Source organism: Pseudomonas sp. LBUM1656, assembly GCF_059716065.1.
This window is the reverse complement of the sequence record NZ_CP166800.1, coordinates 3090408-3551780: the sequence shown is the minus strand read 5'-3', so window position 1 is coordinate 3551780 and position 461373 is coordinate 3090408. Positions and strand designations below refer to the sequence as shown.

At 59.8% G+C, this 461373-nt stretch carries 364 protein-coding genes, 1 tRNA gene and 3 pseudogenes (1 of these 368 cut by a window edge); 156 read left to right on the top strand and 212 right to left on the bottom strand.

Going from position 1 to position 461373, the window contains the following annotated elements:
• Positions 1-281 precede the first annotated feature (281 nt).
• Complete coding sequence (locus tag ACA072_RS15955; protein WP_497618887.1) at positions 282-1397, bottom strand: Gfo/Idh/MocA family protein; 1116 nt, start codon at positions 1395-1397, stop codon at positions 282-284.
• A gap of 315 nt (positions 1398-1712) precedes the next feature.
• Between ACA072_RS15955 and ACA072_RS15950 the strand changes: the two genes are divergently transcribed.
• A complete protein-coding gene (locus ACA072_RS15950; protein WP_497618885.1) occupies positions 1713-2126 on the top strand; it encodes a hypothetical protein in 414 nt (137 codons plus the stop codon).
• Positions 2126-2722, top strand: a complete 597-nt coding sequence (locus ACA072_RS15945) for a hypothetical protein (RefSeq protein WP_497618883.1) — start codon at positions 2126-2128, stop codon at positions 2720-2722. The genes ACA072_RS15950 and ACA072_RS15945 overlap by 1 nt, the downstream gene beginning before the upstream one ends.
• Before the next feature lie 101 nt (positions 2723-2823).
• Here ACA072_RS15945 and ACA072_RS15940 read toward each other — a convergent pair whose 3' ends face one another.
• The 9 genes from ACA072_RS15940 to ACA072_RS15900 all read right to left on the bottom strand — a co-directional run bounded on the left by ACA072_RS15940 (position 2824) and on the right by ACA072_RS15900 (position 15761).
• Positions 2824-3591: an SDR family oxidoreductase gene (locus ACA072_RS15940; RefSeq protein ID WP_109630332.1), complete on the bottom strand. Its 768-nt coding sequence runs from the start codon at positions 3589-3591 to the stop codon at positions 2824-2826.
• Between the two features lie 57 nt (positions 3592-3648).
• Positions 3649-4716, bottom strand: coding sequence for a phosphotransferase family protein (locus ACA072_RS15935; protein WP_497618881.1), 1068 nt, complete (start codon positions 4714-4716; stop codon positions 3649-3651).
• Between the two features lie 202 nt (positions 4717-4918).
• Positions 4919-5884, bottom strand: coding sequence for a 2-hydroxyacid dehydrogenase (locus ACA072_RS15930; RefSeq protein WP_497618879.1), 966 nt, complete (start codon positions 5882-5884; stop codon positions 4919-4921).
• A 101-nt stretch (positions 5885-5985) separates the two neighbouring features.
• Positions 5986-6582: a TetR/AcrR family transcriptional regulator gene (locus ACA072_RS15925; RefSeq protein ID WP_497618877.1), complete on the bottom strand. Its 597-nt coding sequence runs from the start codon at positions 6580-6582 to the stop codon at positions 5986-5988.
• A 98-nt stretch (positions 6583-6680) separates the two neighbouring features.
• A complete protein-coding gene (locus tag ACA072_RS15920; protein ID WP_497618875.1) occupies positions 6681-7064 on the bottom strand; it encodes a tautomerase family protein in 384 nt (127 codons plus the stop codon).
• 769 nt (positions 7065-7833) lie between these two features.
• The gene (locus ACA072_RS15915) at positions 7834-10929 is read right to left on the bottom strand and encodes an Ig-like domain-containing protein (RefSeq protein ID WP_497618873.1); all 3096 of its coding nucleotides are present in this window, start codon (positions 10927-10929) and stop codon (positions 7834-7836) included.
• Positions 10930-11347: 418 nt separating this feature from the next.
• Positions 11348-12676 (bottom strand): TolC family outer membrane protein, encoded by a 1329-nt coding sequence (locus tag ACA072_RS15910; protein WP_497618871.1) that lies wholly within the window; start codon positions 12674-12676, stop codon positions 11348-11350.
• Position 12677: 1 nt separating this feature from the next.
• Positions 12678-14018: an HlyD family type I secretion periplasmic adaptor subunit gene (locus ACA072_RS15905; RefSeq protein WP_497618869.1), complete on the bottom strand. Its 1341-nt coding sequence runs from the start codon at positions 14016-14018 to the stop codon at positions 12678-12680.
• A 6-nt stretch (positions 14019-14024) separates the two neighbouring features.
• Positions 14025-15761 carry a type I secretion system permease/ATPase gene (locus tag ACA072_RS15900; protein ID WP_497618868.1) on the bottom strand — a complete coding sequence of 579 codons (1737 nt, stop codon included), beginning with the start codon at positions 15759-15761 and terminating at the stop codon, positions 14025-14027.
• Positions 15762-16455: 694 nt separating this feature from the next.
• Here ACA072_RS15900 and ACA072_RS15895 point away from each other — a divergent pair.
• Positions 16456-28224: a peroxidase family protein gene (locus tag ACA072_RS15895; protein ID WP_497618866.1), complete on the top strand. Its 11769-nt coding sequence runs from the start codon at positions 16456-16458 to the stop codon at positions 28222-28224.
• 323 nt (positions 28225-28547) lie between these two features.
• Positions 28548-29828 (top strand): serine/threonine transporter, encoded by a 1281-nt coding sequence (locus ACA072_RS15890; RefSeq protein WP_497618864.1) that lies wholly within the window; start codon positions 28548-28550, stop codon positions 29826-29828.
• A gap of 185 nt (positions 29829-30013) precedes the next feature.
• On the opposite strand, the gene acnB is transcribed toward ACA072_RS15890, so the two are convergent.
• Positions 30014-32623, bottom strand: a complete 2610-nt coding sequence (acnB, locus tag ACA072_RS15885; RefSeq protein WP_497624996.1) for a bifunctional aconitate hydratase 2/2-methylisocitrate dehydratase — start codon at positions 32621-32623, stop codon at positions 30014-30016.
• A gap of 408 nt (positions 32624-33031) precedes the next feature.
• On the opposite strand from acnB, the gene ACA072_RS15880 reads away from it, so the two are divergent.
• Entirely contained in the window at positions 33032-33502 is a 471-nt protein-coding gene (locus tag ACA072_RS15880) for a DUF1289 domain-containing protein (RefSeq protein WP_497618862.1), read from the top strand.
• A gap of 129 nt (positions 33503-33631) precedes the next feature.
• Here the strand turns inward: ACA072_RS15880 and uspL are convergent, their stop codons facing one another.
• Complete coding sequence (uspL, locus tag ACA072_RS15875; RefSeq protein WP_497618860.1) at positions 33632-34495, bottom strand: universal stress protein UspL; 864 nt, start codon at positions 34493-34495, stop codon at positions 33632-33634.
• Between the two features lie 161 nt (positions 34496-34656).
• Here uspL and ACA072_RS15870 point away from each other — a divergent pair, with 161 nt between their 5' ends.
• The 3 genes from ACA072_RS15870 to ACA072_RS15860 all read left to right on the top strand — a co-directional run bounded on the left by ACA072_RS15870 (position 34657) and on the right by ACA072_RS15860 (position 37507).
• Entirely contained in the window at positions 34657-35265 is a 609-nt protein-coding gene (locus ACA072_RS15870) for a MiaE family protein (protein ID WP_497618858.1), read from the top strand.
• A gap of 247 nt (positions 35266-35512) precedes the next feature.
• Complete coding sequence (locus ACA072_RS15865) at positions 35513-36220, top strand: response regulator (RefSeq protein ID WP_497396157.1); 708 nt, start codon at positions 35513-35515, stop codon at positions 36218-36220.
• Positions 36221-37507 (top strand): ATP-binding protein, encoded by a 1287-nt coding sequence (locus ACA072_RS15860; RefSeq protein ID WP_497618856.1) that lies wholly within the window; start codon positions 36221-36223, stop codon positions 37505-37507. It begins immediately after the preceding gene.
• A 111-nt stretch (positions 37508-37618) separates the two neighbouring features.
• Here the strand turns inward: ACA072_RS15860 and ACA072_RS15855 are convergent, their stop codons facing one another.
• The 3 genes from ACA072_RS15855 to ACA072_RS15845 all read right to left on the bottom strand — a co-directional run bounded on the left by ACA072_RS15855 (position 37619) and on the right by ACA072_RS15845 (position 39448).
• Positions 37619-38407 (bottom strand): MipA/OmpV family protein, encoded by a 789-nt coding sequence (locus ACA072_RS15855; RefSeq protein ID WP_497618854.1) that lies wholly within the window; start codon positions 38405-38407, stop codon positions 37619-37621.
• Positions 38408-38509: 102 nt separating this feature from the next.
• Positions 38510-38998: a GFA family protein gene (locus tag ACA072_RS15850; protein ID WP_497618852.1), complete on the bottom strand. Its 489-nt coding sequence runs from the start codon at positions 38996-38998 to the stop codon at positions 38510-38512.
• Positions 38999-39043: 45 nt separating this feature from the next.
• A complete protein-coding gene (locus ACA072_RS15845; RefSeq protein ID WP_497303317.1) occupies positions 39044-39448 on the bottom strand; it encodes a PaaI family thioesterase in 405 nt (134 codons plus the stop codon).
• A 266-nt stretch (positions 39449-39714) separates the two neighbouring features.
• Between ACA072_RS15845 and ACA072_RS15840 the strand changes: the two genes are divergently transcribed.
• From ACA072_RS15840 to ACA072_RS15830, 3 genes are all read left to right on the top strand, one after another.
• The gene (locus ACA072_RS15840; RefSeq protein WP_497618850.1) at positions 39715-40599 is read left to right on the top strand and encodes a LysR substrate-binding domain-containing protein; all 885 of its coding nucleotides are present in this window, start codon (positions 39715-39717) and stop codon (positions 40597-40599) included.
• Between the two features lie 100 nt (positions 40600-40699).
• Positions 40700-41809: an agmatine deiminase gene (gene aguA / locus ACA072_RS15835; protein WP_497618848.1), complete on the top strand. Its 1110-nt coding sequence runs from the start codon at positions 40700-40702 to the stop codon at positions 41807-41809.
• Positions 41810-41811: 2 nt separating this feature from the next.
• Positions 41812-42909, top strand: a complete 1098-nt coding sequence (locus ACA072_RS15830; RefSeq protein WP_497618846.1) for an extracellular solute-binding protein — start codon at positions 41812-41814, stop codon at positions 42907-42909.
• A gap of 207 nt (positions 42910-43116) precedes the next feature.
• Here the strand turns inward: ACA072_RS15830 and ACA072_RS15825 are convergent, their stop codons facing one another.
• The 8 genes and pseudogenes from ACA072_RS15825 to ACA072_RS15790 all read right to left on the bottom strand — a co-directional run bounded on the left by ACA072_RS15825 (position 43117) and on the right by ACA072_RS15790 (position 49301).
• Complete coding sequence (locus ACA072_RS15825) at positions 43117-43734, bottom strand: DNA-3-methyladenine glycosylase family protein (protein WP_497618845.1); 618 nt, start codon at positions 43732-43734, stop codon at positions 43117-43119.
• Positions 43735-43739: 5 nt separating this feature from the next.
• The gene (locus tag ACA072_RS15820; RefSeq protein WP_497618843.1) at positions 43740-44543 is read right to left on the bottom strand and encodes an isocitrate lyase/PEP mutase family protein; all 804 of its coding nucleotides are present in this window, start codon (positions 44541-44543) and stop codon (positions 43740-43742) included.
• 36 nt (positions 44544-44579) lie between these two features.
• A complete protein-coding gene (locus ACA072_RS15815) occupies positions 44580-45662 on the bottom strand; it encodes a bifunctional transcriptional activator/DNA repair enzyme AdaA (protein WP_497618840.1) in 1083 nt (360 codons plus the stop codon).
• Positions 45663-45726: 64 nt separating this feature from the next.
• Positions 45727-46416, bottom strand: coding sequence for an arsenical resistance protein ArsH (arsH, locus tag ACA072_RS15810; protein WP_497618838.1), 690 nt, complete (start codon positions 46414-46416; stop codon positions 45727-45729).
• Complete coding sequence (locus tag ACA072_RS15805; protein ID WP_497618836.1) at positions 46416-46907, bottom strand: arsenate reductase ArsC; 492 nt, start codon at positions 46905-46907, stop codon at positions 46416-46418. Before ACA072_RS15805 ends, arsH begins: the two co-directional genes overlap by 1 nt.
• An 83-nt stretch (positions 46908-46990) precedes the next feature.
• Positions 46991-47122, bottom strand: a pseudogene (locus ACA072_RS15800) (LysE family translocator); the annotation flags it as partial.
• 209 nt (positions 47123-47331) lie between these two features.
• Positions 47332-48723, bottom strand: a complete 1392-nt coding sequence (locus tag ACA072_RS15795) for a nucleotide-binding domain-containing protein (RefSeq protein WP_497618835.1) — start codon at positions 48721-48723, stop codon at positions 47332-47334.
• Between the two features lie 11 nt (positions 48724-48734).
• Complete coding sequence (locus ACA072_RS15790) at positions 48735-49301, bottom strand: Pycsar system effector family protein (protein WP_497618834.1); 567 nt, start codon at positions 49299-49301, stop codon at positions 48735-48737.
• A 413-nt stretch (positions 49302-49714) separates the two neighbouring features.
• On the opposite strand from ACA072_RS15790, the gene ACA072_RS15785 reads away from it, so the two are divergent.
• Complete coding sequence (locus tag ACA072_RS15785) at positions 49715-50629, top strand: nucleotidyltransferase domain-containing protein (protein WP_497618833.1); 915 nt, start codon at positions 49715-49717, stop codon at positions 50627-50629.
• Between the two features lie 3 nt (positions 50630-50632).
• Entirely contained in the window at positions 50633-51265 is a 633-nt protein-coding gene (locus ACA072_RS15780; RefSeq protein ID WP_497618831.1) for a Cap15 family cyclic dinucleotide receptor domain-containing protein, read from the top strand.
• A 132-nt stretch (positions 51266-51397) separates the two neighbouring features.
• Here the strand turns inward: ACA072_RS15780 and ACA072_RS15775 are convergent, their stop codons facing one another.
• The 3 genes from ACA072_RS15775 to ACA072_RS15765 form a co-directional block, all read right to left on the bottom strand.
• Positions 51398-52018, bottom strand: coding sequence for a tyrosine-type recombinase/integrase (locus tag ACA072_RS15775; RefSeq protein ID WP_497618829.1), 621 nt, complete (start codon positions 52016-52018; stop codon positions 51398-51400).
• Positions 52019-52182: 164 nt separating this feature from the next.
• A complete protein-coding gene (locus ACA072_RS15770; RefSeq protein WP_497618827.1) occupies positions 52183-53019 on the bottom strand; it encodes a restriction endonuclease in 837 nt (278 codons plus the stop codon).
• A gap of 325 nt (positions 53020-53344) precedes the next feature.
• On the bottom strand, positions 53345-53749 hold the full coding sequence (locus ACA072_RS15765; RefSeq protein WP_497618826.1) for a DUF6632 domain-containing protein: 405 nt from the start codon (positions 53747-53749) through the stop codon (positions 53345-53347).
• A gap of 616 nt (positions 53750-54365) precedes the next feature.
• On the opposite strand from ACA072_RS15765, the gene ACA072_RS15760 reads away from it, so the two are divergent.
• Complete coding sequence (locus ACA072_RS15760; protein WP_497618825.1) at positions 54366-54728, top strand: DUF6124 family protein; 363 nt, start codon at positions 54366-54368, stop codon at positions 54726-54728.
• A 250-nt stretch (positions 54729-54978) separates the two neighbouring features.
• On the opposite strand, the gene ACA072_RS15755 is transcribed toward ACA072_RS15760, so the two are convergent.
• Together ACA072_RS15755 and ACA072_RS15750 are read right to left on the bottom strand one after the other, a co-directional pair.
• Positions 54979-55599 carry a LysE family translocator gene (locus ACA072_RS15755; protein ID WP_497618823.1) on the bottom strand — a complete coding sequence of 207 codons (621 nt, stop codon included), beginning with the start codon at positions 55597-55599 and terminating at the stop codon, positions 54979-54981.
• A gap of 99 nt (positions 55600-55698) precedes the next feature.
• Entirely contained in the window at positions 55699-56595 is an 897-nt protein-coding gene (locus ACA072_RS15750; RefSeq protein ID WP_497618821.1) for a DMT family transporter, read from the bottom strand.
• A 90-nt stretch (positions 56596-56685) separates the two neighbouring features.
• Here ACA072_RS15750 and ACA072_RS15745 point away from each other — a divergent pair, with 90 nt between their 5' ends.
• From ACA072_RS15745 to ACA072_RS15720, 6 genes are all read left to right on the top strand, one after another.
• Positions 56686-58017 carry an aminotransferase-like domain-containing protein gene (locus ACA072_RS15745; protein WP_497618819.1) on the top strand — a complete coding sequence of 444 codons (1332 nt, stop codon included), beginning with the start codon at positions 56686-56688 and terminating at the stop codon, positions 58015-58017.
• A gap of 149 nt (positions 58018-58166) precedes the next feature.
• Positions 58167-59210 carry a sterol desaturase family protein gene (locus ACA072_RS15740; protein ID WP_497618817.1) on the top strand — a complete coding sequence of 348 codons (1044 nt, stop codon included), beginning with the start codon at positions 58167-58169 and terminating at the stop codon, positions 59208-59210.
• A gap of 107 nt (positions 59211-59317) precedes the next feature.
• Positions 59318-60286 carry a tripartite tricarboxylate transporter substrate binding protein gene (locus ACA072_RS15735; protein ID WP_497618815.1) on the top strand — a complete coding sequence of 323 codons (969 nt, stop codon included), beginning with the start codon at positions 59318-59320 and terminating at the stop codon, positions 60284-60286.
• The gene (locus tag ACA072_RS15730) at positions 60283-60777 is read left to right on the top strand and encodes a tripartite tricarboxylate transporter TctB family protein (RefSeq protein WP_497618813.1); all 495 of its coding nucleotides are present in this window, start codon (positions 60283-60285) and stop codon (positions 60775-60777) included. The genes ACA072_RS15735 and ACA072_RS15730 overlap by 4 nt, the downstream gene beginning before the upstream one ends.
• Before the next feature lie 23 nt (positions 60778-60800).
• Complete coding sequence (locus ACA072_RS15725) at positions 60801-62309, top strand: tripartite tricarboxylate transporter permease (RefSeq protein ID WP_497618811.1); 1509 nt, start codon at positions 60801-60803, stop codon at positions 62307-62309.
• Between the two features lie 258 nt (positions 62310-62567).
• Positions 62568-63155, top strand: coding sequence for a LysE family translocator (locus ACA072_RS15720; protein WP_497618810.1), 588 nt, complete (start codon positions 62568-62570; stop codon positions 63153-63155).
• A gap of 16 nt (positions 63156-63171) precedes the next feature.
• Here ACA072_RS15720 and ACA072_RS15715 read toward each other — a convergent pair whose 3' ends face one another.
• The 3 genes from ACA072_RS15715 to ACA072_RS15705 form a co-directional block, all read right to left on the bottom strand.
• The gene (locus tag ACA072_RS15715) at positions 63172-66819 is read right to left on the bottom strand and encodes a hypothetical protein (protein ID WP_497618808.1); all 3648 of its coding nucleotides are present in this window, start codon (positions 66817-66819) and stop codon (positions 63172-63174) included.
• 174 nt (positions 66820-66993) lie between these two features.
• Positions 66994-67827: an AraC family ligand binding domain-containing protein gene (locus ACA072_RS15710; protein WP_497618807.1), complete on the bottom strand. Its 834-nt coding sequence runs from the start codon at positions 67825-67827 to the stop codon at positions 66994-66996.
• A 35-nt stretch (positions 67828-67862) separates the two neighbouring features.
• Positions 67863-68360 carry a VOC family protein gene (locus ACA072_RS15705; RefSeq protein ID WP_497618806.1) on the bottom strand — a complete coding sequence of 166 codons (498 nt, stop codon included), beginning with the start codon at positions 68358-68360 and terminating at the stop codon, positions 67863-67865.
• Positions 68361-68624: 264 nt separating this feature from the next.
• Here ACA072_RS15705 and ACA072_RS15700 point away from each other — a divergent pair, with 264 nt between their 5' ends.
• Positions 68625-68873 carry a transmembrane sensor/regulator PpyR gene (locus ACA072_RS15700; protein WP_497618805.1) on the top strand — a complete coding sequence of 83 codons (249 nt, stop codon included), beginning with the start codon at positions 68625-68627 and terminating at the stop codon, positions 68871-68873.
• Positions 68874-68883: 10 nt separating this feature from the next.
• Here the strand turns inward: ACA072_RS15700 and ACA072_RS15695 are convergent, their stop codons facing one another.
• On the bottom strand, positions 68884-69801 hold the full coding sequence (locus ACA072_RS15695; protein ID WP_497618804.1) for a LysR family transcriptional regulator: 918 nt from the start codon (positions 69799-69801) through the stop codon (positions 68884-68886).
• Between the two features lie 112 nt (positions 69802-69913).
• Between ACA072_RS15695 and ACA072_RS15690 the strand changes: the two genes are divergently transcribed.
• The 5 genes from ACA072_RS15690 (at position 69914) to ACA072_RS15670 (ending at position 74977) form a co-directional block, all read left to right on the top strand.
• Positions 69914-70759, top strand: coding sequence for an oxidoreductase (locus ACA072_RS15690; RefSeq protein ID WP_497618803.1), 846 nt, complete (start codon positions 69914-69916; stop codon positions 70757-70759).
• Between the two features lie 320 nt (positions 70760-71079).
• Entirely contained in the window at positions 71080-71535 is a 456-nt protein-coding gene (locus tag ACA072_RS15685; protein WP_010459764.1) for a (2Fe-2S)-binding protein, read from the top strand.
• A 25-nt stretch (positions 71536-71560) separates the two neighbouring features.
• A complete protein-coding gene (locus ACA072_RS15680; protein ID WP_497618802.1) occupies positions 71561-73729 on the top strand; it encodes a xanthine dehydrogenase family protein molybdopterin-binding subunit in 2169 nt (722 codons plus the stop codon).
• Between the two features lies 1 nt (position 73730).
• Positions 73731-74309 (top strand): hypothetical protein, encoded by a 579-nt coding sequence (locus ACA072_RS15675; protein ID WP_497618800.1) that lies wholly within the window; start codon positions 73731-73733, stop codon positions 74307-74309.
• Positions 74310-74383: 74 nt separating this feature from the next.
• Positions 74384-74977: a GGDEF domain-containing protein gene (locus ACA072_RS15670; protein ID WP_497618799.1), complete on the top strand. Its 594-nt coding sequence runs from the start codon at positions 74384-74386 to the stop codon at positions 74975-74977.
• On the opposite strand, the gene ACA072_RS15665 is transcribed toward ACA072_RS15670, so the two are convergent.
• Positions 74968-76245, bottom strand: coding sequence for an amidase (locus ACA072_RS15665; protein WP_497618797.1), 1278 nt, complete (start codon positions 76243-76245; stop codon positions 74968-74970). The genes ACA072_RS15670 and ACA072_RS15665 overlap by 10 nt on opposite strands.
• Complete coding sequence (locus ACA072_RS15660; RefSeq protein ID WP_497618795.1) at positions 76242-76667, bottom strand: VOC family protein; 426 nt, start codon at positions 76665-76667, stop codon at positions 76242-76244. The genes ACA072_RS15665 and ACA072_RS15660 overlap by 4 nt, the downstream gene beginning before the upstream one ends.
• 114 nt (positions 76668-76781) lie before the next feature.
• On the opposite strand from ACA072_RS15660, the gene ACA072_RS15655 reads away from it, so the two are divergent.
• Complete coding sequence (locus ACA072_RS15655; RefSeq protein WP_497618793.1) at positions 76782-77648, top strand: LysR family transcriptional regulator; 867 nt, start codon at positions 76782-76784, stop codon at positions 77646-77648.
• 182 nt (positions 77649-77830) lie between these two features.
• Here the strand turns inward: ACA072_RS15655 and fabI are convergent, their stop codons facing one another.
• From fabI to gloB, 8 genes are all read right to left on the bottom strand, one after another.
• A complete protein-coding gene (fabI, locus tag ACA072_RS15650; RefSeq protein ID WP_008152082.1) occupies positions 77831-78625 on the bottom strand; it encodes an enoyl-ACP reductase FabI in 795 nt (264 codons plus the stop codon).
• Positions 78626-78646: 21 nt separating this feature from the next.
• Entirely contained in the window at positions 78647-80257 is a 1611-nt protein-coding gene (locus tag ACA072_RS15645) for an ABC transporter ATP-binding protein (RefSeq protein ID WP_497618791.1), read from the bottom strand.
• Between the two features lies 1 nt (position 80258).
• On the bottom strand, positions 80259-81278 hold the full coding sequence (locus ACA072_RS15640) for an ABC transporter permease (RefSeq protein WP_010459784.1): 1020 nt from the start codon (positions 81276-81278) through the stop codon (positions 80259-80261).
• 1 nt (position 81279) lies between these two features.
• Positions 81280-82353: a microcin C ABC transporter permease YejB gene (locus ACA072_RS15635; RefSeq protein WP_010459785.1), complete on the bottom strand. Its 1074-nt coding sequence runs from the start codon at positions 82351-82353 to the stop codon at positions 81280-81282.
• Between the two features lie 4 nt (positions 82354-82357).
• The gene (locus ACA072_RS15630; protein ID WP_497618788.1) at positions 82358-84199 is read right to left on the bottom strand and encodes an extracellular solute-binding protein; all 1842 of its coding nucleotides are present in this window, start codon (positions 84197-84199) and stop codon (positions 82358-82360) included.
• Positions 84196-85968 carry an extracellular solute-binding protein gene (locus ACA072_RS15625; protein WP_497624995.1) on the bottom strand — a complete coding sequence of 591 codons (1773 nt, stop codon included), beginning with the start codon at positions 85966-85968 and terminating at the stop codon, positions 84196-84198. The genes ACA072_RS15630 and ACA072_RS15625 overlap by 4 nt, the downstream gene beginning before the upstream one ends.
• Positions 85969-86326: 358 nt before the next feature.
• Positions 86327-87796 carry a transglycosylase SLT domain-containing protein gene (locus ACA072_RS15620; RefSeq protein WP_497618786.1) on the bottom strand — a complete coding sequence of 490 codons (1470 nt, stop codon included), beginning with the start codon at positions 87794-87796 and terminating at the stop codon, positions 86327-86329.
• A 99-nt stretch (positions 87797-87895) separates the two neighbouring features.
• Positions 87896-88663, bottom strand: a complete 768-nt coding sequence (gene gloB / locus ACA072_RS15615) for a hydroxyacylglutathione hydrolase (RefSeq protein WP_497618784.1) — start codon at positions 88661-88663, stop codon at positions 87896-87898.
• 65 nt (positions 88664-88728) lie between these two features.
• Here gloB and ACA072_RS15610 point away from each other — a divergent pair, with 65 nt between their 5' ends.
• Together ACA072_RS15610 and rnhA are read left to right on the top strand one after the other, a co-directional pair.
• Positions 88729-89487: a class I SAM-dependent methyltransferase gene (locus tag ACA072_RS15610; RefSeq protein ID WP_010459795.1), complete on the top strand. Its 759-nt coding sequence runs from the start codon at positions 88729-88731 to the stop codon at positions 89485-89487.
• A gap of 91 nt (positions 89488-89578) precedes the next feature.
• Positions 89579-90031 (top strand): ribonuclease HI, encoded by a 453-nt coding sequence (gene rnhA / locus ACA072_RS15605; protein ID WP_497618782.1) that lies wholly within the window; start codon positions 89579-89581, stop codon positions 90029-90031.
• A gap of 126 nt (positions 90032-90157) precedes the next feature.
• Here rnhA and ACA072_RS15600 read toward each other — a convergent pair whose 3' ends face one another.
• On the bottom strand, positions 90158-90463 hold the full coding sequence (locus ACA072_RS15600) for a DUF2388 domain-containing protein (RefSeq protein ID WP_497451672.1): 306 nt from the start codon (positions 90461-90463) through the stop codon (positions 90158-90160).
• Between the two features lie 189 nt (positions 90464-90652).
• Between ACA072_RS15600 and dnaQ the strand changes: the two genes are divergently transcribed.
• The 3 genes from dnaQ to ACA072_RS15585 all read left to right on the top strand — a co-directional run bounded on the left by dnaQ (position 90653) and on the right by ACA072_RS15585 (position 94623).
• Positions 90653-91411 (top strand): DNA polymerase III subunit epsilon, encoded by a 759-nt coding sequence (gene dnaQ, locus ACA072_RS15595; RefSeq protein ID WP_010459800.1) that lies wholly within the window; start codon positions 90653-90655, stop codon positions 91409-91411.
• A gap of 327 nt (positions 91412-91738) precedes the next feature.
• Positions 91739-93994 carry an Orn/Lys/Arg family decarboxylase gene (locus tag ACA072_RS15590; protein WP_497618780.1) on the top strand — a complete coding sequence of 752 codons (2256 nt, stop codon included), beginning with the start codon at positions 91739-91741 and terminating at the stop codon, positions 93992-93994.
• 14 nt (positions 93995-94008) lie between these two features.
• A complete protein-coding gene (locus tag ACA072_RS15585; protein ID WP_497618778.1) occupies positions 94009-94623 on the top strand; it encodes a GNAT family N-acetyltransferase in 615 nt (204 codons plus the stop codon).
• Here ACA072_RS15585 and ACA072_RS15580 read toward each other — a convergent pair.
• Both ACA072_RS15580 and ACA072_RS15575 read right to left on the bottom strand, forming a co-directional pair.
• The gene (locus ACA072_RS15580) at positions 94589-95482 is read right to left on the bottom strand and encodes a LysR family transcriptional regulator (protein WP_497618776.1); all 894 of its coding nucleotides are present in this window, start codon (positions 95480-95482) and stop codon (positions 94589-94591) included. The two genes, ACA072_RS15585 and ACA072_RS15580, sit on opposite strands and share 35 nt — an antisense overlap.
• An 88-nt stretch (positions 95483-95570) precedes the next feature.
• The gene (locus ACA072_RS15575; RefSeq protein WP_497618775.1) at positions 95571-95831 is read right to left on the bottom strand and encodes a hypothetical protein; all 261 of its coding nucleotides are present in this window, start codon (positions 95829-95831) and stop codon (positions 95571-95573) included.
• A gap of 174 nt (positions 95832-96005) precedes the next feature.
• On the opposite strand from ACA072_RS15575, the gene ACA072_RS15570 reads away from it, so the two are divergent.
• The 3 genes from ACA072_RS15570 (at position 96006) to ACA072_RS15560 (ending at position 98472) form a co-directional block, all read left to right on the top strand.
• Positions 96006-96566 carry an NADPH-dependent FMN reductase gene (locus ACA072_RS15570; RefSeq protein WP_497618773.1) on the top strand — a complete coding sequence of 187 codons (561 nt, stop codon included), beginning with the start codon at positions 96006-96008 and terminating at the stop codon, positions 96564-96566.
• Between the two features lie 246 nt (positions 96567-96812).
• Entirely contained in the window at positions 96813-97160 is a 348-nt protein-coding gene (locus tag ACA072_RS15565) for a metalloregulator ArsR/SmtB family transcription factor (RefSeq protein ID WP_497618771.1), read from the top strand.
• A gap of 28 nt (positions 97161-97188) precedes the next feature.
• Entirely contained in the window at positions 97189-98472 is a 1284-nt protein-coding gene (locus ACA072_RS15560; protein ID WP_497618769.1) for an arsenic transporter, read from the top strand.
• A 114-nt stretch (positions 98473-98586) separates the two neighbouring features.
• Here ACA072_RS15560 and ACA072_RS15555 read toward each other — a convergent pair whose 3' ends face one another.
• A complete protein-coding gene (locus tag ACA072_RS15555) occupies positions 98587-99537 on the bottom strand; it encodes a DUF1853 family protein (protein ID WP_497618767.1) in 951 nt (316 codons plus the stop codon).
• Positions 99538-99644: 107 nt separating this feature from the next.
• Here ACA072_RS15555 and ACA072_RS15550 point away from each other — a divergent pair, with 107 nt between their 5' ends.
• From ACA072_RS15550 to ACA072_RS15515, 8 genes are all read left to right on the top strand, one after another.
• A complete protein-coding gene (locus tag ACA072_RS15550) occupies positions 99645-100535 on the top strand; it encodes an NAD(+) kinase (protein WP_010459816.1) in 891 nt (296 codons plus the stop codon).
• Positions 100532-101506, top strand: coding sequence for a metallophosphoesterase (locus tag ACA072_RS15545; protein ID WP_497624994.1), 975 nt, complete (start codon positions 100532-100534; stop codon positions 101504-101506). Before ACA072_RS15550 ends, ACA072_RS15545 begins: the two co-directional genes overlap by 4 nt.
• Complete coding sequence (locus tag ACA072_RS15540) at positions 101503-102372, top strand: rhomboid family intramembrane serine protease (RefSeq protein WP_497618765.1); 870 nt, start codon at positions 101503-101505, stop codon at positions 102370-102372. The genes ACA072_RS15545 and ACA072_RS15540 overlap by 4 nt, the downstream gene beginning before the upstream one ends.
• Before the next feature lie 30 nt (positions 102373-102402).
• Positions 102403-102663 carry a YeaC family protein gene (locus tag ACA072_RS15535; RefSeq protein WP_461973995.1) on the top strand — a complete coding sequence of 87 codons (261 nt, stop codon included), beginning with the start codon at positions 102403-102405 and terminating at the stop codon, positions 102661-102663.
• The gene (locus tag ACA072_RS15530; protein WP_497618762.1) at positions 102660-103490 is read left to right on the top strand and encodes a DUF2797 domain-containing protein; all 831 of its coding nucleotides are present in this window, start codon (positions 102660-102662) and stop codon (positions 103488-103490) included. Before ACA072_RS15535 ends, ACA072_RS15530 begins: the two co-directional genes overlap by 4 nt.
• 10 nt (positions 103491-103500) lie before the next feature.
• Entirely contained in the window at positions 103501-106158 is a 2658-nt protein-coding gene (gene pepN / locus ACA072_RS15525) for an aminopeptidase N (protein ID WP_497618760.1), read from the top strand.
• A 387-nt stretch (positions 106159-106545) separates the two neighbouring features.
• A complete protein-coding gene (locus ACA072_RS15520; protein ID WP_497618758.1) occupies positions 106546-107619 on the top strand; it encodes a WD40/YVTN/BNR-like repeat-containing protein in 1074 nt (357 codons plus the stop codon).
• Positions 107620-107647: 28 nt separating this feature from the next.
• The gene (locus ACA072_RS15515) at positions 107648-110032 is read left to right on the top strand and encodes an efflux RND transporter permease subunit (protein WP_131062059.1); all 2385 of its coding nucleotides are present in this window, start codon (positions 107648-107650) and stop codon (positions 110030-110032) included.
• Positions 110033-110095: 63 nt separating this feature from the next.
• On the opposite strand, the gene ACA072_RS15510 is transcribed toward ACA072_RS15515, so the two are convergent.
• From ACA072_RS15510 to ACA072_RS15500, 3 genes are all read right to left on the bottom strand, one after another.
• A complete protein-coding gene (locus ACA072_RS15510) occupies positions 110096-114790 on the bottom strand; it encodes a dermonecrotic toxin domain-containing protein (protein WP_497618756.1) in 4695 nt (1564 codons plus the stop codon).
• Between the two features lie 276 nt (positions 114791-115066).
• Positions 115067-115786: a FadR/GntR family transcriptional regulator gene (locus ACA072_RS15505; RefSeq protein WP_461959136.1), complete on the bottom strand. Its 720-nt coding sequence runs from the start codon at positions 115784-115786 to the stop codon at positions 115067-115069.
• A 205-nt stretch (positions 115787-115991) separates the two neighbouring features.
• Entirely contained in the window at positions 115992-117728 is a 1737-nt protein-coding gene (locus ACA072_RS15500; RefSeq protein ID WP_403097319.1) for an IlvD/Edd family dehydratase, read from the bottom strand.
• A 193-nt stretch (positions 117729-117921) separates the two neighbouring features.
• On the opposite strand from ACA072_RS15500, the gene ACA072_RS15495 reads away from it, so the two are divergent.
• The 9 genes from ACA072_RS15495 to ACA072_RS15455 all read left to right on the top strand — a co-directional run bounded on the left by ACA072_RS15495 (position 117922) and on the right by ACA072_RS15455 (position 124868).
• The gene (locus ACA072_RS15495; RefSeq protein WP_497618754.1) at positions 117922-119244 is read left to right on the top strand and encodes an MFS transporter; all 1323 of its coding nucleotides are present in this window, start codon (positions 117922-117924) and stop codon (positions 119242-119244) included.
• A gap of 152 nt (positions 119245-119396) precedes the next feature.
• Complete coding sequence (gene araD1, locus ACA072_RS15490; protein WP_497618752.1) at positions 119397-120389, top strand: AraD1 family protein; 993 nt, start codon at positions 119397-119399, stop codon at positions 120387-120389.
• A gap of 10 nt (positions 120390-120399) precedes the next feature.
• A complete protein-coding gene (locus tag ACA072_RS15485) occupies positions 120400-121980 on the top strand; it encodes an aldehyde dehydrogenase (NADP(+)) (protein ID WP_497618750.1) in 1581 nt (526 codons plus the stop codon).
• A 173-nt stretch (positions 121981-122153) separates the two neighbouring features.
• On the top strand, positions 122154-122453 hold the full coding sequence (locus ACA072_RS15480) for a DUF5629 family protein (protein WP_497618748.1): 300 nt from the start codon (positions 122154-122156) through the stop codon (positions 122451-122453).
• Complete coding sequence (locus ACA072_RS15475; RefSeq protein ID WP_497618746.1) at positions 122446-123615, top strand: lactonase family protein; 1170 nt, start codon at positions 122446-122448, stop codon at positions 123613-123615. Before ACA072_RS15480 ends, ACA072_RS15475 begins: the two co-directional genes overlap by 8 nt.
• A 155-nt stretch (positions 123616-123770) precedes the next feature.
• Complete coding sequence (locus tag ACA072_RS15470; protein ID WP_010459844.1) at positions 123771-123950, top strand: hypothetical protein; 180 nt, start codon at positions 123771-123773, stop codon at positions 123948-123950.
• 210 nt (positions 123951-124160) lie between these two features.
• On the top strand, positions 124161-124286 hold the full coding sequence (locus ACA072_RS15465) for a hypothetical protein (protein ID WP_497618744.1): 126 nt from the start codon (positions 124161-124163) through the stop codon (positions 124284-124286).
• A 115-nt stretch (positions 124287-124401) separates the two neighbouring features.
• Positions 124402-124614 carry a hypothetical protein gene (locus tag ACA072_RS15460; protein WP_497618742.1) on the top strand — a complete coding sequence of 71 codons (213 nt, stop codon included), beginning with the start codon at positions 124402-124404 and terminating at the stop codon, positions 124612-124614.
• Entirely contained in the window at positions 124611-124868 is a 258-nt protein-coding gene (locus ACA072_RS15455; RefSeq protein ID WP_497618740.1) for a hypothetical protein, read from the top strand. Before ACA072_RS15460 ends, ACA072_RS15455 begins: the two co-directional genes overlap by 4 nt.
• Before the next feature lie 195 nt (positions 124869-125063).
• Here the strand turns inward: ACA072_RS15455 and ACA072_RS15450 are convergent, their stop codons facing one another.
• The 10 genes from ACA072_RS15450 to ACA072_RS15405 all read right to left on the bottom strand — a co-directional run bounded on the left by ACA072_RS15450 (position 125064) and on the right by ACA072_RS15405 (position 138291).
• Complete coding sequence (locus ACA072_RS15450; RefSeq protein ID WP_497618738.1) at positions 125064-125660, bottom strand: glutathione S-transferase; 597 nt, start codon at positions 125658-125660, stop codon at positions 125064-125066.
• Positions 125657-129298, bottom strand: a complete 3642-nt coding sequence (locus ACA072_RS15445; protein WP_497618736.1) for an AAA family ATPase — start codon at positions 129296-129298, stop codon at positions 125657-125659. Before ACA072_RS15445 ends, ACA072_RS15450 begins: the two co-directional genes overlap by 4 nt.
• Positions 129295-130539, bottom strand: a complete 1245-nt coding sequence (locus tag ACA072_RS15440; RefSeq protein ID WP_497618734.1) for an exonuclease SbcCD subunit D C-terminal domain-containing protein — start codon at positions 130537-130539, stop codon at positions 129295-129297. The genes ACA072_RS15445 and ACA072_RS15440 overlap by 4 nt, the downstream gene beginning before the upstream one ends.
• Positions 130540-130813: 274 nt before the next feature.
• A complete protein-coding gene (locus ACA072_RS15435) occupies positions 130814-132454 on the bottom strand; it encodes a BatD family protein (protein WP_497618732.1) in 1641 nt (546 codons plus the stop codon).
• On the bottom strand, positions 132451-134187 hold the full coding sequence (locus tag ACA072_RS15430) for a tetratricopeptide repeat protein (protein WP_497618730.1): 1737 nt from the start codon (positions 134185-134187) through the stop codon (positions 132451-132453). The genes ACA072_RS15435 and ACA072_RS15430 overlap by 4 nt, the downstream gene beginning before the upstream one ends.
• A complete protein-coding gene (locus tag ACA072_RS15425; protein WP_497618729.1) occupies positions 134184-135263 on the bottom strand; it encodes a vWA domain-containing protein in 1080 nt (359 codons plus the stop codon). Before ACA072_RS15425 ends, ACA072_RS15430 begins: the two co-directional genes overlap by 4 nt.
• Complete coding sequence (locus ACA072_RS15420; protein ID WP_109630619.1) at positions 135256-135750, bottom strand: DUF4381 domain-containing protein; 495 nt, start codon at positions 135748-135750, stop codon at positions 135256-135258. Before ACA072_RS15420 ends, ACA072_RS15425 begins: the two co-directional genes overlap by 8 nt.
• Complete coding sequence (locus tag ACA072_RS15415; RefSeq protein WP_438659141.1) at positions 135747-136691, bottom strand: DUF58 domain-containing protein; 945 nt, start codon at positions 136689-136691, stop codon at positions 135747-135749. The genes ACA072_RS15420 and ACA072_RS15415 overlap by 4 nt, the downstream gene beginning before the upstream one ends.
• A 5-nt stretch (positions 136692-136696) precedes the next feature.
• Entirely contained in the window at positions 136697-137656 is a 960-nt protein-coding gene (locus ACA072_RS15410; RefSeq protein ID WP_003218556.1) for an AAA family ATPase, read from the bottom strand.
• 281 nt (positions 137657-137937) lie between these two features.
• Positions 137938-138291: a hypothetical protein gene (locus ACA072_RS15405; RefSeq protein WP_497618726.1), complete on the bottom strand. Its 354-nt coding sequence runs from the start codon at positions 138289-138291 to the stop codon at positions 137938-137940.
• Positions 138292-138794: 503 nt separating this feature from the next.
• Between ACA072_RS15405 and ACA072_RS15400 the strand changes: the two genes are divergently transcribed.
• Positions 138795-143696, top strand: coding sequence for an NAD-glutamate dehydrogenase (locus ACA072_RS15400; RefSeq protein WP_497618724.1), 4902 nt, complete (start codon positions 138795-138797; stop codon positions 143694-143696).
• A 163-nt stretch (positions 143697-143859) separates the two neighbouring features.
• Here ACA072_RS15400 and ACA072_RS15395 read toward each other — a convergent pair whose 3' ends face one another.
• The 4 genes from ACA072_RS15395 to pdxR form a co-directional block, all read right to left on the bottom strand.
• Positions 143860-144570 (bottom strand): ATPase, encoded by a 711-nt coding sequence (locus ACA072_RS15395; protein WP_497618722.1) that lies wholly within the window; start codon positions 144568-144570, stop codon positions 143860-143862.
• A gap of 227 nt (positions 144571-144797) precedes the next feature.
• Complete coding sequence (locus ACA072_RS15390; protein WP_497618720.1) at positions 144798-145211, bottom strand: cupin domain-containing protein; 414 nt, start codon at positions 145209-145211, stop codon at positions 144798-144800.
• Positions 145212-145493: 282 nt separating this feature from the next.
• Positions 145494-145787: a putative quinol monooxygenase gene (locus tag ACA072_RS15385; RefSeq protein WP_497618718.1), complete on the bottom strand. Its 294-nt coding sequence runs from the start codon at positions 145785-145787 to the stop codon at positions 145494-145496.
• A gap of 123 nt (positions 145788-145910) precedes the next feature.
• Positions 145911-147344: a MocR-like pyridoxine biosynthesis transcription factor PdxR gene (gene pdxR, locus ACA072_RS15380; RefSeq protein ID WP_497618716.1), complete on the bottom strand. Its 1434-nt coding sequence runs from the start codon at positions 147342-147344 to the stop codon at positions 145911-145913.
• Positions 147345-147550: 206 nt separating this feature from the next.
• Between pdxR and ACA072_RS15375 the strand changes: the two genes are divergently transcribed.
• The 3 genes from ACA072_RS15375 to ACA072_RS15365 all read left to right on the top strand — a co-directional run bounded on the left by ACA072_RS15375 (position 147551) and on the right by ACA072_RS15365 (position 149739).
• Complete coding sequence (locus tag ACA072_RS15375) at positions 147551-147991, top strand: carboxymuconolactone decarboxylase family protein (protein ID WP_497317757.1); 441 nt, start codon at positions 147551-147553, stop codon at positions 147989-147991.
• An 86-nt stretch (positions 147992-148077) separates the two neighbouring features.
• A complete protein-coding gene (locus ACA072_RS15370; protein WP_497618714.1) occupies positions 148078-148998 on the top strand; it encodes a LysR substrate-binding domain-containing protein in 921 nt (306 codons plus the stop codon).
• Between the two features lie 219 nt (positions 148999-149217).
• On the top strand, positions 149218-149739 hold the full coding sequence (locus ACA072_RS15365; protein WP_497618712.1) for a GNAT family N-acetyltransferase: 522 nt from the start codon (positions 149218-149220) through the stop codon (positions 149737-149739).
• A gap of 1 nt (position 149740) precedes the next feature.
• Here the strand turns inward: ACA072_RS15365 and ACA072_RS15360 are convergent, their stop codons facing one another.
• A complete protein-coding gene (locus ACA072_RS15360) occupies positions 149741-150433 on the bottom strand; it encodes an aspartate/glutamate racemase family protein (RefSeq protein WP_497618710.1) in 693 nt (230 codons plus the stop codon).
• Between the two features lie 279 nt (positions 150434-150712).
• On the opposite strand from ACA072_RS15360, the gene ACA072_RS15355 reads away from it, so the two are divergent.
• Positions 150713-151207: a hypothetical protein gene (locus ACA072_RS15355; RefSeq protein ID WP_497618708.1), complete on the top strand. Its 495-nt coding sequence runs from the start codon at positions 150713-150715 to the stop codon at positions 151205-151207.
• A 150-nt stretch (positions 151208-151357) separates the two neighbouring features.
• Here the strand turns inward: ACA072_RS15355 and ACA072_RS15350 are convergent, their stop codons facing one another.
• The gene (locus ACA072_RS15350; protein WP_497618707.1) at positions 151358-151579 is read right to left on the bottom strand and encodes a cbb3-type cytochrome c oxidase subunit 3; all 222 of its coding nucleotides are present in this window, start codon (positions 151577-151579) and stop codon (positions 151358-151360) included.
• A gap of 8 nt (positions 151580-151587) precedes the next feature.
• On the bottom strand, positions 151588-153015 hold the full coding sequence (gene ccoN / locus ACA072_RS15345; protein ID WP_497618705.1) for a cytochrome-c oxidase, cbb3-type subunit I: 1428 nt from the start codon (positions 153013-153015) through the stop codon (positions 151588-151590).
• A 426-nt stretch (positions 153016-153441) separates the two neighbouring features.
• On the opposite strand from ccoN, the gene nirA reads away from it, so the two are divergent.
• The gene (gene nirA / locus ACA072_RS15340; RefSeq protein WP_497618703.1) at positions 153442-155115 is read left to right on the top strand and encodes a nitrite reductase NirA; all 1674 of its coding nucleotides are present in this window, start codon (positions 153442-153444) and stop codon (positions 155113-155115) included.
• Entirely contained in the window at positions 155112-155591 is a 480-nt protein-coding gene (locus tag ACA072_RS15335; RefSeq protein WP_497618701.1) for a DUF934 domain-containing protein, read from the top strand. Before nirA ends, ACA072_RS15335 begins: the two co-directional genes overlap by 4 nt.
• A 48-nt stretch (positions 155592-155639) precedes the next feature.
• Here the strand turns inward: ACA072_RS15335 and ACA072_RS15330 are convergent, their stop codons facing one another.
• Positions 155640-156140, bottom strand: a complete 501-nt coding sequence (locus ACA072_RS15330) for a hypothetical protein (protein ID WP_497618699.1) — start codon at positions 156138-156140, stop codon at positions 155640-155642.
• 259 nt (positions 156141-156399) lie between these two features.
• Here ACA072_RS15330 and ACA072_RS15325 point away from each other — a divergent pair, with 259 nt between their 5' ends.
• Positions 156400-157368: a hypothetical protein gene (locus tag ACA072_RS15325; protein ID WP_497618698.1), complete on the top strand. Its 969-nt coding sequence runs from the start codon at positions 156400-156402 to the stop codon at positions 157366-157368.
• Positions 157369-157535: 167 nt separating this feature from the next.
• Here ACA072_RS15325 and ACA072_RS15320 read toward each other — a convergent pair whose 3' ends face one another.
• Positions 157536-159890 carry a tetratricopeptide repeat protein gene (locus tag ACA072_RS15320; protein WP_497618696.1) on the bottom strand — a complete coding sequence of 785 codons (2355 nt, stop codon included), beginning with the start codon at positions 159888-159890 and terminating at the stop codon, positions 157536-157538.
• Between the two features lie 214 nt (positions 159891-160104).
• Here ACA072_RS15320 and ACA072_RS15315 point away from each other — a divergent pair, with 214 nt between their 5' ends.
• Entirely contained in the window at positions 160105-160776 is a 672-nt protein-coding gene (locus ACA072_RS15315) for a DUF3313 domain-containing protein (RefSeq protein ID WP_497618694.1), read from the top strand.
• 124 nt (positions 160777-160900) lie between these two features.
• Here ACA072_RS15315 and ACA072_RS15310 read toward each other — a convergent pair whose 3' ends face one another.
• The 9 genes and pseudogenes from ACA072_RS15310 to ACA072_RS15270 form a co-directional block, all read right to left on the bottom strand.
• On the bottom strand, positions 160901-161896 hold the full coding sequence (locus ACA072_RS15310) for a DUF3829 domain-containing protein (RefSeq protein WP_497618692.1): 996 nt from the start codon (positions 161894-161896) through the stop codon (positions 160901-160903).
• Positions 161893-163266, bottom strand: a complete 1374-nt coding sequence (locus ACA072_RS15305; RefSeq protein WP_497618690.1) for a J domain-containing protein — start codon at positions 163264-163266, stop codon at positions 161893-161895. Before ACA072_RS15305 ends, ACA072_RS15310 begins: the two co-directional genes overlap by 4 nt.
• A gap of 102 nt (positions 163267-163368) precedes the next feature.
• Complete coding sequence (locus ACA072_RS15300) at positions 163369-165885, bottom strand: spermidine synthase (RefSeq protein WP_497618688.1); 2517 nt, start codon at positions 165883-165885, stop codon at positions 163369-163371.
• Positions 165886-166091: 206 nt separating this feature from the next.
• Positions 166092-167678: an arylsulfatase gene (locus ACA072_RS15295; protein WP_497618686.1), complete on the bottom strand. Its 1587-nt coding sequence runs from the start codon at positions 167676-167678 to the stop codon at positions 166092-166094.
• A 74-nt stretch (positions 167679-167752) separates the two neighbouring features.
• A complete protein-coding gene (locus ACA072_RS15290; protein ID WP_497618684.1) occupies positions 167753-168781 on the bottom strand; it encodes an HAD family hydrolase in 1029 nt (342 codons plus the stop codon).
• A complete protein-coding gene (locus tag ACA072_RS15285; RefSeq protein WP_497618682.1) occupies positions 168778-170193 on the bottom strand; it encodes a BatD family protein in 1416 nt (471 codons plus the stop codon). Before ACA072_RS15285 ends, ACA072_RS15290 begins: the two co-directional genes overlap by 4 nt.
• The gene (locus tag ACA072_RS15280) at positions 170190-171770 is read right to left on the bottom strand and encodes a vWA domain-containing protein (RefSeq protein WP_497618680.1); all 1581 of its coding nucleotides are present in this window, start codon (positions 171768-171770) and stop codon (positions 170190-170192) included. The genes ACA072_RS15285 and ACA072_RS15280 overlap by 4 nt, the downstream gene beginning before the upstream one ends.
• Position 171771: 1 nt before the next feature.
• The gene (locus ACA072_RS15275) at positions 171772-172764 is read right to left on the bottom strand and encodes a vWA domain-containing protein (RefSeq protein ID WP_497618678.1); all 993 of its coding nucleotides are present in this window, start codon (positions 172762-172764) and stop codon (positions 171772-171774) included.
• A pseudogene (locus tag ACA072_RS15270) lies at positions 172751-172984 on the bottom strand (DUF4381 domain-containing protein); the annotation flags it as partial. The pseudogene ACA072_RS15270 and the gene ACA072_RS15275, both read right to left, overlap by 14 nt.
• A gap of 101 nt (positions 172985-173085) precedes the next feature.
• Here ACA072_RS15270 and ACA072_RS15265 point away from each other — a divergent pair.
• Positions 173086-174387, top strand: a complete 1302-nt coding sequence (locus ACA072_RS15265) for a transposase (RefSeq protein ID WP_497618676.1) — start codon at positions 173086-173088, stop codon at positions 174385-174387.
• A gap of 18 nt (positions 174388-174405) precedes the next feature.
• Here the strand turns inward: ACA072_RS15265 and ACA072_RS15260 are convergent.
• From ACA072_RS15260 to ACA072_RS15225, 8 genes and pseudogenes are all read right to left on the bottom strand, one after another.
• Positions 174406-174729 (bottom strand): annotated as a pseudogene (locus ACA072_RS15260) (DUF4381 domain-containing protein); the annotation flags it as partial.
• A complete protein-coding gene (locus ACA072_RS15255) occupies positions 174726-175655 on the bottom strand; it encodes a DUF58 domain-containing protein (protein WP_497618674.1) in 930 nt (309 codons plus the stop codon). The pseudogene ACA072_RS15260 and the gene ACA072_RS15255, both read right to left, overlap by 4 nt.
• Before the next feature lie 8 nt (positions 175656-175663).
• Positions 175664-176644: an AAA family ATPase gene (locus ACA072_RS15250; RefSeq protein ID WP_497618672.1), complete on the bottom strand. Its 981-nt coding sequence runs from the start codon at positions 176642-176644 to the stop codon at positions 175664-175666.
• 63 nt (positions 176645-176707) lie between these two features.
• On the bottom strand, positions 176708-177661 hold the full coding sequence (locus ACA072_RS15245; RefSeq protein WP_497618670.1) for a SphA family protein: 954 nt from the start codon (positions 177659-177661) through the stop codon (positions 176708-176710).
• A gap of 12 nt (positions 177662-177673) precedes the next feature.
• Positions 177674-179077, bottom strand: coding sequence for a DUF1254 domain-containing protein (locus ACA072_RS15240; protein ID WP_497618668.1), 1404 nt, complete (start codon positions 179075-179077; stop codon positions 177674-177676).
• 27 nt (positions 179078-179104) lie between these two features.
• Positions 179105-180556 (bottom strand): DUF1254 domain-containing protein, encoded by a 1452-nt coding sequence (locus tag ACA072_RS15235; RefSeq protein WP_497618666.1) that lies wholly within the window; start codon positions 180554-180556, stop codon positions 179105-179107.
• A 10-nt stretch (positions 180557-180566) separates the two neighbouring features.
• Entirely contained in the window at positions 180567-181358 is a 792-nt protein-coding gene (locus ACA072_RS15230; RefSeq protein ID WP_497618664.1) for a hypothetical protein, read from the bottom strand.
• 337 nt (positions 181359-181695) lie between these two features.
• Complete coding sequence (locus tag ACA072_RS15225) at positions 181696-182121, bottom strand: YciI family protein (RefSeq protein WP_497618662.1); 426 nt, start codon at positions 182119-182121, stop codon at positions 181696-181698.
• Positions 182122-182437: 316 nt separating this feature from the next.
• Between ACA072_RS15225 and tpx the strand changes: the two genes are divergently transcribed.
• The 7 genes from tpx (at position 182438) to ACA072_RS15190 (ending at position 195818) form a co-directional block, all read left to right on the top strand.
• The gene (gene tpx, locus ACA072_RS15220; protein WP_010459910.1) at positions 182438-182938 is read left to right on the top strand and encodes a thiol peroxidase; all 501 of its coding nucleotides are present in this window, start codon (positions 182438-182440) and stop codon (positions 182936-182938) included.
• 444 nt (positions 182939-183382) lie between these two features.
• The gene (locus tag ACA072_RS15215) at positions 183383-184699 is read left to right on the top strand and encodes an MdtA/MuxA family multidrug efflux RND transporter periplasmic adaptor subunit (RefSeq protein WP_497618660.1); all 1317 of its coding nucleotides are present in this window, start codon (positions 183383-183385) and stop codon (positions 184697-184699) included.
• Positions 184696-187800 carry an MdtB/MuxB family multidrug efflux RND transporter permease subunit gene (locus ACA072_RS15210; RefSeq protein ID WP_497618658.1) on the top strand — a complete coding sequence of 1035 codons (3105 nt, stop codon included), beginning with the start codon at positions 184696-184698 and terminating at the stop codon, positions 187798-187800. The genes ACA072_RS15215 and ACA072_RS15210 overlap by 4 nt, the downstream gene beginning before the upstream one ends.
• Positions 187797-190904 carry an efflux RND transporter permease subunit gene (locus tag ACA072_RS15205; protein ID WP_497618656.1) on the top strand — a complete coding sequence of 1036 codons (3108 nt, stop codon included), beginning with the start codon at positions 187797-187799 and terminating at the stop codon, positions 190902-190904. Before ACA072_RS15210 ends, ACA072_RS15205 begins: the two co-directional genes overlap by 4 nt.
• Positions 190901-192382 (top strand): efflux transporter outer membrane subunit, encoded by a 1482-nt coding sequence (locus ACA072_RS15200; protein WP_497618654.1) that lies wholly within the window; start codon positions 190901-190903, stop codon positions 192380-192382. Before ACA072_RS15205 ends, ACA072_RS15200 begins: the two co-directional genes overlap by 4 nt.
• Before the next feature lie 315 nt (positions 192383-192697).
• Positions 192698-194836 (top strand): putative bifunctional diguanylate cyclase/phosphodiesterase, encoded by a 2139-nt coding sequence (locus ACA072_RS15195; RefSeq protein ID WP_497618652.1) that lies wholly within the window; start codon positions 192698-192700, stop codon positions 194834-194836.
• Between the two features lie 235 nt (positions 194837-195071).
• On the top strand, positions 195072-195818 hold the full coding sequence (locus ACA072_RS15190; protein ID WP_497328323.1) for an SDR family oxidoreductase: 747 nt from the start codon (positions 195072-195074) through the stop codon (positions 195816-195818).
• A 124-nt stretch (positions 195819-195942) separates the two neighbouring features.
• Here ACA072_RS15190 and mapR read toward each other — a convergent pair whose 3' ends face one another.
• The 3 genes from mapR to ACA072_RS15175 form a co-directional block, all read right to left on the bottom strand.
• A complete protein-coding gene (gene mapR, locus ACA072_RS15185) occupies positions 195943-197352 on the bottom strand; it encodes a GntR family transcriptional regulator MpaR (protein WP_131061905.1) in 1410 nt (469 codons plus the stop codon).
• 85 nt (positions 197353-197437) lie between these two features.
• Positions 197438-198865: a cytochrome c oxidase accessory protein CcoG gene (gene ccoG, locus ACA072_RS15180; RefSeq protein WP_497618649.1), complete on the bottom strand. Its 1428-nt coding sequence runs from the start codon at positions 198863-198865 to the stop codon at positions 197438-197440.
• A 196-nt stretch (positions 198866-199061) separates the two neighbouring features.
• Complete coding sequence (locus tag ACA072_RS15175; protein ID WP_131061903.1) at positions 199062-199295, bottom strand: DUF3203 family protein; 234 nt, start codon at positions 199293-199295, stop codon at positions 199062-199064.
• A gap of 126 nt (positions 199296-199421) precedes the next feature.
• Between ACA072_RS15175 and ACA072_RS15170 the strand changes: the two genes are divergently transcribed.
• Positions 199422-199934 (top strand): MgtC/SapB family protein, encoded by a 513-nt coding sequence (locus ACA072_RS15170; RefSeq protein ID WP_497618647.1) that lies wholly within the window; start codon positions 199422-199424, stop codon positions 199932-199934.
• A gap of 3 nt (positions 199935-199937) precedes the next feature.
• On the opposite strand, the gene ACA072_RS15165 is transcribed toward ACA072_RS15170, so the two are convergent.
• On the bottom strand, positions 199938-200105 hold the full coding sequence (locus ACA072_RS15165; RefSeq protein WP_185066878.1) for a hypothetical protein: 168 nt from the start codon (positions 200103-200105) through the stop codon (positions 199938-199940).
• A gap of 207 nt (positions 200106-200312) precedes the next feature.
• Between ACA072_RS15165 and ACA072_RS15160 the strand changes: the two genes are divergently transcribed.
• The 3 genes from ACA072_RS15160 (at position 200313) to glgB (ending at position 208029) form a co-directional block, all read left to right on the top strand.
• Positions 200313-202307, top strand: a complete 1995-nt coding sequence (locus ACA072_RS15160) for an alpha-1,4-glucan--maltose-1-phosphate maltosyltransferase (RefSeq protein WP_497618645.1) — start codon at positions 200313-200315, stop codon at positions 202305-202307.
• A 146-nt stretch (positions 202308-202453) separates the two neighbouring features.
• A complete protein-coding gene (gene treS / locus ACA072_RS15155; RefSeq protein WP_497618643.1) occupies positions 202454-205795 on the top strand; it encodes a maltose alpha-D-glucosyltransferase in 3342 nt (1113 codons plus the stop codon).
• A gap of 2 nt (positions 205796-205797) precedes the next feature.
• A complete protein-coding gene (glgB, locus tag ACA072_RS15150; RefSeq protein ID WP_497618641.1) occupies positions 205798-208029 on the top strand; it encodes a 1,4-alpha-glucan branching protein GlgB in 2232 nt (743 codons plus the stop codon).
• 137 nt (positions 208030-208166) lie between these two features.
• Here the strand turns inward: glgB and ACA072_RS15145 are convergent, their stop codons facing one another.
• Positions 208167-209240, bottom strand: a complete 1074-nt coding sequence (locus ACA072_RS15145) for an autotransporter domain-containing protein (RefSeq protein WP_497618639.1) — start codon at positions 209238-209240, stop codon at positions 208167-208169.
• A gap of 528 nt (positions 209241-209768) precedes the next feature.
• Here ACA072_RS15145 and ACA072_RS15140 point away from each other — a divergent pair.
• Both ACA072_RS15140 and ACA072_RS15135 read left to right on the top strand, forming a co-directional pair.
• The gene (locus tag ACA072_RS15140) at positions 209769-210539 is read left to right on the top strand and encodes a DUF2092 domain-containing protein (protein ID WP_497618637.1); all 771 of its coding nucleotides are present in this window, start codon (positions 209769-209771) and stop codon (positions 210537-210539) included.
• Between the two features lies 1 nt (position 210540).
• Positions 210541-211122 (top strand): hypothetical protein, encoded by a 582-nt coding sequence (locus ACA072_RS15135; RefSeq protein ID WP_497618635.1) that lies wholly within the window; start codon positions 210541-210543, stop codon positions 211120-211122.
• A 12-nt stretch (positions 211123-211134) separates the two neighbouring features.
• Here ACA072_RS15135 and ACA072_RS15130 read toward each other — a convergent pair whose 3' ends face one another.
• The 15 genes from ACA072_RS15130 to ACA072_RS15060 form a co-directional block, all read right to left on the bottom strand.
• Entirely contained in the window at positions 211135-211935 is an 801-nt protein-coding gene (locus ACA072_RS15130; protein WP_497618633.1) for an endonuclease/exonuclease/phosphatase family protein, read from the bottom strand.
• Between the two features lie 253 nt (positions 211936-212188).
• Complete coding sequence (locus ACA072_RS15125) at positions 212189-212947, bottom strand: PIG-L deacetylase family protein (RefSeq protein WP_497618631.1); 759 nt, start codon at positions 212945-212947, stop codon at positions 212189-212191.
• A 124-nt stretch (positions 212948-213071) separates the two neighbouring features.
• Positions 213072-213731, bottom strand: coding sequence for a glycosyltransferase family 2 protein (locus tag ACA072_RS15120; protein WP_497618629.1), 660 nt, complete (start codon positions 213729-213731; stop codon positions 213072-213074).
• On the bottom strand, positions 213728-214327 hold the full coding sequence (locus ACA072_RS15115; protein ID WP_497618627.1) for an SAM-dependent methyltransferase: 600 nt from the start codon (positions 214325-214327) through the stop codon (positions 213728-213730). The genes ACA072_RS15120 and ACA072_RS15115 overlap by 4 nt, the downstream gene beginning before the upstream one ends.
• A complete protein-coding gene (locus ACA072_RS15110; protein ID WP_497618625.1) occupies positions 214324-215082 on the bottom strand; it encodes a PIG-L deacetylase family protein in 759 nt (252 codons plus the stop codon). Before ACA072_RS15110 ends, ACA072_RS15115 begins: the two co-directional genes overlap by 4 nt.
• Positions 215079-216068: an acyl-CoA dehydrogenase family protein gene (locus ACA072_RS15105; RefSeq protein ID WP_497618623.1), complete on the bottom strand. Its 990-nt coding sequence runs from the start codon at positions 216066-216068 to the stop codon at positions 215079-215081. The genes ACA072_RS15110 and ACA072_RS15105 overlap by 4 nt, the downstream gene beginning before the upstream one ends.
• Position 216069: 1 nt before the next feature.
• The gene (glgX, locus tag ACA072_RS15100; RefSeq protein WP_497618621.1) at positions 216070-218229 is read right to left on the bottom strand and encodes a glycogen debranching protein GlgX; all 2160 of its coding nucleotides are present in this window, start codon (positions 218227-218229) and stop codon (positions 216070-216072) included.
• Between the two features lie 251 nt (positions 218230-218480).
• Positions 218481-218798 carry a DUF2934 domain-containing protein gene (locus tag ACA072_RS15095; protein WP_497618619.1) on the bottom strand — a complete coding sequence of 106 codons (318 nt, stop codon included), beginning with the start codon at positions 218796-218798 and terminating at the stop codon, positions 218481-218483.
• A 21-nt stretch (positions 218799-218819) separates the two neighbouring features.
• Positions 218820-221597, bottom strand: coding sequence for a malto-oligosyltrehalose synthase (locus ACA072_RS15090; RefSeq protein WP_497618617.1), 2778 nt, complete (start codon positions 221595-221597; stop codon positions 218820-218822).
• Positions 221594-223672, bottom strand: a complete 2079-nt coding sequence (gene malQ, locus ACA072_RS15085) for a 4-alpha-glucanotransferase (protein WP_497618615.1) — start codon at positions 223670-223672, stop codon at positions 221594-221596. The genes ACA072_RS15090 and malQ overlap by 4 nt, the downstream gene beginning before the upstream one ends.
• Entirely contained in the window at positions 223669-225465 is a 1797-nt protein-coding gene (treZ, locus tag ACA072_RS15080; protein WP_497618613.1) for a malto-oligosyltrehalose trehalohydrolase, read from the bottom strand. The genes malQ and treZ overlap by 4 nt, the downstream gene beginning before the upstream one ends.
• Before the next feature lie 17 nt (positions 225466-225482).
• Entirely contained in the window at positions 225483-227069 is a 1587-nt protein-coding gene (gene glgA, locus ACA072_RS15075) for a glycogen synthase GlgA (protein WP_497618611.1), read from the bottom strand.
• Positions 227070-227558: 489 nt separating this feature from the next.
• A complete protein-coding gene (locus ACA072_RS15070) occupies positions 227559-227885 on the bottom strand; it encodes a type II toxin-antitoxin system RelE/ParE family toxin (RefSeq protein ID WP_497618609.1) in 327 nt (108 codons plus the stop codon).
• Positions 227882-228154 (bottom strand): type II toxin-antitoxin system Phd/YefM family antitoxin, encoded by a 273-nt coding sequence (locus ACA072_RS15065; RefSeq protein ID WP_497618607.1) that lies wholly within the window; start codon positions 228152-228154, stop codon positions 227882-227884. Before ACA072_RS15065 ends, ACA072_RS15070 begins: the two co-directional genes overlap by 4 nt.
• Before the next feature lie 191 nt (positions 228155-228345).
• Complete coding sequence (locus ACA072_RS15060) at positions 228346-229359, bottom strand: aldo/keto reductase (RefSeq protein WP_497618605.1); 1014 nt, start codon at positions 229357-229359, stop codon at positions 228346-228348.
• Positions 229360-229804: 445 nt separating this feature from the next.
• Here ACA072_RS15060 and ACA072_RS15055 point away from each other — a divergent pair, with 445 nt between their 5' ends.
• Positions 229805-230167 (top strand): DUF6124 family protein, encoded by a 363-nt coding sequence (locus ACA072_RS15055; protein ID WP_497618603.1) that lies wholly within the window; start codon positions 229805-229807, stop codon positions 230165-230167.
• A 375-nt stretch (positions 230168-230542) separates the two neighbouring features.
• Here the strand turns inward: ACA072_RS15055 and ACA072_RS15050 are convergent, their stop codons facing one another.
• A complete protein-coding gene (locus ACA072_RS15050; RefSeq protein ID WP_497618601.1) occupies positions 230543-231853 on the bottom strand; it encodes an MFS transporter in 1311 nt (436 codons plus the stop codon).
• Positions 231854-232022: 169 nt separating this feature from the next.
• On the opposite strand from ACA072_RS15050, the gene ACA072_RS15045 reads away from it, so the two are divergent.
• The 4 genes from ACA072_RS15045 to ACA072_RS15030 all read left to right on the top strand — a co-directional run bounded on the left by ACA072_RS15045 (position 232023) and on the right by ACA072_RS15030 (position 238478).
• Entirely contained in the window at positions 232023-233135 is a 1113-nt protein-coding gene (locus ACA072_RS15045; protein WP_497618600.1) for a sugar diacid recognition domain-containing protein, read from the top strand.
• Positions 233136-233434: 299 nt separating this feature from the next.
• On the top strand, positions 233435-234577 hold the full coding sequence (locus ACA072_RS15040; RefSeq protein ID WP_497618599.1) for a glycerate kinase: 1143 nt from the start codon (positions 233435-233437) through the stop codon (positions 234575-234577).
• A gap of 373 nt (positions 234578-234950) precedes the next feature.
• Positions 234951-236576 carry a methyl-accepting chemotaxis protein gene (locus ACA072_RS15035; protein WP_497618597.1) on the top strand — a complete coding sequence of 542 codons (1626 nt, stop codon included), beginning with the start codon at positions 234951-234953 and terminating at the stop codon, positions 236574-236576.
• A 714-nt stretch (positions 236577-237290) separates the two neighbouring features.
• Complete coding sequence (locus tag ACA072_RS15030; RefSeq protein ID WP_497618596.1) at positions 237291-238478, top strand: pyridoxal phosphate-dependent aminotransferase; 1188 nt, start codon at positions 237291-237293, stop codon at positions 238476-238478.
• Positions 238479-238519: 41 nt separating this feature from the next.
• On the opposite strand, the gene ACA072_RS15025 is transcribed toward ACA072_RS15030, so the two are convergent.
• The 5 genes from ACA072_RS15025 to ACA072_RS15005 form a co-directional block, all read right to left on the bottom strand.
• Entirely contained in the window at positions 238520-239497 is a 978-nt protein-coding gene (locus ACA072_RS15025; protein ID WP_497618595.1) for an NAD(P)-dependent oxidoreductase, read from the bottom strand.
• 21 nt (positions 239498-239518) lie between these two features.
• Positions 239519-240817, bottom strand: coding sequence for an MFS transporter (locus ACA072_RS15020; protein ID WP_497618593.1), 1299 nt, complete (start codon positions 240815-240817; stop codon positions 239519-239521).
• Between the two features lie 45 nt (positions 240818-240862).
• Entirely contained in the window at positions 240863-241909 is a 1047-nt protein-coding gene (locus ACA072_RS15015) for a sugar kinase (RefSeq protein ID WP_497618591.1), read from the bottom strand.
• Positions 241902-242684, bottom strand: a complete 783-nt coding sequence (locus tag ACA072_RS15010) for a sugar phosphate isomerase/epimerase family protein (RefSeq protein WP_497618589.1) — start codon at positions 242682-242684, stop codon at positions 241902-241904. The genes ACA072_RS15015 and ACA072_RS15010 overlap by 8 nt, the downstream gene beginning before the upstream one ends.
• 165 nt (positions 242685-242849) lie before the next feature.
• Complete coding sequence (locus ACA072_RS15005; RefSeq protein ID WP_497618587.1) at positions 242850-243875, bottom strand: LacI family DNA-binding transcriptional regulator; 1026 nt, start codon at positions 243873-243875, stop codon at positions 242850-242852.
• A 220-nt stretch (positions 243876-244095) separates the two neighbouring features.
• On the opposite strand from ACA072_RS15005, the gene ACA072_RS15000 reads away from it, so the two are divergent.
• The 3 genes from ACA072_RS15000 (at position 244096) to ACA072_RS14990 (ending at position 250048) form a co-directional block, all read left to right on the top strand.
• Entirely contained in the window at positions 244096-244905 is an 810-nt protein-coding gene (locus tag ACA072_RS15000) for a hypothetical protein (RefSeq protein WP_497618585.1), read from the top strand.
• A 195-nt stretch (positions 244906-245100) separates the two neighbouring features.
• On the top strand, positions 245101-247227 hold the full coding sequence (locus tag ACA072_RS14995) for a hypothetical protein (RefSeq protein WP_497618583.1): 2127 nt from the start codon (positions 245101-245103) through the stop codon (positions 247225-247227).
• A 253-nt stretch (positions 247228-247480) separates the two neighbouring features.
• Positions 247481-250048: an autotransporter outer membrane beta-barrel domain-containing protein gene (locus tag ACA072_RS14990; protein ID WP_497618581.1), complete on the top strand. Its 2568-nt coding sequence runs from the start codon at positions 247481-247483 to the stop codon at positions 250046-250048.
• A gap of 54 nt (positions 250049-250102) precedes the next feature.
• On the opposite strand, the gene ACA072_RS14985 is transcribed toward ACA072_RS14990, so the two are convergent.
• The 6 genes from ACA072_RS14985 to ACA072_RS14960 form a co-directional block, all read right to left on the bottom strand.
• The gene (locus tag ACA072_RS14985; protein WP_497618579.1) at positions 250103-250561 is read right to left on the bottom strand and encodes a hypothetical protein; all 459 of its coding nucleotides are present in this window, start codon (positions 250559-250561) and stop codon (positions 250103-250105) included.
• A gap of 193 nt (positions 250562-250754) precedes the next feature.
• Positions 250755-251360 carry a LysE family translocator gene (locus tag ACA072_RS14980; RefSeq protein ID WP_497618577.1) on the bottom strand — a complete coding sequence of 202 codons (606 nt, stop codon included), beginning with the start codon at positions 251358-251360 and terminating at the stop codon, positions 250755-250757.
• Positions 251361-251413: 53 nt separating this feature from the next.
• Positions 251414-252253, bottom strand: coding sequence for an AraC family transcriptional regulator (locus tag ACA072_RS14975; protein WP_497618575.1), 840 nt, complete (start codon positions 252251-252253; stop codon positions 251414-251416).
• Positions 252254-252329: 76 nt separating this feature from the next.
• Complete coding sequence (locus ACA072_RS14970; protein WP_497618573.1) at positions 252330-252971, bottom strand: DUF1345 domain-containing protein; 642 nt, start codon at positions 252969-252971, stop codon at positions 252330-252332.
• 187 nt (positions 252972-253158) lie between these two features.
• Positions 253159-256257 carry a multidrug efflux RND transporter permease subunit gene (locus tag ACA072_RS14965; protein ID WP_497618571.1) on the bottom strand — a complete coding sequence of 1033 codons (3099 nt, stop codon included), beginning with the start codon at positions 256255-256257 and terminating at the stop codon, positions 253159-253161.
• Between the two features lie 14 nt (positions 256258-256271).
• Complete coding sequence (locus ACA072_RS14960) at positions 256272-257429, bottom strand: efflux RND transporter periplasmic adaptor subunit (RefSeq protein ID WP_497618569.1); 1158 nt, start codon at positions 257427-257429, stop codon at positions 256272-256274.
• Positions 257430-257723: 294 nt separating this feature from the next.
• On the opposite strand from ACA072_RS14960, the gene ACA072_RS14955 reads away from it, so the two are divergent.
• Positions 257724-258425, top strand: coding sequence for a response regulator (locus tag ACA072_RS14955; RefSeq protein ID WP_109631796.1), 702 nt, complete (start codon positions 257724-257726; stop codon positions 258423-258425).
• Positions 258426-258429: 4 nt separating this feature from the next.
• Positions 258430-259731 (top strand): ATP-binding protein, encoded by a 1302-nt coding sequence (locus ACA072_RS14950; protein WP_497618566.1) that lies wholly within the window; start codon positions 258430-258432, stop codon positions 259729-259731.
• 185 nt (positions 259732-259916) lie between these two features.
• On the opposite strand, the gene ACA072_RS14945 is transcribed toward ACA072_RS14950, so the two are convergent.
• From ACA072_RS14945 to ACA072_RS14935, 3 genes are read right to left on the bottom strand one after another with little or no spacing between them, the layout of a single operon-like run.
• The gene (locus ACA072_RS14945) at positions 259917-260684 is read right to left on the bottom strand and encodes an anti-sigma factor family protein (RefSeq protein WP_497618564.1); all 768 of its coding nucleotides are present in this window, start codon (positions 260682-260684) and stop codon (positions 259917-259919) included.
• Positions 260681-261220, bottom strand: a complete 540-nt coding sequence (locus ACA072_RS14940) for an RNA polymerase sigma factor (RefSeq protein WP_497618562.1) — start codon at positions 261218-261220, stop codon at positions 260681-260683. Before ACA072_RS14940 ends, ACA072_RS14945 begins: the two co-directional genes overlap by 4 nt.
• A gap of 11 nt (positions 261221-261231) precedes the next feature.
• On the bottom strand, positions 261232-261804 hold the full coding sequence (locus ACA072_RS14935) for a tetratricopeptide repeat protein (RefSeq protein WP_497618560.1): 573 nt from the start codon (positions 261802-261804) through the stop codon (positions 261232-261234).
• Between the two features lie 126 nt (positions 261805-261930).
• On the opposite strand from ACA072_RS14935, the gene ACA072_RS14930 reads away from it, so the two are divergent.
• From ACA072_RS14930 to nudC, 3 genes are all read left to right on the top strand, one after another.
• A complete protein-coding gene (locus tag ACA072_RS14930; protein WP_497618558.1) occupies positions 261931-262704 on the top strand; it encodes a class I SAM-dependent methyltransferase in 774 nt (257 codons plus the stop codon).
• Positions 262705-262865: 161 nt separating this feature from the next.
• Positions 262866-263678 carry a crotonase/enoyl-CoA hydratase family protein gene (locus ACA072_RS14925; protein WP_461959001.1) on the top strand — a complete coding sequence of 271 codons (813 nt, stop codon included), beginning with the start codon at positions 262866-262868 and terminating at the stop codon, positions 263676-263678.
• A 6-nt stretch (positions 263679-263684) separates the two neighbouring features.
• Entirely contained in the window at positions 263685-264515 is an 831-nt protein-coding gene (gene nudC / locus ACA072_RS14920; protein ID WP_497311622.1) for an NAD(+) diphosphatase, read from the top strand.
• On the opposite strand, the gene ACA072_RS14915 is transcribed toward nudC, so the two are convergent.
• Together ACA072_RS14915 and ACA072_RS14910 are read right to left on the bottom strand one after the other, a co-directional pair.
• Positions 264483-265262, bottom strand: a complete 780-nt coding sequence (locus ACA072_RS14915; protein WP_497618555.1) for a TSUP family transporter — start codon at positions 265260-265262, stop codon at positions 264483-264485. The genes nudC and ACA072_RS14915 overlap by 33 nt on opposite strands.
• Before the next feature lie 221 nt (positions 265263-265483).
• Positions 265484-266722 (bottom strand): acyl-CoA dehydrogenase family protein, encoded by a 1239-nt coding sequence (locus tag ACA072_RS14910; RefSeq protein ID WP_497618553.1) that lies wholly within the window; start codon positions 266720-266722, stop codon positions 265484-265486.
• 355 nt (positions 266723-267077) lie between these two features.
• On the opposite strand from ACA072_RS14910, the gene sfnG reads away from it, so the two are divergent.
• Positions 267078-268172, top strand: a complete 1095-nt coding sequence (gene sfnG / locus ACA072_RS14905) for a dimethylsulfone monooxygenase SfnG (RefSeq protein ID WP_497618551.1) — start codon at positions 267078-267080, stop codon at positions 268170-268172.
• Positions 268173-268289: 117 nt separating this feature from the next.
• On the opposite strand, the gene ACA072_RS14900 is transcribed toward sfnG, so the two are convergent.
• Both ACA072_RS14900 and ACA072_RS14895 read right to left on the bottom strand, forming a co-directional pair.
• Positions 268290-268766: a nuclear transport factor 2 family protein gene (locus ACA072_RS14900; RefSeq protein ID WP_497618550.1), complete on the bottom strand. Its 477-nt coding sequence runs from the start codon at positions 268764-268766 to the stop codon at positions 268290-268292.
• A 56-nt stretch (positions 268767-268822) separates the two neighbouring features.
• Positions 268823-269386, bottom strand: a complete 564-nt coding sequence (locus tag ACA072_RS14895) for a TetR/AcrR family transcriptional regulator (RefSeq protein WP_497618548.1) — start codon at positions 269384-269386, stop codon at positions 268823-268825.
• Positions 269387-269602: 216 nt separating this feature from the next.
• Here ACA072_RS14895 and pssA point away from each other — a divergent pair, with 216 nt between their 5' ends.
• Positions 269603-270946 (top strand): CDP-diacylglycerol--serine O-phosphatidyltransferase, encoded by a 1344-nt coding sequence (gene pssA, locus ACA072_RS14890; RefSeq protein WP_497618546.1) that lies wholly within the window; start codon positions 269603-269605, stop codon positions 270944-270946.
• A gap of 3 nt (positions 270947-270949) precedes the next feature.
• Here the strand turns inward: pssA and ACA072_RS14885 are convergent, their stop codons facing one another.
• From ACA072_RS14885 to efeU, 5 genes are all read right to left on the bottom strand, one after another.
• The gene (locus tag ACA072_RS14885; RefSeq protein ID WP_497618544.1) at positions 270950-272119 is read right to left on the bottom strand and encodes an MFS transporter; all 1170 of its coding nucleotides are present in this window, start codon (positions 272117-272119) and stop codon (positions 270950-270952) included.
• A gap of 221 nt (positions 272120-272340) precedes the next feature.
• On the bottom strand, positions 272341-273165 hold the full coding sequence (gene efeO / locus ACA072_RS14880; RefSeq protein ID WP_497618542.1) for an iron uptake system protein EfeO: 825 nt from the start codon (positions 273163-273165) through the stop codon (positions 272341-272343).
• Positions 273166-273188: 23 nt separating this feature from the next.
• Entirely contained in the window at positions 273189-274487 is a 1299-nt protein-coding gene (gene efeB, locus ACA072_RS14875; RefSeq protein WP_497618539.1) for an iron uptake transporter deferrochelatase/peroxidase subunit, read from the bottom strand.
• Positions 274488-274504: 17 nt separating this feature from the next.
• The gene (gene efeO / locus ACA072_RS14870; protein WP_497618537.1) at positions 274505-275704 is read right to left on the bottom strand and encodes an iron uptake system protein EfeO; all 1200 of its coding nucleotides are present in this window, start codon (positions 275702-275704) and stop codon (positions 274505-274507) included.
• 8 nt (positions 275705-275712) lie between these two features.
• On the bottom strand, positions 275713-276564 hold the full coding sequence (efeU, locus tag ACA072_RS14865; RefSeq protein ID WP_497618535.1) for an iron uptake transporter permease EfeU: 852 nt from the start codon (positions 276562-276564) through the stop codon (positions 275713-275715).
• 286 nt (positions 276565-276850) lie between these two features.
• Between efeU and ACA072_RS14860 the strand changes: the two genes are divergently transcribed.
• The 6 genes from ACA072_RS14860 to ACA072_RS14835 all read left to right on the top strand — a co-directional run bounded on the left by ACA072_RS14860 (position 276851) and on the right by ACA072_RS14835 (position 283946).
• Positions 276851-277867, top strand: a complete 1017-nt coding sequence (locus ACA072_RS14860; protein WP_497618534.1) for an AraC family transcriptional regulator — start codon at positions 276851-276853, stop codon at positions 277865-277867.
• A 249-nt stretch (positions 277868-278116) separates the two neighbouring features.
• Positions 278117-279781: an AMP-binding protein gene (locus tag ACA072_RS14855; RefSeq protein ID WP_497618532.1), complete on the top strand. Its 1665-nt coding sequence runs from the start codon at positions 278117-278119 to the stop codon at positions 279779-279781.
• Positions 279782-279796: 15 nt separating this feature from the next.
• Positions 279797-280558: an SDR family NAD(P)-dependent oxidoreductase gene (locus ACA072_RS14850; protein ID WP_497624993.1), complete on the top strand. Its 762-nt coding sequence runs from the start codon at positions 279797-279799 to the stop codon at positions 280556-280558.
• Between the two features lie 11 nt (positions 280559-280569).
• Positions 280570-281763, top strand: a complete 1194-nt coding sequence (locus tag ACA072_RS14845; protein WP_497618530.1) for an acetyl-CoA C-acyltransferase — start codon at positions 280570-280572, stop codon at positions 281761-281763.
• Between the two features lie 140 nt (positions 281764-281903).
• The gene (locus ACA072_RS14840; RefSeq protein ID WP_403103659.1) at positions 281904-283031 is read left to right on the top strand and encodes an acyl-CoA dehydrogenase; all 1128 of its coding nucleotides are present in this window, start codon (positions 281904-281906) and stop codon (positions 283029-283031) included.
• Positions 283032-283172: 141 nt separating this feature from the next.
• Positions 283173-283946 (top strand): enoyl-CoA hydratase, encoded by a 774-nt coding sequence (locus tag ACA072_RS14835; protein WP_403103656.1) that lies wholly within the window; start codon positions 283173-283175, stop codon positions 283944-283946.
• Positions 283947-284063: 117 nt separating this feature from the next.
• Here ACA072_RS14835 and ACA072_RS14830 read toward each other — a convergent pair whose 3' ends face one another.
• Entirely contained in the window at positions 284064-285215 is a 1152-nt protein-coding gene (locus tag ACA072_RS14830; protein ID WP_219097380.1) for an acyl-CoA dehydrogenase family protein, read from the bottom strand.
• 3 nt (positions 285216-285218) lie between these two features.
• On the bottom strand, positions 285219-286325 hold the full coding sequence (locus ACA072_RS14825; RefSeq protein ID WP_497618527.1) for an enoyl-CoA hydratase/isomerase family protein: 1107 nt from the start codon (positions 286323-286325) through the stop codon (positions 285219-285221).
• 541 nt (positions 286326-286866) lie between these two features.
• On the opposite strand from ACA072_RS14825, the gene ACA072_RS14820 reads away from it, so the two are divergent.
• Positions 286867-287229 carry a DUF6124 family protein gene (locus tag ACA072_RS14820; RefSeq protein WP_497618525.1) on the top strand — a complete coding sequence of 121 codons (363 nt, stop codon included), beginning with the start codon at positions 286867-286869 and terminating at the stop codon, positions 287227-287229.
• 213 nt (positions 287230-287442) lie between these two features.
• On the opposite strand, the gene ACA072_RS14815 is transcribed toward ACA072_RS14820, so the two are convergent.
• The 9 genes from ACA072_RS14815 to argH form a co-directional block, all read right to left on the bottom strand.
• Positions 287443-288150, bottom strand: a complete 708-nt coding sequence (locus ACA072_RS14815) for an HPP family protein (protein ID WP_497618523.1) — start codon at positions 288148-288150, stop codon at positions 287443-287445.
• 160 nt (positions 288151-288310) lie between these two features.
• Entirely contained in the window at positions 288311-289489 is a 1179-nt protein-coding gene (locus tag ACA072_RS14810; protein ID WP_497618521.1) for an MFS transporter, read from the bottom strand.
• A gap of 178 nt (positions 289490-289667) precedes the next feature.
• On the bottom strand, positions 289668-291017 hold the full coding sequence (locus tag ACA072_RS14805; RefSeq protein ID WP_497618519.1) for an MmgE/PrpD family protein: 1350 nt from the start codon (positions 291015-291017) through the stop codon (positions 289668-289670).
• Complete coding sequence (locus ACA072_RS14800; RefSeq protein ID WP_497618517.1) at positions 291014-291901, bottom strand: polysaccharide deacetylase family protein; 888 nt, start codon at positions 291899-291901, stop codon at positions 291014-291016. Before ACA072_RS14800 ends, ACA072_RS14805 begins: the two co-directional genes overlap by 4 nt.
• Entirely contained in the window at positions 291894-292742 is an 849-nt protein-coding gene (locus ACA072_RS14795) for a polysaccharide deacetylase family protein (protein WP_497618515.1), read from the bottom strand. The genes ACA072_RS14800 and ACA072_RS14795 overlap by 8 nt, the downstream gene beginning before the upstream one ends.
• A 188-nt stretch (positions 292743-292930) precedes the next feature.
• Entirely contained in the window at positions 292931-293755 is an 825-nt protein-coding gene (locus ACA072_RS14790; RefSeq protein ID WP_497618513.1) for an ABC transporter substrate-binding protein, read from the bottom strand.
• 39 nt (positions 293756-293794) lie between these two features.
• Positions 293795-294559 (bottom strand): amino acid ABC transporter ATP-binding protein, encoded by a 765-nt coding sequence (locus ACA072_RS14785; RefSeq protein WP_438659849.1) that lies wholly within the window; start codon positions 294557-294559, stop codon positions 293795-293797.
• Between the two features lie 10 nt (positions 294560-294569).
• Positions 294570-295448, bottom strand: a complete 879-nt coding sequence (locus ACA072_RS14780) for an amino acid ABC transporter permease (RefSeq protein WP_497618510.1) — start codon at positions 295446-295448, stop codon at positions 294570-294572.
• A 150-nt stretch (positions 295449-295598) separates the two neighbouring features.
• Positions 295599-297026 (bottom strand): argininosuccinate lyase, encoded by a 1428-nt coding sequence (gene argH / locus ACA072_RS14775; RefSeq protein WP_497618508.1) that lies wholly within the window; start codon positions 297024-297026, stop codon positions 295599-295601.
• Between the two features lie 307 nt (positions 297027-297333).
• On the opposite strand from argH, the gene ACA072_RS14770 reads away from it, so the two are divergent.
• Entirely contained in the window at positions 297334-298299 is a 966-nt protein-coding gene (locus tag ACA072_RS14770; RefSeq protein WP_497618506.1) for a LysR family transcriptional regulator, read from the top strand.
• On the opposite strand, the gene ACA072_RS14765 is transcribed toward ACA072_RS14770, so the two are convergent.
• From ACA072_RS14765 to arnB, 9 genes are all read right to left on the bottom strand, one after another.
• On the bottom strand, positions 298250-298810 hold the full coding sequence (locus ACA072_RS14765; protein WP_497618505.1) for a GNAT family N-acetyltransferase: 561 nt from the start codon (positions 298808-298810) through the stop codon (positions 298250-298252). The two genes, ACA072_RS14770 and ACA072_RS14765, sit on opposite strands and share 50 nt — an antisense overlap.
• Positions 298811-298986: 176 nt before the next feature.
• Positions 298987-300366 carry a UDP-glucose dehydrogenase family protein gene (locus tag ACA072_RS14760; RefSeq protein WP_497618503.1) on the bottom strand — a complete coding sequence of 460 codons (1380 nt, stop codon included), beginning with the start codon at positions 300364-300366 and terminating at the stop codon, positions 298987-298989.
• Positions 300363-300764 (bottom strand): 4-amino-4-deoxy-L-arabinose-phosphoundecaprenol flippase subunit ArnF, encoded by a 402-nt coding sequence (arnF, locus tag ACA072_RS14755; protein ID WP_497618501.1) that lies wholly within the window; start codon positions 300762-300764, stop codon positions 300363-300365. The genes ACA072_RS14760 and arnF overlap by 4 nt, the downstream gene beginning before the upstream one ends.
• Positions 300761-301105, bottom strand: coding sequence for a 4-amino-4-deoxy-L-arabinose-phosphoundecaprenol flippase subunit ArnE (gene arnE / locus ACA072_RS14750; RefSeq protein WP_497618500.1), 345 nt, complete (start codon positions 301103-301105; stop codon positions 300761-300763). The genes arnF and arnE overlap by 4 nt, the downstream gene beginning before the upstream one ends.
• The gene (arnT, locus tag ACA072_RS14745) at positions 301102-302751 is read right to left on the bottom strand and encodes a lipid IV(A) 4-amino-4-deoxy-L-arabinosyltransferase (RefSeq protein WP_497618499.1); all 1650 of its coding nucleotides are present in this window, start codon (positions 302749-302751) and stop codon (positions 301102-301104) included. Before arnT ends, arnE begins: the two co-directional genes overlap by 4 nt.
• Positions 302748-303632: a 4-deoxy-4-formamido-L-arabinose-phosphoundecaprenol deformylase gene (gene arnD / locus ACA072_RS14740; protein WP_497618498.1), complete on the bottom strand. Its 885-nt coding sequence runs from the start codon at positions 303630-303632 to the stop codon at positions 302748-302750. The genes arnT and arnD overlap by 4 nt, the downstream gene beginning before the upstream one ends.
• Positions 303632-305623, bottom strand: coding sequence for a bifunctional UDP-4-amino-4-deoxy-L-arabinose formyltransferase/UDP-glucuronic acid oxidase ArnA (gene arnA / locus ACA072_RS14735; protein ID WP_497618497.1), 1992 nt, complete (start codon positions 305621-305623; stop codon positions 303632-303634). The genes arnD and arnA overlap by 1 nt, the downstream gene beginning before the upstream one ends.
• Positions 305620-306639 carry an undecaprenyl-phosphate 4-deoxy-4-formamido-L-arabinose transferase gene (gene arnC / locus ACA072_RS14730; RefSeq protein ID WP_497618496.1) on the bottom strand — a complete coding sequence of 340 codons (1020 nt, stop codon included), beginning with the start codon at positions 306637-306639 and terminating at the stop codon, positions 305620-305622. Before arnC ends, arnA begins: the two co-directional genes overlap by 4 nt.
• Positions 306636-307784: a UDP-4-amino-4-deoxy-L-arabinose aminotransferase gene (gene arnB / locus ACA072_RS14725; RefSeq protein WP_497618494.1), complete on the bottom strand. Its 1149-nt coding sequence runs from the start codon at positions 307782-307784 to the stop codon at positions 306636-306638. The genes arnC and arnB overlap by 4 nt, the downstream gene beginning before the upstream one ends.
• 402 nt (positions 307785-308186) lie before the next feature.
• On the opposite strand from arnB, the gene ACA072_RS14720 reads away from it, so the two are divergent.
• Positions 308187-309077: a site-specific integrase gene (locus ACA072_RS14720; RefSeq protein WP_497624992.1), complete on the top strand. Its 891-nt coding sequence runs from the start codon at positions 308187-308189 to the stop codon at positions 309075-309077.
• Between the two features lie 3 nt (positions 309078-309080).
• On the opposite strand, the gene ACA072_RS14715 is transcribed toward ACA072_RS14720, so the two are convergent.
• From ACA072_RS14715 to ACA072_RS14670, 10 genes are all read right to left on the bottom strand, one after another.
• Positions 309081-310151 carry an ABC transporter ATP-binding protein gene (locus tag ACA072_RS14715; RefSeq protein WP_497618492.1) on the bottom strand — a complete coding sequence of 357 codons (1071 nt, stop codon included), beginning with the start codon at positions 310149-310151 and terminating at the stop codon, positions 309081-309083.
• Positions 310148-311746 (bottom strand): ABC transporter permease, encoded by a 1599-nt coding sequence (locus ACA072_RS14710; RefSeq protein WP_497618490.1) that lies wholly within the window; start codon positions 311744-311746, stop codon positions 310148-310150. Before ACA072_RS14710 ends, ACA072_RS14715 begins: the two co-directional genes overlap by 4 nt.
• Positions 311747-311749: 3 nt before the next feature.
• Entirely contained in the window at positions 311750-312760 is a 1011-nt protein-coding gene (locus ACA072_RS14705; RefSeq protein ID WP_497618489.1) for an iron ABC transporter substrate-binding protein, read from the bottom strand.
• A gap of 207 nt (positions 312761-312967) precedes the next feature.
• Positions 312968-313528, bottom strand: coding sequence for a PqiC family protein (locus ACA072_RS14700; RefSeq protein WP_497618488.1), 561 nt, complete (start codon positions 313526-313528; stop codon positions 312968-312970).
• A gap of 16 nt (positions 313529-313544) precedes the next feature.
• Complete coding sequence (locus ACA072_RS14695; protein WP_497618487.1) at positions 313545-315200, bottom strand: PqiB family protein; 1656 nt, start codon at positions 315198-315200, stop codon at positions 313545-313547.
• Positions 315181-315840: a paraquat-inducible protein A gene (locus tag ACA072_RS14690; RefSeq protein WP_497618486.1), complete on the bottom strand. Its 660-nt coding sequence runs from the start codon at positions 315838-315840 to the stop codon at positions 315181-315183. The genes ACA072_RS14695 and ACA072_RS14690 overlap by 20 nt, the downstream gene beginning before the upstream one ends.
• Entirely contained in the window at positions 315837-316433 is a 597-nt protein-coding gene (locus ACA072_RS14685; RefSeq protein WP_497618484.1) for a paraquat-inducible protein A, read from the bottom strand. Before ACA072_RS14685 ends, ACA072_RS14690 begins: the two co-directional genes overlap by 4 nt.
• 232 nt (positions 316434-316665) lie before the next feature.
• Positions 316666-317958 carry an NAD(P)/FAD-dependent oxidoreductase gene (locus ACA072_RS14680; RefSeq protein ID WP_497618482.1) on the bottom strand — a complete coding sequence of 431 codons (1293 nt, stop codon included), beginning with the start codon at positions 317956-317958 and terminating at the stop codon, positions 316666-316668.
• On the bottom strand, positions 317955-319043 hold the full coding sequence (locus ACA072_RS14675; protein ID WP_497618481.1) for a polyamine ABC transporter substrate-binding protein: 1089 nt from the start codon (positions 319041-319043) through the stop codon (positions 317955-317957). The genes ACA072_RS14680 and ACA072_RS14675 overlap by 4 nt, the downstream gene beginning before the upstream one ends.
• Positions 319044-319193: 150 nt before the next feature.
• On the bottom strand, positions 319194-320552 hold the full coding sequence (locus tag ACA072_RS14670; protein WP_461982270.1) for a glutamine synthetase family protein: 1359 nt from the start codon (positions 320550-320552) through the stop codon (positions 319194-319196).
• A 161-nt stretch (positions 320553-320713) separates the two neighbouring features.
• On the opposite strand from ACA072_RS14670, the gene ACA072_RS14665 reads away from it, so the two are divergent.
• The 3 genes from ACA072_RS14665 to ACA072_RS14655 all read left to right on the top strand — a co-directional run bounded on the left by ACA072_RS14665 (position 320714) and on the right by ACA072_RS14655 (position 324162).
• Positions 320714-321622 (top strand): helix-turn-helix domain-containing protein, encoded by a 909-nt coding sequence (locus ACA072_RS14665; RefSeq protein ID WP_497618479.1) that lies wholly within the window; start codon positions 320714-320716, stop codon positions 321620-321622.
• Positions 321623-321889: 267 nt separating this feature from the next.
• Positions 321890-323089, top strand: coding sequence for an alpha-xenorhabdolysin family binary toxin subunit A (locus ACA072_RS14660; protein ID WP_497618478.1), 1200 nt, complete (start codon positions 321890-321892; stop codon positions 323087-323089).
• 29 nt (positions 323090-323118) lie between these two features.
• A complete protein-coding gene (locus ACA072_RS14655; protein WP_497618477.1) occupies positions 323119-324162 on the top strand; it encodes an alpha-xenorhabdolysin family binary toxin subunit B in 1044 nt (347 codons plus the stop codon).
• Positions 324163-324260: 98 nt separating this feature from the next.
• Here the strand turns inward: ACA072_RS14655 and ACA072_RS14650 are convergent, their stop codons facing one another.
• On the bottom strand, positions 324261-326648 hold the full coding sequence (locus tag ACA072_RS14650; protein WP_497618476.1) for a DUF3772 domain-containing protein: 2388 nt from the start codon (positions 326646-326648) through the stop codon (positions 324261-324263).
• Between the two features lie 224 nt (positions 326649-326872).
• On the opposite strand from ACA072_RS14650, the gene ACA072_RS14645 reads away from it, so the two are divergent.
• Positions 326873-327328, top strand: coding sequence for a hypothetical protein (locus ACA072_RS14645; protein ID WP_497618475.1), 456 nt, complete (start codon positions 326873-326875; stop codon positions 327326-327328).
• Here the strand turns inward: ACA072_RS14645 and ACA072_RS14640 are convergent.
• From ACA072_RS14640 to ACA072_RS14630, 3 genes are read right to left on the bottom strand one after another with little or no spacing between them, the layout of a single operon-like run.
• The gene (locus ACA072_RS14640; RefSeq protein WP_497624924.1) at positions 327313-328338 is read right to left on the bottom strand and encodes a DUF2955 domain-containing protein; all 1026 of its coding nucleotides are present in this window, start codon (positions 328336-328338) and stop codon (positions 327313-327315) included. The two genes, ACA072_RS14645 and ACA072_RS14640, sit on opposite strands and share 16 nt — an antisense overlap.
• Positions 328328-329467, bottom strand: coding sequence for an HlyD family secretion protein (locus ACA072_RS14635; RefSeq protein ID WP_497624923.1), 1140 nt, complete (start codon positions 329465-329467; stop codon positions 328328-328330). The genes ACA072_RS14640 and ACA072_RS14635 overlap by 11 nt, the downstream gene beginning before the upstream one ends.
• Positions 329460-331001 (bottom strand): efflux transporter outer membrane subunit, encoded by a 1542-nt coding sequence (locus ACA072_RS14630; protein WP_497624922.1) that lies wholly within the window; start codon positions 330999-331001, stop codon positions 329460-329462. The genes ACA072_RS14635 and ACA072_RS14630 overlap by 8 nt, the downstream gene beginning before the upstream one ends.
• A gap of 116 nt (positions 331002-331117) precedes the next feature.
• On the opposite strand from ACA072_RS14630, the gene ACA072_RS14625 reads away from it, so the two are divergent.
• Positions 331118-331642 carry a transporter suffix domain-containing protein gene (locus ACA072_RS14625; protein ID WP_497624921.1) on the top strand — a complete coding sequence of 175 codons (525 nt, stop codon included), beginning with the start codon at positions 331118-331120 and terminating at the stop codon, positions 331640-331642.
• A gap of 10 nt (positions 331643-331652) precedes the next feature.
• Here the strand turns inward: ACA072_RS14625 and ACA072_RS14620 are convergent, their stop codons facing one another.
• Entirely contained in the window at positions 331653-332285 is a 633-nt protein-coding gene (locus ACA072_RS14620) for a response regulator (RefSeq protein WP_497624920.1), read from the bottom strand.
• A gap of 33 nt (positions 332286-332318) precedes the next feature.
• On the bottom strand, positions 332319-333686 hold the full coding sequence (locus ACA072_RS14615) for a cache domain-containing protein (protein WP_497624919.1): 1368 nt from the start codon (positions 333684-333686) through the stop codon (positions 332319-332321).
• Between the two features lie 351 nt (positions 333687-334037).
• On the opposite strand from ACA072_RS14615, the gene ACA072_RS14610 reads away from it, so the two are divergent.
• The 11 genes from ACA072_RS14610 (at position 334038) to ACA072_RS14560 (ending at position 345725) form a co-directional block, all read left to right on the top strand.
• Positions 334038-336095, top strand: a complete 2058-nt coding sequence (locus ACA072_RS14610; protein WP_497624918.1) for a carbon starvation CstA family protein — start codon at positions 334038-334040, stop codon at positions 336093-336095.
• Positions 336096-336110: 15 nt separating this feature from the next.
• A complete protein-coding gene (locus tag ACA072_RS14605; RefSeq protein WP_109631600.1) occupies positions 336111-336308 on the top strand; it encodes a YbdD/YjiX family protein in 198 nt (65 codons plus the stop codon).
• Positions 336309-336547: 239 nt separating this feature from the next.
• On the top strand, positions 336548-338329 hold the full coding sequence (locus ACA072_RS14600) for a SulP family inorganic anion transporter (RefSeq protein WP_497624917.1): 1782 nt from the start codon (positions 336548-336550) through the stop codon (positions 338327-338329).
• Between the two features lie 82 nt (positions 338330-338411).
• Complete coding sequence (ppk2, locus tag ACA072_RS14595) at positions 338412-339227, top strand: polyphosphate kinase 2 (RefSeq protein WP_497624916.1); 816 nt, start codon at positions 338412-338414, stop codon at positions 339225-339227.
• Between the two features lie 114 nt (positions 339228-339341).
• Positions 339342-340322: a quinone oxidoreductase family protein gene (locus ACA072_RS14590; RefSeq protein WP_497624915.1), complete on the top strand. Its 981-nt coding sequence runs from the start codon at positions 339342-339344 to the stop codon at positions 340320-340322.
• A 14-nt stretch (positions 340323-340336) separates the two neighbouring features.
• Positions 340337-341185 carry a TauD/TfdA dioxygenase family protein gene (locus ACA072_RS14585; protein WP_497624914.1) on the top strand — a complete coding sequence of 283 codons (849 nt, stop codon included), beginning with the start codon at positions 340337-340339 and terminating at the stop codon, positions 341183-341185.
• Positions 341186-341271: 86 nt separating this feature from the next.
• Positions 341272-342324: a beta-keto acid cleavage family enzyme gene (locus ACA072_RS14580; protein WP_497624913.1), complete on the top strand. Its 1053-nt coding sequence runs from the start codon at positions 341272-341274 to the stop codon at positions 342322-342324.
• 92 nt (positions 342325-342416) lie between these two features.
• On the top strand, positions 342417-343736 hold the full coding sequence (locus ACA072_RS14575) for an MFS transporter (RefSeq protein WP_497624912.1): 1320 nt from the start codon (positions 342417-342419) through the stop codon (positions 343734-343736).
• The gene (locus ACA072_RS14570) at positions 343733-344395 is read left to right on the top strand and encodes a DsbA family oxidoreductase (RefSeq protein WP_497624911.1); all 663 of its coding nucleotides are present in this window, start codon (positions 343733-343735) and stop codon (positions 344393-344395) included. Before ACA072_RS14575 ends, ACA072_RS14570 begins: the two co-directional genes overlap by 4 nt.
• The gene (locus ACA072_RS14565) at positions 344392-344718 is read left to right on the top strand and encodes a Rieske (2Fe-2S) protein (protein ID WP_497624910.1); all 327 of its coding nucleotides are present in this window, start codon (positions 344392-344394) and stop codon (positions 344716-344718) included. Before ACA072_RS14570 ends, ACA072_RS14565 begins: the two co-directional genes overlap by 4 nt.
• Positions 344715-345725 carry a YeiH family protein gene (locus ACA072_RS14560; RefSeq protein ID WP_497624909.1) on the top strand — a complete coding sequence of 337 codons (1011 nt, stop codon included), beginning with the start codon at positions 344715-344717 and terminating at the stop codon, positions 345723-345725. Before ACA072_RS14565 ends, ACA072_RS14560 begins: the two co-directional genes overlap by 4 nt.
• A 127-nt stretch (positions 345726-345852) precedes the next feature.
• Here ACA072_RS14560 and ACA072_RS14555 read toward each other — a convergent pair whose 3' ends face one another.
• A complete protein-coding gene (locus ACA072_RS14555; RefSeq protein ID WP_497624908.1) occupies positions 345853-346902 on the bottom strand; it encodes an AraC family transcriptional regulator in 1050 nt (349 codons plus the stop codon).
• Positions 346903-347162: 260 nt separating this feature from the next.
• Between ACA072_RS14555 and ACA072_RS14550 the strand changes: the two genes are divergently transcribed.
• The 7 genes from ACA072_RS14550 (at position 347163) to ACA072_RS14520 (ending at position 358578) form a co-directional block, all read left to right on the top strand.
• Positions 347163-347729, top strand: coding sequence for an RBBP9/YdeN family alpha/beta hydrolase (locus ACA072_RS14550; protein ID WP_497624907.1), 567 nt, complete (start codon positions 347163-347165; stop codon positions 347727-347729).
• Positions 347730-347857: 128 nt separating this feature from the next.
• Positions 347858-349873: a DUF1302 domain-containing protein gene (locus ACA072_RS14545; protein WP_497624906.1), complete on the top strand. Its 2016-nt coding sequence runs from the start codon at positions 347858-347860 to the stop codon at positions 349871-349873.
• Positions 349874-349911: 38 nt separating this feature from the next.
• Positions 349912-351270, top strand: a complete 1359-nt coding sequence (locus ACA072_RS14540) for a DUF1329 domain-containing protein (RefSeq protein WP_497624905.1) — start codon at positions 349912-349914, stop codon at positions 351268-351270.
• A 68-nt stretch (positions 351271-351338) separates the two neighbouring features.
• Positions 351339-352424: a WD40/YVTN/BNR-like repeat-containing protein gene (locus ACA072_RS14535; protein WP_497624904.1), complete on the top strand. Its 1086-nt coding sequence runs from the start codon at positions 351339-351341 to the stop codon at positions 352422-352424.
• A gap of 16 nt (positions 352425-352440) precedes the next feature.
• A complete protein-coding gene (locus ACA072_RS14530) occupies positions 352441-354930 on the top strand; it encodes an efflux RND transporter permease subunit (RefSeq protein ID WP_497624903.1) in 2490 nt (829 codons plus the stop codon).
• A 122-nt stretch (positions 354931-355052) separates the two neighbouring features.
• Positions 355053-357950, top strand: a complete 2898-nt coding sequence (locus tag ACA072_RS14525; RefSeq protein WP_497624902.1) for a sensor domain-containing phosphodiesterase — start codon at positions 355053-355055, stop codon at positions 357948-357950.
• Between the two features lie 103 nt (positions 357951-358053).
• A complete protein-coding gene (locus tag ACA072_RS14520; RefSeq protein WP_497624901.1) occupies positions 358054-358578 on the top strand; it encodes a cupin domain-containing protein in 525 nt (174 codons plus the stop codon).
• Between the two features lie 442 nt (positions 358579-359020).
• Here the strand turns inward: ACA072_RS14520 and ACA072_RS14515 are convergent, their stop codons facing one another.
• Positions 359021-362893 (bottom strand): YobI family P-loop NTPase, encoded by a 3873-nt coding sequence (locus ACA072_RS14515; protein ID WP_497624900.1) that lies wholly within the window; start codon positions 362891-362893, stop codon positions 359021-359023.
• Positions 362894-364031: 1138 nt separating this feature from the next.
• On the bottom strand, positions 364032-365597 hold the full coding sequence (locus ACA072_RS14510; protein ID WP_497624899.1) for a carbohydrate porin: 1566 nt from the start codon (positions 365595-365597) through the stop codon (positions 364032-364034).
• Between the two features lie 167 nt (positions 365598-365764).
• Here ACA072_RS14510 and ACA072_RS14505 point away from each other — a divergent pair, with 167 nt between their 5' ends.
• The 6 genes from ACA072_RS14505 to ACA072_RS14480 all read left to right on the top strand — a co-directional run bounded on the left by ACA072_RS14505 (position 365765) and on the right by ACA072_RS14480 (position 372602).
• The gene (locus ACA072_RS14505) at positions 365765-367039 is read left to right on the top strand and encodes an ABC transporter substrate-binding protein (RefSeq protein ID WP_497624898.1); all 1275 of its coding nucleotides are present in this window, start codon (positions 365765-365767) and stop codon (positions 367037-367039) included.
• Between the two features lie 21 nt (positions 367040-367060).
• A complete protein-coding gene (locus ACA072_RS14500; RefSeq protein WP_497624897.1) occupies positions 367061-368023 on the top strand; it encodes a carbohydrate ABC transporter permease in 963 nt (320 codons plus the stop codon).
• Positions 368020-368862: a carbohydrate ABC transporter permease gene (locus ACA072_RS14495; RefSeq protein WP_497624896.1), complete on the top strand. Its 843-nt coding sequence runs from the start codon at positions 368020-368022 to the stop codon at positions 368860-368862. Before ACA072_RS14500 ends, ACA072_RS14495 begins: the two co-directional genes overlap by 4 nt.
• A 27-nt stretch (positions 368863-368889) precedes the next feature.
• The gene (locus ACA072_RS14490; protein ID WP_497624895.1) at positions 368890-370035 is read left to right on the top strand and encodes an ABC transporter ATP-binding protein; all 1146 of its coding nucleotides are present in this window, start codon (positions 368890-368892) and stop codon (positions 370033-370035) included.
• Entirely contained in the window at positions 370032-371534 is a 1503-nt protein-coding gene (locus ACA072_RS14485) for a glycoside hydrolase family 32 protein (protein WP_497624894.1), read from the top strand. Before ACA072_RS14490 ends, ACA072_RS14485 begins: the two co-directional genes overlap by 4 nt.
• Positions 371535-371609: 75 nt before the next feature.
• The gene (locus ACA072_RS14480; protein ID WP_497624893.1) at positions 371610-372602 is read left to right on the top strand and encodes a LacI family DNA-binding transcriptional regulator; all 993 of its coding nucleotides are present in this window, start codon (positions 371610-371612) and stop codon (positions 372600-372602) included.
• Positions 372603-372814: 212 nt separating this feature from the next.
• On the opposite strand, the gene ACA072_RS14475 is transcribed toward ACA072_RS14480, so the two are convergent.
• Positions 372815-373219, bottom strand: coding sequence for an acyl-CoA thioesterase (locus ACA072_RS14475; RefSeq protein ID WP_497624892.1), 405 nt, complete (start codon positions 373217-373219; stop codon positions 372815-372817).
• 448 nt (positions 373220-373667) lie between these two features.
• Between ACA072_RS14475 and ACA072_RS14470 the strand changes: the two genes are divergently transcribed.
• From ACA072_RS14470 to ACA072_RS14450, 5 genes are all read left to right on the top strand, one after another.
• On the top strand, positions 373668-374849 hold the full coding sequence (locus ACA072_RS14470; protein ID WP_497624891.1) for a ferritin-like domain-containing protein: 1182 nt from the start codon (positions 373668-373670) through the stop codon (positions 374847-374849).
• Positions 374850-374859: 10 nt separating this feature from the next.
• Complete coding sequence (locus ACA072_RS14465) at positions 374860-375372, top strand: PaaI family thioesterase (RefSeq protein ID WP_497624890.1); 513 nt, start codon at positions 374860-374862, stop codon at positions 375370-375372.
• Complete coding sequence (locus ACA072_RS14460; protein ID WP_497624889.1) at positions 375359-375622, top strand: acyl carrier protein; 264 nt, start codon at positions 375359-375361, stop codon at positions 375620-375622. The genes ACA072_RS14465 and ACA072_RS14460 overlap by 14 nt, the downstream gene beginning before the upstream one ends.
• Before the next feature lie 81 nt (positions 375623-375703).
• Complete coding sequence (locus ACA072_RS14455; protein ID WP_497624888.1) at positions 375704-377377, top strand: AMP-binding protein; 1674 nt, start codon at positions 375704-375706, stop codon at positions 377375-377377.
• Entirely contained in the window at positions 377374-377949 is a 576-nt protein-coding gene (locus ACA072_RS14450) for a thioesterase family protein (RefSeq protein ID WP_497624887.1), read from the top strand. The genes ACA072_RS14455 and ACA072_RS14450 overlap by 4 nt, the downstream gene beginning before the upstream one ends.
• A gap of 189 nt (positions 377950-378138) precedes the next feature.
• Here ACA072_RS14450 and ACA072_RS14445 read toward each other — a convergent pair whose 3' ends face one another.
• Positions 378139-378762, bottom strand: a complete 624-nt coding sequence (locus ACA072_RS14445; protein WP_497624886.1) for a dTMP kinase — start codon at positions 378760-378762, stop codon at positions 378139-378141.
• 173 nt (positions 378763-378935) lie between these two features.
• Complete coding sequence (locus ACA072_RS14440; protein ID WP_497624885.1) at positions 378936-379709, bottom strand: PAS domain-containing protein; 774 nt, start codon at positions 379707-379709, stop codon at positions 378936-378938.
• Between the two features lie 302 nt (positions 379710-380011).
• Here ACA072_RS14440 and ACA072_RS14435 point away from each other — a divergent pair, with 302 nt between their 5' ends.
• The 4 genes from ACA072_RS14435 to ACA072_RS14420 all read left to right on the top strand — a co-directional run bounded on the left by ACA072_RS14435 (position 380012) and on the right by ACA072_RS14420 (position 384041).
• Complete coding sequence (locus ACA072_RS14435) at positions 380012-380938, top strand: 4-hydroxyproline epimerase (RefSeq protein WP_497624884.1); 927 nt, start codon at positions 380012-380014, stop codon at positions 380936-380938.
• 59 nt (positions 380939-380997) lie between these two features.
• Positions 380998-381945: a dihydrodipicolinate synthase family protein gene (locus ACA072_RS14430; protein WP_497624882.1), complete on the top strand. Its 948-nt coding sequence runs from the start codon at positions 380998-381000 to the stop codon at positions 381943-381945.
• A gap of 66 nt (positions 381946-382011) precedes the next feature.
• The gene (locus tag ACA072_RS14425) at positions 382012-383292 is read left to right on the top strand and encodes an NAD(P)/FAD-dependent oxidoreductase (RefSeq protein WP_497624881.1); all 1281 of its coding nucleotides are present in this window, start codon (positions 382012-382014) and stop codon (positions 383290-383292) included.
• Positions 383293-383396: 104 nt separating this feature from the next.
• Positions 383397-384041 carry an MliC family protein gene (locus ACA072_RS14420; RefSeq protein ID WP_497624880.1) on the top strand — a complete coding sequence of 215 codons (645 nt, stop codon included), beginning with the start codon at positions 383397-383399 and terminating at the stop codon, positions 384039-384041.
• A gap of 27 nt (positions 384042-384068) precedes the next feature.
• Here ACA072_RS14420 and ACA072_RS14415 read toward each other — a convergent pair whose 3' ends face one another.
• From ACA072_RS14415 to ACA072_RS14360, 12 genes are all read right to left on the bottom strand, one after another.
• Complete coding sequence (locus ACA072_RS14415) at positions 384069-384509, bottom strand: CBS domain-containing protein (protein ID WP_497624879.1); 441 nt, start codon at positions 384507-384509, stop codon at positions 384069-384071.
• A 27-nt stretch (positions 384510-384536) separates the two neighbouring features.
• Entirely contained in the window at positions 384537-384914 is a 378-nt protein-coding gene (nirD, locus tag ACA072_RS14410) for a nitrite reductase small subunit NirD (protein ID WP_497624878.1), read from the bottom strand.
• A complete protein-coding gene (nirB, locus tag ACA072_RS14405) occupies positions 384914-387475 on the bottom strand; it encodes a nitrite reductase large subunit NirB (RefSeq protein WP_497624877.1) in 2562 nt (853 codons plus the stop codon). The genes nirD and nirB overlap by 1 nt, the downstream gene beginning before the upstream one ends.
• Positions 387476-387823: 348 nt before the next feature.
• Positions 387824-389164: a glutamine synthetase family protein gene (locus ACA072_RS14400; RefSeq protein WP_497624876.1), complete on the bottom strand. Its 1341-nt coding sequence runs from the start codon at positions 389162-389164 to the stop codon at positions 387824-387826.
• A gap of 20 nt (positions 389165-389184) precedes the next feature.
• The gene (locus ACA072_RS14395) at positions 389185-389739 is read right to left on the bottom strand and encodes a helix-turn-helix domain-containing protein (protein ID WP_131058527.1); all 555 of its coding nucleotides are present in this window, start codon (positions 389737-389739) and stop codon (positions 389185-389187) included.
• Between the two features lie 16 nt (positions 389740-389755).
• Positions 389756-391045 (bottom strand): NAD(P)/FAD-dependent oxidoreductase, encoded by a 1290-nt coding sequence (locus ACA072_RS14390; RefSeq protein ID WP_497624875.1) that lies wholly within the window; start codon positions 391043-391045, stop codon positions 389756-389758.
• Positions 391046-391113: 68 nt separating this feature from the next.
• Positions 391114-392298 (bottom strand): patatin-like phospholipase family protein, encoded by a 1185-nt coding sequence (locus ACA072_RS14385; RefSeq protein ID WP_497624874.1) that lies wholly within the window; start codon positions 392296-392298, stop codon positions 391114-391116.
• Between the two features lie 101 nt (positions 392299-392399).
• Entirely contained in the window at positions 392400-392864 is a 465-nt protein-coding gene (locus ACA072_RS14380; protein WP_497624873.1) for a MaoC family dehydratase, read from the bottom strand.
• 21 nt (positions 392865-392885) lie between these two features.
• On the bottom strand, positions 392886-393617 hold the full coding sequence (locus ACA072_RS14375) for a hypothetical protein (RefSeq protein ID WP_497624872.1): 732 nt from the start codon (positions 393615-393617) through the stop codon (positions 392886-392888).
• Positions 393614-394702 carry an AI-2E family transporter gene (locus ACA072_RS14370; RefSeq protein WP_497624871.1) on the bottom strand — a complete coding sequence of 363 codons (1089 nt, stop codon included), beginning with the start codon at positions 394700-394702 and terminating at the stop codon, positions 393614-393616. Before ACA072_RS14370 ends, ACA072_RS14375 begins: the two co-directional genes overlap by 4 nt.
• Before the next feature lie 78 nt (positions 394703-394780).
• Positions 394781-395416 carry a response regulator transcription factor gene (locus ACA072_RS14365; RefSeq protein ID WP_497624870.1) on the bottom strand — a complete coding sequence of 212 codons (636 nt, stop codon included), beginning with the start codon at positions 395414-395416 and terminating at the stop codon, positions 394781-394783.
• Positions 395417-395420: 4 nt separating this feature from the next.
• The gene (locus tag ACA072_RS14360; protein WP_497624869.1) at positions 395421-397697 is read right to left on the bottom strand and encodes a PAS domain-containing sensor histidine kinase; all 2277 of its coding nucleotides are present in this window, start codon (positions 397695-397697) and stop codon (positions 395421-395423) included.
• Between the two features lie 230 nt (positions 397698-397927).
• On the opposite strand from ACA072_RS14360, the gene ACA072_RS14355 reads away from it, so the two are divergent.
• The 6 genes from ACA072_RS14355 (at position 397928) to phaR (ending at position 405616) form a co-directional block, all read left to right on the top strand.
• Positions 397928-399550, top strand: coding sequence for an acyl-CoA synthetase (locus tag ACA072_RS14355; protein WP_497624868.1), 1623 nt, complete (start codon positions 397928-397930; stop codon positions 399548-399550).
• Positions 399551-399663: 113 nt separating this feature from the next.
• Entirely contained in the window at positions 399664-399990 is a 327-nt protein-coding gene (locus ACA072_RS14350) for a DUF485 domain-containing protein (protein WP_109631221.1), read from the top strand.
• Entirely contained in the window at positions 399990-401660 is a 1671-nt protein-coding gene (locus ACA072_RS14345; RefSeq protein WP_497624866.1) for a cation acetate symporter, read from the top strand. The genes ACA072_RS14350 and ACA072_RS14345 overlap by 1 nt, the downstream gene beginning before the upstream one ends.
• A gap of 63 nt (positions 401661-401723) precedes the next feature.
• Positions 401724-403496 (top strand): acyl-CoA dehydrogenase C-terminal domain-containing protein, encoded by a 1773-nt coding sequence (locus ACA072_RS14340; protein WP_497624865.1) that lies wholly within the window; start codon positions 401724-401726, stop codon positions 403494-403496.
• A gap of 128 nt (positions 403497-403624) precedes the next feature.
• Positions 403625-404893 carry an OprD family porin gene (locus ACA072_RS14335; RefSeq protein ID WP_497624864.1) on the top strand — a complete coding sequence of 423 codons (1269 nt, stop codon included), beginning with the start codon at positions 403625-403627 and terminating at the stop codon, positions 404891-404893.
• Between the two features lie 201 nt (positions 404894-405094).
• Positions 405095-405616: a polyhydroxyalkanoate synthesis repressor PhaR gene (phaR, locus tag ACA072_RS14330; protein ID WP_497624863.1), complete on the top strand. Its 522-nt coding sequence runs from the start codon at positions 405095-405097 to the stop codon at positions 405614-405616.
• Positions 405617-405654: 38 nt separating this feature from the next.
• Here the strand turns inward: phaR and phaP are convergent, their stop codons facing one another.
• Entirely contained in the window at positions 405655-406224 is a 570-nt protein-coding gene (phaP, locus tag ACA072_RS14325) for a TIGR01841 family phasin (RefSeq protein WP_497624862.1), read from the bottom strand.
• A 242-nt stretch (positions 406225-406466) separates the two neighbouring features.
• On the opposite strand from phaP, the gene ACA072_RS14320 reads away from it, so the two are divergent.
• On the top strand, positions 406467-409019 hold the full coding sequence (locus ACA072_RS14320; protein WP_497624861.1) for a DUF3141 domain-containing protein: 2553 nt from the start codon (positions 406467-406469) through the stop codon (positions 409017-409019).
• A 25-nt stretch (positions 409020-409044) separates the two neighbouring features.
• On the opposite strand, the gene ACA072_RS14315 is transcribed toward ACA072_RS14320, so the two are convergent.
• Positions 409045-410082: an AraC family transcriptional regulator gene (locus ACA072_RS14315; RefSeq protein WP_497624860.1), complete on the bottom strand. Its 1038-nt coding sequence runs from the start codon at positions 410080-410082 to the stop codon at positions 409045-409047.
• Between the two features lie 435 nt (positions 410083-410517).
• Between ACA072_RS14315 and phbB the strand changes: the two genes are divergently transcribed.
• From phbB to ACA072_RS14290, 5 genes are all read left to right on the top strand, one after another.
• Positions 410518-411264: an acetoacetyl-CoA reductase gene (gene phbB, locus ACA072_RS14310; RefSeq protein WP_497624859.1), complete on the top strand. Its 747-nt coding sequence runs from the start codon at positions 410518-410520 to the stop codon at positions 411262-411264.
• Positions 411265-411321: 57 nt separating this feature from the next.
• The gene (locus ACA072_RS14305) at positions 411322-412500 is read left to right on the top strand and encodes an acetyl-CoA C-acetyltransferase (RefSeq protein WP_497624858.1); all 1179 of its coding nucleotides are present in this window, start codon (positions 411322-411324) and stop codon (positions 412498-412500) included.
• Positions 412501-412599: 99 nt separating this feature from the next.
• Positions 412600-414303, top strand: coding sequence for a class I poly(R)-hydroxyalkanoic acid synthase (gene phaC, locus ACA072_RS14300; RefSeq protein ID WP_497624857.1), 1704 nt, complete (start codon positions 412600-412602; stop codon positions 414301-414303).
• Between the two features lie 338 nt (positions 414304-414641).
• Positions 414642-415295 (top strand): hydrolase, encoded by a 654-nt coding sequence (locus tag ACA072_RS14295; RefSeq protein WP_094467459.1) that lies wholly within the window; start codon positions 414642-414644, stop codon positions 415293-415295.
• Positions 415296-415361: 66 nt separating this feature from the next.
• Complete coding sequence (locus ACA072_RS14290; protein ID WP_497624856.1) at positions 415362-416672, top strand: OprD family porin; 1311 nt, start codon at positions 415362-415364, stop codon at positions 416670-416672.
• A gap of 8 nt (positions 416673-416680) precedes the next feature.
• On the opposite strand, the gene ACA072_RS14285 is transcribed toward ACA072_RS14290, so the two are convergent.
• The 7 genes from ACA072_RS14285 to fdnG form a co-directional block, all read right to left on the bottom strand.
• Positions 416681-416776 (bottom strand) — tRNA-Sec (locus ACA072_RS14285).
• 6 nt (positions 416777-416782) lie between these two features.
• Positions 416783-418690 carry a selenocysteine-specific translation elongation factor gene (gene selB / locus ACA072_RS14280; RefSeq protein ID WP_497624991.1) on the bottom strand — a complete coding sequence of 636 codons (1908 nt, stop codon included), beginning with the start codon at positions 418688-418690 and terminating at the stop codon, positions 416783-416785.
• Positions 418687-420108: an L-seryl-tRNA(Sec) selenium transferase gene (gene selA / locus ACA072_RS14275; protein WP_497624855.1), complete on the bottom strand. Its 1422-nt coding sequence runs from the start codon at positions 420106-420108 to the stop codon at positions 418687-418689. Before selA ends, selB begins: the two co-directional genes overlap by 4 nt.
• A gap of 50 nt (positions 420109-420158) precedes the next feature.
• On the bottom strand, positions 420159-421085 hold the full coding sequence (gene fdhE / locus ACA072_RS14270) for a formate dehydrogenase accessory protein FdhE (protein ID WP_497624854.1): 927 nt from the start codon (positions 421083-421085) through the stop codon (positions 420159-420161).
• A 4-nt stretch (positions 421086-421089) separates the two neighbouring features.
• On the bottom strand, positions 421090-421743 hold the full coding sequence (locus tag ACA072_RS14265) for a formate dehydrogenase subunit gamma (protein ID WP_497624853.1): 654 nt from the start codon (positions 421741-421743) through the stop codon (positions 421090-421092).
• Positions 421740-422675, bottom strand: coding sequence for a formate dehydrogenase subunit beta (gene fdxH / locus ACA072_RS14260; RefSeq protein ID WP_497624852.1), 936 nt, complete (start codon positions 422673-422675; stop codon positions 421740-421742). The genes ACA072_RS14265 and fdxH overlap by 4 nt, the downstream gene beginning before the upstream one ends.
• Positions 422676-425741, bottom strand: a complete 3066-nt coding sequence (gene fdnG / locus ACA072_RS14255; RefSeq protein ID WP_497624851.1) for a formate dehydrogenase-N subunit alpha — start codon at positions 425739-425741, stop codon at positions 422676-422678.
• 353 nt (positions 425742-426094) lie between these two features.
• Here fdnG and ACA072_RS14250 point away from each other — a divergent pair, with 353 nt between their 5' ends.
• The 3 genes from ACA072_RS14250 to ACA072_RS14240 all read left to right on the top strand — a co-directional run bounded on the left by ACA072_RS14250 (position 426095) and on the right by ACA072_RS14240 (position 429940).
• The gene (locus ACA072_RS14250; RefSeq protein WP_497624850.1) at positions 426095-427249 is read left to right on the top strand and encodes a MalY/PatB family protein; all 1155 of its coding nucleotides are present in this window, start codon (positions 426095-426097) and stop codon (positions 427247-427249) included.
• Between the two features lie 206 nt (positions 427250-427455).
• Positions 427456-428313, top strand: a complete 858-nt coding sequence (locus tag ACA072_RS14245) for an SDR family oxidoreductase (RefSeq protein WP_497624849.1) — start codon at positions 427456-427458, stop codon at positions 428311-428313.
• A gap of 283 nt (positions 428314-428596) precedes the next feature.
• The gene (locus ACA072_RS14240; protein ID WP_497624848.1) at positions 428597-429940 is read left to right on the top strand and encodes a cation:proton antiporter; all 1344 of its coding nucleotides are present in this window, start codon (positions 428597-428599) and stop codon (positions 429938-429940) included.
• 201 nt (positions 429941-430141) lie between these two features.
• Here ACA072_RS14240 and ACA072_RS14235 read toward each other — a convergent pair whose 3' ends face one another.
• Complete coding sequence (locus tag ACA072_RS14235) at positions 430142-430534, bottom strand: hypothetical protein (protein ID WP_497624847.1); 393 nt, start codon at positions 430532-430534, stop codon at positions 430142-430144.
• A gap of 184 nt (positions 430535-430718) precedes the next feature.
• Here ACA072_RS14235 and ACA072_RS14230 point away from each other — a divergent pair, with 184 nt between their 5' ends.
• A complete protein-coding gene (locus ACA072_RS14230) occupies positions 430719-431195 on the top strand; it encodes a PA2171 family ribosome-binding persister protein (protein ID WP_497624846.1) in 477 nt (158 codons plus the stop codon).
• 56 nt (positions 431196-431251) lie between these two features.
• On the opposite strand, the gene ACA072_RS14225 is transcribed toward ACA072_RS14230, so the two are convergent.
• Positions 431252-431788: a hypothetical protein gene (locus ACA072_RS14225; protein ID WP_497624845.1), complete on the bottom strand. Its 537-nt coding sequence runs from the start codon at positions 431786-431788 to the stop codon at positions 431252-431254.
• A gap of 138 nt (positions 431789-431926) precedes the next feature.
• On the opposite strand from ACA072_RS14225, the gene ACA072_RS14220 reads away from it, so the two are divergent.
• Complete coding sequence (locus tag ACA072_RS14220) at positions 431927-432160, top strand: hypothetical protein (protein ID WP_497624844.1); 234 nt, start codon at positions 431927-431929, stop codon at positions 432158-432160.
• A 12-nt stretch (positions 432161-432172) separates the two neighbouring features.
• On the opposite strand, the gene ACA072_RS14215 is transcribed toward ACA072_RS14220, so the two are convergent.
• Positions 432173-434095: a hybrid sensor histidine kinase/response regulator gene (locus ACA072_RS14215; protein ID WP_497624843.1), complete on the bottom strand. Its 1923-nt coding sequence runs from the start codon at positions 434093-434095 to the stop codon at positions 432173-432175.
• A gap of 146 nt (positions 434096-434241) precedes the next feature.
• On the opposite strand from ACA072_RS14215, the gene ACA072_RS14210 reads away from it, so the two are divergent.
• On the top strand, positions 434242-434994 hold the full coding sequence (locus ACA072_RS14210) for a DJ-1/PfpI family protein (RefSeq protein ID WP_497624842.1): 753 nt from the start codon (positions 434242-434244) through the stop codon (positions 434992-434994).
• On the opposite strand, the gene ACA072_RS14205 is transcribed toward ACA072_RS14210, so the two are convergent.
• The 3 genes from ACA072_RS14205 to ACA072_RS14195 all read right to left on the bottom strand — a co-directional run bounded on the left by ACA072_RS14205 (position 434975) and on the right by ACA072_RS14195 (position 439928).
• The gene (locus ACA072_RS14205; RefSeq protein ID WP_497624841.1) at positions 434975-435871 is read right to left on the bottom strand and encodes a zeta toxin family protein; all 897 of its coding nucleotides are present in this window, start codon (positions 435869-435871) and stop codon (positions 434975-434977) included. The two genes, ACA072_RS14210 and ACA072_RS14205, sit on opposite strands and share 20 nt — an antisense overlap.
• Positions 435872-435999: 128 nt before the next feature.
• Positions 436000-438279, bottom strand: coding sequence for an ATP-dependent DNA helicase (locus tag ACA072_RS14200; protein ID WP_497624840.1), 2280 nt, complete (start codon positions 438277-438279; stop codon positions 436000-436002).
• The gene (locus ACA072_RS14195) at positions 438276-439928 is read right to left on the bottom strand and encodes a VRR-NUC domain-containing protein (RefSeq protein WP_497624839.1); all 1653 of its coding nucleotides are present in this window, start codon (positions 439926-439928) and stop codon (positions 438276-438278) included. Before ACA072_RS14195 ends, ACA072_RS14200 begins: the two co-directional genes overlap by 4 nt.
• A 187-nt stretch (positions 439929-440115) precedes the next feature.
• On the opposite strand from ACA072_RS14195, the gene ACA072_RS14190 reads away from it, so the two are divergent.
• Positions 440116-440340 carry a YgdI/YgdR family lipoprotein gene (locus ACA072_RS14190; protein ID WP_497624838.1) on the top strand — a complete coding sequence of 75 codons (225 nt, stop codon included), beginning with the start codon at positions 440116-440118 and terminating at the stop codon, positions 440338-440340.
• Positions 440341-440459: 119 nt separating this feature from the next.
• Here ACA072_RS14190 and ACA072_RS14185 read toward each other — a convergent pair whose 3' ends face one another.
• The 14 genes from ACA072_RS14185 to ACA072_RS14120 all read right to left on the bottom strand — a co-directional run.
• The gene (locus tag ACA072_RS14185) at positions 440460-440822 is read right to left on the bottom strand and encodes a hypothetical protein (protein ID WP_497624837.1); all 363 of its coding nucleotides are present in this window, start codon (positions 440820-440822) and stop codon (positions 440460-440462) included.
• A gap of 210 nt (positions 440823-441032) precedes the next feature.
• Positions 441033-442886: a polyurethane esterase gene (locus ACA072_RS14180; RefSeq protein ID WP_497624836.1), complete on the bottom strand. Its 1854-nt coding sequence runs from the start codon at positions 442884-442886 to the stop codon at positions 441033-441035.
• Between the two features lie 96 nt (positions 442887-442982).
• Positions 442983-444671: a polyurethane esterase gene (locus ACA072_RS14175; protein ID WP_497624835.1), complete on the bottom strand. Its 1689-nt coding sequence runs from the start codon at positions 444669-444671 to the stop codon at positions 442983-442985.
• A 24-nt stretch (positions 444672-444695) separates the two neighbouring features.
• Positions 444696-447743 carry an autotransporter domain-containing protein gene (locus ACA072_RS14170; protein ID WP_497624834.1) on the bottom strand — a complete coding sequence of 1016 codons (3048 nt, stop codon included), beginning with the start codon at positions 447741-447743 and terminating at the stop codon, positions 444696-444698.
• A 235-nt stretch (positions 447744-447978) separates the two neighbouring features.
• Positions 447979-450936 (bottom strand): autotransporter serine peptidase EprS, encoded by a 2958-nt coding sequence (gene eprS, locus ACA072_RS14165; protein ID WP_497624833.1) that lies wholly within the window; start codon positions 450934-450936, stop codon positions 447979-447981.
• A gap of 198 nt (positions 450937-451134) precedes the next feature.
• Complete coding sequence (locus tag ACA072_RS14160; RefSeq protein ID WP_497624832.1) at positions 451135-452502, bottom strand: TolC family outer membrane protein; 1368 nt, start codon at positions 452500-452502, stop codon at positions 451135-451137.
• A gap of 2 nt (positions 452503-452504) precedes the next feature.
• A complete protein-coding gene (locus ACA072_RS14155) occupies positions 452505-453854 on the bottom strand; it encodes an HlyD family type I secretion periplasmic adaptor subunit (RefSeq protein ID WP_497624831.1) in 1350 nt (449 codons plus the stop codon).
• Complete coding sequence (locus ACA072_RS14150) at positions 453851-455626, bottom strand: type I secretion system permease/ATPase (protein ID WP_497624830.1); 1776 nt, start codon at positions 455624-455626, stop codon at positions 453851-453853. The genes ACA072_RS14155 and ACA072_RS14150 overlap by 4 nt, the downstream gene beginning before the upstream one ends.
• A gap of 174 nt (positions 455627-455800) precedes the next feature.
• Positions 455801-456226, bottom strand: a complete 426-nt coding sequence (locus tag ACA072_RS14145) for an AprI/Inh family metalloprotease inhibitor (RefSeq protein WP_497624990.1) — start codon at positions 456224-456226, stop codon at positions 455801-455803.
• A 75-nt stretch (positions 456227-456301) separates the two neighbouring features.
• On the bottom strand, positions 456302-457759 hold the full coding sequence (locus ACA072_RS14140) for a serralysin family metalloprotease (protein ID WP_497624829.1): 1458 nt from the start codon (positions 457757-457759) through the stop codon (positions 456302-456304).
• Between the two features lie 491 nt (positions 457760-458250).
• Complete coding sequence (locus tag ACA072_RS14135) at positions 458251-458709, bottom strand: REP-associated tyrosine transposase (RefSeq protein ID WP_497624828.1); 459 nt, start codon at positions 458707-458709, stop codon at positions 458251-458253.
• Between the two features lie 92 nt (positions 458710-458801).
• Positions 458802-459887 carry a polyamine ABC transporter substrate-binding protein gene (locus ACA072_RS14130; protein ID WP_497624827.1) on the bottom strand — a complete coding sequence of 362 codons (1086 nt, stop codon included), beginning with the start codon at positions 459885-459887 and terminating at the stop codon, positions 458802-458804.
• An 85-nt stretch (positions 459888-459972) separates the two neighbouring features.
• Positions 459973-460314, bottom strand: coding sequence for a cupin domain-containing protein (locus tag ACA072_RS14125; protein ID WP_497624826.1), 342 nt, complete (start codon positions 460312-460314; stop codon positions 459973-459975).
• A gap of 43 nt (positions 460315-460357) precedes the next feature.
• On the bottom strand, positions 460358-461373 hold the 3' portion of the coding sequence (locus tag ACA072_RS14120) for an NAD(P)/FAD-dependent oxidoreductase (protein WP_497624825.1). The gene runs 391 nt beyond the window's last position; only the last 1016 of its 1407 coding nucleotides appear in the window; its start codon lies off the right edge, out of view — the gene reads right to left on this strand; it ends in the stop codon at positions 460358-460360.

Below are 461373 nucleotides of genomic sequence, written 5' to 3'. Positions count from 1 at the left end.
GGGAAACGTGCTTTTTCGCCTCTGTCGCTCGCCTTCTGCGTAGCGATTCTCAGCGGTTGCGCCAGTCCGCCACCTCCGCCGCCTGCCGCTCCACCTCCAGTTCCTCAACGCACTTGCGAAACCTCTGAACAAACCGAAGTGATGGGCGACGCCAGAGTGACCGAAGAAGTGACCCGGGAGACGACGCTGACCCGTTGCGTTACGCAGTAAGCCGTCGTCGAGTCGAGTGGCGCAGTGACCCGGCACCATCACGGGTGCCGGGAGCCGTGGGCTTCTGAACCTCAGACCTCCTCGATCCTGACCCAGCGTGACTCGTTTGCCGCCAACCGGATGGCTGTCGCCAGACGCTCGACTTCCCACGCTTGCTCAAAGTCAGTGCCCCCCTGTGAAAGGCCGGCCAGCGCCATAACGAGGTCGTGCACTTCCAGTGTCTTGAGTTCGTTGTACCCCAACTGATGACCCGCCGCCGGGCTGAACGCGGCGTAACCTGGCAGGTTCGGCCCAGCGAGCAAACGCTGGAAACCGTCCTGACCGACGCGATAAAACCGCAGCTCGTTCAGGCGTTCCTGATCGAACGCCAGGGTGCCTTGCGTGCCGCTGATCTCGAAGCTCAGGTGATTCTTGTAGCCATGCTTGAGCCAACTGCTGCTGAGCGTACCGCGCGCGCCATTGGCGAACCGCAGCAGCGCGTGGACCTGATCGTCGACGACAATGGGCCGTTGCTCCTGACTGCCCGCCGTCGCAGGGCGTTGCTGGTGCACGGTCTGGGTGTCGGCGCACACGGATTCGACATCGCCCACCAGATAGCGCGCCATCGCCAGCAAATGACTGCCCAGGTCCGCCAGCGCGCCGCCCGCGTGATCGGCATCGCAACGCCACGACCACGGTGAAGCGGGATCGGCCATGAAGTCTTCGCTGAACTCACCCTGAAAACTGACGATCTGCCCCAGCTCGCCGCTGTCGATCAGCTCCCGGGCCAGCCCGATCATCGGGTTGTGCTGATAGTTGTATCCCACTCGCGTCACCACGCCTGCGGCTTTCGCGGCCAAACGCATGGCGTTGGCTTGCTGCAGGTTCACCGCCAAAGGCTTCTCGCAATACACCGGTTTGCCAGCGGCGAGGGCGGCCATGGCCATGGGGTAGTGGAGGTGATTGGGGGTGGTAATGGCGATCAGATTGACCTTCGGGTCATCGATCAGCTGTTGCCAGTCGCTGTGCGCGGTTTCAAAACCCCAGGCATCGGCGCAGTGCCGGGCGCGGTTTGGATCGGCGTCGGCGAGGGCCGCAAGTTTGAGCTTCAGGGGCAGTTCGAACACCGCGCTGACGTTGCGAAAGGCCAGGGCGTGGGCGCGGCCCATGAAACCTGTGCCGATGAGTCCGATACCGAGTTCGCGCATGATGAAAGGCCTTTTGATTTTTGTTTTTCAGAAGGCACTTTATGGAATAAATATTCTGTTAATGCAATATGCGGAATAAATATTCATTTCATCAAGGCTGGCGAGGCAGCGAGATGGCTACAGCGCGATGTGCCATTGCCTACAACTACGTAGGAATTCACTGGCTTGTGCCCCCTGTGATGGGCCTATATTGTTTTCTGGCGAGCAGATCAATGACAAAACGCGGGCTTAGATGACGGGGAATACGCTGCGGACTATATTGGCCATTAACTAAACAGATTTGAGCAATGCAACGATGCTCAAATAGAGGTGGCCATGTCGAAGGATCTCGAAAAAAAAACCTGCCTTTTCGTTGAGGGTGATCGTCACGAGGCTAAGGCTGTGCGTGATTCTGCCGGATTTCAGAACGGAGGAATCATCCGGCTATCAAGCGGCAAAATCGTTAGCGGTCGTGCCGGTACGTCCAAAATAAACCCCGATAAGGCATATGGGCTTATCGCTGCAGCAGTTGCAAAAAGTGGATCAGGAGTGAAGCTCGGTATGGATAGTGAAGGACTTAAAACATCGGCTGAGGCTGGCTGGATCATGGTTGGTTCAAACGGAACCAAGATATCAGCCGCTTCATGCGCCTCGATGCGAATTGATGAATATGCAACTGAGATGCTTAAGGATCCGAACAAGGTTCGGGAGTTTTTCGAGCGCGTGAATGGGAAAGCCAAGGCTCACTGATGTATTGCATTTCTCCTTCCTTTGTTCTTGGTTTTCATGGGTGTGAGCGAGACATCGGCGAGCGTGTCCTGGCCGGCGAAGCGACGCTTCTAGATAGCACCAATGATTATGATTGGCTTGGTCGCGGCGCCTACTTTTGGGAAAACAACCCGCAACGCGCACTCAGTTTTGCGACAAACGCACAAAAGCGGCGTTCAATCAAGACTCCGTTCGTGATTGGCGCTGTGATTGACTTGGGCCGTTGCCTGGATTTCACGACCGAGAGTGCATTACGTGAAATCCGTCAGACCTACCTCTGGCTTGAAGCTGCCTCAAAAGAAGAGGGCGGCCAGCCTCTGCAGAAAAATAAGCCCTATCTGCGTCGCCTGGATTGTCAGGTCATTGATGCGTTGCATACTTTTCGGGAGCTTACGGAAGCGCCAGCGTACGATTCTGTTCGTTCACCCTTTTGGGAGGGGGAATGTCTTTATCCCGGGACGGATTTTATGCATGAAACGCATGTACAGTTGGCGATCCGCAATGTGAAGAGTATCAAGGGCTATTTCAGGGTTTTGGATTTGACTGGAAAGCCAGTTGAGTTCGTGCGTGATCAGTAGTCCCTGTAACTGGCCCTAAATTGATCCGCGGGACGCTTAGTGTTGGTGTGAACAAAAAAGGCAGCCCCAGGGCTGCCTTTCGTTCATCCGGAGAAATCAAATCAGGACAAGAACCCGCCATCCACGTTCAACGAAACCCCAGTGGTATAACTCGACGCATCGCTCGCGAGATACAGCACCGCCCCCGCCATTTCACTCGGATCAGCCACACGCTTGAGCGGAATCTGCTGCAATGCGGTGTTCAGGATCGCCTCGTTTTTTACCAGTGCCGACGCAAACTTGGTGTCGGTCAGGCCAGGCAACAGGGCGTTGCAACGGATGCCGAATTGCGCGCATTCCTTGGCGAACACCTTGGTCATGTTGATCACGGCAGCCTTGGTCACCGAGTAGATGCCCTGGAAAATGCCCGGCGAGATGCCATTGATCGACGCGACGTTGATGATGCTGCCGCCGCCGTTTTCGCGCATCAGTTTGCCGGCTTCCACCGACATGAAGAAGTAGCCGCGGATGTTGACGTCGACGGTTTTCTGGAAAGCGCTTAAGTCGGTGTCCAGCACGTTGCAGAACTGCGGGTTGGTCGCGGCGTTGTTGACCAGGATGTCCAGGCGCCCGAACTGTTCCTTGATGCCGGCGAAGACCTGGCTGATCTGCTCCATTTCACCGATGTGGCAAGCGACAGCGGTGGCTTTGCCGCCGGCGGCGATGATCGCGTCGGCCACGTGTTGGCAACCGTCGAGCTTGCGGCTCGAGACGATGACGTGGGCGCCTTGCTGGGCCAGCAGTTTTGCGATGGCCTCACCAATGCCTCGGCTGGCGCCGGAGACGAAGGCGATCTTACCGTCGAGGTCGAACAACTGAGTCTTGGACATGGGATTCTCTTATAAAAAGTCTTGTTATTGGGGCCATGGGTGCAATCAGCGCTGCGATCAGAGCGTAGATTTCTGGATGACTTGCAGGCTCATCTGCTCCAGCAGTTTGTTCATGTGAATGAATTGCGCAAAGCGTTTGTCCTGGGTCTGACCGTGGAAGAAGCGGTAGTAGATTTGCTGCACGATGCCGGCCAGGCGGAACAGGCCGTAGGTGTAGTAGAAGTCGAAATTGTCGATCTGGATGCCCGAGCGCTCGGCGTAGTAATCGACGAATTCACGGCGGGTCAACATGCCCGGGGCGTGGCTCGGTTGGCGACGCATCAGCTGCACCGGCGCCGGGTCGGCGGCCTCGATCCAGTAGGCAAGGGTGTTGCCGAGGTCCATCAGCGGGTCGCCGAGGGTGGTGAGTTCCCAGTCGAGCACGCCGATGATTTGCATCGGGTTGCTCGGGTCGAGGATCACGTTGTCGAAGCGGTAGTCGTTGTGGACGATGCTGGAAGTCGGGTGATCGGCGGGCATCTTGTCGTTGAGCCAGGCCTTGACCACTTCCCACTTCGGCGCGTCCGGGGTCAGGGCTTTTTCGTAGCGATCGCTCCAGCCTTTGATCTGCCGCGCCACATAACCTTCGGGCTTGCCGAGGTCGCCCAGACCGTAGGCTTCATAGTCGACCCGATGCAGCTCAACGAACTTGTCGATGAAGCTTTTGCACAAGGTCTCGGTTTGCGCCGAGTCCAGGCCCAGTTCCGGCGGTAGTTCGGAGCGCAGGATGATCCCGTTGACCCGTTCCATCACATAGAACTCGGCACCGATCACCGACTCGTCGGTGCAGTGCACATAGGCTTTGGGGCAATACGGAAAACCGTCGCGCAGCTGATTGAGGATGCGAAATTCGCGGCCCATGTCGTGCGCGGACTTGGCTTTGTGGCCAAACGGCGGCCGACGCAGGACAAATTCCTGCTCCGGGTATTCCAGCAGGTAGGTCAGGTTCGACGCACCGCCGGGAAACTGGCTGATCACAGGCAAGCCACTCAAACCCGGAATGTGGGCCTTGAGGTATGGATCGATCAGGCTGGCATCGAGTTCTTCGCCGGTACGGATACGGGTGGACTGGTCAGTAAGCGCCATGCTTATCCCTTCTGCTTATTTTGGAGGCCAGACATCATTGGCTAATCTAATGGTGCGCCGGGGTAGCCACAAGCGTGGCACGGTCTTATAGGTTAGCGTGTTGCTGGATAATCAGCGTTCCTGATGTGCGGGAACAGGCGCGGGGGCAGGGCTCTGGGGGCGAACAGCGCCCCGGCTCTGGACGCTGTCGGGCATCCTTTAGTCAGCGAACGAGAACGGCGGTGACCGGTGCGGGTAATTCAATGGGGGTCAACACCGGTTGACCGGAAAAGAATGCCACCAGGTTTTTCCCCACCAGCTCAACGGTGCCTTGGGTCGCCTCCGGGGACAATCCCGCGACATGCGGCGTCAGGATCACGTTGGTCAGCGCCTTGAGTGTCTCCGGCACGTGGGGCTCTGCATCGAACACATCCAGTGCGGCACCGGCAATGCGTCGCTGTTCAAGCGCGCTGACCAGGTCTGCCGTGGCGATCACCGAGGCTCGGGCAATGTTCACGACAAAGCCGTTGGGCCCCAAGGCGTCGAGGACTTGTTTGTTGATCAGGTGTTTGGTGCCCAGGCCGCCAGGCGTGGCGATGACCAGAAAGTCCGATGCGCGTGCCAGTTCGGTCGGCGTCGAGCAGAAGGCATAAGGGACGTCACTGCGATGCTGGCGGTTGTGGTAGCTCACGGTCATGTCGAAGCCGGCGGCGCGTTTGGCGATGGCCATGCCGACGGCGCCGAGGCCGAGAATCCCCAGGCGCTTGCCGGCCAGGGAAGGGCGCATGATCTTCGGCCATTCGCCGCGGCGTACGGCGGCATCGCAACGGGGAATGTCGCGCACCAGCGCCAGCAACATGGCCATGGCATGGTCGGCGACTGACGAGGCATTGACCCCGGCGCCATTGGTGACGGTGAGGTCGCGGTTGGCGGCGGCTTGCAGGTCGACGTGCTCGTAACCGGCACCAATCACACAGATGATCTTGAGGTTGGGCAGGGCGGCGATTTCATCGGCGTACAAACCCAGCGGGCCGCGGGTCAGCACCGCATCGATCTGAGCGCCATGTCGTGCGATGGCGTCGGCGCGCTCGGCCGGCGTCGGGGCCAGAATCAGGTGAAAGCCCTGATGTTCGAGAATCGGCAAGTAATCATTGATGGTTTCAACCAGTACCAGAACGGTTGCAGGCATGCTGGGCTCCTGTGGGTATTGAATGTCGGATCTCGAATGTTGCTTCAGATTGCTGATTCCAGAGGAGTTTAGCAACGCACGGGGATTGCACACGCCGTTGATCAGACTGATTTACCTTCAGAGGTCAGAAAATTACGGGCGGCGTCGAGAATCTCGTCGGACAAGCCGTCGCCGTGTGTGGCACGCGACAGCGTCAGCGCACCGACCATCAATGAATAATCCACCAAGGCTTGCTGGCGATTGGCTTCGGGATGGTCCGCACCCATCAAGGGCGTAAGCATCTGCAGCAAGGCTTCCAGGCCTTGGGTGTAAGTCTGGTGCAGACCGCTTTTGGCGGTTTCGTGGCACATGTCACCGGCGAACGCTGTGACCGGGCAGCTTTCGCCCGGGTTGTCGCGATTGGCCGCTGACAGGTAGGGCGCGATGATGCTGGTGCGGGCCGAGACGTTGTCGTCGCTGGCGGCGATTTTCTGCTTCCAGCGTTCCATCGACTGCGTGAACGCCCGGGTGCAAGCCTCTTTCGCCAGCGCTTCCCTTGACTCGAAGTGACCATAGAACCCTCCATGGGTCAGGCCGGCCGCGCCCATCACATCGACGACGCTGATCCCGTGCAGGCCGCGCTCGCGAAACAGCCGTGTGGCGGCTTCGACGATGATCTCGCGGTTGAGGTCAGCTTGTTTGCGGGAGACTCGGGGCATGGCGGCTCACAAGTAGGGAAGGTGGATAGATGACGGGCATCATAGCGAACGGTTGATCGCGCGTCATGCCGTCACTTTCGCCACTGCTGTTGGACCGCTCATAGCGCGTATTGAGCGATGCCGTTGCCAAACGACCAGTTCTCTTTCTTCACTTCCACCAGATTGATGAAGACGTCTTCCAGCCGCACCGCCAGTTCCTTGTGAAGGCTCTCGGCGATGGTTTTATAGAGGAGCTTTTTCTGCTCGATGGTTCGGCCTTCGCTCAGGGTGATCTGAATCACTACCAGGCTGTCGGTGCGACTGATGCCCAGGTAGCCGGGATCAAAGATGAAATGCTGCTCATCGTGTTCGGCAAGGATCTGGAAATTATCGTTTTCCGGCACGCCAATCGAGCTGTGCATGGCAGCATAAATCAACTGCCCGACACGTTTGGCGAAAGCGGGGTCTTGATGCTTTTTGATGTCGATGCGAACGAGTGGCATGAGAGGGCTCCTTAATCAGGGCTGCCGATCAGCAGTCAGGGTTGAAAGTACCTGACGCTTTTCCTTTATCAAAAAGATTTTTTGAGACCATCGTCTTCCAATATATATAGGCATGTTGGAGTGGCGGAAGGTGAGTTATAAAAGTTTCCGTTTATTCTTAATCGAATAACAATCCGATGAGGTTCCAGCCTACCCCTATAGTAAAAATGAGAAGAATGAGTATTGATGTAAGCGTTATCGACTCATGGGGCATGACGGAAACTCCCTGAAATAGCAAAGTACTATGAGCGGCGAACTTCGGCGTGGGTGTTTCATTATCTGTTGAATGCAGATGCCTTGGAAATGCCGCTTACCCGGTCTCTTCATTAATGTCCTAATTAAGAATCAGCAAACTCTATGCCACACTTATAGAGCCTGAAGCCTTGCCGGTTTAACCTGTTTATGGGGCTCTTTCGATCTAGGGTTGGGGTAAATAAAGCCCGTTTTTGGGGGTGTTTCCTCTGGAATGGGGAGGCATGTTCAAGTTGGTTCTGGAGGAGGCGTTAGGCGAATATCAGCCGGTTGGGCGATGCCCTGTAGCAACTGGATGAGTGAATATTTTAGGAGGCTTTGGACAGCATGTTGCCGATCGCGTTTGGATGAAAATCGATAGCTGCCCATGAAAGGCAGCTATCGACCCGTTGAGATTTTCCGCCCAGGAACACAACCTGCCACGCTGCAAGCAGCCCTTCAGGCAATTCCTGAACAGGGCTGCGGCGTAGCGGTCATGTCAGCGTATTACCGGCGGCGAGACCGCCACGGTCACTGTCGCCGGTGTCGATAACGCGCCCTTGGTATCGCTGGCTTGATAGGTAAAGCTGGCGACGAACGACGCTGCGATTGTGGACGGTGGCGTGTAGATCACACGTACGCCGTCGGTGCTGACCGCGGCCGTGCCCTTGCCGGCACTCGGTTGCGTTAACCCCACTATTTTAAGTGGCACATGACCGTCTGGATCGGAGTCGTTGGCCAGGACATTGATGGTCAGCGGTTTGCCGTCTCTGCTGCTGGCGCTGTCGGGTTTGGCGACCGGTTTTTTGTTTTCGCCTTCGCCGGTGCGGAAGGTCGGCAGCGCCGCGGAGTTCACATAGGTGACGCCGTCCCAGCCGGGCAGGGGCGTTGGCATCAACTGGAACTGGCCGGGCCTCTCGATGTCCCAGCGCAGCAGCATCGAAGTGTCCTCATGCTGGGTGTTGTGGCAGTGCTCCATGTAGGTCCCGGCGAACTCGCGGAAGCGGACGGCTATTTCCACATCCACCGAACTGTCGATGCCCTCGCCAATGCGATAGACGTCCTTGCGCGCTCCTTTTTCCCATTCCGGCGGCGCCTTGCCGTCGCGGTTGAGGACGATGCCTTCTTCGAAATGCACGTGCACCGGGTGGCTCCAACCGTTGCCGCCGTTCTTGATTTTCCACACCTCGAGGGTGCCGTCGCCGGAGAACCCGGCATCCGTCGGACCGTTGGCCAGTTGCGGGGCGGCGCTGATTTGCCGTGAGTCCATCTGGTAGCCAAAACCACCGTCGGTCTTGATGGTCCAGGGTTCTTCGTCGGTGCCATCAGAGCGACCGAAGATGAACTCGCGATGCCGCGCCAGTTTGAGTTTGGCCTGCACCGTCGGATCGTCACGGTTGAGGGTCAGCGGAATCATGATTTTGCCCGCTACCTTGCCCGGTTTGGCCGGCTCGTACTCGGCAGGGTTCATGCTCACATCGGTGCCGCTGTAAGGCTGAACCACCATTTGCATGAATTTGCCCACGACCGGGTCGCCGTTGTCCCATTCCAGTCCTTTGCTACCCAGCTTGAGCACCGCTTTGTACTTTCCGGACAGTACATCGGCCAGGCTCACCGGTTCTATCTCCGGTCCCCTGCCGCCCTCGTGCACCATAAGGTTGACGAAGTACAGCTTGTCGCCGGTCTTGATCCCGTTTTTCGCGAAGTTGACGATGATGTCGTAACGCTCGGCGATGCCCTGGGCCGGCAGGATAGCGTTGTGGTCCTGCAGGTCGCCGTCGGCGTCGAGGTCCATGCTGCCGTCGAACGGCACGGCGTGTTCCATGAGGTTGCCGTCGTTGCCGATCAAGTGGAACGGCACGCGTGCAAACGACACGCCGGAACCCGCCGGTCCGGGGAATTCGCCGCCGGTGCCGGCGATTTCACGCACCAGCGCGATCCTGAAGTAGCGCGACACCGAGCCGTTGAGGATACGGAAACGATAGCTGCGAGCGCGCACGTTCAGGCGCGGCTGGTACTGCCAGTTGACCAGGATCTGATCGCCGAGGAAGCCGTCGGTGTTGAACGGGTTGAACCACAGCTGGCCGTTCTTATCCCAGGCCTTGTCGGCCACCATGAGGTTGACGTCATAGTCGCGGTTGCCCCAGGGCATGGCCGAACCGCTGGGCAGGCGCAGGTTGACGCCGTCCTCGACCGCCTCGTTGCCACGATCCAGGGCGCTGTAGTAGTTCATCATCACCGCGTTGCCCTTGTAGACGTTCTGCGCGGTGAAATCGAGCATGTGGTCGTGAAACCAGTGAGTGCTCATGGTTTCGCGCCAGTCGCCACGGATCTTGATGGTGCCGTTGTTGCAGGTTTTCAGGCCAGGGGTGGTGTCGTTGACGAACAGGGTTTCGCCCGGGGCGCAGGGGAACGCCGCGCGAGGATCTTCAGCCTTGGTGTTGATGGTGTCGTAGCCGGCCAGTTGCATGGGCCAGCGATAGTCGTAGTACTGCCCCGGAAAGAAAAACGCATTGGTATAGCCGTCGCTTTCGGCCGGGTTGTGGCCGTTGTGTTCGTGGGTGCTGAGGGTGTGCAGGCCGAAACCCATGTTGGCGGCAGGGTCGATCGGCAAGGCGTTGTAGTGACGCATCAGCACCGGTTGGCCGTAGCGCACCATCAGCAGTTTTACCGGAAAGGTGCCGTCGAAGGTCCACAGGGCCTTGTGGTTTTGAATCGGCATTTTGGGGTGAAAACGGGTGTCGATGCCTTTGGTGGTGCCCGTGGTGGTCGGGATGTCCGAGGTCTGGTAGTAGAGCCCGCCAGGCCCGAACTCACCGGCGGCGTAGTTGTGCATTTGTCGGCGGTCGCGCATGCCGCCGTTAAGTTTGGCGCCGACTTGCACGGTTTTGAAGGCGACCTGCGGGTAAAACTCGTTCCAGCGTTGATGGGACCAGCCCTTTCCTGGCGGACGACCTTCGGCTGGAGAACCGACCGGATGGCGGTTGAGGAAGGCTTCAATCTGCGATTTCCAGGGGTTGCGATCCAGCACGTTGGAGTATTGCGACGGAAACGGGTAAAGCCCGGGCTGGCGCATGAAGGCTTCCAGTGCCGCACTCGACGGGCCGCTGCGAGCGATGCTGTTCGGGTCCTGCTGTGGCGCCGGGCCGGCAAGGGGCACAGGGAATGTCAGTGTCGGTGCGGGCAGTGTCGGGTCGAGTTTTTCCGTGCCGAACTCCTCCATCAGCAGCAGTTGCTGGGTGAAGGGTTGCGCCCCGAACAACGGACTGGGTTTGCCGTTGGTGGGGATTTTGAACGAAGTTTGCAGGCTCGGCGGCAGCGCGTTCTCAGCGCGTGGGGTCTTGCGGTCACCGTACGCGCCGTTGGGCAGGGCAATCGCGCCCTGGTTGGTCGGCGGCATTGTTTTCAAGGCCTCCAACGCTGCCGTAGGGTCGGCGGGCGGATTGGTATACGCCGAGGGGTCCGTCGGTGGCGGCTGGCTGACATCGTCGAGCGGCACGGCATTGGCGGTATTGAGAGTAAGGAGCATCGCACAGGGCAGGCTTGACCTGCGCAGCAAGTCGATGGAATTGCATGGTGGTTTTGCGCGTTTCATTTTTCACCCCTCGCGTGATGCCCCGCCGTCTCCATGCTCGGGACGACAGCTAATGCGGGTACAAGGAGTGGAGCAACAATTGAGCCACTACAGCAGCGCGAAGAAAAAGTTCAGTTTTATTGACTGGCGGCTTGGAGTGTGACAAGTGATCGAAAAACAGGGTGGGGGAGATTCCTCAAATACGGTGGAAACTCCCCATTTATGGTGGGTGTAGTGCCCCGTTTGTGGGAATTAAATTACCCGTTTTCGACAGTGAAAAATCAGGCCGTCAACAACTGCGAAGGTGATTTCATCAGCACCAGAGCGTGGAGAGGGTTCAGAGGAGCGGTGATGAGCGGCGGGGTTTGATTAATCAAGGTTACCCAGAAGTGGGGTGCCGGTCGGCCCTCATTTGGCTCAACCGGCCGACAGGCGAACGTCAGTTGGTGACCAGCAGTGCGGGGCCAAGGTAGTTGTTGATCTGGTCGATATCATCGTCGCCCAGACTGCCCACCGAAGAGGCCAGGCGCAGGCGCGACATCAAATAGCGCAACTTGGCCTCGAACAGATCGTGTTGCGCAACGAAGAGCAGCTCTTGGGCGTTGAGGACGTCCGAATTGGTGCTGGTGCCGCCTTCCTTGAAACCCTTGCGAGTTGAAGTCAGTGAGCGTTCGTTGGACTCCACGGCCCGCTCCAACGCATGAATACGTTTGGCGCCGCTGTGTATGCCGGCATACTCGCGGGTGGTTCCGGAGATAACTTCTTGTCGCGTGGCGTCGAGCTCGTCCAGGGCCTTGAAACTATTGGCGCTGGCTTGGCGTGTGAGTGCGCTGGTGCCGCCACCGTTGTACAGCGGGAAATTGACTTCCAGGCCGATTGAACCGTAGCGGTTGCGCTGATTGAGCTCGGAGATTGATTGGCTATCGCCGGCGGTGTAGCCGGCAACGAAATCCAGTGTCGGCCAGTGGCCCGCCTTGGCGCGCTTTACTTCTTCTTCAGCGAGGTTGCTGCTATGGCGGCGCGCATGGATCAGCGGGCTATCGGTTTGAGCCTTGACCAACCAGTCCTGCAGATTACTCGGATGTAGCGGTGGCGTATCGAAGCTTGGACGCAAGGTGGTCAGCGATTCGGGCGTTTCTCCGATGAATTCCTCAAGCTTGCGGCGCGCATTGATCAGGTTGTCCTGAGCTTCGATCAGTTCGGCTTCGGCGAGGTCGCGGCGAGCGACCGATTCGTCGATGTCGGTGACCGTGCCGGCCCCCAGCTCCATGCGCCGTTTCGCCGAGGCGAGTTGCTCATCGAAGGCGCTCAGCTTGGACTTGGCGAGGACGATGGTTTCGCTGGCCAGGAGCACGTCGAAATAGCTTTCGGCCAGGCGTACCGCGGCGTCCTGACTCTTGGCATCGAACACCGCGACGCTGTAGTCGGCACGCTGTTCACCTTGGCGGTACTCGGCCATTTTCTGTTTGTTGAACAGCGGCTGGCGCAAGCGCACATTAGCGCCCTTGGAGTCGTAGTCGAGATCCCTTTCGATGCCGCTCTGGCGCTGGGTGCCATTGACCTTGTTGTCGTAGGCCGAGGCACTGATTTGCGGTAGCAGGCCGGCCTGGCCAATGGCGCGGTTTTCCAGACCGGCCTGTTTTTCATGCACGGCGGCGCGGTAGACAGGGCCTTGGTACTGCAGCAGATCCCAGGCTTGTTTGAGGTCCATGGCGCTGGCCGGGAGGGACAGACCCAGCAGGCAGAAGATCAGGCAATGACGGTCCATTTCATTGCTCCTTGAACGAGCTGTCGACACGCTCGAGCATGGGTTTGAGAAGGTAGCTCATCAAGTTGCGCTCGCCGGTCTTGATGGTGACGCTGGCGGGCATGCCGGGACGAATGTGATTGCTGCCCAGCAGGCTCATGCCATCAGGCGTGACTTCTACCTGAGCCAGGTAGAACGGTTGCTTGCTTTCCTCGTCGAGCAGGCGGTCGGCGGAGACGGTCTTCACGCGGCCAGGGATGTTGGGCGTCTGGGCGTGGTTGAAGGCCGGGAAGGCAATGTCCACGGCCAGGCCGGGGACCATCTTGTCGATGGCCTGTACGGGAATCATCGCGTCGACCTGCAGCGGTTCGTTGTCCGGAACGATTTCCATGATTTTGAAACCGGGCTGAATGATCCCGCCGATGGTCGCAATGCTCAGTGACTGGACCATGCCATCGATGGGCGAGCGAATCACCGTGTGGGTCACTTCATAGTCCAGGGCACGCAAGCGGTCGGCCAGGGTGGTGTTTTCCTTGGCGGTGTCGGTGAGTTGCGATTCGACTTCCTTCTGGTAATCGTGCTGGCGCTGCAGAATGCGCAGCTTGATTTCGGTGGTCTGGCTCCGTATGCGCGCAATGTTATTGAGGTTTTCAGCCTGGCCTGCGGAGAGGTCGGCATTGCTGCGTTCCAGCTCAAGCAACCGGTTGCGCGGCACATAGCCTTCAGCTGCCAGCACGCGAGTGCCTTGCAGTTCCTGATTGAGGAAGTTGATCTGCGAGGCGCGGGCGCCATAGACCTGCTGCAGCCCCTTGAGCTGCACCGCCGACGCCGCGAGGTTTTCCTGCAGGATGCTGATTTCGCCAGCGAGCCCGGCGCGCCGGGTGTCCAGCAAACGTTGTTGCAGATTCATGGCGGCCACCAGACGGTGGTCATTCCCGAAGCGCTTGAGCAAATCGGGGTCGTAATTCACCACGTCGCGGCCGTCGCGTTCCGCTTCCAGGCGGTTTTCCACGGTCTTGCTGACGATGTACTGGGCGCTGACTGCACCCTGTTCGGCAACGGCACGCAGCGAGTCGAGGCGGACCACCTCCTGGCCCTTTTTCACTGCATCGCCTTCGCGTACAAGAATGGCCTCCACGGTGCCGCCGCTCAGATGCTGCACGGCTTTGCGATTGCTGGTGACTTTTACCGTGCCTGTCGCTACCACGCCGGCATCGAGCGGCGCCAGCCAGGACCACAGGAGGAAGCCGCCGAAGCCGGCGAGTACCAGCCAGATGCCCCTGCGCATGGGTTTACCGACGTCCAGATCCACCACGTTTCTGGGGTCGGTGTGAATCATCTCGATGTGTTGGTTCATTTGCATGATCGGTCACTCCCGTGCTTTGACGGAGGCCAGCGGAGTCGACGCGCCTGCAGGCATCACATTGGTCTTGCGCAGCGCTGCGAATACTTCATCACGTGTGCCAAGCATCTGAACGCCGCCGTCGCGCAGCATCAGCACCTTGTCGACGGCGCAGAGCACGTTGGGGCGGTGGGAAATCAGAATAACGGTGGCGCCACGGCCCTTGAGTTGGGCCAGCGCATCGACCAGGGCCTTTTCACCGACGTCGTCGAGGTTGGCGTTCGGCTCATCCAGCACAATCAGATTGGGCTCTCCATACAGCGCGCGGGCCAAGGCGATGCGTTGCTTCTGGCCACCGGAAAGCGGGCTGCCATCGGTGCCCAGACGGGTCTCATAACCCTGCGCAAAACGCAGGATCATCTCGTGCACTCCCGTCGCTCTTGCGGCGCGGATGACCGCGTCGCTGTCCACTTCGCCAAAGCGCGCAATGTTCTCGGCGATGGTGCCCTCGAACAGCTCCACATCCTGCGGCAGGTAACCGAGCCAGGGACCCAGTTCACCCTTGTTCCAGGTGAATATGTCCGCGCCGTCCAGGCGCACCTTGCCGGCCTGAGCCGGCCATACGCCGACCAACAGGCGGGCGAGGGTGGATTTGCCCGAGGCGGATGGACCGATAATGCCAAGGCTTTCGCCGGGTGAAAGGTTGAAGCTCACCCCGCGCAGAATCGTGTTCCCGGTGCCGGGGGCGCCGGCAAACACATTTTCCACCGACAGCATGCCAAGCGGCCGCTGCAGCGACATGCTGGGTGGCCGTCGCGGATAGTCTTCAAGCATCTCGTTGAGCCGGCCCCAGGCCGAACGGCAACCGAGCAGTTGCTTCCACGACGCGATGACTTGTTCCACGGGGGCCAGCGCGCGGCCGGTGAGGATCGAGCAGGCAATCATCATCCCGGGGGTGATCTTGCCTTCGATCGCCAGCAGTGCGCCGGCGCCGAGGATCAGCGACTGCAAAGTGATACGCACGAAGCGCCCGGTGCTGCTGATCAGCGCGGCGCGGTCGGAGGCCAGGGTCTGCATTTCCAGGATGCGCAAATGGCTTTGGTACCAGCGCTTGCCAATCGACGGCAGCATGCCCATCGCTTCGATCACCTCGGCGTTGCGCAGGTTGTTGTTGGCGTAGCAGGCGGAGGAGAGGGCGGCCTGATTGGCTTCGGCCAGCGGCTTCTGCGTCGCCTTTTCCGTGAGATAAGCCAGGAACACCAGAATCAGCGAGCCGATCAGGGTGATCAGTCCGAGCAGCGGGTGGATCAGGTAGGCGACCAGCAGGTACAGCGGCGTCCAGGGCGCATCGAAAAAAGCGAACAGGGCATTGCCGGTAAGGAACTGACGAACTTGCGCGAGATCTTGCAGGGCCTGGGCCGGATTGCCTCCGGCGCGGCTCAGGTTGCGCTCGAACGCAGCCGTGAAGACGCGTCGGTTGAGGTCCATGTCTAGGCAGTTGCCGACTCGGATCAACACGCGGGTGCGGACCAATTCCAGTGTGGACATCAGCAAGAACAGTCCTATCACCAGCACGGTCAACATCGTCAACGTCGTGACGTTGCGACTGACCAAGGCCCGGTCGTAGACCTGCAGCATGTACACGGCTGGCGTCAACATCATGACGTTTATGACGCCACTGAACCCTGCCAGCGAATAAAAACTGCGACGCAGGCGAAAAATCGCGTCGGCCAGTTCAGATCGGGTGCTTGAGAGCTTGTGCATTTGATAGTCCCTCACCGAAAAAGCCGGTTGTGCTTGCGGCAAAACCGCATCAGCAAATGTTGTGGCAAACCATAGATGTAGTTGCGAATACTTCTCGTGAGCACAAGCCGTAGCGCTTTTTGAAAAGTTCCATCAATTTTTATATTCACATGCAGCAGCGTAGGTGGCGTTTGTCTCTCTAGCGATACAGTTTGAAATAACATTTCGCTCTAGTGGTTCATCAGAATCTCTATATCTCGTTTAAGAACAGTAAGTTGGCAGGTCAAATGCCAATCGTCTTTTTTTCTGTCGTAATATTGACATCGCATTGCTATGCAACTTTAGTCATGTGCAAGGGCGCCCGTCTGAATCTTGCCATCGCTTCGAAAGTGCAAGGCACGGTTGTCCTGAAGGAGCACGGGCATGTCGACCATTTCGTTCTGTAACACCGTGACGGAGCTGTTCAGGAAGTTCGCTTCGACTTCCCGATTCCATGGCCCACCAGTGGCCCGGAATCGCTCTGCCTAAACGCTCAGCGAGCCATTCATCCAGCGAATTCCAGGCGCGCATTCACCGGCGCAGGGGACGGCTTTGCCTGCCCCACGCCTGCTCTCGCCAAACACTGAACCAACGAACTGCGCAAGCCAGCACGTGACTTGGCGCGGGAGGATTTATTCGTCCCGAGCCTTTCCCATATAGATCGAGGGCAATCGAAATGGCCAATTTCAACAAGTCGGACCTGGAATTCATCCTCAAGCAAATCTTCATCGCAGAAGCGCATGCCAACGGCACCAGCCTCAGTGATTTACTACCCAACAGTCAGGTGCCATTCGGCCTGCGAACCGTCGATGGCAGCTACAACAACCTGGTCGCCGGCCAAAGCGAGTTTGGCGCTGCGGACAATTCCTTCCTGCGCTTGCTTGATGCTTCGTATCGAGCGGCATATGCCGGGACAGGGACGGTGGTCGACCCGCAGCCACGGATCATCAGTAACCTGATCAACGACCAGACCGCCAACAACCCGGCCGCGGTTGCGGCGAACGGCGGTGCCAACCCGGTGATCAGCCCCGGCCTGGATGGCGTGTTCGGCACGGACGACGACAAGGAAGTGTTCTTTATCCCCAACGAGTCGCCGGACGTCGGTCTGACCGCCGGCTTCAACTCGTGGATGACCTTCTTCGGCCAGTTCTTCGACCACGGCCTCGACCTGGTCAGCAAGAGCAGTACCGACATCGTGTTTATTCCGCTGCAGCCGGACGATCCGTTGTTCATACCGGGCAGCCCGACCAATTTCATGGTGCTGTCACGGGCTGTGCGTACTGCTGGCGCGGACGGAATAGTCGGCACTTCCGATGACGGCCAGCCCAATACCACCTCGCCATTCGTGGACCAGAGCCAGACCTACAGCTCCCACCCGTCACATCAGGTGTTCCTGCGCGAGTACGTCCTGAACGCGGCAGGTGACCCTGTTGCAACGGGGCGCTTGATTACCAACCGCGATCTCGGCGCCGATGGCAAGTTCGGCACGGCCGATGATGGCGACGGCGAAAGCGGCGGCATGGCGACCTGGGCAGTGGTAAAAGCCCAGGCCCGTGACATTCTCGGCATCAACCTGACCGACCTTGATGTGCACAACGTGCCGCTGCTGGCGACTGATGCCTATGGCAACTTCGTCCGGGGGCCGAACGGTATGCCGCAGGTGGTGATGCGCACCAGTAACGGTGCCGACGGTATTGCCGGGACGGCTGATGACGTCACGCAACTGGTCGAAGGCAACCGGGATGCTCCGATCAGTCTGGCCAGCGCCGTCAGCACCGGGCATGGTTTCCTCGACGACATCGCCCACAATGCCGCGCCGGTAGTCGTCGGTGGGGTTCTGCAGGCGGATGCCGACGCCGATGTCGGCAATGCGCAGCCCGTTGGTGCGGGCGGCAACAACCTGACCTATGACAACGAACTGCTCGACGCCCACTACATTGCCGGCGACGGCCGGGCGAACGAAAACATTGGCCTGACCGCCGTGCACCATGTGTTCCACTCCGAGCACAACCGCCTGGTCCAGCAATCCAAGCAAACCATCCTGGCCGCCGGCGATCTGGCGTTTCTCAATGAGTGGCTGGTGGACGACGTCGCCGCAATGCCGACGACGCTCGCCGAAATCTCAGCCTTGGTGTGGGACGGCGAACGCCTGTTCCAGGCCGCCAAGTTTGGCACCGAGATGCAGTACCAGCACCTGGTGTTCGAAGAGTTCGGGCGTTCCATTCAGCCGCAGATCGATGCATTCCTTGCACCCAACGGGTATGACACCTCGATCAACCCGGCCATCCTCGCCGAGTTCGCCCACGTGGTGTATCGCTTCGGCCACTCGATGTTGACCGAGACCGTCGATCGTTTCGACCCCGAATTCAATCCGCTGCTCACTGACCCGAACAACCCGGACTCGCAAATGGGTTTGATCGCGGCCTTCCTCAACCCGCTGGCATTCGCCGGCAGCGGGGCCACTGCGGACGAAGCGGCAGGGGCGATCATTCGCGGTGTGACCCGCCAGCTCGGCAACGAGATCGACGAGTTCGTCACCGAAGCGTTGCGCAACAACCTGCTCGGTCTGCCGCTCGATTTGCCGGTCCTGAACCTGGCGCGTGGTCGCGACACGGGCATCCCCACGTTGAACGAGGCGCGCCGTGAGTTCTATGCATCGACCGGCGACAGCCAACTCAAGCCGTACATCAGTTGGGCTGATCTGGCAGACAACCTCAAGCACCCCGAGTCGTTGGTCAACTTCATCGCGGCCTACGGCACGCATGACACGATTACCGCAGCGACCACGCTGGTCGACAAACGCGCTGCAGCCTTGGCGCTGGTATTCGGTGGTCCGGGTGCACCGGCTGACCGCCTGGACTTCCTCAATGGCAGCGGGACCTGGGCCAACGTGACGAAGGCCGGCAAGGATGGGGTACTGGGCACCGCAGATGACCTGACGGGTGTAACGATCACGGGTGTCGATGACATCGACTTCTGGGTCGGTGGCCTCGCCGAGCAGAAGATGCCGTTCGGCGGCATGCTCGGCTCGACGTTCAACTTCGTGTTTGAAACCCAGATGGAGGCGTTGCAGGACGGCGACCGCTTCTACTACCTGTCACGCACCGCTGGCCTGAACTTCGGCACCGAGCTGGAAAACAACTCCTTTGCCAAGCTGATCATGCTCAACACCGATGTGACCCACCTGTCGAACACCGTGTTCCTGACGCCTACGTACACCCTGGAAGTGAATCAGGCCAATCAGTTCACCGGCCTTGGCACGAACGGCGGCGCCGACCCGACTGGCGGCCTGATGATCAACGGTGTGGAAATCGTGCCACTGGTGATCCGCAACAACCCCGACACCGTTGGCGCGGACAGTAATTATCTGCAATACACCGGTGAAGACCATGTCGTCCTCGGCGGCACCGCCGGCAATGACATCCTCATCTCCGGTGACGGCGATGACACCCTTTACGGCGACGGCGGCAACGACCGTCTCGAAGGTGGCGCCGGGAACGATGCGGTACTGGGTGGCGCGGGCGATGACATCATTACCGACTCGTTCGGCGACAACCGTCTGGAAGGCAATGCCGGCAACGATGTCATCGTGGCCGGTAGCATGCTGGCTGGCGGCAACCTGATCCTGGGCGGCGATGGGCAGGACTTCATCGTCACCACTGAAGATGTCAGCACCACCTTTGGCGGTCAGGGCGACGACTTCATCCTGGGTGCCAAGACCAACCTGCCAGCCACCGGTAACGAAGGCGATGACTGGATCGAAAAGGGCACCCAGGACGGTGCACCTGGCGATAACGCCTCGCCCTTGCTCAACGACGATGTGATCGGCAACGACATCTTCATAGGGGGGGCTGGCTTCGACGAAATGATCGGCGAGGGTGGCGATGACATCTTTGTCGGCAGCGATGCCCAGGACAATATGGACGGTATGTCCGGTTTCGACTGGGTGACCCACAAAAATGACAGGATCGGCGTGACCGTTGACCTGACCATGGCCGCGCTGGCGCAGCCACACGGCAACGCGCCAAACCAGAACAACGGGCCGTTCAATCCGGTCGGCGCATCGCCGGCCTCGATCCTCGACCGGTTTGCCGAGGTCGAAGGCTTGTCCGGTTCGAAATTCGGCGATGTGCTCAAGGGCGATAATGTCGATGCGGCCACCATCATCGACCACGGTGGCACCACCGGTAGCGCGCTGACCAATGTGGCGTTGATTCGGGGACTGGCCCAGCTTCTGCAGGATGCCGGTTTGCCGACCACCGGCTTTGCCACCGGCAACATCATCCTGGGTGGCGATGGCAGTGACCTGATCGAAGGTCGCGGGGGCGATGACCTGATCGACGGCGACAAATGGCTCAACGTCAGGATTGCGGTTTATGAGCCTGGCGATGTCAACCATACCGGTCCAGAGATCGCCAGTTTCGACAGCATGGTCGACATGATCCCTTTCATGCTGGACGGTACCTATAACCCGGGTCAGCTCAAGGCGGTGCGGGAAATCCTGCCCGGGACCTCGACGGGCGGGGCGGCTTTCGATACCGCCTTTTACTCCGGCGTCCAGTCCGAGTATGTGGTGACACGGGACGATCGCGGCACGGCCAGCCTGGCGGACGATGTCTGGACGGTGACCGATACCGAAGTGGGTCGCGACGGCGTCGATACCCTGATGCATATCGAGCGTCTGCAGTTCGCCGATACCCAGCAAGTGCTGGTGCCGGGGCTGAATGCGCAACCCGTTGGCAGACCGACCATTGCCGATGGAAACGGCGCAGCGATAACGGTGGGCGACATGCTGACCGTCAGCGTGGCCGGGGTGACCGATGCCAACAATGTCGGGGGTACTCTGAACAATTCTTCGGTGTCCTACTACTGGCAGTTCGAGGCCGATCCGGGCACTGGCGTGTTCGAGGACATCATCCTGCTACCTGCCGGTGACCTGGCGTTCCAGAGTGCCGACGGCACCTCGTTCAAGGTCTCTCCAGATCTCGCCGGGTTGTCGTTGCGGGTCAAGGCGATCTACCAGGATGGTCATGGCACGACAGAAGTGGTGTTCTCGCAACCGACTGCCGTGGTCGCTCCCGGCGCCCCGGTTGTGCCGGTGGCGCAGGCACCTGTCGTCGATGCGACCGCGGGCGGCGAGGGCCTCAACATGGTCCGCTCCGACCTCAACTTCATTCTTGATCAGATCAAGATTGCCGAGGCTGACGCGGCCGGTCAGGACATGCTCTCGTTGATCCCGAATATCCGCGCACCCTTGGGTTTGCGTGCGGTCGATGGATCGAACAACAACCTGTTGAACCTCAATGGCATCAACAACACCCAGTACGGTGCTGCCGATAACGTCTTTCCGCGGCTGACCGATCCGGTGTTCAATCCGGCCGAAGGTGCTCCTGCCGGATTCTTCGGTCCCGGCTCGCCGGCCATCCCGGGATCGTCCTATCAGCAAACCAGCGGGGCTGTGTTTGACTCGCAGCCGCGCACCATCAGTAATCTGATCGTCGACCAGACGTCGAACAACCCGGCGGCCTATGCCACGGCTTACGACACGGGGGCGGACGGTGTGCTCAATTACGGCGTGCCGAACAATGATGACGTGCTCAAGGAGGGTGTGCGGATCGTCGCCAGCCCCGGCATGGATGGTCAGTTCGGTACTGCCGATGACCACGATGTGTACCTGTTCGAAAACACCACGGCGGATGCGGGGTTGTCCGCGCCGTTCAACGCCTGGATGACCTTCTTCGGGCAGTTCTTCGACCATGGCCTGGACCTGCTCACCAAGGGCGGTTCGGGCACCGTCTACATTCCACTGCAACCGGATGATCCGCTGTATGTACCCGGCGGCCACACCAACTTTATGGTGCTGACCCGCGCGACCAACCAGCCCGGGGCGGATGGCGTGCTCGGCACGGCCGACGATGTCCGTGAGCACACGAATACCACCACGCCGTTCGTGGACCAGAACCAGACTTACAGCTCGCACCCCTCGCACCAGGTTTTCCTGCGCGGTTATGAGCTGACTGACAATGGCCCCATCGCTACCGGCAGACTGATCACTAACCGTGACCTGGGGACGGACGGCAAGTTCGGGACTGCAGACGACACCGAAATCGGTGGCATGGCCACCTGGAAGGTGGTCAAGGCGCAGGCCAATGACATTCTGGGTATCCGCCTCACCGATGCCGATGTCGATAACTCCCCGTTGTTGGCAACCGACGCCTATGGCAACTTCATCAAAGGGCCAAACGGCTTCCCGATGGTTGTGATGAAAGGGGCTGACGGTCTTGGCGGCACGGCTGATGACGTTCTGGTCGAAGGCAATCCGCTTGCTCCCGTCGACCTGACCAATGCGGTGCGCACCGGTCACCAGTTCCTCGCCGACATTGCCCACAATGCAGCGCCGGTGTTCAGCGGTGGCGTGCTCGTGCCTGACGCGGATTCCAACATCGGCAACGCAGTGCCGGTCAATCCGCAGACCGGGGCCAACCTGGCCTACGACAACGAGTTGCTGAATGCGCACTACATCGCCGGCGACGGCCGGGTCAACGAGAACATCGGCCTGACCGCCGTGCATGCGATCTTCCACGCCGAGCACAACCGGCTGGTTGCGCAGACCATGGACACCGTGCTCGATTCGGCTGACGTGGCCTTCCTCAACGAGTGGCTGCTCACGCCTGTCAGCGCGTTGCCAGCTAACCAGGCTGAAATCGATGCGCTGGTGTGGAATGGCGAGCGCTTGTTCCAGGCGGCCAAGTTCGGCACCGAGATGCAGTATCAGCACCTGGTGTTCGAGGAGTTTGCACGGACCATCCAGCCCAGGGTTGACCTGTTCTTTGCTCCGACCCAGGTCTATGACGTCGACCTCGATGCTTCGATCGTCGCCGAGTTCGCTCACACCGTGTACCGGTTTGGCCACTCGATGCTGACCGAGACCGTCGATCGCTACGATGCCGATTTCAACGTGGTGGGCGATCCGAACAGCGCTGATCCCGATCAGCAACTGGGCTTGATCGCAGCGTTCCTCAACCCGTTGGCGTTCGCCGCCAGTGGCGTGACGCCAGAGGATGCGACCAGTGCAATCATTCGTGGGGTGACTCGGCAAGCCGGTAACGAGATCGATGAGTTCGTGACCGAGGCGCTGCGCAATAACCTGCTCGGCCTGCCGCTCGACCTGCCGGCGATCAACATCGCCCGTGGCCGCGACGTGGGGATTCCCTCACTCAACGCGATCCGCCGCGACATTTACAGCCAGACCGGTGATACCCAACTCAAGCCTTACACCAGCTGGGTCGACCTGGTCCAACACCTCAAACATCCGGAGTCGTTGATCAACTTCATCGCGGCCTATGGCACGCATGGCACGATCACGGCCGCGACCACTCTGGAAGCCAAACGCGCTGCTGCCATGGCGCTGGTATTTGGCGGTACGGATGCGCCGGCTGACCGTATGGACTTCCTCAACAGCACCGGCACTTGGGCCAACGTGACGCGTGCCGGCAAGGACGGGGTGCTGGGGACTGCCGACGATCTGAAGGGTGTGACCGTCACAGGCGTCGATGCCATCGACCTCTGGATCGGCGGCCTGGCCGAAGAGAAAACGCCGTTCGGCGGCATGCTCGGCTCGACCTTCAACTTCGTGTTCGAGAACCAGATGGAAAAACTGCAGGACGGCGACCGCTTCTATTATCTGGAGCGTACCTCCGGCCTGTCGATGAATGCCGAGCTGGAAAGCAACTCGTTTGCCAAGCTGATCATGGCCAACACCTCGGCCACGCACTTGCCAGGCCTGGTGTTCTCGGACCCGGGGTTCTATCTGGAAAGGGACCAGAGCAAGCAGTTCAACGATGGCCTGGGCAACGCCGATCCACTGGGCGAGAACGGCGAGCAGGTGGTGTTCCGCGACAACCCGCTGACCGCAGGGCCGGACTCCAACTACATCAGGTACACCGGTGATGAGCACATCGTACTGGGCGGCACCAACAACGCAGACATCCTTATCGCCAGTGAAGGCGATGACACGGTCTGGGGTGACGGCGGCAACGATCGCATCGAAGGGGGTGACGGTAATGACCAACTGCGCGGTGGCGCCGGCGACGACATCATCAGCGACCGCGGTGGCGACGATAACATCCAGGGTGGCGACGGCAACGACGTGCTGCACGGTGGTAATGGCGTCAACCTGATCATCGGCGGGTTCGGCAATGACTTCATCGTCACCGGCGAGGACGCTTCCGAGGCCATTGGTGGCCAGGGGAACGACTTCATCCTGGGCAGCAAAGCCAACGAACAGGACATGGGTAACGAAGGCGACGACTGGATCGAGAAGGGCACCTCGGACGGTGCACCTGGCGACAACTTCGACCCGCTCGGCAACGACCCTGTCATCGGCCACGACGTGTACATCGGCGCTGGCGAAAACGACAAGTTCAACGGCGAGGGCGGTGACGACATCATGGTCGGCAGTCTTGGCCTCGGTGACCGCTATATCGGCGGTTCCGGGTATGACTGGGCGACCTTCAAGGACCTCGCCCAGGGCGTTTCCATCGATTTCACCGACCGCTTTTTCGATGTACCTTCGGTGCCGGGATCGGGTGCCTCGGCGCTCGTGCGTTTCGACATTATGGAAGGCTTGTCGGGGTCGGCGCACGGTGACTTCCTGCGCGGCGATAACGAAGACGCCACCTCGCTACCCACCGCCGGCGCGACCGGCAGTGTGTTGACCAACATCAGCCTGATCAACGGCCTGGCTGATCTGTTGCCAGACGGAGCGACGTTCTTCGACGGCGGCAACATTATCCTCGGTGGCAGCGGCAGCGACCTTATCGAAGGTCGCGGCGGTGACGACATCATCGATGGTGACAAGTGGCTGAACGTACGCATCAGCGTACGGGCGAACATCGATGGCACCGGCCCGGAAATCGCCACGTTCGACAGCATGGAGCCACTGGTGCCGTTCATGCTGAACGGTACGTACAACCCGGGTCAGTTGATCATCAAGCGGGAGATTCTGACCGGCAATGACCGCTACGACACCGCGGTGTTCTCCGGTAATTCGACGGAATACATCGTCGAGGTCGAGGGCAATACTGTCATCGTGACCGACCTGGTGGCGGGGCGTGATGGCGTCGATCGACTGACGGGCATCGAGCGTCTGCAGTTCTCTGACCTGGCGCAAGAGTCCGGAGTGGGCACCGCCTTGAACGAAGGCCCATCGGGTCATCTGGCGATTCTCGACGATGCTACCGGTCTGCGTGACGATACGCCGGTCGCCGGTCAGTTGCTGCGCGTCAGCAATCGGTCGGTCCACGATGCGGACAACGTCAGTGGGGTCAATCCAACCGGCGCGGTAACCGGTGCGGTGGCTTACTACTGGCAAGTCGAAAACATTCCTGGCACGGGCATCTATGAAGACATCACCGTGGTTGCCGCCGGCGAAGCTACGCGAGCAACCGGCACCACCTACCGGGTGGCGGATGATATAGCGGGCCTGAACATCCGCGTCCGGGCGGTGTATCAGGATACCAAGGGCACACTGGAGATCATCGACTCGTCGGGAAACAGCACACCGACCGCAGGGCCGACGGTAAACGGGCTTTTGGTGCAGAACCAACTGTTGACCGCTGACCCGTCGAGCATCATCGACGTTGATGGCCTCAGCAATCCGCAGTTCACCTACCAATGGCAGGCGACCAATGGCGTGAGCTTCGTCAACATCGTTGGCGCCACCGGTAGCACCTTTACGCTGAGCCAGGACCAGGTCGGCGATCAGGTGCGCGTGGTGGTCAGTTACGTGGATGACTTCGGTGTGGCCGAAAGCGTGGCGTCCGACCCTTCGGACCCGGTGGCCAACGTCAACGATGCACCGACAGGCGCGTTGCTGATCAGCGACACGACGCCTGAACAAGGGCAGGTGTTGACCGCGCTGACGGCCGGGATTGCCGATGCGGATGGGCTGGGCACCTTCAGCTACCAATGGCAGCAAGGTACCGGCGCTTCCTTCACCAACATCACCGGCGCGACCGCTGCGACTTTCACCCCGGGTCTGTTGCAGAGCAATCTGCAACTGCGGGTGATCGTGCGCTATACCGATGGCTTCGGCACGCTGGAGACAGTGACCTCTGCGGCAACCGCAGCCGTTACGCTGCCGCCTGGCGTGGTGCTGGTTGGGACCGCTTTGGGGGATACCCTCACCGGTGGCGCGGGTGCCGATGTGCTGCTTGGCCTGGGCGGGAACGATACGCTCAATGGTCTGGGCGGTATTGACCAGCTGTTTGGTGGCATCGGCAACGACATTCTCAACGGCGGAGACGACAACGACATCCTCAATGGCGAGGACGGCAACGACACGCTCAACGGTGGACTCGGCGCGGATGCCATGAATGGTGGTGCCGGCAACGACACCTTTGTGGTCGACAACGTCGGTGACACCGTCATCGAGGCGGTGGGCGGTGGTACCGATCTGGTGCAAACCAGTCTGGCCAGTTACGTGCTCGGCGCCAACGTCGAAAACCTGACCTATACCGGTGCCGGTAACTTCACCGGAACCGGTAATGCGCTGGCGAACACCCTCACCGGCGGGGTCGGAAACGACGTCCTCGGTGGCGGGGACGGCAACGACATCCTCATCGGCGGACTCGGCGCGGATGCCATGAACGGCGGTGCCGGCAACGACACCTTTGTGGTCGACAACGTCGGTGACAGCGTCATCGAGGCGGCCGGTGGTGGTACCGATCTGGTGCAAACCAGCCTGGCCAGCTACGTGCTCGGTGCCAACGTCGAAAACCTGACCTACACCGGAGCCGGTAGCTTCACCGGTACCGGTAATGCGCTGGACAACACCCTCACCGGCGGGGCCGGTAACGACGTCCTCAGTGGCGGGGACGGCAACGACATCCTCAACGGCGGGCTCGGCGCGGATGCCATGAATGGTGGTACCGGCAACGACACCTTTGTGGTCGACAACGTCGGTGACACTGTCATCGAGGCGCTGGGTGGCGGTACCGATCTGGTGCAAACCAGTCTGGCCAGCTACGTACTGGGTGCCAACGTCGAGAACCTGACCTTTACCGGAGCCGGTAACTTCACCGGTACCGGTAATGCGCTGGCCAACACCCTGACCGGCGGGGTCGGTAACGACGTCCTCAATGGCGGTGCGGGTGCAGACCAGATGGTGGGTGGAGCCGGCAATGATACCTACGTCGTCGATGTTGCAGCAGACGTGGTGGTTGAAGCGGCGGGTGGCGGTACGGATACCGTGCAGACGTCGCTGGCCAGCTACACACTGGGTGCCAACCTCGAAAACCTGACCTTTACCGGCGTCGGCAACTTCGTTGGCAATGGCAACGCGCTGAACAACGTCATCACCGGCGGTACAGGTAATGACACCCTCAATGGTGATAGCGGCAACGACACACTCAACGGTGGGCTCGGCGCGGATGTCATGAACGGCGGTATCGGCAACGACACCTTTGTGGTCGACAACGTCGGTGACACCGTCATCGAGGCGCTGGGCGGTGGTACCGATCTGGTGCAAACCAGTCTGGCCGCCTACTTGCTGGGTGCCAACGTCGAGAACCTGACCTTCACCGGGGTCGGTAACTTCACCGGTACCGGTAATGCGCTGGCCAACACCCTGACCGGCGGGGTCGGCAACGACGTCCTCAATGGCGGTGCGGGCAATGACCAGTTGGTGGGGGGAGCCGGCAACGACACCTACATCGTCGATGCAGCCGCAGACGTCGTGGTAGAAGTGGCAGGTGGCGGTACGGATACCGTGCAGGCGTCGCAGGCGAGTTATACGCTCAGCGCCAACGTCGAGAACCTGACCTACACCGGCGTCGGCAACTTCGTTGGCAACGGCAACGTGTCGAACAACGTCATCACCGCCGGGGCAGGTAATGACACCCTCAATGGTGGCAGCGGCGACGACATCCTCACCGGCAACGGCGGTAACGACACGCTCAATGGTGACCTCGGCAACGACACGCTGCTCGGCGGGCTGGGTGACGACCGCCTGGATGGCGGTACCGGCAACGATCTGCTCGAGGGTGGCGATGGCATCGACACGCTGCTCGGCGGTATCGGTAACGACACGTTGTTGGGCGGCATCGGCAATGACTTGTTCGATGGCGGTGCTGGCAACGATACGGTCACGGGTGGTGCCGGCAACGACATGATGGATGCCAGCAGTGGCAACGATATCTTCATGTTCGCAGCGGGCTTCGGGGCCGATCAGATCTTCGGCTTCGATGCCAACGCGGCGGGAGGCCAGGACCTGCTCGATATTTCCGCGTTCGGCGTCACAGCTGCGACCTTTGCCGCCATCGTCATCATCACCGATGTCGGTGCGGATACCTTGATCAGCTCCGCAGGCGCTGAGTCCATCCGCCTGGTCGGTGTGGCCGATGCAACGACAATCACTGCTACGGACTTCATTCTGGCTACTTGAGGTCCAGATCAGTAATACCGCAGGGAGCGTGTACAGAGGAGGGAGGGCAATGGATGCCCTCCCTTTTTTTCATCTGTGATGCACCCCAGTCGCCGTTCAACCCGCGTGAAACAAGTCCTGATAATTATGAAAACCTATGGAAACGTCTATTGGAGGGGACGCCAGAAAATCTGATCTGCACAACCACTCCTCAGCTAAGTCTTTGCTTCTGTTCATTAATCCCGGACAATCGCGCCCCTGTTTCGGCCAGGGCGCTGCCCGTCGGATTTTTCCGACTCGTCCTGACCGGGTAGCAAATGACCGGAATGCGGAGATCCCACCGGATGAATGATCAGGCCAATAGCGTCGACGAACGCTATGTAGCGGCGACACCAGCGACTCTCACAAGCTGGAATCGCCATGACACCACCTGGATGCTGGGCCTGTTTGGCACGGCCATCGGGGCCGGTACCCTGTTTTTGCCGATCAATGCGGGGTTGGGCGGTTTCTGGCCGTTGCTGATCCTCGCGGTGCTGGCGTTCCCCATGACCTTTTATGCGCACCGTGGACTGACCCGCTTTGTGTTGTCCGGCCGCGAAGGCGCGGACATCACCGAAGTGGTGGAAGAGCACTTCGGCATCAAAGCCGGTGCGTTGATCACGTTGCTGTACTTCTTCGCGATCTTCCCGATCCTGCTGATCTACAGCGTGGCACTGACCAATACCGTGGGCAGTTTCCTCGAGCATCAACTGCACATCATGCCGCCACCGCGCGCCGTGCTGTCACTGGTGCTGATCCTCGGCCTGCTGGCCGTGGTGCGTTGCGGCGAGCAGGCGATCGTCAAGGCCATGAGCCTGATGGTTTATCCATTTATCGTTGCGCTGCTGTTTCTGGCGGTGTTCCTGATTCCGCACTGGAACGGCGGCATCCTGGCCACGGCGTCGACCCTGCCTGAGCCATCGGCGCTGCTGCACACGCTGTGGCTGGCGATTCCGGTGATGGTGTTCTCGTTCAACCATTCGCCTATCATTTCGGCGTTTGCGGTGGACCAGAAGCGTCGCTACGGCGAACACGCCGAAGAACGCAGCTCGCAGATCCTGTCCCGCGCCCACGCCTTGATGGTGGTGATGGTGTTGTTCTTCGTCTTCAGTTGCGTGCTGACCCTGTCTCCAGCCCAACTGGCCGAAGCCAAGGCGCAGAACCTGTCGATCCTGTCGTACCTGGCCAACCACTTCAGCAACCCGACCATCGCCTTTGCGGCGCCGTTGATTGCGTTCGTGGCCATTTCCAAGTCGTTCCTGGGCCACTACATCGGTGCCAGTGAAGGCCTCAAAGGCCTCGTCGTAAAAAGCGGCAAACGCCCGGCGCCGAAAACGCTGGATCGCATGACGGCCGCGTTCATGCTGGTGGTCTGCTGGATCGTTGCCACGCTGAACCCGAGCATCCTCGGCATGATCGAAACCCTCGGCGGCCCGGTCATCGCGGCGATCCTGTTCCTGATGCCGATGTACGCGATCCGCAAAGTGCCGGCGATGGCGCGCTTCCGTGGCCAGGCGTCCAACGTCTTCGTGACGGCTGTTGGTTTGGTGGCTATTTCAGCGTTGATCTACTCCCTGACTGCCTGATGGGTTCTGTGGGGCTACTGATCGTTCCCACGCTCTGCGTGGGAATGCCTCTTGTGACGCTCTGCGTCACGTTTTGGGACGCAGAGCGTCCCGGGCTGCATTCCCACGCGGAGCGTGGGAACGATCAGGCATAAAAAAACGCCGCTCATCTCACGATGGGCGGCGTTTTTTATTGCGTTGCAGCGTTAGGCTTGAACGACCGGGATGTTGGCGTTCGCAGCAGCTTCACGGAACTCGGCGATCTGGTCGAAAGACAGGTAGCGGTAAACATCAGCCGCCATGCTGTCGATCTTGCCAGCGTATTCCATGTACTCCTCGACGGTCGGCAGGCGACCCAGGATGGACGCAACGGACGCCAGCTCGGCCGAAGCCAGGTAGACGTTCGCGCCGTCACCCAGACGGTTCGGGAAGTTACGGGTCGACGTCGACACCACGGTGCTGTTCGGCTCTACACGTGCCTGGTTACCCATGCACAGCGAGCAGCCTGGCATTTCCATGCGTGCGCCGGCCTTGCCGTAGATGCCGTAGTAGCCTTCTTCGGTCAGCTGGTGAGCGTCCATTTTGGTCGGCGGCGACAGCCACAGACGGGTTGGAAGCTGACCCTTGACCTGATCCAGCAACTTACCGGCCGCGCGGAAGTGACCGATGTTGGTCATGCACGAACCGATGAACACTTCGTCGATCTTCTCGCCAGCAACGCTGGACAGCAGACGGGCGTCGTCCGGATCGTTTGGCGCGCAGAGCACAGGCTCTTTGATGTCGGCCAGGTCGATTTCGATGATTTCAGCGTATTCGGCGTCAGCATCGGCAACCATCAGCTCAGGGTTGGCAACCCAGGCTTCCATCGCTTGAGCGCGACGTTCCAGGGTACGCGCATCGCCGTAGCCTTCGCCGATCATCCAGCGCAGCAGGGTGATGTTGGAGTTCAGGTACTCGGTGATGGATTCTTTCGACAGCTTGATGGTGCAACCGGCAGCCGAACGTTCAGCCGAAGCGTCGGACAGCTCGAAAGCTTGTTCGATGCTCAGGTTGTCCAGGCCTTCGATTTCCAGGATGCGACCGGAGAACGCGTTCTTCTTGCCTTTCTTCTCAACGGTCAACAGGCCAGCCTGAATCGCGAAATAAGGAATGGCGTGAACCAGGTCACGCAGGGTGACGCCCGGTTGCATTTTGCCTTTGAAGCGCACCAGGATCGATTCCGGCATGTCCAGCGGCATAACGCCAGTGGCTGCGGCGAACGCGACCAGACCGGAACCGGCCGGGAACGAAATGCCCATCGGGAAACGGGTGTGCGAGTCACCACCGGTACCGACGGTGTCCGGCAGCAGCATACGGTTCAGCCAGCTGTGGATGATGCCGTCGCCCGGACGCAGGGAAACGCCGCCGCGGGTCATGATGAAGTCTGGCAGGGTGTGGTGGGTGGTCACGTCGATCGGCTTAGGGTAAGCCGCGGTGTGGCAGAAGGACTGCATCACCAGATCGGTCGAGAAGCCCAGGCACGCCAGGTCTTTCAGTTCGTCACGGGTCATAGGACCGGTGGTGTCCTGAGAACCGACGGTGGTCATTTTCGGTTCGCAGTAGGTGCCAGGACGAACGCCTTTGCCTTCTGGCAGACCGCACGCCTTGCCGACCATTTTCTGTGCCAGGGTGAAGCCCTTGCCGGTGTCGACAGGTGCTTCAGGCAACTTGAACAGATCGGTAGGGCCCAGGCCCAGTTCGGCGCGGGCCTTGTCGGTCAGGCCGCGACCGATGATCAGCGGGATACGACCGCCGGCACGGACTTCGTCCAACAGTACCGGAGTCTTCATTTCGAAGGTGGTCAGGACTTCGTCAGTGCCGTGTTTGCAGACTTTGCCAGCATGCGGATACAGGTCGATCACGTCGCCCATGTTCATGTTGGTGACGTCGAATTCGATTGGCAGTGCGCCGGCATCTTCCATGGTGTTGTAGAAGATCGGAGCGATTTTGCTGCCGAAGCAGAAACCGCCGGCACGCTTGTTCGGCACGAAAGGCACGTCGTCGCCGAAGAACCACAGCACCGAGTTGGTGGCGGATTTACGCGAAGAACCGGTACCGACTACGTCACCGACGTAGGCGATAGGGAAGCCTTGACCGCGCATTTCTTCGATCTGCTTCATCGGACCGGTAACGCCCTGGGCGTCAGGCACGATGCCTTCACGGGCCATTTTCAGCATGGCGAGGGCGTGCAGCGGGATGTCCGGGCGGGACCAGGCGTCCGGAGCAGGGGACAGGTCATCGGTGTTGGTTTCGCCGGTGACCTTGAACACGCGCAGGCTGATCTTGTCGGCCAGCACAGGGCGGTTTTTGAACCACTCGCCGTCAGCCCAGGATTGCAGCACGCCTTTAGCGTGAACGTTGCCGTTCTTGGCTTTTTCAGCGACGTCGTGGAACGCGTCGAACATCAGCAGGGTGTGCTTGAGTTCTTTGGCGGCTACTGGCGCCAGTTCGGCGTCATCCAGCAGGTTAACCAGGGTCACGATGTTGTAGCCGCCCTGCATGGTGCCGAGTAGTTCAACAGCGCGTTTCTTGTCGATCAGAGGGGATTTTGCTTCGCCTTTGGCGAGGGCAGACAGGAAACCGGCCTTTACATAGGCCGCTTCGTCCACGCCTGGCGGAATGCGATTGGTGATCAGGTCAACGAGGAAAGCTTCTTCGCCAGCCGGGGGATTCTTCAGCAGCTCGACCAGGCCTGCAGTTTGTTCGGCGTTTAGCGGCTGGGGAACGATACCCAGTGCTGCACGCTCTTCGATATGTTTGCGGTAGGCTTCAAGCACAGTTATTACCCTCATCAGTGGTCCCAAATGGGTGTCCGGGACGCTCATCCCGAAATTGCCGTACTCATGCGCTGCGTGGCGTTGTGGGCCACTTAGCCAGAATTACCGACAATTCCTTACAGAAGCTGCTTTCAAAGTTTTACGCCTGCAGAACGGGGAGCTGATGAGGGTTGGCGTAGAGCTTTTCCCCGCTGGAAAAACCCTTCGCCAACTCCGCTCTGAAGGAACGACTGTGCTCGTGACGCTTTGAAAACAGCTTCTAACGGACATTGGCGCCTTAAAAGGCTGGCTGATTCTACGGCAAAAAAAATATAAACGTAAGTTAGCCCCTGAACTTTGAGGGGTGATGAATGTTAGACAAAGGGCTAACATGCCGACCTGTTCTGCTTTCCCGTGTTTTGCCTACCTATGCCCAATCAGACCATCAAGACCCCCTGCGTCGGCCTCTGCTCCACTGTTTACGGTGATTTGGTGTGCCGTGGCTGCAAGCGTTTCCACCATGAAGTGATCAACTGGAATGGTTACAACGAGGAGGAAAAGCGCGCGGTGTGGCTGCGTCTTGAGCAGCTGCTGTCCCAGGTGATGGCCAGCAAGCTGGAGGTTTTCGACCCCCAGCGCCTGCGCGTGCAGCTGGAACAGCGCAAGATCCGCTTTGTGCCGCATCAGTCGGAATATTGCTGGGCTTATCAGCTGATCGCCCGGGGGGCGCGGGTGATCAACAACCTGGAGGCCTACGGGATGGTGTTGATGCCGGAGTTTCGCGACTGGAACCTGCCGGAACTGCGCGATGCCATTGATCGGGAATTCTTTTTGCTGTCTGAGGCGCATTACCAGCGCTACATAGCGCCCGGTTTCCTCAGAGACGCCTTCGGCGGGTAAATCTTAAAAGCTTCGCGAGCAAGCCCGCTCCCACATTCAATCTCTGGCGGACACAAAATTTGTGAACGACATAAATCAAATGTGGGAGCGGGCTTGCTCGCGAAGACGGGATAACCGGCGCCGCAGGTCTCAATGCTGCGTCACAATCTCCTCCAGATGATCCATGATCGTATCCGGCTTCAGCACCAGCACATCGCTCTCCACCGCATCCAGCACCACCTCCGCCGTATTCCCGATCAACGCCCCGGACAGCCCGGACCGCGCCACCGTGCCAATCACCGTCACCGCCGCACCCAGCTTGTGGACCATGTACGGAATCAACACATCCGCCGGGCCTTCGGCGATATGCAGGTGTTCATCGTCGATGTCGAACTCGGCCTGAAACGATTTGCACTGCTCGCGATAGCGCGCCTCGATGGTTTCGCTGAGTTGCAACGTCGGGTCGGCCGCCGACAGCATCGGTGACGGATGGGCGCTGACCACGTGCAGATGAGCCTTGGCCAGGCTGGCGATGTCGTAACCGTGATCGACGATGGTGGCGTGCAGCGTGCGGTGCTCGCCATCGGTATTGCCGACGTCGATTGCCGCCAGAATCACACCGCCCGTCCACGGTTTCGAGGTTTTCACCAGCAGTACCGGGGTCGGGCAATAACGCAGCAATTTCCAGTCCGCCGGGGTCAGCAGGGCTTTTTTCAGAGGGCTGTCGGGGTAATGCTGTTTGACCACCAGCCCACAACCTTCAGCCTGCTGCACATCGACGATGGTTTCGTGCAGGCTCTCATTCCAGGCCTGCTCGGTGGTGACGCTATAACCGTCCTCGATCAGGGCTGCCTTGAGCACGCCCAACATGCCGCTGTGGTCATGCTTGCGATCACACACCAGCAGATGCAGATGCGCCTGGGTCACGCCAGCAATCAGTTTGGCCCGTTTGAGCGCCAGGCTTTCCGAATGTTCGGGTTCGATGACCACCAGAATGCTGCGAATGGCTTGCATGATCGGGATCTCCAGGAAGGTAAAAAATACTGCGTTGGACAACTATAGTTCTTCGTCGCCAACCCGGTACTTGATGCATATCAACGGTCGCGACTGGTGGTCTTGCGGCAGGCCGGTATAATCGGCGCCCTTCGATTTATACCTTTTATTCCGTGAGCCCCATGATCCTTCCCGAAATTCACGAGTTCCTCGGCTGCCGCACCCCCGACGGCTGGGTCCAGGCCGCGCTTGCCGATCAGGAAACCCTGCTGATCGACCACAAGAACTGTGAGTTCAAGGCAGCCAGCACGGCGTTGAGCCTGATCGCCAAGTATCACTCCCATATCGACCTGATCAACCTGATGTCGCGCCTGGCCCGGGAAGAGCTGGTGCACCACGAGCAGGTCATGCGCCTGATGAAAAAGCGCAAGATCGAGTTGCGCCAGCTGTCCGCCGGGCGTTACGCCTCGGGCCTGCGCAAAGTCGTACGCAGCCACGAGCCGGTCAAACTGGTGGATACGCTGGTGGTTGGCGCATTTATCGAGGCTCGTAGCTGCGAGCGTTTCGAGGCGCTAGTGCCGCATCTGGATGAAGAGCTGGGCAAGTTCTATTTCGGCTTGCTGAAAAGCGAAGCACGTCATTTTCAGGGTTACCTGAAACTGGCTTACCAGTACGGTGATGCCAAGGATATTGCCCAGGTGATCGACCGGGTTCGTGCTGCCGAGCAGGAATTGATTGAGTCGCCGGACGTTGAGTTCCGCTTTCACAGTGGCGTGCCAGCAGCGGCGTGAAAATCAACAGATCGCAGCCTCGTTTCACTCGACAGCTGCTACATAGAACTGCGTATCCCCTGTAGCAGCTGTCGAGTGAAACGAGGCTGCGATCTGTTGCATGTGAATTGTTAAAAACTCTTAAGAGTATGAAAGATCGCTGAAAACCGGCCCTGGAGGCCGGTTTTTGCTGCCCGTCATCACCGTCCCGTCACCGATTGACGCCATAATGCCGGCCACTTCACACAAGGGGCAGCAGACGGTCGTTATGGATAACCTGGGTTTTGGCAAAGTATTGCTGGTGGAAGACGACGAGAAGCTCGCCGGGCTGATCGCGCATTTTCTGTCCCAACATGGCTTTGAGGTCCGGCAGGTGCACCGCGGTGACCTCGCGCTGGCCGCCTTCCTCGAATTCAAACCGAAAGTTGTCGTGCTCGACCTGATGCTGCCGGGGCAGAGCGGCCTGCACGTGTGCCGCGAGATCCGCAGCGTGTCCGACACGCCGATCGTCATCCTGACCGCCAAGGAAGACGACCTCGATCACATCCTCGGCCTGGAGTCCGGCGCCGACGACTACGTGATCAAACCGATCAAACCGCCGGTGCTGCTGGCCCGCCTGCGTGCCTTGCAACGCCGTCAGACCCCGGACAGCAACGTGTGCAATGCCCTGGAGTTCGGCAACCTGAACATCGACCGAAGCTGCCGCGAAGTGCGGCTGGCGGGCGAGGTCATTGAAATGACCACCATGGAATTCGAACTGCTGTGGTTGCTGGCCAGTGCCGCCGGCAAGACGCTGTCTCGCGATGACATCCTCAACCGCATGCGCGGGATCGCCTTCGACGGCCTCAACCGCAGTGTCGACGTCTACATCAGCAAGTTGCGCGGCAAGCTCAAGGACAACCCGCGCGAACCGGTGTGCATCAAGACCATCTGGGGCAAGGGTTACCTGTTCAATCCGTTTGCGTGGGAGCTGTAAATGCTGCGGTTATTTTTGGGGCTGTTTCTGGTGATGACCGTTGGCCTGGTCCTGGGGCTGCAAACCGTCGAGCGCACGTTCGATGCGCTGCTCGACGGTCAGATGCAGAGCTACAACCGCGAGGCGGTGCGTGGCCAGGCCTGGTCGCTGGCCGAGCAGTTGCGCGATCTGGATGGTTCGGACCGGGAACAACAACTGGAAGCGGTGCGCCCCCACTATGGCTTGGGCCTGACGTTGGTCGAGAGTAGCCAACTGTCCCTGACCGATCAGGAGAAGGCCGAGTTGGCCCTGGGGCTGCTGGTGATTCGCGACAAGTACACGCAGTTCATCTCGCGCATCGACGAAGGTTCTCAGTTGCTCAGCATCAAGCTGCCGGCCGAGCCCAGTCTGATGCCGTTCTACATCGCTGCGGCGTACCTGATGATCGCGGTGATGATCGGTTTCGTGTTGATGTTCTGGGTCCGTCCGCACTGGCTCGATCTGGAGAAACTGCGCCTGGCAGCCGAGCGTTTTGGCGATAACGACCTGTCGTCGCGGATCCAGTTGTCCAAGCGCTCGAACATTCGTGACCTGTCCGAACACTTCAACCTGATGGCGGCGCGCATCGAAGGCTTGATCGCCAATCAGCGCGAGCTGACCAACGCGGTATCCCATGAATTGCGTACGCCGATTGCCCGGTTGTCGTTTGAGCTCGACCAGCTCAAGCAACAACCCGATCCGACCCAGAATCGCGAACTGATTGCCGACATGTACGCCGACCTTGGCGAGCTGGAGGAAATGGTCTCCGAGCTGCTGACCTACGCCAGCCTGGAGCGCGGCGCCACGGTCATCACCCGGGAAAACATTCAGGCCAGCAGTTGGCTGGACAGCGTGGTCGGCAGCGTGGCGCTGGAGGCCGAGGCCGCCGGGGTGCAGTTGTTGATCGTCGATTGTCAGGTCGATGAGGTGCGCATCGAGCCGCGTTTCATGGCTCGCGCGGTGATCAACCTGCTGCGCAATGCCATTCGTTATGCCGATGAGCGGGTGGAAGTGTCGTTGGTCCGTACCGGTGATCATTACGAAGTGCGGGTCAACGACGATGGCCCGGGCGTGCCGGTGGACGGGCGCGAGAAAATCTTCGAACCGTTCTCGCGCCTGGACGCCAGCCGTGATCGCCGCACGGGCGGGTTTGGTCTGGGCCTGGCGTTGGTGCGGCGGGTGTCGCAATCCCATGGCGGGCAAGTGGAAGTGGCGGACTCGCCGTGGGGTGGGGCGTCGTTTCGCATGACGTGGGCGCATCAGGATTGATTGTGTTGCTCTCACCGGCCCCTTCGCGAGCAAGCCCGCTCCCACATTTGGAACGCATTCCCCTGTGGGAGCGGGCTTGCCCGCGAAGAGGCCATCAGCAACACCGCATTACTAAAAGGTGTACGCCACCTGCCCAGCCAAAGAAGTCTGCATCCGCCGCTCGACAATCGGACTGTCCGCCGCATCACCCGCCAGATACTGCACGGCCAGCACCGTCCAAACACTCCACTGGTCATCGATCGGCACTGACCAGGTCAACTCCGCCCCGCGACTCACCAGCCCACCCTGAGTGTCATGCGCCCTGAACTGACTGCGCGCCGCCTGCACTCCGCTGACGCCATACCAGGTGCGCACGTAATTGCTGTCGCCAAACTGACTGTTCAGACTGCCCGTGACCTTGCCGTAGTCACCCTCATAAAGCGGCGCGCTGATGCTCAGCTTCAGGCGATTCCAGGAAGAGCCGGTGTCGCGATCGTCATCGTCATTTTCCAGCGCATGTTCAAAACTGGCGCCGAGAATGATCGGGCCCATGTGGTAAGTCCCGTCGAGACCCAGCGCCGGCCGCGACTTGATCGAGCCCATGCCGTTCAGCTCATCCGAGCCCTTGAATCCGGTCTTGCGATCCTTGCGCACATCGCTCGCGCCGATGTACACGCTCAGGCCGAAGTCGTCTTCATCGAACGCCCAGCCCAATCCTTTTTCAGTGTCCAGAAAAATTCCATACGGGCTGACCACCTTGGCGCCCAGCAGTGGCGCGACCACGCGCTCGTCACTGCCGCTGTAACGCGGCACGCTGGCGGCACCGGCGCTTAAGGTGTATTGCCACTCTTCAGCGCGCAATGAGTCGGCGGGTAAGAGCAGGGCAAGCGAAGTCAACGACAGAGGCAGCGAACGTAACATGGGAGTACCCGAAGGGAGATTGGATACGCCCATGCTAGGCGGCTGCCGGCCGGCAATCTTTGAGAGCTTTGTCGGGAAACTGTCAAAGAGTGTGAAGCGGCTTCAGCGGCTCAAACCCAGGCGTTCATGCCAGTCGGCAATGGACTCTTCGGGATAGACGTCGAACTGCTTGTCCTCGGGACGCATATCGACTTCCACCCACGGCGCCTTTGAGTCGAGCAACAAGTGCGTGTGTTGCGGCGGGACCGGCAGCGGGGTGTCGATGGCCGACGCGAACGGGTGAATCAGCTCCGGCCATTCGGGGCTGTATACCCAGAGGCACGAGCCGCAGACCGAGCAGAAATGCCGCCCGAGGCTGCTGCGGTGGGCGCGCTTGTCGCCTTCGTTCTTGAGTTGCGCATGGTAGACCGCGACGTGCTTGCGCCCACGGACCTTCAGGCTTTCGGCATCACCGGCAATATTGATCGAGTAACCGCCACCGCCCTGAGTCTTGCGGCAGATCGAGCAGTAGCAACGCTGATACGGGTAGGGGTGGGCGCTGGTCAAACTGAACGACACGGCGCCGCAATGGCAGGAACCTTCGAGCTGCATGGGAACCTCCGACGAGGGTTGGGTTACCCAAGACAGCCTAGACCGTCAGCGAACTTCGACTGGCACCAGAATCGCATCGCCGGTCGCCACCAGTTTCAACTGATCGCCGGTTTGCGCGAACAGCTCGGCGCGGGCGAACACCTGCTTCTTGCCGGCCTTCACCACCCGACCGCGAGCAATGAACACTTCACCGACGGCGGGCGCCAGGCAGTTCACCGAAAAATGCGATGCCAGCACGTTGCCCGCGACCGTTCCGGCGGCGAACCCGCAGGCCGTGTCGAGCAGCGCGCCGATCAGGCCGGCATGCAGGAAGCCGGCGTATTGCGCCATGTCGGCTTCGCGAAAAGCCAGGGTCAGCTCGGCTTCGCCACTTGCGGCTGCGGTCACTTCGAAACCGGCCCAGCGGTTGAAGGCCGAGGTTGAGTTGATCTGTTTGAGTGCGTTGAGCATGGCGAATCCCTCCGGTTGAGGCACCAACATGCGCCGGGTTTCAGTGGATGTCATGGTGGATAAGGGCGGGTGATGGGTTGTTGGATTTGTGGTGAATGTACTGGCCCTTTCGCGAGCAAGCCCGCTCCCACAGTTGACCGAGTTGTTCGGGGAGAACGCGGTCAACTGTGGGAGCGGGCTTGCTCGCGAAGAACGATAACGCGGTCAGACTGGACGCACGACAATGGCCGGGTCAGCATGAGCAACTCGAAATTGGAACTTTGACCATGCGACGACTGCCTTCCTTAGCCGCACTCAGAACCTTCGAATGCGCCGCCCGCCACGCCCATTTTGGCCGGGCTGCCGCCGAGCTGTGCGTCACCGACAGCGCCGTCAGCCATCAAATCCGTCAGCTCGAAGAACATCTGGGTGTCTCGCTGTTCATCCGCGAAGGCCGGCAGATTCGTCCTACCATGGCCGCGGGCCGGTTGATGCAAAGCCTGCAGCAAGCGTTCGAACTGATCGGCGAGGCCTGCGACGAATTGCGCGACCCCTCATCGTTGGCGGTGTTGCGCCTGGCGGTCACGGCCGAGCTGGCGCAGAAGTGGCTGATGAGTCGCCTCACCGACTTTTACGCGCGCTATCCGCACATCACGTTGCACCTTTACGAACAGCCGATCGACGCCACGGCGCCGGGGGAAGACATCGATCTGGCGATCACCTACGGCACCGGGCCGGTCGACAGCAGTGCGTACTTCGTCAGGCCCTTGCCGGCGCTGCAATTCTTCCCGGTGTGCAGCCCCGGCCTGTTCAACCAGGGCACCCTGAAAAACCCGAAGGACCTGGCGCGCCATTGCCTGCTGCACGACGATCAGGACGGCAAGACCTGGACCGCATGGCTCACCAGTCATGCCGGCGATCAACGTCCCGAACGGCAACTGTATTTCGCCCACGCGGGCCTGGCGCTGGAAGCCGCAGTACAAGGGCAGGGCGTGGCCATGGGTGACAATTTGACGGCTCAGGAAGACTTGCTCAGCGGTCGGCTGGTCCGGCCCTTCACCGCCAGCATGACCGCGCTCGGGCAATATGCGCTGGTGTGTGAGCGGGTGCGCCTGGAGCGTCCGGCCGTCGCGCAGATGCTGGAATGGTTCAACGATCAGTTGGTCGATTGATGAGTTGAATTCAAGTATTCCGAAATAATCATCGTTGGCGAGGAGGGTGCCGACGACCTTAGCCTGTGGTCATTCCAATCCCCGCTGATGAGGTCTGACCATGGCACGTTTGCTCGATTCCACCCCGAAACTCGACGGCTTCCGCCTGCCCGGCGAATTCGAAACCAAGTCCGGTTGCTGGCTCGGCTGGCCGGAGCGCACCGACGTCTGGCGCAACGGCGCCAAGCCTGCGCAGAAAGTCTGGGTGCAAATCGTCACTGCGATTTCCCGGAGCGAACCGGTCACCGTTTGCGCCTCAGCCGCGCAATTCGCCACCGCCCGCCGCCAGTTGCCGCCTCAGGTTCGCGTGGTGGAAATGACCTGCAACGACACCTGGTTCCGCGACAGCGGCCCGTGCTTTGTGGTCAACGACGACAGCGGTGAAGTGCGCGGCGTCGACTTCGAGTTCAACGCCTATGGCGGTCTCGACGGCGGCTTGTATTACCCGTGGGACAAGGACGACCAGATCGCCAGCAAAATCCTCGAAATCGAACGCTTCGACCGTTATCGCGCGCCGTTGATTGCTGAACTGGGCGGCATCCAGAGTGACGGCCAGGGCAGCATCCTCACCACCGAGCAATGCCTGCTCAACCGCAATCGCAACCAGCATCTGGGCAAGGATGAAGTCACCCGCCGTCTGACCGACTACCTCGGCGCCGAGCAAATCATCTGGCTGCCACGGGGTTGCAAGTTCGACGAAACCGACGGCCACGTCGATGACCTCGCCTGCTTCGTGCGCCCCGGTGAAGTGGTGCTGCAATGGACCGACAACCGCGATGATCCGCAGTGGGAAATCTATCAAGAGGCCTACGACATTCTGCGCAGCACCCGCGACAGCCGTGGCCGCGAGTTGATCGTGCACAAACTGCCGCAACCGGATGTGCTGGAATGGACCGCTGAAGAGGCCGAAGGTCTGGACCAGCAAGACAGCACCCATACCCGTCAGGCCGGGACCCAGATCTGCGCGTCGTACATCAACTATTACGCGGGCAACACTTCGATCGTGGTGCCGTTGTTCGGTGATCGGCAGGATCAGGCAGCGTTGGCGACCCTGGCCGAACTGTTCCCTCAGCACAAAATCGTTGGCATCGAAAACTCTCGGGAAATCCTCCTGGGTGGCGGCAATGTCGCCTGTATCACCATGCCGCAATACGCCGGGAAGGGGATTTAACCATGGGCCTGCACAAACTGACTCAAGCGTTATTGCTGGTGCTTGCACCTTTGTGTGTGCAGGCTGCCGACACTGCGAAACCGGTGGTGAACCTGTACATCTGGGGCGAATACCTAGCCCCGGATACCCTGAGCAATTTCGAGAAAAAAACCGGTATCCATGTGGTGGTCGATCACTTCGACTCCCTGGAAACGGCGGAGACCAAACTGCTGACCGGCCGCAGCGGTTATGACCTGGTGCTGACAGCGGGGCAGCACCTGTCCCGGGCGATCCAAAGCGGGGCGATTCAAACACTGAACCCGCAACAACTGCCGCACTTTGCTGGCGTCGGGGAAGAGTTCCGCCAGCACATGGCGGCGTTCGATCCGGGTAACCGTTACGCCGGGATCTACGCCTGGGGCACTACCGGCGTCGGCTATCAGGAAGAGGCGGTCAAACAGCGCTTGCCGGACGCGCCAAGGGACAGCTGGGCGATGCTGTTCGACCCGGAGGTGGTGTCGAAATTTGCCGATTGCGGGGTCAGCCTGCTCAATGATCCGAACGAGGTGTTTGCGGCGGTCATGAAGTACATGGGCCTGGACATCAACCGCCAGAACCTCGACGACCTGAAACGGGCCGAGCAACAACTGGCGAAGATCCGGCCGTACATCCGCTACTTCGACAATGACCTGAACATCAGCGACCTCGCCAACGGCAACACCTGCGTGGCGATGTCGTGGAACGGCAACGTCGCCATCGCCGCCGGGCAGGCCGAGGCTGCGAACAAACCGTTCAAGCTCAGTTACCGGATACCGAAGGAGGGCACGTTGATCTGGTTCGACGCCATGGTCATTCCCAAGGATGCGCCGCACCCCGAGGCCGGGCTGGCGTTGATGGATTACCTGATGACGCCCGAAGTGATTGCGCCGATCACCGACACCATTCACTACGCCAATGCGATCACGGCGGCGGACGGGTTGATCGATCCGGCGATCCGCAATGATCCGGGGACGTATCCGTCGGCGCAGGTGCGGGCTTCGTTGTACAGCAAGAATGACAATGGCAAGGCGTTCAACCGGGCTTTGATTCGGGCATTTACTCGGTTGAAGTCCGGGTTGTGATTGGCTTTGAGTGATGTGTTGAATGTGAAATCGCCATCGCGAGCAGGCTCGCTCCCACAGGGGTTTTGTAAACACTCGAGATCCAGTGTGGGAGCCAGCCTGCTGGCGATGAACGATAACGCGGTCTACTTGCCAGTCATCCGACCTTGGATAATGGAGGGCATGTGACACCGCTTTCGCGAGCAGGCTCGCTCCCACAGGGGCGGTCTACTTGCCAGTCATCCGCCACAAATACCAGGAAGCCACCGTGCGATACGGACTCCACGCCATCCCGATCTCCACCATCTGCTTACGCGTCGGCTGCACCTCCAGCCCCTTCAACCGCCGATACCCCTCGCGCACCCCGAAGTCATCCGCCGGCAAAATATCCGGGCGCTCCAGGCTGTAGATCAGCAGCATCTCGACTGTCCAGCGGCCAACCCCGCGCAAGGTGATCAACCGCTCGATCAGCGCTTCATCATCCATCGCCAGTGCGGTGGCGTAATCCGGTACCACGCCGTCCAAAGCTGCCTGAGCAATCCCTTGAATGGTCGCAATCTTGCCCCCGGAAAACCCGCAACTGCGCAGTTGATCAAACCCCGTCGCCAGAATCTGTTCCGGCGTGGGAAACGCCACTGACGGATACAACGCCAGCAGCCGACCGACAATCGCATCCCCAGCCTTGGCGTGCAGTTGCTGGTAGGCAATTGCCCGCACCAGCGACTCATACGGATCGCGAGCTGCGTGAGGTTGGTGCAGGCACGGGCCGATAGCGGCGATGTGGCGCCGCCAGTCTTCATCGATCGATGACAGAAACTCAGTTGCGGATAGATAGGGATCGGGCATGACGATCAGGCTTGCCCGGCAGGTTTGAGCAAAGCGTTGACTTCCCCATACGTGAAGGCCTTAAGGTGGCTGCTGTCCAGTTTGCCGGTCTCCAGAAAGCCTTTGGCCAAGGAGGCCATCGCACCATAAAGAAACTCGGCAATGCCCGAGCCGGCACTCAAGCGCCGTACGCCGAGCGCACGTAGTGCTTCAGGTGACGGCAAACCCGGCAGCCCGAGTACGTTCACCGGCAATGTCGTGCCTTGGCACAGCGCCTTGATTTCGTACTCGGCCGTCACACCCGCCGCGAACAAACCATCGGCGCCCGCCGCCTGATACAGCGCAGCGCGCTTGAGCGTTTCGGCGACGCGATCTTCGGCAGGCACCAAACCCTTGAGGTACACATCGGTACGGGCATTGATGAACAGCTTCACCTTGCGCCGGTTGGCCAGCTCGCGGGCGACTTCGATCTTGCGTGCCAGCAACTCCGGCGCAGAGGCACCGTCCTCGATATTGATCCCTACCGCACCGGCCGCGATCACCGCATCAATGACTTCGGCTACCCGCGTCAGGTCATCCGAATAACCGGCCTCGACATCGATGGTCAACGGCACCGAAATCACCCGGGCGATGGATTCCACGGTGGATATCAGGCGTTCGAGGGGCAGGGCATTGCCGTCCGCATACCCATGCGCCCAGGCCACCGCCGCGCTGCTGGTGGCCACTGCTTTGCAGCCCAGTTGCTCGACGATGCGCGCCCCGGTGGCGTCGGCAACGTTGGCGAGGATCAGCAAGCCGTCGTGGTGCAGTTGATGAAATTGCGTGTCCATCGGATGTCCTTATGACTTTTGCAGAAAACCAGGGGATCAGAAAGCGAGTTGTTCGGTCACCTGCACGGCGGCTTTTTCCAGCCGGAGCAAAAACGCCTTGCGCGGTTGTCCTCCACCATAGCCCGTCAACGAGCCGTCTGCACCGATCACCCGGTGGCACGGCAACACAATTGAAAGCCGGTTATGCCCGTTGGCCAGGCCCACTGCACGACTGGCGCCGGGCTTGCCCAGTGTGGCGGCGATGGTGCCGTAGGTGCTGGTCTGGCCGTAGGGGATTTTCGCCAGTTCGGCCCAGACCTGCCGCGCAAATTCGCTGCCGGGCAAGTGCAGCGCAACCTTGAACTCGGTGAGTTTGCCGGCGAAATACTGCGTCAACTCGGCTTCAATCTGCTGCAAATGAGCGTTGTGCCCCGGTGCCACGGCATAGCCATAACGGTTTTGCAGTTCTTCGACTTCCCGGGTCAGCGCCGGCCGATCCAGAAACTCCAGCAGCACCAGCCCACGGCGTTCTGCCATGGCGATCATCGGCCCCAGCGGCGTGGTCAAGCGAGTGAACAACAGCGGTTCACTGTTGGCCGCGCGGCCCGGCGTGATGTGGAAGGATTTATGAAACGCATCGCGAAAACCGCTCAGGGATTCATAACCCGAGTCGAACGCCGCGTTGTCGATGGAATCGCCCTGTTTGATACCGCCCAGCGCCATGCCCAGGCGCCGGGTGCGCAGCCAGGCGTGGAAGGTCATGCCGAAATGCTGCTTGAACCAGCGCCGCAGTTTCAGCGGCTCGATGCCCTCGGCCACGAGCTGGGCATCGGTCCAGCGCAGGTCAGGATCGCTGTCCACCGACTTGAGCAACGCCTGCACCCAGTCCGGCGCAATGGCCGCAGCGTCCAGCGGCTTGCAGCGCAGACACGCGCGGTAGCCCGCCGACATGCACTCATCGGCGTGGGCAAAGAACTCGACGTTCTCCGGTTTGGGTTTGCGCGCCGTACAACTCGGGCGACAGAAGATCCCGGTGGTCTTCACGGCAGTAAAAAACACCCCCTCGTAGGCGGTGTCTCGTTCGAGCATGGCGCGAACCATCTCGGCGTGGGGCGGAAGCAAAGCGTTTTGTAGGTTCATGGGCTGAGCATAAGACGCGTCGAGCGGCGCCTCCACCGGAAAATCGACAGAGAATTCCGCAGCCTCAGATCGAGCGTTGATTGACCCGTTTCGACAGCTCCTCAGCGCTCTCTTTGCGCTCTGAATAACGGTCCACCAGGAACTCCTCGCGGCCACGCACCAGCACGGTGAACTTCATCAGTTCTTCCATCACATCCACGACACGGTCGTAGTACGCGGAAGGCTTCATCCGCCCAGCCTCGTCGAACTCCATAAAAGCCTTGGGTACCGACGATTGATTGGGGATGGTCAACATGCGCATCCAACGGCCCAGCACGCGCAGTTGATTGACCGTGTTGAACGACTGGGAGCCGCCACAGACCTGCATCACCGCCAGGGTTTTGCCCTGGGTCGGACGAACCGCGCCCATCGTCAGCGGGATCCAGTCGATTTGCGCCTTGAACACCGCCGACATCGAACCGTGGCGTTCCGGTGAGCACCAGACCTGGCCTTCTGACCAGAGCACCAGCTCACGCAGTTGCTGGACCTTCGGGTGGTCGCTGGGCGCATCGTCGGGGAGGGGAAGACCGGAAGGATCGAAGATCACCGTTTCGGCCCCCAGCAGACGCAGAATTCGTGCGGCTTCCTCGGTCAGCAGCCGACTGAAAGAGCGCTCACGGGTGGAGCCGTAGAGCAGCAGGATGCGTGGTTTGTGGGTGCTTTCGGTTGGAAACGTCAGCAGGTCCAGATCGAGATTGGGCAGGTCGTCGTTCATCACAGGGCTCCGATGCGGTCCAGTTCGACTTTCAGTTCGGCGTCCGAAAGGTTTTTCAGGTCCAGTGCGAAGAACGCTGCAAACCGTTGCTTGATCGTTTCGACGGTGCTGTCGAACGCAGCCTGAATCTCCTGCTCGGAGCCCTGCACCTCCGACGGATCGGCCAGTCCCCAATGACTTTTGATCGCCGGGCCGAAGTACACCGGGCACGCTTCCCCGGCGGCTTTGTCGCACACGGTGATGACGATATCGGGTGGGGAGTCGGCGAATGCTGAAGAGTCTTTGCTGTAGAGGCCTTCGGTCGAGATATTGAGGTTATGCAGCGTTTGCACGGCTTGAGGATTGAGCCGGCCGCTGGGGAAACTGCCCGAACTCACCGCTTCATAACCTGTGGGAGCCATGTGATTGAACAGTGCTTCGCTCAGTACGCTGCGGCAGCTGTTGGCGGTGCACATGAAGAGGATTTTGGTGGGAGAGGGGAGTGGGCTCATCGCTGGAAGCTCGTATATATGGATATTCGAATATACGGATGCTCGTCTGATTTGCCAACTACCCTTTCCGCATCGTTACGTCAGGCGTAGGCGCTGATGGCGATCCATTCCAGCATCAGGAACAACGCGCCGAGCGGTGCAAATTGCGGCGTCACGGCGCGGGTTGGGTCGACGGACTGGGGCAGGAATGCGGTGAATATCAGGCTCGCCTTGGGTTTGTTGGGGTTTAGCTTGATGCCTCCGTGCCTGGACGGGCTGCTTTCGGGCCAAATGCAGACATCCAGCAACGCGTACATCTGTTGAAAGCTAGGCTAAACCCCCCGAAACCAACATCAAAGAGCAAGTTCCTCCCGCGCTCCTGTATTTGCGCACAGCTCTCACACTATCTGCTCCAAGATAGTTGATCGAAAAATATTTCGAAGATCTATCTTATATATACCCCAATTATATCTTTAAAAATAATAATCCCCTTTGCATCAGTTACTATGGCCTCCATCGTGTGAAGTCCGCGGTATGCTGTCGAGTCCGTATGAATTAAAGGGTCAGCTCTGAAAAAACCAGTTAAATAATTATTATCTTTGATGACCGAGGTTTTTGTCACGGGGAACATTCCTCGCTGTCCTTTTAGTTGAGCCTCTTTGCCATAGTTTCGCTTTATTAGTTTCAATTCGAGAGGAAAGTGTTGGCTGGCATGAACGGCCTTATCAATAACAACCTTAAATTTAAGGTTGATATTTTTATTGAGCATTTTTGATACGGATGGGTACTCGATCCACGTATTGTTATCCACGGTGAAACACTTAAACGATATGCCAGAGCATGACACCAGCATTGAATTTGGATGTGATTCCTTCAGTTCGGTCGGAAATGGAAGGAGATCTCGATATTTGGCATGATCTAGCTCTCTAACCTTGTATGTATGAACTCGTCCTTCTCGATCCGTATATGATTTAGGAAGGTTCGGGAGGGGGAATTTCTCTATCTCGCCGTTTTTATTAGTTTGGGTGCGAGTTCTGATTTTTGTGTAATCTTCAGGAAGGTCGATTTCTTCCATGATATTTCGACCAAGCATCGATTTGTTCTTGCCCGCGATGCCTTGAAGTTTAGCTGCAACATCCACAAAGAAGGAGGTTGGAGTGACTTCGTAAACACCTTTGAAACCGTATGACGCCCACAATACATCATCGTGAGAACCGTAGTCCAAGCCTATGCGAAAACCCAAATAGTCTGCTTTTGGATTCTGATCATATTTCTGTTCAAGCACAGGAATTATGGTTCCCGTCATCAAAGACTCGAGAACTGAAGCGCAGTTAATAGCGTTAATTATGCTGTCATCTTTATCTTGTGTTTTTCCTCCAAAAAAGGCTAGCAATGCGTCCCCCATAAACCGATGAACATGCCCGTCCATCGCCCGCACGGTCTCAGCTGCTGCCTTCAAGATTGTGTTTTTTATAGCTACGACTTCATGGAGCTGGTAGATAAACGTAAGTCTCGTGGAGTTTTTTATGTCTAGAAAAAGCGAGCAAATGTAATGATTCTCCTGGTCATCAGTTTCAGCGAGATGCATAAAGTCTGGGTGAGTTCCAATCTTGTTGAGATTAATCCCTTCTCTTCCAAACGAAGCACGAATATCCTGCTGGATTGACTCCTGGTCAAAAACATCTGGTGTCGCTAAAGATTTCTCAACATGTTCATTGATGCTTTCCATTGATGCACGTAGCGCACCATCCATTGCGGTCGAGGTTTTTCTACTATTCTTTTTGATTTCCGAATCTAGCATCCGGGAAAAAGACTCTCTTGAAATACTTCTATTCAACACAGATCCCTCTACGATAGAAAGCGAAAAACACAAGCCACAAGAAATGCGGTTATGCACAAAAAGTGAAGGCACAAAACAACGGACAACTTCTGTATCAGCCAGAACTTGCGGGATACAATTTTTGTCAAAGTAAAAACTTGGCCGCTTAAGTCGTTGAGGTAATTTTCATCAGAGACCTCAACGATTCTTCTAGTATATTCATCAGAGCCATCTTTGATGTTTGCTATATCACCATAATAAATTAACGATTCCCCTCTGTTCTTGTCGGGATTGCTAAACGTAACAGGAAATATAGTCAGGCATGCCATCAACATGCAAATTACTGCGGTAATCAAACTGAGGCCGCTTGAGAGACCAATAGATACAGAAATTGGGTTTATGGTTGATAGATCCAGTCTGCCAAGCAGTGCGAATGTTAGTGCGACGACCGCTGCACAGTAAGACATAATAATCGTGCACTTTGTATTGGTCGTGCCAATATAAACATCTATCCGTTTTATAACCTCAAACTGATTTTTTATTTTCTGTTCTATGACTTTGCTCAAATCATTCACTTGTTTTTTACAGTCAGTCATGAATTCTCCTATCGGATATCTGTGAGGCCTCAGTCTAAGGGCAACAAATTTATAGTGCACACAGGCTGCTTCAACATGTAATCGGCATCGACGATAGCGCAGCGCCATCAGCGCGTCTACCGTCCTCTATGGATCTTCTTCGCCTGTCTAATCCGTTGCTTCTGGCTGGTTTGTGTCACTGCTGAGTGGGAGTATCGAATCGAAACGGCCAGAAGCACACGCTCCTGCACTCTAATCCGCCGCCGTAAGGAGTGAGGGATCTTGCCCAACCTCCGCATCAGTAAAAGATCGCGTAACTAAAGGGTTATGCTTATCGGCATACCGCTAAGGATTAGCCAGACATTGCTCTTGAAATGTGAGATGGTCGACCCGACCGTCATCTATGGGGAATTTCTGAAAAGGGGGGGATTCTCGTGAGCGCGATATGGAACGAGCGTTTTGCATCATGGGCGCAAGCCCCGAGTCAAACCGAAACCGATAGAATCGACAACACAATCACCGCAATCAAGAAAGCACTCGCCGCTGACCCGAAAGTGGCGTCAATGACGAAAGTTTTTGTTCAAGGCTCCTACCGCAACCGCGTTAACGTCCGGCAGGACAGTGACATAGATATCGGTGTCCTTTACACCGGCAATCTATTCGGCACCGACTACCCGCCTGGTAAAACAGACGCAGACTTCAACGTGATTGGAGTCGAATATGGATACTCACATTTTAAGAATGACATAGAAAAGGCGCTCGTAAGCCGCTTTGGGCGAGCGACCGTCAATCGGGGCGATAAGGCGTTCGATGTTCACGAAAACACCTACCGTGTCGATTGTGACGTAGTGCCTCTCATGGTGCACCGCCGTTATTCCGTTGACGGCACCTACGTTTGCGGAACAGAGTTGCAGCCAGACAGTGGCGGTAGGATCATTAACTGGCCCGAACGCCTCTACGACACCCACGAATGGCCGCGCCAGCATTACGAAAACGGCAATACCAAAAACAACAACACAAGCAGAGCATATCGCGGCGTTGTGCGTATCGTTAAAAAGCTTCGCAACATCATGGACGATGAAGGTTTCGCAGAAGCTAAGCCAATTAAGGGCTTCAACGTCGAATGCCTCGTATGGAATGCTCCCAATAATTGTTTCACCCACGCTATATGGTACGAAGACGTATCTGCCGTATTGAATTACCTGTCCCTCTATTTGTCTAGCATGCGACTCTGCGAGGAATGGGGTGAAGTGAGCGAATGGAAATACTTGCTGAAGAACGACGACACGAAGCGCAAGCAATTTGAAGCTTTCGTGGACAGTGCCCGCCAATATATTGGGATTTCCTGAGCCATGTTCACACGCCTCCAGATTACTGTAGCGCTCGCCATAGCCACTCTTGCATGGGGATTGGCTCTTTGGTTGCAAGGAACGCCGCTCTCCTGGGACCACCTTGCGCCATTCACCACTGTGGTCGGCGTCCTCGTAGTCGTCGCGACGGCGATGGAGCATCTTTTCTGGCGACTGCGCGTTTTTCAGGGTTGGCTTTTTAATCGCCCCGACATTCGCGGCACTTGGAAAGTGACGATCCAATCGGAATGGGTCAACCCGGAAACTGGCGAGAAAGCCCCTTCAATTGCAGCATACGCTGGCATCGTGCAGACGTTGAGCAAGCTTCAAATTCAGCTTATGACGTCGGAGTCCGAATCCTGCCTGCTCGCCCACGCAATCGAGCCAACGCCCTGCGGCAATCGCTTCAACGTGTCGGTCGTATACGTCAACACGCCCGGCATTGAGCTTCGCGGCATTCGTAGCGAACGACACGTTGGAGCTGCGACTATTTCCACGCATGGCGCGAAATACATGCCGGATTCGCTGACAGCTGAATACTGGACCGACAGAAAGACCGTCGGGCGAATGACCTTTGAAGGCCGCGTTAATAAGGTTTACACACGCTTCGAGGAAGCAAAGCGGAATCTCGGATAGCGCTACTCGCGCCATGCTTTGCGCTTCAGCACATTGGCGTTTCCCAGTTTTCGCTCGCCAAAATTACTAGGGATCGAATGTCCACGTTGGGTCGGAAAGCGACGGTCTGACCCAGACCGTTGCAGTGGACGATTAGACTTCTGTCTGCTCTGCCATTTCTAGAGCATCGTCTACCTCGATACCCAAGTACCTGACAGTACTTTCGAGCTTCGTATGACCAAGCAAGAGTTGGACTGCTCTCAAATTCTTGGTCCTGCGATAGATCAACGATGCCTTGGTACGCCGTGGCGTGTGGGTACCGTACATCGTCGGGTCAAGTCCAATCGCTGTTACCCATGCTTTGACTATTCGAGCGTATTGCCTGGTGGAGAGATGATCTGAGTCATGCAACTGCGTCGGGAACAGAAAGTCTTTACTGCGAAGATGCGCATGACGCATCCATGCCTCCAGAACTACTCGTGTTTGCTCAGAAATTTCAAACAGCACTGGGTGCTGAGTTTTCTGCTGCATCACGATGGCCCGTAACGAAACATGCTCCCCATACGCAATATCTCGTACTCGCAGCTTGGTCAGGTCACAGGCACGCAGTTTGCTGTCGATGGCCAAGTTGAAGAGAGCTAGATCCCGTGTCTTCTCCGCAAGCTGAAGCCTGACCTGAATAGCCCAGATATCGCTGACTCGGAGCGGGGCTTTCTGCCCTACAAGCTTTCCCTTGTTCCAAGGCTGATGGCGATGTAAAGCAATAATGTTCATGGTTTGTCCTCCAGGTTGAGGGAGAACAAGGGTGGAACAGTCGCAATGCGTAGTGGTCGTTAATCGACCCATAGTTGCCCTTCACGCAAGGCTGCTACCTGCCTTTCGTAGCAACGCTGAGGCAAGCGCAATCGACAGCGCGCGCTATCGCACTAACCGGCGAGTCAGCGATGATAAATACCATCCTCCAAAGGGGGACCATCAGCAGTCACCCTGCTGATAGGATCTCTTGGTTCAAAGATGGATCCTCCAAATATCGCGTCGAAATCTCCTTCCACGTCTGCTAGGTATTTCAGAATGATGTTTAGCAACCCCCGAAAGGTGTCGCAATGCCATTCGATGTGAGGAGTAATCTTTGCGAGTACCCTGGTCTTAAACTCATCCAAATTCGTTGGAACATCCAGCATGGTGCCCGTGTTCAACACTGGCGACATGGCCAAGTAATTGAACATAGACAAGATCATTAGCGATCCACCGTTCTCTCGCCTTAGCCGATCAAATTTTTCTTGATCTTGACCACTGAGCTTTTCGTAAGCGCTGTCTCGCACACTGTTGAACTCCTCGGTGTACCGAAGCGGGTTGTCCGCGGCATCGCCGATACGTGGACAAAAGTACCTCTTCCACCAAGCCTCAAAATATCTTTGCTGAAACTCTAAGTACGTCATCCCAACGATATTTGTGTTTTGGGTATATCGTTTGGCACCCTGCTGTAGCCCACGCTTCGAAATGATAAATCCGATGTTCGCTCCGGTTTCGTGCATTACCGTTGTGAACGAATGGACTACGGACTGGGGTACGGCACTGCCCCAGTTTTTGCACTCGACGATGTATCTGATTTTGTCCACGCTCCGAACGTCTATTGCGTGGACATCCACATTCACCGAACCACGCGGCGTTTCCAGATCAACCTCGACATCAGCAAGCAAGCCGACGTTACGGAAGATGTGTTGAACACCTGTCTGGAGGTCCCGCCAGTTTTTTGGTAACGGATCATCGATCACAGCTGCTTTTCCTATGCGCAATTCGCAAAAAGGTAAAGTTACTGAGGTGCACGAACGTCGTCCACCGACCGTTCAATCGCAAGTCAACTTCACCCTTGCGGCACGAAGGTCTGCTTCTGGCCGATAGTTGCCGGTCGCGCAGGTCAGCTGACGACCCAACCGGTCAGTCGTGACAGGCAGAAAACGCCTTTGGCTGTGAAAAAAGCCGGCACAGTCTTGAAGACTGCGTTGCTACGTAAAATCTGTTGGTACTTGGTTGATCAGCAGACGCAAAAACTTGCGTAGAAACGCAATTTTCGTCCCGCTCTGACAGTCAAATCTGCTCTTAGGCCCCATCGTATGTCCGGGGCCGAGCGGCCAATTGCGAGCGGGGCGTCAAGATGGCCAAGGCAACCGCCACGATGAAGAGCGCCGGCACGTCACCTGCCAAGTGCCCCATTTGCTCCGGCTGGATGACCGCCTGGACGGCCATGATTCCTCCGTGTACGGCGCTGGACCATACGGTGAACCAGATCAGGCTCAGATTGGCTAATGGATCACGCGCGGCCAGGATCAAGAACACGCCAAGTGTGGCGTAGATGCCAACGATCATCATCGGGTAGTCCGAGTGACCGACGTGCCAGGCCCAGCCGGACGGCCAGAACAACATAAGTGGGTAGAGGGCAAGGCACGCGAGGCCAGCCAACACTAGAACGACGCGCAAATACCTGAGGCGATCGACTACGGTCATGACGGATTCCTCTTTGGCCCTGACTCTAAATTGACCTCAAGTGGGGTGATACCACCTTCATGGGCTTGGTGGATAACATCCTCGTTCTGTCGTCTAGCCTGACTAGACTGGGCATTGTGACAGTCGGGTAACTGCTGAAAATGGACGGGAAGCCCAATCTGCTCAATTAATTCCGGCAGCAGACCAAGCATAGCTACTCATTAGCTATCGCTACGTCCACGACTTCTATTGCTCAAAGTGAGTGCGTGCCCGTTCATTCAACGGGGTTTTAGGGCGCTTGTTTAAACGTCATCGGGTTTACTTCCTGAAAGCTACAAATCCTTGCGCCGTTGCCTACGGCTGCGCCAGAATCCGCCGGCTTGTGCGCCTAGGGCCTGGGTTTTATCGTTTCCGGGTCGCTGAATATCAGCGATCGGGTTTGGTAGCCCGGCAATTAGGCGCATTGCGCCACCGTTTGTAGGCCTCTTCAGGTCTCTGTTTTTTATGGTGGTCATGCGCAGGGCTCTTTCGGGGGCGCCGGTTCCTAATTGCCGGTCTACCAACCCGCGTATGGCCACCACCCATTCGTTTGGTAGCGAGGGTGAGGGCTCCTTAATTTCAATTAGGAGTTTCATCTATGTTTAAACCAACACCAAACCCTCCGGAAACGGAAGACGTTTCCCCCTACGAATCCACCGATTCCAAAAAACTCAACGAAGCCGCCGAGCGGGCGCTCGACTTCCATTTCCCGTCGAATGCCGACATCAAAGCCACCCCGCGAATCCGCAGTACCCTGTTTTCCGTAGACCCTGAGGCCACGGCCGAAACCCTGGCGGTTTATCTGGTCGAGACGCTCGCCTCGGTCGATGTGATGGTCCATCAGTTGGTGGATCATCTGGAGGGTGAATCGCGTTACGCGCTGCTAGGTATTTCAAACAGCATCATGACGGCGGAGATCACAGCGAATCGGGTGTTGGATAAGATTGATCTGCCCAAGTAGGTGCCGCTTGCTGTGGTGAGTGGCTAACTGATGTTTGGCTGGTAATCAGGGCCAGAAGTGACATAGCAGCGACTCGCTGCGTTTCAAGCGCGATGAAAGCCCCCGGTGGTTTGCCGATCACAGGGGGCTTTAGTTGGCAGCAAGACCGGCCGGCTTCACCGCCGGTCAAATGCTCATGTAAGCAGTGATGTGACTGCGCCATTTCCGCACCGCAGTTTGAACCTGCGCAGCATCCGGTCAACCCTGGAACTCAAGCACGGCGCGCCATCAACAGCACCGAAGCCGCCGCCGATAACAACCCCGCGCAGCAGCGGTTGAATATCCGCTTGCCCCTAGGCTCGGCAAACCAGCGGCGCATGTGCAAGCCCATGTAGGCGTAGGCGCTGATGGCGATCCATTCCAGCATCAGGAACAACGCGCCGAGCAACGCAAATTGCGGCGTCACCGCGCGGGTCGGGTCGACGAACTGGGGCAAGAATGCGGTGAAGACCAGAATCGCCTTGGGGTTGCCAGCCGCCACCAGAAACTCCTGCCTCGCCAACGCCAACACGCCGACCGACGCTCCCGTCACAGCTTTCTCGGCCCCCGGATCGGCACGCCACAATTGCCACGCCAGGTAAAACAGATACGCCGCGCCCACAATCTTGATGCCGTAGAACAGCACCTCGGACGTTTGCAGCACCACCGCCAACCCGGCCGACGCCAGGGCGATCATCCCGGCAAACGCCAGCAACCGACCGATCCCTGCCACGCACGAGATGCGGTAGCCGTAGCGGGTCGAGTTGCTGACCGACAGCAGATTATTCGGCCCCGGCGCCATGTTCAGCGCGAAACAGGCGGGGAGAAACAGCGTGAGCGTGGCGAGGTCCATGACAGGTCTCCGGAAGCGAGAGCGGTATTTTTATCATGGACGGCGGGTGGCTTTCCCCGTACAGCGGTGGACGTAAGCCGCAGTACACTTCCGTTAACGTTATCTCGCAAACTTCCTCGCACCCACCACACACAAAATCACCGCAACAGTAACCCCCAGCATCCCAATGCTGACCTGCTCATGAAGCAACGTGGCCGCCAGTGCCAACCCAAAGAAAGGCTGAAGCAGCTGCAGCTGTCCAACGGCTGCAATCCCTCCCTGAGCCAGCCCGCGATACCAGAATACAAAGCCGATCAGCATACTGAAGAGCGACACGTACGCCAGGCTCAACCACGCCGGAACACTGATCCCCGAGAACGTAGAGGGCGCCAGCCACCAGGTCAGCGGGGCGACAATCGGCAACGACAACACCAGTGCCCAGGAAATCACCTGCCAGCCGCCCAGTGTTTTGGACAGCTTCGCTCCTTCGGCGTAACCGAGGCCGCAGGCAAGGATGGCCAGCAGCATCAGGATGTCGCCTGTCGGCGAAGCGGTCAGCCCTTGGGACACGGCGAACCCGACCACCAGCAGGCTGCCCAAAACCGAGAAGAACCAGAACGCCGGCCGGGGACGTTCGCCACCGCGCAACACCCCGAACGCGGCAGTCGCGAGCGGCAACATGCCGACGAAGACGATGGAGTGCGCGGAGGTCACGTACTGAAGCGCCAGCGCGGTTAGCAGCGGAAACCCGATCACGACGCCCATCGCGACGATGACTAAGGGAAGGAACTGGTTTCGCGCAGGACGTTTTTCCTTGAACAGCCACAGCATGCACAGCGCCAGTACACCGGCGATGGTGGCTCGGGCCACGGTCAGAAAGACCGGATCGAATTCCAGGACGGCCACCCGTGTGGCGGGCAGTGAACCGCTGAAGATCACTACGCCGATCAGCCCATTGATCAACCCGCTGGTGTTCTTTTCCAGCGTCTGGTTTTGCAGCTTCGATGTCCGTTCCATTTAGCGTCCACTCATGTGTCGGGTTGCATTCAGCGCATCGTATGACCGACTATCGATACAATCAAAAAATTGTCATGGATACATTTCCCTATGCCTCGCTCCCGGTACAAGTCGCTGGTGGACGCCTTTGCAGCCGATATCCGTTCAGGGCGTTTGCCGCCGGGTACGCGTTTGCCGACTCACCGTCTGCTGGCCGCCAGCCACGGATTGGCGCTGGTCACTGCAAGCCGGGTTTATGCAGAGCTGGAGGCGATGGGCCTGGTCAGCGGTGAAACGGGGCGTGGGACGTTTGTCCGGGAGACTTCGTTACCGCCCAGTCAGGGCATTCACCAGCCCAGCGTTGTGGCGGGGATGATCGACCTCAACTTCAATTATCCCTCCGTGCCGGGGCAGGCCGATCTGCTGCGCACTGCCTTGCGTCAGCTCGCGTTGGCCGGCGACCTGGAATCCCATCTGCGCTACCAACCGCATGCGGGTCGTCCGCATGAGCGGGCATCGGTTGCGCGCCATTTGGAGGCGCGCGGGCTGACGGTCCAGGCCGAGCAAGTGTTGCTGGTCAGTGGCGCTCAGCACGGATTGACGGTGGTCCTGATGGCGCTGCTTCAACCGGGTGATGTGATCGCGGCTGATGCGTTGACCTACCCGGGGTTCAAGGTGCTGGCTGAAGTGCTGCATCTGGAAGTCGTGCCCATTCCCGGCACCGACACCGGGCCTGATCTGGATGCACTGGAAAAGCTCTGCCGAAGCCGATCGGTGCGAGCCGTCTACACCATGCCGACGCTGCACAATCCGCTGGGATGGGTGATGGCCGCCGATCAACGCGAGCGCCTCGTGGCGATTTCACGCAAGCATGACCTGCACATCATTGAGGACGCTGCGTACGCGTTTCTGGCTGAGGATTCGCTGCCCCCATTGGCGCAACTGGCACCCGAAAGAACACTGTACGTTTCAGGGTTTTCCAAGAGCGTCGCCACCGGATTGCGCGTCGGATTTGTCGCCGCGCCCCCGCAAACGGTGCCCGCACTGGAGCGCACGATCAGGGCGACCACCTGGAACACGCCCGGCGTGCTGACGGCGATTGCCTGCGCCTGGATCGATGACGGAACCGTCAGCCTGCTGGAAGCGCAAAAGCGCGCGGACGCTCAGGCCAGGCAGGCCGTGGCGGACGAACACCTGGCCGGCCTGCACTTTGTGCGTCATCCATCCTCCTACTTCATCTGGCTGCCTTTGTCGGAAGACGCACGGGCCGACCAGATCGCCATGGCGTTGATGCGCGAGCAGGTAGCGGTCTCAACCGCCGAACCGTTTGCGACTTCGGTCCATGTGCCGCACGCGATCCGCCTGGCGCTGGGCTCGGTGGACATGAGCGCGCTTGGCGTGGCGCTGGAGAAGGTGAAGCGGGTGGTGGGGGCTTATACGTAGCGGAGCCATAGCTGGACAAAGCCAGATGACTGGCATGGTGAAGACAGTTGCTCCCACATTTGAAATGCGTTTTCCCTGCGGGGCCGGGCCACTCACTCCTCTGGCGATCTGATCTACACTTTCCTCTCCTTGATGGAGGCCAGCCGCTCGTGGATGTTCTGGCGCTTTTCCATGACTATCTGTCTCTGTGGGTGATCAAGCCGGTCACCGACCAGTTTCTGGGCATCTTCGATTTTAACGGCCGCTTCGGCGTGGTGTTTCTTGTTTCCTCTTACAGCGTTGCCTACGGCCTGTTCCGCTTCAGGAAATCCCGCGGGCTGACCGACGCGCGTTCTTTCGGGCAATTCATCGGCGGCACCCGGGTGCATTTGCATCGCTCGGCGTTGCTGGATTACCGCTACTACTTCGTTCGCGCCATCCTGAAAGTTGCGCTGGTATTGCCCATCGTCGGTCTGGTGGATCCGTACATTCTGCGTTCCGGTGACTACGTGCGTTTCCTGACCAGCCTTTGGGGCGCACGAGTGCAAGCCGGGGACCACCTCTCACTCTCGCTGCTGTTTGGGTTGGGGGTGTTCCTGGTCAAGGATTTTGCCAATTACTGGGTCCACCGAGCGTTTCATTCCCGCTGGCTGTGGGCGTTCCACAAAGTCCATCATTCGGCGCCCGTCCTGGTCCCGGCCACCGCCAGCCGGGCTCACTTCGTGGAAAAGATTGTCGAGAAACTGACGAATACGCTGTGCATTTCGGCCTTTGCCGGCGTCTTCTGGTACGCCTGTGGGGGCGAGATCAGCCGTTACACCTTGTTCGGTGTGACCTGGCTGGTGTTGATCCTCAACAGCCTTGCGGCAAACCTGCGTCACACCCATGTCTGGCTGTCGTTCGGGCCGCTGTTCGAGCATGTGTTGAACAGCCCGGCCCAGCACCAGATTCACCACAGCGACGCGCCCCGACACTTCAACAAGAACTTTGGCGTCAACCTGTCACTCTGGGACTGGATGTTCGGAACGCTCTATGTCACCACCTCGAAGCCGGAAACCATCCGCTTCGGCACCGGTGAGCAGGACCACCAGCGTTACCTGACGGTCTACAGCCTGATCGTCACGCCGTTTGTAGACATCGCTCGCAAGATCCGCGTAGGGAAACGCCCGCAGGCCGCGCCACCAGGCGCCGTTGAAATGCCCGAGACGCCATAAACACAACCATGACCTACGCTTGTTCACAGACGCATGTTCAGTGAGCAGGGTTTGCTCCTGAGCGAGATTCAATCGGCACCCACAAAAACAATATCGGGAGACTCCATATGCTTGCCTTGTTCCGTCGATTCAGCCGCCCCATTGCAGTGGCCATTACCGCTGCCGCGCTCACTGCACCGGCGTTTGCGCTGGACACCGTCAAGTTCATGGCCCCAGGTTCGGTCGGTGGCGGTTATGACCAGACCGCACGGGATCTGGGCAAAGCCCTGGTCGAGGCCAAAGCGGCAAAATCCGTCACCTTCGAGAACAAGGGTGGGGCAGGCGGCACGTTGGGGCTGGCGCAATTTGCCAACAGCACCAAGGGCGATCCGAATGCACTGCTGGTGGTCGGCGCGATCATGGTCGCGGGTATTGAACAGAACAAACCGCAAATCACCTTGAAGGATGTAACTCCGATCGCCCGGCTGTTCACCGAATACAACGTGATTGCCGTGCGCAAGGAGTCCGAGTTCAAAACCCTCGACGACTTGCTCAAGGCCTTCAAGGAAAAACCCTCCAGCATCACCTGGGGCGGTGGCTCCAAGGGCTCGATCGATCACATCGGTATCGCCGATCTGGCCAGCAAAATGGGGATCCCCGTCAATAAGGTCAATTACGTCGCCTTCGCCGGTGGTGGTGAAGTCGTTGCCCAGGTATTGGGCGGCCAGATCAAGGTGATCACCGGTGGCTATGCCGAGCTGGGCCAATACATTCGGAACGGCCAGTTCCGGGTGCTTGCCATCGGTGCGCCAGAGCGTGTTGCCGGGATCGATGCGCCGACGCTCAAAGAGAGTGGCTACGACGTGACTATCGGCAACTGGCGGGGTGTCTACGGGGCGGCAGGCCTCACGCCCGAGCAGCGCAAGGAAGTGACTGACGCCGTCCTCGCCGCTGCCGCAAGCGACGGCTGGAAAGCCAATGTCGAGACCAATAAATGGGCGCCCAACGTGCTGACCGGCGATGAGTTCGGCACATTCGTCGACCAGGAACACGTGCGTTTGCGTGCGATGCTGGTGGAGGTCGGGCTGATTAAATGAGCCAGTCTCGTGGAATCTTGCCGGTACAACTGGCGATAGGCCTCGGTGTGGTCGCCATCAGTGCCGTACTGGCACTCGGCGCCTACGGCTTTCCCGAGGAGATGGGGTTCGTCATCCTCGGCGCTCATGTCTATCCCTACGCGTTGGCGGTGTTCCTCGGCGTCGTCGGCCTGCTGCTGTGTTATCAGGCCGTGACCGGTGGTTTTCGCGAACTGGCGGATCACGATGATGAGTCCGCCAAGGCGCTGCCCGGCGGCAAACTCGGGGCCGCCTGGGTGACTGCAGGACTGGTGGCCGTGGCCGTGCTGATTAACCTCATCGGTTTCGTCCTGTCGGCCGGGTTGCTGTTTGCCTGTTCGGCCCGGGGTTTTGGCAGTCGCCGTCCGGTGCGCGACCTGGCCATCGGCATTGCCCTGACGCTGCCGATCTACTGGCTGTTCAACGCCGGGCTCGGGGTTTCCCTTCCGCCCCTCATCAACGCCTGGCTCTGACCCCGGCCCAAGGAGCAAACACGGTGGATATTCTCTCAAGCCTGGCCGTCGGTTTTGCCGCCGCGCTGACGCCGATCAATTTGATGTGGGGATTTATCGGCTGCTTGCTTGGCACGGCCATTGGTGTCTTGCCGGGGATTGGTCCGGCACTGACCGTTGCACTGCTGTTGCCGATCACCGCCAAGGTCGACCCTACCGGGGCGCTGATCATGTTTGCCGGGATCTATTACGGCGCGCAGTTCGGTGGTTCAACCACATCCATCCTGCTCAATACCCCGGGAGAGTCGTCGTCCATGGTCACTGCCCTGGAAGGCAACCTCATGGCTCGTAACGGACGGGCAGGGCCAGCCTTGGCGACGGCGGCGATCGGCTCGTTTGTCGCCGGCACCATCGCCACGGTGATGCTCACCTTGTTTGCCCCGATCGTTGCCACGCTGGCGCTCAAGTTCGGTCCTGCGGAGTATTTTGCGATTCTGGTGCTGTCCTTCACCACCGTCTCGGCGGTACTCGGCGCTTCGATGCTGCGGGGTTTCGCTTCCTTGGGGATCGGCCTGACCATCGGCTTGATCGGCCTCGACTCGACCTCGGGGATTGCCCGTTACACCTTGGGCGTGCCGGAGTTGGTGGACGGCATTGAAGTCGTGCTTGTGGCGGTCGGTCTGTTTGCCGTGGGCGAGGCGTTGTACAGCCTGCTTTATCAAAAAGAAGAAGCGTCCGGTCGGCACCGGCTGACGTCTTTGTGGATGACGCGTGCCGACTGGAAACGCTCGATTCCGGCGTGGTTGCGGGGCACGCTGATCGGTTTTCCTTTCGGCTCGATTCCGGCCGGTGGCGCTGAAATCCCGACCTTTTTGTCCTATTCCGCCGAACGCAAACTGAGCAAGTTTCCCAAAGAGTTCGCGGGCAGCAAGGGCGAGGGCGCCATCGAAGGGGTTGCCGGCCCCGAGGCGGCCAACAATGCCAGCGCGACCGGTTCTCTGGTGCCGCTGTTGACACTGGGTATTCCGACCTCCGCGACGGCGGCGATCCTGTTGGCCGCGTTCCAGAACTACAACCTGCAACCGGGGCCGATGCTGTTCCAGACATCGGGCGATCTGGTCTGGACCCTCGTCGCCTCGTTGTACATCGGTAACGTCATCTTGCTGGTGTTGAACCTGCCGCTGGTGGGGTTGTGGGTCAAGCTGCTGCAGATTCCCCGGCCGTACCTGAACGCCGGCATTCTGGTGTTCGCCACCATCGGCGTGTACGGCATGCGCCACTCTTCGTTCGACCTGCTGCTGATGCTCGCAATCGGTTGGGGCGGCGTGCTGATGCGGCGCTTTGATTTCCCCGTCGCGCCGGTAATCGTGGGCATGCTGCTGGGGCCGATGGCTGAAAAACAACTGCGCAACGCGTTGTCCATCAGCGAGGGTGACTGGATGATCTTTCTGACGCAGCCCATCGCGGCGTCGTTCCTTGCGCTGACGCTGCTGGTGCTGATCGTGCCTCACCTGCTGCACGCCCGGGGCATCAAGTTGCATGAGGATGATTGATCGGATTTGAAGCACGCCGCGAACCGTGTAGCAGCTGGCGAAGCCTGCGTTCGGCGGCGAAGCCGTCGCAAAACCAGAGCACGCGGTCTACCTGAAACACCGCATTGCCTGATTTCACGACTGCTGCGCAGCCGAACGCAGGCTTCGCCAGCTGCTACAGAGACCGTGTCGTTTCGCATAGGGCAGTTTTCTTCAATACGCAGGGCAGGGCGCTCAGTACCGTTAGCGCTGGTTTCCCTGAATTGAAGAAGGTGTGCGATGAGTCTGATTATCTCCATGGCGACATTTGCCTTGGTCGCTTCGATAACGCCGGGGCCGGTGAACATTGTCGCGTTGAGTTCGGGGGCGCAGTTCGGTTTTCGCGCCAGTCAGCGGCACGTTGCCGGAGCCACGTTGGGCTTTGTTTTATTGCTGGTATTGATGGGGCTGGGGTTGCATGAGGTGTTGCGACTGTGGCCGGAGCTGACGCGGGTGGTGCAACTGGCCGGCGTGGCGTTTCTGTTGTTCATGGCCTGGAAACTGGCGGCGGACGATGGTCGCATCGACGCGAAAGAGTCGCGTAGGGCACCGTCGATGCTGTACGGCGCGGTGATGCAATGGCTCAACCCGAAAGCCTGGCTGGCGTGTGTGGCGGGCATGGGCGCCTTCGTCGCGGACGGCGAGGCGCGGCTGGTCTGGCAGTTTGCGGCGGTGTACCTGGTGATTTGCTACGTGTCGGTGGGGTGCTGGGTGTATGCCGGAACATTCCTGCGGGGTTATCTGAACAACCCTGCAGGGATGCGCTTGTTCAATCGGGTCATGGCGTTATTGTTGGGGGCGAGTGCGGTGTATTTGCTGTTTTCCTAGCCCCAGGCCACTTATCTCAATCAAGACCGTGCAGCAAACTGAACTCGTTTTTTGTCAGCGGTGTGAATCGGTTGTTTCGAAGCTGGCTGATGGCATACAGCGCACGACCGGTGCGGCCGTTGCCGTCGCCCAAGCCGTGGAACCCCACCACGGTTGCCAGCAAATGTTTGTCGAAATGCTCATGGCCGGTATTCAGTGTTTTCAGGTGCTGTTCCATCGCGGCGAATCCACTGATGTTGCTGGCGTATTTCTTGTCATTGACGCCGATGCGCACGATGTCCGAGGTGGCAGGTGCAATCCGTGCGTGCACCTCTTTGATGACGGCCGGATCGGTCAGCGATTTTTGGTTGCCCGCATACTCGCGCAGTACCCGAACGATGCTGTCAACGTCATTACCTGGGGAGGTTGAACCGTTGGCAATCCAGGCCCCGGCCCGCTGCGAATTATCCGTAAAGCCGCTTGGGTTGAAAGTTGACTCCGCCATGAGCTGGTTAAATGGCGCCTTGCCCAGATCCTGCTTCAGCACGTTTTGCTGGTAGCCCTTCATGTAATTGACGTTTTTTGCTTCGACCTGGGCATAGGCTGCCAGCGTATCGGCATAACCCTGAGCGCCCGAGGCGGAGCGTGCGGTGCTGTAGCCATATTGAGATTTGTCCAGGACTGCCTTGAACAGGTCATCGACTGCCGTCCGGCCGATCAATGCCTCCAGATCCTGCGCTTGCTTGAATTTGGTCGCTGATTCAACAACCGCATTCTTGAACAATTGCTCCAGCTCGACTGGTGAGGCGCCCTCTGGCAGGCGACCGCTGTTGTTACCCAGACGGGTCACGATCTGTTCGACGGTCTCAATAGTGTCGTCCTTGAACAGCGCACGCCCATGGGCAACCGTGTCCAGTGACATGCGGATCCGGGGAGCCGAGCCGGTATGGTCGATGGCCTTGATCAGGTTGTAACTGTTTGCACCGGTGAAGTAACGCAGTTGCTGTCTGGCAGCATGTGAAGTGGCGAGGGCGCTGCCGCTCAGTTTCACCACGCTCCGGCCGAGCAGCTTCGCGCCACCTTTGAGCAGCTGGGGTACACCGCTGATGGGATTGAAAAGACTGACGGCGGTACTGGCAACAACTTTGGATGCAGACAGCAGTTTCGAAACCAGGGTCACGGCTTTTGCGCTGATAGCGGTAACTCTTACACCGATCACGGCGACGGAAATCAGCAGGACTGCTGCGTCGATGACGCAGCCCAGTAGGGCGTTCCTTTGTTTTGTCCGATCACCAGAGGTCATATCCTCTATACACCCTTTGAATGGAATGATCAGGTTCAGAATTACATTGAACACTGCCTCGGTTTTTTCAATCGCCTTTTCACGTTGCGTAGGATCTCGGCCCAGCTCTGTCAATTCATTTTCAGTGAAGTAAGGGTTCTCTTTAGCAATGAGGGTGCTGATTTTGTCCTTGCGTTCAGATCGGAAGTAGCTATTCAGCGACGAGGAGCGTTCGTGACCGGTTGGGCTCTCGAACTCCCCGATCTTGCGAATGAACACATGATAGTCGACATTATCGGCGGGTTCGTTGTTTGCTCTGTAGGCACGCATGTCGAGCGGCACATTCCGGACCGCTTTGGTGTCGACAAACACTGCTTTGGTTGCAAAAAAATCCTTCGTCACGAGCGGGCGAAATGCATCACTAAGTTCTTGGCTGAACGTGCACTCCATTCGCAGCGGGAACAGTTGATAGCAGCGAACTTTTTTATTAAATACTGCGCAGAGAATGACGCCATAACGACCAGTCTTCCCGGCCACAGTAGAGGAAGGTCCAAGGATGTATTCTTGAACGCAGTAAATGCCCAAGTGACCACGTTCGATGAACTCTCTATCGTGCAGTTTTAGTTGTGACAAGGCGACCTTTATTGTGTCGGCTATCCCGTCTGTCATTTCGCTGTGATATTTGTTAATGGCTTCTTCGTATAAGTCAGCAACGGGATACAGTGTGGTCAAGTCAGGGAATGACTGGTAAATACTTTTACCTCTTGGTCGGTCCCAATCCTCACTATAAAGTTCATCGCTCATGTAAAGGTCTAACACCGAAACCTTTCTTCCAGCACCTCCACCTGTTCCACGATGTTTGACAAGCAGTTCGTTCGGGTCGCAACCAGGCACGTAGGATGACAGTTCTTTCAGAGCCAGAGGCTTGCGATGGGGCAGTGGTTTGCCAAGATTATTCAGCGCGTTCGTCATCATATCGACATGCTGTCGATGCTCTTCCAATGCCAGGGTGACGGCGTCCTGGCTCAGGTTTCCTTCCGCGTCCCGGGCAATAAGGCTGTTCGTCAATGCCCAAGTGATCACTGGGTCTGTCGAGTGCGAGGCAAATACTGTTTTCAGCTCAGGGCTCAATTCCGAAATTCGGCCAAACCCGAGCAAGTGCTGATAAGTCATGCTTCGGGAGACGCCAGGAATAATCGATTCGGCAAAGTGGACGGCTTGGGTAAACACGACCCAGCCTGGCGTTCCAAGACGCAGTTCGGCCGGCACATCACGTACGAGGTATTCCGGAGCCATGCCGCCCAGAACCAGCTCCGCCACTAGCGGCGCAAGGACTTCGTTGAGCTTGAATGTGGCGACCAGATGCCGTTCAAGTTGTGTGCGCACTTCTGCCGGACTGACAAGCAAGTAGTGTTTCGAATACAGGTCAAAGCCGGCAAACGTGGTACTGGCCCGCTCAACGTCGGGATCCAGATCAAGCAGCATCGCCGCTATGATCAGTTGCTCAATAAACTGATTTGTGGGTATGGGGCCATTCTCATCGACGAACCAACCCAAGGCGTCGAAGTATTGCTGGCGGATGCCGGACTCCCACACGGCGATGTCGATCAGCCTTGCCATTCGGTAACTCTGGCTGGTGGGTAATCCGTCGGCGGAGCCGCTTTCGAGCATGAGCGAATCAACCAGCTGGGTAACCAGAGGAACTTCACCCGCCGTCAGTTCTTCAGAGACGCGACGAATAATCGCGCGATTTTCTTCTGTGAGATTGAACGGAGAGTCTGCAGGGGAATCCAGCAGTTGCCAGTAATCGTCATACGGCGGGCTGTCTGGCAGTATCGAGTTATTGATCAAGTCGATCAACTCTTTGGCACTCTCTACTGAAGTCGGAAGTGGCAAGCCGTGAAGGCGAAGCCATTGACCGATCGCCATTTTATCCGTGGATGTCACCCAGCCACCGGTCAACTTGGCCATACTTGCCAACAATTGAAGGTCTTCGTCGAATTCTTCAAGGCCGACGAGAAAGGATGTGATGTCAGTGCGTCCAGAGAAGAAGCCAACGGTAATATTCTCGGAGTCGACGGTGCGGCTACTGAAGTTCTCATGAGTGTAAAAGAGATGACCTCGCTCATCGACATGAAAAGAACTCGTCTCGGGGATGCGTTCTTCGGATTTTATCTTTAAGAACTCAGGGTGCCGGATAAGCCTCGACAAGCACATAGCGGCGGGTCGATGCAAAATGTCGAGCTCGGAGTCGATAATACGGGTGAGCGATAAATGGTCCCATGACCATCCGATGGTTTCCATCACATATTCATCATTGAGGAAGTTGGCAATGGCCTCGGTGACGGATTTTTTTTCGCGTTGTTTGTTGGATAAAAACAGGGTGCTGTCTGAAATATTCAAGTAAGAAGCTCCATCTTCTGGTGTCAAATCAGGTTGTAACGTGGGGGAGGGATCTTAAATAAGAGGGGAGGTAGTGTCATTTTAGATATATGACTTTGTATGACTCCCAAGGAAGTGCAGTTCGCCTGTCGCTCTGTCCGTAATGACCGTTTTTAATGGATTCGAAACATTAAGTTAACCGCGATACTGCCCCGGTGTCGCAGCCAAGTGTTGCTTGAATACTCGCTGAAAGTGCGCCTGATCAGCAAATCCCGCTTCCAGCGCCACATCAGCAATCAACTTGCCGTTGCGCAATTGATCACGGGCGAACTGGATACGCCGGTTGACCAGAAATGCGTGGGGTGTCATGCCGTAATGCTGCTTGAAGGCACGAATCAGATAGGACGGTGACAGTTGAGCCGCTTCGCAAATGTCCTCCAGTTTGAGCGGGTGAGTGCAGTGGTCGCGAATGTAATCGGCGGCCCGTTCCAGCTTGAAATTAGGTTCTCGTAGCGGTTGATCGATCGGATTGAGGCGCTGTTGCACATCGGTAAAAAACTCCACCGCCGCACTGTGTTTGCACAACACGTCCTGCAAGGGATCAATCAGTATTTCGTACAGACCGTTGAGGCCGGCGAACAGATTGCCATCGCGGGTGTGGGTGATAGAAAACCGTCGAAACGCCGAGTCCTGGCTGAAGCCGAGCTGATGTTGCAAACCGGTCAGCCAAGGAGTCTCGACATACAGCATCAGGTACGACCAAGGCTGATCGTCGATCGGATTACAGGCATGCACATCATCGGGGTTCATCAACACCACGGTGCCGGCGCTGACCTCGAACTGCGCGTGCTCGTGAAGGTAGGTACTGCGCCCGGCAGTGATCGCTCCGATGGAAAAGTGCTCGTGAGAATGCCGGGTGTAACAGACCTCACGGCCGTCGGCGATGGATCGGGCTTCGATGAAGGGCAGGGCGTCGTCGCGCCAGAAGTGGGGGGCTTTGTCAGCGTGTTTGGCAACGGTGTGCTTCATCGTCAGGGTCCCAGGCAGGCCAGCAACCGAGTGTATTAGCTCTCGCCGTCAAAGGCTCGCTGCAAGGCGGCGATGTCGAGTTTTTTCATCTGCATCATGGCGTGCATGGCGCGTTGGGATTTCTTCGTGTCCGGGTCTTTCAACATGTCCATCATGGCGACCGGCACGATCTGCCAGGACAGGCCGAATTTGTCCTTGACCCACCCGCATTGCTCGTTTTCCGGGTGGGCGGAAAGTGAGCCCCAGAAGTAGTCGACTTCTTCCTGGGTCTGGCAGTTGACCTGGAATGAAATCGCCTCGCTTAACTTGAACACAGGCCGGCCGTTGAGACCTGTCATCGGCTGTCCGTCTAGTTCGAAACTGACCGTCAGCACCGAGCCTTCAGGCATGCCATGCACCTCTTGGCCGGCCTTGCCATAGCGAGTGATGGCAGTGATTTTCGAATGATCGAAGATCGAACAGTAAAACTTCGCCGCCTCTTCGGCCTGAGTGTCGAACCAGAGGCAGGGAGTCAGTTTTTGCACGCGTTGCATGGTGGCGCTCCTCTACGGGTGACTCATGCTGGATTATCAGCGTAGCCAGCCCGTAGTCGATTGGCTGGACCGTAGATCGACATTTGTCCGTCGGTAGATGAACGCATGAGTCAAAATGACAATCATTTGAGTCATACAGACTATCTGTGAGGCTGGTCGATATGACTCCATTGGCTTCAGGCTGCTGATTTATATGGGTTAAAAAACTGGCACGGGACTTGATATGTAAAACGTACAACTGAACTGCTTCAGGAGTACCGAAAAATGTTCGATTTCTTCAGCAATCCTCAGAACGTTCTGCACCTGTCGAGCCGCGTACTGGGCGCAGGCCTGGCGCTGCTCTTGGTCGGCATCTACGGCGCCTATCTCTATGACGGTCATTTGCCGATTGTCGCCCTGGTGACGATGCATGCCATGACCATTATCGGGCCGACCTTGCTCAAAATTGGCTACGTCATGCGCCTGCTGGCCCAGCACCGCTTGGGTAAAGGCCTGGTCACGGCGGTGGCCTGATGCGCAGTCGCTAACGCCCCAAGCCACCGCGATCAGCAATCCACTGCGTGGCCATATCAATAAAGGCGCGCAGTTTCGGTTGTGTCTGGGTGCGGCTGGGGAAGTACAGATACAACGCCGAACTCAGCGGCACAAACGGCTGCAGCACTGTCTCCAGCTGACCGTTCGCCAGCTCGTCGATGATCTCCAGGTTGCAGGCGTAAGCCAGTCCGAGTCCGTTTCGGGCCGCTGAGACCAGTAGCTTGCGATCATTGACAATCACGCCACTCTCGACGCCCACCGTGAAGTCTCGCCCGGCGCGGCGAAACTCCCAGCGATGCGCGTTGCCGGAGTTGGCGAAGCGAAAGCCGATGCACTCATGCCGGGTCAGGTCTTCCGGGCTGAGCGGTCTGCCAGCCTTGGCGAAGTACGCCGGCGAACCCACCACCGACCATTGCAGGTCCGGTGTCAGGCGCACGGCGATCATGTCTTTCTCGATGGACTCTCCCAGCCGGATCCCGGCATCGAAACCGCTTTCCATCAGGTCGACCGTGGCGTCGTCCAGGGAAATGTCGAGGCTGACCTGCGGATAAGCCTGACGAAACAGCGGCATCAGCGGCTCGATCAACAAGGCGCCGGACAGGCGCGGCGCGGTGATGCGCAGCGTGCCCATCGGTTGGTCGCGATAACCGCTGAGCACGGCCAGGGCTTCATCGATCTCACTGGCCGCCGGGCGCAGACGGGCGAACAGGCTGGCACCGGCCTCAGTCAACGCCACCCGGCGCGTGGTGCGCTGGAACAGCAACACGCCGGTGCGCCGCTCCAGCAGTTTGATCGCGTGGCTGACCGCCGTGGGCGTCACCGCCAACCGGGTGGCGGCGAGGGTGAAGCTTTTGTGCTCGGCCACCGCCAGAAACTCGGTCAAGCCGTCGAAGGGGTCGTGGTTCATGTCGGCGCCATTATGAAAGACAGTTTCATAGTGCTTGTAACACGAGGGCATTTTTCCGACCAATCTTCCTGCGTACCTTGTGCTCACCCCAACCCAAACAAGGAACTCGATCATGACCACTTCCCACACCTTCAAACGTGTCTGGCTCATCACTGGCGCTTCTCGCGGCATCGGCGCCAAGATCGCGGCCGCCGCGCTGGCCAATGGCGACGCGGTGGTGGCCACCGCCCGTGATGCCAGCAGCGTCACTCAACGTTTTGGCACTCAACCCGCGTTACTCGCCGTGTCCCTGGATGTCACCAACGAAGCCCAAGGCGTTGCGGTCGCCAAGGCGGCCATCGACTACTTCGGGCGCATCGACGTGCTGGTCAATAACGCGGGCTTCGGTTTGCTGGGCGCGGTGGAAGAAGCCAGCGCCGATGAAGTGCGGCGTGTGTACGAAACCAACGTATTCGGCTTGCTGAACATCACTCGCGCCGTCTTGCCATACATGCGTGCCGCTCGCAGTGGGCATGTGATCAACCTGTCGTCGGTGGGTGGTTACGCGTCGGGGCCGGGCTTTGGCGTCTATTGCTCGACCAAATTTGCCGTCGAAGGCCTGAGCGAGGCACTGCACGCCGAGTTGGCGCCGGTGGGCGTTAAAGTCACCGTGGTCGAGCCTGGTTACTTCCGAACCGAATTCCTCGAAGGCAATTCCCTGGTCGAATCCCCGTCGACGATTGCCGACTACGACAGCACGGCCGGTGAAGTGCGCAAGATTGCCAAGGCCGTGACCCTGAATCAGCCGGGCGATCCGGACAAACTCGCGCAGACCATGATTACCCTGGTGGAAGCGAAAAAAGCGCCGCTGCGCTTGCCATTGGGCAGTGACTGCGTCGCAGCAATTGAAGCCAAGAACGCGTTTGTTGCCGATGAGTTGCAGACATGGCGTGAAGTGTCGGTCTCCACCGACTTCTAAGCCCCATCACGGTCCGTAGCAGCTGCCGAGCCTGCGAGGCTGCGTTCGGCGACGAAGTCGTCGTGAAATCAGACCCCGCGGTGCATCAGGAAAACCGCATTCGCAGGGTTTACGACGACTTCGTCGCCGGACGCAGCCTCGCAGGCTCGACAGCTGCTACAGAGCGCGCCATTTCAGTCTTTTTCATGTGACCGGTGGTCGATGAGCCAGTCTCCCCCGGCATTTTGCGCTTAGCTGTAGGGATAACCCGAGGCGTGCGTGGGCATTTTGTTGTCACAGCGACGCCCCTTCAGAACACCGTGAGTCTGAGGAAATTCGCAATGCTGACCCTGAACATCAATGGCAAGGATCAGGAGCTGGATGTCCCCGCGGACATGCCGCTGCTCTGGGTCCTGCGCGATGTCGCGCACCTGACCGGCACCAAATTCGGTTGCGGCATGGCCCAGTGCGGGGCCTGCACCGTGCACGTCGACGGCGCGCCGCTGCGTTCCTGTATCACGCCCGCCACCGCGGTGGCCCACGGGCAAAAAATCCTCACTATCGAAGGCCTTTCAACCGACGGCTCGCACCCGGTGCAGCAAGCCTGGGCCGAACTCGACGTGGTGCAGTGCGGTTACTGCCAGTCCGGGCAGATCATGTCCGCCGCCGCGTTGCTGGCGAAGATCCCCAAGCCTACCGACAGCGACATCGATCAGGCGCTCTCCGGCAATATCTGCCGCTGCGGCACCTACCCAAGGATCCGCGCCGCGGTCAAACGCGCCGCCGAGATCGGTTGATGCCACGTTGAGGGGAGTCTGAACCATGAACAGCATCAACCCGGTATCACGTCGCGGTTTTCTCAAGGGCAGCGCACTGTTGGGCGGTGGTCTGGTGGTGGCGTTCGTCATTCCCGGCGCGCATCGCTTTGCCGTGGGGGCGGAGAATGAAGGAAACGTTTTTGCGCCGAACGCATTTTTACGGATCGGCAACGACAACGTCGTCACTGTACTGCTCGGCCATTCGGAAATGGGCCAGGGCATCTGGACCGGCCTGACCATGTTGATCGCCGAAGAGCTGGACGCCGACTGGTCGAAAATCCGCGTCGAGCATTCGCCCGCGTCGGCGGCGGATTACGGCATGGCGGGGTTCGGCGGCATGCAGATCACCGGCGGTTCGACCTCGACCTGGATGGAGTTCGATCGTTACCGCCAGGCCGGCGCTGCAGCGCGCTTGATGCTGATCGAGGCCGCGGCCAAGCGCTTCAACGTCGCGCCCTCGGCGATTCGCACCGAATCAGGCGTGGTCATTGCCGGCGACAAACGCGCGACCTACGGCGAACTGGCGGACGACGCCGGCAAGCTGCCGGTGCCGGATCCGGCCTCGATCAAGTTCAAGGAGGCCAAGGACTGGAAGCTCATCGGCAAACCTACCAAGCGCCTGGACACCCCGGAGAAAATCACCGGCCGGGCCAAGTTCGGCATGGACGTGCAATTCGAGGGCTTGATGACCGCCATGGTTGCCCGTTCGCCAGTGTTTGGCGGCAGCGTCAAATCCTTTGAAGGCGCCGAGGCGCTGGCGGTGCCGGGGGTGCATAAAGTGGTGCAGGTGCCCACGGGCGTGGCGGTGATTGCCGACCATTACTGGGCGGCGAAGCTCGGACGCGATGCGCTGAAGGTCGAGTGGGACCTGGGGCCGAACGCCGGCCTCGACAGTCAGAAACTGCTGGAAAGTTTCCGCAAACTCGCAGCCACCCCTGGCACCTCGGCCAGCAAGGCCGGCGATACAACCGCTGCACTGGGCAAAGCGGCCAAGACCGTCGACGTCGAATACAGCGTGCCGTACCTGGCCCACGCGCCGATGGAGCCGCTCAATTGCACGGTGAAAATCAGTAAGGACAAATGCGAGATCTGGACCGGCACGCAGTTCCAGACCCTGGATCAAATGATCGCGGGCAAGATCACCGGGCTCAAGCCCGAACAGGTCGAGATCCACACTGAGTTTCTCGGGGGCGGCTTCGGTCGGCGGGCCAACCCGACCTCGGATTTTGTCGCTGAAGCCGTGCAGGTCGCCAAGGCGGCAGGCGGGCCGGTGAAAACTGTCTGGTCCCGGGAGGACGACGTGCGCGGCGGTTACTACCGCTCGGCGTTCCTGCATCAGGCTCGCATCGGCCTGGACGCTGGCGGCATGCCGATCGCCTGGAAGCATGTGATGGTCGGTCAGTCGATCATGGCCGGCACCATGCTCGAGGCGACCATGGTCAAGGACGGGGTCGACAAGACGTCGGTCGAAGGCGTCGCCGACAGCCCCTACCTCGTCGGCTTGCCCAATCACCAGGTGGAGCTGCATTCGCCAACAACCGGCATCAGTGTGTTGTGGCTGCGTTCGGTGGGGCACAGCCACACGGCGTTTGTCATGGAATCGTTGATCGATGAACTGGCGGAGGCGGCCGGCAAGGACCCGGTGGAATACCGACGAACCTTGCTCAAGGCGCATCCGCGGCATTTGGCCGTGCTGAACCTCGCCGTCGAGAAAGCCAACTGGAAAGCGCCATTACCGGACGGCCACGCGCTGGGTGTGGCAGTGCATGAGTCCTTCGGCAGCTACGTAGCCCAGGTCGCTGAAGTGTCCCAGGACAACCTGAAAATTCGCGTGCACCGGGTGGTGTGCGCGGTGGACTGCGGGATTGCGGTCAACCCGATGAGCATCGCGGCGCAAATGGAGTCCTGCATCACCTTCGGCCTCGGCTTTACCTTGCACAGCAAACTGACGTTCAAGGACGGCCAGGTGGTGCAATCCAATTACCACGACTATCAAGTGCTGCGGCTCAACGAAATGCCGGTGGTCGAAGTGCATATCGTGCCGAGCACCGAACGGTCCGGCGGTATCGGCGAAGCCGGTGTCCCACCCACGGCGCCGGCAGTGGCCAACGCGGTGTTCGCCCTGACCGGGCAGCGCTTGCGGGAACTGCCGTTGCAACTGTCGGGGGTGTGAGATGAGACGACATTTGATTCTGGGCGCCGTGGTGTTGGTTGGTCTGGTCGGCTACGCCGAGGACCTGTTTGCCGATGATAAGGAAGCCATCAAGGCGTTTGATACGGTGCAGAAGGTCTTCCAGAGCCCGCGCTGCCAGAACTGTCACATTCCAGGCGATTCGCCGTTGCAGTTCGACGCTGGAGTTCCCCATGCGATGAATGTCGTGCGCGGCATGGATGGCAAAGGCGCGGCCGGTTTGCCCTGCGCAACGTGTCACGCCGAGGCTAATCCGCCCGCCAGTTACGGACCGCATACGCCGCCGGGGGCGCCGCACTGGAGCTTGCCGCCTGCGGCGCACAAGATGGCCTGGATCGGCCTGCCCTCCGACAAGTTATGCGCAATGATCAAGGATCGTTCCAGTAATGGTGACCGTGATTTCGCGGCACTGATCAAGCACGTCAGCGAAGACAAACTGGTGCTCTGGGGCTGGAATCCGGGTGAGGGAAGGGCGCCGGTGCCGGTGCCGCACGACATTTTCGTCACTCAATTCAAGCTGTGGGCGGAGGCTGGAGGGCCGTGTCCGGTGCAGGGTAGTTGACCGGCGGTCCGTTAACAGGGAGTCAAACCGGGTATGCACGACTCTAAAGTGCATATCCGCCAATGGAGTGAGTAATGCTGATCCCAGGCAAACCGGTCAAGCGCGGTGCTTGCACAGACCCGTTACGTTCGCCACTGCAGGAGCGTGAGCTGCTGCGTGACCTGGCCCGCAAGGCCGAGCAAGAACTGATGGGCGTGCAGATGGCGAGCATGGACGAGTTGACGCTGCTGCCCAATCGTCACGGTTTTACTGCGCTGGCCCAACACGGGCTGGACGCTTGCCAGCAGTTGGGTCTGCCGGCGACGCTGCTGTACTTTGATCTCGATAATTTCAAGCGAATCAACTATCTGTACGGTCGGGCCGAGGGCGACAACGCCTTGAAAACCTTTGCTGACGTGCTGCGCATTGCCTTTCGCGAAAGCGATGTGATTGGCCGCCTGGGCAACGATGAGTTTGTTGCCTTGTTGACGGGCTCAAACGTTGTCGAACTGTCCGCGATCATGGAACGGCTCGAAGAAATACTCGCCGAGCGCAATGCCACGGCAAATCGCAGTTTTGCCATTCACTTCAGCATTGGCCAGGTCGAGTGCGATACTCGGCTAAATCCGACAGCAGAAGACCTGTTGGCCCTGGCCGATAAGGCGATACACGCCACTCGTCATTCTTGAGTGGCGCGGTGCAAAACCGCTGTAACCTGCGCGGCGGTTCGCAACAATCGGCCGTCATCCCTGAACTTGCCAATCATCTGCAATCCGATCGGTAGACTGCCTTCCGCGCGCTTGAGCGGGATATTGACCTGCGGCCAGCCAAACGCCCCCCAGAACTTGATGAAATCCGACGGTCCGGTGCTTTCCAGGCCCATCGGCGCGACCATCCCGCAAGAGGCTCCGAGCATGGCGTCGAAGGGCTGGCAAAGCTCATTCAGCTGTGGTGCCAGTCTGGCCAGGCGCGCCTTGGCAGCGGATTCCTGCTCCCAGGTGGTCGCCGCCGCTCGCTCGAACATGTCCAGTGTCGAAGGGCTCAGTTGAGCTCGGTGGCGGTGAAACTCCTTGGCCAGCGAGCGGGCACCTTCGCAATCGTTGATCAACTGATGGTCGTCGAACACGCCGGCAAACTCATCGGGCAACTCCAGCTCGCTCACGTGATGACCGACGCTGCGCAACTGATCCGCTGCCTGCTCCAGAGCGTGGGCCACCTCAGGGTCCACCTGATCCCAACGCGACGTGCGGCAGAAACCCAGCCGCAGTGGACGCCGCTCGACGTCCGGCACTATAAAACCGGGAATTAATACCCGCGCCACAAGGTGCAGATCACGCACCGATCGTCCAAACCAACCGACGGTGTCGAAGCTCGGTGCCAATGGCTTTACACCTTCCAGCGACACCAGTCCCAGGGACGGTTTGTAGGCGAAGAGACCGCAGTAGGACGCCGGCTTGAGCAACGAGCCAGCGGTCTGGGTGCCCAGTGCCAAGGCAAAGAATCCCGCCGCCATCCCGGCCGCCGAACCCGCGCTGGAGCTGCCCGGCGTGCGAGCGAGGTCGTGGGGGTTGCGGGTCGGACCGGTATGCATGTAGGCAAATTCGGTGGTGTGGGTTTTGCCCATGATCAGTGCACCAGCCTGCCGCAGCAGGGTCACTACGTGAGCGTCCCGGGAAGGTTGATGGTCGGTGTAGATGGGCGAAAAATATTGCGTGGGGTAGGCCGCGGTGTCGAAGTTGTCCTTGATGCCTACGGGGACGCCGGCCAGCAGGCCACGGCCGTTGTTCTGCGCAGCCTCGGCGCGAACCTGTTGTGCGTCGAACCAGACAAAAGCCTGGATATCCGGCTCCCGCGCCTGAATGCACTGAAGAAAGGATTCGGCGATGGCGGCTGCGGTCGTATCGCCATTGACCACCGCTTCACTGAGGGTGGTGGCGTCGAGGGCCGGGCGGCTCATTTGGCGAACAACTGGTTGATGTCTTTGAACGCCTTGAACTCCAAAGCGTTGCCGCACGGGTCGAAGAGAAACATCGTGGCCTGCTCGCCCACCAATCCCTGAAAACGGATGCCTGGCTCGATCACGAAGCGTGTTCCAAGGCCTTTCAATCGCTCGGCCAGCGCCTCCCATTCCGCCATCCCCAATACCACACCGAAATGCGGCACCGGCACGTCATGACCGTCCACGGCATTGGTGTGCGCGGCTTCCTGGGAAGCGTTCTTCGGTGCCAGGTGAATGACCAGTTGATGACCGAAAAAGTTGAAGTCGACCCAATGGTCGCTGGAGCGGCCTTCTTCAAGTCCAAAGATGTCGCCATAAAAACGCCGGGCAGCGGCCAGATCGTAAACCGGTACGGCCAAGTGAAAAGGGGAGAGTTGCATCGGGTTCGCCTCGGATTGTCAGGAGATGAGGCTGAGTTTAACGCTATGATTTTTGATTGAAAGACGATAGTTTTTGCATCGAGCTCAAATTTTTTCGATCAGTCGAGAACGCCTATGTTGCGTGAATTGAAAACCTTCATCGCGGTGACGCGCTACGGCACGTTCGCGGCTGCCGGGATGCACATCGGCTTGACCCAGTCGGCAGTCAGCGCGCAAATACGCAATCTGGAACAGGCGCTGGGCATCCGCTTGTTCGACCGCACCGGGCGTCAGGCGATTCTCAATGCCGCAGGGCAACGGGCATTGCCGATGGCGCAGGAGATCCTCACGACGTTCAACCGAATGGCTGTCAGCGATGACGTCAGCGAGTACCGTGGCGAGTTGAAAATTGGCGCGGTGGCCACGGTCCAGACCGGGTTGTTGCCCCAGGCATTTTTGCGGTTGAAGGAGCAGGCACCGCTACTGGAGCCGAAACTGGTGCCGGGCGTGTCGATGAGTTTGCTGAGTCAGGTCGATAGCGGTGAGGTGGACCTGGCGATTCTGATCAAGCCGCCGTTCGAACTGCCAAAGGAGCTGTCGGCGCAGGTGATTCGCCGGGAGCCGTTCGTGTTGATCGTGCCGATGGACCTTGAGGGCGATGATCCGTTGGAGATCCTCGCGAGCCACCCGCACGTGCGTTACGACAGCAATTCATTCGGAGGACGGTTGATCACGCGATTCTTGCGTGAACAACAGATTGATGTGCACGTGGCAATGGAACTGGATGAGCTGGAAGCCATTGTGAAGATGGTTGAATGCGGGTTCGGCGTTTCACTGCTGCCCGAGGCCGGGTTATGGCTTGAGCATGGGGCGAAGGTCAGGATCATCCCGCTGGGCGAGTTGACGTTCTATCGGGAGATTGTGCTGTTGCAGCGCTACAGCCAGCGTACGCAGCCGATCCAGCAGCTGTTTGCGAGGTGCCTCACCGAATTCGAAAACTAACCACCATCCCCCCTGTGGGAGCGGGCTTGCTCGCGAAGGCGGAGTGTCAGGCGACATCAATGTTGAATGATCAACCGCTTTCGTGAGCAAACCCGCTCCCACAGGTGATTTGCGTCAGGCTTGAAATTTCGGGCACAAAAAACCCGCCTGAGGAGGCGGGTTTTTTAGTGGCTAGCGAAAGATCACTCTTCCAGGCTACCCATCGCAGTGGTGTTGAAGCCACCGTCTACATACATGATTTCGCCGCTGATGCCGGACGCCAGGTCCGAGCACAGGAAGGCGCCGGCGTTGCCGACTTCGTCGATGGTGACGTTGCGACGCAGCGGGGTTTGCGCTTCGTTGGCGGCCAGCATCTTGCGGAAGTTCTTGATACCCGAAGCAGCCAGAGTACGAATCGGGCCGGCCGATACGCAGTTGACGCGGGTGCCGTCCGGGCCCAGAGAGCCGGCCAGGTAACGTACGCCAGCTTCCAGCGAAGCCTTGGCCATGCCCATCACGTTGTAGTTCGGCATGGTGCGCTCGGCGCCCAGGTACGACAGGGTCAGCAGGCTGCCGTTGCGGCCTTTCATCATTTCGCGACCGGCCTTGGCCAGGGCCACGAAGCTGTAGGCGCTGATGTCGTGAGCGATGCGGAAACCTTCACGGGTGGTGGCTTCGGTGAAGTCGCCGTCCAGTTGGTCGCCCGGGGCGAAGCCGACGGAGTGCACGATGCAATCCAGGCCATCCCACTTCTTGCCCAGCTCGACGAAGACCTTGGCGATTTCTTCATCGCTGGCCACGTCGCACGGGAAGCACAGGTCAGGGTTGGAACCCCAGCTTTGTGCGAACTCTTCGACACGACCCTTGAGTTTGTCGTTCTGATAAGTGAAGGCAAGCTCAGCGCCCTCGCGATGCATGGCGGCAGCGATGCCGGATGCGATGGACAGCTTGCTGGCGACACCGACGATCAGTACGCGCTTACCGGCGAGAAAACCCATGTGTTGCTCCTCTCTTTCAGGTTATTGCGCAGTGGCCGGAGCCAGGAAAGCGGCTTCCAGCAACTGCTGTGTATACGGATGTTGGGGGGCGGCAAAAATACTTTGCGCGTCTCCCTGTTCGACCACTTGGCCTTGCTTGACCACCATCAGCTGGTGGCTCAGCGCCTTGACGACAGCCAGGTCATGGCTGATAAACAGATACGTCAGGTTGTACTTGGTTTGCAGTGAACGCAAAAGCTCCACCACCTGGCGTTGCACAGTGCGGTCGAGGGCCGAGGTCGGCTCGTCCAGCAAAATCAACGCCGGTTTTAGCACTAACGCCCGGGCAATGGCGATTCTCTGCCGCTGCCCACCGGAAAATTCGTGGGGGTAGCGGTTCCGGGTTTCCGGGTCCAGGCCTACCTCCTTCAATGCCGCAATAATCGCTTGTTCCTGTTCCGCCTCGGTGCCCATCTTGTGGATCCGCAGGCCTTCGCCGACGATCTGGCTCACGCACATCCGCGGGCTCAGGCTGCCGAACGGGTCCTGAAACACCACCTGCATCTCCCGGCGCAACGGTCGAACCTCGGCCTGCGTCAGGCAGTCTAGCTGCTTGCCTTCAAAACGGATGGCGCCTTTGCTGCCGATCAGCCGCAAAATCGCCAGACCGAGCGTCGACTTGCCCGAACCGCTTTCTCCCACAATCCCCAAGGTCTGGCCTTGAGGCAGGCTGAAATTGATCCCGTCCACCGCTTTGATGTGGTCGACAGTCTTTTTCAGAAAGCCTTTCTTGATCGGGAACCAGACTTTCAGGTCCTCGACCTGCAGCAGCGGCGGGCCAATCACGTTGGTTGCCGGCTTGCCGCTGGGCTCCGCTGCCAGCAGTTCCCGAGTGTACGGATGCTGCGGCGCGCGGAACAACTCTTCGCACGATGCCTGTTCGACGATGCAACCGCGCTGCATGACACATACGCGATGCGCAATTCTTCGCACAAGGTTCAAATCGTGACTGATCAGTAGCAATGCCATGCCCAGGCGGGCCTGCAATTCCTTGAGCAATTCGAGGATTTTCAGCTGGACGGTCACGTCCAGCGCGGTGGTCGGCTCGTCGGCGATCAGCAGTTCCGGCTCGTTGGCCAGGGCCATGGCGATCATCACCCGCTGACGCTGGCCGCCGGACAATTCGTGGGGCAGGGCCTTGAGACGTTTCTCCGGCTCTGGAATGCCTACCATCTCCAGCAACTCCAGCGTGCGCTTGGTCGCGACTTTGCCGATCAAACCTTTGTGAATGCCCAGCACTTCGTTGATCTGTTTCTCGATCGAGTGCAGCGGATTGAGCGAGGTCATCGGCTCCTGGAAGATCATCGCGATCCGGTTGCCGCGGATGTGGCGGATGGTTTTCTCTTTCAGACTCAGCAGGTTTTGCCCGGAATACTCGATGGTCCCCGACGGATGCCGGGCGAGCGGGTAGGGCAGCAGTCGCAGGATCGAGTGCGCGGTCACCGACTTACCGGAGCCGCTTTCGCCCACCAGCGCCAGGGTTTCGCCGCGTTTGATGTCGAAGCTGACGCCTTCCACCACCCGCTGACAGTGGTCGCCGACGACGAATTCGACGGCCAGGTCGCGCACTTCGATCAGATTGTCCTGATTCATTTCACTTCCTCGGGTCGAAGGCATCGCGAGCGGACTCGCCGATGAACACCAGCAAACTCAACATCAATGCCAGCACGGCAAACGCGCTCATGCCGAGCCACGGCGCTTGCAGGTTGGATTTGCCCTGGGCCACCAGTTCACCCAGGGAAGGCGCGCCCGGCGGCAAACCGAAGCCCAGGAAGTCGAGGGCGGTCAGTGTGCCGATGGCGCCGGTCAAAATGAACGGCATGAAGGTCATGGTCGAGACCATGGCGTTGGGCAAAATGTGACGGAACATGATCGCGCCATTCTGCATCCCCAGCGCCCGGGCCGCGCGCACGTATTCCAGATTACGCCCGCGCAGGAACTCGGCGCGTACCACGTCCACCAGGCTCATCCACGAGAACAGCAGCATGATCCCCAGCAGCCACCAGAAGTTCGGCTGCACGAAACTGGCGAGGATGATCAGCAGATACAGCACCGGCAGCCCGGACCAGATCTCCAGGAAACGCTGCCCGGCCAGGTCGACCCAGCCGCCATAGAACCCCTGCAAGGCCCCGGCAATCACGCCAATGATTGAGCTGAGAATGGTCAGGGTCAGGGCAAACAACACCGAAATCCGGAAGCCGTAAATCACCCGGGCCAACACATCGCGGCCCTGATCGTCGGTGCCGAGCAGGTTGTCGGCTGAAGGCGGGGCGGGCGCCGGGACTTTCAGGTCGTAGTTGATGCTCTGGTAGCTGTAGGGAATCGGCGCCCACAAGACCCAGGCATCCTTGGCCTTGAGCAATTCGCGGATATACGGGCTCTTGTAGTTGGCTTCCAGCGGGAATTCGCCACCGAACGCGGTTTCCGGGTAGCGCTTGAGCGCCGGGAAGTACCAGCCGTTGTCGTAATGCACCACCAGCGGTTTGTCGTTGGCAATCAGCTCGGCGCCGAGGCTCAGGCCGAACAGCACCAGAAACAGCCACAGCGACCACCAGCCACGCTTGTTGGCCTTGAACAGTTCGAAACGCCGGCGATTGAGCGGGGACAGATTCATCTCAATGCTCCCGGCTTTCGAAGTCGATGCGCGGATCGACAAAGGTGTAGGTGAGGTCACCGATCAGTTTCACCACCAGACCGAGCAAGGTGAAGATAAACAGCGTGCCGAACACCACCGGGTAATCGCGGTTGATCGCCGCTTCGAAGCTCATCAATCCGAGGCCATCCAGAGAGAAAATCACTTCCACCAGCAGCGAGCCGGTGAAGAAGATCCCGATAAACGCCGACGGGAAGCCGGCGATCACCAGCAGCATCGCATTGCGGAACACATGACCGTAAAGCACGCGGTGATTGGTCAGGCCTTTGGCCTTGGCGGTGACTACGTACTGTTTGTTGATTTCGTCGAGGAAGCTGTTCTTGGTCAGCAGGGTCATGGTCGCGAAGTTGCCGATCACCAGCGCGGTCACCGGCAATGCCAGGTGCCAGAAGTAATCGAGGATCTTGCCGCCCGTGCTCAGTTCATCGAAGTTGTTCGAAGTCAGCCCCCTGAGCGGGAACCAGTCCAGGTAGCTGCCGCCGGCGAACACCACGATCAGCAGGATCGCGAACAGGAACGCCGGGATCGCATAGCCGACGATGATCAATGAGCTGGTCCAGACGTCGAAGTGGCTGCCGTGTCGCGTTGCCTTGGCGATCCCCAGCGGGATCGACACCAGGTACATGATCAGCGTGCTCCACAGCCCGAGCGAGATCGACACCGGCATCTTTTCCTTGATCAGGTCGATGACCTTGGCGTCGCGGAAGAAGCTGTCGCCGAAATCCAGGGTGGCGTAGTTCTTGATCATGATCCACAAGCGTTCCGGCGCCGATTTGTCGAAGCCGTACATGTGCTCGATTTCCTTGACCAGCATCGGGTCCAGGCCTTGGGCGCCGCGATAGGCGGAGCCTGCGACCGAGACTTCGGCACCGCCGCCGGCAATGCGGCTGGTGGCGCCTTCGAAGCCTTCGAGCTTGGCGATCATCTGCTCCACCGGCCCGCCGGGGGCGGCCTGGATGATCACGAAGTTGATCAGCAAAATGCCGAGCAGGGTCGGGATGATCAGCAGCAGTCGCCGAAAAATATACGCCAGCATCTGATTACTCCGTGCCTGCAGGGTCGGCTTGCAGTTTGGTTTCGACTTCTATCGCCGGTGTCGCATCGGGCTTGACCCACCAGGTGTTCGTGCCGATGTCGTACTTGGGAGAGACTTTCGGGTGACCGATGTGGTTCCAGTACGCCACGCGCCAAGTCTTGATGTGCCAGTTGGGGATCACGTAATAACCCCATTGCAGCACGCGGTCCAGTGCCCGGGCGTGGGCGACCAGGCTTTTGCGCGAATCGGCGTTGATCAACTGCTCGACCAGTTGATCGACCACCGGATCCTTGAGGCCCATGGAGTTGCGACTGCCGGGTTTGTCGGCCGCGGCGGACATCCAGAATTCGCGCTGTTCATTGCCCGGCGAGTTGGACTGCGGGAAGCTGCCGACGATCATGTCGAAGTCCCGTGAACGCACGCGGTTGATGTATTGCGAGACATCGACCCGGCGGATCACCAGGTCAATGCCCAGGTCGCTGAGGTTGCGCTTGAACGGCAGCAGCACCCTTTCGAATTCGGTCTGGGCCAGCAGGAATTCGATATTCACCGGTTTGCCGGTGGCGTCGACCATCTTGTCGTCGACGATCCGCCAGCCGGCTTCCTGCAACAGCTGATAAGCCTTGCGCTGCTGCGTGCGGATCATGCCGCTGGCGTCGGTCACCGGGTTCTGGAACGCTTCGCTGAACACCTGCTCGGGGATCTTGCCGCGGAACGGGTCGAGGATCGCTAGTTGATCGGCGTCGGGCAGACCGGTCGCGGCCATTTCCGAGTTTTCGAAGAAGCTGCGGGTGCGCACATAGGCACCGTTGAACAGCTGCTTGTTGGTCCACTCGAAGTCCAGCAACAACGTGAACGCCTGGCGCACGCGCACGTCCTGAAACACCGGGCGGCGCAGGTTGAACACAAAGCCCTGCATGCCGGTCGGGTTGCCGTTGGGGATTTGTTCCTTGTTCAATCGGCCTTCGGTGACCGCCGGGATGTTGTAGGCGTTAGCCCAGTTCTTCGCGCTCATCTCCAGCCAGAAATCGAACTGACCGGCCTTTAGGGCTTCCAGCGCTACCGTGTTGTCACGGTAGTAGTCGGTGGTCATCACGTCGAAATTGTAGAAGCCACGGTTGGCCGGCAGGTCCTTGCCCCAGTAATCCTTGACCCGCTCATAGCGAATCGAGCGCCCGGCCTTCACTTCGGTGACCTTGTAGGGGCCGCTGCCCAAGGGGATTTCAAGGTTGCCCTTATTGAAGTCGCGGTTCGCCCACCAGTGCTTCGGCAACACCGGCAACTGGCCGAGGATCAGCGGCAGTTCGCGGTTGTTGCTGTGCTTGAACTTGAACAGCACGGTGAGCGGGTCTTCGGCGACCGCTTCCTCGACATCGCTGTAGTAACCGCGATAGAGCGGGGCGCCGTCCTTGGTCAGCATCTGGAAGCTGAACACCACGTCTTCGGCGCGGATCGGATGACCGTCGTGGAAGCGACCTTCAGGACGCAGGTAGAAACGCACCCAACTGTTGTCCGGGGCTTTCTCGATCTTGCCGGCGACCAGCCCGTATTCGGTGAAGGGCTCGTCCAGACCCTGTTTGGCCAGGGTGTCGTAGATCATGCCGATGTCGTCTGCCGGCACGCCTTTGCTGATGAACGGATTGAGGCTGTCGAAGCCGCCGAACCCGGCCTGGCGAAAGATCCCGCCCTTGGGCGCGTCAGGGTTCACGTAGTCGAAATGCTTGAAGTCGGCCGGGTATTTCGGCGGCTCGTTGTAGAGGGTCACGGCATGTTGCGGGGCGGCGCAGGCCAGCCCGGCGAACAGCAGACCGCTGGCCTGCAAGAGCAGGGCGCGTACGGGTTTCATCGATCTTTCTCCGAAGATTTCAGCCACCACGCGGAGAGGCCCAGGGTGTAGGGCGGCGTGGCGACAAAGGCGAACCGGTTGCGGTAGGCCAGGCGGTGATAATTGATATACCAGTTGGGAATGATGTAGTGCTGCCACAGCAAGACCCGATCGAGGGCTCTACCGGCGGCCACTTGTTCGTCGCGGGTTTGCGCGGAAAGCAATTGTTCGAGCAGGTGATCGACCACCGGGTTGGCGATGCCGGCGTAGTTTTTACTGCCCTTGACCCCGACCTGGCTGGAATGGAAATACTGCCATTGCTCCAGGCCCGGGCTGAGGGTCTGGTTTTGAGTCATCAGGATCATGTCGAAATCGAACTGATCCAGGCGTTGTTTGTACTGGGCGCGATCGACCGTGCGCAGCCGCGCGTCGATGCCAATGCTGGCGAGGTTCTCGACGTAAGGCTGAAGGATGCGTTCCAGGTTCGGGTTGACCAGCAGGATCTCAAGCTTGAGCGGCTGGCCTTTGGCGTTCTCTATCCGTTGCCCGTTGAGCTTCCAGCCGGCTTCGGCGAGGAGCGCCAGGGCCTTGCGCATGGTTTCCCGGGGAATGCCGCGTCCATCGGTCTTGGGCAGGCTGAACGGCTCGGTGAAGAGCTTGGCGGGCAACTGCTCGCGATACGGCTTAAGTATCAGCCATTCGTGCCCGACCGGCAGGCCTGTCGCGGAGAATTCGCTATTGGGGTAGTAACTCATGGCGCGTTTGTACGCGCCGCTGAACAGGGTGCGGTTGGTCCACTCGAAGTCGAACATCAGCCCCAGCGCTTCACGGACGTTGGTTTCTGAAAAGGCCGGGCGCCGGCTGTTCATGAACAGCCCCTGGGTCTGGGTCGGGATCTGGTGCGGGATCTGCGCCTTGATCACGTCGCCGCGGCGTACGGCCGGGAAGTTGTAACCGTTGTCCCAGTTCTTCGCCTGGTGCTCGATGTAGATGTCGAATTCGCCGGCCTTGAAGGCTTCGAAGGCCACATCGCTGTCGCGGTAGAACTCGACTTCCATGCGATCGACGTTGTATTTGCCGCGATTGACCGGCAAGTCCTTGCCCCAGTAATCCTTGACCCGCTCGAAAATGATCTGCCGCCCGGGGGTTACCGACGTGATGCGATACGGCCCGCTGCCCAATGGCGGTTCGAAGGTGGTGGCCTTGAAATCACGACCTTTCCAGTAATGCTGCGGCAGCACTGGTAATTCGCCCAGGCGCAGGATCTGTAACGGATTGCCGGCGCGCTTGAAGACGAATCGGATGCGCTGCGGGTTGAGGATGTCGACCCGCAACACTTCCTGAAGGCTGGTGCGGTACTGCGGATGGCCTTCCTTGAGCAGCAAACGGTAGGAGAATGCAACGTCGTAGGCGGTAATCGGCGTGCCGTCGTGGAACCGCGCTTCGGGGCGCAGGTTGAAAACGACCCAGCTGCGGTCTTCGCTGTATTCCACTGATTGGGCGATCAACCCGTAACTGGAGGTCGGCTCATCACCGGACGGTGCGTACTGGCCGGTGCCGACCATCAGCGGTTCGTTGAGCTCGTTGATCCCGTATTGCAGGAAATTGGGGGTGGAAACCGGGCTTGAGCCCTTGAACGTGTAGGGATTGAGCGTATCGAAGGTGCCAAACGCCATCACCCGCAAGGTACCGCCCTTGGGCGCTTGCGGGTTGACCCAGTCGAAGTGGGTAAATCTGGCCGGGTACTTGAGCGTGCCGAACTGCGCATAACCATGGCTTTCGCTGATCATCGCGCTTGCGGGGGAGCTCAAGACCAGGCTGATCAGGAAGAGGAGGAGGGGACGCTTCAAGTCAGAGATCCGATCCAGGCGGCTTGGGCTTTGTGGGCCGTACAGTAACAGCTTGTATCGACAGGAAAAAGACACTGGCTTAATGCGTTGTTAATTACACATGCGGCCCCTGTAGCAGCTGGCGAAGCCTGCGTTCGGCTGCGCAGCAGTCGTGAATTCAGACGGCGCGGTGTTTCAGTAAAACTGCATTCTCAGGTTTTACGACTGCTGCGCAGCCGAACGCAGGCTTCGCCGGCTGCTACAGGGATTTGAGCAAAACTTTGGGGGCAAAAAAAGCCCCTGAAATCAGGGGCTCGTTTTAGCGTGGCGAAGAAACCGTCAACATCTGTCCAGGCTTGAGCGCCTGACCGACACGCGGGTTCCAGCGCTTGAGATGCTGCATCTCGACATTGAAGCGCTTGGCGACCATGTACAACGAGTCGCCTTGCTTGACCTTGTATTGGGTCTGCGGCTTTTCCTTGGCGGCTTTGCTGTTGGTCTTGCTGTTCGCCGCCACGACGGTGTTGACGCGACCGCTGCTGCTGCTGCTGCTGCTGCGCTTGTTGGTGTCCTGCATCACCAGGGTCTGGCCGACCTTGAGGTTCTTGCCGGTCATCTTGTTCCAGCGCTGCAGGTCCTTGACGTCAACCTTGTTGGCCTTGGCGATGGCGGCCAGGTTGTCGCCGCGTTTTACGCGGTAGGCACGTTTGAGGCTGGCAACTTCGGACTCATCAGCACCTTCGAAGACCGGCTTGAGCGACTTCTTGCTGATCAACTCTTCAGGACGCATGGTCGACAGGCTGGCGGTCAGCAGTTGCGCCTTGGACGTTGGCACCAGCAAATGCTGGGGGCCGTCGATGGTGGTGCGCTGTTTGAAGGCCGGGTTGAGCTGGAACAACTCGTCTTCGTCGATGTTGGCCACCGCGGCAACTTTGGACAGGTCCATGCGCTGGTTGATTTCGACGACCTGGAAGTACGGCTCGTTGGCGATCGGGTTGAGGTTCACGCCGTAGGCTTCGGGGGCCAGTACGACCTGGGACAAGGCCAGCAGCTTCGGCACATAAGCCTGGGTTTCCGCTGGCAACGGCAGGTTCCAGTAATCGGTCGGCAGGCCAAGTTTTTCGTTGCGCTCGATGGCGCGGCTGACCGTGCCTTCGCCCGCGTTGTAGGCCGCCAGGGCCAGCAACCAGTCACCGTTGAACATGTCGTGCAGGCGGGTCAGGTAATCCATGGCCGCGGTGGTCGAGGCGGTGATGTCGCGACGGCCATCATAAAAACGGGTCTGACGCAGGTTGAAGTAACGGCCGGTGGAAGGAATGAATTGCCAAAGGCCCACCGCGTTGGCCCGGGAATAGGCCATCGGGTTGTAGGCGCTTTCAATCACTGGCAGCAGCGCCAGTTCCAGCGGCATGTTGCGTTCTTCAAGGCGTTCGACGATGTAGTGAATGTAGAGGCTGCCGCGTTCGCCGGCGTTTTCAAGAAAGGACGGGTTGCTGGCGAACCACAGGCGCTGTTGCTCGATGCGCGGGTTGACGCCCAGGTTGTCCTGCAACTGGAAGCCTTGGCGCATGCGCTCCCAGACGTCTTGCGGTATTTGCGGTGTGGGTTTCTCGCTGAGCCAGATGGGTTTCTGCTTGGCTCGCGCGGCAATATTCGGAACGTGCGTCGCTTCGGTCTGCGGCACATGGCTGGAACAGCCCGCCAGAGTGGCGGACACAGCCACCGCTATGGCTTGAGCCAGGCGGGTCAATGCGTCTGAATTGATGGCTTTGCGAATAGGTGACGACATTGGCTGGAAGTAAGTTCCGGGCAAAAATGTCGGGCGATTCTAGAAAGCGTACCCCCAGCGGTCAACCATTCAGAATTTTTGTACCAGCGGGCCGGCTACTTAGAACTTATCTTTCCAAGCCCGAAGTGCAGCAAAGACCGCACTCGGAGCCCGGTTTTGGGTTCCATTCCGTTCGTCCACTTTTTCTTTAACGGATGTTTCGTCGACACGTAAAAAGGGGTTGGTCTGCTTTTCAAGCGCCAGAGTAGAGGGCAGCGTCATGATTCCGGCTGCACGTTGCGCGCTGACTTTTTCCAGACGTGCGGCGGTGTCCGGATTGCCCGGTTCGACCGCTGCGGCGAATTTCAGGTTGCTCAGGGTGTATTCGTGGGTGCAGTAGACCAGCGTGTCGTCGGGAAGCGCGGCGAGGCGGCTCAGCGAGGCGTGCATTTGCTCCGGTGTGCCTTCGAACAAGCGTCCGCAACCGGCGGCAAAAAGGGTGTCGCCGCAGAACAGCAGGCCGTGATGGTAATAGGCAATATGTCCCAGGGTGTGTCCGGGAACGGCAAAGACGTCGAACTCCCAGCCCAGCACGCTGACGCGGTCATTATCCTTGAGCGCCACGTCCCGCGCCGGGATGGTTTCACTGGCCGGGCCGTAGACTGTCGCGTCTGTCGCTTTTTTCAGCTGCTCGACGCCGCCCACATGATCATGATGGTGGTGAGTGATCAGGATATCGCTCAGTACCCAACCCGTATGCGCCGCCAGCCAGGCTTGTACGGGCGCGGCATCACCCGGATCGACCACGGCGCAGCGCTGGGTGCTGTGGTCTTGTAACAACCAGATGTAGTTGTCGGTGAAGGCGGGCAGGGCACTGATCTGTATCATCGTCGGATTCGCCAAGCGGAAAACAATGGCGCATCTTAGAACTTCCTGGCGCGTTGGAGAATGCAATGACCGATAAAGCGTTCGCTCAGGCCGATCCTGAGTGGCTGAATTTGATCAGCGCGGCCCGTGAATGGCTGTCCGGGCCCATCGGGCAATTTCTGCTGGACGAAGAACGACGCATGCTCGAAGACGAGTTGGGGCGCTTCTTCGGTGGCTACCTGGTGCATTACGGTCCGTCAGCCCAGACGCCACCGTCAGCACCGCAAGTTCAGCGCAATGTGCGGCTCGGTGCACCGTTACCGGGTGTCGAGATCGTCTGTGAGGAACAAGCCTGGCCGTTGAGCGAGCATGCCGCCGATGTGGTGGTGATGCAGCACGGTCTGGATTTCTGCCTGTCGCCCCACGGTTTGCTGCGTGAAGCCGCGAGCAGCGTGCGCCCCGGCGGGCATCTGCTGATCATCGGGATCAATCCCTGGAGCAGCTGGGGCTTGCGCCATGTGTTCGCCCACGACGGTTTGCGCAAGGCGCGTTGCATTTCGCCCTCGCGGGTCGGCGACTGGCTGAATCTACTGGGCTTCGCGCTGGAGAAACGCCGCTTCGGGTGCTATCGTCCGCCGCTTGCGTCACCCGCCTGGCAGGCTCGTTTGGCCGGTTGGGAACGCAAGGCCGGTGACTGGCAACTGTCCGGTGGCGGCTTCTATTTATTAGTGGCGCGCAAGATCGTGGTAGGTCTGCGCCCGGTGCGTCAGGAACGTCGCGAACCGATGGGCAAGCTGATTCCACTGCCAATGGCCAAGGTCAACCGTCGCAACATCGAGCCGTAACACACTCTTTATTTCCCGGCCGGGTTGACCCCGACCTCGGGCATCGTCGGTCACTGATCGGCTAGCCACCGCATTTTCTGGATAGATTGGCATGAGCGATAGCGTAGAACTCTTCACCGATGGCGCCTGCAAAGGCAACCCTGGCCCCGGCGGCTGGGGCGCATTGCTGGTGTGCAAAGGCGTTGAAAAGGAACTGTGGGGCGGCGAAGCCAACACCACTAACAACCGCATGGAGCTGATGGGCGCGATTCGCGGCCTGGAAGAACTCAAGCGTTCCTGCGATGTGCTGCTGGTGACCGATTCCCAATACGTGATGAAAGGCATCAACGAATGGATGGACAACTGGAAGAAGCGCGGCTGGAAAACGGCGTCGAAGGAACCGGTGAAAAACGCTGACTTGTGGAAACTGCTGGATGAGCAGGTCAACCGCCACAACGTCACCTGGAAATGGGTGCGCGGGCACATCGGCCATCACGGCAACGAACGGGCCGACCAACTGGCCAACCGTGGCGTGGACGAAGTGCGCGGGTACAAGCAGGCTTGAGCCTCAGACTGATCGTTCCCATGCTCCGCGTGGGAATGCAGCCCGGGACGCTCTGCGTCCCATTGGAACGCGGAGCGTCCCTTGAAGCATTCCCACGCAGAGCGTGGGAACGATCATGTTACGGGTTCACAGCATCAAGATCGCACTCGCCAGTTGTTGGTCGGTATAGGACTTTTCCGGAATTACCCCACGAATCCGCAAAAACGCCGCCTCGATCCGCGCCCCGCGGATCGCTCCCTCGCTCGCCACAAACGCTGCCGCATCATCCTTCGCCGCCAGCACAATCTTGTCGTCGCTGAATGACCCGCTCGTGCCTTTGCTCGAGCTCAGCGTCAAACTAACCGTCACGTCAGTACTGATCACCAAACTGGTGGCCTGCGCGCCCGTACCCCACAAGCAGGTACTCAATAATAGAAATCGTGCGGTCTTCATGGCGGACTCAATCCCTTGGAAACAAGCCCCGCACGCTAACAAGCCGTACTACTCCAGACTTCATGAACATTGCTAATGTTTGTTAAAAACTGCATGAGCGTCAGTCACCCGGCTGTGCGCGCGCCGGATCCCGCGAGCGTGTTAACATCGCCGCTTTTGCACGATTGACCCGTTGAGAGCTGAGCACTGATGGCCACCAGATCCGTTGTACTCGATACCGAAACCACCGGCATGCCGGTGACCGACGGCCACCGGATTATCGAAATCGGTTGTGTCGAGTTGATCGGTCGGCGCCTGACCGGCCGGCATTTTCACGTCTACCTGCAACCGGATCGCGAGAGTGACGAAGGCGCCATCGGCGTCCATGGCATCACCAACGAATTCCTCGTGGGCAAACCGCGTTTCACCGAAGTGGCTGATGAATTCTTCGAATTCATCAAGGGCGCACAGCTGATCATCCATAACGCGGCGTTCGACGTTGGCTTCATCAACAACGAATTCGCCTTGATGGGCCAGCATGATCGTGCCGACATCACGCAACACTGCTCGATCCTCGACACCCTGATGATGGCCCGGGAACGTCACCCGGGGCAGCGCAACAGCCTTGATGCGTTGTGCAAACGTTATGGCGTCGACAACTCCGGCCGTGAACTGCACGGCGCCTTGCTCGACTCCGAGATCCTTGCCGACGTTTACCTGACCATGACCGGCGGCCAGACCAGCCTGTCGCTGGCCGGTAATGCCTCCGACGGCAACGGTTCCGGCGAAGGCGCGGACAACTCCGCCACCGAAATCCGCCGCTTGCCGGCCGATCGCCAGCCGACCCGGATCATTCCCGCCAGCGAAGATGACCTGGCAAGGCACGTGGCGCGCCTGGAAGCCATTGCCAAGTCCGCCGGCGCGCCGTCGCTGTGGCAGCAATTGGTCGAGGCCAAGGCACAGGCCTGACCGGGCCCGGTACATCAGACCTGTAGCAGCTGCCGAGCAGCGCGAGGCTGCGTTCGGCGACGAAGTCGTCGTGAAATCAGGCCCCGCGGTGTGCCAGGAAAATCGCGTTCGCAGGGTTTACGACGACTTCGTCGCCGAACGCAGCCTCGCGCAGCTCGGCAGCTGCTACAAAGGGCCCTGCGTGTCTATTCAGCTAGTGTTTGATGGCCACATGATGGTGCACTCATTGACCCGCTTCGGGGCGCCGACGCTCGCCACATCCGCTTCAACCCTCTACCCTGAGGTGATTGGCAGGCCACGGTTTGCAGCCTCAGGACACTGAGCCTCATGTATAAAGATTTGAAATTCCCGGTTTTGATCGTCCACCGCGACATCAAGGCCGACACCGTCGCCGGCGATCGCGTGCGGGGTATCGCCCGGGAGCTGGAGCAGGAAGGCTTCAGCATTGTTTCGGCGGTGGACTACACCGAAGGGCGGCTGGTCGCTTCGACCCATCACGGCCTTTCCTGCATGTTGATTGCCGCTGAAGACGCCAGCGCCCATTCGCATTTGTTACACAATATGGCTGAGCTGATCGGCCTGGCGCGGGTGCGTGCGCCGGACTTGCCGATCTTCGCGCTGGGCGAACAGGTGACGCTGGAAAACGCCCCGGCCGATGCCATGGCCGAGCTCAATCAACTGCGCGGCATTCTCTATCTGTTCGAAGACACCGTGCCCTTTCTGGCCCGGCAAGTCGCGCGAGCAGCGCGTAAATACCTGGATGGCCTCCTGCCGCCGTTCTTTAAAGCCTTGGTGCAACACACGGCCGACTCCAATTATTCCTGGCACACCCCCGGACATGGCGGCGGCGTGGCGTATCACAAGAGTCCGGTTGGCCAGGCATTCCACCAGTTTTTCGGGGAAAACACCCTGCGCTCGGACTTGTCAGTCTCGGTGCCGGAACTAGGCTCCTTGCTCGATCACACAGGTCCGTTAGCCGAGGCGGAAGCCAGGGCCGCGCGCAATTTCGGCGCTGATCACACCTTTTTCGTCATCAACGGCACCTCGACCGCCAACAAAATCGTCTGGCATTCGATGGTCGCTCGTGACGACCTGGTGCTGGTGGATCGCAATTGCCACAAGTCGGTGCTGCACTCGATCATCATGACCGGCGCGATTCCGTTGTACCTGTGCCCTGAGCGTAATGAACTGGGGATCATCGGTCCCATTCCGCTGAGCGAATTCAGCCGCGAATCGATTCAGGCCAAGATCGACGCCAACCCGCTGACCCAAGGCCGTGAGCCCAGGGTCAAGTTGGCAGTGGTGACCAATTCCACCTATGACGGTCTCTGTTACAACGCCGAGTTGATCAAGCAGCAGCTGGGCAACAGCGTCGAGGTCCTGCATTTCGACGAGGCCTGGTATGCCTACGCGGCGTTTCACGAGTTTTTCGCCGGGCGATACGGCATGGGCACCTCCCGTGGCGAAGACAGTCCGTTGGTATTCACCACGCATTCCACGCACAAGCTGTTGGCCGCGTTCAGCCAGGCTTCGATGATTCATGTCCAGGACGGCGGCGCGCGGCAACTGGACCGCGACCGCTTCAACGAAGCGTTCATGATGCACATCTCCACGTCGCCGCAGTACAGCATCATCGCTTCGCTGGACGTGGCGTCGGCGATGATGGAAGGTCCGGCCGGCCGTTCGCTGTTACAGGAAATGTTCGACGAGGCCCTGAGTTTTCGCCGTGCCCTGGCCAATCTGCGCCAGCACATTGCCGCCGATGACTGGTGGTTTTCCATCTGGCAGCCGCCGTCGGTGGAAGGCATCGAGCGAGTGGTCACTGAAGACTGGCTGCTGCAACCCGACGCCGACTGGCATGGCTTCGGTGGCGTGACCGACGATTACGTGTTGCTCGATCCGATCAAGGTCACCCTGGTCATGCCCGGCCTGACCGCGGGCGGCGCTCTGAGCGAGCGCGGGATTCCGGCGGCGGTGGTCAGCAAGTTCCTGTGGGAGCGCGGGCTGGTGGTGGAGAAGACCGGCCTGTATTCATTCCTGGTGCTGTTCTCGATGGGCATCACCAAGGGCAAATGGAGCACGCTGCTGACGGAGTTGCTGGAGTTCAAGCGCAGTTACGACGCCAACGTCAGTCTGGCTACGTGCCTGCCGTGCGTCGCGCAACAGAACGTCGCACGTTATCAGGGCATGGGCTTGCGGGATCTGTGCGATCAACTGCACGCCTGTTATCGCAGCAATGCCACCGCCAAACACCTCAAGCGCATGTACACCGTGCTGCCGGAAATCGCCATGAAGCCGGCGGACGCCTATGATCACTTGGTGCGGGGTGAAGTGGAGGCGGTGTCGATCGATGCCCTGGAGGGGCGAATTGCGGCGGTGATGCTGGTTCCGTATCCGCCCGGCATCCCGTTGATCATGCCGGGCGAGCGGTTTACCGAGTCGACCCGGTCGATCATCGATTACCTGTCGTTTGCTCGCACGTTCGACAGTAGCTTCCCCGGGTTTGTCGCTGATGTGCACGGACTGCAACACGAAGACGAGGGCAATGGACGGCTTTACACCGTTGATTGCATCAAGGAATGAGGACCTTTCCGAGTATGCAACCGATCATGAATCCCAAATACCCAGGCCTCTCGGTGCGTGTCGCCGACGAGGGTTTCGCGCCTTATATCTGGGGCAGCGATTTCAGTTTTGAAGTCTCGGCCTATGGCGCAGCCGAAATCGGCAAACCGGTGGAACTGTGGCGGGTAACGCCGATCACCCCTTACCGTAAGTGTTACGGCATTGATCCCGAGGAGTTCAGCAGTTTCCGCGACGCCGCCGACAGCGCGGTGTTCATGGCCTACCTGGATGACGAGCCCGTTGGGCATCTGGTGGTCAGCACCAACTGGAACGGCTTTGCCCATATCGACGAGCTGGCCGTGCATGCGCCGGCCCGACGCCACGGGGTGGCCAAGGCGTTGCTGGACGTGGCGCAGTTCTGGAGTCGCAAGAAGAAGTTGCCAGGGATCATGCTCGAAACCCAGAACAACAATCTGGGGGCCTGCCGACTCTATGAGCGCTGCGGTTTCGTGGTGGGCGGGATCGATCATCTGCGTTATCGCGGCATCGACCCGAACACCGCCGAAGTGGCGCTGTTCTGGTATCGCCTGTTCGATAATCCGTTGGAAAACCCGCTCAGCTCGACAACATCGCCGCGGCTTGTTCCGTGATGATCTCCAGCAGTACCTGAACGGCGGGCATTGGCTCGCCGTTTTTCAGGGTCAGGACATACAGGCTGATCGGCACTGCTGGTGCCAACGGGCAGGCATCCAGACCGCTCGATTTGGCGCCGAGCGCGGTGAACGGGTCGACAATCGCCAGGCCTTCCCCGGCCTCGACCATGCTGCGCATCATCTGATGCGTCTGCACCCGCGTCTGGATGACCGGGGCAGGGCGCAAGGCATGCAGTTTGTTATCGAGCGCGGGACTCAGTGGATCATGACCTTCCAGGCCAACCATCGATTGGCCGGCCAGGTCCTGCAACGAAATGTACTTCTGCTTGGGTTGCAGCCAGCCATGGGGCGCCAACAGCTGGAGTTTGCCTTGGGCAATCACCTGGCAATGAATGTCGGCGTGGTCGGGGTCATGCAGGCTCAGACCCAGATCGCTTTCACGCAGCAGCAGGCTTCTGACGATCTCGCGAGTGGGTTGGCTCAGCAGGGTGCAAGGCGCATCGGGCAGGCGTCGGCGCAGGGCCGCGATGCTGTGGGGCAGTAACTGTTGGGCCAGCGGCGGGGTGCAGATGATGCGCAGCGGGTGCGCCTGATATTGCTTGAGGCTGCTGGCCAGGCGCTGGACCGGCTCAAGCGCATCGTAGACGTGGGCGATTTCAACCTGCAACTCCCGCGCCTCGCGCGTCGCCTGCAAACGTCCACGCACGCTGGAAAACAGCATGAACCCCAACTGATCCTCGGCGTCGCGCAAAAGGCCTTCGACCTCGGCCACCGGCAACTGCAGCCATTCGGCGGCGGTGCCCACGTGACCGGTCTGCAGGAGCGCGTGGATCACTTCGATATGACGTAAACGCATGCGTGAAGTCCATGTTCAGCAGGTGAGGGAGTCAGTGACTGAATCCTAACTCAAGTGCGCGCATATGACTTCTGCTCATAACGCGGGGTTATGAGGCGGTGGTGGTTTCCGGCCGGCTGCCGACATAGGTGTCAGGCTCGCGCACGATGGTGATGTTCGATTGCACCAGCAGAAACTGGTTGTCGTCGAGCTTATTGACGCGATCGCCAATGGCCAGTTTGTAGGTGGTCACAGGTGCCGAGCCAGTGAGGCCGTCATGCGAGGGGGTGGATTCCTGGAACTCATGCACGGAATAAACGCGGCCTTCCGCGTCTCTTGCATGGAACTGACCGACGAGTACTGCTGCCATCTGCTTAGAACCTCTGGAGATAAATCACTCAATTTGCGGTTCTGTAGACCGTGGTTAAGCGAAGTAAGTTTTCCTACAGGAAAAAAATAGTCAGGGGCGGTGAATTCAACAGCCCACTGGGTGAATCGTCATCTATAACTACAAGTCTTTCCATCGAACAGTCGAGAATCTTCCATGAGCAACGTCTACACGATCGCCGTACTGGTCGGCAGCTTGAGAAAGGAATCGATCAACCGCAAGGTTGCACTGGCCCTGGCCGACCTGGCGCCTGCCAATCTCAAGCTCACCATCGTCGAAATTGGCGATCTGCCGCTCTACAACGAAGACATCGATGGCGCTTCACCGCCGGCAGCCTACAGCACTTTCCGACAACAAGTGAGTTCATCCGACGCAGTGCTGTTCGTCACCCCTGAATACAACCGCTCGGTGCCGGCACCGCTGAAGAATGCGATTGACGTAGGGTCGCGCCCGTATGGCAAGAGTGCCTGGAGCGGCAAACCGGGGGCGGTAATCAGTGTTTCGCCGGGCGCTGTCGGCGGGTTTGGGGCCAACCATCACTTGCGCCAGTCCATGGTGTTTCTGGATGTGCCGTGCATGCAGCAGCCGGAAGCCTATCTGAACGGCGCTGGCTCGGCGTTTGATGAGGCCGGCAAGTTGTCCGAGTCGGTGAGACCGTTCTTGCAGAAGTTTATCGATGCTTATGGGAAATGGGTCGAACAACACAAAAAAGAGTGACTGGAAATCCCCTGTAGCAGCTGCCGAGCAGCGCGAGGCTGCGTTCGGCGACGAAGTCGTCGTAAACCCTGCGAGCGCGGTTTTCCTGACGCACCGCAGGGTCTGATTTTACGACGACTACGTCGCCGAACGCAGCCTCGCGCTGCTCGGCAGCTGCTACATAGAACTGTCTCAGCAGTCTTTGCTTTACTGCATATTCGAAATTCCATATATTCACGCCTCGTTTGTCCAGAGGCGTGTCCCCTCATGTCCAGCTCCCGCAGTCCCGTCGATATTTTCAAGGCCCTGGCCGATGACACCCGCAGTCGTATCGCACTGTTGATCGCCCGCGAAGGCGAGTTGTGCGTGTGTGAATTGACGGCCGGGCTGGACCTCAGCCAGCCAAAGATCTCCCGTCACCTGGCGCAGTTGCGCAGCCATGGCCTGCTGGCAGACCGTCGTCAGGGTCAGTGGGTTTTTTATCGTCTGCACCCGCAGTTGTCGCCTTGGGTCATCACGCTGTTGCAAGGCGCACTGGCCGATCACGCTGAATGGCTGGCCGCTGATGTCGACCGTTTGCAGGCAATGGCTGATCGCCCGGTTCGTTGCTGCTAATCCTATTTTCCTTTGAAGGCTGCTCCGCATGCTTATAGCGTCGCTGATTTTTCTGCTGACCATCACCCTGGTGATCTGGCAACCCAAGGGCCTGGGTGTTGGCTGGAGTGCGACATTCGGCGCAGTACTGGCACTGATTTTCGGGGTGGTGCACCTGGGTGACATCCCGATCGTGTGGCAGATCATCTGGAACGCTACCGGCACCTTCGTGGCGCTGATCATCATCAGTCTGCTGCTGGACGAGGCGGGGTTCTTTGCCTGGGCAGCGTTGCACGTGGCCCGTTGGGGGCGGGGCAACGGGCGCAAACTGTTTGCTTATATGGTGCTGCTCGGCGCGCTGGTGTCGGCGTTGTTTGCCAATGACGGCGCGGCGTTGATTCTGACGCCCATCGTGATTTCCATGCTGCTGGCGTTGCGCTTTTCCCCGGCGGCGACCCTGGCGTTCGTGATGGGTGCCGGCTTCATCGCCGACACCGCGAGCCTGCCGTTGGTGGTGTCGAACCTGGTGAACATCGTTTCGGCGGACTTCTTCAATATCACCTTCAATCGGTATGCGGCGGTGATGATTCCGGTGAACTTCGTCAGTGTCGCCGCCACGCTGGGGATGCTGATGTGGTTTTTCCGTCGTGACATTCCCAAGGCTTACGACCCCGAACAACTGGAGCGTCCGTCAACCGCGATCCACGACAAGGCGACGTTTTATGCCGGTTGGGTGGTGCTGGGGATTCTTCTGCTCGGCTGCTTTGCCCTTGAGCCGCTGGGCATTCCGATCAGCGCCATTTCCGCTGTGTGTGCGGCGTTGCTGTTGGCCATCGCCGCACGTGGCCACAAGATTTCCACGCGCAAGGTGATGAAAGAAGCACCGTGGCAGATCGTGATTTTTTCGTTGGGCATGTACCTGGTGGTGTATGGCCTGCGCAATGCCGGGCTCACCGGGTATCTGGCCGGGTGGCTCGACGGGTTCGCCCATTACGGCATTTGGGGCGCGGCCATGGGCACGGGCGTGCTGACGGCGCTGTTGTCGTCGATGATGAACAACCTGCCGACGGTGTTGATTGGTTTGCTGTCGATCGATGCGAGCCAGGCCACCGGTGTTGTTAAGGAAGCGATGATTTATGCCAACGTCATTGGCAGCGATCTGGGGCCGAAAATCACGCCGATTGGCAGCCTGGCGACGTTGTTGTGGTTGCATGTGCTGCAGCGCAAGAACATTCAGATTGGCTGGGGGTATTACTTCAAGGTCGGGATTGTGTTGACGGTGCCGGTGTTGTTGGTGACGTTGGCGGCTTTGGCGTTGCGGTTGTCCATCTAGACCGAGGTGGCCTCTTCGCGAGCAAGCCCGCTCCCACAGGGATTTTGTAAACACCACAAATCCAATGTGGGAGCGGGCTTGCTCGCGAAGGGGCCGGTCCAGACGCTACAAATCTCAGCCACTACCCGGCACATTCGGCCAAAGATCCGCCACCAGAAACAAGCGCTCCGCTTCCTCCCAATCCCCGTCCGCGTTCTCGATCAGCCGCACCATCAGCTGCGCCGGAGCCAAAGGCTCCAGATCACTGAGCCATGCCTCCAGCTGCTCGGTGTTCCAGGTTTGCTCTACCGGGTAATGCGCCGGCGCCAGCCAGGCATGGCGGGGCAGGGGTTGCCAGCGGCCGAACGGGCGCTGCACGACAAAATCCGCCCAATCCTTCTGATGCAGCCAGCTGCCGCGCAAATGCTGCGGATGTGCGCCGTTGGGTGGTTCGGCTTGGCCTGGCCATGGGTATAACAAATAGCCGCCCAGCCACAGATGCGCGCTGAACTGCTGGATATCCAGTGCCGCCAGCACCTCGCGACTCTCCGGGCGAGCGGAAATCGGCAATTGATGCTGAGTCAGGTGCGCCAGTTTGCGGTCCAGCCGATCATGACAACCCGGCCCCAGCCACTGCGCCGTGTCGCGCCCGTCACCATTCTGCGGCCCCAGATACAGTTTGATCGCCAATTCCAGGTGATGCACGCCGTCGCGATCGCGCAGCAGCATGTCCAGCTCACCCAGCGTGTGGCCTTCGCGGCGGATCGGCATGTTGGCCGCAATCAACTCGATACCCGGTGCATGGCGCACGGCGTATTGCCACAGCCGTTCGTAATACAGACCCAGGCGCCGGGTCCTGGCCTGTGCCAGCCAGTGCAACAAGTCATAACTGTCTCGGTCGAGTTGCCGAAGCCAAAGCTCCAGCCGCTCCGGTGCCTGCACCCAGTCGCTGCCGGCCAGCGGATGACGTTGCGGCCACGGGGTGATGTCGAGCATCGGCGGCGCGAGGATGACCCAAGCCAGGTCGCGCACCTCGGGGTGGCGCAACTGGTGGGGTAGCTGGAGCAAATCGGGAAATAGGATCATCTTGCGAGCATAGCCTTAAACATGAGTACACCCTTGTGGCTGAAAGGATTTTGTCTATCCCGCGCTTTCGCCCATAATCGTGTTTTTCACCGTCGCGCAGGAACCTCATGGAGCAATTTCGCAATATCGGCATCATCGGTCGCCTGGGCAGCTCGCAGGTGCTGGATACCGTCCGCCGACTGAAACGGTTTCTGCTTGATCGTCACCTGCACGTGATCCTCGAAGACACCATCGCCGAAGTCCTGCCCGGTCATGGCCTGCAAACCTCGTCACGCAAGATGCTCGGCGAAGTCTGTGACATGGTGATTGTGGTCGGCGGTGACGGTAGCCTGCTCGGCGCCGCGCGTGCCCTGGCCCGACACAATATCCCGGTGCTCGGCATCAACCGTGGCAGCCTCGGCTTCCTGACCGATATTCGCCCCGATGAACTGGAAGTCAAAGTCGCCGAAGTGCTCGACGGCCACTACCTGGTGGAAAACCGCTTCCTGCTGCAAGCCGAAGTCCGCCGCCACGCTGAAGCCATCGGCCAGGGCGACGCGCTGAACGACGTGGTGCTGCACCCCGGCAAATCGACGCGCATGATCGAGTTCGAGTTGTACATCGACGGCCAGTTCGTCTGCAGCCAGAAGGCCGACGGCCTGATCGTCGCCACGCCTACCGGGTCGACCGCTTACGCGCTGTCGGCGGGCGGGCCGATCATGCATCCCAAGCTCGACGCTATTGTGATTGTGCCGATGTACCCCCATACCTTGTCGGGTAGACCGATTGTGGTCGATGGCAACAGTGAGCTTAAAATCGTCGTGTCCAAAGATATGCAGATTTACCCGCAAGTCTCCTGTGACGGGCAGAACCATTTCACCTGCGCGCCGGGCGACACCATCACCATCAGCAAAAAAGCCCAGAAACTGCGGCTGATTCACCCGCTCGACCACAACTACTATGAGGTCTGCCGGACCAAGCTTGGCTGGGGCAGCCGGTTGGGTGGTGGAGGCGACTGATGCTCGATCCCGCGCGTAGCTACGACCTGATCGGTGACGTGCACGGTTGCGCTCTGACCCTTGAGCACTTGCTCGACCGGCTCGGCTATCACAAACAAGGTGGCGTCTGGCGGCATCCGTCGCGCATGGCGGTGTTCGTCGGTGACATCATCGACCGCGGCCCGCGGATTCGCGAGGCGCTGCACATCGTCCACGACATGGTCGAGGCCGGTCAGGCGCTGTGCATCATGGGCAACCATGAATTCAACGCCCTCGGCTGGGCCACACCGGCGCCGCCGGGCAGCGGCAAGCAGTTCGTGCGCGAACACACGCCACGTCACGCGCGTCTGCTCGGTGAAACCCTGACCCAGTTTGAAGATCATCCCGGCGACTGGCATGACTTCCAGCAATGGTTCTACGAATTGCCATTGTTCGTGGATGCCGGACGATTCCGCGTGGTGCACGCCTGCTGGGATTCCGGCCTGATCGAACCGCTGCGCGCGCTGTTCCCCGACGGTTGCGTCGATGAACATTTCCTCCAGGCCTCGGCCGTACCGGGCAGTTTCGCCTGCACCGTGTTCGATCGCCTGCTGCGCGGCACCGACATGCGGCTGCCCCACGGGCTGACCATGACCAGCGGCGATGGCCTGACGCGTTCGTTCTTCCGCACCAAGTTCTGGGAAGACGATCCGCAAACCTACGGAGACATCGTGTTCCAACCTGACGCCTTGCCCGACCCCGTGGCCCAGACACCCCTGTCGTCCACCGAAAAAAACACCCTGCTGCGTTATGGCGTCGATGAGCCGCTGTTGTTTGTCGGCCACTACTGGCGCAGCGGCAAACCGGCACCGATCCGTCCGAACCTGGCCTGCCTGGATTACAGCGCGGTGCTCTACGGCAAACTGGTTGCCTATCGCCTGGATCAGGAGACTCGTCTCGATCCGCACAAATTTGTCTGGGTCGATGTCGAGCGGCCGGAGGTGCTGCAATGAGTACCGTTGCTGTTTTACGCCTGCCGCTGGCCGTGGATTTGAGCGGGTTCGTCAAACTGCTGCAACGCATGCAGGTGCCGCATCGGGTCAGCGAAGAATCCGGCGAACAAGTGCTGTGGGTGCCGGCCAATATCAGCGAAGACGTGCGTTCCTTATACGAACGTTTCCCGGCGGGCGACCCGGATCAGCAACTGGACATTCCGGTCGCGCAAACCACCAAACGCCCCGGTTTCGTCGAGCAACTGCGTCATGTCAAGGCGACCGGGTTGGTGTTGTTGCTGAGCCTGATTGTCGGCGCGGTGACGCTGCTGGGCGATAACCTCGACACTATGCGCTGGCTGACCTTCCTCGATTTTCGCATCGTCGGCGAGTACATCCACTTTGTGCCCTTGGCTGACAGCCTGGCGGCGGGGCAGTGGTGGCGTCTGGTGACGCCGATGTTGATCCACTTCGGCATCCTGCACCTGGCCATGAACGGCATGTGGTACTGGGAACTGGGGCGGCGCATCGAGTCGCGCCAGGGCAGCATCAACCTGATCGGCCTGACCTTGTTGTTCAGCCTGGTGTCCAACTACACCCAGTTCGTTTTCAGCGGCCCGACCTTGTTTGGCGGGTTGTCCGGTGTGCTGTACGGCCTGCTCGGGCATTGCTGGATTTTCCAGATGTTGTCACCGAACCCGGCTTATCGCCTGCCGCGCGGCGTGCTGGTCATGATGCTGGTGTGGTTGGTGCTGTGCCTGTCGGGGCTGGTCTCGATGATCGGTTTCGGCGAAATCGCCAACGCGGCCCACGTCAGCGGGTTGCTCGTCGGATGCTTGACCGGTTTGTTGGGTGGTTTGTACAACCGCCGTAAACTGGCCGTCTAATCAGTTATGTATTAAAGAGCGGAGCCCTTGATGTCCTCTTTTAACGAAATGATCCAGAACATCACCCCCGATATCTACCAGAGCCTGAAACTGGCGGTGGAAATCGGCAAATGGTCCGACGGTGGCAAACTCACCGCCGAACAACGCGAACTGTCGCTCCAAGCGATGATCGCCTGGGAAATCAAGAATCTGCCCGAAGACCAGCGTACCGGTTACATGGGCGTACAGGAGTGCGGATCCAAGTCGATCGAAGTGCCGAACATCCTGTTCAAGTCGGATGCCGTCCATTGATTGAGATTGGCCGCGGTGCAATCAGCAAAATGTCGGCGCGCCTTGACGGGCCGCACGTGCAGTACGCGTTTCGTCTGGATGACGTCGAGGTGCCGGTCAACCCATTGATCGGCTCCACGGTGCGTCTGGAATATTTGGGGGCGATTCATTGTTCCCATTGCGGGCGCAAGACCAAAACCAGTTTCAGCCAGGGCTATTGCTACCCGTGCATGACCAAACTGGCGCAGTGCGATCTCTGCATCATGAGCCCGGAGCGTTGCCATTACGACGCTGGCACTTGCCGTGAGCCGGAGTGGGGCGAGAAGTTCTGCATGACCGATCACATTGTGTATCTGTCGAACTCCTCCGGGGTGAAGGTCGGGATTACCCGCGCCACCCAGCTGCCGACTCGCTGGATCGACCAGGGTGCCCGTCAGGCATTGCCGATCATGCGCGTCTCGACCCGCCAGCAATCGGGTTTCGTCGAAGACCTGTTCCGCAGTCAGGTAGCAGACAAGACCAATTGGCGTGCTTTACTCAAGGGCGACGCGGTGTCGGTGAACCTGGCCGAAGTTCGCGATCAGCTATTTGATCGTTGCGCCGAAGGCTTGCAAGGTTTGCAGGAACGATTCGGCCTACAAGCAATCCAGACTATTGCCGATGTAGATGTCCTCGAAATCCGCTATCCGGTCGAGCAATACCCGGCGAAGATCGTCAGCTTCAACCTGGACAAGAATCCGATTGCCGAAGGCACGCTGTTGGGGATCAAGGGCCAATACCTGATTTTCGACACGGGCGTGATCAATATTCGTAAATACACGGCTTATCAGCTCGCCGTGCATCAGTAAGGACTCCAGCATGCGCACCGAACAACCGAAGATGATTTACCTGAAGGACTATCAGGCGCCCGAGTACCTGATCGACGAGACGCACCTGACCTTCGAGTTGTTCGAGGACCACAGCCTGGTCCATGCGCAACTGGTGATGCGCCGCAATCCTGAACGCGGCCCGGGCCTACCGCCGCTGGTGCTGGATGGCCAGCAACTTGAGCTGCTGTCGGTCACCCTGGCCGACAACGAGTTGAGCGCAGCCGACTACCAGTTGACTGAAAACCACCTGACCCTTCACCCGGCCAGCACCACGTTCACGGTCGATACCAGCGTCAAGATCCACCCGGAAACCAACACTGCGCTGGAAGGCCTGTATAAATCCGGCACGATGTTCTGCACCCAGTGCGAGGCCGAAGGTTTCCGCAAGATCACCTATTACCTCGACCGCCCGGACGTGATGAGCACGTTCACCACCACGGTGGTCGCCGAGCAACACAGCTATCCGGTGTTGCTGTCCAATGGCAATCCGATTGCCTCAGGTCCTGGCGAAGAGGGCCGGCACTGGGCGACCTGGGAAGACCCGTTCAAGAAACCGGCGTACCTGTTCGCGCTGGTGGCCGGTGACTTGTGGTGCGTCGAAGACACGTTCACCACCATGAGCGAGCGCTCGGTGGCGCTGCGCATTTACGTCGAACCGGAAAACATCGACAAGTGCCAGCACGCCATGAACAGCCTGAAGAAGTCCATGCGCTGGGACGAAGAGGTTTACGGTCGCGAGTACGACCTGGACATCTTCATGATCGTCGCGGTCAACGACTTCAACATGGGCGCCATGGAGAACAAGGGCCTCAACATCTTCAACTCCAGCGCCGTACTGGCCCGCGCCGAAACCGCGACCGACGCTGCGCACCAGCGTGTCGAAGCGATCGTCGCCCACGAATACTTCCACAACTGGTCGGGCAACCGCGTGACCTGCCGCGACTGGTTCCAGTTGTCGCTCAAGGAAGGCTTCACCGTGTTCCGCGACTCGGGCTTCTCCGCCGACATGAACTCGGCGACTGTGAAGCGCATCCAGGACGTGGCGTACCTGCGTACCCATCAGTTTGCCGAAGACGCAGGTCCCATGGCGCACGCTGTACGCCCGGACAGCTTCATCGAGATTTCCAACTTCTACACCCTGACCGTGTACGAAAAGGGTTCGGAAGTGGTCGGCATGATCCACACCTTGCTCGGCGCCGAAGGCTTTCGCAAAGGCAGCGACCTGTACTTCGAACGTCATGACGGCCAGGCCGTGACCTGCGATGACTTCATTAAAGCCATGGAAGATGCCAACGGTGTCGACCTGACCCAGTTCAAACGCTGGTACAGCCAGGCCGGCACGCCGCGTCTGGCGGTGAGCGAGTCTTACGACGCTGCCGCGAAAACCTACAGCCTGACCTTCCGCCAGAGCTGTCCGGCGACCCCGGACAAGGTTGAAAAACTGCCGTTCGTGATTCCTGTGGAACTGGGTCTGCTGGACTCGAAAGGGGCGGCCATTGCGTTGCGTCTTTCCGGTGAAGACCGTGATCAGGGCACCTCGCGGGTCATTTCCGTGACCGAAACCGAGCAGACCTTCACTTTCCTCGACATCGCTGAACAGCCACTGCCATCGTTGCTGCGCGGCTTCTCGGCACCGGTGAAGCTGAGCTTCCCGTACAACCGCGATCAACTGATGTTCCTGATGCAGCACGACAGCGATGGTTTCAACCGCTGGGATGCCGGTCAGCAATTGTCGGTTCAGGTGTTGCAGGAGCTGATCGCTCAGCAGCAGAAGGGCGAGAAGCTGGTGCTGGACCAGCGCCTGATTTCTGCCTTGCGCACCGTGCTGTCCGACGAGACGCTGGACCAGGCGATGGTTGCGGAAATGCTTTCTCTGCCGGGCGAGGCGTACCTGACTGAAATCAGCGAAGTGGCTGACGTCGATGCCATCCATATCGCTCGCGAGTTTGCCCGCAAGCAATTGGCAGAAGGCTTGTTCGAGGCGTTGTGGCTGCGTTATCAGGCCAACCGCGACCTGTCGAAGAAAACCCCATATGTGGCCGAGGCCGAGCACTTCGCTCGTCGTGCGTTGCAGAACATCGCGCTGTCCTACCTGATGCTCAGCGGCAAGCCGGAAGTACTGGCGGCGACGCTGGAACAGTTCGAGACCAGTGACAACATGACTGAGCGCCTGACGGCGTTGGCGGTGTTGGTCAATTCTTCATTCGAAGAGGATAAGGCCAAGGCTCTGGGCAGTTTTGCCGAGCACTTCAAGGACAATCCGCTGGTCATGGATCAGTGGTTCAGTGTCCAGGCGGGCAGCACGTTGCCAGGTGGTCTGGAGCGTGTTCGTCAGTTGATGGAGCATCCGGCGTTCAACATCAAGAACCCGAACAAAGTGCGGGCGCTGGTCGGTGCGTTTGCCGGGCAGAACCTGATCAACTTCCATGCGGCCGATGGTTCCGGGTATCGCTTCCTGGCGGACCTGGTGATCGAGTTGAATGGCTTCAACCCACAGATCGCCTCTCGCCAACTGGCGCCGTTGACTCGCTGGCGCAAATACGACGACGCGCGTCAGGCGTTGATGAAAGGTGAGCTGGAGCGGATTCGCGCTTCGGGTCAGCTGTCCAGTGATGTGTTTGAAGTGGTCAGCAAGAGCCTTGCCTGATCCTGTTCCGCGGAGTACCAGATCGTTCCCACGCTCTGCGTGGGAATGCATCCCGTGACGCTCCGCGTCACAGCCTCAACAGCGGACGCAGAGCGTCCATGGCGGCATTCCCACGCAGAGCGTGGGAACGATCTTCATGATCTTGCTTAACATCACCTCTCCGAATGCCTCGCTATTCACCCACACCCGTTATCCCCCCCAGTTAACAAAACATAACGTGGCGTCGATTGTCAGACCTTTCCAAACCCCGATAGGATAAGCCAGCTTCCGAAGGGGCTCTAGATTGCGCATTTCAGGACTATGCTCCAGAACAGGCAATCCCGATGAGCACCCCTTACGGCGCCCTGAAAGGTTGAACGACCTAACAATAATAATGGGGGAAGGTCTATGAGTGAGCCTGTCATGGGTGTGGGTATTTGCCGCCCGCCGGCATTACGCAAGTTCGCGTTGCTGGCTACAGCGCTCTCGCTGTTGGGTTGTGCCGTGCTGTCGGCACCTGCGTTGGCTGCTGCGGCGCCTGCGTCCGACATTGTTTATGCCGTTGAATCTGCCAAAGCCAGCAAGAGCCTGATGCTCGACGTCGTGCACGCCGGCAAGCGCCTGGTGGCGGTCGGGGATCGCGGGCACATTCTGTATTCCGATGACCAGGGCGCGACCTGGACCCAGGCCAAGGTGCCCACCCGGCAACTGCTGACCTCGGTATTTTTCGTCGATGACAAACACGGCTGGGCCGTCGGCCATGACGCACAGATCCTCGCCAGTGAGGACGGTGGCGTCACCTGGACCAAACAATTCGAAGAGTTGAAACGCGAATCGCCGCTGCTTGACGTCTGGTTTCAGGACGTCAACAGCGGCTTTGCCGTGGGTGCTTACGGCGCGTTGCTGGCGACCACTGACGGTGGCAAGCACTGGGAAGATGTCAGCGACCGGCTCGACAACGAAGACCAGTACCACCTCAACGGCATTGCGGCGGTCAAGGATGCGGGGCTGTTCATCGTCGGCGAGCAGGGCAGCATGTTCCGCTCCGCCGACTGGGGCCAGACCTGGGAAAAGCTTGAAGGCCCATACGAAGGTTCGCTGTTCGGCGTGATCGGCACGGCTCAGGCCAACACGCTGATGGCCTACGGGTTGCGCGGCAATCTGTTTCGCTCCACCGATTTCGGCACGACCTGGGAGCCGGTGGAACTCAAGGCTGCCCGCGGAGCGCTGGAGTTCGGTCTGTCCGGCGCAACGTTGCTCGACGACGGTTCCATCGTGATTGTCGGCAACGGCGGCTCGGTGATCCGCAGCAACGACAACGGCGAGACCTTCAGTGTGTTCAACCGTCCGGATCGCATTTCCGTTTCGGCGGTGACTGCAGCAGGCAACGGCAATCTGGTCCTGGCAGGACAGGGCGGCGTTCGCGTCACCTCGCCAACCGGCGCCGGTGCAGAAAATGGAAAGAACGGGTCGTCCAAATGAGCCGGGCAAATAATAAGAAGGCGGGTCTATGACATCCTTGAGCAGTCATCACCAAGACAAGGCGACGTTTCTTGAACGCCTGATTTTCAACAACCGCCCGGCAGTGATCGTCATCTGCCTGCTGGTCAGTATCTTCCTGTTCTGGCAGGCCACGCTGATCCGGCCGTCCACCAGCTTCGAAAAAATGATCCCGCTCGAGCATCCATTCATTCAAAAGATGATGGAGCACCGCAACGATCTGGCGAACCTGGGCAACACGGTGCGCATCTCCGTTGAAGCCACCGATGGCGACATTTTCTCCAAGGAATACATGGAGACCCTGCGTCAGATCAACGACGAAGTGTTCTACATTTCCGGCGTCGACCGTTCCGGCCTCAAGTCGCTGTGGAGCCCGAGCGTACGCTGGACCGAGGTGACGGAGGAGGGCTTCGCCGGTGGCGAAGTGATCCCGCAAAGCTATAACGGCTCCCAGCAAAGCCTCGACCTGCTGCGCAACAACGTGCTCAAGTCCGGTCAGGTCGGGCGTCTGGTGGCCAACGATTTCAAGTCGAGCATCGTCGACATCCCACTGCTGGAGTCCTACCCGGACCCGCAGGACCAGGGCAAGTTGCTGGCGCTGGATTACCGCAAGTTCTCCCACGAACTGGAAGAAAAGATCCGCGACAAGTTTGAAGCGCAGAACCCTAACGTGCAGATCCACATCGTCGGTTTCGCCAAGAAAGTCGGCGACCTGATCGATGGCCTGGTCATGGTGGTGATGTTCTTCGGCGTCGCCTTCATCATTACGTTGATCCTGCTCTACTGGTTCACCAACTGCATGCGCAGCACCGTGGCGGTGTTGAGTACGACGCTGGTGGCGGTGGTCTGGCAGCTGGGGCTGATGCACTTCTTCGGTTTCGGGCTTGATCCATATTCGATGCTGGTGCCGTTCCTGATCTTCGCCATCGGCATTTCCCACGGCGTGCAGAAGATCAACGGGATCGCCTTGCAGTCCAGCGAAGCCGACAACGCCCTGACCGCCGCACGCCGCACGTTCCGTCAGCTGTTCCTGCCGGGGATGATCGCGATCCTCGCGGACGCGGTGGGCTTCATCACGCTGCTGATCATCGATATCGGTGTGATTCGCGAACTGGCCATCGGCGCATCCATCGGTGTGGCGGTGATCGTGTTCACCAACCTGATCCTGCTGCCGGTGGCGATTTCCTACGTCGGCATCAGCAAACGCGCCGTCGAACGCAGCAAGAAAGACGCACACCGCGAACACCCGTTCTGGCGCTTGCTGTCGAGCTTTGCCAGCCCGAAAGTCGCACCGGTGTCGATCATTTTGGCCCTGTTGGCCTTTGGTGGCGGTCTCTGGTACAGCCAGAACCTGAAGATCGGTGACCTCGACCAGGGTGCCCCGGAACTGCGTCCGGACTCCCGTTACAACAAGGACAACAACTTCATCATCAGCAACTACTCCACCAGCTCCGACGTGTTGGTGGTGATGGTCAAGACCAAGTCCGAAGGTTGCTCGCGCTACGAAGCCATGGCGCCGATCGACGAACTGATGTGGAAGATGCAGAACACCGAGGGCGTGCAGTCGGCGATTTCCCTGGTGACCGTGTCCAAGCAGATGATCAAGGGCATGAACGAGGGCAACCTGAAGTGGGAAACCCTGTCGCGTAACCCTGACGTCCTGAACAACTCCATCGCCCGTGCCGATGGCTTGTACAACAACAGTTGCTCCCTGGCGCCGGTGCTGGTGTTCCTCAACGATCACAAGGCTGCAACGCTGGACCGCGCGGTGCATGCGGTGCAGGACTTCGCCAAGGAAAACAACAAGGACGGCCTGGAATTCATCCTCGCGGCGGGCAACGCTGGCATCGAGGCGGCCACCAACGAGGTGATCAAGGAGTCCGAGCTGACCATCCTGATCCTCGTCTACATCTGTGTTGCGACCATGTGCATGATCACCTTCCGTTCCTGGGCGGCGACCTTGTGCATCGTGTTGCCGCTGGTGCTGACCTCGGTCCTCGGCAACGCCCTGATGGCCTTCATGGGCATCGGCGTGAAAGTCGCGACCCTGCCGGTGGTGGCGCTGGGTGTGGGGATTGGCGTGGATTACGGCATCTACATCTATAGCCGTCTGGAAAGCTTCCTCCGTGCGGGCCTGCCGTTGCAAGAAGCCTACTACCAGACGCTGAAGTCCACCGGTAAAGCCGTGCTGTTCACCGGCCTGTGCCTGGCGATCGGCGTGTGCACCTGGATCTTCTCGGCCATCAAGTTCCAGGCCGACATGGGCCTGATGCTGACCTTCATGCTGCTCTGGAACATGTTCGGCGCATTGTGGCTGTTGCCAGCGCTGGCACGGTTCCTGATCAAGCCGGAGAAACTGGCGGGGCAGAAGGGCAACTCGCTGTTCGCTCACTAAACTTCAGGCAGTGCCAAAAGCCGCAACCTCTGGTTGCGGCTTTTTTATGGGTGATTGAAAAACTCAGCGCGGTTCTAGCGGGAGAAAATCGCTGTTTGCCAGTTCCTTGCTGATGATTCCATGATGAATATCGATTTTTTGCTTGGGATCTTTAGCCTTGGCCATGGCCGATTCGTAGGTTTCGAAGCGTTGTTCCAGAGTTTTCAGATGGGCCTGGGTGTAGTCAGCCTTGGCATCATCGGCGTTGGCGTAGTGAAAATGCCCGTACCACCAGGGTTGACTGTCGTTATTCAACAAGACGTACTCTTGCATGAAGTCACGCCGTCCGGTTTTCAGCTGAACCCGGATGCCGATGATCCGCGCAAAAATTGCGTTGCGTCGCAGCAGATACTCCACACCCTCGCTACTGGGCGGCCGGGCGAGGGTCATGCGGGTGCGCAGTTCGGTCGCCTTGGTGTCGAGGGCGCGCGCTTTATCCCGGAGCCCGCTGATCAGCGACACGTCTGGATCCCGATTGGCCGGAGGGCTTTCGTGCTGTTCCAGGCCATCGGCGTAATCGATCAGCTTTTGTGCCTCACGTTGCAATTGCTCTTCAATTTCCTTGGGAGAACTGGCGCGTTGCGCGTAACCCTCTATCTTTTGTACATGTTTATCGACGTCGGCCAACGCTTTGCGAGCATCACCTTTGACCTGGTGATAGGGGCGTGGGGCTTTGGATGTTACGGGTCTGGATTCGACAATTTCTACCCAGACATTGGGCTCGTGTTCGTGGAACGAAGCCAGTGGCCTTTCTTCGAAAGGGTGGTTGATATCGACAATGTCTCCTTCCTGGTTCGCGACCCGCTGGCGAAGATCGCCGATCAATGTGCCTTTGGTGGTTTTGATCACCCTCTTGCGACTGGACCATGAATAGGGACGTTTCACCGGCGGCTTGGGTCCGGATGCAGACGTTGACGGCTCCTCCGGTTGCGGCTGCGTTTGAAGCGCTTCCGCCAGACGTCGCTCGGCATCGATACGCAGCTGATCAATAAGCTCGCGCAGACGATTGAAGGGATGTGTCTGCAGTTCATCTGTACTGAAAATACCTATCGTCTCAAGGCCGTCTTGCGCCTTGTTGTACTGATCGACCAGGTTCTCCAGAACGGCAATTCGGTCGCTGTTGGTGTAGGTGTGCTCCGTTTGCAGTTCGGCATGCGAGCGAGACAGCAACAGCAGCGGGCTGAGGGTACGTTCGAGCACACCCATGGTGTTGCTTCCCAGGGCCTTGAGACTGAGCAGGCGCAAGACACTGAGCTGGTAGCTCTTGACCCGCAGTGCCGTCATCTCATTTTCAGGCCTGTCGCTGGTGAGTCGCGTCCAGGATTCGTTGCCCAAGCGAGGGACCTGCTTGAGTTCCTGCAGTCGACTGTCTACCTGTTCAAGAAACTTGATCAAGGTTTCGTTGATTTCGGAGGTTTTGCGCATGAACTCAAAGTAGCGATCCAGTATAGGGTCGCCTTCGCGGATCAATGCTTCCTGCAAATGCCCGACGCCATTTCTAAAGTCCATGTACTGGCGATCGGCAGCTTCATGCTCCCAGTCAGCGATGACGACCCGTTTGCGAGCATTGTTGATGAGATTTTCCAACAGGCTGCACAGCTGCGCTGGATCCGGATCGGATTTGGTCAATTCTCCCAATTCCCTGATCTCCGCCAACAGTTTGGAGTAGCTTTGCGTTTGTTTGTCCAGCTCATCAACGAAGCGTTGCCTGAACGTGGCGCGATCGAGCTCGGTGCTGGCGGGATCGTTTTCTTTCAGCTGCATCAGGTTCTCGGCGATGTCGACCCGCTTTTGCACCCGAGCTTGTTGGTCCACGAACTCCTGGCAATTCAGTTCCAGCAGGCTGATGCGCTGTCGGGTCATTTCGCGCTGGGCGTTGATTCGCGAATTGCGCCCGCCGCCGAGCAATTTCAGCCCCTGATCCAGTGTCCAGCGGCCATCTCCATTGGTTTTGAGCTTAACCCCAGGATGATCCGGATGCTCTGGATGGATGAGATAAACCTCACCGAACCCGGGCACGAGACTGACGCGAAACAGCAGACCGGCGACGGTGGCATGCCATTTGTTGTCGATCAGGTACAAACCTTTGAAGGCGCCGCTTGCAGCGGGCTCAGGCAAAGGCGTCGGCCATGGCACCTGAACATCCCGTAACGTGTTGAACAGCCGGGCCGATGCCGAATCGCGAGCGCTCGACAGGTTGAAGTCCAGCAAAGTATTGCCACTGCCCGGCGGCTCGGAGGGCAGGCCCGGAGTGTCCTGGGTGATGGTCGTTTCGGTGGGCCATGAGAATGCCTGTGGAGGACGGCGCAAGGAGGTGAGGGCGTCCGGAACTGCCGTCGCTGCGCTGTCGGAACGTGACGGGGCGCCTCCCTCTCGGGCCACATGCAGAACCAGCAGGCCAATGTTCAACAGCACATCGATCCAGGCCTGGTTTCGCGCCTTGGGGTCATCACTGTCCAGCGCTGGAAGATCGTTGATCAGGCTGTGGGCGATTTGCAGCATCCAGCCCACGACCATGGCGGGGCCGCGCAGCAGCGGCAGAATCACGTTGTTGAACACCAGCCATCCACCCTCGAGGATGATCCCCCACCGGCTCTCGGCATTCGACACCGATTGCCGGTCCGCCAGATCAATCAGTGTGCGTGCGTTGCTGACGTACAGATTGGCCAGCAATCGACCTTCCTCCAGCGCGCTGAGCAAGTCACCGGCCGCTTCGTCGCCTGCGAGAATCGCCGGTTTCGGCTTTTCCGGCGGTGTGAATTCGTCGCCGGCATGAAAGTGGACAATGTGGGGTTCGTTGAACCCGTTGTTGTCGTAGATCGGCCGTGCGCGATCCGGTAGCCAGGTCAGCGCACTGGTTTGCAACGGGCCGGCTTGAGCTATCGCATTCTGCAAGGCCTGACGGGTGGGGTATTGGTGCAGGGGGTCTGAGTACATCGGTCGGTAAAGAATATGAGGGCCGACGGCATTCAGGTTTTTTGGCTCGATGATGAACATGTTGCTGACCACGTCACACGGGGCGTCTGCCTTGCGTTGAAACGCCAAAGGCCTGATAACGATCGACTGCTCATCAACGATTCGCTCGGCAGCGAGCGGATGAAACACTGCATCGACATATCGATAGCCCTGAAGGTTGAAGCCGTGCTCACCCTTGATCGAGTGTTCAAGGGCGCGCAACGGTAAATGTATGCCCAGATCCAGACCAAAGAGTCGCAGACGCTCCTTCGCCTCGGGGCTATTCCCCAGAAGCTGTGCCTCAATGTATTCGGGGTAATGTTTTCCGACATCGACCCGACTCACCAAATCCAGCAAATAGGCCTCGGTGGTCCAGTCTTGAATCAGCTGGTTCTCGGTGTGGCGGATGGTCATTCGGCCTTTGGGTTTGCCTGCCAGGTTTTTAATGGCCAGATCGGTCAGCGACATGCAAACGGGTTCGAGGTAGCCGCTGCCCAAGTCGCCGACAGGCACATGAAAGGTCAATTCCAGTTCATCGGACTTGTAACCGGGGGCCAGGGGCTGGTCCTTGAACATTTGTTCATACAGCGCATTTTTGGCGAACGTGCGAAGGTCAACGACCTCGTCGCGCAACGAGCGCCCCTGGGCCTGCTGTTTGACACTGGCCATCGATAACGTGTGCTTGCGCCACGCCATACGACCCGTGCTGCCCGTGTCCTGCAACCAATCGGGAATCGTTGTCTGTATCGGTTGAAGATGCGTCGGGTTGTGGTCGCTGCCGATAAACCGCGCGGCCACATCGGTGATCGAATCAAACCGTTTTTCAAGATCCGCCAGGCTTTGGAATGCAGGCAGTTTGAGCGACTCCAGGTCTTGCAGTTGCTGGTTTAGCAGCAGGGCAGCCTGGGTATCAAAGATGTTACCGTCCGGTGTAAAACGTTTCCAGGTGATGGAATCGGCCGTGAAATCCTGCTGCAACCGCGCCCCCCATGTAGCACTGAAGGCTTGCAGGGACGGGAAAGACTCGACGTTGCCGTTTACGCTGCACAACAAATGGGTATCACCGCAAATCACCAGGATATCCGGCGTCTGCAGCGTGAAAGACACGTCGCCTTTGGTCCGCGTGATTTGAAGCGTGCAGGCCTCAATAGCCCCTTTCGCCCATGGCCGCTGAAGGCGTTCGCGGTTGTCGGGTTGGCGGGCCAACTCCAATAGAATCCCGGCCGGCTCCGCATTACTTGCCGCGAGGCGCGTAGCGGACGTTTTCAGCACGCCGGCGAGCAAATCCCCCAGCCATTGCCAGCGGCTTACGCCCGTTTCGTCTTTCTCGTTCCAGCAGGTCGTCAATGATTCCTGAAAGCCGATGTAGAGAATGCCGGTTAATTCGCGGATGACATCCGCGATCACTTGCATATCGGGCAGCCGGGAGGTCGTTTTGTCGACGGTGAGTAGCGCGGGGGCTCGGTTTGTCAAAAAGCAGCTGCGACCCCATTGCTCGTTTAAATCGGGGAACGCACCGCGGGCCAGATACTCCAGCACCACGTCCATAAGCAGTGTTAGCCGCCAGGCCCCGTCCGGGATTGGTTGGGCCACTTTGGTTCGGTCAGGGTCGAACTCCAGTTCTGGGTATTTTTCCAGAATGCCGTCCTTGAGCATGCGAGCGGTTTGCGAACGAAAGGTGGGTCGGGTATTGAATCGCGTGTTGACCGCGCGCGCGATGATGTCGGTGTAGCCCGCGGCGGGTAGTGGGGTAGATGGCGGCATGGTGCAATCCATTGCATGTAGGGTTCCTCAATGTAAATCTACGTCGGACAGGATGTGCGGTAGCCGGTTACCGCACATTGATCGATTCGATGAGGTAAGGGACGCTTTCAGGCCGCAAACGAAAAAGCCGCAACCCGGTTTGCGGCTTTTTTTTCCATCTGAATATTCACACAACCCTTTGTAGGAGCCGGCTTGCTGGCGATGGTGTGTCAGTCGACATCAATGTGGCTGACACACCATCGCCAGCAAGCCGGCTCCTACAAGGGATCGTGTTGGTTATGAGGGATCGGTGCCAAGCACTACGTTCAACGCACTACGCGCATCGTCGAGCTGTACGAGGGTGGCATGCCGCGCACCCAGCGCATCACGATTCTCGATCGCCGTCAGAATCGCCTTGTGCCGAGGCAGCGCGAGCTCATGCAGATTCGGCCGCTGGTTGGAATGCTTCAGTGCTTCAGCAATCGCCACCGACAGCATATTGCACAGGTTGGCCAACAGGTCATTGTGGGTCGCATCGGCGATGCGGCTGTGGAAATCCAGGTCCGGCTGCAACAGCGCTTCAGGCGTCGGCGCGGCTTCCATGCGCTGGTAGGCTTCACCGATGGAGGCGATGTCAGCGTCGGTCGCGAATTGCGCGGCGAGGGCGGCGGCAGCGGGTTCGATGATGCTGCGCACGCTGGTCAGCAAATCGAAGAATTGATTCTGCGGGCTGCTTTGCATCAGCCAGTGCAGCACATCCGGATCGAGCATGTGCCATTCCTTGCGCTGCTTGACCACGGTGCCGACCCGCGGACGGGAATACACCAGGCCTTTGGCAACCAGCACGCGGGTGGCTTCGCGCAGCACCGGGCGGCTGACCGCGTACTCCTCGCACAGCAGGGCTTCGGCGGGCAGTTTGTCACACGGTTTGAAGCGTCCGGAAACGATCTGCATGCCCAATTCCTGGACGATGCGCGAGTGCATGCTTTTGCGGTCGGAGGGTTTGCGGTAATCCATGGGGAACGGCGCGATCCTGTGCGATGGAGATGCCGCGCATGATAGCAGGCGCGGCGCGGACGGTCGCCAGAGCAAGCACGGTCCTGAATAAGATGAAGATCCAAATGTGGGAGCGGGCTTGCTCGCGAATGCGGTGTATCAGCCAAAGATTAGTCGACTGAAACACCGCTTTCGCGAGCAAGCTCGCTCCCACAGGGGGATTTGATTAATGAGAGTGGCGGGGCACTTCGGAGCCGCGGCAGCCGACCAGGAAGTCGAAATCGCAACCCTGATCCGCTTGCAGCACATGGTCGATGTACAGCTGACGGTAACCGCCCACGATCAATTGCTGCGGCGGTTGCAGATCCGCCATGCGCGCTGCCAGTTCCGCGTCCGGAATATCCAGGTGCAAACGCCCGTTAGCGCAATCCAGTTCAATCCAGTCGCCTTCTTTCACCGTTGCCAGAGGTCCGCCGGCGGCCGCTTCCGGGGCTACGTGCAGAACGACAGTGCCGTACGCCGTGCCGCTCATGCGTGCGTCGGAAATGCGCACCATGTCCGTCACGCCCTGAGCCAGCAGCTTGGCCGGCAAGCCCATGTTGCCGACTTCGGCCATGCCCGGATAACCCTTCGGCCCGCAGTTCTTCATCACCAGGATCGAGTTGGCATCGACGTCCAGTTCCGGATCGTTGATCCGTGCCTTGTACATGTCGAAGTTTTCGAACACCACTGCACGCCCGCGGTGCTGCATCAGTTCGGCACTGGCCGCGGACGGCTTGAGCACCGCACCCAGTGGCGCGAGGTTGCCGCGCAACACGCAAATGCCGCCGTCGGCGCGGATCGGGTTGTCGAGGGTACGGATCACTTCGTCCTGGCCGTAGATCGGTGCGTCCTTGGTGTTCTCGCCGAGGGTCTTGCCGTTGACGGTCAGAGCGTTCGGGTTCGGGATCAGATTGGCTTCACCGAGGCGGCGCAGTACCGCTGGCAGGCCGCCGGCGTAGTAGAACTCTTCCATCAGGAAACGCCCGGACGGTTGCAGGTCGACAATGGTCGGCATGCCGCGACCGATGCGGGTCCAGTCGTCCAGGTCCAGCTCGACGCCGATGCGACCGGCGATGGCTTTCAAGTGGATCACGGCGTTGGTCGAACCACCGATGGCGGCATTCACGCGGATAGCGTTTTCAAAAGCTTCCTTGGTCAGGATCTTCGACAGCCGCAGATCTTCGCGGACCATCTCCACCGCGCGCATGCCGGACATGTGCGCCAACACATAACGTCGCGCATCCACCGCAGGAATCGCTGCGTTGTGGGGCAGGGAAGTGCCCAGTGCTTCGGCCATGCAGGCCATGGTCGACGCGGTGCCCATGGTGTTGCAGGTACCGGCCGAGCGTGACATGCCGCCCTCGGCCGCGAGGAAATCGTCAATGGTGATGGTGCCGGCTTTCACTTGTTCGCTGAGCTGCCAGACCACGGTGCCGGAGCCAATGTCCTGGCCTTTGTGCTTGCCGTTGAGCATCGGCCCGCCGGTGACCACGATCGCCGGCACGTCGCAACTGGCCGCGCCCATCAACAGTGCCGGAGTGGTTTTGTCGCAACCGGTCAGCAGGACCACGCCATCAATCGGGTTGCCGCGAATGGCTTCTTCAACATCCATGCTCGCCAGGTTGCGGGTGAGCATGGCGGTGGGGCGCAGGTTGGATTCGCCGTTGGAGAACACCGGGAATTCCACAGGAAAACCACCGGCCTCGATCACCCCGCGTTTGACGTGCTCCGCGATCTGGCGGAAATGCGCGTTGCACGGGGTCAGTTCCGACCAGGTGTTGCAGATGCCGATGATCGGCTTGCCGTGGAACTGGTGGTCGGCGATGCCCTGATTCTTCATCCAGCTGCGGTACATGAAGCCGTTCTTGTCGGCGGTGCCAAACCATTGGGCGGAGCGCAGGTTGGGTTTCTTATCAGACATGATCGATTCTCTTATTGTATGACTATATTGTTCGAGCTATGGCGTAACATAAGCGCAAATTCGTTGCTTTGGAAGTGTTGTTGGGTAATTAGTATTACTATATAGTCGCTTTCAACGGAGGGATGGCCCTGGCGGTTTTCAGTGAGAGGCGTCCCCCGAGGTTCTATAAAAACAACAATCGGAGACCGATCTCATGAGCCAGGAACTGCGGCTTATTCGTCGCATCACGCTGAAACTGATTCCCTTCCTGATCCTGCTGTACCTGATCGCCTATGTGGATCGCTCCGCCGTAGGTTTCGCCAAACTGCACATGGGCGCTGACATCGGGCTCGGTGACGCGGCCTATGGCCTGGGCGCAGGGTTGTTCTTCATTGGCTACTTCCTGCTGGAAATCCCCAGCAACCTGATGCTCGATCGCTTCGGCGCCCGGCGCTGGTTCGCGCGGATCATGGTCACCTGGGGCGCCATCACCATCGGCATGGCCTTCGTCCAGGGGCCGCACAGCTTTTATGTGATGCGCTTCCTGCTCGGCGCGGCCGAAGCCGGGTTCTTCCCGGGCGTCCTCTACTACATCACCCAATGGTTTCCGGTTCGCCATCGCGGCAAGATCCTTGGGCTGTTCATCCTGTCCCAACCCATCGCGATGATGATCACCGGCCCGGTGTCCGGCGGCTTGCTCGGCATGGACGGCATCCTGGGTCTGCATGGCTGGCAGTGGCTGTTCATCGTCATCGGTACCCCGGCGATCCTGCTGACCTGGCCGGTACTGCGTTATTTGCCGGACGGCCCGCAGCAAGTGAAATGGATGGACCAGTCTGAAAAAGACTGGCTGACCGGCGAGCTGAAAAAAGACCTTGAGGCCTACGGCCAGACCCGCCACGGCAATCCGCTGCATGCCCTGAAAGACAAGCGCGTGTTGCTGCTGGCGCTGTTTTATCTGCCGGTGACCTTGAGCATTTATGGCCTGGGCCTGTGGCTGCCGACGTTGATCAAACAGTTCGGCGGTACCGATCTGGTGACCGGTTTCGTGTCATCGGTGCCGTACATCTTCGGGATCGTGGGTTTGCTGATCATCCCGCGCAGCTCCGACCGTTTGAATGATCGTTACGGCCACTTGGCGGTGCTTTACGTGTTGGGAGCCATCGGCCTGTTCCTCAGTGCCTGGCTGACGGTGCCGGTGCTGCAACTCGCGGCGTTGTGCCTGGTGGCGTTTGCGCTGTTTTCCTGCACCGCGGTGTTCTGGACCTTGCCGGGTCGTTTCTTCGCCGGCGCCAGTGCGGCGGCGGGGATTGCATTGATCAACTCGGTGGGCAACCTGGGCGGCTATATCGGTCCGTTCGTGATCGGTGCGCTGAAGGAATACACCGGCAACCTGGCGTCGGGGCTGTATTTTCTGTCGGGGGTAATGGTGTTCGGGCTGGTGTTGACTGGCGTGGTGTATCGGTTGCTGGAGCGCAAGCATGTGCTGTCGGCGGACCAGTTTGCCGCCAGTGCGCGTGGCGCAACCCGTACCTGATACAAAACAGACAATCACCATCCATCCTGTGGGAGCGGACTTGCCCGCGATGACGGCGGCACATTCACAATTGATGTGTCAGACAGATCGCTATCGCGGCCAAGCCCGCTCCCACAGGGGGGGTGGTGTTCCGAAAACACAGGAGAAAATCCATGCGTTTAGTGCAGTTCGAACTGAGTAACGGCGAGCGTCGGGTAGGCGTGGTCGAGGCGGGGCTGATTCGCGAAGTACAGGATGCGCACACCGTCCGGGACCTGGCTCTGGCGGCGATCGAGGCGGGCGTGAATCTGGAGCAGCAGGTGAAGACCCTGGGCCTGGGCATCAGCCATGACTACGCGGAGCTGCTGGCCGAATTGCGGATCCTGCCACCGCTGGATCACCCGGACCCGGCGCACATGCTGGTCAGCGGCACCGGTCTGACCCATCTCGGCAGCGCGTCGGCCCGGGACAAAATGCACCAACAGGCCGGCGATGAAGCCGCGATGACCGACACCATGCGCATTTTCAAATGGGGCGTGGAGGGCGGTAAACCGGCGGCCGGCCAGGCCGGCGTGCAACCGGAGTGGTTCTACAAGGGCGACGGCAGCATTGTCGTGCGTCCGGGCCAACCGTTCCCGCTGCCGCCCTTTGCCGAAGACGCGGGTGAAGAGCCTGAACTCAGCGGCCTCTACGTCATCGGCCACGACGGCAAACCGTATCGCCTCGGTTTCGCGGTGGGCAACGAGTTCTCCGACCACGTGATGGAGCGCAAGAATTATCTCTACCTGGCGCATTCGAAACTGCGCAGTTGCAGCTACGGTCCGGAACTTCGCGTTGGCGAACTGCCGCAGCATCTGGCCGGCACCAGCCGTATCCTGCGTGACGGTGAAGTGCTGTGGCAGAACGAGTTTCTCAGCGGCGAGGCCAACATGTGCCACAGCCTGGAAAACCTCGAGTACCACCATTTCAAGTACAGCCAGTTCCTGCGTCCTGGGGACGTACACATTCATTTCTTCGGCACTGCGACCCTGTCCTTTGCCGACGGCATTCGCACCCGACCGGGTGACGTGTTCGAGATCAGTCAGGCCGAGTTCGGCGCGCCGTTGATCAACGGGATTGCACCGGTTGAAGCAGCGTTCGAGCCCGGCACCGTCGGCACCCTTTAAGGAGACATGCATGACCCAGATTCTTGGTCACAACTACATCGGCGGCCAGCGCAGTGCTGGCGGCACCGTCAAACTGCAAAGCGTCGATGCCACCACCGGCGAAGCCTTGCCTCATGATTTCTTCCAGGCCACCCCTGAAGAAGTCGATGCCGCCGCCAAGGCAGCTGCTTCAGCATACCCGGCTTACCGCAGCCTTAGCGCGGAGCGTCGTGCGCAATTTCTCGATGCGATTGCCGATGAGCTCGACGCCTTGGGCGACGACTTTGTTGCTGTGGTCTGCCGCGAAACGGCGTTGCCTGCCGGACGTATTCAAGGCGAACGCGGGCGCACCAGCGGCCAGATGCGTCTGTTCGCCAAAGTGCTGCGTCGTGGCGATTTCTACGGCGCGCGGATTGATCAGGCATTGCCGGATCGCCAACCGCTGCCCCGTCCAGACCTGCGCCAATACCGCATCGGTCTTGGGCCCGTCGCGGTGTTTGGTGCGAGTAATTTTCCGTTGGCATTCTCCACGGCGGGCGGCGACACCGCGTCGGCGTTGGCCGCCGGTTGTCCGGTGGTGTTCAAGGCTCACGGCGGCCACATGGCCACCGCTGAACAGGTGGCTGATGCGTTGATTCGTGCGGCGGAAAAAACCGGCATGCCGGCCGGCGTGTTCAACATGATCTACGGCGGCGGAGTCGGCGAAGCGCTGGTCAAGCATCCGGCGATTCAGGCGGTCGGTTTTACCGGTTCGCTGAAGGGAGGTCGTGCGTTGTGCGACATGGCCGCCGCGCGTCCACAACCCATCCCGGTGTTCGCCGAGATGTCGAGCATCAACCCGGTGATCGTGTTGCCGCAGGCACTGAACGTTCGGGCAGACACAGTCGCCCGTGACCTGACCGCTTCGGTGGTGCAGGGTTGCGGTCAGTTCTGCACCAATCCGGGCCTGGTCATCGGTATTCGCTCGGCGCAATTCACTGCGTTCGTGCAACAGGTGGCGGGGCTGATCGGCGATCAGCAAGCGCAGACGATGCTCAATGCCGGAACGTTGGCCAGCTATGGCAAAGGCTTGCAAAAACTCCTGGCTCACCCGGGCATCGAGCATCTGGCTGGCACCCCGCAGCAAGGCAATCAGGCGCAACCGCAGTTGTTCAAAGCCGATGTCAGCTTGTTGATCAATGGCGATGAAGTGCTGCAGGAAGAAGTGTTCGGTCCGACCACAGTGTTTGTCGAAGTCGCGGATCAGGCGCAACTCAGTGCCGCGTTGAACGGCCTGCACGGGCAGCTGACGGCGACCATCATTGGTGAACCCGCAGACTTCGAACGGTTCGGCGAACTGACGGCGTTGCTGGAGCAGAAGGTCGGACGGATCCTGCTCAATGGCTATCCAACGGGCGTTGAAGTCTGTGATTCGATGGTCCACGGCGGGCCGTATCCGGCGACTTCCGATGCGCGCGGCACGTCGGTCGGCACGTTGGCGATTGATCGTTTCCTGCGTCCGGTATGCTTCCAGAACTATCCGGACAGCCTGCTGCCGGAGGCGTTGAAGAACGCCAATCCATTGCGCATCCAGCGCCTGGTGGACGGCAAACCCTCCCGTGACGCCCTGTAATCCTGTGACTGATCGTTCCCACGCTCTGCGTGGGAATGTAGCCCGGGACGCTCCGCGTCCCTTCAAAGCCGAACGCAGAGCGTCCCAAGAGGCATTCCCACGCAGAGCGTGGGAACGATCATTGCGGTGTGATGAGCTATCATTGCGTCTTTCCCATTCAAAGATTGACTGCCATGACTGCCCCAACCGACACCTTGCTCGCCACCCTCGAACACTGCGATATGGTGGAAATCGACGGGCTGCACGCCTTCGAATTCTCCCTCGATGAGGACGACAATCTGCACATCGAATGCCTCGACGGCCGTGTGTCCAAGCACTGGGAGTTCACCCCGGCCGAAGTCGAGGCCGCGACCTTCGACCCAACCCTGCAAAGCTGGTTGATCACCGGTGCTTCCGGCGAGCACCGCTTGGTGTGCATGACCGCGTTCCGCGGTGATGACGACGAGGAAGAAGAAGGGAATCTGGATGCATAAGCTTTGGCCACTGTTGATGGCCGGCAGCATCGGCGCGATGGGCATTGAGGCTGCATCGGCCGACGACTATCAATTGCTGGTCGGTTCCTACACCGCGGGGCAGAGCGAAGGGATTTATCGCCTGAACTTCGACAGCGCCACCGGGCAGATCAACCCCAAGCCGCTGCAAGTGGTCAGCAGTGAAAACCCGTCGTGGCTGACCGTTTCCAAGGATCAGCAGCACCTGTTCGTGGTCAACGAAAACGGCCCCGGACAGAAAGATCCGGTCGGGCGCGTCAGCAGTTATGTGATCAATCCGAAGACCCATGCGCTGAGCTTGATCAATCAAGTGCAAAGCCTGGGCAACGAGCCGACGCATTCAAGCCTCAGCGGTGATGCCAGCCATTTGTTCGTCAGTAATTATTCGGTGGTTGAAGACCCGGGTGGCACGTTGGCGGTGTTGCCGGTTGGCGCTGATGGCAAGCTCAAAAACGTAGTGCAGATGAGCAGTCACCCGTCGAGCCGGGTCAATCCTGAGCGGCAGATGTCGGCGCATGTGCATTCGACGGTTTCGTCACCCGACGGCCAGTTTGTGTTCTCCAATGACCTGGGCGGCGACAAGATCTTTGTCTACCGCTTCGATCCCAAGGCGAACCCGGAGCTACCGCTGGTTGCCGCAACCCCGGCGTCCGTCCAGTTGCCAGCTGGCAGCGGGCCGCGTCATTTGCTGTTCAGCGCCGATGGCAAACACGCCTGGCTGACCATGGAAATGAGCGCGCAGGTCGCGGTATTCGATTACCAGAACGGCAAGCTCGAGCAAACCCAGATGGTGGATCTGGCGGCAGGTCAACCTGTCTCCCACAAGGCCGCCGCTGCGCTGCACGCGTCTGCCGATGGCAAGTTCCTCTACGTCAGCAACCGTGGCACTGCCAATCAGTTGCTCGTATTTGCGATCGATCCCGCGAGTGGCCATCTCAAGGAGCTGCAGCGTCGTTCGGTGGAAGGTGATCACCCGCGTGAGTTCAGCCTCGACCCGAGCGGCAAGTTCTTGCTGATTGCCAATCAGAAGAGCAACCAGATTGTCATCGTCGAACGCGATACCAAGAGCGGTCTGCTGGGTAAAACCGTGCAGAAGCTGCCGATGGATGCCCCGAGCGACCTCAAGTTCCTGGTGCGTCAATAGGCCGCAGGCCCCGGTTGATGGGGCCTGCATCCTTGTATTAATGAGGCTGATATCTGCTAATGCTACAAAAGATTTCAAGGCGCCAACCTCGAAGGTTAAGTTTGCTCCACGGCCCCACCGGGCAAGCAAGCCAACTGACTCCGAGGAATACCGCCATGAACTTCAATCTCTTCTCCATCATCGCCGCTTCTGCCATCTCAGCCACCGTTGCTCTGCCAGCCAGCGCCAACGTTGAAATCAGCGACAAAAAATCCCACGCCCAGAGCTACACCCAAAAATACCTGCAACAGAGCGCCAACTTCTACGCGGCGCTGGATCACAAGACCCAAGCCTGAAATTCAAGTCCTGCACCTTTTATGCAGGAGCGAAATCACTTGCGCCAATCGGGCTGAAAAGCGTCGAGAAACCTGAGTGATGTCGCTCCTGCATAACGCGTTTACGACAGCATCACATAGCCATCAATCAAGCGCTTGATATCACATAGCCATACGTTTAGATTTGACGCTGAGTTTTTGACTCCTTATCTAATAAAAAGGATCGACAGCATGGCGATGCGTCTGGCAGTGGTTCTTCTTTTTCTCTATTCCACGCCCATTCTTTCGGCTGCCCAGCCCGTTCCAGACGAGCCGGATGCGGCCCGCGCGCGCTTGATGAGTTTTATTGAAGACTGAAATAGACTGGCTTAATGATTAATGAAGCTGATGGTTACTATGGAAAACCCTGAGTGGTTGTCACAGCTTTTTTGATCGATTCTGTGGGCTCTGAAACATGCCCACGGAGATCACCATGGCCAGCTCAATCATCACTTCTGCCAAATACGGCGCCTACCTGGCCATAGGTCTTTACGTGGCCCTGGTACTGGTCGTCAGCATTTCGGCGCAATCGCAGCACACCTTCGAAGCACCCGTTCAGGTCGCTTATCCCGCCATCCAGTTCGAGCTCCGCGCGCAAAACGTAGTGGTCGATCAAGCAGACTTGGCGGGAGCGGCAGGGGCATGAAAGGGGGCAAACTCTGGGTCATCGCCTTCCTGGCGTTCATGACCAATGGCTCTTCCCTGTTAGGGATAGGGCAGGGCTCGGCGGGTTCCGTCGCACGGTCCATCGAAGCCAATCACAACCTTGCGCGTGACATTGAAACGGCGAAGGCCTTGGGGCTGCTGGCAGGCAATCCACCCATGAAACGCCAGGACGATTTCTTCGGGCCGTTCCAGGTTGATTGCTCGGTGCTGGAGATGTGTGAAGTGTTCGCCTGAACCTCCAGACGACGCACTCTTTGTAGCAGCTGGCGAAGCCTGCGTTCGGCTCGGGCCGCGTTCGGACGAAGCAGTCGTGAATCCGGTATGTCAGATGTATCTAGAAGACCGCGTGCTCTGGTTTCACGACTGCTGCGTCCGAACGCGGCCCGAGCCGAACGCAGGCTTCGCCAGCTGCTACAGGGGGTGGTGCGACTACTTCTGCATCACGCCTACAAACAAGTCTGACTCCAGAAACCGCTGCAACCAAACCTGCAACCGCACATAAGGCGTCTGCCCGAACCACTCGCGATCAACATGGGCGAATTGCCGTATGAACGGCATCAACGCCACATCCGCCAGGCTTGGATGCCCGGCCAGCAAGTAGTCGTGCCCCTTCAGTAACTCATCCAGCTTGCGCAAGAACACCTCGCCCGCCGCACGATACGTTTCCATCGGCTGCTCAGGGTAACGTTCGGCGTACTTGTAGCGATTCAGATGCACCTTGAACGCCTGATCGTTCTCTTCGATCAATGCGGCGATCAGCTGTTGCCCGACAGAATCATCCTTGAGCAGCCAATCCTGCGGATCGTTCTGCTCCAAGGCCCAGTGCATGATCGCCAGGCTTTCATCGATCACCCGACCGTCGACACTCAACACAGGAACCGTGCCCTTGGGCGATAGCGCAAGCATCTCGGCGGGCTTGGCCTTCAGGCTGACTTCGACAATCTGCACCGCAACGCCCGAATAGCGCAGGGCCATGCGCGCCCGCATGGCGTAAGGGCAGCGGCGGAATGAATACAGGGTATTCATTTCACCTCCAAAGTACTCAGGCCATTGCCCTGGCGGTGGACCTGGATCTGCACCGGAATCCGCTCATGCATTTCCTGCACGTGGGAAATCACCGCGACCTTGCGGCCCTGGGCTTGCAAGCCATCGAGTGCATCCATGGCCAGTTGCAGGGATTCCGGATCGAGGCTGCCGAAGCCTTCGTCGATGAACAGCGATTCGATTTTCAGTGTGCTCGAAGCCATCGACGCCAAACCCAGCGCCAAAGCCAACGACACCAGGAACGTCTCGCCGCCCGACAACGAGTGCACCGACCGCAGCTCATCGCCCATCTCGGTGTCCATCACCAATAAACCGAGCATGCTGCCGCCGCGCTTCAGGCGATAACGCCGCACCAGTTGCCGCAACTGCACGTTGGCGTGATGCACCAGCAAATCGAGGTTGTAGGCCTGGGCGATCTTGCGGAAGGTGTCACCAGTGGCCGAGCCGATCAGCGCATTCAAACGCGCCCAGCGCTGGTATTCGCTGTAGGCGTCGGCGATCTGCTGCGCCAGGGCCTGATTGGCGTTCTGCCGACGCTGATCCTCGGCCTGTTCGGCACGCAGTTCGGCGCAACGGTGTTCGCTGGCGGCGAACAGGTTTTGCAGGTCTGTCAGGGCCGCGGCGAGTTGCTCAGCGTCGAGATTGCCATTGTGTTGCGCCTGATGATTGAGCAGGCGCTGATCCCGCTCTTGCAAGCGCACGTTGGCCTGTTCGATGGCTTTTTCGCTTTGCTGCAATTGCTGCCGCAGTTCGCTGACTTGCTGATCATCGACACTCAACAGGGCTTCCAGCCCGCCGTCATCCAGCTCCGGATGCAAGGCGCGCCAGTCGGTGATCTTCGCGCTCAGTTCACGGTCCTCGGTTTCCAGGGCCAGCAGCCGCTCTTGTTTGGCTTTGAGTTCAGCGGCCAGTTCGACTAACCGTGTGCGCACGGTTTGCAGTTCCTGACTGGCCGTTGCCTGGGCAGTGCGCGCCTGTTCGACGGCTTGATCCAGTTGCTGCTGCCAGTGTTCGGCGCTGCTGTGTTCGCCGAGCAGTTCGGTCAGTTGTTGCTGGCAAGCCTGTTGCTGCTCGGCCAGGACGGTGAACTGTTGCTGAGCCGCTTCCAGTGCCTGGACGCGGGCCAGTTGGCGGTCCTGTTCTTTTTCCAGCGTCTGCTGGCGTTGTTGCTGTTCGCCAAGCTCATCGCGTTGCTGGTCGAGTTGCTCCAGACGCTGGGCGATCTGCCGGTCGAGTTGCATGAAGGTCGCGGCCGGTTCGTTGCGCAAGGCCTCCAGCGTCTCGGCCGGGAGCAGGGTGCTGAAGGCGCTCAACTCCTCGTCGAGACGCTGGCGATCACTGCTCAGTTCACGCTGCTGATTGCTCAGGTGCTGAGAAGCTTGCTGGTTCGCTGCTTCGGCACTGCGCAGTTGCTGCTGAAGGCGAGCGGCGTCCTGTTGCAGGGTGAGCAGGGCGGTTTGCCGTTGTTCATCCTGGGTAATGCTCTGGTTCAACTGGCTGTTTTGCTGCACCAGCCAACCGTCGCGTTTGCTCGCGTCCTGAGCCAGCAATTGCGTGGACAACGGATGCGCTTCGAGGCTCGGCGTCAGGCCTTGTTGCTGGGTGGCGAGTTGCTCCTGTTGCTGCAACAGTTCCTTCTGCTGAGCAATCAAGCCGCCGACTTCGCCGCGTAAATCAGTGAGTTTTTCTTTCAACAGGTCGACGGCTTTCTGAGCGTTGGCCTGTTCGCTTTCATCGTGGCGACCGAGGCTCTGCAACAACGCTTCGGGTTGATGATAAGGATGGTCGTGGCTGCCGCAGACCGGGCACGGCTGATCGTCCTGCAACTGTGCGCGCAACTCTTCGACGCTGGCGCTGCGGGCCAGACGCTGACGCTCCAGCAGTTCGCGAGTGACGCTCAGGGTCTGTTCGGCGACCACCAGGTCGTTCTTGGTTTTCACGCCGTCCTGGGTCAGGCGATCACGCTCCTGTTGAGCGCTGAGTTGACGCTGCTGGAGATCGGCGGAGCGCTTGTCGATCTCCTGCTGGCTGGCCCACAGCCGTGTCAGTTCCTCGAACGCTCGCAGTTGTTTGCGGTTGTCCTGCAACAGAGTACCGAGCAGCTGGATCTGTTCGGCCACAGCCTCAGGCTCGGCACCGGCCTCTTTGTAGAGCACTTCCAGATGCTGCTTTTGAGCCGCCAGTTCTTCGCTCGCGCGGGCGGCGCTTTGCTCAAGGGCCGCCAGTTCCGCCTGCCCCTTGTTCAAGCGATTACCGATCAGCATCAGCTGTTGCAGGCGATCCCTGTAAGCGTTCCACGCCTCGCTCAAGGGCGCCAGAGGCGTGCTTTGCTCAAGCTCCCCGGCAATCCGCGCCAGACGTGCGGCCACCTGCTTTTGTTGCTCGAGCAGGCCTTGAATCGTGTTCTGCCCTTGGGTGCTGGCCAGTTCCGCTTGTTGCTTGAGGTCCGCACTCGCGCTGGCATCTTTGATCAGCCGGGCGAGGGTGCTTTGTGCTTCAAAGGCCTGGCGCAGCAGCGGAGCTTTAGTAGTGTGTTGGCTCTGGGCTTCGACCAGCGCGGTCTGCGCAGCGCTCAAACTCTGTTCGAGTTGCGCCTGACGCTCATTCAACTCGGTTTGCTGCTGGGTGTGCTGCTGAATCTGCGCCGCCAGCGGGGTGAGCTGGGCCGTGAGTTCGGTCTTGCGGGCGAACTGGTGCCGTTGCGGGGCCAGTTGCTCCAGGCGAGTCAGCTTCAACCGTTCGCCGGCCAGGCTTTCCCAGTGTTGCCGGGCGCCGGTCAGTTGTTCGACGGCGCTCTGCTGATCATCTTGTATCTGGCGCAGCTCCTTGAGCCAGGTGTGCTGCAACTCAAGCTGTTTGAGCTGCGCTTGCTGGGTCTTGAGTTGCTGCTGCGCCTCGTTGAAGCGTTCATCCAGCTCGGCCCGGGCTTCGGGTGACAGAGGCGTCACGCCCGTGGCCTGATCCTGCAACAGCTTGTGCGCTTCACGGGCATCCTTGGCTTTGTCGAAAGCGCGGCGACCAAGACGGGTGTAAAGCGCCGTGTCGGTGAGCTTCTCCAGCAGTTCGCTGCGCTCGTTGTCGTTAGCCTTGAGGAAGGCACTGAACTCGCTCTGGGCCAGCAGCACGGCGCGGGTGAACTGTTCGAAGTTCAGGCCAAGCACGGCTTCGAGCTGGGTTTTGAACTCGACTTTCTGACTGGCCAGCAACTGATCCTGATCGATGTCTCGCAGACTTTGACGACTGATTTGCATCTTGCCGCCGGCCTTTTCCCGGGCGCGATTGGCTTCCCAGCGCGCACGGTAACGGCGGCCGTCGATGCCGACGAAATCCACTTCGGCATACCCTTCGCCAGTGCCACGACGCAGCAAGGTGCGCGGGTCGCCGGTACTGATTTCGCCGTCGGCATCCGGCGCCTTGGCCGATACCTGAGCGTTGCTCAAGCGCGGCACGGCACCAAACAGGGCGAGGCACAAGGCGTCGAGCAAGGTGCTTTTGCCGGCGCCGGTCGGCCCGGTGATCGCGAACAGGCCGGCGCTGGCCAGTGGTTCAGCGGTGAAATCGATTTCAAAAGGCCCGGCCAGGGAGGCGAGGTTTTTCAGGCGGATCGCGAGGATCTTCATGGTTGTTCGCTCTCCATCTGCACGTCTTGCAGCAGCTCGGCAAAGTCCTTCAGCGTCTGCTCATCGACCTCGCTGCCGTAGCTGTCCTGCCAGGCGCGACTGAACAATTCCTGAGGCGTGAGCTGGTCCAGTTCAATCAACGTGGTGCCGTCATCGACGCCCTCGCGACTGCCGTTGCCGGCGTATTCGGCGGCGATGCGCACCAGACGCACGGCTTTGCCTTGCAGGGCGGTTTCCACTTGATGGCGCAGGTCGGGTTGCGGTTCATCGAGACGCACACGCACTTCCAGCCACGGCTGGCGCTGGATGTCGGCCAGCAAATCGATGTTCGGCAGGTCGGCCAGTTGCAAGAGGATTTCGGCGAGTGGCGCCGGGCCGATGCGTTGCAGGTTGACCGCGCGGGGGATCAGTTTCGGTTCGACGCTGACCAGGGTTTCGCCGTCGAGAATGACGTCGAGAATCTGATGCTGATAACCGATTTCCGAGAACGACAACGGAATCGGCGAGCCGCTGTAGCGGATGCGTTCTTCACCGTTAACCTTCTGCGGCTTGTGCAAATGCCCCAGCGCCACGTAACTGATGCTCGGCCCGAACAGGCTGGCGGGCAGGGCTTCGGCGTTGCCGATGATCAGGCTGCGCTCGGAGTCTTCCGACACGGAGCCACCGGCCATGTGCGCATGGCTGATGGCAATCAGCGCCTGGCCGGGCTTGCGCTTGGCGTTGGCCGCTTCGATCAGCCATTCGTGAACCTGACCGATACCACGCAGGTAGTTGTCGCCCAACTGCGCGCCGGTGACTTCGGCCGGGCGCAGAAACGGCAGCGCCAGGCACCAGCCGGCAATTTCGCCGCTGGCATCCGGCAACGGCAGTAACAGCCGCTCGGCATCCAGTTGGCCGTCATCCAGCCAAAGCACACGCCCGAGCGCGTGGGTGCGCAAACGGCGCATCAACGGTGCAGGCAGTTCGATCCGCGAGCCGGAGTCGTGGTTGCCAGCGATGATCACGATGGTCAGCAACGGTTGCTGCTCGTGGGCGCTGACGATGAATTCGTAGAGGCGTTCCTGGGCTTTGACCGGCGGATTGACCGTGTCGAAGATATCGCCGGCGATCAACAGCACATCGGGCTGGTCCAGCTTCAGCTGGATCAGCAGCCAGTCGAGAAAGCAGGCGTGCTCGAAATCGCGTTCCTGGCCGTGCAGGTTCTGCCCAAGATGCCAGTCGGAGGTGTGAAACAGACGCAAGGCGAACTCCGTAGGAAATAAGGTAATGGCCGCGAGGAAAATGAGGGCGGCGAAAAGAGTGGGAGTTTACTGGCAAACACGTCGAATGTGGCCAACACCACAACCCTGTAGCAGCTGCCGAGCAGCGCGAGGCTGCGTTCGGCGACGAAGTCGTCGTGAAATCAGCGCATGCGGTGTATCAGGATGACCGCATACGCAGGTTTTACGACGACTTCGTCGCCGAACGCAGCCTCGCGCTGCTCGGCAGCTGCTACAGGGTGTGTGGTGGCAGTAATTATTTTGGGTAAAGCGGCGGGAGGCCGCTGTCACCTACTGGATCCTGAATCCGTTCGGCAATCGGGATCGCCTTGATCGCCCGCCACAACTCTTCGCCTTGCCAGTGCTGGCCGGTTTCGCTGTAGAGCGCGCCGTTCAGGCCGTCCAGTGCGTCGGAAAGCGGTACGAAGCGGGCGGCCATGTCGGCGAGGGTTTCCGGTTGCTGCCGGGCCCAGGCGTCGAGGGCCTGACGGGTGGCGTGGGGGTCGTTGGCCTGGCAGGCACGTTTGAGTTCGTCGAGGACGGTACGTGGGCTCGGGCCGGTCTGCGCGGCGCGCAGCACCGCAGGCTTCCAGCGGCCACGCCACCAGAGGCCGAAGCCCAGAAACGTCGTACAGGCCAGGATCAATGTGCTGAGTTTCCACTTCCACAGGGTTTCGCTGTCGACGCCGGCGTTCGCTTGCGCGGTACTCATCGGTGTATCGACCACCAGGCTCGGATTGCTCGCCACTTGCAGGCTTCGGGCCGGCAGGCTGCTGTGCTCCAGGTGATCTTCGAAAGTGTTCCACCAGACCACTTCCACCGCAGGCAGCTCGATTGCACCACTGCGGCCTGGCACCAACGCTTCGCGATCCTCACGACTGCCGATCAAGCCGCGCTCGGTACTCTGGTTGCTCAGTACCGGCTGATCCGGGTAGCGCCGCAGGCCGTTGACGTCGGTAGCGGGCAACGGCGGCAATTGCGAGCTGGCCAGGCCTTCGGCTTGTAAGGTCAGGCTGCGGGTCAGCGAATCGCCCACCTGCGCACGGTCCGGCTCCGGGTTCCAGCTTTCACTCAGGGTCAGGCTGCGGGCCGGTAGCCAGGGCAGGTCAGCCGGGTAGGTAATGGGTTTGGCCTTGACCGTCAGCAGAAGCGGGGCGGAGCTGACGCGCAACAGTTTTCCGGATTTCGGCCCCTGGGTGGGCGCGTCCTGGGCGGGCTGCGCATCCACGAGCGTGGCACTGAAGATCTGCGCCGGAATGGTCAATTCGCCGCTGTGTTGCGGGTAGATCGCATAGCGCATTTCGATCACGCCATGACGCAGATTGTTGATGACTTTCTCGTACGTGCGCGACTCTCCCAGTTGTTCGATGCGCGCATCGGGAATTTGCAACGGAGTCAGGCTGCTGTCGTCGTACAGCGACACCGAATGGTAGATGCGCAAGGTCAGGATGGCCTGGGCCTGCACGTACACGCTGGTCTGGTCGAGGCTGGCGTCGATGAACACCGGGGCCAGTTTGTTTGCGGTGTCCTGGGTTTCGCTCTCGACCACTTGCACGGTGATCGGCTGGCTCTGCACCTCGCCCAGTTGCAACGGTGGAATCGTCACGCTGCCGTTTTCCTTCGGCAGCAAGGTGATGATCCAGCGCGTGGTGGCGCGGTTGTCGCCGTTCAGGGTGGTCAGCTGGTTGACCTGGCGGGTGCCACGCACTTCGAATATCGGCTCCAGCGGCGCCAGGTCGGGCTTGCCGAACTGTGTCACGTCGTTGGATTCCAGGGTCAGTTCGACCGTCTCGCCGGAGTTCAGGCGACTGCGGTCGACACTGGCGACCAGCGTCGCCGCCTGGGCTTCAACGGTGCTGAACAGCAGGACGAGCATGAAAAGGGTGAAGCGGGTCATCGCGTTTTTTCCTGATCCTGATGTTGTTGCTGTTCGTACCAGAATTTGCGCCTGAGCAACTCACCCGGGTCATCGGGGATCTTGCGCAGCCATTGCTCCAGCGCCTGACGCTGTTCGCCATCGATATTGTCGCTGGCCGGCCGCATCGGTGGCGTGGTGGTTTGCTCGTCCCCCAATTCGCTCCCCGGCACTTCATTGGCGCCCGGCTTCGGTGGGGTGGTGGCCTGTTGCCCGGCGTCCGGTGTGGTCTGCTCGGCATCGGATTTCGGATGGTCAGAGTCCGCCGGTTGCGTGGCGGCCCCCGGTGGCGGTTCCTGCGCGGTGGTCTCAGGCTCTTGATCGGCGGGTTTCTGCGGCTCGACCGGCGGCGTGTTCTTCTGCTTGAGCAGACTTTCCACCAGTGCCTTGTTGGTCTGTGCCGGGCGCAAATCCGGTTGCCGTTCCAGCGCCTGATCGTAAGCATCCAGTGCCGCTTCCAGCTCGCCGCTTTTGGCGAGGGCGTTGCCACGATTGTAGTGGGCGTGGGCGTCGTTGCCTTGGGCGAACCGCTGGGCGGCACCGCTGTAGTCGCCGGCCTCATACAGCGCCACGCCTTGCCACTGCGGATCTTCAAAATGCTGCGAAGCCTTGGCCGGATGGCCCTGTCTGAGCAAATGCAGGCCTCGCTGATCGGGGCGCAGCCACAAGTCTTCGAAGTCGAATGCATAGCTGGGTTGCGGCAACAGGAACAGTAACGGCAAGCAGAACAACCAGCCACGGCGACCGGCGCAGGCGGCGAGCAACAACAGCGGCAGCAGCAACCAGTAACCCTGATCGGCCCAGGTGTCGAGGCGCAAGGTCTGACCGTCGTTGCGCAGCGAGCGTGGACCGTCGAGCAGGCCAAGCCCGCGCAGGTCGGCATCGCCCAGACGCGCCGGGCGATAGCGTCCGCCGAGTTCATTGGCAAAGGCTTTCAGGCTTGGACTGTCCAGGTGTGGCACCAGAATCGCGCCCTGATCGTCCTTGAGGAAACTGCCATCCTCCTGTGCGACCGGTGCGCCTTCGGCGGTGCCGATACCGAGCATTAGAAACTGCGTCGATTTTCTCTCCAGCGCCTGGCGAATGCCTTCACGTTCCAGGTCCGTCAGGGTAGAGCCGATCAACAGGATCCGGCCCTCACCCAAATCGCCCTGATTGAGCAACGCAAGGGCCTTGGTCACCGCAAGATCGGCACGATGGCCGGCCTCGGGCATCAGCGACGGCTTGAGCGCGTCCAGCAGATTACGGCTGGTCGACAGGTCATCCGACAGTGGCACCAAGGTGTGGGCGCTGCCGGAATAGACGACGATGGCCGTCTGGGCGTCGCTGCGGACTTGCAGCAGGTCCAACAGCTTGCGCCGGGCCTGTTCGAGTCGGTTCGGCGCAACGTCGGTGGCGAGCATTTCCGGGGTCAGCTCAAGCACGACCACCAGCGGGTCGGCGGGTTTCTGGCTGAGTTGTTCGACGCGCTGCCAACTCGGCCCCAACAAGGCCAGAACGGTCAGCACCCACGCCACGCCGAGGACGACCCACGGCAACTTGCTGTCGCGACCGTTGCCACCGCTCAGCAGGGCGGCGTGAAAGGCCGGTGGCAAGATCATCTGCCAGCGCCCGGCGCGTTTTTGCCGGTGCCAGAGTTGCCAGAGCAGCCAGCCCAGCAGCGGCAACAACAGCAGCCACCAGGGGCGGAACCAGTACGGCCAGAGCGCACTCATCGGCGCCTCCGCAGACGCAAGCGTTTGAGCCGCTGGCGCCAGTCAGGCAGTTGCGTCTGCAAAAACAGATCCTTGGTAAACAGCCGTTGCAGCGGGTTATCCGGCCAGCGCTCACGCACTACCAACAACATGCTCAACAACAACGCCAGCGCCAAAGGCCATTGATACAGCGCCTGCGCCGGGCGGGCCTGGGTCGGTTGTTGAGTCACCGGTTCGAGTGTGTCGAGGGTGTCCTTGATCACCTGCAGTTCTTTGCCATCGTGGGCGCGGAAGTACTGACCGCCGGTGGCTTGGGCGATGGCTTGCAGCGCCGGTTCGTCGAGGTCCAGGCTCGGATTGACCCCGAGGAAACCCAAGGTGCCGCTTTGCTCCGGGTCGGCGCCGATGCCGATCGGGTAGATTTTCACGCCTTCTTTGGCGGCCAGTCGCGCCGCCGTGAGCGGGTCGATTTCACCGCCGTTGTTGGCGCCGTCCGTGACCAGGATCAGCACGCGGCTCTGGGCCGGGCGCATGCGCAGGCGTTTAAGGGCCAGGCCGATCGCATCACCGATTGCGGTGTTTTTGCCGGCGATGCCGATGCGCGCTTCGTCGAGCCACACGCGTACGGTGCGTCGGTCGAACGTCAGCGGTGCTTGCAGGTAAGCCTGGCTGCCGAACAGGATCAGGCCGACGCGATCGCCGTCGCGACTTTCAAGGAAGTCACCAAGCAGATGCTGAACGAGTGAGAGGCGGCTGACGTCTTCGTCCTGCCACTGCATGTCGGGGAAATCCATGGAGCCGGACACGTCCACGGCCACCAGCAGATCGCGACCACTGGCGGCAATCGGCAGTGGGTCGCCCAGCCATTGCGGGCGCGCCGCCGCCATCAGCAACAGCAGCCACAACAGAATGAACGGGGCTTGCTGGCGCCAGGCCGGCAAATTGGCCCGGGCGCGACGACGGGCCAGGCCTTCGAGGTCATTCAGGAAGCTGACCTTGAGCGCCGGTTCGCCACTGTCGGCGACCGGCAGCAGGATACGCATCAACCAGGGCAGCGGCAGCAGGGCAAAGATCCATGGCCAGGCGAACTCAAACATGTTTGCGAATCCAGGTGTCGACGGCTTGGGTGAGGCCGGCGATGGCCTTGTCGTCGAGTTTGCATTCAGGTTTGTAGGCGCCCTCGACCAGCACCATCCAGCGGGTCAGACCGGCGGCCGGGCAGCGGTTGTCGAGGAACGCCAGCCATTTGCGCCCGTTAAGTGTGTGGCTCTGGCTGTAGGGGTAATGGTTGCGGCACAGGCGTTTGAGCAAGCCGTTGAGCTGCTGCAACCAGGCGCCGGCCGGTGCGCCGTCGTAGGGTTTTGGCATCAGCGCCAGTTCGGCCAAGGCGGCGATACGCACCGGGTCCAACGGTTGTTCGGCGCGGACGATCGGGCGTTTGTCGGGAATGAAGCGCCGAGCCTTCCACAGCCCGAAACCGATCAGCGGCAGCAATAACAGCAACAGCCACCAGCCAGGCGCGGGGGGCCAGAACTCGATGGGCGGCGGGGAGATCAGCGGTTGCAGTTGATCGAGGCTGCTCATCGACCTTTTCCCGGTTTCTGTGGGTTCAGGTACTCGCGCAGTTGCTCGACCATCTCGCTCTGGGTGCTCAACGGCATCAGCAAGACGCGCAGCTTTTGCGCGAGCAATTCCCAGCGGGCAATACGCGCTTCGGCCTGGGCGCGGTAGGTCTGGCGCAGGTCGAAATTCAGCGTGTCGAGTTCCAGTTGCGCGCCACGTTCGGCGAAGCGCAGCAAACCGGCGGCGGGCAGGGCGTGGTCCAGTGGATCGGACAAGGGCAACAGCAACAGGTCGCAATGGCGCGACAACAGACTCAGCTGCTGTTCAGAACCTTCGGTCAAGGCGCGTTCATCACAGATCACGATCACCAGGCTGCCGGGGCGCAGCACTTCCCGCGCACGACGCAGCGCGAGGTTCAGGGAATCGCGGTTCTGTTCGCTTTCGGTGTGCAGCGACTGATTGACCCGCACCAAGCGGTTCAGCAGTTGCAATAGGCTTTGTTTGCTGCGCCGGGGTTTGATTTCGTAGTGCTCGTTGTCGCCGAACACCAGCCCGCCGACCCGGTCGTTATGGCCCAGGGCTGCCCAGCCAATCAGGCTCGCGGCCTGGGCGGCAAGTACCGACTTGAACATCAGGCCGGAACCGAAGAACAGCCGACGGCTTTGCTCGACCATGATGAAAATCGGTCGTTCGCGTTCTTCGTGAAACAGTTTGGTGTGCGGCTCCTGGGTTCGTGCGGTGACGCGCCAGTCGATGGTGCGCACGTCGTCGCCGGCCTGATAAACCCGCACCTGATCGAAGTCCACGCCACGGCCACGCAGCTTGGAGTGGTGCAGGCCGATCAGCGGGCTGCGCTGGCTCGGCGTGGAAAACAGCTGCACTTCGCGCACGCGATGGCGCATCTCGATCAGCTCGGCGAGGCTGACGCGGATGCCCGGCTCGGGCGGCAGGAGGGCGTTCATCGGGGTCAAGCGACGGCTACGACGTCGAGAATCCGCTGGACCACCCGGTCCTGATCGATGCCAGCGGCTTCGGCTTCAAAGGAAAGAATGATGCGATGGCGCAATACGTCAAACAGCACCGCCTGGATGTCTTCCGGGCTGACGAAGTCGCGACCGGCCAGCCAGGCGTGAGCCCTGGCACAACGGTCGAGGGCAATCGAGCCGCGCGGGCTGGCGCCATAGGCGATCCATTCGGCCATCTCCGGGTCGAACTTGGCCGGGGTGCGCGTGGCCATGACCAGTTGCACCAGGTATTCCTCCACGGCGTCGGCCATGTACAGGCCGAGGATTTCCTTGCGTGCGGCGAAAATCGCCTGCTGGCTGACCCGGCGTTCGGGTTTTGTTTCGCCATTCAGGGCTTCGCCACGGGCCTGTTGCAGGATCCGGCGCTCGACGGCGGCGTCCGGGAAGCCGATTTTCACGTGCATCAGGAAGCGGTCGAGCTGGGCTTCCGGCAACGGATACGTGCCTTCCTGCTCGATCGGGTTTTGCGTGGCCATCACCAGAAACAGCGGCGACAACTCATAAGTGCTGCGCCCGACACTGACCTGACGCTCGGCCATCGCTTCGAGAAGGGCCGATTGAACCTTGGCCGGGGCACGGTTGATTTCGTCCGCCAGCACCAGGTTGTGGAAGATCGGGCCTTGCTGGAACACGAAGCTGCCGGTTTCCGGGCGATAGATTTCCGTGCCGGTGATGTCGGCCGGCAGCAGGTCGGGGGTGAACTGGATGCGATGGAACTGGGCTTCGATGCCTTCGGCGAGTTCTTTGATGGCCTTGGTCTTGGCCAGCCCCGGGGCGCCCTCGACCAGCATGTGGCCGTCGGCGAGCAAGGCGATGAGCAAGCGCTCGATGAGTTTTTCCTGGCCGAGAATCTGCGTTGAAAGAAAGGTTCGCAGCGCTAGCAGCGCTTCACGATGTTCCATCGATGACTGTTCCTGGAGAGGGTGACCGAAGACGTTCGAATAACGCCAGGGCTGGGGGCGTTACTTTAATCCATCGCGGGGGGCGGCGACTAACGGCATTTTGTGCAAAGTGTGGGAAATGGTTGGGGAAATTGTTGGAGATTTGTGAGGTTCCAGAGATGTGGTGCTGTTCCGGGCCTCTTCGCGAGCAAGCCCGCTCCCACAGGTGACCGCGTTCTGTCAGTGGACTGCGATTAAATGTGGGAGCGGGCTTGCTCGCGAAGGCGCCCGCTCAGACACCATCAAAGCTCGCTTATATAAGTCCCTGTGCCTTTGAGGATGTTCTGCAGGGTCAATTCAACTTCAGCCAGATCGCCCGCATCTGTGCTGTGAATGATTTCCAAAGAATCATCCCCATTCAGCGCATCCGCATCCGCCGCCGCGATTTCAATCAGCAGCCGGGTCGCGCTGAGGGTCACTTTCACGCCATCCAGCGTCGAAGGCTCGCCATCAAGGGTGATTTCCAGCTCGTCTTCGTCCGGGTAGCGGGTCATCAGGAACATGTCGCCCTGTTCGCTGTGGCAGCAGAGCATGGCCATGTTGTCTTCTTCGTCATCGCACGGGTTGACGATCAAGAGGGGGGTGGTCATTTGCATGGGGAAATCCTGGCTCGGCGAGCGTTGTGAACGCAATAAAAGGCGATTCTGCCAGCCTGCGGGAATTTCTGCTTGGGTGAGTGTCAGAGGATGTGTCGTGAACACTTGGCGTGTTGCTGGTCATTTCTGGTACGGATGTGCCGTGAAACCGGGGATAAACCGCCCGTTTTCCTGCACGACTGCTAGTGTTGTTCGAGGCGCATGCTACGAGCTGCGTACCGATGACCGAATATGTCGCAGCGCCGCAAGCACAGGCCTTGCCGCACTCGTTAAGCTGCGCATCGAATGGATATCCGTAAAGACATTGTGCAATTCATCGCACAGGCGTTTTTGCCGATAGCCATCCATGGAAGGTGAATGTGACCTGAGTGTCTCGTCCAGCTTCACCCACCTGTCACCCTGTTTCCTCTGCCCGAGAATCAGGAACAGGGTGACGGATCGCCCCGAAAGGGGTTTTGCACGCGACGCTTCCATCAATAACAAGCCCAAGCGGAGTACCACAGATGGCGTTCTTCACCGCAGCCAGCAAAGCCGACTTCCAGCACCAACTGCAAGCGGCACTGGCCCAGCACATCAGTGAACAGGCACTGCCACAAGTGGCGCTGTTCGCTGAACAATTCTTCGGCATCATTTCCCTGGACGAGCTGACCCAGCGTCGGTTGTCCGACCTCGCCGGCTGCACCCTTTCTGCGTGGCGCCTGCTTGAGCGCTTCGATCACGCGCAACCGCAAGTGCGCGTCTACAACCCGGATTACGAACGCCACGGCTGGCAGTCGACCCACACTGCGGTCGAAGTGCTGCACCACGACCTGCCATTTTTGGTGGACTCGGTGCGTACCGAGCTGAACCGTCGCGGCTACAGCATTCATACCCTGCAAACCACTGTGCTGAGCGTGCGTCGCGGCAGCAAGGGCGAGCTGCTGGAAATCCTGCCGAAGGGCACCCAGGGCGAAGGCATTCTGCAAGAATCGCTGATGTACCTGGAAATCGACCGTTGCGCCAACGCGGCCGAGCTCAATGTCCTGACCAAAGAGCTGGAGCAGGTTCTCGGTGAAGTCCGCGTCGCGGTCACCGATTTCGAACCGATGAAAGCCAAGGTCCAGGAAATCCTGAGCAACCTGGACAGCAGCCAGTTCGCTGTCGATCCAGAAGAAAAAGCCGAAATCAAAAGCTTCCTGGAATGGCTGGTGGGCAACCACTTCACGTTCCTGGGCTATGAAGAGTTCGTGGTTCGCGATGAAGTCGACGGCGGCCACATCGTCTACGACCAGTATTCCTTCCTGGGCCTGACCAAACTGTTGCGCACCGGCCTGACCTACGATGACCTGCGCATCGAAGACTACGCCGTGAACTACCTGCGCGAACCGACCCTGTTGTCGTTCGCCAAGGCTGCACACCCGAGCCGTGTACACCGTCCGGCCTACCCGGACTACGTGTCGATCCGTGAAATCGACGCCGACGGCAAAGTCATCAAGGAATGCCGTTTCATGGGCCTGTACACCTCTTCGGTGTATGGCGAGAGCGTGCGGGTCATTCCGTACATCCGCCGCAAGGTCGAAGAAATCGAACGCCGTTCCGGCTTCCAGCCCAAAGCTCACCTGGGCAAGGAACTGGCGCAGGTGGTCGAAGTGCTGCCACGCGATGATCTGTTCCAGACCCCGGTGGATGAGCTGTTCAGCACCGTGATGTCGATCGTGCAGATCCAGGAGCGCAACAAGATCCGCGTGTTCCTGCGCAAAGACCCGTACGGCCGTTTCTGCTACTGCCTGGCCTACGTGCCGCGTGACATCTATTCCACCGAAGTGCGCCAAAAGATCCAGCAAGTGCTGATGGATCGCCTGAAAGCCTCGGATTGCGAGTTCTGGACCTTCTTCTCCGAGTCCGTGCTGGCCCGTGTGCAGCTGATTCTGCGCGTCGATCCGAAGAACCGTCTGGACATCGATCCGGTTCTGCTGGAAAAAGAAGTGGTTCAAGCCTGCCGCAGCTGGCAGGACGATTACGCGAGCCTGACGGTTGAAAGCTTCGGTGAGGCGAGCGGCACCAACGTGCTGGCCGACTTCCCGAAAGGCTTCCCGGCCGGTTACCGCGAGCGTTTCGCTGCCCACTCGGCCGTGGTCGACATGCAGCACCTGCTTAGCCTGAACGAAAAAAATCCACTGGTGATGAGTTTCTATCAGCCACTGGGTCAGGTTTCCGGTCAGCGCGAGCTGCACTGCAAGCTGTATCACGCCGATACGCCGCTGGCGCTGTCCGACGTGTTGCCGATCCTGGAAAACCTCGGTCTGCGCGTGCTGGGTGAATTCCCGTATCGCCTGCGTCACAACAGTGGCCGCGAGTTCTGGATTCACGACTTCGCGTTCACCGCTGCTGAAGGCCTGGAACTCGACATCCAGCAACTCAACGACACCTTGCAGGACGCCTTCGTCCACATCGTGCGTGGCGATGCCGAGAACGATGCGTTCAACCGCCTGGTACTGACCGCCGGCCTGCCATGGCGCGATGTGGCGCTGCTGCGTGCCTACGCCCGTTACATGAAGCAGATCCGCCTGGGCTTCGACCTGGGTTACATCGCCAGCACCCTGAACAACCACACCGACATCGCTCGCGAGTTGACCCGGTTGTTCAAGACCCGTTTCTACCTGGCGCGCAAGCTGACCGGCGACGACCTGGAAGACAAGCAGCAACGCCTGGAACACGCGATCATCGCCGCGCTGGACGAAGTCCAGGTGTTGAACGAAGACCGCATCCTGCGTCGCTACCTGGACCTGATCAAGGCCACGCTGCGGACCAACTTCTACCAGACCGATGCGAACGGCAAGAACAAGTCCTACTTCAGCTTCAAGTTCAACCCGCACCAGATTCCAGAGCTGCCGAAGCCAGTACCGAAGTTCGAAATCTTCGTTTACTCGCCACGCGTCGAAGGCGTGCACCTGCGCTTCGGCAACGTGGCTCGCGGTGGTCTGCGCTGGTCTGACCGTGAAGAAGACTTCCGTACCGAAGTCCTGGGCCTGGTAAAAGCCCAACAAGTGAAGAACTCGGTCATCGTGCCCGTGGGCGCCAAGGGTGGCTTCCTGCCGCGCCGCTTGCCACTGGGCGGCAGCCGAGACGAGATCGCGGCCGAGGGCATCGCCTGCTACCGCATCTTTATTTCGGGCCTGTTGGACATCACCGACAACCTGAAGGACGGCGCACTGGTGCCGCCGGCCAACGTCGTGCGTCATGACGACGATGACCCGTACCTGGTAGTCGCTGCGGACAAGGGCACTGCGACCTTCTCCGACATCGCCAACGGTATCGCCATCGACTACGGCTTCTGGCTGGGTGACGCGTTCGCGTCCGGTGGTTCTGCCGGTTACGACCACAAGAAGATGGGCATTACCGCCAAAGGTGCGTGGGTCGGCGTTCAACGTCACTTCCGCGAGCGCGGCATCAATGTCCAGAAAGACAGCATCACCGTGGTCGGCGTCGGCGACATGGCCGGCGACGTGTTCGGTAACGGCCTGTTGATGTCCGAGACGCTGCAATTGGTTGCCGCGTTCAACCACCTGCACATCTTCATCGACCCGAACCCAACGCCGGCAAACAGCTTCGCCGAGCGTCAGCGCCTGTTCGACCTGCCGCGTTCGGCGTGGTCGGATTACGACACCAGCATCATGTCCGAAGGCGGCGGGATCTTCTCCCGTAGCGCGAAAAGCATCGCGATTTCCCCGCAGATGAAAGAGCGTTTCGACATCCAGGCTGACAAGCTGACCCCGACCGAACTGCTGAATGCCTTGCTCAAGGCCCCGGTAGACCTGTTGTGGAACGGCGGTATCGGCACCTACGTCAAGGCCAGCAGCGAAAGCCACGCCGATGTCGGCGACAAGGCCAACGATGCACTGCGCGTGAACGGCAACGAACTGCGCTGCAAAGTCGTGGGCGAGGGCGGTAACCTCGGTATGACCCAACTGGGTCGTGTCGAATTCGGTCTCAATGGCGGCGGTTCCAACACCGACTTCATCGACAACGCCGGTGGCGTGGACTGTTCCGACCACGAAGTGAACATCAAGATCCTGCTGAACGAAGTGGTTCAGGCCGGTGACATGACCGACAAGCAACGCAACCAGTTGCTGGCGAGCATGACCGACGAAGTCGGCAACCTGGTGCTGGGCAACAACTACAAGCAGACTCAGGCCCTGTCCCTGGCGGCCCGCCGTGCTTTCGTGCGGATTGCCGAATACAAGCGTCTGATGAACGATCTGGAAGGTCGCGGCAAGCTGGATCGCGCCATCGAGTTCCTGCCGGCTGAAGAAGCGATCAACGAACGCCTCGCGGAAGGCCATGGCCTGACCCGTGCCGAGCTGTCGGTGCTGATTTCCTACAGCAAGATCGACCTCAAGGAAGCGCTGCTCAATTCCCAGGTGCCGGACGACGATTACCTGACGCGCGACATGGAAACCGCTTTCCCGCCGAGCCTGGTGAGCAAGTTCTCCGAAGCCATGCGCCGTCACCGTCTGAAGCGCGAAATCGTCAGCACCCAGATCGCCAACGATCTGGTGAACCACATGGGCATCACCTTCGTTCAACGACTCAAAGAGTCGACCGGCATGAGCCCGGCGAACGTGGCCGGTGCCTATGTGATCGTGCGTGACATTTTCCATCTCCCGCACTGGTTCCGTCAGATCGAAGCCCTGGACTACCAGGTCTCCGCCGACGTGCAACTGGAACTGATGGACGAGCTGATGCGTCTGGGCCGTCGCGCCACGCGCTGGTTCCTGCGTGCCCGTCGCAACGAGCAGAATGCTGCCCGTGACGTCGCGCACTTCGGTCCGCACCTGAAGGAGTTGGGCCTCAAGCTCGACGACCTGCTCAGCGGCGAGATCCGCGAAACCTGGCAGGCGCGTTATCAAGCGTACGTCGAAGCCGGCGTGCCGGAATTGCTCGCACGCATGGTGGCTGGCACTTCGCACCTGTACACGCTGCTGCCGATCATCGAGGCCTCCGACGTGACCGGCCAGAACCCTGCGGACGTGGCCAAGGCTTACTTCGCCGTGGGCAGCGCGCTGGACATCACCTGGTACCTGCAACAGATCAGCGCTCTGCCGGTTGAAAACAACTGGCAGGCCCTGGCCCGTGAAGCGTTCCGTGATGACGTCGACTGGCAGCAACGTGCGATCACCATCTCCGTCCTGCAACAGGGCGACGGCACTCAGGACGTGGAAACACGCCTGGCGCTGTGGATGAAAGAGCACAACGGCATGATCGAACGCTGGCGCGCCATGCTGGTGGAAATCCGTGCCGCCAGTGGCACTGACTACGCCATGTATGCGGTGGCCAACCGTGAACTGCTGGACCTGGCGTTGAGCGGGCAAGCGGTAGTGCCAGCACCTGTCACTGCAGCTGCCGAGCTGGAACCGGCTGCCTGATCAGGCGTTGAATGAAAAAGCCCCGCATTGAGAGATGCGGGGCTTTTTTTTGCCTGCAAGTTATGAGGTGTTTATCAGGCCCTCTTCGCGAGCAAGCCCGCTCCCACATTTGGAATGCATTCCAAATGTGGGAGCGGGCTTGCTCGCGAAGAGGCCAGTAGCCTTAATACAACTTCTGAGCTGTTGTGTTATCAATCATCGACACTTTATCTGTCGGCCTGGTCAATAAATTACTGAGCGACTGGTCAAGCTTCTGCAATGCCCTGACTTGTACTTGTTGTTGTTCGTTAATATCCACCACGATCTCTTCACTGCGTTTGTAATCCGCCCATACCGGACTTAGCGCTCTGGCGTCATACCCTTGCGCAGTGCCGATGTAGTTGAAGTTCGAGTCATAAAACTCCGCACTCACCTTTGCCTCAATATCCGAACTGCGCGATGTCATCAATTGGCTGCGGGTGTCGACAATGGCCACCACATCGGGCTTCGCCGCTCTGAGGCTTTGCATGTTCGGGTACACCGTCACCGAGCCGAACTGCCGTTGCAAGGATGCCTTGACCCAGTCCACGGCATGGTCCGGACTGGAGGTGGCGACGTAGGCGTCGTGGATCGACTGCACCAGCAGGCTCTGGCCGAAACCGGTGCCGGCGTTGGCCTGGTAGTGCTGTAGGTAGGCTCGATTGGTCTGGGTGTTGCGGCTGTAGACGACGCCCAGCGAAACCTGATTGCCGTTGGGAACGTGCGTGGCACTGCTGCGGCCCACCGGTTCGGTGAAGAGGCCGTCCAGCGAAGACACGGCTTTGGGCGCTGTGGGAACCGAGCAGCCGGTCAACAGAGCGAGCATTGTTAATGTACTGGCAAGCGCAAGTTTCATGGTGTTTCTCCAGTGAAACAACTTGAGTTGGAAAGTTGTAGTGTCGGATTAACCCGGCGTGGTTCCAGACTAAACCTGTCGCGGCCGAATGAAATAGCCAATCACTGCACTTGTTGGGTGACCAATAGTTTAATTAGGTTTAAAACATCCCCGGTAATGACGCCGGGAAATAAAAAGCCCCGAAAAGTTAATTCGGGTCTTTTTATTTATGGCTGCCCCTTCAGCTATCAGTTTTCCAAGGGGATCAACACTTTTTCGTCCGGCGACAAGACCATGAATACCAACAGTTTGGCGGGCCTGGTTGCACTGGCGTTTTTCGAGACCAGATGTTCCGAACCGGCCGGTTCATACCAGTACTGACCGGCCTTGTAAGTGATCGATTTCTCGCCCTTCACTTGTGAGGTGACCGCGCCTTCAAGGACGTAGGCCATGGCGGTGCCTTCATGCTTGTGGGCAATCGAGGATTGGCCGGGTTTGTAGTCGACCTCGATCATCATGGCTTTTTTGCCGGGCACGTTTTTCAGCGCCTCATCCTGCAAAACCGTGACCTTCTCTGAAGGGCCTTCGTGAGCAATGGCTGTCGCTGGCACGCTCAGAGCAAGGGCGGCCAGGGGCATTGCAAGGAAACGCAAAGCTTTCATGGTTCTTTACCTGCGGTGGTTAGTTGTCAGAACCAACGATAGTCCGCAGGTGGGGCCAATCAAACAGCCAATATTGGGGAAGGTGAGGGGACCAATCTGGTCCCGGTTTTTTGTAGCAGCTGCCGAGCAACGCGAGGCTGCGTTCGGCTCGGTCCGCGTTCGGGCGAAGCAGTCGTAAAATCAGGTCGCGCGGTGTGTCATGAGTACCGTGTGCGCCGGGTTTACGACGGCTCCGCCGCCGAACGCAGCCTCGCGCTGCTCGGCAGCTGCTACACAGGGGGGTCAGCGAATCGGGAAGCTGTTGAAATCCACGGCACTCGCCAATTGGTTGTCGATCAGGCCAATAAAGCCTTGTACTTCAGGGCAGTTGAAATGCATCTGCATGGCCGCTTCCGATTGCCAGTGGGCGCTGACGGTCCAGCGGTTGCTGTCCTCTGGGCAGCGGTCGACCATATAGGAATCACAGCCCGGTTGTTGACGCAGGGTGTCGACAATCTTTTGCAGTTGCTTACCCAGTTCTTCCGAGCGGCCGGCGGCGGCCTGCACCTGTACGGTATTGATCACTTCGTTGGACATTGCTCACACTCCTGAATCAGGCCGGACGAATCCTGCTCACTGAGGGATAACGCTTATGCAGGATAGGCCTGCACCCTGGGACCGCCAATAGCCAATCGCCGGATAAAGCCGCAGACCAATCGATCAGGCCACCTGTTGGAGAATGTCGCGCAAGCGGTCCAGGGCGATGTCGATGTCCAGGGTTTCGATGGCACCAAAACCGAGGTAGAGCCCGGCCCGCGGCGTTTGCTGGTAGAAAAAGCTGTCGATGGCGTAGAGCCCGACTTCGACTTTTTTGGCCAGTTCGATCACCAATGGAATATCCATAGGTACTTTGCACATCACCACCATGTGGAACCCGGCGGTAGTGGGCACCGGTTCCAGCCAGGGCGAAAGGTCGCCCGCCATGCGCGTCAGGATCCGTTCGCGGCGCCCGGCATAGATCGTATGGCAGCGCCGGATGTGCTTGAGCAGGCAACCTTCGGCGATGAATTTGGCCAGCGCCCATTGGGGCAGGGTCGAGGTGTGCAGGTCGGTAAGCTGCTTGGCGCGGATCACCGCTTCAAGTATCGCCGGCGGCAACACCGCATAACCAAGCCGCAGCTCCGGCAGCATGGTTTTCGAAAAGGTCCCGACGTAGGCGACGATGCCGCGCTCATCCATGCTCTGAAGTGAATCGGTAGGCCGGCCTTCGTAGCGGAATTCGCTGTCGTAATCGTCCTCGATGATGATCGCGCCCAGCTCATAGGCCCGTTCCAGCAGCGCCACCCGGCGCGCTTGGCTCATGGGCATGCCCAGCGGAAACTGGTGGGACGGCGTGACGTAAATCAGCCGTGTCCCCAAGGGGATCTTGTCCACCTCAATCCCTTCGGCATCCACCGGCACCCCGATCACCGTGGCCCCGTGGGTGCCAAACAACAGGCGTGCCGGCGGGTAGCCGGGGTCTTCCATGGCGACAATGTTGCCTGGACGCGTCAGCACCCGGGAGATCAGGTCCAGCGCTTGTTGCGCGCCGTTGCACACCACCACGTCTTCGTCCTGGCAATTGACCCCGCGAGAAAACGCGATGTGCCGGGCGATCGCATTGCGTAGCGCCGGCAAGCCTTCGGGCAGGCTGTAGAAGCCCTTGGACGCGGCCATCTGGCGCAACGCGTGGGAGGTGCAGCGCCGCCAATCGTCCTGCGGAAACTGGCCTTTGCTGGTGGCGCCACCGATGAAGTCGTAGCGTAACGAGCCCTCCAGGGTCGGGTGGCGCAGAAACACCGGCAGCTTGCGCCAGGACTCGATCACCTCAAAGCTCGCCAGCTGCGAATGGCTTTGCTTGGGCGCGGCTTTGGCTGTGCGGGCATTGACGAACGTGCCTTTGCCGATCACTCCGGTGAGGAAGTTTTCATAGGTCAATTGCGCATAGGTGTCGGAAATGGTCTTGCGCGAAATGCCCAGCTGTTCGGCCAGCAAACGGCTGGGCGGCAGCTGCGTCCCGGCTGCCAGGCGGCCGGATTCAATGGCGCTGCGCAGTTGGTTGTACAACTGGCCTGCCAGGTCCTTGCGGCCGTTGATGACAACATGAAGTTCCATACCGGCGAGGCTCCTGGGGCGATTGTGGCGCGTGTGCGTCGCGCCAGATTACCTGCATGAGCGGCAGCGCAGAAGTTGCGCAGGCGAAAAACCGAGGATTGGTCTGCTCGCGAATGGTCCATGGCTTTTTCGCTGAATTGGATCTGTAACGTCTGCGTGTCAGCGCCTACCTTGGAGATCTCTATTCGATCCCCGAGACCGCCCCCATGAGTTCCCGCCTGGATTACTACAGCGCATCGCCCAAGGCGATGAAAGCGATGATTGCCATGGAGGCGCTGACCAGCAATCTCAGCATCGAGCCGGCGTTGCTGCATTTGATCAAGATCCGCGCCTCGCAACTCAATGGCTGCGCCTTTTGCACCGACATGCATTCAGTGGACGCACGGCGCCTCGGCGAGACGGATCGGCGCTTGTATTCGATCGTGGTCTGGCGTGACAGCGGCTTCTTCAACCCTCGGGAACGTGCGGCGCTGGCCTGGACCGAAGCGGTGACCTTGCTCTCCGAAAGCCATGTGCCGGACGACGTCTACGCCTTGGCCCGGGAGCAATTCAACGAAAGTGAAATGGTCGACTTGACCATCGCGGTTACCACCATCAACAGCTGGAATCGCCTGGCGGTGAGTTTTCGGCAAACACCCGGCGGCTGAATCGATTTTCCACTGAGGGTGTCACGTCAGGTTCATAAACGCTGCGCAGGATGAGGGCTTCAAGGATAGATCGACAGGAGTCATCGATGTCATTCATGGAGTCCACCCGCGTCGCCGGTATCGATCCGGTACTGGCGCAGTCTTTCCGGGTCAGCGCCCGTTGCGGTTGTTTCATGCAGGCGGCCCGCAGCCTCAACATCAAATCAACCCAGTTGCGCAAACACCTCGCGCAGCTCGAATCGCACTTACAGTGTTCCCTGTTCAATCATCAGGACAATGGCCTGGCCTTGAGTCGTGAAGGATTGCAGCTTCAGGCGCAATTGATCGCCCTGGCCCATGAGCACGACGTGCCGGTGATCGAACAACCGTTGATTCGCCTGGCTGTGGCCGAGTCGATTCTGCACGACATTCTGGGCCGCGACCTGGTCTCGCTGTTGCGACGCAACGCCAGCGTGCGCCTGGACATCATTACGCTGGACAGTGAGCTGTCGCTGCAAGCGGTCAGTGCCGATGTGGTGCTGTGGCTGGCCGGCACCGAGTCTCCGCTGCCAGGCCCGAGTTTCCCGGTCACCGAACCTCAGCCTTTGGCGCGACTGGATTATCAGCCGCACATCGCCAAACGTTATTCACGGGTTGCGGCTCGGCCCGACAGCCTCGATGACCTGGCGGACTTCATGCTGGTGCAATGGCAGCCTGATCGACAGGTCGAGTGTTTTCGGCCGTGGAACGTCGTGGTCGATCAGCGTCTGGCCGGCGTGGTGCAGTTGCATTCCTATGAGCTGATGCTGGAGATGATCCGTTGCAGCGCCTGCATCGGGTTGCTGCCCAATTACATGAGCCAGTTCGACCGGGGCCTGGTCGCGTTACCGGGGTTGTTCGAGCAATCGATGCAGCGCCAGGTATGGATGGCGGTGAATGCAGAGTCTGCGGGGCAGGCCGAAGTGCAGATGATCGTCGAGCTGATCCACAATACCTTCAACGAGCGCCGAGACTGGTTTGAAGCCTGAACACTCCCCCCTGTGGGAGCGGCGGTGCGACGATTCGACTTGCTCGCGAAAGCGGTGGCTCAGTCAAATCTAAAGTTGTATGTGCCACCGTCTTCGCGAGCAAGTCGGATCGCCGCACCGCCGCTCCCACATGGGTCTGTCACACAATAGGGTTCTCGCCATGCTGCAAGCCTGCGTTGTAGAGTAAGCGGCCATGTCTGCGTCAAGGATGAGTCACCCATGCCCGCCACCGATTCTGTCATCACCCTCGAACGCTTCAGCGAATCCCACATCGACGGCGTTACCGCGCTCTACAACGACCCGGCGATCACCCGTCAGGTGCTGCAAATGCCATTTCAATCCACCGAGATCTGGCGCCAGCGCCTGGCAGCGGATAACGAGCGCTTGGTCAAACTGGTGGCGCTGTATCAAGGCGCGGTCATCGGCAACATTGGCCTGGAGCAGTTCTCGCGGATTCGCCGCAGCCACGCCGGCAATCTCGGCATGGCGGTCGCGGTGGAATGGCAGGGCAAAGGCGTGGGATCAAAACTGCTGGCGGCGGTGCTGGACGTCGCCGACAACTGGATGAACCTGCAACGGGTCGAGCTTTCGGTGTACGCCGACAACGAAGCGGCCATCGGGCTCTACCGCAAGTTCGGCTTCGAGACCGAAGGCCTGTTCCGCGACTACGCCGTGCGGGACGGCCGACTGGTTGACACCCTGAGCATGGCACGCCTGCGTCGCACACCCAGGTTCGACTGACTCAATCACCCAGCGCGAACGCCACCGCCGCCTGCGCATGCAGTGCGGTGGTGTCGAGCAAGGGCAGGGCGCTGTGCTCGGGTTTGATCAACATGCCGATTTCGGTGCAGCCGAGGATGATCGCCTGGGCGCCGCGCCGGGTCAGCGACTCGATGACCTGCTGATACACCTTGCGCGACGCCTCGCTGATCACTCCGACACACAACTCATCGTAGATGATCCGGTGCACGGCCTGGCGTTCCTCGGTTTCCGGTACCAGCACCGTCAAACCCATCGCGCTCAGGCGATCCTTGAGAAAGTCCTGTTCCATGGTGAACGCAGTCCCGAGCAAACCGACTTTCAGCGCTCGGGCCTCCACGGCGGCCTGGCCGGTCGGGTCGGCGATGTGCAAGAACGGAACACTGATCGCCGCTTGAATCTGTCCGGCCACTTTGTGCATGGTGTTGGTACACAGCACCACGCACTCGGCGCCTCCGGCCTCGAGCCGGCGTGCCGCATCCACCAGAATCGCCGCCGCGTCGTCCCAGCGCCCGGCATGCTGGGCCTGTTCGACAGGGCCGAAGTCGACGCTGTACATGAGCAATTTCGCCGAACGCAACGGCCCGAGCCGGTCGCGAACCTGTTGGTTGATGAGGCGGTAATACTCGGCGCTGGACTCCCAGCTCATGCCGCCGATAAGGCCGATGGTGCGCATTGGATTTCCTCAGGCTATGGCCCGTGCTGACAGATCAGGCCTGAGAGGGAGTTTCCATTTGTTCGATGGCGGGCACCAGCGACAAATCAACTGTAATGCTCATATTCCGTTGAAGTGTCATGGTGCTTTTTCAGGCAAGGGGTAATCCCCTGAGCGTAGCCGCTCGTCGTTCTCATCCACCGTTAAAAAATGCTCACACGTCAGCTTTGTCGTACGCCGGTGGCCCGCATCTGCCATGATTGATTTCCGCAGCACCGCTTCAACCAAAGGAACACCGCAATGGACGACGTACAGCAACTGGGCGAGATGCTTCGCCACTACGCAGAAAGCGAAGCGCACAAGAAGCAAGTGTTTGAGTCGCAATCGGCCGTGTGGACGACGCGCATCGGTGAACTGTTTGACCAGATCCAGCAGTGGCTGGAGCCGGTCCAGGTGCCGAACCTGCTGGAGGTGAGTCGCGAAGTGTATGTCGCTTCAGGGCCGAGCGTCCCGGTCGAGACGTCGACGTTCAAGACCGAGAAACTGAGCATTGTCATCGCCGGCAAACCGGTGGAGTTCGTGCCGGATGTGATGGGCGTTGGTGGTCAGATTTCGTTAGCGGTGATGGGCTTGACGGCTGCCCGGTATGGCAGCATTTCGCTGGTGTGCCTGCCGCCGGCCACGAATTGGCAATGGCGCAAGACCAACGGCTTGAAAGACCCCGATACGTTTGCGTTCGATGCGAACTTCCTGGCGCAGCAGTTGCAGAGCCTGATTCCCCGCGAGCGCGGCTGAATCCACCGAGCCTGATACAGAACCCTGTGGGAGCGGCGGTGCGACGATTCGACTTGCTCGCGAAGAGGCCATAACATTCAGCATCAATGTTGAATGTCAGTCCGCCTTCACGAGCAAGCCCGCTCCCACATTATTTGGATGTGTGGTGTATCAGATTTCGAGGTTGCCCCAACCGGTTTTCGCCTCTTCCGGGGCCACCGCTTTCACTGTTTTTCCCGTCGCCAACTCCACCCGCCGCGCCACCTCAGGGTCATCCGCAAACGGAATCAGGCTGGCTTCCTCCAGGCTTTCCGCCGTCTGGTGCTTCAGGCAATATTCAATCACCAGCCAAAACCCCACGACCCCAAACAGATTCAGCACAATCTCGGTCATCTCAAACCTCACGCAAACTGCGCATCACGTTCGGCCATCGCCACGTCCGCTACCCGCACGGTGCGCCAAACGTTGTACGCCATCAGCAACATCCCGCTGAGGAAGAACACCCCGCCGGCAAAGCGCACCACGAACCCCGGATGGCTGGCCTGCAAGGCCTCGACGAACGAATAGGTCAGCGTGCCGTCGTCGTTGATTGCACGCCACATCAGCCCTTGGGTGATGCCGTTGACCCACATCGAGGCGATGTACAACACCGTGCCGATGGTCGCCAGCCAGAAGTGCAGGTTGATCAGCGGCGTGCTGAACATTTGCTCGCGGCCGAAGACTTTCGGGACCATGTGGTAGATGGCGCCAAAGGTGATCATCGCCACCCAGCCGAGGGCGCCGGCGTGGACGTGGCCGATGGTCCAGTCGGTGTAGTGGGAGAGGGCGTTGACGGTTTTGATCGCCATCATCGGCCCTTCAAACGTCGACATGCCGTAGAACGCCAGCGACAGCACCAGAAAGCGCAGGATCGGGTCGGTGCGCAATTTATGCCAGGCGCCCGAGAGCGTCATCATGCCGTTGATCATCCCGCCCCAGCTCGGCGCCAGCAGGATCAGCGACATCGCCATGCCGAGTGACTGCGCCCAGTCCGGCAACGCGGTGTAGTGCAAGTGGTGCGGGCCGGCCCAGATGTACAGGGTGATCAGCGCCCAGAAATGCACGATCGACAAGCGATACGAATACACCGGCCGGCCCACCTGTTTCGGCACGAAGTAGTACATCATCCCGAGGAACCCGGTGGTCAGGAAAAACCCCACCGCGTTGTGCCCGTACCACCACTGCACCATCGCGTCGGTGGCGCCGGAATACACCGGATAAGACTTAAACCAGTCCACCGGAATCGACAAGTGATTGACCACATGCAACATCGCGATCACCACGATGAATGCGCCGAAGAACCAGTTGCCGACATAAATGTGTTTGGTCTTGCGCCGGACCACGGTGGTGAAGAAGACGATGGCGTAGGCGACCCAGACCACGGTCATCCACACCGCGCCGGAGAATTCGATCTCGGCGTATTCCTTGGTGGTGGTGTAGCCCAGTGGCAAGGTGATCAGCATCACCACAATCACCGATTGCCAGCCCCAGAAGGTGAACGCGGCGAGTTTGTCGGAGTACAGCCGCACCTGACACGTGCGCTGCACCGCGTAGTAACTGGCGGCGAATTGCGCGCTGCCGGCGAAGCCGAATATCACCAGGCTGGTGTGCAGCGGGCGCAAGCGGCCGAAGGTGGTCCACGGCAGGTCGAGGTTCATCTCGGGCCACACCAGTTGCGAGGCGATCCACACCCCCATCGCCATCCCCACGACGCCCCATACGATGGTCGCCACGACGAATTGGCGCACGACCTTATAGTTATAGGCCTGTCCGATTGTTGCTGTGCTCATGGTCAATGCTTCCACGGTTGCAAAGTCTTGCCAGGCCACCCGGACTGGCATGCCGTCAACTGTAGAAACCCTGTCGTAAACAAAACAGACTCAGAAAAACCGAGTTTATGCGGATCAGATACGAGGCCTGCCTGCGGTGATCTGCCGCAGTCTGATACGGTTTTTTAGTGTTCAGGTGAATCTGTAACGACCTGCGCTGCAGGTTCATAGTCATCCCTACAAGCACCGCCAATCTCTGTAGCAGCTGTCGAGCACCGCGAGGCAGCGTTCGGCTGCGAAGCAGTCGTAAATCCTGTGCACGCGGTTCATCAGACAGACCGTGTTGCCTGGTTTTACGACTGCTGCGCAGCCGAACGCTGCCTCGCGGTGCTCGACAGCTGCTACAGGGGATGCAGAGCGTGCGATTCACCCTGATGAGGTAGCCACATGTATCAGTACGACGACTATGACCGCGCCCTGGTCTTCGAGCGGGTTGCGCAGTTTCGCGATCAGGTCGAGCGTTTCATGACCGGCGAGTTGAGCGAGGAAGAGTTCCTGCCGTTGCGCTTGCAGAACGGCCTCTACATGCAAAAGCACGCCTACATGCTGCGCGTGGCGATTCCTTACGGCACCCTGAGCGCCAGGCAGATGCGCACGCTGGCGAGCATCGCCCGGGACTACGATCGCGGCTATGGCCACTTCACCACTCGGCAGAACATGCAGTTCAACTGGATCGAACTGGCGCAGGTGCCGGACATTCTCGAACGGCTGGCCCAGGTCGAGATGCACGCAATCCAGACCTCCGGCAACTGCGTGCGCAATATCACCACCGAAGCGTTTGCCGGTGTGGCGGCGGATGAACTGATGGACCCGCGACCGCTGGCCGAGATCCTGCGCCAGTGGTCGACCATCAACCCGGAGTTCCTGTACCTGCCGCGCAAGTTCAAGATCGCCATCTGCTCGGCGGAGCAGGATCGCGCCGCCATCATGATGCATGACATCGGGCTCTACCTTTATCGCGATGACAACGGACAGAGGCTGTTGCGGGTCATTGTCGGTGGCGGGCTGGGGCGCACGCCGATCCTTGGCTTGCAGATTCGCGAGGGTTTGCCGTGGCAGCATTTGCTGTCCTACGTCGAAGCGGTGCTGCGGGTCTACAACCGCCACGGTCGACGCGACAACAAGTACAAGGCGCGGATCAAGATTCTGGTCAAGGCCTTGGGGATCGAAGCGTTCGCCAGGGAAGTGGAGGAGGAATGGCAGTACCTCAAGGACGGTCCGGCGCAGTTGACCGACGTCGAGTATGAGCGTGTCGCCAGTGCCTTCGTGTCCCCCGACTACCGTTCACTGTCCGACACTGACCTGGATTTCGGCACGCGCCTGGCTGAAAACCCGGCTTTCGCGCGCTGGGTCACGCGCAACGTCCAGCCGCACAAGGTCGCGGGTTACACCAGCGTCGTGCTGTCGACCAAACCGGGTTTCGACTCGCCGCCGGGGGACGTCACGACCGAGCAAATGCTGGCCGTGGCTGAATGGTCCGAGCAATTCGGGTTCGGCGAGATTCGCATCGCTCATGAACAGAACATCGTGCTGCCGGACGTGCCCAAGGCTGATCTCTACACGTTGTGGTGCCTGGCCTGCGAGCAGGGCCTGGGCTGCGCGAACATCGGCTTGCTGACCGACATCATCGCGTGCCCCGGCGGCGACTTCTGCGCGCTGGCCAATGCCAAATCGATCCCGATTGCCCAAGCGATCCAGGCACGTTTCGAGGACCTGGATTACCTCCACGACCTGGGCGACATCAGCCTGAACATCTCCGGCTGCATGAACGCCTGCGGCCACCACCACATCGGCAACATCGGCATTCTGGGGGTCGATAAGAACGGCAGCGAGTGGTACCAGATCACCCTCGGCGGCAGCCAGGGCAAGAACAGCGCCTTGGGCAAGGTCATCGGCCCATCGTTCAGCGCGGCTGAGGTGCCCGGGGTGATCGAGCGGATCATCGCCACGTTTGTCAGTTATCGTGAGAGCGAAGAACTGTTCGTCGAGACCTTGCAGCGCATCGGTCTAGAGCCGTTCAAGGAGCAGGTATATCCGAAGATGCTGGAGGTTTCGGCATGAACAATCTGCTGCGACTGGAGGAGGGTGGGGCGCGGATTGTGGCTGACGATCCGTGGGTGCTGGTCAGGGACGTAGAGGGTGAACTCCCGGCGGGGGCGGTGATTTTGCCGTTGAGTCGCTGGCTTCACACGCCGGCACAACAAGCGGTGTGGCTGGGGCCGGACGATGAGGTGGAAAGACTCAAGCCTTGGTTTGATTCACTGCCGCTGATTGCCCTGGATTTCCCGAGTTTTCGCGACGGTCGCGGTTATAGCCAGGCGTACCTGCTGCGCACTCGATTGGGCTGGAAGGGAGAGTTGCGCGCGGTCGGTGATGTGCTGCGCGATCAGCTCAGCCACATGCGCCAATGCGGGTTCGACAGTTTCGCGGTGCGCGAAGACAAATCCGCTGAGGATGCGCTGAAGGGGTTGGCCGGTATGAGCGTGTTGTACGGACGATCGGTGATTGAACCGCGGCCGTTGTTTCGCCGGCGATAAACCGCAGGAAAAGAGGGCGCATCCTGCCTGGCAGGATGCGCCGCACTATCAGTTAATGCGGATCAGGGACGCACGGGCGTCGGGGGAAAGTTGATCGATCTCCAACAGCGTCAGGTCTTTTGGGGCTTCGGCGGTCAGGGGTTTGCCGAAGTTGCCGGCCGCATCCGTCGGCAGTTTGTACATCGCGCCGGTCAATGGATCGACGACCAGCATGCCAATCAGGCCACCGAACACCAGGTTGCCCCAGTACCAGCCACTCATGCTCGATTCCACGGTTGCGCTGGTATCGGCAAAACCTTCTTTCTTGAAGGTAATGGTGTAGGACTCGCCCTTGAAATAGCCGCGGCCCGACGGCAGCGTCACGGAATTGGGCGTCGAACCGCTATGCACGACAACACCGGCCTTGTTCTTGATGACAAAGTTGGCACCGCTTGGCGTGCTCGACACGTTCACCGGGTATTTGCTGTCACCGACGATACTGGCGCAGCCCGACGTCAGCAGTGCGGCGGACAGGGCGGTAACGGTGAACAGCGTGCGAAGGGCTTTCATTGTTGATCCTTTGGACAGGGCTTTGCCGTCTGTGGCCGAGGCGCGCTTCATGCCGCCTCGAATTTTTCTGGGGGTGTTTTTGCGCCGCGCACTCTATCACTGATATCAGTGAGCCATCATCTGAAAGTTTTTGGTGAATCGTTTATTTATGCGTTCGGCTACGTCGCGATGCAGCGCAGGGTATTTTTGCTTGGGGCGCTGATGGCATTTTGGTAGAGTCCGCGCCTTATCAGGGAGTTGGCAAAGAAAGGAGTCTGGTTTGAGCGTGGGCAAAAAGATTTTGGGGCTGATTGCGCTGTTGCTGATGGTGGCGCTGTGGGCCAGTTATTTTTATGTGTTCAAGGAAAACCGCGACGGCCAGTTGGGTGGCGCGTTCGACAGTACGGCCTGGTGCGGCACGCCTCCGGCCAGCGATGCCGCGGCACTAGGCAAGGACCAACTGACGCTGCGCATCACCAACACAGTGCGCGGCGAGTTCATGCTCAGCGGTACCGTGGTGGTGTCCGAGCGCACCTTCAACCGCTACGACCTGGGCCGCAACGAATTGCACCTGCGCCTGGAACCGTTGCAGTGGTCGTTCGGCGTCACGCCGATCTTCCTTGAGCAGGTCAAGGTCCAGCCGCTGAGCCGCAACCTCGCGTCGGCCAGCAAAAGCGCCTACGCCGAACTCGAACCACGACCGATCGGGGTGCAGGGCCGGGCCACGGATTTTCCCTTCGATACCTACCGCTACGGCTACAAACCGGTGTTGTATTACCTCAAGGGCAACGAGCGCATCGACCTGAGGTTCAAAAACATCACCACGCTGATGGAGATGTCGAACACCTTCACGCCGATCCAGAAGTACAACCGCATCGACTACATCAACGAACGCAACTCGATGATCCGCGATGAAGACTACAAGGCCTATGGCGCCCACGAGTGCGCGTTCAGCGTCGAGCGCAAAGGCTCGTTCAAGGTGATCGTGCTGTTGTTGCTGCTGGTGCTGTGCCTGCCGCTGCTGCATGTGTTCTACCGCGATGAACCGGGGATCGATTTTCTCGCCACGCTGGTGAGTATCGGCGCGATCCGGGTCTTGCTGGTGGGGCCGGTGAAGGACTTTCAGCTGTACACCATCGATTTCCTGTTCGCCGGGGTGATTATCCTGGTGGGGACGGTGTCGCTGATCAAGGCGATGCGGGCGAACAGTCGGCGGGAGTTGGCGCTCAAAAGCGGCTCGTCCTGGTAGCTCCACGGTCCATGTAGCAGCTGCCGAGTAGCACGAGGCTGCGTTCGGCGACGCAGTCGTCGTAAACCCTGTGCATGCGGTCATCCTGATGCACCGCATGGTCTGATTTCACGACGACTTCGTCGCCGAACGCAGCCTCGCGCTGCTCGGCAGCTGCTACCAAAGCGTCATTTCAACGCCGGATCGCCCATGTTCATTTTCTTCCAGCCTTGCAACAGCACCTGCGCCTTCGGTTCCTGTCCGTTTTCCAGGTAGTACTGGATCAGCGACAACCGCGCATTGCGATTGGCCGGCTGCACTTTCAGCAACCGCTCCAGCTCTTCGCAGGCCTCATCGACCTTGCCGCTGTCGTGCAGCGCCACAGCCAGCACGTAGCCGTATTGGGCGTTCTGCGGTTCCAGTTGCGCGGCTTTGCGCAAGGCCGGCATGGCCTGGGCTGATTGGCCCGCACGCACCAGCGACAGGCCTTGGGTGTGCTGCAACAGAGCGGCGTCCGGGTGTGCTTTCAGGCTCTGCGCCAACAGCGTCTGCGCCTCTTGAGCGCGTCCATTGGCCTCCAGCCATTGCACCAGTGTCACCAGCGCCGGGTAGAAATCCGGATCACGCTTGAGCGCCGTGCGCAGCAGCGATTCGACCTCACCGTTGCGCCCGCTGGCCTGATAGAGCATCGCCAGGTTGAGGTTGGCCTCGGCGCGCTCGGCCAGGCTCACCTGCACCGCTTCGTATTCCGCAATCGCCGCCTTCCAGTTCGCCTGGGCGTTGCCCAATCCGTTGCGGGCCACGCTCAGCAGATCCCGGGCCGCAACGATGCGCACAGCCTTCACCGGATCACCCAGCAACGGCGTCAGCAGCGGCGCCCGCTCCGGTGGCGGCAAGAACGCGCTGATCGCCCGCACCGCGCTTTCACGCACTTGCGGTGCCGGGTGGTTAAGGTCCTTGGTCGCGAGTTTTAACGCCTGTTCGCTCGGGTACAGCGGCAACTCTGCCAGCAAGGTTGCACGCTGGATCGCCGGGAGGTTGCTGCGCTGTAATTGTTCGTACAAGGCTTGCGCGGCACCGGGCTGACCGTTTCGAATCAGCCACAGGCTTTCGTCATAACGTGGCGCTTGCGCGGTAGTGGTGGTGTTCCAGAGCTTGAATTGCTCGGTGACCTTGTCGCCGGCCTTGCCCTGGTGACAGGTCAGGCAGGCGTCCGGGGTGCCAAGCTTTCTCGCCCGCTGCGGATTGGGAATGCTGAAGCTGTGGTCATGCCGGAAGTCGTTGCCCATGTAGAACTTGCCGGGCATGTGGCAATCCACGCATTGGGAGCCTGGCTGTCCTGGAGTGTGGCGGGTGTGTTCGATGGAATCGTAGTTCTTCGCCTGGAGGCCCTTGCCATCGACGCCCGCCACCGAAGTCTTGCCCGCGGTGTTGTGGCATTGCAGGCAAACGCCATTGCCGGGGGCCTTGAGTTCGGTGCTGTGGGGGTTGTGGCAGTTGCTGCAACGCACGCCCTTGTCGAACATTTTGCTTTGGGCGAAGGAGCCATGTTCGAACACCTCATCCTTGATCTTGCCGTCCAGCGCATACAGCTCGCGGGTCAGGGGACTCGGCAGGTAGTCGTCCATCAAGCGCTTGCCAACGGTGTAGCCGTCGTCCAGCGGTGCGCGGCGCGAATGGCAGCGGGCACAGGTCTCGATTTCGACAGTGGCGTCCTTGTCCTTGAGGTCGACCGCAAAACCGGCATGGATCAAGTCGGTTTTTTTCGCCGTCCATTCCAGGTGACTGGACGCAGGACCATGGCACGCCTGACAACCGACACCGAGGCTGTTCCATTGACTGTCGAAGGTGTTTTTTACCGCGTCGAAATTGCGCTTGTAGCCGGTGGTGTGGCACTCGACGCACATGAAGTTGGCGTTCTGGCTCGGCTTGCTCCAGTGCAGCGGGTTCTTGAAGTTCACCCCTTGGCCCGGATAGAGGTGGAACCAGCGGTTTTTCTCGGTATCCCAGGCCACGCCCAGTGCTTGCAAGCGACCTTCACCGACCTCGATCAGGTATTGCTGCAACGGCGCGATGCCAAAGGTGTAGGCCACTTTGAAGTCAGCATTCTTGCCGTCAATGCCGGGCGTGTTGACCCAGAACCCGTCGTCCTTGCGCGAGAAACGGGTGGTTTCGTTTTCCACCTTGAACGTGACGTTATTGAAGTCGCCCAGCATTGTTTCGGCATTGGCCTCCTGCATCGCCAATTGGTGATGGGAGCCTTGCCAGTCCTTCATCTGTTCGCTGTGGCAGCCCTGGCATTGTTGCTCGTCGACCATCTTCGCCGGGGCCACGACGACGGGTTGCGGTTTGGCCGGCTGAACGGTCGGCGTGCTGACGGGCACGGTTTTGAGCGGCGCTGGGGTACTGCTGAGCAGAAACCAGCCGATCGCCGCCACGGCCATCAGCAAGACGCCGATGGTGACGGGAAACAGGTAACGGTGAATCAGGGTCGGTGGCGCATCAGGGTTTGGGGTGGCTGCTTTATTTTTAGGGTTCGGCATTGCGACTTCCATAGTCCAGGTGCGTTTGCCGTCAGGCGCGCGTTCAAGCTCGGTGCAGCTTTGCCGGATGATCGGCGTCTGTCAAATGACCGTTGTGAGCGAGCCCGCACGATAGATGAATATTGTGCTTTTTGATTACGAATCGCTGTGCATTGGCTATACCTGTAATTCCCCTATGCAATACCGTTGTCGGCCTTCTGACAGGAGTTACAGCATGAAGCTAGCGTTAATGATGGGCACGTTGTGCATCGCCTCGATCGGGGTGGTGGGTTGCGCCAGCAAAGTCGTTGAGCCGGACCAGTACTCGGGTTTCCTCAAGGACTACAGCCAGCTCAAGGAAGCCAAGTCGCCATCGGGCGCGACGGTGATGCGCTGGATCGATCCCAAACTCGACATCAGTCAATACACCAGTGTCTACATCGAGCCGACCCAGCTCTATCCCAAGCCGCAACCGACGGTGAAAATCCCTCAGGCTACCCTCAACGGGATCACCGGTTATTACGATCAGGCGCTTAAGCGTGAAATTGGTAAATCCTTGCCTCTGGCCGCAGGTCCAGGCCCGGGCGTGATTGTGGTGCGTGCCGCGATTACGGCGGTGAGCAGCAAGACGGAAGGACTGAAGCCTTATGAAGTGATCCCGATCGCACTGGTAGCCGCGGCGGTCAGCACCGCCAGTGGTATTCGTGATCAGGAGACCGATCTGTCTACCGAGGCGGTGTTCCTCGATGGTGGCGACAATCACGTGTTAGCCCAGGTCGTGCGCAAGGGTATCGGCAAGCCGCTGGAAAACGAGTCTCAGGTGATGAAGGCCGATGACGTGAAAGGCGTGATTGATGGCTGGGCGTCGGATTTGCATCAGTCGTATCTGAAGCTCAAGTCCAAGTGATGTGTTCAGGCTGATGGCCTCTTCGTCGGAACGCCGCCCGGAGCAAGCCCGCTCCCACAGGTTTACGCGTTTCCCTGTGGGAGCGGGCTTGCCCGCGATGGCGGCCTGACAGGCACCACCTCACTCAATACTCAGCCCGCGCCAACCGGTTGTAATGACTGATCAGCGAATCATACCCACGCGTCACCGCATAAAAATCATCGCTCAATCGCTGTGGTTCTGCCTTGTTCTTCCAGTCCTTGTGCAGAGCATTCAAGGCATCCAGATACTTCTGCGTCGGCCTGGCAATGTGCGACCAGAGATAACCGGGTACTTCGTTGCGTTTTTGCGTTTCCGGCAATTGGTATCGGCTGAACTGCTGCCGGTAATCCCAGGCCAATTGCAGTTCAGCGATGGTTTTAGCCAGTGCCTGCGGCGTCAGGGTTCGATTGTTCACGCCCTCGGTGACAAGGTTCAGCGTGTCCCTGGCCTGGATCATGTAAGCCAGCAAATACCAGTGAATGTCCTTGCCTAGCCGTGCTTCGATCAGATTGAGTTGCTCGCGCCGTTGTTCAAGGTCCAGCGATTCAACCTTCTGCCTCAGTACCGTTGACGCCGTGAGGTAGTCTTCGGCCCTGGGTCTGAATTGATCGGCAAAGGCGGGCTGCACCTCACTGATGGCGGTCGAAAAACGCGCCTGTCGGTAAAAGGTGATTTGCTGCGTAAAGGGCGTCACCTGCTGTAATGCCTGCGCGTAGGCATCGGCTTTCAACGCCAGCGGTAGGTCGTAGTTCAGCAACTTGAGTTTTTCGCTGATTTTCAGCGAACAGATGTCTCTTTGGATGCCGGGCGCATCACTGGCACCGTTGTCGTCGAAATCATGCTGGTTGGCGATCCAGTCCATCACCGGTTCCGCAGGTTGTTTGGGCGATTTGTACAGTTCGTAGGCCACCCGCCAATGCACATCGACCCTGTTGATGCAGTCGATCACCGAGCTCAGGGCATTGGCCTGCGCGGTGAGCGGTGCGTCGTGTCGATCCAGCCACAAATCGATGCGGGCGACAAATTGCGAGGAGCCGGCCAGCCCCATCAGGATCAGCATCACAAGGGTCGCCACCGGAAACAGCCATTTGGGGTTCATGGCTGTTTCTCCTGGCCGTACCACTGTTCAACAGTGGCCGGTGCGTTGCATTCCCTGGCGGTGACCGGCATGCGGCTGCACAAGCGTTCGGTCCACTGTTGCAGGCCCTGGTTGCGGTTGACCGTACCTTGGCTTGAGATCACTTTGAACACGCCGAGTATGAACACCAGCACCAAAATGCCCGCGCCCATCAGGCTGCGTTTGAGCAAGGGGCTGGCGTGTTGCCATGAAACCTGCGGTCTGATCTCCCTCCGGCGTACAAGTCCGACACCCGCCAGTGTTGTGACGTAAATGATGCTGCCTGCCACGCCATACACGTTGCCAATGCCCACCGCCATCGCAATGCAGGGAATCAAGTCGCGCAGTACTCCAAACGGCAGGGGCTTGAGCGAGGGCGAAAGGCGCACACTCAATCGATCGTCCAGCAACCAGAAACGATGGGCGACGCGCCCCGCCAGCCAGTCGAGTACCCAACCGGCGACCGCGAAGATCACCGACCAGAACACCGCGACGCCGATCAATCCGCCCAGATGCGTGCCCAACGGCGCGAATTGAATAAAGGAGCCGACCAGACAGGCGAGGGCGATGCCCAGGTACATCGGCCAACTGTCGTAGCTGTATTCCCAGTCACGCCAAAAGAACGGTGTTCCGCCCGGCAGGTCTGCGCAGATGTCCGGGTGGTTGGCGTACAACGCAGAACTCAGTTTGCGGCATTGCACCCAGTCGTCGTCGCGCAAACGTCGGGCCAGGGCGCGGCGCTGACTGAATGTGCCTGGCGCCAGCAGTAAATGGGCGGCTCGATGCTCTGGCGTTGCGGCGGGTTCTGCGGCGAGGCGCTGTTGCCCGGCCAGGAATATCGGTGCTTCACGACGTTCGGCCAGGCGCTTGCGCTGATGCGACAGCTCTACGATTAGCTCTTCGTCCAGTTCAAGCCGCTGCCAGAGACTGAACCAGTGAAAGGTTTCCATCGCCCAGTCGAGCAGTGTTTCGGAGGTCTCGAAGTGGTCGACGCAATGCCTTAGCACCGCGTCTTCCATCACATCGGCCGCACCATGCTCGACGGCGACGGCATGACGTCGTTCGAGCTCGACACGGCTGACACCCTCCAGCGAACGGGTGACCAATTGCAGCGTATCGACTTCAACGACCGACAGCCCGGTCAGGTCCCACGAGGTGTCGTCGTCCGAGTTCTCCTCGCGCAATTGCTCCCACTCTTTGATGCTCAACGCTTGTTCATAAGCCTCGCGCAAACGCTGAAACCCCTCGGGGTCTTCATCCGGGCGCGTCTGTTTGAGCAGGCTTGCGTATTGGCGTTTGATACTGCGCGTATCGGCATCGGCCGGGAGGCCAAGGATGGTCCAGCAACTCATTGCGTGTGCAACTCCATGAAAACCCGCGACGCGATCCACTAGTGGCAATTTGATTTTGCGCACCCTACCGGTTTCGCGTCGAAAAGTCCTCTGGTCTTGCCTTCAGTCGCCGACAAACCAGCGGTAATACGGATTGCCGCCATCGCCGCGCATCACTTCGCGGATGTCCCTGGCCCAGGCGTCTCGGTCACCGTCATAGGCGTGCAGGCTTGCCCGATAGAACTGCATCAGCCGCTGCTGATGGGCGTTCATGCGCTCGATGAACCCGGCGTCGGCATTCAGCAGCAGCGGTGGCTGACGCAGGTCGAGCAGGGCTGGTAACACGCGACTGATTTCCTTGGCACGCACCCACGGCGCGTATTCGATGCGCGGTTGATCGTCGGTCACAGGCAACGCATCGGCGGCGAAACGCTCCAGCCCGGCGCGATCGGTCACCCAGGTCGCCAACAACGCAGCGGATGAACCGATGCCGACGTCCTGCAGGGTGCTGCGTACGCTGTCTTGCTGGAAGCGTTGACTGATTTTGGCCGCGTCCAGTTCGATCGGTTCCATCGAGCCCACCAGCAGCATTTCGTGGAATTCGCTGGTCCACAACGTCGCGTAAGGGAAGACATCGAGGAAGCTGCGCACCAGCGAGCGTGAGTCGTCGATGTTCTGGGTCGGCAACGGCAGCCATTGGGCGACCAGGCCTTTTTTCTCCAGACGACTGGCGGCGAGCTGGTAGAAGTCGCGCGAATACAGATTCACCACGCCGGCCGCGGAGGGCGGTGGCGGTTCGAGGGTGATCAGGTCGTAAAGCTGCGGACTGCGCAGCAGTTCCTGGCGACCATCACGCAGGCGGACGTCGACTGCCGGATCGGCCGCTGCATTGAAGTTACCCTTGAACAGCGGCGCGGCTTTCACCACCGAAGGCAGCAATTCGGCGACGACGCGATGTTCAAGCCCCTGATAGCGGGTCAGGGCGCCGGCGGTGATGCCCGTGCCAAAACCGATGACCAGCGCCGAGCGTGGTTCGCCGTTATGGATCAGCAGCGGCAACAGGGCCTGGATGCGCATGTAGCGCAGCGATGGCATGGCGTCGCCGGTGTTGGAAACGCCCTGGATATACAGGCGCTGGAACATCTTTTGTCCCTTGCCCTGAGTGACCACGGCCACGGTCCCGCCGCGTCCTTCTTCGTAGAACGCCAGCGTACCGTTGCGGGCGCCGGGCAGCAGGTTGGCGAGCTTGCTCACCGGGGTAAAAACCGCCACCACAATCGATAACAGGCCGATGGCAACCACAGCCTGACGTCGGCCTTTCTTGACGTGATGGCCCTTGCGCACCGCGCAATAGCCGACCCCTGCGGCGACAATTGCCAGCAGACCCAACGTGCGCACCAGGCCAAGCAGCGGAATCAGCAGGAAGCCGCAGAGCATCACCCCGATGATCCCGCCCAAGGTGTTGAACGCGACCACTGCGCCGACATCCCGGCCGACCCGCTCACGGCCGACGCTCAGGCGCAAGGCCAGTGGAAATGCAGCGCCCAGCAGCAGCGTCGGCACAAATACGATGCTCAGCGCCGCCACGGCAAACCGTGCGCTCATGCCCATTAATTCGCTGCCGCCCATGGCCAGCGCAAGGGTTTCGGCCCGGAATTGTAAAAACACCAGCCAGCGCCCGAGAAAGGCGACTTCCAGCAGTGCAATCAGGCCGGCACCGGCAATCAACAAGCCGAACACGCCCCAAGGGTCGCGAATGCGATCAACCCGACGGGCCAGCAAAGCGCTGCCAAGGAACAGTCCGGTGAGGTACGTCGCCAGCACCACGGCGAAGGCATAGGTGCGGGTGCTCATGAATTGCACGATGGACTGCGACCAGACCACTTCGTAACCCAGCGCCACGCCGCCGGCAATGGAATACAGCAACAGCGCCAGGCGATCAGGGGCTTTCTCTGCGTGATGTTTCACCGGCGCATCAATCGGTGCCACGCGCTGGCGTTGAAACCACAGCGCGCCTGCGGCAGCCAGCAAATTAAGCATCGCCGCCGCCAATGCACTGCCGCGCACGCCGAGGGTGGCGATCAGTACGAACGCGGCGAGCAGGGTGCCGGCAATCGCCCCCGCCGTGTTCGCTGCATAGAGTTGGCCGCCAGCCTTGCCCGATTGTTGCGGGCCCGCCGCCAATGAGCGAACCAGCACCGGCAGTGTGCCGCCCATCAGCAGCGCCGGAATACCGACCAGCGCAAACGGCAGCACCCATGCGGCAAGGCCAACGTGCTGTTCCAGCCAGGCGAAGGGGCTGGCGGCGAGGCTCATGGCGAAGGTCGCGCCGACACCCAGCACGGCCACCAGCACTTCCAGCCCGGCGTACAGCAACACCGGCCGCTGCAAGCGATCCGCCCACCGCCCGAACAGCAAGCCGCCCACGGCCAACCCGGCAAAAAACGCGCTGATCCCGGTGGTGATCGCATACACCTCGACGCCGACCACCAGCGACAACTGCTTGATCCACAGCACCTGATACACCAGCGCCGCGGCGCCGGAAACGAACAGCAGCAGTGCGGGGATCAGCAGCACCGGGGAAGCGGCGGTATGGGGCGCGGGCAGGGCCGACGACTTGCTGGCGACACGTGAGGTCATTGCGGATTGCCTTGTGCAGTGGCTTGAAGAAAATCGTTCCCACGTCGAGGCGTCGAACCGTCTGCGTGGGAATGCCTCATTGGACGCTCCGCGTCCGCTTCGGCATGTGACGCGGAGCGTCACGGGCTGCATTCCCACGCAGAGCGTAGGAACGATCTAAAAAATAAGGCCGCTCGCCGATTAAGGCGAGCGGCGGTCAAACGGTCTTACTGTGCAGGCTGGTTTTTCATTTTTTCCGCGATCTTCGCATCCACCGCAGCACGGATCTGGTCAACGCTGAAGCTCGCCGGTTTCTGGCTTGGCGGATACTCGATGAACGTCTGCAGGAACGCCGCCGACTTCATGACTGCAATTTCAGTCAGGTAAACGTTCTTGGTGGTCCAATCGTAGTATTGGTCGGAAACCACGTCGGCCCTTTCATACGGGTCCATCCGCAGGTTGAAGATTTTCGGTACGCGCAGGCATACGAACGGTTCGCTCCAGACTTTAAAGCCGCCAGGTGCACGTTGCTCGCAGAATACTGCCTTCCAGTTATCGAAGCGCATCGACACCAGTACGCCGTCGTCGTTGAAGTAGTAGAACTCCTTGCGCTCGCTTTTAGGCTGTTGGCCGGTCAGGTAAGGCAGCTGGTTGTAACCGTCCAGGTGCACCTTGAAGTTGTTGCCGCCGGAAGTTGGCGCCCAGCCTTTGAGCAGCTTGTTTTTAACGTCGGGTTCACCCACGGCAGCCAGCAAGGTCGGGAACCAATCCAGGCCTGAGAACATTTCGTTGGACACTTCGCCCGCTTTGATCTTGCCCGGCCAGCGAATCATCGCCGGTACGCGGTAGGCGCCTTCCCAGTTGGAGTTCTTCTCGTTGCGGAACGGCGTGGTCGCCGCATCCGGCCAGGAGAACTGGTTCGGGCCGTTGTCGGTGGTGTAGACCACGATGGTGTTGTCGGTGATTTTCAGGTCATCCAGGGTTTTCAGCAGTTTGCCGACGTCGCCGTCGTGCTCAAGCATGCCATCGGCATAGTCGTTGCCGGGCATGCCGCTCTGGCCCTTCATCGAGTCGCGCACGTGGGTGAACAAGTGCATGCGGGTGGTGTTCATCCAGACGAAGAACGGCTTGTCCGCCTTCGCCTGTTTCTCGATGAACGCTTGTGCCGCCGCAGTGGTTTCGTCGTCGATGGTTTCCATGCGTTTAACGGTGAGTGCGCCAGTGTCTTCGATCTTGCCGTCGGCGTAGCTGTGGATCACGCCACGAGGAGACATGGCTTTGACAAACTCAGGGTCGTCCTTGGGCCAGTACGGACGCTCGGGTTCTTCTTCTGCGTTGAGGTGGTACAGGTTGCCGAAGAACTCGTCGAAACCGTGGTTGGTCGGCAGGTATTCATCCTTGTCGCCCAAGTGGTTCTTGCCGAACTGGCCGGTCGCATAGCCTTGGGACTTGAGCGCCTGCGCGATGGTGACGTCACGTTTTTGCAGGCCGACCGGTGCGCCCGGTACGCCGACCTTGGACAGGCCGGTACGCAGCGGCGTCTGCCCGGTAATGAAGGAGGAGCGCCCGGCGGTACAGCTGTTCTCCGCGTAATAGTCGGTGAACATCATGCCTTCCTTGGCAATCCGGTCGATGTTCGGGGTCTTGTACCCGACCACGCCCATCGAATAGGCGCTGATGTTGGTCTGGCCGATGTCATCGCCAAAGATCACCAGAATGTTGGGTTTTTCAGCGGCCCCGGCAGTTGCCGAAATCGCCATGACCGAGGCTGCCACCAGGGCGAGTTTCGGTAGCCACTTGCGTATGCGAGTCATCTGACTTGCTCCTTTTGCTCACTGGCGTCGCTCAAGCGCGACAAACGTTTATTGCAGTCCTGCGTTACGCTTTTTTACTGCACTTGCTCGGGAGCGGCGGCCTCGAACGGATAGATCCGGCGCCATTCGGACGCCATATCCACGATAGTCCAGCCACGGTTTTTTGCTTCGTCCAGGGCCTTGTCCAGGCGCCCGATCTGCGATTGACGGTCGTAGGCCCATTCGCGTTTGGCGTCGGTGTGATGCACCAGGCCCATGAAGCGTTTGCCAGGGCCTGCGGCGGTCCACTGCAGCATCTGCAGGTCGCCATCGGAGTTGCCGAACGCGAGGATCGGCCTGCGCCCGATCACCGCATCGATGCTTTCCGGTTTGCCCGGGCCATCGTCGTTGTGGGCGAGTTTGGGCGCGCGCACGATCGAGGCTTTGCCGTCCTTGAACTCGAACGCGGTGACGAAGGTGGTGCCGATCACTTGCTCCGGCGGAATGCCATAGACCTTCTCGGCAAAAGCGCGCATGAACCCGGTGTCGCCTCCGGAGACGATGTAGGTCTTGAAGTCCTGACTGCGCAGGTAGTCGAGCATTTCCAGCATCGGCTGGAAGATCATCTCGGTATACGGCTTGCCGGTTTTGGGGTGTCTGGCCTGGCTCAGCCAGGTCTTGGTGTAGTCATCGAAGGCTTCGGTGGTCATGCCAGTGTGGGTGGCGCCGAAGATTTTCAGGAGACCGTCCATGCCCGAGGCGGCCAGGGCCTGGTGATCGTTTTCCAGCACGGCCTTGAAGGGCTGGGTGGTTTTCCATTCCGGGTGTTGCGGTGCGGTGCGCTTGACCTCTTCCAAGGCAAACAGCAGCTCGAAGTACATCGGCTGTTCGCTCCACAAGGTGCCGTCATTGTCGAACACCGCGATGCGCTCCTCGGGTTTGACGAAGTCCTTGCTGGACTGGTCGGTGACGGCCTGGACGAACTCGATGATGGTTTTCTTCGATGGCCCGTCGTTCCACGAGGGCAAGGGTTCGGCCGCCAGGGCCAGCAGCGGCATGCTCAAGGCCAGCGCAAACAACAGCTTCAGCCCGTGGCGTTGGCGGATCGATAGCGGGTTCGTCATGGGAGGTCCTTCTCGTGTACGGGGTTGAGTGGGCGTAAGGCGTGGGCCGCGGGGGACGGGTTGCGTTTGGCCTGACTATGCAGCGTAGACAAGGAATTCTTGAGTTGGCGCAGCGCCTGATCTTCGGTCGATTGCCGGCTGTAACAGCCGCGCAACAGGTCTTGCAGGCGCGGGCTCAAGCTGCCCAGTTTCAGGCCCATGCGGCTGCGCCGGGCCCAGAGGTACAGCGCGCTCAGTTGTGCCGGCTTGCCATCGATCTGCGCCGGGATTTGCCGCCAGGCGTAGTCAGCGGATTGCAGCCAGGCGGTGTGTCGGGCACGGCGCCGGGCTTGGCCGGCAAGGTAGGCACGCTGCACGAACGGACGCGCAGACCAACCGAGCAACGCCACGACCAACGACAGCGCAAACAGCACGAGCCAGTATCTGGAGAGATGCACGCGACTTTGCTGGCCAAGTTTTTTCAGGTCTTCGGTGATCGAGAACACGGGCTTGTAAGCACCGTTGGTCACCGCGTCGAAACTCACGGCCGGGACCTGGGCGGTGCGGGTTTGTCCGGTGCTGGCGTCCCACCATTTCAGCTCGATGGCCGGCAGGCTGTGAGGGCCTTCGGTGTCGATGCGGTAAGTCATGGTATCGATGCGTTGGCCGCCGCTAAAGTTGCCTCGGCCGTCGTCCAGGTTGCTGATTTTCGGGCTATTGGGGTAACGGCTCAGTCCGTCCAGATCGCCCATCGACGGCGCCGGCAGTGACATGGCCATGGCGTTGTCGGCCTGCAAGGTCAGTTGCCGGGTAATGCTGTCGCCGACCTTCAGCGGCGTTGCCGAGTTGACGACTGTTTGCGTGAAACGCAGCCCTTGCGCGACGAGCACCGGTTCACTGGGTTTGAAGCCCGGCGGTTGTGCCGCGGTGAAGTGCAGTGGCTGGCTTTGGGCGCTCAGCGGGGTGCTGGCCTGGCCAGGCGTGGCACGAACGGTCAGCGCGGGGATGTCGAAGCCCTGGGCCAGATTCGGCGTGATCCGGTAGCTGTAGCGCATGCCGTTGAAGGATTTACCGTCCAGTGTCTGGTTGATGTGCTCGGCATGCCCGTCCGGTGGAAGGACCAGCGCACCCTGCAGCTTCAGGTCGGGCAGGGCGGGGGCGTCGGTGAACCAGGTGTCGGTGAGGACGTCGAGTTGCAGTTCGAGCAGGCCACCGACCATGACTGAGGTGTCGGGTTGCAGTTGGGTCTGGACTCGCAGCTCGGGTTCGGCGGCGAGGGTAGCTGTGGTGATCAGGCAGAGGAGCAGGGCTGTGAGAGTTGTGGTGAATGGTCTGGCGCCATCGCCAGCAGGCTGGCTCCCACAGTTGATCTGTGTGCACCGCAAATCCCCTGTGGGAGCCAGCCTGCTGGCGATGGCCGCGACGCGGTTCATGGCTTGCCCCCCACCTGATCCTGCAAACTGAATTTCTGCTTCAAAAATTTGGCCGGCGAAGTGCTCAGGTTCTGTAACCACTGCTCATCCGACGCCGCCTGCTCGGTTTCAACCGCTTTGCTCTGTCCCTTGCCCGGCGCCTTGTCCATTTTGATTTCGTCCGGTTTGACCTCTGGCGCATTTTGCTCCGCGCTTTCCGTATCCTTCTGCAAGGCAACCGCCAACGCCAGATTGGCCGTGGCTTCCGGGAACTGTGGCTGCAACTTCAACGCTTGCTGATACGCCGCAATGGCCTGGTCAAACTTGAAGCGCCGCACGTAAATATTGCCCAGATAGAAATACGCCTGCGGGGTTTCCAGTCGCGCAAAACTGGCCAGCGCCAGGTCGAAATCGGCCGCGTTGTAGGCGGCGATGCCTTTCCAGTACGGGTCGACAAAATGTGCGGCGGCCTGGGGAAAGTGCTCGTGTTCGAAGGCCCAGCGGCCTTGCTGGTCGGGGGTAAAAAATGCGTCGGTCAACGCGCTGGCCTCGGCCGGTGCCGGTTGAAAGCCGATGCCCAGCGCCAGCAACAACCCGGCCATCCAGTTCAGGCTCCAGCCCTTGCGCACGCTGAGGAAGGCGAGCAGCAGCAACGGCCAGCACAGCCAGTAACCGGCGTCTTTCCAGTGCAATTCGCGCTGTTCGTCGCTGGCACTCTGGAAATGCTGCTGGGCGTGCAACTCAACCCATTGCAGATCGTCGTCATTGAGGGTCAGGCTGCCCAACGGCGCATCCACGGCTGAAGCCAGCTGCTTGAGCGCCGCCTGGTCGAAGCTGCCGAGCGCGGGGCGACCATTGCTGTCGGTGCGCGGCTGGCCATTGGCGTCGCGGATGATCCCGCCGTCCTCGCTGCCGACGGCGAGGATCAGCACTTGCAGCGCGCTGTCGTCGAGTTGCTTGTCGAGTCCGGTGAGTTGTGAGGTGTCGGCACCGTCGGTAATCAACAGCAACGTCCCCGGGGTTTTCTCGGCGACCAGCAGGCGTTTGGCTTGTTCGATGACCGCACCCACGTTTTTACCCGGTTTGGCGATCAGGTCAGTGCTCAAGGCCTGGATGAAGGTGTCGAGCAAGACCGGGTCGTCAGTGGGCGGCAACACCAGATGCGCGCTGCCGGCGTAGGCGATCAAGCCGCTGCGGGCACCGGCACGGCGCTGGATCAGGTCGTGCAGTTTGTGTTTGGCCGACTCCAGCCGACTCGGTGGCACGTCACTGGCATCCATCGAAGGCGAGAGGTCGATGGCGATGATCAGCGGTGCACGGTTTTCCAGGAAGTCCGGGCGGTCCTGTTCCCAGGTCGGGCCGGCTGCGGCGATCGCGCCCAGAATCAACATCGCGCAGACCAGGTGCACGGGGCGAAAGCGCTGTTGATCCTGGGGCGTGATCAGCAAATGCGGCAACAGGTGCTCGGCGATGTTGCTGCGCAAACGCCGTTGCAGATCACGGCTGCGCCGCCAAAGCATCGGCAGCAACGCAGCGAAGGGCACCAGCAACAGCCACAGCGGACGCAGGAAATGGAAGTCACTGAGATTGATCTCCATCTCAAGCCTCCTGCCGCTGACGCGCAAGTGTCAGGTGCGGACGGAGCAGGGCGCCCAAATGGTAGAGCGCAAGCACGCCGATCGCGGCGCCCAGCGGCCACCAGAACAGGTCCTTTTTCGGCTGATGGCTTAGGGTTTTCACTTCGTGCGGAGTGAGCTGGTCGAGGGTGCTGTAGACCTGATCCAGCGCCGTGCGGTCTTCAGCGCGGAAGAACTTGCCGCCGGTGGCATCGGCGATCTGCTGCAAACCCTGCAGGTTGACCTTGGCTTCACCCTCGGCGGTCGGGTCACCGATGCCGATGGTGTGAATCACCACGCCTTTGGCGGCGGCCATGGTCGCCGCGTGATCCGGGGTGATCGCGCTGCTGGTGTCATTGCCATCGGTCAGCAGGATCAGCACTTTTTCTTGTTCGTGGGCCTGATCGAGCAGCTTCAGGCTCAGGCCAATCGCATCGCCGATTGCGGTGTTCGGACCGGCCATGCCGATGCCGGTGTCGTCGAGCAACAGCGACAGACTGGCGTGATCCAGCGTCAGCGGTGCCTGGGGATACGCGCCGCTGCCGAACACGATCAGGCCCAGGCGATCTTCTTTGCGTTTGTCGATAAAGCCATGGACCACTTCCTTCACCGCTGCCAGACGGTTGATCTTCTGGCCATTGGCGTCGGTGTAATCGGTGGTTTCCATGGATTGGGAAATGTCGATGGCCAGCATCAGGTCGCGCACCGGTTGCTGGCGTTCGATCGGTTTTTCGACGAGCACCGGGCGCGCGGCGGCCAGCAGCACCAGCGCCCACACCAGCAGATTCAGGGCCAGCTGCCAGCGATTACTGCGGGTTCCGGCCTGGCTCGGTGCCTGACCGACCGCACGGCTCATGGCGCCGAAAAACGGCACGCGCACGGCGCTGCGGGCTTCGCGGTAATCGGGCAGGTAGCGGTAGCCCAACCACGGCAGCGGTAAAAGGATCAGCAGCCACGGGTAATCAAGCTGCCACATGGTGATGCTCCACCCAGTGTTTACAGGTATCAAACAGTTGCTGGCGTTTATCGTTGGGCATGGCAAGCAATGCCGCATCGGGCGCATAGGCCAATTGCGCCAGTTGCTGGCTGAAGTCGGCGGGTAACGGCTGCGAACTGTGCCGCGCCAAAAAAGCCTGCCAGTCATCACCCTCAAGGGCACCGATATCCTGTGGGAGCGAGCTTGCCCGCGATGGCGCCCGGTCAGCCGACATCAATTTTGAATGTATGGGCCTCATCGCGGCATCGGTATCTACACATCTCCCGATCCTGGTCTATAAAAGGACGGCATGGATATCAAATGACCGGGCTAGATGCCCGACTGGCAAAACGATACGACGAGTTAGTCATGGGACACAGTAATGGATTACCGGCGCTGGCCGCCGGGATGAAAGCCTTGCCGCGAAGCGACAAGGCTTTTGCACAGACGCAAGCCCTTTGGCGATTTTTGAGCAATGACCGAGTCAGGCCCGTTGATCTGGTTAAACCGCTGCTGGCGTTGGCCCACGAAGGCTGTCGGGACGACTGTGATGACTATGCCTTGGTCATGCATGACTGGTCTCGGCTCAATTACATGCACCACCACAGCAAGGCTGATCGCCTGCAAATGACCCACCGGGGCGACATCGGTTACGAGCTGCAAAGCAGTCTGCTAGTCACGGATCGTGACGGTGCACCGATCTGTACTCCTGCTCAGAATCTAGCGACCAGGGACGGCGTGCTCAGCACGCGAACCGAAGAAGTGCTGGCCCCTGAAAAACATCTGGATGAGCTAACCGCTCGTATTGCTTGGTTGGAGCAGCAAAAATTTGCCAAGCCTCTGGTCCATATTGTGGATCGAGAAGCTGACTCTGTGGCTCACATGAGGCAGTGGCAAGCTGAGAACTGGAACTGGCTGTTACGCGTAAAAGCGGGCTCTACAGCGAGTTATGAAGGCCAATCTCAGCCGCTAAGCCAGATCGGCAAGGGGCTCATTTACAAAGAAACCCGCAAGGTTGAATACAAAGGCAAGCCCGCGATTCAATGGATCGGGGAAACCTCGGTCGTACTGACTCGCAAAGCTCAGCCGTTTCTCAAAGACAGAACCGAGCGCAAGACGCGGCATAAATCTGGAGAGCCATTACCGGCGCGGTTGATCGTTAGCCGAATCACGGGGGCGGACGGTCATTTGCTGGCCGAATGGTATTTGCTGAGCAACCTTGAACAAGAGGTCGCGGGTGAACGATTGGCGCTCTGGTATTACTGGCGCTGGCGTATCGAGTCCTACTTCAAACTGCTTAAAGGGGGTGGGCATCAGCTAGAAAACTGGCAGCAAGAGAGCGGTGAAGCCGTGTTCAAACGGCTGCTGATCGCTAGTCAGGCGTGTGCAGTTAGTTGGCGTCTGATGCGGGCAGAGGGTGAGTTTGCTGAGCAAACACGGGACTTTTTGGTCCGTCTGTCCGGTCGGCAGATGAAGCGCTCGCAGCCGGTAACGGCTTCTGCGGTGCTGGCCGGTTTGTACATGCTGTTGGCCATGTGCGAGACGCTGGAGCAATACACTCCCCAGGAACTGGCGGGTTTTGCTAAAGAAGCCATCGGCTGGGTGGCCAGCCGAAGACTTTAGAGATGTGTAGATACCGATGCTCATCGCGGGCAAGCCCGCTCCCACAGGTTTTTTATTCCAAGAGGAGGGCATGGAGAGGGCCACGCGTTTTAACAGCTCCGGGAGTTCCCGCAGGGCGCCAAGTTGATCGCTGCTGCTTCGCAATTCAGCCAACCGCACCAACGCCTCCCGCCGATACCGATCCCGCCGCCATTGCCAGTACCGCCGCGCACCCACCAGCAAAACAGCAATCACCAACACCCCGAGCAACACCCACCACCCCCACGTCTGCGGCGCATAACTGACCGGTGCCGGTAGCGCAATTTCCTTCAGCTGTTCGATACTCGGGATGTTCGGGTTCATCGCCGACCTCTGCCGAGCTCGGTGCGTAATTGTTCGTGGGCATCGGTCGCGGTGCTGAACATCATTAGCGGCACCTGACTGCGTCGCAGCAGGGTGGCGACATCCTTGAGCCGACCGCTGAGAAAATCCCCCAACGGCTGATGAACGCTGCGTTGTTCGACGGCCAGTTCCACCTGCAACTGGCCCTGGGTAATCAGCAAACGCCCGTTCTTCGGCAGGTTCAGCACCAGCGGGTCATACACCTGCATGGCCACCACATCGTTGTGCGCGGCCAGTTGGCGCATCAACTGCAACGTGCGCTCACCGGCACCGGCAAAGTCGCTGATGATGCAAATCAGATGATCGTGCCCGGCCACGGCCAGGCAATGCTGCAACACCTTGTCGAGCTGGTCTTCGCCTTCGGCGTCCGGGTTGGCGGCGTTGAGTTGCTGATTCTGCTCGGCAATGCGGCTGCACAACGCCTCGATGCGTTTACGGCTGCGCAGGGGGGCGATGCTGTCGATGCGTTGGTCGTTAAACACCAGGCCACCGACCCGATCCCCGGCGTTGAACACCATCCACGCCGCGAGCGCGCCAAGCTCCGCGGCGATGGCCGATTTGAAGCTGCGTTGCGAGCCGAAGAACATCGACATGCGCTGATCCACCAGAATCAAGGCCGGGCGATCACGCTCTTCGGTAAACGTGCGCACCACCGGTTTGCCGGTTCGCAACGAGGCGCGCCAGTCCAGATGACGCAGATCGTCCCCCGGCTGATAACGACGCAGTTCATCAAAATTCAAACCACGGCCACGCAGGCGCGAAGCATGATTGCCGGCCAGAATGCTGCCTTGCGGCTGACGCGCCACAAAACTCAGGTTACGGGCCTTGAACTCCAGGGCCATCAATTGCGCCAGAGAGACATAGACCAGACCGTCGGCACTCTTCATTTTCAACCTCAGGCAGGAATCGCCACTTTGTCGAGCAGGCGATCAAGCACCTGATCCGCCGTCACACCGTCCGCCACCGCGTCATAGCTCAGCTGCAAACGATGACGCAGCACCGGATGCACCACGGCGCGGACGTTATCGGGCGAGACGAAATCCTGCCCCTGCAACCAGGCATCGGCCCGGGCGCAACGGTCGAGGCCGATACCGCCTCGAGGACTGGCGCCGATGGCGATCCAGCGGCCCAGATCGGCGTCGTAGTCAGCGGGATGGCGAGTGGCATTGATCAAGTCGATCAGGTAGCGGTCGATGGCCGGGGACACGTGAATGGCGCTGACTTCTCGACGCGCCGCGAAGATCACCTCTTGAGACAACGCAAAGCCCTGCACCGCCGCGGTCTTGGCGCCCAACGCAAATTCCTCTTCGCGCAACAGCCGCAGCACCTGGCTCTCGTTTTCGGCACTGGGGTAATCGAGCAAAACCTTCATCAGGAAACGGTCCATCTGCGCTTCCGGCAGTGGATACGTGCCTTCCTGTTCGATCGGGTTTTGCGTCGCCACCACAATGAACAGGTCTGGCAGCACGTGACTGTTGCCGGCCACGGTGATCTGGCGTTCTTCCATCGCCTCCAGCAATGCTGCCTGAACCTTGGCCGGGGCGCGGTTGATTTCATCCGCCAGAATCAGGTTGCCGAACAGCGGGCCGGGCTGGAACTGGATCTCGTTCTTGCCATCGATCTGGTGCAGGACTTCGGCACCGGTGATGTCCGACGGCAGCAAGTCGGGGGTGAACTGGATGCGGCTCATCTTCGCGTCCAGGTGCTTGGCCAGCGCCTTGACCGTGCGTGTCTTGGCCAGCCCCGGCAGGCTTTCGAGCAGCAAGTGCCCGTTGGCCAGCAGACCGAGGAGAATCTGCCGGATCACCTGGTCCTGACCCAGCACGGCTTCGGCGATGCTGGCTTGCAGGGCATTAAGGTCTTGGAGTGCAGTCATGGGTGGATTCCCTTTCTCAAAGGCATGTTCAAAATTTCTGGTACCTGGCCAAACCGGTCACTCCTAGAAAAACGCCAACGTCAGGTTTACGGCCACACCGTTGCCTTCCGGGCGGTTCTTGGTGTCGAACTCCGGCACCCAACGCGCACTGACGCTGGCCTGGGCGTCGTTGAACTTGCCGGCCCAGCCGATCACCGGGCCAGCACCGACGGAACGACCGCGAAAGCCATTGAGTGCATCAGCGGTCTGGCCTTTGTCGTCGGTGATCTGCTGGACATAACCGCCGACCAGACCGGCGCTCCAGCCGTTGCCGAAACCGTGGGTCCACATCGCATCGAGGGTAAAAATGTTGCCGTTGCGGTAATCCGTGGCGTCGTTCTCGGTGTAGAACTCCAGACCGCCCGACAGCGTGAATTCGCCACCCTTGCCATCCAGGTGGGTGAACGCCACGGTGGGCATGAAGGTGTAAGTGTTCTGGCCGGGGTTGGCCAGGCGATCGTCGTTGTAGGCACCGGTCGGCACGTAGATCGGCAGGGACAACGAGAGGTGGTTGACCTCGTCGAAGTGATAACCGGCGGCAATCGGCGTGATCAGCATGTCGGCGAACTGCGTGCCGGTGTCTTCGCTGCCCAGTGTCCGGCCGCGAGGGCCGGTAATGCTGATGTTGACGTCGGTGTACTGCACCGGCACGCCGATGGCCGAGGCATAGTTCCAGCGCCCTTTGCCGGTGTCCCACACATGGGTAAAGTTGGCCATGGTGTAGGAGACTTTCATGTCGAGGTCGGCACCGACCTCACCGACAATCGGCACGCCCTTGCCGCCCTTGAGATCGCCGTCATACCAGATGCTGGTAAAGGACATGACCCAGCCCGGTGCCGGCGGCACGACACCGGCGTTGGAAAACACCTGTTGTCCGGTGATCGGGCGTCCGACACCGCCCTCGGCCGCGAAGACCAAAGGGCTTGCCCCGATCACACACAGAGCCAGTAAGGGACGCACTGCAAAAGGCCTGACCATGACTGACTCCACTTACTGTTTTTGTGAATTGACGGGGGTCAGCAACGGCATTTTCCACTGGCCGCTGGTGACTTCCGGTTTTGGCAGGTAGAGGCGCAGGACTCCATAGAACGGGCCGTTCGGCGCGGGCAGCCAGTTGCTTTCCAGATCCTTTGCCGGCGGCTTGTTTTGTAGATAAAGGGTCAGGCCACCGTCGGCATCGAACTTGAGATCGGGCAGCATCCGCGAGTTGATCAGGTAGCGATTCAGCGGGTTGGCCACTAGCAGCTTGTTTTTGCCGTCGTACATCGTCAGCGACCAGAACGCGTCGGCCGGGGGCAGGGCGCCTTTGTCGAAATGCAGGGTGTAATCGTGTTTCGAAGCGTCGGCGGGCTGGCTGTCCTTGTCGACGAAGTAGCCGATGTAATTCGCCTCTTCCGCCGAGTTGCCGAAAATCCCCATGTTGGCGCCGGCGTAGCGGTACAGGTAATTACCCTTCAGGTGATCGCGTGTGCCAAAGAAGTCGCCGCTGGTGATCTGGTGGGTATCGACTTTGTCTTTTTTGAACTGGGCGAATTCGGCCTTGGCATCACTGATGCCGTCTTCCAGGGCCTGGCGCTGCTCAGCTGTGAAGTCGTGCAACGTGAAAGGCTTGCCGGCTTCGATGCCGATGGTCTTGAAGCGCGCGAGCAGGTCCTTTTCCGCGTCCTGCGCCGGCGCGAAGGCCAGCATGAAGTTCAGGTAGCGGAACAGGTCAGGGGTGTCGCTCATGGTCGGCGTGGGTTTCGGCCAGGCGATCTTCGGCGCCGCTGGCGGGGCCTTCTGCTTGACGTAGTGGCTCAGCGTTTCGACTTTGTAGCCTTTCTGGATCTGCTTGACCTTGGCCAGGTCCTTTTCATCAAACAGCTGCGTGCGATACAGCGCGTAGGCGATGTTGGTTTCGCTACGCAGCAACCGATCCATTTTTACCGGTTGCTGACCTTGCCAGTTGGGGCCTGCGACCATGAAATGCCCGCCGTTATTGCCCGTGCTGCGGGTGCCCAGGTAAGCAAAATTCTGCGTGTAGGCGTCGATCAATTGCACCGAGTAATAACGATGCTCGTCGATGGGCGGCAAGGTCAGGACCACCGGTTCGGCGCGCAGGTCCATCCAGACGAACGAGTAGGGCGTGTCCGCGTTCGGTGTGACGAACGCAGTGTCCTTGGCGGTGAACGCCTTCGCGGTGTTGCCGATCCGGTTGAACGGTGCCTTGAAGTTCGCGCTATTTTTGTCCACGGCCTGGGTGTAGAGGGTTTTGTACATTTCCACCACCGGGAAGCCGTAAAGGTAGGCTTCCTTGGCGATGCCCCGGGCGTCTTCGGGTGTGGCGGTGAAGTCGGCCCAGGCGCTGGTGCTCAGAGTGAGCGAGAGAACGGTGAGCAGCAGGCGGTTATTCATAAAGCTTCCTTATTGAACCCTTGGGCGTCATTCCACGGCCGTGATGTCATCGAGCTTCCAGCTTTTGTCGAAATAGGCTTCGGTGGGGCCGTACAGGCGGAAATAGCTGAACCAGTGTTTGCCTGGCACGGTTTGCACCCAGTTGTTCTCGAAGCCTGCGGGCGCGGTCGGGCCGAAGTACAAGTCCACCGAGCCGTCGGCGTTTTTCTTCAGGTCCTGACGGGACGACAGATCGGCCTTGCGCTGAGGGTTGTCGATCAGGCAACGGCTGTCGATGTCGTAAACGGTCATCGACCAGAACTGCTTGGCCGGCGGGTTGGCGCCGACGTGCAGACGATAGCTTTTGCCGCCATCGAGCCAGTTGCCCTTGCTGTCGGTGTAGGCGCCGAGGTAGGTCTGGCCCAGCCCCGGGGTCTTGGAAACCATACCTTTGGTATTGGTCACCGCTTCATAGAACCAGGCGCTGCGCTCCCATAATTGGTCGTAGTAAGCGACGCGCTGCGACGGCTCGGCGATGTTCAGTACTGTGTCCCATTGCCGGTCCTTCCAGTACTGGGCGTCCGGGAAACGCTTGGCGAAAGTGTTGGCCTTGGCGATCAGTTCGCCGACTTGCGCCCCTTGCTCCAGCGCCTTGCGCTGGTTGTCGTTGGGGTTGAAGGGCTTGTCCTTCTCGATGCCGAGGCTGGCGAGCATGGCCATGTAGAAACGATCACGTTCGTTGACCGGCTCTTTCTGGATGATCTGGTGCAAGCGCTCCCAATAGGCCAGGCCGCGCGGCTGGGTGCCGGACCAGGCTTTGCCGCCGGGGGAGAGCAGCCGGGTCGTGGACGGAGTGGCGCGTTTGGCGTACGGGTACATCTTGAACTGCTCGACCAGTGCCTTGCCCTTGGCCGGGTCCGGATCGAGAACGCGGAAACCCACCAACACGTTCATGGTTTCCGATTTGGCCAGGTAGTATTTGCCGGCGTCTGCCGGTGGTTCGGCGCCGGGTGGCAGGACCAGGTATTTGCCACCCTTGCCTTTGTCGGGGCCGGTCTGGCCCATGTCGATAATCGCGCGCTGCCAGAAATCACCTACGCCGCCCGCAGTGGGGCCGGGCGGCAGTTCGATCACCAGCGGACCGGTTTCACTCAGGTCGGCGAAGCCGAGGATGTACGGTGTGGTTGCATTGGCGGTGATCACGCCCAGCTTGTCTTCGTAACTGTTGAGTACCATCAGATCGCCGCTTTGGGCGCCGAGCTTGTCACGAAATTCTTCCTGCCACTGGGCGTAGGACACCAACGGCAGCGCCCACAGATAACTTTGGGTGGCCTGTTGGAAATCCAGCTCGGCGTAGAGTTTGGGAATGGACGCATGTGCCGGCAGCTCGCCTTCCATCGCAATCTTGCCGATCCGCGTCTCAATGTCCTGTGCGCCAACGCCGCAGCTGACGAACATGGTCATCAGGCTGTAGCCGGCCAAGCGAATTGCACCGTGCATACGAAATTCCTTATCTGCCGAACGTGACGTTGATCCCGGCGAACAGCGTGAACTGCGGCAGGCCATCGCCTTTGCGCTCCACGGTCCACTGCGGTTCGATGAAAGCGTTGAGGATATTGGACCCGGATTTCCAGACCTTGCCGCCACCCAGACCGAGTGGGATGTAATGGGTGTCGTTTTTCAGGTCGAAGGTCCAGGTACCCGTCGAGCGCAGGTACCAACCCTTGTCCAGGTTATGAATGATGAAGGGCTGCAGCGTTGCGGATTCGACGTGGGCACGGTCATGGTCGCCGGCGAAGGAGCTTTGATACTGCACCAGTGCGCCGAGCAAACCCCGTGGCGATGAATCAATCGCAATGGCGGCCAGACCAGCCTGCCATTTACCGGTGCCCAGTTCGTCCTGATCGGCAGTGGGGGCAGTGATTTGCGGGCCGATACCCAACTGCACGCCCTCGGTCTTGAGCAGGAAGATATCGAAGACGTTCAGATCACCTTCGCCGGTGCTGTAGCCGCCGTTCGGGTCGGGGCGCGTGCTGATCGGAACGGTGGCGCGCAGCAATTGCGGCACACCGATGAAGTCGCCTGGGGCAATCGGCAGCGTGCCGCGCATCAACAGATCGTTGGTGTGGGCATGGGTGTCGTAAAGCTTGGGCGTGTAGTAGTCCTGAAGGTTGGCACCGGGTGCCAGGTTCAGCGGGTTGTTACTTTTGTTGGCCGTTTCGGCGTTGTCCGCCTGGGCACAAACGACAGGCGCAAAGCATGCCGCCAATAACACGGCGCGTGTTCCTGCTTTTATCGACATGACTCCCCCGTTCCTTCGTGGCTCATTGGACGACTCGGCACTTGACGGCCGTTACTGCGTAAGCTCTTTCCTATCAAGCCTGTAGGACACGTCAGTTGAAGTTAGCAGCTAACGTCGGGTTCGCCAGTCGGAAGGGGGGATCCTTGGACTTTTGTACAAGTTTTCGGTGTTTCTTTGTGTACTGGAAAGTTAATACGAATCAGGGGTTTGGGTGCAGTCCGGCAGAAATGCCTTCGCGGACACGCCTCATTCCTGTAGGAGCGAGCGGTGCGGCGATCTGACTTGCCCGCGAAGAACGATAATGCGGTGGTTCCGGACGGTTACGTAGCTGAAATGTTCAGCGCTTTTTCATCTGCTCGCGCAGCCGCTCTTCCTGCTCACGCAGTTCCGGAGTCAACAGCGCCGCGAAATCTTCCGCGCTGTAGATCGGGCGGATCTCGATCTCAGCTTCGGTGCCCGGCATCGGATTGGGACAGCGTTTGACCCATTCGATCGCTTCCTCTTTCGACTTCACTTCCCACAGCCAGAAACCGGCGATCAGCTCCTTGGTTTCGGCGAACGGGCCGTCGATGACTGTGCGTTTTTCGCCCGAGAAACGCACCCGTGCGCCTTTGCTGCTCGGGTGCAGGCCGTCGCAGTCAATGAGGATGCCGGCCCTGGTCAGTTCCTCGTTGTAATTGCCCATCGCAGCCATCAGTTCTTCGCTGGGCATCACGCCGGCCTCGGATTCCTGGCTGGCTTTTACAATGATCATGAATCGCATGGTCTTATCTCCGCTGGAGGGTGGGTGATTCACTGTGTAGTCGAATAACCGTGTCCTGAATCGACAGGCGATGGCTGCCTTTCGTCATGAACACCGTGTGTAGGCTGGAGAGGGCGGTACGCTGAACCGCCGTGCGAATATGCGCCGGATGTTCGAGGCGCGGCACCGCATAGGCTGCAGTTGCCGGCCTGAACCCGCTCCCACAGGGATTTGGGTTGTATACAAGTTTTGTACAGGGGATAGGTCGTCGGACCATTTCGTGGTTAACTTCGGCCTCTTCAAAATTCTCCACAACAACGTCAGAAGGACTCCGTTCATGGCTCAAGTCACTCTTAAAGGCTCCCCGGTTCAAGTCAACGGCCAACTGCCACAAGCCGGTTCCAAGGCGCCAGCCTTTTCCCTGGTTGCCGGCAATCTGTCCGACGTGACCCTGGCGAACTTCGCCGGCAAGCGCAAAGTGCTGAACATCTTCCCAAGCGTCGACACCCCGACGTGCGCCACTTCGGTACGCAAGTTCAACGCCCAGGCCAACGACATCGCCAACACTGTTGTGCTGTGCATCTCCGCTGACCTGCCGTTCGCTCAAGCCCGCTTCTGCGGCGCCGAAGGTCTGGAAAACGTGCAAAACCTGTCGACCCTGCGCGGTGCCGAGTTCATCGAGAACTACGGTGTGGCCATTGCTGACGGCCCACTCAAAGGCCTGACCGCCCGTGCCGTCGTGGTACTGGACGAGAACGACAACGTTCTGCACAGCGAACTGGTCAAGGAAATTGCTGAAGAACCGAACTACGAAGCAGCACTTGCTGTTCTGAAATAAGCTCGGTTTTACAATTGTTAACGGCCTGAGGGGGCGTTCTCAGTTAATTTCCCCGCCGCGTTGTCGCCTTAAAGCGGGCCAGGCAAGGCGCAGGCCGCTGGGAATGGTTGTTCCCTTTCCAAGGCCTGCAACGCAGGCTGGCCCGCTTTAAGGCACAACCCGAAGGGCCGGGCCTGCTGTTGTGCAGGGCTGCGTTGCTCGAAGCTTATTTGGAATGACCAAACCACGCTTCTCGCGCCTTGCCCTGCACAACAGCAGACCCGGCGCGGCGGGGTAATTAACTGAGAACGCCCCCTCTGTCCAGGCCGTTTTCATTTGTGCTTCAGTGTCTTAGACAAACCTCCTGTTACGTAAGCCGAAGGTAAATTGCCGGTAAAGGCGCTTTGCTTAATACCCACCAGTGCTTATCGTTCAGCCTCCTGTAGAAAGAAGCTCACGCGCCCAATGGTTGATCATTCCATGCAATCCTCCGCTTCCCGTAATCCTCGCCGCTGGCTCCTCGGCCTGCTTGTCCTGTTGGTCATCGCTGGCCTGTGCTGGAAATTCTGGCCCGCCGGCACTGCCCAAAAGGACGGCGCTGCGCCGAAAGCCGTGGCCGGCCACACCGGCAAGTCGGGAGGGATGCGTCCGGGCTTCGGCGGGGCAACCGGACCGATCCCGGTGCGCGTGGCGCCGGCGGTCAAGGGGGATTTCCCGCTGTACTACAAGGCGCTGGGCACCGTTACTGCGCTGAACACCATCAATGTGCGCAGCCGGGTTGGCGGCGAATTGATGAAAATCTCCTTCGAAGAAGGGCAGATGGTCAAGGCTGGCGACCTGCTGGCTGAAATCGACCCGCGTCCTTACCAGAACGCCTTGCTCCAGGCCGAAGGCACGCTGCTGCAGAATCAGGCACAACTGAAAAACGCTCAGGTCGACGTGGAGCGTTATCGTGGCCTGTTCAAGGAAGACAGCATCGCCAAGCAAACCCTGGACACCGCCGAAGCACTGGTCGGTCAGTACCTGGGCACGGTCAAGACCAACCAGGCGGCGGTCAACGACGCCAAGCTCAATCTCGAATTCACCAGGATCCGCGCGCCGATTGCCGGACGTGTGGGCCTGCGACAGCTGGATGTCGGCAACCTGGTGGCCGCCAACGACACCACGGCGCTGGCGATCATCACCCAGACCCAACCGATCAGCGTCGCCTTCACCTTGCCGGAAAACAGCCTCGACGTCGTACTGGCCCGCTATCGCACCGGCGCCAAACTGCCGGCCGAAGCCTGGGACCGTGGCGACACCAAGTTGCAGGCCACCGGCGTGTTGCAGAGCCTGGACAACCAGATCGACGTGACCACCGGCACCCTGAAATTCAAGGCGCGCTACGAGAACCGTGATCAGGCGCTGTTCCCCAATCAGTTCGTCAACGTCCACTTGCTGGCTGACACCTTGAAAGACGTGGTGCTCGCACCTTCGGCGGCGATTCAGTTCGGCACCAACGGCACCTTCGTCTATGCCCTGGACGGCGACAAGAAAGTCGCGATTCGCCAATTGAAAGTCGGCGCCAGTGACGGTGAAAACACCGTAATCATTGAAGGCCTGGCCCCCGGAGACCGCGTGGTCCTCGAAGGCACCGACCGCCTGAAGGAAGGCAGCGAAGTGGAAGTGGTCAACGACACCAAGGACGTACCGACCACCCCGACCGGCCACCTGCAAGGCAAATCGGCGGCCAGCTTGACTGAGCCGGCGACTACCGACAAGGCGAAAAAGGGCGGCGCATGAACATCTCGCGGCTGTTCATCCTTCGCCCGGTCGCCACCACGCTGAGCATGCTGGCCATTATCCTGGCCGGCGTGATCGCCTATCGGCTGCTGCCGGTGTCGGCGTTGCCTCAGGTGGATTACCCGACCATTCGCGTCATGACGCTGTATCCCGGCGCCAGCCCGGATGTCATGACCAGCGCCGTGACCGCGCCGCTGGAGCGTCAGTTCGGGCAGATGCCCGGCCTGACCCAGATGGCGTCGACCAGCTCCGGCGGCGCCTCGGTGCTGACCCTGCGGTTCAGCCTCGACATCAACATGGACGTTGCCGAGCAGCAGGTGCAGGCCGCGATCAACGCCGCGACCAATCTGCTGCCCAAGGACCTGCCGGCGCCGCCGGTGTACAACAAGGTCAACCCGGCGGACACCCCGGTGCTGACCCTGGCCATCACCTCCAAAACCATGCTGTTGCCCAAGCTCAATGACTTGGTCGACACGCGCATGGCGCAGAAAATCGCCCAGATCAGTGGCGTCGGCATGGTCAGCATCGCTGGCGGCCAGCGTCAGGCGGTGCGGATCAAGGTCAACCCTGAAGCCTTGGCAGCCAATGGCCTGAACCTGTCGGACGTGCGCACCCTGATCGGCGCGTCCAACGTCAACCAGCCGAAAGGCAACTTCGACGGCCCGACCCGGGTGTCGATGCTCGATGCCAACGATCAACTGACCTCGCCCAAGGACTACGCCAACCTGATCCTGGCCTACGCCAACGGCGCGCCATTGCGGCTGAAGGATGTGGCGGAGATTGTCGACGGCGCGGAAAACGAACGCCTGGCGGCCTGGGCCAATGAAAACCAGGCAGTGCTGTTGAATATTCAGCGTCAGCCTGGTGCCAACGTCATTGAAGTGGTCGACCGGATCAAGGCCTTGCTGCCGAGCATCACCGACAACCTGCCGGCCGGCCTCGACGTCACGGTCCTCACCGACCGCACCCAGACCATCCGCGCCTCGGTCACCGACGTGCAACACGAATTGCTGATCGCCATCGCCCTGGTCGTGATGGTGACGTTCCTGTTCCTGCGTCGGGCCAGCGCCACGATCATACCGTCGGTGGCCGTGCCGCTGTCGCTGATCGGCACCTTCGGCGTGATGTACCTCGCCGGGTTCTCGGTCAATAACCTGACCCTGATGGCCCTGACCATCGCCACCGGTTTCGTGGTGGACGATGCAATCGTGATGCTGGAGAACATTTCCCGCTATATCGAAGAAGGGGACAGTCCCCTGAATGCCGCGCTCAAGGGCGCCAAGCAGATCGGTTTCACCTTGATTTCGCTGACTCTGTCGCTGATCGCAGTACTGATTCCGCTGCTGTTCATGGCCGATGTGGTGGGGCGGCTATTCCGCGAATTCGCCATCACCCTGGCCGTGGCGATCCTGATTTCCCTGATCGTGTCCCTTACCCTGACGCCGATGATGTGCGCGCGGTTGCTCAAGCGTGAACCCAGGGAAGAAGAACAGGGCCGGTTCTATCGCGCCAGCGGCGCAACAATTGATTGGATGATCGCGGCTTACGGGCGCAAGTTAAAGTGGGTTCTCAAGCATCAACCGCTGACATTGCTGGTGGCAATCGGCACGTTGGCGCTAACGGTGTTCCTGTACATGGTCGTGCCCAAGGGCTTTTTCCCGGTGCAAGACACCGGGGTGATCCAGGGCATTTCCGAGGCGCCGCAGTCGATTTCCTTTGCCGCAATGAGTGAGCGTCAGCAGGAACTGGCCAAGGTGATCCTGGCTGACCCGGCGGTGGAAAGCCTGTCGTCCTACATTGGCGTCGACGGTGACAACTCGACGCTCAACAGCGGCCGCCTGCTGATCAACCTCAAGTCCCACAGCAACCGTGACCTGAGCGCCACCGAAGTGATTGCCCGCCTGCAACCGGAACTCGACAAGCTGGTCGGTATTCGCCTGTTCATGCAGCCGGTGCAGGACCTGACCATCGAAGACCGCGTCAGCCGCACGCAATACCAGTTCAGCATGTCGTCGCCGGATTCCGAGTTGCTCAGCCTGTGGAGCGGTCGGCTGGTAGATGCACTGGCGCAACGGCCGGAGTTGACCGACGTTGCCAGCGACTTGCAGGACAAGGGCTTGCAGGTTTATCTGGTGATCGACCGCGATGCGGCGTCGCGGGTCGGTGTGTCGGTGTCGAACATCACCGATGCGCTGTACGACGCCTTCGGTCAGCGGCAGATTTCCACCATTTACACCCAGGCCAGCCAGTACCGCGTGGTGCTGCAATCGCAGTCCGGCGAGAAGATCGGCCCGGATGCGCTGAACCAGATTCACGTCAAGACCACCGACGGCGGGCAAGTGCGCCTGTCCAGCCTGGCGCACATGGAGGAACGCCAAGCGCAACTGGCGATCACGCACATCGGCCAGTTCCCGGCGGTGATGATGTCGTTCAACCTGGCCCCCGGCGTGGCGCTGGGGCATGCAGTGGAAATCATCGAACAGGTGCAGAAAGACATCGGCATGCCGATTGGCGTGCAGACTCAGTTCCAGGGCGCGGCCGAGGCGTTCCAGGCCTCGTTGTCAAGCACCTTGCTGCTGATTCTGGCGGCGGTGGTGACCATGTACATCGTGCTTGGCGTGCTCTACGAGAGCTACATCCACCCGATCACCATTCTCTCGACCTTGCCCTCGGCAGCGGTCGGCGCGTTGCTGGCGTTGCTGTTGAGCGGCAATGATCTTGGAATGATCGCGATCATCGGCATCATTTTGCTGATCGGTATCGTGAAAAAGAACGCGATCATGATGATCGACTTCGCCCTCGACGCGGAACGCAACCAGGGCATGGACCCGGAAACAGCGATCTATCAGGCGGCGCTATTGCGTTTCCGGCCGATCCTGATGACCACGCTGGCGGCATTGTTTGGCGCGGTGCCGTTGATGCTGGCCACTGGTTCCGGCGCGGAATTGCGCCAGCCGTTGGGCCTGGTGATGGTCGGCGGTCTGCTGGTGAGCCAGGTGCTGACGCTGTTCACCACGCCGGTGATCTATCTGTATTTCGACCGCCTCGGTCGGCGCTGGGGTCGCAAGTCTGAAGCCGTGGAAGCGGTCGAGCAGCCATGAATTTGTCCGGACCCTTCATCAAGCGCCCGGTCGCGACCATGTTGCTCAGCCTGGCGATCATGCTGCTGGGCGGTGTGAGCTTCGGCCTGTTGCCGGTGGCGCCGTTGCCGCAGATGGACTTCCCGGTGATCGTGGTCCAGGCCAGCCTGCCCGGTGCCAGCCCTGAAGTGATGGCCTCGACCGTGGCCACGCCGCTGGAGCGCTCCTTCGGCGCCATCGCCGGCGTCAACACCATGAGCAGCCGTTCCAGCCAGGGCTCGACCCGGGTGATTTTGCAGTTCGACCTTGACCGCGACATCAACGGCGCGGCCCGGGAAGTGCAAGCCGCGATCAACGCCTCGCGCAACCTGCTGCCGAGCGGGATGCGCAGCATGCCGACCTACAAGAAGGTCAACCCGTCCCAGGCGCCGATCATGGTGCTGTCGCTGACGTCCGACGTACTGGAAAAAGGCCAGCTCTACGACTTGGCCTCGACGATCCTGTCCCAGAGCCTGTCCCAGGTGCAGGGTGTGGGTGAAGTGCAGATCGGCGGCAGCTCCTTGCCGGCGGTGCGCATCGAACTCGAACCCCAGGCACTCAACCAGTACGGCGTGGCCCTGGACGATGTGCGCAACACCATCGCCAACGCCAACGTGCGCCGGCCCAAGGGCTCGGTCGAAGACGGCCAGCGGCTGTGGCAAGTGCAGGCCAACGATCAGCTGGAAAAAGCCAAGGATTACGAGTCGCTGATCATCCACTACGCGGACGGTGCTGCGCTGCGCCTGAGGGACGTGGCCAAGGTCAGCGATGGCGTCGAGGACCGCTACAACAGCGGCTTCTTCAACAATGACGCGGCGGTGCTGCTGGTGATCAACCGCCAGGCCGGCGCGAACATCATCGAGACGGTCAACGAAATCAAGGCGCAGCTGCCGGCGTTGCAGGCGGTGCTGCCGGCCAGCGTCAAGCTGAACCTGGCGATGGACCGTTCTCCGGTGATCAAGGCCACGCTGCACGAAGCGGAGATGACCCTGCTGATCGCCGTGGCGCTGGTGATTCTGGTGGTGTTCCTGTTTCTCGGTAACTTCCGCGCCTCGCTGATTCCGACATTGGCGGTGCCGGTGTCGCTGGTCGGCACGTTTGCGGTGATGTACCTCTACGGATTCTCTCTCAACAACCTGTCGCTGATGGCGCTGATCCTGGCGACCGGGCTGGTGGTGGACGACGCCATCGTGGTGCTGGAGAACATATCCCGGCACATCGACAAAGGCGTGCCGCCGATGAAGGCCGCGTATCTGGGGGCTGAGGAAGTCGGTTTCACCTTGCTGTCGATGAACGTCTCGCTGGTGGCGGTGTTCCTGTCGATCCTGTTCATGGGCGGAATTGTCGAAAGCCTGTTCCGCGAGTTTTCCATCACGCTGGCGGCGTCCATCGTGGTGTCGCTGGTGGTCTCGCTGACGCTGACGCCGATGCTCTGCGCCCGCTGGCTCAAGCCGCACACGCCGGGGCAGGAAAACCGTTTGCAGCGCTGGAGTCAGCGTGCCAACGAGTGGATGGTCGGCAAATACGCCACCAGCCTCGACTGGGTGTTGCGTCACCGCCGGTTGACATTGCTCAGCCTGATCGTGACAGTCGGCGTTAACATCGCGTTGTATGTCGTTGTTCCTAAGACCTTTATGCCGCAGCAAGACACTGGCCAGCTGATCGGTTTTGTGCGCGGCGATGACGGGCTGTCGTTCAGCGTCATGCAGCCGAAAATGGAAATCTTCCGCCGCGCCGTGCTCAAGGACGACGCGGTGCAAAGCGTCGCCGGTTTCATCGGCGGCACCAACGGCACCAACAACGCCTTCATGCTGGTGCGCTTGAAACCGATCAAGGAACGCAACATTTCCGCGCAGAAGGTCATCGAACGGCTGCGCAAGGAAATGCCCAAGGTCCCTGGCGCGCAATTGATGCTGATGGCGGATCAGGACCTGCAATTCGGTGGCGGCCGCGAACAGACCACGTCGCAGTATTCCTACATCCTGCAAAGCGGCGACCTGGGCGATTTGCGCGAGTGGTACCCGAAGGTCGTCACCGCTTTGAAAGCGTTGCCGGAGCTGACGGCGATCGATGCCCGTGAAGGTCGGGGCGCGCAACAGGTGACCCTGATTGTCGACCGCGATCAGGCCAAGCGCCTGGGGGTCGACATGGACATGGTTACCTCGGTGCTGAACAACGCCTACAGCCAGCGGCAGATTTCGACAATTTACGACAGCCTCAACCAGTATCAGGTAGTGATGGAGGTCAATCCGAAATACGCCCAGGACCCGATCACGCTCAAGCAGGTTCAGGTGATTACCGCTGACGGTGCACGGATTCCGCTGTCGACCATTGCCCACTACGAAAACAGTCTGGAAGACGACCGCGTCAGCCATGAAGGTCAGTTCGCGTCCGAAAGCCTGTCCTTCGACATGGCCGACGGCGTGACGGTAGAGCAGGGCACGGCGGCGATCGAGCGTGCAATCGCCAAGGTCGGCCTGCCGGAAAGCGTGATTGCGAAAATGGCCGGCACCGCCGATGCCTTCGCCGCCACCCAGAAGAGCCAGCCATGGATGATTCTCGGGGCGCTGGTGGCGGTGTATCTGGTGCTGGGTGTGCTGTATGAAAGCTACATCCATCCGCTGACCATTCTCTCGACGCTACCGTCGGCCGGGGTCGGTGCGTTGCTGTCGATCTATGCACTGGGCGGCGAGTTCAGCCTGATTTCGTTGCTCGGGTTATTCCTGCTCATCGGGGTGGTGAAGAAAAACGCCATTCTGATGATCGACCTGGCGCTGCAACTGGAGCGGCATCAGGGCCTCGAACCGCTGGAGTCAATCCGCAGCGCCTGCCTGCAACGCCTGCGGCCGATTCTGATGACCACCCTGGCAGCCATCCTCGGCGCGTTGCCGTTGCTGCTGAGCCGCGCCGAAGGGGCGGAAATGCGTCAGCCGCTGGGCCTGACCATCATCGGCGGCCTGATTTTCAGCCAGGTGCTGACCCTTTACACCACCCCGGTGGTTTACCTCTATCTCGATAAACTGCGCCATCGCTTCAACAAATGGCGTGGAGTGCGTACCGATGCTGCTCTGGAAACCCCGCTATGACTGACCGTTCGCTTATCAATCTGGCCACGCCGTTGGCGGCGGCCCGAGGCTCGCGTCTGCTGAGCCTGGCGCTGTGCGTGGCGATGCTCAGCGCGTGCGCTGTCGGCCCGGACTACCAGCGTCCGCCAGCCGCCGCGCCGATGCAATACAAGGAAGCGGCCGGCTGGCGTCAGGCCAGCCCGAGTGATTCCCTGGCCCGTGGCGCCTGGTGGGAGTTGTATGGCGATCAGCAACTCAATGGCCTGATCGAAAAACTCAACAGCTCCAACCAGACCGTCGCCCAGTCCGAAGCCCAGTACCGTCAGGCCCAGGCTTTGGTGCGCAGCGCCCGGGGCGCGTTTTTTCCAACGGTGGACCTGACCGTCGGGAAAAACCGCTCCAGCCAGGGCACCGGCAGCAGCAGTTCGAGCCTGACCAGTTCTTCGAGCGGGATTCGTGACACTTACACCGCACAGGCCGGGGTCAGTTGGGAAGCGGACATCTGGGGCAAGTTGCGCCGAGGCCTTGAAGCCGACACCGCCAACGCCGAGGCCAGTTTTGCCGACCTGGCGGCGATGCGCCTCAGCCAGCAATCGGAACTGGTGCAGAACTATCTGCAACTGCGGGTGATCGACGAACAGAAACGCCTGCTGGAAGCGACCGTCGAGGCCTATCAGCGCTCGCTGAAAATGACCGAAAACCAGTACCGTGCCGGCGTCTCCGGCAAGGATGCGGTGGCCCAGGCCCAGACCCAGCTCAAAAGCACCCAGGCGGACATGGTCGACCTGATCTGGCAACGCGCCCAGTTCGAGAACGCCATCGCCGTATTGATCGGTCTGCCGCCAGCCGAGTTCAGCCTGGCCGAATCCAAGAACATACCGGCGTTGCCCGAAATACCGCTGAGCCTGCCTTCGCAGTTGCTCGAGCGTCGCCCGGACATCGCTTCCGCCGAGCGTTCGGTGATGGCGGCCAACGCCAACATCGGCGTGGCCAAGGCTGCGTATTATCCGGATTTCACCCTGAGCCTGAACGGCGGTTATAGCAGCAGCACCTATGCCAACTGGATCAGTGTGCCGAACCGCTTCTGGTCGGTGGGACCGCAACTGGCCATGACCCTGTTTGATGGCGGCCAGCGTTCTGCCGAGGTCGATCGTAGCGAGGCGGCTTACGACGAAACCGTGGCCAAGTACCGCCAGACCGTGCTCGATGGGTTCCGTGAGGTGGAAAACTACCTGGTGCAGCTCAAAGTGCTGGAAGACGAAGCCGGCGTGCGCCAGGAAGCACTGGATGCCGCGCGTGAATCCCTTCGGTTGACGCAAAACCAGTACAAGGCCGGGGTGATTGCGTACCTCGATGTGGTGGTGGTCCAGGCGACTGCATTGAGTAACGAGCGCAGCGTGTTGAATTTGTTGCAGAGCCGCTTGATCGCCAGCGTGCAACTGATTGCGGCACTGGGCGGTGGCTGGGACGGGGCGCTTCAAGTGGGCGAAAACAAATAGCGCGGCTGTTGTAGCAGCTGTCGAGCCCGCGAGGCTGCGTTCGGCGACGCAGTCGTCGTAAAACCTGCGCATGCGGTCTTCCTGAAACACCGCGTCGCCTGATTTCACGACGACTGCGTCGCCGAACGCAGCCTCGCAGGCTCGACAGCTGCTACAGCGGATGCGTTGCCATCGGGGTGTCAAACAAGCGTTTCATCGGTTTGATGGCCATCTGACTACTTTTGTCAGTGCGTTCTTTTGTGCATTCAGTACAATCGCTCGATTTGCCCTCCCGAGAACGGAAGCAGTACGGTAGGGCGATCGCGAGAAAGTCACATGCTCATCGGTAGCTATTCACCCACGCTGGTTATCATTTCGCTCTGCGTAGCGATTCTCGCCTCTTACACCGCACTCGACCTGACCGAGCGCATTGCCACTGCCAAAGGCCGTGCCGTATTTCTATGGACGGCGGGCGGCGCCTTCGCCATGGGCGTTGGTGTGTGGTCGATGCACTTTATCGGCATGCTCGCGTTCACATTGCCCATCGACCTGGGTTACGACTTCACCCTCACGGCACTCTCGCTGCTGACCGCGATCCTGTCCTGCGGCTTTGCGCTGTGGCTGGTCAGCCAGCCCCGGCTGCCGTCCTGGCAACTGGCGTTCGGCGCGTTGATCATGGGCGCCGGGATCAGCGCCATGCATTACACCGGCATGGCCGCCATGCACATGCAGCCGGGCATCGATTACGACCCGACGCTGTTCGGCGCGTCGTTGCTCATCGCCGTCGGCGCCTCGGGCGCAGCGTTATGGATCGCCTTCCGCCTGCGCCAGCACACGCCTTATGTCGGCCTGCTTCGCGCCGGCGCTGCGGTGATCATGGGCCTCGCCATCGTCGGCATGCACTACACGGCCATGGCCGCGGCGCGCTTCCCGGACGGCAGTTTCTGCGGCGCCGCCATCAGCGGTTTGAACGGCAAAGGTCTCGACAATCTGGTGCTGATCACCACGCTCGCGGTGTTGAGCATCGCGTTGCTGACTTCGGTGCTCGATGCGCGTCTTGAAGCTCGCACCGCCGATCTGGCGCGCTCGCTGACGGAAGCCAATCGCGAACTGACCCAACTGGCCCTGCACGACACCCTGACCGGTTTGCCCAATCGCATGTTGCTGGCCGACCGCATCGAGCAGGCCATGTCCAAGGTCCAGGAGCAGGGCGGTTGCTTTGCGCTGATGTTCATTGATCTTGACGGTTTCAAACCGGTCAACGACGCCTTCGGCCACCACATGGGCGATCAGTTGTTGCGCGAGGTCGGTTTGCGCCTGCGCGAGGACATGCGCAGTCAGGACACCTTGGCGCGAATCGGCGGCGATGAATTCGTGCTGCTGGTGCGGCTCAGCGAGCCAAACGATGCGTTGAACGTCGCGGCGCGTCAGGTCGGGCTGATCGGCAGTTCGTTCCGCGTTGCCGAGCATGAGCTGCAGATTTCCGCCAGCCTCGGCATCGCACTGTACCCGGGCAACGGCCAGACCGCCCAGGAACTGCTGATGAATGCTGACGCGGCGATGTACCACGCCAAGGGCGCCGGGAAAAACGGCTACAGCTTTTTCGACGCCTCGATGAACAGCAACGCGCGCAAACAGCTGCAATTGCTGCAGGATTTGCGCAACGCCCTCGAACAACAGCAGTTCAGTCTCTACTACCAGCCCAAGTTCGACGCCAGCAATGGTCGTCCGGTGGGTGCCGAGGCGCTGCTGCGTTGGGAGCATCCGACCCAGGGCATGCTGCTGCCGGACAAGTTTATTGACCTTGCGGAACGGACCGGGCTGATCATTCCCATTGGTGAATGGGTGCTGAACGAAGCCTGCCGCCAGATGCGCGAGTGGTACGTGCTCGGCTACACCGACTGGCGCATTGCGGTGAACCTCTCGGCGTTGCAGTTCTGCCATGCGGGCCTGGTCAAGAGCGTCTCCAAAGCCCTGGCCACGCATAAGCTGCCGGCCAATAGCCTGACCCTGGAAATCACTGAAACCACGGCCATGAGCGATGCCGATGCGAGCATGACGGTGCTTCAGGAACTCTCGGAAATGGGCGTTGACCTGTCCATCGATGACTTCGGTACCGGCTATTCGAGCTTGATGTACCTCAAGCGCCTGCCGGCCAACGAACTGAAGATCGACCGCGGTTTCGTCCGCGATCTGGAACACGACAGTGACGACGCCGCCATCGTTTCGGCCATCGTCGCCCTCGGCCAGGCGTTGGGCTTGCGCATTGTCGCCGAAGGTGTGGAGACCGGTGTCCAGCAGGACTTCCTGACCAAACTCGGTTGCGATTCATTGCAGGGCTACCTGCTCGGGCACCCGCTGCCGGCGGATCGCTTCATGGCGGACATTGTTCGTGGGGAGCGAGTGGCGACAGGCGTTGTGCCTGTAGCAGCTGTCGAGCCTGCGAGGCTGCGTCCGGCAGCGAAGCTGACGTGAAATCAGGCGGCGCGGTGTTTCAGTAAGACCTCATGCGCATGTTTTACGACGACTGCGTCGCCGAACGCAGCCTCGCAGGCTCGACAGCTGCTACAGAAGAATGCAGCTTCGCAGCCAGGAAGGCGGCTACAGCGAACGCCCAATGGCGGGATCAGTTGATGTGAGTCCATGCAAATCCGCGCAATGGCGGGTATTCTTGGCCCCGACTGCTTACGCGTGAAGGGGGAAAGTCAGCATGGACAAAGTCATTGTCATCACCGGCGGCGGCCGTGGTATCGGCGCGGCAACCGCGCTGTTGGCCGCTGAGCTTGGCTATCGGATCTGTATCAACTATCAATCCGACGAATCGGCTGCGCATGGCGTATTGGCGCAAGTTCGCGCTTTGGGCGCTCAAGCCATTGCGGTGCGTGCTGACGTCAGCATCGAAGACGAAGTGATCAGTCTGTTCCACCGGGTGGACACCGAACTGGGTCGGGTCACGGCGCTGGTGAACAACGCCGGCACCGTCGGGCACAAGTCCCGCGTCGACGAAATGTCCGAATTCCGCATTCTCAAAACACTCAAGACCAACGTGCTGGCACCGATCCTCTGCGCCAAGCACGCGATCATGCGCATGTCGCCCAAGCATGGCGGGCAGGGCGGCAGCATCGTCAACGTATCTTCGGTGGCCTCTCGCCTGGGCTCACCCAATGAGTACGTGGATTACGCCGCCTCGAAAGGCGCGCTGGACAGCTTCACCATCGGCCTGTCCAAGGAAGTGGCGGGCGAGGGGATTCGCGTCAACGCGGTGCGACCAGGGTTTATCTACACCGACTTCCATGCGCTGAGCGGTGATCCGGATCGGGTCAGCAAGCTGGAATCGGCGATTCCGATGGCCCGGGGCGGACGGCCGGATGAAGTGGCGGAGGCGATTATCTGGTTGCTGTCGGACAAGGCTTCTTATGCGACCGGGACTTTTGTTGATCTGGGCGGCGGGCGTTAACCTCTGAGACGTGTGTTGGCCGGGCCGGCCTCTTCGCGAGCAAGCCCGCTCCCACAGTTGGACGCGTTCCCCCTGTGGGAGGGGGCTTGCTCGCGAAGGCGGCAGCTCAGACGACATCAACTTCTCAGAACGACCGCACAATCCGCCCCAACGTCTCCATCGCCTTCTCCGAATCCTCGGTCCACGGGCTCCCATAATTCAACCGAATACAATTCCTGAACCGCTGCGTCGGTGAAAAGATCGGCCCCGGCGCGATGCTGATGCCTTGCGCCAATGCCATCTGAAACAACTTCAGCGAATCCATCTGCGGTGGCAATTCCAGCCACAAAAAATAGCCGCCGGCCGGTTGACTGACGCGCGTCTGCGCCGGGAAGTAGCGAGCGATGGCGGCGAGCATGGCGCTTTGCTGTTCTTCCAGGGCGTAGCGCAGTTTGCGCAGGTGCCGGTCGTAGCCGCCGTGTTGCAGGTAGTCGGCGATGGCGGCCTGGGCCGGCATCGAGGCGCACAGTGAGGTCATGAGTTTCAGGCGTTCGATCTTCTGCGCGTAGCGCCCGGCGGCCACCCAACCGATGCGGTAGCCGGGGGCTAGGCTCTTGGCGAAGGAACCGCAATGCATCACCAGCCCTTCGGTATCAAAGGCCTTGGCCGGTTTCGGTGCCTGTTGGCCGTAATAGAGTTCGGCGTAGACATCGTCCTCGATCAGCGGCACCTGATGACTGCGCAATAACTCGACCAGCTCCTGTTTCTTGGCCTCGGGCATGGTCGCGCCCATCGGGTTCTGGAAACTGGTCATGCACCAGCAGGCCTTGATCGGGTGGCGTTCCAGGGTTTGCGCGAGCACGCCCAGATCGATTCCGTCACGCGGGTGCACCGGGATCTCGACGGCCTTGAGCTTCAGCCGCTCCAGGATTTGCAGGCAGGCATAGAACGCCGGCGCCTCAATGGCCACCAGGTCGCCGGGCTCGGTGACCGCTTGCAGGCACAGGTTCAAGGCTTCCAGCGCGCCGTTGGTGATCAGCAGTTCTTCCATCGGCAGCATCAGGCCGCCGACCATGTAGCGCAGGGCAATCTGGCGTCGCAGTTGCGGGTTGCCCGGCGACATGTCGGTGACGACCATGCGCGGATCCATGTCCCGGGCGGCACTGGCCAGGGAGCGGGACAGGCGCTGCAGCGGGAACAGGGTCGGGCTGGGAAAGGCCGAGCCGAACGGTACGGTGGTCGGGTCCTTGATCGAGTCGAGGACCGAGAACACCAGTTCGCTGACGTCGACTTCAGTGGATTCGTTGACCTGGCTGCTGATCACCGGCTCCGAGAACGGGCTCGGCGCGTGTGCGTTGACGAAGTAGCCGGAGCGCGGCCGGGCGCGGATCAGGCCACGGCGTTCGAGCAAGTAATAGGCCTGGAACACGGTGGACGGGCTGACCCCGTAGGTCTGGCTGGCGTAGCGCACCGACGGCACGCGCTGGCCGGGGCCGAGAACGCCGGAGCGGATCAGTTCAGCGATGTCGTCGGCGAATTTTTCGTAGCGTTTCATCTAAGTCCCGCAATCGAATGGGTTCAATTAGCTGTTGTGGCGAGGGGGCAAGCCCCCTCGCCACAGGGCACCGCAGTCTAAGGGATCAACGGTTCATCGGCGCAACAAACCGGCTTTTGGCCACGCTATAGATGTCCGGCTCGTCACTGTCGACAATCTTGAAACTGATCGTCTGCGAGCTGCTACTCGGCCGGTCCGCCAGCATGGCCACCGACACCGGCACATCGACAATCTCGCCCGGCGCCAGGCTCAGTTCGGTCTTGCCTTGCAGCTGGAAGCCTTCGCCATCTACCAGACTCAATTGGTAATCCTGACGCAGCTGAGTCTTGTTGATGACCTTCAGGCTGTAGATGTTTTCGATCTGCCCCTGGCTGTTCTCGCGGAACAGGCCACGGTCCTTGCTCACGTCCAGCGACACCATCGGCCGTTCGACCAGGGCGAGGGCGAGGGCACCGATCATCACCAGCAGCACCGCCGTATAACCGATCAGCCGCGGCCGTAGCAGATGAGTCTTGCCACCTTGCAGCTCATGCTCCGAGGTATAGCTGATCAGGCCACGGGCGTAGCCCATTTTGTCCATGATCGAATCGCAGGCATCGATACACGCCGCGCAGCCGATGCACTCCATCTGCAAGCCGTCGCGAATGTCGATCCCGGTCGGGCAGACCTGCACGCACACCTGACAATCGATGCAGTCCCCCAGACCCACCTCGGCCGGTTTGACCTCACGTTTGCGCGGGCCACGGTTTTCACCGCGAGCCACGTCGTAGGAAATGGTCAGAGTGTCCTTGTCGAACATCACGCTCTGGAACCGCGCATACGGGCACATGTGCATGCACACCGCTTCACGTAGCCAACCGGCGTTGATGTACGTCGCACCCGTAAAAAACAGCACCCAGAACAGACTGACACCACCCATTTGCAGGGTCAGCAGCTCTTCGGCCAAGGGCCGGATCGGTGTGAAGTAGCCAACGAACGTCAGCCCGGTGAGCAGGCTGATGGCCAGCCACAGGGTGTGCTTGGCCGAGCGGCGGATCAATTTGTTCAGCCCCCATGGTGCGGCTTGCAGTTTGATGCGCTGGTTGCGTTCACCTTCGGTGATCTTCTCGCACCACATGAAGATCCAGGTCCAGGAACTCTGCGGGCAGGTGTAACCGCACCAGACGCGACCGGCGAACACGGTGATCGCGAACAGGCCGAACGCGGCAATGATCAGCAGTGCCGAGAGCAGGATGAAATCCTGGGGCCAGAAGGTCGCGCCAAAGATGTGGAATTTGCTCTCGGATAGGTCCCAGAGCACCGCCTGACGGTCGCCCCAGTTCAGCCACACGGTGCCGAAAAACAGCAAGAACAGAACGCCCGCACCGCTAAGACGCAAGGTGCGGAACAGGCCGGTGAAGCTGCGGGTGTGAATCAGGTTGTCGCTGGACTTGGCCTTTATCTTTGGACGCAAAGGCTCGTTTTTTATAAATGAGGCAGGTTCTAGGGTTCGGACGGGGATTCTTTCGCTCATGGTCTTTCGCTCATCAGCCTCCATCAGGCATGAGCACTATGACCAGCGAACTGTTTGCATAACAGACTCAGGTATTGCAATAAAAAGCGGATCAGATGGCGGTTGATCCGCTGCCTGCGACAACTTGATGCACCCCGTCACAGCGGGACGCAGACGCCTATATCAGGCGCCTGCGGGGGTTGTTGATCCGGGTCAGTCAAATCACCGAATCACTGTCGGTGGCCTTCAAATGCCGGCGACCGTCCACTGCGCCTGCTACGGTCAATGCGTCGGCTTCTGCTTCGGTGATGTAGACGCGCTGGCCATTGAGCTCAACCGCCGACATGGCTTTTTCCGAGTCAGTGATGATCGTGACATCGGGGCACAGGCGAATTTCTTCGCCGTTCTCGGTGAGGAAAAAGCAGGTCTGGTTTTCGATGCGCACAGTCATGGAGGTGTCCTTTTTTTTGCGGGTTCTAAACTGTTAGGGCGCATCCGACGGTCATCGTTCTGTGCAACCGATTAATGGTCGGCGCGGTCCATCCTTCCAATAACAATCAATCACAAGGATTGCACCATGGACGCCTGGTGGCATGAGGTTTGGGTAACGCTGCAAGCGGAGTTCGCCGACATCGGCGATGCGTCACAACTGACGCGTATAACCGTGAGATTGCTGATCGCAGCCATATTGGGCGGCATTCTCGGATTCGAGCGTGAGCAAAAGGGCAAGGCGGCCGGGGTTCGTACTCACATGCTGGTCGCGCTGGGCGCGGCGCTGTTTGTCCTGGTGCCGCAGATGTCCGGCTCCCAGGCCGATGCCATGAGCCGGGTGGTGCAAGGCGTGATCGCCGGGATCGGCTTTCTCGGCGCCGGCACCATCCTGAAAAACCAGGAAGGCGATGAAGGCCACGTAAAAGGCCTGACCACAGCCGCCGGGTTGTGGATGACTGCCGCCATCGGTGTCTCGGCCGGACTGGGCCGCGAGGCGACGGCGGTGTTCAGTACGTTGCTGGCGTTGGCGATCTTCAGCGTGATGCCGAAGATCGTGCAACTGCTCGACAAGGATAAAGACGAGCAGGAGCGGCCGTAGTCATCACTCGGGCGAAACGATCACCGGCGGCATCGTGTCCGGTGGGTCTTCTCTGGGTGGCGGCGTGGTGCCGGGCGGCTCTTGCTCGGGCACAGGTTCCGGCTCGGTCGGCGGGATGGTCGGGTTGTCGATGTTCGGATCGGGTGTTTCGGCCGGGATAGGAATACTCATCGTTGAAGCCTCCAGTGGCACATGGCGTAAGTCGTGCTTAAGTGAGTTGACCGTCGCGCAAGGGATTTGATTCCCCGGCAAATGGGCGTGAACTTTTCCCCGCGCTTGTCGCTCGGAACCTAAGTGAGTTCATTTCGGGACCGATGGTTCTGCGTGAACGACGACCAGACACAAGAGCGTCCATGGGGCGTTAAGGAGAGATGCTCGATGACTGCTGAAAGACCGACTGAGTTGAACTACAACCCTCATATGCCGCTGTCGCAGGCTCTACTGTTGCCGCGCATCGCGATCGAAAACATCATGCCGACCCTCGATGGCGGGCAGTTTGCTGCCAAAGCCGTGGTGGGTCAGGACGTGGTGGTAACCGCCAAAGTATTTGCCGACGGTCACGACAAACTGGCCGTGCGCATACGCTGGCGTGCCGACGGCGACGAAGCCTGGCAACGCGAGGTCATGACTGACCTTGGCAACAACGGCTGGCAGGGCCAGTTCCGTGTTGAGGAGCAGGGTCGCTACGTCTTTTGTATCGAGGCCTGGATCGATCAGTTCGCCAGCTTCTGTTATGAGATTGAGAAAAAGAACATCGCAGGAGTGCCCGTCAGCCTGGAATTGCAGGAAGGGCGCAATCAGGTCCAGCAGGCAGCCGAACGCTCCGAAGGGCCGTTGAGCGAAGAACTGGCGGCGTTACACCATGAATTGTCCGGTCTGCTCGAAACCGAGCAGGTCGCGCTGTTTCTGCACCAACGTAGCGCCGACCTGATGGCCCAGGCCGATCACCGCGCTTATCTGAGTCTCAGTCCCGAGTTCCCGCTGGACGTCGAGCGGGAGTTGGCGCAGTTCGCCAGTTGGTATGAGCTGTTTCCGCGCTCGATCACCGACGATCCGGCCCGTCACGGCACGTTTAACGACGTGCACTCGCGACTGGCGATGATCCAGGACATGGGTTTCGACGTGCTGTATTTCCCGCCGATTCACCCGATCGGTCGCAGCTACCGCAAAGGTCCGAACAATTCATTGACCGCCGGCCCCGACGATCCGGGCAGCCCGTATGCCATCGGCAGCGAGGAAGGCGGGCACGAGGCGATTCATTCCGAACTCGGCACCCGCGAAGACTTCCGCCGATTGGTGGCAGCCGCGGCCGATCACGGGCTGGAAATTGCCCTCGATTTCGCGATCCAGTGCTCTCAGGATCACCCGTGGCTCAAACAGCATCCGGGCTGGTTCAACTGGCGCCCGGACGGCACGATCAAATACGCCGAGAACCCGCCGAAAAAATACCAGGACATCGTCAACCTCGATTTCTATGCCAGCGACGCGATCCCCAGTTTGTGGGTCGAGCTGCGCGACATCGTGGTCGGTTGGGTCGAAGAGGGCGTGAAGATCTTTCGCGTCGACAATCCGCACACCAAGCCGCTGCCGTTCTGGCAATGGCTGATCGCCGATGTGCGGGCGCTTTACCCCGAGGTGATGTTCCTCGCGGAAGCCTTTACCACGCCGGCGATGATGGCCCGGCTGGGCAAGGTCGGTTACTCCCAGAGCTACACCTACTTCACCTGGCGCAATACCAAGACGGAACTGGCGACCTATTTCACCGAATTGAACGAATCGCCGTGGCGAGAATGCTACCGGCCGAATTTCTTCGTCAATACGCCGGATATCAACCCAGCGTTTCTGCATGAGTCCGGGCGCGCCGGTTTTCTGATCCGCGCCGCGTTGGCGACCATGGGCTCCGGTCTGTGGGGCATGTATTCGGGCTTCGAACTCTGTGAAGCCGCGCCGGTGCCGGGCAAGGAGGAATACCTCAATTCCGAGAAGTACGAGATTCGCCCGCGGGACTTCAACGCGCCGGGCAACATCATCGCCGAGATCGCCCAGCTCAACCGCATCCGCCGACAAAACCCGGCGTTGCACACGCACCTGGGCTTGACGGTCTACAACGCCTGGAATGACAACATCCTGTATTTCGGCAAGCGCAGCGCGGATGGCAGCAACTTCATTCTGGTGGCCGTCAGCCTTGATCCGCATAACGTCCAGGAAGCGAACTTCGAATTGCCGCTGTGGGAAATGGGCTTGCCCGACGACGCCAGCACCCAGGGCGAAGACCTGATGAGTGGCCATCGCTGGACCTGGCACGGCAAGTACCAGTTCATGCGGATCGACCCGGCGCATCAACCGTTCGGCATCTGGCGCATCACCGCCTAGCACAATCGTTCCCACGTCGAGGCGTCGAACCGTCCGCGTGGGAATGCCTCCCGGGACGCTCCGCGTCCCATCCAGAGCCGAACGCGGAGCGTCCGTAGAGGCATTCCCACGCAGAGCGTGGGAACGATCATCAACAGGAGTTTCAAATGGCGAAGAAACCCAAGGCAGCCACCTTCATCAAGGACCCGCTCTGGTACAAGGATGCGGTGATCTACCAAGTACACGTTAAGTCTTTTTTCGACTCCAACAATGACGGGATCGGCGACTTTCCCGGCCTTATCGCCAAACTCGATTACATTGCCGACTTGGGCGTCAACACCATCTGGCTCTTGCCGTTCTACCCGTCGCCACGACGCGACGATGGCTACGACATTGCCGAGTACCGTGGCGTGCACCCCGACTACGGCACCATGGCCGACGCCAAGCGTTTCATCTCCGAGGCCCACAAACGCGGCCTGCGGGTGATCACCGAGCTGGTCATCAACCACACCTCCGACCAGCACGCCTGGTTCCAGCGTGCGCGTAAAGCCAAACCGGGTTCGGCGGCGCGGGACTTCTACGTCTGGTCCGATGACGACCACAAATACGACGGCACCCGCATCATTTTTCTCGACACCGAGAAGTCCAACTGGACCTGGGACCCGGTCGCCGGCCAGTACTTCTGGCACCGTTTCTATTCGCACCAGCCGGACCTGAACTTCGACAACCCGCAAGTCATGAAAGCAGTGCTGTCGGTGATGCGCTACTGGCTTGACATGGGCATCGACGGCCTGCGGCTCGACGCGATTCCGTACCTGATCGAGCGCGATGGCACCAACAACGAAAACCTGCCCGAGACCCACGACGTCCTCAAGCAGATCCGTGCCGAGATCGACGCCAATTACCCGGACCGCATGCTGCTGGCCGAGGCCAATCAATGGCCGGAAGACACCCAGCTGTACTTCGGTGACACCGACAAGAAAGGCCTCAACGGCGACGAATGCCACATGGCCTTCCACTTCCCGTTGATGCCACGCATGTACATGGCGCTGGCCCAGGAGGATCGCTTCCCGATCACCGACATCTTGCGTCAGACCCCGGAGATCCCGGCCAACTGTCAGTGGGCAATTTTCCTGCGCAACCACGATGAGTTGACCCTGGAAATGGTCACCGACAAGGAACGCGATTACCTGTGGAATTACTACGCGGCCGACCGTCGGGCGCGGATCAACCTGGGTATTCGTCGCCGTCTGGCGCCGTTGATGGAGCGTGATCGTCGTCGCGTAGAACTGCTCAACAGCCTGCTGCTGTCGATGCCCGGTACGCCGACGATGTATTACGGCGATGAAATTGGCATGGGCGACAACATCTACCTCGGCGACCGCGACGGCGTGCGTACGCCCATGCAGTGGTCGATCGACCGCAACGGCGGCTTCTCCCGCGCCGACCCGGCGAGCCTGGTGCTGCCGCCGATCATGGACCCCCAATACGGTTACCTGTCGGTCAACGTCGAGACCCAGGCCGGCGACCCACACTCACTGCTGAACTGGACCCGACGCATGCTCGCCGTGCGCAAGCAGTCCAAGGCTTTCGGTCGCGGCACGCTGAAAATGCTCTCGCCGAGCAATCGACGGATTCTGGCGTACACCCGTGAATACACCGGGCCGGATGGCAAATACGAAACCATCCTGTGTGTCGCCAACGTATCGCGCAGTGCGCAAGCGGCGGAACTGGACTTGTCCGCTTACGTCGGCATGGTGCCGGTGGAGATGCTCGGCGGTAACGCCTTTCCGCCGATCGGCCAGTTGAATTTCCTCCTGACGCTGGCGCCTTACGGGTTTTATTGGTTCGGACTCGCTGCGGAGAATCAAATGCCTAGCTGGCACGTAGAACCGGCGCAAAGCCTGCCGGACTTCACCACCCTGGTGTTGAAAAAACGCATGGAAGAGCTGCTCGAAGCGCCGTCACGCGGCACGCTGGAGCAGGGCATCCTGCCGAACTGGCTGCAAAACCGCCGCTGGTTCGCCGGCAAGGACGCGGCCATAGAGAAGGTCAACCTGGCCTACGGCGTGCGCTTCGGTGATGCGCAGCATCCGGTGCTGCTGAGTGAAATCGAAGTCACCAGCGGCGGCCAGACCAGCCGTTACCAGCTGCCGTTCGGCTTCATTGCCGATGATCAGGTCGGCCCGGCGCTGCCGCAGCAACTGGCATTGTCCAGGGTGCGACGTGGCCCGCAGGTGGGTTTGATCACCGATGCGTTCAGCCTGGAAAACTTTATCCGTGCGGTGCTGCTCGGCATGCAGGAAAACACTGTATTGCCTTCGGACGGTGGCGAGATTCGTTTCGAACCGACCGACGAACTGGCCAAACTGGGCCTGAACGCAGAATCGGAAGTGCGCTACCTGTCCGCCGAGCAATCCAACAGCTCGGTGGTGATCGGCAGCAGTCTGGTGCTGAAGTTGATCCGCAAGGTTGCGTCGGGCGTGCACCCGGAACTGGAAATGAGCGCGTATTTGACCAACGCCGGTTTCAGCAATATTTCGCCGCTGCTGGGTTCGGTGGTTCGCCGCGATGCCCAGGGCGAAGACAATCTGTTGATGATCGCCCAAGGCTATTTGAGCAATCAGGGCGATGCCTGGGAATGGACCCAGAACAACCTCGAACGGGCACTGCGCGACGAACTGGCTGACGCCATGTCCGAGCAGGAGCAACACTACAACGCCCTGGGTGAACTGAAGGACTTCGCCGGCATGCTCGGCCAGCGACTGGGTGAAATGCACCAGGTGCTGGCGGCTCCGACCGATGACCCGGACTTCGCGCCGAAGGTCACTACACAGAAAGAGGCCCTGGCCTCGGCCAAGGACGTTGCGGCGCAGCTGGAGCACTCGCTGAAGCTGCTCAAGCAACATCAAAGCGAACTGAACCCGGCGGACAAAGCGCTGGTCACTCGTTTACTGGACAACAAAAAAGCCATCCTCAGCCACGTCCAGGACCTGGGCAAAAAAGCCGTCGGTGGTTTGCGCATTCGCGTCCATGGCGACTTGCACCTGGGTCAGGTGCTGGTGATCAAGGGTGACGCTTACCTGATCGACTTCGAGGGGGAACCGGCGCGGCCGTTGAGCGAGCGACGCGGCAAGCACAGCCCGTACAAAGACGTTAGTGGCGTACTGCGCTCCTTCGATTACGCCGCGGCGATGGCGATCAACGTGCACAACGTCGACAACACCGCCGAGGCCCGAGCGGCACGGCAACGGGTCGCCGACCGTTATTTGAATGAAGCAAAACAGGCATTTGTCGACGCTTATCGGCTGGCGGCAGCTAGTCTTGCTCATGCGTGGCAAGATCCGGAAGGCGAGGACGCCGCGCTGGCGTTGTTCGGGCTGGAGAAGGCGGCGTATGAGGTGGCTTACGAGGCTGAAAATCGCCCCACGTGGCTGCCGGTTCCATTGCATGGTTTGTTTGGATTATTGAGTGGGCTTAAACCCTTTTCCGATCTTGGTGGAGAGTAGTTATGAGTTTCTCGAACAAGGAACAGGGTCACGCTAAAGAAGCGCTGCTGCCCAGATCACGGGATATCGACGCGCTGGTTCGCGCCGAACATCACGACCCATTTGCAATTCTCGGCCCCCACGGCGATGACGCCGGAGGGCAATTCATTCGGGCTTATCTGCCGGACGCGCTGAGCGTTCAGGTATTGGCCAGGGACTCCGGGGAAGAACTCGGCAACCTTGAAGCCACCCAGACCCCGGGTCTGTTTGTCGGCCACTTCGATCGGGCCCAGCCGTATCTGCTGCGCACCCGTTGGGCCGGCGGCGAACAGGTTTCAGAAGACCCTTACAGCTTTGGCCCGTTGCTCGGCGAGATGGACTTGTACCTGTTCGCTGAAGGCAATCACCGTGACCTCAGCGCCTGCCTCGGCGCGCAGTTGAAGTCGGTCGATGGTATCGACGGCGTACGTTTCGCCGTGTGGGCACCGAACGCCAAGCGGGTGTCGGTGGTCGGTGACTTCAACAATTGGGACGGGCGTCGACACCCGATGCGCCTGCGCCATCCCACCGGGGTCTGGGAAGTATTTATCCCGCGCCTGCAGGCGGGGGAAACCTACAAATACGAAATTCTCGGCGCCCACGGCATTCTGCCACTCAAGGCTGACCCGATGGCCCTGGCCACCTCGCTGCCACCGGACACTGCATCCAAGGTCGCTGCACCACTGAACATTGATTGGCAGGACCAGGCATGGATGCAATCCCGTGCCGACCGGCATCTGCCGAGTGCGCCGCTGTCGATCTACGAATTGCACGCCGGTTCATGGCAGTGCGAACTGGACGATCTGGGTGAAGTGGCACGCCAGTACACCTGGCACGAGCTGGGTGAGCGGCTGATTCCTTATGTGAAGGAATTGGGCTTCACCCACATTGAGCTGATGCCGATCATGGAACACCCGTTCGGTGGTTCCTGGGGTTATCAGCTGCTGTCGCAATTCGCCCCGAGCGCCCGCTACGGTTCGCCGGAAGATTTCGCCGCCTTCGTCAACGCCTGCCACCAGGCTGATATCGGCGTGATCCTCGATTGGGTGCCGGCGCATTTCCCCACCGATACCCACGGCCTCGCACAGTTCGACGGCACCGCGCTGTACGAATATGGCAATCCGCAGGAAGGTTTCCATCAGGATTGGGACACGCTGATCTACAACCTGGGCCGCACCGAAGTGCATGGCTACATGCTGGCATCGGCACTGCACTGGCTCAAGCATTTCCACGTCGATGGCCTGCGGGTCGATGCCGTGGCTTCAATGCTCTATCGCGATTACTCGCGCAAGGCCGGGGAGTGGGTGCCAAACCGCCATGGCGGACGCGAGAACCTCGAAGCCATCGACTTCCTGCGTCACCTCAACGACGTGGTCAACCTGGAAGCGCCGGGAGCGCTGGTGATCGCCGAGGAATCCACCGCATGGCCGGGTGTCAGCCAGGGCACGCAACAGGGCGGACTGGGTTTTGACTACAAATGGAACATGGGCTGGATGCACGATTCGCTGCATTACATCCAGCAGGACCCGGTGTACCGCGGTCATCACCACAACGAGCTGAGTTTCGGCCTGGTGTATGCCTGGTCCGAGCGCTTCATCCTGCCGATCTCCCACGATGAAGTGGTGCACGGCAAACACTCGCTGATCGACAAGATGCCGGGCGACCGTTGGCAGAAATTTGCCAATTTGCGGGCCTACCTGAGCTTCATGTGGGCGCATCCCGGCAAGAAGCTGCTGTTCATGGGCTGTGAATTCGGCCAGTGGCGCGAGTGGAATCACGATCAGCAACTGGACTGGTACCTGTTGCAATACTCGGAACACAAGGGTGTGCAGAAACTCGTCGGCGACCTCAATCGGCTGTACCGCGAAGAGCCGGCGATGCATGACCAGGACGACGCGCCGCAAGGTTTCCAGTGGTTGATCGGCGACGATGCGATCAACAGCGTTTACGCGTTCCTGCGCTGGAGTAAGGAAGGGCGGCCGGTGTTGGTGGTGGCGAACTTCACGCCGGTGCCGCGCCAGGCCTATCGCATCGGCGTGCCGTATGCCGGGCGCTGGGGCGAGGTGATCAACAGCGATGCGGCGATGTATGCCGGGTCCAACTATGGCAACAGCGGCGGAGCCTTTACCGAGGAAGAGCCAAGCCATGGGCAGGCGCTTTCGCTGGTGTTGAATCTGCCACCGCTGGCGGTGTTGATCCTGAGTCCTGAGGGCTGATCTAAAACCGAGTCGCCCCATTCGCGAGCAAGCCCGCTCCCACAGGTCATGCGCTGTCCTTGTGGGAGCGGGCTTGCTCCGGGCGGCGTTCCGACGAAGGCGTCAGCCCAAACAACAAATATCGTCGAACAAGCCACTCACCACCGCATCCGCACCCCAAGACTCCCGATCAACCCATTCAAATCATTGTCATCCACATCACTGCTGTAATCGGCGCTGACGTAAAAACTCACCGCGGGCGTGACTCTGGCCACCAGCCCCAAGCCCACTTCGACCGTCGATGAATTGCGACTGCTGCTGATCTTGTCCACCTGATCGAGGGTCACGGTATTGCCGGTGTACACGGTGTGCCACAAGTTGGTCCGCACATAGGGTTCGACCCCCAGTCCGTTGATGTCGTAACTCCCTTTCAACCGGGCACCGACCCGGCCGCTCCAGGACGTCAGGTCGCTGGACGACGCATTGCTTGAACCGGCATAAGGCGTATCAAGCGTAATGCGCTGATTGATCAACTGCGCTTGCGGTTCGACCACCCAGTTCTCGCTCACGCCAATCGGAAAACCACCTTCCACCGACAATGTCACCGCGCTGCCTTCGGTCGCCATCCTTGCGCCCTGGTCGTTACGGCTGTAACCGTTGACCCGGCCGCCACTGGCGGACAAATCCACGTGCCAGCCTTGTGGGCCGGTCAGGCTCCAGTAGGCGCCGAGGCTCTGGCCTTGCAGGTTGAGGGTGTCGTTCTCAGGGTCGGCGAGTGCGCGGCTGGTCAACAGGCCATTGCTGTTGCCTTGTAACTGAGTCATCCCACCGATCAGACCGACCCGCTGGGTATGGCCGCTACCGCTCTGCAGGGTCAGGATCGCCGGGCCTTTGAATTCGGTGCTGCCAGGGATGGAATAACCCTGGGTCATGACATCGGTCTGTGCCTGGCGCGATGCCTGCCCGTACAGCTGATCCCAGGCCGAAGGCGCAGCATCTTCAATGGTCAGGCGTGAACTTCGTGTATCGGAGGCGGCGCTGAAGTGGCCGGGGTAGGGGGCGGTGACAGTGATCGTGGGCAAGGTCATTGCCGGAACATCCTGGCGATACCAGGGGGCGGTTTCTTCCTCTGCGGGCCCTGCTTGCACCTCCATTGTCGAACACAGCAGCAGTGAACTCGAGACAGTGCAAAAAGTGACTTTGATCTCTTGTTGGGTGAATGAAGTTTTCATGGGGGTCTACCTTGCAATCGCATGCCGTATCTCGCTCTGGCGTCTCTCTCCTACCCCGAATGAGGGGCGACCGAATGGATTGAGGCAAGCCGCTGGCCGCCCGATTTCGCGGGTGTCTGGAGGTTTGCCCCTGGTGGGATTTCCGGGGGTAGTAACGTGAAGCTAAGAAGACCCTTGACAGGGCGTCAAGAAAATGGCCGATAAGTGGTAGTGTTATTTTAGTGCTCGCAAGTGACTGATTTTTGCCGCGCATCTAAGTTCTTGTTTGTTCGAAAAATCGTCAAAAACCCCGCGTGCCAGAGCCTTTGGATAGTCGGCTATCGGTCTGCCGGGGTGAGGTTCAGAGCACGGTTGTACCGCTGATCCGGTGTCTCGATTCTGTCAGTAATGCTGCGCTGAAATGAACGCAAGGTGACCGGCGTCTTCACGCAGGTTTATCTGTCTGGCGAACAGGGTTGCCCGCGACTAGGCTGAATAGTCAGCCATGAAATTCGGCGGCATCCCGGTGCAAGGACAGGAGCGGAATCAATGAAAACCCAACACAGTGTTTTCTGCCTGATGTTCACCCTGGCCCTTGCCCCGGGGGCTCGCGCCGAAGAGGCACCCCCGGCGGACACTACTTTGACGATCAACCCGCAGGTGGTCGACAAACTGATTGATATGGGCAACTACCTGCGCAGTCTGTCGAAGTTTCAGGTGGACGCCGAAGTGACCCGGGATACTGTTCTGGAGACCGGCCAGAAGATCAAGTCCGAGGCTTCCACGACCCTGAAAGTACTGGGGCACGATCGAATGTATGCCAAGACAGAAGGCGATATTCGAACGCGAGAGTTCTTCTACAACGGCAAGAAACTGACCCAGTACTCACCGTACCTCAAGTACTACACCACGATAGATGCTCCGCCCAAGGTGTCCGAAGCCCTGCACATGATCGAAGACCATTACGGCATTCAGATCCCCATGGAAGACCTGTTTCTGTTTGGCAGCGATCAGGCGCAGATCGATGCCCTTAAAGAAGCCCTGTACGTGGGGCCGTCGGCGATCAAGGGCCAGCTCTGTGACCACCTGGCCTTTCGGCAGGAGGGCGTTGACTGGCAATTGTGGATCACCCGGTCCGAGAAGCCGCTGCCGTGCAAACTGGTGATTACCACCACTGACGAGAAGAGTTTTCCGGAATACAGCGCGGTGTATCGCTGGAACCTCAAGCCTGGCCTTCAGGAGTCGATGTTCACCTTCAAACCGGCCAAGGGCGACGTCGCGATCCCGTTGAAGAAGGCCGCTGAGCAGGGAGGGGAATGACATGAACCGGACAATGTCGTGGAGCCTGTTGTTATCACTCGCTGCCGCCACCGTGCTGACCGTCGGCCTGATCGCCGAAGCGGATGCCCGGCCGCGAGGCCAGGGGCAGGCAAGGGCCTCGGTCAATCGAGCGCCGGCACCCAATGCCCAGCGGGCGCAACGGATGAATACTTCGCAACGGGCGAGCAACGTCAATGCGGGCAATCGGGTGAATTCAGGCAATCGGGTGAATTCTGGCAACCGGGTCAATGCCGGGAACAGCGTCGGCAACCGCACCAACATCAACAACAGCACCCGTAACGTCAACATCAACAATAATCGTGATGTCGACATTGATGTCGATGGGCATGGCCGCTATGGCTACGACAATCACTACCATCCAATCGCCGCGGCGGCGGTCGTGACCGCAACGGTCGCGGTGACGGCGGCGGTGGTTGGCTCAATCTTTACGCCGGCGCAAATGCCCACGAGTTGTGTGGAGGTCATGCAGTACAACACGTTGTACATGCAGTGTGGTTCGACCTGGTATCAACCGCAGTATCAGGGCAGCAATGTGACCTACGTCGTGGTCAACGCGCCTTGATGCGTTGACCGCTCAGAGGTGCACTTCCACCGCTAGCGGCAAGTGATCCGACAGGTGCGTCCAGGGCTTATTGCCGAGAATTCGCGGGTTGTGGCTGCTGGCGTTGCGCAGGTAGATCCGGTCCAGGCGCAACAGCGGAAAGCGCGCCGGATAGGTTTTCGCGGGGCGGCCATTGTGGCGCTCGAAGGCTTCATGCAGGTAATCGCGCCGGGCGAGGGCGGCGTTGCCTTGCAGCTGCCAGTCGTTGAAGTCGCCGGCGATGATCACCGGCGCATCGTCGGGCAAGGATTCGAGCAGCAGACAGAGCAGTTGGAGCTGCAACTGCCGATGGCTTTCCAGCAGGCTCAGATGCACGCAGATCGCGTGGACTTCAGCGTGCCCCGGGACGTCGAGGATGCAGTGCAGCAACCCGCGCCGTTCGGGGCCGGTGATCGAGACGTCAAGGTTGCGGTGTTCACGAATCGGGTATTTCGACAGCAGCGCGTTGCCGTGATGGCCGTTGGGGTAAACGGCATTGCGACCGTAGGCGAAATCGCTCCACATGCTGTCGGCCAGGAACTCGTATTGCGAGGTCTGCGGCCAGTCGTTGTAACGGGAAGAATGCCGATCGTGTTCACCGACCACTTCCTGCAGGAATACCAGGTCGGCCGACGTACTGCGCACCGCTTCACGCAGCTCGGGAAGGATGAAACGCCGGTTGAGGGCGGTAAACCCCTTGTGCGTGTTGACCGTCAGCACCCTCAAGCGATGAATCGCCGTGGGCGAGTCCAAGGGCACTGATTCGACGGCTCGCTGCTCGGAATCACTGGTCACGTTCACTCCTCTGAATCTGGGCTGCTTATGCATGCGACTGATGCAGCGGCGGGCAGTTCAGAGTGATTCGTCGCCGGCAGCCTTCACGCAAAAATGTAGCAGCTGTCGAGCTTGCGAGGCTGCGTCCGGCTGCGGAGCAGTCGTAAATCCTGAATGCACGGTTTATCTGATAATCCGCGTTGCCTGATTTTACGACTGCTTCGCAGCCGGACGCAGCCTCGCAGGCTCGACAGCTGCTACAGCGCGTGTTGGGTCAGACGAAGACGACTTCATAGGGCAAGCGCATGCGCTCCAGGATGACCCGGGGCAGCAGCGGTGCGATGCCGATGGCCGGTTCGCCGTCGAGCTGGCTGGCGTAGGCGTGGGTGGCGTGGCTTTTGCGCGCGACGGTCCAGGTGTCGAGGCGTATTTTGCGCGCACGATGCCAGGGAAACAGTCCTTGCTCCCGGGTCGGCCAGTGCCAGGCCCAGACCGGCAGTTCGTTGACCGTCGCGCCGACCATGCTCGCAGCATTGGCGCTGGCGCGGCCGACGGCGTCATGATCCGAGGTGCCGTCTTCTCGCCAGGTACTGAACACCACATCGCCGGGGCGCAAATAACGGGCAATGAATTGGGTCAGTTGGGTTTCACGCTCGGCCAGGGCATTGTCGGTGAAGCCGCCGCGAATCCACTTCAGGCTGTGCATCGGCAATCCCAGCCGGCGCAACGCTTCGACGCTTTCCTGGCCGCGAAACACACTCAGGCGTTTCTCTGACCATTGCTGCGAACCCGGATGGCTGGCGCTGCCATCAGTGATCGAGATCAATTGCAGGGGATGTCCAAGGGAGGAAAGAAGTTGAAGCAGGCCACCACACATGACCACTTCATCGCCGGGATGCGGTGCGATGACCACGGCGCGTGCGCCAGCCGGGACCAGGGTCTCGGTGTTGATAACGGGGATGTTGTCCAGTTGCAGGGCGCTGTTCCAGACCTGTCCCGGCAAGCTGCTTTCGATGATGGAAACGGGTTTCATCGGGCTACGTCCTTGTTCTGTTTGATAGCAATAGGCAGCGCTCCATACCCTGGATTGCCGCGAGCAGAGTATTGCTCAAGTCAGGCTGTTCGTCGCGTGGTGGTGTCGCCTGAGACGGTTTTTTTTAACCAACCTGTGCCAGGCCCCGCAAAAAATCGCCGAAACCGCCGCGCGCCCGGCTGTCCAGTCGGGCGCTGGTGAGTACTTGCGGGCGATGACTCCAGGCAATGTTGGCGCCGCAGCGTTCGAGCTGGCGCACCAGTTGCACATCTTCGTCACAGGCCAGCGGTTCGAAACCGCCGGCGCGCCGATAGGCGTCGGCACTGATGCCCAGATTGGCCCCGTGAATGTGCCGATGGCCGTCGCGGGCCTGATAGTGCTGGTGATAGCGAATCTGTGTCGATTCATCGATCGAATCGTGCCATTCGTCCACCGTGACAGTGCCGCACACCGCGTCGACATCAAGGGCCAGTTGTGCCACCAGCCAATCCTGCGCCACACGGCTGTCGGCATCGGAGCAGGAAATCCAGCGCGCCCCGCGATCCAGCAGAAACCGCGCCCCGGCGGCGCGGGCCTGGCCGACGTTACGTGCCTCGATCGCCAGACTGTGCACCGGGTAAGCACTGACGATCTCCAGGGAACGGTCGGTGCAACTGTCGAGCACCACCAGCACCTCGACGGCTTCACCGTCCAGCATCTCGTGTTGCGCGGCGAGCAGGGCCGCTTCAAGGCAGTCTTCGAGCAAGTCTTCTTCGTTATGCGCGGGGATCACAATGCCAATCATCGCAGGCCCTCCAGAGCCGCCACGGAGCGGGGTTCACGACTCCAGAGTTCCAGCAGGAAATCCGCTTCCTGATGCAGGACCAGGCGCGGCAAAGGCAAATGTTCGTGGAGCAAGTCGTGCACTTGCCGGGCATTCAGCGGGCAACCGTCGATGGACGGGCGCCAATGGCAGGCCAGCAGTTGGCCGTCGGCAGTCAGCGACTGGGAGGCCTGTTCGATCAGGTGTTTCAGGTCGTCGGCGTCGAGGTAATAGCCGATCTCGCTGAGGACGATCAGGTCGAATTTTTCATCCGGCCAATCAGCAGGCAAGCGGAGGTGACGGACTTCGGCGTGGTCGAACGGGCCCAGTCGGGTGCGGGCCAGCGTCACCGCTGCGGCGGCGGTGTCGCAACACAAAAGACGATCACAACGGCTGGCCAGCTCAAAGCTCAGCTCGCCGTTGGCACAGCCGGGTTCAAAGATCGCCCGGTAGTGCGGACGAGGCAGTGCGGCGAGGGTGATGGCGCGTTTGCGTTGTTCATACCAGCGCTGACGAAACGACCAGGGATCATCGTTGCCGGCAAACAAACCGTCGAAATAGCGATCATCCACGCTCATAAAAACACCACCTCGAACGGTTGCAGCAGTCGCTCCAGTACATAAGGCGCCAGCACCGGCGGCAGGCCGATTTGCGGATCACCTTCCAACTGACTGGCAAAAGCATGGATCGCGTGGCGTTTGCGCGCGACCAGGTGCGGGGCCAGCAGGATTTTCCGCGCCCGGTGCCACGGCACCAAGCTGTCTTCGGGTGTTGCCCAGTGCCAGGTCCACACGGGCAATTCATGCACGGTCACACCGGCGCGTTTCGCCGCTTCGGCGCTGGCCCGGCCGACGGCTTCGTGATCGCAATGGCCGTCTTCGCACCACGTGGTGAACACCACGTCGTTGGGGCGCAAATGCCGCTCGATGAATTCGCTCAACTCGGTTTCTCGATCGGCGACCTGGCTGTCCTTGAACCCGCCGCGCAGCCATTTCAGGCTGTGCAGTGGCAGCCCCAGACGGCGCAAGGCTTCGACAGACTCTTGTGGCCGGACCGCGCTCAGGCGCTCCACCGGCCAGCGCTCGGAACCGGGGTGGCTGGCGCTCCCATCGGTGACCGAGATCAGTTGCAAGGGTCGGCCGGCGGCAGCAAGCAATTGCAGGAAACCGCCGCAGCCCAGCACTTCGTCATCCGGGTGCGGGGCGATGATTACCGCGCGGGTGCCTTCCGGCACCAGACTCAGGATATCGATGACCGGCAACTGCGCCAGATGGCTGGAGGTTTGCCACCGATGAAGCGGCGTGCCTTGTCCGATGATGGGGTTGGTTTTCATAACGTCCATGTTCCGCTGATGGCTGTCTGGCCGAGGGCGGCGAGGTCCCGTTCGGCGTGGCTTTGGCGCAGGAATACCGGCAGGTCGGCGATCAGTCGAGCGAACTGCCGGTCCTTGCAATAAGGGCCCGCGCCGAGGGCGTGGCCAACGTGCAAAATGACCTGTTCGACGGCGTGTTCCACCACCGCACGGACGCGCCGGGCCAGCAGTTCGGCGTCGTCCAGCGGAGCCGCGTCAATCATCAGTGCGCTGACCCGCAATACCTCGGCGGCAGCATGCAACGCACTGTCGACGGCGCCCAGATGGGCGAGGGCGTGGGGTTCTTCATGTTGAGCGCAGTGAGTACGCAAGCGTTCGGCGATGCTCTGTGCCGCGCCGTACCAGCAGGCAGCAATGCCGATGCCGCCTTGCCAGAAACCGGGCCGATTCAGGTAGTCGCCGCGGTAGCCGATGGCTTGTGCTTCGGCGCCTTCGAACAGCACTTCGACGCTGCCGGTGGCGCCCATGCCGATTGCTTGCCAGCCCTGATCGGTGATGGTCACGCCGGGTTGATCCAGCGCCACGGCGACCAGTTGCTGGCAGTCCTGATGATCCCAGGCTGTGAGCAACGCATGACTCAGCACCGCCGCGCCCGAGCACCAGGCCTTGCGTCCTTTCAGAACAACCATTTGCCCTTGTGGACGGACGCGCACCCGCGCCTGCGGCGGTTCGGCCGCCCACATGCCCCACGTGCTGCCAGGGGTTGGCGAGCCACCGAGTTGCTGGATGATCGCCAGCGCATCGGTATGGCCTTCGTACAACTTGCACAATCCGAGGTCATGAGCACCGACCTCGGCCAGGCGCTGGAACCGCTCCAGCGTCTGGCCACTGCCCGGCAGCGGGAGTTGGTCAAGGCCTGCCTCCACCAGCGCCCGCAGGCACCGGCCTAGCGCCTGAGTATCGGCGTAGTCCGGTGACTGGTGATCGAGAAACGCTTGAAGGTCCATTTCACTCTTCTTCCTCATGCTGCAATTCGAACAGCAGCAACGAACGACCAGTGACGGAATATTCGTGACCGAACTCGAAAAGCTCCTGCCCGCGAATCTTCGGTTGATTGGTGTCGATCATGCACGTCCAGTGAAAGCCGTCAGGCACTTCCGGCAACGTGAAGTTGACGATGTCGTGGTGCGCGTTAACCACCAGCAACAGGGTCGCGTCACCGCCCTTGCGGCGGATACCGGTTTCCTGCGCACGGCCATCCATCAGCATGCCGAGGCAACGGCCGTGGGCTTCCTCCCATTGATCGGTGGACATTTCACTGCCATCCGGGGCGAGCCAGGTCACGTCCTTGACGCCGATGTCTTCGTTGTAATTGCCCACCAGAAAGCGTCCGCGACGCAGGATCGGATAAGCCAGACGCAACTTGATCAGGCGTTTGACGAACTTGAGCAGGGCCTTGCCGTCTTCGCTCAGGTCCCAGTTGACCCAGCCGATCTCGCTGTCCTGGCAATAGGCGTTGTTGTTGCCTTCCTGAGTGCGGGCGAATTCGTCGCCGGCCACCAGCATCGGCGTGCCTTGGGACAGCAGCAACGTGGCGAAGAAATTGCGCATTTGCCGCTGACGCAGCTCATTGATTTCCGGGTCGTCGGTCGGGCCTTCGACGCCGTGGTTCCAGGACAGGTTGTTATTGCTGCCGTCCTGATTGTTCTCGTCGTTGGCTTCGTTGTGCTTGTCGTTGTACGACACCAGGTCATTGAGGGTGAAACCATCATGGGCGGTGATGAAATTCAACGAAGCATAGGGCCGGCGGCCGCGCTGGTTGAACATCTCGCCGGAAGCGGTCATGCGGCTGGCGAAGTCTGCCAGTTGGCCGTCATCGCCTTTCCAGAACGCACGCACGGTGTCGCGGAATTTGTCGTTCCACTCGACCCAGCCCGGCGGAAAACCACCGACCTGATAACCACCGGGGCCACAATCCCAAGGCTCTGCAATCATTTTCACCTGGCGCAGCACCGGGTCCTGACGACAGGCGACGAGGAAGCTGTGACGTTCGTCGAAGCCCTCGTGGTAGCGACCGAGAATGGTTGCCAGGTCAAAGCGGAAACCGTCCACGTGCATTTCCGTGGCCCAGTAACGCAGGGAGTCGGTGACCATTTGCAGCACGCACGGGTGACTCAGGTCCAGGGTGTTGCCGGTGCCCGAATCGTTGATGTAGTAACGCTTGTCATCCGGCATCAAGCGGTAGTACGAGGCGTTGTCGATGCCGCGCATGGACAGGGTCGGGCCTTGTTCGTTGCCCTCGGCGGTGTGGTTGTAGACCACGTCGAGGATCACTTCCAGATTGGCCTCGTGCAGGTGCGCGACCATCTCCTTGAACTCGGCGATCTTGCCGCTGGCCAGGTAACGCGGGTCCGGGGCGAAAAAGGCGATGCTGTTGTAGCCCCAGTAATTGGTCATGCCTTTGTGCAGCAGATGCTGGTCGTTGACGAAGGCGTGGATCGGCAGCAATTCAACCGAAGAAACCCCCAGCTTGCGGATGTGTTCCAGCACGTCATCGACCATCAACCCGGCGCAGGTGCCACGCACGTTCTCGGGGACGGAGGGGTGACGCATGCTGATGCCGCGCAGGTGGGTTTCATAAATGATCGTCTTGTCCCACGGGATGCTGACCCGTTGATCATTGCCCCAGGTGTGAGCGGGGTCGATGACTTTGCACTTGGGCACGAAGGGCGCACTGTCGCGCTCATCGAAACTCAGGTCAGCGTCCGGGTGGCCGATGGTGTAGCCGAACAGCGCTTCGGACCATTTAAGCTGGCCGACCAATTGCTTGGCGTAGGGGTCGATCAGCAATTTGTTGTGGTTGAAGCGATGGCCGTTGGCCGGGTCGTACGCACCGTAGACACGGTAGCCGTAGATCAGCCCCGGATGGGCGTCGGGCAAGTAGCCGTGGTAGATCTCGTCGGTGTATTCGGGCAGTTCGATCCGCTCCAGTTCCACCTCGCCGGCATCATCGAAGATGCACAGTTCGACCTTGGTGGCGTTGGCGGAAAACAAGGCAAAGTTGACCCCCAGACCATCCCAGGTCGCACCCAGCGGGAAGGGCAAGCCTTCACGGATTCGCGAGGCCTCGGCGTGAGGTTCTGGCGCGGCATTCTTTGGACTGGTCATACATGCTCCTGCAAAAAAGGGGTACGGGTGAAAACTGTCACTTACGGTGATCACCCCCTGTGGGAGCGGGCTTGCTCGCGAATGCGGTGGGTCAGTCAACATTAATGTCGCCTGACACTCCCTCTTCGCGAGCAAGCCCTCTCCCACAGGGGACAGTGTTTCAATTCACAATGGCTCTTTATTTCGGGCGAACGCGCCCACGGTGGCCAGCGGGCTGGCCACGAGGTCAATCAGGAATCGAAAGTGAAGCGTCAGGCCGCGGGCGGTTTGCGCGCTGCTTTAGGCTTCTTTTCTGTCGCTTTTTCGCCGGGCGGAATCACCTTCGAAGCCGCCGCAGGCTTGGCCTTGGCTTTCGGCTCCGGGACCTTGCCATTGGCGGCTTTGGACACAGCAGGTTTGGCAGCCGTTTTACTGCCGGTAGCCTTCGGCGATTTTTTGGGGGCCAGGGCTTCGGCTTCAGCCAGTTTGCGAGCCATCTCCCAGTGCCGGGCTTCCTGGCCTTCGGGCTTGCCTTCCGATTCCCAGATTTGATAGGCAAATTCGCGAACGCGTTTATCGTCGGTACTCATCGCAATACTCCTGAACTGAACTCAAGCTTGGGTAAACGTTTGAATAAAGAGATTGACCGGGAAATCCCCCAGCGCGGCGCTGATGTTCAGCTCCCTGTGGGGTGTGACTGCCGAGCTCGAAAAAAGTCCCTTCAGATTTTCCTCGGGGGCGGTGAACGGTAATTTGACCCGTGTATCGCCCCAGCGCAGCGCGTCCACCCGGGGGGCGGCACTGTTTTCCAGCAGCGGGGCGCAACGTATCGGTACGATCACGATGGCCCGTTTTCCTTCATGTTCGCGAGCAAACGCCAGCACCCGGTGAGCCTGACTGCCGACAACGTCGAGGGCTTGATACGCCCCTCGGCGAAACAGCTCGGCATGCTCGGCCCGCAGGTTCAACACCTGCTTGATCAGGGTTTGCTTGATGCGCCCGTCACGCCAGTTGGCCAAGAGGTCGGGCAGGTTCAACGGCACCTGCATCGCCTGTTGGCGGTTGGCGTAATCCACCGGCCGGCGGTTGTCCGGATCGACCAGCGAGAAGTCCCAGTATTCGTTGCCCTGGTAGAGGTCCGGAATGCCCGGTACGGTCATGCGCAGCAAGGTTTGCGCCAAACCGTTGATCGCGCCAGGAACGACGACGGTTTGAACCGCTTTGCCAAGGGCGGCACGCAACAGCTCACCCTCGGGGCTCAGCAGCAGGCGCTCGATAAAGAGCTGCATGGCTTTTTCATAAGGCTCGTTCGCCGCGCTCCAACTGCTTTGCAGCTTGGCTTCGCGCAAGGCTTTCTGCTGCCATTGCCACAGGCGCTTGGCATAGTCCTCAAGCGCGGGCTGATCGTCACTGCGCAGGTCCAGCGGCCAACTGCCGAGGATCGCTTGATAGAGGATCAACTCATCGCCCGCCGAGGGCATCAGGTCATCGTCATGCAAGGGCCGGGCAAGTGTTCGCCACAGCGGTACCTGCTCGGCGTACCAGGCGCTGCGTTCACTCAACACCGCCAACCGTGCGCGAGTGTCTTCGCCGCGTTTGTGGTCGTGGGTGGCGGTGGCCAGCAGGTTGTCCGGAAACTGTTCCAGGCGTTGAAGGCAGACGGCATGGAAGTCGGCGACCGGCGCACTGAACTGCTCGGTGCTGAAGCCCACGTCATTGCGCGAGAGCAGCACCGCCGAGCGATAGAACGCGGTGTCTTCCACCGCTTTGGCGGCGGCCGGGGACGTCAGTTGCTGGAACCGCACGCAGGCGTGTTTGAGGATCTTGCGCGGGCGTCCCACCGGGCGTTTGCGCCACGGCTCACCACCCAGCCAGCCGGCCAGGCAATCCAGCACCGGCCAATCGGCCTCGCCGAGGGTTTGCCGGGCACCGTCCATGGCTTGCTGGAAAAACACATCGTCTTCGGCAGAACGGCCACGGGGGCTGATGTAAGTGCGGTACACCGGGAAGTGCACGATCAGTTCCTGCAACGCTCGACGGATCGCGCCCAGGGTCAAGTCGCGGGTCATCAAGTCGTCCCGGGCCACTTGCAGCAGCGCCTGGGCAACACTTTCGAAATCCCCGGCCAATGAGCCGTTGAGAATCTGCTGACGTGCCAGCTGCGCTTCCTGCCGGAAGTCCGCAGGTCGTTCGCTGTAGCGATTCCACAACTCGCCCAAGGTCTGGGCGCCGTGGGGATCGTGTTGCAGCAACGACAGCTGATTCATGAATTCATACCCGGTGGTGCCGTCCACCGACCAGTCGCGGTGCAGGGTTTCGCCTTCACCGAGAATCTTCTCGACGTAGATCGGCAGGTGCCGGTCAGGCGAGAGCGTATCGACCCGACGCCGCAGTTTGCGGCAATAACCGCGCGGGTCGGCGAGGCCGTCGATGTGGTCGATGCGCAGACCGTCGACCAGGCCTTCAGCCACCAGTTCGAAGATTTTCGCGTGGGTCGCTTCGAACACGGCCGGGCGCTCGACGCGCAAACCACCCAATTCGTTGATATCGAAAAACCGCCGCCAGTTGATGTCATCCGCCGCGGTGCGCCAACTGGCCAGGCGATAACTCTGGCGCTCGAGCAGGTGGTGCAGGCGCTGGAAACCCTCAGGCGTCAGGGAATCGTAGGCGTTGAGATTCTGCTGGATGCATTGCAGGAGCGCAGGGTCGCTGGCCAGCTCACGCAGCTCTGCCTTCAGGGGTTGCGCCAGGCTGTGAGCATCGGTCTGGTAGCTCAAGGCACTGAAGCGGTCGGCGAGAAACTTGAGCGGTTCGTCGTCGGCTCGCAGCAGTTCACCGTAGCTCGATGGGCAGATCGGGAAATGATGCTCATAGTGCTCGACATAAAACGCACCGCGCTGGGCATCGAAACGCAAGGGCAGGGTGCCGTCCTGCAGGGCGATGCCGTAATCGCTGCCGAGGAACGGCAGCAGCAACTGGCCCGCCATCAGAGGATCGGGCGAGTGCCATTGAATGTCGAAGAACTCGCCGTAAGGGCTAAGGCGTCCCCATTCCAGCAAGTCCAGCCACCACGGGTTATCACTGCCACCGACAGCCATGTGGTTGGAGACGATGTCGAGGATCAGCCCCATCTTGTGTTCGCGCAGGGCCGCGACCAATCGGTACAAGGCGGCTTCGCCACCCAGCTCCGGGTTGACCGTGGTCGGGTCCACCACGTCGTAGCCGTGCATGGAGCCGGAGCGGGCGGCGAGCAGTGGCGAGGCATAGACGTGGCTGATGCCCAGGCTGGCAAAGTACGGCACCAGCGGCACCGCTTGATCCAGCGTGAAACCTTTATGAAATTGCAGCCGCAGGGTGGCGCGAAGCGGTTGTATTAACGGGTGATTCATTGGTCACGCTCGCCAGCCTGAAGTCGCGCGCAGGCGAGCAGTTCCAGGCGCCGGGCGGCGTCCGGGTCATCGAGCAGCGCTTCGCTGCCGCCGGGCAAACGCCGCGACCAGTTGGGGTGCGTGTCGATGGTGCCCGGCAGGTTGGCCTGCTGTTCAATGCCGAGGGCATCTTCCAGCGGCAGTAACACCAGCGGCGCCCGGGTATGACCGAGGAAACGCACCGCGGCATCCAGCACCTGATCGGTTTCATGGGACTCTTCGCGAAAGTTCTGCGGGTCCTCGCTCAGCACGCGACGCAGGCCTTCACGTTCGCGCTCACGGTGCTGGCGCCATTCGATTTCACTCGTGGCGTCGACCAGGCCCAGTCGGGCATTCCAGTCGATATCGCGGCCATGCCACCAGCCATTGAGCGTTGGCAGGTCATGGGTGCTGGTGGTCGCGAGGGCGTTGTCCGGCCAGTCGATAATCGATTTGAAGTGTGCGTTGTCCTGTTCAAACAACATCACCCGCATGCCGAGGATCGAACGGGCGATGAGTTTTTCCCGAAGGCCATCCGCCACCGTCCCGAGGTCTTCGCCCAGAACGATCGCCTGATGGCGATGGGATTCCAGGCTGAGCAAGCGCAGCAGGTCGTCCACCGGGTAATACAGATAGGCGCCATCAGCGGGTGGTGAACCGTTGGGGATTACCCACAGCCGTTGCAGCCCCATGACGTGGTCAATGCGCAAGCCGCCAGCGTGGGCAAAATTGGCGCGGAGCATTTCGATGAATGCGCGAAAGCCGTTGCGCACCAGGCCTTCAGGGGAGAAAGCGGAAATACCCCAGCCCTGGCCGGTGCGATTAAGAATGTCCGGTGGCGCGCCCACCGTCAGCGAGGCAAGCAATTCGTCCTGACGACTCCAGGCCTGACTGCCACCGCCGTCGGCACCCACCGCCAGATCAGCGATCAACCCGATGCTCATCCCCGCGCTGCGGGCGGCGGCTTGCGCACGCTCCAGGCAGCGGGTGATCAGCCATTGGCTGAAGGCGAAGAAGCCAATGCGTCCGGCGTTCTCTTCGGCAAATTCGGCAAGGGCGGCACTGCGTGGGTCGCGCCATTGTTCCGGCCACTCGCGCCAGTCGAGGGTTTCACCCTTGGCGGCACGGGCTTCCTGGATGGCTTCGAAGCGACAGTGATTTTCCAGGGCTTCGCCGGCAGCATGGCGGAAGCTGCTGAAGTCGGCATGCAGCGGGTGTTCGCCCTGGACGAAGCCTTCGTACAAGGCTTGCAGCAAACGGTGTTTGGCTTCGGCGGCCACGGGCCAGTTAATCAGCGGCTGTTCTTCCAGCTGTTGCAGTTCGGCGGCCAGGCCGGTGGCGTCAATCGCCGCACGCCACGCGCGCTCACCGAGAATCGCGCCCGGCGCGGCGTAGAGACTGTTGAGAAACAAACGGCTGGAGGGTGAATACGGGCTGTAGCGCTGGGTGTCGCTGCCGAACATCGCATGCAACGGACTGATCGCCAGCGCCTCGGCGCCGCGTTCGCCTGCCACTCGGGCGAGGTCTTCCAGCGCCTGGGTATCGCCGAACCCGCCATCGCCAGGGCGGCGCAGCGAATACAACTGCACGCTCAGGCCCCAGGTACGCGGAATCGGACTTTCGACAGCATCGCCGACGCTGTAGCAACGTGTCGGTGCCACGGCCAGAGTGAATGATTGTCCATCGATGCTGACGTGCTGATACCCGACCGGAACCAGGCCCGGCAGCAGCGCCTCGGCATCCAGTTTCAGGTTCAGCCGTGAGCCATCTTCAAGGTGGATCTCGCACGGCGTTTCGGGCTCGAAGAAATGCGCCAGGTCGAGGCCGACGCCGAAGTCAGCGGTGATCAGCGGCGGCAGGTGCCGGGTTTGTTGCACTTGCTGCAATTGCAGCAGGCTGGCGTCGATTTCCTGAGCGGTGCCGGCAGGGTGGCCGAGTCCGGTCAGGACGTTACGCAATACCGAGGGGGCGACTTTCTGCGGGCGGCCGTTGGCGTCGATCCAGTCGACTGCCAAACCGGCACGGCTGGCCAGTATTTCCAGTTGCGCATCACTCATTGGCGCTCTCCATCCGGGGGTAGCAAGGGGGCTGCGGCCGTGAGGCTGACTAGCGCGCAATACGGGGCAAGGGTGCCCTGTTCCAACAGGCCGGCTGACTGAGGCGGCGTTTCGAACAGCAACCTGGCGTCGGCCTGTGGGGAGTGGACCACCGGCTTGTCGCCGAGGTTCAGGTCAATGCGCAGCTGTCGGCCATTACCCAGCAGCCAGCGTGCCGTCACGGCACCTTCGGCCAGCACCTCGGCCCCCAGGGCTTGAGCCCCCGGCAGATGCGGAATGATGTGGTCATGTCGAATCCGCAACAGCTGGTGATACAGGCCCTGCATGGCCGATTGCCGGGTGGCGGTCAGTTTCGGCCGCGACGCTTCAAAGGTCTGCTTCGCGTTCGGATCAGGGATCTGTTCGCGTTTATGAGGATCAGTAAAGGCGCTGAAGGCTGCAAATTCGTTACGTCGGCCTTCGCGGACCAGCTCCGCCAGTTCACCGTGATGACTGGTAAAGAACAGGAACGGCTCCTCGGCCGCAAATTCATCGCCCATGAACATCAGCGGGATCATCGGTGACAGCAGCAACAGCGCGGTCGCCGCTTTCAGGGCATCGAGGTGGGCCAATTGATGCAGCCGTTCGCCAAAGGCACGGTTGCCAATCTGGTCATGGTTCTGCAAAAACAGCACAAAGGCGCTGGGCGGCAAGTGACCGCTGGGCTCGCCCCGGTTGGTGCCGTGGCGGGTCACGTGGCCCTGAAACACGAAGCCCTGGCTCAGGCAGCGCGCCAGTTGTTCCGTGGGTTTGTCGGCATAGTCGGCGTAATAGGCGTCGGTTTCACCGGTCAGCAGAACGTGCAACGCGTTGTGGCCGTCATCGTTCCACTGCGCATCGAAGCCTTCTTCCAGCAGGCTGGCCTGGTTGTGTTCGTTCTCGACCGTCAGCCACACATGCCGCGCCGGATCAGTCTGCTGCCGAACCCGTTGCGCCAGTTCCTGGAGAAAGTCCGGGCTCTCGATGGCGTGCACGGCATCCAGGCGCAAGCCGTCGAAGCGGTATTCCAGCAACCACATCAACGCGTTGTCGATGAAGAAGTCCCGCACCTCGCGCCGCCGGAAGTCGATGGCCGCGCCCCAAGGGGTGTGCTTGTCTTCGCGAAAGAAGCCCTTGGCGTAGTGGTGCAGGTAATTGCCGTCCGGGCCGAAGTGGTTGTAGACCACGTCGAGAATCACCGCCAGGCCATGGCCGTGGGCGGTGTCGATCAAATGTTTGAGTTGTTCGGGAGTGCCATAGGAGGCTTGGGGCGCGTAGGGCAGAACCCCGTCGTAACCCCAGTTTCGGTCACCGGGGAACTGCGCCAGCGGCATCAGTTCGATCGCGGTGATGCCCAAGTCGACCAGCCGCGCCAAATGCTGCTCGACCTCTCTGAAGCCGCCGAGCGCACCGACGTGCAATTCGTAGATCACGGCTTCATTCCAGGGGCGGCCAGTCCAGGCGCTGTTTTGCCATTGATAGGCGAGGGGATCGACCACCACGCTGTGGTCGCCGATATCGCCTGCCTGCGCCCGGGAGGCCGGGTCCGGCACCTCGAGTTCGCCATCAATGTTGTAGCGGTAACGCGTACCCGCCGGGCAGCGGGTCTTGATCACGAACCAGCCATCAGCCTGAGGCAGTAGCGGCAAGGATTGTCCATCTTCCAGTTCGACACTGACGTAAAACGCATCTGGCGCCCACAAGGCAAAACGCGTGTGTTCTGCGTCCAGCATGATTGCGCCGTGGGGCCAGGTGTCAAGGGTCCGTAACGGCATTGGTGAAAACCTCTTTTTTACTGCCTGCCCGATTTACCCAGGGCTTTGGCGACAAGTTGTTCGTAGAGTTCGGCGTAGGGTTCTACCGCCTTGCACCAGTTGAAAGGCGCGGCCATGGCGCGGCACCGCATGGCGTTGAGCAGGCCGGGGAAGGCAAATACCTTGAACGCGCGGCTCAGGGCTTCCTGGTAACTCTCGACGGTGGATTCGTCGAACAGGAAACCGGTCACGCCGTTTTCAATGGTGTCGGCCAAGCCGCCGGTGTTGCGCGCCACCGGCAGCGAACCGAAGCGCTGGGCGTACATCTGGCTCAGGCCGCAAGGCTCGTAACGCGAAGGCATCAACAGGAAATCACTGCCGGCGAACATGCGACGGGCGTCGGTTTCATTGAAGCCGATGCGCACACCGATCTGCCCGGGAAAGCGCAGGGCCAGTTCACGCATGGCTTGTTCTTCTTCCGGCTCGCCACGACCGATGATTGCGATCTGGCCACCGTTGTCGACGATGTATTCGGAGACTGCTTCGGTCAGGTCCAGGCCTTTCTGATAGACCAGGCGCGAGACCACGGCAAATAGCGGGCCTTCGGAATCTTCCAGGCCGAACAGCTCGCGGACATGGGCGGCGTTGACCGCTTTGCCATCCCAGTCGCCGATGCTGAACGGGCAGAACAGGTGCGGGTCGGTGGCGGCGTCCCAGCTTTCATCAATGCCGTTAGGAATACCGCTGAGCAGACCTTGCTGGGTCTTGGCGGCGAGAAAGCCGTCGAGACCGCAGCCGAAGGCCGGCGTGGTGATTTCCTGGGCGTAGGTGGCGCTGACGGTGGTGATGTGGCTCGAATAGGCCATGCCGGCCTTGAGGAACGACATCTTGCCGTAGAACTCCATGCCTTCCTGTTGCAAGGCATGGTTGGGAATACCGAGTTCCGGGCAGGAGCCAAGGCTGGTGACGCCTTGATAAGCCAGGTTATGGATGGTGAACAGCGTCGGGGTGCGCTGTCCACGCCAGTGCATGTAGGCAGGCGCGAGTCCGGCCGGCCAGTCATGGGCATGCACCAGATCCGGGCACCAGTGAATTTGCGCGAGATTGGCGGCGATATCGGCGGCAGCAAGGCCCAGGCGGGCGAAGCGAATGTGGTTGTCCGGCCAGTCGCGGCCGTTGTTGGCGCCGTAGGGCGAACCTTCGCGCTCGTAGAGTTCGGGGCAGATCAACACGTAAATGACCAGACCGTCCGGCATGTCCATGCGTCCGATCTTGCAGGGCGGCAGTGCGGCATGCCCACCGAGTTCACCGATGATGTGAATCGGGTTTTCGCTGTGCAGCACTTGCGGGTAACCGGGGATCAGCACCCGCACATCGTGCAGCAGCGCCATCGCTCGGGGCAGGGCTGCGGACACGTCACCCAAGCCGCCGGTCTTGACCAGATCGGCAATTTCGGAGGTGACGAACAACACCTTCTTTCTATTCGGATTCTGACTGGCAGCTGGTGTCAGCGTCTTGGTGCCCGGTACGCTGATCGATTGGGCGCTCGGAGCATTCACGGCGCTCGATTCGCCGACCTGCTGATGAGCACGCTCTCCCTGAATATCTAAAGCCGCACTAATCATATGAATCTCCCGTGTTGTTGATCTAATTCCAGGTCAGGCACAAACGGTGTTCGTGGCCAAATCCTGTGGCCGGGCGCAAACGCGCTTCGCATCGGTGAGCAATGCTGCCCATGCGCTCATGCAGAAAGGGTGGAGGGGCCGTTGCAAGGAATGCACCAGTCGCTGAGGCCCTACCTTTAACCTGACCCCCGGTCAGGACCAAAAGTTTCGAGTTTCTTACCGCCAGATGACTGACCGGTTTTACCTCGCGAAAATGAGTCTAGGCCAGATCCTAGAGCGGGGCAGGTCAAGTGGCGAAATTGTTCGACAATCGGTGGGAAGAGGGTAAAGGCACAGCGCTTTCAGGGGGAAACGCACCGACGAAGGGCAGGTTTATTTTTGAGGTTGGGTCAAAACGGGACTGGAGAGTCACGGAAATGGGCGGGATTTAGAGGCTGGCGCACCATTGCGGTGCGATAGATGTTGGGTTTGAGATGCCTCTTCGCGCGGTTACCCTTGAAGCAGCCGCTTCATCAGCAGTGCAGGGAGACTCTTTCGGGTTTCAGCAATGATGTGGACATAGATCGTCTGCTCTCGAATCTCATAGATGATCCGGTTCATCCCTGACAGGATTTGTCGATACTGACTCAGATTAAGTTTCTTTATTTCCTCCGGCATCGATCCGGAATAGGGCTGTGTCCCCAAATTGCGGATGGCGGCCTTCAGATCGGCATAGGTGCTTTGCCAGGTTTGGGTAGAGAACTGTTGGTTGAGATAAATACGAAGTTCTTTAAGGTCCATCTCGGCAGACTGAAGAATGACGACCTTTAAACTCATTGATGGTCAGCCCTGTCCATTTCTGCAAAGACATCTTCGGCATCGCGAAACTTGCCGTCTTCTACCTCACGATTTCCCATCGCCAAGAGCTTGAGCAAGGCCATGGTGTCTTCCTGCTCTTCGAAACTTTTTACGTCCATTACCACAAGCTTCGCTTCACCGTTTTGGGTGATCACCAAGGGCTCGCGGCTCTCTGTGAGTGTCTTGACGATTTCGGCAGTGTGGCTTTTCAGGTAGCTGATCGGCTTGATTTGAGATGAAAGCTTCATGAGTGAGCCTCGCTGGATTGAATAGGACCGAGTTTAGTCTTAATTCAGTCCTGAGTCAGGTTCTGCTGACCAGCGTTTATTGATTCCGATTCTACTTGGTCTTTATGGCTGATGACTTCGCAAGTGGGCTCGCTGCCGCAGGGATGTGTAAACGACACAGTTCCAACGTGCGAGCCCGCTAGCGAAAATGCTCATGCCGTACGCGGTTTACGCCCTGACACAAAATGACTCACATCATTGAACCCCGGTGTCGAGGAATGCCCCGGTGTGACCAGCGAATCAATAAACGCCTCATCTTCAGCCGTGATCTTTACCGCCTGCGCCTTGGTGTATGCATCCCACTGTTCCTCGGTACGCGGCCCGACAATCGCCGAGGTCACGGCGCCGTTGTTCAGCACCCAGGCAATCGCGAATTCGACAATGCCCACGCCACGCTCCTGGGTGTACCGCTGAATCTGCTGGGCAATCCGCAACGACTCGACCCGCCATTCGGTTTCCAGAATGCGTTTGTCGGCGCGACCGGCGCGGCTGTTGGCGTCCGGTTTCACGTCTGGTGCGTACTTGCCGCTGAGCACGCCGCGAGCCAGTGGACTGTAAGGCACCACGCCCAAACCATAGTTGTGCGCGGCGGTGATCTGCTCAGACTCAGCCTGACGGTTAACGATGTTGTACAGCGGCTGACTGATCACTGGGCGGTCGACACCCAGCTGATCGGCCACACGAATCACCTCGGCAATCCGCCAGCCACGGTAATTTGACAACCCCCAATAACGAATCTTGCCCTGGCGAATGAGATCGCCAATCGCCGACACGGTCACTTCCAGCGGCGTGTTGTGGTCTTCGCGGTGCAGGTAATAGATGTCGAGATAGTCAGTGCCCAAACGCGTCAGGCTGGCGTCGAGGCCGTTGAAAATATGCTTGCGGCTCAACCCGCTGCGGTTCGGCACACCATCCACCGGGCCGAACCCGACTTTGGTCGCCAGTACCCATTCGTGACGGTTGCCGGCAATCGCTTCGCCGACGATCTCTTCGGAACGGCCGCCGGTGTAGACGTCCGCGGTGTCGATGAAATTGATGCCCTGGTCCCAGGCCTTGTCGATGATCCGCAGGGAATCTTCGGTGCTGGTCTGTTCGCCGAACATCATGGTGCCCAGTGTCAGGGTCGACACCTGTAAACCTGAACGACCCAGCGTGCGATAGCTCATGACGAAATCCTTTTACCGGTGGGAGAAAGGCTCAATCAAATACCAGAACGCCTGCGCGCAGAAAAGTGAAATTATCGGCGCAGACGTGACAGTAATAAACAGCACTGTTTAACGGACACCTTCAGACACGTACTCAGGCTACACATCCTTGCGCCGTTGCCTACGACTGCGCCAGAATCCGCCGGCTTGTGCGCCTTGGGCCCTGGTTTTATCGTTTCCCCGTCGCTGAAAAGAACAGCGATCGGGTTTGGTAGCCCGGGTTTCTAGTCGCAAAGCATTGCCTTTTGCTGAGATTTTTCGTCTCGTCTTTTATGGTGGTCATGCGCAGGGCATCTTCGGATGCGCCGTTTTCCTAGAGCCCGGTCTACCAACCTGCGTATGGCCTCCACCCATCGTTTGGTAGCGAGGGTGATGGCTCCTTTTAAGTGCTTTAGGAGTTTCATCTATGTTCAAACCAACACCCAATCCACCCGAAGCGGACGACGTTTCCCCCTACGAAACCGCCGATTCCAAAAAACTCAACGAGGCCGCCGAGCGAGCGCTCGACTTCCACTTCCCGTCGAACGCCGACATCAAAGCCACCCCGCGAACACGCAGCAGCCTGTTTTCCGTGGACCCAGAGGCCACGACCGAAACCCTGGCGGTTTATCTGGTCGAGACGCTGGCCTCGGTTGATGTGATGGTCCATCAGTTGGTGGATCATCTGGAGGGGGAGTCGCGTTATGCGCTTCTGGGTATTTCCAACAGCATCATGGTGGCGGAGATTGCGGCGAATCGGGTGTTGGATAACGTTGGTCCGCAGGGTTAACGCAGGTCCTTAAGAGAGCACAAACCTGTGGCGAGGGAGCTTGCTCCCGTCCGGCTGCGCAGCAGTCGTAAACCGGATTACGCGGTGTGCCTGAAAGCTCGCGGTTGCAGCTTTTGGGGCTGCTTCGCAGCCCAGCGGGAGCAAGCTCCCTCGCCACAAAAGCCTGCGTGTTCACAAAAGTGTGTCTGTTCACAAAAGGCTGTCTGACCAAAAAGCCTGTGTGCATGTGCAAAATGAGAAACGGCCCGAAAGGGCCGTTTTTTGTTGAACGTTCCCACGCGCAGCGAATGCTTCTGGGGATGCTCCGCCTTCTTGCTCAGGAAGGGACGCGGAGCATCCCGGGCTGCATTCCCACGCGGAGCGGGGGAACGATGATTACACCCGCAACGTCCGCGTCATGCGCAGTGCCAGCATGCTCCCGCACACAATCACGCCCGCCAGCAGATACAGCGCCGCATCGGTCGAGCCGGTGCTGTCCTTGACCCAACCCACCAGGTACGGGCTCAGGAAACCCGCCATCTGCCCCATGGAGTTGATCAATGCCAAACCGCCCGCCGCCGCGCCCGCGCTCAGCATGGCTGTCGGCACCGGCCAGAACATCGGCAGGCCGGTGAGGGCGCCCATGGTGGCGATGGTCAAGCCGAGAATCGCAATGGCCGGCGTGGTCGCAAAGTTCACGGCAATCAGCAGACCGACCGCACCCATCAGCATTGGCACCACCAAGTGCCAGCGACGTTCTTTGCGCAGGTCTGCCGAGCGGCCGACCATCAACATGAACAGCGCCGCCAACAGGTACGGAATCGCGCTCAACCAGCCGATCACCAGGTTATCGCTGAAGCCCAGGTTCTTGATGATCGACGGCAGCCAGAAGTTGATGGCGTAGACGCCGCTCTGGATGCAGAAGTAGATCAACCCGAACGCCCAGATCGCCGGGTTCTTGAACACGGCGAGCAGTGAGTCGGTGGTGGTTTTCGGTTTGTTGGCCAGATCGATGGCGTGGTCGGCTTCCAGCACCGAGCGCTCGAACGGCGTGAGCCACTTGGCATTGGCGTAACTGTCGCTCAGCAGGAAATAGGCGAGGGCGCCGAGGATCACGGTTGGAATGCCTTGCAGCAGGAACATCCACTGCCAGCCGGCCAAACCGCCCTGGCCGGCAGCGAAGTGATTGAGGATCCAGCCGGAAAACGGGCTGCCGAGCAGGCCGGAGACCGGGATCGCCGACATGAACAGCGCCATGATGCGGCCACGGCGGAAGGTCGGGAACCACTGCGAAAGGTAGAGCACCACGCCCGGGAAGAACCCGGCTTCGGCCGCGCCGGTGAACAGGCGCAAGGTGTAGAACTCGGTCGGGGTGGTGACGAACAGCAGGCAAGTCGACAGCGTGCCCCAGACGATCATCATCAGCGCGATCCAGCGCCGTGGGCCGAATTTGGTCAGGGCCAGGTTGCTTGGCACGCCGCACAGCACGTAGCCGATAAAGAAGATCCCGGCCCCGAGGCCGTACACGGTTTCGCTGAATTTCAGTGCGTCGAGCATCTGCAGTTTGGCGAATCCAACGTTGACCCGGTCGAGGTAGTTGAACAGGTAGCAGATGAAGATGAAGGGGATCAAACGCAGGGTGATGCGTTTGTAGACGGCGTTTTTGTCGTCAACGATGGCCTGGGTAGCGGCGGCGCTCTGTGACATGGCGGGCTCTCTCTTTATTATGATTTTTTGCGATGCGCAGGGTAACGTTGATCGCCCAGAGAGTCTCGGCCACCCTCGGGGTTGCTGTCTTTGTGCCTGAGCACAGGGTTTGCAACCAAGCCCTGTGCGGGTGAACAAGCCGTCCCATCACGCTTTCAAGGATCCCGATATGTTCGAACTCGATCACGACCTGGCCCAGGACATCGTCGACCGGGCAATGGCCATCCTGCCGTACAACGTCAACGTCATGGACAGTCAGGGATTGATTCTTGGCAGCGGCGAGCCGGAGCGGATCAACACACGCCATGAAGGCGCGCAACTGGTGCTGGCCAACGGGCGGGTGGTGGAAATCGACGCGCAGACGGCGATTCATCTCAAAGGTGTGCAGCCGGGGATCAACTTGCCGTTGCTGCTCGATCAGCGCTTGATCGGCGTGCTGGGGATTACCGGTGAACCGGAGCAATTGCGCACCTATGCCGAACTGGTGCGGATGACCGCGGAGATGCTGGTAGGCCAGCGCAATCAGCAGGCGGAGCAGCAATGGCGGCGTCAGCGTTGCGATGACCTGCTGGCGTTGCTGCTGAGCGAGGCGGGGGATTCGCCGCGCTTGCTGGACGAAGCGCAGCAGTTGGGCTTGAAACCGCAAATCACGCGGGTGCCTTATCTGTTCGAGTTGGGCGTGGAGCACGGTCCGGGGCAGACAGTTGATGCGCTCAGTGCCTGGCTGACATCGCGTTACCCTGACAGTTGGTGCGTGAGCTCGGCCAAGACTTCGTTATTGTGGTGCCGGCCGGCAAGTCAGGCGATCGAGAATGATCGGCTGCTGGAAAAACTCGACGGTCTGGGCTGGAACATTTTGCGCATTGCCGTGGGCGGGCAGGCGGATGGATTGTCGGGGCTGCGTCGTTGCTATCGACGGGTCGGCGACTTGCTGGCGTATGGGCGCGATGTATTGCCGCGTTCGCGGTTGCTGACGCTCCACCGTTATCGGCTGCCGGTGATGCTGTGGCGGCATCGCAATGACGACGCGCTGGATGAGCTGCTCAAGCCACTGCGCAAAGTCATCGCCAAGGACGGCAACGGCCAACTGCTGGCGACCTTGCGCAGTTGGTGCGAACACGACGGGCAGAGCCAGGCGTGTGCCGATGCGCTGGGGATTCATCGCAATAGTCTGCGCTACCGAATGGAGCGGATTGCCGAGTTGAGCGGGGTTGATCCGCTGAAACTGGACGGGATGCTCGCGCTGTACCTCGGCGTCCAGCTCCTCCCCCAAACTGACTGACAAACCCCAATCTTGTAGCAGCTGCCGAGCAGCGCGAGACTGCGTTCGGTTCGGGCCGCGTTCGGACGAAGCAGTCGTGAATCCATCCGCTGCGGTGAATCAGACAAACCGCATAGACCGGATTTGCGAGGACTTCGTCCTCGAACGCAGCCTCGCGCTGCTCGGCAGCTGCTACAAACAGTGTGTGGGTCGGGTTTTGTGGAAATGAACAATAAACGCCACACCCGCTTGTGCAGCTGACCGGCGTTATTGTTCGGGGCTGCTGGCAGCATGGAACGCATTGGAACTGGAGAATTCGCATGAAAATCGTCATCGCCCCCGATTCGTTCAAGGACAGCCTGAGTGCCCAGGGTGTGGCTGACGCCATCGCCCTTGGCCTGGCGCAGGTCTGGCCGGACGCGCAACTGGTCAAATGCCCGATGGCCGACGGCGGCGAAGGCACGGTCGAGTCGATTCTGGCGGCGTGCGAAGGTCAATTGCGCAGGACGCAGGTTCGCGGTCCGCTCGGGGTGGCCGTCGATGCCGCGTGGGGTTGGTTGCCCCAAACCCACACCGCGATCATCGAAATGGCCGAAGCCAGCGGCTTGCAACTGGTGCCGCCGGGGCAGCGCGATGCGTGCATCAGCAGCACCTTTGGCACCGGCGAACTGATTCGTGCGGCGCTGGAGGCCGGGGCGCAACGGGTGATCCTGGCCATTGGCGGCAGCGCCACCAATGACGGCGGTGCCGGGGCGATGCAGGCGCTGGGCGTTAAGTTGCTGGACGCCCAGGGGCAAACGCTGGCACCGGGCGGTTTGGCATTGGCAAAACTGGCGCAAATCGATATGAGTGAAATCGATCCGCGCCTGACCAACGTGCGCTTCGACATCGCGGCCGACGTCAACAATCCACTGTGCGGTCCGCATGGCGCTTCAGCGATTTTTGGACCGCAGAAAGGTGCATCGCCCGAGCAGGTGCTGCAACTGGATGCAGCCCTCGGGCACTTCGCCGAGCTTTGCGCGCAAGCGTTGGGTAAGGATGTCAAAGACGAGCCCGGCAGCGGCGCTGCGGGTGGTCTGGGGTTTGCGGCCAAGGCGTTTCTGGATGCGCAATTCAAGGCCGGCGTGGAGGTCGTCGCCGAGTTGGTCGGGCTGGCAGACGCGGTGAAGGGCGCTGACCTGGTCATCACCGGCGAAGGCCGTTTTGACGCCCAGACCTTGCGCGGCAAGACGCCGTTTGGCGTGGCGCGAATTGCCCGGGAGCAGGGCGTGCCGGTGATTGTGATCGCGGGGACGTTGGGCGAGGGGTATCAGGATTTGTACGCACATGGCATCGATGCGGCGTTTGCCTTGGCCAGCGGGCCGATGACGCTGGAACAGGCCTGTGCCGAGGCGCCGCGGTTGTTGCAAGATCGCGCCAGTGATATCGCACGTGTCTGGAGAATGGCCACTCGCAAATCCTGAGGTTCAATCCATCCCTGTAGCAGCTGTCGAGCCTGCGAGGCTGCGTTCGAGGACGCAGTCCTCGCCGATCCGAAACATGCGGTTTGCCTGAATGATCGCGTGCGCAGGATTTACGACTGCTTCGCAGCCGAACGCAGCCTCGCGCTGCTCGGCAGCTGCTACAGGGATGTGTGTTTCAAGGTTGAGACACTTGCAGCCCCGCAAAATATTTTTCTCAATTCCCCGCATAAAACCTCATCCCCAGCCGATACACCCAATAGGCGCACACAAACCTATTACAACAGTGGCGCCCGGCTGACTTCGCGCGCCCCTCTCCCGCCACTCAGCCATCACCGCAAGGACGCTCGCCGCTCAATCACCCGAGTATCGTCCTATGTCCCTGCGTAATCTGAATATCGCGCCTCGAGCTTTCCTGGGGTTTGCCTTCATTGCCTTGCTCGTCATCGTACTGGGCGTATTTGCGGTGAATCGCATGTCGATCATCCGCCAGTCCTCGGTCGACATGGGCAGCACCCAACTGCCCAGCGTCAGCTACCTGGGCAATGTCACCGAAAATATCCTGCGCATGCGCATTTTGTCGTTCCGGATTCTGGTCAACCGCGAGCCGGCGAGCTTGCAAGAGGCTGAAACCCGAATTGGCGTGCTCACCGACAAGGCACGCAAGGCACAGGCCAGCTACGCCGAGTTGCCGGCAGGCCCTGACGAAGCGGCGCTGTACAAGGTGTTCAGTGCGACATTGGACAAATACATGCAAGCGCAGCGCGAGATGATGGACCTGTCGCGCCAGAACAAGGTGGATGAGATGCGCACCTTGATCAACACGCGGATCAAGGAAGGCACCGACCAGATGGGCGAACAGCTCAATAAACTGGTGGCCTATAACAATGATGGCGCCAAAGCAGCCGGTGTGATCGCTGAAGACAACTACAACACCGCCGTGAACGGCATCATCGCGGTGTCGGTGGTGGCCTCGCTCATGACCGTGCTGCTGGCCTGGCTGTTGACCCGCAGCATCGTCACGCCGCTGAATCGCGCCGTGCAAGCCGCCGAAACCATTGCCGGCGGCAACCTGAGCAAGGCCATCGAAATCGACGGCAAGGATGAACCGGCCCGTTTGCTCGGCGCCTTGTCCGTCATGCAGGCCAACCTGCGCAAAACCATCGAACAGATCGCCGGTTCCGCCACGCAATTGGGAGCGGCTGCCGAAGAGTTGAGCACCGTGACCCAGGAAGCGTCTCGCGGCCTGCAGCAACAGAACAACGAAATCGAACAGGCTGCGACAGCGGTCAACGAAATGACCGCCGCCGTGGAAGAAGTCGCACGCAACGCCGTGTCGACCTCCGAAGCCTCGAACCAGTCGACCCAGGCGGCGCGCGAAGGCCGCGACCGCGTGGTGGAAACGGTTGACGCGATCCAGACCATGACCCACGACGTGCAAAACACTTCGTTGATGATCGAAGGGCTGGCCGCTCAAGGGCGGGACATCGGCAAAGTGCTGGACGTGATCCGCGCTATCGCCGAGCAAACCAACCTGCTGGCCCTCAACGCTGCAATTGAAGCGGCCCGTGCCGGTGAAGCCGGGCGTGGTTTTGCCGTGGTCGCGGACGAAGTCCGTGCCTTGGCCCATCGCACCGCGCAATCGACCCAGGAAATCGAAAAAATGGTCGCCGGCATCCAGAACGGCACGGGCGAAGCCGTCTCGTCGATGCAGCAAAGCAATCAGCGCACCCAAAGTACCCTGGAAATGGCTCGCGCCGCTGGTGTGGCGCTGGAGCAGATCACCCAGTCGATCCACTTGATCAACGAACGCAACCTGGTGATCGCCAGCGCCTCGGAAGAACAGGCCCAGGTGTCCCGCGAAGTCGACCGCAACCTGGTGAACATCCGCGACCTCGCCACCCAGTCAGCCGCCGGTGCCAATCAGACCAGCGCTGCAACCCATGAACTGTCGCGTCTGGCGGTGGATTTGAATGCGATGGTGGCGCGGTTTGTGATTTGAAATGTATGAGTCGAAGCCGATGTAATAAGTTGGAGCAGTTTCATGCTCCAACTTTAATTAATAGTGCGGTACTCAGTTTAAGCAAATGCCTATATAGCCTTTTGCATTTGCATGTCCTTCACTGTGATGTCTTGAGAGAGCGATGTTGGCGAAGTGCTGTTATCTGCCAATTTGAACAGTTTATAGGACATTGGATGTGTGCCATTGCCTATCGCGCGAATGTTGTAAGTCGTAAACCTGACAGTCGTGTGAGAGCCCGAGTTAGAAAGGCTCGCATTAACAGTAAAAATTTTGGGCGGTGTACCAAATGTTACCGCGACGAGGTCGTACGATTTATCAGGATAGGGCTCTATAGTGACTTTCAATTGATTGCCGTTTTCTGAGAGGTATCTCTGAGTGAGGCCGTTATCCAACACTTCCTTTGGTAACACTGGTAATACAGGTATTTGTTTCTGAGATGTTTTATCAACATTCGACATTCCGATTCTCCAAAGCAGGATGGTTATGAAAGGAAACCGCATCGAAATTCGAAATTCCTGCGCTCATTTAGCGGTCTCAAAAAAGGCTCGTCTACTGTCAGCTAGACAGGGTCGAAAAACGCGTTCAACTTAACGAGTTTCACTCAGTGAGTCCTGGCTGATGCCAAATAGCTGGCGCGTTTCGTGATTTGAGATAGGGTTGAGGCTGGGAGTCCGCGCGCGACAGGAGAAGCACATGCGCTATTCAGCCTTGACCCAACGAATCGCCGGAGACGGAGCAGCAGCCTGGCAGATTCATGACCGAGCGCTGGAAATGCGCGAACAAGGTATCGATGTGCTGCTGCTGTCGATCGGCGATCCGGATTTCGACACGCCGCCGCCCGTCGTCCAGGCGGCTATCGACAGCTTGCGGGCCGGTGACACCCATTACCCGGAAGTGCGCGGCAGTCGCGGGTTGCGCAGCAGCGTTGCGCGGCGCCATCGACAGCGCAGTGGACAGGCGGTGGACGCCGATCACGTGATCGTGTTTCCGGGCGCGCAATGTGCGGTGTATTCGGTCGCGCAATGCCTGCTCGATCCGGGCGATGAGGTGATCGTCGCCGAACCGATGTATGTGACCTACGAAGGCGTGTTCGGCGCCTGCGCCGCCAAAGTGGTGCCAGTGGCGGTGCGGCCGGAGAACGGCTTTCGTGTTGATCCGGCGGATGTGGCGGCGCTGATCACGCCCAAGACCCGCGTCCTGTTGCTCAACAGCCCCAACAATCCTTCCGGCGCCAGCCTGTCCTTGAAGACCTGGCAAGCGCTGGCCGCGTTGTGCGTGCGCCATGATCTGTGGCTGATCAGTGACGAGGTCTACAGCGATCTGCTGTTCGAGGGCGAACACATCAGCCCGGCGAGCCTGCCGGGCATGGCCGAACGCACTGCGACGATCAACAGCCTGTCCAAATCCCACGCCATGAGCGGCTGGCGCGTCGGTTGGTCAATCGGCCCGAAAATGCTGGCCGAGCACCTGGTGCATTTGTCCTTGTGTATGCTGTTTGGCATCCCGAATTTTGTGCAGAAAGCCGCGCAAGTGGCGCTGGATGAAGACCTGCCGGAAGTGGCGCTGATGCGCGAGGAATATCGCCAGCGTCGCGATCTGGTGTGCGCGCGGTTGAGCAACTGCGCGGGGCTTCGACCTATCCGGCCGGATGGCGGGATGTTTGTGATGGTGGATGTGCGCCTGACCGGGTTATGCGCCCAAGGCTTCGCCGAGCGGTTGCTGGAGGGTTACGGCGTGTCCGTGCTCGCCGGGGAGGCGTTCGGACCGAGTGCGGCGGGGCATATCCGGATCGGGTTGGTGGTGGATCAGGTGAAACTGGCCGATGCGTGCCGGCGGATTGCCTTGTGTGCGGCGGACTTGCTCGAAGCACGGCGTGCCTGACAGACAGATCGTTCCCACGCGGAGCGTGGGAACGATCACTGTCAAGCCTGCCACGCCCCGACATTCACCAGATTCTTCGGCCGCTCCCCAGCCAACGCCATCAACAGATTATCCACCGCACACTCCGCCATCGCCTCCCGCGTCTCATGCGTCGCCGACCCCATGTGCGGCGTCGCCACCACGTTGCTCAACGTTAACAACGGTGAATCCAGATTCAACGGCTCACGCTCAAACACATCCAGCCCGGCCGCGCGAATCTGCCCGGTGCGCAACGCCTCGATCAGCGCCGCTTCGTCCACCACCTTGCCCCGGGAAATATTGATGAAAATGCTCTCTGGGCGCATCAAGGCGAATTCCTCGGCGCCAATCAAGCCTTCGGTCTCAGCCGTCAGCGGCAAGGTCAGGCAAATGAAATCCGCCTGCTGCAACAGCTCGGTCAGGCTGCGGTACTCAGCATCAAATCGTTGCTCAACCGCCGGTTTCGGCGAGTGGCTGTGATAGATCACCGGCATGCCAAAGCCGAAATGCCCACGTTGCGCCAGCGCCTCGCCAATCCGCCCCATGCCAATGATGCCCAGCGTCTTGCCATGCACATCGGTGCCAAAATGCACCGGGCCGATGTTGCGGGTCCACTTCCCGGCACGGACCATGTTGGCCAGTTCCACCACTCGCCGCGCCGTCGCCAGAATCAGCGCGAAACCCGTGTCAGCCGTGGTTTCCGTCAGCACGTCAGGCGTGTTGCTGAGCAGGATGCGTCGCTCGGTCAGGTAGTCGATGTCGTAGTTGTCGACGCCCACGGAGACGCTGGCGATGGCTTGCAGACTCGGCGCCAGGTCGAGTAATTCGGCGTCCAGTTTCAGGCTCGCACCGAGCAAACCATGGGCTCGGGGCAGGGCGGCGCGCAGTTGCGCGATGCCTTCCGGGTTAAGGTTGTCGATCAGGGTCACCTCGGTGTGCTCATGCAGTCGAGCCATCAACAGCGGCGAGAGTTTCTTGTACAGCACGACCTGCTTTTTCATCGTTATCATCTCAACTTCAATTCAAGGGTGAGCAGTCACTGGCCGTTGCGCAGCGGCCTTGGCCACGACCCGGTCACTGGCGCCGGGCTTGAGGAAAATCGTCAGCACCACCGAGAGCATCAACGCGCCGCTCATCAGCAAATACGAAGCGCCGGGCGACCCGGTGGAGCTGTTCAGGTAACCGACCAGATACGAACCGCCGAACGAACCCAACGCGCCCATGCTGTTGATCAGCGCCATGGCACCCCCGGCAACGTTCGCCGGAAGGATTTCGGGAACGATGGCGAAAAACGGCCCATACGGCGCATACATGCAGGCGCCGGCAATCACCAGCAGGGTGTAGGACCACCAGAAATGTTCGGCGCCCAAGGCGTAGGAGCCGTAGAACGCAATGGAGGCAATCAGCAGCGGCGGCCAGACAAAGCGTTTGCGCTTCTGCAATTTGTCCGAGCCCCAGGACACCAGCAACATGGCGATCACCGCGGCCAGGTACGGCAGCGCCGAGAGCCAGCCGGCTTCGATCATGTCCATCTGCGCGCCGGCCTTGAGGATCGACGGCAGCCACAACACGAAACCGTAGACCCCAATGCTCCAGCAGAAAAACTGCAACGCGAGGATGATCACTTTCGGCGAGCGGAAGGCTTCGGCGTAGTTCTTCACCGCTTTGATCCCGACCTGTTCGGCGGCGAGGGCGCTTTCCAGGTCGTGCTTCTCCTGGTCGGTCAGCCACTTGGCCTGGGCCGGACGGTCATCGGCCAGACGCCACCAGATAAACGCCCACAGCACCGCCGGCAACCCTTCGATGATGAACATCCAGCGCCAGCTGTAATGCTGCACCAGATAGCCCGACACCACCGACATCCAGAGCATGGTCACCGGGTTGCCAAGGATCAGAAAGGTATTGGCCCGCGAGCGTTCGGCACGGGTGAACCAGTGGCACAGGTACACCAGCATCGCCGGCATCACCGCGGCTTCGACCACGCCGAGCATGAAGCGGATCACGATCAGCCAATAGGCGTTGGACACGATCCCGGTCAACGTGGCAAGCCCGCCCCATAGGATCAGGCTGACGAAAATCAGCTTCTTTACGCTGTGCTTCTGCGCATAGATCGCGCCCGGCACCTGGAAGAAAAAGTAGCCAAGGAAAAACAGCGCGCCGAGCATCGACGACAGGCCGGGCGTGATCATCAGGTCGGCAGCCATCCCGGAGGCGGCGGCGAACCCGTAATTGGCACGGTCCAGATACGCCAGGCTGTAGGTGATGAAGACGATGGGCATGATGTACCACCAGCGGCGGGTGGCGAGTGAGGCGGTTTTCATGGTGGTGCTCCTGAGCTTGTTGTTTTTGTCGCAGCAGGTAACGGGTCAAAAATCTTCAGTGACTGTGCGGGCCTCATCGCGAGCAGGCTCGCTCCCACACGGGTTTTGTGAACGCCACAGATCCCCTGTGGGAGTGAGCCTGCTCGCGATAGCGGCCTCGAATTCAACAGATAATTCAAGCCGGGTCGGCAACCCCTCCATATCCCCCCGACTCTGCACCGCACGGCTACCAATCCAGTTGGCCCGCTGCACGGCATCGGCAAAGCTGTGGTTTTCCAGCAAGGCGCTGATCATTCCGACGGCAAAGCCATCGCCGGCACCGACCGTATCGACCACCGTTGCCACGGGCACGCCGGCAACGAAACCTTCATCTTGATGGGTTCGGTAATACGCACCATGCGGCCCCAGCTTGATCGCGACCGCTTCAGTGCCTTGATCGAGATAAAACGCCGCAATGTCCGCCGGGTCTTCGAACCCGGTCAGCAAACGGCCTTCACTCAGCCCCGGCAGCACCCAATGGGCGAGGGCGGCGAGACGGTTGATCTCGGTGATCATCAAGCGTTCGCTGGCCCACAGGCTTGGGCGCAGATTCGGGTCGAAGGACACGCTGCGCCCGGCATTGCGCATGCGGGTCATCAGTTCAAACGACATTTCCCGAGCCGACGCCGACAGCGCCGGAGGAATGCCGGTGGCGTGCAGATGCCGCGCGTTGAGCAATGACGGGGAGATCGATTGCACCGACAAATGACTGGCCGCCGAACCGCGACGGAAATACTCGACCGCCGGATCGCTGCCATCCTCGGTGCGGGACTTGAGCTGAAACCCGGTCGGATAAGCCGGGTCGATGGCGACATGGCTGCAATCCAGGCCTTCTTTTTCCAGCGTGTCGACGACAAACCGCCCCAGCGAATCGGCACCCACCCGGCTCAACCACGCCACATTGAAACCCAGCCGCGACAGGCCAATCGCGACGTTGCTGTCGGCCCCGGCAATGCGCTTGTGAAATTGGCTGACGGACGCCAGGTCACCGTTCTGTTCGGCGACAAACATCGCCATGGTTTCGCCGAACGAAAGAATATCGAACTCAGGCATGAGCACTCTCCAGGCGGGATTGGCCGAGTCGGGCGAGGGTGGCGACATGCTCGGTGGTCAACTGCACCAGGTCATCGCCTTGCAGCGGATATTCCGCCGCCCGCATCACGCCGTGGGCCATGTGCCGCAGCAGTTGTTCCCACAGATGCACGTCGCTGGCAGCTGGCGGCGTGGCGACCAGTTTGCCGTCGGCCCGACGCGCCACGGCTTTGCAATGCACGTAGCCGACATGCCGGCCGAGCAACCGCGCAGCGCTGGCAGCGGACTGGTCCTGCCATTGCCAGTTACCGATATCGAAGGTCATCTTGACCGGCAGATTGTGTTGCTCAACTTCACCGAAGAAGCGTTGAAACGGTTCGATACGGCCGCCGTGCAAGGTCTGGTCGTTTTCCACCAGCAGTTGCAACGGGCTTTGCGCGAGGATTCGGCTCAAGGCCTGGAGATCGTTGTTGTCGGTGAAATAGCCCAGGGAGACTTTCAGCCACTTTGCGCCGAAGGTTTCGGCGCGCTGGAGGGTGGTGAGCAGTTCAGGATTGGGTTTCGACTGGCCGGCCAGCCACAATTCCATTGGCGACGAATAGATGCTTTCCAGCCCGTAGGATTGGGTAGCGTCGGTCAGTTGCAGCGGGTCTTCGTCGGTCAGCAACTCTTCGCGCCATTCGATGTGCGTGGCGCTGGCTGCAGCCAACACGGCTATAAAACTGCCTTGGCCGCGTTGGCGGACCAGGTCGGCGCCGTAGCTCGACAGGCTGATGGAAACGGGTGGTTTGTTCATTGTTTTGCACCTCTGAAACCGGTTTCATTTTTGTTCAAAAAAATATTTACTTGGGGGGAAGTGTTGTTATTGAGGCCGCCTTCGCGAGCAAGCCCGCTCCCACAGGATGTTTGAACGCCACATACCCCTGTGGGAGCGGGCTTGCTCGCGAAGAGGCCATCACATTTACCGAAAATTTCCAAAGGTGGACCCACGCACAATCAACCGCGCCGAAAAATCCAATGTCCGCACCGGCCCGTCATCCCCGCGCAACCGCTTGAGCAAACACTCAAAGGCACGCGCGCCAATTTCCTCCGTCGGCTGGGCAAGCGCCGTAATCCCGCTACCCACCAGCGGATACCAATCCAGATCATCCAAGGCAATCAGCCCGACATCCTCAAACAGATTGCACTGCAACTCACGCAAGGAATGGGTAGCGGCCAACGCTGCAATGCCATTGGCACAGAACAACGCTTTCGGACCAGGGCCGGGTGTTTCCAGGAAGGTTTTTAGCTGCACAGTCAACGCGCTACCGGTTTCCAGCACAGCGCCGGTCAGCGTCGGACGCTTTCCGATCTGCGCCTTGAAACTGCTGACCCGTTCAATCCGCGAACTGGTGCCATCAAACGGTTCCGTCACCATCAGCACGTCGCGATAACCGCGTTGCTGCAAATGGGCAATGGCCATTTCCACGGCGGCCGGGTTGTCCAGACCGACCAAATCACTCTCAAGCTGTTCGACCTTTCGATCCACCAGCACCATCGGCATCTCCCGATGCAATTCACGCAACTCATCGCGGTGGTGGCCAAGGGTGTTCACGATCAAGCCTTCAATGTTGTACGAGCGCAGCAACGCCAGATGCTGGCGTTCCTGCTCGTCATCGCGATCGGTGTTGCACACCACCAGGCTGTAACCGTGCTGACGGCAGGCGGTTTCCACCCCGTGCATCACGGCTATCGAATAAGGGTTACGGATATCGGCCACCAGCATGCCGATCAAGCGAGTGCGCCCGCGCTTAAGACCGCGGGCCATCTGGTTGGGGCGATAGCCGAGTTCGGCAATGGCTTGCTCGATACGCAAGGCAATGGCATCGGAGAGCAAGGCGCGGTCATCGCCGATGAAGCGCGAGACGCTGGCCTTGGAGACACCGGCATGTTCGGCCACGTCGAGCATGGTGACGCGGCTGCGCTGGGCGGCGGAGAAATCGTTCACGTAGGTGGACCTGTTATTGAAGTTGTAGGTCATTGAGTCTGAAACCGGTTTCAGAAGACATCAAAAATCACCGTCCCGTCAAGTCTGACACGCCAGTCACCGACACACGATTCCGACAAACGGTATTGAAACCTGTCAGATCTGACAGTAGGCGGGCAGGAAATAAACGGATCTAATTTATTCCATCGGCACCAGAAAAATCCGAACTTGGGGGCAGAAGATGGCTTCAGCAAAAAATGCCGGAATTGGTGTGTTTGCCGAGAAGTTCACTGTCGAGGGGGTAGATCCAAACGATCCGACGGCGCTGTTGCCGCCAGACGCTTCGACCAATGGTGTGTACTTGAACATCCCCCTGTGGGAATCGCCCTCCACGGGGGTTGGCAACCGGGACTTGTTGGAAATCTGGGTGCTGGAACCAGGTGTCACGGGTGAAACGCTTTTCTACAGCAACCCTTTTCCTGTTCCGGTAACCATTCCCGCACGGTTCCATCTGCCGGCACAGTACCTTCAACGCGCTGGTGAGATCAGCCTGCGGTATCGGGTGACATTGGGAGATAACGGCAACGAGGACACCTCGTTGCCACAACGTTTCACGTTGAGACGCCCTGTTCCAACCAATCTGGTGGAACCGGTTTTCCCCGATGCCACCCTCTGGGGTTATCTCAATTGCAAAACGATTCCGCCTATGTGGCAGGGGATTGAAGTTCGTATTCCGCGACAACCGGGCAAGTTTGAGCGTAATGACCAGTGCCTTCTGGATTGGGAGTCTTTCAGGAGCCTGAACGGGGTCGGTGCCATCGCGAATACGTCCACTCGTTTCACCAAGCGGTTGACCGAGCAGGAGGCTATTAATGGTTTCAACTTCATTCTTATGCAGTACGACAGGTTAATAAAGCCTATTGAGGGGTTGGGGTCGGCTTTGGTCAAATACTCTATTTATCGTAATAACGCCCCAGTGGGAATGTCTGCAGCGGGACTGGTAAAGATCGACCGCGTTATTCCTGGGGAGTCAGTATTTTGTGGTCCTTGAAGTTGTTGAAACAGCTGCAAAAGTTGTACGTGGTTAACGTGTAATAGTAGTTGAAGCTGAAGGACGTCAGTGCCGGAATTTAGTTCAGGGGTAGTCCCCTGATACCTGGAGCATGCAGCCAGCAGTCGCGCAGTTCTCCATCGGGCAATTACGTGTGTGGGTCAATGATTTAACTCATCGATGGAGTATACGAAAATGAATATGCAGGTTAAAACAGGTGGCGGTGTCCTGGCTTTGCCACCGACCGTTGTTGACCAATTACCGGATTTGCGCCTGACTTATAAGCAGCTCAGAGAAGACCGGCTGATAAAGGTGCAGTTGGCTGATATTGATGATAAAAGCCCGGAGGGTGGCCATAGAGTCGAACTTCATTTGTTCCCGAAAGGTGTCATCCCTGTCGAATTCGATCCCACTTATGTCGTTGCAACCCGATTAAAAGCCAACGAGTCTGGGGGTGACTGGACATACCCGATCGAGTTCGACGTGACCACCGAAAGGCTGATCGAACTGTTCCATTTAAACGGTGATTACACCGTATACCAACTGGCATTCATGATTTACGACGCCTTCGAGAACGTCGATACCTCCGGACCGTTTGCCGATGTCCTGATCGACTTGACCGCGGCTTATCAACGGATGCCAGGCGGGCCTAATGGTACGGGCAACAGGCCGCTGGTGCTGACGTTGGGCGCTACGTTTCCTGCGGTCATCGACGATGCCTGGTTGAATGACCCAGCCAACGCTGGTGGATTGGCCCTGGTCATTCCCACTGCTTATCAAAAGTTTGAAGCGGGCCTCGACAAGCTCAACTTCTATATTTCTACACAAACTACTTTCTCATTGATGCAGGGCCAAACCCCCGCGATTGCAGACTTCCCCCTTCCTGTGGGTGGAGCAGCCAATGTTGAACATGCGTTTCTCGCTGCCTTGCCTGAGGGCACTTACTATTACGCCTACAACATTACGGATTTACCGGGCAATATCAGCAATAACTCGCCTATTACCACGATGTTCAGAAGGGTCAAGACACCAGCCCCGGTACTCGAAGCACCGACAATTCCAGTCACCGGTCCCGGTGGCCGTATACCGATCACCTTCCTGACGGTTGCTTCGCCGACCAAAGCCATCATGGAGATCAACTTTCCCCTTAACTCGTTACCCGGTGACCGGATTATTCCATACATCACTTCGAATGAAGCCGGTGCGCCTATCAACTTGCCGGAGCAAATCATCCCACCTGCAGGCACCCCGGGCCCACTGAAATTCGAACTGGACTTCGACATCTTTGCCCAGCTTTTTGGCGACCCCAACGGGGCAGAAGAGGTGGAGTTCGAATACTGGTTTGAACTGTTTCGCTCTACCATTACGCCCAATCCGGTCTCGCCGTCCAGCTTTGGCGTAGTCGATTTTGCATATGCCGGGCCGGAACAACCAAACCTGCCGGAACTGGAAAACCCTAATATTCGGCCAGTGGTGGTTCAGGGCGCAGGTACTCCGCCGCCGGCCCCTAATACACTCGGTCCGGCACAGGCAGGCATAGCTGCGACCATGAACTGGCCAATATGGGTTGACAACAGTCGCCCGGTAACGGGCCGGGAAATTGTAAAGTTCTATTATCAGGACAAACAGGTCGGCGATCCGGTACCCGTGCGAGTGGGCGATACAACAGTCACAACCACCTTGCCTTGGGACACCATTCGGGCTGAGATGAACGGCACCGTCGCGGGTGGTAACCCCAGAGAGGCTTACGTAACCATCGAGTACCCTGGCAGCGACAACGTGATGAAACAGCAAGTCACGACAAAAGTCGATGTGACAGCCATCGTGATCAATTTGCCGGAACCTCAGATTGTTGTTTCAGCCTTCCGGACAGCCACGGCATTGGTGCCGGAACGCATCGTTACCAGCATCAACTGCCCCAGTCTCAACCACCCGCAAGTGGCAAATGGACCTATGCCACCTTACCTACCGCGCCAGCTACGGATCAGGATCCGGCGCGATGCCAATATCCCGGCGGGTGCCACGGTGAACTTGGAGGTTGATGGCCGGGAAACCAACGCGGTGGGTGCCCCTGTTATCCCCAATACCCGCATCACCGACACGGCGACGATGCCGGCGACCGGGGATCTGGAGTTCAGGCTGACAAACTACACCGCGATCAGGACGATCCAATTGGCAGCTACGGGTACACGTCCTCCGACCCGTTATGCGCGTATCGCTTATACGGTTAACGGGATTGAGTCCGCGGTCACAGTGCCTGTTGCGCTGTTGAACTCGAGCCTGGTGTATTGCGAGCAAGAGCGACCTGAGCCATCTCCTTAATTGATGCTTGAAGTAAATCTTCCTACTGATGAAGGCGGCACTGGTTGTCGCCTTCATCAGTGGAGGTGAAGTCTTGTACGTCCAGATACGGAGCCTCGCACTACAAAAATGGATAAGTCGTACATACACAAGGATTTGTCCTACATATAGCTGGAAAGGTAAACCGTAGTCTGGCGGCCGTTTCAGTCCGGCTCGCGCACAGTTTGAGTCGGAGACTCGTTCCTGACGGAATGCAATCGAGTAGGACTTAACTATGTCGTCAAAGATGCAACTTCCCTTCCCTAAACATTCGATAGGTCTCTGGACATTTTCGTTTATATCCCTCGTATTGAATTCATCATTGATTCAGGCTGCCACCATCCCCGCGGGCACCAGTCAGTCCATCGACTCCAATACCCCTGTCGAAAACTGGCAACTTGAAGCCAACGCCACACTGATCGGTTCTGGAGCCGCAACGCTCGGTATCACCAGTTCAGCAGGTGGAGTGATCAACTTGACAAACTCAAGCGTCACTTCGGCAGGAGAAGGCGGTTTTGCCCAAGGTATTTTCCTTACCAACGCCAACGCCATCCTGAGCAATTCAACGGTCACCAGTGTCTCTGGAATCGGGCTATCGGCCGTACGTGGCGTTTCAAGCATCGGCGGTTCGACAGTAACCCTGCGTGACCAGGCGGTTGTTCGGGGCTTACAAGGCGGGATTGCGGGTAACCGTTTCAGTGAAATCAACGTTCAGAATTCGACCGTAGAAGGGACGGGCGTCAACAGTTTCGGGATTCGTTTGCTTGAGGGTTCATTGACTGCCAGCGGCAGCACGATTTCCGGCGGTGTCAACGCCTTGATCGTTGGTACAGACACACAGGCATCAGCGATCATTCCTACGACGATCGTGCTGGACAGTACCCGGGGGGAAGGCAAGAGCGGCTCGGCCATTGTGGTTGGCATCAACGCGCCGAATTTTCCCACCGTGGCCAATATCGAAGTACGTAATGGCTCAAGCCTGATCGCCGGTAACGGTACGCTGCTTGAAGTCGGTCCTGGCGCTTCGGCCAATTTTCTCGTTGATAACAGCGTCTTGGTTGGTAATGCTGTGGTGGCGTCCGGTAGTTCGGCGAACATCACCTTGCAAAACAATGCATCGCTGTCCGGTGACTTGCAGAACGTTACCTCAGCAACGCTCAACAATCACGCGAGTATGACGGGCAACGTAGTAGGTGCCTCAAGCGTGTTGATCAACAACGGGTCTACATTTGCCGGCAATTTGCAAGATGTAGCCAATGTAACGATCAATAATCAGAGCGTAATGAGCGGTAACGTGCAAGGCGCCTCAAGTGTGGTGATCGACAATGCCTCCACATTCACCGGTAATTTGCAGGATGTAGCCGTTGCAACGATCAACAATAAGAGCGTGATGACCGGGAATGTCACGGCCGCTGCTGACAGTGTTGCCAGCCTGAATGTGGACAACGGTGCCAGCCTGACCGGTCAGGTGAACAATATCGCCAACTTTTCCATCAGCAATCAGGCGCTGTGGCAAATGACCGACAGCCAGTCGGTTAACAACCTCACACTCAACAATGGCGGCAGGGTGCGCCTGGGGGGAAATCAGGAATACTTCCAGCTGAACGTGGTCAATCTGGCGGACAGTGGCACGTTTGAGATGGGTGCTGATTTCAACAAGGGTATCAGCGACCTGTTGAATGTCACCGGCAGCGCTGCCGGCAATCATCAGTTACTGGTGTCCAGCACAGGTCTCGATCCGGTGACTGATTCGTCGATCAAGGTAGTACAGAGCGTCGCAGGTACTGCCCAGTATGGTCTCGTCAACAATCAGGTCGACGCCGGGGCGTTTACTTACCGCTTGGTCAAGGAAGGTGATGACTGGTACCTGCAACCCGATAAAACGGTAGTCAGCACGCCGACGCGTGCAGTGTTGGCGATTTCCGCCGTAGCACCCACGGTGATCTACGGTGAGACAGTATTATTGAACAACCGGATGGGGGATCTACGCGTCAACGGTGGGCAAACGGGGGGATGGGTTCGGTCTTTCGGTAGCCGGTATAGCATCAGCAACAATGCTTACGGAAGTGGTTACAGTCAGAACCAATACGGAATTTCCATGGGGGTGGACACCCCGGTACAGATTGCAGGCGAGCGAGTATTGCTGGGTAGTTTTATTGGCTACAGCAAGTCGAACCTCGATTTGAGTCGCGGCAGTTCCGGGGAAATCGATAGTACATTCATCGGCCTCTACGGTACCTGGTTGGGCGGTAACGGTTACTACCTGGATACCGTGGCCAAGCTCAATCATTTCCGCAACGATGCCAAAGTATCAATGAGCGATGGCAAGCTGACCGAGGGTAATTACAACAATCTGGGTGCCAGTGCCTTGGTCGAGTTCGGTAAACATATCGACATTAAGGACGGGTATTACGCAGAAGTATTTACCCAGTGGCAGGCAGCCTCCGTGCAAGGCAAGAAATTCAGTCTGGACAACGGCCTGAAAGCGGATTCGGACACGACGCGTTCCCTGCTGGGTAAGGCGGGTGTGACCTTGGGACGTGGTATGACATTGACCAATGGCAGCGTACTGCAACCGCATATTCGGGCAGCCATCGTTCATGAGTTCGCAAAAAACAATGAAGTACGAGTCAACGATAATAAGTTCAATAATGACCTGTCGGGCAGCCGTTTCGAAGTCGGAGCAGGCGCCTCGTGGACATTGAATGATCGCTGGCAACTCCATGCGGAAGTGGACACCAGTAAAGGTGATAGTGTCACCAAGGATTATGGCGTGAATATGGGGGCTCATTTCAAGTTCTGAGTGGTCAGTAAAAAGGGAAGCTTAAGCTTCCCTTTTTATTAATGGCGATGTTGATTATCCTGCTTTCAATACCTGAAAGTCTCCCTTGAATAGAAAAGTCTCTCCGTCCTTGTCCGGTAGTTCGAGATTGATGCTGAATTTGCCCTTTACATTTCCTTCCGTTGCCGGCTGAAGTTCGATGCTGCCTGAAACACCTTCGTAGATAGTTCCGTCTGCGTCTTTGAAGCTGAAGTTGGCATCGTCTCGACTTTTCAGTGAATAGACACCCTCCGCAAAATCCTCGGGAATAACGATAGCAAGCTCTCGAGCAAACGAGCTGTTCGCTTTCGTTTTTGAGGCCGGCCGGTCAATGGCAGTGATCAATACGGCTTCATTTGCGTTGGGGCCTGTTTTGACTCTCTCGATCAGTCGGGAGGTAGCATTAAAATCTGGAATTTTTTTGTCGGTTGCATAAGCCTTGGCATTGACAAAATTGCCGTCTGCAAAGCTGGTACGTTTGATCACAGCGTTCATGGATTCGGTCTCCGTTACAAGAAGTAAGGTATCCAAAGGCCATGCGCGGCCCTAATCCTGGATGAACCATGAAAGCTTGTTTCTGCACAGACTGTAAACTGTCATTGTTGACAGTTTACAAAGGTTGACATTTGTGAGGTTAATTACGGAATACACAAGATTCTCGGCGGACATGCCCTTATCGTTATCACTTCTATACGGCCAGGGGCAACCAGGCAGAACATAACAACAGAACACCCATGCTCCTGTTGAAATACGTTTGCGTGGAGCGTGATTGCAACAACTTGCCAGACCCCACACCCACTATCGCCCACGCTCCCAAGCAAGGCAGCGACACCAAAAAGAACACCAGCGACAGATGCAACACTTGTAGCGTTTTTTCCGTACCGTTCCCGGAAAAAACGCCTATCACGGCCAATGCCATCATCCAGGTCTTCGGGTTGATCCACTGGAGACCGGCCGCTCCCCATAATCCGAGCCGCGGGCCCCTGAAGGGAGATTGTGGATCTAACAGGTCTGGGGGGGAGCGGAAAATCTGCCAAGCCAGGTAACTGAGCCAGACGATGCCGAGCCATTGCATGGCTGTTTCTATAAACGGATGGGTTTTCAACACGTGCCCCAATCCGCTGCCAACCAGTATTACCACCAACGCCGCGCTCGAACAGGCGCCGAAAATGATCGGTAGCGCAGCCTTGAAACCATAGCGAGCGCTGTTACTGAGCACCAGAATATTGGTGGGGCCCGGTGTGATAGAAGCGACGAAAGCAAACAGTAAAAAAGGCAACAAGGTGGATTGCATGACCTTTGAGCTCCAGTGAATGATCAACGGTGTCGATCTTCACAAGTTCAAGGTCATGCGTCTGGAACATTTGAGCAGCGCTTGCGGTACAGCGCCGGTGTCAGGCCATAAGCCCGGACAAACCAGCGTCCCAAGTGACTTTGATCGGCAAACCCCAACTCCACCGCCACCGCCGCAGGCTGCACGCCGCTAGCGAGCAGCCGCCGCGCCCTGGACAGGCGCAATTGCACCAGATAGGCGTGGGGTGCTAGCCCATAAGCCGCCTTGAACGCACGGGTCAGACGGAAGCGGTCGACGCCTGTTACCGCTGCAAGCTGGTCAAGGCCGACGTCGAAATGAGCGTTGGCGTGCAGGTACTCCCGAGCCTTCTGGGCCACCATCGGCAGGCGCGGGTCTTCGCCATAACGGGCGCGCCAATGCAGGTGGCTGGTCAGGCGTTCGAGCAAGCTGTCGATGGCGGTCTGGCGGACGATCTTCAGTTCACCGCCATGCAGGGTTTGAAATGCCAGACTGGTGGCCTGAGACAGTCGGGTGTCGCTGGCCAGGGTGGTGGCGAAACTCAATTGGCTGTTGAGCGGCGCACCTTCGAACAATGCGCTCAACTCACGCTCCAACCACTGCGGATCGAGGTACAACATGCGGTAGGTGAACCCATCCTCAGTCGGCGCTTCACCGTCATGAATGTCCCCCGGTTCGAGCATGAACACTTTGCCCGGCGTGCTCTGGTGCCGGGCTCGCCGGCAGTTGAATTGCTGAACGCCTTGTTCGGTCACACCCACCAGGTAACTGTCGTGCCAGTGCGGGTCGTAAGCATGGCCTTCGAAATGCGCACGCAGGGTCTCGATGCCAGTATCGGCGTCCTGGGCCAGATCGAGCCAATTGTGAGTGGTCATGCTGCACCTGCGAGACGGGTTACCGACTTATTTAACGCCCGCGCCGGGAATAATGACTAGAACGTTTGTGCAACGGTCAGCCAAACAACCCAGCAGCGATGTTGATCGAGAACCCGAGAATCGCCGTGTTGAACAGAAAACCGATCAAGGATTGCGCCAGTACAATCTTGCGCATGCTGCGTGTTGCCACGCCCACGTCCGAAGTCTGCACCGCCACGCCGATGGTGAACGAGAAATACAGAAAGTCCCAGTAATTGGGCGTTTCCAGTCCTTCAGCGAACCGCAACGCCAGGTCTTTGCCGTCCCAGGTGTAGAACAGGCGAGCGTAATGCACGCTGAAAATCACCCCGATCAACAACCATGATCCGATGACGGTCAATGCGGTAAAGCCGTAATGCAGGAGCTTGCGGTTGGTTTCCAGGTCTCTGCTGCCAGCTAGTTCAAAGGTGATCGTCGCGAGGCTGGCAAGCGCCGCGATGCACACCACGAACAGCACCAGCCCGGCGTTTTCGTCCTCGACCTCGGCGATGCGTTTCACGTCCGGCGCCTTGGCACGGGCCGCGAGCCAGAGCATCAGAATCAGGTAGGTCCAGACCCCGACATTCCAGCCGATGAGGATTTTGCTGATGACCGAATCCGCTGGAGCCAGAATGCCTGCCGCGACACCGAGGGTGGCAGCGGCGGACAGGCGAGGGTGGGTGCGGGCGAGGAAGGGCATGAGTGCTCGATGGGGCAAGGTTATGCCAATACCTTAGCCCAGCGCAGTCCGTTGTGACCACATTAGAGAAAACAACACGACCCGTGTGGGAGCGGGCTTGCCCGATGAGGGCATAACATTCAACATCAGGGTCGACTGTTATACCGTCATCGCGGGCAAGCCCGCTCCCACAGGGGATGTGTGTTGTTTAGGTGACTTTATGGCGCTTGCGGACCAGTTTCATCACCACCACAAAGAACACCGGCACAAACACCACCGCCAGCGTTGCCGTGATCATCCCGCCAATCACGCCCGTACCGATCGCTTGCTGGCTCGCCGAACTGGCGCCCGTGGCAATCGCCAACGGCACCACACCGAGAATGAACGCCAGCGACGTCATCACAATCGGTCGCAGTCGCAGGCGCGCGGCTTGCAGTGTGGCGTCGATCAAGTCATGCCCTTCGTCGTACAGGCTCTTGGCAAACTCGATGATCAGGATCGCGTTCTTCGCCGACAGGCCAATAATGGTGATCAACCCGACCTTGAAGAACACGTCGTTGGGCATCCCGCGAAAGGTCACCGCCAATACGGCGCCGAGCACACCCAGCGGCACCACCAGCAACACCGAGGTCGGAATCGACCAACTCTCATACAACGCCGCGAGGCACAGGAACACAATCAGCAGCGACAAGCCGAGCAGAATCGGCGCCTGGCTGCCGGACAGGCGTTCCTGCAACGACAACCCGGTCCACTCCTGACCAAGCCCTGCCGGGCCGAGCGCAACCAGGCGCTCGATTTCCGCCATGGCTTCACCAGTGCTGTGACCGGGCGACGGCTCGCCGGAAATGCTGATCGCCGGGTAGCCGTTGTAACGGGTCAATTGCGCCGGGCCCTGGGTCCATTTCGCCTGGACGAAAGCCGACAGTGGCACCATTTTCCCGGCATCGTTACGCACGTGGATCTTCAGCAGATCGGCGACCTGACTGCGCTGATCGCCTTCGGCCTGGACCACCACCCGTTGCATCCGCCCCTGATTGGGGAAGTCGTTGATGTAGGCCGAACCGACCGCCGTGGACAGCACGTTGCCCACGTCAGCAAACGACACGCCGAGCGCGTTCGCCTGTTTGCGGTCGACTTCCAGTTGCACCTGCGGTGCTTCGGCCAGCGCGCTTTCGCGCACGTTCATCAGGATCGGGCTTTTCTCGGCGGCGGCGAGCAATTCGCTGCGCGCTTTCATCAGCGTGGCATGACCGAGGCCGCCACGGTCCTGCAAGCGGAACTCGAAGCCACTGGAGGTGCCGAGGCCGTCAACCGGCGGCGGCAGCACCGAGAAGGCCACTGCATCCTTGATCTGGCTCAGCGCGATGTTGGCACGGTCGGCAATCGAACTCGCCGAGTCGTCGCTGCCCCGATCCGACCAATCCTTGAGCGTGGTAAACGCCAGGGCGGCGTTCTGTCCGCTGCCGGAAAAACTGAAGCCTAGAATCACCGTGCTGTCGCCCACACCCGGTTCCGTGGCGTTGTGCGCTTCTATCTGCTCAACGACCTGCACCGTGCGGTTTTTGCTCGCGCCCGGTGGCAGTTGAATGTCGGTGATGGTGTAACCCTGATCCTCGACCGGCAGGAACGAGGAGGGCAGGCGACTGAAACACAGGCCCAGACCGATCAGCAGCACACCGTAGATCAGCAGATAACGACCGGTGCGTTTCAGCGCATAGGCGACCCAGCCTTGATAACGCGCGGTCAACCGCTCGAAACCACGGTTGAACCAGCCGAAGAAACCGCTCTTTTCGTGGTGCTCGCCCTTGGCAATCGGCTTGAGCAGCGTCGCGCACAGCGCTGGGGTCAAAGTCAGCGCCAGGAACGCCGAGAACAGGATCGAGGTGGCCATCGACAGCGAGAACTGGCGGTAAATCACCCCGACCGAACCCTGCATGAACGCCATCGGAATGAACACCGCCACCAGCACCAGGGTGATGCCGATGATCGCCCCGGTAATCTGTTTCATGGCCTTGCGCGTCGCCTCTTTGGGAGACAGGCCTTCGGTGGCCATGATCCGTTCGACGTTTTCCACCACCACGATGGCGTCGTCCACCAGAATGCCGATGGCCAGCACCATGCCGAACATGGTCAGCACGTTGATCGAGAACCCCAGCGCCAACATAGTCGCAAAGGTGCCCATCAGCGCCACCGGCACCACCAGCGTCGGGATCAGCGTGTAGCGGATGTTCTGCAGGAACAGGAACATCACCGCAAACACCAGCAGCATCGCCTCGCCGAGGGTGTAAACCACTTTGGTGATCGAGACTTTGACGAAAGGCGAAGTGTCGTACGGGATCTTGTATTCCACGCCCGCCGGGAAGTAGCGCGCCAGTTCGTCCATCTTCGCCCGCACCAGGGTCGCGGTGCTCAGGGCATTGGCGCCCGGCGACAGCTGCACGCTGACTGCGGTGGAAGGCTTGCCGTTCAGGCGCGTGCCGAACTGGTACTCCTGGCTTCCGATTTCGACTCGCGCCACGTCCTTGATGCGCACCGTGGAGCCGTCGGAATTGGCCTTGAGGACGATGTCGGCGAATTCTTCCGGCGTCGACAATTGGCCTTTCACCAGAATCGTTGCGGTGATTTCCTGGGTGGTGCGCGTCGGCAAATCACCTATGCTGCCGGCCGAGACCTGGGCGTTCTGCGCGACGATGGCGGCGTTGACGTCGGCCGGGGTCAGGTTGAAACCGATCAGCTTCTGCGGGTCGATCCAGATGCGCATCGCCCGTTCGGCGCCATACAGCTGGGCCTTGCCGACACCGTCCAGACGCTTGATTTCGTTCATCACGTTGCGCGCCAGGTAATCACTGAGCGCTACATCGTCGAGCTTGCCGTCACTGGAGGTCAGGGTGATCAGCAGCAGGAAACCGGCGGAGACTTTCTCCACTTGCAGGCCTTGCTGATTGACCGCTTGAGGCAGGCGTGACTCCACCACTTTCAGGCGGTTTTGCACATCGACCTGGGCCATCTCCGGGTTGGTGCCCGGCTGGAAAGTGGCTTTGATCGTGGCGCTGCCGAGGCTGCTTTGGGATTCGAAATACAACAGATGGTCGGCACCGTTGAGCTCTTCCTCGATCAGGCTGACCACACTCTCGTCGATGGTTTGCGCCGATGCGCCGGGGTACACGGCATAGATTTCGATCTGCGGCGGCGCGACGTCGGGGTATTGCGCCACCGGCAACTGTGGAATGGCCAACGCGCCGGCCAGCAGGATGAACAGGGCAACCACCCAGGCGAACACCGGGCGATCGATAAAGAACTGCGGCATAAAAAGCGTCCTGCTTACTGACCAGAAACCTGGGCAAGTGGAAGAGGGGTGTTATCGATCTGGACTTTTTCACCGGGCTTGGCGTGTTGCAGACCTTCGGTGACGATGCGGTCGCCGGGTTTCAGGCCGCCGGTAACGATCCAGCGATCGTTCTGCACCGCGCCCAGCTCTACGGGTTGCTGACCGATACGCTGCTCGGCGTCGAGCACCAGCACTTGGGCAATACCGGCGCTGTCACGCTGAATGGCCCGCTGCGGCACGCTGATGCCTTGCTGGTTCACCGCTTGCTCCAGGCGCACACGCACGAAGCTGCCCGGCAGCAAATCGAGGTCCGGGTTGGGGAACTCGCTGCGCACAATGATCTGGCCGGTGCCCGGGTCGACGGTGATGTCGGTGAACAGCAACTTGCCCGGCAGCGGGTAGAGACTGCCGTCATCCTGAATCAGCGTGGCTTTGGCCTGGCCCTGACCCACTTCTTTCAACTGGCCGGAACGGAAGGCGCGTCGCAGGTCGTTGAGTTCGCGGGTCGATTGGGTCAGGTCGGCATGAATCGGGTTCAGTTGCTGAATCAGCGCCAGCGGCGTGGTTTCGTTCTGCCCGACCAATGCACCCTCAGTGACCAGCGCACGGCCGATGCGTCCGGAAATCGGCGCAGTCACAGTGGCGTAACCGAGGTTGAGTTTCGCCCGGTCCACGGCCGCTTTGCTGGCGGCGACGTCGGCGGCGGTCTGTCGGGCACTGGCCCGGGCGTTGTCGTAATCCTGACCGCTGATGGCGTTGCCTTCGATCAGCTGTGCGTAACGCTGTTCTTGCAGTCTGGCCTGGAACGCATTGGCCTCAGCCTTGCGCAAGGACGCTTCGGCGCTGTCCAGGTCAGCCTTGAAGGGCGCCGGGTCGATACGGAACAGCACATCGCCTTTTTTCACGTCGCTGCCTTCGCGGAAGGCGCGTTGCAACACGACGCCGGCAACCCGTGCACGGACTTCGGCAATCCGTGGCGCGGCAATCCGCCCGCTCAATTCGCTGGTGATCGACAGCGGCCGGGCTTCGACGGTTTCGACGCGAACCGTGGCCAGAGGCGCCTGTTCTTCAGCGTTCGAGGACTTGTCACAAGCGCTCAGTGTCAACGCCAAAGCCATCAGACTGAGCTTGGCAAGCAGGTTCTTTGACATGTAAATACCCCAATAATGACTGCCCGCATCCTACGGGGAGGCGAGGAGAGTAGCGGTGAAGCTTTGTTGGTGCTGTGTGAAATTGTGTAAGGGTTTTACTCACGGGCGGGCGCGGGCGTATATCCTTCGCAGCTTGAAACTTTTTGCGACGGTCTGACCGCCATCGCTAGCAGGCTAGCTCCCACAGGGGTTTGATGTGAGCACAGATTTTGTGAACACCCCCAATCTACTGTGGGAGCTAGCCTGCTAGCGATGGCGGCCTGACAGGCGCCACTGCACTTTCTGGAAACACCCATGCCCAACATCCTCCTGGTCGAAGACGACACCGCGCTCTCCGAACTGATTGCCAGCTACCTGGAACGCAATGGCTATTGCGTGAGTGTGATCAGCCGTGGCGACCACGTGCGTGAGCGGGCGCGGGTCAATCCGCCGGACCTGGTGATCCTCGACCTGATGCTGCCAGGGCTCGATGGCCTGCAAGTCTGCCGCTTGTTGCGGGCGGATTCGGCGACGCTGCCGATCCTGATGCTGACCGCCCGCGACGACAGCCACGATCAGGTGCTGGGCCTGGAGATGGGCGCCGACGACTACGTCACCAAACCCTGCGAGCCTCGCGTGTTGCTGGCCCGCGTGCGCACGCTGTTGCGCCGCAGCAGCCTCAGCGAACCGCAGACCGCCAACGACCGCATCCTCATGGGCAACCTGTGCATCGACCTGTCCGAGCGCACCGTGACCTGGCGCGAGCAACTGGTCGAACTGTCCAGCGGTGAATACAACCTGCTGGTGGTGCTGGCCCGGCATGCCGGCGAAGTGCTGAGCCGCGACCAGATCCTGCAACGCCTGCGCGGTATCGAATTCAACGGCACCGACCGCTCGGTGGACGTGGCGATTTCCAAATTGCGACGCAAGTTCGACGACCACGCGGGCGAGGCGCGCAAGATCAAGACCGTGTGGGGCAAGGGCTACCTGTTCAGCCGTTCCGAGTGGGAATGCTGAGACGATGTTCAGAATCCTCTTTCGCCTCTATCTGGTGATGATCGTCTCGTACAGCGCGGCGATCTACCTGGTGCCGGACCTGGTGATCAAGGTGTTCCATGAGCGGTTTGTCACCTACAACCTCGATTATTCGCGCGGCCTGCAAACCCTCATCGTCAAGCAGTTCCACGCGGTGCCCGAAGCGCAGTGGCGGGCGTTGGCGAGCGAGATGGATAAGGAATTCGACCCGCTGCGCATCGTCCTGACCGGCAACGACAACCCTGATTTCACCCTCGATGAGCAGGAGCGTTTGCGGCGTGGTGAGAACGTCGTGCGTATCGGCGACTGGGGCTGGCGCACCCTGGCAGTGACTCCGTTGAACAAGACGACGGTCGTGCAAATGGTCGTTCCACCGGACCCGATGGACGTCAGCCTGTTGTACTGGAGCATCAACGTCCTGATCGGCGCGACCATGCTCGCCTGCCTGTTGCTGTGGCTACGCCCGCACTGGCGCGACCTGGAACGCCTCAAAGGCACCGCCGAACGCTTCGGCAAAGGCCACCTCGGCGAGCGTACGCAGATTTCCCCGCACTCCAACATCGGCAGCCTGGCCAACGTCTTCGACACCATGGCCGGCGATATCGAAAACCTGCTCAACCAACAGCGCGACCTGCTCAACGCCGTCTCCCACGAATTGCGCACACCGCTGACGCGCCTGGATTTCGGCCTGGCCCTGGCCCTGTCCGACGACTTGCCGGCCGCCAGTCGCGAGCGGTTGCTGGGGCTGGTCGCGCACATTCGGGAACTGGATGAATTGGTGCTCGAATTGCTGTCCTACAGCCGCCTGCAAAACCCGGCGAGGCTGCCGGAGCAGGTCGAAGTGTCGCTGGACGAGTTTATCGACAGCATTCTGGGCAGCGTCGACGAAGAACTGGAATCGCCGGACATCGTGATCGATGTCGTGCTGCATGGGCAGCTCGAACGCTTCGTGCTGGACCCGCGATTGACCGCTCGTGCGATACAAAACCTGCTGCGCAATGCCATGCGTTATTGCGAGAAGCGCATCCAGATTGGAGTGCAGGTCTGTCCGAAAGGCTGCGAAATCTGGGTCGATGACGACGGCATCGGCATTCCCGATGATGAGCGCGAGCGGATCTTTGAACCGTTCTACCGGCTGGACCGCAGCCGCGACCGGGCAACGGGCGGGTTTGGCCTGGGGCTGGCGATCAGTCGCCGGGCGCTGGAAGCGCAGGGCGGCACGCTGACCGTGGAACCGTCGCCATTAGGCGGCGCACGATTCCGTTTGTGGCTGCCCACCTCCGCCTGACGCACGCTATGTAGCAGCTGCCGAGCAGCGCGAGGCTGCGTTCGGCTCGGGCCGCGTTCGGACGAAGCAGTCGTAAATCAGGCAACCGGTTCTATCAGGAAAACTGCGTATACCGGATTGGCGAGTGCTCCGCACTCGAACGCAGCCTCGCAAGCTCGACAGCTGCTACAACGTTAGCGGCAGCCTTACGCGCTAAGCCGGCTGCGCAACAACTTCGCCATGACCTCCAGTTCCGCCGCCGGGTTATGCCCGATCAGCATCCACGCATGTTCCATGTCCGCCCAATACACTACATTCATCTCGTGCCGAATCTCATGGGCGAAATGCCGGCTGCCGCTGTTGGAGCGCTTGGCGCACAAGGCAATCGGACCATGTGCCGGGTCCAGATAGGTAATCTGCGCGATTGGCATGCCGTCGTATTCGAGGATTTGCGCGCGCTTCAATTCGGACCGTGGCAAGGCCAGTTGCGCAGGCGTCAGGGTCAGGCCCAGACGCGCGTCGATGGTGCGCAATTGTGCCCGTTGCGAAGCTTCGTCGACGGGCAGGTGCTCGAGGGTTTGCGGCACGTACAGCGACATATAGTCGGCGACCAGGCCCCGCCAGTTGCTCGTTTCCTGGCTCAATTGCCAGCCGAGGAACAATCGATCCGCCACCACGCCGCTGACCACCAGGCCTGCCGCCGCGGCGAGGAACCAGCGTCGGTTCAGGGCCGGCCGTTCAGGCGAAGGCAAGGTGTCGAGCATCGATTGCAAGCGGTCGACGGGCGCTTGTTGAGACAGTTCGTCATACGCTTCTTTAAAAGGCAGGCTGCTACGGGCCAGCCATTGCAGGCGCAGGTTGAGGGTCGAGTCGTCGGCGATGGCCGCGTCGATGCGGGTGCGCTGGTCGACATCGAGTTGATCGTCGAGGTACGCCACCAATTGCTCGTCCGAGGGTGTCGTGCGGTCGTTCATCGACGTTCTCCCGTGAAAGGGTTCGGTACCGTGTGCAGCGGCGGATATTCCGCCAGTTTCACCCGGGCGGCGGCGAGTCGGCTCATCACGGTGCCGATGGGCACTTGCAGTACATCGGCGACTTCGCGGTACGACAAGCCTTCGACGTAAGCCAGGTACACCGTTTCGCGCTGGGCCTCGGGCAGGGCGTCGACACGGCGGATGACCTGGGCGGCGAGCACATGGGTCTGCGCCACGGATTCACCGTCAAACGACAACTGGCTATCGGCATCGACCAGGCCCTGACCCTGGCGCACCCGCCGGGCTCGCACTTCGTTGAGCCAGATCGAATGCAGAATGCTCAGCAGCCAGCGGTCCATGCGCGTGCCGGGGACAAACTGCCCGGCGCGCTCAAGCGCCCGCACGCAGGTGGCTTGCACCAGGTCTTCGGCCACATGCCGTTGCCGGGACAACAGCAAGCCGTAACGCCATAAACGCGTCAGATGCTGGCCCAGTTCTGCTCGTATTGCCTGATCGCTGGCGATGGCGACCTCCATCTGTTTCGGTGTCAGGTTTTCGTTGAATCGTTGATTGCTTCGGCCAGGTCCTGGTACTCCTCGCAGGTGCTGCCGCAGATCGATTTGATCTGCTGCAACTGCTCTTGCGCCAGGTCCAGCCGACCTTTGATCACGTACGCCTCGCCGAGGTATTCACGCACTTGCGCATACTGCGGATCGAGTTTGACCGATTGCAGGTAATAACCGATACCTTCGTCGGTACGCCCCAGTTTACGCGTCGCGTAGCCGCGATAGTTAAGGGCTTTGGCCGTATTCGGATGCTTGAGCGTGTCGAGCAGCGCCAAGGCTTCTTCGTAACGACCGTCCTTGGCCAGGCGATAAGCGTAATCGGTGCGGTCGGCGTCCGGGACCAGGCGGCTGGTCTGCATCACGCACTTCTGCGATTTGGTGTCGAAAACCTGGCCTTTGGGGCAGTTGGGTTTGGCCGGGGCGTCATCGTCGCCATTGGCCAGCGCCAGCGAGCCGGACAACGCCAGGGCAAGCAACAGCGGGGCGCTCAGCCAGTGCAGGTTCAAGGTGAGGCGGTCGTAACGGGGCGGTGAATCCGGGTTCAGGTTGTTCATGACAATTCTCATGGGGCGTTGTCTGGAGAACACCGCAGGGTGAACAATTATTCATTTCTTTGGCCGGGAAAGTGCAAATCGAGGCGCTATGCTCGACAGCACTCGTTGTCGATCGGGAGCACTGCCATGAAAGATCAGGTCCATCATTCTGCCGCCGCGGGCTATAAAACCGCCGCCGACACTTATGTTCGCGGGCGGCCGGATTATCCGCCACAAGTGGTCGAGTGGCTGAGCGATACCTTGGGATTGAATGCGGACAAAACCGTCATAGACCTGGGCGCAGGCACCGGTAAATTCACCGGGCGACTGGTGGCGACCGGCGCCCAGGTGATTGCGGTGGAGCCGGTGGCGCAGATGCTTGAGAAACTGTCGCAGGCCTTCCCGGACGTCTTGGCGGTCAGCGGCACGGCGACGGATCTCCCGCTGCCTGATGCCTCGGTGGATGTGGTGGTCTGCGCCCAGGCTTTCCACTGGTTTGCCAGCACCGAAGCCCTGAGCGAAATCGCCCGGGTCCTCAAGCCCGGCGGCAAACTGGGGCTGGTGTGGAACCTGCGGGATACCAAGGTGAGTTGGGTGCCGAAACTGGATGCGATCGTCAACGCGCTGGAAGGCGACACGCCGCGCTATTACACGGGGGACTGGCGTCGGGCTTTTCCGCATCCGGTGTTCGGGCCGTTGCAGACGCGGCATTTCAGCCATGGGCACACGGGAGCGCCCGAGGATGTGATCTTCAATCGGGTGCGCTCGACCAGTTTTATAGCGGCGTTGCCCCAGGAGCAGCGGGAGAGGGTGGATGAACAGATGCGCGCGTTGATTGCCGGGGAGCCAGAGTTGCGCGGGAAGGATGTGGTGACGGTGCCGTATGAAACCGTGGCGTTTGTGGCGGTGAAGGGCAGTTGAATCGGCGGTGCGACGATTCGACTTGCTCGCGAAGAGGCCGCCCCAGACAATAAAGTTCTATCAGCCAGTCCCGCTTTTGGCCTAACCACTGCCTTACTGCCCACCCTGATGCCTTGTTATAGTCCGGGCCTCAATTTCTACCCCGGTAAAGGATCACTGCCATGTCTCAGTACACTGCGTTCACCGTCGAACTGGCCGATAAAATCGCCCATGTGCAGATCAACCGCCCGGAAAAGATCAATTCGATGAACGCCGCGTTCTGGAGCGAGATCATCGAGATTTTCCAGTGGATCGACGACACCGACGAAGCCCGGGTGGTGGTGCTCAGTGGCGCCGGCAAGCACTTTTCCTCCGGCATTGACCTGATGATGCTGGCCGGGGTGGCCAATGAACTGGGCAAGGACGTCGGCCGCAATGCGCGCCTGCTGCGCCGCAAGATCCTCGCCCTGCAAGCCTCCTTCAATGCCGTCGATAATTGCCGCAAGCCCGTGCTGGCAGCGATTCAGGGCTATTGCCTGGGCGGCGCCATCGACCTGATTGCCGCGTGTGACATGCGTTACGCTGCCGAAGACGCGCAATTCTCGATCAAGGAAATCGACATCGGCATGGCGGCCGACGTGGGCACTTTGCAACGCTTGCCGCGGATCATCGGTGACGGCATGCTGCGTGAACTGGCTTACACTGGTCGCACCTTCGGCGCCGAGGAAGCGCGCAGCATCGGCCTGGTCAATCGCGTTTACAGCGACAATGCCAGCCTGTTGGACGGAGTGATGGGCATTGCCCGGGAAATCGCCAGCAAGTCGCCGATTGCGGTCACCGGCACCAAAGAGATGATCAGCTACATGCGCGACCACCGCATCGACGACGGCCTCGAATACGTCGCCACCTGGAACGCCGCCATGCTGCAATCCACCGATTTGCGCGTGGCCATGGCCGCCCATATGAGCAAACAGAAACCCGAATTTCTGGATTGATTGAACATGACTTCACGCTGGACCACCGCTGTACTGGACACCGATCAACCCGGCGGCTGGGCCGTGGCCCGCAGCCCGGAAGGCTTTCTGTTCGATGACAATGGCGCGCTGTTCCCTCGCGAATGGCTCAAGCGTCAGGACCTGTCGATCCTGGCCGAACATGGCATCGGCCACCTGGATGGCGAACCGGTCTACCTGCTGGAATTGCGCAGTCACAGCGATGTGCCGGGTTGCAACTGGAAAGGCCTGCGGGCGTTCATGCTCGACGGTGATCACACGGTGTACAAGGTGCTCGGTTATGCCGCGCAGATCGGCACCTGGTACCGCGAGCATCGCTTTTGTGGCAACTGCGGCCAGGCGGCGACGCAAGTTCCCCGTGAACGGGCGATGTACTGCGAACCGTGTGATTTGCGTTACTACCCGCGCATCTCGCCGAGCATGATTGTGCTGGTCACTCGTGGCGACGAGGTGCTGTTGGCCCGTTCGCCACGCTTCGTCACCGGGGTCTACAGCACGTTGGCCGGGTTTGCCGAGCCGGGTGAGTCAGCCGAGGACTGCCTGATTCGCGAGGTGCGCGAGGAGGTGCAGATCGAGGTCAAGAATATCCAGTACCTGGGCAGCCAGTGCTGGCCGTTCCCGCATTCGATGATGCTCGGCTTTCACGCCGAGTACGCCGGTGGCGAGATTGTCTGCCAGGAAGACGAGATCGAAGACGCCCAGTGGTTCAACGTTCACGCGTTGCCGCCCTTGCCGGCGTCACGCTCGATTGCCCGTTACCTCATCGACGTCTATGTGGCGCGGCGCTTAGGCCACGCTGAACCAGTGCTGCCAGGCTAACCGCACGGTCAAGCCGAGCACCACGGTGATGAACACCGGACGAATGAACTTCGCACCGCCGCTGATGGCGGTGCGAGCCCCGAAAAACGCGCCGACCATCACCGACAGGCCCATGCTCAGGCCGATGATCCAGTCCACTTGCCCGGAAAACACAAACACCGACAGCGCCGCGATGTTGCTGACGAAGTTCATGCTGCGCGCCACGCCGCTGGCCTTCACCAGGTCAATGGGGTACATCAGCATACTGCTGACGGTCCAGAACGCGCCGGTGCCCGGGCCGGCCACGCCGTCGTAGAAACCGAGGCTGAAGCCTTGGGTCGATTGCCACTTTTTCTTGATCGGCGCGTCGCTGTCCAGCGGCGCTTTCGGCGTTCCGCCAAATAGCAGATAGAGACCGCAGCCAAAAACGATCACCGGCAGCATCTTGTTCAGCCATTCGGCCGGCAGGTAATGAGCGACGACAGCGCCGGTCAGCGCACCGACCAGTGTGCCGACGATGGCGTGGACCCACTGCCTGGGATGGAACAGCTTGCGGCGGTAGAAGGTGAAACTGGCGGTGGCGGAACCGAAGGTCGAACTCAGTTTGTTGGTGCCCAGCACCAGGTGCGGCGGCAGGCCGGCGGTCAACAGCGCCGGGGTGGTCAGCAGACCACCGCCGCCGGCAATGGCGTCAATGAAACCGGCGATGAAGGCAACGACGGCCAGAATGGCCAGGGTGGTGAGGTCAACGCTGAGTTCGAAAGGCATGGAAATCGGCTTATTCGGCGGGGTGCAGCTTTGGGCTGCGGGGAAGGGCCGATATCTTACCTATATCCAGTCTTTGCGGCGACCCGTCCGGCCCCTTCGCGAGCAAGTCGAATCGTCGCACCGCCGCTCCCACAGGGGATTTGTGAGCGCCACAGATCCATTGTGGGAGCGGCGGTGCGACGATTCGACTTGCTCGCGAAGGCGTCATCCCTGACGACACATCACTTGCCCTGCGGCCCATTCCCGATCTGCCACACAAACGGCGGCTCGGTCCCGTTGATCGTCCAGTCCCCGACAATTCGCGCCTTGTAGATCAGCGGATTGTGCGATGACACCGTCCGCGCATTGCGCCAATGCCGGTCCAGCGATTTCCCCTCGCGAACATCCGAAGCGCCCAGCGCATTGAACAACTGCGTGGTCGCGCGCAGGATCAGTTCTGAAACCACGACCTGCGCCTTGGCCGATTCGATCTCCGCCGCGACATTCTCAGCCCGTTCCAGCCGCTCATCACCCGAGAACCGAGCCAGATACGCCCGTTGCGCCGGTTCTGCGGCCTTCAACGCACTCGCCTCGGCGGCATACACCCACGCAGCAATATCACCGACCACTTGCTGAACCTGCGCATCCTGGCTGACGTGCTGAGCATTGCCGTGGCTGTAAATGCGTTTGCGTTCGCGGACCTGATAAGCCACGTCACGCAATGCTGCCCGGCCGATCCCGGCAAGGGTGGCCAGCAACACCAGCTGATAGAACGCGGTCTGGTATTTGAACCGGGTGGCGAAGTCGATGATGTTTTCGGCGTCGACTTCAGCGTCGATAAACCGCGAGGTGCCACTGCCGGTGGTGCGTTGGCCGAAACCGTCCCAGTCATCGCTTTGCACGATCCCCGGCTGACGGGTGCGGACCGCGGCAATCACATCGCCACCGGTGTCGCTGCGCTGGGCATACACGTCGATCCAGTCGGAGAACAGGCTGCCGGTGCTGTAGAACTTCTCGCCGTTGAGCCGCCACTGATCGCCGTGTGGCGAAACTTTGGTGATGACGTCGCCGATGGCCACACTGCCAATCTCGGTCCAGGCATTGCCGACGATGTCACCCTCGACGAAGCGCTTGAACCACAGATCCCGGCCTGGTCCCGGCGGCGAGTTCAAGCGGTCCTCGACAAAGGCGAAATGCCCGCGCAGGGCTTGGGGCACATTGGAATCGGCTTCGGCCAGTTCGATCAGCAACTCGAACAATTGCGGCAGGGACGCGCCGCCACCGCCATATTCCACCGGCACCCGAACGGCGCCGAAACCGGCGTCCTTGAGCCATTGAATCGGCTCGAAGGGCAGGCTGCGGGTTTGCTCGCGCTCGACGGCACCGGCGGCGATGCGCTGGAAGATCGCGCGGAATCCAGAGGCCAGCACCTCATAGTCAGTGCCAATGGACAGAGGATTGATTACCTGGTGTTCGGTCATGGGATGGCTCCTTGGAACGGCAGTGGATGCCAAGGGGGATTGCACGGTCCATGCCGAAATTCAAAGCACTGGCATTGCTGGCTTGCCCGGTTTTTCCCCAACTGCAACTGTTGCTGCGCCAACAGTGCATCCACAAATTGCCCCAGACATACCGAGATCCCTGTGGGAGCGGGCTTGCTCGCGAATTCGGTGTGTCATTCAACATCTTCTTTAACTGACATACCGCTTTCGCGAGCAAGCCCGCTCCCACAGGGATTTCACCTGGCTTGAAGCGGTCGTGTCGCGGGTCGCGATTCCGCACTGGCACGGTTGCTGCTCTGCCCCAAGGACTTCCCAACGTCCAGAGGACATGCCAATGAGTCAGCAAGCCGTCAAATTTGCCTACTGGGTGCCGAACGTCAGCGGCGGGCTGGTGGTCAGCAAGATCGAGCAACGCACCCACTGGGGCATCGACTACAACCGCAAGCTGGCGCAACTGGCCGAAGATGCCGGGTTCGACTATGCCCTGACCCAGATTCGTTTTACCGCCGGTTACGGTGCCGAGTTCCAGCACGAGTCGGTCGCCTTCAGCCATGCGTTGCTGGCAGCCACGACCAAACTGAAAGTGATCGCGGCGATCCTGCCTGGCCCTTGGCAACCGGCATTGGCGGCCAAGCAACTGGCGACCATCGATCAGCTGACTAACGGCCGGGTGGCAGTGAATATCGTCAGTGGCTGGTTCAAGGGCGAATTCCAGGCGATTGGCGAACACTGGCTGGAACACGACGAGCGTTATCGCCGTTCAGAGGAGTTCATCCGTTCACTCAAAGGCATCTGGTCCCAGGACAACTTCACCTTTCGCGGTGACTTCTACCGCTTCGACAACTACAGCCTGAAACCCAAACCGCTGGGTCAGCCGGAAATCTTCCAGGGCGGCAGTTCCCGCGCCGCCCGGGACATGGCGGCGCGGGTGTCGGACTGGTACTTCACCAACGGCAACACGCCTGAGGGCATCAAGGCCCAGGTCGACGACATTCGCATCAAGGCGGCGGCCAATAATCATTCGGTAAAAATCGGCGTGAATGCGTTTGTCATCGCACGGGACACGGAAGAAGAAGCGCGGGCGGTACTGGCGCAGATCATCGATCAGGCCGACCCGGAAGCGGTAAATGCCTTTGGTGATGCGGCGAAGCAAGCGGGCAGGGCGTCACCAGAAGGCGAGGGCAACTGGGCGAAATCGACGTTTGAGGATCTGGTGCAGTACAACGATGGCTTCAAGACCAACCTGATCGGCACGCCGCAACAGATTGCCGAGCGCATCGTGGCGTTGAAAGCGGTGGGCGTTGACTTGGTGCTGGCGGGGTTCCTGCACTTCCAGGAAGAAGTGGAGTATTTCGGCAAGCGCGTGTTGCCGTTGGTGCGGGAGCTGGAGGCAAAAGCAGCTATCAAGCAGCAGACGGCTGTCGTCTGAACACCACAAACCCCCTGTAGGAGCCGGCTTGCTGGCGAAACGGTTTGTCAGTAAACAATAATGTCGACTGGATGACCGCTATCGCCAGCAAGCCGGCTCCTACAGAGGAATATGTGTTTACAGGCCTAGATCGGACAGGCTCGGATGATCATCCGGGCGACGCCCCAGCGGCCAGTGGAACTTGCGGTCGCTTGCCTTGATCGGCATGTCGTTGATGCAGGCAAACCGGTTGGCCATCAAACCGTTCTCGTCGAACTCCCAGTTTTCGTTGCCGTAGGAGCGGAACCAGTTGCCCGAGTCGTCGTGCCATTCATAGGCGTAACGCACGGCGATGCGGTTGTCGGTAAAGGCCCAGAGTTCCTTGATCAGGCGGTAATCCAGTTCCTTGGCCCATTTACGGGTCAGGAAACCTTTGGCTTCTTCACGGTTGTAAGCGAACTCGGCGCGGTTACGCCATTTGGTGTCCAGGGTGTAGGCCAGCGACACGCGTTCCGGATCGCGGGAGTTCCAGCCGTCTTCGGCCAGGCGAACTTTTTCGATGGCCGATTCACGGGTAAACGGCGGCAATGGCGGACGAACTTCAGCGTTAGACATGTAAAGTCTCCCTTTCAAATTAAAGTTCAAGCAAGGTGTCGGGCTTGGTGTAAGTGTTACAGGTCCAATAACTTTCGCGCCATGCATTGCGCATTATCGGCGGCACTGTGATCACCCATCACAAGCGCTACGGTAATGGCACCGTCGATCAGGATCAGCAGCTGTCTGGCCAGCGTCTCCGGGTCGGTAGCGCCATGTTCGGTACAGAGCTCGCGCACGTAGTCGAGCAACTTCTGTTTATGGTCTTTGGCGACCAGGCGAACCGGGTCTTGCGGGTCGCCGGTTTCGCCGCTGGTGTTAATGAATGCGCAGCCGCGGAAGCCTTCGGAGGCGAACCAGGCCTTGAGCACGGTAAACAGGTTGAGCAGGCGGTCGCCCGGGGTTTCAGCCTGGTCGACTTCACTTCTGTACCAGTGCATCCAGCGCACGTCGCGGCGTTGCAGGGCGGCGACGGTCAGCTCCTCCTTGTTGGCGAAGTAGCGGTAGATACTCTTTCTGGAGACGCCGGCGGTTTTCACCAGAAGATCCATGCCGGTGGCCGCGATGCCACTTTTGTAGATCAACTTTTCGGTGACATCCAGAATGATGTCGCGTGTGTCGTTGCTAGTGATTTCGTTCATGTGGCGAACAGTAGAACGATCGTTCTCCTTGGTCAAGCGGATATTTGTGGCGCCTGATAAATTGCTATCGCTAGCAGGCTAGCTCCCACATTTGAAATGCATTCCCCTGTGGGAGCTAGCCTGCTAGCGATGGGGGCAGTACAGACGCCAGCAAGACCCAAGCTGATCCATGGTGTAAGCTCTCGGGCTATTCGGAATTGACCCTTTGCGAGCCCTATGCCGTCGCTTTTCAAACGCTCTCTGCTGCCTAAACTGCGCAGTTTTCCGCTGACCGCCGATGCCGTCACCATTCTTTCCGGCGCTGCCGAATTCCGTCGTTGCCTGCTGGAAAAAATCGCCAGCGCCACCCAGCGCATCTATATCGTCGCGCTGTACCTGCAACAGGACGAGGCCGGTCAGGAAATCCTTGATGCCTTGCACGCCGCCAAACTGGCGCGTCCGGAGCTGGACGTGGTTGTGGTGGTGGACTGGCTGCGCGCCCAGCGCGGCTTGATCGGTGCCGGCAAGCAGCCGGGCAACTCGGCCTGGTATCAGGAAGCGACGCGCACCCACGCCAGCGAAGTGCCGATATACGGCGTGCCAGTGCAGACCCGCGAGTTGTTCGGCGTGCTGCACTTGAAAGGCTTCGTGATCGATGACTGCGTGATCTACAGCGGCGCGAGCCTCAACAACGTTTACCTGCACAAATTCGACAAGTACCGCTACGACCGTTATCACCTGCTGCAGAACCACGCGCTGGCCGATTCCATGCAGCACCTGATCCAGCATGGCCTGGTCGCCTCCAAAGCGGTGCATCGTCTCGACCTGCCGAATCTGCCGACCACCCGCAGCCTGCGCAACGACATCGGCGATTTGCGCAGCCGCCTCAAGCACGCGACCTACGACACCACGGCCGGCAGCACGGTGAAGGGCGGTTTGTCGGTGAGCCCGTTGCTTGGCGTGGGCAAGAACAACCCGTTGAGCCGGGTGATCTGCGAATTGATCGCCAGCGCCCAGCATCAGCTGACCATTTGCACACCGTACTTCAATCTGCCGCTGGCGGTGACCCGGGAAATCAACCGCGCCCTGGGCCGTGGTGTGAAGATCGACATCGTGGTCGGCGACAAGACCGCCAACGACTTTTTCATCCCTCCGAGCGAGCCGTTCAAGGTGATCGCAGCGCTGCCGTACCTCTACGAGATCAGCCTGCGGCGCTTTGCCAAGCGCCATCAGCACAGCATCGACAGCGGCAAGCTGAACCTGCATTTGTGGAAGGACGGCGACAACACCTATCACCTCAAAGGCATGTGGATCGACAAGCGCTATACCTTGTTGACCGGCAATAACCTCAATCCACGAGCGTTCCGTCTCGACCTGGAAAACGCGTTGCTGATCGACGACCCGAAAGGCGAACTGCTGGAGCCGCGCAGTAAAGAACTGGGCGAGATTTTCCAGAACACCACGCGCATCCAGCGCTATCAGGACTTGGAAACGCTGCTGGAATACCCGGCGGAGGTGGCCAAGTTCCTCAAGCGTGTCAGTCGGGTACGCATCGAGCGTTTGCTCTATCGGATTCTGTAAGGCTCAGTGCTGCCGGGGCTGTGGCCACAGCGCCACCAGCAGCAACAGCGCAGCCGCCGCCAGGTAGGGCAGGCGCGGTTCGATGTCGTAGATCAACGTCGCCGCCAACGGACCGATGACCACGCCAAAACCCTGTGCGGCACCAATGGAGCCGGCGGTGGCGCCTTGTTCTGAGGCGTCGACCGCGTTGGCCGCCAGTGCGGCGAATGACGGAAAGATCAGGCCCATCCCGCCCGCTGACACGAAAAAGCACAGCCACAAACTCCACGCGGTATCGGCCAGGATGCTACCGGCAAAGCCCACGGCCGCCACCAGTGCGCCCGCGCGAATCAGCCGCAGCGGCGGCCATTCGAGCCGCCGCACCACCAGTTGCGAACCGATCAACGCGAACCCGACCATGGTCAAGGCGATGCCAGCGGTTTGCGCGGCGTCGGCCGGGCTCATGCCGAGTCGGTCGAGGGCGAAGAAGCCGACCGTGATCTGGGCAATCGACACACAGAGCATTGCCACAAACGCGACGGCCATTGGCCGACGCAATCGCGGATCGTTCAGATGAACCTTGCGCGGCGCTTGCCGCAGGTGCAGTTCTTGACCCTTGAGCTTGTAGCGCAGCACCACAAACGCCAGCAGCGGCAAGATCGCCATGGCATAGAACGGCAGGCTCAGGCTGAAGCGCGACAACAACGCCGCAATCGCCGGGCCGATCACCAGGCCACAGGCGTTGGCCGCGCCCAGGGCCGCCATGGCTTTGGCGCGGTGTTGCGGCTCGATGTTATCGGCAATCAGCGCGTTGCCACCCACCGGAATCGCGGCATAGAACACGCCGATCAGGCCGCGTCCGATCATCAACCCGATGAAGCCCAGCATTGCGGATGGCAGAAACCGCAACGAGGCGTCGATGAACAGGCACAAGGCCCAATAGGCGAGGGTGAAACCGGCCGTGGCAATCAGCAGAATCCGTCGCCGGCCATAGCAATCACTGGCCTGGCCCCAGGGGCGGGCGAGCAACATCCAGATCACCCCGGACACCGTCACCGCGGCCCCGGCCTGCCAAGTGGCCAGGCCCAACACCCGGGCGATCGGCCCGATCAGGGAAACGAACGCCATCATCGACATGGAGCAGGCCATGTTGGCGACCATGAGTGGGCGCAGGTCGAAGGCAGGGGTGGTCATGGGTGAGTCTTCCGTGAGCTTTTGTTATTGGCGGGGGATGTTAGCGCGGGTTATGTCAGCAAGGTGGAAAATAGGTGACTGTGATAATGCCATCGCGGGCAAGTCGAATCGTCGCACCGCCGCTCCCACAGGGATTTGTGTTGATCACAAAATCCTTGTGGGAGCGGCGGTGCGACGATTCGACTTGCCCGCGATGGGGACCGCCTAGACGCTAGAAAAAATCAGTTCAAACCCAATTTCCCACGCAACGTCGACAAATCTTCAGCCAACGTATTCACCGGCCCAACCAACGCCTTGCGGTCGTTCTCTTTCACCTTGTCATACGTTTCAAAACCACCGTCTTTGGTTTTGTACTTGGCCAGAATCTTGTTCACGCTGGCGAAGTTCTTGTCGACCTTGGCAATAAACGCCGCGTCCTGCTTTTCAATCTGCGGACGGAACAAATCGACAATTTTCTTCGCGCCGTCAATGTTGCCCTGGAAGTCATACAGGTCGGTGTGGCTGTAGCGATCTTCTTCGCCGGAGATCTTGGTCGCTGCGACTTCTTCCAGCAGCGCAGCAGCGCCGCCTACTACTTTCTCAGGCGGGAAGGTCAGGCCGGCCACGCGGGTTTGCAGGTCTTTGACGTCTTTGTTCAAGCCATCGGCCAGTTCATCGAGGCCCTGGGTGCTGTTTTCCGAGAACAGCGAATACTCGATGCGGTGGAAACCGGTGAAGTCTTCGGCCTTCACACCTTTTTCGTGGTCATCCACTCGTGAGTCGATGGAAGCGTCGAGGTCACTGAACAGCTCGGCAATCGGCTCGATCGACTCGTAGTAAACCCGGGTCGGCGCGTAGAGCTTCTTGGCGGTGGCCAGATCACCTTTTTTCACCGCATCGGTGAACTGCTGGGTGTGGCTGGCCAGCTCATCCAGTTGCTCGGTGACGTAGATTTTGTAATCCGAAATCGGCTGCACCAGCTCCAACGGCGCCGTCGCCGCGAAAGCCGAAAGCGGGGTATTGAGCAAGCCAAGGGTCAGCAATAACGCGAGTGGCGACTTTTTCATGGGACGGTTCCGTTGGGGGTTGATCAGGTGTTTGTTTTTGGAGAGGTAGCGTCAAGCAGCGAGCGACCGATGAAGTCCTTGTCGCCCGTCACACCCGGCAGGGTGAAGAAGTAACCGCCGCCGACCGGCTTGAGGTATTCCTCCAACGGCTCGCCGTTGAGTCGGGTCTGTACGGTGATAAAGCCTTTTTCCAGATCAGCCTGGTAGCAGATGAACAGCAGGCCCATGTCCAGTTGGCCGTTCTTGTTCACGCCGTTGGAGTAGTTGAACGGCCGGCGCAGGATCAGGTTGGCCTGGGTCGCGGCGGTGCGCGGGTTGGCCAGGCGGATATGCGCGTCGAGTTTGGTCAGCTTGCCTTCCGGGTCCTTGGCGTAATCCGGGACCTGGGTTTCATGCGCTCCGCCCATGGGCGCGCCGGTGCTTTTGACGCGGCCGAGAATACTTTCCTGTTCCTGCAAGGGCGTACGGTCCCAGCGCTCGACGAAGTTGCGGATGATCCGCACCGCCTGGTAGCTGCCATTGGCCGCCCACGTCGGTTCGTCGCTGCCCGGCTGCACCCAGACGAGGCTGTCCATGGCCTTGGCGTCGTTGGAATCCGGGTTCGCCGAGCCGTCGCGAAAACCCAGGAAGTTGCGTGCGCTCTGCGCCGGCACACCGGGTTTCGCCGGGGCCTGTGGCGGTACGCTGCCTTCCTGTTTCCAGCGCACCAGCAGCAGGTCCGGCAGGTTTTTCACGATGTCGCGAAGGGCATGGATGTTGGTGTCGGTGGTGTTGGCGCAGAACTGCAAACTCAGGTCGCCGTGGCAGCAATCGGCTTCCAGCGCATCGTTGGGGAAACCGACCATGCGCATCAGCCGTTTCGGTTTGGCAGCGGCCAGGCCGTAGCGCTCGTCGAACAGCGACTCGCCCACCGACACGGTGATGGTCAGGTTGTCCGGCGTGACCACCGGGCCGAGAATTCCCGAATCCACTGGCGGCAGTTTTGGATCGACTTGAGCCACCGGACCGCCCTGCATCAGGAACGCGATGCGCTCGTTGAGGGTGTGAAACAGACGCTCCAGGTCCTCGCGATCACTGGCCAACACATCAAACGACACCAGCATGCCGGAAGCCGGGCGCGGGGTGACGATGCCGGTCTGGTGCTGGCCGTGGAACGCGTGGCGGTCTTCGGTCTTGTCGCTGCTAGGCGCTTCGGTGACTTGCGCGGGGCTCGCGGCCATCGCGGGGCAGCTCAACGCCGTGCCAGCCAATGCTACGCCTGCGGCGCCCATGCCCATCAATACGCGGCGACGCTGAAGGTTGAAGTGTTCTGAATCGTTCATCGGTTTGGGTCTTCTGCTTAAAGGCCGGAAAGGCCAAGGGCGGGATCGATTCCATCGAGTGCATCGGCCAGCGCCTTGGCCTTGTCGGCGATCTGCTTACGCTGTTCGGCGCTCACCGTGTCGTAGCTCGCGTAGCCGTCCTTGACCTTGAAGCCATTGAGTTCGGCGTCGAGGGCGGTGACAGCGCTGTCGATGCTCGGCAACAGCTCAGCGGCGGATTTGCTCAGCAACGGGCGCAACAGGTCGACGACTTTGCGCGCAGCAATGAGGTTGGCCGCGAAACCGTTCAGGTCGGTGTGGCTGTAGCGTTCTTCTTCTCCGCTGCTGGCGCGCACATCGGCGAGGCTGTGGAGATTGCGCGCGACAATGCTCACCAGTTGCTCCGGTGGCAGCGACTGGGCGAGCAGTTGCTGCTTGAGCGTGGTGACATCGCTGCTCAGGCGCTGGGCCATCGGCGCCAGACCGTCGAGGTTGCGTTGCTGGAACAGCGCGTATTCGATCCGGTGGAACCCGCTGAAAGCGGGGTCCTGCTCGCGTTTCTCGAAGTAATCGGCGCGGGCGTTGATGGCGTTGTCCAGTTCGGCCAGACGCTGGGCGGCCGGGGCGATCCGTTGATAGGCCGCACGAGCGGGCACATACAGCGCTTGTGCCTGGCTCAAGTCACCGGCCGCGATCGCTTGCTCAAGCGCATTGACCGCTTTGATCAGCGCGCTGCCCTGGCTGCTCAGGTACACCCGGAACTCCGACAATGGCCCCACGAACGCGACCATTGACGGTTTGGCCTTGGCCGCCGCTTCGGAAGCGGCCGTCGGGGTCACGTGCAAGGTGCCGCGCGGGTTGCTCAGCAGGCCGCAGGTGATCGCGTAGTCGCCGGGCACCAGGTTGGCATTGATCACCTGACTCAGGCCCGGTGCGATGTTTTCCCGTTCTTCGACCACCAGCACGCCGTCGAGAATTTCCCACTCCACCGCCCGGTCCGAGCGATTGACGATGCGGAAACTGGCGCGGCCGGCCGGAACGGTCAGCGCATTGGGCTCGCAGCTGTGCGAGAGAATGGTCACTACGACTTCGTCATGGTTCGTCTGGCGCTTGGCCGCCGCTATTTTCGAGGCGTAGTAGAACAGGCCACCGGCAGCGATCATCACGATCACCGAACCGGCCACCGCCCAGCGCAAGGCGCGAGGAGGCGAAGCCTGGGGAGGGGCTTGATTTGGCATGGGTGCCCTTACTGGCTGGAAACGGAAGAAGGTTGTTTAGCGAGTGCGGGACCGGGAGCCGGAACCGGGTAAAAAAACATCACCAGCGCCACCACCAGGTAAATCAGATAAGCCCCGAGGGTGCTGATCGTCGGCGCGTCCTGGTAACCGAACATGCCGGCCAACACCGAACCCACCGGGCCGTCCATCGGCAGCGTCGCACTGAAGTCGAAGAGCACGGTTTGCAGGTGATTCCACAGTCTGGCTTCATGCAGCGCCTGCACCGAGTTGGCGAGAATGCCGGCCGCCACCAGCAGAATGAAAAGGCCGGTCCAGCGGAAGAACGCGCCGAGGTTCAGGCGCATGCTGCCGGTGTAGATGAGGAAGCCGACGATGATTGCCAGGATCAGGCCGAGGAGGGCGCCGATCGGTGCCGCCGGACCTTCGCTTTGCTGGAACACCGCGAGCAGGAAGAACACCGTTTCCAGGCCTTCACGGGCCACGGCGAAAAACACCATGGCGATCAGCGCGGTCACCTGATGTTTGGAGCCGGTCAGCGCGTGATCGAGGGAGGCTTGCAGCGAATGCTTGATCGATCGCGCCACTTTGCGCATCCAGAACACCATGGAACTGAGAATGCCGACGGCCACCAGGCCGACCACGCCTTCAAACAGTTCCTGTTGTTTCTGCGGGAACTCGGCGCTCACCAGTTCCAGACCACCGCCCACCAGCAGGGCCAGCGCAACGGCGAGAAATACGCCGATCCACACCGCCGGCATCCACTGGCCACGATCGGTCTGCTTCAGGTAGCTGGCGATGATGCCAACGATCAACGCGGCTTCAATGCCTTCGCGCAGCATGATCAGAAAAGGGACAAGCATTCAGCACCGTCGCGGAATTAGATAGGGTGCTAATTTGTAACATAATGACACTCATTCCCAAATGGCATTCATTGACATTTACCTGAACCTAACCTGAACAACCCTGAATATCCCCCGATCCCCTGTGGGAGCGGGCTTGCTCGCGAAGGGGCCATGTCAGCCGACATCAATGCTGAATGACATACCGCTTTCGCGAGCAAGCCCGCTCCCACAAGGGTGTCTGCATTGTGCTGATGGCTGCGCTAAGATGCCGGCACTCAACCAAGAACAAGGCCCACCCCGCTCAATGTCGGAAAAAGACACCATCGCCATTCAACTGGTGCGCGAAGCCCTGTTGCAAAGCTGCGCCCCCGGAGCCGCCACCGACGAGGTATTGAACAAGGTCGGCATCGATCCGACGCTGCTGCAATCCACCAATGCCCGGGTCCCGGCCACCGCGTATGCGCGACTGTGGCGCTTGCTGGCCCGGCGTGGGGATGATGAGTTTTTTGGCATGGACCCGCGCAAGCTCAAATCCGGCAGTCTTGAATTTCTCTGTCGCAGCTCGATGATCCAGCCGAGCCTGGCGGCCGGCCTGACCTCAGGCTTGAGTTTTCTGTCGTTGATGCTCGAACACCTGCCCGCGCAGTTGGTTCGTCAGCAAAGCCTCGCGGAGATCGTGCTGTTGGAAGACAACCAGGAACCGCGCCGCGCGTTCACCTATTTTACTTACTGGATGATCGTCCACGGCGTCGCCTGCTGGCTGGCCGGGCGGCGCATACCGATTCTGGCCATCGAATTGCGCTGCCCGGAGCCGGATTTCTGCGCTGACTATCAGGTGATGTTCTCCGAAAACCTGCGATTCGACCGGCCACGCACGCGGATGATTTTCTCGGCGGATTGCCTCGACCTGCCGATCAAGCGCAGTCCTGAAGAACTCAAGCGCTTCCTGGCCCATGCGCCGGCGAATATTCTGGTGAAGTACCGCGACCCGGAGAGTCTGGCGAGCCGGATCAAACATGATTTGCGCCAGTTGCCCGCCGACCAGTGGCCGGAGACCGAACCGCTGGCGCAGCAACTGTGCATGTCGGCCTCGACCTTGCGCCGGCGGCTGGCGGAAGAAGGGCAGACTTACCAAGGGCTCAAGGACAGCGTGCGCAAGGAGTTGGCCATTGTGTGGCTGGCCGAGCCGCACATCAGCTTTGCCGAAATCGCCACGCGGTTGGGGTTTGCGGATGCGAGTTCGTTTTATAAGGCGTTTCGCAAGTGGTCGGGGTCCAATCCTGGGCATTACCGGAGTTTGATCCTGAACGAAGCCCACTGATCCGGGTTAGGCAGTGATGCAGCGGGCCTCTTCGCGAGCAAGCCCGCTCCCACAGGGGAATGCATTCCAAATGTGGGAGCGGGCTTGCTCGCGAAGACGTCAGCCCAGACGACACATCCCTAGAACCTTGGCCAAACCAGTCAGACAACTTGATAGCTTTGACCATTGCCCCGATCCCCGCGCGGGGTGAGTATTTCTGTGGTTTTTACGGTTCCCCCAACCTAATAAAAATACAGAGGGATTCTGGCAATGCGCGATTACTTGTCTGCCACGTCACAGTTCAATTATCAGCACACCGTCGACGCCGCTCTTACCGGTGATTTGACTGCCCTCAACGCCTGCGTCGAGTGTTGCGACCGGCATGCCTTGCCGGGGCGCATTGCGCTGTTCTGGGAAGGCCGCGACGGCGCCAGCGCGACGTACACCTTCAGCGACCTCCAGGACAAAGCCGCGCGGTTTGCCAATTTCCTCTTGGCCCAGGGCGTGAAGAAAGGCGACAAGGTCGCAGGCCTCTTGCCACGCAACTTCGAATTATTGATCACCGTCTTCGCCACCTGGCGCATCGGTGCGGTCTATCAGCCGCTGTTCACTGCCTTCGGCCCAAAAGCTATCGAGCACCGCCTTAGCTGCTCCGGCGCCAAAGTGGTGGTCACCGACGCGGTCAATCGCTCCAAACTCACTGAAGTCGCCGACTGCCCGACCCTTGTCACTGTCGCCGGTCCAAAGGGCCAAGGCATCGTCCGTGGCGATTACAGTTTCTGGGCCGAACTGGCCAATTATTCCCCCGAGTGCGAACCGGTGTTGCTGACCGGCGAAGACCCGTTCCTGCTGATGTTCACCTCGGGCACCACTGGCCCGTCGAAAGCCTTGTCCGTTCCGCTGAAAGCCATCGTCGCCTTCCAGAGCTACACCCGTGACGCCGTTGACCTGCGTCCCGAAGACGCGTTCTGGAACGTGGCGGATCCGGGCTGGGCTTATGGCATCTATTTTGGCGTCACCGGGCCGATGGCGATGGGGCATCCGATCACTTTTTACGACGGCCCGTTCACCCTCGAAAGTACCTGCCGGGTGATCAACAAATACGGGATCACCAACCTCACCGGATCACCGACGGCCTACCGCCTGTTGATTGCCGGGGGTGATGAATTCGCCCGCTCGATCAAGGGCAAACTGCGCATTGTCAGCAGCGCCGGCGAGCCGCTGAACCCGGAAGTGATCCGCTGGTTTGCCGACAACCTCGGCGTGGTCATTCACGACCATTACGGCCAGACCGAATTGGGCATGGTCCTGTGCAATCACCACGGCATTGAACACCCGATCCACATGGGCGCTGCCGGTTTTGCTTCACCGGGCCACCGCATCGTGGTGCTCGACGACGAATACAAAGAACTCGGCGTCGGCCAGCCAGGCATCCTGGCCATCGACCGCACCCAGTCGCCGATGTGCTGGTTCGCCGGTTACGAAGGCGCGCCGACCAAAGCGTTCGTCGGCAACTATTACCTGAGCGGCGACACCGTCGAGTGGAACCCGGACGGCAGCATCAGCTTCGTCGGCCGCAGCGATGACGTGATCACCACTTCCGGCTACCGCGTCGGCCCGTTTGACGTGGAAAGCGCGCTGATCGAACACCCGGCAGTGATCGAAGCCGCCGTGGTCGGTAAACCCGATCCGGAGCGCACCGAACTGGTGAAAGCCTTCGTCGTGATCTGTGAGCAATACCGCGCGACGCCGGAACTGGCCGAAGAACTGCGCCAACACGTGCGCAAGCGTCTGGCGGCGCATTCATACCCCCGTGAAATCGAATTTGTCAGCGAGTTGCCGAAAACCCCAAGCGGCAAATTGCAGCGCTTTATCTTGCGCAACCAGGAAATCGCCAAGGCTCAAGAGGCCGCCGCGAAGAACGTTCAAGCTTGAATCAAGGACACAATGATGCAGATCGAAAACAAGGTTTTTCTCGTCACCGGTGGTGCGTCGGGCCTCGGTGCCGCCACCGCTGAAATGCTGGTCGCGGCCGGCGCCAAAGTGATGCTGGTGGACATGAACGCCGAGGCTGTTGCGGCCCAGGCTCAACGTCTCGGCGCGCAAAGCGTGGTGGCCGACATCAGCGACGAAGCTGCTGCCGAGGCTGCGGTACAGGCGACGGTAAAAGCCTTTGGCGGCCTCAACGGTCTGGTCAACTGCGCCGGCATCGTGCGGGGCGAGAAGATCCTCGGCAAGAACGGCCCGCACACGCTGGCCAGTTTCAGCCAGGTGATCAACGTCAACCTGATCGGCAGCTTCAACATGCTGCGTCTGGCCTCGGCGGCCATCGCCGAAACCGAAGCGGATGCCGACGGCGAGCGCGGCGTCATCATCAACACCGCTTCGGCCGCGGCCTACGATGGCCAGATCGGCCAGGCGGCTTATGCCGCGTCCAAAGGCGCGATCGTCAGTCTGACCTTGCCTGCCGCCCGTGAACTGGCGCGTTTCGGCATCCGCGTGATGACCATCGCCCCGGGCATTTTCGAAACCCCGATGATGGCCGGCATGACCCCGGAAGTCCGCGCGTCCCTGGCCGCTGGCGTGCCGTTCCCGCCGCGCCTGGGCAAACCGGACGAGTATGCCGCGCTGGTCAGGCATATCATTGAAAACAGCATGCTCAATGGCGAGGTGATCCGTCTCGACGGCGCCTTGCGCATGGCCGCCAAATAAGGAGATCTGTCATGACTATTGCCAACGATCCCATTGTTATCGTCAGCGCCGTCCGCACCCCGATGGGCGCTTTCCAGGGCGAACTGAAAAGCCTGACCGCCCCGCAACTCGGTGCCGCAGCGATTCGTGCCGCGGTCGAACGCGCCGGTATCGCCCCTGAATCGGTCGAAGAAGTGCTGTTTGGCTGCGTACTGCCCGCCGGCCTAGGCCAGGCTCCGGCGCGCCAGGCTGCGTTGGGCGCCGGGCTGGATAAATCGACCCGCTGCACCACGTTGAACAAGATGTGCGGCTCGGGCATGGAAGCGGCGATTCTGGCCCACGACATGCTCGTCGCCGGCAGCGCCGACGTGGTCGTCGCGGGCGGCATGGAAAGCATGTCCAACGCGCCATACCTGCTGGACCGCGCCCGCAGCGGTTACCGCATGGGCCATGGCCGCGTGCTTGATTCGATGTTCCTCGACGGCCTGGAAGACGCCTACGACAAGGGCCGCCTGATGGGCACCTTCGCCGAGGATTGCGCCGAAACCAACGGTTTCAGCCGCGAAGCCCAGGATGCGTTCGCCATCGCCTCGACCACCCGCGCGCAGCAGGCGATCAAGGAAGGCAACTTCAAGGACGAGATCGTGCCGATCACTGTGACCGTCGGCAAAGAGCAGGTGCTGATCAGCAACGACGAACAGCCGCCAAAAGCCAAACTGGACAAGATCACCTCGCTGAAACCGGCGTTCCGTGAGGGTGGTACGGTGACGGCGGCCAACTCCAGTTCGATCTCCGACGGTGCAGCGGCATTGGTGCTGATGCGCCGTTCCGAAGCGCAGAAACAAGGCCTGAAACCGCTCGCGGTGATTCACGGCCACGCCGCTTTTGCCGATACCCCGGGCCTGTTCCCGGTGGCGCCGGTGGGTGCGATCAAGAAGCTGATGAAGAAAACCGGTTGGTCCGTGGATGAAGTGGAGTTGTTCGAAGTCAACGAAGCTTTCGCCGTTGTCAGCCTCGTGACCATGACCAAACTGGAAATCCCTCACGAGAAGATCAACGTTCACGGCGGCGCTTGTGCCTTGGGCCACCCGATTGGTGCGTCTGGCGCGCGGATCCTTGTGACCTTGCTCTCGGCCCTGCGCCAGAAAGGCCTGAAACGCGGCGTTGCAGCGATTTGCATCGGCGGCGGCGAAGCCACGGCCATGGCCGTGGAATGCCTCTACTAGGCCAACCTCACCCCTGTGGGAGCCAGCCTGCTGGCGATGACGGTGTGTCATAAAAGTAGACATTGACTGACACGACGCCATCGCCAGCAGGCTGGCTCCCACAGAGTTCTGTGTCGTACCCCGGATTTTAAGGATTCACCATGATTCCCAATGACGACCAACAACAGATCCGCGATATGGCCCGGCAATTCGCCGAGGAACGGCTGAAACCGTTCGCCGCCGAGTGGGACCGTGAGCATCGCTTTCCCAAGGAAGCCATCGGCGAGATGGCCGAACTGGGCTTCTTTGGCATGTTGGTGCCAGAAGAGTGGGGCGGTTGCGACACCGGCTACCTGGCCTACGCCATGGCCCTGGAAGAGATCGCGGCCGGTGATGGCGCCTGCTCGACCATCATGAGCGTGCACAACTCGGTCGGTTGCGTGCCGATCCTCAAGTACGGCAACGACGATCAGAAAGAACGCTTCCTCAAGCCCCTGGCCAGCGGTGCGATGCTCGGCGCCTTTGCCCTGACCGAACCGCAGGCCGGTTCCGACGCCAGCGGCCTTAAAACCCGCGCGCGTCTGGAAGGCGATCACTACGTGCTCAACGGCTGCAAGCAGTTCATCACCTCCGGGCAGAACGCCGGCGTGGTGATCGTGTTCGCCGTGACCGACCCGAGCGCCGGCAAGCGCGGCATTACGGCGCTGATCGTGCCGACCGATTCGCCGGGCTACAAAGTTGCCCGCGTTGAAGACAAACTCGGTCAACACGCCTCCGACACCTGCCAGATCCTGTTCGAAGACGTGAAGGTCCCGGTGGCCAACCGGCTGGGCGAGGAGGGCGAAGGTTACCGGATCGCCCTGGCCAACCTCGAAGGCGGCCGTGTCGGCATCGCCTCGCAATCGGTGGGCATGGCCCGCGCCGCGTTTGAAGCGGCCCGTGACTACGCTCGTGAGCGCGAGAGCTTCGGCAAGCCGATCATCGAACACCAGGCGGTCGCGTTCCGCTTGGCAGACATGGCCACGCAAATCGCCGTCGCCCGGCAAATGGTGCATTACGCCGCAGCGCTGCGTGATAGCGGCAAACCGGCCCTGGTCGAAGCGTCCATGGCCAAACTGTTCGCCTCGGAAATGGCCGAGAAGGTCTGTTCCTCAGCGTTGCAAACCCTCGGCGGTTACGGTTACCTGAACGATTTCCCGCTGGAGCGGATCTACCGCGACGTGCGGGTTTGCCAGATCTATGAAGGCACCAGCGATATTCAGCGCATGGTTATTTCGCGCAATCTCTGAAAAGGACCTGTAGCAGCTGTCGAGTGGAACGAGGCTGCGAGCTTTTGATGTTGTTTTAACGAGCAAGATCAACAGCTCGCAGCCTCGTTTCACTCGACAGCTGCTACAGAGATCGAGCTTTTTGCAAAACAGGAGTTAGTTATGAGTTACGAAACGATTTTGCTGGAAACCCACGGTCGTGTTGGCCTGATTACCCTCAACCGTCCGCAGGCGCTGAACGCGTTGAATGCTCAGATCGTCAGTGAGCTTAACCACGCCCTCGATGGCCTGGAAGCCGACTCAAACATCGGCTGCATCGTGCTGACCGGTTCGAAAAAAGCCTTTGCCGCCGGTGCTGACATCAAGGAAATGGCCGAGCTGACTTATCCGCAGATCTACCTCGACGACCTGTTCAGCGACAGCGATCGAGTGGCCAACCGCCGCAAGCCGATCATCGCCGCGGTCAACGGTTTCGCCTTGGGCGGTGGCTGCGAACTGGCGCTGATGTGCGATTTCATCCTCGCCGGCGACAATGCGAAATTCGGCCAGCCGGAAATCAACCTGGGCGTATTGCCGGGCATGGGCGGCACCCAGCGCCTGACCCGCGCCGTGGGCAAGGCCAAGGCCATGGAAATGTGCCTGAGCGGGCGTTTGATTGATGCGGTAGAAGCCGAGCGCTGCGGGATTGTTGCGCGGATCGTGCCGGCGGATGAATTGCTGGAAGAAGCGCTGAAAGTCGCCGCGCTGATCGCCAAGAAGTCGCTGCCGATTGCGATGATGGTTAAGGAAAGTGTCAACCGCGCGTTTGAAGTGAGCCTGTCGGAAGGTGTGCGCTTTGAGCGTCGGGTGTTCCATGCAGCGTTCGCGACGCAGGATCAGAAGGAAGGGATGGCGGCGTTTATTGCGAAGCGCGAAGCTGAGTTCACCGGTAAGTAATGCGGCGTTTTCAATGACGCCTTCGCGAGCAAGCCCGCTCCCACACTTGACCGAATTTCTCCTGAAGGAACGCGGTCAATTGTGGGAGCGGGCTTGCTCGCGAAGCTTTTTTAGCCTCTATACCAAGTAATTTTTCAGTTCCCGGGCAATCACCATTCGCTGAATCTCGCTCGATCCCTCATAAATCTGCGTAATTCGCGCATCCCGGTAGTAGCGCTCCACCGGGTAATCCTCCAGATACCCATACCCGCCATGAATCTGCATCGCCGACGAGCAGACCTTCTCGGCCATCTCCGACGCAAACAGCTTCGCCTGCGAAGCCTCGGACAGGCACGGCTTGCCGGCACTGCGCAGGCGCGCGGCATGCAGGATCAGCAAACGCGCGGCATTGAGCCGGGTGTGCATGTCGGCCAGCAGGTTGGCGATGCTCTGGTGTTCGATGATCGGCTTGTCGAACTGCACCCGATCCCGCGAATACGCCAGCGCGGCTTCGAACGCAGCGCGAGCAATGCCCAACGCCTGGGCAGCGATGCCGATGCGGCCGCCTTCAAGATTGGACAGGGCAATCGCCAGCCCTTTGCCGCGATCACCCAGCAGGTTGGCTTCGGGAATCGTGCAGTTGCTCAACGTCACCGCGCAGGTATCAGAGGCGCGAATGCCCATTTTGTGTTCGGTGCGGTCGACGATGAAACCGGCGGTATCGGTCGGCACCAGGAACGCCGAGATGCCGCGCTTGCCGAGGTCCGGATCGGTCACGGCAAACACAATCGCCAGTTTCGCCCGTTTGCCATTGCTGACGAATTGCTTCGCGCCGTTGATCACCCATTGGCCGTCGCGTAGCTCGGCGCGGGTGCGCAGGTTGTGCGCTTCGGAGCCGGCCTGCGGCTCGGTCAGGCAGAAGCAACCGATCGCCTGGCCGCTCGCCAGGTCCGGCAGCCAGGTCTGTTTCTGTTCTTCGGTGCCGTAGTTGAGGACCGGCCCGCAGCCTACCGAGTTGTGGATGCTCATCAACGCGCCCGTGGCGCCGTCGCCGGCTGAAATCTCTTCCACCGCCAGGGCGTAGGCGACGTAGTCGACATAGGTGCCGCCCCATTCTTCAGGCACCACCATGCCCAACAGGCCCAGTTCGCCCATCTTCGCCACCAGGCCGTCATCGATCCAGCCGGCCTTTTCCCAGGCTTGTGCGTGGGGCGCGATTTCGCCGCGGGCAAAGTCCCGGGCCATGTCGCGGATCATGACTTGCTCTTCGCTCAATTCGATATCGTGCATGGCTCAACTCCCGCTCTGGTCAAAACCGTTGAAGAAACTCGCGACGTGCTCGGCGTCCAGCGCCTGCAAGGTCGGCGGGTTCCAGCGCGGCTTCTTGTCTTTATCAATCAGCAAGGCGCGCACGCCTTCGATCAGGTCGCCGCGCTCGAACCACTGACGGTCCAGGTGCAGCTCAAGGGCGAAGCAGTCTTCCAGACTCAAGTGCCGACCACGGCGCAGCATTTCCAGGGTCACGCCCATCGCCAGTGGTGAACGGCTCTCCAGCAGATCAGCGGTGGCCGTCGCCCATTCATGGCTGTCGGCGACCGTTACTTCACGCAGTTGCTCAACAATACTCGGCACATCGGGCAGGGCGAAGAAGTGATCGATGGCCGGGCGCAGCGCTTTCAAAGGCGCGTCGGGGAGTTGTTGCACCGCAAATTTCGCCAGCAGGCTCTGAAGGTCCTTGAGCGGCGTGTCCCGCCATTCGAGCTGATCGAGTTGTTCGTCGAGGGTCCCCAGCTTGTCGCTTTCCAGGTACCAGTCGGCCAGACCGCAATAAAGCGCATCGGCCGCACGGATCTGCACGCCGCTGACGCCCAGATAAATCCCCAGTTCACCGGGGACCCGTGGCAGAAAGTGACTGCCGCCGACGTCCGGAAAATAACCGATGGCCACTTCCGGCATCGCCAGGCGGCTTTTTTCGGTGACCACCCGCAAGTCAGCGCCTTGCACCAGGCCCATGCCGCCGCCCAGGACATAGCCGTCCATCAAGGCCAGCACCGGTTTGCGGTAGTGGTGAATGGCGAGGTCGAGGGCGTATTCCTCGACGAAGAAATCTTCATGCAGCGTGTCGCCGCTTTTGAAGCTGTCATACAGCGAACGGATATCGCCGCCAGCACAGAACGCTTTCTCACCGGCACCGCGCAAGACCACGGCGTGAACCTGCGGATCCTGTGCCCAGACGTCGAGCTGGCGCTGAAGGAGGCGGACCATGTCGAGAGTAATGGCATTGAGGCCGGCGGGGCGATTGAGGGTCAGGTGACCGATGTGGTTGCGAACCTCGGCCAGCACTTCGTTTTGCGTGGCATCCATGGACGAAGTCCCCTTCGATGAAACCTGAGCAGTCATCACTAACTCCCTGCTTTTATTGTTCTTTATAGAGAAGCTCGCGCGCGAGCGATGCAGGATCGTACCAGTGCAAATTTGTGATGTACAACCGGGATATGTGCAGGTACTTCCTGCATATTTGCATGGCTCTCTATGTGGGAGATTCCATGTTGGAGGGCAACCCTGCAACCTCAGCCGGGCGAGAATTAAACGGCGATGTTTAATGGACATCTCCAGACACTCTCTCAGGCTACACATCCTTGCGTCGTTGCCTACGACTGCGCCAGAATCCGCCGGCTTGTGCGCCTTGGGCCTGTGTTTTATCGTTTCCCCGTCGCTGAAAAACAGCGATGGGGTTTGGTAGCCCCGGGTTTCATGTGAGGTGCTAAGCATCACCATTTGGGGCGTTTTTCGTCTCGGTTTTATGGTGGTTATGCACAGGGCGTCTTCGGGCGCGCCGGTCTCCTCACATCCCGGTCTACCAACCTGTGCATGGCCGCCACCCATTCGTTTGGTAGCGAAAGGGTGAAGGCTCCTATATACGATGAGAGGAGTTTCACCAATGTTCAAACCAACACCTAATCCACCCGAAACGGACGACGTTTCCCCCTACGAATCCACCGATTCCAAAAAACTAAACGACGCCGCCGAGCGAGCCCTCGACTTCCACTTCCCGTCGAATGCCGATATCAAAGCCACCCCGCGAACACGCAGCACCTTGTTTTCCGTGGACCCAGCGGCCACGACTGAAACCCTGGCGGTGTATCTGGTCGAGACGTTGGCTTCAGTCGATGTGATGGTGCATCAGTTGGTCGATCATCTGGAGGGTGAGTCGCGTTACGCGCTTTTGGGTATTTCGAACAGCATCATGATGGCGGAGATCACCGCGAACCGGATGCTGGATAACGTCGGCCCGCAGGGCTAAAGGAGATCCCGTAGACAGCTCTTCCCTGTGGTGAGGGGGCTTGTCGGAACGCCGCATCGCCCCGTTCCGCTGCGCAGCCGTCGTAAATCCTTGTTCACACGGTTTAACTGCCAAAACTGCGGTGAATGGATTTGGGGTCGCTTCGCGGCCCAACGGGGATAAATCTCCTCGCCACAGGTTTTTCAGCGCTTGGAAGTACAGAGTTCAGTGATGTTATGTGCGGCGCGACAACACTTCACCAATGCTGCGACGTTTAGCGTGCAACTCACTGATATGAATCAGTTGCTCTAGGTCTTCCGGCGTGACATCGAAGAACGCTTCCATCTCCTCCAACGCCAGTTTCAAGTCCTGCGCGGTAATGGCCTGGCTGTCGATCGGCGGATGATCGGCCGGCACCACGGCCACCGGTTCGGCGGCGCGTTTGGGGTAGCGGATGCGCGTCAGGTTGTTATAGGCCAGGGCGCTGAGCAGCATGGTCGATGCGCCGAGCATCACTGGGGCGAGGGCTTTCCAGTCCAGCGCGATGGTCGCCGGGTCTGCCAATACCAATAGCAGCGCCAGGGCACCGGCCGGTGGGTGCAGGCAACGCAGCCAGCACATCAGGATCAACGCCATGCCAGCCGCCAGGCATGCGCTGCCGAGGGTTCGTCCGAGTACGTGAGCGACCAGCAGCGAAACGACGCCTGCACTCAAGTATCCGCCCAGAATCGACCACGGCTGGGCGAGGGCGCCGGAAGAGACCGCAAACAGCAACACGGCAGATGCGCCCAACGGCCCGATCAAATGCTGGGCCACTTCCATGCCGAACACTTGGGCGCACAGCCAGACGCTGAACATCGTGCCCAGGGACATGCCGATGGCGGCGCGGCTCCATTCGGAAGGACGGGTGTTGATGGCGACAGGTAACCAGCGAGCGAGCATGAGGCAAACGATCCGTTGGCAAAAAGCTATGCAAAAAAAAGGCTTAGCTGGGAAACCCAGAAAGCCCTTGAAAGAGTTCCAACTATTGGGGGAGGAACGGGACACAGTGTGCCGTTCATTGCTGATGCTGACAAATTCATATTAATGCAGTTTGAGTGCATTATTTTTGCTGTAAGGCGACTCGGCGGCCACTCATGAAACACAGGAAGCCGCCCATGGCCGTCAACGCGCTCAATGCGTAAAACATCGTCGGCGCCGGCGTGTGCATCAGCAGGAAGCCGCAAATCACCGGGCTCAGCGCACCGCCGAGGGCCGCGAGGTTCTGCGCGCCGTAGTAACTGCCGCGCAGTTCTTCCGGGGCCAGGGTGTCGACGAACAGGAATTCGGCAGGGTAAATGATCATTTCGCCGAGGGTGAAGATGAACATCGCCACGCACCAGCTCACCAGGCTGTCGGCCAGACTGAAGCCGATCAGTCCGACGATAAACAGGGTGGTGCCGCCGGCGATCCAGTAACGCAATTGTTCGCGCTTGAGGAAACGGCCGATCTGGTATTGCAGCAGGATCACGCTGATGGCGTTGCAGGCGAGCAGGGCGGCCATGGTTTCCAGCGCCCGTTTGGAGTCGTGAGTCACCAACAGGTATTGCGACAGGTACAGGGTGAAACGGCCGTGGACCACGGTGCTGAGCAGGCAACCGCAAGTGAACATGATCAGGGTGCGGTCATTCTTCAGGGTGATCAGCGTCTTGAGAAAACTCTGGGGCTGGCCGATTGCGGGCGTCGGGGCCGAATCCCTGGGGATCCCGATCATCAGGAAAATACTGAAGAAGGCGATGCCGCCGGCAATCAGGAACGGTGCAATCGGGTACACGCCGGCAATCACCACGCCGAGCATCGGGCCGGTGGCGTAGCCGATGTTGGTCAGTGTGTAGCGCAGCGAAAAGGCCTTGGCGCGCTGGCCCATGGGCAGGTTTTCGCTGAGGATCGCCTTCGAGCCGATCAGGAACAGCGCCGAGGCGGTTTCGGTGATCACCAGGGTGGCGGTGGTCAGGTAGAGGTTTTCGGCGAAGGTCAGCAGCACGAAGCCGATGGCGCTGGAGAGCATGGCGAGGATCAGCAGCCGACGCTTCTCGAGGCGGTCGATGATGTAACCGCCGTAGAGCGCGAGCAGGGTGGCGATAAACACCGCGATGCCCAGCAGCAAGCCGACGTCCTGTTGGTTGAGGCCCAGTTTGTTGCTCAGGAACAGCGTGAGCAGCGGGCTGGTGATGGCGCGGCTGACGACGATGGTCAGCGAAACGATCATCAACCGGCGGATTACGAGCGAGTAAGTGGCCACGGTGGGGCAAATGTCCTTATTTAGATTTCATGGTGTTCGACGTGATACCGAGGCGCGGCCATTCGCGAGCAAGCCCGCTCCCACAGGTGATCTGTGGTGATCACCATTGTGTGTTCACTGGAGATCCAATGTGGGAGCGGGCTTGCTCGCGAAGAGGCCGCATCAGGCACCTCAACATTCAAGTCAGCCACCGATCCAGAGACCCAACTGATTCCAGCGCTTCCAGCCGCCACAACTGCCTGAGCAGTTCCCCAGCCCGCTCCCGCGGCATCACCCGCGTCGCCAGACTGAAAAACTTCTCCTCCAGCGCCTCATCACTCAATGGATTGCCCGGCGCACCCAGTGGCGGGTCAACACATAGACTCGCCTGCCGGCCGTCCACGGTCCGCACGCTGACCACGGGCTCGCCATCCTCTGACAGTTGCGGGTCCACTTCAAGGCGAATGCGCGACATCCAGTGAGCAATCCGTGGATCGCCCCGTTGTGCTTCGTCATAAGCCTCCAGCCGGCAATGGCCATGCACCAGCCGGGCGGCGAGGGCATACGGCAAACTCATTTGCGCCGCTGCCAGTGTGCTGACATCCCGGCCACCGCACATGTCCTGAAGAAACCCGCACAACGAAACCTCGATGTCTTCAATGTGATCGGTGTCGACCTGCAGTTGATCCAGCAACAACCCGAACGCATCAATCGCTGAATGCGTACCCCGGCACGCGGCGTACGGCTTGATCGAGCAACGGGCGAGTTTCCACACGACGCCCAGATCCGCATCGAGCGCGCTCGGGTCTGAAGCCACGCCGGCCAGGGTTCTGAGAAAACCACCCCAGACATCCTCAAACAACTGCTTTGGCCCGCTGATGCCTTGCTGAGCAAACCGCGCCGCCAGCAATCCACCTTCCGCCGCTCGACCGCTGTGCAGCTTTTTACTTTGCGAGCCGTCGTGGATGAACGCCCACAAACCGCCGCTGTAACTTCCAGCGATGCCCAGTGCCGACACGGTTTGCGCGGTGTCCAGGCCGAGAATCCGTGCGCTCGCCGCTGCGGCACCGAACACCCCGCAAGTCGCGGTCGAATGCCAGCCAGCGCCGTTGTGCGCCGAGTAACCGCCGCAGGCTTCAAGCACGCGACGGCTGACTTCGTAGCCAATCACCACGGCGGTCATCAACTCGCGACCGTTGACCGGTTCCGTCTGCATCGAAACGGCGGCCATAACCGCCGGCAGCACCACCGCGCCGGAGTGATCGCAGCCACCGGTGTCGTCCAGTTCCAGGGCATGGGCGGCGATGCCGTTGAGGATCGCCGCCTGAGCAGCACCGACGCGCAAGTCGGTGCCCCAGACCAAAGTGTCGCCGGTTTCACCTGCGAATACCTGACGTGCCTGTTTCGCCACTTCACTGTCAGCCCCGGCCAGGGTCGCGCCGAAGGTGTCGAGGATGTGCCGTTTGGCTTGCGCCACCAAGGCCGGTGGCAAGTCTTCAAAACGGGTGTCGACGCAAAACTGCGCCAGCCGCTGCATGCGTTCAGTCATACGAGGTAATCCCGATAATGGCGCTCATACACCGATGCCGGGTGATCCTCGGTCACGAGTACGGCCGAATCTGCCCACCATTGCGAGACTTCTCCGGCCGTGGCGATCCACACGTCGTCGTGTTGCTGGATGCCCTGAAGCAATTCGCGCAACACGCCAATCCGCCCCGGCGTGGCGATGATTTCCGGGTGCAGGCGCAGCACGTAGCACAGGCCAAAGCGGTGAAAGCCGGCAAAGTCCATTTGCAGGTTGCCCAGTGTGTGGCTGTAAGAGGCGATTCGCGATTGCGCCGGTGGCACCGCCGGGCTGAGGTTGAAGGCGAAGTAGGGTTCGTCTTCCAGTTCGTAGTGCAGCGGCAACTCGATGACTTCGGGTGCTGTGGGGTGAGCGAATGGCAAATCATCACCGCGCCATGACGACGACCAGCGAATGCCTTGGTCCCTCAATGCCTCGATGAAGCCCGGCGCGCCGTTGCCGGCCGGAATGCGAAACCCGGTCGGCCGCTGGCCAGTCAATGCTCTCAGTGCATCGCATCCTTTGGCGATCTCGGCGTTTTGTTCTGCGAGATCGAGCAAGTCGTAGTTCTGATGTCGATAGCCGGCGCAGGCGATTTCGTGCCCACCGGAAAGGATCGCCCTAATGTGCTGCGGGTTTTCCTCAGCGACGATGCCGGGGATGCACCAGCTGCTTTTTACGCCGAGCTCGGCGAACAAATCGAGCAATCGGTCGACGCCGCGTTGGGTGCCGTAACGCCAGACCGATAACGTCTTGTCGCGCCCGGCGACTTCCGGCGCTTGGGTCAGGATGCCGTGGACGTCGTTGTAATCGACGGTCAGGACCACGGCGCAGCGGTAGCCTTTGGGCCAGACAGTGGAATCAGCCATGGTGATGCTCCTTGAGCCACCACTGGGCGACATCGCGGCAGGTGGCAAACCACACGTCGTCACGCTGACGCATGTGTTCGAAGAGCTTTTCCAACAGCAGGATGCGCCCCGGTTTGCCGGTGATCTTGGGGTGGAACAGGGTGGTCAGGCACAGGCCTTCGTTCATGGCGCCGTCGTACTCGCGGCACCAGTTGTCGAGGGTCAGTTCGTAGCTGGCGGTGCGGTCCAGCCCGGAAGGGAAGTCTGGCGCGCGGGTGTAGGCGAGGGAGGCGTAGTCGTCCATTTCCCAGCGACCGGGGATTTCCACCAGTGGCGTTTCGTGGCCTGGTACTTTCACCAGGTACGGGCGGTCATCGCCGCGCATGCTGCTGGAGTAGGTCACGCCGGCTTCCACCAGCATGGCCGGGGTCTCGGCCCGCCAGTCGCCGGACGGCGTGCGGAAACCTTCGGCGCGGATGTTCAGGTGGTTCCAGAACACCTCGCGGGATTTCTTCATGACGTCCTTTTGCTGCTCCAGCGTCAGGGCGTAAAAGGATTCGTGTTTGTAGCCGTGGTACGCCACTTCATGCCCGCGCTCGACAATCGCCTGGCATTGTTTCGGCCAGTTTTCCACGACCCAGGCCGGGACGAAAAACGTCGTCGGGATCCGGTAATCGTCGAGCAGATCGAGGATTCGCGGCAAGGCCCGGTAAGGACCGTAACCGCCGAAACCGAAGTACTCGGGCTTGCGCCAGATCGAGCCGTTGAGCATCGCATCGCCGGTCGGGCCATCAAGGTCGAAGGCCAGGGCGAGGCAGGCTTTGTGCGGGTCGGGCCAGGTGGGGTGTGGTGAGGAGGACATCGTGTGGCGCTCCGGAATTTATAGTTGAAACACCCGTAGCAGCTGTCGAGCCTGCGAGGCTGCGTTCGGCTGCGAAGCAGTCGTAAAATCAGGCGCCCGGGTGTGCCTGACACACCGTGAACGCAGGATTTGCGAGGACTTCGTCCTCGAACGCAGCCTCGCAGGCTCGGCAGCTGCTACGAATCGTGTTACTTCCCGGCGTTGATGGTCACGGTTTTGATGGCACCCAGTTCCAGATCCCATTTTTTCAGGATGGTCTGGTAAGTGCCGTCATCCACCATGCTCTGCAACGCGACTTTCAGCGCTTCACTCAGCTCAGGCTTTTTCTTGCTCACGCCCAGCCCGGTGAACTGCACGGAAATCGGCAGGCCCACGGTCTTGTACATGTCTTTTTCCTGAGTCTTCAGGTACGACAAGGTCTCGCTGCCCTGCATCGCCGCGTCGATACGGCTCTGACGCAGTTGCGCGCGGGCGTCAGCCGAGCCTTCGGTGCCGACGACCACGATGGCCGGTTTGCCGGCGGCTTCGCAGTGGGCCTTGCTGTATTCAGCGATTTCCGCCGGGAAGGTGGTACGGCGGCTGGTGCCGACTTTCTTGCCACACAGGTCGGTGATCTCGTTGAAATCCTTGTTCTTCTGCAAGGTGTAGAACTGCGGGCCGCTGGTGAAGTAGTCGACGAAAGTCACGCTGGCCTGGCGCTCGGCAGTGTCGGTCATGCCTGACATCACCATGTCCACACGGTCGGTGGTCAGCGCGTTGATCATTTGCTCGAAGCCGGTTTCCTGCCATTTGATCTTCACGCCCAGACGTTCGGCCAGGGCGTTGCCCAGGTCAACGTCGAGGCCGGTGAGGGTGTTGGTGGCCGGGTCCTTGAAATCCATCGGCGGGTAGTTCGGCATGATCGCTACCACGACCTCGCCTTTCTCTTTGATGCTGGCCGGCAATTCGGCGGCGAAGGAGACGCTGGAAGCCATCAGGCCGGCGAGTACTGCTGGGATAACGATGTTCTTCATGGTCGTTCTCTTATGAGTGTTGTGAGCGCCAAACGGCACCTAGGTTCGAACGGCAGAAATGAAGCTTTGGGTGCGCGGGTTTTGCGGACTTATTAGTATTTCTTCGGGGCTTCCAGCCTCCACGATCTGCCCGCCGTCCATGAACACCATGCGGTTGGAAACCTCACGGGCGAAGCCCAGTTCATGGGTGACGACGATCATGGTCATGCCGGTTTGCGCGAGGTCGCGCATCACCGACAGCACCTCACCGACCAGTTCCGGGTCGAGTGCCGAAGTGGGTTCATCGAACAGCATCAGCTTGGGGCGCATGGCCAGGGCTCGGGCAATGGCGACGCGTTGTTGCTGGCCACCCGAAAGTTCGATCGGGTAGCTGTCGCGCTTGTCGGCCAGGCCGACACGGGCGAGCAGTTCCAGGGCTTCTTCGTGCGCTTCTTTGGGCGAACGCTTGAGCACCTGGCACGGCCCTTCGGTGATGTTTTGCAGCACGGTCATGTGCGGGAACAGGTTGAAGCGCTGGAACACCATGCCGGTGGACAGGCGTTGACGGGCGATCTGCGACTCGTTGAGTTCGTGCAGTTTGTTGCCGACGACCCGGTAGCCCACCAGTTCACCGTCGACCCAGAGGCCGCCCTTGTCGATCTTTTCCAGCTGGTTGACGCACCGCAGCAAGGTACTTTTGCCGGAGCCGGACGGGCCGATGATGCACAGCACTTCGCCTTGCTCGACTTCGATATTGACGTCCTTGAGGGCGTGGAACTGGTCGTAATACTTGTTAAGGCTCACCGCCTTGACGATGTTTCTCATGTTCGACTCCTCAAGAACGCTTGCCGGCGCCGCGAGCGAAACGACGCTCCAGACGGCTTTGACCGAAGGACAGCACGGTGACCGTCGCCAGGTACCAGATCCCCGCGACGATGAGCAGCTCCATCACCCGGGCGTTGGCGTAGTAGATGTTCTGGGCGTTGTAGAGCAGCTCTGAGTACTGGATGACGCTCGCCAGCGAGGTCATCTTCACCATGCCGATGAACTCGTTGCCCACTGGCGGAATGATCACCCGCATGGCCTGCGGCAGGATGATCCGGCGCAGTGCTTGCAGGCGCGGCATGCCGATCGACTTGGCCGCTTCGTACTGGCCGGTGTCCACCGACAACAGGCCGGCGCGCACCACTTCGGCGGTGTAGGCGCCCTGGTTGATGCTCAAGCCGAGCAGGGCGGCCACGAACGGCGTCATCAGGCTCACGGTGTCGATTTCGAACACACCGGGGATGCCGATGGTGGGGAAGATCAGCGCCAGGTTGAACCACAACAGCAGTTGCAGGATCAGCGGCGTACCGCGAAACAGCCAAGTGTAGGTCACCGCCACGTAGCGCAGGATCGGGTTGGCCGACATGCGCATGATCGCCGTGATCACCCCGAACACGATGCCCAGGGCCATCGCCAGCACCGCCATGACGATGGTGTTGAGCAAGCCCCACATGATCGCTTGCGAGGTGAGGAACTGGCCGATGTACGACCACTCGATCTTGCCTTCAGCAAAGGCCCGTACCAGCCCGAGAATCGCAATGACGATCACGGTGGCGAAGAAAATCCGCCCGTAGTAGCGCCGCGGCACATGGTGGTACTGGGTGATATCGAACTGGTTTTCCGCCAGTTTTCGCTCCGACTGGAGTCGTTCTGCCTGAGTCTGGCTCATGTTGTTTCTCCGAACTGTTCTTTCAAATCCAACACAGATCCTTGTGGGAGCTAGCCTGCTAGCGATTGCGGTGCGTCAATCAGCGAATGGTTGTCAGACAGAGCCAAATCGCTAGCAGGCTAGCTCCCACAGGGTTATGCGTGGCGGCCGTTAGAGACGGAAACCTTGATAGTTCTCGGTCCATTGCTGCTGGGCGGCGAGGGCGGTTTTCAAGCGGCCGATCTGCTCGCGCACCTGTTGTGGCGCGGTGCCGCCCCAGCCACTACGGGCGGCGATGGCAGCTTCGAGGGTCAGGCTGTCGCGCACTTCCGGTTTGAGGCGCGGATCGATCTCGGCCAGCAACGCCGGGGACGCTTCCCACAATTCAATGTCGTGTTTCTCGCAGGCCTGGACCAGCGCACCGGTAATTTCATGCGCTTCCTTGAACGGCACGCCACGCACCGCCAGCCAGTCGGCGACTTCGGTGGCCAGGGTGAAACCCAGTGGCGCCTGACGACGCAGTTCTTCAACGTTGACCTTCATGGTCGCGACCATCCCGGCCATGGCCGGCAGCACCAGGAGCAAGGTGTCGATGCTGTCGAGCACGCCGTTCTTGTCTTCGCTCAAGTCGCGGTTGTACGACAGCGGCAGGGATTTCAACGTCGACAACAAGCCGGTGAGGTTGCCGATCAAGCGGCCAGCCTTGCCCCGGGCCAGTTCGGCAATGTCCGGGTTCTTTTTCTGCGGCATGATCGAGCTGCCGGTGGCGTAGGCATCGTCCAGGGCGACCCAGCGAAATTGCCGCGACGACCACAGGCAGAACTCTTCGGCGAGACGGGAAATGTTGATCCCGAGCATGCTGGCGATAAACAGGAACTCGGCGACGTGGTCGCGGCTGGCCACGGCATCGATAGAATTTTCGCAGACACCGCTGTAGCCCATTTCCTTGGCCGACTGCTGTGGCAAGCGTGCGATGGCGGAACCGGCCATGGCCGCAGCGCCTAGAGGTGACAGCGACGTGCGATTGTCCCAGTCCACCAGGCGTTGCACGTCACGCAGCATCGATTGCGCGTGAGCCAGCAAGTGGTGGGCGAATACGATGGGCTGGGCCTGTTGCAGGTGGGTGAAGCCCGGGCAGATGCTCTCGATGTGTTGCTCGGCCTGATCCACCAGCGCTTGCTGCAAGGCCAGCACTTCGACGGCCAGGGTGCGCACGTGATCCCGCAGGAACAGACGCAGGTCGTTGGCGGTCTGGTCATTACGGGAGCGACCGGCGCGCAACTTGCCGCCGAGGGCGCCGAGGCGTTCGGTCAGCAGGCGTTCGATGAAGGTGTGGACGTCTTCGTCGTCCAGGGTCGGCGCGATGCTGCCGGCGCGGAAGTCATCACCGATGCGTTGCAGGGCGTCGAGCATGGTCTGGGTTTCTTGCTCGCTCAACAGCCCGGCGCGTTGCAGTTCACGGGCATGCGCCTTGGAACCGGCGAGGTCGTACGGGGTGAGGCGAAAGTAGCGCTCGGGGCAACGGGACAATGCCGCCAGGGCTTCGGATGGGCCGCTTTTGAAGCGCGCACCCCAGAGACGGTCGGTGGTTTGAGACATTGTTGTTTTCCTCGTCGGTAAAGCGAATTGAAATCGGTGTGCCGGGCCTGGAACCGTTGCTGGGATCGTTAAAAAATCAACCGGGCGTGGTCAGGCCAAAGCAGTTTTCAATAGGGGCAGTTACGAAGTGGCGAGCGCTGATCGAAGTGTCAGCTTTTAATAGTTCGAAATCAGTGAGTTGGCACTGAAGTACGGGGATTATTAACGGTTGCCAAGCCTGGTTTTCTGTGGTCATTATTATTTACCAGCACTGTTTTTGTTGTTGGACACAGAGTGTTGAATAGGGCGCCAGAGGTAAATAAGCATTATGGAAACCCCACTTTCCAATTCCGGAAACCCGCCGCTGAAAACGTCGCATCGCGCGCCGCTGACCCTCAGCGGCCTGGATTTCAAACTGCTCAAAGTGTTCAAGGCCGTGGTCGAGGCCGGGGGCTTCAGTGCTGCCCAGAACGAGCTGAATGTGGGGCTGGCGGCCATCAGCAAACAGATCTCTGACCTTGAAATCCGCATCGGCATGCGCCTGTGCACCCGAGGTCGGGAAGGCTTTCACCTGACCGAAGAAGGCAGCCTGGTGTATCAGGCGTCCATCGATTTGTTTGCCTCGGTCGATAACTTTCGTGATCGGCTTAGTTCAGCGCAGAATGAACTTGTCGGCGATCTGGGAGTGGGCGTTATTGACAATACAATCTCCGACGCTCATTCACCGTTAGTTGCCGCGCTTAGAAGAATCAATGAAGAGTCGCCTAAAGTAAGGTTTCAACTTCAGGCGTCGCAACTGGATGAAGTGGAAAGAGGCGTGGTCGAGGGGCGGTTAGTGGCGGGCATCGTCCCGGTTTATCAGAAGCGCGAAGAGTTTGATTATTACGCGCTCTATGAAGAACGCTCGGAGGTTTACTGCGCGGTCGGCCATCCCCTGTTCTCGGTGCCGGACGCCGAAGTCGGCAGCCATGTGCTCAAGGATTACGAGTTCATCAACCACCGTTACGCGATTCATCGCGACAAGCTGAATTTTGCCCACTACGACAGTTTTTCCGCGTCGGCAACCCAAGTGGAAGCGGTGGCGTTGTTGATCAAGACCGGGCGCTTCCTGGGTTTTCTGCCGCAGCATTACGCCGCATCGATGGTGGCTCAGGGGCAATTCCGCGCCGTGCGCCCGGACCTGATCAGCATCGTCACGCCGTTCAATCTGATCCTGCGGCACAACACCGTGCGCAGTCCGCTGGTCAAGGCGTTTGCGCGGGCGTTGGGTGTGGAGCTGAAGGCGCCGCTCTAAGGTTTAGACGCATTGCACAACGGCGTTCGCCGGGTAAACCGTGAGCCAGTTCGTTGTTCAATACCGCTGTTAAACGAGGGCTCAGTTGTGCGGGCCTCAATGTTTCAAAGCCCATGCGTTGATAAAACAGCTCATTCCAAGGCACATCGCGAAACGTGGTCAGGGTCAGACCGTGGAGTTCTCGATCCCGGGCACATTCAATGGTCGCTAACAGCAACTTTCGCCCCACGCCGTGGCCCTGAAAGAGTTGGCTGACGGACAGTTCCTGGATATGCAGTTCGTTGCCGACCTGGGCCGCACAGACAAACCCCATAAGTGCGCCATCGGCTGATTGCGCTACCCAAACATCTTCCTGCTCGATTGCCTGTTGATGGTGTTGGGCATCAGGCACCGGAGCATCGGCGAGCCAGGCCAGTGAAGGATCACGACGAAACAGTTCCGCCGCCGAACGCTCGATGGCGGGGAGGGCGGTGGCGTCGTCAAAGTGGGCACGGCGGACAATAAAATTCATGCGCGGCACTGTAGCAGCTGCCGAGCACCGCGAGGCTGCGTTCGGCGACGAAGTCGTCGTGAGATCAGGCACCGCGGTTTATCAGGCAAACCGCATGCGCAGGTTTTACGACGACTTCGTCGCCGAACGCAGCCTCGCGTTGCTCGGCAGCTGCTACAGGGGTTGTGACAGCGCAATCAAGCGACGACCTGAGCCGCTGGCCACTGTTGATGCGGAATCGGCAACCTGCGCGACTCACCACGGCCCATCGGGAAGTACAGGAAACCATTGCGGGCGAGGCGTTCGGCGTCGTACAGGTTGCGTCCATCGAAGATCACCGGCGCCCTCAACCTCTGCTGAATAAGGCCGAAATCCGGGGCCTTGAACTGCTGCCATTCAGTGCAAATGATCAACGCGTCTGCGCCGGCCAATACCGATTCCGGCGTGCCCATCAGCATCAGTTTCGACTCGTCGGGATACAGATGCTGGGTTTCCTGCATGGCTTCCGGATCGAACGCCCGCACGCTGGCGCCGGCAGCCCACAACGATTCCAGCAGGACCCGGCTTGGCGCATCACGCATGTCATCGGTGTTGGGCTTGAAGGCCAGCCCCCACACGGCGAAGGTCTTGCCGCGCAAGTCGCCCTTGTAGAACGCATTGATGCGCTCGAACAGCTTGTGCTTCTGGCGCTGATTGATCGCTTCCACCGCTTGCAGCAGGTCGCTGGAGCAATGCGCTTCTTCGGCGCTGTGGATCAACGCGCGCATGTCTTTGGGGAAACACGAGCCGCCGTAACCGCAGCCGGGGTAGATGAAGTGGTAGCCGATGCGCGAGTCGGCGCCGATGCCCAGGCGCACAGACTCAATGTCAGCACCCAGATGTTCAGCCAGTTCGGCGATCTGGTTGATGAAGCTGATCTTGGTCGCCAGCATGCAATTGGCCGCGTACTTGGTCAGCTCGGCGCTGCGCAGGTCCATGAACATGATGCGGTCGTGGTTGCGGTTAAACGGCGCGTAGAGGTCGCGCATCACATCGCGCACATCATCGCTTTCGCAGCCGATCACGATGCGGTCCGGGCGTCGGCAATCAGCCACGGCGGAACCTTCCTTCAGAAACTCGGGGTTGGAGACGATATCGAACTGCAGCAAGCGCCCGACCTTGATCAGACACTTGTCGATATGCGCACGCAAGGTGTCGCCCGTGCCCACCGGCACCGTAGATTTTTCTACCAGAATCACCGGTTGCTCACGATGCCGGGCCACCGCTTCACCCACCGACAGCACGTAACGCAGGTCTGCCGAGCCATCGTCCCGGGACGGTGTACCGACCGCGATAAACAGCACCTGACCATGCTGCACCGCAAGTTTTTCATCGGTGGTGAATTGCAGGCGTCTGGCTTCCAGGCTTTCGCGCACCAGGCTGGCCAGCCCCGGTTCGAAAATGCTCACGTGGCCTTGCTGCAGCAACTCGACTTTCTTCTCGTCAATGTCCATGCAGACCACGTCGTGGCCGACTTCAGCCAGGACGGCGGCTTGCACCAGGCCAACGTAACCGCTACCAAATACACTGATTTTCATGAGGCACTCCTGAGTTCGGGCGCGCGAGCTGGACGTGAATTGATGGTGATGACCCCGAGCATGACCAGGGCCACACCGAGGGTTTTTGAAAGGCTGAACGTTTCGTTGAACAGCGGCAGGCTGGCGGCCAGCAGATACACCAGCGCATAGCTGATGCTCAGCAGCGAATAGGCCCGACCCAGCGGCACATCCCGCAGGGCCGCGAGCCAGCAAAACATTGAAAAGGCGTAGGCCAGGATCGCGCCCAGCACCACGGCGACCGCCGTCGGATCGATGCTGGAAGTCAGTAAGTATTCGGGGGACGGCAGGCGCGTCATGCTCCAGCGCATGCCCAACTGCGCCGCGCTTCCAAGCAGCACGCTGCCCATGGCAAAGGTGAGTCCACGACGCGGGCTCATGCCTGTTGCCCCAGCAGAATCACGCCGCCGATCACCAGCGCCACGCCCAGCCAGTGCTGGCGGTCGATGGGCTCGTGGAAAACAAAACGGGCGATCACGGTGATCAGTACGAAATTGAGGCTCAGCATCGGGTAGGCAATGCCGACTTCAAGGCGCTGCAACACCAGTAGCCAGACCAGCAAACCCGCGCCCAGCGCCGCGAGCGCCAGCCACAACCACGGCGAACGCAGTTTCTCGCCCCAGGCCGACGGCTTCGCGCGCCAACTTTCGACGGCGTACTTCTGGGCGATCTGGCCCAGGCAGGTCAGCAGGCACGCGGCCAACAGCAGAAGCAGGCTCATGACGCACCCTGAGGAAAGATCAGAATCACCAGATTGCCTTGTTCATAGCGTTTGCCATCCTTGGGCAGGCGTTCGATTTCTTGCAGCTCGTCGTCACCCTTGACCCGCATCACCACGCCGACCGAGCCGCTCCGGCGGGCGTTGCGCATCCATTGCTGAACCTGATCGGGATCGACGCGCTGCTGCACCGAGTCAGGATAAGCAAGGCCATATTTCAGTTCGCCTATCGTGTTGTACAACGCCACGTCCGGACGTTTCAGGCGCCAGGCCAGGGCCGCTGCGGCGCCGAGATCGTTGGCGAGCAATCGGTCGGTCTGGCCGAGTTCCCGGGCATGCTCGAGGATGAATTGATCGGGCATCTTGTTGGCCACCACCGAATCGGGCAGGCCGGCGGGCAGCAGACCGATCAGCAGCAGGCTGCCGAACGCCGGTGCCGCCCAGCATTGCAGGGGCCTGAAGGCTTGCAGCAGATTGGCCATGATCCAGCCGATCAGGCCGATGAACACCAGCACCAGGTTGTGCAGTTCATGGTCGTAGATCGGTTTTTGCAGTTGCAGATAGACCAGGGTGAACAGGGTGATCAGGCCCAACAGCAAGTTCAGCAAGCCGTTGATGCCCAGGATCCGGCCTTGCTCCAGCTTGAGCCGGTCAGCCAGGCAGTGTCCCAGCAGCAAGGCCAATGGCAGCAGGCAGGGCAAGATGTAGCTCGGCAATTTGCCGTTGCTCAGGCTGAAGAACAGCAGCGGCATCAACAACCACAGCAGAAGAAAACCGATGTTGGCTTCACCACGGGTTTGCCATGCTTGCCGTAGCGCCGACGGCAACAATGCCGCCCACGGCAGACTGAACGCCACCAGCAACGGCAAATAGAACCACCACGGTGCGTCATGCTGGGCGTCGTCACCGGCAAAGCGACGGATGTGTTCGTGCCAAAAGAAAAATCGCCAGTAATCGGGTTCCTGCGAATGAACCGCCAGGGCCCACGGCAGACTCACCGCAAGGGCGACGAGAATCGCCACCGGGCCGTAGATCAGCAACTCGCGCCAGCGCTTTTGCCAGGCCATGAAGGGCAGGGCGATCAGCACCGGCAGCAGCCAGGCCAGGAAACCCTTGGTCATGAACCCCATGCCGCACGCCAGTCCCAGCACCGCCCAACCGATCAGGCGCGGGCCACGACAGACACTGTCCAGCGCAAACCACAATGCGATCAGGCTCAGGTTGACCCAGAAGGTAAATTGCGGATCGAGGTTGGCGTAGCCCGCAGCGCCGGCGATGACGGTGAAACTCATGTACAGCAGCGCACAGGCAAAGCTCTTGCGTGGCTCGTTCCACAGTCGGCGGGCGATCAGGAAGCACAGCATCACGCTCAGGCCGGTGCTCAGGGCCGAGGCAAAACGCACGCCAAACAGGTTCTGGCCAAACAGCGCCTGGCCGGCGGCAATCATCCAGTAACCGGCCGCCGGTTTTTCGAAATAGCGCAGGCTCATGAAGTGCGGCGACACCCAGTCGCCACTTAGTAACATGCCTTGGCTGATTTGGGCGTAGCGGGTTTCGTCGGGAATCCACAAGCCATGGCTGCTCAATGGCAGCAGATACGCCAACAGGACAATCCCCAGCAGCAGCGGCAGTGCCCAGCGTTTACTCATACGCCTTGCACTCCCAGCCAGCCTTCCCGGCCTTCGAGTGTGCCGCGCACGACACGACCTGTTGGCAAGGTGCCGAGGGCTTCGGGCAGCAAATCGCCCAAGGGTTTGAACCCAATGTCACGCAGGCGCGCATCGGCCAGCAGTCGGCGGAAATCGTTGGCCATCAGAATCCCTTCTACTTCGGCATGAACCGTATAGACGTTGAGTTTTTCGGGGCTGAATTGATCGAGAATGAAGCCGTTGAAGTCACTGGCCGCGACGCTCGGTCCCACCACTTCATCGAAGGTCGGCAAGTCCACCGGAATCTGCGGCGTCCCCAACCCACTCCCAGCCAATGTCGGACGGAACAGGCACTGGCCGCGACAATCGCTGTTGTAGCGAAAACCGAAGACTTGCTTGGCTTCGATGACCCGCTCATCCGCACGCCAACCGGCCGATGCCGAGCACTCGATTTTTTGCCCGAGGATGTCGCTGAGGGTGTCCACGCCCTGACGGATCTGTTCAATCAGTTGCACGTCGCTCCAGCGTCCGGCGTTAACTTGCCAGCCATGGTGATCCCAGGCGTGCAGGCCGACTTCATGGCCGGCATCCCGGGCCTGACGCATCAGGTGCCCGAGGTCGCGACCGATCGGTTGGCCCGGCCAGGCCGTGCCGGCCAGCAGAATGTCCCAGCCATACAGGCCGGCCGCATTGGAACGCAGCATTTTCCAGAGGAATTGCGGGCGGATCAGGCGCCACAAATGGCGCCCCATGTTGTCCGGCCCGACACTAAAGAAAAACGTCGCCTTGACCTGCGCTTCATCGAGGATATCCAGCAACTGCGGCACGCCCTCACGGGTGCCTCGGTAAGTGTCGACATCGATCCGAAGGCCTGCCTGCATCAGTGTCTTTCCGATTGTTCGAGCATGGCTTCACGCAGGAAAAAATCCAGCGTGTTGCCGATGGTCTCGCTCATCTCCACGGTCGGCGTCCAGTCCAGCAGGCGCCTGGCGTTGGCGATGCTTGGCTTGCGGTGGGACACGTCCTGATAGCCAGTGCCGTAGAACGCCTTGCTTTCCACGTCGCGGAAACCGGCGAACGGCGGGAAGTTGCCCCGCAGCGGGTGCGCTTCGAACTGACGCAACAGCTCTTCGCCCAACTGCCGGATGCTGGCCTCGTTGTCCGGGTTGCCAATGTTGATGATCTGGCCATTGCAGGCATCGTTTTCGTTGTCGATGATCCGCGCCAGTGCTTCGACGCCGTCGGCGATGTCAGTGAAGCAGCGTTTCTGCTCGCCGCCGTCGAACAGGCGAATCGGCGTGCCTTCCACCAGGTTGAGGATCAATTGGGTGATCGCCCGGGAGCTGCCGATCCGCGCCGAATCCAGACGGTCCAGGCGCGGGCCCATCCAGTTGAAAGGACGGAACAGGGTGAAATTCAGGCCTTTTTGGCCGTAGGCCCAGATCACCCGGTCGAGCAATTGCTTGGAGATCGAATAGATCCAGCGCTGTTTGTTGATCGGGCCGACGACGAGGTTGGAGGTGTCTTCGTCGAAGTTCTGGTCCTGGCACATGCCATACACTTCGGAGGTCGACGGGAAGATCACGCGCTTGTTGAATTTGACGCAGTATCGAACCAGTTTCAGGTTTTCTTCGAAGTCCAGCTCGAACACGCGAAGCGGGTTGCGGGTGTATTCGATCGGGGTGGCAATCGCCACCAGCGGCAGGATCACGTCGCACTTCTTGATGTGGTACTCGATCCACTCGGAGTGAATGCTGATATCGCCTTCGACGAAGTGGAAACGCGGATGACTGCGCAAGCGGTCGATGGCATCGGAACCGATGTCCAGGCCATATACCTCGTATTGGTCGTCACGCAGCAGGCGCTCGGACAGGTGATTGCCGATAAAGCCGTTGACGCCCAGGATCAGCACCCGAGTGCGACGCGGGGCACGACCGGACTCCGCACCACGTAACACCGAACCCTCGACCAACCCCAGTTCGTTGGCCAGTTGCGGACCGCTCAGGTAAAAGCCGTTGTCGTTGCGTTGGCCGGCGGTGATGACCAAAGAGTCTTCGCCACAGGCGATGCGCAGCGGATTGACGCTGATCACCCGACCCGGTGCCTGGCCTTCATTGCCCTTGGCGACGTCGGCGCTCCAGACAATCAGCTTGTGTTCGCCCACGGCGCAGAACGCGCCCGGGTAAGGCTGGGTCACGGCACGCACCAGGTTGAACAGCTCTTCGGCGGGGCGTTTCCACACAAGCTTGCCGTCGGCCGGGGTGCGACGACCGAACACCGTGGCGTTGGATTCGTCCTGCGGGGTTTCGTTGATTTGACCGGCGAGCAACGCCGGCAACGCATCACGCAGCAGGTCGATGGCGGCCACCCGCAATTTGCCGTGCAGGCTCAACGCCGTGTCGCGGCGCTCGATGGCCACCCGTTTCTGGGCGAGGATCGCACCGGCGTCGGCACGTTCGACCATGCGGTGCAACGTCACCCCGGTTTCGGTTTCACCGTTGACCAGCACCCAATTGGCCGGCGCGCGACCGCGGTAGCGGGGCAGCAATGAGCCGTGCAGGTTGAACGCGCCTTTGCCGGCCGTGGCCAGCAGCGGTTCGCTCAGCAGGTGACGGTAGTAAAACGAGAACAGGTAATCGGGGTTGAGCTTGGCGATGCGCTCGATCCACAACGGGTGGTTGACATCTTCCGGGGCGTGGACCGGGATACCCTTGCTCGCGCACAGTTTTGCCACGGAGGCGTAAAAGGCGTTTTCCTTCGGATCATCGGCGTGGGTAAACACCGCGGCGATCTCGAAACCTGAGTCGAGCAGGGTTTCGATGCCGGCACAGCCGATATCGTGATAGGCGAAGACAACAGCTTTTGCGCTCATGAGGGAACCTGATCGGAAGAAGTGGAAGTGAGGCCGTCGACAGTGACAACGGGCGCCGGCGTGGCGGGTTGGCTACGCAGGACCTTCTCGACGAAAAACCGGGGGCGGGCGCGGACGTCGCTGTACATGCGGCCCAGGTATTCGCCCAACAGCCCCATGCCGATGAATTGCCCGCCGGTGAACACGAACAGCACCGCGAACAACACGAAGGTGCCGTCGCCGGCCCATTCGGCGCCGAACACCAGCCGCAAGACGATCAGCGCGGTGGCGAACGCCACACCCAGGCCGGCCATGGCAAAACCGACGATGCTTAGCAGGCGCAACGGCGTGGTGGTCATGCAGGTGATCAAGTCGAACATCAGGTTGACCAGGCGCATGGGGCTGTACCTGGATTCGCCGTGTTCGCGCTCGGCGTGCATCACCAGGATTTCCGTGGTGTGCCGGGCGAAGCTGTTGGCCAGGATCGGGATGAAGGTGCTGCGTTCGCGGCAGGCGAGCATCGCGTCGACGATGCTGCGGCGGTAGGCGCGCAGCATGCAGCCGTAATCACTCATGGCCACGCCGGTGGAGCGTTGCACGGCGAGGTTGATCAGCTTCGAAGGCCAACGCCGCAGCGCTGAGTCCTGCCGGTTGCCGCGCACCGTGGCGACCACGTCATAGCCAAGTTCGGCCTGCGCCACCAGGCGAGGGATCTCTTCCGGCGGGTTTTGCAGGTCGGCGTCGAGGGTGATCACCACATCGCCCTTGCACTGCTCGAACCCGGCCATGATTGCCGCGTGCTGGCCGTAGTTGCGGTTGAGAATGACCGCCACCACCGGGCTGCACTCGCGATTGGCCGCGTCCTCGAGTATTTGCGCGCAGTTGTCACGACTGCCGTCGTCGACCATTACGATTTCGTAGTCATGGTGCAGCTGCCGGCACGCCGCTTCGGTGCGCCGCAGTAATTCGGGCAGGCTGTCTTGCTCGTTGTAGACCGGGATGACGATCGACACGCATCGGATCGGATAGGGTTTCACAGGCTTGCGTCCAGGGTGTGTTCAATGGCGTCGACCACACGATTGACGTCATCGGTGGTCATGTCGGGGAACAACGGAATCGAGCACAGACGCGCCGAGTTCCATTCGGTGTTGGGCAAGTGAAGGTTGGGAAAACGTTGGCGGTAATACGTGTGCAAGTGCGTAGCGATGAAATGAATGCCGGTGCCGATGTTCTGTTTCAGCAAGGCCTTCATGAACGCGTCGCGGTCCAGTCCACAGCGCTCGGCGTCGATGCGCAAGATGAACAGGTGCCAGGCGTGTCGCTGCGGGTACGTCGGAATGGCCAGCGGTTGCACCGGTGATCCTTCAAGGCGTTGCAGGTAGGTGCGCGCCAGCTCGGTGCGCTTGGCGTTGATCGCGTCCAGGCGCTCCAGCTGCACCGAAGCGATGGCGGCATTGATGTCGGCCAGGTTGTATTTGAAACCCGGTTCCATCACTTGCGCCTGAGGTTTACGGCCGTGGGTCAGGCGGTCGTAGGCATCAACGCCCAGGCCATGAAACTTGAGCATGCGCACCCGGTTGGCGAGCGCGGTGTCGTCGCTGACGAACATCGCGCCCTCGGCGCAGGTCATGTTTTTGATCGCGTGGAACGAGAAGATCGCCGTGCCTTTGGCGCCGACATGCCGACCTTTATAGAAAGTGCCGGCCGCATGGGCGGCGTCTTCGATCACGGCGATGCCATGCCTGTCAGCCAAGGTGTAGAGCGGATCGAGGTCGAAGGCGGCACCGGCGTAATGCACCGGAATGATGGCCCGGGTACGCGGCGTGATCGCCGCTTCGATGCTGGCCAGGTCGCTCATCAGCGTGTCGCGGTCGACATCGACGAAGACCGGTTTGGCACCCAGCAGGCAAATCATGTTGGCGGTGGACACCCACGTCTGGGACGGCGTAATGACTTCATCACCCGCACCGATTCCCAATGCCAGTAATGCGATGTGCATACCACCGGTGGCAGACGAAAGTGCAACGGCATGACGGCAACCGACAGCGTGCGCAAATTGCTCTTCCAGTTGCTGGTTTTTCGGCCCGGTAGTGATCCAGCCGGAGCGCAGTACTTGCTCTACGGCGGCGACTTCTTCATCGCCGATGGTGGGGCGGGAGAAGGGGAGAAACACTTCGTTCATAACAATCTCCGGGCGAACGACGCCCTTCAGCGAAATCGCCGAAACAAGCGTGTTTTCAAGGGTTTGGCTGCCGGAGCAGGAAGCCATCAATTGACTTTCCGGGCCGCGACCGGCAGCGTGGCGACCCACAAGGGCTCGTCGGGTTGATTGAAGGTTATGCCCGATTTTGTGAAAGGAACATGAAAAAGCGGTCTTCGAATCGTTTATCTGAAAGTCATACAGCCACTGTTCAGACTTCTGCCGTTTATCGCGATTTTCAGAAGAAAAGTCCTGCCGAAGTGTTCCCCTTTATATGAATGATGTTTCAATCCTTAGTTGTTTTTACTGAAGTGTTTCCACTCAAGGCCGTTTCGTTTGATTGACTTGACTAATACCGATCCTGTTGCTTCAAAGACCAACCCGATGACCGTGTACCTGGCCCGACTGGCGCCCTCCAGTCAGCTGACCATGCGTTACGTTTTGCAGGATGCGGCCGACCGTCTGGGGTTCGAAGACATGAACGTCGAGGACATTCCCTGGCACCAACTCCAGCCCGACAACGTGATTGCGCTGGTCGCGGCGTTGCGCGAAGACGGCTACGCGCCGAACACCTCTTCGCTGTACGTCAACGCCGTGCGCGGGGTGATGAACGAAGCGTGGCGCATGAGCCTGATCAGCCAGGAACATCTGCTGAAAATGCGTACGGTGAAGGGGATTGCCGGCACGCGGTTGTCCCAGGGCCGCAACCTGCGGCGCTCGCTGATTCAGGAAATGATGGCGGTGTGTGCCGCTGACCCGCGTCCACAAGGGTTGAGAGACGCGGCGATCATCGGGATTTTGTACGGTTCGGGGATGCGCAAATCCGAGTCGGTGAACCTGGACCTGTCACAGGTGGATTTCAGCGAGCGCAGCTTGCGGGTCACCGCCAAGGGCAACAAGCAGTTGATCAAGTACGCGCCGGCCTGGGCCTTTGAAAAACTGCAGGCCTGGCTGGAACTGCGCCGTTCGCACCTCAAGGAAGGCGAGGTGGATGACCCGTTCCTGTTCAACCGCATCCGTCGTGGCAGCCACATCACCCGCGAGCGCATCACCAAACATGCGATCTATTACATCGCCCGCCAGCGAGGCGCGCAGGTCGGGGTGAAAATCATGCCCCACGATTTTCGGCGTTCGTTCATTACCCGGGTGATCGAAGAACACGACCTGTCGATCGCACAGAAACTGGCTCATCACAGCAACATCCAGACGACCGCCAACTACGACGTGCGCGATGACAACGAGCGACGTCGCGCGGTGGATCGTTTCGATCTCTGATGTTCACGGTTCGCTCAGCACATGGGCATGACCAATGGTCGAGACGTGAACCGCGCTGCCGGCGGGTGGCGCGTACATGCCCGAGCTGCGCACCATCAATGATCGACCATGCGGGTCGCCGGCAACGGTAGGCTGCAACTCCACCGTCAAGGTGCAGGTATTGCCGCTGAAATCCCGCTCGGTCACCACGGCGCGGCACCCGGCGACTTCGGTCGGGCTAGGCTGGATGCTGACCAGTTGCAGCTGTTCGGGGCGCAGCATGATTTGCGCCGATTTGTTGTTGCGGTGGTTATTGACCGGAATTCGGCCCAGATCGCAATGGGCCCAACCGGCCTCGATCCTGGCGGGCATGACCACGGCGTCGCCGAGAAACAACGCGGTTTGTTCGTCGTCCGGATAGCGGTACAAGTCCAGCGGATGGCCCGACTGCACCAGACGACCGTCGCGCATCACCGCCAGTTGATCGGCGAACGACAGCGCTTCGCTCTGGTCATGGGTCACCAGAATGGTGGTGACGCCAGCGTCGCTCAGCAGCCGCGCGACCATTTTGCGCATGGCGCCTCGAAGGCCGGTGTCGAGTGCCGAGAACGGCTCGTCCAGCAACATCAAGCGCGGCTGCTGCGCCAGGGCCCGGGCCAGCGCCACACGCTGTTGCTGGCCGCCGGAGAGCTCATGGGGCCAACGCTTTCCCATGCTCGAATCGAGAGCCACGCTGTCCATCAGTTCGGCGACTCGCTGGTGTTTGGCGTCCCCCTTGGTTGCCAGCCCGAAACCGATATTGGCGGCCACGGTCATGTGCGGGAACAGGGCGCCGTCCTGGGGGACATAGCCAATCAAGCGCTGATGCGCCGGGACTTCATGGGTGTCGTCGACCAGCGTCTGGCCATTGAGCGACAGCTTGCCGGTGTCCGGGAACTCGAAACCGGCGATCATCCGCAGCAATGTGGTTTTGCCGGAACCGGATGGGCCGACGATCACCGTTCGGCTGCCGCTGGGCACCGACAGGCTGATGTTCTCCAGGGCTTTATGAGGGCCGTAGGATTTGTGGATCGAATCGAGTTCAAGAGCGTTCATCGGCCAGCCGTTCGTTTGGATTGGTGATAAAGAAGTCCGGTTAACGGAAGCGACAGCACAATCATCAGCAAGGCGTAGGGCGCGGCAGCGGCATAGTCGATTTCGCTGGTCAGCGCCCAGAAACCGGTGGCCAGGGTGCGCGTGCCGTTGGGGGCGAGCAGCAGGGTCGCGGTCAGCTCATTGGTGATCGCCAGAAACACCAGCGCGGCGCCGGCGGCGGCACCGGGCGCGGCGAGGCGCAGGGTGATCAGCCACAAGGCCCGTGCAGGCGAACGACCGAGGCTGCGCGCCATGTTTTCCAGTTCAATCGGCGCCTGCGCAATGCCGGCACGCAAACTCACCAGGGCGCGGGGCAAAAACATCAGCAGGTACGCCAGGAGCACCATGACCGTGGTCTGGTAAATCGGTCGGGCGAAATGAATGGTGATGGTGACCAGGGCCAGGGCCACGACGATTCCAGGCAATGAACTGGTGATGTAGTTGCAGCCTTCCAGCAATCGTTGCAACCGGCCTGGTGAGCGGATCGACAGCCAGGCAATCGGGATGGCGGCGCAGGTAGTGAGGACTGCGCCGCAGATCCCCAGCAGCAGGGTCTGTTCCAGCGCCGGCATCAGCTCCGCCAGGTCCCAGACGTGCGTACCGCCGGCGATCAGCCATTTGCCGAGGGTGATCAGCGGCACACCGAGTGCCAGGGCGCAGGTGGAGATTTGCAGGATCAATCCAGACACGGTGGCTTGCGCGCCCAGACGCACAACCCGCTGCTCACGGGCGCTGCCGGAGCCGACCCGGGCGTAACGCGCCGTGCCGCGAGCGGCCGATTCGACGGTCAACATTATCAGGCAACACAGGGCGAGCACGCTGGCCAGCATGTGGGCGGCGGGGCCATTGAAGGTGGATTTGAACTGATCGAAGATCGCCGTGGTGAAGGTATCGAAACGGATCATCGCGTACAGGCCATATTCGGCCAGCAGGTGCAGACCCACCAGCAAGGCCCCGCCGCAGATGGCCAGGCGCAGTTGCGGCAACACCACGCGAAAAAAGATCGCCCAGGGCTTTAGCCCCAGGGACTCGGCCACGTCTTCGATGGCCGGATCGAGCCGGCGCAGGGTCGCGGCGATCGGCAGGTACAGGAACGGGAAGTAAGCAATCACCGAGACCAGCACCCCGGCAAACAGGCCATGAATCGGTGGAAACAAACTGACCCACGCATAGCTGTGAACGAACGCCGGCACTGCCAGCGGCGCGGTGGCCAGCAACGACCAGCCCCGTCGGCCCGGCAGGTTGGTGCGTTCAGTCAACCAGGCCAGGGCCAGGCCAAGCGCAATGCACAGCGGAATGGTGATGACCACCAGCAACACGGTGTTGACCAGCAACTCGCCGACCCGTGGCCGGAATACCAGCGGCACCAGCGCTGCCCAGCCGGTCTGAATCGACACGCCGATGACGAAGGCAATCGGCATCAGCGCCAGCAGCGACACCAGCACCGACAAACCGATCACCCATGCGCCGCCGCGACCGGCGAAGACGCCACGGGCGCGGCGTCGCAGGTTGTCGGGTAACGCCGTGGGGATACCCGTTGGCAGGGTTTCAGGCATCACTTAAAGCAGTCCCGCCTGAGTCATCAGCTCCACGGCTTTTTTGCTGTCGAGTTTTGAGGCATCGACCGCAGGGGCGTCGAGCTGCTGCAAAGGCACCAGTTTTGGATTGGATTGGGTGTTTTTGCCCACGGCGTATTCAAACGATTTGCCGGTCTTGAGAATCTCCTGACCGTCCTTGCCGGTGATCCATTTCAGCAATGCCTGGGCTTGATCCTTGTGTTTGCTGGATGCCAGAACGCCGCCACCGGATATGCTGACAAACGCCCCCGGATCCTTGTGCTTGAAGTAGTGCAGGGCGGTGTTCTTGCTGTTCTCGCCGGTCTTGGCCTGGTCGCCGAAGCTGTAATAGTGATAGATCACGCCGCTGTCGATCTGTCCGGCATTCACCGCTTTGAGCACCGAACTGTTACCGCGATAGGCGGTGAAATTGGTTTTCATCCCTTTGAGCCACTCCAGCGTGGCCGCTTCACCCTTGAGTTCCAGCACCGCCGCGACAATCGCCTGGAAGTCTGCACCGGCCGGCGAAGCGCCCCAGCGACCTTTCCAGGCGGGGGTTGCGAGGTCCATCAGCGATTTTGGCAAGTCCGCTTCAGGCAGTTTGCTGGGGTTATAGACAAACACCGTGGAGCGCGCGGCGATCCCGACCCATTTGCCGTGCGCCGGACGATAAGCCGCATCGACTTGCTCCAGCGTCGTTGGCGCAACCGGTGCGAACAGACCCGCGTTGTCGACAAGCACCATCGCCGGGGAGTTTTCGGTCAGGAACACGTCGGCCGGGGAGGCAGCGCCTTCCTGCACGATCTGATTGCCCATCTCGGTATCGTCGCCGTTGCGCACGGTGACCTTGATGCCGGTCTCCTTGGTGAAGCCCTCGACCCAAGCTTTGGTCAGACTTTCGTGTTGCGCGTTGTAGACCACGATGCCGTCGTCCGCGGCAAGCACCTGTCCGGCGCTGAGCAGGGCGGTGGCCAGCAAGGCGGTTTTGAGGAATGAAGGGATAGGGGGGATCATTCTGTCGGCAGCTCCTGTTCTTGTTGGAAGTCATGCACGTCGTTTCGCTGGCAAATCGATGCGAACCGTTTGCAGGGTGTGAGTCGCAGGGAATGTAGAGCGCAAAATGAGCAATCAACGTCAAAAAAACCGTTAATACATGTCATTTTCATTCAGATTAGCAGCACCTCGGCCCCTTGCCCGATGGATCTGAATCAAACAATGTCATCACTGGCTGGATGGGCAGCCTTTCGACGCTCCACCGGCAGCCTGACTGATCGCGGCGGCCAGACGCTTGACGTTGTTCTGATGCGCCACCACCAATTCATCAATGCTGGGGCCCGAAGGGGTCTGCAAGGTGCTGCGGCAGCTCAGCAGCGTGGCATCGCTTTCGCTGAGGTTGCGCAGGCGCCATTTTACGTCGATCAATGCGTATTGCCCTGGAACCGAATCGAAGCGCTGCACATCCAGGCGCACCGACAGTCTGCGCTGAGGAGTGGTGTTGAGCAGTTGATCGACCATGGCGCTGCGCAATTCGTCCACCAGGCTGGCGGCCCACCATTCGGTTTCGAGTATCGCCAGGCCGCTGTTGCCCTGGCGAATGACGATCTGCGGACGATCGACCTGAGGCGGAACGCTGATGCCTTCAATCTGAATCTCCGCCGCACCGGCCCTGGACTGATTCCCCAATTGCGTCGGCATCAGGGTGTGGAACTGGATCGGATCACTGCGGCAAGCGGTGAGCAATAACAGCGCGGTGACCAAGGTGATCTTCAGCGATAAAACCATGGTGTTGCTCCTGTGGTCAGTTGCGCGGTGGCGCCTGCAGATCCATCGGTGCGGCGTTGTTGGGTCGGCCGCGAATCAGCGATTCCGGATGCCGCCCGAGGTAATCCGAGAGCTCACGCAAGGAGCGCGACATGCGCCCGAGTTCATCCAGGGTCTGGGTCAACTGTTCCCGCTGCGGTGAGTCTTCGGCCAGGGTCGAACTGGCCGATTGCAGCGTCTTGCTGACGTCGGCCAGGGTGGTTTGCACGCCCGGCAAGGTCTTGGCGTTGAACTGGGTGAGGCCTTTGCGCAGCTCGACGAGGTTGCTGTCCAGATTGCCGGCAATCCGCCCGATCGGCAGCTGATTGATCTTGTCGACCATCCCTTCGAGTTTTTCCTGCAACTGTTCGAGGCTGCCGGGAACCGTGGGAATACTGACCGGACGGGCGCTCGGATCGAACGCGACTTTCTCGGCCTTGGGGTAGAAATCCAGCGAGATGTACAGCTGACCGGTCAGCAGATTGCCGCTGCGGGCCTGGGCGCGCAGACCGTTCTCGATGAAGGAGCCCATCAACCGCACACCCGCGGCTTCATCATCGGGATTATGATTCAGCGCCTGGAGCATTTTGGTGTGGGCCATGCCCAGGCGCTGCGGGTAGATCACGATGCCGACGTTGACCGGAAAGGTGCGCTTTTTCGCATCGAAATCCAGATTGATCGACACCACCTTGCCGAACTCCACGCCGAGGAATTCCACCGGGGCATCGACCTTGAGGCCGCGCAGGGCCTGGTCGAAACGCAGGCTCAGGTATTGGCCCTTGCCGCTGGGCGGGGCGAGGGCGGTTTGCTGGTCGGGGAACAGCTCGTACGCGTATTCTTCAGCCGCCGGTTTATCGTTGGGGCTGTATTCCGGCGCACGAAACGCGATGCCACCCACCAGCAGCGAGGACAACGACTCGGTCTTCACCGCAAAGCCATTGGCGCCGACGCTGACATCAATGCCGCTGGCGTTCCAGAACCGGGTGTTTTCGGTGACATAGGCGTCATTGGGCGAGTGAATGAACAGGTCGATGTTCACGCCTTTGCCGTCAGGGTCCAGGGCGTAGGCCACCACCTGGCCGACCGGGATTTTTCGGTAGTAAACCGGCGAGCCGATGTCCAGCGACCCGAGGTCCTGGGTGTGCAAGGTGAAGCGTTTGCCCGGTTCGCCATAGGTAATCGGTGGCGGGTTCTCCAGGCCTTTGAAGGTCTTCGCGCGGTTGTTGGCCTGGCCGATGTCGGCGCCGATGTAGTCACCGGAAAGCAAGGTGTCGATGCCCGACACGCCGCCGGCACCGATACGCGGTCGCACCACCCAGAACTGCGAGTCTTCGCGGGTGAAGCTTTCAGCCTGTTTGGCCAGTTTGATCGTGGCGTTGACACTCTTCTGGTCGTCGCTCAGTTCCACGTCCGACACTTGTCCGATCACCACATTGCGGTATTTGACCTCGGTTTTGTTGGCGGTGAGGCCGTTGCCGGTCTTGAACGTGACAGTGATGGTCGGGCCTTCCTGCAGCATGCTGTGGACGACGAGGGAAAGGCCCACCAGTACCGCAACGATCGGCACGATCCAGACCAGTGAAATGCTGAATCGACGGGTCTTGATGGGGGCCTGGCCAGGGGCTTGCGGCCCGTCAGTGGCTTGCGACTTCATCCATGTCCTCCTCGGTTTGTGAGTGCTGATCCCGCTGCTGATCCCAGATCATCCGCGGATCGAAACTCATCGCTGACAGCATGGTGAACACCACCACCAGACCAAAAAACAGAATGCCCAGGCGAGGTTCGATATCGGCCAGGGCTTGAAACTTCACCAGTGAAGCCACCAGGGCCACCACGATCACGTCGAGCATGGACCAGTAACCGATGACCTCGACGAAACGGTAAAGCGTCGACCGTTCCTTGCGCGCCCACAGGCTGTCGCGGTGCACCGTGACCAGGAGCAGTATCAGGGCGACGAACTTGACGCCCGGCACCGCGATGCTGGCGATAAAAATGATCAGGGCAATGTCCCAGGCGCCGTGCTGCCAGAAATCGATCACGCCGGCCATGATGGTGCTGTCGGCGCCGTTGCCGACCATCTTGGTGTTCATCACCGGCAACAGATTGGCCGGGATGTAAAACACCAACGAGGCCAGCAGATAGGCCCAGGTGCGGGCCAGTGAGTTGGTTTTGCGCCGGTGCAGCGGCGCGCCGCAGCGCTCGCATTCGTGGGGTTCCTGGGTCATGTCGCAGGCGAGCCCACAGCTGTGACAGAGGCACAGGTTGAGCTCGCTGGCGACCGGAGGCGTTGTCATAGAATGTCCCACAGCTCACGGACATCGCGCCCGGCGATGCGGATCATCATCAGGCTCAGCACGGCCAGCGCGAACAGACCGATACCGGGCAGCACGTCAAGCAGCCCGGCGAGCTTGATGACCGCGACCATCGCCCCCAACAGGCACACTTCGAGCATGCTCCAGGGCCGCAGGGTTTCCAGCCAGCGCATGCAGAATTTGAAACCGGGCGAGCGCCGGGAGGCGAGGGCGTAGCTCAGTACCCAGATCAGCAGCAACAGCTGGAAGATCGGCGCGATGATCATCGCGATCGCGGCCACCATGGCGATGAAGGTGATCGGACCCAGGCTCAAGGCCAATACCGAATCCCAGAGGGTTGCGCTGTTTTTCAGGCCTTTGAGGCTGATGCTCATGACCGGATAGAAATTGGCGAAAACCCACAGCATCAACGCGGTCCAGGTCAACGCCAGGCGTTGTTCCACCGTCAGGCCGTTATAGCGCTGGAGCACGCCGCCGCAGCGTGTGCACAGGGTTTTTTGATGTTTGGCGAGCGTGACTTTTTCATACACGCAGTCGCAGTGCTCGCAGATGATCAGTTGGTCAGTCGTAGCCATAGGCCGCACTCGCCAGGACGCAGGAAAGTCAGAGCACCTCCTCAATATAGAAGTGCCTCGCGATTGAGCAAATCGAAAGGCCTAAACAATTCATTGGGATAGACGAGGACCTGTGTCTGATCGTTCCCACGCTCTGCGTGGGAATGCAGCCCAGGACGCTCTGCGTCCCATCGAGAGCCGAACGCGGAGCGTCCGTAGAGGCATTCCCACGCAGAGCGTGGGAACGATCAACTCAGCCAAGCAGTTCGCGCAGGCGATACCACAACATCCCCAGCGCCAGCAGTGGCGAACGCAGCATCGGCCCACCCGGAAAGGTCATGTGCGGCACCGCGCTGAACACATCAAACCCTCGACTGTGCCCGGCATGGATCGCTTCGCCCAACAACTTCGCGCACCAATGCGTCACGTTCAGCCCATGCCCGGAGTAACCCTGGGCGTAGAACACGTTGGGGTGCTGACTCAAGCGCCCGACCTGCGGAAAACGATTGGCGGAGATGCCAATCCTGCCGCCCCATTGATAGTCGATGCGCACATCGCGCAGTTGCGGGAAGACCTTGAGCATCTGCGGACGCATGTACGCCGTGATGTCGGCCGGATCGCGCCCGGAGTAGTGGCAGGCTCCACCGAACAGCAAGCGTCGGTCCGCCGAGAGCCGGTAGTAATCCAGGCCAACTTTCTGGTCGCACAACGCCAGGTTCTGCGGGATCAACTGCGCGGCAACCTCAGGCGCCAACGGCTCGGTGGCGATGATGTAGCTGCCAGCCGGGAGCACCTTGCCGCTGAGTGTCGGTTCGAGCTCTTCCAGATGTGCGTTGCAGGCCAGCACCAGACTGCCGGCGCGCACCGTGCCAGCGGCACAACGAACTTGCACCGTGCTGCCATGGATCAACTCCACTACCGGGCTCTGTTCGAAGATCTGCACGCCAAGGGATTGCGCCAGTTTTGCTTCGCCCAGCACCAGATTGAGCGGGTGCAAATGGCCAGAACCCATGTCGACCAGACCACCGGCATAGACGCCTGAGTTCACCACTTGCTGGCGAATCTGCTCCGGCCCGACCAGGCGGGTTTCGTGGGCGTAACCCGACTCGGCCAGAGCTTCCTGCTCAGCCTTGAACGCCGTGAACTGAGCCTTGGTGTTGGCCAGCTCGCAGAACCCCCAGCGCAGGTCGCACTCAATCCCGTGTTCACGGATGCGATTGCCCACCAGTTCCACCGATTCGATACCCGCACGCTCCAGATAGCGCACGCCGTCTTCACCGATGTAACGGGTGAAACCGCTGACGTCATGCCCGATGCCGCGAATCAGCTGCCCGCCATTGCGCCCGCTGGCGCCCCAGCCGATCCGCCGGCCCTCCAGCAGAATCACCGAGAGCCCGCGCTGAGCCAGTTCGATCGCGGTGTTGACCCCGGTAAAACCGCCGCCAATCACGCAGACATCGGCCACGAGGTCCGAGGCCAGCGTGGGGTAGGGCGTCAGGCCATTGGCCGTGGCCGCGTAATAGGAATGTGCGTGTTCGTTATTCATTTGTTGGACTTCACTTTGCTCCAGGAACGGGTCATCAGTCGCATGATCGCCTGTGGCGGGGTGGTCGAAATGTAGAGTTTGTCGAGGACTGCCTGGGGCGGATAAACCTCAGGATTGTTCACCAGCTCCGCGTCCATGTATTGCTTGGCGGCCGGGTTCGGGTTGGCGTAACCGACCGAGGCGCTGACCTTGGCAATCACTTGCGGGTCCAGCAGGTAATTGATGAACGCGTGGGCTTCTTTCGGGTTGCCGGCATCAGCAGGAATTGCCAGCAGGTCGAACCACAAGTTACTGCCTTCCTTCGGTATCGCGTAGGCGATGTTCACGCCGTTCTTCGCTTCCTTGGCCCGGTTCGCGGCCTGGAAAACGTCACCCGAGTAGCCGAAAGCCACGCAGATGTCGCCGTTGGCCAGGTCCGACACGTACTTGGACGAGTGGAAGTAAGTGATGTAAGGCCGGATGCTCAACAGTTTGGCTTCGGCTTTTTTGTAGTCCTCGGGGTTCTCGCTGCGCGGGTCCATGCCCATGTAATTGAGAATTGCCGGGAACACTTCATCCGCCGAGTCCATCATCGACACGCCGCACTGGCTGAGTTTCTTGATGTTTTCCGGTTCGAACAGCACGGCCCAGGAGTCGATGCGGTCGATGCCGAGCACTTGCTTGACCTTGTCGACGTTATAGCCGATGCCGTTGGTGCCCCACAGGTACGGCACGGAATGCTCGTTACCCGGATCGTTTTTCTCCAGCAGCGCCAACAGTTTCGGGTCGAGGTTCTTGAAGTTCGGCAACTGCGCGCGGTCCAGTTTGAGGAACGCGCCGGCCTTCACCTGACGGGCCAGAAAGTGGTTGGACGGCACGACCACGTCATACCCGGTGCGGCCGGCGAGCAATTTGCCCTCCAGGGTTTCGTTGGAGTCGAAGACGTCGTAAATCACCTTGATCCCGGATTTGGCCTGGAAATCGACGAGGGTGGTTTCACCGATGTAATCGGTCCAGTTGTAGACGCTGACGGTGGGCTGAGCCTGGGCAACGGCACTGAACAGCACGGCCAGCGTGGCCGGAACCATGGATTTCAATAGACGCATTCGACACCTCTTCGATGATCGTTCCCACGCTCTGCGTGGGAATGCCTCTAGGGACGCTCCGCGTTCCAATGGGACGCAGAGCGTCCCGGGCTGCATTCCCACGCAGAGCGTGGGAACGATCGTTAGTTGTTGTAGTTGTGTTGTGATGGGTTAAACGCTAAGCATCAAAAACTCACGTTCCCAGGAGCTGATCACCCGTTTGAAGTTCTCGTGCTCGGCACGCTTGACCGCCACGTAACCGCGCACGAATTTGTCGCCCAGATACCGTCCGATGGTTTCGCACTCTTCCATCTGTGTCAGCGCATCCTCGATGGTGATCGGCAGGCGCAGGTTGCGGCGCTCGTAGGCTCGACCTTGCACCGCAGCACTCGGCTCGATGCGTTCAACCATGCCCAGGTAACCGCACAACAAACTGGCCGCAATCGCCAGGTACGGGTTGGCGTCAGCCCCCGGCAAGCGGTTTTCCACGCGCATCGAGTCCGGCGTGGAGGTCGGCACTCGCAGGCCGACGGTGCGGTTTTCTTCGCCCCATTCGACGTTGACCGGCGCCGAGGTGTCCGGCAGGAAGCGGCGGAACGAGTTGACGTTGGGCGCGAACATCGGCAGCACTTTCGGGATGTACTTTTGCAGGCCGCCGATGTGGTGCAGGAACAGTTCGCTCATCGTGCCGTCGGCATTGGCGAAGATCGGCTGCCCGGTGGCGATGTCGACCACGCTCTGGTGGATGTGCATGGCGCTGCCGGGCTCATCACCAATCGGCTTGGCCATGAAGGTCGCCGCGACGTTGTGCTTGAGCGCCGCCTCGCGCATGGTGCGCTTGAACACGGTGATCTGGTCGGCCAGGTCCAGCGCGTCGCCATGACGGAAGTTGATTTCCATCTGCGCCGGGCCGTCTTCGTGGATCAGCGTGTCAAGGTCCAGGCCTTGCAGTTCGCACCAGTCGTAGACGTCTTCGAACAGCGGATCGAATTCATTGGCCGCGTCGATGGAAAACGACTGACGACCGCTTTCCGCACGGCCCGAACGACCCAGCGGCGCCTTGAGCGGCAAGTCCGGATCTTCGCAGCGCTGGGTCAGGTAGAACTCCATTTCCGGCGCGACAATCGGCCGCCAGCCTTTGTCGGTGTACAGCTGCAGCACTTTTTTCAGCACGTTGCGCGGCGACAGTTCAATCGGGTTACCGAACTTGTCGAAGGTGTCGTGGATTACGATGGCGGTCGGCTCGATGGCCCATGGAATCACGTAAACCGCGTCCGCGACGGGCTTGCAGACCATGTCGATGTCGGCCGGGTCGAGCAGGTCGTAGTAGATGTCGTCGTCGACAAAGTCCCCGGTTACCGTTTGCAAAAGCACACTTTCCGGCAGGCGCATGCCTCGCTCATGCAGGAACTTGTTGGTGGGTGCAATTTTGCCGCGTGCAATGCCGGTCAAGTCACTGACCACACACTCGACTTCGGTAATCTTGTGATCTTTCAGCCACGTGAGCAACTGATCGAAAGGGACATTCATAAAGACCTCGTTAATGGTTTTATTAACGCCGGGTAGGGCGGTTTCATCCACCACACACTTCCCCTGAGACGCGTTGACGACTATCTTGGGCGAGCCTTGCGGTTCCATCTATCCACTTTAAGCAGCACCAAAACGCACCAAACGAGTGCGTAAGGTCTTTCATGTCAGCGTCCAGTCCGATCCAGGTTCAAGCGTTCAACACCGACGATGTCGCCGCGCAAATCCGCGCCACGCCGGGTTGGGTCCAGCATTATCAGCAGATGTCGCCAGGGCATTTCGCCGGGCGCGTGCGCTACCTCGACCTGCAAGGCGTGGAGATTTACGAAGAGCAGATGAACACCCGGGTCGAACAGAATTTCAGCGCGCCCGAGGGTTCGCTGGCGTTCTGTTTCGATCGCAGTGACAACGCGCTGTACGTGTTGAATGGCGAAAGCCGCAACATCTGGATCACCCCGGAGAACTACCAGGAAATCGCCGTGGTGTTCGGTCCGGAGTTCGTGCAGCGTCACGGTTTGAATGTCGCGCGGCTGGAAGGTTTGTTCATGTCGCCGCTGAACTCGGGGCAGAACGCCTTGTTCAGCCGCTGGTTGAGCAGCACCTTGACCCGGCTCACCGAAACCCTCGACCCACCCAGCAAAGAAGCGCTGACTCAGCAATTGCTCGAGGATTGCCTGTACATCCTCGACAACGCCTGCGTGTGCCTCGATCGTGGCGGACTGCAGCGCCGCACCGAAGAACGCGCGGTGATGAAACGCATCGGCGAGTGGGCCGCCGACTCACCGGAAGAAACCCTCAACCTGCTGGAGCTATCGCAGGTGGCCGGGGTTTCACTGCGTCAGTTGCAGCACGCGTTCAAGGCCTTCACCGGGATGACGCCGACCCATTGGCTGCGCCTGCGCCGCCTCAACAGCGCCCACCGCGAATTGCTCGCGCGAACACCGAATGACACGACCGTTGCCGAAGTGGCGATGAATTGGTCGTTCTGGCATTTAGGGCGGTTTTCCAGCAGTTATCGGGCGTTGTTCAAAGAGTTGCCGAGCGAAACGCTCAAACGCAACAGTCAGTGCTGATCGCACTATTAAAAGAAGCGGTTATTGCAAACTTGAAATTCTTGTACGTGTTCAGGTGTTTTCTATAATCCGCATCTGTAGTCCATTTCCGGCAAGTGTGGCTCGATGTTGCAGTATTTTTAATATTTTATTTTTATTTGTTAAATATCAATTAGTTGCGCTATCTGTACTGTATTTAAGCTGAGTTGAGTCAAGCGCAAAGGTCATCTAGGTTTCTGATCGTCGATACAAGTCGTGTATCGATTTGAACGAACCGAGGCAAAAACAATGACTGTGCTGTTGAATGAATCAGAAACTAGCCATGACCTTCCAAAAGCGGTATTGCAACTTATCTCGGGCGAGTTTCCTGGCGTGGCCCGCAGTGCCGGGATCTTTACCAAGGAAGATGTGATCCAGATAAAACAGTATGTAAAGAAAGGCCTCGCGCTGCCCAGCGAGTTGCCGGAGGTCGAGTCATATCTGAAATACACCCACGTGGACATCGCCGGGCTGGAACCCAGCGATATCCAGGTGTTGTTCAAAAAAATCAGAATTCATGCCGCCAGCTGGGATGCGGTGGAAAACAAAATCATCCAGCAAAGTATCGACTTGAGTTCCGCCGCCAAAAACATCGTCAGCAGTGGCAGCGAGATCATCTCTGTCATCAAGGAAATGCCCATCATGGACCGCGTCAGAACGACGTTGGGCGAGATGAGCCAAAACGACCTCGAAGGCATCCGCTATACGTCTGACGACGGTGAAGTGGCCTCTGCCGTGACCGAAATCATCGAACTGATGAAGGTCGATATCAAACGCCAGCAAGGCGCGACCCAGGAGCTGAAAGATCGCTTGTCCAACTTCAAGATCGAGCTGTCGGGCGGAGAGCTGTCCGGGGGTAAACGAGTCTTTGGCTTGCAGTCCGAGGTAAAGGGCAAGTACGCCTTGATGGAGCGCAACAACTTGCTCGCATCCATCGCCAGCACCAAAGAAACGATCAAGGAAAAAAAGGAGCGGATCACTCAGCTCGACAAGGATTACGACTATTATGTCGGCATGTCGTTCTCGGGAGGCTTGCCGATTTTCTGGCCGATTTCAGGTTCGATCTTCGGCCCGAAAGCCGAGACCGCCCGTAAAGAGCGCAATGCCCTTAAAATCGAAATCGACGCGCTGGAGTTGGCTGTCACTGGCAAAGAGAACTTGCAGAGCGCCATCGAAAGTTCCATGTCCAACTTCGGTGATATCGGCATCCGCATGGCCGGCGCTGAAGCGGCACTCAATATCCTGAACACGATGTGGCAAACCATTCTGAGCAAGGTTGATTCATCAGCCGACCAGTTCGGGCGCATCAACAACGCCTTGCGCCTGACCTCATTTGTCGCCGAATTCGCGCAGGTGATCGATCCGTGGCGCGACGTGAAGAACACCGCCGGTGACTTGGTGACGGTGTTTAACGAAGCCCTCGAAGAATACAAAAAAACCTTCAATTGATTTGCCCAGCGGACAAAAGGATTATTGCCATGAGCAACGTGACGCTGATCGACAGCCCGGTTATTCCGGTCATTGACGTAAAGAACATCATTCAAACCATTCGTGATAGCTCCAGACTGGCGAACTTCAGAAATGAACGGCCGGACGTGCTACAGGAGCGAGCCCACCGTGTGGTCGCGTATTTGAACAATATCGATACCGCCCTGCGTGAATCATTTCCGGTCTTGCTGACTGCGCTGAATAACGCCTCCGGACAGCAGTGGTTTGAAGTGCTTGATGAACTGAATGGTGCCTTGGCCCGACATGACCTGACACCGGACGACCGGGCGCTGGTGGTCGACGAACTGGCCAATGTCAAAGGCAACATCAATACGATGCTGGAGGGCGTCGAGGCGAAATTTATCGCGCGCTCGCGGCTACTTGAGAGCGAAGTCCAGAGCCTTTACAAGATCGAAATCGGCGAGCGCGCGGATGAACCGCTGAAAGTCGCGCGAGACCGCAAAGCCAGGATTCTGGCCCAACTCAATGATCACCACCTCAATAAAGCGACGTGCGAGGAACAGCGCGACACGCTGATCAAGGCACAGGACGTGATTCGCGAATTCAACCTGGCCGACATGTACAAGAATTACATTCCGGACGCAAAAGCACTGGACGGTCTGGACATGGCCAATCCGAAGAAAGAAGCCGTCAAACAGGGTATTGAACTGGTCAGGAAGGTGTTGGGGGTGGTCTCTGACGGTATCAAATACACTCAACTCGCGACTTCGCGCAACATTCTGGACCTGGAGATTGAGTCGATTACCCGGTTGGTCGAAGGGCTCAATAACGAGCTTCAGGCCGCCGAAGATCTCTTCTCCGACATGAGCGCCGTCGTGGAAATAAGCCGCCGACGCAGGACCGCGGGCGAAGAGATCATCGTCGTGGCAGGTGTGTGGCGGGGGTTTTCGATGCACCTTGAGACACTGAAAAACCTGGAATACAACCAGGCCGGGCTGTCCAGATTGCTGACGCGGTACAAGAACCATCTGGAGGGATTGGCGGGGGACTACAACAGCACGATGATCAACTAGGCCATTAAACGCAGCCTCGTTTCACTCGACAGCTGCTACAGGGGAGCGTGCACACCTGTAGCAGCTGTCGAGTGAAACGAGGCTGCGATCTTTTGATATCAGACCGTAGCCGCCGGTTTCGCCAGTTCAATACCCGCCGCACCCAGCCGTTTGAGGATTTCAAACAACAGATCACTCTTGGTCGTGCCGACGATTCTCGGGCTGCTGACGTACCCGGTGACCGTCAGCGTGATGCCTTCGGGGCTCAGTTTGCTGAACCGGACGAAGGGCGCCGGTTTATCGAGGATGGTCTCGTGTTCGACATAGGTGGTGTACAGCAGGTTTTGGACCTGCTCGGGGTCGATGTCCAGCGGGAACATCAGTTCCAGTGTCGCCACCCCTTGAGCACTGCCGCCGAGGGTGACGTTGCGCAGGTTTTGCGAGATCAATTGCGAGTTGGGCACGATGACGATCGAGCGGTCGCTGAGTTGTATTTCCGTGGCCCTGACGTTGATGCGGCGGATGTCGCCTTCGACGCCGCTGATGCTGATCAGGTCGCCGACCTTGACCGGGCGTTCGGTCAGGAGAATCAGGCCGGAGACGAAATTCTTGACGATTTCCTGCAAGCCGAAACCGATCCCCACCGACAGGGCGCTGACGATCCACGCCAGGTTGGTCCACTTGATGCCCAGGGATGACAGCGTCAGCAGAATCACCAGGGCGTAGCCGATATTGGCGAACAGTGTGCTGAGCGAGGCACACATGCCGGGGTCCATGTCGGTCTTGGGCAGGAACTCGTTGTCCAGCCATCGGCGCAGTGTGCGAATCAGGTAGATGCCGATGAACAGGGCCAGCAGCGCATTCAACAAGTGGCCCGGGATGATATTGAGTTTGCGCAGGCCATCGCCGCCGAGGATGGCGAACGTCTGGGTGAACAATTGCCCGAGTGTGGTGCCGACGCCACCGACAAACAGTGAAATGACGGCGAGCAGTATCAAACCGGCACGACCGACCCCGGACAGAATGATCGACACTTGTTCAAGACGCACGTCGCCGATCCCGAGCAACTGTTTGAGCGCCTTGCCGCTGGGGCTCTTGGGAGAAAACAGGTACTCACAGCTGTCTCTGAACAACTGGGTCAGCAAGTAGAAGCCCGACAGGATGATAAAACCCCAGACCAGTTGGTAGGTGATGAATCGCGCCAGGGAGATGTAGCCGATCAGCAGGGCAATCATCGCGACAACAATGGCGATACCGGCGAACGAATAAATCAGGCCGGCGACGGTGGTGCTCGATTCCGGTGCTTCACCGGTGGCCGCCACGGCTCTGCGGACTTTGCTGGCACGCTGGAACAACGTCCCGATAATCAGCGTGACCACCAGTGCTATCAAGCCGCGGCCGAAGAGGATCGCGGGCGGACTCATGCCGGTGACGTTGGTGATTTGTGCCAGCCCTACCAGGATCAGCAACGTGACGGCCAATATCCTTGGGAACGGCTGGATCGCCAGTGCCACGGGATCGGCGATCGCCGGCAATCGCCAGGAGGGATGTTTGGTCGACAGCAACGCCCGGCTCAGACCGGTAATCAGGATGCAGACGTAGATGACTTTTTCGAACTCTTCGGCAAAGTTCTGAATCAGGGGCGTCAACGGCAGTTGGCGAGTCAGTGCGTAAAACAGCAGTTGCATCGCAAAGGCGGTGGTCAATACCGTGGCCACGACGGAAGCCAGTGCGAGCGAACTTCGCCGTAAACGTCCTTCCGGCATTCGATGAATGCACACCCAGGTCAGCCCGCGTTCAGCAATTCTTCGTCCCCAGGACCAAATAGCCACGGCCAGCAAGATGAGTGCGACGGCAAACAATCGCTCGCCGGGTTGCCAGGCATTCTTGATGGCGCTGGAGGCCTGCTGGATGAAGTCGTTCATCCGCTGGCGGTCCTCCTTCAGCGGACTGAACAAAGGCGCCCAGAATCCCGGCCCCAGGATGCTGCCGCTGCGCAGCGTGACTTCGGTTTCCAGCAGGCTGCGGCGAATGCCGGCGATCTGAATGATCAGCCCGGCCGCATTGTTTCTCAGCGCCGTGAGGGTTTTCAGGCTGGAATCGACTTTGGTCTTTTGCTCGAACAGATAGGCTCTTTGCGTCGCAATATCCGTTTTCTCGGACGCGACATCCTCCGGCGATACCGGACCCAACACATCCAGTTGCGCTTGCAGTTGCTTCTGTTCGGGCAGCAGTGAGGACTGCAGACTGTCCACGTCATTGATAAACAACTGCACGGAATCTTGCAGGCCGACCATCTGGGTGAGGTTATTGGCCAGCGAAATCTGTTGTTTGATTCGGTCAAGACGGATTTGCAGGTCTTGCAGATCACTCGGGGAGAGGGCAACGGGCGCAGTGCCTGACATAGGGGTTGGCATCGGCGGCAGGTCGGCGGCCGACAGCACTCCGCCACCGGTTCCAAGCAGCGTGAGCACGACGAACATCATTAACTTCAATGCATTACGCATGGGAGTGCTCGATTCTGTTGTGGGTCGCTCAACCTATGAGGTTAGGCCATCACGCCAAAACGTTCGAAAAGAATCCTGTCCACCGTCCGGATCCGGCAATACCGGACCGGGATGCTGTGCCGCGTGATCTACACTCTTTGTTGCTGAATCAAGCCCGGGACAGTTATCAGCGTTCTGCCACCCAGTGTCTTTTTGCCGAGTGACGGGCCGCGCTGGAGGTCATTATGAGCAAGGTGTCATCCATCAGCCTGAGCATCGCATTGGCGCTTGCCTGTACTCAGGGCTGGGCTGCAACGGTCGTTCCGATGAAAGGGCAGAGTTCGCAACAGACCCAGTTGGACATCAATGAATGCAATAGCATCGCCGCCAGTCAGACCGCGTCGACCGCGCAGCCTGCTTCCGGAGGGCGAGTGCGCGGTGCTGCCGCGGGGGCCGCCGCCGGAGCGGCCGGGGCCCAGGTGCGCGGGCGTCAGCATGACGAGTTTTATGATCGCGTCGATGACGACACCAAGCAGGACTATCGGCAGAACCGCGCCAAAGAGACGGCGGTGGCCGGCGCGGTGGTCGGCGGTTCGCGTCAGCGCCAAGAGCGCCGGGCACAAGAGAAAACCAGTGCCGCCAACACCTCGACGGCGTACACCAGTTGCCTGCAAGGCAAGGGCTATCAGGTTAATCCCTGAGCTTTCTGCGGCCGCTGCTCCAGCAGATAGACCATCAGGCAGGCATACAACGTGACGGCGAGGAACAAGCCCATGCGCACCGCAAACGCGGTGTACACGTCCTTGCCGGCAATGCTGTCCTGAACCGACTGGCCCAACAGGATAATCAGCGTGATCAACGTGTTGAGCCAGAACCCCGGGGGGAACCGGGTCGGGCTCAGGGCATACATCTTGCGCGCCAGCACCAGGCTGAACAGCAGCATCCACAAATAGAACATCCACAGGTGCACAAACAGGCTGAGGGCGCTCCAGAACAGGATCGCCAACAGGCCGGCAAGCAAGGTCGATCCGACGAGTTCACGGCCGGCGGTGTGGGCGTTGGTCGTGGAGCTTTGCTGACCCAGGCTGACGGCCTTGAGGATGATCGGCAGGTAACCGGCCGGGTCGATCAACGCCAGCAGGAACGTCGGCAGCACGATCAGGGTTGCACGCAGCGCCACCCGACTGACCTCTTCGGCGGGCAACGTCGGCGCGGGTGGTGGGGAAGGGGCGTTGGGCGGATCCGGGAATAACCCATGGCTGAGCGCCACAACCGCAACGGCGAGCAATAAACCTTTGACCAGGGCGCCGATGACCATTGCCGCCAGATCGAATTCGGCGACCCCGGCCGAGGAGATCATGGTCAGGCCAATCACCAGAAAAGTCACGATCAGGGCATTGCCGCCGCGCAGGCCAAAACGGAACACCAGGAACAGGCTCAGGCCGATCAGCAGTACGCCAGTGACGGGGTAATAACGCAGGATCGGGATCAGTAACAGGCCAAGGCCCGTGGTCAACATCGCAGCCAGTGCGAGTACCACCGCTGCCTTGAACGGCAACGGGCGGTTGATCGAGGCCAGCAGGATCAGGCACAGCACCGGCGCCAGAAAGGGGATCGGCAACCCGAGACCGAAGCTCGCGGCCAGGCACAACGCCGTGCCAGTGGCGAGGCGTAATGCGCGCTGTTCCCGGGGCGTGCGTTTAGTAGGCATACGACAGCCAGCTCATGAACCCCACAAACACGCGGCCCAGCGGGTTCAGCGGGTTGCCTTGGGTGGGAAAGGCCATGACTTCAGCCTGCCCGCCGGCACGGATGGCGCGGCTGTCCCGCAAGGTTTTCCGGGCATCCTCCGAGAACTCGATGATCACTGGAAAACGCTGAGCCGGTCGCAGCCAGTCGCGACTGTTTTGCACTCCGGGCAAGGTGCCGGGCGCGGGCGTCTGCCCGACACTGACCCCGTAACCGACACTGCGCACGCGTCCATCGAACACTTCGCCCGGGAGCGCATCCAGAACGATCGTCACCGGCGTATCGACTTTCACCAGGCCGAGGTTGTTTTCGGTCATGTCCGCGCTGATCCATACATCGTGGATGGCAATCAGGGTCATGACCGGGCCACCGGCCGCAGCGAACTGCCCGGCGTCGGTGCGCAGGTCGGTGATCAATCCTGCCGAACGGGCGCGAATCTGCGTGTTGGACAGATCCAGCTCGGCTTTCGACAGGGCGGTGGCGGCGCTGCGCAGCAGGGCGTTGTCTTCCTCGCTGCCGCCTTCTTGTTCACGCGCACGTTGCACTTCGGCGCGGGCGGCATCGACCTGGCTGACGGCCTGCTCACGGTTGGCGCGAGACACTTCGAGCAAACGCACGGAAATGGTGCCAGGGTCTTCGCGGTAAAGGCCTTCGAGGCGTTGATTGTCCTGTCTCGCCTTGAGTTCGTTGGCCTGGGCGGCGCGCAAGTTGGCTTGCGCCGAGGCGATGCCGGCGGTGCCGGCGCCGATCTGCCGACGGGTCGATTCAAGGTCAGCGCGGGCACGGTCGACGGCAATCTGATACGGCTGCGGGTCCACCTCGAACAGCACGTCGCCAGCCTTGACGTCCTGGTTGTTGCGCACGTTGACGCGGATCACCCGGCCGGCGACTTCCGAGGCGACCGGAATGACAAAGGCACCCACGCGCGCTTGTTGCGTATAAGGCGTGAAGCGGTCGGCCGCCAGGTACCACGCCAGGCTCAGGAGGATCAGGAGCAGCACCCATTTGATGCCTTTTTTCGCCGGGTCGGCGGCAGGCGCGGGTGGCTTGGGGGCGGGCGCCTCGGGGACAGGCTGCGCGGCTTCACTCATGGCTGTTTACCTTGTGGGGCAGAGGGGCGGCGGGCTCGCTCAGCAGGTCGCCCCAATCGGTGCGCTTTTCCATCTGCTGGCGGGTGGCTTGATCGACTTTGGGCTGGGCGCTGTACCAACCGCCGCCCAGGGATTTGTACAGCGCAATCAGATTGCTCACGGCGTTGCTGCGGGCGACCAGGTAGTTGTCCTGCTGTTCGAGCAGCGCGCGCTGGGCATCCAGCACGCGCTGAAAGTCCGAATAACCTTCGCGGTACTGCGCGCTGGCCAGCACCAGTGAACGTTTGGCCGCCACTTCGGCCTCGCTGAGGATGCGTTCGCGCTCCAGCGATTTGATCAAGCCAGTGGCGGCATCGTCAGCCTCACGCGCCGCCTGGCGGACTTTGTCGCGATAGGCCTCGATCAGTTGCTGCAACCGCGCATCCTGGATACGCACGTTGTTGCTGATCTGGCCGTGGTCGAACAGGTTCCAGCGCAGACTGGGGCCGCCGATCAGGTCCAGGCTCCTGGACGTTCCATTGAGCGTGTCGGCCGACCAGACGATGCTGCCGAGCAAGGTCAGCGACGGATAGAAATCACTTTCGGCCACGCCGATCAGCGCCGACTGGGCCGCGACATTCAGCTCGGCGGCGCGCACATCAGGCCGCCGCAGCAGCAGATTGGCCGGTACATCCTGGAGCACGGCGCGATCGACCAGCGGGATCAAGCCTTCGTTATTGACCAGCAGCGGCAAGGCGCCAGGCGCTTGCCCGATCAGCACGGCCAAGGCGTTGCGGGTTCGTTGCAGCTGGTCTTCGAGGGTGGGGATGGTGCTCAGGGTGCCGAGGTATTGGGTTTTGGCCTGTTGCAGATCGAGTTCGGCTTGCTGGCCGCTGTTGAACAGTTTTTCGGTGATCTCGAAGTTGCGCTTTTGCTGTTTGGCGTTCTCCCGGGCGACGCGCAATCGCGCCTCGGTGGTGCGCAACGAAAAGTAGGTGTCGGCAACCTGGGCGCGCAGCAATACCAGCACGTCTTCATAGTTGGCCTGGGCCGCAAAGTAATTGGCGTCGGACGATTCGATGGCGCGGGCGAAACGCCCCCAGAAGTCCAGCTCCCAGCCAATATCGAACCCGGCGCTGTATTGCCAGAAATGGTTGTCCTGGGGATTGGTGCCACCGGATTGCCGGCGATTGAAGTACAAGCTGTCGGCGCTGGCTTGCTGCAGTTGCGGGTACAACCCGCTTTGCGCAATGCCCAACTGGGCACGAGCTTCCATCACCCGCAGGCCGGCGATTTTCAGGCTGGAATTATGAGCATCCGACGCGGCAATCAGCTCATTGAGCAGCGGATCGTTGAAGACCTGCCACCACTGGCGGATATCCGGATTCGTTCCGCGTTGGCTGGCCTGTTCAAGGGCGGCGGTGTTCCACTGTTCGACCCATTTTTCACCCGGAGGCTGGAAGTCCGGCCCCAGGCGCACGCAGCCACTCAGGCCAAGTGCGCCGAGCAAGAGGAGGTGGCCTGGCAGCCTCAGCAAGGAACGGCCTCGATGCATCGCGTATCGTCCAACCGGGAAAGGTCACTGGAGCATAGCCGTCCAAATGAGCAACCGGCTGCTAAGCTTCTCAAGCACCCTCAAACCTTCTGCGATCACTTATAGGCAGGACACTCATGAGTAACCCCCAAGGTCAGGCTGAACCGCATTCCGCTGGCTGGCGCTTCAAAGTAGGCATCGCAATTATTTGCGTCATGTTGGGTTCATGGCTGATGGTGCCGATCGCCGCGGCGCTCGACATTCCAGGTTCAAGAGTCGCCGCGCTGACCGGCGTTTTGTTCATCAGCAATAAAGTCCTGCTGATCCTCGTCATTGCGGTCATGGGCAAGGCCGGGTTCCAGCAGTTGAAGAGCAAGCTGTTCGGTTATGTATCCGGGCTGGCGCCGACGATGGATACCGAAGTAGGTCCGATCCGTCATCGGATCGGTATTGTAATGTTTTGCCTGCCGCTGATCTCGGCCTTTCTTGAACCCTACATCGACACCTTCTGGCCTGGCCTCAGACCCAACCTGTGGCAACTGCAGGTGTTGGGCGACGCGATGCTGATCGGCAGCTTTTTCGTGCTGGGGGGCAATTTCTGGGAGAAGGTGCGGGCGTTGTTTATCCGCACGGCAAAGGTCGTCAATCCAGACACGGTGTGAGGCCTGCCTGCTAGCGCGAAATGATCCCGTGATCGATCGCGTATTTGACCAAGGCCGCAGGCTTGTCGATGTTGAGCTTGCGGCGGATGCTCAGGCGATGGGTTTCTACGGTGCGCACGCTGATGTCCAGCTCGCGGGCCATTTCCTTGTTGTTCAACCCCTGGGCCATTTTGTACAACACCTGGCTCTCGCGGGGTGTCAGCTCGTTGTCGGTGCTTTTGTCGGCGATCAGCCGCTGGGCAATTTCGGCGCTGTAGAACGTGCCGCCACTGGCAATGGCTTCGATGGCCGCAATGATTTCCCGCGACGGTGAGTTTTTCAGCACATAGCCGCTGGCACCGGCGCGAACCGATTCACTCACGTATTCATAATTGTCGTACATGCTCAGCACCAGCACCTTCAGCGCCGGGTACTGGCTGCGCAGCACGCGGGTCAGCTCGAGTCCGTTCATGTCGCGCAGGCTGATGTCGACCAGCAACAAGTCTGGCTGGCATCGCCCGACCATCTCGATGGCATCCGCGCCACTCTCGGCTTCGCCTACCACTTCCAGGGGCGCCATGACCGCGAGCAGCGCTTTGATCCCGTCGCGGACCAGGGAGTGATCGTCGACCAGGGCGACGCGGATCGGGTAGGGCAGGTTCATCGCGGGTATTCACTCTTGTTGTAATGGGGTGAGTCAGCGTTTTGCGCCGGGCATTTTCATCGGCAGCAACACGTCCAGCTCACTTCTTCCGGGCATCGATATCAGGTCGAAACGCCCGCCAAAATGTTCGACACGCTCACGGATGTTACGCAGGCCGATGCCCGCATGGCGACGTTCGACCTGGGCGACGTTGAAACCGACACCGTCGTCGACCACCGTCAGCCGCACAGTTTCTTCCGACCCGTGCAGGGTAATCGAAACGTTTTTAGCCTGCGCATGGCGTTCGATGTTGGTCAGGCCTTCTTGCACAATCCGGAACAACGAGACCGCCGCGCCATCCACCAGATCGCAGTCGAATTCATTGTCGTCGTAGGTCACGGTGAGGCCGCTGCGTTGCTCGAATTCTGCGGCAAGTTGCCCAATCGCCGCCGGCAGGCCCAGGGTGTCGAGCAGCGACGAACGCAGGTCGTGAGAGAGGCTGCGAACCTCGCCAATCGCATCGCCGAGGCGCGTCGTGGCGTCTTTTAGCGTGCTCAGACCTTTGTCCTGCGCCTGGTCATTCTCCAGCAGCAGACTGGCCAGTTCGAACTGAAACTTGATGGAGACAAGCACCTGACTGATGCCGTCGTGCAGCTCCCGGGAAACCCTTGATCGTTCTTCTTCCTGGAGGCTGACGATCCGTTGGGTCAGGCGCTGAAGCTTTTTGTCCGCCAGGCGATGCTCGCTGACGTTAAGCGTCATGCCGCTGGCGAAGACAAACAGCACGGCCACCAGCGCGACGGCGGCAATCGCCAGCATGGTCTTGCGAATGCCGTGGGCCACTTCGTCGCGGGCCTGCTGGGTGGCGCGTTCAACGTCTTCCAGGTAGATGCCGGTGCCGAGCATCCAGCCCCAACGGTCAAGCATCACCACATACGCGAGTTTGTCGGTCACCTGGCCAGAGGAGGGCTTGTTCCAGGCGTAGCGTTGGAAACCTTCGCCGGATTGCGCGCTTTTGAGCAACGCTTGAATCACCGGTAAACCCTGCGGGTCCTTCATGTCCCACAGGTATTTGCCCACCAGTTCCGACTGGCGCGCATGCATCAGGCTGCGACCTTCGCGGTCGTAGACGAAGAAGTAGCCATTGATGCCAAAGCTGAGCTTGCGCAGTTCTTCCAGCACCTGTTGCTGGGCGTGCGCGTCACCGTGGCCGTCGTCGTACAGCGGTGCAATCAGGCTTTGCGCCATTTCCACGTAGTTTTTAAGTTCGGCACGCTTGCTGGCCAGAATGCTGTCTTCGATCAACTGCGCCTGTTGATCGCCGAGTTGGCGATTCAGGGAAATCACCAGCGCGCAGATCACAGCAATTGCCAACACCAGCGGCAGAATCCCGAGCGCGACGATTTTGTGTTTGAGCTGCATCTTGGCTCCTGACCGGACCGAGGGAAGGCGAAGGCCGGAATCATATGCCAAAGATACGCGGCTCCAGTAGCGGTGCTGGACGGAATGACCTGCGGTTTTCTGGGCGACACTGAATTGTAGGAGCCGGCTTGCTGGCGATCCAGGCGGCGCGCTGTATCAGTCCCGCCGCTATCGCCAGCAAGCCGGCTCCTACAGATTGTGTGCGCCTACGTAGAACTACGTAGATGCCACGTACGTAGTAACGCGGATTTATTTGTAGACGGCATGCGGGGATATTGGGCCAGCTCCGCACCGCGGACACAATTATAAAAATTACCGCCGCAGTCACTGGCTGTCGGCAGGAGACACGCTATGCCCCGTCTGGCTAAACACCTCGCCTGGTTTGCCGTGGCTGTCCTGGGAGCGTTTGCGCTAAGTGTCGTGGCCCTGCGCCGCGGCGAAGCGATCAACGCCCTGTGGATCGTAGTCGCAGCCGTCGCTATCTACCTCGTTGCCTACCGCTACTACAGCCTGTTCATCGCCACCAAGGTGATGCAACTCGACCCCAATCGTGCCACGCCCGCCGTCATCAACAACGATGGCCTGGACTACGTGCCGACCAACAAACACGTACTTTTCGGTCACCACTTCGCGGCCATCGCCGGTGCGGGTCCGCTGGTCGGTCCGGTCCTGGCGGCGCAAATGGGCTATCTGCCCGGCACGCTGTGGCTGATCGCCGGGGTGGTGCTGGCCGGTGCGGTTCAGGACTTCATGGTCTTGTTCATGTCCACCCGCCGTAATGGCCGTTCCCTGGGCGACATGGTCCGTGAAGAAATGGGCCGCATCCCTGGCACCATTGCGCTGTTCGGCTGCTTCCTGATCATGATCATCATCCTGGCGGTGCTGGCGCTGATCGTCGTGAAAGCCCTGGCCGAGAGCCCGTGGGGGATGTTCACGGTGATGGCAACCATCCCGATCGCGATGTTCATGGGCATTTACATGCGCTACATCCGCCCGGGCCGCATTGGTGAAATCTCCATTGTCGGTGTGTTGTTGCTGTTGGGTTCGATCTGGCTCGGTGGGCAGATTGCCGCTGATCCGGTCTGGGCCAAAGCCTTTACCTTCAGTGGCGTACAGATCACCTGGATGTTGATCGGCTACGGTTTTGTCGCCGCGGTATTGCCGGTGTGGCTGATTCTGGCGCCGCGTGATTACCTGTCGACCTTCCTGAAAATCGGCACCATCGTGGCTTTGGCGATCGGTATTCTGGTCACCATGCCCGACCTGAAAATGCCGGCACTGACCCAGTTCATCGACGGCACTGGCCCAGTGTGGAAAGGCGGGTTGTTCCCGTTCCTGTTCATCACCATCGCCTGCGGCGCGGTCTCCGGTTTCCACGCGCTGATTGCGTCCGGCACCACGCCGAAGCTGTTGGCCAGTGAAGGCCATGCCCGCTACATCGGTTACGGCGGCATGCTGATGGAATCCTTCGTCGCCATCATGGCCATGGTCGCGGCTTCGGTGATTGAACCTGGCGTGTATTTCGCCATGAACAGCCCGGCAGCGCTGGTGGGCTCCGATGCTGTTTCGGTTGCTCAGACCGTCAGCAGCTGGGGCTTTGCAATCACCCCGGAAGCGCTGCAAGCGGTGGCCAAGGACATCGGTGAAACCACGATTCTGGCCCGTGCCGGTGGCGCACCAACGTTGGCGGTCGGTATCGCGCAGATCCTGCACCACGTTCTGCCGGGTGAAAACACCATGGCATTCTGGTACCACTTCGCGATTCTGTTTGAAGCACTGTTCATCCTGACCGCAGTCGACGCCGGTACCCGTGCCGGACGCTTCATGCTGCAGGATTTGCTCGGCTCGTTCGTGCCCTCCCTGAAACGCACCGAATCCTGGACCGCCAACCTGATCGCAACCGCCGGTTGTGTGGCGATGTGGGGTTATCTGTTGTACCAGGGCGTGATCGATCCACTGGGCGGCATCAACACCTTGTGGCCATTGTTCGGCATCTCCAACCAGATGCTGGCCGGTATCGCGCTGATGTTGGCGACCGTCGTGCTGATCAAAATGAAACGCCAGCGCTACGTCTGGGTGACCATGTTGCCAGCCGTCTGGCTGCTGATCTGCACCACCACCGCAGGCTTCATCAAGCTGTTCGACGCCAACCCGGCGATCGGTTTCCTGGCCCTGGCCAAGAAGTACAGCGACGCGCTGGCCAACGGTCAGATCCTCGCCCCGGCCAAAAGCATCGATCAAATGCACCACGTGATCTACAACGCCTACACCAACGCAACGCTGACCGCGCTGTTCCTGCTGGTGGTCTTCAGCATTCTGTTCTTTGCGCTCAAGGTCGGTATCGCCGCCTGGGGCACCAAGGAACGTACGGATAAAGAAGCACCGTACCAGGCGCTGCCGCAAGCGTGACGGAGGAGGGCGCCCATGTTCAATGACCTGAGTCGTCTCGGCAAATACCTCGGTCAGGCCGCGCGCCTGATGGTGGGCATGCCGGACTACGACACCTACGTCGAACATATGCAGAGCAAACACCCGGACAAACCGGTGATGAGCTACGAGGTGTTCTTTCGGGAACGCCAGGAAGCGCGTTACGGCAGCAAGGCTGGACCGAAGTGTTGTTGAAGAACGGCACTTAGGTAACGGGTCGCTCTCATGGAGCCCGGATGACCCGCGATAGCGATCTCAAGATCGTCATCGCGGGTCATCCGGGCTTTTTCTTTGCCCGCGCCGTGGTCGCACTACTTGATTGCTCTCCGGCGAGGCATACGCTTTCGCCAGCGGCTATGCTGTTTTTCAGCCATTCAATGCGCGGATGCCGTGCCTTCAATTCATCGGGCTGCCCAACAGGGGGCCACCGAGTTATGAGCGACTTCAATGTTTCGCCCCCGGTCCCGGAGCCGGGGCGTATTGCACCGCGGGTGAAGGCGGGCGATCAGACCGGTTGGAGTCGCTGGATGCCAGGACTGCTGACGCTGCGCGGATACCCGATTGCCGGGCTGCGGCACGACATCATGGCCGGGCTGGTGCTGACCACGATGTTGGTGCCGGTGGGCATCGCCTACGCGCAAGCTTCAGGCCTGCCCGGCATTTATGGTCTTTACGCGACCATCGTCCCGTTACTCGCTTACGCGTTGTTCGGGCCCAGCCGGATTCTCGTATTGGGCCCGGACTCTTCATTGGTTGCGGTCATCCTCGCCGTCGTCCTGCCACTCTCCGGCGGTGATCCGCAACGCGCAGTCGCCCTGGCGGGCATGATGGCCCTCGTGTCGGGAACGGTCTGCGTCCTGGCTGGGATCGCGCGCCTCGGCTTCGTCACCGAGTTGCTGTCCAAACCCATCCGCTACGGGTACATGAACGGAATAGCGCTGACCGTACTGATCAGCCAACTGCCGAAACTCTTCGGCTTTTCGATCGAAACGGACGGACCGCTGAGAAACCTGTGGGCCATCGCCACAGCGGTCATGGGGGGCGAGATTAACTGGGTCGTGTTCACGGTCGGCCTGTCCACCCTGGCTGTCATCTTGCTCCTCAAGGGCCAGAAACGTGTGCCGGGCATTCTGATTGCCGTGGTCGGGGCGACCGTCGCCGTGGGTGTACTGGACCTCGCCGAGCGGGCAAATGTATCGATCCTCGGTTCCCTCCCGCAGGGTTTGCCGTCTTTTGCCATCCCCTGGATCACGACCGCCGATATCGTCCCCGTGCTGATCGGTGGCTGCGCCGTGGCCCTCATTTCGTTCGCGGACACCAGCGTACTTTCCCGTGTCTATGCCGCCAGGACTCGCACGTATGTCGACCCGAACCAGGAAATGGTCGGGCTTGGCATCGCCAACCTGGCCGCCGGGTTCTTTCACGGGTTTCCCGTGTCCAGCAGTTCGTCGCGCACTCCCGTGGCCGAGGCCGCCGGTGCCAGAACCCAGTTGACCGGAGTCGTCGGGGCGCTGTGTGTCGCCTTCCTGCTGATGGTGGCGCCGAACTTGCTGCACCATTTACCCACCAGTGCACTGGCGGCTGTCGTCATTGCGTCGGCCATCGGCTTGATCGAGGTCAGCGACTTGCGGCGCATTTATCGCATGCAACGCTGGGAGTTCTGGCTGTCGATCGCCTGTACGGTGGGCGTTGCCGTGTTCGGAGCGATTGAGGGCATTGGCCTGGCCATCGTGATTGCTGTCATCGAGTTCCTGTGGGATGGCTGGCGTCCGTATTCTGCCGTACTCGGTCGCGTGGAAGGTCTCAAGGGCTACCATGACATCCAGCGCTATCCCGAGGCGCGCCTTATTCCCGGGCTGGTCCTGTTTCGCTGGGATGCACCGCTGTTTTTCGCCAATGCCGAACAGTTCCAGGACCGGGTGCTGAATGCCTTGGCTGCATCGCCGACGCCAGTGCGTTGGCTGGTCGTGACTGCGGAACCGGTCACCAGCGTGGACGTGACCTCGGCTGACATGCTGGTTGAACTGACCGAAACGTTGCACGCCGCTGGCATCGAACTGTGTATTGCCGAAATGAAAGACCCGGTCAAGGACAAGCTCAAGCGGTTCGGACTCTTCGCGCAGTTGGGCGAACAGGCGTTTTTTCCAACAATAGGCGCCGCCGTCGACAGCTATTTGCTGACCCACCCGGTGGATCGGCAAGCAGAGGCTCGATGACGGTAGACAGTTGCGCCATGGACTAGACTGACGCGGTTGGTTCACGGCGATAAACGTAAGAGGCACTCGTGAGGTCTTGGTGATGGCAAAGGACAAGAAACGCGCCAAAAAAAGCGACGACAGCGTAAAGATGTCAAACAAGGACTACCTGAGCGAACTGCGCCGACTGCATGTCGAGGTCGTGAAGCTGCAGGAGTGGGTCAAGGAAAAGGGCATCAAGATCTGCATTGTCTTCGAGGGCCGCGACGGGGCGGGCAAGGGCGGGACCATCAAGGCCCTGACCGAACGGGTCAGCCCGCGGATCTTCCGGGTGGTGGCGCTGCCTGCGCCGACCGACCGGGAAAAAAGCCAGATGTATGTGCAGCGCTACCTGCCGCACCTACCGGCGGCGGGCGAAGTGGTGATCTTCGATCGCAGTTGGTACAACCGTGCGGGCGTCGAGCGGGTGATGGGGTTCTGCACCAAAGAGCAGGTCGCCGGTTTCCTCAAGGCCATCCCCCTGGTGGAGCGCGCCATCGTCGATTCGGGCGTTATCCTGCTCAAGTATTGGCTGGAAGTCAGCCCTGAGGAACAGACTCGCCGGCTTGAGGAACGCATCAAGGATGGGCGCAAGATCTGGAAGCTGACGGCCATGGACCTGAAGTCCTACAGCCGCTGGTATGACTACTCCCGCGCACGCGATGACATGTTCAAGTCGACGGATACCGGACATGCCCCATGGCTGGTGGCCAACTCCAATGACAAGCGGCGGGCGCGCCTGAACATCATCACCGATTTGCTCAGCCGTATTCCCTACGAGGAGGTGCCGCGCGAGAAAGTGAAGTTGCCTAAACGGCAGCGGCCGGGGGGCTACCGTGAACCGAATTACCCGCTCAAACAGGTCGCTGAGAAGTTCTGACGATTGTCATGAAATGAAAAGCCATTGTCGTCTGATGAGAAGCGTCTCATCAGGCGGCGACCTACAGTCCAGTCAGCGTAAATCGACGCATTGCAGACTGGAGAATAAGAAAACATGGCCAAAGCCGTCCGCTTCTACGAAACCGGTGGTCCCGAAGTCCTTCGTTATGAAGACGTCGAGGTCGGGGAACCTGGCCCGGGCCAGGTTCGTCTGCGTCATGTGGCCGTCGGCCTGAACTATGCCGACACCTACTTTCGCAATGGCACTTACCCGATCCCGCTGGCTAACGGCATGGGCGTTGAAGCCTCCGGCGTCGTACAGGCCGTGGGCGAGGGCGTTACCCACGTCGAAGTCGGCGATCGCGTCACCTACACCGGTTTTCTCAATACGCTGGGCGCCTACAGCACCGAGCGCCTGATCGCGGCCGCGCCGCTGATCAAACTGCCGGAAACCATCAGCTTCGAAACCGCTGCGGCCATGACCATGCGCGGCCTGACGTCGTCGTACCTGATGCGGCGCATTTACGATTTCAAGGTCGGCGACAGCATTCTGCTGCATGCCGCCGCCGGTGGTGTGGGTCTGATCGTTTCGCAGTGGGCCAAGCTGTTGGGGCTGACGGTCATCGGCACGGTCTCCACGGACGTCAAAGGCGAAATCGCCCGCGCCCATGGCTGCGACCATGTCATCAACTACAGCCATGAAGATGTCGCCCAGCGCGTGCGTGAACTGACTGAAGGCGTCGGTGTCAACGTGGTGTTCGACAGTGTGGGCAAGAATACTTTCATGGGCTCCCTGGACTCCCTCAAGCGGCGCGGCCTGATGGTGTGCGTGGGCACGGCTTCCGGTCCGATCCCGGCCTTCGATCCGGTCATGCTGGCGATGAAGGGCTCGCTGTTCCTGACGCGCCCGGCCCTGGCCGACTACATCGCCGATCCTGCGGAAAAAGCCGCGCTGGCGAGCGAGCTGTTCGATCACGTCGGCAGCGGTCGCATCAAGATCGAGATTAACCAGCACTACGCTTTACAGGACGCCGTGCAGGCCCATCGCGACCTGGAATCACGCAAGACCACCGGCTCGTCGATTTTCGTCATTTAAGGGAGCGGCCTGCCATGAAAGTCGAACAATTGACCTGCAACATCGGCGCGGAGCTGATCGGCGTCAACCTCGCCGACGCGATCCATGACGACGGTCTTTTTGCCGAGATTCGTGCCCAGTTGCTCACGCATCGGGTGGTGTTTTTGCGCGACCAGAACATCAGTCGTGCAGAGCACGTGGCCTTCGCCCGTCGTTTCGGTGAACTGGAGGATCACCCGGTGGCCGGCAGCGACCCCGATTACCCTGGTCTGGTGCGCATCTACAAGAAGCCGGACCAGCCGATGGACCGCTACGAAAATGCCTGGCACACCGACGCAACCTGGCGCGAGGCGCCCCCGATGGGCTGTGTGCTGCGTTGCGTGGAATGTCCACCCGTGGGCGGCGACACGATGTGGGCGAACATGGTCGAAGCCTACGAAAACCTGCCTGATGATGTGAAGTCGAAGATCGCCGACCTGCGCGCCCGGCACAGCATCGAGGCCAGCTTTGGCGCGGCCATGCCGGTCGAAAATCGCCTGGCACTCAAAGCCATGTACCCGGATGCAGAACACCCGGTGGTGCGCACCCACCCGGAAACCGGGGAAAAGGTGCTGTTCGTCAATGCCTTCACCACCCATTTCAGCAACTACCACACCCCCGAGCGCGTGCGCTTCGGCCAGGACGCCAACCCGGGCGCCAGTGAATTGCTGCGTTACCTGATTAGCCAGGCGTACATCCCCGAGTATCAAGTGCGCTGGCGCTGGAAGCCCAACAGCATCGCGATCTGGGATAACCGAAGCACCCAGCACTACGCGGTCATGGATTACCCGCCGTGTCACCGCAAGATGGAGCGTGCCGGGATCATCGGCGACACGACTTACTGATCGACCCCTCTGCATTCGCACTCGTCACTGCGCCCACCGGGCACGATTCCGGCTGGGCGGATAACCAATAAGAACAGGAGTAACCCATGCAATTCTTCGACGATTCCCTGCACCCGGAAAACATGGAAAAGGTCGTCATCACCGTGGCTCCGTACGGCCCGGAATGGATGCCGGAAGACTTTCCCGAAGACATCCCGCTGACCATGGACGAGCAGGTGCAGAAGGCGGTGGATTGTTATGAGGCCGGTGCAACTGTTTTGCACCTGCACGTGCGCGAACTGGACGGCAAGGGCTCCAAGCGTCTGTCCAAATTCAACGAGTTGATCGCCGGTGTGCGTGAAGCCGTGCCGGACATGATCATCCAGGTCGGGGGCTCGATTTCCTTTGCGCCCGAAAGCGATGGTGAAGCCGCGAAATGGCTGTCTGACGATACGCGACACATGCTGGCCGAGCTGACGCCAAAACCCGATCAGGTCACCGTGGCGATCAACACCACCCAGATGAACATCATGGAACTGCTCTATCCGCAATACCTGGAAGGCACGTCCCTGGCGAACCCCCTTATTCAGGCAGCGTACAGCGAGATGACCGTGCCGGCAGGCCCGGCCTGGGTCGCCGAGCACCTCAAGCGTCTGATGGACAACGGCATCCAGCCGCACTTCCAGCTGACCGGCATGCATGCCATGGAAACTCTTGAGCGCCTGGTGCGCAAGGGCGTCTACAAGGGCCCGTTGAACCTGACCTGGATCGGTATCGGCGGCGGTTTCGATGGCCCCAATCCGTTCAACTTCTTCAACTTCATCCACCGCGCGCCAGACGGTTGCACCCTGACCTCCGAGTCGCTGCTCAAGAACGTCATGCCGTTCAACACCATGTCGATGGCCATGGGTATGCACCCGCGTGTGGGCAATGAAGACACTATCATTGATCACAAGGGCGATCGTTTCGGCTCGATTGCGCAGATCCAGCAGACTGTGCGCATCGCCCATGAACTGGGTCGCGAAATCGCCACCGGCAAAGAAGCCCGTGAGATCTACCGCATCGGCGTGCAGTACCAGAGCATTGAAGAAACGCTGCTCGCCAACGGCATGTCCCCCAACCGCAAGGCTGGGCAGAAAGGTGTGCCGCAACGCGGCTGATCGGCAGACAAAGGGGGAGGCCAGTGGCCTCCCGCTCACTGCACTGCAACACGCTTGATAACAACAATAAAACAAAGCTTTGAGGAGGCTGCATGGCCTTTCACCCAATTGCCGCAGACGATGACGACGGTGCTGTCGGTGTTGCGCGCCCGTATGCCTGGATCGTCTTCGCACTGACGTTCGGGCTGTTGATTTCCGATTACATGTCGCGCCAGGTGCTGAACGCGGTGTTCCCGATGCTCAAGGGCGAATGGGCCCTGAGCGACGGCCAGCTCGGCCTGCTCAGTGGCATTGTGGCGCTGATGGTGGGGCTGCTGACATTTCCCCTGTCATTGCTGGCGGATCGCTTCGGCCGGGTCAAGAGCCTGGCACTGATGGCTTTGCTGTGGAGTCTGGCGACGCTGGGCTGCGCAGTGGCGCAGGACTATCAGCAGATGTTCATTGCACGGTTCATGGTCGGCGTCGGCGAAGCGGCGTACGGCAGCGTCGGCATCGCGGTGGTGATTTCGGTGTTTCCCAAACACCTGCGTGCGACGCTGGCCAGTGCCTTCATGGCGGGCGGCATGTTTGGATCGGTATTTGGCATGGCCCTGGGCGGCGCCATCGCGGCCAAGCTTGGCTGGCGCTGGTCGTTTGCCGGCATGGCGCTGTTCGGCCTGGTCCTGGCAATGCTTTACCCGATCATCGTCAAGGAAGCACGCATCGCGCCGCAGCGCGTGGTGAACAAGGCTGCCGCCAAGGTCAAACACCCGTTGCGCACGCTGATTTCCAGCCGCTCGGTGATCGCCACTTATGTGGGCAGCGGCTTGCAGCTTTTCGTCGGCGGCACGGTGATTGTGTGGATGCCCAGTTATTTGAATCGCTACTACGCCATGGGGACGGACAAAGCCGGGGGCATGGCCGCGATCATCGTGCTGTGCAGCGGCGTGGGGATGATCCTGTGCGGCATGCTCAGTGACCGTCTGTGCCGCCATTCGCCGGAGCGCAAGGTGTCCCTGGCTATCGCGTACTGCCTGGGCAGCTGCGTGCTGTTGTCGCTGGCCTTCGCGTTGCCGGCGGGGCCTGCGCAACTGGGGATGATCTGCCTGGGCATGCTGATTGCCGCGGGCACTACGGGCCCTGCCGGGGCAATGGTTGCCAATCTGACCCATTACTCGGTCCACGGCACGGCGTTCGCCACATTGACCCTGGCCAACAACATGCTGGGCCTGGCGCCGGGGCCGTTCATCACCGGCCGAGTGTCCGATGTGATCGGCCTGCACGGCGCCTTCCAACTGGTGCCTCTCGTCAGTGTCCTGGCGGCGGCGGTGTTCTTTTATGCCCTGTGTCATTACCACAAAGACATCGCTCGGTTGAGGGATGAGCGCGTCCATGACGTGCCCGGTACAGCAGCGTGCGAGGTGAAGTTGTGAGCGGTCGTTTACGGATTGACGTGTTTTTCGATTTCATCTGTCCCTGGTGCCTGATCGGCAAGCGCCAATTGGAGCATGCGCAGGTCCAGTTTCGCAGTCGCCATCCGGGTGTGCAGATCACCACGGCGTGGCATGGGGTGCAGTTGCTGCCTCAGTTGCTGGTAGAAGGCGAACCCTTCGCCGACTTCTATCGCAAGCGTCTGGGTAATGCCGACGCCATGACCATGCGCCAGGCCCAGGTACAACGGGCTGCCGGGGCGGTTGGACTGGCCATCGACCTGGGCCGCATCGAGACGATGCCCAACACTGCTGATGCCCATCGTTTGTTCGAGCGTGTCAGCGCGCAGGGCAATGCTGTTCAGCGTGAAATGTTGCTCGAGCGACTGTTCGCCGCTTATTTCCGCAAAGGCGAAAACCTCGGTTGCCGGGAGACGTTGCTCGCCATTGCCCGCGCTTGCGGCGTCGATACGGACACGGTGCTCGAGTGCCTGAAGGGCGACGCCACGCCCTTTGACGGATTCCCCGGTGCGACCAGTGGCGTGCCGGGATTTCAGTTCGACGGCCGTATGACCGTGATCGGAGCACAACCGGCCCAGGCGCTGCTCGGGGCCATGAATGAAGCACTCAAGGACAGTGATCGCGAGCGGCAACCGGCATGACCAGACGTATTCCCGTACCTGCCGGCAAACACCCGCAGGCCGGTGGCCGTGCGCTGTTCGAATTCGAAGACAAAAGCCTGGCGCTGTTCAACGTCGACGGGCATTTATTCGCCATCGATGACAGCTGCCCACACCAGGGCGCCTCGCTGTGTGGCGGGCGCCTCGACGGGCGAACGATTCAATGCTGCGCCCATGGGCTGCGTTTCGATCTGGCCAGCGGCTACTTGCTCAACTCCAACACACTCAAGGTCGCCCACTACCCGGTCGAGGTGGTCGACGACCAGGCCTTTATCGTCATCGTTTCCCAGGAGGCCGCGCCATGAGCGCCATTGCTCTCACCCGAATCCATAGCCGAACGCGCGAGTTGGCGCCCGGTTTCATCGTCAGCCTGATCGTTGCGGCGGCCGCTTCCTTTCTGTCCGAGCATTACGATGCGCCGGTGATGCTGCTCGCCTTGTTGCTGGGCATGGCGATCAACTTCCTGGCGAGTGACGGCGCGTGCAAGGCCGGAATCGAGTTCACGGCGCGCACGGTATTGCGCATCGGCGTGGCGTTGCTGGGTATGCGCATCACCCTTGAACAGATGGCGGCGCTGGGGTGGAAACCGGTGGCCCTGGTGGTGATTCTGGTGATCGTGACCATCGGCGTCTCGGTGATCGCGGCCAAGGCCCTGGGTTTTCAGCGTTTGTTCGGCATGCTCACCGGCGGGGCGACCGCAATTTGCGGTGCCTCGGCGGCCTTGGCGCTGGCTGCGGCGCTGCCAAACCACCCGCAGAAAGAGCGCGCCACGTTATTTACCGTGATTGGGGTGTCGGCGCTTTCAACCCTGGCAATGATCGTCTATCCGATGATCGCCAACTGGCTGTCGTTGTCGCCGCAGGTGGCCGGGGTGTTTTTGGGCGCGACCATCCACGATGTCGCCCAGGTGGTCGGCGCCGGTTACAGCCTGTCGACCGAGACAGGCGATACGGCCACGGTGGTCAAGTTGATGCGTGTCGCGATGCTGCTGCCAGTCATCGTCTGCGCCGCCATGATTACCCGGATGCAGGGCGCCGACCCCACAGGCAAACGGCCGCCGCTGTTGCCGTGGTTCGCTGTCGGTTTTCTGATTCTGGCGTGTATCAACAGCACCGGATGGGTGGCACCGCTAGTGCAGAGTTCAGTCAATGAGTTGTCGCGCTGGTGCCTGGTGGTGTCCATCAGCGCCCTGGGCATGAAAACCCAGCTCAAGGAACTGGCCGCCGTGGGTATCAAGCCGATCCTGCTGATGGTGGGGGAGACCGTGTTCCTGGTGGCTCTTGTGCTGCTGTTGCTGCGCTGGGGGATGTAACCCCGGTCCCTTTTACACAGCTGCCGCATTGCGTTTACTCCGACGCACTGCGGCACTCGACCGGCGTCATAAGCACCGGTTTTTTTGCGGCGACTGTACCAGCAGTCGCCGTTTTTTTTGCTCAGGATTATGTGGGGCCAGGGGAGGGAGGGGTGTCCGTCGACACTTTGGAAAAGCCGGGCTTTTGCGTGCTGCGCCAGGTGGCCGGCGGCATGCCGAATTGGGTGATGAACCAGCGTGTGAAAGAACTCGCCATGGAATAGCCGAGCATGTCGGCGATCCGGCCCAGCGAGTAATTCGGGTTCTCCAGATAACGCAGCACCAGGTCGCGGCGAACGTCGTTGATCAGGTCGTTGAACGCGCAGCCATCGTCTTTAAGGCGACGCTGCAGCGTGCGTACGTTCATGCCCTGGGTCTGGGCGATTTGCTCGATGGTGGCGCGCCCCATGGGCAGCAGCAGATAAATGGCCTTGCGCACTTCGAACAGGGTCGACGGTCCTTCGGGACTCTGCAGCGAGTCCAGGTAGCGCTGGGCATAACGGGCCATGGCCGGGTCGGCCTGGGGGTTGGTCATGTCGAGACTGGCATCAGGGCAGACGATGCCATTGAACTCGCTGCCGAACTCCAGGTTGCAACCGAACAGGCGCCGATGCAACTGCAGGTTGTCCGGAGCCTGGTGAGTGAAGTTGACGCTGTAGGGGTGCCAATGCGCACCGAGCAAGGCGGCGCAGAGCCGGAACATCACACCGATCGCCAGTTCATTGGCCTGTCGGCAGGGCATGGGTGACTCGGTGACCACTTCCTCGCGGATGATCACCATCCTGCCCGCTTCCTCAACAAAGATCGCCAGGGAATCGTTCATCAGATGGCGGTAATGCACCAACACGTGCAAGGCATCGCGCAGCGTTCGCTGATGGCTGAGCAGCAGGCTGACAACGCCGAAATCCGAGAGTTGACGCGATTCGGCCATGCTCAGGCCGAAGGTCTGACAGCCGCTGGCTGCGGCCGAATCCTCCAGCAGGCGCACCGCCGAATCGATTGGAATCCGGTGCTCGGGGGCTTGCAGGCGGGCCTTGCTCAGTCCGACGTTCGCCAGCAAATCATGGGGATTGAGCCCCAGGTAGTGGGCCACTTCCAGGTAGTTGGTCAAGACGGCGGCGCGAACAAGCTTGGTCATGCAGAAGTCTTTCCTGGTGGGGACTCGATGGAAATGAGCGTGGCCGACTATAGCCAGCACCTAATGAAATGAAAAGTTTTTGCCGACGACGTTTGCAGCTTCTCCATGACCACTAATCAGCGGCACTCCCGGTGTCATCAAAAGAAAAATCGCTGTCGTCAAATGAAAAGCGCACCGGGTGTGGGCTCTTTAATGTCGGACCTACAAAAAGATTCTGGCAACACAGCCAGTCGAGTCATCGTGAAGGCGAAGGTGTTCAAGTGAGCAAACTGCAAACAACCGCAACCGTTCTGATCGTACCGGGTCTGCGCGACCACGTTGCCGAACACTGGCAAACGCTGCTGGAGGCCCGGTTGAGCAACGTGCGCAGCGTCCCGCCGCTTGAAACCGAGAAGCTCGACTGCGCGGCCCGGGTCCGGGCGATCCAGCATGAACTGGAGCAGATCGACGGCCCGGTGATTCTGGTTGCCCACAGCGCCGGTGTGCTGATGGTCGCGCACTGGGCTTCCCGGCATCGCGCCCCGATCAAGGGTGCGCTGCTGGCCACGCCGCCGGACCTCGATGCCACCTGGCCCCAAGGCTACCCGTCCCCTGAAACCCTTCGAACCCAGGGCTGGGAACCTCTGCCTGCCGGCACGCTGCCTTTTCGCAGCATCGTGGCAGGCAGCACCAACGATCACCTGGCCAGCCTCGAGGCCGTGACCCGGATGGCCCGCGCCTGGGGCAGCGAACTGGTCAACCTTGGCGAGGTCGGCCACCTCAATCCTGCCTCGGGCTTTGGCCATTGCCCACAAGCCGAAGCACTCATTCTGGAACTGGATCGCTAGTCAGGCATCTGGCCGGTCGCGACACGTCCGGCAACTGCTCTAACGCAAAAAAACGCCAGCCCTTTCACCAGGGCCTGTGCAAGGAAAGCTGCGCTTAAAAATAAGTACAACAAGGCGGAGACACCGTAATGCATAACAATAAGAGTCACGGCCACACACACCCTTCGCGTCACAGTCTGTTGGCCCTGGCCATCCTCGCTGCATCCCTGCCGGTGGCCCACGCCGTTGAGCTGGATACCGGCAATCCTGACTGGGCCGTGCGTTTTGATAACACCGTGAAGTACAACTACGGCGTGCGCACCGAAAGTGCGGACAAGCGCATGCTGGGAACGCCGAACAACAACGACGGCGACTACAATTTTCGCAAGGCCGGGACCAACATCACCCATCGTGTCGACCTGCTGACCGAGATGGATGTGGTCTACAAGGACCACATGGGATTTCGTGTCAGTGCCGCGAGCTGGTACGACAAGGCTTATGAAAACACCGGCTCCAACTCTAACCCGTTCGTCAACGGCAATGGCGGCACCTCGGGTCTGGTCGCCAATGACCCGCGCCTGGCGCCCGTGACTCGCGACAATGTCGGCAACGGCAGTCCACACCTGAGCAACTACGCCCAGCGCTACTACACCGGCCCCTCCGGTGAAATCCTCGACGCTTTCGTGTTCTACAGCACCGAAGTGGGCGAGGAGTCGCTGTTCAGCGTCAAGGCCGGGCAACACAACGTGTTCTGGGGCGAAACCATCCTGAACCCGGTGCATTCGATCAGCTACGGCCAGGCTGGCCTGGACCTGGCCAAGCTGGCGGCATCGCCCGGCACCGAGGCCAAGGAGCTGTTTGTCCCGCGCAACCAGATGTCGATGTCCTTCACGGTCAATCCCGAGCTGACGGTGGGGGCCCAGTATTTCTTCGATTGGGATGCCGCGCGCCTGCCTGAAGCGGGCACCTACTATGGCGGTTCCGATCTGGTGGGTTTCGGCGCGCAATCGTTCTTGCTCGGCAACACCAATTCGGTGGTCCCTGGCAGCCCGTTGGGTTGCGGCCTGGCACCGTGCAACGCATTGACCAACGTGCGCCGTGGCGATGACCTGACACCTCGAAATTCTGGTGATTGGGGCGTCATGGCCAAATGGTCGCCCGCGTGGCTGGACGGCACCCTCGGCGTTTACTACCGCCAGACGTCGGACATTTTGCCTCAGGCCTGGCTCGACGCCAGGGGTTTGAGCTCGGCCAATGCCAATGGCACCGCCCCGGCAGGTCAAGTGCCGGCGGTGGTCAACACGCTGAACTCGCTGAGCACCGCCACCTATCAACTGGCGTACTCCGACAAGATCGACATCTTCGGCCTGAGCCTGTCCAAGGACATCGGCGGTATCAGCGTCGGCAGTGACCTGAACATCCGCCATCAAATGCCGCTGGCCAGTATCCCGGCGATTGTGAGCACCAACAGTCCGCTCGGGCTGGGTCGAGGCCTCGGTCTGTTGCCTCCACGCAGCGCCGCCACCGGGATCATCTACGACACCCCGCACGATGGCGACAGCATGAGCGCCACCGGCGACACGCTGCACTGGACGATCAACGGCCTGATGACCCTGCCCAAGACCCCGGTGTTCGACTCGGCCGTGCTGCTCGCCGAGCTCTACTACAGCAACCTGCTCAAGCTCGATAGCAAGAACGAGGCGCTCTACAAGGGCAAGAGCACTTACCGCGGTCTCGATGCACCGACCCGTGACAACTGGGGCATCGCGGTCAACTTCACGCCGACCTGGTACCAGGTATTCCCGGGCGTGGACATGAGCCTGCCGATGTCCGTCAACGTAGGCCTGGATGGCGTTTCACCGGTCTCGGGCGGTGGCGCGAAAGACACCGGCAACTATGCGTTTGGCGTCGGTGCAGCGATCTACAACAAGTACTTCGTCGACCTCAAATACGTGGACGCCTTCGGCAAGGCTGACAAGTGCAATGTCAGCGGCAACAGCACCGGTGCGGCCAACGCCGGAAGTGGCGACGGCTCCACGCCGAACGCCTTCAGCGGTAACGAAAACTATGCGTGCTACGCCGGTGGCTACTCAGCCTTCTCGGGCGGCGGTGCGACCACCGAAGACCGTGGCGCGCTGTACCTGACGCTGAAAACCACCTTCTGATTCATCCAATGCTTAGTCACTAAGCAGGAGTATGCCCCATGAAATTCATCCCAACTCTGCTGGCCGCGTCCCTGGCCATGGCCGCTGCCGTTCATGTACAGGCAGCCGTTTCGACTCAAGAAGCCGCCCGGCTGGGCAGCAGCCTGACCCTGATCGGCGCCGAAAAAGCCGCCAGCGCCGACGGTTCCATTCCCGCTTATGCCGGGGGGCTGACCACCGCCCCGGCCAGTTTCAAGGCCGGCGACAGCATGCGTCCGGACCCTTTCGCCAGCGAGAAACCGGTGTTGGTAATCGATGGCAAGAACGTCGAACAGTACAAGGGCATGCTCAGTGCTACCACGGTTGAATTGGCCAAGCGCTTCCCCAGCTACCGCGTCGATGTCTACCCGACCCACCGCACCGTCGCCTTGCCGCAAGCGGTGCTGGACAACAGCTTGAAGAACGCCAATGGCGCCAAGTCCCTGGAAGGCGGACTGGCCATCGATAACGTATTGCCCGGCGTGCCGTTTCCGATTCCGCAATCGGGCAGCGAGGCGATGTGGAATTTCCTGCTGCGTTATCAGGGCGTCAACATCAACTCCAAGTACGACTCCTGGAACGTCGACTCGGCCGGGGTCGCGAGCCTGGCAACCACGGGACAGGCGTTCATCACTTACCCGATCTACGAAAATATGGCGCAGCCCATCAGCAGTGCCGACGTGTACTACCAGATGAAGTTGTATTACACCGGGCCGGCGCGTCGGGCCGGCGAGTCGATCATGCTCAAGGACGCCGCCAACCCGCTGGAGCAACCGCGCCGTGCCTGGCAGTACCTGCCGGGCCAGCGCCGGGTCAAACTGGCACCGAACCTGGCCTATGACACGCCGAACCCGGGGACTGCCGGTGCCGGCACTTACGACGATGTGTTTGTGTTCAACGGTGCACTGGATCGCTACGACTGGAAGCTGGTCGGCAAGCAGGAAATGATCGTGCCGTACAACACCTACAAATTGACCTACGCCCAGGATCCGAAAAGCCTGACCACGCCCAATCACCTTGCGCCCGACTTCGTACGCTGGGAGAAACACCGCGTGTGGGTGGTGGAAGGCAACCTCAAGGCAGGTGCACGTCACGTCTATCAGAAGCGTCGTTTCTACCTCGATGAAGACAGCTGGGCGGCACTGGCTTCTGACCAGTACGACGCCCGTGGTCAGCTCTATCGCGGTTCCTTCGCCTTTCTCAGCCAGAGCTATGACAAGCAGGTGCCGGACTCCACACCTTTCATGATCTACGACCTGGTCGGCGGCTCCTACAACATCAACGGTGTGGTGGGCCCTTACGGCGGCATCCGTTACATCGACTCGCTGTCCAAGGCGCAGTGGTCGCCGGAGTCCCTGGCGGGCGCCGGTATCCGCTAAAGCGACCTGTTTCAACGCCGGGCTGCACACGACGTGCGCCCGGCGCAGTTTTTTCATGAGGACGCCGTATGTGTTCGTACAAAAAGCACCGACAGTTGGCGCTGGGCATTGCCCTTGCTCTGTTGCAGGGCTTCACCCACGCCACCAGCTTCGTCGACGTGCTGGACCAGCCGGCCAAGGCGAGTGCCCTGGCGGTCCGCAGCCCGTTGCTGGGCGTAGCCCGTGCGGGTGAACGACTGGTCGCCGTCGGACAACGTGGCCATATTCTCTACTCCGATGATGGCGGCAAAGACTGGAAACAGGCTGCCGTACCGGTCAGTGCCGACCTGAATGCCGTCAGTTTTCCTTTCGCTACCCGAGGCTGGGCAGTCGGCAACGACGGGGTGGTGCTGCACAGCAGCGATGCCGGCCAAACCTGGACCAAGCAACTGGATGGCCGCCAGATCGGTGCGTTGCTGGTTGAACATTACGGCGCTTTGGCCCGTGCCGAACCGGCCAACGAACAATGGGCGGCGCTCGTCGCCGACGGGCAGCGGCTGACAGAGGAGGGCGCCGACAAACCGCTGCTCGACGTTTGGTTTGCCAATGAAAAAACCGGCTATGTGGTCGGTGCGTTCAACCTGATCCTGCGTACCGACGATGGCGGTCATCACTGGACACCGTTCCAGGACCGCACCGACAACCCGCAAGGGTTGCACCTCAATGCCATCGCCTCCACGGGGGATGCGCTCTACATCGTTGGCGAACAGGGGTTATTGCTCAAGTGGGATGACCCGGGCCAGCGTTTCGTGGCACTCGATTCGCCGTATCAGGGCAGCTTTTTCGGAGCGATTGGCCGGCCCGGCGAAGTGTTTGTCTACGGTCTGCGCGGGCATGTATTTCGCAGCCTCGACGGAGGTTCCAGCTGGACCCCGCTCAAGACTGGCCTTCAGACCAGCATCACCACCGCCACGGTGGACGCCAAGGGTCGATACCTACTGTTTAGCCTGGCAGGACAAATGCTGGTCCACGTAGACGGCACGCGACTGACATTGGTGCCTCAACAAAACCTGTCCCCATCAGCCGGCGCCATCAAGGCGCCCGACGGCAGCCTGGTGTTGGTGGGCAGTCGTGGTGCACGCGCACTGAACGTCAAGTCATCACCGGATCCATAAGAGCGAGTACCCAGACATGGCAAACATCAAGCAAGACACCATGCCGGTGATCCGCCACTTGCGTGACTTCGATCGGCACTCCGGCAACCGGCTGGAGCGCTGGGTATTCAATTACCGCCCGCTGTTCATGCTGTTTATGGCGTTGATCACGTTGGTGCTGGGCTACATGGCGGCTACTCGCCTGGAGCTGCGTCCCAGCTTCGAAAAGATGATTCCGCAGAGCCAGCCCTACATTAAAAACTTCCTGGAGAACCGCAATTCGTTGCGCGGCCTGGGCAGCTCCGTGCGGGTGGTGGTGGAGAATACCCAGGGCGACATTTTCGACCCCGAGTACCTGGCCGTGCTCAAGCAAGTCAACGACGACTTGTTCCTCACCGCAGGCGTTGACCGCGCCTGGATGAAGTCATTGTGGAGCCCGGCGGTGCGCTGGAATGAAGTCACCGAGGAAGGTTTCCAGGGCGGCCCGGTGATGCCCGATGCGTACCAAGGTTCCCCTGAAGACATCGAACAGCTACGCCAGAATATCAACCGCGCGGGCGTCGTTGGCAGCCTGGTGGCCAGCGATTTCAAATCGAGCATGTTGATCGTGCCGCTGCAGGACAAGACCACGGCGACGGGTCACCGCATTGATTACTACGCGTTCGCGCAGATGCTTGAAGAGCAACTGCGCGACAAGATCGAGTTTGCCGGCGACAGCAAGGCACGCCAGGCGGGGGAGGAGGGGCAGGGCAAGTACAAGGTCCGGGTAATCGGCTTTGCGAAATTGATCGGCGATCTGATCGACGGCCTGATCCAGGTGATGATGTTTTTCGGTCTGGCCGTGGTCACCTCGTTCGTCATCATCTACCTCTACACCCGTTGCCTGCGCAGCACGTTGCTGGTGATCTTTTGTTCGCTGACGGCGGTGGTCTGGCAGTTGGGCATCGTGGCCTGGCTGGGTTACGCCATCGACCCGTATTCGGTGCTGGTGCCGTTCCTGATCTTCGCCATCGGTGTGTCCCACGCCGCGCAGAAGATGAACGGGATCATGCAGGACATTGCCCGTGGCACCCATAAACTGGTGGCGGCGCGATACACCTTCCGCCGTCTGTTTATCGCCGGTGTCACCGCGTTGCTGGCCGATGCGGTGGGCTTCGCCGTGTTGATGCTGATCGACATTCCGGTGATCCAGGACCTGGCGATTACCGCCAGTATCGGCGTCGCCGTCTTGATCTTCACCTCGCTGTTGCTGATGCCGGTGGCGCTGTCTTACATCGGTGTTGGCGCCAAGGCTGCCGAGCGCGCACTGAAGATCGACACCCGCGCAGCCCAGAGTCGCGGCTTTGGCAAACTGTGGGATCTGCTCGACTGTTTCACCACACGCAAGTGGGCCACGGGCATCGTGCTCGGTGCCGTGGCGTTGGGTATCGCGGGCTTCGTGGTCAGCCTGCAACTGCAGATCGGCGACCTCGACAGTGGCGCCCCGGAGTTGCGCGCGGACTCGCGCTACAACCGCGATAACGCCTACATCACCAGTCACTATGCGTTGTCCAGCGACCTGTTCGCGGTGATGATCAAAACCCCGCCGGAAGGCTGCCTGAATTATCAGACGCTGATCCTGGCCGACCGTCTGGCCTGGGAACTGCAGCAATACCCGGGCGTGCAAGCGACTTCATCGCTGGTGAACGCGGTGCGCCAGATCACGGCGGGATCGTTCGAGGGCAACCCCAAGCTGAACAGCATCCAGCGTAACCAGAACGTGCTGAACTATGCCGCGCAGCAGGCCTCGGTCAATGCGCCGGAATTGTTCAATACCGACTGTTCGGTCATGCCGGTGATTGCCTTTCTTAAGGACCACAAGGCAGAAACCCTGGACGCGGTGGTCGCCATCGCAGACAGATTCGCCAGGGAAAACAGCACCGAGGACCGACAATTTCTGCTGGCCGCCGGCACCGCCGGTATCGAAGCGGCGACCAACATCGTGGTGCGTGAAGCCAACCATACGATGCTGCTTTACGTGTACGCGGCGGTGACGCTGTTCTGCCTGATCACCTTCCGCAGTTGGCACGCCACGCTGGTGGCGCTGTTGCCGCTGGTACTGACGTCGATACTGTGCGAGGCCTTGATGGTGGTCATGGGCATCGGCGTGAAGGTGGCGACGTTGCCGGTGATCGCTTTGGGGGTCGGGATCGGCGTGGATTACGCGCTGTATTTACTCAGCGTGCAGCTGCAATACCAGCGCCAGGGCCTGCCGTTGGCAAAGGCCTACCGTAACGCGGTGTCGTTCACCGGCCGGGTGGTGGGGCTGGTCGGTATCACCCTGGCCGCCGGAGTGGTGTGCTGGGCCTGGTCACCGATCAAGTTCCAGGCCGACATGGGCATCCTGCTGACCTTCATGTTCCTCTGGAATATGCTCGGGGCGTTGATCCTGATCCCGGCGCTGTCGCACTTTCTGCTGCGAAACATTGCGCCCGTTCCAGCAAGGGCCACCGAACGCCCGGCGGAACTTGTTGGGGCACACCCGTAGCCTGGCACTTAAGCAAACAAAACGATTGATAAAAACTTATATAAGCTTTAAACGGGAGGCTCTCTGGCATAGTGCTGGACAATAATAAATGAGTATCGCCAGTTTTGGCTCAGGGAGCGCTGATGAGTGTTCGTCCATTGACCGACTCCCCGCGGCAATCGATCGATGGCGACGATGTCGCTTCTCAAGTAAACGGTAGTTCGGAAACGGTCGGCATGCCCGGCGCTGGCCACGACGACGCGGTCGAACAATTGCTGGCCGCTGCACGCCACTGGGCCCACACCACTGCATGGGTGGTGTACCGCGCTGGTGAACAAATGCATTGGGTCGGGCAGGGCGACCCGCAGGTGCAGTGGCCATCCAGCGTTGCCAATGAAGAATTCGAAGCCTTTTGCCTGACTCGACGTTTGCACCGCTGGCCAACCGGCAGAGGCGAAAGTGTGCTGGGTTGGCTACTCGCGCCAGTCGATGACGCCGAGGAGCCGGCGCTCGCAGAATTTGCGCAGCGTCTGGGCATTCAGGTGCAGACCAACACTCTGGCCCGTGCGCAGATTACTCAGCGTGTGCTGTATGAAATTACCTACCTCGCCAGTTCGACCCGCGACCGGTTTGTATTTCTGGTGGGGGTTCACCGGCTACTGGCAAGCCTGATCGACGCCGAGAACTTCTATCTTGCGCTGTATGACCCGCACACGGGCAAGATCGACTATCCGTATTACGTCGACATCATCGACGTTGATGCCGTGGAGGCCGAGCACTACGAATACCTCGATGCTTCCCACCTATCGTTGACCGGCCAGGTGTTGACCACTGGCCAGCCGTTGCTGATCGACGCCGCCGGTATTCGCGCGGCTCAGGCGCAGGGCCGCTTTTACTGCGTGGGGGACCGTCCTGAGTTCTGGATGGGCGCACCGTTGAAAAATGCCTCGGATGACGTGTTTGGCATGCTGGCCATGCAGGTCTACGACGTCTCCCGTACCTACAGCGCTGAAGACCGCGCGCTGTTTCTGGTGGTGGCCCGTCACGTGGCCATGGCGCTGGACCGGATTCTGCACCGCGAGAACCTGGAAGGGATCGTTATGCGTCGCACCCTTGAGCTCTCGGCACTCAACGACGCATTGAGGCAGGAAGTGGCAGAGCGAGAACGCGCCGAACATCTTCAGAGCGCGCTGTTCCAGATTGCTGAACTCTCGAGCCAGCCTGGCGATATGGCCGAGCTCTTTCAAACCTTGCATGGCATCGTCGGTGATCTGCTGTTCGCGCAGAACTTCTACATCGCACTGTTCGACGACGCGACCGGTGAAGTGACCTTTCCTTATTATGTCGATGAGCGCCAGACGGTTTGTCCGAAGGCACGACGTGGTCGCCGGGGCTTGACCGAGTTCGTCATCCGTCAGCGTCGACCTTGCCTGATTGACGCCGGCGAGGCGGAGCGATTGGCTGTGCAGGGCGAAATCGAATTGGGTCATGAGTCTGTCCGATCCTACTCCTGGCTGGGCATTCCGTTGTTCGATGGCGATGTGGTGCGTGGCGTGCTGGCGGTGCAAAGCTATACCTCGCAGGAGCGCTATACCCAGCGTGACCAGGAACTGCTGACATTCGTGTCGCGGCACATCGATACAGCACTGTCGCGACGCACGGCCGCCGAAGCGATCCACGCCGCCAACCTCAAGCTCGAAGCCCGGGTGCAGAACCGCACCCGCGAACTCGATCACGCCAATGCCAAGTTGCAGCACGAAAACTCCCACGATGCGCTGACCGGGCTGCCGAATCGCACCTACCTGCAACAGCACCTCAATCTGGCCTGGTCGCGATTCGGCAGCGAAGGCGGGCACCTGGCGGTGATGTTCATCGACCTCGATCGTTTCAAGATGGTCAACGACAGCCTCGGCCACCACTTTGGCGATCTACTGTTGATGCAGGCCGCCCACCGTTTGCGCAGCTGCCTGCGTGACACCGACATGCTCGCGCGACTGGGAGGCGATGAATTTTCGGTACTCGCTCCCGAGGCGCCGCTGGACGTGCTGATCGAAATCGCCGAACGGATTCTGGTGGCGTTTGACCTGCCGTTTTTCATCAATGGCCATGAGGTTTTTTCATCCTGCAGCATCGGTATTGTCAGCGCCGACAGCCAGTTCCATCACGAGCCCGCCGACTTGTTGCGCGATGCGGATGCGGCGATGTACCGGGTCAAAAGTGCCGGTCGCGACAGCTACGCGGTGTTCAATCAGGAAGTGCGCCGCGAAGTCTCGGACCAGATGGAGCGAGAAGGGGCGTTGCGCAATGCGCTCAAACGTACCGATGAACTGCTGCCGTATTTCCAGCCGATTGTCAGCGTCGAAAGCGGCGAACTGGTGGCCCTTGAAGCGCTGATCCGCTGGCATCAGCCGGGCGGCCGAGTGATCGGTCCGGGGGAGTTTTTGCCAAATGTCGAGGGTTTGCGTCTGATCGGTCGCCTGGACCTGTACATGCTCACCAGCGTCGCAGTAATCCTCGCACAACCCCAGCATGCCAATTGGCCTGCGGTGCACGTCAATTGTTCCAGCTACAGCATGACGCGCCCAGACTTTGCCAGTGATGTGCTAGCACTGTTGGCACTGCACCGGGTCGCGCCATCGCGGATCTGCCTGGAGTTGACCGAAGGTGCGTTAGTGGCCGAGCCGGCTATTGCGCGGTTGAACATGCAGCAATTGGCCGACAATGGCATGTCGGTGGTGCTCGATGACTTCGGTGCCGGATTTTCATCCCTGAGCTACGTGCATCAATACCGATTCAGTGGTTTGAAGATCGACAAGTCATTCATCCTCGAACTGACCACCAGTGCCCGCAGCCGCGCAATCGTACGGGCGATTGTGCGGATGGCCGAATCACTGGACCTCAGCGTGGTGGCCGAAGGTGTCGAGGATGAAGCGACGCTAATCGTGCTGCGTGAAATGGGAGCAGGGCAGGCCCAAGGTTACTATTTTGCCAAGCCGATGGCGTTGCCGGCGTTGCTGGAAACTTCGCTGATTGGTCGCTAGTGTTGGAGAATAGATATAACTAAACTAAACAGTTATTTAGCATAGTTATGCTATATGGATATATCAAGGTTGATAGTCACTTTAATGAGAGGGCTCAGGCCAGATGACCAACAAGGTATTTAAAACCGACGCTCCTTACGCTGAAGCATTAATCGCAGCACTGGATTTGGAGCCTCATACCGAAGGTGGTTTCTACCGCAGGACGTTCCAGTCAGATCACCCTGCCATGATTGAAACTGAAAACGGTCCGCGTTACCTGATGACATCCATTTACTACTTGCTGACCCAGGATTCGCCGACAGGTCATTTTCATCTCAACCAATCAGACATCGTGCATTACTACCATTTGGGAGACGCGATTCAGTACAGCCTGATCTTTCCAGACGGCACGTTGAAAACGGTGGTGATGGGCAGCGACGTTAGTGCCGGAGAACGTTTGCAGCTGCATGTACCGGGCGGTGTCTGGAAAGTTTCGCGGCTTATGGATGGATTGGCGGGATACGGATTGATCAGTGAAGCGGTGTCACCCGGGTTTGATTATGCGGATATGGTGCTAGGGAATCGGCAGAAGCTCAGCGAGCAATTCCCGGAGCATTCGCAGCTGATTCGAGAGCTGAGTCAGGAATGAGTCAGGAATGAGTGAATTGAGTGCTTCGAAATCTGCGTGCAACCGGGCTAATCTCGAAACACCTTGTTACGTGTAATGTATATTATGTTAAATGATGTATCCAAGGGGGACTTCTACCTCCGGTGTGGCCGTCACTTAAAAAGATGAAATGGCATGCGTAAATATTACAGCGACGATTCAGCACTCAATATCTTCTCCAACAGACACTCCAACCGCCTCAGCTCCTCAGTCGTAAGGCACGCCGTGAATTCATTCATCGCGGCGGCCTCCATCTACGCAAATATCGATCTCAAAGCTTTGCCTATACTGGTCAACACCAGACGAACCTGGCGTCGGTCTTGACCGTCCTGGCTACGAGCGATCAAGCCCTAAAGATTAGTGAGTGATACTGGCTTCGCATCAGCTGATCACGCGAACAGTTTTTGAAACTCGTGCCATTGGATCAGATCATGCCTTTAGGCTTAGCAGTCGCGCTGATGACAGTGTCCTTCTCCGTTACAGTCTGGACAAAACCTCTTGTTTGAAGAGCGTTGACCAGCCTCATGTTGAGATCGGTGTGTGGCACTTCAATTTTTTTGACATGTGGTGAAAGCTTTGTGAAGCCGCTCTCGCTCAGCATGCCAAGGACGGAGGCTGCTTCAGCCCAGCTGCACAACGGCAAGCATTGGATAAGCACTTCAGAGCGCTGAGCAGAGGTTAGTCCCTCCCCACCTGCAAACCTCTTGAGTGCGGGATTAAACGCCGGCAGAAAGCTTGTCGAGTGTCGATTAGCGAGGCGGCAGGTTTCAGCGACCTCTTTGATGGCCTCGTTATTCGTGTCGAAGGCTTCAATCGGCAACGCCGTCCACATTTGGATTTTTTCATTCAGTTCAAGCGCACCGCTTTTACTGAGTGGCAACGCCATGTCGATCGACATTTGGGATAGATCAATTTGGTCGCGTGCCTGTAACCAGTGTGCTGCGAGATACGGAGCTTCCAGATCTGCACTGAATGTCCTGATGCTCTCGCGGATCTCAGGGCTGTACGCCAGAAACGACGCACTGGCGAGCTTCTCCCAGCGCTCCCTGGATTGCAGTCCCTTAAGAATCCCGGGATCGCTCAAGACGACGTTCGTGAAAAGCACTTCAAGTGTTTCGTTAGATAGCTCTGTTGTGACGAGAAGGTACTTCTGCAGCTCTTGATGTATGGGGGTATCGAAGTCCCAGAGATCATCTCCTAGTTCCTTAGCATGGCGCTGGATAAAGCTTGTGAAAGCCTCCATGTCCGAGGTTTGCCCTAAACCCGGAACGCGTATGTCTTCGAAGAATTTCCACACTGCAATAGCCTTCAATTTCACACGATCAGACAGCAGCATCTTCGACCACAACGATGGGGTTGTGTCTTCAAGTCGATCGAAGGTGCATGTCGTTCGATCAAACAATTGAGCTACAGCATCTGAATCATACGACTCTTGCAAAATGGCCTGTAGCAGTTCGTTAAAGGAGGCCGTGGACTCGTCCAGCGTGCCAACTTGAGCTAGAAGCGTGGTCGTAAACTCCTCTGGTGACTCAAGCAGGAGTTCATTTAGGCCTTCAATCTCCAGCGCCTGCAGTCGACGATAGGAAATAATGCTTCCACTGTGATCAGCTTTGCTTGCATGAGTAGATTCGGTTTTTTGGCAAATCAGCGCCAGCATGCTCAGATTTAACTCAACGCATCCCCACTTGATCAGCTTCTTGAGGTCGTCCAGGACGATGCCGTCATTTAGCGCTGAGAAACGCATCGGTCGCTCTCTCAGCCAAGACCAGCCATTACTTCCAGCTTCGAGCCCAGGCATCAATCGCGAGACATCTTCCAGATCCGCGATGGCATCATAAATCTCCTTACCCGGCATAGAGTCAATCTGTCTGAGCTGGGCAACCTCCAATCCATCCATGGCTGCGCTGATCAGTGCTTGCTTCAATACCGCTGACTCGAAGCGCTCAGCATTAAACAACGCTTGGAGCAACCCAGGCTCCAGAGCATAAACAGCTTGAATGAACTTTGGCGATGTCGCGGTTGATATCAAGATTTCGGCCGCCTGCGCCATTCTGTCCAAATGCCCATCAAGCCCACTTCTAAGAATAGTCGCGAGCTTACTGCGCTCATGACTCATGCCAGAATCGTTGTATGGACAGCTAGAAAGGTAGTCGATCAGTGCGACAATGATGCCCCTGCCATCGTTCAGATCATCAGTATCCAGCTTTTCCACAGCCTTTTTCGGAGCACTGATCACAGTTGCAACGTCTACGGAGACACCACGTCTCAGTTCCAGTATCAGGTTTTTGTCTTCGGATGTGAGGGATCCTTCGTAGAAGTAACCGAAGTAGTCCGTGTAATCGGTATCGAAGTATCCATGACGCATCAAATAAATGACGACATCCAAGCCTTTCAGATTTTGAGAAATGACATCGCCGTAGGTTTTTTTGGCAGATGCCCGGAAGGTTTGGTGATTGATTCGGCTTGACTCTATTCGCTGCTCGGCCATCTCGTCATCAATATCAATAAGGGTTCGTTTGAGCAGGTCATACCTTTTACGGTACGACGTCGACGTTAAGAGTTCCTTCGACCCCACAACCTCTGACGCTTGCATCCCCCGCCTATGCTCGGCGCTGATCATCTGTAATCGAGTCGATTGATTGAAAATCCCGTCAAAAACTTGATCGGTCACAAAATCGAGCATCGTATACATGCTGCCCTGTACAACCTGGACATAGTTCGCGCCTGGTAAATTTGAAGCCTTCTGAAGCTCAAGCCAAACGTATGCCCGCAGCTCTGCCGTACTCTCAGCGATTTCCTGTACCCGTTTCTCCCGCATCACTCGCAATGCCTGGTAAGTATCTTCAGCGTCCCTAGACTGCTGGAATCGCCATTCATTGAAACCATGGATGGTCTCGTAAATGACCCCGCGTCGTTTTACCAAGTCAGCGTATTCAGCAGGATGCAGATTTCGAATCGCAATGATTGAAAACAGCTTGTTCGGATCAAGCTTCAGACCAGAGCCACCGCTGAGAATGCTGGAGAACATGTCGAATTCGTTGACGATATTCTTGATCAACCGCATGTCATCGATGAGGTAACAAACGGTTTCGACCAACGACTCATTAAGCCCAGTGTCCAGCGCTGCACCATTGAACAGTCGCTCACGAAGCATCTTGAACATTTGCTCGCGAGAGTTCTCGGAGTTGACCACGGGGATTATCGGAATGATCAGGTCGAAAAACTTCGTTTTCTCACCGACGGCGAATAGCTCATCCCGAAGCGCATAGATGAAGTAAACCGGTCGTTTGATTTGCGGGGACTGCTTGATGATGAAATTGATTTCCCGCAGCCGTGTGAAGACGTCATGAAAACCAAATCTGTCGAGATCCTCGATCACCACGATGTCGATTTTGCTGCGTTCAAAGCAGTAGACGATTTCATCAACATTTTTGTGCAACACGGAGCCGTGGTGAGTCGTTTCCAGTTTTCCGCCCTTGATCGTGAAGCCGTCAATGCTGAACAGGGAAAGCAGTTTCAACGCCGAGAACAACATGTAGATGCCACCTACCCCCAGCACCAGAACAGCTGACCAACCCGGGATCCATAGAAGCCATTCGACCAACCAAGCCGGGTCAATTTTCGGTAGCTTCTCGACTGTTGGAACGTAAAGTCTCAATACGCTTACGATCATCAGAACGTAGAAAATTGTACGCACCCAGATGCTGGAGGAAGACGCCTGGATGATTCGCTTCAATCGGCTTTTCGGTAGTTCATCTGACGGCACCGCGTACAGCAGTTGCTGAACGATGGTTTCCTCGATACGCGTCAAAATATCCAAATCGGTTTTTTTCTCTGCACCTTTTGGATCTGGGGTGTTTGAACTGGAATCAGGGGGAGTGACTGGAGCATCAGACGAAGTCACCTTCCCTGCCCCGCCCTTGTTCAGATCTTTGCCGAAGGCGGCCAGCGATACAAACGCATAGGTGAGTTCAGGGTGACGATCGACAAACGTACGGATAACGCTGCTCTTGCCGGCGCCATACTCCCCAGTAATCGCGATATTGCGAATCTGGTCGTTACTCAGTGCGCTCAGCAGCTCACTCTCGTAACGCTGCGACCGATCCACTTCCAAAAGTACAGGCGTGAGCGGCTCGAAGACATTTTTACCGCTGGGCACCGCCAAGTATTCACGTGCCGCGGCCACGGCTTTGTCGGCAGCTTTTCTGTAGCGCTTGTACTGTCCCATCGCATGATTCACGAGCGAGCTGACGTACTCGCACTTCGAAGAAAACACCTGAGCTAAACGACGGAACATCCCTGTCTCCTACCGCTGAAAGGCTGTCCGGGGGAACCGCCAAAAATGGTCATTACTTAAAATCTACAGTCAACGCGATACGTATTTATACAAATATTGCGGATGATAGCGCACCGCCATCCCGGAATGCGACGAACGCGCTGTAGCTTCCTTAAAGCGCTTTTCTGGAGGGCATACTTACCTCCTCGCTGGATGTGTTCTCACGAGGCAAGACGTTCCAAGCCAAGACATAACGGAAAAACGTTTTTACCGGCCTTCAGATTTTTGCAGGCATGTTGAGTAATCAGGGGGCGAGTCGGCGAGGCTAAGACGGGCGGGAAAAACGAAGTCTTTGAACATCAACCCATGAACAACCGCATTTATTTCAGCAGCATTGAGCTAGTAGCAACAATCATGAGAGCGTCTTATGAACATATGACATCGCCCATAAGTTAAATCATATGTCGTAGTAGATTTGTTCATGAGCTGTCTAAGCCACTGATTCGACAAATCTGTTTCTGACGTCCACTCTCTCAACGGGCCATGTCCTTCGTGTTCATGGCGAGTGATTGAATGCCGTTTCTCTTCAGGTCAGCGCGTACCGCTGCTCATGCAGACTGGAGATGCGGCGCCGGTGCCCATGCTATCCCGTTCATCTATGTTCAACTCCAGCTAAGGTACCGCGCTTACAACACTACTGCGGCACATCTAAGCGCGAGTGACCTCAATATTGATGACGCAATCCTGGGCTGCCACTTCGAGTCGATTCTGGCTTTACTGGACGGTTACGCGATCTGGCTCCAAAGCGGCCGTCAAGCCGATAATTTGGTCGCCCGAATCGGCATAGCTGAAACGGCACATTTTCCGCAGAGTGACCGTTACGCAACCTCAGATCGTTCGCACACTGATTCGACCGGGCGCTACGGAGAATCCGTTCCCGGGCAGCCTGGAGCCGACTCGACAGTAATGGAGGTTCGCGGTGTCCAAATCAGCAGATCAAGAACACGCTTCACCCTCCTCCTCTTTTGCGCGCAATACGTTCACAGGGCCGGCTCAAGTTGCTAATCGAACACGCACCAATGATCAGCCACGATACATCGATACCCGGCTGACGGTGGGATCGACGAACTGAAGGCGTGTTGGCCGACGCGTTCAAACATTAAAACCAGGTTTCCATTTGTATACCGTATTGCCATACACCTCCGGCGTTGAAGTCCGTCTTGCCGAAGGAGTCTGAGGCGCTGTATCTGTCCAGATCCGAAGACCAATTCATGAAGCTTGCGAACACACGCAGTTCAGGACGTGTGAGCAGGTCTCCAACGTCGGGTTTAAATGTCGGGGCGATCGTGAATTTCCAGAAGTTACCGTCGACCGCATTACGTTGCAGATAGCCCTTCGGGTCGAGGTTCATGGTTTGCCAGCTCATTTCGTAGGCCATCTCGAAATTGCTGTTGATTGCATTGGCCAAACGCATGTTCAGGGTCATCCAGCGGTAGTTGTCACCCTTGACGTATCTATCTTTGCTTTGTTCGGCCAACAAGCTGGGGCCGATGCGCCAACCAGGCGCAATGGGAGTTTCGCCGTAAAGTGCCAGACGCAGAGCGCGGGCATCGTCAATCAGCTCTCCATCCGAGCCGACGTTCTTGACCTCTGCCCCCAGACCCTGCCCATAGAGCAGCGCCGTTTTGAAGAAGCCTTCTCTGCCGAAAAAGGTTTTCTGGTGATTGGCCAGCATGCTGTGCAAACCGGAATCCGCAGGCGCAAGACCTGCTTCATTACTGCGAGTGCCAATGTCGTTTTTCTTTGAGCCAATGCCATTGAACATCCACTGCCACTGACCATTATCGAAGAACTGGTTGGAGGTCAGGATGTAGCTTTCCACATCGGCATTGATACCGCCCTCACTGAAATCCCCGTAGTTACGCCCGATCAAGGAGTAATTCGAGCGCCAGTTCTTGTTCATCTGCACATCGTAGATCCCACCTCCGGTGCCGGCCAGATAGATAACGTCCGAGTCCAGCCAGTGGATATCGAAGTTATCTCGATCAAATCGCTTACCTGCCCACAAGGTCGCGTTCTCGAACACTGAATTACCCTTGAATGCAGCGAGATGATCGAGTTCGGTAAAGACCTGACGCACGTTCAGGTTGCTCTCGTCGGCCGTCCAATCATTGGAGTTTTCCACACCATCGGCGATGGAAACCGTGAATTTGGAACGGGTGCCGTTCTGCGCATACATTTCTTTCGACAGGTCGATGCGCATGTAGGTGTCGTCTTCGTTACCGAGCCGCCCGACTGCACCCCCGACTGAACCGGCAGGGGTTGTATACGGGCCGCCACGACCGCCACCCAGCCCATCGTTGATCAGCAATCCGGAGCGGGCGTAGCCCTTGAAGCTGAACCCGTCAGTGAGGTGTTCGGTACTGCCCTGTTTTTCCATGCTTTGCTGACGGGCTTCGAGTTTTGCCAGCCGGGTGTCCAAAGTGGGCACCGCAATGGTTGTCGCAGTGGACGCAACAGGCTGCGCGGCGGGAGTGGCGAGTTTGATCTGCTGCAATTCCCTGGCGAGAGCCTGGGTTTGCTGTTCGGCTGCGGCTGCGCGCTTTTCCGCCGCGCTGGCACGGGCTTCAAACGCGGCCATGCGTTCTTCCAGAGTCGCGGCCTGAGAGGTCGCGGCCGAGGTGCCGAGCACACCTGCGAGTAGCCAGCTTGATGCTTTCTGCATGTGGATTCCCTGTTTTGTTTTTATTGTTTAGTTCCCGCGACCGACCTTTTTTCGTGAGTTGTGAATTGTCGCAATCGACGAAAAAAAGGATGCCTCATCGCAAATACGCTGCTACATTTGGCGATGTTAACGTTAACTTTTCTAAAAACAAAAATAAAGGGTGCTCAATGAAACATCTGAAATCTCTCCTTCCAGCAGCATTAATCACCCTCTGTGCCGGACTTCCATCCGTCTCGAGCGCAGCCGATTTGACGATTTCGTGTGGTGCAGTGGGTGCGGAACTACAACTGTGCAAGGAGGCTGTCGAGGCCTGGTCGAAACAGACGGGCAACAACGTTGAGGTGGTTTCCACGCCTAACTCGGCGACCGAGAGGTTGTCGTTCTACCAACAGATCCTCAGTGCGCAGTCCACTGACATCGACGTCATTCAAATCGATATGGTGTGGCCGGGGATGCTGGCCAAACATCTGATGGATCTGCGCGAGGTGCTTCCCGCCAACCCGACCCAAGGCTACTTCCAGGCACAGGTGGATAACGCCACGGTGAATGGACGGCTGGTGACGATGCCGTGGTTCACCGACTCGGGCCTGCTGTATTACCGCAAGGACTTGCTCGAGAAGTACAACAAGCAGGTTCCCCAGACCTGGGAGGAAATGACTGCTACCGCCAGGGATGTTCAACAGGCGGAGCGCACTGCCGGGAACCCCAATGCATGGGGTTACATCTTTCAGGGACGCGCTTACGAGGGCCTGACGTGTAATGCGCTGGAATGGATCAGCAGCCAACCGGAGGGCGGGCTGGTCAATTCACGAGGAGACATCGTGGTCAACAGTCAGGCCTCAAGAACTGCTTTGGCCTTGGCTAAAAGCTGGGTAGGAGACATCTCCCCGCGTGGCGTACTCAATTACACCGAGGAAGAAGGACGTGGCGTATTCCAGTCGGGAAATGCGTTGTTCATGCGTAACTGGCCTTATGTCTGGGCCCTGGTACAAAGCCAGGACAGTGCCGTAAAAGATAAGGTCGGGGTCGCTCCCCTGCCCCGAGGCGGCATGTCCGGCACCCATGCCTCCACCCTCGGGGGCTGGGGCCTGGCGGTATCGCGTTACAGCGCCCATCCAAAACTTGCCGCAGAACTGGTGACCTATCTGACCAGTGCCCAGCAGCAAAAACATCGAGCTCTGGTCGGCGGCTATAACCCGGTTGTCGAGTCGCTTTATCAAGATCCCGAGCTGCTCGCGGCAATGCCTTATTACAGTCAACTCCTCAGCATTCTCAACGAAGGGGTCATGCGCCCCGCCTCAATAACTGCCGATCGTTATCCACGGGTCTCCAATGCGTTCTTCGATCGAGTGCATGGCGTGCTGGCGGGCGAGTTGCCTGTCGATCAGGCGCTGGCCGAACTGGAAAGCGAACTCACGCGCATCAAACGCCGGAACTGGTAAGCCACAAGGAAGGAAATCACCATGTCTGTCTCTATTACCCATGCCCCCTGTGACGAGCTCCTGCTCACCAGGGAAACGCCTGTACAGCGTCGCCGAGTCCGCGCCGCCTGGCTGTTTCTGACACCGATGTTGCTGTGTCTGGCCCTGGTGGCAGCCTGGCCGCTACTGCGGACATTCTGGTTCAGCCTCACTGACGCCACCCTGGCGGACACCCGTGGTGGATCCTTCGTAGGCTTGAGCAATTATCTGTTCCACAACGGTTCCAACTGGTCGGGCGTCCTGGTCGATCCACAATGGTGGAACGCTGTGCGCAACACGTTGCATTTCACCGTGGTGTCGGTGGGACTGGAAGTCGTCCTGGGGCTATTGGTGGCGTTGCTTTTGAACATCAAGTTCACCGGCCGTTCTCTGGTGCGTGCGTTGATTCTGATTCCGTGGGCGATTCCTACCATTGTCTCGGCGAAGATCTGGTCATGGATGCTCAACGACCAGTTCGGCATCATCAATCACATGATGCTGAGCGTCGGCCTGATTGATGCCCCCCTGGCCTGGACGGCAGATGCGGATTTGTCGATGTGGGCGGTCATCATCGTCGACGTCTGGAAGACCGTCCCTTTTGTCACGTTGCTAATGCTGGCGGCCTTGCAGATGTTGCCGAACGATTGTTACGAAGCCGCCAGGGTCGATGGCATTCATCCGCTGAGAGTGTTCTGGCGTGTCACGCTTCCACTGTTGATGCCTGCATTGTTGGTGGCGGCGATCTTCCGCATCCTCGATTCCCTGCGGGTATTCGACGTCATCTATGTGTTGACCTCGAACTCTTCAAGCACCATGAGCATGTCGGTCTATGCCCGCCAACACCTGGTGGAATTCCAGGATGTTGGCTATGGCAGCGCGGCCTCGACGCTGCTGTTTCTGGTCGTTGCGGCAATCGCCATGCTTTATCTCTACCTCGGACGCCGTCAAATGGAGGTTCGGTCATGAGCCAGCGCCTATTGAAAAAAGCGCTATTGCGCCTCGGGTTCTGGTGTCTGATCGGGGTTCTGCTGCTGTATGCGGTCTTCCCTTTCTACTACGCCATCGTGACTTCGCTAAAGCCGTCCAGTGCCTTGTTCGAAGTGAGCTACTGGATCGAAAACCCCGACTTCTCCAATTACGCAGCGGTACTTCACCAAGCCTCATTCCTGCGAGCTATCGGTAACTCCCTGTTGGTTGCGCTTAGCGTGGTCACGCTGGCGCTGTTCCTCAGTGTCACTGCCGCCTATGCCTTGGGACGGGTGAAGTTCCGTGGGCGTGGCACGGTATTGATGATGGTTCTTGGCGTGTCGATGTTTCCCCAGGTCGCGGTGCTTTCGGGGCTGTTCGAAGTGATCCGCGCCCTGGGCCTGTACAACACGTCCTTGGCGTTGATTCTGAGCTACACGATTTTCACCCTGCCCTTCACTGTCTGGGTGCTGACCACGTTCATGGGTCAACTGCCCCATGAACTGGAAGAAGCGGCAATCATGGATGGCGCTTCACCCTGGGTCACGCTGACCCGCGTGTTGTTGCCGTTGCTCTGGCCTGCACTGGTCACCACTGGCTTGTTGGCCTTTATCGCAGCGTGGAACGAGTTCCTGTTTGCCTTGACCTTCACCCTCACAGACACGCAACGCACGGTACCGGTCGCCATCGCCTTGATTTCCGGCGGCAGCCCTCATGAGTTGCCTTGGGGGTTGTTGATGGCCGCCTCGGTGGTGGTCACCGTCCCGTTGGTGATTCTGGTGCTGATCTTCCAGCGCCGTATCGTTTCCGGTCTCACTGCCGGCGCGTTAAAGGGTTGATGCCCAACACGTACAAGGAACAGCATCGTGATCAAATTGAAACTGGACAATGTGAACAAACAACTGGGCGGCGTGCGGATTCTTCGCGACGTTAGCCTGGAGATCGCTGCAGGTGAATTCGTGGTGTTCGTTGGCCCTTCGGGCTGCGGAAAGTCGACCCTGCTGCGACTGATCGCCGGACTGGATTCGATCTGCGGCGGCGACCTGATGATCGACGGACGACGGGTCAACGACCTGGAACCGCGCGAGCGTGGCGTCGGCATGGTGTTTCAGTCTTATGCGCTGTACCCGCACATGAGCGTCTACGACAACATCAGCTTTGGTCTCAAACTGGCCAAGACTGAAAAGAGCAGCCTGCGCGAGCGCGTGCTGAAAACAGCGCAAATCCTTCAGTTGGACAAACTGCTGCAACGCAAGCCAAAGGAACTGTCTGGTGGGCAGCGTCAGCGTGTGGCAATGGGCAGAGCCATGGCGCGCGAACCGGACATTTTGTTGTTCGATGAGCCGCTCTCCAATCTGGATGCATCCTTACGGGTGCAGATGCGCAACGAGATCGCCCGGCTGCATGATCGTCTGGGCTCGACCATGATCTACGTCACCCACGATCAAGTGGAGGCGATGACCCTGGCCGACAAAATTGTTGTGCTCAATGGCGGTCGCGTAGAACAGGTCGGCTCACCGCGCGATCTCTATGAGCGCCCAGCAAGTCGCTTTGTCGCCGGTTTTCTCGGCTCGCCCAAAATGAATTTCCTGGCAGCGCGCCTGCATGCCCCGGGCGAAACCAGCCTGGTCGACACCCCCGTTTGGGGTATGACCACCCTGCCCTTCGACAGCTCGAACCTGGCGGCGGGCACGCTGCTGAGCCTGGGGGTTCGCCCGGAGCACATTTCGCTCAGAGCGGCTGAGGGAACCGGCGGGATCGTGGTGACCGGGGTCGAATACCTGGGCAGCGAAACGTATGTGCACCTCGAAACAGGTCAGGACGAGCCACTGATCTGTCGTTGTGAGGTCAGCGCCGGATGGCAGGTGGGCGATCGGGTCGAACTGCAGCTGGACATCGACAACCTGCACCTGTTCGACAACGACGGCACGGCCTTGGAGCGCCACCCACACGCCATGGAAAACCTGCCGGATGATGTCTCTCTGCGCTCAGTCCGAGCACGGGCCCTATGACCTTGTCTTCGAATCACATGAGCGATCCAATGCCTTCTTCCCTTGACCTTGCGCAGCGTGCACTGAGTGACGGCCTGTCTCGCGTCATCGAGGATTATCGCCCCGGTTATCATCTCGCGCCCCCGGCAGGCTGGATGAACGACCCTAACGGGGTCGTGTTCTTTCGTGGCGAATATCACGTTTTCTATCAACACTACCCCTTCGAAGCGAAATGGGGCCCGATGTATTGGGGCCATGCCAAGAGTGCCGATCTGGTTCATTGGCAGCACCTGCCCATTGCGCTGGCACCCGACGATGAATTCGACCGTGACGGCTGTTTTTCCGGAAGTGCGGTGGTGTGCGGAGATACCCTGGCGCTGATCTACACGGGGCACACCTGGCTGGGGGAAGTGGGTGACGAGCGCTTCATCCGTCAGGTCCAGTGCCTGGCCACCAGCATCGACGGCGTCCGGTTCGTCAAGCATGGCGCCGTCATCAAGACCGCGCCACAAGACGCAATCATGCACTTTCGTGACCCCAAGGTATGGAAGGAGGATGACTATTGGTACCTCATTGCCGGCGCACGTCTTGGCGATAGGCCGGTGCTCCCGCTGTACCGTTCCACGGATCTGCACGTCTGGGAGTTCCTTGACTATGTGTCCGGCGGCAGCGAGGGCGATGGCTATATGTGGGAGTGTCCGGATCTGTTTCGACTGAACGGACGCGATGTGCTGCTGTACTCCCCTCAAGGCATGCCACCCCAGGGTTACGAACGGCTCAACAAGTACCAGACGGGTTATCGAGTGGGCCGACTCGACAGCGACTGGCACTTCACTGGCGGGCCTTTTATCGAGCTGGACAACGGCCACGATTTTTATGCGGCGCAAACGCTATCGGCCGCCGATGGTCGGCGCCTTGTGTGGGCATGGCTCGACATGTGGGAAAGCCCGATGCCGAGCCAGGCCCATCACTGGTGCGGCATGCTCGGATTGCCACGCGAACTTGAACTGTGCGCAGATCGCCTTTGTGTATATCCGGCACGAGAGCTCACCGCTCTGCGCAAGACGCTATTACCGAGCACGCCGTGGTGGGAGGCGGCGGGAACCCAGTGGGTTCCGGGAGTGAACGGCGATATGCTCGAAATCCATGTGAACCTGGATTTAATCGGTTGCACCGACGGCCACTTGGGAATCGCGTTGCGCTGCAGCGAGGATGGCCATGAACAAACGTTGCTCTACTACGATGCTGCGCTGCAGCGCCTGGTGCTTGACCGCAGTTGTTCGGGTGCGCAAGTCACCGGTCAGCGCAGCGTGGCGATAGACCCGACACAAGCGTTACTGGCATTGCGTGTGTTCCTCGATCGCTCGTCCATTGAGGTGTTCGACGAAAACGGGCGCTTCAGCCTAAGCAGTCGCATCTACCCACAACGCGATAGTCTGGGTGTAAAGCTTCTTGCAAGCGGGACTGGCGGGCGTGTCTCGATTCCCAGGGCATGGCCTCTCGCCTCGGGATGGCTATGAGCAGCCTTATTCGAGTCGCGAGAAGCGCGGGCGATGTGTCATGATTCTGCGTCATCCTGACCGGCCTTGCCTCGCATGACTTCAGTGAAAGACGTTGCACAGCTGGCCGGCGTGTCCCTGATGACGGTTTCTCGAGCGCTCAACAATCCGGAAAAACTGAGCCCCGAAACCCTTCAGCGGGTACGTCGCGCCATTGATGAACTGCAATTTGTACCGAGCCTGTCGGCGCGCAAGATGCGCGGCGATAACCTCCAGTCGCGCACCATCGGTGTGTTCGCGCTGGACACCGCGACCACACCGTTCGCGGTCGAGTTGCTGCTGTCCATCGAACAGACCGCGCAGCAAGCCGGCTGGAATGTCTTTATCCTCAACCTGCTAAGCAACCCGCCCACCGACCAGAATATCGACCTGATGCTATCGCACCGTCCCGACGGGTTGATCTTCAGCGCTATGGGGTTTCGCCACGTGAGCATTCCCGAGCGCTTGAAGAGCAAACCCCTGGTACTCGCCAATTGCCTGGCAGATGACAGTCGCCTGGTCAGTTATGTGCCAGACGACGAAACGGGGCAGTATCGAGCGGTACATCATGCGTTGAGCCAAGGCTATCGGCGCCCTCTTTGTATCAATCTGCCAAGACAGAGTCTGGCCTGGGGTCTGCGACAAAAAGGCATGCAGCGTGCCTGCCAGGCATTCGGACTGGCGCCTGACGCGCTCCTGCAATACGACCTTTCCGATCATGACGCCTATGGTGAAACCGCAGCCATCCTCGACCGGCACATCATTGATGGTCGCCCCCAATTCGATATTCTGATCTGTGGCAACGACCGCATCGCGTTTTGCGCCTATCAGCTGTTGTTGGGCCGCGGCCTGAAAATTCCCAACGATGTTGCCGTGCTCGGCTACGACAACATGATCGGTATTGCTGAGCTGTTCATCCCGCCGCTGACCACGGTGCAACTGCCGTACTACGAGATCGGTCGCAAGGCTGCCCGGCACTTGATCGAGACCCTCGAGGAATCGGGAGCCCAGCCAGTTGATTGCCCATTGGTGGTCAGGGCATCACTATAAGAATCAGTTAGGTAATACCACACCCGCTTCCTTTCGATTTGCCATTAGCCTGTCACGCACTAGTAGTGCTGCGCCGCCACCAGGACGCAGGCAGCGCTTCGATGGCCAGGTGAGCTTTTCTGCCCGGACGAAAACCGCGTGCCTGCATGCGGTGGGGCTTAGTGCCTCTGTCACCGGGACACTGCTGCCAAGCTTATCCACCATTGACGCTTTTATGAAAGAAGCGCTCTCAACTGGACTGGCATGGCAACAACTTCTTTGGTTTTTGGCGAGACACATACATGTGTGATATTCGCTACGAAAGATAGTGTGCCATTATCTAAAAAACCCTCAACCAAAAAAGTGAAAGAGTGAACGCCCAACTTGGCCACGCCGACTTTAATACTCAATTTATCATCCCAAGTCACAGGCGCCAGCAACTCAAATGACATGGCGCGTACTGGCGGCAATATATCAAACCCCATCAAAGTTCTAAGCCCGGGCACTCCCAACCACTTATCAAGCGCTACATAAATAGCTTCTACAGCAAAATATGAGAATCGCGGAGTGTAAACCACTCCCGCAGGATCACAGTCTCCAAACAAAATGGTTCTGCTGACAAAAACCGCATTAGGCATTGATATATCTCCCTGTCGTTATTATATGCCCGAGTGAAACGGAGCGTTGATGCTTTATTGATTTTTGCAATTTGAAGACGATACTCACCGTGCCGGTGCGGCAAGTCCATAACATAGCACTACCTCCGGTAGGCATCCGCAATTCCCGTCGATCAATTAACTCTCCGGCGCGCACTAAGTGAGACGAACGTTCCGTTAACACGGAAAATGCAGTCACCGATAACGAACACCCGCCGCCACTTATCACATTTTTCCAGCGCAATCAATTGGACCAACATCTTATAAATACCTCTCTGATTCAGCCATTTTTTTTGGATCCAATGCCTATATACTGCGCCGCGCTGTGACCGCGTGGAGACTTTTGGTCTAAAAGTTGACCGTCAAGTCATAGTGCTGGTACGGCACACTCGAGTGCCATATGGAGATGTAAACATTGCAAAGGACTTCTATGAATATCTTTTACCTTTATTCGGGTAACGCTAACTCTTCCCCTATCTCGTTAGTTGATCGCAAGGGTTATGCTGTCGTTGAAAAAGCCATTCATGAGTTTGTCAATGATATTGAACTGGAGGACGCCAGTTGTTCGGTTATTCTCATTGCTTCTGACCAGTTAAATGAAGTCGAACGCGTACTGGAAGCCGTCAAAAAACCAGGCCTGCTGGTAAGTACCCGGGTGTTGCTGATCAGCGATGCCCCACAGGTGTGCGCTCTTGGAGATTCGGTCAAATACGACATTCAAGGTGTCATTCCTACCGAAACTCCAATAGCCGATATAGAAAAGGTCATCGAGAAAGCGATTTTTGCTTTCACGACTCTCCAGTCAAAGCACAACATCAAAGAATTTTATCTAGACAATAAGTTCAACGAAGTTTTTGACTGGTTCGAACAATCACGATGGGAGTGGTCAGAAATCGGCGACCTCTCCAACATTGATAAAAGTTTGCTGACTGATGAAGACATTCAGCTTCTGCACGATGGCGCTGTTGTAGAACATACAACCTTACCGGGATCACACAACTTTCTAAACGAGTGGCGTGACGAGTTCGGTTTTTCCACCTGGTCGTTGATGTGGGGAGCGGAAGAAGCCCGGCATGCGCTGGTCCAGGCCAAATACCTGAAACAGTTGGGCATCGAGGTTCGCTCAAAACACGCCATGTTTACGCGTAAACCGTATGAAGTGGGTGACTACCCCTCCGCCACGCTGATGATGAACGTGATCTCTGAATACCGTGCGGCCCACTACTACAATCTGCGCGCCCACCGTACGAATGAGCCGACACTGAAGAAAATCTGGCGCTTGCTCAGCAAAGATGAATCCCGCCACGCCAAGGCTTTCTATGTCTTCTGCAAAGAGCTATGCGAAGAAAGCGACGTCAATATGTTGGAAGCACTCAAGATGGCTTACGTCTGGCTGATTGATGCCTCCTATGGCGTCAAGCATCCGGCTGGCTTGTTTTTCCCGAATGCGGACTCACCCGACTCGGTTAAGACAATCGAACAGGATGTGGTGGGCGAGGATGACAATGAACGTGGTGATGCAAATGTCTACCGCGCCTTGCGGAATCTCACCGGCAATAAAGCGATCATCGATACACGCTCACTGAAATCCGAGATCCGCGCCAGAATGTAGGTGATACATCATGAAAGATGCTCTTGTAGAAGAGGCAGATGTCACATCGAATTGTTTTGGTTGCAGTGTGCAAAACGATATCGGCTTGAAGTTGGAGTTTGTCGACGGCGTGGACGAAGTGTCTGCACCTGTATCTCTGGGTCGTCAGTATGAATCTTATCCAGGCATCGTCCACGGCGGGATTGTTTCTACTGTTCTGGATGAGTCCATGGGAAGAGCCATCATGGTCTTCACCGGAAAAATGGCAGTCACAATGGGCCTGCGAGTGCGCTTTATCAGCATCTGCGAGTCATTTGCAGCGTACCGGGTGCTAGGAAAAATTGTCTCGACTACCGGCAATATGATTAAAGCTGAAGCGAGGCTCCTGACGCCCACCGGCGATCTGGTTGCCCTGGGTGAAGCGTCTTGGATTGTGATCGAGCCAGAAGCCGTCTTTAGCGGGCAGACTAAAGTCCCGCACAGGACGTTGCTGTATATAAACCATGAAGTTAGTCGCGATGGAGCTGTATATGAACGAAATTGAATTCGAAGTATTGGATATTATTACCAAGGTTGTTGGGCTGGAAGCCGGCCCGGTAACGACACATACCAGTATCAGAGACCTTGGTGTGACTTCGATGAAGATCGTTGAAATGATTTTGATGATCGAAAAAAAATACGACATTGAAATGCCCGACGACACAACTTATACAATCGAAACCGCCGGACAGTTGATTGCCGCTGTCCAGATTATGGTTGAAGCCAACCGCGAAGAGTCGCTCGCTACTAATTGATCGGCCGCTGATGCAGTGCCTTGCCGTCGCTGATCAGACGGTAAGGCATTTTTTTGGGGCATTGCAAAATCAGGGAATGATATGAATACGATATTAACTGCACTTACTCGCACAGCCGAGCTGTCGCCAAGGCGTGGATTCCACATCCTTAAGAATGGCAAGGTTTCGTCGTTTTTGAGCCATGCCAGCTTGTGCAAAAATGCACAGGTCAGAGCCAGTGCAATGCAAGGACATGTGACGTTAAACGAACGAGTAGGATTGATATTTTTCAACGAACTCAGCTTTATCGAATCCTTCTTCGCCATCTTGTTTGCTGGCGGTGTACCCGTCCCCATTGCTCCGCCACAGCCCTTTTCGCCGCTACAGGGCTTCTATCGGCGTGTAGGGCTGATTGCCAGACAGTCAATGATCAAAAGGTTTCTGGTTTCCGAATCAGTCAGTGAGGAGGTCAAAGAGTCTCTTGGCGTTCACACCTCTTCGATCGTTCAAACACTTGATGAGTTTAGTGCTCTGGGTGATAGCGATGCAGTGATGCCACTTGGCCGCTCAAGCGCAATTAGTGACACCGCGCTGATTCAGTATACTTCGGGTAGCACTTCAGACCCGAAAGGCGTTGTTGTTTCTCAAGAAAATCTGATCTTGAATGTCGCCGCGATGTGCGAATCATTTGAAATGAATGCCGAGTCTGCCGGTGTCACGTGGCTGCCGTTCTTTCATGACATGGGCTTGATCGGTGGGTTGCTACTGCCCGTGTTTGCCGGCTCGGATTCTTACATTATGCGAACTGCAGACTTTGTAAAAGCGCCGCTTGGCTGGTTAAAGGTCATTTCGGACTTTTCCTTGAAGATTTCTCCGGCGCCCAATTTTGCCTATAAGTATTGCCTGGAACGATTTAACACTGAGGCCTTGTCAGGCCTAAATCTAACCAGTTGGCGTTCTGCCACAAGCGGGTCGGAACCCATTAACCCTAAGGTCATGCGCGCTTTTGCGCAGGCATTTGCACCTTACGGCTTCTCTGCCGAGTCGATCATGCCCCTTTATGGAATGGCCGAAGCAACTCTGGGTGCAACGTTCACCGGAGTCGGTGAAGGCATGCAGAGTGTATTTGTTGATCGTGAAGCGCTTAACAAAGGCTCGGTGGTACTCGTGGACAGCGATACACCGGGGAACAAAGAGATTGTTTCCTGCGGTAAACCCATTCGTCATGTAGACGTGAGTATTCGTGCCGACAACCTGCAGTTTGTGGCGGATCAGCTCCTGCTGGGTGAGATTGCGCTGAAAGGGAATTCAGTGTGCTGCGCCTATGATAATGATCAAAAAAACACCGTTGCAATGCTTGAAAACGGCTGGTTTTTGACCGGGGACATAGGCTTCTTGTTCGAAGATAATTTATATGTTGTAGGTCGAAGCAAAGAAGTCATCATCATCAACGGCGCTAATTATTTCGCCAATGATATTGAAAGTTACACGGCCGAAGTCGAAGGCGTTCGTGGTGTTGCAGCCGTTCCTTTGATCGGGTCAGACAACGAAGAATGCGCGTTACTTATCGTTCCGGCCAGAGGGCATGACCCATCCGACCTTACCAAAATCATCCGCAGAAAGATCAGTAACGAACTGGGAATTTACATAACCAGCATCGATATAATTGCCGCTGGCCAGCTGTTTAAGACGACCAGTGGAAAAATCGATAGAGCCAAAATGAAGTCCCTATACAACGACAATTTTTCACCATCTATTGAGGCCGTTAACCCATGAACCTTTTTTTCAGATTATTCGTCATGTCGTTGGCGGGCGCTGTGATGCGATGGCGCAAACCTACTCACTTTAGGAACCCGGCGACCCTACGATTAACCGCCGCACCGCTCGATATCGATTTGAACATGCACATCAATAACGGGCGTTTCCTATCGCTTGCCGACCTCGGCAGACTGCATTTCCTGTGGTCTGTCGGCGCGCTGGGGGGAATTCTGAAAAACGGCTGGATGCCCCTGGTAGGCAATGTGGATATTGAATACAGAAAATCGATAAAACTGTTTCATCGCTTCGAAGTTAAAACCGAACTTCTTTACTGGGATGAGAAATGGTTTTACTTCCAACATACCTTTATGGTCGGCTCTAAAGTGTCGGCAGTGGCTAACGTCAAGGCTCTCTTGGTCGACCGCTCGCGCAACGTCGTAGAGCCTGCTCGAATATTTGCACTAATCGGTGCCCCCCCTGAATCACCAGCGGTGCCGGAATCCATTTCTGATTGGGTACTACGTCCCCGTACACAACCACCAGCGGCAACGTCCACGCAGTCAAAATCTCTCGAATCACAGAGCGAATAGCACCGATTGCCCGCACGCTTCGTCTACTTACGCGCACCACTCGCAGCGTTTCGCCGACTAGCGCGGGTGAGCGCCTATGCAAGCCATTGGTCATCGTCATGGCTATCAGCCTCGATGCCGATAGCCTGCTGAACCAAACCGCGCGTAATTTTCCGGCGACCCTGCCGCATCAAGGCCGCCGCATCGAAGTTAGCCCACGGGGCTTCGAAGGACTCTATAGATCTCGGAAATCACCTGCATCGTTGCGTCTTCGATCGTTCCTTCATTGCGGCATAAAACCCAGCCGTTATCTGCAATCGCGCGCTCGAACGCCTGGGTACAAGCGACATGTTCTTCCAGTTTATGCATCACCGTACTGCTCAGCCCACGCGATCGTGCTGCGGCCCTTGACCATGAAATATCCGGGTCGGTGACAACCCCGACATGCAGGTCTGGCACTCGCACGTTTCGGTCAATGTTCAACTGTAGAATTTCTGCAAACGGGACAAGCCGGCGAAACGCGGCATCAGACGGATACCAACGATCGATCAAGATGATGCTGTTCGGTGGCTGTTTCGTCAGCACGTGCCGGGAAATCCAGGTACGGCTATCCGCAAGGCGCTCACAAACCTCGAACTCCAGATCCCAGGTGGGATTTCTGACGAGTTTGTTAACGAGGGCCATTATTTCACCCCTATAGGGGTCGCTTTTACTCTCGGAAAGCCGGATCACCTTTTTGTTGTCTGCCCTCAGTACTTTCGTAATGGCCTCCAACAGTGTGGTTTTGCCGGTTCCCTTTGGCCCATCCAGAGAAACAAATAGCGGACGATTCATTCTTCAAACAACGATTGATAGATGGTTTTATTTGCCCGGTTCGTTCGCTGGAACCGCTTGGCGCGACTACGCGAATCGAGTGGAGGGTTCTTATGAACAGACACTGATGAACACTCTAACGTGGTTTCTGGTTAACAAGTCTCAAATCCGTCCCCGATAACGGTTCGCCCAACTCAATACCCCGTCGCCTGCCGATACTGCCGAGGTGTAAATCCAGTCAATGCCTTGAACTGTCGAGTGAACGCACTGTGGTCGGTATAGCCGCACTGCAGTGCCACGTCGGTAATGGGAATCTCGGTGTGCAGCAAACGGTGCGCGTGTTCCAGGCGAACCTTTTGAATCATCTGCCGCGGCGTCAGGTGGAACACTCGTTTGCAATACCTTTCCAGTTGCGCCACTGAAATACCGGCGATCTGCGTGAGTTCGCCCAAAGTGATGCGGCGATTGAAATGTGCGCGAATGTATTGATCCACGGCGGCCAGGCGCTGATAGGCCGGATGCGTGTCACTGGCCGATTGCAGGTCGACCGAAATCCCTGCCAGGCCAATGATTTCACCGTTGCGGTTGTACAGCGGGCGTTTATGCGTCAGGCACCAACCGGGCTCTCGGCTGCCGTACAAGTGCAACTCCAACTGGTCTTCCAGAACAAAACCTTGCTCCAGTACACGACGATCCTGTTCGGTGTAGCCAGGCCCCAATTGCTCCGGAAAGACTTCGGCGCTGGTTTTCCCAAGCAATGGTTGCAGCTGTTTCAATCCGCAGCGCTGCACCAGCGTGCTATTAGCCATGACATAGCGCGCCTTGATGTCTTTGATAAAGATCGCGGCATTGGGGATGACATCCAGCATCGGCAACAGAAGTGCCACGCCCGCCAGTAATTCTTCGAGGGTATCGGGACGATTCTGATCGTTCCCCTGGCACAGGATCGCCAATGCGTTCTGCGTCATGAATATTGATCTCCCACTCAAAAACCACGCTTGCGCCCTCTCCGCTCAGGACCTTTGTCCAGTGCCTTTCAGCGGCGGTATTGATGTGTGCGCAGGCAGATTGCCCCAAGGCTGACGCCGTGTCGAGTTGACAGCGACATGGCCGGATAGTGTGCTGATTTCGTCATTTGCATCCACGGAAAACATCAATCGCCAGCGCGCTGACGCGTTCACTCTATCGCTGGGCATTGTTTATTGCGAACTGGGGGCGGCACCACCACGACCCAGCACCCTGCCCCTGCGCACTTCTAAAGGAGAGGTTTATGAAACGGGTTCATGTCATTGACTCCCACACCGGTGGCGAACCGACTCGCCTGGTGATGAGCGGCTTCCCCCCACTGCCCGGCCAGACCATGGTCGAGAAGCGCGATGTCCTGCGTGATCAGCATGACCACTGGCGCCGAGCCTGTCTGCTGGAACCCCGTGGTAACGATGTGCTGGTCGGCGCGCTGTATTGCGAGCCGGTCTCACCGGATGCGACCTGCGGCGTGATCTTCTTCAACAATGCCGGTTACCTCGGCATGTGCGGCCACGGCACCATCGGCCTGGTCAACTCGTTGCATTACCTGGGGCACATCGCTCCCGGCGTGCACAAAATCGACACGCCGGTCGGCCCGGTCAGCGCCACGCTGCATGACGACGGCACCGTGACCCTGCGCAACGTGCCCGCCTACCGTTATCGCCAACAGGTCTCGGTGGAAGTCCCCGGACACGGCTGCGTTTACGGCGATATCGCCTGGGGCGGCAACTGGTTTTTCCTGGTGTCCGACCACGGGCAAGTGCTGCAACTCGACAACGTCGAAGCCCTCACCGGATACACCTGGGCGATGCTCAAAGCCCTGGAAGCCCAAGGCATCCATGGCGAAGACGGCGCCCTCATCGACCATGTCGAGCTGTTCGCCGACGACGACCGGGCCGACAGCCGCAACTTCGTCATGTGCCCGGGCAAGGCTTACGACCGCTCGCCCTGCGGCACCGGCACCAGCGCCAAACTGGCGTGCCTGGCAGCCGATGGAAAACTGGCCGCCGGTGAGCCTTGGGTGCAAGCGAGTATCACCGCCAGCCAATTCGTTGGCAGCTACGAATGGGAAGGCGAGCGTGTCCGCCCGTTCATTACCGGTCAGGCCTTCATGACCGCCGACAGCACGCTGCTGATCGACGAACAGGATCCCTTCGCGTGGGGCATTTGAGCGACCACGCGGCACCTCCCCTCAATCCATTTGAATGAACGCTTCAAGGAGTTACAACAATGAGCGATAGCATCTTCACTGGCTGCATTCCGGCACTGATGACCCCGTGCACCGCCGAGCGCAAACCCGACTTCGACGCGCTGGTGGCCAAAGGTCGCGAACTGATTGATATCGGCATGAGTGCGGTCGTGTATTGCGGTTCCATGGGTGACTGGCCCCTGCTCACTGAAGCCGAGCGCCAGGAAGGCGTGGCGCGTCTGGTCGCCGCGGGCGTTCCAACCATTGTCGGTACTGGCGCGGTCAACAGCCGCGAAGCGATTTCCCACGCAGCCCATGCGGCCAAAGTCGGCGCCCATGGCCTGATGGTGATCCCGCGCGTCCTCTCCCGGGGCGCCTCTCCCGCTGCGCAAAAGGCTCACTTCTCCGCCATCCTGAAGGCGGCCCCGAATCTGCCGTCGGTGATCTACAACAGTCCTTACTATGGCTTCGCCACCCGCGCGGATCTGTTCTTCGAACTGCGCCGCGAACACCCGAACCTGATTGGCTTCAAGGAATTCGGCGGTGCCGCTGACCTGCGCTACGCCGCCGAAAACATTACCTCCAAGGACGATGACGTCACCCTGATGGTCGGTGTCGATACTCAAGTGGTGCATGGTTTCGTCAACTGCAACGCCACCGGCGCGATCACCGGCATCGGCAACGCGCTGCCGCGCGAAGTGCTGCAATTGGTGGCCCTGAGCAAACAGGCAGCCAAAGGCGACGCCAAGGCTCGGCGCCTGGCGAGGGAGCTGGAGTCGGCGCTGGCCGTCCTGTCGTCCTTCGACGAAGGCTGCGACCTGGTGCTCTATTACAAGCACTTGATGGTGCTCAATGGCGACAAGGAATACACCCTGCATTTCAACGACACCGATGCGCTCAGCGATGCCCAGCGTCATTACGCCGAGAACCAGTATGCGTTGTTCCGCCAGTGGTACAAAAACTGGTCGGCAGAACAGAACGTCGCCTGATCTCACCTTGCGCGCCCGCTGTGAAACCACACCGGGCCATCCTCTTTTCAAGGAAAGCCCAGGAAAATGTCTGACTCCCCTGCTGCAAACAACTCGCACGACAACGCGGATGTCGCCGTGGTCGGCGCCGGCATCATCGGCGTCGCCTGTGCCCTGCGGCTGGCACGCCAGGGTCAGCGAGTGGTGGTCATCGACCAGCAGGACCCCGGCCGGGGCGCCTCGTTTGGCAATGCCGGGCATCTGGCGACCGAACAGGTGTTTCCAATCGCCGACCTGTCGATCCTCAAGCGCCTGCCCGGCATGCTCCTGGACCCGATGGGCCCGCTGCGCCTGGACTGGAAATACCTGCCGCGCGCCCTGCCCTGGTTCACGCGTCTGTTGCTGAACCTGCGTCCGGTTCCCTTCCTGCGGACCGTCGCGGGTCTGCGGGCACTTAACGAAAGCAGCCTTGGCGCCTGGCACCGGCTGCTGAGGGACATTGCCCGTCCCGATCTGCTGCGCGAGGACGGCTCGTTGCTGGTGTTCGAACGCACCGATTCGCGTCAGGCGATTGAAGCGCTACAGGCACGGATGCGTCAGCAACAGGTGCCGGTCGACTTTTGGCAGGCCAATGCCGTACGCGAGGCAGCGCCACAACTCAGCGAGGGAATACAGGGCGGGTTGTTCTTTGCGCGCACCGGGCATTTTCTTGACCCTTACCGGGTGGTCTGCGAACTGGTTCATGCCGCCAAAGCCAGCGGCGTGCACTTCCTCAAGCAACAGGTTCTGGGCGCAAACCTGCAGGAGAACGGCGTCTCGCTCATCACCGACCAGGGCCGTTTCACCGCCCGCCAGACCCTGATCGCCTGCGGCGCACACTCCGCGAAGTTGACGGCCACACTGACCGGCAAAAACGTACCGCTGGATACCGAGCGCGGCTATCACCTGATGTTGCCCCATGAACACGGGCGGTTGCCGTTCGCCGTCACCTCGCTGGAGCGCAAGTTCATCATGACTCCGATGGCCGATGGGCTGCGATTGGCCGGCACCGTCGAGTTCGCCGGCCTTGACCGGCCTCCGGTGATGGAGCGTGCCTGGCAGTTGCACCGGCTGAGTGCAGGTCTGTTCAAGCGCGACTTGAACGCTGAGGCGGCCACGCCGTGGATGGGGTTTCGCCCGTCCTTGCCGGATTCCCTGCCGATCATCGACCGTGTGTGCGACGGCAAGGTGCTGCTCGCCTTCGGCCATCAGCACCTGGGCCTGACGCAGGCAGCAGTCACTGCCGAACTCATCGCCCAGCTGGCGTCTCCGGCGACCGCTACCCATGGGTTACCAGCCATTGATCCGTACCGGCTGGATCGATTCTGAGGACCACCCGCCGCCGGGCGGGTGTGGCAAGTTTTGAGCACTGACTTACACTGCGTACACCCACGGCAATCCGGGCATCAAGTAATGATCTGGGTGAAGCCAACATGAAAACGGTCACGGCCCTTTTCACCTGTCTGCTCGCTGCCGGCGTGTGCGCGGCGGCGAGCACCTGTGCAAACGCTGCGCCCCCGCCCGGCATCGACTGTGCCCAGGCGAAAGCCTCCGTCGAAAAGCTCATCTGTCGCGATCCGCAACTGATGCAGATGGACAATGAACTGACGCGCCTTTATCGCCTGGCGCTCACGGATGAACGCTCGGTTCCACCCCCGGACAACGTCATCATCGACCAACAGTTCTGGATCGCTGCCCGCAACGAGTGTGCCTCGGGACCGGAGCAAAAGGCCTGCGTCATCCGCAGTTATGCCGAGCGTGCGCATCAGCTGCGCCAAGGCTCGGCCATTGTCCGGACCAAGGATCCGGACCGACTCTCCGAAGGCCCCCTGGCGTATCGTTGCGCAGGGTTCAACGCGCTGATTGCCGCCACTTTCTTCAGCACGCAGCCGGGTGTCGTGTACCTGAAATGGGCCAACTCCGGGATCACCCTGAACCAGGTGCCGAGCGAGTCGGGCACCCGCTACACCGGCAAGGATTACCAGGGCAACTACAGCTTCTGGCAAGACGGCGGCGTGGTGCTTTTCCAGAAGCCAGGCTCCAAGGAAATGAGTTGTACGGTCGAGCCGGTCGGCTGATGGCCTTGGCGCAAGACCACCGACCTTTCAATGCCCGCGAATGTAGTGCTCCAGCTGCCGTATCAGATCGGCCTGCTCGACGATGGCTTCCTTGACCAGATCGCCAATCGACAACAGGCCGATCAGTTCGCCGTCTTCCACCACCGGCAAATGGCGCAGATGGCTGTCGGTCATGACCTCCATGCAGCGCTCGATGCTTTGCTGACTCGGTGCGGTCACAACCGGCGCGCTCATGATGTCGCGCACCGGCGTGCCCACCGAAGAACGCCCCTGCAACACGACCTTGCGGGCATAGTCGCGCTCGCTGATCACCCCGACCACCTGGCCTCTTTCGATGACGGGAAGTGCCCCGACGTTCTTTTCGGCCATGAGCTTCAAGGCGTCCAGCACCATTTCGTCAGGCGCGATGCTATGCACCTGACGGTTTTGTACGACCTTGAGTTTGAGCAGCTGTGCGGCTGTTTTCATACATGCCTCCAATGCCGTTAATGACCGTCAAACCACCCCGAGCTCCACCACCCCGCCGTTCAACCGCACCGGCCAGACCCGCAAACGCTGCTGCGGGTACTCCAGGCAGCTTCCATCCTCCAGACGGAAATGCTGTTTGTAGATCGGCGAAGCGACCACCAGATCCCCCTTGATGCTGCCGACCAGGCCGCGGCCGATGACATTCGCTCCAGATTGCGGGTCATGGTTGTCGATGGCGAAAAGGGTCTTGCCCTCAGCGCCGGGCAGGTAGAACAACGCCACTTGCGCCCCGTCGAGCCACACGACCACGCCGGAGTTGCTGACCAGGTCCTGTTGCTCGCACACGGTTTGCCAGGCGTCGGCGGTTTGCAGGGAAGCGATGCGGCGGGTAGTGGGCTGGCTCATCAGGCAATCTCCTCGGTGACAGGGATAAGGTTGAGTTCGGCGGCCATGATCGGGCGCCGCTGGCCGCGTTCCTGGACAAAGTGAATGTCCGGGTCCGGGCGTTTATCGTTGACGAAGGTGCGGAAACGCTTGAGTTTTTCCGGGTCCTTGAGGGCGTTGGCCCACTCGCATTCATAGCGGTCGACCACCAGCTGCATCTGCGATTCGAGCTCTTCACCCAGGCCAAGGCTGTCGTGGATGATCACGTCCTTGAGGAAATCGAGGCCGCCTTCCAGGCTTTCGCGCCATACCGAGGTGCGCTGCAATTTGTCGGCGGTGCGGATGTAGAACATCAGGAAACGGTCGATGTAGCGGATGAGCGTTTCATCGTCGAGGTCAGTGGCAAATAATTCGGCGTGACGCGGCCGCATGCCTCCGTTGCCGGCGATGTAAAGGTTCCAGCCTTTCTCGGTGGCGATCACACCGACGTCTTTGCTCTGGGCTTCGGCGCATTCACGGGTGCAGCCGGACACCGCGAACTTGAGCTTGTGCGGCGAGCGCAGGCCCTTGTAGCGATCCTCGATGGTCAGCGCCATTTGCACGCTGTCCTGCACGCCGTAACGGCACCAGGTGCTACCGACGCAAGACTTCACCGTGCGGGTGGATTTACCGTAAGCGTGCCCGGTTTCGAAGCCCGCTTCAATCAGCTCGGCCCAGATGTCCGGCAACTCGTGCAACTGCGCGCCAAACAGGTCGATGCGCTGGCCGCCGGTGATTTTGGTGTAGAGGTCGTATTTCTTCGCTACCACGCCAATGGCGATCAGTTTGTCGGCGGTGATCTCGCCTCCAGGGATACGCGGCACTACCGAATAGGTGCCGTTTTTCTGCATGTTGGCCATGAAGGTGTCGTTGGTGTCCTGCAGCGGCACGAGTGAGGCGTCCATGATCGGCTGGTTCCAGCACGACGCGAGGATCGAGCCCACCGCCGGTTTGCACACGTCGCAACCGGTGTGGCCACGGCCATGTTTGGCCAGCAGTTCTTCGAAGGTGATCACCCCTTCTACCCGCACCAGCGCATAAAGCTCCTGACGGGTATAGGCGAAGTGTTCGCACAGGCTCTTGTCGACGCTGACGCCACGGGCGATCAGCTCATGCTCGAACACTTGCTTGAGCAACCCGGCACAACCGCCGCAACCGGTGCAGGCCTTGGTTTGCGACTTGAGCAGGCCGAGATCGGTGCAGCCACCGTCGATGGCCGAGCAAATGGAGCCCTTGGTGACGTTGTGGCACGAGCACACCGTGGCCGACTCGGGCAATGCGCCCGGGCCCAGGGTCGGCGCGCCTTCGGACGACGGCAGGATCAGGCTGGCGGGTTCCGCCGGCAAGGCAATCGCATTCTGCATGTACTGCAGCAGCGTGTCGTAATAGCTGTTGTCACCGACCAACACCGCGCCGAGCACGTGCTTGCCGGTCGCATCCACCACGAGACGGCGGTAACTGGCGGTGGTTTCGTCGATGAACTGATAACTGCGCGAGCCCGGCGTGCTGCCGTGCGCATCGCCGATGGAGCCGACATCGACGCCCAGCAGCTTGAGCTTGGTCGACATGTCCGCGCCCATGAACGGCTCGGCGGCTTCGTTGCACAACAGTGCGGCAACACCTCGGGCCATCTGGTAACCCGGGGCCACCAGGCCAAAAATGCTGCCATTCCACGCGGCACACTCGCCGATGGCGTAGATGTGCGGATCGCTGGTCAGGCATTGGTCGTCAATCACCACGCCGCCACGCGGGCCGACTTCCAGCGAGGACTGACGGGCCAAGGTGTCTTGGGCACGGATACCGGCGGAAAACACAATCAGGTCGGTTTCAAGGAATTCGTCATGGGCGAAATTCATCCGATAGCGATATTCCTCACCCGCGCTGATCGATTGAGTGCCGCGTGACAGGTGCACACCGACGCCGAGGCGTTCGATCTGTGCCTTGAGCGCGCGACCGCCCTGCTCGTCCAGTTGCACCGGCATCAAACGCGGGGCGAATTCCACCACATGAGCTTCCAGGCCCAGGCTTTTCAGGGCGTTGGCGGCTTCCAGTCCGAGCAAGCCACCACCGACCACCACGCCGCGTCGGGCATTGGACGCAGCAGCACGGATCGCATCGAGGTCCTCAAGGGTGCGGTACACGAGGCGCGAATCACCCTCGGCACCTTCGATCGGCGGAACGAACGGATAGGACCCGGTGGCCAGGACCAGTTTGTCGTAGGCGACGCACCCTTGCGCGGTGATCAGCTGGCGCCGGGCGCGGTCGATTTCCAGCACCGGCACACCCAAGTGCAAGGTGACACCCGGAGTCTGGTACAACGAAGCTTCACCCAAGGCGAGCGATTCGGCATCACGGCCCGTGAAGTATTCGGAAAGGTGCACGCGGTCGTAGGCACGCATCGGCTCCTCGCTGAAGACGTGCAACCGATAGTGATCAAGCGCCCCGCGCTCGATCAGCTGTTCGACACAATGGTGTCCGACCATGCCGTTACCGATCACGATCAGCGTTTGCAGCTTGTTCAACGCGGCCACATTGGAATTCATAAGAAGCACCCGGCTAAGCCCATCACGGTTCAAAAAGCAAAAAAAAACGCCTGAAACCTTGCGGTTCCAGGCGTCTTTGCCTGTTCTTTTGCGGTGTTGAAACCAGACGTCTATGCCTGACCCACCGATGTTGCCCACGAATCGATCGTCGTTGACCGAGGGGGCTGCCCACTCGACTGCGTTCACGGTGGGCCTGATCGATGTAATGCAGCGATTGTGCCAAGCGCTGATTGTCGCGGTTTTACGGCTCCCGCCGGGGCTTAAAGGGTATGAACTCTGCAGTTTCTGCCTTGGCTTAGTGCATGCCGCCGCACGAAAGCTTTATTAAAGTGCATCGGCATGCCTGGATTACAGGTACCAGCGATACTCCCGCGCACTGATCTCCTGCATGAATGCCAGATGATCCTGACGCTTGTTCTCGCAATACACGTCCACGAACTCCGTGCCCAGCCCTTCGCGCAGCTGCGGTTGATGCTGCATGACGCGCACCGCTTCGAGCATTTCCAGCGGGAAGTCGACCCCGCTGTTGCGGTCTTCGTTGAGCGGCAGGATCGGTTCATTGCCTGCCTCCAGGCCATGCTCAAGTCCCACCAGAATCGCCGCCAGCACCAGGTATGGGTTGGCATCGGCGCCGGACAGGCGATGTTCAATGCGCAGGTTTTTCGCATCCGATTCGGGAATGCGCAGGCACGCATCACGATCCTCAAACCCCCAGCTCGCCCGCGTGGCGATGTTTGTCGTGCCGCCCAAACGGCGAAACGCATTCTGGTTCGGTGCAAAAATCGGCATGCAATGCGGGAGCAGTTCCAGGCAACCCGCCACGGCATGACGCAGCGATTGTTGCTGGTTTGCCGCGAGGATGTTATTGCCGGCAGCGTCGTAAAGGCTGACGTGCACATGCATGCCGCTGCCCGGGTGCTGCAAGTAAGGTTTGGCCATGAAACTGGCGCGGTAACCGTGTTTCAGGGCCACGCCACGGCTGCTGCGACAAAACAAGGCCGCCCAGTCCGCCGCACGCAAACCATCATCAAGATGGCCGAAATTGATTTCGAACTGGCCCGGGCCGAGTTCGGCAGTGATCACCGTGCTATCGATGCCTTGCGCCCGCGACGTCTCGACCATGTCATCAAGCACCGGCGCAAAGCGCGACAGTCGCTCGATGTGCATGTTCGGTTGATCATCGGCATCGTCGGTCAGGTCATCCCGGGGAAACTGCGGCAGCCCGTCGCGCAGCTTTTTATCGAACAGATAGAACTCCAGTTCGAACGCCACCACCGGATGAATGCCTTTGCCCGCGAGCCGGTCCAACACCTGCGCCAGCACCTGGCGCGGTTCGAACACAATCGGCTTTTCGGTGCCGTCCGAGGTGATCAGCATTTGTCCCAGCGGTTGCCCTTCCCAGCTCACCGGTTTGAGTGTGCCTGGCACCAGGCGGCGCAGCGCATCCGGGTCGCCGTCGTTAAAGCAGTAGTCGCCAATCTTGAACAACCCGCCCTGCACGCCCAGCAGCACACAGTTTTGCGGCAGCTTCAGTGCGCTGCCGGCCGCGACTTTTTCCAGCATCTCAACGGGATAGCGTTTGCCGTAGAAGTGCCCCGGAATGTCCAGGGAAATCAGGTCGACGTAACGTACATCAGGGTAGCGTTGGCGGAAGGCTTGCACCTCGGCCAGCAGATCAGCGTCCATCATCGTTGGTCCTATTGTGATTATCAGGTGTAGACCCAGAGCACTCGCGTGAGGTGCTCGGTGAGGTTGCCGTAACGGCAGCGGGTATGGCTGTCGAACTGAAAGCTGTCGCCGGTCTGCAGGGTGACGGCGTCGTCATCGCCCAACCACAGCGTCAACTCGCCTTCGAGCACGTAGCCGCCCTGCTCCGAACTGTCAGTCAAGTGCCGCTCGCCACTGCTGGCGCCGGCTTCGAGATGGCTTTCGAGCATGGAAAACGAAGCCCGCATCTTCGGCGACACCAGAATGTCGGTGATGCCATTGGCGTAATACAGCGTGCGGCGTTCATCCGGCCGGGTGACCCACGGCAGTTCCTTGGGTTTTGGCAGGCTGTAGAAGTAGGTGGTCGGCACGCCGAGGGTTTCGCTGATCGCGGTCAGGTCGGCCACGGTAGGCCGTGACAGGCCGCGTTCGACCTGGGAGAGAAAGCCGACGGAACGACCGATCTGGTCGGCCAGGTCCTTCAAGGTGTATTTCTTGTGCTTGCGCAGATCGTGAATAAGGATCGCCAGCGCAGCGATTTCTTCTTGCTTGTTCATGCCTGGAATTCCTTCCTCAAATGCTGTCGCGCAGTCGATACCACGCCTTGCCGATGGCTTCCAGCGGCGCCGCCAGGTATTTACCGCCGGGGAAACTGGGGTTACTCAAGCCTTGATACAACGCCAGTTCATCTGTCTGGCCGAGAATCGCGTCGGACACGGCGCGGGCGGCGGCCAGCGTCGGCAGCACGCCATGTCCGGAGTAGCCTTGCAGCCAGTAGCGATCACCCCACCGGCCAATGTCAGGCGTGCGTTTGAGCGTCAGGTCGATGTGCCCGCCCCAGGCGAATTCCAGCTTCACGCCTTTTAGCTGTGGGAAAACCCGTTCCAGAAACGGCCGGGTTGCGCCGGCGATGTCCTTGGGCATTCCACCCAGGTACGTGCAGCCACCGCCGAACAGTAGGCGGTTGTCTGGCGTGCGACGGAAATAGTCGAGGACGAACTGGTTGTCGGTGACGCAGACATTGCTCGGCAACAGCGCCGTGGCCTGCTCGGTCGTCAGCGGTGCAGTGGCGACCTGGTAAGTCCCCACGGGCAATACGCAACTGGCCAACTGAGGATCGAGCCGATCGAGGTAGGCATTGCAGGCCAGCACCAGCACATCCGCACGAATAGACCCGCGTTCGGTGTTCACCAGGAACTGGCCGCCCTCCTCTCGGTAACTCAACGCCTTGCTTTGTTCATGGATACGACCGCCCGCACGTTCGATGGCAGCGGCGAGGCCGAGGGCCAGTTTCAGTGGATTCAGGTGCCCGCCCTCGGGGTCATAAAGCCCAGCCTGATAGCGCTCGCTGGCCACCCATTCCGGCAACTGCTCACGGCGGATGAACTGCAAGCCCTCGTGGCCCCACTTGTGACTGGCTTCGTGCTGCCACTCGGTCAACAGGCCGACCCGACGGGGCATCACCGAAGTCCACAAATGCCCGGCACGATAATCGCAGTCGAAACCATGACGGGCCGGCAGTTCACGCAACTCTTGCGCAGCCCAGCGCATGCCGTCCCACAACCGTCGCGCCCGTTCGTAACCCAGCGCCGCTTCCAGAGGCGGCATGTCGCACGACCAACCGAGAATGGCCTGCCCACCATTGCGTCCCGACGCAGCCCACGCCACGCGGCTGGCCTCCAGCAACGTCACGCGTTTACCCGCCAAGGCCAGGCGCAACGCGGTGTGCAGGCCGCTGAAGCCGGCACCGATGATCACAACCTCAGTGCTTTGCTCACCGACAAGCGCCGGTCGGGTGCTCAGGCGATCAGCGCAACTGTGGGCGTAGTAACTGGCGACATGCTGCGTGGACTGCTGAAACATACAAGCCTCATGAAATTATCTTTTTATAATTTCATGAAAAACTACAGTATAAATTTCATTCGGACAACTCAGGTGTGCGGCGATTTATGCCACGGATAGCCTTCCGCGCTGAGTTGAAACGCGTAATCGAACAGACGTTTCATGTACTCGCCATCGAATTTCTGATTGCGCGGACAGATAAAATCGGCGCCGATGTACGCCAGATTGAAGTCCGCGCCATCCTGCTGGGCGATCCGGTAAATATGATTCAGGTCGCTGATCCCCTGGGTCTGGATCAAGGTGCTGATGGCTCGGCCGCCGATGCTCAGGGTCCGGCGCTTGGTGCCGGACCATTGCGGTTCCAGCTTGCCGTTGCGAATGACGTAGAAATGCCGGGCCCGGCGGATACGCGCGCCGGCCACGCTGTTCAGGGCCATCACGGTGCCCGGCGGGTAAAGGAACACTTGAGTGAGGACGCCTCCGTCGACGTGCATTTCCTGAAACTGTTGGCCGTCCACTTCCACATCGATCATGACCGGTGAAACGGCGCCGGGGATGCTCATCGACGCGATCATGATGTTGCGAAACAGGTGCAGCGCCCCCGGTGCTCCGCTGGACGCAATCGCGCCCATGTTCCAGGTGACGGGCCGCCCGGCATCGAGGTCGGTGGTGCCGATCATCAGCAGCCGTCCTTGGGCGTATTGCGCGGCAATCGCCGCCAGCACGTCGGCGGTGATGTACTTGGCAATGAGGCGCGCCAGCGGCTTGCTGTCCGCGATGCCGTCGCTGGCCAGACGAGTCAGCACACTTCGGGCATGGAAAACGTCTTTCGGACCGATTGCGCTGCAGATCCCCAGAATGATGCTGTCGTACTCAGGCCCCAGGTAAGCGAACGGCGCGACCAGGGCGCCCGCGCTGATGCCGGTGACGACTTTGAAAGCCGGTCGGCTCCCATGCAAGGTCCAGCCGGCGATGATGCCCGCTGCGAAAGTGCCGGCGTCGCCGCCCCCCGAGATGGCCAGATAATAGGCCAGCGGCAGCGCATCGGGGGGCAACTCTGCGTCGGCGAGCGCCTCGACCTCGCGATCGTTGGCCAGGCTCGCATCCCGGATGAACGCCGTCAGGTCCCGGTCCAGCCAGTAGCGCGCATTCGGGATGCCCGGGATGACCGCTTGTTCCGTCAGCTCTTGCGGCACCGCGTCACGGCGTTGCAGGCACCCTTCACGCAACATGTTCATCGTTGAGGCGCTGGGCCTGGGCAGAAATGGTTTCACAACGCCTCCTCCGGTCCCTGCCATCGACAGAGCGTGCTCAACTGACTCGGTGAAACGGGCCTTCGCCATCATGCGCGCGCCCTTAAACCCATGACTACTTTTCAGTCAGGCGGCGGTCTCCTGAAAACCAAGAGTTTGCCGGTGGCTCGCTGCACCACCTTGTCATTCTGATTGAGGGTTTCCATGAACATCGTCACCACGCCCCGGTCGGGCTTGGAGCTGGACGGGTCGATGGCCTGCACGGTGCATTGCAGGCGCAACAGGTCGTCGGGGTAAGTCGGTGTCGGCCAGCTCAGTTCGATGCCCAATCCGATGATGCCGTCCGCCAACGGCACGCTGTCCACCAGCAGCTTCATGGTCAGGGCCGCAGTGTTCCAGCCGCTGGCGGCCAGGCCGCGAAACATGCTCAGCTCGGCGGCTTCAGGGTCGAGATGAAACGGTTGCGGGTCGTACTCCTGAGCGAAGGCCAGCATCGACGCGCGATGGACGCGCAGGCTGTCGCTTTCGAACTGCTGACCCAGGCTCAAGTCATCGAGGTAGAGTTTTTCCCAGGCATGTACGGTCATGATTGATCCCTCCGCGGTGCATCAGAAATAGCCGATTTCGCTGAGATCGATGGCCACCAGCAACGCATCCTTGTTGGCCTGGCCGTCCCACCCGCGCCGGTAGGCACGCCGCTTGCCGGGCATGCGCAGCCCGTCGGCTTCGATGTAGTCATGCACATACTGGGCGGCCGGCATACCACCACTGACGTCGACGTTGTAGTCGTGTCGCCGCAGCAGAAAGTCTTCGCCGAAGTAGAAATCCTGTACGGCGCAGTGTGTGGCGATGTGCTCGGGGAAGTGCACCCGCAAGCGGCGCCAGTGTTGTGATCCTTCTTGCCAAGACTCGATTTCTTCGGTTACGACGCCCGGCAAGGTGAACAGAAAAGGCATGGTCAGATAGGACCAGAGCGCATAGCCGTTGAAGTAGGCGCGATGCAATGGATCCCAAGGGGTATTTTCGTCGTGATCGCGGAAGGATTCCCGGGGCGCCTGGCGCTCGGCAACCACCTTCCCTTCGGTGGTTTCGATGGCGATTCTGTCGGGTGTGTAGGCCGTGCGTTTGTCCGGGCCACCGAAGGGGGTGACCGAGGCTTTCTGTTCGTGCAGCCAAACGGTCATCCGGCGAGGGGCGCTGTCCTGGGTCAGCCCTTTCGCGCCCCAGAGCGAACCGCCGGTCACCAGTGTGGCGCGAACGGTGTTGAAGCTGTTCCAGCGCTCCAGGCCACCGTGGGCGATCAGCACCTGATCCAGCAGTTCATGGTCCTGCGCAGTCATAGTGGCGGCCCTCCTCCTTCCGGCGGTCGATCCTGCACCCATTGCCAGAATAATTGATAGCCGACGGCAAGCACCACCGGGCCGATGAACAGCCCGATGATGCCGCTGGTGACCATGCCGCCCAAGGCGCCAATCAACACCACCGGCATCGGCACATCGACACCGCGCCCCAACAGCAAGGGTTTGAGGACGTTGTCCACCAGGCCGGCAATGAACACATAGATGGAGAAAATAATGGTCGCCGTGTTGGCGCCTTCGGTGGCGAAGACAAAGGCAATCACCGGCAGCGTAATCAACGTCACCGGCAACTGCATGATGCCGAGCAACAGCACCGCCAACGCCAGCAGGCCGGCACCGGGGATGCCCTTGAAGACAAACCCGAGGCCCACCAGCAGCATCTGGATGAAAGCGATACCGACCACGCCCAGCGCGACCGCACGGATGGTGGCGGTGCACAGTTCGGCGATTTTCGGCCCCCTGGCCGGACCGCTGACTCTCGAGGCAATCTGGACCGCGGCGCGGCTCCCGCCTTCACCATGGGCCATGAAAATCCCGGCAATGATCAAAGCGAAGATGAACGTGAGGAAACCCATGCCGACGCCGGCCAGTTTGCCCAACAGGCCCAGGCTGGCGTGTTTGATCTGTGGCACGTATTTCGCGGTCAGGTCGGGAAGATTGGTTGAGGCCTGCAGCCAGAAATCAGACAGCGGCTGACCCACCAACGGCCAACTGGCGACTGAGTCGGCCGGCGGCGGAATGTGAAAACCTCCGCCCTTGACGATTTCCATCGCATGCTCGACGGAGTCGGCAATCGAGGTGCCCAGCAAGTAGATCGGCACCATCAGGATGACAATGGCGACCAGGATGATCAGCGTCGCCACGTGCCCCGGTTTGTGCGTCCCCCGCATCCGCTCTTGCAGCGGATAGAGGGTGATCGCCAGGATCAGCGACCACAGCATCAAGTCGCGGAACGGGCTGAATATTTCGAAACAAAAAAGCACCAGGACAGCGATCAACCCGGCACGAATCAGCACATCGAGCAGCGTGCGAGTGAGCGTTTTCTCGGAAAAGGGCGTGGGCTCCACGGATGCCTCCTTGCAGGTCACTGCAACGGTAGGGGATCGGTTAGCCCAGCATAGACGTTCAATACCCGGCGCGAGGTATCAGCGCAGTTTCAGCGGATCGACCAGCCCGGCGGCAATGGCCATGCCCACCAGGTCCGGCAGCGTGTTGGCCTGCATGCGCTTCATCACCCGCGAGCGATACAGGTCGACGGTTTTTGCGCTGACGCCCAGTTGCTCGGCGATTTCCCGGGTGGTGTAACCCTGCACCAGCGGCAGCAAGACATCGCGCTCGCGTGGGGTCAGTGTCAGCAAACGGGCCTGCAGGGCATCATGGCCGTGATTGCCCGAACGGTGGGCGGCGCAGTTGCTGAGCGCCTGCTGCACGCTGTCCAGCAACAGCTGCTCGTTGTAGGGTTTCTCGATGAAGTCATGGGCGCCGGCCTTGAACGCGCGCACCACGATCGGCACGTCGGCGTGGCCGCTGACGAAAATGATCGGCAGGTTCAGCTCCCGCGCGCGCATTTCTTCCTGCACGTTCAAACCGCCCATGCCGGGCATGCGCACGTCGAGCAGCACACAGGCATTGAGCGTGGCATCGCAGGCACCGAGAAACTCCACGCCGCTGGTGAACGGCAAGGCCTTGAGCCCGACCGATTCCAGCAGCCAGACCGTTGAATCGAGCATGCCCTGGTCATCGTCGACCACATACACCACGTGCTCCGTCACACCTGCCATTGCATTATTCCTGTTGTTGTTTTGTTGGACCGACCAGCGGCAAACGGCAGCACATCAGCAGTCCGACCGGTTGACGCCGGGCCTGCAACTCGCCGCCGAAACCTTCGATGATGCTGCGGCTCATGGACAAGCCAAGGCCCAGGCCATCGGCCTTGCTGGTATAGAACGGGGTAAATATCTGCTCCAGTTCGGGCTCGCTGACGCCCGGCCCCTGGTCTTGCACACGGATTTCCACGGTGGCACCACCGCCCTGCTCCGCCGTCATCACGATCAGCGAGGGCTGACCCGGATGTCGTTCGCGGTTGGCATCGATGGCATTGCGCAACAGATTGAGCAGCACCTGTTCAAGCAACACCCGGTCGGCATAAACGGGCGGCAGATTATCCGGCAGTCGATCCTCGATTGTCACTTGGCAATTGCTCGCCTCCCAGGCACACAAACGCACGGCTTCACGGGCGACATCGGTAAAATTCAGCGCCTGCATGCGACGCTGGCCCTTGCGCAGAAACGCCCGTAGACGCTTGATCACTTCCGAGGCATGGGTGGCGTGCTGGGTGATGCGTTGCAGCCCTTGGGCCACTCGTTCGGCGGCCTGCGGGTTGGAATCGAGTGTTAGTAGATAGCGCTGGCTGGCATTGGCGTAATTGACCACAGCGGCCAGTGGCTGGTTGATTTCGTGGGCAATGCCCGAGGCCAGTTCACCCAGCGTGACCAGCCGCGCAGTGTGAGCCAGTTCGTCCTGATGGCGACGCTGTTGCACCTCGCGCAATTCACGCTCGGTCATGTCTCGCGCCACCAATGAGTAATAGCGCTCGCCGCCGGCCGAACGGTGCGCCAGCAACACCAGCGACACCGGCACTGAGGTGCCGCCACCGGGCGGCTGCAACCGCGCATCGGTGCTCCACACGCCGTCACGTTCGGCGCGGCTCCAGCCGTCACGTTGCAGACGCGTCAGGTCAGCGCTGGCGAACAGCTGCGAGAGGGCCGGCATCGGTTGTTCCTCGTCGATGCCGAGGATGCGCCGCGCCGCCGGGTTGAGGTAAGTCACTTGCCCGTCAGGGTCGATAAACAGCACCGGATCAGTGTTGGCCTCGACCACTTCGGCCAGGCGTCGCTTGTTCTCTTCGGCTTGCACACGAGCGGTGATGTCCCGGGACACGCTGACCACTTCGACCACCGCGCCGGTGTAGGTTTCGCGAATCGCCCGGCTGGCGGTTTCAAACCACAGATAATGCCCGGCACGGTGGCGAATGCGGTACGTCATCGTGTGGTAACCGTCCTGCTCCAGCGCATCCCGGGCGCGCTGCACCAGATTGGCCAGGTCTTGGCCATGGAACAGACCTTGGGCCATTTGCCCGCGCAGTTCTTCGGGCCAGTAGCCGAGCAATGTCCAGGACGCCGGCGAGGCATCGAGAAAGCACCCGTCCGGGGTGTGGCGGGAAATCAGGTCGGTGGTGTTCTCGATGATCAGCCGGTACAGGCGCCGTGCCGTGGCCGCTTCACGTTCAGCCAGCACTTGGGCCGTGGCATCGCGGCAACGGGCGAGCACGCGGTTGTCCTGGGGGTCGGGGATAAACGTCCAGATCAGGATCTGCGCTTCGAACTGAGCTTCCACCCCTTCGATGGCCCGTTGCTGGTCAAGGCAGGCGCGCACCAGCACCCGGTGATTCACCGGCAAAAAGCCCAGCACCTCGGTCAGCGACTTTTCTGCGAGCAAGGCCAGCAGCGCCGCATTGAACTCCAGCGGCCGGCCCTGTGCATCAAGCAACAAGCTCGGTTGTGGGTCGTGACCCAACAGCGGCGAACCCCGCAGCATGCCATTGACGCTGCTGAGCAAGGTCGTCAGCAAATCCTGCACCCAACCCAGCCAGTCAAGACTCACGCCGTCACAGACTTCCACCAGCAAGAGCCCTGCCTGCCCCGTCTGCAAGGCCAGATCAAACACTTGCCCATGGCTGATCGCCGCCCGGCGCAACCGCCCGGACAGCCAGCAATCGAGTTGCCGAACTTGCGCCAGGTCCAGGCGCCCGGTCTCGACCAGCCGATCAAACAGCAACTGATCGCTGGCCAGCGACGGATCGCCCAGGCCCGGCGGAAAATGCTGCGCCGCGCCCTCGTGGCTGTAAATCCGCGCATTGGGTTGCCAGCTCAGGTAAACCGCCCGGCGCACCTCGGGACATTCCTGCAACGCACGGCACAACGCATCCGCCCGGGCGGCCAGGGACACGCCCTCGCGTTGCAGGCGCAACCAGCTGTGCAATCGAACGGGGGTCAGGGTCATCACAGGTCCGCGTTGTTGGGGGAGCCAAGAATATACCGGCGCTAGTGGTATCGCCGCATTCATTTGGAAGCCGAAGAATCAAATATAGTATATCTACTATACTGCGTAGGTTGTACTTCCATATGCATGGCAGATTGTTATATAAAGCACCCCTGACATAAAAGATGACCCCAGCGGCTACGCTGAACAGGCCATCCATAGAGCTAACAATCAGCCACCGAGTACCCGTCATGTCGATCTATGAACAAGGGCTAGGCCCTTCGGCTGTCAATCATATTGCCTTGTCGCCGCTCAGCTTCATCGAGCGCACCGCCAGCGTTTACCCCCACTACCCCGCCGTCATCCACGGTTCGATCCGTCGCACCTGGGCACAGACCTACACCCGTTGCCGACGCCTGGCCTCGGCACTGGCCGGTCGCGGCATCGGCAAGAACGACACCGTGGCGGTGATGCTGCCCAACATCCCCGAGATGCTGGAAGTGCATTTCGGCGTGCCGATGATCGGCGCGGTGCTCAACCCGCTCAACGTGCGCCTGGATGCCGAAGCCATTGCCTTCATGCTGCAGCATGGCGAAGCCAAGGTGCTGATCACCGACCGCGAATTCCACGACGTGATTCACGCAGCCATCGGCATGCTCGATCACCCGCCGCTGGTCATCGACGTCAATGACCCGGAATACGGTGAAGGCCAGGCCGTCAGCGACCTCGACTATGAAGCGCTGCTGGCCGAAGGCGATCCGGATTTCGCCTGGCAGTGGCCGGCCAACGAGTGGCAAGCCATCTCGCTGAACTACACCTCCGGCACCACCGGCAACCCGAAAGGCGTGGTTTATCACCATCGCGGCGCGTACCTGAACTCGCTGGGCAACCAGATGACCTGGGCCATGGGCAACCATCCGGTGTACCTCTGGACCTTGCCGATGTTCCATTGCAACGGTTGGTGCTACCCGTGGGTGATCACCGCAATGGCCGGCGTGCATGTGTTCCTGCGCCGGGTCGATCCACAGAAAATCCTCACCCTGATCCGCGAGCACCAAGTGACGCACCTGTGCGCTGCACCCATCGTGCTCAATGCGCTGGTCAACATGCCGGAATCGGCCAAAGCGGCCATCGATCACCCGGTCAACGCCATGGTTGCCGGCGCTGCACCACCGGCCAAAGTGATCGGCGCCGTCGAAGAGATGGGCATCAAGGTCACCCACGTTTATGGCCTGACCGAAACCTACGGCCCGGTAACGCTCTGTGCCTGGCATGCGGAATGGGATGAGCTGGCGCTGGATGAACGAGCGCAAATCAAATCCCGTCAGGGTGTGCGCTACCCGACGCTCGAAGGTGTGATGGTCGGCGATTCGAAGACCCTGGAACCGACCCCGCGTGACGGTCAAACCATCGGTGAGATCTTCATGCGCGGCAACACCGTGATGAAGGGCTACCTGAAAAACCCGACCGCCACCGCCGAAGCGTTCGAAGGCGGCTGGTTCCACACCGGCGACCTGGCGGTGTGTCATCCCAACGGTTATGTCGAGATCAAGGACCGGCTCAAGGACATCATCATTTCCGGCGGCGAGAACATTTCCACCATCGAACTGGAAGGCGTGCTTTATCGCCATCCGGGGGTGATGGAAGCGGCCGTGGTTGCTCGTCCTGACGAAAAATGGGGCGAAACGCCTTGCGCCTTCATCACGTTGAAGGCCGATCACCAGGACGTGCGCGAGGCCGACATCATCAGTTTCTGCCGTGAACACCTGGCCGGTTTCAAAGTGCCGCGCACGGTGATCTTCACCCTGTTGCCGAAAACGTCCACCGGCAAGATCCAGAAGTACGTCCTGCGCGACAGGGCTAAAGCGCTCTAACCCGAACCGACGTTGTACCCACCCGGCGGCAGGTGCCTTACCTGCCGCTTCGGGCTCGTGCACGCCGGATTCAGCCCGTACAAACGCCTATAACAACACATGTGGAGCCACCCATGATCGACATCCATTCAACCGATACCCAACGTTGCGAGCGCATTCGGACCAATCCGAAATTCCTGCAATTAGTCAGCAGCCGTTCGCGCCTGGCCTGGTCGCTGAGCGCTGCGGTGCTGGGCACGTACTACGGGTTCATGCTGGTGGTGGCCTTTGCCCCACAGTGGCTGCATGCGCCGCTCGCCGAACATCGGATGTTGACCCTGGGCATGCCGGTGGGCGCGGCGATCATCATTTTTTCCTGGCTGCTGACCGGTTGGTACGTCTACCGCGCCAACACGCGTTTCGACGCACTGGGCGCGGCCATTCTCGAGGAGAGCAAGTGATGAACCTGCTTCGTAAACTCATCCTCGCCGCTGCCGGCCTGTTGCCAGCCTCCATCGTCCTCGCCGCCCCGGCCGTGGGTGCGGTGGAAAAACAACCGCTGAACCTGCATGCCATCGGCATGTTCTTCGTCTTCGTGCTGGGCACACTGGCGATTACCTGGTGGGCCGCGCGCCAAACCAAATCCACGTCCGACTTCTACACCGCGGGCGGTGGCATCACCGGGTTCCAGAACGGCCTGGCGATTGCCGGTGACTACATGTCCGCCGCCACGCTGCTGGGGCTGTCCAGCCTGGTATTCGCCAAGGGCTACGACGGCTTCATCTACACCATCGGCTTCTTCGTCGGCTGGCCGATCATCACCTTCCTGATGGCTGAGCGTCTGCGCAACCTGGGCCGCTACACCTTCGCCGACATCGTCTCCTATCGCCTGGACCAGAACAAAGTGCGGATCTTCGCCGCGTTCGGTTCGCTGACGGTGGTGTGCTGCTACCTGATCGTGCAGATGGTCGGTGCCGGTCAGTTGATCAAGTTGCTGTTCGGTCTTGATTACCCGGTAGCCGTGGTGATCGTCGGCGCGCTGATGCTGGTCTACGTGATCTTCGGCGGCATGATCGCCACCACGTGGGTGCAGATCATCAAGGCTGTGTTGCTGCTTGCTGGCGGCACCACCCTCGCGGTCATGGCCATGTCGCAGTTCGGTTTCAGCTACGAAACCCTGGCGGACAAAGCCGTCCAGGCCCATGCCAGCGGCTGGAACATCATGGGCCCCGGCTCAATGCTCGCCGACCCGATCAACACCGCTTCGATGTCCCTGGGCCTGGTGTTCGGGATTGCCGGCCTGCCGCACATCCTGATGCGCTTCTTCACCGTGCCGAACGCCAAGGAAGCGCGCAAGTCGGTGTTCTACGCCACCGGTTTCATCGGCTTCTTCTTCCTGGTTGTCTGCACCCTGGGCTTTGCCGCGATGGTGATCATCGGCACCGACCCGCAGTACTACGTCAATGGTGAAGTCGGCGGCGCCTTGATCGGCGGCGGCAACATGGTCGCCATGCACCTGGCCAAAGCGGTCGGTGGCAACCTGTTCTTCGGTTTTCTCTCAGCGGTGGCCTTCGCCACCATTCTGGCGGTGGTGTCCGGACTGGCCCTGGCCGGTGCCTCGGCGATTTCCCACGACCTCTACGCCACCGTGTTCAAGAAAGGCAAAGCCAGCCAGAAACAGGAAATGCGCGTGACCCGCATGGCCACGGTTGGCCTGGGCATCATCGCGATTCTGCTGGGCATTCTGTTCGAGAAAATGAACGTCGCGTTCCTCGTGGGCCTGACCTTCGGCATCGCTGCGTCGACCAACTTCCCGGTGCTGATCATGGCCATGTACTGGAAAGGCCTGACCACCAAAGGCGCGATCATCGGCGGTTTCGCCGGCCTGATCTGCGCGCTGGTGCTGGTGATCCTTTCGCCAGCGGTCTGGGTCACCGTGCTCGGTCATGCTCAGGCGATCTTCCCGTACGACCACCCGGCGCTGTTCTCCATGCCGCTGGCGTTCTTCGTGATCGTGGTGGTGTCGAAACTTGACCGCAGCGTGCGGGCCGACAAGGAGCGTGATGCCTACGCCGACCAGTTCGTTCGCGCCCAGACCGGCCTCGGCGCCGCCAGCGCTTCCGCTCATTGATTGAAAGGGCACGGCCCGCCATCGCGGCACCGTGCCCATCGCACACCTTTTGAGGTTCACGTTATGCCCGAATTCAACGCCCCGCTGCGCGACATGCGCTTTGTGCTGCATGAAGTGTTCGATGCCCCGGCCCTGTGGGCGCGCTTGCCGGCGCTGGCCGACAATGTCGACGCCGACACCGCTGACGCCATTCTTGAGGAAGCGGCGAAAGTCACCTCGCACCTGATTGCGCCGTTGAATCGCAGCGGCGATGAAGAAGGCGCCCAGTGGCTCGATGGCCAGGTCAGCACGCCGATCGGCTTCAAACAGGCTTATGCCACTTACATCGAAGGCGGCTGGGTGGGCCTTTGCGGTAACCCCGATTTCGGCGGCATGGGCATGCCGAAGATGCTCGCCGTGCAGTTCGAAGAAATGCTCTACGGCGCCAATTCAAGCTTCGCCCTGTATTCGGCGTTAAGTTCCGGGGCCTGCCTGGCGCTGGATGCCCACGCCAGCGAGGCCCTGAAAAAACGCTACCTGCCACCGATGTACGAAGGCCGCTGGGCCGGTTCGATGTGTTTGACCGAAGCCCACGCCGGCACCGACCTGGGGATCATCCGCACCCGCGCCGAACCTCAGGCTGACGGCAGTTTCAGCATCACCGGCAGCAAGATCTTCATCACCGGCGGTGATCAGGACCTGACCGAAAACATCGTTCATCTGGTGTTGGCCAAACTGCCAGACGCGCCGGCCGGGCCGAAAGGCATCTCGCTGTTCGTCGTGCCCAAGGTGCTGGTCAATGCCGACGGTTCCCTCGGCGATGCCAACGCCGTGAGTTGCGGTTCGATCGAACACAAGATGGGCATCAAGGCCTCGGCCACCTGCGTGATGAACTTCGACGGCGCCAGCGGTTGGCTGGTCGGCGAGGCCAACAAAGGCCTGGCGGCGATGTTCACCATGATGAATTACGAGCGCCTGTCCATCGGCATTCAGGGCATTGGTTGCGCCGAGGCGTCCTATCAGAGCGCCGTGGCGTATGCCCGTGAACGTGTGCAGAGCCGCGCGCCGACCGGTGCGGTTGCCCCGGACAAAGTGGCGGACCCGATCATCGTCCACCCGGATGTGCGCCGCATGCTGCTGAGCATGAAAGCCATGACCGAAGGTGGCCGCGCGTTCGCCAGTTATGTCGGGCAGCAACTGGACCTGGCGAAGTTTTCCGATGACGCCAAGGAACGGGACAACGCCCAAACCCTGGTCGCGCTGCTGACCCCGGTGGCCAAGGCGTTCTTTACCGATACCGGTCTGGAAAGCTGCATCAACGGCCAGCAAGTGTTCGGCGGCCATGGCTACATCCGCGAATGGGGCCAGGAACAATTGGTCCGTGACGTGCGCATCGCACAGATTTACGAAGGCACCAACGGCATTCAGGCCCTCGACTTGCTGGGACGCAAAGTGCTCGCCGATAGCGGCGCCGCGTTGCGCCAGTTTACCGGTGAGATCCGTCATTTCGCCCATCAGCCCGACGCGCCCTACTCTGTCCAATTGTTCGATGCCGTGCAGCGTCTGGAAAACCTCAGCGACTGGCTGCAAGACCAGGCCGCGACCAACCGCAACGAAATCGGCGCGGCTTCGGTCGAGTATCTGCACCTGTTCGGTTACGTCGCCTACGCCTGGCTCTGGGCGCGCATGGCCCAGGTCGCGAAGAAAAAACTCAGCGACGACCCCAAGTTCTATGGCGCGAAGATCGCCACCGCGGATTTCTACATCCGCCGTCTGCTCCCACGCACGTTGAGCCTGGAGCATTCCATTCTCGCCGGCAGCGCCTCGTTGTACGGCCTGAGCGCCGAACAGTTCTAACGATTTGAACCCACGCGGCGCCACGCTCCTCTCGATTCGGCGTCCGCGTTTTTTATTGATAAGCCCTCGCCTGCCTGGCGAGGGCCGCGGGACTTGTCTTTCCATAATAAAAACAAAGGGGCTTCACCATGGACCGCAACACCCGCACCCTCGCTACCCGACTGTTGCTGGCCGGCGGCGTCATCAGCCTCTCGGCCCCCGCCGCTGCGGACTTTGTCAAAGACAGCAAGGCCAGCCTTGAGCTGCGCAACTTCTATTTCAATCGTGATTATCGCCAGGACAACGCCGCCCAATCCAAACAAGAGGAATGGGCCCAGGGTTTCCTGTTGCGCTATGAATCGGGCTTTACCGACGGTTTGATCGGGGTCGGTTTCGATGCCATCGGCCTGGTCGGCGTCAAGCTCGATTCCAGCCCTGACCGCGCGGGTTCCGGCCTGCTCAAACGGCATGGCGACACCCGCAAAGGGGCTCAGGACGAGTACGGCGAACTGGGTTTGACCGCCAAACTGCGCGCCTCCAAAAGCACCCTGAAACTCGGCACGCTGCTGCCGAAACTGCCAACGGTGTTGGCCAACGATTCTCGGTTGTTGCCGCAAACCTTCAAGGGCGGTCAGTTGACCTCGCTGGAAGTGGAAGGCCTGACCGTGGATGCCGGGCGGCTGACCCAGGTCAATCAGCGCGACTCCTCGGATTATGAGGACATGGGCATCACCCGAACCGGCGCCAAAGGCATCACCACGCGGCATATCGGCAGCGACAGCTTCGATTTCGCCAGCCTTAACTACAAATGGACCAGCAACCTCGCCACCGGCTATAGCTACGGCCACCTCGACAATTTCTACAGCCAGCACCTGGTAAACCTGACCTACGTGATGCCGGTGACGACAGGCCAATCGTTCAAGACCGACCTGCGCTTTGCCCGCTCCACGGACGATGGCGGCAGCAATGTCGACAACAACGCAATTGGCGCGATGTTCACCTACAGCCTCGGCGGGCACGCGTTCGGCCTGGGTTATCAAGGCATGAGCGGCGACACCGGTTTTGCCTACGTCAACGGCACCGATGCGTTCCTGGTGAACTTCGTGCAGATCGGCGACTTCGCCAGCAAGGACGAAAAATCCTGGCAGGCGCGTTACGACTACAACTTCGCGGCGATGGGCGTGCCGGGCCTGACATTCATGACTCGCTATATCACTGGCGACAATATTGACTTGGGTGGCAACCGTCCGGAAGGCAAGGAATGGGAGCGGGATACCGACATTGGTTATGTGGTGCAGAGCGGTCCGCTGAAGAATGTCGGGGTGAAATGGCGTAATGCGACGGTGCGTTCGACTAACTTCGGCAGTGATCTGGATGAGAATCGGTTGATCGTCAGCTACACCCTGCCGATCTGGTAGTACCTGATCGTTCCCACGCTCTGCGTGGGAATGCAGCCCGGGACGCTCCGCGTCCCAAGAGCGGACGCAGAGCGTCCGAGGATGAATTCCCACGCGGAGCGTGGGAACGATCGGTAAGGAGAGCGTGGGAACGATCACCCGCGGCACTGGCGATAGTAGGTTAAGATGCCTGCAAACCAGGCTCGCCACGAGACGCCCCGCATGCCAGATAACAGTCGGAACACCCCCCGCCTGATCAAGAAATACCCCAATCGCCGACTGTATGACACCCACACCAGCAGTCATTTGACGCTGGCCGACATCCGCCAATTGGTCGTCGATAAAGTTGCGTTTCAGGTAGTCGATGCCAAGAGCGGCGAAGACCTGACGCGCAGTATCCTGCTGCAAGTGATTCTGGAAGCCGAAAGCGGCGGAGAGCCGATCTTCACCAGCGAGATGCTGATGGGGATTATCCAGTTCTATGGTCCGTACCAGGGTGTACTCGGCAGCTACCTGGACAAAAGCATCCAGACCGTCATCGACATCCAGTCCCAGACCGGCGCGCAGTCCTCCGAAGCCTGGAGCGACTTCATGCATCAACAGGCCCCGGTCATGCAGGACCTGATGCGCCAGTATGTCGATCAGTCCAAAGCCTTGTACCTCAATACCCAGAACCTGTTCGGCATGTTTGGCGCCAAGCCCGGCACCGATAGCGGAACGAAAAAAAATGGCGATGGGGAATAAACCCATCGCCATTGTTTGTGCCGCTGGCCTGATATGACTTACTTGTTACCGCTGGTGGCCTTGGCGCTCGCTTCCGGTGCTGCTTTGGCGGCAGCGGCAGTGGCGGCGTCAAAATTGCTCTGGGCCACATCGGAAGCCTGTTTCACGGCTTTCTGGGCGCTTTCAAACGCGGTACTGGCATTCGCCAGGCCCGACTTGAACGCAGCCACGACAGGCTCGGAGCCGGCCGGTGCATTCTTGCTGATCGATTCAACGAACTCATTCACCTGCTGGGTGCCGGCCTCGACCTGACTCGACGTCAGTTTGGCGATGTCCGACTGCGTGCCCACGATCAGCGCTTGAACCTGACGATTGAACTCGGCCAGGCGTTCGCTCTGGGCGCTCGGCTGGGTGAACGACGCCTGCAAATCAGCAAAACCTTGTGGATCACGCACTGCCAGCAGCTTGCGCACGCCTTCGAAGTGCTCTTCGGTGGAGTCGCGCAGTGCCTTGAACTGCAACTGGCTCAGCTGTTCAACGCTGGCGAAGACTTTGCCGCTGATCTGCTGCAAAAGGTCGAGGTTGGCTTTCTGAGCGGTTTGCAGTTTTTCCGAATTGAAAAAAGACATGCTTGAATCTCCTGGTACTTAAAGGCCCGGATGGACCTGAGGACGCGAAGCGATCCTGCCAGCCATCGCGTTAGGCTGAATATTGCAGCGCACAAAACAATTTAGCAACGGCTATTTTGTGCAGCGCACAATAAAGTTCGCTTCCTTGACCGTTAATCCCTATACACTCGTGACAATCGAACGGCCGGCTTGGCTTCTATTAGCCAAGGCGACGTTCCCACGCATGGCGTCAGGAGTTCACGATGGGTCAGGAAGAAAATATTGCGCTGCACGATGAAGGGCTTTGCGCTCCGTCCGGATTGTTCGAGCACCTGAACCATCTGCAGCGCCTCAACACCCGCAACGTTCTCGACGCCGTGCAACAGCGCCAGGCCAAAACCTACGCCCCTTCAAGCCTTGGGTTGCTCAAACAGCCGACCGCCGCTGACTGGCAGGAATACCTCACCGACCTTTGCCAACGCAGCGTGCTGTTCTGGGACACCTTGCGTCAGCGCGGCGACAACACCCTGGCCCACGAACGTGCCGGGTATCCGCTGCTGCTCAAGTTCAATCATGAAACCCTGGTCGCCGGTGAAGACCTGCCGCGCCCGGTCAACTACTCGCTACTGCAGATCCTCGCGGGCCCCGGGCAACAGCTCGACAGCAAGAAGCAGCCGGTCATCATCATTGACCCACGGGGCGGCCACGGCTCGGGGATCGGCGGTTTCAAACAGGATTCGGTCATCGGCGAAAGCTTGCGTGCCGGCCACCCGACCTATTTCATTTCGTTCAGCCATTCGCCACGTCCGGGGCAAACCCTGGCGGACATCGTTGAAGCCCAGGCGCGGTTTATCGAAGAGGTCAGCGCCCGGCATCCCGCCAGCGCCAAACCCGTGGTGATCGGCAACTGCCAGGCCGGCTGGGCATTGATGGGCCTGGCGGCGACCCGCCCGGAATTGCCGGGGCTGATCATCGTCAACGGCGCGCCTTTGTCGTACTGGGCCGGCGTCAATGGCCGCAATCCGATGCGCTACACCGGTGGTTTGCTGGGCGGCGGCTGGATGGCGCGCCTGGGCAGCGACCTGGGCAATGACCGTTTCGACGGCACCTGGCTGGTGAGCAATTTCGAAAGCCTCGACCCGGCCAACACCTGGTGGGGCAAGTACTACCACCTGTTCAGCGAAGTCGACAGCGAGGCCCCGCGCTTCCTCGATTTCGAACGCTGGTGGGGCAGCCCGACCCTGCTCAATGGCGAGGAGATCGAGATGATTGTCGATGACCTGTTCATCGGCAATCAGCTGTCCGGCGGCCTCGGGCGCAAGAGCAGCGGGCTCGACCTCAAACGCATCGAAGTGCCGGTGGTGGTGTTTTGCTCCTATGGCGACAACATCACCTCGCCGCAACAGGCGCTGGACTGGATCACCGACGTCTACCCCAGTGACCTCGCCCTGCAAAATGCCGGTCGCACCATTGTTTACCTGCGGCACGCGAGCATCGGTCATCTGGGCATTTTCGTCTCGGGTGAAGTGGCGCGGCGTGAACACCGCGAGTTGCTGGGCGCGGTCGACGCGATCAATGAACTGCCGGGCGGGGTGTATGAAATGCTCATCGATGACCTGCCGGAACACTCCGACACGCCGTACGCCGTGCGTTTCGAGCGCCGGCGTATCGCCGACATCCATGGTGAAGTGCCGCCGCCCCGTGATGACGATCGCGAATTCGCGCTGGTCGAGCGTGCCTCTGATTTCAACAACACGCTTTACGACGGATTTGTACGGCCGTGGTTGCGTCAGTTGATCAACGAACCGGCCGCTGAACTGATGCGCAAGGCCCATCCATTCCACCAGCAACAGGTGATGTGGAACAGTTTGAACCCGGCGCTCTGGTGGCTGGCTGGCAGTGCCGCGCAAGTGAGCAAGGATCGCCATCCGGCCAGCCCGGCCAATCCACTGCTGGCCTGGCAGGATCTGTTTTCCAACCAGATACAGGACGCCTTGAACGGCTATCGGGACCTGAGGGATGCCGCTCAGGAAATGAGTTTTTACGGCGTGTATGGCCTGCTCAACAGCCTCACCGGCAATACATCGGGCCGCGACTTGCAGGCGCATGCCGAGCAGCACGATAAAGTCCTGATCGAACGCCTTCAAGACGCCCTGCCCCTGGGCGGTTTGATGGAAGCCTTGATCCGGATCCTGTTCCTGCTGGGCCGCGACAGCGATGAGCCGGGCAAGCAAAGCGTCGAGAAACTGATCCTGCAATTGCAGGTGCTGCTGCAGGACTACAGCGCCCAGCCGCTGGACCTGCGTGAAACCCTGCGGCTGCAAAAACTGCTGGTCGCCACCCACCCGCAGGAAAGCCTGCGCAGCCTGCCCCTGATGCTGGCCGAGGTCGAAGAGCGCCAACAAGTACTGGCGGCCGTCGCCAATTTGCTGCCGGAATTGCTGACCAGCGGCGCAGAGAACCCGTTCTGGTGTGAGCTGCACACGCTGCTTGAAGTGCCGTTGCCAGGTTTCAACCTGACTCAACCTCCTGGTGAAGCCGATGTCGTCGAGGAGAAAGCCCCGGCGATAACCCCGGAGCCGATCAAGCCGAAAACTCCGGTTGTCACACCAGAGCCCGTCAAACAAAAGGCCCCGGCGGTCGTCGCTGAGCCGATCAAGGAAAAAGCCCCGCTTGTCGTACCGGCGCCGACACCGCCAAAGCCCATCGCGCAAAAAACGGTAGTAGCGCCTACCACGCCAATCGCCAAGGCTGCGACTCCCGTGCGCAAACCTGCCAAAGGCAAGAAAAGCGTTAAAAAGCCACCGGTGAATTAACCCAGGACCGCTGACGAACACCGCGTCACACCGGCGCGGTTTCCTCGATTTTAAACGATTCATCGGAGCGGTACTGCCCCGGCGTCATGCCAAACCAGCGGCTGCAAGCTTTGTTGAAGCTGCTGTGGTCATGAAAACCAAGGAGATACGCGACATGCTTCATGTTGAAGTGAGAATGGCGCAGGTAAAAATCGGCCAGCTGCCGACGCACCGCGTTCAGCACGTCCTTGAATTGCGTTCCTTCCTTTTCCAGCGCCCGTTGCAGCGTGCGCTTGCTGATGTTCAACGCAGCGGCAATCGATTCCATGTCGCACTGCCCCTGGCCCTGACTCAAGCGCTCGGTAATCAGCGCGCGAATCCGCCCGACAATACAAAAACCAAACAGAAGGTCCAGTTGCGCCTCGGCAAAACTGTCATGCAGCACCGCCAACGCTTCGTTGGCCATGCTCAGCGGTCGCATCAGCTCCTGCCCGTCAAACAAAATGCTGTCGTAAGGCGCGTCGAACTGCAGATTGGGGCCGAACAGTCGCTGATGCTCGGAGATGTCTGCGGGCTCGGGATAAGTGAACTCAACGCTCAAGGGATGCGGTGCGTCGCCGCCCAACAGCTTGCGGCAGAAACCCAGCAATGACGCCAGAGCGGCATCGGTATATTGGCGCGGTTTGACCGAACCATGCTGCTGATGGTCGAGGCTGGACAAGCGGTAATGTTGCTGTTCGGCGGTAAAGAAAAGGCTGAACCCGGTGCCGATCAACGGACTGAAACGGACCAGGCGTTCAAGGGCTTTTTTCAGATTCAGGCTGGACATCATGGTGTAGCCGACGATCTGAAAGCTGCCGGGGTGGAAACTGCCATAGGCCCGCAAGCCAATGTCCGGATCGTCCGAGGCCTCAGCGGCCAGTTCCCAGAGTCGATAGATGGCCTTTCGCTCGCAAAACGCTCCTGGTTTGTCCGCGAGATTAATGTCTAGTCCAGCCTCCCGACACAGACTGGCTACATCCAGTCCTTGAGCCGAGAGCGTATTTACCAGCACGCTGGCATAGCCTGAACTCATTCTATACATGGCGTCCTCAATGACCTGTGGAACCGGACATCCTGTCCGGAGCCATGACTGATCTGCGATGAAGCAAAATTCTAACGGGGTGTTTCGTTGCCAATATTGATCCCAGTATAGGTAACTCTCATTTTTAGCCACTGCGCCCGGTCATTCGTCGCTTTGTAGCAGCTGCCGAGCAACGCGAGGCTGCGTTCGGCTCGGTCCGCGCTCGGGCGAAGCAGTCGTAAACCCTGAATGCACGTTCCTCCTGACACACCGCAGCGCATGACTTCACGACTGCTTCGCAGCCTCGCGTTGCTCGGCAGCTGCTACACAGGCCAGCGGCGAAGGCGCTTGGCACCGTTGGACACCACGCCGTCACCTCCCAACACTTCCGCATCCCCCGCCAATACCGAACAATCGCCCATCTTGCAGCGCAAAAACAAAAAAGGAACGGAGCTTATGAAGTCGCTTGGTCGTATTGCGTTGGTCACGGGTGGTATGGGTGGGATTGGTACGGCGATAAGCCAGCGCCTGTACAAGGAAGGATTCAAGGTCATCGTCGGTTGCAGCGCTGATTCCGCCCGCAAGAATGACTGGATCGCCACTCAGCTGGCGGCCGGTTATCAGTTCGAATGTATCTACGGCGACATCACCGACTGGGAGTCGACGCGCAAGGCCTTCGAGATGGCGCGTGAACAATTCGGCCCGATCGATGTACTGGTCAACAACGCCGGCATCACTCGCGATGCCTCCTTTCGCAAGCTGACGCCCGAGGACTGGAACGCGGTCATCGGCACCAACCTGAGCGGCGTGTTCAACACCACCAAGCAGGTGATTGAAAGCATGTTGGCCAAGGGCTGGGGACGGGTGATCAATATCTCCTCGATCAACGGTCAGCGCGGCCAGTTCGGCCAGACCAACTACAGCGCGGCCAAGGCCGGCATCCACGGTTTCACCATGGCCCTGGCGCGGGAAGTGTCCGGCAAGGGCGTGACCGTCAACACTGTCTCGCCGGGTTACATCCAGACCAGCATGACCGCGGCCATCCGCCCGGACATTCTCGACACCATGATCGCGGCGACACCGGTCGGGCGCCTCGGCCAACCTGAAGAAATCGCCTCGATCGTCGCCTGGCTCGCTTCCGATGAATCGGGCTACAGCACTGGCGCCGATTTCTCGGTGAACGGCGGCATGAACATGCAGTAGACCGATCAGGGCAAGGACGCCCTGCTCCCGCTGGACAACATCTTAATGAGGTCACGCATGAACGAAGTCGTAATCGTTGCCGCTACACGTACCGCCATCGGCAGTTTTCAAGGGGCCTTGTCGGCGATTCCAGCCACCGAACTGGGTGCCGCGGTGATTCGCCGTCTGCTGGAAGAAACCGGCCTGGACGGCGCGCAGATTGATGAAGTGATCCTCGGCCAGGTGCTCACCGCAGGCTCGGGGCAAAACCCGGCACGCCAGACGGCGGTCAAGGCCGGCCTGCCCTTCACCACCCCTGCCCTGACCCTGAACAAGGTTTGCGGCTCGGGCCTCAAGGCTGTGCAACTGGCCGTTCAGGCGATCCGTTGCGGTGACGCCGAGTTGGTGATTGCCGGCGGTCAGGAAAACATGAGCCTGGCGCCGTATGTGCTGCCCAAGGTACGCACCGGTCTGCGCCTGGGTCATGCGCAACTGCAAGACAGCGTGATTCAGGACGGTTTGTGGGACGCCTTCAACGACTACCACATGGGCATCACCGCGGAGAATCTGGCTCACCAACACAGCATCAGCCGAGAGGCACAGGACGTCTTCGCCGCCACTTCGCAACAGAAAGCTGCCGCAGCCATCGAAGCGGGTTACTTCAAGCGTGAAATCACCCCAATCCTGATTCCCCAGCGCAAGGGCGACCCGCTGGTGTTCGACACGGATGAACAACCGCGCCCCGACAGCACGCTGCAAGCCTTGAGCAACCTTAAACCCGCATTCCAGAAAAACGGCAGCGTGACCGCCGGCAACTCGTCGACCCTCAACGATGGCGCCGCCGTGTTGCTGCTGGCCAGTGCCGCCAAGGCCCAGGCTCTCGGCTTACCGGTTTTGGCGCGCATCAAAGCTTACGCAAGTGCAGGCGTTGACCCGTCGATCATGGGCATCGGCCCGGTCCCGGCCACCCGTCTGGTGCTGGAGAAAGCCGGCTGGAGCCTGGACGACCTCGACCTGATCGAAGCCAACGAAGCGTTCGCCGCGCAATCCCTGGCGGTCGGCAAAGAACTGGGCTGGGACACCGCCAAGGTCAACGTCAACGGTGGCGCGATTGCCTTGGGTCATCCGATCGGCGCGTCGGGCGCGCGGATTCTGGTGTCGCTGGTGCACGAACTGATTCGCCGTAACGGCAAAAAAGGCTTGGCCACGTTGTGCATCGGTGGCGGCCAAGGCGTCAGCCTGGTCATCGAACGATAACAAGAAACACAGGACTGCTTGCTTGACTGCTGACGCGGTGCCGAATTCCGGCACCGCGGTTTTTTTCTGCCCGGTTTACCGATGTGGGCAAGGAGTTCCATGGACAATAACGCGCACACTTTCAACACTTTCTGGTCCGGTCAGGTCCCGTTCATTGCCTCCTTTGCAGTGCAACAATTACGCCTGTGGGTCAGCACCAATCCGTGGTTCACCGGCCAGGCCTACGACGAGTGGTTCGACCTGCCGCGCACCACCCTGGAAAGCCTGCAAGCCGAGTATCAAACCCAATGGGGTGACCTGGGCCAGCGTTTGCTGACCGGACAGCCGTTCTCCTTTGAAGATCGACGTTTTTCCAGCGGCAACTGGAGCACGCCGCTGTTCGGCTCCCTCGCCGCGTTCTACCTGCTCAACGCCGGTTTCCTGCTGAAGCTACTTGATAAGCTGCCAATCAAAGACAAAAAGCCCCGCCAGCGCCTGCTGTACCTGGTGGAGCAAGCGATTGCCGCCGGTGCCCCCAGCAACTTTCTGGCGAGTAATCCCGATGCCTTGCAGCGCGTCGTCGACACTCAGGGCGGCAGCCTGTTTACCGGCCTGTTACACCTGGCCAGCGACCTGCAAGAAGGCAAGATGCGCCAGTGCGACAGCGGCGCCTTCAAGGTCGGCGTCGATCTGGCCAACACCCCCGGTGAAGTGGTGTTCGAGAATGAACTGTTCCAGTTGATTCAGTACTACCCGCAAAGCGAAACCCAGTACCGGCGTCCGGTATTCATCGTCCCGCCGTCGATCAACAAGTACTACATCCTCGACCTGCGCCCGGACAACTCGATGGTTCGCCATCTGTTGCAACAAGGCCACCCGGTGTTCCTGATGTCGTGGCGCAACTTCGACCAGGCGCACGCCGGCACCACTTGGGATGACCTGATCGAAACCGGCATCATCAAAGGCCTGCAAGTGACCCGCGAGATCAGCGGCGAGCAACGCCCCAACTGCGTGGGTTTCTGCATCGGCGGCACATTGTTGAGTTCAGCGCTGGCCGTACTGGCGGCGCGCGGCGACAAGGACATCGCCAGCGTAAGCCTGTTGACCACCTTCCTCGACTACCTCGACACCGGCCCCATCGACATCTTCGTCGACGAGCAACTGGTGGCCTACCGCGAGCGCACCATCGGCGGCCTGGAGGGCCCCATCGGCCTGTTCAAGGGCGAGGACATGGGCAACACCTTCTCGCTGCTGCGCCCCAACGATTTGTGGTGGAACTACAACGTCGACAAATACCTCAAGGGCCAGAAGCCGATCCCCCTCGACCTGCTGTTCTGGAACAACGACAGCACCAACCTTCCGGGGCCAATGTACTGCTGGTATCTGCGCCACACCTACCTGCAGAACGACCTGAAATCCGGCGAACTGGACTGCTGCGGGGTCAAGCTGGACCTGCGTGCCATCGATGCGCCGGCGTACATCCTGGCCACCCATGACGACCACATCGTGCCGTGGCGCAGCGCTTATGCCAGCACCCAATTGCTCTCCGGGACCAAACGCTTTGTGTTGGGTGCCTCCGGGCATATCGCCGGGGTGATCAACCCGCCGGCCAAGGAAAAACGCCATTACTGGACCAACAACCGGATCACGAAGGACCCTGAGTCCTGGTTCATGAATGCCCAAGAGCATGCCGGCAGCTGGTGGAATGACTGGTTCGTCTGGCTCGCGGAACAGGCCGGCGAACGCCAGCCTTCGGTGCTGCACACCGGCAACACGCATTACCCGGCGATTGAATCGGCGCCCGGGCGTTATGTGATGCAATGACGGACAGCCCCGCGGTGAAAAAACCGGGCCCAACTCCTACCTTGTAGCAGCCTACGCCCGGCTCTGTAGCAGCTGTCGAGCTTGCGAGGCTGCGTTCGGCGACGCAGTCGTCGTAAAACTTATGCATGAGGTCTTCCTGAAACACCGCGCCGCCTGATTTCACGACAGCTTCGCTGCCGAACGCAGCCTCGCGTTGCTCGGCAGCTGCTACAGAAGCGGCGTTCCGAAAAGCTCCCTCGCTCCCCGCAAAAAAGCGCCAAACACAGCACATCGACTCAATATCCCCGCCTGAATCTACGCAACCATGGCCTCCTCACCCACCCCGTAAGGACCTCGCCATGGCCATCGCCAAAGCCGTTCCCGGCAAAACCCTGCTGACCCCGACCGACCACACCCTGATCATGATCGATCACCAGTCGCAGATGTCCTTTGCGACCAAGTCGATCGACGCTGTCACCCTGCGCAACAACGCCGCACTCGTGGCCAAGGCCGCACGTGGCTTCAAGGTTTCGACCATCCTGACTACCGTCGCCGAGAAGAGCTTTTCCGGGCCGATCTTCGACGAAATCAAGTCGGTGTTCCCGGAACACAACGTCATCGACCGCACCAGCATGAACACCTGGGAAGATGAGCGCATCGCTGTTGAAGTCAACGCCTTTGGCAAACAGAAAATCGTCCTCGCTGGCCTGTGGACCTCGGTGTGCATCGTCGGCCCGGCGCTGTCGGCCATCGACCAGGGTTTCGAGGTTTACGTGATCGCCGACGCCTGTGGCGACGTCAGCACCGAAGCCCATGAAATGGCCATGCAACGCATGATCCAGATCGGCGCCCGCCCAATGACCTCGCTGCAATACCTGCTCGAATTGCAGCGCGACTGGGCGCGTACCGAGACCTACGAAGAAACCGTGAAAACCTCGATTGCCAACGGTGGCTCCTACGGCCTTGGCCTGATCTACGCCAAAACCATGTTCGGTGCCTCGGAAGGCCACTAAGCGGTTTTCCTGTAAATAGCCAGCGACTGCGGACATTGCGCAGTCGCTGCTGCGTGGTGATTGACGATGAAGTTTCGCAAGCAAGACCTTCCCTTTTGGTTGTCGATGCTATTCGCCGGGACAGCCCTGGCTGATGAACCCGCACAAGGGTTTCTGGACGGCGCGACGCTTGAAGTGCTCAGCCGCAACTTCTACCTCAACAGCGACTACCGATCCCCTTCGCCGACAGGCAAAAGCTATAAAGCGGAATGGGCTCAAGGCTTTATCAGCACTTTTGAATCCGGTTTCACACCCGGCACGGTTGGATTTGGCCTGGACGCTCATGCTTTTCTGGGGTTGAAGCTGGATGGCGGCAAGGGCCATTCCGGAACCGGATTGCTGCCCGTGAATGATGACGGTCGTAGCGAAGACAACTATTCCAGTGGCGGCGGCGCATTGAAAGTCAGAGCCTCGCAGACCACGTTGGCCTTCGGGGAAATGATGGTGGAAACCCCGGTGTTCGACACCGCGGACAAACGCCTGCAACCGGAGTACGCCACAGGCTTCCTGCTGAACAGCCACGAAATCGACGGCATGAATCTGGTTGCCGGGCATTTCACAGCGTTCAAGAATCAGGACAGTTCTTCGGGCAAGGGCAACTTCTACGGCTACGGCGCCAACACCGAGGCCGGCGGCATTACGTTTCTCGGCACCGACCTGTTCACCCAGAGCCCTGTCGGCGGTGCGCTCTATGCCTCAGAACTGACCGACACCTGGCATCAGTACTACGCCAACCTGCACCTGAAGCAGTCCGGGGTGTTCCTCGACGCCAATCTCTACCACACGCAGGACACCGGAAAAGCGCTGGCCGGCGTCATCGACACCACCGCGTTCAGCCTGTCGGGCAAGTACACCGTCGATGCACATGCCTTCACCCTGGCGTATCAGAAAATCAATGGCGACACGCCGTTCGATTTTGTCGGCGGAGACTCGATCTACCTCGCCAACTCAATCAAGTACGCCGACTTCAACGGCGCCCACGAACGCTCATGGCAGGCACGCTACGACCTCGACTTGAGCACCTTCGGGATTCCCGGCCTGAAATTCATGACCCGTTACGTCATGGGTAGCCAGATCGACGGCACCCATGCGCCCAAGGGTGGCGCCTACAACCCTTTTGATGAATCAGTCGGTGAATACGTGCCGCAACAAGGCGATGGCGGCCGGCATTGGGAGCGCGACATAGACCTGCACTACATCGTGCAGTCCGGCGCGGCCAAGGGTTTATCCCTGCAACTGTCCCATGTGTCGCATCGGGCCAACACGGCGCAGGCCGGCGATGACATCGACCGGGTGTATGTGGTCGTCCAGTACCCGCTGAACTTCGGGCATCTCTGAAGGGAAAATGGCGGAAGGCAGCCGGAGTCGAACCTGCCCGGGAACGGATGCCGTCCCCAACCGGGTTTGAAGCCCGGCCGCGCCACCGGGCGCGATTGCCTTCCTTGAAATCAGTTTTCCTGGCTTTGGGCCAGGGCATTGTCGAGGCGAATATGGCGCGTGTCGCCAACGCGTCGGGTCAGGCCCAGCCGGTCGAAGTATTCGAGAATCTGGATGCTGCGCTTGCGCCCCAGGCCCACGGCATCGCGAAACGCCGCGACCTGAATCACCGGGTCCTGCGCGGCCAGTTGCACAAGCATAGCCGCCAATCGACGGATAATTGCATCGGTGTAGAACAGGTCGCGGACCACTTGATGCACCAGTCCCAGCCTCGCCATTTTGCGTAGCAATTGGCGCACCGCCGCTTCGTCATAACCAAGATCGCGCACCCACGGCGCATAGAACCCGGCCTGTTCGAACACCGGCTGCAGCTGTTGCCACAGGGCTTCATCGTCTTCGCTCAAGCGCACTTGGTGTTCGGGCAGATGCAGCCACGGCCCGCTGGCAAGCACGGCGCCGCTGACGAGCAGTTCGTCGAGCAGGCTGATGAACGTCGGACGGTCCAGCGCGGTGCCGGTGAAGCGGCGCAAGCGATCCCGGTCGGGTCCCATCTGATCCGGTTCGAGTTGATGGAAGCGTGCCAAGTGCTCCAGCAACGGCGCTTTCAGGGACTCCCAGCGGTCGGCGCTGAACAGCAACGGACCTTGTCGCGTATCGATCAAACGGACATCGGCGGGCAGCACCCAGGTGTCACGCGGCCGGTTGAACTGACGCTCAAGGCGCCGTGGATCGAGCCCGGTTTCGCTGTTCAGCAATAACGCAGGCAGCACGTCTTCCAGAACATCGTGGGTGGCGAGAGCCTGGAGCTGCGCCAATCGCTCGGGACTGCGGCGGTGTCGGGTCGGCGCGAACGAGTCGAGCACCCGACCGCCACCGATAGTCCTTTGGGCGCTCTGGTCACGCAGAATCAATGGATCGCCCTTCACCGCCTGCACCGGCGCATTCAGCAGGATTTGCGCGAACATTCGCGCGCCTGGCGCCAGGCTGGAACCCTCCAGCAGCGCCACTCGTCCCGTGACGTCCTGAGTGCCCAAGTGAACATGCACCGGCTGAAAATGCTCGAAGGGCTTGGGTTCGCTGGCCAGCAATTGCATGTCGATATCCACGCGCTGGGTCGGAGCATACAACCACTCGGCGACCAGCCAGTGACCTCGGTGAATCTGCTCCAGTGCCAAGCGCTCGGCGCTCAGGTTCAGCGCGACTCGCTGCCCCGCAAACCCGGCGTCCACGGCTTGATTCTGCGCATGCAAGCCACGCACTCGCACAGCTTTGCCCAGTGGACCGAGCATCAGTGTGTCGCCCACAGCGACCTGGCCCGACAGTGCGGTGCCGGTCACGACGATACCGGCACCGGCCACGCTGAACGCCCGATCAATCGCCAGACGAAAACCACCGAGGGTGCTGCGCTGAAGGACATCGCGCTGCGCGTCCAACAATGCCTGTCGCAATGTCTCGACACCCTCCCCGGTCACGCTCGACAGGGCAATCTTCGGCGCGCCGGCATACGGTCCGGGCGACAGCAAAGTTTCGATCTGCTCGCGCACGGCCTGCACCCGGGATCCGTCGACCCGGTCGTATTTGCTGATCGCCACCAAGGCCCGAGGGATGCCCAGCAGTTCAACGATCGCCAGATGTTCGCGGGTCTGCGGCATGACGCCGTCATCCGCGGCGACCACCAGCAACACCAGATCGATGCCCTGAGCCCCGGCCAGCATATTGTGGGTGAAACGTTCATGACCGGGGACGTCGATAAAGCCGGTCAATGCCGCGCCCGGTTCCAGCGCGGCATAGAGATAACCGAGGTCGATGGTCATGCCGCGTTCGCGTTCTTCGCGCCGACGGTCGCCAGCCTGGCCGGTCAATGCCTGGAGCAACGCCGTCTTGCCATGGTCGATGTGCCCGGCGGTGCCGACGATCACCCCGGCACCTGCAATTGATCGAGTTGCGCCAGCCACGCGGTTTCGTCATCCAGTTGGCGCAGGTCCAGCCACAGCGCGTCGTCGTCAAGTCGGCCCAGCACCGGAATGGCCAACTGACGAAACGCTGCCTCCAGGCTCAGCAATTGCCGTCCGCGCAGACGCTTGCTGACCTGTGGCCGCAGGCATAACGCCGCGCTCGGCAGACGCGCCACCGGTTGGCTGCCGCTGCCGATCATGCCCAACGCCGCCACCGCGCTGACGTCCCAGCCGTCGCCCAAGGCGTGCGCCAATGACGGTTGCAGGCGCTCCGCCTGGGCGAGGATGTCGGGCTGCGGTCGGGTCAGCAGGCGCAGACTCGGCAGCCGTTCGGCCAGTCGGTCGGGATCGCGGTACAAACCCAACACCGCTTCGAGGGCCGCCAACGTCAACTTGTCGACCCGCAACGCACGCTTGAGCGGGTTCTTCTTGATCTTCGCGATCAGGTCTTTACGACCAACGATCAACCCGGCCTGAGGACCGCCGAGTAACTTGTCGCCGCTGAAGGTGACGATGTCCGCGCCATCGAGCAGCGCCTGACGCACCGTCGGTTCGGCAGGCAAACCCCAGCGGGTCAGGTCCAGCAGACTGCCGCTGCCGAGGTCTTCGAGCAGCGGCAATCCGTGTTTATGCGCCAGTTCAGCCAACTCCGCTGTGGGCACGCGAGCGGTGAAGCCTTCGATGGCGTAATTACTGGCGTGAACGCGCATCACCAACCCACTGCGCGGGCCAATGGCCGCCTCGTAATCCCGGGCATGGGTGCGGTTGGTGGTGCCGACCTCATGCAGCCGGACGCCGGCCCGGGCCATGATGTCGGGAATGCGGAAAGCACCGCCGATTTCAATCAACTCGCCTCGGGAAATGATCCCTTCCTTGCGCGCACCCAGGCTGTTGAGCGTCAGCAGCACGGCGGCGGCGTTATTGTTGACCACGGTCACCGCTTCGGCACCGGTCAGTTCACGGATCAGGCCTTCGATCAGGTCATCGCGGTCGCCGCGCTTGCCGCTTTGCAGGTCGAATTCCAGATTGAGCGGGTAGCGGGCGGCCATTTGCACCGCGTCGATGGCTTCATCCGGCAACAACGCGCGACCGAGGTTGGTGTGCAGCACCGTGCCGGTCAGGTTGAACACCCGGCGCACGTGGCTGCGATGTTGCAGGGCCAGGCGCTCGCCCGCTCTGCCGGCCAAGACGTCGGGGGTGATTTCGACGGCATCGAGTTGGCTCAAGAGCACCGGTTCGCGCAGGTCATCCAGCAGTTGCCGCAGACTGGCCAGCAGCGCGTCACGCCCATAGCGCTCGGCCAATGGCAGACACGCCGGATGGCGCAACAAACTGTCGATGGAAGGCAGCCGCAAGGCTGGGCTGGCGGATCTGGCAGACATCAGGCGCTCCCGCAAACGTTGACCGTCGCGCCTGAGTGTAGCCGCTGTGCTTATTCGCCTCCGGGTGCCAGCAGAAGATTCGGCGCCGGGCGCAGGTAACCTTCCTGCTCCAGCCGCATGTCCAGCATCAGGCTGGTCAGGTCGGTCGAGAGCGCTTCGGCCTCGGCGTCGTTTTCCAGGTACAGCAGTTTCAGGTAGCTGTGGCAGCCGGGGCAGGTTTCGGCGCGCAACGGCGCCTGATTGGCGGCATGGCGGTCGTCATCGAGGCTGACATATTCCAGGCCTTTGCTCTGTTCGCAATACACGCATTTGACCCGCACCACGTGCCATTCGCAGGCGCACAACGAACACACCAGATAACGCAAACCGTTGTGCTTGCCGCGATGGCGAATCACTCCGGCCATGGCCGGCGATCCACAGGCCGGGCATTGGCTGAGGCTGTCGCCGGGTTTCAGTGCAAGGTTCGGCGTGCTCAGCAGCCAATGACTGAAGGCTGCCTGCAAAGCCGCGCCGAGAAACGGCACCAGCGCCGCCGGCAGCATCGAATACTGGCCGCTGACCAGGGCGATCGCCCAGGCTTTGCGTTGCCCGTTATTGGCGTTGCGCAAGGAGGCGATGGCTTTCTCGACGGCGGCGTTTGGCGGTGGCGTATATCGCTGCAACAACGCGTCGAGATACGCCAACCAAATGTCCTCGCGCACCAGACTGTCGGCGGCGAACGGTGGTAAACCGTGTTGCTGGCACATTCGCAGGCGTTCGCGTTCGAGTGGCGCAGTTGCAGGTGGATCGTCCAACAGGTCCTGCTGAACCCGGCACAGATCGATCACCAGTTGCAGGTAATCGGCCAGAGGGTGCCCTTCCGCCAGTTTTTCCAGGCGCAGCGCCCGCAACGCGAACAGGTTGTTCGGTGGCAGGTGCAGGAACGGCGGTGAACCCGCCGCCGCTTCGATCTCTCCAGGCTCAAGAATGGTCGCCAAGGGCTTATCCTTTTTTGCGGGTCGGGTGATCAGGGTTTTCGTCCCGGGTCACTTCCCGGTACCAGAGTCCATGGTGCTTCCTCGCCCAGGCGCGACTGACTCCGCCATGCACCATGGCGCTGACCGAGCCTTTGATCCAGATGCCGGCGTAGATGTGGATGATGATGCTCAACACCAGCACAAACCCCGCCAGGGCATGCAGCAGCATCGCCCAGCGAATCGAGGTGATGCCGAAATACTCGCTGAAATACGCTCGCCAGATCACCAACCCGCTGAACAGCAACACCAGCATGCAAAGCAGCAACGTCCAGAACAGTAGCTTCTGTCCCGGGTTGTACTTGCCAATCGGCGGCACGCCCTCCTCTTCGTTGCGCATCACCCGCCCGACGCGCCTGAGCCACAACCGGTCGTTGCTGATGAAGAAATTCGCTCGAAAGAACTGAATCACCAGGCCGAGGAACAGCACAAACATCACCACGCCCATGAACGGGTGCAGGATGCGCGTCCACGGTCCGCCGCCGAACAGGTTACTGAGCCAGAACAGCGCCGGATGGAACAGTGCCAGCCCCGACAGCGCCGCCATGAAAAACAGGATCGCCACCAGCCAGTGATTGGTGCGCTGGTTCGAGGTGTAGCGCAGGATCTGTCTGCGGATCATGGTCTGTCCTCCCCGCGCGGATCAAAGGTGTGCACCGACGGATCGACTTCATGCACCGCCGGGGCCTTGAGCAGCGGCAATTCATCCTCTTCAACCACCTGCGGCCCGACGCGCACGTAGTGGAAGAACCCGGCCAGCACCGCCAGCCCCATGGCCAGCAAGCCCAAGGGTTTGCTCACGCCTTTCCACAATTCCACCAACGGGCTGATCGTCGGGCTGCCCGGCAAACCGGCGTAGAGCGTCGGCGTGTCCGCGTGATGCAGCACGTACATGACGTGGGTGCCGCCCACGCCTTCGGGGTCGTACAGGCCGGCGTGATCGAAGCCACGGCTTTTCAGGTCGACGATGCGTTCGGCGGCATGCTCCTTCATGTCTTCCTTGCTGCCGAACACGATCGCCCCGGTCGGGCACGTTTTCACGCAGGCGGGCTCCAGCCCCACTTCCACCCGGTCCGAACACAAGGTGCATTTGTAGGCCTTGTGATCCTTTTGCGAGATCCGCGGAATGTTGAACGGGCAACCGGTGATGCAATAACCGCAGCCGATGCAATGGTCCTGATCGAAATCGACGATGCCATTGGCGTGCTTGATGATCGCCCCCGGACTCGGGCACGCCGCCAGGCAACCGGGTTCGGCGCAGTGCATGCAGCCGTCCTTGCGAATCAGCCATTCGAGATTACCGGCATCGGTTTCATGCTCGGTGAAGCGCATCAGGGTCCAGGTTTCTGCGCTGAGGTCCTGCGGGTTGTCGTAGGTGCCGAGGTTGTGGCCGACCTCGTCGCGCAGCTCGTTCCATTCCGAGCAGGCGACCTGGCAGGCCTTGCAGCCAATGCACTTGGTGGTGTCGATCAGCTTGGCCACTTCCTCCTGATTGCGCACCGAGGGCGAGACCGTGGTGGTGGCCGAACGGGCAATGATGTCTTGGCTGGCCATTTAGACTTTCTCCACGTTGACCAGGAATGACTTGGATTCCGGGGTCTGTGTGTTGCCATCGCCGAGGAACGGCACCAGGGTGTTGGTCAGGTAGCCGTGGCGCGTGAGGCCGGTAAAGCCCCAGTGCAGCGGGATCCCGATCTGATGCACCACCTGATTATTGACCTGCAGCGGACGGATCCGCTTGGTCACCACCGCCACCGCTTCAATATGCCCACGCTTGGAGCTGACGCGGACCCGGTCGCCGGCCACAATGCCTTTCTCCTTGGCCAGCACTTCACCGATCTCGACGAATTGCTCAGGTTGGGAGATCGCGTTGAGCTTGCAATGCTTGCTCCAGAAGTGGAAATGCTCGGTCAAGCGGTAGCTCGTCGCCGCATAGGGATAGTCCTTGGCCACGCCGAGGGAATCCCACACCGAATCGAAGATCCGCGCCGCCGGGTTGCTGGTGGCTTTCTTGTTTTCCGGGTGCAACGGGTTGATGCCGATCGGGGTCTCGAACGGCTCGTAATGCTCGGGGAATGGGCCCTCGTTCATCTTGTCGACGGCAAAGAATCGCGCCACGCCTTCGGGGTTCATGATGAACGGATTCATCCCGGCTTCCGGTGGCGTGTCGGACTTGAAGTCCGGTACGTCGGTGCCGCCCCAGGCTTTGCCGTTCCACCACACCAGGCGTTTTTTCTCGTCCCACGGCTTGCCTTGCGGGTCGGCAGAAGCGCGGTTGTAGAGAATCCGCCGATTCGCCGGCCAGGCCCAGGCCCAGCCCTGATGTTGATGCATGCCGTAAGGGTCGTTGTTGTCGCGCCGGGCCATCTGGTTACCGGTCTCGGTCCAGCTGCCGCAGAAAATCCAGCAGCCCGAGGCCGTGCTGCCGTCGTCCTTGAGCTGGCCAAAACCGGCCAGTTGCGCGTTGCTCTTGATCGTGGCGCCGGTGGCATCGGTGAAGTCGGCGGTGGCATAGCCGTTGATTTCTCGCGCCAGCTCTTCCGGTGAGGGTTCGTCGGCGATCTTGTACGGCCACGACAGTTTGAGGATCGGGTCAGGATAAGCGCCGCCCTTCGCTTGATAGCGCTGGCGCAGACGCAGGAACAGCTCGCTCATGATCGCCACGTCGGTGCGCGCTTCGCCCGGTCCGTCGGCGCCTTTCCAGTGCCATTGCAGCCAGCGGCTGCTGTTGACCAGCGAGCCGTCCTCCTCGGCAAAACAGGTGGTGGGCAGGCGAATCACTTCGGTCTGGATACCGGCGGTTTCCACGTCGTTGTACGGCCCGACATTGCGCCAGAACTCCGAGGTTTCGGTGGACAGCGGGTCCATCACCACCAGCCATTTCAGCTTGGCCAGCGCCGCCATCACCCGGTTTTTGTCGGGCAGCGCCGCGATGGGGTTGAAGCCCTGGCACAAGTAGCCGTTGACCTTGCCCTGGCCCATCAGGTCGAACACTTTGAGGATGTCGTAGTTGGGAATGTCCAGCTTCGGCAAATAGTCGTAGGCCCAATTGTTCTCGACCGTGGCGTTGTCGCGGTACCAGGCTTTCATCAGGCTGACATGGAATTTGCTGTAGTTCTGCCAATAGGACAACTGCCCCGGACGCAACGGCATTTGCGTGCGTTTGGTGATGTAGGCGGTGTAATCCTGCTCGGCGTCGCCCGGCAAGGTCAGGTAACCCGGCAGCGAGTTGGACAGCAGGCCGAGGTCGGTCAAGCCCTGGATATTGGAGTGCCCGCGCAAGGCATTGACGCCCCCGCCCGGCATGCCGACGTTGCCTAACAGCAGTTGCACCATGGCCGCGCTGCGGATGATTTGCGAGCCGATCGAGTGCTGGGTCCAGCCCAGCGCATAGAGAATCGTCATGGTCTTGCCCGGTTGCGAGCAGGTGGCGATTTCTTCCCAGATCTTCTGCATGGCGTCGACCGGCATGCCGCAAATCTGACTGGCCAACTGGATGTTGTAGCGGCTGTAATGCTGCTTCATCAGTTGGTAGACGCAGTGAGGGTCGTGCAGGGTCGGGTCGGTTTTGACAAAGCCGTCTTCGCCCAACTCGTAACCCCAGCCGGACTTGTCGGTATACGTGCGCTTGGCCACGTCATAACCGCTGAAGATGCCGTCTTCGAAGCCATACCCGGCTTTGACGATAAACGACACGTCGGTGTAGTTGCGCACGTACTCTTGCTGGATCTTGTCTTCGGTCAGCAGGTAATTGATCAGCCCGCCCATGAAGGCAATGTCGGTGCCGGTGCGAATCGGCGCGTAATAGTCGGCCACCGAGGCGGTCCGGGTAAAACGCGGATCGACCACGATCAGCCGCGCCTTGTTGTGCGCCTTGGCTTCGGTCACCCATTTGAAACCGCACGGGTGCGCTTCTGCTGCGTTGCCGCCCATCACCAGGATCAGATTCGCGTTGGCGATATCGGTCCAGTGATTGGTCATGGCACCACGGCCGTACGTCGGGGCAAGACTTGCCACCGTCGGGCCGTGTCAGACACGCGCCTGGTTATCAAACCCCAGCATGCCGAGACTGCGAATGACCTTGTGGGTGATGTAACCCGCTTCGTTGGACGCCGCCGAGGCTGCGAGGAAACCGGTGGTCAGCCAGCGGTTCACCGTTTCGCCCTTTTCGTTCTTCTCGATGAAGTTGGCGTCGCGGTCGGCCTTCATCAGGTCGGCCACGCGGTCCAGCGCTTCATCCCAGGAGATGCGCGTCCACTCGGTGCTGCCCGGTTTGCGTACTTGCGGGTATTGCAGGCGGCCGGGGCTGTGAATGAAGTCCAGCAGGCCCGCGCCTTTGGGGCACAGGGTGCCGCGGTTGACCGGGTGGTCGGCATCGCCTTCGATGTGAATGATGCTTTGCGCGACGTTCTTGGCGGTATCGCCCTGGCTGTACATGATCAATCCGCAGCCGACCGAGCAGTACGGGCAGGTGTTGCGGGTTTCATGGGTGTGGGCGAGTTTGAAATGGCGTACCTGCTCGGCGAAGGCAGGCGCCGGGAGCATGCCCAGCGCGCCGAGGCTCGAGCCCGCAAGGCCGATACCGGCGACCTTGAAGAACTGACGACGGTTGAGGTCCATCGTGCACTCCTGATCAGGTGGAGACCCGGTACTTTTGCCGGGTTTTTCTGGACGATCACGGTGGCGGCAGCGTGGCTACCGACCTTTGAAACTTTAGCCAATGGGAGAACTGACTGCGTGAAAACCGACCATCGGGCAACACGGCGGTGTCAGCCATCACACCGAACCTGTGGGAGCGGGCTTGCTCGCGAAAGCGGTGTATCAGTAGACATATTTATGACTGACCCACCGCTTTCGCGAGCAAGCCCGCTCCCACAGGGATTTGTGGTGTTCGGAGAATTACCGTCTCGCTCCCACAGGGGCTTGGCGTTTATCATGGCGTCACGTTCAACCACGCTTTTATGAGACTGAGCATGACCTTCGATTTTGATCAGGTGTTCGACCGCCACGACACCGGCAGTACCAAGTGGAGCCGCTACCCGGCCGACGTGTTGCCGATGTGGGTCGCTGACATGGACTTCGCCGCGCCGCCGGTCATCCTGCAAGCCCTGCGCAAACGTCTGGAACACCCGATGGTCGGATACAGCGTGCCTCAGGAAGACTTGCGCGCCGCCATCGTCGCCGACCTCTGGAACAAATACGCCTGGCGCGTATTACCGGAAGAACTGATCTTCCTGCCGGGTGTGGAGTCGGGTTTCAACATGGCCTTGAAGGCGCTGGTCGAGCCGCAACAAAACGTCGTGGTCCAGGTGCCGAACTACCCGCCGCTGCGTCATGCGCCGGGGCATTGGGGTTTGAACAAGGTTGAACTCGAATTCGACGCCTTGGCTGACGGCACGTATGCCACGCCGCTCGCAGCCTTGAGCCAGGCACTGAGCGGCGGCGGCGCGCTGTTGCTGAGCAACCCGCATAACCCGCTGGGCAAGGTTTTCCCACGGGAGGAACTGCAAGCGCTGGCCGATATCTGCCTGGAACACAACGCATGGATCATCTCCGACGAGATTCATGCCGAGCTGTGCTTCGACGGGCGCGTGCACATTCCTACGGCGTCGCTCAGCCCAGAAATCGCCAAGCGCACCATCACCCTGATGTCGGCGAGCAAGGCTTACAACATTGCCGGTTTGAAAACCTCCTTCATGATCATTCAGGACCCGACGGTGCGTGCGCGGGTCAATCATGCCCGGTGCGGCATGGTCGACAGCGTCAACCCGTTGGGCATGGAAGCGACCCGCGTTGCTTATAGCGAAGGCGGCCCATGGCTGACCGGGTTGAAGGCGTACCTGCAAAGCAATCGGGATTATCTGGTGGAAGCGGTTCGCAGCCGTTTGCCGGGCGTGACGATCAACATTCCCCAAGGCACGTATCTGGCGTGGCTCGATTGCTCGGCCCTGGGGCTGGACAATCCGCAGCAGTTCTTCCTTGACCAGGCCAAGGTCGGCCTGAGCCCCGGCCTGGATTTTGGCGATAACGCCCGGCAATTCGTGCGCCTGAACTTCGGCTGCCCACGGGCGTTGCTCGAAGAAGGTTTAGCGCGCATGGAACGCAGCTTGCGCACCCTGAAAACCTGACACCCCTCTTTGATCGTTCCCACGCTCTGCGTGGGAATGCCTCACTGGATGCTCTGCGTCCGCTTTTGGGACGCGGAGCGTCCCCGGCTGCATTCCCACGCAGAGCGTGGGAACGATCTATGAAACGCACGAAAATCCAACCGAACTCAAGGCAAAACACCAGGGTCAACCCTTTGAATCCTGTGCCCAGAGATCGGAGATTTCCCATGACTGACTATCCAAAACCACCCTTCCCCAAGCAAGGCCAGCCTGTTCCCGGCTCCCAAAAGAAAATGGACCCGTACCCGGACTGTGGCGAGCAAAGCTATAAAGGCTCGGGCCGGCTGGACGGCAAGATCGCCTTGATCACCGGAGGCGACAGCGGCATCGGTCGTGCGGTCGCTATTGCCTTCGCCCGTGAAGGCGCCGACGTCGCAATCGCCTACCTCAATGAACATGATGACGCGCAGGAAACCGCACGCTGGGTCGAACAGGCCGGACGCCAATGCGTGCTGCTGCCCGGCGACCTCGCGCAGAAAGCCCAATGCCAGGCGCTGGTGGACAAGACGGTCGAGCGCTTTGGCCGGATCGATATTCTGGTCAACAACGCCGCCTTCCAGATGACTCACGAAAACTTCGAAGACATCCCGGACGAAGAATGGGTGATGACCTTCGATGTGAACATCACGGCCATGTTCCGGATCTGCCAGGCCGCGCTGAAATACATGAAGGCTGGCAGTTCGATCATCAACACCAGCTCGGTCAACTCGGACATGCCCAAACCCACCCTCCTCGCTTACGCCACAACCAAGGGCGCGATCGCCAACTTCACCGGCGGCCTGGCCCAGCTGCTCGGGCCGAAAAACATCCGGGTGAACAGCGTGGCGCCGGGGCCGATCTGGACACCGCTGATCGTCTCGACCATGCCCGATGAAGAGGTGCAGAACTTCGGTTCGCAAACCCCGCTGGGCCGCCCGGGGCAACCGGTGGAAGTGGCGCCAATCTACGTGCTGCTGGCGTCGGACGAGGCCAGTTACATAACGGGCCAGCGCTATGGCGTGACTGGCGGTAAACCGATGCTGTGACCGCCACATGTAGCAGCTGGCGCAGCCTGCGTTCGGCTGCGCAGCAGTCGTAAAACCATTCAACCACGGTATTTCAGGAAAACTGTGTGTACCGGTTTACGACTGCTTCGCAGCCGAACGCAGGCTGCGCCAGCTGCTACAAGTCCTGCGGCGAACGCTCGAAAAAATGAACCCCTGACAAATCTCCTGGCTCAATACCTTTAGGCCCCCCCAATAACGGGCCGCTCGAGAAGGTTGTCATGTCCGCACCACAAACGCGGCCCACCCCCAGCGAGTACCGAGCATGAGTTTCATTTTATGGGTGGCCGTGTTGGGTGCCGTGTTGCTGACGCTGGCGTTGACCTCGTCCTACCTGCGCTGGATGCCGGTGACCACGTCCGCAGTGTGCCTGGTGCTGGGTGCCGTCATCGGGCCGGCGGGGTTCGGGCTGTTGAAGCTGGACACCGGAGACGCTTCGATCTGGATGGAACACCTGACGGAAGTCGCGGTGCTCTTTTCGTTGTTTGTCTGTGGCCTGAAACTGCGCTCGCCGCTCAAGCATAAAAACTGGCGGATTGCGGTCGGCCTGGCCGGCCCGGTCATGCTGTTGACCATTGTCGGCATCTGCCTGTTGCTGCATTACGGGCTGCAATTGTCCTGGGGCGCGTCAATGCTGATCGGCTCGATCCTGGCACCGACCGACCCGGTACTCGCGGCGCTGGTCCAGGTCAACGACGCGCGGGACGACGACAGCGTACGGTTTGGCCTCTCCGGTGAAGCCGGGCTCAATGACGGGATTGCTTTTCCGTTCGTGATCCTTGGCCTGCTCCTGCTGCAACACGAGGGCAACCCTGGCTGGTTTGGCGACTGGGTACTGCGCAGCGTGATCTGGGCCGTTCCGGCCGGCTTGCTGACGGGTTACTGGATGGGCCGCGGCATCGGGCGCCTGACGTTATCGCTGCGAATCAAAAACGATGACAGCACGCTGTCCCCGAACGACTACCTCGCCCTCGCCTTGATTGCCCTGGCGTATGTCGGGGCCGAGTCGATCCACGCCTACGGGTTTTTATCAGTGTTCGCCGCCGGCCTCGGATTGCGTCAGGAAGAAGTCAGCTCAACCGGCAATGACGCAATCCCTGCCGAGCATCTGGTCCAGCCGGTAGTCGGTCACCAGAACGTCGAGCCGCAACACGCGGTGCATGGCGACACCGACAATCTGGAAGACACCCAGGTCGCTGCGGGCATCATGATGGGTGACATGCTCGCCTTCGGCAGCCTGGTTGAACGGGCCATGGAAGTGTTTCTGGTAACGCTGCTCGGCGTCGTGCTGATCGCTCACTGGGACTGGCGCGCCTTGCTGGTCGGCGGGGTGTTGTTTTGCGTTATTCGCCCCTTGAGTGTCGCCGTCATGCCGTGGGGCCGGTTACTCGACTGGCGCCAGCGAATGTTGATCGGCTGGTTCGGCATACGCGGCATCGGCAGCCTGTATTACCTGTTTTATGCCTTGAATCACGGGCTGGGCCAATCGGTGTCGACGCTGTGCATGGACCTGACCTTGTCCGTGGTTGCGTTGAGCATCCTGATCCACGGGGTCAGCACGCAACCCACCCTCGCCCGCTATGAACGGCGCAAGAAACAGATTATTTGATTTTTTGCTCGCGTATTTACGGGTCGATCCATCGAATTTTCGCCTTCAGATATTTGAAATCCCTGCTCAAACCGGTAGTCACAACCTTAATTCCGCCTGGTTTTTCAGCACGGCGGGACCCGACAGGTTCGGTTCCACTGTGGCAACGACGCCTTCAAAAGGGACCTCGGAATGTTAAAGGTGCCGGTCATGATCCACTGTTCAACCCCCGATCAAATCAGAGCCTGCCGGGCGTTCGCCCTGGAATGCAATCGCCAGATGTTTGAAGACGCCCAAGCGCTCAGCCGCAGCGCCTTCGAGATGCTTGAAGGCGGCGATATGGACATGGAGCGGTTTGAGCGCTATCGGTCGATGCGCAGGAAGGCTGACCTGAAGTTTCAGGAAGCGATCGAGCATCTGCGCGTGCTCAACGAGGATTTCCCGCCGATCCCGATGTCCGTGAACAACTCCCACCGCTTGCGCCAGCAGCTTGAAGACCGGGCTTGAGCCTGAAAAAAACCGCCTGCTGACACTGAACTTGTGGCGAATCTGATCGACGGTAAAACGCAAAAAATTCACATTTTTCGACGGAAAAATTTTTGCCGCGAACTGCATGAGTCAATTTCCGGACTCATGCAGCCTGCACGACCCCACTTCGCCATCAGTCATCGCAAGCTATTGTTTTATATCGCGTTTCCAAGCACGTCGAAGTCGGCACGACAAATGCTCCAGGACTGAGAGCGACCTACGGCCATGAGACCGTTTGCGCCTTTCCCGTGACTATTTGAGAGATTCGACCATGAACGCCATCGACCTGTTGAAAGCCGACCATGAACGCGTAAAGGGCATCCTGACCCAGTTGAGCGAGTCCACCGAGCGTGGCGTAAAAAAACGCACCGAGCTGCTGGCCAAGCTTGAAATGGAAATTGCCATCCATACCCGCCTCGAAGAAGAAGTCCTGTACCCGGCCTATAAAAAGGCAGGTGGCAAGGAACAGGACGTCATGTACTACGAAGCCAAGGAAGAACACCGCACCGTGGATTCGCTGGTGCTGCCGGACCTGAAAGTCACCGACCCCTCCACCCCGGAATTCGCAGGTCGAGTGAAGGTGGTCAAGGAACTGCTGGAGCACCACATCGAAGAAGAGGAGACCGAAATGTTCCCTCAAGCCAAAAAGCTGCTGGGCAAAGCCACTCTGGAAGAGTTGGGTGCGCAAATGGAAACGCTGAAAGCGCAGTACAAGAAAGAAATGAGCGCGCCTAATCTGGCAGCATGATTCGGTTGGCTGATGTAAAGAAGCCCGGCATCTGCCGGGCTTTTTGCATGTTCGGATCAGCCACCCGGGTTGGTCACCTGGATGTAAACCGCGTAGCTGCCCAGCAACACCCAGAAGGTGGCGAAGATCCATGGCGTGCGCACGGAGAACAGTAGCGATTTGCGATAGCCCTTGTGGGACGATTCCATCTCGCTGAATAGGGGGGACTCATCGTAGGCTAACCCCATCAATGGCTCGCTGCGCAGCAACTCACTTTGCTTGAAGTGCCAGTGATCAATGATGTCGTAGGCCGCACGAATCCCCGGCCAGGCATTCAGTGAACTGAGCAACCCCAGCAGTGCAAGGAACGGCGGCACCACCAGGGTAAAAAGTTTTCCCCACTCGGGATTGAGGTTGGACATGCACGAGGCAAAGGCAATCAACAGAAACGATTGCGCCGCCAGATAAGCATCGGTTCGATTGGCGAGGATGCTGGTTTCGTACTGGATTTCCCGACGGTAGAAATCCAGGCGCTCCTTTGGCGACCCGAACATCTTGGCATTATGTTCGGACAAGGTTTCTTCGGCTGGGGCTTCGGTCAGTATTCTTGGCACGGGAACTACACATGGGCTGGGAAAGCGTTTAGAAGAAACCTTCCCGGGCAAAGTTCAGCCGAATTCAATACGCCTCGCTCGAACGCTACTTCGCCGCCGCGGTCCTTCAGATACAGACTCTGACTTTAAGGACCGTACATGGACTCTCTCGACTGGGTGCAATGGCCGGCGATGCTGGTCACGGTGCTGGCGGCGTGGTTGATCGGCTCGCAAAACCCGTCACGCAGGGTGTGGGGTTTCAGCTGCTTTATCGTCAGCAACCTCTTGTGGGTGATTTGGGGATACCACACCCAAGCCTATGCATTGATCGTGTTGCAGTTCTGCCTGTTTGTCATGAACTTGCGCGGTTTCAAGAAGAATGCGGACAGCTGAACGCAACGCCAGTCAGTTCATGGCCGAGGCAATGACCTCCACCAGATTGAGTTGGGTAAAGGGTTTGGACAGACGTGGAAGTTTGATCGCGAAGCCTTCCAGTCGCTCGGCAAAACCGGTGGCGAGGATAATCGGCACGTCGGGTTTCAAGGCCCGGATGGCCTGCGCCAATTGCGCACCGTTCATTTGTGGCATGGCCATGTCAGTAATGACCAGATCAATATTCTGCTCGGTGTTAAACAACTCAAGCGCTTGTGCACCGGACACCGCACTGATCACCCGGTGGCCGAGGTCCTCAAGCAGCAGGCCGGTACTGGTCAGCACCAGGCTGTCATCGTCCACCACCAATACGCACAGTTGAGCCACTGGCGATGCTCCCGCGTCCGGTGCAGCGACCTTGATAGCCGAAGTAGCCGTCGCAGCGGGTATCCAGAGTTCGGCGGACGTGCCGGTGTTTTTCTGGCTCTTGAGGATGAATCGCCCGCCCAACTGCTCGATAAAGCCATGGACCATCGACAACCCCAGCCCCGTACCTTTGCCCACGCCCTTTGTAGTGAAGAACGGGTCCATCGCCGAGGCCAAAGTCGCCTCATCCATCCCCTCTCCCGTATCGGTGACACTCAGGCAGACATACCGGCCGGCCTCCAGCCGTATCGTTGATTGATCGGGGATTTCTTCTGTCCGGGTACTGATGACGATTTTGCCGCCGTTGGGCATGGCATCCCGGGCATTGGTGGCGAGGTTCAGCACGGCCAGCTCGAGTTGATTGACGTCGGCCATGACCGGCACGAGGTCAGGGGAAAAGCGTGTTTCGAGCTGCACGGAAGGCCCGAGGGAGCTGCGCAACAGTCCGCTGATCCCTTCCACCAGCGCAGGTATCTCGACGGATTCGGACTTGAGTTCCTGGCGCCTGGCGAAAGCCAGCATGCGCTGGGTCAGGGATACGCCACGCAAGGCGCCCTGGGTGGCGTTGTCCACCAATCGAGTGACTTTTGAATCATCTCCCACGCGCTTGCGCACGATTTCCAGGTTGCCAAGGATGACGGTCAACAGATTGTTGAAGTCGTGGGCAATCCCGCCACTGAGTTGTCCGATCGCCTGCATCTTCTGCGCCTGGAACAGCGCTTCACGGGTTTGTTCAAGCGCTTTCTGTGCGAGCGTGGCCTCGGTGATATCCCGGGTAATTTTGGCAAAGCCCAGCAACGTACCCGTTTCGCCCCAGATCGGATCGACCACGACATGGGCAAAGAACCGTGTACCGTCCTTGCGCACGCGCCAGGCCCTGTTTTCGAAACGCCCCTCCCGGATAGCCGTCTCCAGCGCGCGTTGCGGTTCCCCCGCTTCACGGTCCTCGGGGGTGTAGAAGATCGAAAAATGCTGGCCGATGACTTCTTCGGGGCTGTAGCCCTTGATGCGCTGGGCCCCCTGATTCCAGTTGGTCAGACGCCCATCCGGAGCGAGCATGTAGATGGCGTAGTCAGTCACGCTCTGGACCAGCAAGCGAAACTGCTGCTCGCTTTGCTTGAGGGTTTCTTCGGCCATTTTGCGGTCTGTCAGGTCCCGGGTGATCTTGGCAAAACCCAGCAGCTTGCCGTTCGGATCGATAATCGGATCGATCACCACGTGGCACCAGAAGTGCGTGCCGTCCTTGCGAACCCGCCAGCCTTCGCCCTCGAAACGCCCCTCGCGAATCGCCGTATCCAGTGCACGCTGGGGCAAGCCGGTGCGTCGGTCTTCTTCGGTGTAGAACCGCGAGAAATGCTCACCGAGGATCTCCGCTTCCTCATACCCCTTGAAACGCCTGGCGCCGGCATTCCAGCTGGTAATGATGCCATCGGGGTCAATCATGTAGATCGCGTAGTCCACCACGGCATCAATCAGCAGGCGAAAGCGCATTTCCTCGACGGAGTTGGCTTTGGACTGGTTATCACTCATCGATCACACCCGTGATTATTGTTTTGTGGAGTATGCGACAAACCGTGGATTTGGTAAGCCAGAAAACGGTCGTGCACTGGAGCATAGCGCCCGGACCACCTATTCTCGAGGCCTAACGCCATTTCTGGCTGTTTCAAGGCGCCCCGATGATCCTGATTCTGTTGCCAACTTCTGACTACGATCCCACTGAAAGCAGCGTTCCGTGGCAAGCCATGCGTCAAGCCGGCATCGAGGTGCGCTTCGCGTCCCCCGAGGGATTGCCCGCCTACGCCGACTCGCGCCTTGTGGACATCGGCTTTGGCCCATTGAATCCGTTGCTGATGACGCGCAAAGCCGACCTTGCCAGCTACGCGCGGATGCTCGAAGACGCGTCATTTCGCCAACCGTTGTCCTATGACGATGTCGACCCCGACGAGTTCCACGGGTTGCTGATTCCCGGCGGACATGCCAAGGGCATGCGCAGCCTGTTGGAGTCCGACCAGGCCCGACGGATCGCCCTGCACTTTTTCAAGACAGACAAACCGGTGGCGGCGGTGTGCCATGGCGTGCTGTTGCTTGCCCGCACCCTCGCCCCCGATTCCGGGCGTTCAGTGCTGCAGGGCCGCAAGGTCACTGCCCTGGTGGCCAACACCATGGAGCTACCTGCCTGGGCAATCACCGCCGCCTGGCTTGGGCGCTACTACCGGACCTATCCTCAAACCGTCGAAGCGGAAGTCACCGCCGCCCTGTCCAGCCCAGCGGATTTTCTGCGCGGGCCCGTGCTGGCAGTACGTGATTCGGCGGGCCAGCCACAACGGGGTTTCGTCGTCCGCGATGGCCAGTTGCTGACCGCTCGGCCGGGAGACTGTCATCGCTTCGCCGCCGAATGGGTACGCCTGCTTACCGATACACGTACTTGACGATGTAGGCGTACAGATCGTTGTAGATGAAGTCAGGAACAAGCCGGGCGTAGGTTTGAGTCTTGAGTAACGCCAGGTGGCATTCTTTTACCACCTCGTCACGATCACTCGGGATGTAGACATGATTGTTGATGATGCTGCCATAGGCGCTGTACACCGTCGGCGCCGTTGACGGTGTCACGTCAGCGGTTGTGGTGTAGGTGATATGGGCACGTGAGACGCGTTCTTTCAGCGTCCCGAACCCGCGTTCATACACAGTGATTTGTGAACAGTCCACCGCCTTCGAGGCGGTTTCGAAGGCCAGGATGATCGCTTGCACATTGCGCATGGCCGATTCCAGCGCCGATAGCGTGACAAACCTTTCCAGCTCGCGATTTTCCAGGCTTTTGAAGGCTCTTTTGATGCTCGAAACGTGAGCAAACTCCAGGGTGCAGCCAACGACATGCGTCTCGAACTGATAGCCGGCCGCTGTCGCCAGCGGTGGAAACGCGGCGAAATCGAGGCTATCGAACGCACACTCCATGATGATGTTGTATTTGAGGGTAAAGGCTTCGGTGAAGATCTTGGCGCTGACCTCACGGACGAAGGCTTCCGTATGTTCATACGCATGCAGGACGCCGAGCTTGATCATCTCCGCGTATTGAGGGTGTTTTTGTCGGTACTCGGGCAGGTAGAGACGAACATATTTGTCGTAACGCCGGGTCGGCAAGAGTTTGTTTTCCAGCAGGTAAGTTTTACCCGATCCTTGTAGCCCGGCGACCACCAGAATTTTCGGCGTTACCTCGGCCGTGATGCCGCGGAACAGTGTGGTTTTGATTTCGTTGAACGCAGCAGTGACCTGCTCAGGGGTGTATGTGTAACTCGGTGCGGTGGACATGCCTTGATTTCCTTATCAAAGAGCCGGCTGAAAGTGAGTGCCTGCCCTTTGAATAAAGCCGTGCTTCGCCGTTTGTTCAAATGAGTGTGTCTTTCAAGATATGTCGCTGTTTTAAAAGGTAAAAGATCCTACGCAACGACGTTAAAATTCGACTGTTCAATCGACCACCAGCGCGGCAGCAATTGTTTGACTTTGCTGTCGCCAAACCGGTCATCAATCAACATCACCACCCCTTGATCCTGCTGAGTGCGGATCACCCGCCCTGCCGCCTGCACCACTTTCTGCACGCCGGGATACAGGTAGGTGTAGTCATAACCGGCGCCGAAAATCGCCGCCATGCGATGTTTCAGCTGTTCGTTGACCGGATTGAGCTGCGCCAGCCCCAGGGTGGCAATGAACGCACCGATCAGGCGTGCGCCGGGCAAGTCGATACCTTCGCCGAACGCGCCGCCCAGCACCGCAAAACCAACCCCCTGGCTATGCGTCGTGAACTGATCGAGAAAAGCCTGGCGCTTCCCTTCCGCCATTCCCCGTGACTGTGACCACAGGGTGATCTGCGGGTGTCGTTTGGCCAGTAACTGCGCCACTTGCTGCAAATAATCGAAGCTGCTGAAAAACGCCAGGTAGTTGCCGGGGCGTTGGCTGAATTGCCGGGCGATCAGTTCGACAATCGGTTCGAGCGACGCCTGACGATGGACAAATCGGGTCGATATCTGGCTGACGATGTGCACTTTCAACTGGTCGGCATGGAACGGTGATTCGACATCGATGCACACCGTGTCCGGCGGCGTGCCCAGCAGGTCCGCGTAATAATGCCGAGGGCTCAGCGTCGCGGAAAACAGCACCGTGCTGCGCGCAGCCTTCAGGCGCGGGCGGATGAAACCGGCCGGCACCACGTTGCGCAGGCACAGTTGCGACAGGTTCTGTTTGCGCTCGAGGTCGCGCTTGCTGATGTCGAACAGAAACTGCTCATCGAAGAGCTCGGCCACGCGACAGAACTGCAGCATGTCGAAGTAAAAACCCTGCAAGGCGCTGTCCAGGCCTTGGGGGTGATCGTTGAGATAATCGCCGATGCTCGCACTGCACGACGACAACGCCTGAAGGAGTTTTTCCGGTGCCTTGTCGTACGCCTGATAGGCGGCCAGTTGCAGATTGTGCAGGGCATTCCACTCACGGTTGACCCGCTGCAACGGTTTTTTCAGCGCGTCCGGCGCGGTTTTTCGTACCCCGTTGAGGGTCGCCTGGTCCAGCGTGGCGCTGTACATCTGCCGGCCGCGTTCCACCAGGTTATGCGCCTCATCTACCAACACCGCGACTTTCCAGCTATTGGCCTGGGCCAGCCCGAACAGCAACGCACTGAAATCGAAGTAGTAGTTGTAGTCGGCGACCACCACGTCTGCCCAGCGGGCCATCTCCTGGCTCAGGTAATAAGGGCAAACCTCATGCGCCAATGCCACCTCGCGCAATGCGCTCTGGTTCAGCAAGCTCAGCTCACTGGCCGCCTGGCGGGCGGCCGGCAAACGATCATAAAAACCCTGGGCCAACGGGCAGGACTCACCGTGACAGGCTTTGTCCGGGTGCTCGCATGCCTTGTCCCGGGCAATCATCTCCAACACCCGCAGCGGTGGCGCGTCGGCGCTTTCAAGGATCACCTGCACGGCGTCCAGTGCCAGTTTGCGTCCCGGTGTTTTCGCCGTGAGGAAGAACACTTTGTCCAGTTGCTGCGGCGCCAGGGCCTTGAGCATCGGAAACAGCGTGCCCACGGTTTTGCCAATGCCGGTCGGTGCCTGGGCCATCAGGCAACGACCGGTGCTGACCGCTTTGAACACCGATTCCGCCAGGTGCCGTTGCCCCGGACGAAAGTCGGCATGGGGAAACGCCAGGTGCTGCGCCGCGTGATTGCGGGCTTCGCGATGGGCCATTTCCTGCTCGGCCCATTGCAGGAACAGCTCGCCATGATGCTCGAAGAACAGCTCCAGCTCCCCGGCGCTGAAGGCCTCGACCAGACAGGTTTCCTTTTCGCTGACGATGTCGAAGTACACCAGGGCCAGATTGATCTGCGCCAGGTCCAGCTTCTGACACATCAGCCAGCCGTAGACCTTGGCCTGCGCCCAGTGCAGTTGTCGGTGGTTGGCCGGTTGCTTGCTCAGGTCGCCGCGGTAGGTTTTGACTTCTTCCAGGCAGTTTTGCGCCGGGTCATAGCCGTCCGCCCTGCCCTTGACCTTCAAGGTTTTATACAGGCCTTCGAGGGCAACTTCGCTTTGATAGCCCTCGCTTCGACGTGAGGCGACGGTGCGGTGCCCGACGATGCCCTCCAGCGCGGTCGGCGACGGGGTAAATCGCAGGTCAAGGTCGCCGACCTTGGCGGTGAATTCACACAACGCCCGCACCGCAATGCTGTAGCTCAAGCGCTCTGCTCCGCCCATTGCACATAGCAGACGGCGATGGGCATCTGGTGTTCGTGACAGAACTCCAGCCAACGCAATTGGTTGTCTTGCAGGCGATCGCCGGGGCCTTTGACTTCGATCATGCGGTAGGTCTTGTGCTGCGGCCAGAACTGGATCAGGTCCGGCATGCCGGCACGGTTGGCCTTGATGTCCAGCAGCAGACGGTTGAACCAGTGCTTGAGGTGTTGGGCGGGCAGGCAGTCTAGTGCCTGTTCCAGCAGTTCTTCGCTCAGCGCGCCCCAGAACACGAAGGGTGACTGCACACCCCACTTGGCGATGTAACGTTCACGAATCGTCTGGCGGTAGCGGTCGTCATCGAGTTCGGCGAGACAGGCCGAAAACAACTCCGTCCGACGCGCATGGAAATCTTCGTTGAGCAGGTCCACCGGCCCGCGCTGGAACGGGTGGAAAAACGCTCCCGGCAACGGCGCAAAGATCGCCGGCCAGCACAGCAACCCGAACAGCGAGTTGATCAGGCTGTTCTCGACGTAATGCACCGGCGCCGAATCCTCCGCCAGATGCGCCTGAACGTAATACTCAACCGACAGCGCCAGATCGGTTCTGGGCAATTGCAGGTCCAGGCGCAGCATTTCCCGGGGGGGTGGCCGCTTCATCGCGGGCCCGCCCAGTTTGCGTCGCAGCCTGGGCAACACACGCAGCATATGCTGATGCTCGGTGGCGCTTTCCGGCGATTGTTCCGCGTGCGTGGCCAGATGGAGGGCCAATTGATATTCACCGCAACGCTCCAGCACACGAATAAGGCGTACGCGTGCGCCGGGGTACGCGCAGTCGCGGTAAATCGTCAGCGCCGTGGAGAAATCCGCCATGCGTTCGCAATGCTGACCGATCAGGAACAACAGCTTGCCCTGGCGTCGTTGCAGCCACGGGTTGTCGAGTTCCAGTCCGTTGATCTGCTCGACAATGGCCGCCACGTCTTCACCGGCCTCGAAACATTGCTGGCAATGGTGCAGGAACAGGCAGGCGTCCACGTCTTCACGGCAACGCAAGCCTCGGGACTCGGCGCAGAACTCGACTTTCTCATAGGTAAAGATGCCGAGATCGGCCAGCACGAACTCCGACCAGTCCTGGTAAAGGTTGCCGAAGAACATCAGCCGCAAGCGGTCACACAGATCCATGATGGTCAACGTGAACAGCCGATCACCCAGGTGCGGGCACCATTGCGCGAAGCTTTGCTCCTCGCATAACTGCTCGCTCAGGGTCGCCAGCCATTCGGTTTTCTTGCCTTTCGGTTGCTCGATAGCCGCACCGAAGCACTGAAGAATCTCGGCTTTGAGCAGAACGTCGAACAGTTCATCGATCTGCAGCGGCGCCTGATCAGAGATCCACCCCGCCGCCAGCAACGGCTCGGCGGCAATGGCAATGTCACCGATCTCGACGTAACTCAATTTGCCGGCCCTGAAATGCAGGCCCTTGCGCATCACCATCCTGACCAGCAGCGCGCGGGACTCGCGGGGTTGCCGACGGAAATCGAGGATGAAGGATTGCTCCTCGACGCTCAGCACATCGGCATAGCGATGATCAAGCCAATCAAGCACTTGCATGAAGTTGTTCAAGTAATAGAACGGATCGTCGAGAGGATTTGCAGTCACAGGAAAAAAGGGCCATGGCGAGCGAGTACTGGTTATGCGTACAGATACCAGCTACCACGTCTCCGGCGCAAACGGAAAAGGATAAGCGGCGCCGCTATTTGGCTATTTTCAGGTGACCATCGAACTTTCTGCCAATCCACGGCACCAACCGGCATAGCGGCTTTTTTTACGCATTTGAGAGGTGGGTATGAATATCAAGACTCTGGGTTTGCCCTTGGCAGCGGTGGCCTTCGTGGCCCTGGCCGGTTGCTCCACGCCAACGGTTGTGACGCTGCAGAACGGCACCCAGTATTTGACCAAGGACATGCCGAAAACCAAGACCAAGGACGGCTTCTATGAGTTCGAGGATATTTCTGGCGCGAAAGTGAAGGTCAATGCCGATGAGGTGGCCACGGTTCGCGAGGAAGACTGAAGACCGCGTTATCGTTCTTCGTCGGAACGCCGCCCGGAGCAAGCCCGCTCCCACATTTGATCGCGGTCTAATGTGGGAGCGGGCTTGCTCGCGAAGGGGCCCTTACCGGCACCGAAAATCTACGGCATCCACGGCGTGCTGTTATCGCAGGAAATGAACTTCCCTCCTCGCCTCCTCAGTTCTTCATTAATCTTCTGGCAGCGGTCATATTCCTGCTGCATCGCGTGATCGATACTGATATTGCCGGTGATCTCCGGGTGCTTTTGCTCTGAGCGAAAGGTCACAAAAGGCTGTTCCGGCTGGAGCTGGAAGCGGCTTTTCTCTTCAAGGGGTTCGACGGTTTCCGGCGATGCCGGCGTCGGCAATTGATCTGGCGTCATTCCATAGCGGCTCAAAATCGAGCTGTGAGGCAACTCTGCGGCGGCACTCCCTGATAACAGGGCCAGCGTCAAACCGATGAGGTGCTTCTTGCTGTTACTCACGTTCCTTAATCTCCTGATTCAGTACTCAATCCTGGTGTTGCAAGGTATTGGAGTCCGCAGGTGACTGTCGGGTCACGTGTTCAGGCAGGTTTACCGCGTTATCGTTCTTCGTCGGAACGCCGCCCGGAGCAAGCCCGCTCCCACATTGGATCGCGGTCTAATGTGGGAGCGGGCTTGCTCGCGAAGGGGCCCTTACCGGCGCCCCATCACTCAGGCCATAACAATCCCTGAGCCAGACAAACTATCCAGCCCAACCCCCACCAACGTCACCGAATCCCCACCAAACGTCAGCACCGTATCCTGCCCCACCGCCGTGGCATGGGCCCGATAGTCATCATTCGGCGCTACTCCCTGAACGCCAAGAAACACCAGCTTGTCGTTTGCCTGATACCCCAGCACCCGGTCCTGACCGAACGCACCACTGAACAGGAAACTATCAATCCCGCCCCCCGATTCCATCAGGTCATTCCCCGCCCCGCCTACAAACACATCGTTACCCTTGCCGCCGATCAAATGATCGTTGCCGTCCAGACCGAACAGCCAGTCGCCCGTCGCCTGAGCCTTGAGCGTATCGGCTCCCGCGCTCCCTTTTATCGATGACGCGTACTGGGTCAGGTTGTTACCGACCGCAAGACCATTGGCCGTCACGCTGTGCGTCACGTCATCCTTGAACAACCCCCACAGGAACCCCGGCTCCTTGCTGACAATGCTGCCGATGTCCCGGGTGATGCTGATGCCGCCATGACCATCACGAACATAGAGGTTGCCGGCGCCGTCATTGGCAAAGTCGAAATTCTTCACCGACTGCTGCAAGTCCAGCACGTTGCTGCCCTTGCCTCCCAGCAGGATGTTGTAGCCGCCACCGTCGCGGAAGGTGTCGTTGCCGTCACGGCCCTCCAGATAGTCGTTGCCCTTGCCGCCCTGAATCAGGTCATTGCCGTCGCTGCCGATGATAAACGTGCTGCCCTTGTGGGTTTCAGCATTGCGATTCAGGTCCTGAACCCAGGTGTTGGCGCGCGCCGGGTCCGAGAGATTGGCGACGATGATCGTCGAATCCTTGCTGGTGAGGTCATAGAACTTCGATTCGATCACCCGGTTCATGCCGTCGCCATAGGCGGTCGGCAAGTGCGAGATCCAGGTCGGGATGTTGAGGATGGAGAACGGCAGCACATTCCACGCTGTCGAGGCGTAGTGGTCGTTGAAGCTGACGATGTTGTCGGTCGCCGAGGCCTTGGCGGCATCGTGCACGCCCACCGACGACAGGTTGAAGGATGAACCGTCGAGGGCTCGAAACACCGGGTCGTTTTCATAGCCGACGTTGAGCACTTTGTCGGTGCTGCTCTGGGTCGGGGACGCGTAGGCGATGTAGTTGGAATCCTTGTAGAACCCGGACCATTTGTCCGTACTCAAGTCCGCCAGGCTGTTGACCGCCAGCCCGCCAAGGCTGTGGCCGCTGACCAGTACGTCCTTGCCTGACAGGCCATTGGCCTGGGCAAAGGCCATGACGTCGCCGAGCAGATTGCCGAAGGCTTCGCCCACATAGTTTTTCGCATAATCCCTGGGACCGAACGCCGCCAGCAGATCGTTGATCACATCGCCGATGGAGTCGCCTATCAAGGTTTCCCGCGGGCCGCTGGTGCCGCGAAAGGCGATGCCGATTTCACTGAGATGACCCTGAGCGTCGTACTTGCCGAGGATCTCGACCTGCGCGCTGGTGTACCCGGCCTTCTCGCCGAAGAACGTTCCGCGAGCGTCGACCTTGCCGTCATAACCCAGTTGCGAGGCGGTGATGGGCGTCCAGCCGGCTTTTTGTACCGCCTCCAGTGCAGCTTTTTCCGAATCGGGGTTCCAGGGGATGCCGGGGATCACGCCCTGGGAATCGGTACCACCCAGCAATGCGGTGACCAAAGTCGCCGGCAGACCAAGGCCAAAGCCGTTGTGCTGATAACCGGTGGCAAAGCCATTGTCGAGGTTGTGATAGGAATACAGCGTGATCGCCATTGTGTCGGTGAATAACGCTTTGGAATCCGCTGTGCCGAAGTTTTTGTAGTCATACACACCCATTGGTATTGCCTCTCTTTTGTTGGAATTGTCAGAGATAGCTCACAACCAGGACGCCTCGCTCCCGAGGCGCCCCGGAGCATTTAGTGCATGCAGCCTTTACGCAAACGTGATGCCTGATGCCGACAGGCTGTCCAGCCCCACTCCCACCAGGGTCACGGCGAAGTCGCCCACCTTCAGCACCGTGTCATGGCCCGACTGCGAAGCGTGTTGCTTGTAGTCGTAACCCTGCCCTGCGCCCTGTACGCCAAGGAACACCAGCTTGTCATTGCCCTGGTAGCCGTTGATCGCGTCGAAACCGAAGGCACCGCTGAACAGAAAGGTGTTGTTGCCACCCGACGCCTGCATTACGTCGTTACCCGTGCCACCGACGAAGGTCACCTGGCTTTTGTCACTGCGCAGCAAATCGTCGCCGGCATTGCCGAACAACCAGTCGCCGTCAACGCTGGCTGCCAGTGTGTTGCCATAGGCGTCACCGTTGAGCGAGTGGTTGTAGTGGGTCAGTTCACTGCCGTTGAGCAAACCGTTGGCGGTGACGCTGTAGGTCACCTCCTTGCTGCCCCACCATGACCCCGACTCCTTGCTGACCAGCGCGCCGATGTCGCGGGTCATGCTGATGCCGCCATAGGCATCCCGCACGTACAGCGTGCCGTCGCCATCGTTGGCAACGCTGAAGTTCTGCAACGGCTTCTGCAACTCGAAGGTGTTGCTGCCCTTGCCACCCAGCAGGATGTTGTAGCCACCGTCATCGCGGAACCGGTCGTTGCCGTCGCGACCTTCGATGAAATCATTGCCGGCGCCGCCCTTGAGCAAGTCGTTGCTGTCGGTGCCGATGATGAAGGTGCTGCCGGTGTGGGGCTCGCCGCTGCGACCGAGGTCCTCGACCCAGGTGGTGCCCCGGGACGATTCCGCCAGGTTGGAGACAATCAGCGTCGAGTCCTTGTCGGTGAGGTCGTAGAAGCGCGAGTCGATCACCCGGTTCAAACCGTCGGCGTAACCCAATGAGCCGTGGGCCGACCAGTTCAACGGATTGAGGATGCTGAACGGCACCAGGTTCTGCGCAGTGGACGCGTACTGGTCATTGAAGTTGACGATGTTGTTGGTCGCCGAGTCCTGGTGTCCGTCGTGCTTGCCCAGCGAACCGCTGCTGAACGTGGTGCCGTCGAGTACCCGGAACACCGGGTCATTCTCGTAGCCGATGTTCAATACATTGTTGCCGGTGGCGCTCTGGGTCGGTGAGGCGAACGCGATGTAGTTGGCGTCCTTGAAGAAACCGCCCCAGTTGCTGCCGCTCAGCTCGGCAAGGCTGTTGACCCCCAGCCCGCCGAGGCTGTGACCGCTGACCATCACGTCTTTGGCGCTCAGACCATGGCCAATCGCAAACGCGGCAACGTCCTGGAGCAAATTGTCGAAGGCGTTTTTCGCGTAGTTCGTCGCGTAATCCACCGGGCCGACGGCGGCCAGCAGGTTGTTCTTCATGTCGCCGAAGGTGTCGCTGTACCCAAGACCGCCGGTGCCACGGAAGGCAATGCCGATACCGATCAGCTTGCCCGCCGCGTCGTACTTGCCGAGTACTTCAGCCTCGGCACTGGTGAAGCCATCCTTCTCGCCAAAGAAGGTGCCCTGAGCACCGACCTTGCCTTGGTAACCCAATTGCGCAGCGCCAATCGGCGCCCAAGCGGTCGCCGGCAGCGGCTGACCGGTTGGCGTGTACGCGTACAGCGTCAGCGCGATGGCGTCGCTGTACAGCGCCTTGCCGTCCGCATTTTTGTAATCAAACAGTCCCATGTTGTTAGCTTCCTTTGCGTGAAATCAGAACTGCCAGTCGAGTGTCAGACCGACACCGTGGTCTTTCTCGTTGGAGCCCAACAGTCCGTTGTAATCCAGGCTTACCCGCACATCCTGCGCCACCGCCAGACCGGCCCGCGCACCCACAACGGCGGCATTACGATCCAGTGACACGCTCTGCACGCTGAACCCGGTGTTGCCGTTGGCGAAGGCCAGGTGATCTTCGGAACGGGTGTTGCTCAGGTTGTGCTGCCAGCCCAGGGTGCCGGACAGTTCCAGTTGCTGTTGATCCGACAGGGCAATGGCTTTGCTCGCCCGTACACCAAGGGTCGAGAGCACGGCGTCACGGTTGTCTTCGCCACCCTTGAGCGCGTCGGCATCACCCTTCTCGGTGAAGCTGTCGCGGTTGAGGTGCACGTAAGCCAGGTTGGCGAACGGTTCCAGTGCCAGCGGTTGCAGGTCCAGGCGATACGCCGCTTCGGTGAACAGTTGGGCGGTGGTCGCATCGCGTTTGGATTTCTGTTTGCCGCTGACATCACCGAATTGCAGGTCACGTTTCACGTCAATGCGGTGCCAGCTGTAGGCTCCGCCGACGCTCAGACGCAGTGCATCGATTTCATGGCCCAGGTAGGCGCCCAAGTGGTAGCTGTCGACAGAGGCGGATGAATGCGTGCCATCGCCCATGCTCAATGAGCTGTCGCTATAACCGGTGACGAAACCCAGCCGCGTATCTTCAGCGATCAGACCGTCGACACCGGCCAGCAAGCCGCCGATGGAGCTGTTGGAACTGGCGTTGTCATGCCCGCCATCGCTCTTGCCCCAGGCGCCGAGGACTTTGACCCAGGCGTTGCTGCGGTCATCGGTCGGTGCCGCGGCATCGAACAGATCACGCTCACGCAGGCGTTCGCCAACGGCATCGCGCAAGTAACGACTGTCGTTGATCAGCAATGTGCCGATCGCCGGGTGAATCTCACCGGACAGTTGCTGGAACGCTTGTTGCGCGACAGCCGCGGTCGGCGACAGCAGCAAGGTTTCATAGAGCGGATTGCCCGCGCCCAGTTGCTCGGCGGCAGCCGCGACCGCACGTTGGTTCGGGGTTTGGCCGACGCTGGCGAAAGACGCGCCGTTGCGCTCCACCGCCAACTGGATGCCGGTGGCCGAGTAGTCGAGCGCGCCGCCGATGAACAGGTAGTTCGGCAGGACTGCGCCAAACCGCCCTTCGATCCCGCCGGCCGCTTGCAGAATGTTGTATTGAGTGCCGAGCAGGGATTGCACTTCGCTGGTCGTCAGCAAGGTCGGGCTGTTTTCCAGGGACAGGCTGACGGTAGCGCCGTCGATCACGGCTTTACCGCCCGCGATGATCTGATCACTGCTGGTCGGCGACAATTCCACGGCGTAAGTCGAGCCAGGCTCGAACGTTACGTCACCTGCCACTTGCAAGGTGCCAATGGAGTTGCCCGGCGCCACGGTGCCGCCGCTTTTCGCGGTCAATGCGCCGATGCGGCCGTTACCGCCGAGGATCCCGCTGTCATTGACGGTGACCGCCGAGAGCAGCGAGCCGTTGATGGCCAATCGGCCCTGATTGACCAGCGTCGGGCCGGCGTAGGTGTTGGCGCCGGTCAGCACCAGCGTGCCGATGCCTTGCTTGGTCAGGCCGCCATGGCCGGAAATGTCGTTGCGCCAGACGTCCAGACCGCAATGCACGTCAGTGCACACCCGTTCGGTGGGTTTGCCCGCGTCGATAATCGCGCCGATGCCCGGCAAGTCCGCGACAAACTGGCTGGAACCGTAGGCGCCCTGAATGCGGAACTCCTCGGGAATGTCTTGCTCGGTGACAAACATCCCCGGGCCATCGATGCCTTTGCGCAGGTTGATCATGCCCCAGCCGTACAGCGAATCGACACCCGGTGCACCCATGTCGGTGGCCGTTGTGCGCAGTACGCTGGCCACCTGGGCGCCGGTCATGTACGGGAAGCGTTCCATCAGCACTGCCACCGCACCTGCGACGTGCGGTGCCGCCATGGAGGTGCCGTTTTTGTTGGCATAGCCGATGGTCATGTTATCGGCATTGGTGCCGCCTATGACGGCGCTGAAGATCTTGCTGCCCGGTGCCGACACGCAGAAACTCGCGGTGTAGCCGCAACGCGACGAGAAGGTGCTGATGTTGTAGAGGTCCGGGCTGTTGAGGTCCGGGTTCTTCTGCAACGCCGCGACGGTCATCCAGTTCGGCGCGATTTCCGGGACGAAGTAACCCAGTCCCGCGATGGCGTCCGGGTTATTCAGGTTGTAGTCGTTGCCGGCGGCGAAAATCGTCACGATGCCGCTGCGAGCAGCCGCGATTGCACCGTCGTAGGCACCGCCCTGGCGCGTGCCGAGGATGGGCTGGATCTGATTGAACTGCAGTTGCGCGTCCTGCACGGTGAAGTGCGGATACGCCGGGTCACGGCCGCCCAGATCGAAACGATCGGTGATGCCGATGCCCCAGCTATTGTTGATGATCCGTGCGCCGCTGGCTATCAACGCATCCCAGCCGGCCTTGTACACCGCGCCGTCGTTGCCGAGGATGATCCCGTCTTCGGGGCCCGGGTCGCCGTTGTCGGCGCTGATGATTTGCGCGCTGTACGCCACGCCGTGCATCGGGTTGCCGTCACGGCTGCCCGCGGCGATCCCGCCGACGTGAGTGCCGTGGGAGCCAAGCTTGCCGTCGTAACCGACCGAGGGTGAACCGTCATACACAAACGCATCGCCGGCTTTGACCGGGATGTATGGGTCGGTGTATTCGCGGATACCGCTGGTGACCAGGGTGACCACTTTGTTCGCCCCGGAAAATTCCGGGTGCTGGGCGTAAACCGGTTGATCGAAGATCCCCAGCTTCACGCCTTTGCCGCTGTAACCGGCGGCGTAGGCATCCTGCGCGTTGATGGCGCCGAGGCCCCAATCAGCGTTGAATTCGGCGCTGCGCCAGCTGTTAGGATCGCCTGCTCGACCGTTTTCCACGTAGGGCGCCGCTTGCGCGGTGCCTGCCGAGGCTAATGCGCAGAGCAAGGCAAGGTTGTTGTACTTCTTATTCATCCAGCTACCGTCCTTAGTTGTGTTGCCAAATTCCTGTGCTTTGAGAAGCACGCTTTTATGTTGTGAAGCACGCCCCCTGTAGCAGCTGCCGAGCAGCGCGAGGCTGCGTTCGGCGACGAAGTCGTCGTGAAATCAGGCACCGCGGTTTATCAGGTAAACCGCATGCGCAGGTTTTACGACGACTTCGTCGCCGAACGCAGCCTCGCGTTGCTCGGCAGCTGCTACAAGGATTGCGTTAGAACTGCCAGTTGAGGCTCAGCCCCACGCCATGGCTCTTCTCGCGGCTGGCCAGTTGGCCGGTGTAATCGAGGTTCACGCGTACATCCCGGCTCAGGGCCAGGCTGGCATGGGCGCCCACCAGCGCCGCATCACGCACCATGGGCGAACTTTCTACCGAGAACGCCGTGCTGCCGCTGGCAAACGCCAGGTGCTCTTCGGAATCGGTATTGCTCAGGTTGTGCTGCCAGCCGAGGCTCCCTCCCAGCTCAAGCTGCTGCTGGCCCGACAGGTTCACGGTTTTCAACGCGCGCACGCCCAAGGTGCTGAGCACCGCATCCCGCGTGTCGCCACTGCTTTTCAGTGCAGCTCCATCGCCCTTCTCGGTGAAACCTTCGGTGTCGAGGTGGACGTAGGCCAGGTTGGCAAAAGGTTCGAGCGCCAGCGGTTGCAAGTTCAGGCTATATGCTGCCTCGCCGAACACTTGGGTGGTGCCAGCATCGACCTTGGCCTTCTGCTTGGCGCTGACGTCGCCGTATTGCAGGTCACGTTTTACGTCGGCGCGATGCCAGCTGTAGGCCCCGCCCGCACTCAGTTGCCAGGCGCCCAGTTCACGGCCGGCATAGGCAGCCAAGTGATAGCTGTCGACCTTGGCCGATGAATGCATGCCCGAGCCCATGCTCACCGAACTGTCGCTGTAGCCGGTGACCAGACCGATCCGGGTCTGTTCATCAATTGCGCCATCGACACCGGCAAGCAAGCCGCCAATCGAGGTGGTGTAACCGGCGGTGTCATGGCGGTCATCGGTCTTGCCCCAGGCACCCAATGCCTTGATCCAGCCGTTGCTTTGCGCACCTTTGGCGTCAATCAGTCGCTCACCGACTGCATCACGCAAATAACGACTGTCGTTGATCAGCACCGAGCCCAACGCCGGGTAGATTTCCCCCGACAACTGCTGGAACGCCTGCTGTGCGGACGTTGCGGTGGGTGACAGCAACAGGCTTTCGAAAACCGGATTACCCGCCCCGAGCCCTTCCACAGCGGAGGCGACGGCACGCTGGTTCGGCGTCTGGCCGACACTGGCGAAAGTCGTGTCGTTACGCTCCACACTCAGTTGTATGCCGGTGGCGGCGTAATCGAGGCTGCCGCCAATGAACAGATAGTTGGGCAACACCGCGCCGAACTGACCTTGAATACCGCCGGCCGCTTGCAGGATGTTGTATTGATGACCGAGCAGGCTTTGCACTTGTTGAGTACTGAGCAAGGTCGGGCTGTTTTCCAGAGACAGGCTGACCGTCGCGCCGCTGACCGTGGCCGTGCCGCCGGCGATGATCCGGTCGCTGTCAGTCGGCGACAGCTCCACCGCGTAGGTCGAACCGGGGGCAAACGTGACGTCGCCGGCGACCTGCAAGGTCCCGATGGAGTTGCCCGGTGCGACGGTAGCGCCGCGGTTGGCCGTCAGGGCGCCGATTCGTCCCGACCCGCCCAGCGTGCCGCTGTCATTGACGGTGACGCTGGATGCCAACGAACCGTTGACCGACAGCAGACCGCCATTGACCGTGGTCGGCCCGCGATAGCTATTGTCACCGGTCAGCATCAAGCGTCCGGCCCCGGACTTGATCAGGCTGCCTTCGTAGACCCGGGTGGCGGCGGCTGAATCGCGAGCCATGCCGACGGCGTAATCCGTCTGATCCTGCTGGCTGGCACCGGCCGGCACGCCGTTCTGCCAACCTTTGGCGCTCAGGGTCTGCTGCCAGGCACTGCGTTCGGCTGTGTCTTCGCTCTGACGCTGGATCAGCGCGTTGTCCGAGATGTCGTTGCTCCAGACATCGCTCTGCCCTGCCCCCAGATTGGCGTCGAAGCGCCCGAGCAATTGCCCCGGCCCGCGCATCGCCCGTTCAAGGTTGGCCACGCCCCAGCCGACGCGAGTATTTGGCGCCTGGGTGACCGAACCGTCGAGTTGGGTGGCGGTGGTCAGCAGGGTTTCCAGCGCCTGCTGGTTGGTCATGTACGGATAGCGTTCCATCACCAGTGCCAGGGCGCCGGTGGCGTGCGGCGCAGACATGGAGGTGCCGGACTTGATCGCATAACCGGCGTCGGGAATGGGGCTGTCGATCTTCGCGCCGGGGGTGGTGATGCACCAATACTTGGCGATGCCGCACTGGTTGTACTTCTGCTGATTGCTCTGATCCAGCCCCGACACCGCCAGCCAGTGCCCTTCCAGGTCCGGCTCGAAATACGGCAAGGCCGAACGCACGCTGGCGTTGGGGTAACCGCTGTTGCCGGCGCTGAACACGTTGATCACACCGCGACGGGAAACGCCCGCCGCTTCGTCCAGCCAGGTGCCTTTGTTCCAGTGCTGGGCGTAAGCGGCGTGCAGATCGCCGAGGGTGCGGTAACTGACGTCCGGCGGCTGGCTGCCCCAGCTGTTATTGATCGCCCGCACGCCAGCGTCGGCCAAGGCGTTGTAGACCGCTTTGAAGTAGCGTGGATCCGGATTGGGGCCGAACAGAAAACTGTCGTTCTTGTTGGTGTTGCCGACGTAGACCTGCGCGTTGTACGCCACGCCGTGCATGCCGGTGCCATCGCGGGAGGCACCGATGGTGCCGGCGACGTGGGTGCCGTGGGAGTCGTTATTGGCGTTGAGTGTACCGTCGACATTGAACAGTGAACCGTCGACGAAACTGCCGCTGGCCAGCACCGCGTGGTAACGGTCGGTGGCGAATTCGGGGTGGGACGCATCGAAGCCTGAATCGAGCTCGCCGATTTTTACGCCTTTACCGGTGATGCCGGCGGCGTAGGCCTGATCGGCCTGCATGCGGGCCAGGCCCCAGTCGCGCTGGAATTCTGCCGTCCGCCAACTGGCGGCATCGCCCAGGGTGCCGGTTTCCTGATAAAGCGCCTGGGCCGAGCCGGGCGCTACTGAGATCCAGAGCAACAACGTGCCGACCGACATCGGCTTGATCTGTACATCCATGTTTATCACTTCTCGCTTTTTTGGCGTTTTTAGAATTCTGGTTGCCCATAACGGGCCGCAACGCAACTCCTGTAGCAGCTGGCGAAGCCTGCGTTCGGCTGCGAAGCAGTCGTAAACCTGACAGCGCGGTTTGTCAGATACACCGAATGGCGACTGCTTCGCAGCCGAACGCAGGCTTCGCCAGCTGCTACAGGTTCATCATTGGGTTCTCGGGCCTTGGCCGAATGCCTCGTCAACCCTGGCCAAATCCTGCTCGCTCAAGGTCCCGGCGTAGTAATGCAACTTGGTCCAGGCCATCAGGTAGTCATACCTTGCCTGCGCCAAATCCCGGCGGGTGGTAAATAGTTGTTGTTCGGCATTCAACGCATCCAGATTCACCCGCTCGCCGCCCAGGATGCTTTGCCTGGTCGAGACCACCAGCGCTTCGGCTGACTTCAGGGCTTTCTGATAGGCCCGAAGCTTGTTCACCCCGGACAGGCAGGCGCTGAATTGCCGCCGCAGCTCAATCAGCGTTTCCCGAGTCTTGCCGTCCAGTTCGTACTCGGCCTGCTCCATGGTGCGGCTGGCCTGTCGGGTCGACGCCGACACCCCGCCGCCCGCGTACAACGGCACACTGACTTCAATACCGATGGTGTTGGTGTCGTAACGCTGGTTGTAGGTGTTGCCGCTTTCCGATTCGTTCTGACGCACCGAGGCGTACGCGCTGACTTTCGGGAAATGCCCGGCGCGGTTGCGTTCGACTTCATACCGCGCGACGTCCACCGCCTGACGCTGGGAAGCCAGGTTCGGGTTGTTGGCCACGGCCATCTCGTGCCAGGTGTCGTAGTTGGCGGGTTGCAGGCTGAAAGTCTGGAAGTTCTGGTCCAGCGGTGCCAGGTCCGTGATGTCGACGGCCGGCACACCAATCAGCGCGCCCAGTTCGCGCAAGGACGCATCCTGCTCGTTGCGCGCCTCGATTTCTTCGGCGGTCGCCAGTTCATAGCGGGACTCGGCCTCAAGAATGTCGGTGCGCGTGCCCTCGCCCTGACGAAACATCTGCTCGTTCTGCTGGAACTGCTGTTCGAAGGCTTTTTTCTTCGCCAGCGCGATGTCGATCTGGTCCTGGGCGAACAACGCATTGGTGTAGTTTTCCAGCACACGAACCAGCAATTCCTGGCTCTTGCCGCGGAAGGCTTCGTCGGCAAACAACGATTGCGCCACGCCCTTGCGATACGCCGCATAGGCCTCGTAATCGAGCAACGGCTGTTGCAGGGTCAGGTTCGAGCCGTAGCTGCTGTAGTTGCGGTCTTCGGTGAAGTCGGGACGACCTTCATTGATTTGCGTGACCTTGGAGGTGTTGCGGCCCTTGTTGTAGGTGTAACCGATCCTGGGCAACAGCCCGGCACGGCCGATGATGCGGTTTTCAAGGCCGGCATCCCGCTCCTTGATCGCCCCCAGGAACACCGGATCGTTACGCAACGCTTGCTCGTAGATCTCGAACGGCCCCATGGCGGCCATCACACTGTTGCACGTCAGCAACGCCAGGGTGGCTGTGAGCATTGAAAGCTTATTCATACAGCCGAACATCCTTATTCCTCGGTCAACGCGGAGCCTGCCCGGTCGAGCAACGGTTTGAACAAATAGTTGAGGAGTGAACGTTCACCGGTGCGCACGAACATTTCCGCCGGCATGCCGGGCTTGATCACCAGGCCGTTGAGTTTTTCCATGGCCTGGTCGCTGACGCTGCTGCGCAACACGTAGTACGGCGCGCCGGTTTTCTCGTCGATCATCTGGTCGGCGGAGATCAGGCTGACTTCGCCCGGCACCCGGGGTGTACGGCTCTGGTTGAACGCGGTGAACAGAATGTCCACCGGCAAGTGGGTGCCGACCTTGTCAATCAGGTTGATCGGCAGGTGCCCTTCCACTTCCAGGCGAGTGCCCTGAGGCACGATTTCCAGCAAGGTGTCGCCCTGGCGGACCACCGCGCCTTCGGTGTGAACCCCGAGGTTGACCGCGATGCCGTCAGCGGTGGCGATGATTTCGCTGTGTTGCAGGTCGAAGCCGGCGGAGGTCAGTTGCTCTTCCAGCGTCACGCTCTTGAGTTGCGCGTCGGCCAGTTGCGTGCGGACTTCTTTCTGGTATTCCTCGATGTGCTGTTGCAGCTTCAGGCGCGACTCAAGGATGCCCTGCTCGACCCGGCCGCTTTCACCACTGTTTTCCGCCAATTGCTGCTGCACCTGCGACAGTTGTCGCTGGAACTCCATCAAGCGGTTGCGCGGGATGTAGCCGTTGTCCGCCAGCGGCTGCAGATTGCTCAGTTGTTGTTGCAGAGAGCTGGCCTGAGCCGTCAGGTCCGTCCGCGCTCGGCGCATACCGGCCAATTGTGCACTGGCGCCTTCGATGCTGGCGCGCAAGCCCGCCTGCTCACGGGAAAATGCTTCGCGGCGGCTGCTGAACAATTGTCGCTGGCCCTCGAGGACCAAGGCCAGGCGTGGGTCGGGATCGTTGCTCAGTTCCGTCGGGAAATTCACCTGCTTGAGGTTGTCCCGTTCGCTCTGCCAACGGGCCAGGCTGGCCCAGGCCATGCGGTATTGTGCCTGCAGCGATTGCACGTCGGCGGCGACCTGGGTCTGGTCGAGCTGGAACAGCGGCTGGCCCTGCTTCACCACTTGGCCCTCGCGCACCAGAATCCGGCTGACCACGCCGTTGCTCATCGATTGCACGGCCTTGCGCTTGCCGGAGACCACGACCGTGCCTTGCACCGGAATGCCCTGGTCGAGCGGCGCAAGGCTGGCCCAGGTAAAGAAACTGCCGGCGCCGACGATCGCCAGAATCCAGCCCATGCGGGCGAAGAAACGCGCATTACGCTCGGGGCGTTCAGCGATGTAATCGTGTTCCATCGTCGCTTCGTTTTCAGTGTTCATGCGAGCGCTGGTCATACACCCGAATTCCTTGTTGTGGGCTGATACTGGCGACTCATGCTGAGCCCGCCGGGTGCTTGCGGGGTATTTTCACGTTGCTGTTGCTGGGCGCCTGACAGTGCCTTGAGCACTTCCTGGCTGGGGCCAAAGGCCTGCAAACGCCCTTCGTTGAGCACCAGCAATTTGTCGGCCTGGGCCAGCGCCGAAGAACGATGAGTCACCAGAATCACGCTGGTGCCCTGGGCTTTCATGTGCGCGATGGCGCTGACCAGCGCGGCTTCGCCCACGGTGTCGAGGTTGGAATTGGGTTCATCCAGCACCACCAGACTTGGCTTGCCGTACAGCGCGCGCGCCAATGCCACCCGTTGCTTCTGCCCGCCGGACAAGCCGCTGCCGTCCTCGCCGAGCACCGTGTCGTAGCCCTGCGGCATGCGCAGGATCAGGTCATGGACGCCCGCCTGTTGCGCCGCTTCGACGACTTGCTGCGGATCGGCCTCGCGAAACCGCGCGATGTTTTCGGCGATGCTGCCGCTGAACAATTCGATGTCCTGCGGCAAGTAACCGATGTAGGGACCGAGGTCGTCGCGGTTCCAGCGATGGATGTCCGCGCCATCGAGTCGCACGGTGCCGCCCAGGGTCGGCCAGACGCCGACCAGCACACGGGCCAGGGTCGACTTGCCGGAGCCGGAGGCGCCGAGTACGCCCAACACTTCACCGGCACCCAGGCTGAAATTGACCATGTGCAGGGTCGCCGCGCGTTGCCCCGGTGGACCGGCGCTGACTTGTTCGAAGGTGATCTGACCTTTCGGCGCCGGCAGCGCCATGGCTTCGTCACCCGGTGGAAAGGCTTGCAGCAACGAATCAAGACGACGGTAAGCGAGCTTGGCGCCGCTCCACTGTTTCCAGACGGCGATCAGCTGATCGATGGGGCTCAGGACGCGCCCCATCAGAATCGAGCCGGCAATCATCATCCCGGCGGTCATGTCCCCCTTGATAACCAGCAACGCACCCAGTCCCAGGACCAGGGATTGCAGGCACAACCGCAGGGTTTTGCTCAGGGAGCTGATAATTGCCCCGGTGTCGCTGGCCTGATTCTGCAAGCCGAGGAACCGCGAATGCACCTGGAACCAGCGCTTGCGCAACACCCCGAGCATGCCCATCGCCTGAATGGTTTCGGCGTTGTGCAGGTGACTGGTGGCCAGTTGGCTGGACTTCTGGGAAAACCCGGCTGCTTCACCCAAAGGCTTTTTGGTCATTGCTTCGTTGAGGCAAGCGAGGCCGATCAGCACCACTGCGCCCACAGTGGCGAACACACCGAGCCAGACGTTGAACAGGTAAATCACGAACAGGTAAACCGGAAACCAGGGCGCATCGAAGAACGCGAACAGCGCCGGACCGGTAACGAATTGGCGAATGTGGGTCAAGTCGCCGAGGGACTGCCCGGCGTTGCCCTCGCCCTTGAGCAGATTGCGTTCGAACGCGGCCTGATACACCCGCAGGTTGAAACGGCGCTCCAGTTGGCTGCCGATGCGGATGACGATGAAGCTGCGCACGATCTCCAGCACACCGATGAAGGCGAAAAACCCGACCACCATCAGCGACAACATGGCCAGGGTGGTTTCGTTTTGCGAAGACAGCACGCGGTCGTAGACCTGGAGCATGTAAATCGACGGAACCAGCATCAGCACATTAATTAACGCGGTGAAACAACCGACGCTGATCAGGATGCTTTTATAGTCGCCCAATGCCTTGAATAACGGTGCGGTGGCCGGGCTCTTTGCCATCTTCATGGGTTCTTCCTGAGGTGTTATTCCTCGTCATGCCTGACGAAGTTTCCATTATCTGTCCGCGCAGACGCGGATATAGGTTTGGCGCACTAGCGCTTACAAACCAATAACAACTTTTAATCTGGTTTGGTGCTTATAACGATAATGACCGTCGCTCTTTTCACCGCCGCAGGTTAATTACTGCGCCTGGCGCACAAGTGTTATGACCAGAGCGGATTTCAATGTGGCTTTATAGGAACCATCACGCTGACGACTGAGAAACAGAATCTTCGAACCTTCGTTGCCGGTGATCGCAATGCCGTCCGGTTCCGGGAACCAACCGATAGCGGTTTTGCCGTCCAGCCAGGCGCTGAAGCAACTGGCGCCATCACCCAATGTTCCGGTTTTTTGAAAGTCGATGACGCACACATTGGACGGTTTGTCCTGCAACGCCTGAGACTCGGGCGAGTCGTCTTTGCCGCTCAGGGTCGCCTGCCATTTGCCGGCCAGTTCCGAGGGGTCTGCTAATTTCAGGCTGCTCGCCATGGCTGTCTCTCCAAAAAAAATCATCAACGTCGCCAGAAGCCACGCGGTTGTTCGGTGGGAAAAAGTGTTGTGAAGCATCACTTGTTTTACTCCGGCTTGTGGCCTTTGGCACAGAGGGCGGCGCATCGGCGCCACCCTCCTTATCGCGTTACATCACGCAGCGATGTCCGAGAACGCCGCCTGGCCAACGGTGCTGACCAGGAAGTCAGCCACGCCGTGCCCGGAGAAGTCCACCGCCAACTGGCTGTTACCGCCCGAAGAGGTCAACACTGCATCGCCTGCCGCACCGGTGAACGAACTCACGAAGTGCAGGCCTGCGCCTTTGGTGATGCCGGTCAGGTCGATCTTGTCCAGGCCGCTGACAAAATCAAGGATCTGGTCGGCTACACCTGGCTTCGAATCGCTGCTGGCCGCGAAAACGAAGGTGTCCGAACCGGTACCGCCCCACAGCTTGTCCGCACCGCCCGCGCCGTAGAGGATGTCGTTGCCGGCCCCGCCCTTCAGCTCATTGGACACGCCATTACCAATCAGCAGGTCGTTACCGGAACCACCGATTGCGTTCTCGATGGTGGCACCCTTGGCAATGGATACGTTGCCCACCATGCCGCCAACGTCGGAGAACGAGGCCTCATTGAGGTTTATCTTCTGGTTTTGGGTGAAACCGGAGAAATCCAGGGTGTCCTTGCCGCCCGCATCCCACACCGAGAACACGACCTTGTCCGACGACGAAGACGCGCTCAGGAAATCGCGACCAGCGTTGGAGTTGAAGCCGTAAGTGGTGTCACCGGTGCGGGTGGTGGTGTTGGCGCCGTAGAGCTTTTGGATGGCGGCAATATCGTCCAGCAGTGGGCCGGACGCATAGGCTTCGACGCCGGCCTTGCTGAAGTTCTGGTCGGTATTGCTTTCACTCCAGTAGCTCATGAGGCTGTAGCCGCGGGTGTCTTCCGCGTAGGTCGCGTCGTTGTAGGTCGGCGCGCCCTCACCGGCGTTATAGTCGCCGGGGTGGGCCAGGCCCAGGCTGTGACCGATCTCGTGGGTCAGGGTTTGACGACCGTAGTTGTTCAGGTCCGGCGTCTTGTTGGGCGTATAACTGCTGTTGGTCAGGTACCAGGAAGTACCGTCATAACCGGCACCGGTGCCAGGCAGGTAGGCGAATGCCGCTGCGCCGTCCTGGCCGCTGCTGTAATTGCCGAAGGTCATGTGACCGTCGCCGCCTGTGGCTTTCTCGGTAAAAGTGACTTTGGCCACATCGGCCCAGGATTGCATGGCGAGCACGGCCTGGGCTTTCTGTTGAGCGCTGAACTGACTAAAGCCGGAAATCCCGTGCTTGTTCATGGTGCTCGACGACGCCGAGGTCAGGAACGTGTAGGTCAGCTCGATTTTACCGCTGCCGTCCTTGTCCTGGTAGGCAGCACCGTCACGCAGCAATTGGGTCGCTGCCTCGTCGACGGAGTAGGAAGGTTTGCCATTGACCGTGAGATTGCCACCCCGGTCATACTGATGGCTGAAGCTGTCGATCTGGTTGTAGGCGGAACTGGGCGCAGCCAATGCTTGCAATGGCGAAAAGGCCTGTTCGGCAAGATCAATAGCGTTATTTTTAACTTTCGACATAAACACACTTCCTTGTTTAGCAATGGAACAGTTTTTGTCAGATAGCGACAATCTCTGGCGAGATCGTCCTATCACTCGCCCAATGAAGGCGAAAGAAAACTGACACAATTCGAAATCAAACGTCTACATTTTTTTTGACGTCAAATTGTGCAACTCCAGCAAGTACCCGGAAACAATGCCTGCGCTGTCGAAATATAGTTTGAAGTTGGGGGTTTCGGACTAATTGTCTGACAATTGCGTATTTAAATATTAAATAGAGGTAAGTTGTTTTTTGTCGAGGGTGTCTCGTTTTTTCGGACTTATTAGTATGAGTGCCAGTGGATTGATATCAGACGGATGTGTAGTGAGTTTGAGATATTGACGACTGCTTCGCAGCCGGACGCAGCCTCGCAGGCTCGGCAGCTGCTACAGGATCCGTGTACACCGCAATCTTTGTAGCAGCTGCCGAGCAGCGCGAGGCTGCGTTCGGCTGCGAAGCAGTCGCCTGGCCATCACAACCAACACGCATCCCACAGCGGATAATCATGCACTCGTGTCACCAGGCCCGCGCGTATGGGGTTGGCCACGACATACCGAGCAAGATGCTTTACATCCTCCTCCCTGCGAACTGCTCGATCGTGGCAACCCTTCTGCCACAGGCGCCCGCTCCTCCCCAATGCTTGATTAATAGCCAAACTACTCCGCGACTTTATCCGGCACATCAACTCCGCCAGCGTCTTGTCGTGCAGTTGCACCAGGCAATGCATATGATCCGGCATCACAACCCACGTCAAAAAATCAGCCAACCCCTCTTCCTGCGCCCTACGCAACTCCCGAACGACTAACCTTCCCAACCGCCAATCAATAAAAAAAGGCCGTCGTTGGTCAACGACAGCCGTTAGCAGATAAATACGTCCTGACTCAGAGAAACGACCGACCCGCAGCTGTCCCGCATTTGAGCACACAGGCATTCCATTGCCTCCTGATCCATCGAAAGGAGCCCTGAAATCTACAACGTCGCCATCAAGCCCGACCCGTCGCAATCGCTACAAAACATGAATCCTCAACTCCCCGTCCGAATCTTGTTCCAGACCCGCGTCCGAATCCGGTCAATATTCAGCGGCATCGCCTCCAGGGCAAACAGCTTGCCCATCATTTCGGGGCTTGGATAAACCTTCGTGTCGTTCTTGATGGCCGGGTCGACAAGGCTGTCGGCCTGTTGGTTGCCGTTGGCGTAATGCACGTGGTTGCTGATGCTGGCCATGACGTCCGGGCGCAGGAGGTAGTTCATGAACGCGTAGCCGGCCTTTTCGTCCGGGGCGTCGGCGGGCATGGCGACCATGTCGAACCAGATGGCGGCGCCTTCCTTGGGAATGACATAGCCAATGTCGATGCCGTTATTGGCTTCTTTGGCACGGTTCTCGGCTTGCAAGATGTCGCCGGAGAAGCCGACGGCCACGCAAATGTCACCGTTGGCCAGGTCGCTGGTGTATTTGGAGGAGTGGAAATAGCTGACGTACGGGCGGACTTTCATCAGCAGTGCTTCAGCCTTTTTGTAGTCTTCCGGGTTCTTGCTGTGGTGCGGAAGCCCCAGGTAGTTCAGCGCGGCCGGCAGCAGTTCGGGGCCGTTGTCGAGGATGGCGACGCCGCACTTTTGCAGCTTGGCCATGTTCTCCGGCTTGAAGATCAGGTCCCAGGAATCCACTGGCGCGTTGTCGCCGAGCACGGCCTTGACCTTGGCGATGTTGTAGCCGATGCCGGTGCTGCCCCACAGGTACGGGAAGCCGTGCTCGTTGCCCGGATCGTTGGTCTGCAACGCGGTGAGCAATACCGGGTTGAGGTTTTTCCAGTTCGGTAGCTGGCTCTTGTCGAGCTTCTTCAGCGCCCCGCCCTGAATCTGCCGCGCCATGAAATGGTTGGACGGGAACACCACGTCGTATCCCGATTTGCCTGTCATCAACTTGCCATCAAGGGTTTCGTTACTGTCGTAGACGTCGTAACTGAAGGCGATGCCGGTTTCTTTCTGGAAATTTTTAGTGGTGTCCGGGGCGATGTAGTCCGACCAGTTGTAGATCTTGACGGTCTCGGCCGCGTGGCTGAGGGACGCGACGAGAGCAAGGGGTGCCAGGGTCAGTGTCTTTCGGATCATGAGTCGATTCCTGTATGAGCTGTTGTGCTTTTTATTGGAGGGCTGGCAGGCAATCAAAAGATCAAAATCAAAATCAAAATCAAAATCAAAAAATCAAAACGTAGGTCTTGCGCACGGTTTCCTGGATGTCCCAGATGCCGAGGCTGTTGGCCGGCAACATCAGTGCATCGCCAGCTTCGATGTGGAGCGTTTCACCGTCATCCGGGGTGAAGGTGCAGCGGCCCTGGATGAAGTGACAGAATTCTTGCGCAACAATCTGCCGGCGCCAGCGGCCGGGCGTGCATTCCCAGACGCCGGTTTCGACGCCGTCGTCGCGTTCAACGCTGGTGGTCGAAGCCACTGCCACCGGTATTCCCAGCGGCACGGCGACGGGGTTCGACTCTTCCAGTTCCAGTGTTGCGGTGTGCTTGAATTGGGTGATGCCCATGGGAGTACCTGTCGATTGAGGCTGAAGATGAAAAGCGCGCGGGTTAGTGCATGAAGCCTTCCATGAACCCCGCCACCTTGCTCGCCAGTTTGCGGCGCCAAGGGGCCGTAGCCGGGTTGGCCAGGGTCTGGTCTTCGTGGACGAAGCTGCGGATGATCGCGTTGTAACCCAGCCAGCGGCAGGGTTCGGGCTCCCAGGCCCTGAGCGTGTCGAGACCACCCTGAGGCATGACCCAAGGCTGGCGAACCAGTTCGGTGTCGCGTTCCAGAATCAGGTCCGCCAGGGTTCTGCCACCCAGGTTGCTGGCGCCGACGCCCTCCCCGCCATAACCGCCGGACAAGGCAATGCCGCTGGTGTGGTCGCAGAGCACGTGCGGCTTGAAGTGCCGGGACATGCCCAGGTTGCCGCCCCACGCGTGGGTGATCCGTACGTTTTTGAGTTGAGGAAAAAGTTCGCTGAACAGATAGCGCCGCAATTCCACCTCGCTGGTGGTCAGGTCAAAGTCATGGCGCAATTTGCCGGCAAATTGATAGCCACCCCGGGCGCCGAACACCAGGCGATTGTCCGCGGTGCGCTGGCCGTAGGTGACCTGGCGACTGCTTTCGCTGAACGCCTGGCCGCGGCTCAGGCCGATTTCGTCCCAGGTCGCGGCGGACAGTGGTTCAGTGGCGACAATCAGGCTTTGTACCGGTAACTGATAGCGACCCAGTGGTGGCAGCGTGACCGAATAACCTTCTACCGCCGGCACGATCCAGCGGCTGCGAACCTGAGCCCTGGCGGTGCGCAAACTACCCGGCTGCCACTGTGTGACCGCGCTGTTTTCGTAGATCTTGACGCCCATTCGCTCGACCGTTTCTGCCAGACCACGCACCAACTTTGCCGGGTGAATGGTTGCAACGTGCGGTGCATAGATACCGCCATAAGGCTTCGCGATTCTGATCTGTTGCGCCAGTTGCTCCGGGCTGAGCCAGCGATAATCGCTTTCGGACAGGCCTTGGCTGTACAGCTTGTCGAGGTAGTGCCGCAGGCTGGCCTCCTGCTCGGGATAACGTGCGGCGC

Coding starts and splice junctions, on each gene's coding strand:
- ACA072_RS15955 (WP_497618887.1), bottom strand. CDS start 1,397: ATGCGCGAACTCGGTATCGGACTCATCGGCACAGGTTTCATGGGCCGC.
- ACA072_RS15950 (WP_497618885.1), top strand. CDS start 1,713: ATGTCGAAGGATCTCGAAAAAAAAACCTGCCTTTTCGTTGAGGGTGAT.
- ACA072_RS15945 (WP_497618883.1), top strand. CDS start 2,126: ATGTATTGCATTTCTCCTTCCTTTGTTCTTGGTTTTCATGGGTGTGAG.
- ACA072_RS15940 (WP_109630332.1), bottom strand. CDS start 3,591: ATGTCCAAGACTCAGTTGTTCGACCTCGACGGTAAGATCGCCTTCGTC.
- ACA072_RS15935 (WP_497618881.1), bottom strand. CDS start 4,716: ATGGCGCTTACTGACCAGTCCACCCGTATCCGTACCGGCGAAGAACTC.
- ACA072_RS15930 (WP_497618879.1), bottom strand. CDS start 5,884: ATGCCTGCAACCGTTCTGGTACTGGTTGAAACCATCAATGATTACTTG.
- ACA072_RS15925 (WP_497618877.1), bottom strand. CDS start 6,582: ATGCCCCGAGTCTCCCGCAAACAAGCTGACCTCAACCGCGAGATCATC.
- ACA072_RS15920 (WP_497618875.1), bottom strand. CDS start 7,064: ATGCCACTCGTTCGCATCGACATCAAAAAGCATCAAGACCCCGCTTTC.
- ACA072_RS15915 (WP_497618873.1), bottom strand. CDS start 10,929: ATGAAACGCGCAAAACCACCATGCAATTCCATCGACTTGCTGCGCAGG.
- ACA072_RS15910 (WP_497618871.1), bottom strand. CDS start 12,676: ATGGACCGTCATTGCCTGATCTTCTGCCTGCTGGGTCTGTCCCTCCCG.
- ACA072_RS15905 (WP_497618869.1), bottom strand. CDS start 14,018: ATGCAAATGAACCAACACATCGAGATGATTCACACCGACCCCAGAAAC.
- ACA072_RS15900 (WP_497618868.1), bottom strand. CDS start 15,761: ATGCACAAGCTCTCAAGCACCCGATCTGAACTGGCCGACGCGATTTTT.
- ACA072_RS15895 (WP_497618866.1), top strand. CDS start 16,456: ATGGCCAATTTCAACAAGTCGGACCTGGAATTCATCCTCAAGCAAATC.
- ACA072_RS15890 (WP_497618864.1), top strand. CDS start 28,548: ATGAATGATCAGGCCAATAGCGTCGACGAACGCTATGTAGCGGCGACA.
- ACA072_RS15880 (WP_497618862.1), top strand. CDS start 33,032: ATGCCCAATCAGACCATCAAGACCCCCTGCGTCGGCCTCTGCTCCACT.
- uspL (WP_497618860.1), bottom strand. CDS start 34,495: ATGCAAGCCATTCGCAGCATTCTGGTGGTCATCGAACCCGAACATTCG.
- ACA072_RS15870 (WP_497618858.1), top strand. CDS start 34,657: ATGATCCTTCCCGAAATTCACGAGTTCCTCGGCTGCCGCACCCCCGAC.
- ACA072_RS15865 (WP_497396157.1), top strand. CDS start 35,513: ATGGATAACCTGGGTTTTGGCAAAGTATTGCTGGTGGAAGACGACGAG.
- ACA072_RS15860 (WP_497618856.1), top strand. CDS start 36,221: ATGCTGCGGTTATTTTTGGGGCTGTTTCTGGTGATGACCGTTGGCCTG.
- ACA072_RS15855 (WP_497618854.1), bottom strand. CDS start 38,407: ATGTTACGTTCGCTGCCTCTGTCGTTGACTTCGCTTGCCCTGCTCTTA.
- ACA072_RS15850 (WP_497618852.1), bottom strand. CDS start 38,998: ATGCAGCTCGAAGGTTCCTGCCATTGCGGCGCCGTGTCGTTCAGTTTG.
- ACA072_RS15845 (WP_497303317.1), bottom strand. CDS start 39,448: ATGCTCAACGCACTCAAACAGATCAACTCAACCTCGGCCTTCAACCGC.
- ACA072_RS15840 (WP_497618850.1), top strand. CDS start 39,715: ATGCGACGACTGCCTTCCTTAGCCGCACTCAGAACCTTCGAATGCGCC.
- aguA (WP_497618848.1), top strand. CDS start 40,700: ATGGCACGTTTGCTCGATTCCACCCCGAAACTCGACGGCTTCCGCCTG.
- ACA072_RS15830 (WP_497618846.1), top strand. CDS start 41,812: ATGGGCCTGCACAAACTGACTCAAGCGTTATTGCTGGTGCTTGCACCT.
- ACA072_RS15825 (WP_497618845.1), bottom strand. CDS start 43,734: ATGCCCGATCCCTATCTATCCGCAACTGAGTTTCTGTCATCGATCGAT.
- ACA072_RS15820 (WP_497618843.1), bottom strand. CDS start 44,543: ATGGACACGCAATTTCATCAACTGCACCACGACGGCTTGCTGATCCTC.
- ACA072_RS15815 (WP_497618840.1), bottom strand. CDS start 45,662: ATGAACCTACAAAACGCTTTGCTTCCGCCCCACGCCGAGATGGTTCGC.
- arsH (WP_497618838.1), bottom strand. CDS start 46,416: ATGAACGACGACCTGCCCAATCTCGATCTGGACCTGCTGACGTTTCCA.
- ACA072_RS15805 (WP_497618836.1), bottom strand. CDS start 46,907: ATGAGCCCACTCCCCTCTCCCACCAAAATCCTCTTCATGTGCACCGCC.
- ACA072_RS15790 (WP_497618834.1), bottom strand. CDS start 49,301: ATGACTGACTGTAAAAAACAAGTGAATGATTTGAGCAAAGTCATAGAA.
- ACA072_RS15780 (WP_497618831.1), top strand. CDS start 50,633: ATGTTCACACGCCTCCAGATTACTGTAGCGCTCGCCATAGCCACTCTT.
- ACA072_RS15775 (WP_497618829.1), bottom strand. CDS start 52,018: ATGAACATTATTGCTTTACATCGCCATCAGCCTTGGAACAAGGGAAAG.
- ACA072_RS15765 (WP_497618826.1), bottom strand. CDS start 53,749: ATGACCGTAGTCGATCGCCTCAGGTATTTGCGCGTCGTTCTAGTGTTG.
- ACA072_RS15760 (WP_497618825.1), top strand. CDS start 54,366: ATGTTTAAACCAACACCAAACCCTCCGGAAACGGAAGACGTTTCCCCC.
- ACA072_RS15755 (WP_497618823.1), bottom strand. CDS start 55,599: ATGGACCTCGCCACGCTCACGCTGTTTCTCCCCGCCTGTTTCGCGCTG.
- ACA072_RS15750 (WP_497618821.1), bottom strand. CDS start 56,595: ATGGAACGGACATCGAAGCTGCAAAACCAGACGCTGGAAAAGAACACC.
- ACA072_RS15745 (WP_497618819.1), top strand. CDS start 56,686: ATGCCTCGCTCCCGGTACAAGTCGCTGGTGGACGCCTTTGCAGCCGAT.
- ACA072_RS15735 (WP_497618815.1), top strand. CDS start 59,318: ATGCTTGCCTTGTTCCGTCGATTCAGCCGCCCCATTGCAGTGGCCATT.
- ACA072_RS15730 (WP_497618813.1), top strand. CDS start 60,283: ATGAGCCAGTCTCGTGGAATCTTGCCGGTACAACTGGCGATAGGCCTC.
- ACA072_RS15720 (WP_497618810.1), top strand. CDS start 62,568: ATGAGTCTGATTATCTCCATGGCGACATTTGCCTTGGTCGCTTCGATA.
- ACA072_RS15710 (WP_497618807.1), bottom strand. CDS start 67,827: ATGAAGCACACCGTTGCCAAACACGCTGACAAAGCCCCCCACTTCTGG.
- ACA072_RS15705 (WP_497618806.1), bottom strand. CDS start 68,360: ATGCAACGCGTGCAAAAACTGACTCCCTGCCTCTGGTTCGACACTCAG.
- ACA072_RS15700 (WP_497618805.1), top strand. CDS start 68,625: ATGTTCGATTTCTTCAGCAATCCTCAGAACGTTCTGCACCTGTCGAGC.
- ACA072_RS15695 (WP_497618804.1), bottom strand. CDS start 69,801: ATGAACCACGACCCCTTCGACGGCTTGACCGAGTTTCTGGCGGTGGCC.
- ACA072_RS15690 (WP_497618803.1), top strand. CDS start 69,914: ATGACCACTTCCCACACCTTCAAACGTGTCTGGCTCATCACTGGCGCT.
- ACA072_RS15685 (WP_010459764.1), top strand. CDS start 71,080: ATGCTGACCCTGAACATCAATGGCAAGGATCAGGAGCTGGATGTCCCC.
- ACA072_RS15680 (WP_497618802.1), top strand. CDS start 71,561: ATGAACAGCATCAACCCGGTATCACGTCGCGGTTTTCTCAAGGGCAGC.
- ACA072_RS15675 (WP_497618800.1), top strand. CDS start 73,731: ATGAGACGACATTTGATTCTGGGCGCCGTGGTGTTGGTTGGTCTGGTC.
- ACA072_RS15670 (WP_497618799.1), top strand. CDS start 74,384: ATGCTGATCCCAGGCAAACCGGTCAAGCGCGGTGCTTGCACAGACCCG.
- ACA072_RS15665 (WP_497618797.1), bottom strand. CDS start 76,245: ATGAGCCGCCCGGCCCTCGACGCCACCACCCTCAGTGAAGCGGTGGTC.
- ACA072_RS15660 (WP_497618795.1), bottom strand. CDS start 76,667: ATGCAACTCTCCCCTTTTCACTTGGCCGTACCGGTTTACGATCTGGCC.
- ACA072_RS15655 (WP_497618793.1), top strand. CDS start 76,782: ATGTTGCGTGAATTGAAAACCTTCATCGCGGTGACGCGCTACGGCACG.
- fabI (WP_008152082.1), bottom strand. CDS start 78,625: ATGGGTTTTCTCGCCGGTAAGCGCGTACTGATCGTCGGTGTCGCCAGC.
- ACA072_RS15645 (WP_497618791.1), bottom strand. CDS start 80,257: ATGAATCAGGACAATCTGATCGAAGTGCGCGACCTGGCCGTCGAATTC.
- ACA072_RS15640 (WP_010459784.1), bottom strand. CDS start 81,278: ATGAATCTGTCCCCGCTCAATCGCCGGCGTTTCGAACTGTTCAAGGCC.
- ACA072_RS15635 (WP_010459785.1), bottom strand. CDS start 82,353: ATGCTGGCGTATATTTTTCGGCGACTGCTGCTGATCATCCCGACCCTG.
- ACA072_RS15630 (WP_497618788.1), bottom strand. CDS start 84,199: ATGAAACCCGTACGCGCCCTGCTCTTGCAGGCCAGCGGTCTGCTGTTC.
- ACA072_RS15625 (WP_497624995.1), bottom strand. CDS start 85,968: ATGATCAGCGAAAGCCATGGTTATGCGCAGTTCGGCACGCTCAAGTAC.
- ACA072_RS15620 (WP_497618786.1), bottom strand. CDS start 87,796: ATGTCGTCACCTATTCGCAAAGCCATCAATTCAGACGCATTGACCCGC.
- gloB (WP_497618784.1), bottom strand. CDS start 88,663: ATGATACAGATCAGTGCCCTGCCCGCCTTCACCGACAACTACATCTGG.
- ACA072_RS15610 (WP_010459795.1), top strand. CDS start 88,729: ATGACCGATAAAGCGTTCGCTCAGGCCGATCCTGAGTGGCTGAATTTG.
- rnhA (WP_497618782.1), top strand. CDS start 89,579: ATGAGCGATAGCGTAGAACTCTTCACCGATGGCGCCTGCAAAGGCAAC.
- ACA072_RS15600 (WP_497451672.1), bottom strand. CDS start 90,463: ATGAAGACCGCACGATTTCTATTATTGAGTACCTGCTTGTGGGGTACG.
- dnaQ (WP_010459800.1), top strand. CDS start 90,653: ATGGCCACCAGATCCGTTGTACTCGATACCGAAACCACCGGCATGCCG.
- ACA072_RS15590 (WP_497618780.1), top strand. CDS start 91,739: ATGTATAAAGATTTGAAATTCCCGGTTTTGATCGTCCACCGCGACATC.
- ACA072_RS15585 (WP_497618778.1), top strand. CDS start 94,009: ATGCAACCGATCATGAATCCCAAATACCCAGGCCTCTCGGTGCGTGTC.
- ACA072_RS15580 (WP_497618776.1), bottom strand. CDS start 95,482: ATGCGTTTACGTCATATCGAAGTGATCCACGCGCTCCTGCAGACCGGT.
- ACA072_RS15575 (WP_497618775.1), bottom strand. CDS start 95,831: ATGGCAGCAGTACTCGTCGGTCAGTTCCATGCAAGAGACGCGGAAGGC.
- ACA072_RS15570 (WP_497618773.1), top strand. CDS start 96,006: ATGAGCAACGTCTACACGATCGCCGTACTGGTCGGCAGCTTGAGAAAG.
- ACA072_RS15565 (WP_497618771.1), top strand. CDS start 96,813: ATGTCCAGCTCCCGCAGTCCCGTCGATATTTTCAAGGCCCTGGCCGAT.
- ACA072_RS15560 (WP_497618769.1), top strand. CDS start 97,189: ATGCTTATAGCGTCGCTGATTTTTCTGCTGACCATCACCCTGGTGATC.
- ACA072_RS15555 (WP_497618767.1), bottom strand. CDS start 99,537: ATGATCCTATTTCCCGATTTGCTCCAGCTACCCCACCAGTTGCGCCAC.
- ACA072_RS15550 (WP_010459816.1), top strand. CDS start 99,645: ATGGAGCAATTTCGCAATATCGGCATCATCGGTCGCCTGGGCAGCTCG.
- ACA072_RS15540 (WP_497618765.1), top strand. CDS start 101,503: ATGAGTACCGTTGCTGTTTTACGCCTGCCGCTGGCCGTGGATTTGAGC.
- ACA072_RS15535 (WP_461973995.1), top strand. CDS start 102,403: ATGTCCTCTTTTAACGAAATGATCCAGAACATCACCCCCGATATCTAC.
- pepN (WP_497618760.1), top strand. CDS start 103,501: ATGCGCACCGAACAACCGAAGATGATTTACCTGAAGGACTATCAGGCG.
- ACA072_RS15520 (WP_497618758.1), top strand. CDS start 106,546: ATGAGTGAGCCTGTCATGGGTGTGGGTATTTGCCGCCCGCCGGCATTA.
- ACA072_RS15515 (WP_131062059.1), top strand. CDS start 107,648: ATGACATCCTTGAGCAGTCATCACCAAGACAAGGCGACGTTTCTTGAA.
- ACA072_RS15510 (WP_497618756.1), bottom strand. CDS start 114,790: ATGCCGCCATCTACCCCACTACCCGCCGCGGGCTACACCGACATCATC.
- ACA072_RS15505 (WP_461959136.1), bottom strand. CDS start 115,786: ATGGATTACCGCAAACCCTCCGACCGCAAAAGCATGCACTCGCGCATC.
- ACA072_RS15500 (WP_403097319.1), bottom strand. CDS start 117,728: ATGTCTGATAAGAAACCCAACCTGCGCTCCGCCCAATGGTTTGGCACC.
- ACA072_RS15495 (WP_497618754.1), top strand. CDS start 117,922: ATGAGCCAGGAACTGCGGCTTATTCGTCGCATCACGCTGAAACTGATT.
- araD1 (WP_497618752.1), top strand. CDS start 119,397: ATGCGTTTAGTGCAGTTCGAACTGAGTAACGGCGAGCGTCGGGTAGGC.
- ACA072_RS15485 (WP_497618750.1), top strand. CDS start 120,400: ATGACCCAGATTCTTGGTCACAACTACATCGGCGGCCAGCGCAGTGCT.
- ACA072_RS15480 (WP_497618748.1), top strand. CDS start 122,154: ATGACTGCCCCAACCGACACCTTGCTCGCCACCCTCGAACACTGCGAT.
- ACA072_RS15475 (WP_497618746.1), top strand. CDS start 122,446: ATGCATAAGCTTTGGCCACTGTTGATGGCCGGCAGCATCGGCGCGATG.
- ACA072_RS15470 (WP_010459844.1), top strand. CDS start 123,771: ATGAACTTCAATCTCTTCTCCATCATCGCCGCTTCTGCCATCTCAGCC.
- ACA072_RS15465 (WP_497618744.1), top strand. CDS start 124,161: ATGGCGATGCGTCTGGCAGTGGTTCTTCTTTTTCTCTATTCCACGCCC.
- ACA072_RS15460 (WP_497618742.1), top strand. CDS start 124,402: ATGGCCAGCTCAATCATCACTTCTGCCAAATACGGCGCCTACCTGGCC.
- ACA072_RS15455 (WP_497618740.1), top strand. CDS start 124,611: ATGAAAGGGGGCAAACTCTGGGTCATCGCCTTCCTGGCGTTCATGACC.
- ACA072_RS15450 (WP_497618738.1), bottom strand. CDS start 125,660: ATGAATACCCTGTATTCATTCCGCCGCTGCCCTTACGCCATGCGGGCG.
- ACA072_RS15445 (WP_497618736.1), bottom strand. CDS start 129,298: ATGAAGATCCTCGCGATCCGCCTGAAAAACCTCGCCTCCCTGGCCGGG.
- ACA072_RS15435 (WP_497618732.1), bottom strand. CDS start 132,454: ATGACCCGCTTCACCCTTTTCATGCTCGTCCTGCTGTTCAGCACCGTT.
- ACA072_RS15430 (WP_497618730.1), bottom strand. CDS start 134,187: ATGAGTGCGCTCTGGCCGTACTGGTTCCGCCCCTGGTGGCTGCTGTTG.
- ACA072_RS15425 (WP_497618729.1), bottom strand. CDS start 135,263: ATGTTTGAGTTCGCCTGGCCATGGATCTTTGCCCTGCTGCCGCTGCCC.
- ACA072_RS15420 (WP_109630619.1), bottom strand. CDS start 135,750: ATGAGCAGCCTCGATCAACTGCAACCGCTGATCTCCCCGCCGCCCATC.
- ACA072_RS15415 (WP_438659141.1), bottom strand. CDS start 136,691: ATGAACGCCCTCCTGCCGCCCGAGCCGGGCATCCGCGTCAGCCTCGCC.
- ACA072_RS15410 (WP_003218556.1), bottom strand. CDS start 137,656: ATGGAACATCGTGAAGCGCTGCTAGCGCTGCGAACCTTTCTTTCAACG.
- ACA072_RS15405 (WP_497618726.1), bottom strand. CDS start 138,291: ATGCAAATGACCACCCCCCTCTTGATCGTCAACCCGTGCGATGACGAA.
- ACA072_RS15400 (WP_497618724.1), top strand. CDS start 138,795: ATGGCGTTCTTCACCGCAGCCAGCAAAGCCGACTTCCAGCACCAACTG.
- ACA072_RS15395 (WP_497618722.1), bottom strand. CDS start 144,570: ATGAAACTTGCGCTTGCCAGTACATTAACAATGCTCGCTCTGTTGACC.
- ACA072_RS15390 (WP_497618720.1), bottom strand. CDS start 145,211: ATGAAAGCTTTGCGTTTCCTTGCAATGCCCCTGGCCGCCCTTGCTCTG.
- ACA072_RS15385 (WP_497618718.1), bottom strand. CDS start 145,787: ATGTCCAACGAAGTGATCAATACCGTACAGGTGCAGGCCGCCGCCGGC.
- pdxR (WP_497618716.1), bottom strand. CDS start 147,344: ATGGAACTTCATGTTGTCATCAACGGCCGCAAGGACCTGGCAGGCCAG.
- ACA072_RS15375 (WP_497317757.1), top strand. CDS start 147,551: ATGAGTTCCCGCCTGGATTACTACAGCGCATCGCCCAAGGCGATGAAA.
- ACA072_RS15370 (WP_497618714.1), top strand. CDS start 148,078: ATGTCATTCATGGAGTCCACCCGCGTCGCCGGTATCGATCCGGTACTG.
- ACA072_RS15365 (WP_497618712.1), top strand. CDS start 149,218: ATGCCCGCCACCGATTCTGTCATCACCCTCGAACGCTTCAGCGAATCC.
- ACA072_RS15360 (WP_497618710.1), bottom strand. CDS start 150,433: ATGCGCACCATCGGCCTTATCGGCGGCATGAGCTGGGAGTCCAGCGCC.
- ACA072_RS15355 (WP_497618708.1), top strand. CDS start 150,713: ATGGACGACGTACAGCAACTGGGCGAGATGCTTCGCCACTACGCAGAA.
- ACA072_RS15350 (WP_497618707.1), bottom strand. CDS start 151,579: ATGACCGAGATTGTGCTGAATCTGTTTGGGGTCGTGGGGTTTTGGCTG.
- ccoN (WP_497618705.1), bottom strand. CDS start 153,015: ATGAGCACAGCAACAATCGGACAGGCCTATAACTATAAGGTCGTGCGC.
- nirA (WP_497618703.1), top strand. CDS start 153,442: ATGTATCAGTACGACGACTATGACCGCGCCCTGGTCTTCGAGCGGGTT.
- ACA072_RS15335 (WP_497618701.1), top strand. CDS start 155,112: ATGAACAATCTGCTGCGACTGGAGGAGGGTGGGGCGCGGATTGTGGCT.
- ACA072_RS15330 (WP_497618699.1), bottom strand. CDS start 156,140: ATGAAAGCCCTTCGCACGCTGTTCACCGTTACCGCCCTGTCCGCCGCA.
- ACA072_RS15320 (WP_497618696.1), bottom strand. CDS start 159,890: ATGCCGAACCCTAAAAATAAAGCAGCCACCCCAAACCCTGATGCGCCA.
- ACA072_RS15315 (WP_497618694.1), top strand. CDS start 160,105: ATGAAGCTAGCGTTAATGATGGGCACGTTGTGCATCGCCTCGATCGGG.
- ACA072_RS15310 (WP_497618692.1), bottom strand. CDS start 161,896: ATGAACCCCAAATGGCTGTTTCCGGTGGCGACCCTTGTGATGCTGATC.
- ACA072_RS15305 (WP_497618690.1), bottom strand. CDS start 163,266: ATGAGTTGCTGGACCATCCTTGGCCTCCCGGCCGATGCCGATACGCGC.
- ACA072_RS15300 (WP_497618688.1), bottom strand. CDS start 165,885: ATGACCTCACGTGTCGCCAGCAAGTCGTCGGCCCTGCCCGCGCCCCAT.
- ACA072_RS15295 (WP_497618686.1), bottom strand. CDS start 167,678: ATGACTCGCATACGCAAGTGGCTACCGAAACTCGCCCTGGTGGCAGCC.
- ACA072_RS15290 (WP_497618684.1), bottom strand. CDS start 168,781: ATGACGAACCCGCTATCGATCCGCCAACGCCACGGGCTGAAGCTGTTG.
- ACA072_RS15285 (WP_497618682.1), bottom strand. CDS start 170,193: ATGAACCGCGTCGCGGCCATCGCCAGCAGGCTGGCTCCCACAGGGGAT.
- ACA072_RS15280 (WP_497618680.1), bottom strand. CDS start 171,770: ATGGAGATCAATCTCAGTGACTTCCATTTCCTGCGTCCGCTGTGGCTG.
- ACA072_RS15275 (WP_497618678.1), bottom strand. CDS start 172,764: ATGTGGCAGCTTGATTACCCGTGGCTGCTGATCCTTTTACCGCTGCCG.
- ACA072_RS15265 (WP_497618676.1), top strand. CDS start 173,086: ATGACCGGGCTAGATGCCCGACTGGCAAAACGATACGACGAGTTAGTC.
- ACA072_RS15255 (WP_497618674.1), bottom strand. CDS start 175,655: ATGAAGAGTGCCGACGGTCTGGTCTATGTCTCTCTGGCGCAATTGATG.
- ACA072_RS15250 (WP_497618672.1), bottom strand. CDS start 176,644: ATGACTGCACTCCAAGACCTTAATGCCCTGCAAGCCAGCATCGCCGAA.
- ACA072_RS15245 (WP_497618670.1), bottom strand. CDS start 177,661: ATGGTCAGGCCTTTTGCAGTGCGTCCCTTACTGGCTCTGTGTGTGATC.
- ACA072_RS15240 (WP_497618668.1), bottom strand. CDS start 179,077: ATGAATAACCGCCTGCTGCTCACCGTTCTCTCGCTCACTCTGAGCACC.
- ACA072_RS15235 (WP_497618666.1), bottom strand. CDS start 180,556: ATGCACGGTGCAATTCGCTTGGCCGGCTACAGCCTGATGACCATGTTC.
- ACA072_RS15230 (WP_497618664.1), bottom strand. CDS start 181,358: ATGTCGATAAAAGCAGGAACACGCGCCGTGTTATTGGCGGCATGCTTT.
- ACA072_RS15225 (WP_497618662.1), bottom strand. CDS start 182,121: ATGCGATTCATGATCATTGTAAAAGCCAGCCAGGAATCCGAGGCCGGC.
- tpx (WP_010459910.1), top strand. CDS start 182,438: ATGGCTCAAGTCACTCTTAAAGGCTCCCCGGTTCAAGTCAACGGCCAA.
- ACA072_RS15215 (WP_497618660.1), top strand. CDS start 183,383: ATGGTTGATCATTCCATGCAATCCTCCGCTTCCCGTAATCCTCGCCGC.
- ACA072_RS15210 (WP_497618658.1), top strand. CDS start 184,696: ATGAACATCTCGCGGCTGTTCATCCTTCGCCCGGTCGCCACCACGCTG.
- ACA072_RS15205 (WP_497618656.1), top strand. CDS start 187,797: ATGAATTTGTCCGGACCCTTCATCAAGCGCCCGGTCGCGACCATGTTG.
- ACA072_RS15200 (WP_497618654.1), top strand. CDS start 190,901: ATGACTGACCGTTCGCTTATCAATCTGGCCACGCCGTTGGCGGCGGCC.
- ACA072_RS15195 (WP_497618652.1), top strand. CDS start 192,698: ATGCTCATCGGTAGCTATTCACCCACGCTGGTTATCATTTCGCTCTGC.
- ACA072_RS15190 (WP_497328323.1), top strand. CDS start 195,072: ATGGACAAAGTCATTGTCATCACCGGCGGCGGCCGTGGTATCGGCGCG.
- mapR (WP_131061905.1), bottom strand. CDS start 197,352: ATGAAACGCTACGAAAAATTCGCCGACGACATCGCTGAACTGATCCGC.
- ccoG (WP_497618649.1), bottom strand. CDS start 198,865: ATGAGCGAAAGAATCCCCGTCCGAACCCTAGAACCTGCCTCATTTATA.
- ACA072_RS15175 (WP_131061903.1), bottom strand. CDS start 199,295: ATGACTGTGCGCATCGAAAACCAGACCTGCTTTTTCCTCACCGAGAAC.
- ACA072_RS15170 (WP_497618647.1), top strand. CDS start 199,422: ATGGACGCCTGGTGGCATGAGGTTTGGGTAACGCTGCAAGCGGAGTTC.
- ACA072_RS15165 (WP_185066878.1), bottom strand. CDS start 200,105: ATGAGTATTCCTATCCCGGCCGAAACACCCGATCCGAACATCGACAAC.
- ACA072_RS15160 (WP_497618645.1), top strand. CDS start 200,313: ATGACTGCTGAAAGACCGACTGAGTTGAACTACAACCCTCATATGCCG.
- treS (WP_497618643.1), top strand. CDS start 202,454: ATGGCGAAGAAACCCAAGGCAGCCACCTTCATCAAGGACCCGCTCTGG.
- glgB (WP_497618641.1), top strand. CDS start 205,798: ATGAGTTTCTCGAACAAGGAACAGGGTCACGCTAAAGAAGCGCTGCTG.
- ACA072_RS15145 (WP_497618639.1), bottom strand. CDS start 209,240: ATGAAAACTTCATTCACCCAACAAGAGATCAAAGTCACTTTTTGCACT.
- ACA072_RS15140 (WP_497618637.1), top strand. CDS start 209,769: ATGAAAACCCAACACAGTGTTTTCTGCCTGATGTTCACCCTGGCCCTT.
- ACA072_RS15135 (WP_497618635.1), top strand. CDS start 210,541: ATGAACCGGACAATGTCGTGGAGCCTGTTGTTATCACTCGCTGCCGCC.
- ACA072_RS15125 (WP_497618631.1), bottom strand. CDS start 212,947: ATGAAACCCGTTTCCATCATCGAAAGCAGCTTGCCGGGACAGGTCTGG.
- ACA072_RS15120 (WP_497618629.1), bottom strand. CDS start 213,731: ATGATTGGCATTGTGATCCCCGCGCATAACGAAGAAGACTTGCTCGAA.
- ACA072_RS15115 (WP_497618627.1), bottom strand. CDS start 214,327: ATGAGCGTGGATGATCGCTATTTCGACGGTTTGTTTGCCGGCAACGAT.
- ACA072_RS15110 (WP_497618625.1), bottom strand. CDS start 215,082: ATGAAAACCAACCCCATCATCGGACAAGGCACGCCGCTTCATCGGTGG.
- ACA072_RS15105 (WP_497618623.1), bottom strand. CDS start 216,068: ATGGACCTTCAAGCGTTTCTCGATCACCAGTCACCGGACTACGCCGAT.
- glgX (WP_497618621.1), bottom strand. CDS start 218,229: ATGACCAGTCCAAAGAATGCCGCGCCAGAACCTCACGCCGAGGCCTCG.
- ACA072_RS15095 (WP_497618619.1), bottom strand. CDS start 218,798: ATGAGTACCGACGATAAACGCGTTCGCGAATTTGCCTATCAAATCTGG.
- ACA072_RS15090 (WP_497618617.1), bottom strand. CDS start 221,597: ATGAATCACCCGTTAATACAACCGCTTCGCGCCACCCTGCGGCTGCAA.
- malQ (WP_497618615.1), bottom strand. CDS start 223,672: ATGAGTGATGCGCAACTGGAAATACTGGCCAGCCGTGCCGGTTTGGCA.
- treZ (WP_497618613.1), bottom strand. CDS start 225,465: ATGCCGTTACGGACCCTTGACACCTGGCCCCACGGCGCAATCATGCTG.
- glgA (WP_497618611.1), bottom strand. CDS start 227,069: ATGATTAGTGCGGCTTTAGATATTCAGGGAGAGCGTGCTCATCAGCAG.
- ACA072_RS15070 (WP_497618609.1), bottom strand. CDS start 227,885: ATGAGTTTAAAGGTCGTCATTCTTCAGTCTGCCGAGATGGACCTTAAA.
- ACA072_RS15065 (WP_497618607.1), bottom strand. CDS start 228,154: ATGAAGCTTTCATCTCAAATCAAGCCGATCAGCTACCTGAAAAGCCAC.
- ACA072_RS15060 (WP_497618605.1), bottom strand. CDS start 229,359: ATGAGCTATCGCACGCTGGGTCGTTCAGGTTTACAGGTGTCGACCCTG.
- ACA072_RS15055 (WP_497618603.1), top strand. CDS start 229,805: ATGTTCAAACCAACACCCAATCCACCCGAAGCGGACGACGTTTCCCCC.
- ACA072_RS15050 (WP_497618601.1), bottom strand. CDS start 231,853: ATGTCACAGAGCGCCGCCGCTACCCAGGCCATCGTTGACGACAAAAAC.
- ACA072_RS15045 (WP_497618600.1), top strand. CDS start 232,023: ATGTTCGAACTCGATCACGACCTGGCCCAGGACATCGTCGACCGGGCA.
- ACA072_RS15040 (WP_497618599.1), top strand. CDS start 233,435: ATGAAAATCGTCATCGCCCCCGATTCGTTCAAGGACAGCCTGAGTGCC.
- ACA072_RS15035 (WP_497618597.1), top strand. CDS start 234,951: ATGTCCCTGCGTAATCTGAATATCGCGCCTCGAGCTTTCCTGGGGTTT.
- ACA072_RS15030 (WP_497618596.1), top strand. CDS start 237,291: ATGCGCTATTCAGCCTTGACCCAACGAATCGCCGGAGACGGAGCAGCA.
- ACA072_RS15025 (WP_497618595.1), bottom strand. CDS start 239,497: ATGAAAAAGCAGGTCGTGCTGTACAAGAAACTCTCGCCGCTGTTGATG.
- ACA072_RS15020 (WP_497618593.1), bottom strand. CDS start 240,817: ATGAAAACCGCCTCACTCGCCACCCGCCGCTGGTGGTACATCATGCCC.
- ACA072_RS15015 (WP_497618591.1), bottom strand. CDS start 241,909: ATGCCTGAGTTCGATATTCTTTCGTTCGGCGAAACCATGGCGATGTTT.
- ACA072_RS15010 (WP_497618589.1), bottom strand. CDS start 242,684: ATGAACAAACCACCCGTTTCCATCAGCCTGTCGAGCTACGGCGCCGAC.
- ACA072_RS15000 (WP_497618585.1), top strand. CDS start 244,096: ATGGCTTCAGCAAAAAATGCCGGAATTGGTGTGTTTGCCGAGAAGTTC.
- ACA072_RS14995 (WP_497618583.1), top strand. CDS start 245,101: ATGAATATGCAGGTTAAAACAGGTGGCGGTGTCCTGGCTTTGCCACCG.
- ACA072_RS14990 (WP_497618581.1), top strand. CDS start 247,481: ATGTCGTCAAAGATGCAACTTCCCTTCCCTAAACATTCGATAGGTCTC.
- ACA072_RS14985 (WP_497618579.1), bottom strand. CDS start 250,561: ATGAACGCTGTGATCAAACGTACCAGCTTTGCAGACGGCAATTTTGTC.
- ACA072_RS14980 (WP_497618577.1), bottom strand. CDS start 251,360: ATGCAATCCACCTTGTTGCCTTTTTTACTGTTTGCTTTCGTCGCTTCT.
- ACA072_RS14975 (WP_497618575.1), bottom strand. CDS start 252,253: ATGACCACTCACAATTGGCTCGATCTGGCCCAGGACGCCGATACTGGC.
- ACA072_RS14970 (WP_497618573.1), bottom strand. CDS start 252,971: ATGCCCTTCCTCGCCCGCACCCACCCTCGCCTGTCCGCCGCTGCCACC.
- ACA072_RS14965 (WP_497618571.1), bottom strand. CDS start 256,257: ATGCCGCAGTTCTTTATCGATCGCCCGGTGTTCGCCTGGGTGGTTGCC.
- ACA072_RS14960 (WP_497618569.1), bottom strand. CDS start 257,429: ATGTCAAAGAACCTGCTTGCCAAGCTCAGTCTGATGGCTTTGGCGTTG.
- ACA072_RS14955 (WP_109631796.1), top strand. CDS start 257,724: ATGCCCAACATCCTCCTGGTCGAAGACGACACCGCGCTCTCCGAACTG.
- ACA072_RS14950 (WP_497618566.1), top strand. CDS start 258,430: ATGTTCAGAATCCTCTTTCGCCTCTATCTGGTGATGATCGTCTCGTAC.
- ACA072_RS14945 (WP_497618564.1), bottom strand. CDS start 260,684: ATGAACGACCGCACGACACCCTCGGACGAGCAATTGGTGGCGTACCTC.
- ACA072_RS14940 (WP_497618562.1), bottom strand. CDS start 261,220: ATGGAGGTCGCCATCGCCAGCGATCAGGCAATACGAGCAGAACTGGGC.
- ACA072_RS14935 (WP_497618560.1), bottom strand. CDS start 261,804: ATGAACAACCTGAACCCGGATTCACCGCCCCGTTACGACCGCCTCACC.
- ACA072_RS14930 (WP_497618558.1), top strand. CDS start 261,931: ATGAAAGATCAGGTCCATCATTCTGCCGCCGCGGGCTATAAAACCGCC.
- ACA072_RS14925 (WP_461959001.1), top strand. CDS start 262,866: ATGTCTCAGTACACTGCGTTCACCGTCGAACTGGCCGATAAAATCGCC.
- nudC (WP_497311622.1), top strand. CDS start 263,685: ATGACTTCACGCTGGACCACCGCTGTACTGGACACCGATCAACCCGGC.
- ACA072_RS14915 (WP_497618555.1), bottom strand. CDS start 265,262: ATGCCTTTCGAACTCAGCGTTGACCTCACCACCCTGGCCATTCTGGCC.
- ACA072_RS14910 (WP_497618553.1), bottom strand. CDS start 266,722: ATGACCGAACACCAGGTAATCAATCCTCTGTCCATTGGCACTGACTAT.
- sfnG (WP_497618551.1), top strand. CDS start 267,078: ATGAGTCAGCAAGCCGTCAAATTTGCCTACTGGGTGCCGAACGTCAGC.
- ACA072_RS14900 (WP_497618550.1), bottom strand. CDS start 268,766: ATGTCTAACGCTGAAGTTCGTCCGCCATTGCCGCCGTTTACCCGTGAA.
- ACA072_RS14895 (WP_497618548.1), bottom strand. CDS start 269,386: ATGAACGAAATCACTAGCAACGACACACGCGACATCATTCTGGATGTC.
- pssA (WP_497618546.1), top strand. CDS start 269,603: ATGCCGTCGCTTTTCAAACGCTCTCTGCTGCCTAAACTGCGCAGTTTT.
- ACA072_RS14885 (WP_497618544.1), bottom strand. CDS start 272,119: ATGACCACCCCTGCCTTCGACCTGCGCCCACTCATGGTCGCCAACATG.
- efeO (WP_497618542.1), bottom strand. CDS start 273,165: ATGAAAAAGTCGCCACTCGCGTTATTGCTGACCCTTGGCTTGCTCAAT.
- efeB (WP_497618539.1), bottom strand. CDS start 274,487: ATGAACGATTCAGAACACTTCAACCTTCAGCGTCGCCGCGTATTGATG.
- efeO (WP_497618537.1), bottom strand. CDS start 275,704: ATGCCAAATCAAGCCCCTCCCCAGGCTTCGCCTCCTCGCGCCTTGCGC.
- efeU (WP_497618535.1), bottom strand. CDS start 276,564: ATGCTTGTCCCTTTTCTGATCATGCTGCGCGAAGGCATTGAAGCCGCG.
- ACA072_RS14860 (WP_497618534.1), top strand. CDS start 276,851: ATGTCGGAAAAAGACACCATCGCCATTCAACTGGTGCGCGAAGCCCTG.
- ACA072_RS14855 (WP_497618532.1), top strand. CDS start 278,117: ATGCGCGATTACTTGTCTGCCACGTCACAGTTCAATTATCAGCACACC.
- ACA072_RS14850 (WP_497624993.1), top strand. CDS start 279,797: ATGCAGATCGAAAACAAGGTTTTTCTCGTCACCGGTGGTGCGTCGGGC.
- ACA072_RS14845 (WP_497618530.1), top strand. CDS start 280,570: ATGACTATTGCCAACGATCCCATTGTTATCGTCAGCGCCGTCCGCACC.
- ACA072_RS14840 (WP_403103659.1), top strand. CDS start 281,904: ATGATTCCCAATGACGACCAACAACAGATCCGCGATATGGCCCGGCAA.
- ACA072_RS14835 (WP_403103656.1), top strand. CDS start 283,173: ATGAGTTACGAAACGATTTTGCTGGAAACCCACGGTCGTGTTGGCCTG.
- ACA072_RS14830 (WP_219097380.1), bottom strand. CDS start 285,215: ATGCACGATATCGAATTGAGCGAAGAGCAAGTCATGATCCGCGACATG.
- ACA072_RS14825 (WP_497618527.1), bottom strand. CDS start 286,325: ATGACTGCTCAGGTTTCATCGAAGGGGACTTCGTCCATGGATGCCACG.
- ACA072_RS14820 (WP_497618525.1), top strand. CDS start 286,867: ATGTTCAAACCAACACCTAATCCACCCGAAACGGACGACGTTTCCCCC.
- ACA072_RS14815 (WP_497618523.1), bottom strand. CDS start 288,150: ATGCTCGCTCGCTGGTTACCTGTCGCCATCAACACCCGTCCTTCCGAA.
- ACA072_RS14805 (WP_497618519.1), bottom strand. CDS start 291,017: ATGACTGAACGCATGCAGCGGCTGGCGCAGTTTTGCGTCGACACCCGT.
- ACA072_RS14800 (WP_497618517.1), bottom strand. CDS start 291,901: ATGGCTGATTCCACTGTCTGGCCCAAAGGCTACCGCTGCGCCGTGGTC.
- ACA072_RS14795 (WP_497618515.1), bottom strand. CDS start 292,742: ATGTCCTCCTCACCACACCCCACCTGGCCCGACCCGCACAAAGCCTGC.
- ACA072_RS14790 (WP_497618513.1), bottom strand. CDS start 293,755: ATGAAGAACATCGTTATCCCAGCAGTACTCGCCGGCCTGATGGCTTCC.
- ACA072_RS14785 (WP_438659849.1), bottom strand. CDS start 294,559: ATGAGAAACATCGTCAAGGCGGTGAGCCTTAACAAGTATTACGACCAG.
- ACA072_RS14780 (WP_497618510.1), bottom strand. CDS start 295,448: ATGAGCCAGACTCAGGCAGAACGACTCCAGTCGGAGCGAAAACTGGCG.
- argH (WP_497618508.1), bottom strand. CDS start 297,026: ATGTCTCAAACCACCGACCGTCTCTGGGGTGCGCGCTTCAAAAGCGGC.
- ACA072_RS14770 (WP_497618506.1), top strand. CDS start 297,334: ATGGAAACCCCACTTTCCAATTCCGGAAACCCGCCGCTGAAAACGTCG.
- ACA072_RS14765 (WP_497618505.1), bottom strand. CDS start 298,810: ATGAATTTTATTGTCCGCCGTGCCCACTTTGACGACGCCACCGCCCTC.
- ACA072_RS14760 (WP_497618503.1), bottom strand. CDS start 300,366: ATGAAAATCAGTGTATTTGGTAGCGGTTACGTTGGCCTGGTGCAAGCC.
- arnF (WP_497618501.1), bottom strand. CDS start 300,764: ATGAGCCCGCGTCGTGGACTCACCTTTGCCATGGGCAGCGTGCTGCTT.
- arnE (WP_497618500.1), bottom strand. CDS start 301,105: ATGAGCCTGCTTCTGCTGTTGGCCGCGTGCCTGCTGACCTGCCTGGGC.
- arnT (WP_497618499.1), bottom strand. CDS start 302,751: ATGAGTAAACGCTGGGCACTGCCGCTGCTGCTGGGGATTGTCCTGTTG.
- arnD (WP_497618498.1), bottom strand. CDS start 303,632: ATGCAGGCAGGCCTTCGGATCGATGTCGACACTTACCGAGGCACCCGT.
- arnA (WP_497618497.1), bottom strand. CDS start 305,623: ATGAGCGCAAAAGCTGTTGTCTTCGCCTATCACGATATCGGCTGTGCC.
- arnB (WP_497618494.1), bottom strand. CDS start 307,784: ATGAACGAAGTGTTTCTCCCCTTCTCCCGCCCCACCATCGGCGATGAA.
- ACA072_RS14720 (WP_497624992.1), top strand. CDS start 308,187: ATGACCGTGTACCTGGCCCGACTGGCGCCCTCCAGTCAGCTGACCATG.
- ACA072_RS14715 (WP_497618492.1), bottom strand. CDS start 310,151: ATGAACGCTCTTGAACTCGATTCGATCCACAAATCCTACGGCCCTCAT.
- ACA072_RS14710 (WP_497618490.1), bottom strand. CDS start 311,746: ATGCCTGAAACCCTGCCAACGGGTATCCCCACGGCGTTACCCGACAAC.
- ACA072_RS14705 (WP_497618489.1), bottom strand. CDS start 312,760: ATGATCCCCCCTATCCCTTCATTCCTCAAAACCGCCTTGCTGGCCACC.
- ACA072_RS14700 (WP_497618488.1), bottom strand. CDS start 313,528: ATGGTTTTATCGCTGAAGATCACCTTGGTCACCGCGCTGTTATTGCTC.
- ACA072_RS14695 (WP_497618487.1), bottom strand. CDS start 315,200: ATGAAGTCGCAAGCCACTGACGGGCCGCAAGCCCCTGGCCAGGCCCCC.
- ACA072_RS14690 (WP_497618486.1), bottom strand. CDS start 315,840: ATGACAACGCCTCCGGTCGCCAGCGAGCTCAACCTGTGCCTCTGTCAC.
- ACA072_RS14685 (WP_497618484.1), bottom strand. CDS start 316,433: ATGGCTACGACTGACCAACTGATCATCTGCGAGCACTGCGACTGCGTG.
- ACA072_RS14680 (WP_497618482.1), bottom strand. CDS start 317,958: ATGAATAACGAACACGCACATTCCTATTACGCGGCCACGGCCAATGGC.
- ACA072_RS14675 (WP_497618481.1), bottom strand. CDS start 319,043: ATGCGTCTATTGAAATCCATGGTTCCGGCCACGCTGGCCGTGCTGTTC.
- ACA072_RS14670 (WP_461982270.1), bottom strand. CDS start 320,552: ATGAATGTCCCTTTCGATCAGTTGCTCACGTGGCTGAAAGATCACAAG.
- ACA072_RS14665 (WP_497618479.1), top strand. CDS start 320,714: ATGTCAGCGTCCAGTCCGATCCAGGTTCAAGCGTTCAACACCGACGAT.
- ACA072_RS14660 (WP_497618478.1), top strand. CDS start 321,890: ATGACTGTGCTGTTGAATGAATCAGAAACTAGCCATGACCTTCCAAAA.
- ACA072_RS14655 (WP_497618477.1), top strand. CDS start 323,119: ATGAGCAACGTGACGCTGATCGACAGCCCGGTTATTCCGGTCATTGAC.
- ACA072_RS14650 (WP_497618476.1), bottom strand. CDS start 326,648: ATGCGTAATGCATTGAAGTTAATGATGTTCGTCGTGCTCACGCTGCTT.
- ACA072_RS14645 (WP_497618475.1), top strand. CDS start 326,873: ATGAGCAAGGTGTCATCCATCAGCCTGAGCATCGCATTGGCGCTTGCC.
- ACA072_RS14640 (WP_497624924.1), bottom strand. CDS start 328,338: ATGCCTACTAAACGCACGCCCCGGGAACAGCGCGCATTACGCCTCGCC.
- ACA072_RS14635 (WP_497624923.1), bottom strand. CDS start 329,467: ATGAGTGAAGCCGCGCAGCCTGTCCCCGAGGCGCCCGCCCCCAAGCCA.
- ACA072_RS14630 (WP_497624922.1), bottom strand. CDS start 331,001: ATGCATCGAGGCCGTTCCTTGCTGAGGCTGCCAGGCCACCTCCTCTTG.
- ACA072_RS14625 (WP_497624921.1), top strand. CDS start 331,118: ATGAGTAACCCCCAAGGTCAGGCTGAACCGCATTCCGCTGGCTGGCGC.
- ACA072_RS14620 (WP_497624920.1), bottom strand. CDS start 332,285: ATGAACCTGCCCTACCCGATCCGCGTCGCCCTGGTCGACGATCACTCC.
- ACA072_RS14615 (WP_497624919.1), bottom strand. CDS start 333,686: ATGCAGCTCAAACACAAAATCGTCGCGCTCGGGATTCTGCCGCTGGTG.
- ACA072_RS14610 (WP_497624918.1), top strand. CDS start 334,038: ATGCCCCGTCTGGCTAAACACCTCGCCTGGTTTGCCGTGGCTGTCCTG.
- ACA072_RS14605 (WP_109631600.1), top strand. CDS start 336,111: ATGTTCAATGACCTGAGTCGTCTCGGCAAATACCTCGGTCAGGCCGCG.
- ACA072_RS14600 (WP_497624917.1), top strand. CDS start 336,548: ATGAGCGACTTCAATGTTTCGCCCCCGGTCCCGGAGCCGGGGCGTATT.
- ppk2 (WP_497624916.1), top strand. CDS start 338,412: ATGGCAAAGGACAAGAAACGCGCCAAAAAAAGCGACGACAGCGTAAAG.
- ACA072_RS14590 (WP_497624915.1), top strand. CDS start 339,342: ATGGCCAAAGCCGTCCGCTTCTACGAAACCGGTGGTCCCGAAGTCCTT.
- ACA072_RS14585 (WP_497624914.1), top strand. CDS start 340,337: ATGAAAGTCGAACAATTGACCTGCAACATCGGCGCGGAGCTGATCGGC.
- ACA072_RS14580 (WP_497624913.1), top strand. CDS start 341,272: ATGCAATTCTTCGACGATTCCCTGCACCCGGAAAACATGGAAAAGGTC.
- ACA072_RS14575 (WP_497624912.1), top strand. CDS start 342,417: ATGGCCTTTCACCCAATTGCCGCAGACGATGACGACGGTGCTGTCGGT.
- ACA072_RS14565 (WP_497624910.1), top strand. CDS start 344,392: ATGACCAGACGTATTCCCGTACCTGCCGGCAAACACCCGCAGGCCGGT.
- ACA072_RS14560 (WP_497624909.1), top strand. CDS start 344,715: ATGAGCGCCATTGCTCTCACCCGAATCCATAGCCGAACGCGCGAGTTG.
- ACA072_RS14555 (WP_497624908.1), bottom strand. CDS start 346,902: ATGACCAAGCTTGTTCGCGCCGCCGTCTTGACCAACTACCTGGAAGTG.
- ACA072_RS14545 (WP_497624906.1), top strand. CDS start 347,858: ATGCATAACAATAAGAGTCACGGCCACACACACCCTTCGCGTCACAGT.
- ACA072_RS14540 (WP_497624905.1), top strand. CDS start 349,912: ATGAAATTCATCCCAACTCTGCTGGCCGCGTCCCTGGCCATGGCCGCT.
- ACA072_RS14535 (WP_497624904.1), top strand. CDS start 351,339: ATGTGTTCGTACAAAAAGCACCGACAGTTGGCGCTGGGCATTGCCCTT.
- ACA072_RS14530 (WP_497624903.1), top strand. CDS start 352,441: ATGGCAAACATCAAGCAAGACACCATGCCGGTGATCCGCCACTTGCGT.
- ACA072_RS14525 (WP_497624902.1), top strand. CDS start 355,053: ATGAGTGTTCGTCCATTGACCGACTCCCCGCGGCAATCGATCGATGGC.
- ACA072_RS14520 (WP_497624901.1), top strand. CDS start 358,054: ATGACCAACAAGGTATTTAAAACCGACGCTCCTTACGCTGAAGCATTA.
- ACA072_RS14515 (WP_497624900.1), bottom strand. CDS start 362,893: ATGTTCCGTCGTTTAGCTCAGGTGTTTTCTTCGAAGTGCGAGTACGTC.
- ACA072_RS14510 (WP_497624899.1), bottom strand. CDS start 365,597: ATGCAGAAAGCATCAAGCTGGCTACTCGCAGGTGTGCTCGGCACCTCG.
- ACA072_RS14505 (WP_497624898.1), top strand. CDS start 365,765: ATGAAACATCTGAAATCTCTCCTTCCAGCAGCATTAATCACCCTCTGT.
- ACA072_RS14500 (WP_497624897.1), top strand. CDS start 367,061: ATGTCTGTCTCTATTACCCATGCCCCCTGTGACGAGCTCCTGCTCACC.
- ACA072_RS14495 (WP_497624896.1), top strand. CDS start 368,020: ATGAGCCAGCGCCTATTGAAAAAAGCGCTATTGCGCCTCGGGTTCTGG.
- ACA072_RS14485 (WP_497624894.1), top strand. CDS start 370,032: ATGACCTTGTCTTCGAATCACATGAGCGATCCAATGCCTTCTTCCCTT.
- ACA072_RS14480 (WP_497624893.1), top strand. CDS start 371,610: ATGACTTCAGTGAAAGACGTTGCACAGCTGGCCGGCGTGTCCCTGATG.
- ACA072_RS14475 (WP_497624892.1), bottom strand. CDS start 373,219: ATGCCTAATGCGGTTTTTGTCAGCAGAACCATTTTGTTTGGAGACTGT.
- ACA072_RS14470 (WP_497624891.1), top strand. CDS start 373,668: ATGAATATCTTTTACCTTTATTCGGGTAACGCTAACTCTTCCCCTATC.
- ACA072_RS14465 (WP_497624890.1), top strand. CDS start 374,860: ATGAAAGATGCTCTTGTAGAAGAGGCAGATGTCACATCGAATTGTTTT.
- ACA072_RS14460 (WP_497624889.1), top strand. CDS start 375,359: ATGAACGAAATTGAATTCGAAGTATTGGATATTATTACCAAGGTTGTT.
- ACA072_RS14455 (WP_497624888.1), top strand. CDS start 375,704: ATGAATACGATATTAACTGCACTTACTCGCACAGCCGAGCTGTCGCCA.
- ACA072_RS14450 (WP_497624887.1), top strand. CDS start 377,374: ATGAACCTTTTTTTCAGATTATTCGTCATGTCGTTGGCGGGCGCTGTG.
- ACA072_RS14445 (WP_497624886.1), bottom strand. CDS start 378,762: ATGAATCGTCCGCTATTTGTTTCTCTGGATGGGCCAAAGGGAACCGGC.
- ACA072_RS14440 (WP_497624885.1), bottom strand. CDS start 379,709: ATGACGCAGAACGCATTGGCGATCCTGTGCCAGGGGAACGATCAGAAT.
- ACA072_RS14435 (WP_497624884.1), top strand. CDS start 380,012: ATGAAACGGGTTCATGTCATTGACTCCCACACCGGTGGCGAACCGACT.
- ACA072_RS14430 (WP_497624882.1), top strand. CDS start 380,998: ATGAGCGATAGCATCTTCACTGGCTGCATTCCGGCACTGATGACCCCG.
- ACA072_RS14425 (WP_497624881.1), top strand. CDS start 382,012: ATGTCTGACTCCCCTGCTGCAAACAACTCGCACGACAACGCGGATGTC.
- ACA072_RS14420 (WP_497624880.1), top strand. CDS start 383,397: ATGAAAACGGTCACGGCCCTTTTCACCTGTCTGCTCGCTGCCGGCGTG.
- ACA072_RS14415 (WP_497624879.1), bottom strand. CDS start 384,509: ATGAAAACAGCCGCACAGCTGCTCAAACTCAAGGTCGTACAAAACCGT.
- nirD (WP_497624878.1), bottom strand. CDS start 384,914: ATGAGCCAGCCCACTACCCGCCGCATCGCTTCCCTGCAAACCGCCGAC.
- nirB (WP_497624877.1), bottom strand. CDS start 387,475: ATGAATTCCAATGTGGCCGCGTTGAACAAGCTGCAAACGCTGATCGTG.
- ACA072_RS14400 (WP_497624876.1), bottom strand. CDS start 389,164: ATGATGGACGCTGATCTGCTGGCCGAGGTGCAAGCCTTCCGCCAACGC.
- ACA072_RS14395 (WP_131058527.1), bottom strand. CDS start 389,739: ATGAACAAGCAAGAAGAAATCGCTGCGCTGGCGATCCTTATTCACGAT.
- ACA072_RS14390 (WP_497624875.1), bottom strand. CDS start 391,045: ATGTTTCAGCAGTCCACGCAGCATGTCGCCAGTTACTACGCCCACAGT.
- ACA072_RS14380 (WP_497624873.1), bottom strand. CDS start 392,864: ATGACCGTACATGCCTGGGAAAAACTCTACCTCGATGACTTGAGCCTG.
- ACA072_RS14375 (WP_497624872.1), bottom strand. CDS start 393,617: ATGACTGCGCAGGACCATGAACTGCTGGATCAGGTGCTGATCGCCCAC.
- ACA072_RS14365 (WP_497624870.1), bottom strand. CDS start 395,416: ATGGCAGGTGTGACGGAGCACGTGGTGTATGTGGTCGACGATGACCAG.
- ACA072_RS14360 (WP_497624869.1), bottom strand. CDS start 397,697: ATGACCCTGACCCCCGTTCGATTGCACAGCTGGTTGCGCCTGCAACGC.
- ACA072_RS14355 (WP_497624868.1), top strand. CDS start 397,928: ATGTCGATCTATGAACAAGGGCTAGGCCCTTCGGCTGTCAATCATATT.
- ACA072_RS14350 (WP_109631221.1), top strand. CDS start 399,664: ATGATCGACATCCATTCAACCGATACCCAACGTTGCGAGCGCATTCGG.
- ACA072_RS14345 (WP_497624866.1), top strand. CDS start 399,990: ATGAACCTGCTTCGTAAACTCATCCTCGCCGCTGCCGGCCTGTTGCCA.
- ACA072_RS14340 (WP_497624865.1), top strand. CDS start 401,724: ATGCCCGAATTCAACGCCCCGCTGCGCGACATGCGCTTTGTGCTGCAT.
- ACA072_RS14335 (WP_497624864.1), top strand. CDS start 403,625: ATGGACCGCAACACCCGCACCCTCGCTACCCGACTGTTGCTGGCCGGC.
- phaR (WP_497624863.1), top strand. CDS start 405,095: ATGCCAGATAACAGTCGGAACACCCCCCGCCTGATCAAGAAATACCCC.
- phaP (WP_497624862.1), bottom strand. CDS start 406,224: ATGTCTTTTTTCAATTCGGAAAAACTGCAAACCGCTCAGAAAGCCAAC.
- ACA072_RS14320 (WP_497624861.1), top strand. CDS start 406,467: ATGGGTCAGGAAGAAAATATTGCGCTGCACGATGAAGGGCTTTGCGCT.
- ACA072_RS14315 (WP_497624860.1), bottom strand. CDS start 410,082: ATGTATAGAATGAGTTCAGGCTATGCCAGCGTGCTGGTAAATACGCTC.
- phbB (WP_497624859.1), top strand. CDS start 410,518: ATGAAGTCGCTTGGTCGTATTGCGTTGGTCACGGGTGGTATGGGTGGG.
- ACA072_RS14305 (WP_497624858.1), top strand. CDS start 411,322: ATGAACGAAGTCGTAATCGTTGCCGCTACACGTACCGCCATCGGCAGT.
- phaC (WP_497624857.1), top strand. CDS start 412,600: ATGGACAATAACGCGCACACTTTCAACACTTTCTGGTCCGGTCAGGTC.
- ACA072_RS14295 (WP_094467459.1), top strand. CDS start 414,642: ATGGCCATCGCCAAAGCCGTTCCCGGCAAAACCCTGCTGACCCCGACC.
- ACA072_RS14290 (WP_497624856.1), top strand. CDS start 415,362: ATGAAGTTTCGCAAGCAAGACCTTCCCTTTTGGTTGTCGATGCTATTC.
- selA (WP_497624855.1), bottom strand. CDS start 420,108: ATGTCTGCCAGATCCGCCAGCCCAGCCTTGCGGCTGCCTTCCATCGAC.
- ACA072_RS14265 (WP_497624853.1), bottom strand. CDS start 421,743: ATGATCCGCAGACAGATCCTGCGCTACACCTCGAACCAGCGCACCAAT.
- fdxH (WP_497624852.1), bottom strand. CDS start 422,675: ATGGCCAGCCAAGACATCATTGCCCGTTCGGCCACCACCACGGTCTCG.
- ACA072_RS14250 (WP_497624850.1), top strand. CDS start 426,095: ATGACCTTCGATTTTGATCAGGTGTTCGACCGCCACGACACCGGCAGT.
- ACA072_RS14245 (WP_497624849.1), top strand. CDS start 427,456: ATGACTGACTATCCAAAACCACCCTTCCCCAAGCAAGGCCAGCCTGTT.
- ACA072_RS14240 (WP_497624848.1), top strand. CDS start 428,597: ATGAGTTTCATTTTATGGGTGGCCGTGTTGGGTGCCGTGTTGCTGACG.
- ACA072_RS14235 (WP_497624847.1), bottom strand. CDS start 430,534: ATGCAGTTCGCGGCAAAAATTTTTCCGTCGAAAAATGTGAATTTTTTG.
- ACA072_RS14230 (WP_497624846.1), top strand. CDS start 430,719: ATGAACGCCATCGACCTGTTGAAAGCCGACCATGAACGCGTAAAGGGC.
- ACA072_RS14220 (WP_497624844.1), top strand. CDS start 431,927: ATGGACTCTCTCGACTGGGTGCAATGGCCGGCGATGCTGGTCACGGTG.
- ACA072_RS14215 (WP_497624843.1), bottom strand. CDS start 434,095: ATGAGTGATAACCAGTCCAAAGCCAACTCCGTCGAGGAAATGCGCTTT.
- ACA072_RS14210 (WP_497624842.1), top strand. CDS start 434,242: ATGATCCTGATTCTGTTGCCAACTTCTGACTACGATCCCACTGAAAGC.
- ACA072_RS14205 (WP_497624841.1), bottom strand. CDS start 435,871: ATGTCCACCGCACCGAGTTACACATACACCCCTGAGCAGGTCACTGCT.
- ACA072_RS14190 (WP_497624838.1), top strand. CDS start 440,116: ATGAATATCAAGACTCTGGGTTTGCCCTTGGCAGCGGTGGCCTTCGTG.
- ACA072_RS14180 (WP_497624836.1), bottom strand. CDS start 442,886: ATGGGTGTGTATGACTACAAAAACTTCGGCACAGCGGATTCCAAAGCG.
- ACA072_RS14175 (WP_497624835.1), bottom strand. CDS start 444,671: ATGGGACTGTTTGATTACAAAAATGCGGACGGCAAGGCGCTGTACAGC.
- ACA072_RS14170 (WP_497624834.1), bottom strand. CDS start 447,743: ATGAATAAGAAGTACAACAACCTTGCCTTGCTCTGCGCATTAGCCTCG.
- eprS (WP_497624833.1), bottom strand. CDS start 450,936: ATGGATGTACAGATCAAGCCGATGTCGGTCGGCACGTTGTTGCTCTGG.
- ACA072_RS14160 (WP_497624832.1), bottom strand. CDS start 452,502: ATGTTCGGCTGTATGAATAAGCTTTCAATGCTCACAGCCACCCTGGCG.
- ACA072_RS14155 (WP_497624831.1), bottom strand. CDS start 453,854: ATGACCAGCGCTCGCATGAACACTGAAAACGAAGCGACGATGGAACAC.
- ACA072_RS14150 (WP_497624830.1), bottom strand. CDS start 455,626: ATGAAGATGGCAAAGAGCCCGGCCACCGCACCGTTATTCAAGGCATTG.
- ACA072_RS14145 (WP_497624990.1), bottom strand. CDS start 456,226: ATGCTTCACAACACTTTTTCCCACCGAACAACCGCGTGGCTTCTGGCG.
- ACA072_RS14140 (WP_497624829.1), bottom strand. CDS start 457,759: ATGTCGAAAGTTAAAAATAACGCTATTGATCTTGCCGAACAGGCCTTT.
- ACA072_RS14135 (WP_497624828.1), bottom strand. CDS start 458,709: ATGCCTGTGTGCTCAAATGCGGGACAGCTGCGGGTCGGTCGTTTCTCT.
- ACA072_RS14130 (WP_497624827.1), bottom strand. CDS start 459,887: ATGATCCGAAAGACACTGACCCTGGCACCCCTTGCTCTCGTCGCGTCC.
- ACA072_RS14125 (WP_497624826.1), bottom strand. CDS start 460,314: ATGGGCATCACCCAATTCAAGCACACCGCAACACTGGAACTGGAAGAG.